This window comes from Halarcobacter sp. (assembly GCF_963675975.1).
Taxonomy (GTDB): domain Bacteria; phylum Campylobacterota; class Campylobacteria; order Campylobacterales; family Arcobacteraceae; genus Halarcobacter.
The window spans coordinates 2,076,174-2,537,546 of record NZ_OY780939.1 but is presented as its reverse complement, the minus strand read 5'-3'; the positions used below and the strand labels follow the sequence as shown (position 1 = coordinate 2,537,546).

Annotated in this window: 466 protein-coding genes, 5 tRNA genes and 1 riboswitch (2 of these 472 running past the window's edge); of the genes, 271 read left to right on the top strand and 200 right to left on the bottom strand. The window is 28.0% G+C overall.

Annotated features, from left to right (window positions below; genetic code table 11):
• Together ACKU3H_RS12485 and ACKU3H_RS12480 are read left to right on the top strand one after the other, a co-directional pair.
• Positions 1-2,435, top strand: partial view of an efflux RND transporter permease subunit gene (locus ACKU3H_RS12485; RefSeq protein WP_320034197.1) — the 3' portion only. The gene continues 658 nt to the left of window position 1, outside the view; the window shows 2,435 of its 3,093 coding nt (coding positions 659-3,093); its start codon lies off the left edge, out of view; it ends in the stop codon at positions 2,433-2,435.
• Entirely contained in the window at positions 2,436-3,179 is a 744-nt protein-coding gene (locus tag ACKU3H_RS12480; protein WP_320034196.1) for a hypothetical protein, read from the top strand.
• Here ACKU3H_RS12480 and ACKU3H_RS12475 read toward each other — a convergent pair.
• The 3 genes from ACKU3H_RS12475 to ACKU3H_RS12465 form a co-directional block, all read right to left on the bottom strand.
• Positions 3,154-4,575, bottom strand: a complete 1,422-nt coding sequence (locus ACKU3H_RS12475) for an SDR family oxidoreductase (protein ID WP_320034195.1) — start codon at positions 4,573-4,575, stop codon at positions 3,154-3,156. The two genes, ACKU3H_RS12480 and ACKU3H_RS12475, sit on opposite strands and share 26 nt — an antisense overlap.
• A gap of 70 nt (positions 4,576-4,645) precedes the next feature.
• A complete protein-coding gene (locus tag ACKU3H_RS12470; RefSeq protein WP_320034194.1) occupies positions 4,646-5,914 on the bottom strand; it encodes an SH3 domain-containing protein in 1,269 nt (422 codons plus the stop codon).
• Positions 5,915-5,937: 23 nt separating this feature from the next.
• Positions 5,938-6,909, bottom strand: coding sequence for a tetratricopeptide repeat protein (locus ACKU3H_RS12465; RefSeq protein ID WP_320034193.1), 972 nt, complete (start codon positions 6,907-6,909; stop codon positions 5,938-5,940).
• Positions 6,910-7,024: 115 nt separating this feature from the next.
• Here ACKU3H_RS12465 and rraA point away from each other — a divergent pair, with 115 nt between their 5' ends.
• The 5 genes from rraA to ACKU3H_RS12440 all read left to right on the top strand — a co-directional run bounded on the left by rraA (position 7,025) and on the right by ACKU3H_RS12440 (position 13,271).
• Positions 7,025-7,504: a ribonuclease E activity regulator RraA gene (gene rraA / locus ACKU3H_RS12460; RefSeq protein WP_320034192.1), complete on the top strand. Its 480-nt coding sequence runs from the start codon at positions 7,025-7,027 to the stop codon at positions 7,502-7,504.
• Positions 7,505-7,624: 120 nt separating this feature from the next.
• The gene (locus tag ACKU3H_RS12455) at positions 7,625-8,692 is read left to right on the top strand and encodes an ADP-ribosylglycohydrolase family protein (RefSeq protein WP_320034191.1); all 1,068 of its coding nucleotides are present in this window, start codon (positions 7,625-7,627) and stop codon (positions 8,690-8,692) included.
• 29 nt (positions 8,693-8,721) lie between these two features.
• Complete coding sequence (gene ovoA, locus ACKU3H_RS12450; RefSeq protein ID WP_320034190.1) at positions 8,722-10,821, top strand: 5-histidylcysteine sulfoxide synthase; 2,100 nt, start codon at positions 8,722-8,724, stop codon at positions 10,819-10,821.
• A gap of 32 nt (positions 10,822-10,853) precedes the next feature.
• On the top strand, positions 10,854-12,092 hold the full coding sequence (locus tag ACKU3H_RS12445; RefSeq protein ID WP_320034189.1) for a ComEC/Rec2 family competence protein: 1,239 nt from the start codon (positions 10,854-10,856) through the stop codon (positions 12,090-12,092).
• 117 nt (positions 12,093-12,209) lie between these two features.
• A complete protein-coding gene (locus ACKU3H_RS12440; RefSeq protein ID WP_320034188.1) occupies positions 12,210-13,271 on the top strand; it encodes a response regulator in 1,062 nt (353 codons plus the stop codon).
• Here ACKU3H_RS12440 and ACKU3H_RS12435 read toward each other — a convergent pair.
• Both ACKU3H_RS12435 and ACKU3H_RS12430 read right to left on the bottom strand, forming a co-directional pair.
• Positions 13,268-14,416: a murein transglycosylase domain-containing protein gene (locus tag ACKU3H_RS12435; protein ID WP_320034187.1), complete on the bottom strand. Its 1,149-nt coding sequence runs from the start codon at positions 14,414-14,416 to the stop codon at positions 13,268-13,270. The genes ACKU3H_RS12440 and ACKU3H_RS12435 overlap by 4 nt on opposite strands.
• 21 nt (positions 14,417-14,437) lie before the next feature.
• Complete coding sequence (locus tag ACKU3H_RS12430; protein WP_320034186.1) at positions 14,438-14,974, bottom strand: hypothetical protein; 537 nt, start codon at positions 14,972-14,974, stop codon at positions 14,438-14,440.
• A gap of 145 nt (positions 14,975-15,119) precedes the next feature.
• Here ACKU3H_RS12430 and ACKU3H_RS12425 point away from each other — a divergent pair, with 145 nt between their 5' ends.
• Together ACKU3H_RS12425 and ACKU3H_RS12420 are read left to right on the top strand one after the other, a co-directional pair.
• Positions 15,120-15,446: a hypothetical protein gene (locus ACKU3H_RS12425; RefSeq protein WP_320034185.1), complete on the top strand. Its 327-nt coding sequence runs from the start codon at positions 15,120-15,122 to the stop codon at positions 15,444-15,446.
• A 10-nt stretch (positions 15,447-15,456) separates the two neighbouring features.
• Positions 15,457-16,731: a DEAD/DEAH box helicase gene (locus ACKU3H_RS12420; protein WP_320036479.1), complete on the top strand. Its 1,275-nt coding sequence runs from the start codon at positions 15,457-15,459 to the stop codon at positions 16,729-16,731.
• A gap of 19 nt (positions 16,732-16,750) precedes the next feature.
• On the opposite strand, the gene ACKU3H_RS12415 is transcribed toward ACKU3H_RS12420, so the two are convergent.
• The 6 genes from ACKU3H_RS12415 to tatB form a co-directional block, all read right to left on the bottom strand.
• Complete coding sequence (locus tag ACKU3H_RS12415; protein WP_320034184.1) at positions 16,751-18,085, bottom strand: sodium-dependent transporter; 1,335 nt, start codon at positions 18,083-18,085, stop codon at positions 16,751-16,753.
• Entirely contained in the window at positions 18,085-19,422 is a 1,338-nt protein-coding gene (locus ACKU3H_RS12410) for a sodium-dependent transporter (RefSeq protein ID WP_320034183.1), read from the bottom strand. Before ACKU3H_RS12410 ends, ACKU3H_RS12415 begins: the two co-directional genes overlap by 1 nt.
• 71 nt (positions 19,423-19,493) lie before the next feature.
• On the bottom strand, positions 19,494-20,231 hold the full coding sequence (locus tag ACKU3H_RS12405) for a 3'-5' exonuclease (RefSeq protein ID WP_320034182.1): 738 nt from the start codon (positions 20,229-20,231) through the stop codon (positions 19,494-19,496).
• A gap of 11 nt (positions 20,232-20,242) precedes the next feature.
• Positions 20,243-21,283 (bottom strand): tRNA preQ1(34) S-adenosylmethionine ribosyltransferase-isomerase QueA, encoded by a 1,041-nt coding sequence (gene queA, locus ACKU3H_RS12400; RefSeq protein ID WP_320034181.1) that lies wholly within the window; start codon positions 21,281-21,283, stop codon positions 20,243-20,245.
• Entirely contained in the window at positions 21,270-22,004 is a 735-nt protein-coding gene (gene tatC, locus ACKU3H_RS12395) for a twin-arginine translocase subunit TatC (RefSeq protein ID WP_320034180.1), read from the bottom strand. Before tatC ends, queA begins: the two co-directional genes overlap by 14 nt.
• Positions 22,004-22,450 carry a Sec-independent protein translocase protein TatB gene (gene tatB, locus ACKU3H_RS12390; RefSeq protein WP_320034179.1) on the bottom strand — a complete coding sequence of 149 codons (447 nt, stop codon included), beginning with the start codon at positions 22,448-22,450 and terminating at the stop codon, positions 22,004-22,006. Before tatB ends, tatC begins: the two co-directional genes overlap by 1 nt.
• Positions 22,451-22,531: 81 nt before the next feature.
• Between tatB and ACKU3H_RS12385 the strand changes: the two genes are divergently transcribed.
• The 6 genes from ACKU3H_RS12385 (at position 22,532) to ACKU3H_RS12360 (ending at position 26,181) form a co-directional block, all read left to right on the top strand.
• Positions 22,532-23,287, top strand: a complete 756-nt coding sequence (locus tag ACKU3H_RS12385; protein ID WP_320034178.1) for a TerB family tellurite resistance protein — start codon at positions 22,532-22,534, stop codon at positions 23,285-23,287.
• Positions 23,288-23,518 (top strand): (2Fe-2S)-binding protein, encoded by a 231-nt coding sequence (locus ACKU3H_RS12380; RefSeq protein ID WP_320034177.1) that lies wholly within the window; start codon positions 23,288-23,290, stop codon positions 23,516-23,518.
• Positions 23,511-23,738, top strand: a complete 228-nt coding sequence (locus ACKU3H_RS12375; RefSeq protein ID WP_320034176.1) for a (2Fe-2S)-binding protein — start codon at positions 23,511-23,513, stop codon at positions 23,736-23,738. Before ACKU3H_RS12380 ends, ACKU3H_RS12375 begins: the two co-directional genes overlap by 8 nt.
• Positions 23,739-23,948, top strand: coding sequence for a hypothetical protein (locus ACKU3H_RS12370; RefSeq protein WP_320034175.1), 210 nt, complete (start codon positions 23,739-23,741; stop codon positions 23,946-23,948).
• A gap of 139 nt (positions 23,949-24,087) precedes the next feature.
• Complete coding sequence (locus ACKU3H_RS12365; protein WP_320034174.1) at positions 24,088-25,224, top strand: DegT/DnrJ/EryC1/StrS aminotransferase family protein; 1,137 nt, start codon at positions 24,088-24,090, stop codon at positions 25,222-25,224.
• Positions 25,225-25,227: 3 nt separating this feature from the next.
• A complete protein-coding gene (locus tag ACKU3H_RS12360) occupies positions 25,228-26,181 on the top strand; it encodes a tetraacyldisaccharide 4'-kinase (RefSeq protein ID WP_320034173.1) in 954 nt (317 codons plus the stop codon).
• On the opposite strand, the gene ACKU3H_RS12355 is transcribed toward ACKU3H_RS12360, so the two are convergent.
• The 11 genes from ACKU3H_RS12355 to ACKU3H_RS12305 all read right to left on the bottom strand — a co-directional run bounded on the left by ACKU3H_RS12355 (position 26,171) and on the right by ACKU3H_RS12305 (position 35,579).
• Positions 26,171-26,824, bottom strand: a complete 654-nt coding sequence (locus ACKU3H_RS12355) for a hypothetical protein (protein WP_320034172.1) — start codon at positions 26,822-26,824, stop codon at positions 26,171-26,173. The two genes, ACKU3H_RS12360 and ACKU3H_RS12355, sit on opposite strands and share 11 nt — an antisense overlap.
• 77 nt (positions 26,825-26,901) lie before the next feature.
• The gene (locus ACKU3H_RS12350) at positions 26,902-28,080 is read right to left on the bottom strand and encodes a glutathionylspermidine synthase family protein (protein ID WP_320034171.1); all 1,179 of its coding nucleotides are present in this window, start codon (positions 28,078-28,080) and stop codon (positions 26,902-26,904) included.
• A gap of 3 nt (positions 28,081-28,083) precedes the next feature.
• The gene (locus ACKU3H_RS12345) at positions 28,084-28,704 is read right to left on the bottom strand and encodes a UPF0323 family lipoprotein (protein ID WP_320034170.1); all 621 of its coding nucleotides are present in this window, start codon (positions 28,702-28,704) and stop codon (positions 28,084-28,086) included.
• 101 nt (positions 28,705-28,805) lie between these two features.
• Positions 28,806-29,342 carry a DUF3833 domain-containing protein gene (locus tag ACKU3H_RS12340; RefSeq protein WP_320034169.1) on the bottom strand — a complete coding sequence of 179 codons (537 nt, stop codon included), beginning with the start codon at positions 29,340-29,342 and terminating at the stop codon, positions 28,806-28,808.
• Positions 29,339-30,607, bottom strand: a complete 1,269-nt coding sequence (locus tag ACKU3H_RS12335) for a cyclopropane-fatty-acyl-phospholipid synthase family protein (protein WP_320034168.1) — start codon at positions 30,605-30,607, stop codon at positions 29,339-29,341. Before ACKU3H_RS12335 ends, ACKU3H_RS12340 begins: the two co-directional genes overlap by 4 nt.
• A complete protein-coding gene (locus ACKU3H_RS12330) occupies positions 30,565-31,314 on the bottom strand; it encodes a DUF1365 domain-containing protein (protein WP_320034167.1) in 750 nt (249 codons plus the stop codon). Before ACKU3H_RS12330 ends, ACKU3H_RS12335 begins: the two co-directional genes overlap by 43 nt.
• Positions 31,311-32,564: an FAD-dependent oxidoreductase gene (locus ACKU3H_RS12325; protein ID WP_320034166.1), complete on the bottom strand. Its 1,254-nt coding sequence runs from the start codon at positions 32,562-32,564 to the stop codon at positions 31,311-31,313. The genes ACKU3H_RS12330 and ACKU3H_RS12325 overlap by 4 nt, the downstream gene beginning before the upstream one ends.
• A complete protein-coding gene (locus ACKU3H_RS12320; protein WP_320034165.1) occupies positions 32,561-33,100 on the bottom strand; it encodes a lipocalin family protein in 540 nt (179 codons plus the stop codon). The genes ACKU3H_RS12325 and ACKU3H_RS12320 overlap by 4 nt, the downstream gene beginning before the upstream one ends.
• 78 nt (positions 33,101-33,178) lie before the next feature.
• On the bottom strand, positions 33,179-34,417 hold the full coding sequence (locus ACKU3H_RS12315) for an MFS transporter (RefSeq protein ID WP_320034164.1): 1,239 nt from the start codon (positions 34,415-34,417) through the stop codon (positions 33,179-33,181).
• Positions 34,414-34,824 (bottom strand): nuclear transport factor 2 family protein, encoded by a 411-nt coding sequence (locus ACKU3H_RS12310; RefSeq protein ID WP_320034163.1) that lies wholly within the window; start codon positions 34,822-34,824, stop codon positions 34,414-34,416. Before ACKU3H_RS12310 ends, ACKU3H_RS12315 begins: the two co-directional genes overlap by 4 nt.
• Positions 34,821-35,579 (bottom strand): SDR family NAD(P)-dependent oxidoreductase, encoded by a 759-nt coding sequence (locus tag ACKU3H_RS12305; protein ID WP_320034162.1) that lies wholly within the window; start codon positions 35,577-35,579, stop codon positions 34,821-34,823. Before ACKU3H_RS12305 ends, ACKU3H_RS12310 begins: the two co-directional genes overlap by 4 nt.
• Positions 35,580-35,821: 242 nt before the next feature.
• Here ACKU3H_RS12305 and ACKU3H_RS12300 point away from each other — a divergent pair, with 242 nt between their 5' ends.
• Genes ACKU3H_RS12300 through ACKU3H_RS12290 form a run of 3 tightly spaced genes read left to right on the top strand, consistent with a single transcriptional unit; the run spans position 35,822 to position 42,829 of the window.
• Entirely contained in the window at positions 35,822-36,970 is a 1,149-nt protein-coding gene (locus ACKU3H_RS12300) for an exonuclease SbcCD subunit D C-terminal domain-containing protein (protein WP_320034161.1), read from the top strand.
• Entirely contained in the window at positions 36,970-40,125 is a 3,156-nt protein-coding gene (locus ACKU3H_RS12295; RefSeq protein WP_320034160.1) for an AAA family ATPase, read from the top strand. The genes ACKU3H_RS12300 and ACKU3H_RS12295 overlap by 1 nt, the downstream gene beginning before the upstream one ends.
• Before the next feature lie 10 nt (positions 40,126-40,135).
• Entirely contained in the window at positions 40,136-42,829 is a 2,694-nt protein-coding gene (locus ACKU3H_RS12290) for an AAA family ATPase (RefSeq protein ID WP_320034159.1), read from the top strand.
• A 100-nt stretch (positions 42,830-42,929) separates the two neighbouring features.
• Here the strand turns inward: ACKU3H_RS12290 and ACKU3H_RS12285 are convergent, their stop codons facing one another.
• Positions 42,930-43,061 (bottom strand): hypothetical protein, encoded by a 132-nt coding sequence (locus tag ACKU3H_RS12285; RefSeq protein WP_320034158.1) that lies wholly within the window; start codon positions 43,059-43,061, stop codon positions 42,930-42,932.
• A gap of 49 nt (positions 43,062-43,110) precedes the next feature.
• Here ACKU3H_RS12285 and ACKU3H_RS12280 point away from each other — a divergent pair, with 49 nt between their 5' ends.
• The 6 genes from ACKU3H_RS12280 (at position 43,111) to ACKU3H_RS12255 (ending at position 47,222) form a co-directional block, all read left to right on the top strand.
• A complete protein-coding gene (locus ACKU3H_RS12280; protein WP_320034157.1) occupies positions 43,111-44,388 on the top strand; it encodes a DUF2779 domain-containing protein in 1,278 nt (425 codons plus the stop codon).
• Between the two features lie 155 nt (positions 44,389-44,543).
• Positions 44,544-45,125 carry a hypothetical protein gene (locus ACKU3H_RS12275; RefSeq protein ID WP_320034156.1) on the top strand — a complete coding sequence of 194 codons (582 nt, stop codon included), beginning with the start codon at positions 44,544-44,546 and terminating at the stop codon, positions 45,123-45,125.
• A gap of 208 nt (positions 45,126-45,333) precedes the next feature.
• Positions 45,334-46,182, top strand: a complete 849-nt coding sequence (gene rhuM / locus ACKU3H_RS12270; RefSeq protein WP_320034155.1) for a RhuM family protein — start codon at positions 45,334-45,336, stop codon at positions 46,180-46,182.
• 25 nt (positions 46,183-46,207) lie between these two features.
• Entirely contained in the window at positions 46,208-46,489 is a 282-nt protein-coding gene (locus tag ACKU3H_RS12265) for a peptidylprolyl isomerase (RefSeq protein WP_320034154.1), read from the top strand.
• A gap of 53 nt (positions 46,490-46,542) precedes the next feature.
• On the top strand, positions 46,543-46,848 hold the full coding sequence (locus ACKU3H_RS12260) for a hypothetical protein (protein WP_320034153.1): 306 nt from the start codon (positions 46,543-46,545) through the stop codon (positions 46,846-46,848).
• 14 nt (positions 46,849-46,862) lie between these two features.
• Entirely contained in the window at positions 46,863-47,222 is a 360-nt protein-coding gene (locus tag ACKU3H_RS12255) for a hypothetical protein (protein WP_320034152.1), read from the top strand.
• 80 nt (positions 47,223-47,302) lie between these two features.
• On the opposite strand, the gene ACKU3H_RS12250 is transcribed toward ACKU3H_RS12255, so the two are convergent.
• Entirely contained in the window at positions 47,303-47,878 is a 576-nt protein-coding gene (locus tag ACKU3H_RS12250; protein ID WP_320034151.1) for a TIGR04211 family SH3 domain-containing protein, read from the bottom strand.
• A gap of 154 nt (positions 47,879-48,032) precedes the next feature.
• On the opposite strand from ACKU3H_RS12250, the gene ACKU3H_RS12245 reads away from it, so the two are divergent.
• The 3 genes from ACKU3H_RS12245 to ACKU3H_RS12235 all read left to right on the top strand — a co-directional run bounded on the left by ACKU3H_RS12245 (position 48,033) and on the right by ACKU3H_RS12235 (position 53,271).
• The gene (locus ACKU3H_RS12245) at positions 48,033-48,566 is read left to right on the top strand and encodes a 3'-5' exonuclease (RefSeq protein ID WP_320034150.1); all 534 of its coding nucleotides are present in this window, start codon (positions 48,033-48,035) and stop codon (positions 48,564-48,566) included.
• Between the two features lie 103 nt (positions 48,567-48,669).
• Entirely contained in the window at positions 48,670-50,931 is a 2,262-nt protein-coding gene (locus tag ACKU3H_RS12240; RefSeq protein WP_320034149.1) for a diguanylate cyclase, read from the top strand.
• Between the two features lie 261 nt (positions 50,932-51,192).
• The gene (locus tag ACKU3H_RS12235; protein ID WP_320034148.1) at positions 51,193-53,271 is read left to right on the top strand and encodes a methyl-accepting chemotaxis protein; all 2,079 of its coding nucleotides are present in this window, start codon (positions 51,193-51,195) and stop codon (positions 53,269-53,271) included.
• 20 nt (positions 53,272-53,291) lie between these two features.
• Here ACKU3H_RS12235 and ACKU3H_RS12230 read toward each other — a convergent pair whose 3' ends face one another.
• On the bottom strand, positions 53,292-54,092 hold the full coding sequence (locus tag ACKU3H_RS12230; RefSeq protein ID WP_320034147.1) for a shikimate dehydrogenase: 801 nt from the start codon (positions 54,090-54,092) through the stop codon (positions 53,292-53,294).
• 99 nt (positions 54,093-54,191) lie between these two features.
• Here ACKU3H_RS12230 and pgeF point away from each other — a divergent pair, with 99 nt between their 5' ends.
• The 4 genes from pgeF (at position 54,192) to ACKU3H_RS12210 (ending at position 57,634) form a co-directional block, all read left to right on the top strand.
• Positions 54,192-54,866 carry a peptidoglycan editing factor PgeF gene (gene pgeF, locus ACKU3H_RS12225; protein ID WP_320034146.1) on the top strand — a complete coding sequence of 225 codons (675 nt, stop codon included), beginning with the start codon at positions 54,192-54,194 and terminating at the stop codon, positions 54,864-54,866.
• Between the two features lie 148 nt (positions 54,867-55,014).
• Complete coding sequence (locus tag ACKU3H_RS12220; protein WP_320034145.1) at positions 55,015-56,274, top strand: malic enzyme-like NAD(P)-binding protein; 1,260 nt, start codon at positions 55,015-55,017, stop codon at positions 56,272-56,274.
• A 60-nt stretch (positions 56,275-56,334) separates the two neighbouring features.
• A complete protein-coding gene (gene purU / locus ACKU3H_RS12215; RefSeq protein ID WP_320034144.1) occupies positions 56,335-57,168 on the top strand; it encodes a formyltetrahydrofolate deformylase in 834 nt (277 codons plus the stop codon).
• 1 nt (position 57,169) lies between these two features.
• Positions 57,170-57,634, top strand: coding sequence for a tRNA (cytidine(34)-2'-O)-methyltransferase (locus ACKU3H_RS12210; RefSeq protein ID WP_320034143.1), 465 nt, complete (start codon positions 57,170-57,172; stop codon positions 57,632-57,634).
• On the opposite strand, the gene ACKU3H_RS12205 is transcribed toward ACKU3H_RS12210, so the two are convergent.
• A complete protein-coding gene (locus tag ACKU3H_RS12205) occupies positions 57,627-57,863 on the bottom strand; it encodes a hypothetical protein (protein ID WP_320034142.1) in 237 nt (78 codons plus the stop codon). The genes ACKU3H_RS12210 and ACKU3H_RS12205 overlap by 8 nt on opposite strands.
• On the bottom strand, positions 57,853-59,619 hold the full coding sequence (locus ACKU3H_RS12200; RefSeq protein WP_320034141.1) for a Na/Pi symporter: 1,767 nt from the start codon (positions 59,617-59,619) through the stop codon (positions 57,853-57,855). The genes ACKU3H_RS12205 and ACKU3H_RS12200 overlap by 11 nt, the downstream gene beginning before the upstream one ends.
• A gap of 124 nt (positions 59,620-59,743) precedes the next feature.
• Here ACKU3H_RS12200 and ACKU3H_RS12195 point away from each other — a divergent pair, with 124 nt between their 5' ends.
• Both ACKU3H_RS12195 and ACKU3H_RS12190 read left to right on the top strand, forming a co-directional pair.
• Complete coding sequence (locus ACKU3H_RS12195; RefSeq protein ID WP_320034140.1) at positions 59,744-60,403, top strand: response regulator transcription factor; 660 nt, start codon at positions 59,744-59,746, stop codon at positions 60,401-60,403.
• Positions 60,393-61,250: a HAMP domain-containing sensor histidine kinase gene (locus ACKU3H_RS12190; protein ID WP_320034139.1), complete on the top strand. Its 858-nt coding sequence runs from the start codon at positions 60,393-60,395 to the stop codon at positions 61,248-61,250. Before ACKU3H_RS12195 ends, ACKU3H_RS12190 begins: the two co-directional genes overlap by 11 nt.
• 3 nt (positions 61,251-61,253) lie before the next feature.
• Here ACKU3H_RS12190 and ACKU3H_RS12185 read toward each other — a convergent pair whose 3' ends face one another.
• Positions 61,254-61,421, bottom strand: a complete 168-nt coding sequence (locus ACKU3H_RS12185) for a hypothetical protein (RefSeq protein ID WP_320034138.1) — start codon at positions 61,419-61,421, stop codon at positions 61,254-61,256.
• A gap of 57 nt (positions 61,422-61,478) precedes the next feature.
• On the opposite strand from ACKU3H_RS12185, the gene dgt reads away from it, so the two are divergent.
• The gene (gene dgt / locus ACKU3H_RS12180; protein WP_320034137.1) at positions 61,479-62,915 is read left to right on the top strand and encodes a dGTPase; all 1,437 of its coding nucleotides are present in this window, start codon (positions 61,479-61,481) and stop codon (positions 62,913-62,915) included.
• Positions 62,916-62,918: 3 nt separating this feature from the next.
• Here dgt and ACKU3H_RS12175 read toward each other — a convergent pair whose 3' ends face one another.
• The gene (locus tag ACKU3H_RS12175) at positions 62,919-63,542 is read right to left on the bottom strand and encodes an HAD family hydrolase (protein WP_320034136.1); all 624 of its coding nucleotides are present in this window, start codon (positions 63,540-63,542) and stop codon (positions 62,919-62,921) included.
• 284 nt (positions 63,543-63,826) lie between these two features.
• On the opposite strand from ACKU3H_RS12175, the gene ACKU3H_RS12170 reads away from it, so the two are divergent.
• The 7 genes from ACKU3H_RS12170 (at position 63,827) to ACKU3H_RS12140 (ending at position 69,624) form a co-directional block, all read left to right on the top strand.
• Positions 63,827-64,333, top strand: a complete 507-nt coding sequence (locus ACKU3H_RS12170) for a hypothetical protein (protein WP_320034135.1) — start codon at positions 63,827-63,829, stop codon at positions 64,331-64,333.
• Positions 64,334-65,044: a sulfite exporter TauE/SafE family protein gene (locus ACKU3H_RS12165; protein WP_320034134.1), complete on the top strand. Its 711-nt coding sequence runs from the start codon at positions 64,334-64,336 to the stop codon at positions 65,042-65,044.
• Between the two features lie 73 nt (positions 65,045-65,117).
• Entirely contained in the window at positions 65,118-65,294 is a 177-nt protein-coding gene (locus ACKU3H_RS12160; protein WP_320034133.1) for a hypothetical protein, read from the top strand.
• 18 nt (positions 65,295-65,312) lie between these two features.
• Positions 65,313-67,157: a TonB-dependent receptor domain-containing protein gene (locus tag ACKU3H_RS12155; protein ID WP_320034132.1), complete on the top strand. Its 1,845-nt coding sequence runs from the start codon at positions 65,313-65,315 to the stop codon at positions 67,155-67,157.
• Between the two features lies 1 nt (position 67,158).
• The gene (locus ACKU3H_RS12150; RefSeq protein ID WP_320034131.1) at positions 67,159-67,983 is read left to right on the top strand and encodes an ABC transporter substrate-binding protein; all 825 of its coding nucleotides are present in this window, start codon (positions 67,159-67,161) and stop codon (positions 67,981-67,983) included.
• Complete coding sequence (locus ACKU3H_RS12145; protein ID WP_320034130.1) at positions 67,967-68,665, top strand: ATP-binding cassette domain-containing protein; 699 nt, start codon at positions 67,967-67,969, stop codon at positions 68,663-68,665. The genes ACKU3H_RS12150 and ACKU3H_RS12145 overlap by 17 nt, the downstream gene beginning before the upstream one ends.
• Positions 68,662-69,624 (top strand): iron ABC transporter permease, encoded by a 963-nt coding sequence (locus ACKU3H_RS12140; RefSeq protein WP_320034129.1) that lies wholly within the window; start codon positions 68,662-68,664, stop codon positions 69,622-69,624. The genes ACKU3H_RS12145 and ACKU3H_RS12140 overlap by 4 nt, the downstream gene beginning before the upstream one ends.
• Here ACKU3H_RS12140 and cbiB read toward each other — a convergent pair.
• Genes cbiB through ACKU3H_RS12085 form a run of 11 tightly spaced genes read right to left on the bottom strand, consistent with a single transcriptional unit; the run spans position 69,595 to position 79,452 of the window.
• The gene (gene cbiB / locus ACKU3H_RS12135; protein ID WP_320034128.1) at positions 69,595-70,482 is read right to left on the bottom strand and encodes an adenosylcobinamide-phosphate synthase CbiB; all 888 of its coding nucleotides are present in this window, start codon (positions 70,480-70,482) and stop codon (positions 69,595-69,597) included. The two genes, ACKU3H_RS12140 and cbiB, sit on opposite strands and share 30 nt — an antisense overlap.
• Position 70,483: 1 nt before the next feature.
• Positions 70,484-71,494: an aminotransferase class I/II-fold pyridoxal phosphate-dependent enzyme gene (locus tag ACKU3H_RS12130; RefSeq protein ID WP_320034127.1), complete on the bottom strand. Its 1,011-nt coding sequence runs from the start codon at positions 71,492-71,494 to the stop codon at positions 70,484-70,486.
• Positions 71,494-72,243, bottom strand: a complete 750-nt coding sequence (locus ACKU3H_RS12125) for a metallophosphoesterase family protein (RefSeq protein ID WP_320034126.1) — start codon at positions 72,241-72,243, stop codon at positions 71,494-71,496. Before ACKU3H_RS12125 ends, ACKU3H_RS12130 begins: the two co-directional genes overlap by 1 nt.
• A gap of 10 nt (positions 72,244-72,253) precedes the next feature.
• Positions 72,254-73,039 carry a precorrin-3B C(17)-methyltransferase gene (locus tag ACKU3H_RS12120; protein WP_320034125.1) on the bottom strand — a complete coding sequence of 262 codons (786 nt, stop codon included), beginning with the start codon at positions 73,037-73,039 and terminating at the stop codon, positions 72,254-72,256.
• Positions 73,040-73,052: 13 nt separating this feature from the next.
• Entirely contained in the window at positions 73,053-74,069 is a 1,017-nt protein-coding gene (locus ACKU3H_RS12115; RefSeq protein WP_320034124.1) for a cobalamin biosynthesis protein, read from the bottom strand.
• Complete coding sequence (cobM, locus tag ACKU3H_RS12110; protein ID WP_320034123.1) at positions 74,062-74,814, bottom strand: precorrin-4 C(11)-methyltransferase; 753 nt, start codon at positions 74,812-74,814, stop codon at positions 74,062-74,064. Before cobM ends, ACKU3H_RS12115 begins: the two co-directional genes overlap by 8 nt.
• Positions 74,815-74,817: 3 nt before the next feature.
• A complete protein-coding gene (gene cbiT / locus ACKU3H_RS12105; protein ID WP_320034122.1) occupies positions 74,818-76,011 on the bottom strand; it encodes a precorrin-6Y C5,15-methyltransferase (decarboxylating) subunit CbiT in 1,194 nt (397 codons plus the stop codon).
• Positions 76,005-77,027: a cobalt-precorrin-5B (C(1))-methyltransferase CbiD gene (gene cbiD, locus ACKU3H_RS12100; protein WP_320034121.1), complete on the bottom strand. Its 1,023-nt coding sequence runs from the start codon at positions 77,025-77,027 to the stop codon at positions 76,005-76,007. Before cbiD ends, cbiT begins: the two co-directional genes overlap by 7 nt.
• The gene (locus ACKU3H_RS12095; protein WP_320034120.1) at positions 77,027-77,494 is read right to left on the bottom strand and encodes a hypothetical protein; all 468 of its coding nucleotides are present in this window, start codon (positions 77,492-77,494) and stop codon (positions 77,027-77,029) included. Before ACKU3H_RS12095 ends, cbiD begins: the two co-directional genes overlap by 1 nt.
• Positions 77,484-78,194 (bottom strand): precorrin-8X methylmutase, encoded by a 711-nt coding sequence (locus ACKU3H_RS12090; protein ID WP_320034119.1) that lies wholly within the window; start codon positions 78,192-78,194, stop codon positions 77,484-77,486. The genes ACKU3H_RS12095 and ACKU3H_RS12090 overlap by 11 nt, the downstream gene beginning before the upstream one ends.
• Complete coding sequence (locus ACKU3H_RS12085; RefSeq protein WP_320034118.1) at positions 78,184-79,452, bottom strand: cobyrinate a,c-diamide synthase; 1,269 nt, start codon at positions 79,450-79,452, stop codon at positions 78,184-78,186. The genes ACKU3H_RS12090 and ACKU3H_RS12085 overlap by 11 nt, the downstream gene beginning before the upstream one ends.
• Before the next feature lie 287 nt (positions 79,453-79,739).
• Between ACKU3H_RS12085 and ACKU3H_RS12080 the strand changes: the two genes are divergently transcribed.
• The 12 genes from ACKU3H_RS12080 (at position 79,740) to ACKU3H_RS12025 (ending at position 88,671) form a co-directional block, all read left to right on the top strand.
• Positions 79,740-80,420, top strand: a complete 681-nt coding sequence (locus ACKU3H_RS12080; protein WP_320034117.1) for an energy-coupling factor ABC transporter permease — start codon at positions 79,740-79,742, stop codon at positions 80,418-80,420.
• Positions 80,420-81,262, top strand: a complete 843-nt coding sequence (locus ACKU3H_RS12075) for a sirohydrochlorin cobaltochelatase (RefSeq protein ID WP_320034116.1) — start codon at positions 80,420-80,422, stop codon at positions 81,260-81,262. Before ACKU3H_RS12080 ends, ACKU3H_RS12075 begins: the two co-directional genes overlap by 1 nt.
• Before the next feature lie 9 nt (positions 81,263-81,271).
• Positions 81,272-81,943 (top strand): precorrin-2 C(20)-methyltransferase, encoded by a 672-nt coding sequence (locus tag ACKU3H_RS12070; RefSeq protein WP_320034115.1) that lies wholly within the window; start codon positions 81,272-81,274, stop codon positions 81,941-81,943.
• 11 nt (positions 81,944-81,954) lie between these two features.
• Positions 81,955-82,800 (top strand): phosphotransferase, encoded by an 846-nt coding sequence (locus tag ACKU3H_RS12065; RefSeq protein WP_320034114.1) that lies wholly within the window; start codon positions 81,955-81,957, stop codon positions 82,798-82,800.
• A complete protein-coding gene (gene bluB / locus ACKU3H_RS12060; protein ID WP_320034113.1) occupies positions 82,787-83,410 on the top strand; it encodes a 5,6-dimethylbenzimidazole synthase in 624 nt (207 codons plus the stop codon). The genes ACKU3H_RS12065 and bluB overlap by 14 nt, the downstream gene beginning before the upstream one ends.
• A gap of 8 nt (positions 83,411-83,418) precedes the next feature.
• On the top strand, positions 83,419-84,477 hold the full coding sequence (cobT, locus tag ACKU3H_RS12055; RefSeq protein ID WP_320034112.1) for a nicotinate mononucleotide-dependent phosphoribosyltransferase CobT: 1,059 nt from the start codon (positions 83,419-83,421) through the stop codon (positions 84,475-84,477).
• Between the two features lie 3 nt (positions 84,478-84,480).
• Positions 84,481-84,972: a bifunctional adenosylcobinamide kinase/adenosylcobinamide-phosphate guanylyltransferase gene (locus tag ACKU3H_RS12050; RefSeq protein ID WP_320034111.1), complete on the top strand. Its 492-nt coding sequence runs from the start codon at positions 84,481-84,483 to the stop codon at positions 84,970-84,972.
• A complete protein-coding gene (locus ACKU3H_RS12045; RefSeq protein WP_320034110.1) occupies positions 84,973-86,367 on the top strand; it encodes a cobyric acid synthase in 1,395 nt (464 codons plus the stop codon).
• Positions 86,360-87,106, top strand: a complete 747-nt coding sequence (locus ACKU3H_RS12040; protein ID WP_320034109.1) for an adenosylcobinamide-GDP ribazoletransferase — start codon at positions 86,360-86,362, stop codon at positions 87,104-87,106. The genes ACKU3H_RS12045 and ACKU3H_RS12040 overlap by 8 nt, the downstream gene beginning before the upstream one ends.
• Positions 87,097-87,636 (top strand): histidine phosphatase family protein, encoded by a 540-nt coding sequence (locus ACKU3H_RS12035; protein ID WP_320034108.1) that lies wholly within the window; start codon positions 87,097-87,099, stop codon positions 87,634-87,636. Before ACKU3H_RS12040 ends, ACKU3H_RS12035 begins: the two co-directional genes overlap by 10 nt.
• Before the next feature lie 68 nt (positions 87,637-87,704).
• Complete coding sequence (locus ACKU3H_RS12030) at positions 87,705-88,091, top strand: DUF4878 domain-containing protein (protein ID WP_320034107.1); 387 nt, start codon at positions 87,705-87,707, stop codon at positions 88,089-88,091.
• 22 nt (positions 88,092-88,113) lie between these two features.
• Positions 88,114-88,671 carry a YiiX/YebB-like N1pC/P60 family cysteine hydrolase gene (locus tag ACKU3H_RS12025; protein WP_320034106.1) on the top strand — a complete coding sequence of 186 codons (558 nt, stop codon included), beginning with the start codon at positions 88,114-88,116 and terminating at the stop codon, positions 88,669-88,671.
• Between the two features lie 83 nt (positions 88,672-88,754).
• On the opposite strand, the gene ACKU3H_RS12020 is transcribed toward ACKU3H_RS12025, so the two are convergent.
• Complete coding sequence (locus tag ACKU3H_RS12020) at positions 88,755-88,958, bottom strand: malate dehydrogenase (protein WP_320034105.1); 204 nt, start codon at positions 88,956-88,958, stop codon at positions 88,755-88,757.
• Between the two features lie 55 nt (positions 88,959-89,013).
• On the opposite strand from ACKU3H_RS12020, the gene ACKU3H_RS12015 reads away from it, so the two are divergent.
• Both ACKU3H_RS12015 and ACKU3H_RS12010 read left to right on the top strand, forming a co-directional pair.
• The gene (locus ACKU3H_RS12015; protein ID WP_320034104.1) at positions 89,014-89,991 is read left to right on the top strand and encodes an SLAC1 anion channel family protein; all 978 of its coding nucleotides are present in this window, start codon (positions 89,014-89,016) and stop codon (positions 89,989-89,991) included.
• 55 nt (positions 89,992-90,046) lie between these two features.
• Positions 90,047-91,066, top strand: coding sequence for an aldo/keto reductase (locus tag ACKU3H_RS12010; protein WP_320034103.1), 1,020 nt, complete (start codon positions 90,047-90,049; stop codon positions 91,064-91,066).
• A 14-nt stretch (positions 91,067-91,080) separates the two neighbouring features.
• Here ACKU3H_RS12010 and ACKU3H_RS12005 read toward each other — a convergent pair whose 3' ends face one another.
• A complete protein-coding gene (locus ACKU3H_RS12005; RefSeq protein WP_320034102.1) occupies positions 91,081-93,009 on the bottom strand; it encodes a cache domain-containing protein in 1,929 nt (642 codons plus the stop codon).
• Positions 93,010-93,189: 180 nt separating this feature from the next.
• Between ACKU3H_RS12005 and ACKU3H_RS12000 the strand changes: the two genes are divergently transcribed.
• The 6 genes from ACKU3H_RS12000 (at position 93,190) to rmuC (ending at position 98,245) form a co-directional block, all read left to right on the top strand.
• Positions 93,190-93,387: a hypothetical protein gene (locus tag ACKU3H_RS12000; protein WP_320034101.1), complete on the top strand. Its 198-nt coding sequence runs from the start codon at positions 93,190-93,192 to the stop codon at positions 93,385-93,387.
• A 133-nt stretch (positions 93,388-93,520) separates the two neighbouring features.
• Positions 93,521-93,958, top strand: coding sequence for a cupin domain-containing protein (locus ACKU3H_RS11995; RefSeq protein ID WP_320034100.1), 438 nt, complete (start codon positions 93,521-93,523; stop codon positions 93,956-93,958).
• Between the two features lie 71 nt (positions 93,959-94,029).
• Complete coding sequence (locus tag ACKU3H_RS11990) at positions 94,030-94,392, top strand: YbgC/FadM family acyl-CoA thioesterase (protein ID WP_320034099.1); 363 nt, start codon at positions 94,030-94,032, stop codon at positions 94,390-94,392.
• 199 nt (positions 94,393-94,591) lie between these two features.
• Positions 94,592-95,602, top strand: a complete 1,011-nt coding sequence (locus ACKU3H_RS11985; RefSeq protein WP_320034098.1) for a GGDEF domain-containing protein — start codon at positions 94,592-94,594, stop codon at positions 95,600-95,602.
• Between the two features lie 74 nt (positions 95,603-95,676).
• Positions 95,677-96,927 carry a M48 family metallopeptidase gene (locus ACKU3H_RS11980; protein WP_320034097.1) on the top strand — a complete coding sequence of 417 codons (1,251 nt, stop codon included), beginning with the start codon at positions 95,677-95,679 and terminating at the stop codon, positions 96,925-96,927.
• A complete protein-coding gene (gene rmuC / locus ACKU3H_RS11975; protein WP_320034096.1) occupies positions 96,917-98,245 on the top strand; it encodes a DNA recombination protein RmuC in 1,329 nt (442 codons plus the stop codon). The genes ACKU3H_RS11980 and rmuC overlap by 11 nt, the downstream gene beginning before the upstream one ends.
• A 16-nt stretch (positions 98,246-98,261) precedes the next feature.
• Here rmuC and ACKU3H_RS11970 read toward each other — a convergent pair whose 3' ends face one another.
• Together ACKU3H_RS11970 and ACKU3H_RS11965 are read right to left on the bottom strand one after the other, a co-directional pair.
• Complete coding sequence (locus tag ACKU3H_RS11970; protein ID WP_320034095.1) at positions 98,262-99,161, bottom strand: DMT family transporter; 900 nt, start codon at positions 99,159-99,161, stop codon at positions 98,262-98,264.
• Positions 99,162-99,163: 2 nt separating this feature from the next.
• Entirely contained in the window at positions 99,164-100,384 is a 1,221-nt protein-coding gene (locus ACKU3H_RS11965; RefSeq protein WP_320034094.1) for a molybdopterin molybdotransferase MoeA, read from the bottom strand.
• 362 nt (positions 100,385-100,746) lie between these two features.
• Here ACKU3H_RS11965 and soxC point away from each other — a divergent pair, with 362 nt between their 5' ends.
• The 13 genes from soxC to ACKU3H_RS11900 all read left to right on the top strand — a co-directional run bounded on the left by soxC (position 100,747) and on the right by ACKU3H_RS11900 (position 111,115).
• On the top strand, positions 100,747-102,081 hold the full coding sequence (gene soxC / locus ACKU3H_RS11960) for a sulfite dehydrogenase (RefSeq protein ID WP_320034093.1): 1,335 nt from the start codon (positions 100,747-100,749) through the stop codon (positions 102,079-102,081).
• Positions 102,053-103,237: a c-type cytochrome gene (locus tag ACKU3H_RS11955; RefSeq protein ID WP_320034092.1), complete on the top strand. Its 1,185-nt coding sequence runs from the start codon at positions 102,053-102,055 to the stop codon at positions 103,235-103,237. The genes soxC and ACKU3H_RS11955 overlap by 29 nt, the downstream gene beginning before the upstream one ends.
• 11 nt (positions 103,238-103,248) lie before the next feature.
• Positions 103,249-103,599: a sulfur oxidation c-type cytochrome SoxX gene (gene soxX / locus ACKU3H_RS11950; protein ID WP_320034091.1), complete on the top strand. Its 351-nt coding sequence runs from the start codon at positions 103,249-103,251 to the stop codon at positions 103,597-103,599.
• Positions 103,600-103,620: 21 nt separating this feature from the next.
• Positions 103,621-104,070, top strand: a complete 450-nt coding sequence (soxY, locus tag ACKU3H_RS11945) for a thiosulfate oxidation carrier protein SoxY (protein WP_320034090.1) — start codon at positions 103,621-103,623, stop codon at positions 104,068-104,070.
• 67 nt (positions 104,071-104,137) lie between these two features.
• Entirely contained in the window at positions 104,138-104,452 is a 315-nt protein-coding gene (gene soxZ / locus ACKU3H_RS11940) for a thiosulfate oxidation carrier complex protein SoxZ (RefSeq protein ID WP_320034089.1), read from the top strand.
• A gap of 44 nt (positions 104,453-104,496) precedes the next feature.
• Positions 104,497-105,435: a sulfur oxidation c-type cytochrome SoxA gene (gene soxA, locus ACKU3H_RS11935; protein WP_320034088.1), complete on the top strand. Its 939-nt coding sequence runs from the start codon at positions 104,497-104,499 to the stop codon at positions 105,433-105,435.
• A gap of 13 nt (positions 105,436-105,448) precedes the next feature.
• The gene (locus tag ACKU3H_RS11930) at positions 105,449-105,886 is read left to right on the top strand and encodes a hypothetical protein (RefSeq protein WP_320034087.1); all 438 of its coding nucleotides are present in this window, start codon (positions 105,449-105,451) and stop codon (positions 105,884-105,886) included.
• A gap of 74 nt (positions 105,887-105,960) precedes the next feature.
• Entirely contained in the window at positions 105,961-106,611 is a 651-nt protein-coding gene (locus ACKU3H_RS11925; protein ID WP_320034086.1) for a rhodanese-like domain-containing protein, read from the top strand.
• Between the two features lie 40 nt (positions 106,612-106,651).
• Positions 106,652-108,427, top strand: a complete 1,776-nt coding sequence (gene soxB / locus ACKU3H_RS11920; protein WP_320034085.1) for a thiosulfohydrolase SoxB — start codon at positions 106,652-106,654, stop codon at positions 108,425-108,427.
• An 83-nt stretch (positions 108,428-108,510) separates the two neighbouring features.
• On the top strand, positions 108,511-109,311 hold the full coding sequence (locus ACKU3H_RS11915; RefSeq protein WP_320034084.1) for a thioredoxin family protein: 801 nt from the start codon (positions 108,511-108,513) through the stop codon (positions 109,309-109,311).
• A 2-nt stretch (positions 109,312-109,313) separates the two neighbouring features.
• Complete coding sequence (locus tag ACKU3H_RS11910) at positions 109,314-109,772, top strand: MOSC domain-containing protein (RefSeq protein WP_320034083.1); 459 nt, start codon at positions 109,314-109,316, stop codon at positions 109,770-109,772.
• A gap of 9 nt (positions 109,773-109,781) precedes the next feature.
• Entirely contained in the window at positions 109,782-110,219 is a 438-nt protein-coding gene (locus tag ACKU3H_RS11905; RefSeq protein ID WP_320034082.1) for a DsrE family protein, read from the top strand.
• A 116-nt stretch (positions 110,220-110,335) separates the two neighbouring features.
• Positions 110,336-111,115, top strand: coding sequence for an alpha/beta fold hydrolase (locus ACKU3H_RS11900; RefSeq protein ID WP_320034081.1), 780 nt, complete (start codon positions 110,336-110,338; stop codon positions 111,113-111,115).
• Between the two features lies 1 nt (position 111,116).
• Here ACKU3H_RS11900 and ACKU3H_RS11895 read toward each other — a convergent pair whose 3' ends face one another.
• Positions 111,117-112,037, bottom strand: coding sequence for an MBL fold metallo-hydrolase (locus tag ACKU3H_RS11895; RefSeq protein ID WP_320034080.1), 921 nt, complete (start codon positions 112,035-112,037; stop codon positions 111,117-111,119).
• A gap of 93 nt (positions 112,038-112,130) precedes the next feature.
• The gene (locus ACKU3H_RS11890; RefSeq protein ID WP_320034079.1) at positions 112,131-114,068 is read right to left on the bottom strand and encodes a DUF3365 domain-containing protein; all 1,938 of its coding nucleotides are present in this window, start codon (positions 114,066-114,068) and stop codon (positions 112,131-112,133) included.
• Positions 114,069-114,185: 117 nt separating this feature from the next.
• Between ACKU3H_RS11890 and ACKU3H_RS11885 the strand changes: the two genes are divergently transcribed.
• Positions 114,186-115,343, top strand: coding sequence for an HD domain-containing phosphohydrolase (locus tag ACKU3H_RS11885; protein WP_320034078.1), 1,158 nt, complete (start codon positions 114,186-114,188; stop codon positions 115,341-115,343).
• A 20-nt stretch (positions 115,344-115,363) separates the two neighbouring features.
• Here ACKU3H_RS11885 and ACKU3H_RS11880 read toward each other — a convergent pair whose 3' ends face one another.
• On the bottom strand, positions 115,364-116,047 hold the full coding sequence (locus ACKU3H_RS11880) for a rhodanese-like domain-containing protein (RefSeq protein WP_320034077.1): 684 nt from the start codon (positions 116,045-116,047) through the stop codon (positions 115,364-115,366).
• Positions 116,048-116,188: 141 nt separating this feature from the next.
• Here ACKU3H_RS11880 and ACKU3H_RS11875 point away from each other — a divergent pair, with 141 nt between their 5' ends.
• The 12 genes from ACKU3H_RS11875 (at position 116,189) to ACKU3H_RS11820 (ending at position 127,980) form a co-directional block, all read left to right on the top strand.
• Positions 116,189-117,115: a hypothetical protein gene (locus ACKU3H_RS11875; protein ID WP_320034076.1), complete on the top strand. Its 927-nt coding sequence runs from the start codon at positions 116,189-116,191 to the stop codon at positions 117,113-117,115.
• 227 nt (positions 117,116-117,342) lie between these two features.
• Complete coding sequence (locus tag ACKU3H_RS11870; protein WP_320034075.1) at positions 117,343-118,311, top strand: dihydrodipicolinate synthase family protein; 969 nt, start codon at positions 117,343-117,345, stop codon at positions 118,309-118,311.
• A gap of 55 nt (positions 118,312-118,366) precedes the next feature.
• Positions 118,367-119,950, top strand: coding sequence for an aldehyde dehydrogenase (NADP(+)) (locus ACKU3H_RS11865; RefSeq protein WP_320034074.1), 1,584 nt, complete (start codon positions 118,367-118,369; stop codon positions 119,948-119,950).
• On the top strand, positions 119,947-120,885 hold the full coding sequence (locus ACKU3H_RS11860) for an ornithine cyclodeaminase family protein (protein WP_320034073.1): 939 nt from the start codon (positions 119,947-119,949) through the stop codon (positions 120,883-120,885). Before ACKU3H_RS11865 ends, ACKU3H_RS11860 begins: the two co-directional genes overlap by 4 nt.
• A gap of 2 nt (positions 120,886-120,887) precedes the next feature.
• Positions 120,888-121,892, top strand: coding sequence for a 4-hydroxyproline epimerase (locus ACKU3H_RS11855; protein WP_320034072.1), 1,005 nt, complete (start codon positions 120,888-120,890; stop codon positions 121,890-121,892).
• Between the two features lies 1 nt (position 121,893).
• A complete protein-coding gene (locus tag ACKU3H_RS11850; RefSeq protein ID WP_320034071.1) occupies positions 121,894-123,144 on the top strand; it encodes an FAD-dependent oxidoreductase in 1,251 nt (416 codons plus the stop codon).
• Between the two features lie 87 nt (positions 123,145-123,231).
• Positions 123,232-124,050, top strand: coding sequence for a transporter substrate-binding domain-containing protein (locus tag ACKU3H_RS11845; protein WP_320034070.1), 819 nt, complete (start codon positions 123,232-123,234; stop codon positions 124,048-124,050).
• A gap of 49 nt (positions 124,051-124,099) precedes the next feature.
• Positions 124,100-124,774 (top strand): amino acid ABC transporter permease, encoded by a 675-nt coding sequence (locus ACKU3H_RS11840; RefSeq protein ID WP_320034069.1) that lies wholly within the window; start codon positions 124,100-124,102, stop codon positions 124,772-124,774.
• Positions 124,774-125,496 (top strand): amino acid ABC transporter permease, encoded by a 723-nt coding sequence (locus ACKU3H_RS11835; RefSeq protein ID WP_320034068.1) that lies wholly within the window; start codon positions 124,774-124,776, stop codon positions 125,494-125,496. The genes ACKU3H_RS11840 and ACKU3H_RS11835 overlap by 1 nt, the downstream gene beginning before the upstream one ends.
• A complete protein-coding gene (locus ACKU3H_RS11830) occupies positions 125,493-126,218 on the top strand; it encodes an amino acid ABC transporter ATP-binding protein (protein ID WP_320034067.1) in 726 nt (241 codons plus the stop codon). The genes ACKU3H_RS11835 and ACKU3H_RS11830 overlap by 4 nt, the downstream gene beginning before the upstream one ends.
• 36 nt (positions 126,219-126,254) lie before the next feature.
• A complete protein-coding gene (locus tag ACKU3H_RS11825; protein WP_320034066.1) occupies positions 126,255-127,139 on the top strand; it encodes a DMT family transporter in 885 nt (294 codons plus the stop codon).
• 202 nt (positions 127,140-127,341) lie between these two features.
• Positions 127,342-127,980 carry a GntR family transcriptional regulator gene (locus tag ACKU3H_RS11820; RefSeq protein WP_320034065.1) on the top strand — a complete coding sequence of 213 codons (639 nt, stop codon included), beginning with the start codon at positions 127,342-127,344 and terminating at the stop codon, positions 127,978-127,980.
• Between the two features lie 2 nt (positions 127,981-127,982).
• Here the strand turns inward: ACKU3H_RS11820 and ACKU3H_RS11815 are convergent, their stop codons facing one another.
• On the bottom strand, positions 127,983-128,171 hold the full coding sequence (locus ACKU3H_RS11815) for a hypothetical protein (protein WP_320034064.1): 189 nt from the start codon (positions 128,169-128,171) through the stop codon (positions 127,983-127,985).
• Positions 128,172-128,359: 188 nt separating this feature from the next.
• Between ACKU3H_RS11815 and ACKU3H_RS11810 the strand changes: the two genes are divergently transcribed.
• From ACKU3H_RS11810 to ACKU3H_RS11800, 3 genes are all read left to right on the top strand, one after another.
• Positions 128,360-129,118: an ATP-binding protein gene (locus ACKU3H_RS11810; RefSeq protein WP_320034063.1), complete on the top strand. Its 759-nt coding sequence runs from the start codon at positions 128,360-128,362 to the stop codon at positions 129,116-129,118.
• 1 nt (position 129,119) lies between these two features.
• On the top strand, positions 129,120-129,623 hold the full coding sequence (locus tag ACKU3H_RS11805) for a DUF523 domain-containing protein (RefSeq protein ID WP_320034062.1): 504 nt from the start codon (positions 129,120-129,122) through the stop codon (positions 129,621-129,623).
• Positions 129,624-129,716: 93 nt separating this feature from the next.
• Positions 129,717-130,193 carry an acyloxyacyl hydrolase gene (locus ACKU3H_RS11800; protein WP_320034061.1) on the top strand — a complete coding sequence of 159 codons (477 nt, stop codon included), beginning with the start codon at positions 129,717-129,719 and terminating at the stop codon, positions 130,191-130,193.
• 10 nt (positions 130,194-130,203) lie between these two features.
• On the opposite strand, the gene trxC is transcribed toward ACKU3H_RS11800, so the two are convergent.
• The 4 genes from trxC to ACKU3H_RS11780 are packed head-to-tail and all read right to left on the bottom strand — an operon-like array spanning position 130,204 to position 132,957.
• A complete protein-coding gene (gene trxC, locus ACKU3H_RS11795; protein WP_320034060.1) occupies positions 130,204-130,635 on the bottom strand; it encodes a thioredoxin TrxC in 432 nt (143 codons plus the stop codon).
• A gap of 1 nt (position 130,636) precedes the next feature.
• On the bottom strand, positions 130,637-130,876 hold the full coding sequence (locus ACKU3H_RS11790; protein ID WP_320034059.1) for a hypothetical protein: 240 nt from the start codon (positions 130,874-130,876) through the stop codon (positions 130,637-130,639).
• Positions 130,866-131,357, bottom strand: coding sequence for a putative metalloprotease CJM1_0395 family protein (locus ACKU3H_RS11785; RefSeq protein ID WP_320034058.1), 492 nt, complete (start codon positions 131,355-131,357; stop codon positions 130,866-130,868). The genes ACKU3H_RS11790 and ACKU3H_RS11785 overlap by 11 nt, the downstream gene beginning before the upstream one ends.
• Positions 131,358-131,412: 55 nt before the next feature.
• Positions 131,413-132,957, bottom strand: a complete 1,545-nt coding sequence (locus tag ACKU3H_RS11780; protein WP_320034057.1) for a SulP family inorganic anion transporter — start codon at positions 132,955-132,957, stop codon at positions 131,413-131,415.
• 106 nt (positions 132,958-133,063) lie between these two features.
• Here ACKU3H_RS11780 and ACKU3H_RS11775 point away from each other — a divergent pair, with 106 nt between their 5' ends.
• Genes ACKU3H_RS11775 through ACKU3H_RS11765 form a run of 3 tightly spaced genes read left to right on the top strand, consistent with a single transcriptional unit; the run spans position 133,064 to position 135,658 of the window.
• Positions 133,064-134,179: a GGDEF domain-containing protein gene (locus tag ACKU3H_RS11775; protein ID WP_320034056.1), complete on the top strand. Its 1,116-nt coding sequence runs from the start codon at positions 133,064-133,066 to the stop codon at positions 134,177-134,179.
• Positions 134,180-134,734 (top strand): CDP-alcohol phosphatidyltransferase family protein, encoded by a 555-nt coding sequence (locus tag ACKU3H_RS11770; RefSeq protein WP_320034055.1) that lies wholly within the window; start codon positions 134,180-134,182, stop codon positions 134,732-134,734.
• A 3-nt stretch (positions 134,735-134,737) separates the two neighbouring features.
• Entirely contained in the window at positions 134,738-135,658 is a 921-nt protein-coding gene (locus ACKU3H_RS11765) for an exopolyphosphatase (RefSeq protein WP_320034054.1), read from the top strand.
• Here ACKU3H_RS11765 and ACKU3H_RS11760 read toward each other — a convergent pair.
• On the bottom strand, positions 135,647-136,438 hold the full coding sequence (locus ACKU3H_RS11760) for a flagellin (protein WP_320034053.1): 792 nt from the start codon (positions 136,436-136,438) through the stop codon (positions 135,647-135,649). The genes ACKU3H_RS11765 and ACKU3H_RS11760 overlap by 12 nt on opposite strands.
• A 142-nt stretch (positions 136,439-136,580) precedes the next feature.
• On the opposite strand from ACKU3H_RS11760, the gene ACKU3H_RS11755 reads away from it, so the two are divergent.
• The 30 genes from ACKU3H_RS11755 (at position 136,581) to ACKU3H_RS11610 (ending at position 175,054) form a co-directional block, all read left to right on the top strand.
• Entirely contained in the window at positions 136,581-138,275 is a 1,695-nt protein-coding gene (locus tag ACKU3H_RS11755) for an acetolactate synthase large subunit (protein WP_320034052.1), read from the top strand.
• Positions 138,268-138,765, top strand: coding sequence for an acetolactate synthase small subunit (gene ilvN / locus ACKU3H_RS11750; RefSeq protein WP_320034051.1), 498 nt, complete (start codon positions 138,268-138,270; stop codon positions 138,763-138,765). The genes ACKU3H_RS11755 and ilvN overlap by 8 nt, the downstream gene beginning before the upstream one ends.
• Before the next feature lie 39 nt (positions 138,766-138,804).
• On the top strand, positions 138,805-139,752 hold the full coding sequence (gene lpxD / locus ACKU3H_RS11745; RefSeq protein WP_320034050.1) for a UDP-3-O-(3-hydroxymyristoyl)glucosamine N-acyltransferase: 948 nt from the start codon (positions 138,805-138,807) through the stop codon (positions 139,750-139,752).
• A 9-nt stretch (positions 139,753-139,761) separates the two neighbouring features.
• Positions 139,762-141,999, top strand: coding sequence for a DNA translocase FtsK (locus tag ACKU3H_RS11740; protein ID WP_407933690.1), 2,238 nt, complete (start codon positions 139,762-139,764; stop codon positions 141,997-141,999).
• Between the two features lie 64 nt (positions 142,000-142,063).
• A complete protein-coding gene (locus tag ACKU3H_RS11735; RefSeq protein WP_320034049.1) occupies positions 142,064-142,747 on the top strand; it encodes a response regulator transcription factor in 684 nt (227 codons plus the stop codon).
• Positions 142,740-144,014, top strand: a complete 1,275-nt coding sequence (locus tag ACKU3H_RS11730; protein ID WP_320034048.1) for an ArsS family sensor histidine kinase — start codon at positions 142,740-142,742, stop codon at positions 144,012-144,014. The genes ACKU3H_RS11735 and ACKU3H_RS11730 overlap by 8 nt, the downstream gene beginning before the upstream one ends.
• A gap of 95 nt (positions 144,015-144,109) precedes the next feature.
• The gene (locus tag ACKU3H_RS11725; RefSeq protein ID WP_320034047.1) at positions 144,110-144,868 is read left to right on the top strand and encodes a flagellar hook capping FlgD N-terminal domain-containing protein; all 759 of its coding nucleotides are present in this window, start codon (positions 144,110-144,112) and stop codon (positions 144,866-144,868) included.
• An 84-nt stretch (positions 144,869-144,952) separates the two neighbouring features.
• The gene (locus tag ACKU3H_RS11720) at positions 144,953-146,968 is read left to right on the top strand and encodes a flagellar hook-basal body complex protein (RefSeq protein WP_320034046.1); all 2,016 of its coding nucleotides are present in this window, start codon (positions 144,953-144,955) and stop codon (positions 146,966-146,968) included.
• Positions 146,969-146,984: 16 nt separating this feature from the next.
• Positions 146,985-148,349, top strand: a complete 1,365-nt coding sequence (locus ACKU3H_RS11715) for a hypothetical protein (protein WP_320034045.1) — start codon at positions 146,985-146,987, stop codon at positions 148,347-148,349.
• An 85-nt stretch (positions 148,350-148,434) separates the two neighbouring features.
• The gene (locus tag ACKU3H_RS11710; RefSeq protein ID WP_320034044.1) at positions 148,435-150,042 is read left to right on the top strand and encodes a FlgK family flagellar hook-associated protein; all 1,608 of its coding nucleotides are present in this window, start codon (positions 148,435-148,437) and stop codon (positions 150,040-150,042) included.
• Positions 150,043-150,055: 13 nt separating this feature from the next.
• Positions 150,056-151,396, top strand: a complete 1,341-nt coding sequence (fliD, locus tag ACKU3H_RS11705) for a flagellar filament capping protein FliD (RefSeq protein ID WP_320034043.1) — start codon at positions 150,056-150,058, stop codon at positions 151,394-151,396.
• A gap of 58 nt (positions 151,397-151,454) precedes the next feature.
• A complete protein-coding gene (locus ACKU3H_RS11700) occupies positions 151,455-152,342 on the top strand; it encodes a hypothetical protein (protein WP_320034042.1) in 888 nt (295 codons plus the stop codon).
• 116 nt (positions 152,343-152,458) lie between these two features.
• Positions 152,459-155,536 carry an efflux RND transporter permease subunit gene (locus ACKU3H_RS11695; RefSeq protein WP_320034041.1) on the top strand — a complete coding sequence of 1,026 codons (3,078 nt, stop codon included), beginning with the start codon at positions 152,459-152,461 and terminating at the stop codon, positions 155,534-155,536.
• Positions 155,537-155,538: 2 nt separating this feature from the next.
• Positions 155,539-156,246 (top strand): hypothetical protein, encoded by a 708-nt coding sequence (locus ACKU3H_RS11690; RefSeq protein WP_320034040.1) that lies wholly within the window; start codon positions 155,539-155,541, stop codon positions 156,244-156,246.
• Positions 156,239-157,393 carry a TolC family protein gene (locus ACKU3H_RS11685; protein ID WP_320034039.1) on the top strand — a complete coding sequence of 385 codons (1,155 nt, stop codon included), beginning with the start codon at positions 156,239-156,241 and terminating at the stop codon, positions 157,391-157,393. The genes ACKU3H_RS11690 and ACKU3H_RS11685 overlap by 8 nt, the downstream gene beginning before the upstream one ends.
• 99 nt (positions 157,394-157,492) lie before the next feature.
• Positions 157,493-158,035, top strand: coding sequence for a ribosome hibernation-promoting factor, HPF/YfiA family (hpf, locus tag ACKU3H_RS11680; RefSeq protein WP_320034038.1), 543 nt, complete (start codon positions 157,493-157,495; stop codon positions 158,033-158,035).
• Positions 158,036-158,113: 78 nt separating this feature from the next.
• On the top strand, positions 158,114-159,541 hold the full coding sequence (der, locus tag ACKU3H_RS11675) for a ribosome biogenesis GTPase Der (protein ID WP_320034037.1): 1,428 nt from the start codon (positions 158,114-158,116) through the stop codon (positions 159,539-159,541).
• A gap of 22 nt (positions 159,542-159,563) precedes the next feature.
• Positions 159,564-161,150, top strand: coding sequence for a SulP family inorganic anion transporter (locus tag ACKU3H_RS11670; RefSeq protein WP_320034036.1), 1,587 nt, complete (start codon positions 159,564-159,566; stop codon positions 161,148-161,150).
• Between the two features lie 2 nt (positions 161,151-161,152).
• The gene (locus ACKU3H_RS11665) at positions 161,153-161,788 is read left to right on the top strand and encodes a uroporphyrinogen-III synthase (protein ID WP_320034035.1); all 636 of its coding nucleotides are present in this window, start codon (positions 161,153-161,155) and stop codon (positions 161,786-161,788) included.
• 243 nt (positions 161,789-162,031) lie between these two features.
• Positions 162,032-163,300, top strand: a complete 1,269-nt coding sequence (gene purD, locus ACKU3H_RS11660; protein WP_320034034.1) for a phosphoribosylamine--glycine ligase — start codon at positions 162,032-162,034, stop codon at positions 163,298-163,300.
• A gap of 16 nt (positions 163,301-163,316) precedes the next feature.
• Complete coding sequence (locus ACKU3H_RS11655; RefSeq protein WP_320034033.1) at positions 163,317-163,745, top strand: RDD family protein; 429 nt, start codon at positions 163,317-163,319, stop codon at positions 163,743-163,745.
• Positions 163,738-165,849: an LPS-assembly protein LptD gene (locus ACKU3H_RS11650; RefSeq protein WP_320034032.1), complete on the top strand. Its 2,112-nt coding sequence runs from the start codon at positions 163,738-163,740 to the stop codon at positions 165,847-165,849. Before ACKU3H_RS11655 ends, ACKU3H_RS11650 begins: the two co-directional genes overlap by 8 nt.
• Position 165,850: 1 nt before the next feature.
• The gene (locus ACKU3H_RS11645) at positions 165,851-166,498 is read left to right on the top strand and encodes a phosphoribosyltransferase family protein (protein WP_320034031.1); all 648 of its coding nucleotides are present in this window, start codon (positions 165,851-165,853) and stop codon (positions 166,496-166,498) included.
• Positions 166,499-166,503: 5 nt separating this feature from the next.
• A complete protein-coding gene (locus ACKU3H_RS11640; RefSeq protein WP_320034030.1) occupies positions 166,504-168,684 on the top strand; it encodes a polyribonucleotide nucleotidyltransferase in 2,181 nt (726 codons plus the stop codon).
• 77 nt (positions 168,685-168,761) lie between these two features.
• A complete protein-coding gene (locus ACKU3H_RS11635) occupies positions 168,762-169,130 on the top strand; it encodes a response regulator (RefSeq protein WP_320034029.1) in 369 nt (122 codons plus the stop codon).
• Between the two features lie 16 nt (positions 169,131-169,146).
• Complete coding sequence (locus ACKU3H_RS11630) at positions 169,147-171,276, top strand: chemotaxis protein CheA (RefSeq protein WP_320034028.1); 2,130 nt, start codon at positions 169,147-169,149, stop codon at positions 171,274-171,276.
• Positions 171,277-171,282: 6 nt separating this feature from the next.
• Positions 171,283-172,125: a protein-glutamate O-methyltransferase CheR gene (locus tag ACKU3H_RS11625; protein WP_320034027.1), complete on the top strand. Its 843-nt coding sequence runs from the start codon at positions 171,283-171,285 to the stop codon at positions 172,123-172,125.
• Complete coding sequence (locus ACKU3H_RS11620) at positions 172,122-172,802, top strand: chemotaxis protein CheD (RefSeq protein ID WP_320034026.1); 681 nt, start codon at positions 172,122-172,124, stop codon at positions 172,800-172,802. The genes ACKU3H_RS11625 and ACKU3H_RS11620 overlap by 4 nt, the downstream gene beginning before the upstream one ends.
• A 12-nt stretch (positions 172,803-172,814) precedes the next feature.
• Positions 172,815-173,894, top strand: a complete 1,080-nt coding sequence (gene cheB, locus ACKU3H_RS11615) for a chemotaxis-specific protein-glutamate methyltransferase CheB (RefSeq protein ID WP_320034025.1) — start codon at positions 172,815-172,817, stop codon at positions 173,892-173,894.
• 107 nt (positions 173,895-174,001) lie between these two features.
• Positions 174,002-175,054, top strand: coding sequence for a tyrosine-type recombinase/integrase (locus ACKU3H_RS11610; RefSeq protein ID WP_320034024.1), 1,053 nt, complete (start codon positions 174,002-174,004; stop codon positions 175,052-175,054).
• A 3-nt stretch (positions 175,055-175,057) separates the two neighbouring features.
• Here ACKU3H_RS11610 and ACKU3H_RS11605 read toward each other — a convergent pair whose 3' ends face one another.
• From ACKU3H_RS11605 to hemW, 5 genes are read right to left on the bottom strand one after another with little or no spacing between them, the layout of a single operon-like run.
• Positions 175,058-175,339: a hypothetical protein gene (locus tag ACKU3H_RS11605; RefSeq protein ID WP_320034023.1), complete on the bottom strand. Its 282-nt coding sequence runs from the start codon at positions 175,337-175,339 to the stop codon at positions 175,058-175,060.
• Positions 175,340-175,342: 3 nt separating this feature from the next.
• The gene (locus ACKU3H_RS11600) at positions 175,343-175,837 is read right to left on the bottom strand and encodes a hypothetical protein (protein ID WP_320034022.1); all 495 of its coding nucleotides are present in this window, start codon (positions 175,835-175,837) and stop codon (positions 175,343-175,345) included.
• A 54-nt stretch (positions 175,838-175,891) separates the two neighbouring features.
• A complete protein-coding gene (locus ACKU3H_RS11595; protein ID WP_320034021.1) occupies positions 175,892-177,859 on the bottom strand; it encodes a M3 family metallopeptidase in 1,968 nt (655 codons plus the stop codon).
• A 9-nt stretch (positions 177,860-177,868) separates the two neighbouring features.
• Positions 177,869-178,693 carry a peptide chain release factor N(5)-glutamine methyltransferase gene (prmC, locus tag ACKU3H_RS11590; RefSeq protein ID WP_320034020.1) on the bottom strand — a complete coding sequence of 275 codons (825 nt, stop codon included), beginning with the start codon at positions 178,691-178,693 and terminating at the stop codon, positions 177,869-177,871.
• Positions 178,694-178,737: 44 nt separating this feature from the next.
• Positions 178,738-179,805: a radical SAM family heme chaperone HemW gene (hemW, locus tag ACKU3H_RS11585; RefSeq protein WP_320034019.1), complete on the bottom strand. Its 1,068-nt coding sequence runs from the start codon at positions 179,803-179,805 to the stop codon at positions 178,738-178,740.
• Between the two features lie 55 nt (positions 179,806-179,860).
• Between hemW and ACKU3H_RS11580 the strand changes: the two genes are divergently transcribed.
• Genes ACKU3H_RS11580 through folP form a run of 5 tightly spaced genes read left to right on the top strand, consistent with a single transcriptional unit; the run spans position 179,861 to position 183,594 of the window.
• Positions 179,861-180,358, top strand: a complete 498-nt coding sequence (locus ACKU3H_RS11580) for an RNA pyrophosphohydrolase (RefSeq protein WP_320034018.1) — start codon at positions 179,861-179,863, stop codon at positions 180,356-180,358.
• Positions 180,359-180,362: 4 nt separating this feature from the next.
• Complete coding sequence (locus tag ACKU3H_RS11575) at positions 180,363-181,574, top strand: aspartate kinase (protein WP_320034017.1); 1,212 nt, start codon at positions 180,363-180,365, stop codon at positions 181,572-181,574.
• Between the two features lie 9 nt (positions 181,575-181,583).
• Positions 181,584-182,135: a HobA family DNA replication regulator gene (locus ACKU3H_RS11570; RefSeq protein WP_320034016.1), complete on the top strand. Its 552-nt coding sequence runs from the start codon at positions 181,584-181,586 to the stop codon at positions 182,133-182,135.
• Positions 182,136-182,154: 19 nt separating this feature from the next.
• Positions 182,155-182,787 carry a DNA polymerase III subunit delta' gene (locus ACKU3H_RS11565; protein WP_320034015.1) on the top strand — a complete coding sequence of 211 codons (633 nt, stop codon included), beginning with the start codon at positions 182,155-182,157 and terminating at the stop codon, positions 182,785-182,787.
• Positions 182,788-183,594 carry a dihydropteroate synthase gene (folP, locus tag ACKU3H_RS11560; protein WP_320034014.1) on the top strand — a complete coding sequence of 269 codons (807 nt, stop codon included), beginning with the start codon at positions 182,788-182,790 and terminating at the stop codon, positions 183,592-183,594.
• Between the two features lie 8 nt (positions 183,595-183,602).
• Here the strand turns inward: folP and ACKU3H_RS11555 are convergent, their stop codons facing one another.
• On the bottom strand, positions 183,603-184,433 hold the full coding sequence (locus ACKU3H_RS11555; protein WP_320034013.1) for a prephenate dehydrogenase: 831 nt from the start codon (positions 184,431-184,433) through the stop codon (positions 183,603-183,605).
• A 107-nt stretch (positions 184,434-184,540) separates the two neighbouring features.
• On the opposite strand from ACKU3H_RS11555, the gene bamA reads away from it, so the two are divergent.
• From bamA to ACKU3H_RS11525, 6 genes are all read left to right on the top strand, one after another.
• Positions 184,541-186,793 (top strand): outer membrane protein assembly factor BamA, encoded by a 2,253-nt coding sequence (bamA, locus tag ACKU3H_RS11550; protein WP_320034012.1) that lies wholly within the window; start codon positions 184,541-184,543, stop codon positions 186,791-186,793.
• Positions 186,793-187,863: a dehypoxanthine futalosine cyclase gene (locus tag ACKU3H_RS11545; RefSeq protein WP_320034011.1), complete on the top strand. Its 1,071-nt coding sequence runs from the start codon at positions 186,793-186,795 to the stop codon at positions 187,861-187,863. The genes bamA and ACKU3H_RS11545 overlap by 1 nt, the downstream gene beginning before the upstream one ends.
• A gap of 64 nt (positions 187,864-187,927) precedes the next feature.
• A complete protein-coding gene (locus tag ACKU3H_RS11540) occupies positions 187,928-189,166 on the top strand; it encodes a pitrilysin family protein (protein ID WP_320034010.1) in 1,239 nt (412 codons plus the stop codon).
• Position 189,167: 1 nt separating this feature from the next.
• Positions 189,168-190,433, top strand: a complete 1,266-nt coding sequence (gene gltX, locus ACKU3H_RS11535) for a glutamate--tRNA ligase (protein WP_320034009.1) — start codon at positions 189,168-189,170, stop codon at positions 190,431-190,433.
• Complete coding sequence (locus tag ACKU3H_RS11530; protein WP_320034008.1) at positions 190,430-190,708, top strand: YggT family protein; 279 nt, start codon at positions 190,430-190,432, stop codon at positions 190,706-190,708. Before gltX ends, ACKU3H_RS11530 begins: the two co-directional genes overlap by 4 nt.
• A gap of 12 nt (positions 190,709-190,720) precedes the next feature.
• On the top strand, positions 190,721-192,175 hold the full coding sequence (locus ACKU3H_RS11525; RefSeq protein WP_320034007.1) for a transglycosylase SLT domain-containing protein: 1,455 nt from the start codon (positions 190,721-190,723) through the stop codon (positions 192,173-192,175).
• Here the strand turns inward: ACKU3H_RS11525 and ACKU3H_RS11520 are convergent.
• Positions 192,156-192,644 carry a hypothetical protein gene (locus ACKU3H_RS11520; protein WP_320034006.1) on the bottom strand — a complete coding sequence of 163 codons (489 nt, stop codon included), beginning with the start codon at positions 192,642-192,644 and terminating at the stop codon, positions 192,156-192,158. The two genes, ACKU3H_RS11525 and ACKU3H_RS11520, sit on opposite strands and share 20 nt — an antisense overlap.
• A gap of 78 nt (positions 192,645-192,722) precedes the next feature.
• Between ACKU3H_RS11520 and mobB the strand changes: the two genes are divergently transcribed.
• From mobB to ACKU3H_RS11495, 5 genes are read left to right on the top strand one after another with little or no spacing between them, the layout of a single operon-like run.
• Complete coding sequence (gene mobB / locus ACKU3H_RS11515) at positions 192,723-193,226, top strand: molybdopterin-guanine dinucleotide biosynthesis protein B (protein ID WP_320034005.1); 504 nt, start codon at positions 192,723-192,725, stop codon at positions 193,224-193,226.
• Complete coding sequence (locus tag ACKU3H_RS11510) at positions 193,226-194,074, top strand: class 1 fructose-bisphosphatase (RefSeq protein ID WP_320034004.1); 849 nt, start codon at positions 193,226-193,228, stop codon at positions 194,072-194,074. The genes mobB and ACKU3H_RS11510 overlap by 1 nt, the downstream gene beginning before the upstream one ends.
• Entirely contained in the window at positions 194,064-194,264 is a 201-nt protein-coding gene (locus ACKU3H_RS11505) for a hypothetical protein (RefSeq protein WP_320034003.1), read from the top strand. The genes ACKU3H_RS11510 and ACKU3H_RS11505 overlap by 11 nt, the downstream gene beginning before the upstream one ends.
• Before the next feature lie 15 nt (positions 194,265-194,279).
• Positions 194,280-196,235 carry a methionine--tRNA ligase gene (gene metG, locus ACKU3H_RS11500; RefSeq protein ID WP_320034002.1) on the top strand — a complete coding sequence of 652 codons (1,956 nt, stop codon included), beginning with the start codon at positions 194,280-194,282 and terminating at the stop codon, positions 196,233-196,235.
• Complete coding sequence (locus ACKU3H_RS11495; RefSeq protein ID WP_320034001.1) at positions 196,235-197,230, top strand: peptidoglycan synthetase; 996 nt, start codon at positions 196,235-196,237, stop codon at positions 197,228-197,230. Before metG ends, ACKU3H_RS11495 begins: the two co-directional genes overlap by 1 nt.
• Before the next feature lie 6 nt (positions 197,231-197,236).
• Here ACKU3H_RS11495 and ACKU3H_RS11490 read toward each other — a convergent pair whose 3' ends face one another.
• Positions 197,237-197,893, bottom strand: a complete 657-nt coding sequence (locus ACKU3H_RS11490) for a S24 family peptidase (RefSeq protein WP_320034000.1) — start codon at positions 197,891-197,893, stop codon at positions 197,237-197,239.
• A gap of 327 nt (positions 197,894-198,220) precedes the next feature.
• Between ACKU3H_RS11490 and ACKU3H_RS11485 the strand changes: the two genes are divergently transcribed.
• The 5 genes from ACKU3H_RS11485 to ACKU3H_RS11465 all read left to right on the top strand — a co-directional run bounded on the left by ACKU3H_RS11485 (position 198,221) and on the right by ACKU3H_RS11465 (position 203,824).
• Positions 198,221-198,466, top strand: a complete 246-nt coding sequence (locus ACKU3H_RS11485) for an OadG family transporter subunit (protein ID WP_320033999.1) — start codon at positions 198,221-198,223, stop codon at positions 198,464-198,466.
• Between the two features lie 5 nt (positions 198,467-198,471).
• Entirely contained in the window at positions 198,472-200,286 is a 1,815-nt protein-coding gene (locus ACKU3H_RS11480; RefSeq protein WP_320033998.1) for a biotin/lipoyl-containing protein, read from the top strand.
• Positions 200,287-200,320: 34 nt separating this feature from the next.
• Positions 200,321-201,652 carry a sodium ion-translocating decarboxylase subunit beta gene (locus ACKU3H_RS11475; protein WP_320033997.1) on the top strand — a complete coding sequence of 444 codons (1,332 nt, stop codon included), beginning with the start codon at positions 200,321-200,323 and terminating at the stop codon, positions 201,650-201,652.
• 21 nt (positions 201,653-201,673) lie between these two features.
• Positions 201,674-203,254 carry a phosphoenolpyruvate carboxykinase (ATP) gene (gene pckA / locus ACKU3H_RS11470; RefSeq protein WP_320033996.1) on the top strand — a complete coding sequence of 527 codons (1,581 nt, stop codon included), beginning with the start codon at positions 201,674-201,676 and terminating at the stop codon, positions 203,252-203,254.
• Between the two features lie 75 nt (positions 203,255-203,329).
• Positions 203,330-203,824 (top strand): hypothetical protein, encoded by a 495-nt coding sequence (locus ACKU3H_RS11465; RefSeq protein WP_320033995.1) that lies wholly within the window; start codon positions 203,330-203,332, stop codon positions 203,822-203,824.
• A gap of 10 nt (positions 203,825-203,834) precedes the next feature.
• On the opposite strand, the gene ACKU3H_RS11460 is transcribed toward ACKU3H_RS11465, so the two are convergent.
• Positions 203,835-204,866 (bottom strand): bifunctional 3,4-dihydroxy-2-butanone 4-phosphate synthase/GTP cyclohydrolase II, encoded by a 1,032-nt coding sequence (locus ACKU3H_RS11460; protein WP_320033994.1) that lies wholly within the window; start codon positions 204,864-204,866, stop codon positions 203,835-203,837.
• Between the two features lie 112 nt (positions 204,867-204,978).
• Here ACKU3H_RS11460 and ACKU3H_RS11455 point away from each other — a divergent pair.
• The 4 genes from ACKU3H_RS11455 to ACKU3H_RS11440 all read left to right on the top strand — a co-directional run bounded on the left by ACKU3H_RS11455 (position 204,979) and on the right by ACKU3H_RS11440 (position 205,417).
• Positions 204,979-205,053, top strand: a tRNA-Gln gene (locus ACKU3H_RS11455).
• 16 nt (positions 205,054-205,069) lie between these two features.
• Positions 205,070-205,146 (top strand) — tRNA-Met (locus ACKU3H_RS11450).
• A gap of 22 nt (positions 205,147-205,168) precedes the next feature.
• Positions 205,169-205,245 (top strand) — tRNA-Met (locus ACKU3H_RS11445).
• A 95-nt stretch (positions 205,246-205,340) separates the two neighbouring features.
• Positions 205,341-205,417: transfer RNA gene (locus tag ACKU3H_RS11440), tRNA-Thr, on the top strand.
• A 113-nt stretch (positions 205,418-205,530) separates the two neighbouring features.
• Here ACKU3H_RS11440 and ACKU3H_RS11435 read toward each other — a convergent pair.
• From ACKU3H_RS11435 to ribA, 9 genes are all read right to left on the bottom strand, one after another.
• On the bottom strand, positions 205,531-205,731 hold the full coding sequence (locus ACKU3H_RS11435; RefSeq protein ID WP_320033993.1) for a hypothetical protein: 201 nt from the start codon (positions 205,729-205,731) through the stop codon (positions 205,531-205,533).
• Positions 205,732-205,740: 9 nt separating this feature from the next.
• Entirely contained in the window at positions 205,741-207,756 is a 2,016-nt protein-coding gene (gene glyS / locus ACKU3H_RS11430) for a glycine--tRNA ligase subunit beta (protein WP_320033992.1), read from the bottom strand.
• Positions 207,749-207,907, bottom strand: a complete 159-nt coding sequence (locus tag ACKU3H_RS11425; RefSeq protein ID WP_320033991.1) for a hypothetical protein — start codon at positions 207,905-207,907, stop codon at positions 207,749-207,751. The genes glyS and ACKU3H_RS11425 overlap by 8 nt, the downstream gene beginning before the upstream one ends.
• A gap of 143 nt (positions 207,908-208,050) precedes the next feature.
• Positions 208,051-209,244: a hypothetical protein gene (locus ACKU3H_RS11420; RefSeq protein WP_320033990.1), complete on the bottom strand. Its 1,194-nt coding sequence runs from the start codon at positions 209,242-209,244 to the stop codon at positions 208,051-208,053.
• A 9-nt stretch (positions 209,245-209,253) separates the two neighbouring features.
• Positions 209,254-210,591, bottom strand: a complete 1,338-nt coding sequence (locus ACKU3H_RS11415; protein WP_320033989.1) for a cytochrome c — start codon at positions 210,589-210,591, stop codon at positions 209,254-209,256.
• 111 nt (positions 210,592-210,702) lie between these two features.
• Complete coding sequence (locus ACKU3H_RS11410) at positions 210,703-211,077, bottom strand: hypothetical protein (protein WP_320033988.1); 375 nt, start codon at positions 211,075-211,077, stop codon at positions 210,703-210,705.
• Positions 211,078-211,088: 11 nt separating this feature from the next.
• Positions 211,089-211,304, bottom strand: coding sequence for a PP0621 family protein (locus tag ACKU3H_RS11405; protein ID WP_320033987.1), 216 nt, complete (start codon positions 211,302-211,304; stop codon positions 211,089-211,091).
• Positions 211,304-211,885, bottom strand: a complete 582-nt coding sequence (rsmG, locus tag ACKU3H_RS11400) for a 16S rRNA (guanine(527)-N(7))-methyltransferase RsmG (RefSeq protein ID WP_320033986.1) — start codon at positions 211,883-211,885, stop codon at positions 211,304-211,306. The genes ACKU3H_RS11405 and rsmG overlap by 1 nt, the downstream gene beginning before the upstream one ends.
• On the bottom strand, positions 211,885-212,460 hold the full coding sequence (gene ribA, locus ACKU3H_RS11395; RefSeq protein WP_320033985.1) for a GTP cyclohydrolase II: 576 nt from the start codon (positions 212,458-212,460) through the stop codon (positions 211,885-211,887). The genes rsmG and ribA overlap by 1 nt, the downstream gene beginning before the upstream one ends.
• Before the next feature lie 59 nt (positions 212,461-212,519).
• On the opposite strand from ribA, the gene hemB reads away from it, so the two are divergent.
• The 3 genes from hemB to ACKU3H_RS11380 are packed head-to-tail and all read left to right on the top strand — an operon-like array spanning position 212,520 to position 215,397.
• On the top strand, positions 212,520-213,494 hold the full coding sequence (hemB, locus tag ACKU3H_RS11390) for a porphobilinogen synthase (RefSeq protein ID WP_320033984.1): 975 nt from the start codon (positions 212,520-212,522) through the stop codon (positions 213,492-213,494).
• Between the two features lie 8 nt (positions 213,495-213,502).
• Entirely contained in the window at positions 213,503-214,711 is a 1,209-nt protein-coding gene (locus ACKU3H_RS11385; RefSeq protein ID WP_320033983.1) for a PAS domain S-box protein, read from the top strand.
• Positions 214,708-215,397, top strand: coding sequence for a response regulator transcription factor (locus ACKU3H_RS11380; protein WP_320033982.1), 690 nt, complete (start codon positions 214,708-214,710; stop codon positions 215,395-215,397). The genes ACKU3H_RS11385 and ACKU3H_RS11380 overlap by 4 nt, the downstream gene beginning before the upstream one ends.
• Here the strand turns inward: ACKU3H_RS11380 and ACKU3H_RS11375 are convergent.
• From ACKU3H_RS11375 to ACKU3H_RS11365, 3 genes are read right to left on the bottom strand one after another with little or no spacing between them, the layout of a single operon-like run.
• Positions 215,374-216,045, bottom strand: coding sequence for an anaerobic ribonucleoside-triphosphate reductase activating protein (locus tag ACKU3H_RS11375; RefSeq protein ID WP_320033981.1), 672 nt, complete (start codon positions 216,043-216,045; stop codon positions 215,374-215,376). The genes ACKU3H_RS11380 and ACKU3H_RS11375 overlap by 24 nt on opposite strands.
• Positions 216,026-216,184, bottom strand: coding sequence for an anaerobic ribonucleoside-triphosphate reductase (gene nrdD, locus ACKU3H_RS11370; protein ID WP_320033980.1), 159 nt, complete (start codon positions 216,182-216,184; stop codon positions 216,026-216,028). The genes ACKU3H_RS11375 and nrdD overlap by 20 nt, the downstream gene beginning before the upstream one ends.
• Positions 216,165-218,276 (bottom strand): ribonucleoside triphosphate reductase, encoded by a 2,112-nt coding sequence (locus tag ACKU3H_RS11365; RefSeq protein WP_320033979.1) that lies wholly within the window; start codon positions 218,274-218,276, stop codon positions 216,165-216,167. The genes nrdD and ACKU3H_RS11365 overlap by 20 nt, the downstream gene beginning before the upstream one ends.
• A 203-nt stretch (positions 218,277-218,479) precedes the next feature.
• Here ACKU3H_RS11365 and argF point away from each other — a divergent pair, with 203 nt between their 5' ends.
• From argF to lgt, 4 genes are read left to right on the top strand one after another with little or no spacing between them, the layout of a single operon-like run.
• Entirely contained in the window at positions 218,480-219,406 is a 927-nt protein-coding gene (argF, locus tag ACKU3H_RS11360; RefSeq protein ID WP_320033978.1) for an ornithine carbamoyltransferase, read from the top strand.
• Between the two features lie 9 nt (positions 219,407-219,415).
• Positions 219,416-220,783, top strand: coding sequence for an oxygen-independent coproporphyrinogen III oxidase (gene hemN / locus ACKU3H_RS11355; protein ID WP_320033977.1), 1,368 nt, complete (start codon positions 219,416-219,418; stop codon positions 220,781-220,783).
• Positions 220,783-222,084 carry a (Fe-S)-binding protein gene (locus ACKU3H_RS11350; RefSeq protein ID WP_320033976.1) on the top strand — a complete coding sequence of 434 codons (1,302 nt, stop codon included), beginning with the start codon at positions 220,783-220,785 and terminating at the stop codon, positions 222,082-222,084. Before hemN ends, ACKU3H_RS11350 begins: the two co-directional genes overlap by 1 nt.
• 7 nt (positions 222,085-222,091) lie before the next feature.
• Positions 222,092-222,910 carry a prolipoprotein diacylglyceryl transferase gene (gene lgt, locus ACKU3H_RS11345; RefSeq protein ID WP_320033975.1) on the top strand — a complete coding sequence of 273 codons (819 nt, stop codon included), beginning with the start codon at positions 222,092-222,094 and terminating at the stop codon, positions 222,908-222,910.
• Here lgt and ACKU3H_RS11340 read toward each other — a convergent pair.
• The 5 genes from ACKU3H_RS11340 to polA all read right to left on the bottom strand — a co-directional run bounded on the left by ACKU3H_RS11340 (position 222,903) and on the right by polA (position 228,156).
• Positions 222,903-224,195 (bottom strand): response regulator, encoded by a 1,293-nt coding sequence (locus tag ACKU3H_RS11340; RefSeq protein WP_320033974.1) that lies wholly within the window; start codon positions 224,193-224,195, stop codon positions 222,903-222,905. The genes lgt and ACKU3H_RS11340 overlap by 8 nt on opposite strands.
• Positions 224,173-224,433, bottom strand: coding sequence for a DUF2116 family Zn-ribbon domain-containing protein (locus tag ACKU3H_RS11335; RefSeq protein WP_320033973.1), 261 nt, complete (start codon positions 224,431-224,433; stop codon positions 224,173-224,175). The genes ACKU3H_RS11340 and ACKU3H_RS11335 overlap by 23 nt, the downstream gene beginning before the upstream one ends.
• A 3-nt stretch (positions 224,434-224,436) precedes the next feature.
• The gene (locus tag ACKU3H_RS11330) at positions 224,437-224,631 is read right to left on the bottom strand and encodes a hypothetical protein (protein ID WP_320033972.1); all 195 of its coding nucleotides are present in this window, start codon (positions 224,629-224,631) and stop codon (positions 224,437-224,439) included.
• A gap of 31 nt (positions 224,632-224,662) precedes the next feature.
• On the bottom strand, positions 224,663-225,364 hold the full coding sequence (locus ACKU3H_RS11325; RefSeq protein ID WP_320033971.1) for a response regulator: 702 nt from the start codon (positions 225,362-225,364) through the stop codon (positions 224,663-224,665).
• A 104-nt stretch (positions 225,365-225,468) separates the two neighbouring features.
• Positions 225,469-228,156 (bottom strand): DNA polymerase I, encoded by a 2,688-nt coding sequence (gene polA, locus ACKU3H_RS11320; RefSeq protein WP_320033970.1) that lies wholly within the window; start codon positions 228,154-228,156, stop codon positions 225,469-225,471.
• 72 nt (positions 228,157-228,228) lie between these two features.
• Here polA and ACKU3H_RS11315 point away from each other — a divergent pair, with 72 nt between their 5' ends.
• Genes ACKU3H_RS11315 through ACKU3H_RS11305 form a run of 3 tightly spaced genes read left to right on the top strand, consistent with a single transcriptional unit; the run spans position 228,229 to position 231,819 of the window.
• Positions 228,229-229,716, top strand: coding sequence for a PAS domain-containing sensor histidine kinase (locus ACKU3H_RS11315; RefSeq protein ID WP_320033969.1), 1,488 nt, complete (start codon positions 228,229-228,231; stop codon positions 229,714-229,716).
• A gap of 8 nt (positions 229,717-229,724) precedes the next feature.
• Positions 229,725-230,450 carry a 3-deoxy-manno-octulosonate cytidylyltransferase gene (kdsB, locus tag ACKU3H_RS11310; RefSeq protein ID WP_320033968.1) on the top strand — a complete coding sequence of 242 codons (726 nt, stop codon included), beginning with the start codon at positions 229,725-229,727 and terminating at the stop codon, positions 230,448-230,450.
• A gap of 52 nt (positions 230,451-230,502) precedes the next feature.
• Complete coding sequence (locus ACKU3H_RS11305; protein WP_320033967.1) at positions 230,503-231,819, top strand: diguanylate cyclase; 1,317 nt, start codon at positions 230,503-230,505, stop codon at positions 231,817-231,819.
• Here the strand turns inward: ACKU3H_RS11305 and lptB are convergent.
• From lptB to ACKU3H_RS11285, 4 genes are read right to left on the bottom strand one after another with little or no spacing between them, the layout of a single operon-like run.
• Positions 231,816-232,538: an LPS export ABC transporter ATP-binding protein gene (lptB, locus tag ACKU3H_RS11300; RefSeq protein ID WP_320033966.1), complete on the bottom strand. Its 723-nt coding sequence runs from the start codon at positions 232,536-232,538 to the stop codon at positions 231,816-231,818. The two genes, ACKU3H_RS11305 and lptB, sit on opposite strands and share 4 nt — an antisense overlap.
• Positions 232,531-232,947, bottom strand: a complete 417-nt coding sequence (gene tsaE, locus ACKU3H_RS11295) for a tRNA (adenosine(37)-N6)-threonylcarbamoyltransferase complex ATPase subunit type 1 TsaE (RefSeq protein ID WP_320033965.1) — start codon at positions 232,945-232,947, stop codon at positions 232,531-232,533. Before tsaE ends, lptB begins: the two co-directional genes overlap by 8 nt.
• A 4-nt stretch (positions 232,948-232,951) precedes the next feature.
• A complete protein-coding gene (trpD, locus tag ACKU3H_RS11290; protein WP_320033964.1) occupies positions 232,952-233,935 on the bottom strand; it encodes an anthranilate phosphoribosyltransferase in 984 nt (327 codons plus the stop codon).
• A 9-nt stretch (positions 233,936-233,944) separates the two neighbouring features.
• The gene (locus ACKU3H_RS11285) at positions 233,945-234,190 is read right to left on the bottom strand and encodes a S4 domain-containing protein (protein WP_320033963.1); all 246 of its coding nucleotides are present in this window, start codon (positions 234,188-234,190) and stop codon (positions 233,945-233,947) included.
• Between the two features lie 144 nt (positions 234,191-234,334).
• Here ACKU3H_RS11285 and ACKU3H_RS11280 point away from each other — a divergent pair, with 144 nt between their 5' ends.
• The 6 genes from ACKU3H_RS11280 (at position 234,335) to ACKU3H_RS11255 (ending at position 242,447) form a co-directional block, all read left to right on the top strand.
• A complete protein-coding gene (locus tag ACKU3H_RS11280; protein WP_320033962.1) occupies positions 234,335-235,570 on the top strand; it encodes an argininosuccinate synthase in 1,236 nt (411 codons plus the stop codon).
• 167 nt (positions 235,571-235,737) lie between these two features.
• Entirely contained in the window at positions 235,738-236,829 is a 1,092-nt protein-coding gene (locus tag ACKU3H_RS11275) for a M20 family metallopeptidase (RefSeq protein WP_320033961.1), read from the top strand.
• Positions 236,830-236,851: 22 nt separating this feature from the next.
• Positions 236,852-237,757: an ATP-grasp domain-containing protein gene (locus ACKU3H_RS11270; RefSeq protein WP_320033960.1), complete on the top strand. Its 906-nt coding sequence runs from the start codon at positions 236,852-236,854 to the stop codon at positions 237,755-237,757.
• A 12-nt stretch (positions 237,758-237,769) separates the two neighbouring features.
• Complete coding sequence (locus tag ACKU3H_RS11265; RefSeq protein WP_320033959.1) at positions 237,770-239,272, top strand: helix-hairpin-helix domain-containing protein; 1,503 nt, start codon at positions 237,770-237,772, stop codon at positions 239,270-239,272.
• Positions 239,273-239,275: 3 nt separating this feature from the next.
• Positions 239,276-241,864, top strand: coding sequence for a M14 family zinc carboxypeptidase (locus ACKU3H_RS11260; protein ID WP_320033958.1), 2,589 nt, complete (start codon positions 239,276-239,278; stop codon positions 241,862-241,864).
• Positions 241,865-241,946: 82 nt separating this feature from the next.
• On the top strand, positions 241,947-242,447 hold the full coding sequence (locus tag ACKU3H_RS11255; protein WP_320033957.1) for a gamma carbonic anhydrase family protein: 501 nt from the start codon (positions 241,947-241,949) through the stop codon (positions 242,445-242,447).
• 21 nt (positions 242,448-242,468) lie between these two features.
• Here the strand turns inward: ACKU3H_RS11255 and ACKU3H_RS11250 are convergent, their stop codons facing one another.
• From ACKU3H_RS11250 to ACKU3H_RS11240, 3 genes are all read right to left on the bottom strand, one after another.
• Positions 242,469-242,639, bottom strand: a complete 171-nt coding sequence (locus tag ACKU3H_RS11250) for a hypothetical protein (protein ID WP_320033956.1) — start codon at positions 242,637-242,639, stop codon at positions 242,469-242,471.
• Positions 242,640-242,650: 11 nt separating this feature from the next.
• Positions 242,651-243,019 carry a response regulator gene (locus ACKU3H_RS11245; RefSeq protein ID WP_320033955.1) on the bottom strand — a complete coding sequence of 123 codons (369 nt, stop codon included), beginning with the start codon at positions 243,017-243,019 and terminating at the stop codon, positions 242,651-242,653.
• Positions 243,020-243,091: 72 nt separating this feature from the next.
• Positions 243,092-243,838, bottom strand: a complete 747-nt coding sequence (locus ACKU3H_RS11240; RefSeq protein ID WP_320033954.1) for a response regulator transcription factor — start codon at positions 243,836-243,838, stop codon at positions 243,092-243,094.
• A 65-nt stretch (positions 243,839-243,903) separates the two neighbouring features.
• Between ACKU3H_RS11240 and ACKU3H_RS11235 the strand changes: the two genes are divergently transcribed.
• The 7 genes from ACKU3H_RS11235 to ACKU3H_RS11205 all read left to right on the top strand — a co-directional run bounded on the left by ACKU3H_RS11235 (position 243,904) and on the right by ACKU3H_RS11205 (position 250,399).
• Entirely contained in the window at positions 243,904-244,941 is a 1,038-nt protein-coding gene (locus ACKU3H_RS11235) for a HAMP domain-containing sensor histidine kinase (RefSeq protein ID WP_320033953.1), read from the top strand.
• Between the two features lie 74 nt (positions 244,942-245,015).
• Complete coding sequence (gene glmS, locus ACKU3H_RS11230) at positions 245,016-245,429, top strand: methylaspartate mutase subunit S (RefSeq protein WP_320033952.1); 414 nt, start codon at positions 245,016-245,018, stop codon at positions 245,427-245,429.
• Positions 245,426-246,790, top strand: coding sequence for a methylaspartate mutase (locus ACKU3H_RS11225; protein WP_320033951.1), 1,365 nt, complete (start codon positions 245,426-245,428; stop codon positions 246,788-246,790). The genes glmS and ACKU3H_RS11225 overlap by 4 nt, the downstream gene beginning before the upstream one ends.
• On the top strand, positions 246,787-247,980 hold the full coding sequence (locus ACKU3H_RS11220) for a glutamate mutase L (RefSeq protein WP_320033950.1): 1,194 nt from the start codon (positions 246,787-246,789) through the stop codon (positions 247,978-247,980). Before ACKU3H_RS11225 ends, ACKU3H_RS11220 begins: the two co-directional genes overlap by 4 nt.
• Positions 247,981-249,558 (top strand): AMP-binding protein, encoded by a 1,578-nt coding sequence (locus ACKU3H_RS11215; protein ID WP_320033949.1) that lies wholly within the window; start codon positions 247,981-247,983, stop codon positions 249,556-249,558.
• Positions 249,559-249,679: 121 nt separating this feature from the next.
• The gene (locus ACKU3H_RS11210; protein ID WP_320033948.1) at positions 249,680-249,955 is read left to right on the top strand and encodes a c-type cytochrome; all 276 of its coding nucleotides are present in this window, start codon (positions 249,680-249,682) and stop codon (positions 249,953-249,955) included.
• A 156-nt stretch (positions 249,956-250,111) separates the two neighbouring features.
• On the top strand, positions 250,112-250,399 hold the full coding sequence (locus ACKU3H_RS11205; RefSeq protein WP_320033947.1) for a c-type cytochrome: 288 nt from the start codon (positions 250,112-250,114) through the stop codon (positions 250,397-250,399).
• Positions 250,400-250,424: 25 nt separating this feature from the next.
• On the opposite strand, the gene ACKU3H_RS11200 is transcribed toward ACKU3H_RS11205, so the two are convergent.
• Positions 250,425-251,264 carry a GGDEF domain-containing protein gene (locus tag ACKU3H_RS11200; RefSeq protein WP_320033946.1) on the bottom strand — a complete coding sequence of 280 codons (840 nt, stop codon included), beginning with the start codon at positions 251,262-251,264 and terminating at the stop codon, positions 250,425-250,427.
• Positions 251,265-251,414: 150 nt separating this feature from the next.
• On the opposite strand from ACKU3H_RS11200, the gene ACKU3H_RS11195 reads away from it, so the two are divergent.
• Positions 251,415-252,578 (top strand): TsoY family (seleno)protein, encoded by a 1,164-nt coding sequence (locus ACKU3H_RS11195; protein ID WP_320033945.1) that lies wholly within the window; start codon positions 251,415-251,417, stop codon positions 252,576-252,578.
• 25 nt (positions 252,579-252,603) lie between these two features.
• Here ACKU3H_RS11195 and ACKU3H_RS11190 read toward each other — a convergent pair whose 3' ends face one another.
• Genes ACKU3H_RS11190 through recR form a run of 4 tightly spaced genes read right to left on the bottom strand, consistent with a single transcriptional unit; the run spans position 252,604 to position 255,823 of the window.
• Positions 252,604-253,521, bottom strand: coding sequence for a dUTP diphosphatase (locus tag ACKU3H_RS11190; RefSeq protein ID WP_320033944.1), 918 nt, complete (start codon positions 253,519-253,521; stop codon positions 252,604-252,606).
• Positions 253,522-253,578: 57 nt separating this feature from the next.
• On the bottom strand, positions 253,579-255,078 hold the full coding sequence (locus ACKU3H_RS11185; protein WP_320033943.1) for a PAS domain-containing sensor histidine kinase: 1,500 nt from the start codon (positions 255,076-255,078) through the stop codon (positions 253,579-253,581).
• On the bottom strand, positions 255,078-255,251 hold the full coding sequence (locus ACKU3H_RS11180) for a uracil-DNA glycosylase (protein WP_320033942.1): 174 nt from the start codon (positions 255,249-255,251) through the stop codon (positions 255,078-255,080). Before ACKU3H_RS11180 ends, ACKU3H_RS11185 begins: the two co-directional genes overlap by 1 nt.
• Positions 255,251-255,823 (bottom strand): recombination mediator RecR, encoded by a 573-nt coding sequence (gene recR, locus ACKU3H_RS11175; RefSeq protein WP_320033941.1) that lies wholly within the window; start codon positions 255,821-255,823, stop codon positions 255,251-255,253. The genes ACKU3H_RS11180 and recR overlap by 1 nt, the downstream gene beginning before the upstream one ends.
• A gap of 71 nt (positions 255,824-255,894) precedes the next feature.
• Here recR and dnaJ point away from each other — a divergent pair, with 71 nt between their 5' ends.
• The 8 genes from dnaJ to trpB all read left to right on the top strand — a co-directional run bounded on the left by dnaJ (position 255,895) and on the right by trpB (position 263,718).
• On the top strand, positions 255,895-257,022 hold the full coding sequence (dnaJ, locus tag ACKU3H_RS11170; RefSeq protein WP_320033940.1) for a molecular chaperone DnaJ: 1,128 nt from the start codon (positions 255,895-255,897) through the stop codon (positions 257,020-257,022).
• Positions 257,023-257,147: 125 nt separating this feature from the next.
• A complete protein-coding gene (locus ACKU3H_RS11165; protein ID WP_320033939.1) occupies positions 257,148-257,540 on the top strand; it encodes a hotdog domain-containing protein in 393 nt (130 codons plus the stop codon).
• Between the two features lie 380 nt (positions 257,541-257,920).
• Positions 257,921-259,741: a thiamine pyrophosphate-dependent enzyme gene (locus ACKU3H_RS11160; RefSeq protein WP_320033938.1), complete on the top strand. Its 1,821-nt coding sequence runs from the start codon at positions 257,921-257,923 to the stop codon at positions 259,739-259,741.
• The gene (locus ACKU3H_RS11155) at positions 259,738-260,274 is read left to right on the top strand and encodes a 2-oxoacid:acceptor oxidoreductase family protein (RefSeq protein ID WP_320033937.1); all 537 of its coding nucleotides are present in this window, start codon (positions 259,738-259,740) and stop codon (positions 260,272-260,274) included. Before ACKU3H_RS11160 ends, ACKU3H_RS11155 begins: the two co-directional genes overlap by 4 nt.
• Positions 260,274-261,569 (top strand): phenylacetate--CoA ligase, encoded by a 1,296-nt coding sequence (locus tag ACKU3H_RS11150; RefSeq protein ID WP_320033936.1) that lies wholly within the window; start codon positions 260,274-260,276, stop codon positions 261,567-261,569. Before ACKU3H_RS11155 ends, ACKU3H_RS11150 begins: the two co-directional genes overlap by 1 nt.
• Before the next feature lies 1 nt (position 261,570).
• Positions 261,571-261,993 carry an amino acid-binding protein gene (locus ACKU3H_RS11145; RefSeq protein ID WP_320033935.1) on the top strand — a complete coding sequence of 141 codons (423 nt, stop codon included), beginning with the start codon at positions 261,571-261,573 and terminating at the stop codon, positions 261,991-261,993.
• A gap of 61 nt (positions 261,994-262,054) precedes the next feature.
• Positions 262,055-262,504 (top strand): hypothetical protein, encoded by a 450-nt coding sequence (locus tag ACKU3H_RS11140; RefSeq protein ID WP_320033934.1) that lies wholly within the window; start codon positions 262,055-262,057, stop codon positions 262,502-262,504.
• The gene (gene trpB, locus ACKU3H_RS11135) at positions 262,504-263,718 is read left to right on the top strand and encodes a tryptophan synthase subunit beta (RefSeq protein ID WP_320033933.1); all 1,215 of its coding nucleotides are present in this window, start codon (positions 262,504-262,506) and stop codon (positions 263,716-263,718) included. Before ACKU3H_RS11140 ends, trpB begins: the two co-directional genes overlap by 1 nt.
• 35 nt (positions 263,719-263,753) lie before the next feature.
• Here trpB and ACKU3H_RS11130 read toward each other — a convergent pair whose 3' ends face one another.
• Positions 263,754-264,881: an extracellular solute-binding protein gene (locus ACKU3H_RS11130; RefSeq protein ID WP_320033932.1), complete on the bottom strand. Its 1,128-nt coding sequence runs from the start codon at positions 264,879-264,881 to the stop codon at positions 263,754-263,756.
• 130 nt (positions 264,882-265,011) lie between these two features.
• Here ACKU3H_RS11130 and ACKU3H_RS11125 point away from each other — a divergent pair, with 130 nt between their 5' ends.
• The 5 genes from ACKU3H_RS11125 to ACKU3H_RS11105 are packed head-to-tail and all read left to right on the top strand — an operon-like array spanning position 265,012 to position 269,957.
• Positions 265,012-266,082 (top strand): ABC transporter ATP-binding protein, encoded by a 1,071-nt coding sequence (locus tag ACKU3H_RS11125; RefSeq protein ID WP_320033931.1) that lies wholly within the window; start codon positions 265,012-265,014, stop codon positions 266,080-266,082.
• Positions 266,082-267,107 (top strand): ABC transporter permease, encoded by a 1,026-nt coding sequence (locus tag ACKU3H_RS11120; RefSeq protein ID WP_320033930.1) that lies wholly within the window; start codon positions 266,082-266,084, stop codon positions 267,105-267,107. The genes ACKU3H_RS11125 and ACKU3H_RS11120 overlap by 1 nt, the downstream gene beginning before the upstream one ends.
• Positions 267,104-267,904, top strand: coding sequence for an ABC transporter permease (locus ACKU3H_RS11115; RefSeq protein ID WP_320033929.1), 801 nt, complete (start codon positions 267,104-267,106; stop codon positions 267,902-267,904). Before ACKU3H_RS11120 ends, ACKU3H_RS11115 begins: the two co-directional genes overlap by 4 nt.
• On the top strand, positions 267,901-269,151 hold the full coding sequence (locus ACKU3H_RS11110; RefSeq protein ID WP_320033928.1) for a PHP domain-containing protein: 1,251 nt from the start codon (positions 267,901-267,903) through the stop codon (positions 269,149-269,151). The genes ACKU3H_RS11115 and ACKU3H_RS11110 overlap by 4 nt, the downstream gene beginning before the upstream one ends.
• A 2-nt stretch (positions 269,152-269,153) precedes the next feature.
• Positions 269,154-269,957, top strand: coding sequence for a histidinol-phosphatase (locus tag ACKU3H_RS11105; RefSeq protein ID WP_320033927.1), 804 nt, complete (start codon positions 269,154-269,156; stop codon positions 269,955-269,957).
• Here ACKU3H_RS11105 and ACKU3H_RS11100 read toward each other — a convergent pair.
• The 17 genes from ACKU3H_RS11100 to ACKU3H_RS11020 form a co-directional block, all read right to left on the bottom strand.
• Positions 269,954-270,727 (bottom strand): HAD-IIA family hydrolase, encoded by a 774-nt coding sequence (locus ACKU3H_RS11100; protein WP_320033926.1) that lies wholly within the window; start codon positions 270,725-270,727, stop codon positions 269,954-269,956. The two genes, ACKU3H_RS11105 and ACKU3H_RS11100, sit on opposite strands and share 4 nt — an antisense overlap.
• Positions 270,728-270,809: 82 nt before the next feature.
• The gene (locus ACKU3H_RS11095) at positions 270,810-271,547 is read right to left on the bottom strand and encodes an MBL fold metallo-hydrolase (RefSeq protein WP_320033925.1); all 738 of its coding nucleotides are present in this window, start codon (positions 271,545-271,547) and stop codon (positions 270,810-270,812) included.
• 9 nt (positions 271,548-271,556) lie between these two features.
• Positions 271,557-272,243 (bottom strand): endonuclease/exonuclease/phosphatase family protein, encoded by a 687-nt coding sequence (locus tag ACKU3H_RS11090; protein WP_320033924.1) that lies wholly within the window; start codon positions 272,241-272,243, stop codon positions 271,557-271,559.
• Positions 272,236-272,766, bottom strand: a complete 531-nt coding sequence (locus ACKU3H_RS11085; protein WP_320033923.1) for an AAA family ATPase — start codon at positions 272,764-272,766, stop codon at positions 272,236-272,238. The genes ACKU3H_RS11090 and ACKU3H_RS11085 overlap by 8 nt, the downstream gene beginning before the upstream one ends.
• Positions 272,767-272,775: 9 nt before the next feature.
• Positions 272,776-273,414: a DapH/DapD/GlmU-related protein gene (locus tag ACKU3H_RS11080; protein WP_320033922.1), complete on the bottom strand. Its 639-nt coding sequence runs from the start codon at positions 273,412-273,414 to the stop codon at positions 272,776-272,778.
• Between the two features lie 55 nt (positions 273,415-273,469).
• Positions 273,470-274,609 carry an alpha-D-ribose 1-methylphosphonate 5-triphosphate diphosphatase gene (locus ACKU3H_RS11075; protein ID WP_320033921.1) on the bottom strand — a complete coding sequence of 380 codons (1,140 nt, stop codon included), beginning with the start codon at positions 274,607-274,609 and terminating at the stop codon, positions 273,470-273,472.
• The gene (gene phnL, locus ACKU3H_RS11070; protein ID WP_320033920.1) at positions 274,609-275,298 is read right to left on the bottom strand and encodes a phosphonate C-P lyase system protein PhnL; all 690 of its coding nucleotides are present in this window, start codon (positions 275,296-275,298) and stop codon (positions 274,609-274,611) included. Before phnL ends, ACKU3H_RS11075 begins: the two co-directional genes overlap by 1 nt.
• Positions 275,299-275,306: 8 nt before the next feature.
• The gene (locus tag ACKU3H_RS11065; RefSeq protein WP_320033919.1) at positions 275,307-276,143 is read right to left on the bottom strand and encodes an ATP-binding cassette domain-containing protein; all 837 of its coding nucleotides are present in this window, start codon (positions 276,141-276,143) and stop codon (positions 275,307-275,309) included.
• Positions 276,144-276,971 (bottom strand): alpha-D-ribose 1-methylphosphonate 5-phosphate C-P-lyase PhnJ, encoded by an 828-nt coding sequence (locus ACKU3H_RS11060; RefSeq protein ID WP_320033918.1) that lies wholly within the window; start codon positions 276,969-276,971, stop codon positions 276,144-276,146.
• Position 276,972: 1 nt separating this feature from the next.
• On the bottom strand, positions 276,973-278,034 hold the full coding sequence (locus ACKU3H_RS11055; protein ID WP_320033917.1) for a carbon-phosphorus lyase complex subunit PhnI: 1,062 nt from the start codon (positions 278,032-278,034) through the stop codon (positions 276,973-276,975).
• Entirely contained in the window at positions 278,034-278,570 is a 537-nt protein-coding gene (locus ACKU3H_RS11050; RefSeq protein WP_320033916.1) for a phosphonate C-P lyase system protein PhnH, read from the bottom strand. The genes ACKU3H_RS11055 and ACKU3H_RS11050 overlap by 1 nt, the downstream gene beginning before the upstream one ends.
• 10 nt (positions 278,571-278,580) lie before the next feature.
• Positions 278,581-278,994: a phosphonate C-P lyase system protein PhnG gene (locus ACKU3H_RS11045; RefSeq protein ID WP_320033915.1), complete on the bottom strand. Its 414-nt coding sequence runs from the start codon at positions 278,992-278,994 to the stop codon at positions 278,581-278,583.
• A gap of 2 nt (positions 278,995-278,996) precedes the next feature.
• A complete protein-coding gene (gene phnE, locus ACKU3H_RS11040; RefSeq protein WP_320033914.1) occupies positions 278,997-279,854 on the bottom strand; it encodes a phosphonate ABC transporter, permease protein PhnE in 858 nt (285 codons plus the stop codon).
• A gap of 41 nt (positions 279,855-279,895) precedes the next feature.
• The gene (gene phnD, locus ACKU3H_RS11035) at positions 279,896-280,762 is read right to left on the bottom strand and encodes a phosphonate ABC transporter substrate-binding protein (protein ID WP_320033913.1); all 867 of its coding nucleotides are present in this window, start codon (positions 280,760-280,762) and stop codon (positions 279,896-279,898) included.
• Between the two features lie 25 nt (positions 280,763-280,787).
• Positions 280,788-281,513: a phosphonate ABC transporter ATP-binding protein gene (phnC, locus tag ACKU3H_RS11030; protein ID WP_320036477.1), complete on the bottom strand. Its 726-nt coding sequence runs from the start codon at positions 281,511-281,513 to the stop codon at positions 280,788-280,790.
• Between the two features lie 21 nt (positions 281,514-281,534).
• Positions 281,535-282,257 (bottom strand): GntR family transcriptional regulator, encoded by a 723-nt coding sequence (locus tag ACKU3H_RS11025; protein ID WP_320033912.1) that lies wholly within the window; start codon positions 282,255-282,257, stop codon positions 281,535-281,537.
• Between the two features lie 123 nt (positions 282,258-282,380).
• Complete coding sequence (locus ACKU3H_RS11020) at positions 282,381-283,199, bottom strand: ferritin-like domain-containing protein (RefSeq protein WP_320033911.1); 819 nt, start codon at positions 283,197-283,199, stop codon at positions 282,381-282,383.
• Positions 283,200-283,267: 68 nt separating this feature from the next.
• Between ACKU3H_RS11020 and ACKU3H_RS11015 the strand changes: the two genes are divergently transcribed.
• Genes ACKU3H_RS11015 through ACKU3H_RS11005 form a run of 3 tightly spaced genes read left to right on the top strand, consistent with a single transcriptional unit; the run spans position 283,268 to position 285,750 of the window.
• Positions 283,268-283,861, top strand: coding sequence for an MBL fold metallo-hydrolase (locus ACKU3H_RS11015; RefSeq protein ID WP_320033910.1), 594 nt, complete (start codon positions 283,268-283,270; stop codon positions 283,859-283,861).
• 9 nt (positions 283,862-283,870) lie between these two features.
• Positions 283,871-284,767, top strand: coding sequence for a GGDEF domain-containing protein (locus ACKU3H_RS11010; protein ID WP_320033909.1), 897 nt, complete (start codon positions 283,871-283,873; stop codon positions 284,765-284,767).
• An 8-nt stretch (positions 284,768-284,775) separates the two neighbouring features.
• Entirely contained in the window at positions 284,776-285,750 is a 975-nt protein-coding gene (locus ACKU3H_RS11005; protein ID WP_320033908.1) for a GGDEF domain-containing protein, read from the top strand.
• Between the two features lies 1 nt (position 285,751).
• Here the strand turns inward: ACKU3H_RS11005 and cmoB are convergent, their stop codons facing one another.
• The gene (gene cmoB, locus ACKU3H_RS11000; RefSeq protein ID WP_320033907.1) at positions 285,752-286,666 is read right to left on the bottom strand and encodes a tRNA 5-methoxyuridine(34)/uridine 5-oxyacetic acid(34) synthase CmoB; all 915 of its coding nucleotides are present in this window, start codon (positions 286,664-286,666) and stop codon (positions 285,752-285,754) included.
• Between the two features lie 160 nt (positions 286,667-286,826).
• Here cmoB and ccsA point away from each other — a divergent pair, with 160 nt between their 5' ends.
• The 4 genes from ccsA to ACKU3H_RS10980 all read left to right on the top strand — a co-directional run bounded on the left by ccsA (position 286,827) and on the right by ACKU3H_RS10980 (position 294,374).
• Positions 286,827-289,628 carry a cytochrome c biogenesis protein CcsA gene (ccsA, locus tag ACKU3H_RS10995; protein ID WP_320033906.1) on the top strand — a complete coding sequence of 934 codons (2,802 nt, stop codon included), beginning with the start codon at positions 286,827-286,829 and terminating at the stop codon, positions 289,626-289,628.
• Between the two features lie 137 nt (positions 289,629-289,765).
• Positions 289,766-290,500 (top strand): response regulator transcription factor, encoded by a 735-nt coding sequence (locus tag ACKU3H_RS10990; RefSeq protein ID WP_320033905.1) that lies wholly within the window; start codon positions 289,766-289,768, stop codon positions 290,498-290,500.
• A 66-nt stretch (positions 290,501-290,566) separates the two neighbouring features.
• Entirely contained in the window at positions 290,567-293,413 is a 2,847-nt protein-coding gene (locus ACKU3H_RS10985) for a transporter substrate-binding domain-containing protein (protein ID WP_320033904.1), read from the top strand.
• A complete protein-coding gene (locus ACKU3H_RS10980; RefSeq protein ID WP_320033903.1) occupies positions 293,403-294,374 on the top strand; it encodes a diguanylate cyclase in 972 nt (323 codons plus the stop codon). Before ACKU3H_RS10985 ends, ACKU3H_RS10980 begins: the two co-directional genes overlap by 11 nt.
• A gap of 11 nt (positions 294,375-294,385) precedes the next feature.
• On the opposite strand, the gene ACKU3H_RS10975 is transcribed toward ACKU3H_RS10980, so the two are convergent.
• On the bottom strand, positions 294,386-296,215 hold the full coding sequence (locus ACKU3H_RS10975) for an ABC-F family ATP-binding cassette domain-containing protein (protein ID WP_320033902.1): 1,830 nt from the start codon (positions 296,213-296,215) through the stop codon (positions 294,386-294,388).
• A gap of 204 nt (positions 296,216-296,419) precedes the next feature.
• Here ACKU3H_RS10975 and ACKU3H_RS10970 point away from each other — a divergent pair, with 204 nt between their 5' ends.
• Together ACKU3H_RS10970 and ACKU3H_RS10965 are read left to right on the top strand one after the other, a co-directional pair.
• A complete protein-coding gene (locus ACKU3H_RS10970; protein WP_320033901.1) occupies positions 296,420-296,947 on the top strand; it encodes a hypothetical protein in 528 nt (175 codons plus the stop codon).
• Between the two features lie 135 nt (positions 296,948-297,082).
• Positions 297,083-297,835, top strand: a complete 753-nt coding sequence (locus ACKU3H_RS10965; RefSeq protein ID WP_320033900.1) for an acyl-ACP thioesterase domain-containing protein — start codon at positions 297,083-297,085, stop codon at positions 297,833-297,835.
• A 151-nt stretch (positions 297,836-297,986) separates the two neighbouring features.
• On the opposite strand, the gene ACKU3H_RS10960 is transcribed toward ACKU3H_RS10965, so the two are convergent.
• Both ACKU3H_RS10960 and ACKU3H_RS10955 read right to left on the bottom strand, forming a co-directional pair.
• Complete coding sequence (locus ACKU3H_RS10960; RefSeq protein WP_320033899.1) at positions 297,987-298,745, bottom strand: nucleotidyl transferase AbiEii/AbiGii toxin family protein; 759 nt, start codon at positions 298,743-298,745, stop codon at positions 297,987-297,989.
• Positions 298,738-299,259 (bottom strand): hypothetical protein, encoded by a 522-nt coding sequence (locus tag ACKU3H_RS10955; protein WP_320033898.1) that lies wholly within the window; start codon positions 299,257-299,259, stop codon positions 298,738-298,740. Before ACKU3H_RS10955 ends, ACKU3H_RS10960 begins: the two co-directional genes overlap by 8 nt.
• A gap of 479 nt (positions 299,260-299,738) precedes the next feature.
• On the opposite strand from ACKU3H_RS10955, the gene ACKU3H_RS10950 reads away from it, so the two are divergent.
• Both ACKU3H_RS10950 and ACKU3H_RS10945 read left to right on the top strand, forming a co-directional pair.
• Entirely contained in the window at positions 299,739-299,891 is a 153-nt protein-coding gene (locus tag ACKU3H_RS10950; RefSeq protein WP_320033897.1) for a hypothetical protein, read from the top strand.
• 476 nt (positions 299,892-300,367) lie between these two features.
• Complete coding sequence (locus tag ACKU3H_RS10945; protein WP_320033896.1) at positions 300,368-301,261, top strand: hypothetical protein; 894 nt, start codon at positions 300,368-300,370, stop codon at positions 301,259-301,261.
• Between the two features lie 134 nt (positions 301,262-301,395).
• Here ACKU3H_RS10945 and lpdA read toward each other — a convergent pair whose 3' ends face one another.
• From lpdA to aceE, 3 genes are read right to left on the bottom strand one after another with little or no spacing between them, the layout of a single operon-like run.
• On the bottom strand, positions 301,396-303,159 hold the full coding sequence (lpdA, locus tag ACKU3H_RS10940) for a dihydrolipoyl dehydrogenase (RefSeq protein ID WP_320033895.1): 1,764 nt from the start codon (positions 303,157-303,159) through the stop codon (positions 301,396-301,398).
• A 9-nt stretch (positions 303,160-303,168) separates the two neighbouring features.
• Complete coding sequence (aceF, locus tag ACKU3H_RS10935; RefSeq protein ID WP_320033894.1) at positions 303,169-304,896, bottom strand: dihydrolipoyllysine-residue acetyltransferase; 1,728 nt, start codon at positions 304,894-304,896, stop codon at positions 303,169-303,171.
• Between the two features lie 10 nt (positions 304,897-304,906).
• Entirely contained in the window at positions 304,907-307,579 is a 2,673-nt protein-coding gene (gene aceE / locus ACKU3H_RS10930; protein WP_320033893.1) for a pyruvate dehydrogenase (acetyl-transferring), homodimeric type, read from the bottom strand.
• A 297-nt stretch (positions 307,580-307,876) separates the two neighbouring features.
• Here aceE and ACKU3H_RS10925 point away from each other — a divergent pair, with 297 nt between their 5' ends.
• Both ACKU3H_RS10925 and lipA read left to right on the top strand, forming a co-directional pair.
• Positions 307,877-308,611 (top strand): biotin/lipoate A/B protein ligase family protein, encoded by a 735-nt coding sequence (locus ACKU3H_RS10925; protein ID WP_320033892.1) that lies wholly within the window; start codon positions 307,877-307,879, stop codon positions 308,609-308,611.
• Positions 308,592-309,488: a lipoyl synthase gene (lipA, locus tag ACKU3H_RS10920; protein ID WP_320033891.1), complete on the top strand. Its 897-nt coding sequence runs from the start codon at positions 308,592-308,594 to the stop codon at positions 309,486-309,488. The genes ACKU3H_RS10925 and lipA overlap by 20 nt, the downstream gene beginning before the upstream one ends.
• Positions 309,489-309,496: 8 nt before the next feature.
• On the opposite strand, the gene ACKU3H_RS10915 is transcribed toward lipA, so the two are convergent.
• Positions 309,497-310,234, bottom strand: a complete 738-nt coding sequence (locus ACKU3H_RS10915; protein ID WP_320033890.1) for an IclR family transcriptional regulator — start codon at positions 310,232-310,234, stop codon at positions 309,497-309,499.
• Between the two features lie 368 nt (positions 310,235-310,602).
• On the opposite strand from ACKU3H_RS10915, the gene ACKU3H_RS10910 reads away from it, so the two are divergent.
• From ACKU3H_RS10910 to ACKU3H_RS10885, 6 genes are all read left to right on the top strand, one after another.
• Positions 310,603-311,736, top strand: a complete 1,134-nt coding sequence (locus ACKU3H_RS10910; protein ID WP_320033889.1) for an aldolase/citrate lyase family protein — start codon at positions 310,603-310,605, stop codon at positions 311,734-311,736.
• 12 nt (positions 311,737-311,748) lie between these two features.
• Positions 311,749-314,268: an aldolase/citrate lyase family protein gene (locus ACKU3H_RS10905; RefSeq protein ID WP_320033888.1), complete on the top strand. Its 2,520-nt coding sequence runs from the start codon at positions 311,749-311,751 to the stop codon at positions 314,266-314,268.
• Between the two features lie 10 nt (positions 314,269-314,278).
• Positions 314,279-315,337 carry a MaoC family dehydratase gene (locus ACKU3H_RS10900; RefSeq protein ID WP_320033887.1) on the top strand — a complete coding sequence of 353 codons (1,059 nt, stop codon included), beginning with the start codon at positions 314,279-314,281 and terminating at the stop codon, positions 315,335-315,337.
• 144 nt (positions 315,338-315,481) lie between these two features.
• Positions 315,482-316,465, top strand: coding sequence for an aldolase/citrate lyase family protein (locus tag ACKU3H_RS10895; RefSeq protein WP_320033886.1), 984 nt, complete (start codon positions 315,482-315,484; stop codon positions 316,463-316,465).
• Between the two features lie 259 nt (positions 316,466-316,724).
• Positions 316,725-317,567 carry a DUF5718 family protein gene (locus ACKU3H_RS10890; protein ID WP_320033885.1) on the top strand — a complete coding sequence of 281 codons (843 nt, stop codon included), beginning with the start codon at positions 316,725-316,727 and terminating at the stop codon, positions 317,565-317,567.
• Between the two features lie 102 nt (positions 317,568-317,669).
• A complete protein-coding gene (locus ACKU3H_RS10885; RefSeq protein ID WP_320033884.1) occupies positions 317,670-319,940 on the top strand; it encodes a methyl-accepting chemotaxis protein in 2,271 nt (756 codons plus the stop codon).
• Positions 319,941-319,972: 32 nt separating this feature from the next.
• Here ACKU3H_RS10885 and ACKU3H_RS10880 read toward each other — a convergent pair whose 3' ends face one another.
• Together ACKU3H_RS10880 and ACKU3H_RS10875 are read right to left on the bottom strand one after the other, a co-directional pair.
• Positions 319,973-320,290 carry a hypothetical protein gene (locus ACKU3H_RS10880; protein ID WP_320033883.1) on the bottom strand — a complete coding sequence of 106 codons (318 nt, stop codon included), beginning with the start codon at positions 320,288-320,290 and terminating at the stop codon, positions 319,973-319,975.
• A 143-nt stretch (positions 320,291-320,433) separates the two neighbouring features.
• Positions 320,434-320,997: a flavin reductase family protein gene (locus ACKU3H_RS10875; RefSeq protein WP_320033882.1), complete on the bottom strand. Its 564-nt coding sequence runs from the start codon at positions 320,995-320,997 to the stop codon at positions 320,434-320,436.
• A gap of 120 nt (positions 320,998-321,117) precedes the next feature.
• Between ACKU3H_RS10875 and ACKU3H_RS10870 the strand changes: the two genes are divergently transcribed.
• The 8 genes from ACKU3H_RS10870 (at position 321,118) to fumC (ending at position 330,891) form a co-directional block, all read left to right on the top strand.
• The gene (locus ACKU3H_RS10870; protein ID WP_320033881.1) at positions 321,118-322,407 is read left to right on the top strand and encodes a M20/M25/M40 family metallo-hydrolase; all 1,290 of its coding nucleotides are present in this window, start codon (positions 321,118-321,120) and stop codon (positions 322,405-322,407) included.
• 7 nt (positions 322,408-322,414) lie between these two features.
• Complete coding sequence (locus ACKU3H_RS10865; protein WP_320033880.1) at positions 322,415-323,497, top strand: ABC transporter permease; 1,083 nt, start codon at positions 322,415-322,417, stop codon at positions 323,495-323,497.
• Complete coding sequence (locus ACKU3H_RS10860) at positions 323,498-324,220, top strand: ATP-binding cassette domain-containing protein (RefSeq protein WP_320033879.1); 723 nt, start codon at positions 323,498-323,500, stop codon at positions 324,218-324,220. It abuts the gene before it with no gap.
• An 11-nt stretch (positions 324,221-324,231) separates the two neighbouring features.
• Positions 324,232-325,182: an MlaD family protein gene (locus ACKU3H_RS10855; protein ID WP_320033878.1), complete on the top strand. Its 951-nt coding sequence runs from the start codon at positions 324,232-324,234 to the stop codon at positions 325,180-325,182.
• Positions 325,175-325,771 (top strand): hypothetical protein, encoded by a 597-nt coding sequence (locus ACKU3H_RS10850; RefSeq protein ID WP_320033877.1) that lies wholly within the window; start codon positions 325,175-325,177, stop codon positions 325,769-325,771. The genes ACKU3H_RS10855 and ACKU3H_RS10850 overlap by 8 nt, the downstream gene beginning before the upstream one ends.
• A gap of 64 nt (positions 325,772-325,835) precedes the next feature.
• Positions 325,836-327,746: a cache domain-containing protein gene (locus tag ACKU3H_RS10845; protein WP_320033876.1), complete on the top strand. Its 1,911-nt coding sequence runs from the start codon at positions 325,836-325,838 to the stop codon at positions 327,744-327,746.
• A gap of 111 nt (positions 327,747-327,857) precedes the next feature.
• Entirely contained in the window at positions 327,858-329,348 is a 1,491-nt protein-coding gene (locus ACKU3H_RS10840; RefSeq protein ID WP_320033875.1) for a fumarate hydratase, read from the top strand.
• 145 nt (positions 329,349-329,493) lie between these two features.
• Complete coding sequence (fumC, locus tag ACKU3H_RS10835; RefSeq protein ID WP_320033874.1) at positions 329,494-330,891, top strand: class II fumarate hydratase; 1,398 nt, start codon at positions 329,494-329,496, stop codon at positions 330,889-330,891.
• 28 nt (positions 330,892-330,919) lie between these two features.
• On the opposite strand, the gene ACKU3H_RS10830 is transcribed toward fumC, so the two are convergent.
• From ACKU3H_RS10830 to ACKU3H_RS10800, 7 genes are all read right to left on the bottom strand, one after another.
• On the bottom strand, positions 330,920-331,390 hold the full coding sequence (locus ACKU3H_RS10830) for a NifB/NifX family molybdenum-iron cluster-binding protein (RefSeq protein ID WP_320033873.1): 471 nt from the start codon (positions 331,388-331,390) through the stop codon (positions 330,920-330,922).
• A gap of 215 nt (positions 331,391-331,605) precedes the next feature.
• Positions 331,606-332,736: a cytochrome d ubiquinol oxidase subunit II gene (cydB, locus tag ACKU3H_RS10825; RefSeq protein WP_320033872.1), complete on the bottom strand. Its 1,131-nt coding sequence runs from the start codon at positions 332,734-332,736 to the stop codon at positions 331,606-331,608.
• Position 332,737: 1 nt separating this feature from the next.
• Positions 332,738-334,264: a cytochrome ubiquinol oxidase subunit I gene (locus tag ACKU3H_RS10820; RefSeq protein ID WP_320033871.1), complete on the bottom strand. Its 1,527-nt coding sequence runs from the start codon at positions 334,262-334,264 to the stop codon at positions 332,738-332,740.
• Positions 334,265-334,266: 2 nt separating this feature from the next.
• Positions 334,267-334,476 (bottom strand): DUF4492 domain-containing protein, encoded by a 210-nt coding sequence (locus ACKU3H_RS10815; protein WP_320033870.1) that lies wholly within the window; start codon positions 334,474-334,476, stop codon positions 334,267-334,269.
• A 155-nt stretch (positions 334,477-334,631) separates the two neighbouring features.
• Complete coding sequence (locus tag ACKU3H_RS10810) at positions 334,632-337,592, bottom strand: methyl-accepting chemotaxis protein (protein ID WP_320033869.1); 2,961 nt, start codon at positions 337,590-337,592, stop codon at positions 334,632-334,634.
• Positions 337,593-337,671: 79 nt separating this feature from the next.
• Positions 337,672-338,421 carry a fructosamine kinase family protein gene (locus ACKU3H_RS10805; protein ID WP_320033868.1) on the bottom strand — a complete coding sequence of 250 codons (750 nt, stop codon included), beginning with the start codon at positions 338,419-338,421 and terminating at the stop codon, positions 337,672-337,674.
• Between the two features lies 1 nt (position 338,422).
• Complete coding sequence (locus ACKU3H_RS10800; protein ID WP_320033867.1) at positions 338,423-338,770, bottom strand: hypothetical protein; 348 nt, start codon at positions 338,768-338,770, stop codon at positions 338,423-338,425.
• A gap of 112 nt (positions 338,771-338,882) precedes the next feature.
• Between ACKU3H_RS10800 and ACKU3H_RS10795 the strand changes: the two genes are divergently transcribed.
• The 3 genes from ACKU3H_RS10795 to ACKU3H_RS10785 all read left to right on the top strand — a co-directional run bounded on the left by ACKU3H_RS10795 (position 338,883) and on the right by ACKU3H_RS10785 (position 342,182).
• Positions 338,883-339,581 (top strand): class I SAM-dependent methyltransferase, encoded by a 699-nt coding sequence (locus ACKU3H_RS10795; protein ID WP_320033866.1) that lies wholly within the window; start codon positions 338,883-338,885, stop codon positions 339,579-339,581.
• Positions 339,582-339,592: 11 nt separating this feature from the next.
• A complete protein-coding gene (ligA, locus tag ACKU3H_RS10790; RefSeq protein WP_320033865.1) occupies positions 339,593-341,539 on the top strand; it encodes an NAD-dependent DNA ligase LigA in 1,947 nt (648 codons plus the stop codon).
• 169 nt (positions 341,540-341,708) lie between these two features.
• Positions 341,709-342,182, top strand: a complete 474-nt coding sequence (locus ACKU3H_RS10785) for an acyl-CoA thioesterase (protein WP_320033864.1) — start codon at positions 341,709-341,711, stop codon at positions 342,180-342,182.
• Positions 342,183-342,198: 16 nt separating this feature from the next.
• On the opposite strand, the gene ACKU3H_RS10780 is transcribed toward ACKU3H_RS10785, so the two are convergent.
• Positions 342,199-343,794, bottom strand: coding sequence for an ATP-binding cassette domain-containing protein (locus ACKU3H_RS10780; protein ID WP_320033863.1), 1,596 nt, complete (start codon positions 343,792-343,794; stop codon positions 342,199-342,201).
• 172 nt (positions 343,795-343,966) lie between these two features.
• Between ACKU3H_RS10780 and thiD the strand changes: the two genes are divergently transcribed.
• The 10 genes from thiD (at position 343,967) to ACKU3H_RS10730 (ending at position 350,703) form a co-directional block, all read left to right on the top strand.
• Positions 343,967-344,737 (top strand): bifunctional hydroxymethylpyrimidine kinase/phosphomethylpyrimidine kinase, encoded by a 771-nt coding sequence (gene thiD / locus ACKU3H_RS10775; RefSeq protein WP_320033862.1) that lies wholly within the window; start codon positions 343,967-343,969, stop codon positions 344,735-344,737.
• The gene (gene thiE / locus ACKU3H_RS10770) at positions 344,738-345,358 is read left to right on the top strand and encodes a thiamine phosphate synthase (RefSeq protein ID WP_320033861.1); all 621 of its coding nucleotides are present in this window, start codon (positions 344,738-344,740) and stop codon (positions 345,356-345,358) included.
• A gap of 4 nt (positions 345,359-345,362) precedes the next feature.
• Complete coding sequence (locus ACKU3H_RS10765; protein ID WP_320033860.1) at positions 345,363-345,725, top strand: CbiX/SirB N-terminal domain-containing protein; 363 nt, start codon at positions 345,363-345,365, stop codon at positions 345,723-345,725.
• A gap of 75 nt (positions 345,726-345,800) precedes the next feature.
• Entirely contained in the window at positions 345,801-346,067 is a 267-nt protein-coding gene (locus ACKU3H_RS10760; RefSeq protein ID WP_320033859.1) for a hypothetical protein, read from the top strand.
• A gap of 11 nt (positions 346,068-346,078) precedes the next feature.
• Entirely contained in the window at positions 346,079-346,717 is a 639-nt protein-coding gene (gene pdxH / locus ACKU3H_RS10755) for a pyridoxamine 5'-phosphate oxidase (protein ID WP_320033858.1), read from the top strand.
• Positions 346,718-346,726: 9 nt separating this feature from the next.
• Positions 346,727-347,791, top strand: coding sequence for an EAL domain-containing protein (locus ACKU3H_RS10750; protein ID WP_320033857.1), 1,065 nt, complete (start codon positions 346,727-346,729; stop codon positions 347,789-347,791).
• A gap of 63 nt (positions 347,792-347,854) precedes the next feature.
• A complete protein-coding gene (locus ACKU3H_RS10745; RefSeq protein WP_320033856.1) occupies positions 347,855-349,333 on the top strand; it encodes an AarF/UbiB family protein in 1,479 nt (492 codons plus the stop codon).
• Complete coding sequence (locus tag ACKU3H_RS10740) at positions 349,330-349,575, top strand: TIGR03643 family protein (RefSeq protein WP_320033855.1); 246 nt, start codon at positions 349,330-349,332, stop codon at positions 349,573-349,575. Before ACKU3H_RS10745 ends, ACKU3H_RS10740 begins: the two co-directional genes overlap by 4 nt.
• A complete protein-coding gene (gene uvsE / locus ACKU3H_RS10735) occupies positions 349,575-350,444 on the top strand; it encodes a UV DNA damage repair endonuclease UvsE (protein ID WP_320033854.1) in 870 nt (289 codons plus the stop codon). Before ACKU3H_RS10740 ends, uvsE begins: the two co-directional genes overlap by 1 nt.
• Entirely contained in the window at positions 350,437-350,703 is a 267-nt protein-coding gene (locus ACKU3H_RS10730; protein WP_320033853.1) for a hypothetical protein, read from the top strand. Before uvsE ends, ACKU3H_RS10730 begins: the two co-directional genes overlap by 8 nt.
• Before the next feature lie 6 nt (positions 350,704-350,709).
• Here the strand turns inward: ACKU3H_RS10730 and ACKU3H_RS10725 are convergent, their stop codons facing one another.
• Positions 350,710-351,123 (bottom strand): hypothetical protein, encoded by a 414-nt coding sequence (locus ACKU3H_RS10725; protein ID WP_320033852.1) that lies wholly within the window; start codon positions 351,121-351,123, stop codon positions 350,710-350,712.
• Positions 351,124-351,226: 103 nt separating this feature from the next.
• Here ACKU3H_RS10725 and ACKU3H_RS10720 point away from each other — a divergent pair, with 103 nt between their 5' ends.
• The 3 genes from ACKU3H_RS10720 (at position 351,227) to ACKU3H_RS10710 (ending at position 353,772) form a co-directional block, all read left to right on the top strand.
• Positions 351,227-352,471, top strand: coding sequence for a putative DNA modification/repair radical SAM protein (locus ACKU3H_RS10720; protein ID WP_320033851.1), 1,245 nt, complete (start codon positions 351,227-351,229; stop codon positions 352,469-352,471).
• The gene (locus ACKU3H_RS10715; RefSeq protein ID WP_320033850.1) at positions 352,468-353,196 is read left to right on the top strand and encodes a TIGR03915 family putative DNA repair protein; all 729 of its coding nucleotides are present in this window, start codon (positions 352,468-352,470) and stop codon (positions 353,194-353,196) included. Before ACKU3H_RS10720 ends, ACKU3H_RS10715 begins: the two co-directional genes overlap by 4 nt.
• A gap of 63 nt (positions 353,197-353,259) precedes the next feature.
• Positions 353,260-353,772, top strand: a complete 513-nt coding sequence (locus ACKU3H_RS10710) for a lipocalin family protein (protein ID WP_320033849.1) — start codon at positions 353,260-353,262, stop codon at positions 353,770-353,772.
• A 362-nt stretch (positions 353,773-354,134) separates the two neighbouring features.
• Here the strand turns inward: ACKU3H_RS10710 and ACKU3H_RS10705 are convergent, their stop codons facing one another.
• The 4 genes from ACKU3H_RS10705 to ACKU3H_RS10690 all read right to left on the bottom strand — a co-directional run bounded on the left by ACKU3H_RS10705 (position 354,135) and on the right by ACKU3H_RS10690 (position 356,658).
• Positions 354,135-354,494 (bottom strand): DUF86 domain-containing protein, encoded by a 360-nt coding sequence (locus ACKU3H_RS10705; RefSeq protein WP_320033848.1) that lies wholly within the window; start codon positions 354,492-354,494, stop codon positions 354,135-354,137.
• Positions 354,487-354,783: a nucleotidyltransferase domain-containing protein gene (locus ACKU3H_RS10700; RefSeq protein ID WP_320033847.1), complete on the bottom strand. Its 297-nt coding sequence runs from the start codon at positions 354,781-354,783 to the stop codon at positions 354,487-354,489. The genes ACKU3H_RS10705 and ACKU3H_RS10700 overlap by 8 nt, the downstream gene beginning before the upstream one ends.
• A gap of 177 nt (positions 354,784-354,960) precedes the next feature.
• Positions 354,961-355,833 carry a hypothetical protein gene (locus ACKU3H_RS10695; RefSeq protein WP_320033846.1) on the bottom strand — a complete coding sequence of 291 codons (873 nt, stop codon included), beginning with the start codon at positions 355,831-355,833 and terminating at the stop codon, positions 354,961-354,963.
• A gap of 150 nt (positions 355,834-355,983) precedes the next feature.
• Positions 355,984-356,658: a hypothetical protein gene (locus ACKU3H_RS10690; protein ID WP_320033845.1), complete on the bottom strand. Its 675-nt coding sequence runs from the start codon at positions 356,656-356,658 to the stop codon at positions 355,984-355,986.
• A 274-nt stretch (positions 356,659-356,932) separates the two neighbouring features.
• Here ACKU3H_RS10690 and ACKU3H_RS10685 point away from each other — a divergent pair, with 274 nt between their 5' ends.
• A complete protein-coding gene (locus tag ACKU3H_RS10685; protein ID WP_320033844.1) occupies positions 356,933-357,895 on the top strand; it encodes an integron integrase in 963 nt (320 codons plus the stop codon).
• Positions 357,896-358,036: 141 nt separating this feature from the next.
• On the opposite strand, the gene ACKU3H_RS10680 is transcribed toward ACKU3H_RS10685, so the two are convergent.
• The 3 genes from ACKU3H_RS10680 to thiI form a co-directional block, all read right to left on the bottom strand.
• The gene (locus ACKU3H_RS10680) at positions 358,037-359,236 is read right to left on the bottom strand and encodes an OmpA family protein (RefSeq protein WP_320033843.1); all 1,200 of its coding nucleotides are present in this window, start codon (positions 359,234-359,236) and stop codon (positions 358,037-358,039) included.
• Positions 359,226-360,278: a MotA/TolQ/ExbB proton channel family protein gene (locus tag ACKU3H_RS10675; RefSeq protein ID WP_320033842.1), complete on the bottom strand. Its 1,053-nt coding sequence runs from the start codon at positions 360,276-360,278 to the stop codon at positions 359,226-359,228. Before ACKU3H_RS10675 ends, ACKU3H_RS10680 begins: the two co-directional genes overlap by 11 nt.
• 62 nt (positions 360,279-360,340) lie before the next feature.
• Entirely contained in the window at positions 360,341-361,801 is a 1,461-nt protein-coding gene (gene thiI / locus ACKU3H_RS10670; RefSeq protein WP_320033841.1) for a tRNA uracil 4-sulfurtransferase ThiI, read from the bottom strand.
• A 157-nt stretch (positions 361,802-361,958) separates the two neighbouring features.
• Here thiI and ACKU3H_RS10665 point away from each other — a divergent pair, with 157 nt between their 5' ends.
• Together ACKU3H_RS10665 and ACKU3H_RS10660 are read left to right on the top strand one after the other, a co-directional pair.
• A complete protein-coding gene (locus ACKU3H_RS10665) occupies positions 361,959-363,059 on the top strand; it encodes an MFS transporter (RefSeq protein WP_320033840.1) in 1,101 nt (366 codons plus the stop codon).
• A gap of 43 nt (positions 363,060-363,102) precedes the next feature.
• The gene (locus ACKU3H_RS10660) at positions 363,103-364,023 is read left to right on the top strand and encodes a transporter (protein ID WP_320033839.1); all 921 of its coding nucleotides are present in this window, start codon (positions 363,103-363,105) and stop codon (positions 364,021-364,023) included.
• Here the strand turns inward: ACKU3H_RS10660 and ACKU3H_RS10655 are convergent.
• The 6 genes from ACKU3H_RS10655 to ACKU3H_RS10630 all read right to left on the bottom strand — a co-directional run bounded on the left by ACKU3H_RS10655 (position 364,017) and on the right by ACKU3H_RS10630 (position 368,749).
• Complete coding sequence (locus ACKU3H_RS10655) at positions 364,017-365,045, bottom strand: NADH:flavin oxidoreductase/NADH oxidase (RefSeq protein ID WP_320033838.1); 1,029 nt, start codon at positions 365,043-365,045, stop codon at positions 364,017-364,019. The genes ACKU3H_RS10660 and ACKU3H_RS10655 overlap by 7 nt on opposite strands.
• A 9-nt stretch (positions 365,046-365,054) precedes the next feature.
• On the bottom strand, positions 365,055-365,684 hold the full coding sequence (locus tag ACKU3H_RS10650; protein ID WP_320033837.1) for an NAD(P)H-dependent oxidoreductase: 630 nt from the start codon (positions 365,682-365,684) through the stop codon (positions 365,055-365,057).
• A 15-nt stretch (positions 365,685-365,699) separates the two neighbouring features.
• Positions 365,700-365,993, bottom strand: a complete 294-nt coding sequence (locus tag ACKU3H_RS10645; RefSeq protein ID WP_320033836.1) for a putative quinol monooxygenase — start codon at positions 365,991-365,993, stop codon at positions 365,700-365,702.
• A 21-nt stretch (positions 365,994-366,014) separates the two neighbouring features.
• Positions 366,015-366,593, bottom strand: coding sequence for an NAD(P)H-dependent oxidoreductase (locus tag ACKU3H_RS10640; protein WP_320033835.1), 579 nt, complete (start codon positions 366,591-366,593; stop codon positions 366,015-366,017).
• A gap of 12 nt (positions 366,594-366,605) precedes the next feature.
• Positions 366,606-367,760 (bottom strand): MFS transporter, encoded by a 1,155-nt coding sequence (locus ACKU3H_RS10635; RefSeq protein ID WP_320033834.1) that lies wholly within the window; start codon positions 367,758-367,760, stop codon positions 366,606-366,608.
• Between the two features lie 83 nt (positions 367,761-367,843).
• Positions 367,844-368,749 carry a DMT family transporter gene (locus ACKU3H_RS10630; protein WP_320033833.1) on the bottom strand — a complete coding sequence of 302 codons (906 nt, stop codon included), beginning with the start codon at positions 368,747-368,749 and terminating at the stop codon, positions 367,844-367,846.
• A gap of 124 nt (positions 368,750-368,873) precedes the next feature.
• Here ACKU3H_RS10630 and ACKU3H_RS10625 point away from each other — a divergent pair, with 124 nt between their 5' ends.
• The 3 genes from ACKU3H_RS10625 to ACKU3H_RS10615 all read left to right on the top strand — a co-directional run bounded on the left by ACKU3H_RS10625 (position 368,874) and on the right by ACKU3H_RS10615 (position 370,992).
• Positions 368,874-369,266 (top strand): helix-turn-helix domain-containing protein, encoded by a 393-nt coding sequence (locus tag ACKU3H_RS10625; protein WP_320033832.1) that lies wholly within the window; start codon positions 368,874-368,876, stop codon positions 369,264-369,266.
• On the top strand, positions 369,266-370,168 hold the full coding sequence (locus ACKU3H_RS10620) for an AEC family transporter (RefSeq protein WP_320033831.1): 903 nt from the start codon (positions 369,266-369,268) through the stop codon (positions 370,166-370,168). Before ACKU3H_RS10625 ends, ACKU3H_RS10620 begins: the two co-directional genes overlap by 1 nt.
• An 86-nt stretch (positions 370,169-370,254) precedes the next feature.
• Positions 370,255-370,992 (top strand): DsbC family protein, encoded by a 738-nt coding sequence (locus ACKU3H_RS10615; protein ID WP_320033830.1) that lies wholly within the window; start codon positions 370,255-370,257, stop codon positions 370,990-370,992.
• A 14-nt stretch (positions 370,993-371,006) separates the two neighbouring features.
• Here the strand turns inward: ACKU3H_RS10615 and ACKU3H_RS10610 are convergent, their stop codons facing one another.
• Positions 371,007-371,846, bottom strand: a complete 840-nt coding sequence (locus ACKU3H_RS10610) for an aldo/keto reductase (RefSeq protein ID WP_320033829.1) — start codon at positions 371,844-371,846, stop codon at positions 371,007-371,009.
• Positions 371,847-372,104: 258 nt separating this feature from the next.
• Here ACKU3H_RS10610 and ACKU3H_RS10605 point away from each other — a divergent pair, with 258 nt between their 5' ends.
• From ACKU3H_RS10605 to ACKU3H_RS10590, 4 genes are all read left to right on the top strand, one after another.
• Positions 372,105-373,355, top strand: a complete 1,251-nt coding sequence (locus ACKU3H_RS10605; protein WP_320033828.1) for a ferritin-like domain-containing protein — start codon at positions 372,105-372,107, stop codon at positions 373,353-373,355.
• Positions 373,356-373,363: 8 nt separating this feature from the next.
• On the top strand, positions 373,364-374,491 hold the full coding sequence (locus ACKU3H_RS10600; RefSeq protein ID WP_320033827.1) for an acyl-CoA dehydrogenase family protein: 1,128 nt from the start codon (positions 373,364-373,366) through the stop codon (positions 374,489-374,491).
• A 9-nt stretch (positions 374,492-374,500) separates the two neighbouring features.
• Positions 374,501-375,331 (top strand): PhnD/SsuA/transferrin family substrate-binding protein, encoded by an 831-nt coding sequence (locus ACKU3H_RS10595; RefSeq protein ID WP_320033826.1) that lies wholly within the window; start codon positions 374,501-374,503, stop codon positions 375,329-375,331.
• A 107-nt stretch (positions 375,332-375,438) separates the two neighbouring features.
• Positions 375,439-375,984 carry a GNAT family protein gene (locus tag ACKU3H_RS10590; protein WP_320033825.1) on the top strand — a complete coding sequence of 182 codons (546 nt, stop codon included), beginning with the start codon at positions 375,439-375,441 and terminating at the stop codon, positions 375,982-375,984.
• Here ACKU3H_RS10590 and ACKU3H_RS10585 read toward each other — a convergent pair.
• From ACKU3H_RS10585 to ACKU3H_RS10565, 5 genes are all read right to left on the bottom strand, one after another.
• A complete protein-coding gene (locus ACKU3H_RS10585) occupies positions 375,973-376,854 on the bottom strand; it encodes an SDR family oxidoreductase (protein WP_320033824.1) in 882 nt (293 codons plus the stop codon). The genes ACKU3H_RS10590 and ACKU3H_RS10585 overlap by 12 nt on opposite strands.
• A 122-nt stretch (positions 376,855-376,976) precedes the next feature.
• Positions 376,977-377,903 carry an AraC family transcriptional regulator gene (locus tag ACKU3H_RS10580; protein ID WP_320033823.1) on the bottom strand — a complete coding sequence of 309 codons (927 nt, stop codon included), beginning with the start codon at positions 377,901-377,903 and terminating at the stop codon, positions 376,977-376,979.
• 185 nt (positions 377,904-378,088) lie between these two features.
• Positions 378,089-378,562, bottom strand: coding sequence for a nuclear transport factor 2 family protein (locus ACKU3H_RS10575; RefSeq protein ID WP_320033822.1), 474 nt, complete (start codon positions 378,560-378,562; stop codon positions 378,089-378,091).
• Positions 378,563-378,623: 61 nt separating this feature from the next.
• Complete coding sequence (locus tag ACKU3H_RS10570; protein WP_320033821.1) at positions 378,624-379,178, bottom strand: TetR/AcrR family transcriptional regulator; 555 nt, start codon at positions 379,176-379,178, stop codon at positions 378,624-378,626.
• A 101-nt stretch (positions 379,179-379,279) separates the two neighbouring features.
• Positions 379,280-379,627, bottom strand: a complete 348-nt coding sequence (locus ACKU3H_RS10565) for a zinc ribbon domain-containing protein YjdM (RefSeq protein ID WP_320033820.1) — start codon at positions 379,625-379,627, stop codon at positions 379,280-379,282.
• Between the two features lie 128 nt (positions 379,628-379,755).
• Positions 379,756-379,901: riboswitch (FMN riboswitch) on the top strand.
• A 93-nt stretch (positions 379,902-379,994) separates the two neighbouring features.
• Between ACKU3H_RS10565 and ribB the strand changes: the two genes are divergently transcribed.
• A complete protein-coding gene (gene ribB / locus ACKU3H_RS10560) occupies positions 379,995-380,627 on the top strand; it encodes a 3,4-dihydroxy-2-butanone-4-phosphate synthase (RefSeq protein ID WP_320033819.1) in 633 nt (210 codons plus the stop codon).
• Positions 380,628-380,720: 93 nt separating this feature from the next.
• Complete coding sequence (locus ACKU3H_RS10555) at positions 380,721-381,137, top strand: DoxX family protein (RefSeq protein WP_320033818.1); 417 nt, start codon at positions 380,721-380,723, stop codon at positions 381,135-381,137.
• Between the two features lie 20 nt (positions 381,138-381,157).
• On the opposite strand, the gene ACKU3H_RS10550 is transcribed toward ACKU3H_RS10555, so the two are convergent.
• Genes ACKU3H_RS10550 through ACKU3H_RS10520 form a run of 7 tightly spaced genes read right to left on the bottom strand, consistent with a single transcriptional unit; the run spans position 381,158 to position 385,473 of the window.
• Complete coding sequence (locus tag ACKU3H_RS10550; protein ID WP_320033817.1) at positions 381,158-381,625, bottom strand: GNAT family N-acetyltransferase; 468 nt, start codon at positions 381,623-381,625, stop codon at positions 381,158-381,160.
• A 1-nt stretch (position 381,626) separates the two neighbouring features.
• A complete protein-coding gene (locus ACKU3H_RS10545; protein WP_320033816.1) occupies positions 381,627-382,253 on the bottom strand; it encodes a hypothetical protein in 627 nt (208 codons plus the stop codon).
• A gap of 8 nt (positions 382,254-382,261) precedes the next feature.
• The gene (locus ACKU3H_RS10540; protein ID WP_320033815.1) at positions 382,262-382,711 is read right to left on the bottom strand and encodes a DUF2867 domain-containing protein; all 450 of its coding nucleotides are present in this window, start codon (positions 382,709-382,711) and stop codon (positions 382,262-382,264) included.
• Positions 382,712-382,733: 22 nt separating this feature from the next.
• On the bottom strand, positions 382,734-383,612 hold the full coding sequence (locus ACKU3H_RS10535) for a DMT family transporter (RefSeq protein WP_320033814.1): 879 nt from the start codon (positions 383,610-383,612) through the stop codon (positions 382,734-382,736).
• Between the two features lie 30 nt (positions 383,613-383,642).
• Positions 383,643-384,263, bottom strand: coding sequence for a Crp/Fnr family transcriptional regulator (locus ACKU3H_RS10530; protein WP_320033813.1), 621 nt, complete (start codon positions 384,261-384,263; stop codon positions 383,643-383,645).
• A gap of 50 nt (positions 384,264-384,313) precedes the next feature.
• The gene (locus tag ACKU3H_RS10525; RefSeq protein WP_320033812.1) at positions 384,314-384,883 is read right to left on the bottom strand and encodes a GNAT family acetyltransferase; all 570 of its coding nucleotides are present in this window, start codon (positions 384,881-384,883) and stop codon (positions 384,314-384,316) included.
• Complete coding sequence (locus tag ACKU3H_RS10520) at positions 384,880-385,473, bottom strand: pyridoxamine 5'-phosphate oxidase family protein (RefSeq protein ID WP_320033811.1); 594 nt, start codon at positions 385,471-385,473, stop codon at positions 384,880-384,882. The genes ACKU3H_RS10525 and ACKU3H_RS10520 overlap by 4 nt, the downstream gene beginning before the upstream one ends.
• Before the next feature lie 100 nt (positions 385,474-385,573).
• Between ACKU3H_RS10520 and ACKU3H_RS10515 the strand changes: the two genes are divergently transcribed.
• The 3 genes from ACKU3H_RS10515 to ACKU3H_RS10505 all read left to right on the top strand — a co-directional run bounded on the left by ACKU3H_RS10515 (position 385,574) and on the right by ACKU3H_RS10505 (position 387,674).
• Positions 385,574-386,947, top strand: coding sequence for a PLP-dependent aminotransferase family protein (locus ACKU3H_RS10515; protein WP_320033810.1), 1,374 nt, complete (start codon positions 385,574-385,576; stop codon positions 386,945-386,947).
• Between the two features lie 188 nt (positions 386,948-387,135).
• Positions 387,136-387,354: a cold-shock protein gene (locus ACKU3H_RS10510; protein WP_320033809.1), complete on the top strand. Its 219-nt coding sequence runs from the start codon at positions 387,136-387,138 to the stop codon at positions 387,352-387,354.
• 179 nt (positions 387,355-387,533) lie between these two features.
• On the top strand, positions 387,534-387,674 hold the full coding sequence (locus tag ACKU3H_RS10505) for a hypothetical protein (protein ID WP_320033808.1): 141 nt from the start codon (positions 387,534-387,536) through the stop codon (positions 387,672-387,674).
• Positions 387,675-387,722: 48 nt separating this feature from the next.
• Here the strand turns inward: ACKU3H_RS10505 and ACKU3H_RS10500 are convergent, their stop codons facing one another.
• Positions 387,723-388,823 (bottom strand): GGDEF domain-containing protein, encoded by a 1,101-nt coding sequence (locus ACKU3H_RS10500; protein ID WP_320033807.1) that lies wholly within the window; start codon positions 388,821-388,823, stop codon positions 387,723-387,725.
• Between the two features lie 154 nt (positions 388,824-388,977).
• Between ACKU3H_RS10500 and aldA the strand changes: the two genes are divergently transcribed.
• Positions 388,978-390,429 carry an aldehyde dehydrogenase gene (aldA, locus tag ACKU3H_RS10495; RefSeq protein WP_320033806.1) on the top strand — a complete coding sequence of 484 codons (1,452 nt, stop codon included), beginning with the start codon at positions 388,978-388,980 and terminating at the stop codon, positions 390,427-390,429.
• Here the strand turns inward: aldA and ACKU3H_RS10490 are convergent.
• From ACKU3H_RS10490 to ACKU3H_RS10460, 7 genes are all read right to left on the bottom strand, one after another.
• On the bottom strand, positions 390,426-390,887 hold the full coding sequence (locus ACKU3H_RS10490; protein ID WP_320033805.1) for a GNAT family N-acetyltransferase: 462 nt from the start codon (positions 390,885-390,887) through the stop codon (positions 390,426-390,428). The two genes, aldA and ACKU3H_RS10490, sit on opposite strands and share 4 nt — an antisense overlap.
• Positions 390,888-390,901: 14 nt before the next feature.
• Positions 390,902-391,531, bottom strand: coding sequence for a hypothetical protein (locus ACKU3H_RS10485; RefSeq protein ID WP_320033804.1), 630 nt, complete (start codon positions 391,529-391,531; stop codon positions 390,902-390,904).
• A 48-nt stretch (positions 391,532-391,579) separates the two neighbouring features.
• Positions 391,580-392,116 carry an ORF6N domain-containing protein gene (locus tag ACKU3H_RS10480; RefSeq protein WP_320033803.1) on the bottom strand — a complete coding sequence of 179 codons (537 nt, stop codon included), beginning with the start codon at positions 392,114-392,116 and terminating at the stop codon, positions 391,580-391,582.
• A gap of 87 nt (positions 392,117-392,203) precedes the next feature.
• A complete protein-coding gene (locus ACKU3H_RS10475) occupies positions 392,204-392,941 on the bottom strand; it encodes an ion transporter (protein ID WP_320033802.1) in 738 nt (245 codons plus the stop codon).
• Positions 392,942-392,951: 10 nt separating this feature from the next.
• Complete coding sequence (gene dapE / locus ACKU3H_RS10470) at positions 392,952-394,052, bottom strand: succinyl-diaminopimelate desuccinylase (RefSeq protein WP_320033801.1); 1,101 nt, start codon at positions 394,050-394,052, stop codon at positions 392,952-392,954.
• A gap of 28 nt (positions 394,053-394,080) precedes the next feature.
• Positions 394,081-394,884 carry a sulfite exporter TauE/SafE family protein gene (locus tag ACKU3H_RS10465; protein ID WP_320033800.1) on the bottom strand — a complete coding sequence of 268 codons (804 nt, stop codon included), beginning with the start codon at positions 394,882-394,884 and terminating at the stop codon, positions 394,081-394,083.
• Between the two features lie 56 nt (positions 394,885-394,940).
• Positions 394,941-395,969 carry a YeiH family protein gene (locus tag ACKU3H_RS10460; RefSeq protein ID WP_320033799.1) on the bottom strand — a complete coding sequence of 343 codons (1,029 nt, stop codon included), beginning with the start codon at positions 395,967-395,969 and terminating at the stop codon, positions 394,941-394,943.
• Positions 395,970-396,076: 107 nt separating this feature from the next.
• Here ACKU3H_RS10460 and ACKU3H_RS10455 point away from each other — a divergent pair, with 107 nt between their 5' ends.
• The 15 genes from ACKU3H_RS10455 (at position 396,077) to ltaE (ending at position 410,559) form a co-directional block, all read left to right on the top strand.
• Positions 396,077-396,961 (top strand): LysR substrate-binding domain-containing protein, encoded by an 885-nt coding sequence (locus ACKU3H_RS10455; protein WP_320033798.1) that lies wholly within the window; start codon positions 396,077-396,079, stop codon positions 396,959-396,961.
• A 78-nt stretch (positions 396,962-397,039) separates the two neighbouring features.
• Positions 397,040-399,910, top strand: coding sequence for a DUF748 domain-containing protein (locus ACKU3H_RS10450; protein WP_320033797.1), 2,871 nt, complete (start codon positions 397,040-397,042; stop codon positions 399,908-399,910).
• A gap of 112 nt (positions 399,911-400,022) precedes the next feature.
• Positions 400,023-400,571, top strand: coding sequence for a hypothetical protein (locus ACKU3H_RS10445; RefSeq protein WP_320033796.1), 549 nt, complete (start codon positions 400,023-400,025; stop codon positions 400,569-400,571).
• Between the two features lie 2 nt (positions 400,572-400,573).
• Positions 400,574-400,960: a DUF6858 family protein gene (locus ACKU3H_RS10440; RefSeq protein ID WP_320033795.1), complete on the top strand. Its 387-nt coding sequence runs from the start codon at positions 400,574-400,576 to the stop codon at positions 400,958-400,960.
• 358 nt (positions 400,961-401,318) lie between these two features.
• Positions 401,319-403,226 (top strand): AAA family ATPase, encoded by a 1,908-nt coding sequence (locus ACKU3H_RS10435; protein WP_320033794.1) that lies wholly within the window; start codon positions 401,319-401,321, stop codon positions 403,224-403,226.
• A 164-nt stretch (positions 403,227-403,390) separates the two neighbouring features.
• Entirely contained in the window at positions 403,391-404,563 is a 1,173-nt protein-coding gene (locus ACKU3H_RS10430; protein ID WP_320033793.1) for a hypothetical protein, read from the top strand.
• Positions 404,564-404,611: 48 nt separating this feature from the next.
• Positions 404,612-405,661 (top strand): CHAT domain-containing protein, encoded by a 1,050-nt coding sequence (locus tag ACKU3H_RS10425; protein ID WP_320033792.1) that lies wholly within the window; start codon positions 404,612-404,614, stop codon positions 405,659-405,661.
• A gap of 119 nt (positions 405,662-405,780) precedes the next feature.
• Positions 405,781-406,029 (top strand): hypothetical protein, encoded by a 249-nt coding sequence (locus tag ACKU3H_RS10420; RefSeq protein ID WP_320033791.1) that lies wholly within the window; start codon positions 405,781-405,783, stop codon positions 406,027-406,029.
• Positions 406,030-406,077: 48 nt separating this feature from the next.
• Positions 406,078-406,470, top strand: coding sequence for a hypothetical protein (locus tag ACKU3H_RS10415; RefSeq protein ID WP_320033790.1), 393 nt, complete (start codon positions 406,078-406,080; stop codon positions 406,468-406,470).
• Positions 406,471-406,556: 86 nt separating this feature from the next.
• Positions 406,557-406,970 (top strand): hypothetical protein, encoded by a 414-nt coding sequence (locus ACKU3H_RS10410; RefSeq protein WP_320033789.1) that lies wholly within the window; start codon positions 406,557-406,559, stop codon positions 406,968-406,970.
• A gap of 156 nt (positions 406,971-407,126) precedes the next feature.
• On the top strand, positions 407,127-407,654 hold the full coding sequence (locus ACKU3H_RS10405; RefSeq protein WP_320033788.1) for a hypothetical protein: 528 nt from the start codon (positions 407,127-407,129) through the stop codon (positions 407,652-407,654).
• Between the two features lie 33 nt (positions 407,655-407,687).
• The gene (locus ACKU3H_RS10400) at positions 407,688-408,701 is read left to right on the top strand and encodes a virulence RhuM family protein (RefSeq protein WP_320033787.1); all 1,014 of its coding nucleotides are present in this window, start codon (positions 407,688-407,690) and stop codon (positions 408,699-408,701) included.
• Positions 408,702-408,864: 163 nt separating this feature from the next.
• Positions 408,865-409,113 carry a hypothetical protein gene (locus ACKU3H_RS10395; protein WP_320033786.1) on the top strand — a complete coding sequence of 83 codons (249 nt, stop codon included), beginning with the start codon at positions 408,865-408,867 and terminating at the stop codon, positions 409,111-409,113.
• Positions 409,110-409,349 (top strand): type II toxin-antitoxin system RelE/ParE family toxin, encoded by a 240-nt coding sequence (locus tag ACKU3H_RS10390; protein ID WP_320033785.1) that lies wholly within the window; start codon positions 409,110-409,112, stop codon positions 409,347-409,349. Before ACKU3H_RS10395 ends, ACKU3H_RS10390 begins: the two co-directional genes overlap by 4 nt.
• 202 nt (positions 409,350-409,551) lie before the next feature.
• The gene (ltaE, locus tag ACKU3H_RS10385; RefSeq protein ID WP_320033784.1) at positions 409,552-410,559 is read left to right on the top strand and encodes a low-specificity L-threonine aldolase; all 1,008 of its coding nucleotides are present in this window, start codon (positions 409,552-409,554) and stop codon (positions 410,557-410,559) included.
• Between the two features lie 6 nt (positions 410,560-410,565).
• Here the strand turns inward: ltaE and ACKU3H_RS10380 are convergent, their stop codons facing one another.
• Positions 410,566-411,384: a mechanosensitive ion channel family protein gene (locus ACKU3H_RS10380; protein ID WP_320033783.1), complete on the bottom strand. Its 819-nt coding sequence runs from the start codon at positions 411,382-411,384 to the stop codon at positions 410,566-410,568.
• A 9-nt stretch (positions 411,385-411,393) separates the two neighbouring features.
• On the bottom strand, positions 411,394-413,589 hold the full coding sequence (locus ACKU3H_RS10375; protein ID WP_320033782.1) for an endonuclease MutS2: 2,196 nt from the start codon (positions 413,587-413,589) through the stop codon (positions 411,394-411,396).
• Positions 413,590-413,799: 210 nt separating this feature from the next.
• Here ACKU3H_RS10375 and ACKU3H_RS10370 point away from each other — a divergent pair, with 210 nt between their 5' ends.
• The 3 genes from ACKU3H_RS10370 (at position 413,800) to ACKU3H_RS10360 (ending at position 416,538) form a co-directional block, all read left to right on the top strand.
• Positions 413,800-414,204 (top strand): PAS domain-containing protein, encoded by a 405-nt coding sequence (locus tag ACKU3H_RS10370; protein ID WP_320033781.1) that lies wholly within the window; start codon positions 413,800-413,802, stop codon positions 414,202-414,204.
• A complete protein-coding gene (locus ACKU3H_RS10365) occupies positions 414,191-415,495 on the top strand; it encodes a methyl-accepting chemotaxis protein (RefSeq protein WP_320033780.1) in 1,305 nt (434 codons plus the stop codon). Before ACKU3H_RS10370 ends, ACKU3H_RS10365 begins: the two co-directional genes overlap by 14 nt.
• A 68-nt stretch (positions 415,496-415,563) precedes the next feature.
• On the top strand, positions 415,564-416,538 hold the full coding sequence (locus ACKU3H_RS10360; RefSeq protein ID WP_320033779.1) for an aldolase catalytic domain-containing protein: 975 nt from the start codon (positions 415,564-415,566) through the stop codon (positions 416,536-416,538).
• A 12-nt stretch (positions 416,539-416,550) separates the two neighbouring features.
• Here the strand turns inward: ACKU3H_RS10360 and yedF are convergent, their stop codons facing one another.
• The 24 genes from yedF to ACKU3H_RS10240 form a co-directional block, all read right to left on the bottom strand.
• Positions 416,551-416,892, bottom strand: coding sequence for a sulfurtransferase-like selenium metabolism protein YedF (gene yedF, locus ACKU3H_RS10355; RefSeq protein ID WP_320033778.1), 342 nt, complete (start codon positions 416,890-416,892; stop codon positions 416,551-416,553).
• 10 nt (positions 416,893-416,902) lie between these two features.
• On the bottom strand, positions 416,903-417,094 hold the full coding sequence (locus ACKU3H_RS10350) for a sodium-dependent tyrosine transporter (RefSeq protein ID WP_320033777.1): 192 nt from the start codon (positions 417,092-417,094) through the stop codon (positions 416,903-416,905).
• Positions 417,095-417,164: 70 nt separating this feature from the next.
• Positions 417,165-418,187 (bottom strand): energy-coupling factor ABC transporter ATP-binding protein, encoded by a 1,023-nt coding sequence (locus ACKU3H_RS10345; RefSeq protein WP_320033776.1) that lies wholly within the window; start codon positions 418,185-418,187, stop codon positions 417,165-417,167.
• The gene (locus ACKU3H_RS10340) at positions 418,187-418,882 is read right to left on the bottom strand and encodes an ABC transporter permease (RefSeq protein ID WP_320033775.1); all 696 of its coding nucleotides are present in this window, start codon (positions 418,880-418,882) and stop codon (positions 418,187-418,189) included. The genes ACKU3H_RS10345 and ACKU3H_RS10340 overlap by 1 nt, the downstream gene beginning before the upstream one ends.
• Before the next feature lie 15 nt (positions 418,883-418,897).
• On the bottom strand, positions 418,898-419,713 hold the full coding sequence (locus tag ACKU3H_RS10335; protein WP_320033774.1) for a substrate-binding domain-containing protein: 816 nt from the start codon (positions 419,711-419,713) through the stop codon (positions 418,898-418,900).
• Between the two features lie 108 nt (positions 419,714-419,821).
• On the bottom strand, positions 419,822-420,592 hold the full coding sequence (locus ACKU3H_RS10330) for an ABC transporter permease (RefSeq protein ID WP_320033773.1): 771 nt from the start codon (positions 420,590-420,592) through the stop codon (positions 419,822-419,824).
• Positions 420,589-421,575, bottom strand: a complete 987-nt coding sequence (locus ACKU3H_RS10325) for an ATP-binding cassette domain-containing protein (protein ID WP_320033772.1) — start codon at positions 421,573-421,575, stop codon at positions 420,589-420,591. Before ACKU3H_RS10325 ends, ACKU3H_RS10330 begins: the two co-directional genes overlap by 4 nt.
• The gene (gene wtpA, locus ACKU3H_RS10320) at positions 421,575-422,534 is read right to left on the bottom strand and encodes a tungstate ABC transporter substrate-binding protein WtpA (protein ID WP_320033771.1); all 960 of its coding nucleotides are present in this window, start codon (positions 422,532-422,534) and stop codon (positions 421,575-421,577) included. The genes ACKU3H_RS10325 and wtpA overlap by 1 nt, the downstream gene beginning before the upstream one ends.
• A gap of 21 nt (positions 422,535-422,555) precedes the next feature.
• Entirely contained in the window at positions 422,556-423,788 is a 1,233-nt protein-coding gene (locus tag ACKU3H_RS10315; protein ID WP_320033770.1) for a molybdopterin molybdotransferase MoeA, read from the bottom strand.
• Positions 423,781-424,755 (bottom strand): cysteine desulfurase, encoded by a 975-nt coding sequence (locus ACKU3H_RS10310; RefSeq protein WP_320033769.1) that lies wholly within the window; start codon positions 424,753-424,755, stop codon positions 423,781-423,783. The genes ACKU3H_RS10315 and ACKU3H_RS10310 overlap by 8 nt, the downstream gene beginning before the upstream one ends.
• Complete coding sequence (locus tag ACKU3H_RS10305; RefSeq protein WP_320033768.1) at positions 424,748-425,125, bottom strand: LysR family transcriptional regulator; 378 nt, start codon at positions 425,123-425,125, stop codon at positions 424,748-424,750. The genes ACKU3H_RS10310 and ACKU3H_RS10305 overlap by 8 nt, the downstream gene beginning before the upstream one ends.
• Positions 425,097-425,528, bottom strand: a complete 432-nt coding sequence (locus ACKU3H_RS10300) for a ModE family transcriptional regulator (protein ID WP_320033767.1) — start codon at positions 425,526-425,528, stop codon at positions 425,097-425,099. Before ACKU3H_RS10300 ends, ACKU3H_RS10305 begins: the two co-directional genes overlap by 29 nt.
• A 3-nt stretch (positions 425,529-425,531) precedes the next feature.
• Entirely contained in the window at positions 425,532-426,353 is an 822-nt protein-coding gene (gene fdhD, locus ACKU3H_RS10295) for a formate dehydrogenase accessory sulfurtransferase FdhD (RefSeq protein ID WP_320033766.1), read from the bottom strand.
• Positions 426,354-426,404: 51 nt separating this feature from the next.
• On the bottom strand, positions 426,405-427,304 hold the full coding sequence (locus ACKU3H_RS10290; RefSeq protein WP_320033765.1) for a formate dehydrogenase subunit gamma: 900 nt from the start codon (positions 427,302-427,304) through the stop codon (positions 426,405-426,407).
• Between the two features lie 8 nt (positions 427,305-427,312).
• Positions 427,313-427,927, bottom strand: a complete 615-nt coding sequence (gene fdh3B / locus ACKU3H_RS10285; protein ID WP_320033764.1) for a formate dehydrogenase FDH3 subunit beta — start codon at positions 427,925-427,927, stop codon at positions 427,313-427,315.
• 10 nt (positions 427,928-427,937) lie between these two features.
• On the bottom strand, positions 427,938-430,763 hold the full coding sequence (locus tag ACKU3H_RS10280) for a formate dehydrogenase subunit alpha (protein WP_320033763.1): 2,826 nt from the start codon (positions 430,761-430,763) through the stop codon (positions 427,938-427,940).
• A gap of 21 nt (positions 430,764-430,784) precedes the next feature.
• Entirely contained in the window at positions 430,785-430,991 is a 207-nt protein-coding gene (locus tag ACKU3H_RS10275; protein ID WP_320033762.1) for a Tat pathway signal protein, read from the bottom strand.
• Positions 430,992-431,084: 93 nt separating this feature from the next.
• Complete coding sequence (locus tag ACKU3H_RS10270) at positions 431,085-431,918, bottom strand: molecular chaperone TorD family protein (protein ID WP_320033761.1); 834 nt, start codon at positions 431,916-431,918, stop codon at positions 431,085-431,087.
• A 401-nt stretch (positions 431,919-432,319) separates the two neighbouring features.
• Positions 432,320-433,213 carry a formate dehydrogenase subunit gamma gene (locus ACKU3H_RS10265; RefSeq protein WP_320033760.1) on the bottom strand — a complete coding sequence of 298 codons (894 nt, stop codon included), beginning with the start codon at positions 433,211-433,213 and terminating at the stop codon, positions 432,320-432,322.
• Positions 433,214-433,222: 9 nt separating this feature from the next.
• Positions 433,223-433,795 carry a formate dehydrogenase FDH3 subunit beta gene (gene fdh3B, locus ACKU3H_RS10260; RefSeq protein ID WP_320036476.1) on the bottom strand — a complete coding sequence of 191 codons (573 nt, stop codon included), beginning with the start codon at positions 433,793-433,795 and terminating at the stop codon, positions 433,223-433,225.
• Positions 433,796-433,813: 18 nt separating this feature from the next.
• Positions 433,814-436,654: a formate dehydrogenase subunit alpha gene (locus ACKU3H_RS10255; RefSeq protein WP_320033759.1), complete on the bottom strand. Its 2,841-nt coding sequence runs from the start codon at positions 436,652-436,654 to the stop codon at positions 433,814-433,816.
• 20 nt (positions 436,655-436,674) lie between these two features.
• On the bottom strand, positions 436,675-436,878 hold the full coding sequence (locus ACKU3H_RS10250) for a Tat pathway signal protein (RefSeq protein ID WP_320033758.1): 204 nt from the start codon (positions 436,876-436,878) through the stop codon (positions 436,675-436,677).
• A 186-nt stretch (positions 436,879-437,064) separates the two neighbouring features.
• Positions 437,065-437,772 (bottom strand): molecular chaperone TorD family protein, encoded by a 708-nt coding sequence (locus ACKU3H_RS10245; RefSeq protein ID WP_320033757.1) that lies wholly within the window; start codon positions 437,770-437,772, stop codon positions 437,065-437,067.
• Entirely contained in the window at positions 437,769-439,472 is a 1,704-nt protein-coding gene (locus ACKU3H_RS10240) for a 4Fe-4S binding protein (RefSeq protein WP_320033756.1), read from the bottom strand. Before ACKU3H_RS10240 ends, ACKU3H_RS10245 begins: the two co-directional genes overlap by 4 nt.
• A 150-nt stretch (positions 439,473-439,622) precedes the next feature.
• Here ACKU3H_RS10240 and ACKU3H_RS10235 point away from each other — a divergent pair, with 150 nt between their 5' ends.
• The 4 genes from ACKU3H_RS10235 to ACKU3H_RS10220 are packed head-to-tail and all read left to right on the top strand — an operon-like array spanning position 439,623 to position 443,557.
• The gene (locus ACKU3H_RS10235; RefSeq protein WP_320033755.1) at positions 439,623-440,780 is read left to right on the top strand and encodes an ABC transporter substrate-binding protein; all 1,158 of its coding nucleotides are present in this window, start codon (positions 439,623-439,625) and stop codon (positions 440,778-440,780) included.
• On the top strand, positions 440,764-442,395 hold the full coding sequence (locus ACKU3H_RS10230) for a HAMP domain-containing sensor histidine kinase (protein ID WP_320033754.1): 1,632 nt from the start codon (positions 440,764-440,766) through the stop codon (positions 442,393-442,395). The genes ACKU3H_RS10235 and ACKU3H_RS10230 overlap by 17 nt, the downstream gene beginning before the upstream one ends.
• Complete coding sequence (locus ACKU3H_RS10225; protein ID WP_320033753.1) at positions 442,388-443,053, top strand: response regulator; 666 nt, start codon at positions 442,388-442,390, stop codon at positions 443,051-443,053. The genes ACKU3H_RS10230 and ACKU3H_RS10225 overlap by 8 nt, the downstream gene beginning before the upstream one ends.
• 9 nt (positions 443,054-443,062) lie before the next feature.
• Entirely contained in the window at positions 443,063-443,557 is a 495-nt protein-coding gene (locus ACKU3H_RS10220; protein WP_320033752.1) for a type II toxin-antitoxin system antitoxin SocA domain-containing protein, read from the top strand.
• A gap of 10 nt (positions 443,558-443,567) precedes the next feature.
• Here ACKU3H_RS10220 and ACKU3H_RS10215 read toward each other — a convergent pair whose 3' ends face one another.
• From ACKU3H_RS10215 to ACKU3H_RS10200, 4 genes are all read right to left on the bottom strand, one after another.
• Positions 443,568-445,616, bottom strand: coding sequence for a methyl-accepting chemotaxis protein (locus ACKU3H_RS10215; protein WP_320033751.1), 2,049 nt, complete (start codon positions 445,614-445,616; stop codon positions 443,568-443,570).
• A 139-nt stretch (positions 445,617-445,755) separates the two neighbouring features.
• Positions 445,756-446,034, bottom strand: a complete 279-nt coding sequence (locus ACKU3H_RS10210; protein ID WP_320033750.1) for a heavy metal-associated domain-containing protein — start codon at positions 446,032-446,034, stop codon at positions 445,756-445,758.
• Between the two features lie 2 nt (positions 446,035-446,036).
• A complete protein-coding gene (locus tag ACKU3H_RS10205; protein ID WP_320033749.1) occupies positions 446,037-446,363 on the bottom strand; it encodes a hypothetical protein in 327 nt (108 codons plus the stop codon).
• On the bottom strand, positions 446,360-447,454 hold the full coding sequence (locus ACKU3H_RS10200; RefSeq protein ID WP_320033748.1) for a transglutaminase family protein: 1,095 nt from the start codon (positions 447,452-447,454) through the stop codon (positions 446,360-446,362). Before ACKU3H_RS10200 ends, ACKU3H_RS10205 begins: the two co-directional genes overlap by 4 nt.
• Before the next feature lie 410 nt (positions 447,455-447,864).
• Here ACKU3H_RS10200 and selD point away from each other — a divergent pair, with 410 nt between their 5' ends.
• Entirely contained in the window at positions 447,865-448,902 is a 1,038-nt protein-coding gene (selD, locus tag ACKU3H_RS10195) for a selenide, water dikinase SelD (RefSeq protein WP_320033747.1), read from the top strand.
• A 1-nt stretch (position 448,903) separates the two neighbouring features.
• On the opposite strand, the gene ACKU3H_RS10190 is transcribed toward selD, so the two are convergent.
• Positions 448,904-449,003 (bottom strand) — tRNA-Sec (locus tag ACKU3H_RS10190).
• A gap of 53 nt (positions 449,004-449,056) precedes the next feature.
• On the opposite strand from ACKU3H_RS10190, the gene selA reads away from it, so the two are divergent.
• Entirely contained in the window at positions 449,057-450,406 is a 1,350-nt protein-coding gene (selA, locus tag ACKU3H_RS10185) for an L-seryl-tRNA(Sec) selenium transferase (protein ID WP_320033746.1), read from the top strand.
• Positions 450,399-452,231 (top strand): selenocysteine-specific translation elongation factor, encoded by a 1,833-nt coding sequence (selB, locus tag ACKU3H_RS10180; protein WP_320033745.1) that lies wholly within the window; start codon positions 450,399-450,401, stop codon positions 452,229-452,231. Before selA ends, selB begins: the two co-directional genes overlap by 8 nt.
• 20 nt (positions 452,232-452,251) lie before the next feature.
• Here selB and ACKU3H_RS10175 read toward each other — a convergent pair whose 3' ends face one another.
• Positions 452,252-453,586, bottom strand: a complete 1,335-nt coding sequence (locus ACKU3H_RS10175; protein ID WP_320033744.1) for an SLC13 family permease — start codon at positions 453,584-453,586, stop codon at positions 452,252-452,254.
• Positions 453,587-453,869: 283 nt separating this feature from the next.
• Here ACKU3H_RS10175 and ACKU3H_RS10170 point away from each other — a divergent pair, with 283 nt between their 5' ends.
• Both ACKU3H_RS10170 and ACKU3H_RS10165 read left to right on the top strand, forming a co-directional pair.
• Entirely contained in the window at positions 453,870-454,253 is a 384-nt protein-coding gene (locus tag ACKU3H_RS10170) for a PAS domain-containing protein (protein WP_320033743.1), read from the top strand.
• Between the two features lie 11 nt (positions 454,254-454,264).
• Positions 454,265-455,515 carry a methyl-accepting chemotaxis protein gene (locus tag ACKU3H_RS10165; protein ID WP_320033742.1) on the top strand — a complete coding sequence of 417 codons (1,251 nt, stop codon included), beginning with the start codon at positions 454,265-454,267 and terminating at the stop codon, positions 455,513-455,515.
• A gap of 23 nt (positions 455,516-455,538) precedes the next feature.
• Here the strand turns inward: ACKU3H_RS10165 and mog are convergent, their stop codons facing one another.
• The 6 genes in view from mog to aroB are tightly spaced (at most 7 nt apart) and all read right to left on the bottom strand, a layout consistent with a single transcriptional unit that may run on beyond the window.
• On the bottom strand, positions 455,539-456,078 hold the full coding sequence (mog, locus tag ACKU3H_RS10160) for a molybdopterin adenylyltransferase (protein WP_320033741.1): 540 nt from the start codon (positions 456,076-456,078) through the stop codon (positions 455,539-455,541).
• On the bottom strand, positions 456,075-456,587 hold the full coding sequence (gene bioV, locus ACKU3H_RS10155; RefSeq protein ID WP_320033740.1) for a pimelyl-ACP methyl ester esterase BioV: 513 nt from the start codon (positions 456,585-456,587) through the stop codon (positions 456,075-456,077). Before bioV ends, mog begins: the two co-directional genes overlap by 4 nt.
• Positions 456,577-458,043 carry an AAA family ATPase gene (locus tag ACKU3H_RS10150; RefSeq protein ID WP_320033739.1) on the bottom strand — a complete coding sequence of 489 codons (1,467 nt, stop codon included), beginning with the start codon at positions 458,041-458,043 and terminating at the stop codon, positions 456,577-456,579. Before ACKU3H_RS10150 ends, bioV begins: the two co-directional genes overlap by 11 nt.
• Positions 458,024-459,292: a tRNA (N(6)-L-threonylcarbamoyladenosine(37)-C(2))-methylthiotransferase MtaB gene (gene mtaB / locus ACKU3H_RS10145; protein WP_320033738.1), complete on the bottom strand. Its 1,269-nt coding sequence runs from the start codon at positions 459,290-459,292 to the stop codon at positions 458,024-458,026. The genes ACKU3H_RS10150 and mtaB overlap by 20 nt, the downstream gene beginning before the upstream one ends.
• A 7-nt stretch (positions 459,293-459,299) precedes the next feature.
• A complete protein-coding gene (locus ACKU3H_RS10140; RefSeq protein WP_320033737.1) occupies positions 459,300-461,012 on the bottom strand; it encodes a mechanosensitive ion channel domain-containing protein in 1,713 nt (570 codons plus the stop codon).
• Positions 461,009-461,373: the end of a 3-dehydroquinate synthase gene (gene aroB, locus ACKU3H_RS10135; protein ID WP_320033736.1), read on the bottom strand. The gene runs 676 nt beyond the window's last position; 365 of the gene's 1,041 nt are visible here — the last part of the coding sequence; the start codon falls outside the window, past its right edge — the gene reads right to left on this strand; its stop codon occupies positions 461,009-461,011. The genes ACKU3H_RS10140 and aroB overlap by 4 nt, the downstream gene beginning before the upstream one ends.

Sequence of the window (461,373 nt, the reverse complement as noted above, 5' to 3'; positions counted from 1 at the left end):
TAAAAGATAGTTCAAGACACTATTATTTAAGTACATATAATGGTGAAAAAAATATTGAAGATATAAAAAATACCAAAATCAGAGTAGGGGATAAAACTTTATATTTAAAAGATATTGCAAATATAGAATATACCTTTGCTGACGTAAGTGATAAATCCCACTTTAATGCAAAAACAAATGTAGCCATAAGTATTAGTAAAAGTGAAGAGGGTGACTCTATTGAGTTAGTTAAAAAGATTAAAGAGATAACAAAAGAGTTTGAAAAAAAATATACAAATATAGATTTTGATACATATATTGATACTTCTATTTGGATTAAAAATAGACTTAATACTGTTGTATCTAATATTCTTTTTGGATTGATGCTTTTATTTGTTGCTTTATTACTTTTTATAAACTTTAGAATTGCATTAGTTATAGCAGTAGGTATTCCAACCTCTTTTATGATAGGTTTAATCTCAGCAGAAGCATTGGGATATAGTTTAAATATGCTATCTCTTTTAGGGGCTTTAATAGCTTTAGGTATGTTAGTAGATGAGGCTATTGTAGTTGCAGAAAATATTTATAGACATTTAGAGATGGGAAAAGATAAATTTACAGCTGCTAGAGATGGTGCACTAGAGATGTATCCTGCTGTATTAACTGCAACTGCCACAACTATATTTGCTTTTTTACCTATACTTTTGATGAGTGGTGAAACTGGTAAATTTATGAAAATTTTGCCAATTATGATTTCTATACTATTAATAAGTTCCTTACTTGAGGCTTTTTTCTTTTTACCTTTGCATGCAAAAGAGTTATTAAAAGTTAGCCATGAAGATAGAAAATCTCACAAAATCTGGGATTTTAATAAAAAACTATATCACGATATTTTAAACTTTTTATTAAAAGGAAAATATATATCTTTAGCACTTCTAGTATTTGCAATTATTGCTGGGACAATGATACTTATGAAGTCTTCAAAATTTAAGTTTATGCCAGATTTTGATTCTACCCAAGTATATATTACAGGTTCTGTTGGAGTTGGAAATAAAATAGAACAGACGGAACAAAGAGTTTTTGAATTAGAAAAATTACTTTTAAAAAATTTAGACTTTAAAACTGAAATTCAATCTATTAGTTCAGTTACAGGGATGAAACTTGATGGTAAAAACCAACCAGAATATGAAGAGTTTTATTTCCAGATTTTTGTAAACTTATATGAAAGAGCCCCTCAAAATATTTTTGATAAATATATTAATCCATATTTGTCTCCAAAATATGATGATACAAATATGTTAAGAGAAAGCAGTGCACAAGATATAGAAAATCTTATAAAAAAACATTTTGACAAAAGTATTGATATAAAAAGTTTTGATGAATTAAAAGTTTTTGTACCAAAAGCTGGGATTGTTAAAAACGATTTAGAACTATCTGTTTCGGGAGACACCCAAAAAGTACAAGATGCTGTAAAAGTATTAAAAGATACTTTAAGCTCTATCTCTGGGGTTTCAAATATTGCTGATGATTCCTTACTTGGAAATTATGAGTTGAAATTTAAAGTAAACTCTTATGGATACGATTTAGGCTTTAATGAAGAGCAAATTTTATCTGAGCTTAGACCAATGTATTTAAAAGGTACTTATTCTAAAATGTTTGATGATAAAGGGATTATTGATATTGTATTTAAAAGTGAAAACAAAGATATCTTAAGTTCATTAGATAGATTAGAAATCTCTATTCCAAACACTGAACAAAAAGTTTTATTGTCAAATGTGGTTGATTTTATTAAAATACCTGCATATTCTCAAATATTTAAAGAAGATAATAAAAGAATTACAAGTGTAACAGCATCTATTACAAATACAACTTCAAATGAAGTGTTTGAAAAATTAAAACCAACTTTAGATAGTTTAAAAACAAGTGTAAGTATTGATATAAAAGGGGAACAACAAGAGAATGAAAAGGTTCAAAGAGAGATGGGACAAGCAGCTTTAATGGCTGTAATTCTAATCTTTATTGCTCTTGTATGGATGTTTGATTCTATTGTTAAATCTTTGATTATTATTACAACTATCCCTTTATCTATTTTAGGTGTATATTTTGGACACTTTATTATGGGAGTAAATATTACAATGCCAAGTTTAATTGGTATGGTAGGACTTGCCGGAGTTATAGTAAATGATGGAATTATTATGATGGATTTTATTAAAAAATCTAAAAACTTAGAAGAGCTAAAAGAGTATGCTATTTTAAGATTAAGACCAATTTTACTAACATCAATTACTACTGTTTTAGGTTTAAGTAGTTTGATATTTTTCCCTTCAGGACAAGCTTTGATTCTTCAACCAATGGCTTTAGCTTTAGGTTTTGGAATCCTTTGGGCAACTATATTAAACCTTTATTATGTACCTATGGTTTATCGAATTATCTATTTAAGAAAAGTGGATAAATAGTTGCAAGATAGATATGCAGCTGATATTGGAGATTTTGGAAAGTTTCAACTTCTTCGATATCTTTTTTTAGATTCCTCTTTTTTGATATCTCAACTTTGGTTTATGTACCCTGATGAAACCCACAATAGTGATGGAAGATATATTAACTATTTTGAAAAAGTAAAAGGTTTTGATAAAGATTTAGAAGATAGTTTTAAATATATTATTGAAAATAGAAGAGAAGTAAAAGCTTTAGAAGATGCAAGATTGATTAATAATACAAGCTACTTTAGGGATATATTAGAAAAGGATTGCAATCTTGAGTATAGAAAAAATTGGTTTTTAAAAGCTTATGAGTTTTCAAAAAATAAGCAAATCATTCTTACTGACTCAGATAATGGAATAGCAACAAGATGCGATAGAGTTAAAAAAGATATAGAGATTCTAAGTTATAACTCTTTAGAAAAAAAATCAAAAAGTGGAAAATATATTTTTTTAGATGAGATTGAGATGCTTTTTGATATAAGTGAAACCTTGATTGTTTATCATCATTTAAATAGATGTTTTTCACACGATGAACAAATAGAAATACTACTTCAAGATTTTAAAAATAGATTCAAAAAGGTATTGGCTATCAAGCATAAACCTTATTCTCCAAGGGTTTATTTCTTTTTAGTAAAAGAAGAAAAACACTACAATATGTTTCTTTCAAGACTAAAAGAGTTTGAAGAAAACTATGCTATCCACTGGAAGCTCTTTTTATAATTCCATCAATCATATCATTAAATACAAAATAGTGTAAAGGTATTAAACTATACCAATATAAACGTCCCAATACCCCTTTTGGATAAAAATAAGCGGATTGTATTAGTTTGTTATCTTCTATTTTAAACTCCAACCAAGCAACACCTGGTAGTTTCATTTGTGCATATAAAAGAAGTCTCTCATTTTCTTGTATATCTACAACTCTCCAAAAGTCTAAACTCTCACCAATTCTTAGTTTATTTTGGTCTCTTCTTCCTCTTCTTAATCCTACACCACCTAAAGCTTTATCAATAAAACCTCTTAGTTTCCATAAATAATCAAAGGCAAACCAACCATTGTTTCCACCAATACTAATAAAACTTTCATATACTTTTTTATTTGGTAAATCATTTATATCTTTTATTCTTCTATCTACAAAAACTGCATCAGCTAATTGCTCTGTATGGTTTTTGTCCCAAATTTGCCCAGAGTGATCACTCCATCTACTTATTACTTGATTTGTTTCTATCTCTTCAATAGCTTTTTTTACACTTGATAAAAAACTTATTGGTTTTATATTTGGAAAATATTTTTTTGCATTTTCATTTTGTATTATTACTTCTGATTTTAAACCTTCAATTAAAGCTTTTGCTACATTAAAAGGTACAGGTGTAAAAAGGTTTAACCAATATGAAGATAGATTTATTGATAAAAAAGGAAGAGGAATAAGTATCCTTTTTAGACCTAAAGCCTTTGCAGTTTGAAGCATCATCTCTTTGTATTGAAGTTGTTCTGAACCTATATCAACAATGATATTTTCTTTTTCTTGTAAATAAAGTGAAGCTGTTAGATACTGTATTACATCTTCAACTGCAATTGGTTGAGCTTTTGTATTAACCCATTTGGGTGTTGTCATTATTGGAAGTTTTTCTATTAGGTTTCTAATTATCTCAAAACTAGTACTTCCTGAACCTATTATTACTCCAGCTCTTAACCAAACTGTCTGTACTTTTTTAGAAGAACTTAATATCTCTCCGGTTTCAATTCTACTTAAAAGATGCTCACTGGTATTTTCATCTTTTACTCCAAGACCACCTAAATATATCACTTTTTTTACATTGCACTCTTGGGCTGTATCAATAAAGTTTTGAGCTGATATTTTATCTAGATTCTTATAGTCTTTACTACTTAAAGAATGTATTAGATAATAGGCTACATCCACATCTTTTAAAGCTTCTTTTAGACTATTTTTATCAAAACTATCACCTTCAACTACTTCTATATTAGAAGATAGTTCCCGTGATAATGTATTTTTATTTCTTACAAATAGCCTTAAGTTGATATTATCATCTGCTAATAGTTTTTGTTTTAGTCTTCTTCCTATATATCCTGAAGAACCGGTAAGTAATACTCTCATGACTCTTCCTTTTTTTCTTATCATATCATGAATAAATGGAAATTAATAGGTGTTTTTTATTGTGTTTGTCCTATTTTTCTAATAAAACGATTCCTCTAATTTTACTTAATATGGTACTGTTTTTATCCACATTTTGTATTTCAATTCCTGGTTCTAAAGAGGTAATTACTGTTTTCCCTACAATATTTCTTCCCCTTGAAAAAAGAGTATCCCAAGTTCTAACTCCCCACATATTATGCATTGCTAGGGGTTCATTGTCCATATTTCCAATATATAGCATAATATGACCTCTTAAATAGATAAGGGTTAAAAACGGTATTGCATTGTTTGCTATAAACTCTTTTTTCTCATCATTTGACATTTTGTATATATCTATATATTTATAACCTTTAGTTTGAGCTTTTGAGTTTCTATTTAGATATATTGCAAAAGGTGTGAAAAAATCTTGGGTAAAACTAGAACAATCTCTATGGTTGTTTAGTCCTCCCCATCCATATGGCTCACCAATAAACTCTTGTAGGAGCTTATTTATATTTTTTGAAGTAAACTCCAAAGGAAAAGGCTCTATAGAGTCTTTAGAAATATTGACTTCTTTTATTCCAGTATTTGTTGCTAAAAGATACTTGTCATCTGTATTTGGGAAAAATGTTCCAACTTTTAGATTTTCTGTAGTATTTATATTAAAAGTTTGATAACCCTCTTTAACTATAACTTCCAAAGGGTATTTTTTAAAGTTTTTAATCTCTTCATCATTTACAAAATATAGAGTATCAACTCTAACCCAACCTAAAACATAGTGAGATTGAACCAAAGCCCAAGCTTTGTCTTTAGAGAAGTGTGACACAAATACAGGCGTATTTATTTTAACCCTTGAATTTTGGTTATAGTCAAAAGGGAAACCTTCACCAGCTTTTTTAGGATTGTAAAGTATGGCACTACTAGTAGGTAATACTCTAAAATCAACATTTTTTGTTGTTATTGCTTTTAGTTTTGCATTATTGTATTCATCATAATTTGCATTTTCTAATAACTTTTTAAACCATTCTTTTTCTATTTGTCTATAGTTTTCTAAATAAACTACCCTTTTAGAGTAGATATTTCCCCACATAGCATCTTTTTTTGAGTAGCTTAGCTTTTCTAAATCCCAAGGAGAAAAATATTTTTTTATATACTTTTGACTTAATTTTTTTGTATCAATATTTGTTTGTTTGAAGTTTTTTATATATAAACTTGGATCTTGGGAGTAGTTCTTTACATCAGCAATTTTTACTTGTTTTGTAGTACATCCTTGAAAAGCAAGAAAAACCACAATTAATAATATATATTTTACTAGTTTCAAAATATAACCTTTTTAGTAATATTTTATATATTATCTAATTGAGCCTTAGTCTCATCTATATTTCTTAGGTTTTTTTCTACTCTATTTATAGCATCATTTATTAGTGATAAATCTTTTGGTTCATTTCCCAATTTTAAAGCTTGTTCATAATAATATATCGCTTTATGTAGTTTGTTTTTACTTTCATTTATTAATCCCAAATTGTACAATACTTCATAGCTGTTAGAATATAGGGTTTTATTTAATTTTTCTAATTTTAGTTCAGCACTATTTATATTTTTTTCTTTTAATAGATTAATAGAATCTTCAAACTCTTTTTGTATTTTTTTATTATCATTATTAATTGATTCTATTACTTCAATATCTAAAAACCTATAATGTGGTGCAATATCTTTTATAATATCTTTTGCAATCTCTTTTGCAAGACTAGGATTTATTCTTTGTATCTCTTCTTTATAGTAGTGATTATTGTATAGAAAAAGTGTGTTAAATCCACTTGAGTATCTATAACATCTATTTTCAAATTTTGTTTTTGTATATATTTTAGAGAACACAATTTCATGGTTTTTATCTAAAACTTTAACTTGAGTTTTAACTCTGAAGTTTTTTCTTTCACAAGGGATTCTTCTAAGTTTATATCTTACACAAGTTCTAATACCATTTATTGTTTCATATCTAGCACATCTTGATGTAAAATCTTCATCATAATATTTATAAAAATCAAGACTTGATTCTAATACTTCCCCCGAGACAACTCCATCTATATTTTCAAAAGAGGGTTTGATAGTAAATACATTTTTACTTTCAAGTTTTGCATTAGCAAGTTCATTTTCAAGATAATTTGTTTGATTTATATCATCATTTGTAAATTGTTCAAGAAATATATTATGGATATTCTCTTTTACTATATTTGATGATTCTAAACTTCTAACTGTAAGTTTAGTGGAGCAACCAATAAATAGTAAAGGAACAATCAAAAACAGATATTTACTCATTTATTATCCTTTATTTACCATATTCTACAATTAATTTGTATAAAAAATGTGATAATAAGTCAATATTAAAAATTTTTTGAGATAATTACTAATTAATGAATTATAAGGATAGTAAATGGATTTTTTTACTGCTGATATCTGTGATGAACATCCAGACAAAGTATATGTGTTAGATTGTGTATTTAAAAACTATGGTGCAAAAGAAAAAGTACAAGGAAATATTGTAACTGTAAGACTTGATAAAAACAATATTGAACTAATAAAAATATTAAGAGATGAAGATGGTACAGGTAAAATAGTTGTAGTAGATGTAGAAGATGAATACTTTGCAGTTGTGGGTGAAAACTTGATGAAGTTTGCATTAAAAAACAATTATGAAGCTATCATTGTAAATGGATATATAAGAGATACCCACCAAATAAAAGATATACCAGTCGCTTTATTTGCTAGAGGAACTTGTCCTAGAAAATATATACCTATGACACAAGGTGAAAGAGGAATTGAGCTTTCTTTTGGTGGAGTGAAGTTTTGTGAAGGTGATTATGTGTATGCAGATACTGATGGGATAATACTTACAAAAGAAAAAATCGTTTAAAAAATACAGCTTGTTTATAATTTTATATAAATTATTTAAACAAGCTTTTATTGACATTAATACTAATTAGTACTATAATTGGTTTTAATTACTACTAATTAGTATTAAAAGGAAAATATTATGGATTTAAAAGATAGAGCTCAAGGGGCAATTTTAGGTGCCTTTATTGGAGATGCCTTAGCTTTAGGCCCACATTGGTATTACGATTTAGATGAACAATATAAAGATTATGGAGAATGGATTACAACTTATACAAATCCTAAAGAGGGAAGGTATCACGAGCATGAAAAGGCTGGAAATCAATCCCAAGCAGGATATATTTTAAAATTAATGATTAAATCTATTATTGACAGCAAGGGTTATAATCAAGAAGATTTTTGTAAAAAATTAGATGAAGATTTATTTAAAAAGATTGATGGAATTCCAACTCATGGACCAGGAGGTTATACTTCACAGTCTATTAGAGAAGTATATAGACAAAGGGTTGAACAAAAACTATCTTGGGATGAGGTAGGAAGTAGGGCAGATACTACTGAAGCTATTGAAAGAACACTTGCTTTAGCTGTAATGTATGCAAGAAACCCTAAAAAACTGGCAAAAAGTGTTTCTCATAATACTTTTTTAACTCAAGTAGATGATGTAGTGGGTTCTATGACAGTTGCATACTCAGCTGTATTAGCTCAACTTATTCAAGGTGAAAAGCTAGATAAAGATATCTCAATAAAACTTATGAAACTTGTAAAAAAAGGGGAACTACCTTTTCATGCTGTAACATCTGATAATTTTCAGCCACCAAAACCAGGAGCAAAAGATCCTTCAAATATTGGATTATTTGCTTCTCCTGATGCACTTTTATCACCTTCTTATATGGCACAAGCTGCTGAAGATAAAGATATTAAGATAGAACCAGCTTGGAAAGTATCTTTAGTATATGGTATGCCATGTGCTATTTATCATATATTGCCAGCTAGTTATTATTTAGCTGCTAGATTTAAAGATGATTTTGAAGGTGCAATTTTAAACTCACTAAATGGTGGTGGACAAAACCAAGCAAGATCTATATTAACAGGAGCTTTAGTTGGGGCTCAAGTTGGATTAAAAAATATTCCTAAAAGGTTTATTGATGGATTAAATGAAAAAGATGAGATTTTAGAATTAACTAAAAAACTTTCAGATATTATTGAATAAGATATATAGTAAATAAACTAGAGGTGACTATGAATTATATTAAAGATACTATAAATTTAAGTGTTGGGACTGTTGAAGAAAAAAGAGAAGAGATTAAAAAGTATTTTTTACAAACTTATGAATTAGATGAAAAGTTGTTTGAATTATTAGAAAAAAAAGATTATTTATATGAACAACCAAACAGATTAAGACATCCTTTGATTTTTTATTATGGACATACTGCTACTTTTTTTATGAATAAATTAAATGTTGCAAATATTATAAACAAAAGAATAAATAAAAGCTATGAATCAATATTTGCAATTGGTGTTGATGAGATGAGTTGGGATGATTTAAATAGTGAAAACTATACTTGGCCTAGCTTTGAGCAAACAAAAGCATATAGAGATGAAGTAAAAGAGATAATTTTAGATTTAATTGAAAATCTAGAATTTACTATGCCAATTAACTGGGAGAGTCCTCTGTGGATTATCCTTATGGGAATTGAACATGAAAATATTCATATTGAAACATCATCTGTATTATTAAGAGAATTAGATATAAGCTATTTGAACCAAGATGAAATATTTGAATATAACAATGAAACAAGCAATGAATACCCACAAAATGAACTAGTTGAAGTAAAAGGTGGTGAAGTAATCCTTGAAAAAGATTATAATGAACCAGTTTTTTACGGCTGGGACAATGAATTCTCTTTTCATAAAGCAAAAATAAAAGATTTTAAAGCAAGTAAATATTTAGTTTCAAATGGAGAGTTTTTAGAATTTGTAAAAGAAGGTGGCTATTCTAAGCTACACTATTTTACTAAAGACGGCTTAAAGTGGTTAGATTTTAGTAAAGCCAAATATCCAACATTTTGGGTGAAAAAAGATGAAGAGTTTTATTTAAGAGAGATAAATAGAATTATTCCATTACCATTAAACTATCCAGTTGATATAAATGTATATGAAGCTGAAGCTTTTTGTAAATATAAAAGTGAGAAGTTAGGTTTTGAAGTTAGACTTCCAAGTGAAGATGAATATTATAGATTAAATGATTATGTAAATGCCCAAGAGTGTGAAGCAAATATTGGATTAAAATATTTTAACCAAACACCAGTTGATAAATATAAAATGGGTGACTTTTATGATGTAGTTGGAAATGTATGGCAATGGAGTATAACTCCAACGTATCCATTTGATGGATTTAAAACCCATCCAGCTTATGATGATTTTACAACTCCAACTTTTGATGATAGACATGCTCTTATGAAGGGTGGTTCTTTTATTAGTTTAGGAAATGAGATTTTAAGAAGTGCAAGATATGCCTTTAGAAAACACTTTTTCCAACATGCTGGATTTAGATATGTAAAAAGTGATAATGAATATAGAACAAAATTAAATGACAATGTATATGAAACAGATGAACAAATATCACAGTATTGTGAGTTTCATTATGGAGAAGAGTTTTACAATGTAAAAAACTTCCCTAAAAACTCTGTAGAGGTTTTAAAACCATATTTAAAAGATATTAATACAAACAAAGCACTTGATTTGGGTTGTTCAGTTGGTAGAAGTACTTTTGAGTTAGGAAAAGTTTTTGATGAGGTTTTAGGTATTGATTTTAGTGCTAATTTTATTAATGTTGGAGTGAAGCTTAAAAAATATGATTCTTTAACATATAAAGTGGCAACTGAGGGTGACCTTTTTGATGAAAAAACTGTTTCTTTAGCTGATTTGGATTTAGAACAAATAAAAGATAAAGTTGAGTTTATGCAAGGAGATGCTTGTAACTTAAAAGATATTTATACAGGATACGACCTAATATTTTGTTCAAACCTAATTGATAGATTATATTATCCACAAAAGTTTTTAGATGATATACCAAACAGAGTAAATGAAAATGGATTATTAGTTTTACTTAGCCCTTATACTTGGTTAGAAGAATATACTCCAAAACAAAACTGGTTAGGTGGCTTTATTAGAGATAATAAAGAGGTAAAAACCTTAGATACTTTAAAACAAAACTTAGAAGACAGATATGAACTTGTAGATACAATCGATGTTCCTTTTGTAATAAAAGAAACAAATAGAAAGTTTCAACACTCAATCTCACAAATGAGTATATGGAAAAGAAAAGCTACTAAATAATATTTATAGTTATAATATTGTAAACTATTCAAATGGATAGTTTACAATTACTCTCAGACAAGAAAGATTTTTTCGCACTTTTTTTATTGATATTATTTGTATTAAGTACAAATCTTATTTTCGAGTATTTTAAATATTCAAAAATAAAACAAGAAGAGATTTATGAAGATAGTTTTAGAATAATTAATATCTATAATAAAAAAGACTATTATGTATTAAAACTAAAAAATGATGACTTAACATTTTTTACCTCAATAAACAAAAAATTAAAAGTTGAAAAACTAGATTACATAAATATAGCTTTTATAACACTACAAGTTGATTTCTTTACTTTTTTAAAAGGTTTTTATGCTAAATCAATATATGTTGAGAAAGAGAAAAAAGAGGATGATTTTAAAAAGATTTTATATGAAAAAATAGTATCCCAACATAAACAAATAGAATTAAAACAACTATTCTCTGCTTTATTTTTAGCAGTTCCCATATCTAAAGAATATAGAGATATTTATACAGGACTTTCAATTAGTCATTTAATAGCAATTTCAGGTTTTCACCTATCAATTCTAACAGCTATAATATATGCATTGATTTTCTATCCTTATAAAATAATCCAGGAAAAATACTTTTTATATAGAAATAGAAAGATGGATATTATGTTTATATCAACAATAGTATTATTCTTTTATCTTTTATTAACAGATATGGTGCCTTCACTTTTAAGAAGCTTTGTAATGTTTGTTTTTGCAATAATATTTCTTCGCTCAAATATAAAACTACTTTCTTATAAAACATTGTTAATCACTTGCTTATTTATAATCTCTCTTTATCCACAATATATATTTTCAATATCTTTATGGTTTTCATTAAGTGGTGTGTTTTATATATTTTTATATTTACAATATTTTAAAAGTTTGCCTGTACTAATAAATATAGTATTTTTTAATTTCTGGATATATTTTGCTTTTAATCCAATAATTCATTTTTTCTTTTTTGATACCTCTTATGAGCAACTTTTTTCACCTATTCTTACTTTGATTTTTTCTATTTTTTATCCCTTTGAACTTTTTCTTCACTTGATAAATTATGGTAATTTATTAGATAATTATTTAATGTATTTATTAAATTTCAGTTTAGATATTAAACAATATGAAACTTCACTTTATTTTTTTGCTGTTTATATACTATTCAGTTTATTAAGTATTTTTGGTAAAAAATATTTTATAATTTTAAATATATTATTAATGATATTTAGTATCAATATGTTTATTTAATGCAAATTTTATTAAAATAAACTAAATAATAATATTTAATTGGTAAAAATAATAAAAACATATGCTATAATAAAAATTATTTTACTGAATTTAATATTATTAATATTAGGAAAAACTATGTCAAATTTACAAGAATGCTCATTTAATAAAGATTATTTATCTAGCTCAACAATGTTATTTGTAGAAAGTAACGAAAATATAAGAAGTCAAAATTATGATATTTTTTCTGCATTTTTTAAAAAAGTGATTGTTGCACAAGATGTACAAGAGGCAATAAAACTTTACCGTGAGAATAGAACAAACATTGATATCGTATTAACAGATATGGATTTTCCAAATTATAAGGGAATAGATATCTTAGCAGAAATTAGACAAATAGATTGGGATATTCCTATTTTAATAACTACAACTTTTTCTGATATGAATCTTTTAGTAAAAGCTATAAAATTTAATTTGACAAATTATATAGTTAAACCAATTCAATTGAATACAACTTTAAAAATTATATCTGAGATAATAAAAAGAAAGCATCAAAAGAAAGAATTAGCAACAAAGAACAATGAGTTAAGACAGTTTATGGCTATTTTAGATTCTTGTAATATTGTGTGTGAGTTAGATTTAAATTTTAAAATCATATCAGTAAATGATTCTTTTTTAATAAATTCAGGTTTTGAAATTGATGAGTTAATTGGACTAAATTTTACTGATAAACTCATTTCTTATAATTGTGAAGTACCTCAATCAAAAATATTAGAACTATTAAAAAGTGGTAAAACTTGGACTGGACTTTGCAAAAAGATAAATAAAAAAGGTGCCCTTTATTATACCCATGCAACAATCCTTCCAATCTTTTTTAATGATGGAAGAATTAAAAAATTTATTGAGTTCTCTACACTTATTTCAAAATATGAAAATGAAATTTTATCTCTTAGAAAACATATATTTTTACTAAAAAGTGAAAATTTAAAAACAAATTCTGAGTTAAAAAAAGAGAAAGAGTATTATTCTAAACTTGCAAAAAGTCTTCAAGAACAAGTTGATGAAAATGTAAACAATGCTCAAAAACTTCTATTTGAGCTTTATGAAGTAAAAAAACAAAACAATATTTTAAAAGAGAAATTAAAAATTCAAGAAGATAGAGTTGAAGAGATTCAAATAAATATGATGAGTGGAAATTAAATATTTACAAACTCTTTTTTGTAAGTGATTACTTTATTTAAATATCTTCTTGTTTCCTCATAAGGAAGATTGTTTTTTAAGGTATTATAAACTTCTAAAGCAGATTTTTTATTTATAATATTTACAGCAGTATTTCTATTTTTTGAAAATGTTTTTAAAACATTTCCACTACCTGTATTATATGCACTAATTACACAATACTCTTTTGAAACTTCATTTGTGATTCCTTTTAGATATTTAGTGTTTAGTATTTCTATATAAGCACTTCCTAGTTCAATGTTATTTTGGGCATTGAAAAGGTAAGAAGATGAGGGTTTTTGATTTTTTCCTTTTACATATTTATAGGCATCTTGTCCTGCACTACTTGGTACTATTTGCATAAGGCCAAAAGCTCCTGCACTACTAACTGCAAATTGATTAAAGTTACTTTCTGTTTTTATTATTGCATAAACTAGATTTTTACTTAAGTTGTACCTTTTTGCATATTTCTCCACCAGTGGTTTAAATTTATTTACTCTTACAGAACCATGATCTTTAACCATAGGAATAGTTACATAAGTTACTTTTAGGTTTTTATTTCCATCTTTTATATTTTTTTCTTTTAATCTATTTTTCATAAGAATATCAGCATATCTATTTGCTCTCCATTGATATCTTATATCTTTATTTTGGTCATCTTTTACCTCTCCTAAAAGATAAGGAGTGTCTCCAAGTTTTATCTTTTTTGCTCCAAAAAGATCTGCTGCTCTTGGATCATCGGGTAAAAGCAAAGTTGTTACAATCGCATTTTTTAAACTTTCTTTTGAATCTAGTGTTTCAACTGTTACTATTCCTGTATCAAAATCTATTAAGGCTCTACTTTTATAGTTTTGAAGATATTTTACATACTCTTTTTGTTTTGGAATTTTAACATTATCTTTTCCCCAGCTTTTTGTTATTTCGTTAACAAATGAGCTTAAAAATGTTAAGTCTTTTGATAATTTATCAGGGTTTTGCGCATATGAAATAGCTTTTGATTTTGCTAAAGATTTAAAAGCCATTGACGGATCTTTACTCATTGCTGCTCTTGAAAGTGAATACACATCATTTACAGTACAGCCAGTAAATAAAAATAGAGTTAAAAAAATTATTACTTTGAAATTCATAGAATTATTTTATCATAAAAACTAAATATCAAGTTTAATATTTTGAAACTTTTTCAACTCCTCTTCTATATCAACTCTTTTATAATTGTTTATTGGATTATATTGATTGTTTTCCTCATTATTCTTATTAAATTCTAAAAGTAAATTTTTAAGTTCTTTTTCCATATCAACATTATTTAACATATTTCCACTGAGATTTTTTGTTTGTTCTTCCATTAAACTTTGTAATTGGGATAAAAGGTTTTCTAATTTATTAAGGGAATTACTATTTGTAGAAGAGTTTTTTAGACTTTCATTTATCTCTTTAATCAATTTATCAATTTTATCTTTTAATTCTGCATTCATTCCAGAGTTTACTATCTCACGTATTTTATTTAATAGTTCTTCAATTAATTTTTCTTTTGATTCTTTATCTTCATTTATAGAGATTTGATTTTTTACTTGTGCTTCTTCTAAACTTTTATCAAAACTGTTACTAGTTTTTGAATCTTTTTTTTCTACATTATTATTTAATATATCAAAATTTTGTGTTTGAGTTTCATCTATTGTTATTGACATATTCATCCTTTAATAAAAATATTATCATCTAAATACTTTAAAAAATATAAAAATATATTATATGTTATTTCTAAAAATCAAAAAACAACATTTAATCAAAATCTTGCTATTATTGCGCATTATAAAGGTTCAAGGTTTTTACAAAATGGAAATGATTTTAAATGAAAATGATATAGTTGTTGGTGCAAAATTTGATAATGGAACAATTCAAGATTATGTTGATGATGCAAAAACTTATGGATTAATCAGAGTGGAAGATACTACTGCTAATTGGTTTTTATATAACGATTTGGATTCACCAGAAGAGATGAAAGCATTTTATAAAAAAGTTAAAAAAGAGGAACATTTTATTAAAAATGATTTTGGAGAAGAGATTGTTCTTTTTAATAAAAACGGTACAATGTCATTTGAAGAATTAACAAAAAAAATCGATTCATACTTAGATGATGAAGTTATGTCAAGTATATATTAAAGGATAAGTTATTAATAATAAATTCGCTGAATTAAATTTAAATCCATCTATTTTAAAAGCAATAGAGTTACAAGATTATGATACTCCAACAAAGGTTCAAAAAAAAGTAATTCCTATAGTTAATAAAGGGATTGATGTTATTGCTGCATCTAAATCAGGTACAGGGAAAACAGCTGCATATGTACTTCCAATGTTAAATAAAATAAACTCTAATTTAAATTTTAATAATAGAGTTTTAAGAGGACTTGTTTTAGTTCCTACAAGGGAACTTGTAGAACAAGTTTCAAAATCTTTAGCTGATTATGGGCAGTTTTTAAAAGTAAAACATACAAAAGTTATGGGTGGAGCTAGTAGAACTAAACAATCTCAAGTAATTGCAACTGGTGTTGATATTGTAGTTGCAACAGCAGGTAGACTTTTAGATTTAGTTAGAGAAGAGATTCTTGATTTAAGTTCTGTAAATTTTATTGTTTTAGATGAAGCTGATACAATGCTTGAGATGGGGTTTTTAGAAGAGATTGAAGAGATATTTTCAATGTGTTCACCAAGAAGACAAATTGTTATGTGTTCTGCAACAATCTCACAAAATATCAATAAACTTGCAAAAGAGTTTTTAAATGAACCAGTTACTGTTCAAGTACACGATAGAAGGGATAAAGTAAACTTAATAAACCATCGTGCATTTAAAATTGATAAAAAGAAAAAGAAAGAGTTAGTTACAAAACTTATAAAAGATTCTACTTATGATCAAATCTTACTTTTTGTAAATAAAAAAGATGCAGCTGATGCTGCAATTGAACATTTTAATACTCAAGGTGTAAAAGCAGCTGCTATACATGGAGATATTGAATATAAACAAAGAGTTCAATCAATAAAAGATTTTAGAAATAAAAAAATACAAGTTTTAATAGCTACAGATATAGCAGGAAGAGGTTTAGATATCGAAAAACTTCCATTAGTTATAAATTACAATTTACCTGAAACAACAGATGATTTTACCCATAGAGTAGGGCGAACAGGTAGAGCTGGAAATACAGGTGAAGTAATCTCTATACTTACAACAGAAGATTATAATCATTTTACAAAAATAGAAAGAAATTTAAAACTAAATGTAAAAAGAGAAGTTCATGAGGCTTTCCCTTTAAAAGATAGACAACCAAGACAAAAAGTTCAAGCTAAAAAGAAATTAAGTGAGAAAAAGGGTAGAAAAGCTCCTGTAAAAAAAGAGCCTGCAAAATCTAAAAAAACTACAAAAAGAGATTCTAACAGAAGTTTTAGAAGATAGGTTTGAACCTATCTTCTAACTAAATAACTCCAAGTTTATTTAAAAATAATAATACAATTGCAACTGGAACTACAAATCTAATTAATACTAACCAAACTTTATATAGTCTAATATTTACATGAGTTGTAAATTTTGCTTTTAATTCCTCTTGATCTACAAAATATCCTAAGAAAATACAAGTTATAAATCCAGAAATAGGCATAGCAATTGATGAAGTTAAATAATCTAACCAGTCAAATAAACTTTTATCAAAAAATGTTAGAAGTTCTCCAAAACTTTTACTCATAGATAATAAAGCTACAATTCCTAAAATATAGAAAAAAGTTCCAGCTATAATAGTAGCTTTTACTCTTGTCATATTAAATTTTTCCATTAAATACATCAATGGTGGCTCTAGTAAAGATACCGCTGAAGTAATCCCTGCAAATAATAGTGCTACAAAAAAGGCACAACCAACTATCTGACCAAAAATTCCCCAAGTTGAGAATATAAGTGGTAAAGAGATAAAAACTAAACCAGGTCCAGCTGTACTTTCAGCCCCAGCTGAAAAAAGAAATGAGAAGATAATAATACCTGCAACAATAGCAACAGAAGTATCAACCAAAGCAACCATAATTGAAGATTTTACAAAGTTTGTTTCTTTTCCCATAGAAGCTGAATAAGTGATAATAATACCCATACCAAGAGAAAGAGTAAAAAATGCTTGTCCTACAGCTGCTAAAATTGCATTTTCATTTATTTTAGACCAATCAGGCATAAACATAAACTCAATTGCTTGTGAAAAAGAATCAAGTGTTAAAGAGTATAATAATAAACCAATTAATATCAATCCTAAAAGTGGCATTAAAATCAGATTTAATTTTTCAATTCCCTCTTTTACACCTTTTAAGATAATAAATATAATAGTTAGTGTAACAATTGTATGAAACAGTATTTGTGTTCCAATCTCCATAGTTATAAGGTTTGTAAATACACTTTCAGCTTCTTTTATATCACTTGGAAAACCACTAAATGAAAGTAAAATATAGTTTAAAATCCAACCAATAATAAATGCATAAAATGATAAAATCACTATACCTGTAAAGATTTGAAATCCAGCCCATCTCCATGCTCTCTTTTTACTTTTTGAAACCAACTGATAAGCATGTGCTGCATTTGTTCTTGCTTCTTTCCCTATGTATGATTCTGCTATAAATATAGTTAAACCAATTAAAGCAATTGCAAGTAAATATATTAAAACAAATGCGCCTCCACCGTTTTCTCCTGTTACATATGGAAATTTCCATATATTTCCTAAACCAACAGCAGAACCTGCTGCTGCTAATATAAAACCAATTCTTGAAAATGTGTTCATTATTGAATAACTCCTAATTTATTTAAAAGTAATATTGTAATTGCTAAAGGTACAATATATTTAACTAATACATACCAAATATTAAACATACCTATTGAAACGTGTTGAGTGAATTTATTTTGAATTGTTTGTTTATCAACAAAAAATCCTAAAAAAAGACAAGTAACTATTGCTGCTATAGGCATCGATACAGATGAAGTTATAAAGTCCATCCAATCAAATGCATTTTTACCAAAGAAAGTAAGGGAATCTTTAAATGCATTAGACATAGAAAGTAAAGCTATTATTCCTAGAAGATAAAATATTGAACCACAAATTATTACTGCTTTTTTTCTAGTCATATTAAATCTTTCTATAAAAAGCATTAAAACTGGTTCAATCATTGAAACAGCAGATGTAATACCTGCAAATAATAGTGCTGAGAAAAATGAGATTGCAATAATATTTCCTAAAGTACCCCATTGTCCAAAGATCACTGGTAATGAGATAAAAACTAAACCAGGACCAGCTGAACTTTGTGCACCAGCTTCAAAAAGAAAAGAGAAGATTATAAGCCCAGCAATTATTGCAATAGATGTATCAACTATAGCAACATAAAATGAAGATTTAATAAAGTTCTCATTTTTTGGTAAAGAAGCAGAATAGGTCATGATAGTACCAATACCTAAAGATAGTGTAAAGAATGCTTGTCCTAATGCTGCTAAAAGAGCATTTTCATCTATTTTACTCCAATTAGCACTAAACATAAATGAAACAGCTTTTGAAAAACTATCTAAACTTAAAGCATAAGCTAATAATCCAAATAATATTATTCCTAATAAAGGCATTAGTATTAGGTTGATTTTTTCAATTCCTTCTTTTATTCCACGAAGTACAATAAAGATTGTAATTAAAGCAACAATACTATGAAATACTATTTGTAATCCAATATCTTCTGATACAAGTTGATTAAAACCACTTCCTGCCAGTTCTGCACTGTTTGGTAAGTTTCCAAAAGATAAAACTATATAATTTAGTATCCATCCTAAAACAACTGAATAAAACGATAGAATTATAAGTCCTGCAAAAACCATAAATCCACCATACTTCCAGTTTGAGTTTTTACTTTTTGAAACTTTTATAAAAGTTGAGGAAACATTTACTTCAGAAGATTGTCCTAAAAATGATTCTGCAATAAATACTACAAGACCAATAAACACAATACAGAGTAGATAAACAAGTACAAAAGCACCACCACCAAACTCTCCAGTTACATATGGAAATTTCCATATATTACCCAATCCAACGGCTGAACCAGCTGCTGCAAAAATAAATCCAATGCGTGAAAATTTATTCACTATAAAACCTTTTTATAAATTTACGGAATTATAGTGAAATTTAAATGAAACTTTTATGTAACTAAGCTAGATTATCCTAAAACTTTGTCAAGAGTATATTTTAAATCTTCATCTAAATCTAGATTTGTTTTCATCCAGTTTAGATATCCTGTATCTTCTTGTGCAACTTCAGCGATATCTCTACCTTTATATTTTCCAAATCTAAAAGTTTTTATAAGTACAGGGGTTCTTGTTAGGTCAACTAATTTTTCCATAGGATTATAATCTGGATAAATTTCTCTACATTTTGTAACAAGTTTTGATAAAAATAGTTTCATAACTAATACATCACCAATAGCATCGTGAGCTTTAATAGTGATATTATATTTAGCAGCTTCTTGCTGCTCATTTTTGTATAGCTCTAAAGCATATCTTAGGTATTGAAGTCTATGGTATGGCATCTCAGGGAATAAGTGTTTTGCACATCTTAAAGTATCTATAGTTTGATAAGAGTTTATAAATCCCTCTTTTTCAATCATTCCCATATCAAAGTTAATATTATGTGCTATTAGATAATTTTCATTTGAGTTTAACTCTTCTAATCTTTTATAAAAAGTTGTTTCAGTTGCTTTTGGTTTTCCTTCTAATAAATCAGGGGTAATATTATGTACTTCCATTGCTTCAAGTTTAATCTCAACATTAGAAGAACATAACTCATCATAAGCTTCAACTTTTCCTTGTTGGTCAACAATCATAGCACCAAATTGAATAACTCTATCTTCTTCTTGGTTTCCTGTTGTTTCTGTATCAAATAATACGTAATATGGCATATGTTCTCCTCTTATATAATTAGCATTCCATCACCATACGAATAAAATCTGTACTCATTTTTAATTGCTTCTTCATAAACTTCTAATGTCTTTTCAAGACCTATAAATGAAGCTATTAACATAATTAAAGTAGATTTTGGTAGGTGAAAATTTGTAAGTAGGTGGTCTACTTTTATTGGTTTGTTTAGTGGATTTAAAAAAAGGTCACACTCACCTTGTATTTTATTTGTTCTAGCATAGTACTCTATTGTTCTTGTAACAGTTGTACCTACTGCTAAAACTTTTTTTGCTTCATCTAAAGCTTTTTTTGCATTTGCATCTATTTCAAAATATTCGCTATGCATAGGATGTGATAATATATCTTCCACATCTACAGGTTTAAAAGTTCCTGCTCCCACGTGAAGAGTCAAATAGTTAACTGGAAATTTTTTATTTATATCTTCCAATAACTTTTCTGTAAAGTGTAATGAAGCAGTAGGTGCTGCTACTGCACCATATTTTTTAGCAAATAAAGTTTGATAGTCTTGATTGTCTTTCTCTTCATCTTCTCTATTCATATAAGGTGGAAGAGGTAAGTGTCCTATTTTATTTAAAATCTCTACTAAAGATAAAAAGTCTAGTTTTTTATCCTCTTTGAAGAAGTTTACAACTCTACTTCCATCTTCATTTACTTCAAGAACTTCTGCACTTAAATTTTCATCAAAGAATAGTTTATTTCCAACCTTTACTTTACCTCTAATCATTACTAAATATCTATCCATAAAAAGAGGTTTGTTAAATAAAAGTTCTACTTTTCCACCAGATTCTTTATTTCCAAAGATTCTTGCTTTTATAACTTTTGTATCATTTAAAAAAATTGATACATCTTCAGGTATAAATTTCATCAAATCTTTAAAAGTAGTATGGGTGATTTTATCTTCACTTCTATTGTAAACCAGAAGTTTGGCACTGTCAGCTGGGTATACAGGATGAGTAGCTATGAGTTCTTTTGGTAAAGTATAATCATAGCTAGAAGTTTTTAGTGGGTCAAGCTCCATTTTATTCTTCATCATCTTCATCAATCGGTGTAGCTGGATTGAATATTTTTGCAATATATATTGAAACAATATATAGTATGATAAGTGGTCCAGCCATCAAAAACTGTGTTAAAACATCAGGTGGAGTTAAAAGTGCTGCAAATATAAAGATTATTACAACTGCATATTTAAAAAAGTCTTTTAACATTCTGTCATCAACAAGTCCAATTTTAGCTAAGAAAAACGTTATAACTGGAAGCTCAAATGCAACCCCAAAACCAAATAAAAGTTTTGTGAAAAATCCAACATATTTACCAATACTTGGCAATACTGTAACAACAGCAGAACCAAAGTTGATTAAAAACTCAAATCCAAAAGGTACAACAACCCAATAAGCAAATGCTGCTCCACTTAAAAACATAAGTGTTGCAAAAAATACAAAAGGGATAACTAGTTTTTTCTCATGGTCATAAAGTCCTGGAGCTAAAAATAGCCACATTTGCCAAAATATAACTGGTAATGAAAGGATAAATCCTCCAAAAAATGCAACTTTTAATGCTGTAAAAAATGTTTCTTGAATCTCAACTGCAACCATTTGAGAGTTTGGAGGAAGTACAGCTTCAACTGGTACCATCATCCAACTTAATATTGGTTCATAAAATGTAAAACAAGCAAAAAATGCAACAAATAAACAAATAGTAGAATTAATAAGTCTTTTTCTAAGATCTGCTATATGTGGTTTTAAATCTTCAAACATTATTTTACTTCCTCTGTACTATCAAAATCTTCAAGTTTAACTTTGAATTTATCAGCTTCATCTTCCACTTCAATAGCTTCTTCTTTATCTTTTTTCTTAGGCTCTTTTAATGAAACTTTTTCTTTTTTGTCTTCTTTTTCTTTTGATTTTTTAGGCTTTTCATCATCTTCATTGATAATGTCATTTAATCCTAAATTTAAATTTTCTTTTACATTTAAAGTAGATTTTGCATCTTCTATTTGTGCTTTATATCTAGCTGCTTCTTCTTTCATCTCTGATATATTTAATTCGTTATCTAGAGTAGATTTTGCATCTTCAACACCCGATTTAAATTTTTTCAAAAACTTCGCAATCTCTACCATTGCTGTAGGTAGTTTTTCAGGTCCTAATGCAATAATTGCTATTATTGCAATTAGAAGTATTTCCATAAACCCCATTCCAAACATATACTTCTCCAAATTGGTTTTAAAAGTAAAGATTTTACCTAATTTTTGTTAAAATCTTGCCATTAATTTAAAAGGACTACGATGAAACTTATTGTTTTACTGATAATTGGTGTTATACTTTATTTTATTGCAAGAGGGTACAAAACTGAAAAGTTTGAAAATATTAAATTAGATATAAAAGAGAGATTTAATGGTGACTTGATGAACCATGAAGCAGGTCTTCTTGTTGCTCTTATGGCAAAAGTTGCAAAAGCAGATGGTCAAGTTAGTGAGCTTGAAGCTGAGATGTTAAAACATACTTTTACAGATATTTCAAGACATTTTGAAAACTCTGAAGAAGTTAGAGACAAACTAAAAAATATCTATAATATAGAAAAAGAAAGCTTTGACAATACTATTAATATATGTGAGAAATTATATAAAATAACAAAACACGACTACCAAAAGCGTATTAAAATATTAGAATATCTTTTAAATCTTGCGTTTATTGATAAAGAGTTTTCACAAACTGAATTTATGATTACTGAAGATATTTCAAATTCTCTACAAATAAAAAAAGTAGATTTTGAAAATTTAGTAAATAAATTTGAAAATTTCTATAGAAATCAAAAAGAGAATGAAACTATATCTTTAGAAAAAGCATATGAAGTTTTAGAGGCTAATAAAGATGATGATGATAATGTTTTAAAGAAAAAATATAGAACTTTAGTTAAAAAACATCACCCTGATATAGTTGCAGGGCAGGGTGCTTCAGAGGATATTATCAATCAAGCTACTAAAAAACTTCAAGAGATAAATGAAGCTTATGAACTTATCAAAAAAAGTAGAGGTATATAATTGATAGAAAAGTTTAAACATGATTACGAGGTTTGCAATTGTAAAAAAGTAACTCTAGGGGAACTTATAACTTCTATCAATACAAATAAAATCAAAACATTAGGTCAAATACAAGATTTTACAACAGCTGGTACAGAGTGTAGACATTGTATTTTCCCTGAAACTGATTTTGGAAAAGTAAAAAAAGAGATATATTTAAAAGATATATTAAAAGAGGTACAAAATGGCTAAAAGTTTTCCTCATTCTTTCGAAGTTTGCAAATGTAGAGGTGTAACATTAGGGGAGATAATTTTCTCAATTAAAGAGAATGGTGCAAATTCAATTGAAAAAATTGGTGAGCTAACAGATGCAGGCACATGTTGCAAGTGTTGCCAAAGTTCAGATAAAGACATTGGTGTAGAAAAAATGGAACTTTATTTGGATCAAATAGTTAAAAAGTTTGTAAAATAGATGGAAAAAAAAGAGATTATAGAAGAGATAAAAAGTTTGATTTCAACTACAGGTGAAGACTCAATTGAGATTAATCCAAATTATTTAGAGTATTTTCAGTTAGAAGAGCTAATTTCAATAAAAGAGCAACTTTTGTTACAAAAAAGCAAAATAAAAGAAACTACTTCGTTATTTTTAGATGAAATTTATGAAAAAACAAAGGTAGATTAAATTATAATAAGATAGTTCGGCCCAAAATAAGAAAAATTTATGATTAATTGGGAAAATTAAAAAAGAAATTATAGCACAATGCTGATTCTTAGAAAAAAGCAAAATTACCTGTAATTGCAAATAAAAAGTGGAGTTAATAATGAAAGATATATCTTTTTATCAGTCCTCAATCGGAGAGGAAGAGTTAAGTCAGATTAAGTCAGTTTTAGAGCTTAATAAAGATGATAACAAAGTAGTTGAATTTGAAGACAATATTGCAAATTTTGTAGGTGCAAAATATGCTGTAGCAACTTGTAATGCTACTGCTGCAATCCATTTGGCTTTAAGTGCAATAAAACTTAAAAGAGGAGATAAGATTTTAATGTCTGTTAACTCTTTTGTAAATGTGCCAGAAGTTGTTAGACATTTTGATGCAGAGCCAATTTTTATTGATATCAATACAGAAGATATGAATATTGATGTTAATAAGTTTGAAAAAGCACTTGCTGAAAATAAAACAAAAAAATTAAGAGGTGCGATTATCACTTTTGTTGCAGGACAAACTCCTGATTTGGACAGAATCTATGATATTGCAGAGAAATATGGAATTATACTTATCGAAGATGCAACTTGTGCTTTAGGTGTAACTTACAATGATGAAACTGTAGGAAGCTTAAGAGCTGATATGACAATCTTCTCTACAAATCCATCAAATGGTAAATATTCAGTAAGTAGATCAGGTGTAATTGTTACAAACAATGAAGAGATTGCAGAAAGAGCAAAACTACTTAGAACACATGCCATTACTACTACATATGATGATTTTGGTAACTTAGATTATATTTATGATGTAGTTGATATTGGACATAAATATGATATTTCTGAGCTTGATGCAGCATTTTCTCTAGCTCAACTTAAAAAAACAAATAAATTTATCAAAAGAAGAAAAGAGATTGCAAAAATCTATAAAGATAGATTATCTGGAATTAAACACGTAACTATTCCACCACATAAAGATGAGCATATCTTTACACACTTTATCATTAAAATCTCTAGAAACAGAGATGCTTTTGCTAGAGCGTTAAGAGAAAGAGGAATAGCAACTGGATTAAACTATATTCCACTTCACCTTTTATCTTATTATAAACACAAATATTCTATTAAGATTACTGAATTTAGTTCAGCATTAACTTCATATCAACAAATATTATCTATACCTATGTATCCAGGTTTAACAGATGAAGAAGTCAATTATATTTGTGATCAAATTATTGAAATAGCTACTGATTGGGTATAACATTTGAATCAGAAGTTTTTTTTATGGGTTGAAGAGTATCTCTTCTTCCCTAATTTCTTCCAAAGAATCATCTCTTTTTTATTACTTCCTTTAACTTTTATTTATATGCTTATTATTGCTTTTAAACGAGCAAGTGCAAAAACTGTTGACTTTGGTATTCCTGTTATTTCTATAGGAAATATTATCGTTGGGGGAAGTGGAAAAACTCCTTTGACAATAGAATTAGCTAGTAAATATGAGGATGTAGCTGTAATCTTAAGAGGTTATGGAAGAGAATCAAAAGGCTTATTTGTTGTATCAGACAAAGGTAAAATACTTGAAGATGTAAAACAAAGTGGTGATGAAGCAATGTTACTTTCAAATTCACTGCCAAATGCTACAGTTATTGTAAGTGAAGATAGAAAAAAAGCTATTTTAAAGGCCAAAGAGATGGGGTGTAAAATAGTATTTTTAGATGATGGTTTTTCTAAATATGATATTAAAAAATTTGATGTATTAATTAGACCAAAAGAGGAACCTACAAATATATTTTGTCTTCCAAGTGGTGGATATAGAGAACCTAAAATGGCTTATTCTTTCGCTGATTTAGAGATAAAAGAGGGTGTAAACTTTAAAAGAGTGGTTACTTTTGTAAGAGATGGTGATATTTTAAATGTTTTACCACTAAAATTACTTTTATTAACTGCAATATCTAAACCAAAAAGAGTATTAGAGTTTTTACCTAAGGGTACAAAAATGGAAGCTTTTGAAGATCACCATGATTTTACTTTAGAAGAATTGAACACTATTAAAGAGAAATATGAGGGATACACTATAGTTACCACTTCAAAAGATTTTGTAAAATTAGAAAAATTTAACATAGGAGATATAATTCTAATGGATCTGAAATTAGAGTTTATAAACAGTGCAAACTTTAATCTAATAGATAAATATATAAATCAATACCTTAAACCTTAAATTTTTCAAATAGTTCTTTCTTATCTTTTTCTATTTGAATTTCATTGAAAATCACTCGTTTTTTAAACTTTTCATAAAGTCTAAATTGAAATAAAATACCAACAATTCCCAAAATAGATAAATAAATCAATAGATATGTTAAATCTTTCGTAAAATAATCAAATAGCATTGCACTCAAACTTCCAGTTACAATTGCTAAAGATATCATAAAAGAACGCAACATCAAGTAATCTTTTAACTCTATTTTCTCATCTTGCATAAAATCAACTGTATGAACCCTAGCAATCTCAAAAGTTATAGCTTGGATTGTAAATATTGTCAGTATCAAATAAGTAAAAAACAAAATAGAATATGAAAAGAAAAAGTAACTTCCTATTTGGATAATATCTAACAAAATAGTAAATAAATAGATATTGTAGATTTTTATATTTTTAAAAAGTGGTTGTATAAATCCATCTAAAGCTCCAACAAGCATAAAAAAACTAATCATAAATACAGGTAAATAAGTACCTTCAAGTTTTGTAACAAAAGGGATTAAAGTCCAATCTATATATGTTGTGATAAAAAGTGCAATTGATTGTAACTTTAAAAAGTTGCTAGCTTTTATCTCTTTAAATATTGCTAAATAATGTCTGTGTGCCATCTCATAATCTTGTAGTAAAATAAAACGGCGAAGTATACTACAAAATTATGATTTTGCATCAAAATTGAAAGAGATTTTTATTTTATAATATGTCCTACAAATTTTGACATATTGTTAAGGATTTTTCCACCTCTTCTAAAGCCTAAACCACAAGCTTCATAGGCATAAAAAACACCTGCTTGATAAGAGTTTCCTTCACTATCAGTTGGAAGTTCAACATATTCTTGGTAAATAGCTTTGTGACCTTCATAATCACCTTGTGTTTCCACATCAATACTTCCGTCACTATTTATGATTTTAGTATTTGCTCCTTCTCGTCCAAAACATCTTTTTTCAACTTGTTTTTTACCCTCTAAAGGCTCAAATGAAGTTTCTAAAAGTAGGGGATGATTTGGGTATAAATCCCATAAGATTTTCATAAAACCTTTTGATTGGAACATTAAAGTATAAGCAGGATTAAAAATGATTGCTTTTTTATCTTTTACTATTTCTGTTAAAAGAAGAGCAAGTTCATTTTCATCTATTGCTATATCTTCCCAAGGGATAAGTTTAAACCAAAACTCAAAGCTTTCTTCATCTTTGAAAATACCTTCATCACTAAATTGTACATTTTCAATATATTCAAAGTCTGTATTAAACCCAGCCTCAGTTGCTATATGTTGAAGAAGTTTAGTTGTGTTTATATCTTCACTAGAACTAGATATAGAAGAGAATAAAATCTTCCAGTTTAGTTTTGAATAATACTCTTCAAATTTATCTATCTCAGTATCTAAAGTGATGATTCTTTTGAAGTTATCTTTAAGTGCTTCATAAAGATTGTTAAACTGACTAGCTTCTTCATAATCATTTGCTTTAAGCATAGCCCATTGGATAATAGCTGTCTCAAAAAGTGATGTAGGAGTATCTGCATTAAACTCTATTAGTTTAATAGGTTTCCCATCAATTCCCCCAGCTAAATCAAATCTAGAATAAAGATGCCAATGTACATCATTTTCCCAAGATTCTTTTATAACTTCTACTAAGTTAAAAGGTATATTTATCTCATGAAATAGATTGTTTTCAATAACATATTCCCCAGCTTCACAAAACATATCATAAAGCTCATTTACAGCTTCATAATAAGTATTTGCTTCCTCTTCAGAGATTTGTACAATCTCATCAACAACATAAGAAGAGTTATCTTCATCTGTATGCCAAACAAAACCTATTGATTCTAAGTATTCATCACTTAATGGTTTTAATTTTTCTAATTTCATTTATCACCCACCAAAGAAAGAACCAGATTTTGAAGTACCAGATTTACTTCCAAAAAATCCACTCTTTTTTGTACTACTACTTGTTGTAGCTGCTTTTTTAAAAGAACTTTGAGATCTACTATATGTTTGAGGTGACTTGTATTGAGCTTTTCTTTGGTTTTGATAGTTTTGGTTACCAAATAGTTTATTTCCAATCCAAGAACCAAGCATAGCCCCAGCAATAGAAGATAAAAGAACTCCACCAAGACCCATACCCTCACTCATTTGAGGATTTGTAAGACCAGAAGTTCCATTGTCGATTCTTGCAGCTTCCTCTTTTACTAAAGCATCAATCTCTTCTTGCGAAAGAATTCTTTCACTCCCATCAGGACTTCTTAAAACAATAGTTGTTTTAGCTGCTGGAAATTCATCTGCAATAGAATATTTACCATCTTGAGATTTTTCAATAATCACAAATGCATTTTGTTTTTGGGTTGCATCTGTTACAGAACCACCTTGTTGTTGATTCTGACCGCTGATGCCTTTATTTTCACATCCTGTAAGTCCTGTGATTAAAAAAGCACCCAATCCACCTACAAGTGCATAATTTGATAGTTTTTTAATATGTTTATTTTTATTAGCCAATTTTAAAACCCTTTTTATATATATTAAAATTTAAAGATTTATATTACTAAATTGTTCAATAAACTTTGATAAAAGATTTCATTTAGATGCTAAAATAGCTATCATGGAAAATCTTTAATAATAGTTATTACCAACTCTCCTACTGTAAAACCAAACTTTTTCATTTTTGAGTGATTTATAATAACTCCATCTTCTTGTAAGTGCAACCAATCTTTTACACTAATATCTATTGTAGTACCTTTATAAGGGACAGTCATTACATAATCTATCATCACAGTATTTCCTAAAGCTTCCATTTTAGCAGTTCCAACTATATCTCCTGCAGTTGCATCAAAGCTTTTTTCTCCTGTTGGTTTTAAAGTCCAAACTCTAGTTAGTTTTTCTCCATCATCATAAACAAACTTTTCATCTAAAGTTCCAACTCCATTTTCATCCCAAGAACCAACAAGTGTTCCTTTGAAAGTTCGTATGATTTTCCCACTTCTATCTTTTACTAATCCATAAGCTGTCATAGAGCCATTGAAATACTCTTGAGGTATAAACTCTGGTGTTTTGTTTTTAAAGTCTTCTAATTGCATTTTTGAACATCCTGTTAATAAAAAAGAAAATAATATCAGTAATAGTAGTTTTGTTTTCATGCTACATATCCTTGATTTAGAGCCATATTTTCATATCTTGTAAATGCAACTTGCACTAAGTTTATATTTCTAGTTAAAAAGGCTGCTTCACAATAACAAAGGTACATTTTCCACATTCTTATAAAATACTCATCAAAACCAAGTTTTTTAATATCTTCAATCTTTTCATTAAAGTTTTCATGCCAAATATTTAAAGTTTTTGCATAATGCTCTGTAAACTCTTCCATATGAAGAAGGTTTAGTTTTGTGTTTTTTGAAGTTACATCTAGTATTTTTCCTACACTAGGAAGATGACCTCCTGGGAAGATATACTTTTGTATAAAATCAGTTCCTTTACAGTATGCATCATATCTTTGGTCTGGCATTGTTATTATTTGCATTACAAGTATTCCATGATGGCTTAATAAACTCTCACATTTTTTAAAGAAGATATCAAAATATTCTCTTCCAACTGCTTCAAACATCTCTACAGCAATAATCGCGTCAAATTGACCTTGCATATCTCTATAATCTTGAAGCATTACATTTACTGATTCTTCTATTTTATGCTCTTTAAATCTATCTTCACAAAGTTTCTTTTGCTCTTTTGATAGGGTTAAAGTTGTAACTTCACAACCATATTCTTTCACTAAATGCATAGACATAGCTCCCCAACCTGAACCTATTTCTAGGACTTTTGAACCTTTTTTTAGATTCAGTTTTTTTGCTAAGATATCTATTTTTCTTTTTTGTGCATCATATAAAGGCTCATCAAAAGTTTCAAATACAGCAGAAGAGTACATCATCGTATCATCAAGCATAAGTTTAAAAAAGTCATTTGATAAATCATAGTGTTGTGAGATGTTTTTTTGAGATTTAGTTTTTGAGTTTTTTCTTAGATAATGTTTTATTTTATTGAAAACTGGAAAAGTGTTATATAAACTAAATTTTTTTTCATCTTCACTTTTTGTTTGTAGTTGTGAAGAGTTTATAAGTGCTATTTTTATCAATGAAGTCAAATCATCACACTTAAAATCTCCATCCATATAACTCTCCGCAAAACCAATATCTCCAAAAAGAGTTAGTCTTTTGAAAAGTTGTGCATTGTTTAGTTTTAGTTTTGCAAATGGTGTACTTGTATTTCCATAAGTGATAGTTTCTCCATTGCTAAAAGTTACTTCTAATCTACCTTTTTCTATCTTAGATAAAAAGTTTTTTCCTATTTTATTCCAGAAACCTTCCATTAGTATCTCCTTATTTGGTCTTGTTTTATTGGGCTTGTCCATTTAAGCCCTTTTAGTTTTAGTTTTATACTTTGATAAATAGTTCTAGTAACTACAAAAAAAGTTAAGAAAGTGTGTTTTAAAAACAGTTTCAAAATATTTCTAGTATTAAACTGCATAGCTTTTGTGTTTAGTGTTGTTGTTAGCATTTTTTCTTTATCTTCATAAAGCAAGATATTTAAAACTAACTCTTCTTTTGAATACTTTAGTGTAAACTTGTATTCTCCATCTCTTTTAAAAAAAGGGGATACATACATATCTTTATTTCCTTCTGCAAAATATTTTTCTCCATCTTTTGTTTCAAGTTTAAGTGGATAGATTATTCTCCCACCGTTGTAGTTATGAACCTCTGCTAAAAGATATTTTGGTCTATCATTTTCAAGTAAAAGCAATAAAGATATAGGATTAAAAACAAAACCACATATTCTAGGAAGAGTTATAAATCTTATTTTGTAGTTTTTGTCTTTTGTATCTACTGGAAATTTTTTTAGTAAGTTTTCTATGTTTTCATTGAAGTTTTTACTGTTTCCAAAATGATCTTTTGAATAAAAAGAAAAAAGATTAAATTTGTTTAGAGAAAATAGTTTATCTTTTAACTTTTCTATAGTAGAAATCTCAATATCAACCATAAAAAATTTATATGTAAAATCATGTTTTGTAGGACTTAATCTTTTGTGATAGATTTGTCCATCATAAAATCTATGGCTCATAATTCACATCCAAACTCTTTTGCAATTCTATTTGCACTATATAAACCATCTTCATGGAAGCCATATCTCCAATATGCACCTGCATAATATGTGTTGTTTTTGCCACTTATTAGGTGGTGTTTCTCTTGTGCTTCTATTGCTCTTAAATCAAATTGTGGGTGAGAGTATTCTATTTTTTCTATAATTTTATCTAATTTCGAAGTCTCATTTAGTGATACAAAATACTCTTTTTTTGCATCTAGATTTTGAAGTAAATTAATCCAATAAGATAAAGTTACATCTCCATTTTTATTTTCACTTTTATAGTTCCAAGCTGCGTAGGCTTTTTTGTCTGGATATAATGCTTTTTTGTCGTTGTGTAATACTGCTTGGTTTTCTTTATAAGTAAAACAAGAAAGTATCTCCATCTCATCTAAAGTTGGTTTTTCAATTAACTCTAAAGCATCAGGTGCATGCATTGCAAATACCACTTTATCATATACTTTTTTTGTGCCATCTTTTTGATGAACAATTACAGTATTTTCTTCTCTCTCTACGAAAGATATTTGGGCATTTAAAAATATATCTCCTGAGATATTTTGAGCCACTTTTTCAACATAATTTATAGAACCTCCACTAACAGTTAGCCATTGGTGGTGTGTATCAACACCTAAAAGTCCATGGTTTTTAAAGAAAGTCAAAAAAGTTCTAGCTGGAAACTCATTCATTTTTTTTGTTGGAGTTGACCAAATAGAAGCACCCATTGGGATAATATATCTTTGTTTGAAGTAATCAGAAAACTCTTCTAAATATTCTTTTAGAGTTTTATCTAAATCTTTTGAGTTGTTTTCTAAGTCTTGATTTGCTTTTTTATTAAACTTTATAATATCTCTAATCATCACATAATGACTTATATTAAAAAGATTTTTCTTTTGTACAAACATCCCTTTTAAAGATTGTCCGTTGTAAGCTATATCTGAACTTTTGTCCCAAAAAGCAAAACTCATATCACTGTTTTCTATTTTTACATCAAGTTCTTTAAAAAGTTTTGTAAGTAAAGGATATGTTTCGTGATTGAAAACTAGAAAACCTGTATCAACACCAAATCTTCTATTATCTTCTTCTACAAAAGTTGTTCTAGCATGACCACCAAGTCTGTTTTCTTTTTCATATAAATCTACGCTATGTTTTTTACTTAGTAAGTAAGCAGTACCCAAGCCACTAATTCCAGCTCCAAGAACTGCTATTTTTAGTTTTTTTTCTGTTTTCATTTGTATTTTCCATCTTTATTTTGAGGTGTAAATATCAGTTTTGAAGTATCAACATACTTATCTAAAAACATCAAAATAGAATCAAGCTTCTTTTTACTAAGAAAAGGCTCTCTATTCATAATCCATAGATTTTCCATATTTTCATCACTCATTACAGCAGTTTTGTAATCATCTAAATAAATCACTCTATAATCTTTGCTAAATATCCAAAAATATGTTTTCTCTAATTGAGACATATTTTGTTCATATAAAGCTTCAGCTGTACCGTTGTAAGATATAAGTTTGCCTTCAAAAGTTTTTTCAAAACATCTATTTGTTACATCGTATTTAAACTCATCTATTAGTTTATACTCAACAGATGCACCAACACAGTTTTTTTCAAAAGAGTTGTAAGTTCTTGCTATCTCATACCAAAGACCACTAAAACTCTTAGGGTTTACATAAGTTACAGGAGGAGGGGCTTTTGTATAATTTGCCCATGAAAAGCTTATTGAAGTAAGTAATAAAATAAAAGCTAAAGTTAGACAAACTCTCACATCACCCTCCTATTTTTATTTCAATTTTATATTTATATAGGTCTTTTTGTATGTAAAATATGTCATTTAATAAATTTTTTAATTTTCTTCATTGTACTTAAAAATAATAAATATTGATATAAATTTTAAAACTACTGGTACTAAACCATATAGTAAAGTAATAGTTAGCAATGAAGTTGCTGTAAGGTTTTGCTTATCAAAGTCTACTAAACCTAGTATCCCAAAGCTAATAGCAATAGATAAAGCAAGTGATATTTTAGTAATCATAGTCCATATTCCAAATACAAGCCCTGAGATATTGTCATTTATGGTTTTTATCTTTTGAGTTAAATCAGCTTGTATAGCAGTTGGAAATGCAATATCAGCTCCAAGTGATAGCCCTGAAACTATAGAAATAACTGCAAAAAGCAAAAGGTCGTTTTCTTCTAAAAAAATTACAAATATAAAAGAGCTTGAAGCTAATAATATAGATGCAATCCAGACATTTTTTTTGCCAATTTTTTTAGACAATAAAGTCCATAAAGGAAGTGCTAAAACTCCTGATAAAAAATATAAAATCAAAACCTCTGATGAGTTTTCCTCCTTTTTTATAACAGTTTCAATAAAAAGCAAAAATAGTGTTGCTGGAATCGCATTTGCAAGGTTATTGAAAAAATACCCTAATTGTAAGGTTTTTAGTTGAGGAATTTTTTTATAAACCTCTTTTATATCTTTTAGGTTAAAGGTGTTATTTAAAGCTTTTTGTTGTGGAGTTATTTTTATCATAGATATTAAAAAGAAGATAACAAATACAAAAAAGAACACCATAAAAAGTATGTTTAGCTTCTCTTCTATTCTATCAGAACTTGCAAAATATGGAGCAACTAAAGCTAACAAAAGTCCTAAGATAGTTGATACTTCTCTAAAACTATTTAGTTTTGTTTTTTCATAATAGTTTGTACTTAATTCAGAACTCCAAGTAAGGTATGGAATACTTATCATACTCCAAGCAAAATATATCAAAACAGAAAAGAAAAACAACCAATAGCTTTTGTATTCTAAACTAGGATTTATAAGAAAATAAAAAGAGATAACAAGTAAAAATGCTCCAACTATCATAAGTGGTTTTCTACTGTTGTATTTTTTGAGACACTTATCACTTAGAACGCCAAGTAATGGGTCTGTAAACACATCGCTTATTCTTGCTATAAATAAGATTATTCCAACCAAAGCAATATCAATACCTACATTTGTTGCATAAAATGTAGGCAAATAGATATATAAAGGAAGCCCAATAGTTGCCAAAGGGAAAGCAAGTAAAGCGTAATAATATATCATGATTTAATCTTGTTTTTTACAAACTTGATTATGCTTGATATAAATGGGATTTTTTCATATATATTTTCTCCTACATCCCAAAAGTCTTCGTGAGATATTGCTTTATTGTCAGAGTTAAAAACAACTCTACTAAGTCCTATAAAACTTTGTTTTACTAGTTGCTTTTTAAAGTAAAAAGAAAATTCCCATTTGATATATGAGATGTTTTTTTCAGACATAGTATCAAGGATTGTAAATCTAGGGTTATCCAAGTTTTCATACATCTTTTGAAACACTTTATATATCTCATCTAAACCTTTTACTTCATGAAAAGGGTCTTTAAACTTTGCATTTAAATCAAACACTTGCGCAAACTCATGTATACTTGTATCTTTGTCTATATTTTCAAAAAAATCTGCATAAATCATAACATTCTCCTTGTAAGTGCAAGTGAGATTTTATAAGGAAGATAGGATAAAACTCTCAAAAATATACCAAGTTTAAAAGGAAATCTTATCTCAAAACTTTCATCTTTTTGTATCCCTTCATAAATCTTTTTTGCTGTAAACTGTGGTGTCATTAACTGTGGCATCTCAAAGTCATTTTTGGCTGTAAGTCTTGTCTTTACAAACCCATGGTTTACTACTTGCAGAGTAATGTTTTTGTTTCTTAGTTCTGGATGTATAGATTGAGCTAAATTTAAAAGTGCAGCTTTAGGTGCAGAATATCCTCCACCTTTTGGCAATCCAAAATATGTAGAAAGACTAAGGTTCCAAAGCCATCTTCCAAAACCTTGATTTTGAAAATATGGTAAAACTCTAGTCATGATTTTTAAAACACCCAAATAGTTTACATCATTCATCTGTTTAAAGTGTTTGAAGTTCCAGTTGTCTATATCCATAACTTCATATGCTCCAGCATTGTAAAACCAAAGGTCAAGCCCTCTAAAACACTTCCAAGCCTCTTTTACTTTTGAGTCTAGCTCTTCATCGTTGTTTACATCAAGACTTACAAGTTTTAAGTTGGCTTTAAATGTGTTTTGTAAGTTTAGTAAATCTTCATTTTCTTGGGCAGTTCTTGAACTAGCAACCACAAAATGCCCCTCAGATAACAATATCTTTACTAACTCTAAACCAATACCACTACTACTTCCTACTATCCAAAATCTTTGTTGCTTTTCCATTTTAGACTCTTTTTTTGTTTAACTATACTACTTTGAGGTTATATTTGTAGGAATTGATTGTTTTTTTATTGATTTTTTAAATTTGTGACAGAAACTGTGACGTATTTTAATAAATTATTATTTTTTATAATTTTTTCTTATATTGTTTAATTATATTTCTATATAATGGTAAATAAAATATTTTTGGTTGGATTATTTTGAGATTATTACACACATCGGACTGGCATTTAGGACAAAACTTTATGAACAAAAGCAGAGTAGAGGAGCACAAAGCTTTTTTATCTTGGCTAATAGATACAATAGAAGAAAAACAAATAGAACTTTTACTAGTATCAGGAGATATTTTTGATACAGGAACACCACCAAACTATGCACTAGAACTCTACTACAACTTTTTAAAACAGTTATCATCAAAAAAGAGTTTAAAAACTACAATCATCACAGCAGGGAACCACGACTCAGTTTCTACACTAAAAGCACCAAAACAACTACTTGAAGCATTAAATGTTCATGTAGTAGTAAATGGCGATGAAGAGGAAAATATAATCATCCCTATAAAAGATGATGATGAGACTAAAGCAATAGTTTGTGCAGTTCCTTTTTTAAGAGATAGTGTTATAAGACAATCACTTGGCGGAGAAACTGTAAGTGACAAAGAAAAGCTTGCAAATGATGGTATCAAAAGCTACTATGAAAACGCATACAAAAAAGCAAAAGAGTTAAACTTAAATGTACCAATCATAGCTATGGGACACCTTACAACTGTAGGAAGTAGAACAAGTGAAAGTGAAAGAAATATCTATATAGGTGGAACACTTGATATTGGTGGAGATTATCTTGGAAGTCTATTTGACTATGTAGCTTTAGGACACTTGCATATCAATCAAACAGTTGGTTCTGACCATGTGAGATACTCAGGCTCTCCAATACCACTAAGTTTTTCAGAGTCAAAAAACACTCAAAAAGTAAACCTTGTAACTATTGATAATAGTGTAGAAGTAGAAGAGTTAGAAATCCCACTAAAGAGAAAACTGCAAGTTATCAAAGGCAACTTGGGAACTATAAAAGATGAATTAAAAAAGGTGGAAGATAAAACAACTTGGATAGAAGTTCATATCAAAGATGATAACCCAATGTTTGCAAATACACAGATAAGAGAAGAAGCCACAAAATTAGACCTAATAATCCTTGCAGTTAAAATAGCAAAAAGTGAAAAACAAATCAGAGCAAAAGAACTAAAAGCTATAAGCCTAGATGAACTAAGTGTAAATGATGTATTTGAAAAAAGATTAGAGCAAGAAAACATAGAAGACAAAGAGTTCAAAGAGCAACTAACTCTTAGTTTCTCTCAAGTAGTAAATAAGCTTCACGAAAGTGAGGAACAAATCTAATGAAAATACTAAAAGTAAAACTACTAAACATAAACTCCCTAAAAAGAGAGTTTGAAATAGACTTTCAAAAGTTTTTAAAAGATGAATCACTTTTTGCAATAACAGGACCAACAGGAGCAGGAAAAAGTACAATCCTAGATGTAATAACTTGCTCACTATATGGAAGAACAGCAAGACTTAAAAATCCGAATGACCTGATGAGTAGACATACTGGAGAAGCATTTTGTGAAGTAGAATTTGAAGTAAAAAGAAAAAACTATAGATGTTCTTGGGGTGTAAAAAGAGCAAGAAAAAATCCAGATGGAAAGTTTCAACCAGCAAAGATGGAAATAGTTGATTTAGATTCTGGAAAAGTTATTGAATCATATTTATCAAAAGTTCCAAAAGTAGTAGAAGAAATTACTGGATTAGATTTTGATAGGTTTACTAGGTCAATGATGTTAGCACAAGGTTCTTTTGATGCTTTTCTAAAAGCAGATGTTAATGAGCGTTCTACTCTTTTAGAAAATATAACTGGTACACAAATTTATAAACAAATCTCAAAAAGCATATATCAAACTTTTTCAGAAAAAAATAAAGAGATAGAAACTACCCAAATAGCACTAGGAAGTATAGAACTACTAGATACTGAGATAGTACAAGAAAAAACAAAACAACTAGAAGAGAGCAAAAAACAAAAGCAAGAACTAGACAAAAAAGAAGCCCAACTAAAGAAAATATCAACTTGGCTAGATACTTTAAAAACTCTTGAAAATGACAATATCAAATATACTCATGAGTTCGAACAAATCTCAAAAGAGAAAGAGGACAAAAAAGAGGAGTTCCTAAAACTAGAACTTGCAAACAAGGCTCTAAGAATACAGCCAATAAACCAAGAAAAAAACCAACTCTCAACAACCATAACAAATGACAAGCAAAGATTAGAATCACTAAAGCAAGAGAAAGAAACCCTAACAAAAGAGATAACAAGCAAATCAAATGAACTAGACACTTCAAAAGAAACTCTAGAAAAAGAAAAACTCTCATACACTCAAAACTACAACAAACTAAAAGAGGTAAGAGTTCTACAAACACAAGTTGAGAATAAATACGCCCTAAACATAGAAAAAAGCAAAAAGATATCAAGCTATCTACAAGAATTAGCAAAACTATTTGAAGTAGATTTTCAAACACTGTTAAATGACGAATCACAACTGCAAAGCTACTATGAAAGCTTTTCAAACACTTTAAACACTTCAAAAGAGCAACTAAACAATCTCTTAGATGAATACAAAGCGTGTGAGGAACAAACAAAAGATATAAACACAAAAGAAAACAACATAAGAGCCAAACTAAAAGAGATAGAATCACTTCTAAAAGCACTAGAAGATTATGAAAAGCTAAACCAAGAACTAACCCAAGAACAAACAAACATAAAAGAATACAACTCACAAATAAAAGCACAAACAAACCTAAACAACGAAAAAACAAAACTAATAAATCAAATACAAGAGACTCTATTAACTTTAAAACAAACAAGAGAAAAAGAGCTTCTTATTAAAAACTACGAACAAGACAGAGTCAAACTAAAAGATGGGGAAGAGTGTTTCTTGTGTGGTTCAAAAGAGCATCCATATATCAATCATAGTATCAATATCGATATAGACAAAACCACAAAAAAAATAAAAGAGCAAGAAGATTATCTACAAGAGCAAAACAAAGAACTAAATCAAGCACAAATAAATCTAGGTAAATTAAGCACAAAACTAGAATCTTCAAACCTAAACTTACAAAAACAACAAACAACAAAAACACAAATAGAAGAGTTCTTCCAAGCAAATAGTTTCAAAATAGAGCAAGACTCAAAAGCAAACCTGCAAGAACAAAACCAAATAAATGAAGCCAAACTAAAAGAGTATGTACTTTTAAGAGAGCAAAAAGAGAAACTACAAGCACAAAAAGAAAACCAACAAACAGTAGTAAACAACCATGTGCAAAAAGAACAACAGATAAAATCAAACATCAAAGCAATAGAAGAGTTAAAACAAGAGCAAAAAGCTTTAAATAAAGAACTTCAAGAGTTACAAACAAAAAGCAAATCTATCTTAGATGTACCAAATCTAGATGAGTTTGAACAAACTATTCAAAAAAGTCTTGATAGTGTTTCAAAATATTATAACGATTTGCAAACATATCTTTCAAGTCTAAAAACAAAAGATGAAGCAACTACAAAACAAATGGAACAACTAGTACAAAAACAAACAGAAGATAATCAAACACTAGAACTGCTAACTATGAAGTTTCACAAAGTCCTAGAAGAGTATGGCTTTAGTTCATATGAAGAGTTTGAAAAAGCAAAGCTAGAAAAAGAGCAGTTTGAAACTCTATCAACTCTATATAAAAACATAGAAGAGAAATACTCACAAATACAAACACTCAAAACAGACACAGCCAAAAAACTAAAAGAGCATAAAGAGCAAGAAAAAGAACTCTCTTTTGATAACAGAACTTTAGAAGATATAAACAAAGAGCTACAAGAGTTACAAAGCACTATAGACAAACTTCAAGAAAGTATTGGAAGCCTTTCAAAAGAGCTAGAGATAAATGCTTCAAATATGAAAAAATCAGAAGACAAAATCAAAGAACTTGAAAAGAAAAAAGAAGCCTCAAAAGTATGGGTAAAACTAAATGAGATGATAGGTTCAGCCACAGGAGACAAATTTGCCAAATTTGCCCAAGGTATAACCCTAGACCAACTAATCTACCTAGCAAACAAACACTTAAGTGTACTTAGCCCAAGATATGAACTCCAAAGAGCCACAGACTCAAGCAAGCTTTTAGATATAGAGATAATAGATGGCTTCCAAGGAGACGCGGTAAGAGGTGTAAATACACTCTCAGGTGGAGAAAGCTTCATAGTAAGTTTATCTTTAGCCTTAGGACTATCAAATCTAGCAAGCCAAAAGATAAGTATAGATTCACTTTTCCTAGATGAAGGGTTTGGAACACTAGATAGTGATAGCCTAGAGCTAGCCCTAAATGCACTAAATCAGTTACAAAGTTCAGGAAAAATGGTAGGTGTGATTTCCCATGTGGAAGCACTAAAAGAGAGAATTCCATTGCAGATAAAGGTTGAGCCTAAAGGTGATGGAACGAGTGTTTTGGAATTGAATTAGAAGGAATACAATGAATGAAATAGATAAGAAAATAAGTTATATTGATAAATTAGTTGAAAAGAATATTAGTATATTTGATGATAGTGATAGAGGTTTATTATCTCAAAATATACTATCAAATCTTAGAAATTTAATTGAACTTATTTTTTTAAAAATATACAATCAAAAACAAAATCAATCTTTAAAGCCACAGTATGAAAATTATAGAACGGCAGAAAAATATGTAAAAAAAATAGGAAAACTTAGATTTTTAGGTAAATTCCATGATTTGCTTCAAATTTCCGTTTCTCATTATACCCCTGATGAAAACGCCTCAGAAAGATTAATGCTCAAGTATTATGAGTATCTTATAAAAATCAAATCATTTTTATTTACTGAATATAAATTAGATATTTTCTCAAATATTAATGAATTTCCTATTCAATTAGATAAAACAACTCAAGAGTACTATAAAAAAATAGCTGAAAGAATTGACATACCTTTAGTAGGCAAAACTCAAAAAGATAGATATTATATTCAAAAAATTAAACCTTTTTTTGTCAATGATAATGTTTACTATGAAGTAACATTTACAAAGTCTCATGATATGGTAGATAAATTTGATAGAATAATTGCTTTTACAAATTTAGATATAGTTCAGAATTATGCAGTAGATTTACATATTGGAAGGGTTTATATTGAAGTTTTAGGTAAACAAATGCCTATTAATCTTATACAAAATTGGGAAGTATCTATTAGACCATGTGAACTTAAGAATTTTGCAAAAATTTTTGGTATAAGTATCAATATACAATCTAATCATAAAGAATATAGGGAATTAATGCACTTTTTAACTCAAACAAGTTTAAGTTTAAGTGAATATGTTGTCCAAGAACAAGAATATTATAATCAAATTAAAAATAATATTACTGAGGGTAGTAAAATACAGTTTTTTAATGTACTTGATAGATGTAGAAGTTTATTATTAAATAATAGATCTGCATCGAATATTGTTAGATATCTTTTATTTATTATGAATAATAAAATTATAAAAACACAAATACATAATGAGACAAATTTTAAACTCTCAGATTTATTTCTTAAATGGGGTTGTATACCTTTTGATCAGATGCCTTTTACAACTTCATTATTAAATCATAATCCAAGAATATATGACTTATTTGAATGTATTGAATATGAAAATAGAGAACATGAATTTTTAGCTAGATTTATTCAAAATAATACTGAAACAAAGGGAGAATTATTTACTCTATTAAGTGAATTAGAAAAGTTTGATGACATAAAATCTTTAATAAGAAAATACAACAGTTTAATTTATAAAAAGACTCAGTCAGGTCGTGTGATTGAATCTTATAAAGATAAATTTTTATATATAAAAGATTATAAAGAAAATACAATAGAGATAATACAAGAGTTAAAAGAATTATCAAATGTTGGTGTAGATAATTATTCTAATTCTGTAAAAGCATGGATTGATAAAACAGATCATAAAATAGACTGTGAAGATAAAGAAAAGTTTTTGATTAAAATGTTCGAACATTCAAAAGTGGCTATGATATATGGAGCTGCAGGTACAGGAAAATCTACAATGATAAATCATATTTCTAATTTTTTTAAAGATTATGAAAAAATATATTTGGCTCAGACAAATCCAGCAAAAGATAATTTAGATAGAAAAGTTGATGCACCAAATTGTGAATTTATGACTGTAACAAAGTTTTTATCTAAATGGAATAGAAATACTGATTCTACCATCTTATTTATGGATGAAAGTAGTACTGTAAGTAATAGTGATATGTTAGCAGTTTTAAATAAAGCCAATTTTTCCCTTTTAGTATTAGTTGGGGATATATTTCAGATAGAAGCTATTAGATTTGGAAACTGGTTTGAAACAGCGAAAGAATTTTTACCTAAAAATACAATTTTTGAACTTACTAAACCATGGAGAAGCAAAAATGATGATCTTCTTGAACTTTGGGATAAAGTAAGAAAATTAAATGATGATATTTCTGAGCATATTCAAAAAAATAGCTATTCTATAAATTTAGATGAGTCAATATTTGAAAATCATAAAGATGATGAAATAATACTTTGTTTAAATTATGATGGACTTTATGGAATTAATAATATCAATAGATTTTTACAAGCTAATAATCCTAATAGATCTGTTGAATGGGGAAATCTAATTTATAAAAAAGATGACCCTATTTTATTTAATAAAACAGATAGATTTGGTGATGCAATCTATAATAATTTAAAAGGGAAAATAGTTGATATAAATATTTTAGATCAACAAATTGAATTTGAAATAGAAATAGATAAAGTAGTTAATGCACTTGATGCTAATTTTTATGATTTTGATTTAGTAAGTAGTGATAGTAATAAATCTGTTATAAGTTTTAGAGTTAATGAATTTCCAACAACAGATGAAGATGATGAATCTTCTGAATCTATTGTTCCATTTCAAGTTGCATATGCAGTATCAATTCATAAAGCTCAAGGTCTAGAATATAGTTCTGTTAAAATTGTTATTACAGATGAAGTAGAAGAACAAATCACACATAACATATTTTATACTGCAATTACAAGAGCAAAAGAAGAATTAAAAATATACTGGTCACCAGAAACAGAAAATAAAATTTTACATAATATGAAGCGAAGAAATAATCAAAGAGATGTTGGCTTAATTAGAGCTATGATTTGATAAGTTACTATTAAAATAGGAAATAAAATGGATATTTTAAAATGTGCATCAGATAATTTTGTGTATTTAGTAGTTTAATATGAACCTATCTAAATCCCCTCTACACAAAAGGCATCCAATGCCCAAAAGCACTTTGGCTTAAAAAATATAAGCCAAATGTTCTAGCACCACCAGATGAACAAGCACAAGCTATATTTGATACAGGAAATATAGTAGGAGATTTAGCTTGCAAGCTTTTACCTGATGGAAAAGAAGTAACATACACTACAAACTATGATGAGATGATATCTACTACAAAAGAATGGCTAAAAGAAGGTGTATCAAATATCTACGAAGCTACTTTTAACTTTGAGGGTATACTTATCATGGTAGATATTTTAAAAGTAGAAGATGATGGTGTATCTATCTATGAGGTTAAAAGTTCTACTGAGGTAAAGGATATATATCTTCATGATGTATCTATTCAGTATTATGTTCTAAAAAACATAGGCTTTAGTATAAAAAGTGCAAGTGTAGTGCATATAAACAATGAGTATGTAAGAGATGAGAGTTTAGAACTAGACAAACTATTTAAAATAGTTGATGTCACAAGTGAAGTACAAAATCTACAGTCAAATATCCCCGTCATATTAAAAGAGTTTGAAACTTATCTTGAAGACAAAGTAAATGAGCCAGATATAGATATAGGAAAACATTGTAACAAACCTTATGAGTGTGATGCGAAAAACTATTGTTGGAAAGTACAAAGACAAATTCCAGATTATTCTATATTTAATATTTTCAATCTAGGAAGTAAAAAGCAAGTTGAGTTATACAATCAAGGTATCATAGATATAGAAGATATCCCAGAAGATTTTGATATGACTGCAAATCAAGCTCAAGCAGTAGAAAACTACAAATCAAAAACAAACCACATAGACAAAGAAAATATCAAAGCTTTTTTAGAAAACCTCACATACCCAATATATCACTTAGACTTTGAAACCTACCAACAAGCAATACCAGAGTACAAAGGCATAAAACCCTTCGAGCAAATCCCTTTTCAATATTCACTTCATATAGAGTATGAAGATGGTACTCTAATTCATAAAGAGTATTTGAGTGTAGATAGTGTAGACAGTAGATATGAGTTAGCACAAAAGCTATGTGAAGATATCCCAAGTGATGTTACAGTATTGGCTTACAATATGAGTTTTGAAAAAGGTGTGATAAAAAGACTAGCAAATCTTTTTCCAGAGCTTAGTACTCACTTACTAGCCATAAACGAAAATATGCAAGACCTAATGACACCTTTCCAAAAGAAATGGTATGTAACACCAAGTATGCAAGGAAGTTACTCTATCAAGTATGTATTACCTGCCTTAGTTCCAGAGTTTGAAAAAGCCTACAAAGAGTTAGATGGAGTACAAAACGGAAGCCAAGCTATGAATGCCTTTGCAAATCTATCAAAGCTTGATGAAGAAGAAAAACAAAAGATGAGAACTTCACTTTTAGCGTATTGTAAACTTGATACTTTGGCTATGGTGAAGATATTGGAAGTTTTGAGAAATATTTCCTAGTATTACAATCTGCAATATATTTAAATAAATATATTTTTTTATGTTATTATTTTTAATGATTTTTTTGGCATAAAAAAACCCAAGCTTAAACTCAAAGGTTTAAGTCTTACTGGGCGTCGTGACAAAATTATATTAAAATAGTAAGGATATGTCAAGTGAAAGATGAAATTAAATCTAGATTTATCAGTAATATTCGACTTGAATCGTATAAAGATTTTGTTGAATACAAACAAAATATAAAAAACTCTGAAGAATACTATATATTACTATCTATATTTGAAATTAGTTTAAGAAACTCTATCAATCATCATTTCAAAAAAAGGATTTCAAAAAATTGGTTCGAATCTAATATTTTACACACAGATACCAAACAAAGGATAAATGAATCAAAAAATAAAATAAAACAAAGAAAAGAGGAAGTAACTCATGACAAACTTATAGCTGAACTTCCTTTTGGTTTTTGGACTTCTTTATTTAGAAGATCATACTCTAATCTATTTAGAATAAAAGATATAAAATATATTTTTCCTAATATGCCAGCTAAAGATGAAAAACTCATAACTAGGCAAATATTAGATAAAGAATTAAATAAAATAAGAAAAATTAGAAATAGAGTATTTCACTATGAAAAAATAATTAATAAAAAAGAATATAAAAATATGAAAGAAGAAATTGAATTGTTATTATTATATTTTGATGAAGAGATATATTTACTTTCAAAAGAATTTATAGATTAAGATGGGTCATCTCGTAAGAATTTAAAATAAAATTTTAACACAAGTTATCAAATATTCTAATCTTCCACTTTTTATTAGGCCTCTAAGATATTGCAATATGCAATAAATATAAATAAAAACATTATTTAATGATATTATCTTTTATGTATTTAACAACACTAGAAAAATTATAGATATGTTTATTTAAAATCATCATAGAAGGATAAAAATGCAATCAACAGATATAGTGATATATAAAACTGGGGAAATAGAGCTAAATGTTACACTTAAAGAAAATGATATTTGGCTTGGTGCTAATGATATTGCAAGTATATTTGATGTAAATCGTCCTGCTATAGTAAAACATATAGGAAATATTTACAAAACAGATGAATTAGACAAAGCTTCAACCTGTTCCATTTTGGAACAAGTTGCAAATGATGGCAAAAAAAGAAGAATGAATTTTTATAATCTAGATATGATTATATCTGTGGGATATAGAGTTAATTCAAAAAAAGCAACAAAATTTAGGAAATGGGCTACCTCAATTTTAAAACAATATATTACTGATGGCTATGTCATAAATAGTGACAAAATAACAAATGATAGATTTGTATCATTAGAAGAAAAAGTACACTATTTAAGTGAAAAGGTTGATATATTAGAGTCAAAAAATATTAAACCAAAACAAGGAATATTTTACGATGGACAGATATTTGATGCTTACACTTTTGTATCTGATTTAATAAGAAGTGCAAAAGATAAAATAATACTTATAGATAACTATGTGGATGATAGTGTCTTAACTCTATTTTCAAAAAATCAAAATATAGAAGTGATAATATATACAAAAAGCATCACAAAACAACTAAATCTTGATCTTAAAAAATACAACTCTCAATATAAAAAAATAGAGATAAAAAAGTTTGATAACTCACACGATAGATTTTTAATACTTGATGAAAAAGAACTTTATCATCTTGGAGCTAGTTTAAAAGACTTGGGTAAAAAATGGTTTGCTTTTTCAAAGATGGATATAAAAAGTTTTGATGTCTTAAAAAGATTAGAATCGATATAATCCCCATTATATAAAAAGGAACCAAATGGCAAAAGCTACAGCTAGACATATCTTAGTAAACAACGAAAAGTTAGCTAGAAAACTAAAAAAAGAGATTATCAAAAACGAAATCACTTTTGAAAAAGCTGCTAAAAAGTTCTCAAAATGTCCTTCTAAAAAAAGTGGAGGGAATTTAGGTACTTTTTCAAAAGGTGAGATGGTAAAAGAGTTTGATAATATTGTGTTCAAAGAGGATTTACATAGAGTTCATGGACCTATTAGAACTGAGTTTGGATTTCATCTTATTGAGATTTTAGCTAGATATTAATCAAAAAACATAGTATATTTTAGATAACATACAAAAAAATTTAGGAGCATTTTATGGCAAAATTTATAAAACTAAAACTTGAAGAAACTTATCAAATACCAGATGAATGTGAACTTGTTACAAATGAAGAAGGAATAACTAAAATAAAAGTAGGAGAAAATGAATATTATGATTTTGGATCTATCCCTTACTGTTCACCTTCTTTAGAATCTGAGGAAGAGATGATGTTATTACCAGAAGAATACCTCGAGTTTCAAACTAAAGGTTTAGATTTGATTATGGCTGATGGAAAAGTATCTATTATCAAAGGTGAAAATGAGATAAAAGATATACTTGAATTTGATGATGAAGAGATTTAATAGTTAGGAAAATTATGAATAAAATAGTTATAAAATCAAAAAATTACAAAAAATTTAGCTTATATTGCCCATTTACAAATGAAAAACTATTCAACGATGATAGTTCATTTGAAGTTTATGAAGGTGCTGGAAACTATCTTTTTTCGGCATGCGAAGATTGTCTTTTCTTTGATGCAGGAAACAATGAAGAGATTGAAGAGTATTGGAAAGATTCTGCTATTGAAGCTATTGAAAAGTTTGTTGAAAATCATAAGGAAGACAATATCTTAGTTATTGAAGTTCAAGATAATGAAGATACTTACTGGTTTGGTTTTATAAACGAAGACAATATTGAATTAGAAGCTTCAGAAATAGAAAATAGATTTATCAAGTAAATAAGGGAAAAAATATAAAATAGGGAAATCCTATTTTATACCTTTTGAGATTGTGCTTCTTTTTCGTAGTTTTCTTGACTTTACCAACGTGCTTTTTGTTTACGATTAGGAATTAGATATGGAAGTATTAATCCAAGAATAAGACCAGCTCCTGCAACGATACCACCATAAGTAAACCAACGCATCAATAGTTCATTTTGTTCTTTATCTAGCCTTTCATTTAACTTTTCATTTTTTTCTTGAACTTGTTTTAATTCTTTACTTAAAGATGAATTTATTTTTTTTAATTCTTTCACTTGATCGATGTTGGTGGCTAACTCTTTTTCTAAAGTTATTTGGTTTTTATCCAGTTTTGAATATGAGTTTTTAAGTTTTTCTAACTGTTTTTTTAATCCTGGTTGATTTGAAACATATTTTGAGTTTATCCATACTTTACGATCTTTTGAATCTACTATTTGCGTATATCCAGCCTTTTCATTTGTACTTATAATTTTGATTTTTTCACCTGCATTTACAATTCCTATAATTTTATATTTTGTTCCTGGCCCTGAATGTGTATATGTAAATAATTCGTCTGAAACATAATAGTTCGCTGCAAATGCTGATGTGCTTAGACAGACAGTTGTAAATAGTATTGAAACTCTTTTTTTAATCATTTTTAACCTTCATATTAAATTAATATTTTTAAATTTGAATTAATTATAACTTATAAAGTTATTAAGATCCCTTAGTGATATCATTTTTACTCTATTTTTAGGCTTCAAATATATTTATATAAAAATTTATTAATATTATTGGTATAATAATTTTATGATTATATTAGATTTTGAAACAAACACAATGAATCCCCAAGATGTAATAGAAGCTGCAGCAGTAAAGTTAGAACTTGTGGATGGGGATTATAAAGTTATTGACAAGTTCCATCGATATTATTTATCTAGATATCCTGTAAATCCTTATTCTTTTGAGGTACATAGACTTACCCCTGAAAAAATTATTGCTCATAGAAACGGTGCAAGCTATAGTTCTTATTTTAATGAAGATGAAGAGTTTATTGAGTTTTGTAGTGGAGTTAAAACTTTGATTGCTCATAACATAAATTTTGAGCTAAGACATCTTGATAGACTTGTTAAGTTTGAAAAACATTTTTGTACTATGAAAGAAAATAAACAAATAGTAAAAGCTCTAAACAAAAATGGAAATATAAAAAATCCAAAACTAGATGAAACTTGTATTTTCTATGGTATTGATTTTGATCCACTTTCTTATCATAGTGCTACATATGATGTGAGTAAGACTTATGAGATTTTAAAATGTATGGAGAAAAAGATAAGCCAAAAATAATATTCTTCTGTATATAGCCCAGAAAATAGCATTTCTTTAAAGTGAATCATTATTTATAAAGTACAAAAATTGTAAAATTAGATAATTAAAAAGAAAGGTTCTTTTGGAAAAAAAAGACTTATTAAATAGAATATTTCTTATTATCGTTTTTGTTATTTTTGAATTGGTTCTTTTATATGAAATACAAATTTTTTATGATGGTGAGACCAATAGAGTATTAGATCAAAATCTAAAAAAAGTAGAAACTCAATACAAAACTATAAATAAATCACTTAATAACTTAGCTGACAGTACTTTTATTGGTTTTATAGATAGACCTGAGATAAAAGAAGCATTTAAACAAAGAGATAGAAAAAAGTTATATAATTTATTAAATGAAACTTATATGTATCTTACCTCTTTAGGATTTAGGCAAGTTCATTTTCATCTACCTGATAATACTTCATTTTTGCGAATGCACAAACCAGAAAAATATGGAGATAATCTTAGCTCTTTTAGATATACAGTTGAATATGTTAATCGATATAAAAAAAGTATTCATGGACTAGAAACAGGAAGAGTTCTCCCTGGTATGAGAAATGTTTATCCAATATTTTTTGGTGAAGAGTATCTTGGAAGTGTTGAGATGTCTTTTGGTATAGATAAAGTTGAAAATGAAATAGAAAAGGTTTATACAAATATCTATACGCATTTCTTAATAAAAAAAGACAAATTTAATAAAACTGTTTTTGATGAATATAAAATTTATTATAAAGATAGTTTTGAAAACAACCAATATGTACAACTTAAAAGAGTAGTAAATAAAGTTTTTTTCAAAGATATTGATTTTGAAAAAGAGTTTGTGGATGATATAAAAAGAAAGATGGATGAAAAAGAAATTTTCAATTTTGACCTTCCTTTGGGGCATTCACCAAAAAGTAAAATAGAACATAAACATTATGTAGTTTCTTTTTTACCAATCTCAAATGTAAAATCTGACAACACTATGTATTTTGTTTTCTATGAATCTAATAATATATTAAAAGTTATAGAAGAGCATAGATTAAACAAAAAAATAATATTTTCTATGTTATTGATTGGTATGTTTTTATTTATTTTTCAGTTAATGAGAAATAGGGAAATTACATTAAGAGCAAAAAAACATATTGAAAAAGAAAAAGCAAAATATAAAGATTTGATGAGTATTGCATCAGATGGGATTCATATTTTGGATATTCATGGAAATATTTATGAAGCAAATAAATCATTTGCTAAGATGTTAGGTTATAGCTGTAGTGAGATTAAAAGTTTAAATGTAAGGGATTTTGATTATAAATTTTCAGGTAAAGAGATACCTGAAAGAATAAATGCATTACTAGATACATCACAAGTTTTTAATACTTTGCATATAAAAAAAGATAAAACTATTCTTGAAGTTCAAATAAGTGCAAAAAAAGTAGAAATTGATGGAGATATATATTTATATGCCTCTTCAAGAGATATTACAAAAGAGAGAAATGAATATAGAAAATTAGAAAAATTTATTGAATTACAAGATAATATTGTCATCATAACCAATTCAAAGCAATTAACTTTTGCAAATAAGAAGTTTTTTGAATTTTCTGGTTTTAAAAGTCTAGAAGATTTTAATAAAAAATTTGAGTGTATTTGTGATTTATTTGTAGAAAATGATAGATTTTTCCATCTTGGAAAAGTAGAGCAAAAAGAGGATTGGATTAAAAATATTGAAAGTTTACCTCACTCAAAGAGAGTAGTGGGAATGTTGATGTATGATTACAATCTTCATGCTTTTGCTGTAACTGTAAATAAGTTTGAAGAAGATTTATATATTTTAAGTTTTACAGATATTACTCAAACTATGTTAAATCATATTGAGTTAGAAGACAAAACTATTCATGATAAACTAACAAATGCATACAATAGAGAGTATTTTGAACAAAATATCCCAGATATTATAAAATCTTTTATTAGTGATGGTTTCTCTTTAGGGGTTGCATTTTTAGATATTGATCATTTTAAAAGAGTTAATGATACTTTTGGACATGATGTTGGCGATGATGTATTAATTCATTTTGTAAAAACAATACAAAAGTATTCAAGAGAAAATGATATCTTAATTAGATGGGGTGGAGAAGAGTTTATTTTATTTCTTAGGGTTAATTCAAATGAAGGACTAAAAAAAGCATTAGAGCATCTAAGAAGAGTTATTGAGTTGGAAAAAATTCCTGTAGTTGGGAAAATTACTTGTTCTATAGGTGCTTCTATTTATAAAGAAGATGAAAATATTTACCAAACTATAAAAAGAGCGGACGAAGCTGTTTATGTAGCAAAAAACAAAGGAAGAAATGCAGTAGAAATAAACTAATTCTACTGTTTTTGAAAAGTTATTAAATAGTTCAACTTTTGGACTCTTCTTTAGAGTTTTTACTTTTTAATTATTAAAAAAATAAAATATATTAACTTAAAATCTAAAATTATATATAAGCACTATATAGTCGAACTTTGTGACTATAGTTACAGTTTGTAAAAAATATTAAATAATATTATATATTAACCTAAAATGTTAAAAAAACATTAAGTATCTAACTTGTAGTATAAATAAAAAAGTTATTAAAAGGATAATGCTATGAGTATTAAAAGAAAAATCATTGGTGCATTCAGTATACTTGTAATTATTACTATGTTATCAAGTATTTATATTGCTTATAATATCAGTAAAATTAAACTGAATATAAATAACCTAACTCATAAAGATTATGCAGGTATAGATTTCTTGTTAGAAGGTGATAGGGACTCATATCAATCAAATGTAGCATTATCACAAATGATTAATTTGGGTTTAATATATTTGCTTGAAGCAGATAGGGATTCATACCAATCAAATATTGATATATCACAAGTTTTAACTATTGAAGATCAAGATAAGTCACAAGCGTTAATAGATGAAGCATTAAAAAACCTTGATCAAGTTAAGCAAAGATTTGGAAAGTTTAGAAATCTTTTGCAAGCAGAATTACCCCAATTGAAGGATGAATTTATTAAGTTTGACAAATTATTTGTAAAAGTCGAAGGGGATACTCAAAATCTAATATCTCAAATAAAAAATAAAGAGTTTAAAGAAGCAAAAAAATATTACTTTGAGTCTTATTTAGGTGATTACAACAGTATGAGAGATAAAATGGATTTTTTTACAGAAGAAACATACAAAGTTATAAATAAAAATCAACTCAGTACAGATGGGGCGGTTCAAACATCTTTTTACGCTTTTGTTATTATGTCTATTATAAATATTATTATTGCAATAATGTTTACTATTTATTTAAGTAGAACAATAAGAAATGGAATTTCTAAATTTGAAAATGGTTTATTAGGTTTCTTCTCTTATTTAAATAAAGAATCAGATGATGTTTCACCATTAGATACTAGCTCTAAAGACGAAATTGCACAATTAGCAATAATTGTAAATGAAAATATAAAAAATACAAAATCTTTATTAGAAGAGGATTTGATTTTATTAGACAATGTAAAAGATGTTGCTGAAAAAGTAAAAGAAGGAAACATAAAAGAGAGAATAGTAAAAAGCACCCACAATAAAAATCTTGAAGAGTTAAAAATTATCTTTAATGATATGTTAACTTCAATATCAAAAACAGTTGCAGATGATTTAAATGAGTTAAAAAAAGCATTAAAAGAGTATCAAAAACTTAATTTCAGATTTAGAATAGAAAAAACCAAAGGTGATACAGCAGAAGGTTTAAATACTCTTGCAGAAATTATAAATGAAATGTTAGTTGACAATAAATCAAATGGTTTAACTCTTCAAAATAGTGCTTATACTCTTTTAGCAAATGTAGATAAGCTAAGCAGTGCTTCAAATGAAGCAGCAGCAAGTTTAGAAGAAACAGCAGCAGCATTAGAAGAGATAACATCAAATATTTCACATAATACAGAAAATGTAGTAAAAATGGCTCAAAATGCAAATGAACTTAAAAAATCATCTTCTGAGGGTGAAAAACTTGCAACTCAAACAACTACTGCAATGGATAGTATAAACGAACAAGTAACAGCTATCAATGATGCTATTTCAGTTATTGACCAAATTGCTTTCCAAACAAATATTCTTTCACTAAATGCAGCTGTTGAAGCTGCAACAGCAGGAGAAGCTGGTAAAGGATTTGCGGTTGTTGCACAAGAGGTTAGAAACCTTGCAAGTAGATCAGCAGAAGCTGCTAAAGAGATTAAAGATTTAGTTGAAAATGCTACAGTTAAAGCTAATGATGGTAAAAATATTGCTGATATTATGATTAAAGGTTATGTTGGTCTTAACAAAAATATCAACACTACTTTAGAGCTTATCTCTGATGTTGAAGTTGCTAGTAAAGAGCAACAATCTGGAATTGTTCAAATCAATGATGCAATTAATTTATTAGATAGACAAACTCAGCAAAATGCTGCTGTTGCAAATGAAACTAAAGATATTGCTGAACAAACTCAATCAATAGCAGATGAAATAGTAAAAGAAGCTGATGAAAAAGAGTTTGAGGGAAAAAATAGTGTAAAAGCAAGAGATGATATAAAAATTAAAAATAAAGAAGAACCATCAATTAAAAAAAATAAACAAGAACCAAAAGCAGAAACAAAAAAAGTTAATAAACAAGATATAAAACCAAATAACAATGATGATAGTGAGTGGGAAAGTTTTTAATCCCACTCATTAGAAAAAAGTCATCCTTTTAAGCCTTTTCTCATAGCTTCAACTAAGTTTTCATCAGCTTTTGTATTTGTAAAGTATTCAAATGCTAAAACACCTTGATAAAGTAACATATCTTCTCCATCTTTTATCTCTAAGTTATTCTCTTTTGCTAAAGCTAAAAATGGTGTAATTTTCCCATATACACAGTCAAATGCATATTTTGCTGTTTTAAATACATTTTCTAGTAATTCTTTATCACAAGGAAGATACTCATCTTTTAGTCCTGCGCTTGTAGAATTTACTATTAAATCATATTCTTTAGGCTTGAAAGTATCCCAAGAGTAGCACTCTATATCATGCTCTTTAAAAAAGTCAAGTTTACTTTCACTTCTGTTTAAAACTGTTACAGCTATATCACTTTCTTGAAGGGCTAAACTGATTGCTTTTGCTGTTCCACCAGCTCCTAAAAGAAGAACTGATTTAACATCTTTAAAACTTTCAATTGCTTTTAAAAATCCTGGAGCATCTGTATTGTATGCTATAACTTTTCCATTTTCATTTATATATGTATTTACTGCTTTGATTTTTTGAGCTAAACCTCTTACTTCATCTGCATTTTTGTATGCATATTCTTTATGTGGAACTGTTATATTTACACCCTTATAGTGCTTATCTAAAAATATATTTTTTACTTCATTCCCATCTTCAATTAGATGTTTTATATATTCACCATTAAAATTTATATTATCAAATCCTGCATTGTGCATTTGTGGTGATTTTGAGTGTTCTACTGGGTTTCCAAATATTGCAAAAAGTTCTTTATTATCTGACATGATTTTCCTTTAAAAGAAATGATTTTATCAAATTATCAATAAGAATATATTAAATATTTAATTGTACAATAGCTTGCTTATTGAAAGGAGATATATACTATGCACGATATTTTTTATACTTTCACAAATAAAGATGAGGGAAATCTAGCTTATCACGTACCAGACAAAAAAGAGAATGTTGATAAAAACAGATTAGAACTTTCAAAAAAATTTAAATTTGATATTAAAAATCTTATCTCTATGAATCAAGTTCATGGTTCTTGCGTTACTGTTGTAGGAAAAGATTCACCAAGAATTATAGATGATTGCGATGCAATAATAACAAATGAGAAAAATTTGACTCTTATGGTTATGGTTGCAGATTGTATTCCTATTTTGATGTTTGATAAGTTTAATGGTGTAATTGCAGCTGTACATGCTGGTAGAAACTCAACTTTTCAGAAAATATCTGAAAAAACTGTGTTAAAAATGATTGAAGAATTTTCTTGTAAACCAGAAAATATTGAAGTTATCATGGGGCCTTCTATTCAAAAGTGTTGTTATGAAGTTGATGAAAAACTTGCAAACATAGTAAAAATTAATTTTGGAATAGAGTTTGAGAATAATAGATATCTAGATTTACAAGGTATAAATAAAAAACAACTTAAAGACTTAGGTGTTAGAAATATAACTATAAATGATAGATGTACAATGTGCTCAGGAGTAGATTATTTTTCCTACAGAGTTGACAAAGCTTGTGGAAGATTTGCCGGGATAATCTCTATTCTATCGTAATTATGTAGCAGTTATGTAATTCTAGTGTAGAAAAAATGTAATTCACATTTAATTAAAATATTTATAAGTTCAAATTATCATTTTTCCATTTTTTGTAAGTAATCCTAAGTTAAAATTTAGTTGCAATTTAAACTAGAGGAAGAGTGAAATGAGTAAACAAGTAACTAAAGAAGAAGCTTTAGAATATCACCAGTTTCCAAATCCAGGTAAACTGGCAATTGAAACAACAACAGAGTTAAAAACACAAAGAGACTTATCTTTGGCATATACTCCAGGGGTTGCATTTCCTTGTCTTGCAATTGAAGAAGACCCAGAAAATGCATTTAAATATACTACAAAAAGAAATCTTGTAGCAGTAATCTCAAATGGTACAGCTGTATTAGGCCTAGGTAATATTGGTGCTTTAGCATCTAAGCCAGTTATGGAAGGTAAATCTGTACTATTTAAAAAGTTTTCAGCTATAGATTCATTTGATATTGAAGTTGACGAAGTAGACGTAGATAAGTTTGTAAATGTATGTAAAGCTATCTCACCTACATTCGGGGGAATCAACTTAGAAGATATTAAATCACCAGAATGTTTTGAAATTGAGAGAAGATTAATTGATGAACTAGATATTCCAGTAATGCACGATGACCAACACGGTACTGCAATCATCACAACAGCAGGTTTAATCAATGCTTGTGATATTATTAAAAAAGAATTATCATCTTTAAAAGTTGTTGTTGTTGGAGCAGGAGCAGCAGCTATTTCTTGTAGTAGAATGTATAAAGCTGTTGGTGTAGAAAATATTATTATGTGTGACTCTAAAGGTGTTATTCATGATGGTAGAGAAGATTTAAATAAATATAAAAAAGAGTTTTCTATCTCTGAACCATTAACAATGTTAGATGCATTTAGAGAAGCTGATGTTGTATTAGGACTTTCTAGACCAGGAACATTTACACAAGAGCATATTGCAGTTATGGCTGATGAGCCTATCGTATTTACACTTGCAAATCCAACTCCTGAGTTATTCCCAGATGAAATCTTAGCAATTAGAGATAAAGCTATTGTTGGGACAGGAAGAAGTGACTTTAATAACCAAGTTAACAATGTAATTGGTTTCCCTTTTATTTTTAGAGGTGCATTAGATGTACAAGCTAAAAAAATCAATATGGCTATGAAAAAAGCAGCTGCACAAGCAATTGCTGATTTAGCTAAAAAACCAGTAACTGATGATATTAAAGAGATTTTTGGAGATCACTTAGCTTACTCAAAAGAGTATATCTTACCTAAACCATTTGACAAAAGACTTATTGTAGAAGTTTCAGCTGCAGTTGCACAAGCTGCTGTTGATTCAGGTGTGGCAAGAGTTAAAACTTTTGATATAGAAGAGTACAAAACTAAACTATCTAAAATGATTTAAATCTATTTAATGGTATTATTTCGACTTTAATTGAAATAATACCGTTTATTTAGGAAAGAAATGAAAGAATATATACTTCTTATTGACACTATCGATGCAAAAGGACTTGTTTACAATGTCTCAAAAGTTCTTTATGCAAACCACTTAAATATTGAACAAAATGCTGAGTTTGTTGATCCTGACACAAAAAAGTTTTTTATGAGAACTGTAATCTCTGGAGATGTAAATAGAGATATTTTATATAAAGAATTGATTGAAGTTCTTCCAAAAGAATCAACAATAAAACTAAATGTAAAATCTAAAAAAGATATTGTTATTTTAGCTACAAAAGAATCACATGTTTTAGGTGATTTACTTATTAGATATATAGATGGTGAGCTTGATGCAAATATTAAAGCAGTAATTGCAAACCATGATTATCTTCAAGATTTAGTTGAAAAATTTAATATCCCTTTTCACTGCATAAGTGCAGAAGATATGGATAGAGAAGCTCATGAAGATTTAGTTATTGAACAAATCAAAGAGTATGAGCCAGAACTAATTGTTTTAGCAAAATATATGAGAATACTAACTCCAAAATTTGTAAATGCTTTCCCTCAACAAGTGCTTAATATCCACCACTCGTTTTTACCAGCATTTATAGGAGCAAATCCATATAAACAAGCACACCATAGAGGTGTTAAGATTATTGGTGCAACAGCTCACTATGTAACTGATGACTTAGATGAAGGTCCAATCATTGCTCAAGATGTTGTTAGAGTTGACCATACTTACTCTTGGCAAGATATGAGAAGAGCAGGGCGAAATGTAGAAAAAGTAGTATTATCTACTGCACTTCAACACCTTTTAGAAGACAAAGTTTTTGTTTTCGGAAATAAAACAGTAATTTTATAATATGTTTAATATAGTATTATTAGAACCAAGAATTCCAGGAAATGTTGGAACAATAGGGCGTTTAGCTTTTGCTATGAACTGTACACTTCACCTAATCAAACCTTATGGTTTTGGTGAAATTACAGAAAAAGAAGTAAGACGGGCTGGACTTGATTATTGGTATGATTTAGATGTTAGAGAGTATGAAAACATTGAAGATTTTTGGTCAAAAAATCCTTTAAATGATAGACATTTTTTTGCTACAACAAAAACAGACAAAGTTTATTTTGATGCCAAATATAAAGTAGGGGATTTTATTTATTTTGGTAGAGAAGATGCTGGTTTACCTGAATCTTTACTAGATATGAATAAAGAAAATTGTGTAACAATTCCTATGACAAATGAAGCTAGAAGTTTAAATATTGCAAACTCAGTTTCTATTGTTGCTTATGAAGCTTTAAGACAAAATTTTAAAGAGTTTAAATAACTAAACTCTTTTTAGCTTTTTTTATTAGATGTTTTACAGCTTTTAGTTTTTTTTCTAAATCGTGTTTTTCATCTTTGTCTTTTTCTTTTCTAAGCTTTTTTTCTAAAGAGTTTCTTTTATCAAAAAGTTTGTCCATAAGCTCTTCAATCTCATCGCTATTATTTTCAATCTCTTTTTTATCCCATGAGAATATATCTTCAAAGTTTTCTATCAATTTTTTAAACTTCATCATGTTCTCCTAATTTTCTTAGTTTCTCATCTTTTACTAATAGTATATTTGCAATTCTAAGTAGATTTTTACAAATATTAAAAGTTGTAGTTGTGTCATTTATTAAGGATGTAGCCATTTTAGAAGTTATTTGTTCACTTCTAATTAATTCATCAATTCTTTGGTTGTTTTCAATATCTAAATTAGATAGTTTATCTTTATTTACTTGGATAATAGTAGAAGTTTCCACTTCATCTAAGTCATTATCTTTTAGCTGATTTACTTCAAAAATAAATGTTGCTAATTCTTGTTTTATATTTAAATACTCTTGTTTTATAACTTCATTTTTACTGTTTAGATAAAAATTTAGATTTTTTTGAATATCTCTAGTATCTTTTAACACTTTTACAATAATACTTGAGGCTATTTTTAGTTGTGCTACATATTCATTTTGTTCTTTATTCATATGTTGCTGAGATATAAGTGCAAACTCTATAATCTCACTATAAAGAAGTTTTAAATTATTTTGATAAATATCATCTAGATTTGTATCTATTTTAGTTGTTGGTTGTGATGTAAGCTTTTCTAAGTCTTCTCTTGTTTTAAGTTCACTTGTATGGATTGAAATTGCATGTAATATAGCTTTTTGGGCATTTTCATATAGATTTATAACCTCTTTTTGTATTGAAACCATAGCATTGTATGGTATTTTAATATTCTCTTTTGATAAATATTTTGGTTTTGATGCTTTTTTATACTTATCATCATTTATAAATCTTTTTGACATCTTCACAATATATGTAATAAATGGTAATAATACAATTATCCCTAAAAGATTAAAAATAGTATGAAAAAGTGCAAGTTTCATAGAATAGTTATCTTCAGCAATTCCAAATAATGGTGCCATAAAATCAACAATGTCTCTTAAAGTATATATTAAAAATAGGGCAATCAATCCCGTTGTAATATTAAAAACAAAATGACCAAAAGCTAATCTTTTTCCATTTTGATTTGAAGTTAGTGAACCCAATATTGCTGTAACAGTTGTACCAACATTAGCCCCAATTGCTAAGGCTAAAGCATCTATATATAAGATATTAGCTCCTGCTAAAGCTGTAATAATAATAGCCATTGTGGCACTACTTGATTGAATAACTACTGTAGCAATTATACCTATTACAACATAGATTAAAATACCTGTTATTCCAGGAACTGAATACTTAGCTAAATCTATAGCATCTTTTAATGTATCAAATCCCTCTTTCATATAAGAGATTCCTAAAAATATAAAACCTAAACCTAAAAGAACATTTCCCAAACCAATATAGTTGCTTTTTTTTGAGAATCTAAAAATCACACCAAATATAATCATAGGCATAGCATATAATGAGATTTTTATTTTAAGTCCTAAAGCAGAAACTATCCACGCTGTTGTAGTACTACCTAAGTTTGCTCCAAATACTATTGCCATACCTTGTGTAAGTGATATGATTTCAACAGATAAAAAAGAGATTACGATAACAGATATTAAAGAAGAACTTTGAATAATTGAAGTGGTTAAAAAACCTGTTAACAAAGACTTATATTTGTTTTGGGTAAATTTTTCTAAAATTTTTTCCAATGTTCCACCAGAAAAAAGTTTAAATCCATCTTCCATAAAATGCATACCAATAAGGAAAATAGCAATACCAGCCAAAATAATTTTTACATTTTCTTGGGAAATTACATAAAAAGCAGTAACTAAAAGTAGAAAAATGATTAATAGTTTTTTTATCATATAAAAACCTAAATATTAAAGTTATAATAATATATTATCATATCTTTTTAAAAAAGTTAAATTTAACTCTAAATTAACTCAAATATTCTATAATATGCCTATATCATAATGTATTGGAGTACAGTTGTATAAAATATTGATTTTAGAAGATGATGAACTATTTAAAGAGAGTTTAGAAGATTTTTTAGAAGATGAAGGCTTTGAAGTAGTTACTGCTACAGATGGAGAACAAGTATTAGAAATATGTTATGAAAAAAGATTTGATTTATATCTTTTTGATATAAATGTACCTAAAATTGATGGAATAGAGACTCTAAAAGAGTTAAGAGGTAAACTTGATGATACTCCAACTATATATTTAACCTCATATAAAGATAAAGAAAAGCTAACAGAAGGTTTTTTATGTGGTTGCGATGATTACCTTAAAAAACCCATAGATTTGGATGAATTACTTCTAAGAATAATGTCACTTCTAAAAAGAAGTGGAAAAGTTATGGAAAATATCCAACTTAATGATGAAATTAGCTTTGATCCAAAAAATAGAAGAGTCTTAAAAGATGGTGAAGATATTTATACTGCTGGAAAAGTTATAGATTTGTTAGAGCTTTTTTTAGAAAAAAAAGATGCAATTATTACAAAAGAGATGATTATTGAAAAGCTTTGGGAGTTCAACGAAGATTATAGTGAAGGCTCAATTAGAGTATATATTAACAACTTAAAAAAACTTCTAGGAAAAGATACAATAAAAAATATAAAAGGTATAGGATACAAAATTGAGTTATAACAAAAGAAAAAACTTTATAATTACAAACTCAATTATTGTTGTTTTTGTTTTATTACTGTCTTTATTTATAAATTTCTATCTTACTACACTTGTTGGGTTTACCCAAGATACTTTTTTTGTAGTTACATTAACTGTATTGATTTTTGGACTTGTTTTATATCTTTTATTGAGTAAAACTATATTTGATCCATTGTTTAAAAGTGATGAAAACCTTCAAAAAACAGTAAAAGAAACCTTGCATGAGTTAAATATTCCAATCTCTACAATTAAATTAAATACACAAATGCTAGAGAAAAAAATAACTGATGAAAAAGCTATAAAAAGATTAAACCGTATAAAACTAGCTTCAAATGAACTTTTAAAGCTTTATGAAGATATGGAATACCATATTAAAAAAGAGATTGATAGAGTTGATCTTTCAGATTTTTCATTAAATGATATTATCAATCATAGTTTAGAAAAGTTTGATGATTTGAAAAAAGATATAAAGATTGAAGTTGATATTGAGAATATAACACTACAAAGTGATCAAAATGGTTTTCAAAAGATGATTGATAATCTAATATCAAATGCTTTGAAGTATAACTTAGAAACTAAGGGGCTTATAAAAATTACATATGAAAATAAAAACCTTACTATTTTTAATACAGGTAAAGAGATAGATACTAAAAATCTGTTTGTTATTTTTGATAAGTTTTTTCAAGAAGATAAGACTAAAACAGGCTTTGGTCTGGGGCTTTTTATGGTAAAAGAGTTTTGTGATAAAAATAAAATTGCTATAAAAATAGAACCTACAAAAGAGGGTAATTCTTTTATTTTGAGTCTTAAAAATATAATAAAAGAGTAGTTCCTACTCTTCTTTTTTTAATATCACTTTCCACTCTTTGTATTTTGGGTCATTATTTATCTCATCTATTTGTTTTTGGCTTAGATGGGGATAACTCATTTTTTTACCATCAAAAACTATACAAGGAAAAGTTTTCTCATTTTTGAAAATAGCTTTGATTTTATCAAGCATTTTTATCCTTTCATTGGTTAGCAAATATTATAATATCAAAAAAATTAAAGATAGATGATGATTGACTACACTAAAAAGATAACAAAAGACAGAGAATTTTATGCTATAGATGATATTAATATCTCAATTGAAAGTGACAGAGGAAGAATTCTCTCTGCTCCTGCTTTAAGAAGACTTCAAAAGAAAACACAAGTTTTCCCTTTAGAATTAAATGCTGCTGTTAGAAGTAGATTAACACATTCTTTAGAGGTTTCTCAAACAGCAAGATTTATTGCAAAAACTATTTTAAAAAAAAGTGAAGGAAAATTTGGTTTAGAAAATTTTGATGATGCTTTTGTTTCTCTTGCTGAAATGACAAGTTTGCTTCATGATATAGGAAATCCACCTTTTGGGCACTTTGCCGAGGTTGCAATAAATAATTGGATGAGTAAAAGAGGTGTTAAGATTTTTGAAAACGTAGTGAATGTTAGTGTAGAAAATAAAGAGTTTAAAGATATGCTTTTAAAAGACTTATGCAGTTTTGATGGAAATGCACAGGCTATAAGAGTTGTAACAAAACTTCAAAGACTAAATTTATCTTTTCCTCAAATTGCTTCAGTTATAAAATATACTAGAGGAGCTTATGAAAGTAAACCTTTAAAATCAGAGCCATTTTCATATTTAAAAAAGAAACCAGGGTTTTATTATTCTGAAAAAGAGATTGTTGATAAGATAAAGACAAGTTTAGATTTAAAAGATGGATGTAGATTTCCAATTACATATATTATGGAAGCAGCAGATGATATAAGTTATCTAAATGCAGATATGGAAGATGCTGTAGATAAAGGTATCTTAAAATTTGAAGATATTTATAGACTTATAAAAGAAGAGTGCGAGAAGATGCAAGAGACTTATCTTCTTGAATTGGTTGAGAAGTTTTATAATAAAGCTAAGCAAAACGAAGAGGAACCTTACCAATTCAATCTATTTTTAACACTTACAAGAGCAAAATTAACCCATGCTTTAGTTGAACATGTTTCAAATATCTATTTAGAAAACCATGAAGCAGTTTTCAATGGAACTTTTAATTCTGCACTTTTAGAATATGATACAGAATCAAAATACACAAAAGCAGTTGAAGTTCTTCAAAATATCTCTGTTAAGTATATTTACAACTACAAAGATATCCAAACATTAGAATTAAAAGGGCAGAAAATTTTATCTTCACTTTTTGAAAATTATACTCCACTTTTAGAGCTTTCAAGTGAAGATTTTGAAGAGTTGGTAAAAGGTGAAAGAATCTCTTGTTTCTTATCTCAAAGACTTATTAGAAGACTTTCTTCTAAACATATTGTTGCATATAAAGATGCAGTTGCTAAGTTAAATAAAGAAGAGAGTGAAAAATATGAGATACAAGAATGGTATTATAGAGCTAGATTATTGATTGATTATATCTCTGGTATGACAGATGATTTTGCTTTAAATGAGTATAAAACTTTAGAAGCTTTGATTTAGAATCTATTTAAACTTTTCATAGATTCTTTTTTCAAGCTCTTCTATACTTTCAATGGCATCTTTGTCATGATTTGAAAATCCCCAGTTTACTAAAACAGAATCTATACCTGCATTTGTAGCAGCCATAATATCTTTGTGTGAGTCACCAATCATTTGGGCATTTTGTTTTTGGATATTGTGGTTATCTAAGATTTTATAAACCATTTCTGGGTGTGGCTTTGGCATTTTTACACTATCATAACCTAATATTGATTTAAAATATTTCTCAATACCTAAGTGTCCTAGCATCTTTCTTGCAAATACTGAACTTGCATTTGTAGCAACTGCAAGGGTAAATTCTCCATTTAAATCATCAATTAGTTTTTCCATACCCTCATAAATCTCTAAATCTTTTAAACAGTTTTTATGGTAATAATCTTCAAAAAGTACTTTTTGTTGTTCTGTAAAGTCATCAGTTCCATAAAAGAATTTTGCCGCATTTATATTTGGGTCATTTAGTTTCTCTAAAACAAAAGTTTTTTCCATCTTTTCAAAACCTAAATTCTCTCTAACATGATTTATAGTATTTGTTATAGATGTTCCACTATCAATTAAAGTTCCATCCATATCAAACATAATTAAACGCATAAAAATCCTTCTTTTGTAAATAAAAATTTATTATATATTTTTACTGGAAAATATTGTATTAAACATTGTATATAAACTGCTAAAATCAGTAATTAACAAATAATTAACACTTGAATTGTAAACTACAACAGAAAGAAAATTAAATTTCTCCTACTACTTATACTTTTAATTTTCAAATAATTATATATTTTTTATGAAGCTTCACTGTTTAAGTGGAGCTTTTTTATTAATATATCAAGATAGTTTATATATTATTATTGTATTTTTTTTAGGAATAACTATTTATGAAAAAATTTTTACCTATAATCACCATAATAGCTATAATATTTATCATTGTATTAACTTTTTTATCAATGTCAAATCAGAAAAAAATGGTTACAATTCAAGAAGGAAATCATGAGCATAAACCTTTAGATATTGGTTTACACCATTTTCAAGATACCCAATGTGGAATGACAATAGAAACTTTAGAACATTCGGTTCAAGCTGTATCTCCTGATGGAAAGACTTGGTTTTTTGATGATGTTGGCTGTTTTGCACTATGGTTTAAAAATATTAAATTTCAAGATGATGCCACCGTTTGGGTATATACAAATGATTCTAAAAAATATATTGATGGAAGAGAAGCTTGGTATACTAAAACAGATAAAACACCTATGGATTATGGATTTGGTGCTTATGAAAAGAAAGGTAAAAACATGATATCTTTTGATGAGATGCTTTTAAAAATGTATAGAGGTGAAAATTTAACTAACCCTCTAATAAGAAAAAAACTTTTAAGTGAAGAATAGATGGAAAGTATAAGTATATTAACAATTATTTCGATAGCCTTTTTAGGTTCATTTGGTCATTGTATTGGTATGTGTGGAGGGATTGTTGTTGCATATTCTAGTACAAAAATAGACAATGGCTGGTCTAAGACTAGACAATCTATCTCTCATATTTTATATTCATTTGGAAGAATCACTACTTATGTTATCTTAGGGTTTATCTTTGGATTTGTAGGTGGTGTTGTTACTTTTGATAATGTTACTAGTGGAATATTACTTGTTACAACAGGTGTATTGATGATATTAGTTGGTTTATCTCTCAGTGGAAAGTTGAAATTTCTTACCTCTTTAGAGTATTCTGTTTCTAAATCTAAACTTTATCAACAAACTTTTAGATCTTTAGTTGGCTCTGATTCTTTAACAAGTTTTTATCTTCTTGGGATGTTAAATGGATTATTGCCTTGTGGTTTTGTTTATGTTTTTGCAATAACAGCTGCTAGTACAGGTAGTCCTATTTGGGGTGCTTTTGTTATGTTAATATTTGGATTAAGTACACTTCCTGCAATGTTTTCTTTAGGATTTTTTGTTGGAATATTTAAACAAATAGCCCTTAGAAACTTGTTTATAAATATAGCATCTATATTAGTTATACTTTTTGGAATTTATATAATTCATAGTGGCTATGAGTATTTAACAGATCCAAACAAATCGATATTAAGTTGTCATATCTAACAATATTATTATTTCTATAAATTTATATCTTTTTTAATATAATACAAAAATTTTTTAAAGGAGGTATAGGTTTATGAGTAAAAACTACTTTTCATTTTTTGGTATTCTCTTAGCTACTATTAGTATAAAAATACATTCTTATTTTACAAAGATTGCTACTTTAATTAATACTAATGTACCAAAAATTACAAAGCTTTTATTATCTAAAGCATTAAAGCCAGTTAAACAATATTCAACAAATAATCTATAAACACAGGATAAATAACACATGGAAAACAAAAAATTAACTACAAGTCTAGTTGCTGGACTATTATTAGCAACAAATCTTTTTTCACAAGAATTATCAACAATCACAATCGTAAGTGCTACAAAGTCTGAGCAATCTATCAAAGATATTACTTCAAATGTAGATGTTTTAACAAAAGAAGAGATAGAAGAGAGACACTTTGTTTCTGTTGTTGATGCTTTAAATTCATTACCAGGAATTACATTTACAAGAAATGGTGGATTGGGAAGTACAACATCTTTGAGTTTAAGAGGTTCTAGCAATAATAGAACACTTATTTTAATAGATGGAGTAAAATTTAAAGATCATTCAAGTTTAGATGGAACTGACCTTTCAAGTCTAATGATAACAGATATCGAAAGAATTGAAGTAATCAAAGGTGCACAAAGTGGAGTTTGGGGAGCTGATGCAGCTGCTGGTGTAGTAAACATTATTACAAAAGAAGCAAAAGATGGTTTTCATGGTTTTGTTTCAACAGAACTAGGAAGTTTTTCAACTCAAAAACTTGCTTCTCAATTATCATATAGAAATGAAAAATTTGATTTGAAACTTGATGCACAAAGAATTGAATCAGATAGCTTTTCATCTCAAGCTTTAAGAAACCAGTATTTAGATGCACTAGAGGATGATGAGTATAAAAATACTACTATTAGTTTAAAGGGTAATTACTATATCAATAATTCGTCAAGATTTAGCTTTTCAGTAGTTGATATTGATTCTTTAAAAGATTATGATAGCAGTGGACCAAACGATAATCTTATGAAAAATGATTCAAGAACTAAAATTTATAATTTAGGTTTTGATAAAAAATATAAAAATCATGATATCTCTCTTAGTTTAGAAAAAACAAAAACAAAAAGGGACCAAATAGGTACAACTTGGGGTGTTAAATTAACAGACAATGAAACTACAAATGTGGAACTATCTGATAATATCACATATTCTGATAGAGATTTTTTATTGTTAGGAATGGGTATTAGTAAAGATGAATTAGATTTTTCAAGAGCAGATGGTACATCTAATTCTGCTTCAAATCAAACTAAATATTTATATGCAACAAATACTAATTATTTTGGAGATTTAATTTTAACAGAGTCTTTAAGATATGACACTTTTGATAACTTTGATAACAAATTAACAGGAAAAGTAGGGGCAAAATATAACTTTACTCCTAAGTTTTCTTTATTTGCAAATGTAGGAACTTCGTATAGTGTTCCTTTATTAATCAAAAATGTAAACCCTTGGGGGAAAGAAAATTTTGATATTGAGCCAGAATCAAGCAAATCTTATGATATTGGATTTGAGTATGAAAACTTAAAAGTTACATATTTTAATCAAAAAGTTGATGATCTTATAGATTGGTTTGACCCAACTCCTTTAAACTATTTTAACAATGATGCAGTATATGCAAACCAAGAGGGTACAACTAAAATCAAAGGTCTTGAAATCTCATATAAAAGAGATTTCTTAGATGATTTCTTATTAACACTTAGTTACACAAGATTAAGTGCAAAAAATCAAGACAATGAATACTTAAGAAGAAGACCAAAAGATGACTTCAAATTTGGATTAGATTATTATGGATTTAAAAATTTACATTTAAATATCAATGGTGAATATATTGGTGATAGATATAGCCAAGATGATAAAAAAGGAACACAAACTGGAAGATACACAGTTTGGAATGCTGTTGCAAACTATACAATTACTAAAGATTTAACAGGTTTCGTTAAACTGGAGAATATGTTTGATAAATATTATCAAGAGATAGATGGATATGCAACTAGTCCAAGAAGTGTTACAGCAGGATTAAAGTATAGTTTCTAGTATGAAAAAGTTTTTATTTGTATTAGGTTTAATTTCTAATTTAATAGCAGGAGAGAGAATAGTTGCTCTCTCCCCTTCATTAAACGAAATAGTATTTGCTTTAGGAAGTGGTAAAGATATTGTCGCAAATACTTTACATAGTGATTATCCAGAAGAATCAAAAAATATATTAAAAGTTGGTGGATACTCAACTATCTCTTTGGAAAAAATACTTTTATCAAAACCAACTTTGGTTTTTACTCAAGATTATGATGAAAAGTTATTAAAAAATTTAGAGAGTTTGAATCTAAATTATTATAGTTTTAAAACAGATAATTTAGAATCAATACAAAATACAATATTAAAGATTGGTAATATATTAAATAAACAAAGTAGGGCAGAGGCTATTATAGAAGAGATTAATACAAATCTTGATAGTTTAAAAAATATCATAAAAGATAAAAAGATAATGGTTGTAATAAGCCCAAGATTAGATTTAAATAGATCTGTTTATATTTCTGGAAACAATCTTTATTTTAATGATATTATAAAATACTCTGGAAATAAAAATGCCTATCAATCTAAATCAAAAAGCCAGCCTGTAGTAAATATTGAAAAAATAATAAATATGAATCCTGATATAGTAGTTTTATTGGCACCTTTTATGCATTCTCAAAGCCTAACAAAAGAGCAATTAAAAAGCTCATGGAAAAAACTTCCTATAAATGCAAGTAAAAGTGACAATATATATGTAATAGATAAAGATTATGCTGGGATTCCTAGCAATAGAGTAAACTATTTTATTCAAGATTTTAAAAAGATATTAGAAAATGTTAAGCATAAGTAACTATTCAAACCATATTTTAGAAAATGTAAGTTTTACACTAAATGAAAAGGAGGACTTAATAATTCTTGGTGAAAATGGTGCAGGGAAGTCTACTTTATCGAAAGTTTTATCATATCTAATAAAAAATAACAGCGTTACAATCTTTGATGAAAATATTTCAAAAATTGAAGACAAAAAAAGAGTTGAATATATTAACTATATACCTTCTACTCTAGAGGTTTTTGATGAATATATTACTGTATATGAATTTTTAGAATTATGTTTCATAGATAAAATTCAGAAAAAAAGAATTGATGAAGTAATATCTTTGATTGGAATAGAAGAGATTAAAAATAGACCTTGCAAAGAGCTAAGTAGTGGAGAACAAAAGCTTTTATTATTAGCTTCAAGTATGATTCATAATGCAAAAATAACTATATTTGATGAGTTAACTGCAAATATGGATATTTCTAGGGTAAAAGAGGTTTACACACTTTTTAAAATGCCATATCTACAACAAAAGATAATTATTACCCATAATCTTGATTTAGCTTTTCATTTAAAGTATAAAATACTTTATTTAAATGAGGGTAAGATAAAATTTTTCGGAACTTCTGAAGAGTTTTTTTCAAAAGAAAATTTGGATAAGTTTTATAATAGCTCTTTAAAAATTGTAAATAATCATTTGGTGGTAAACTTATGAAAAATATTGCATATATAATATCTGTATTTTTGATAGTTTTATCTCCATTTTTTGGTGAAAGTAGTATCTCTTTTAATGAAATCTTTGATTCAAATACAACTTCACATATGATATTTTGGGACTTAAGGGTTCCAAGAATAGTTTTAGCCTTTTTTGTAGGAGCTATTTTAAGTCTTAGCGGACTTATCTTTCAAACAATTTTTAAAAATATTTTGATTACTCCTTATACTTTAGGAATAGCGAGTGGAACTACACTTTTTACAGCTTTATCAATTGTATTTCTACCTACCTTTGCTTTATATATCTCAGGAATAGTTGGTTCTTTTATTACTATTATGGTTTTATATTTGATTTCAAGAATTATAAATAAAAACTCACTGTTAGCCTCTACAAACTCTATTTTGCTTGTAGGGATTGCTTTATCTTTCTTTTATTCTTCAGCTCTTATGTTAGTATTCTTTTTAAGTACCTTACAAGAGAATTATACGATTGTACGGTTTACTTTAGGTAGTCTAGATATTGTGGGGTTTAATACACCTATTATTGTTTTTATTGTTGCAATTTTGTTTTTATATTTTGTATATAGATTTAAATCTGAAATTAAACTTCTTTTAGTATCTAATGATATGGCTTTTTTAAAGGGTATAAATGTAAATAGAGTTAATCTAACGCTGTTAATACTAGTATCTATTGCTGTTGGGGTTAGTATCAGTTTTGTTGGACCTATTGGCTTTATAGGACTTATTATTCCACACACCATAAGACTTATCTATAAAAAGAGTGCACATAAGCTTATATTTCCTGTATTTTTCTACGGGGGAGTATTTTTAGTAATCTCAGATTTAATTGCTAGAAACCTAAATACAGCTTCAAGTATGCCTATTGGCGTTGTAACTTCATTTATTGGAGCGCCATTCTTTGTATATCTTCTAATAAAAAGAAATACTAAGAATAACTAAAACAACTATAATAAACATATCAAGCTTTGGTTTTATACTCAAAGCTTGTTTTACATCCTCTTTTTCTATTTTTTCTTTACCATCTCCAAAGTAGGGTTTTTCTTTTATTTTCCCAAAATATGAAGTAGGACCTCCAAGTTTTATATTTATAGCTAAAGCCATAGCTGAGATTGGAAGTCCTGCATTTAAACTTTCATGTTTTTTACCATATTTTTGAAACTGTAAAAAAGCTTTTTTTGAGAAGAAAAGTAGGGCTATTAAAAGAGCTGTTATTCTAGCTGGAATGTAGTTTGCTACATCATCAAGTTTGGCTGAAAATTTACCAAATTTTTCATACCTTTCATTTCTATATCCAACCATAGAATCTAAAGTATTTATTGCTTTATAAATGTATGCTCCAACAAGTCCAAAACAAAGCATATAAAAAAGTGGAGCAATCACTCCATCACTTAAATTTTCTGCATAAGTTTCTATTGCTGCTTTGTTTATATCACTTTCACTCATCTCATTTGTGTCCCTACTAACAAGCATAGAAATTGCATATTTTGGATTATCAGATACTATTACATTTTGTACACTTTCAAAAAGCATTTTTGATGAGATTGCAAAAGAACAAAGGAAAGCTTGGAAAAATATATTATCTACAAATGTTAAAATGTAAGTTATAGTAAATACTATACAAATCAAACTTAGTGTAAGTATAAAACCTCTATAAATATTATCCAAATAAAATTTCTTTTCAAACCATTTTATGTAATTTCCCATGAAAATTATAGGGTGTTTTAAAAACTTTATTTTTTCAAATTCTGCAAAAAAGAAGTCAATTATATATGCAATCAAAGCTATAGAAAAATACAATTTATATCCTATCAAAAGCAGTTTTTAAAGCTTTGATTGAGGCTTTGTTTTTAACTGCAATTCTAACATACGAAGAGTCTAAAAAGTCAAAATTTGAACAATCTCTGAGCATAATTTTGTAAGGAATTAGTTTTTCTTGAAGTTGTTTTGCATCTATGTTTTTTAGTTCAACTAGTACATAATTTGCTTCAGCTTTATATACCTTTTTTATAAAAGAATACTCTTTAAGTATAGAGGCTAAAAGCTCTTTATTTTCTTTGTTTTTTATCTTTGCTTTTTTATAAAACTCTTTGTGTTTTAAAACCTCTATTAGATAGTTCATATCAAAGGTAGATATCTTCCACATTGGCTCTTTTTGCTTTAGTTTTTTGATATTTTTTTTTGATGAAACAATTGTACCAACTCTAATACCAGCACTAGAATAGAACTTTGTCATTGATTTTAGTATATAAAGCTTGTCATACTCTTTTATATACTTTGTAGCAGACTCTAAATCAGTAAACTCTAAAAAGCTTTCATCAATAAGAATTGTGCACTCTTTTTCTATCCATGATTTTAGTAGTTTTTTTATGTTATAACATTTTGCATCAGGTGTTGAAGGGTTTACAAATATTACAAATGAGCCTTTTTTTACCTCTTTTTTTATATCAGTAAATCTATTTATTAAATCAATTTTATAATCAAAATTTTGTGCTGCTTTCTTGTATTCTAGGTACGCAGGGGAATATATGGTGCAATGCTTTAGCTTCAAATTTTCAAAGAGTTTAAAGATAGCAGAACTACCTCCATTGTATAGTTCAATTTCTCCTTTCAAAATGTTGTAATGATTTGAAATAGCCTTATAAAGCTTGTCATAATTTGGGTATGAAGAGATATCTAAAGTATTAAAATCTATATCAAGTTTTGGTTTTAAAAAGTTTATATTTGAGGATAAATCGATTACATCTTTTACTTTACAGTTTGCTTTTTTAGCAAAATTTTCTATATCTCCACCGTGCTGAAACTCTTTCATTAGTTTTCTAATACCTTACCAGTTCTAAGTGCATACGCCCAATCTTCTCTGCCATTTTCTTCTGCTTTCAAAGCTGCTTTTTCAAAGTCATAGGCAACTCTTACTTGCTCAATATTATATTGGTTATCTTCAATTGTTAATATTGTATAGGCTGCATCAGGAGTGTTATTTTCCATTTTGTGTTTTGTTGGAAGTTCTTCTTTATAGGCTTGAAGTCCTACTGAACCTGGATTTATAACTATTTGACCTGAATTTAGTTTATGTATTCTTGGTAAATGAGAGTGGGCACAAAAAATAAATGGTGTTTCAATATTATCAGTTAGTTTTATAATCTCTTCATCACTTCTTAATTTTACAGTACCTTCTGAAACATCTTCAAGAAGGTACTGAGTATCATCAAAATAAGTTCCATGAACCATATAATAAGTTCCACCAATTATCTTTTCAAATTGCAACTCTTGTATCCAATATAAAACCTCTTCACCTAAATCTTCATAAACATACTTTAAAGTAGGGTTTTCTTGAAGTTGTGCTAGTGAGGCTTCAAGTATCTCTCTATCTTGATTCCCACAAATATTTATAAACTTATTGTCTCTTATTAGTTCATAAGTTGCTCTTGGTTCAATTGGTCCATAAAACATATCTCCAAGGTTTAAAACCACTTCAATATTTCTATTTCTAATATCTTTTATTACTTCTTGTAGAGCATAAACATTTGAATGTATATCAGATAAAATTGCTATTTGCATTTGTTGCCTTTTATTTAAGTTCTCCACTTAGTTCATATTTGTTTAAATATCCTCTAGGTGTTAAAACTTTTCCATTTTTTGTTAATTTTGAGTTTGAATTACAAATTATAATCAATGTTGACATAGAAACTGCTTCGTGTTCTATATCTTGGTCTATCAAATCTTGGGCTGTTGTTATAGTGATTTTCTCTTTTTCATCTCTACCTACATGTGAAGCAATGATTGCTATTCTATCTTGATATCCATTTTCTAAAGCTCTTAAAAAGTTTTGATATGGAAGTATTCTTTTTTTAGATTTTGGATTGTAAATACCTAAAACAAAATCACAATCTAGGGCTGCTTTAACTCTTTTGTCTATTAGGTTTATATCTGTTAGTCTATCTGATAGTGAGATGATAGAAAAGTCTTGTGATACAGGAGCTCCAACTTTACTAGCTGCTGCTAAAAATGAAGTAACACCAGGAAGAGAGATAAGCTCTACCTCATCCCATAAATCTTTTTCATCCATGATTTCAACTATAAGAGTTGCCATTCCATATACATTTGCATCTCCATTTGATACGATACAAGTAGTTTTCCCTGCTTTTGCATACTCTATTGCTTGATTACATCTTTCTATCTCGTGTGTCATTCCTGATGTAAATATCTCTTTACCCTCTATTAGCTCTTTTAGCTCTCTAGCGTACTTACTATATGAAACTACTACTTCGCAACTCTCTAGTGCATTTCTAGCTTCTGGAGTGATATATGAGGTTCCACCAGCACCTGAACTAACTATATATAATTTTTTTGCCATTTGATTTTTCCTTTTATACTGCGGCTGCTATTGTGATTTTTTTCTCATACACATTTTTAGGTATGATAAGTTCGTTATATTTTGAAACTAACATAGATGAAGGTTCACTAACACCTTTGAGGTTAAAAAACTTTGTTGCTTGAGAAGGGCTAAACTCCCCTTGAAGTGAGTTTATCTCTGCTTCATTGTAAAATTTGATATCAAAATTGTATTTTGAGGCAAACTCTAAAAGACCTCTCTCATCAGCTTTTGCTTCAAATGAAGCTATATTTTCTATTTGCTCTTTTTTAAGATTATGTTTTTCTAAAAACCAAAAAAATGAAGCCTCTATATCTTCAAATGTTGTATCTCTATTACAACCGAAACCTAAGTATACTTTTGGTTTTAAAGTTAAGTTATCATCAGAAAATGGAGTGATATTTACGCATAGTTCTGAACTTTGCTCATCTACTCTTTTTAGATTTGTTTTATTTGGTATTGTTTCAAAGATACTCTCATAGGTTTTTACTTCTACTTCTTTTTTATTTAGAAGTGAGTTAGAGATTTTTGCTAAGCATTTTAGGTTTTCTATCTCTAGGTTGTTTTTCTTTGCAAACATATCAAAAGCAAATGTTTTTGTTTGGTCTGTTGCTGTTGATACAAAGTTTATACAGTTTGGAACTCTAGATGCTAATAAATCACTTAACTCATTTGCTCCACCTATATGTCCACTTAGAAGTGGTATAACCTTTGTTAAATCCATACTCATAACTATAATTGCTGGGTCAGTTGCTTTACTCTCAAGTAGTGGAGCAATTTTTCTTACAACTATTCCCATCGCCAAAATACAAATAATAGCATCATATTTTTTCCAACCATCTTGTAAAACTGTATCAATCTTTTCGTATGTATTTAGGTTTTCAAGATTGTGCTCTAAATCTTTTTTACCATAAACATCAACTTCAAAACCTTCTAGATACTCTAAAAGTTTGCAAGCAGAGTTTAGACTTGGTTGGTTTATTGAAACTAGGGCTATTTTTAACTTACTCATTTTTACCCTTTTGTTTCTCCAACTCTTTTACAAGTGGTTTTACATAAAGATGAGATTCTTCTGTTTCTTCTTGTTTTAAAAAGTCTCCAAATAAAATCAAAGCAACACCTCTTATATGAGAAACTTGCTCTTCTATATTTGAAATTGTTCCTTTGAAAATCTCTTCTTCTTTCCAAGTGGCTTTCTCAACCACCCAACAAGGTGTATCAGGAGAATACCCCATATCAATTGCTTTTTTCTTTAGTTTTTTAAGAAGTAAAATTGATAGATAAAATACTAAAGATGAGTTTCTACAAGCAAGTATATTCTCTAGCTTTTCAGGATTTGGAGTTTTTCCTTCTACTCTAGTTAAAATCATAGTTTGAGAAACACCTGGAATAGTATATTCAATACCTAAACTAGCTGCTGCTCCAAAAGCTGCAGTGATTCCTGGGATAACTTCATATTTGATATTTTGTTTTTGTAAAAACTCTATTTGTTTTGCAATAGTTGAGTAAATAGATGGATCTCCTGTATGAACTCTTGCTATTACTTTATCTTTATACTTTTCTATAAAGGCAAATATCTCAGGGTATTTCATCCCTTGTGAATCTTCTATGATAGCTTCATCTTTGCACCAAGATAGCACCTCTTTGGGAACCAATGAACCAGTATATAAAACTACATCAGCTTTTTGAAGTATCTTTTGTGCTTTTACTGTTACTAAATCAGGGTCTCCTGGACCCGCTCCTATAAAATAAACCATAAGTTATTTTTCCTCTTTTTTTATTTTTATTTGAAATAGCTGTCTTTCAGGCTCTACTAAATCTAGTTTGCCTTTGTATGTTGTAAGAGAAAGAGAGTGTATCTCATACTCTATATTTGCTTCGTTTAGCGTGGTTAACATCAAGTTTAGATGTTTTAGTGTTATTGCATTTATAAGTAAGATTCCGTTTGTATCTAAAATCTCATATAGTTTTGGAAGTTGTTTTATAACCTCAACTCCACCACCACCTACAAAGATTCTTTGTGGAGTCTCTTTTAACTCTTCAAAATACTCTTGGGCTTCACCCTCTAAAAGTTTTGTTTCAACTACAAAATGGTTTTTCAAGTTTTGTTTTATAAACTCTATTCTTGTTTCATTTTTCTCAAAAAGTGTAGTTTTTACTTTGTATCTTTTGTATGCTTCTATTGCACAAGAGCCACTTCCTGCTCCAATATCCCATAAAAGGTTATTTGGTTCTAAATCAAGGTTTTGTAGACTTAATTGTCTTTTATACTTTTTAGTAATCATTCCCCGTTCAGTTTCAAACTCTATATCTTCACTTATGATGTTTTTAGATTCAAACTCTTTTTTTATAAGTAATACATAGGGTTGTTCTATATCGATTGAACTCTCATCGAAGTCAAGTAAGTTAATCTCTTTTATAAGTTCATCTTCGAAGCCTAGTTTATAACCAAGTGCAGCTTTTATAGAATCTTTTTCAAAATAAAAAAGTGCCTCTTTTAATCTTTTGATTGTATATTTATCACAAAGTACAAAAGTATATTTGTTTTGTAAAAAGTTTTCTAAATCAATATCAACTCTTCCATGTAAAGATATAGTATCAACATCTGTTTCATTGATAAACAGTTTTTCTAACATATAGGTTTTAGAAGAGGTATTATTTATAATCTTAACTTCATCATTTGGTAAATTTCTAGCTATTATAGTTCCTGCACTAAAAAACAGTGGTGAACCAGTAACCACATATAAAAGTTCCTCTTTTTCGTAGTTATCTATAATATATTGTTTTGCATCTTTGTATTTTAGTTTTAATATATTTTTTGCTTCTTCTTTCTTGTGCTCTGCACTCTCTGTGAGAAAGTTTGGGTCACAAATGATTTTGTCAAATTTTGAAATATCAATATTTAGATTTGAAAAATCATAATCTCCCATTCCGTTTCCAGCAATAGTTACCATCCTAAAACCTCCTTTTGTTCTAATATTATGGCCTTTACTTTTGAAGTTTTAAACCATTGTTTTATTTGTTCGTTTGCTTTTAGTGTAATCATTTCGTAAAACTCATCTAATAATCCAACTTTTTCAAGCTCTTGGGATATCCCTTTTACTGTAAGTGTTGTTTCTATATCAACTTCATAATTTAGTTTCTCTTTTATATCCAGTTGAAGTTGCGTAAAATCAATCACTCCAAATCTATTGTGGGTGTTTTTAAACCCTTGATAAACCTTTGTCATCTTTCCTATCCCACATAAAAAGATTACCTCTTTTGCATTTAATTTAGTTGCAAGTTCTATTGAGTCATATACAAAGTTTCCTATTTCAACTATTGCTTCTTCATCTGCTTTACTACAAGCTACTTTAAAAGCAGAGTTTCCAAGTGTAAAATATATAGTTTCGTAGCCATTTTGTATGGCAAATTCTATTTCTGTGTTTACAGAGTCTATATATGCTGAACTTGACACAGGTTTTACAACACCAGTAGTTCCAAGTATAGAAATACCTTCTAAAACTCCAACTTTAGAGTTAGCTGTTTGTTTAGCTATCTCTTGGCCATTTGTAACACTTACACAACATTTTAGATGTAGGTTTTCTTTATGTTTTGTTTTTATCTCAAAATACTCTTTTATAGCATTTAAAGGTGCAGGGTTTATAGCAGGATAGGGTGGTTGTATTTTTAAACCTTTTTTTGTAACCACTCCAACTCCAATACCAGCAAATATTTCAATACTATTTGTTCCACACTCAAAATAGTGTGGCTTTTGAAATGTTGGGTTTAGTTGAAACTCTTTTTGGCAAAAGTCTAAAGATACAACTATCTCACACCCTTTTGTTACATCTAAATCATCATTGTCTATTTTATTTGTTTTGGTTAAACATGACTCATTTGTAGCTAATAGCGTATCAAGAGCTGACCTAAAAGATGCAACAGTATGTGTTCCTGTTGTGTATCCTTTTCTTAAAACTTTTTTTTCCATTATTTATAAAAACTTGGGTCACTCATTGGTACTTGTTCAAACTCTTCTAAAGAGTCAATACTTATATTATCTTTTAAAGCTATAAATAGTTTTTTCCATTTTTCTTTGTCATATCTATGTACATTTTTAAGCCAAACTCCGTTGTTTTGAGAGTTTCCATTTGCTTTTGTATTTTCATAGATATTTGCAACACTTCTAAATCTACAAGCTCCAAAACATCCAGTTCTTACAACTTTTATTCTATCTTCACCTTTTGATAGACTTACTTCTTTTATAACCTCTCTTAAAGTTGCAGCTATATCTTTATCTTTGTGTGCTTTACCACATCTTTCATCTGTACATACAAAAAGTTGAGTTTTTAAGTGCATTATTGGTTTGTTTGCATCAAAGTTTTTTGGTTTGCAAGTAAAACCCTCTGCAACTTCACTTCCCATTGTGTTGTAAAGAACTTCTTTTTTATTTTCCATTGTATTTCTCATCTTTATCATAATCTTTGATTAGTTTATAAATAGCATGAAGTGTTGCAACAGTCATAGTAGAGCTTCCAAATCTTCCCTCCATGATAATCCCTGCAACATCAAAAGTATCACAAAACTTTCTTCCATAAGCTTTTGATTCAACCACATTTACAAAACCTACAGGGAAAAGTAAAAGTGCTACATTGTTTAAATCAACTTTTTGTTCAAGTAAAGTGTTGATTGCTGCATATATAAAAGTAGGGGCATTTCCACACGCTAAAACCAAAGGCTCATCTTTGTGTCTTTTGATTGCTTCAACTACAGCTGCATAGCTTCTTGTTGTTTTATTTTTTTCTGCCATTTCATAAGTAAAAGGTTCGTTTATATAACAAACCACTTCATTGTCGTATTGTTTTAGATAAAAATCACTAAGTCCAACTTTTATCATATTTACATCAACTATGATTTTTGCTTTGTTTATAAGTAATGATTGCACTTTTTTAATAGCATTGTCTGAAAAGTAAATATTGTTTAATACCTCATCAAAACAAGTAGTTGTATGTATAAGTCTACTTATTACCTCTTTTTGTTCTTCATCAAACTCATTTATCTTTTCATACTCTTTTAACTCATTATTAATCATCTCAAAAGATCTATTTGAGATATCTGCACCTATATTTATTGGTGGTTGTTCTATTTTAAATTCCAAAGTAATCCTTTAATATTTTTATATTATTTCTAAACATTGTATGTAAATAAGTTCCATAAACATTGTTCTTTTTCCAAGCTCCTAACTCTCCTTTTGAGTTTTCTTTTTTGCTTAATATATCTATTGCATCTTTTGTATCAAGTGGTTTTGTATAATGAAAAGCATGACCTTTTAGGCCATTTTGACTATAGTAGTAGCCAAGCCTTACTCTTTTTGGTGTAAGAGTAAATTCAACATCCAAAATTCCACTCATGGGTTTATCATCAACACATTTGGCTAAATATAAAAGTCCTGCACACTCTGCATATATATGTTTGTTTTTGTTTGCATGGTCTATTAAAGAGTTTTTAAAATTGTTTGAATCTTTTATATTGTTGTAACTCTCAGCTGTTTCCACATAGCCTCCAGGTATAAAAACCAAATGTGTATCTTTTGAAATCGTTTCATTTTTTGTAGGGTTTATAAGTTCAACTTTGGAAAATAGCTCTTTTAGAAAGACTAGATTATCTTCATAAAGAAAAGAGAAGTTCTCATCATAAACTATAGAAAGTTTTTTGTCTACCTTTTCAATCTTTTCAAAAGGGTAGTTTGTTATCTTTTCTTTTTGAAAACTTGCTACAGTTTCTAGTTTTTCTAAATCTATATTTTCTAAAACCTCATTTGTAAGCTTTTGTAATTTTTCATGGTTTGTTTTGGTTAAATCTAATCCAAGGTGGGTACTTACTATTGTCTCTAAGTCTTTTTTTATCCAGCCTAAAACTTCAATATCATCAAAATCACTTTGTATTTGTTTTTTGATTAGTTCAAAATGCATCGTTGAAGATACTTTGTTTAATACAACAGCTTTTATGGTATTGTCATCTTTATAAGTTTTAAGACCTTTTAAAACAGCACTTATAGTTATATAAGAACCACTTGCATCAAGAAGTAAAACTGAAGGGATATTTAATAGCTTTCCAATATCATAAGCAGAACACCCTTTATCCATACCATCATAAAATCCCATTACACCTTCTAAGATAGAGATATCTTTATTTGAGTATTTATCAAATATCCATTTAACTTGATTTTCATTCATGATAAATGTATCTAGGTTTATAGATTTTGTATTAGAAATTTTGTAATGAAATTGCGGGTCAATATAATCAGGACCTATTTTAAATGGTCGAACACTATTTTTATAATAATTTAATAATGCTGTAGTTAATAGGGTTTTACCTTGATTTGATGCTATAGAAGATATTAATAGTGCTTTCACTTTTACCTCTTTATTATTTTTTTCTGGCTAAACTTTCGCCATGAAAAATCTTAGAGGCTATAATAAACGATACTTTAAATTGTCAACAATTGCGATGTTCTCGACAATAAATAAGTTATGCACTAGTGAAACTAATAGCAATTTATACCATAAGACAGCTTATGAAAACGAGATACAATCTCTAGATCCCCCACTAAATTCTCAATTTTTACAATTTTTAACAAAATAATCACAATTTAACACACAAATTTTTTAATTTTAATTTATTTAACAATAAAGGACTATTCATGCATATAGAAGCAGGAGTTGTGCACGGCGCAAAAATGGTTTTAAGTTATGGAACTGCCGCAGTTTCATTCTCGGTTGCCGCTAAAATGGCTTATGAAAATATCAAAGACGCAGGTGTTTTACCATTTGCAGTAAAAACAATAATTAGTACTATCTTAGTATTTATGTTTTTTGAGGTTTTACCTCACCATCCAATAGGTGTTTCTGAGGTTCATTTAATCTTAGGTTCAACACTATTTTTAATATTTGGTGCAGGGGCTGCAGCCTTTGGTTTGGCACTTGGTTTATTAATCCAAGGTTTATTTTTTGCACAGTTTGATTTACCACAATATGGTATAAATGTAACTACTCTTTTAATGCCTTTATTTGCTATGAGTTATGTAGCAGCTAAAATCATTCCAAAAGCTACACCATACAAAGATATCAAATATGCAACTGCATTAAAACTATCTTTAATGTATCAAGGTGGAATCGTAACTTGGGTTGCATTCTGGGCATTATACGGACAAGGTTTTGGTGCAGAAAACATAAGTGCAGTATTTAGTTTTGGGGCAGCTTATATGAGTGTTGTTATTTTAGAACCAGTTATTGATATTGCAGTACTTGCAGGGGCTAAAACATTAAATAGTTTAAAATCAAGTTCTTTTGTAGAACCAAGACTTTTTAACAGTGCAAAATAATGAAAAGATTTAGACACTATAACAGAAAAAGAGCTATCGTTCTTGCTTGTTTTGGTTCTGTAATAGAGCAACAAAAGTATCTAGATTTAGAAGAGAAAGTAAAAGAGGCATACCCAGATTGTGAGGTGTTTACCTCTTTTTCTTCAAGAATGGTTATTAAGCTTTTAAAGAAAAAGAAAAAAGAGATTTATAAAAACCTTCCTCAAACTTTAGCTGATGTTGATATGTTAGGATTTAAACATGTGGTTGTAGTATCTGTAAATATCTATCCAACAGATGAACATGAGTTTTTAAAAAAAATAGTAGATGGATTTAAACACTTCTCTATGGCTAACTTAGGTATTACAAATCCAATTCTAACAACTACAAAAGATACAACTGCATATTTAAAAGAGTTAAATGAGCAAGTTAGCAAAGAAGATACTGCAAACTTATATATTATCCATGGAACTCCAAAGTTAAATACAGTTGGTATTGATTCTATTTCATATACAAGTTCACTTTTAGAGATGTTAGATGAAAGAAACTTTTCATGTTCTTTAGAGGGTGCTTTTCCATATTTTTCTGTAAATGAAGCTATTAAAAGAAAAATAAAAGAGAAAGGTTATAAAAAAGTTCAAGTTGTACCTTTACTTTTAGTTAGTGGAAATCACTTTATAAAAGATATGTTTGAGATAAAAGAGAATTTAAAAGATTGTTTTGAGTCTTCAATTGTTGAATCCCTTACCAACAGTGAGAACTTCAATCTTTTAGAGCTTCCTAAAACAAATGAGATTATTATCAAAAATATTAAAGAATCATTTAAAATGCTTGGTATTAGTCATAAGACTATGACTTATTAGGAGAGGGTATTGACAAAATTATATATGGTTTCACTTGGCCCTGGTGATTATGAACTAATTACTTTAAAAGCATTAAAGGCATTAAAAGATTCTGATGCTATTTGTATCCCTACTAAAAGTTCTGATAATAGTTTTAAAAGGTCAATGACTTATAAAATTGTAAAACAGCTTATGGATGAGTATGGTTTTGAAAAAGATATTGTTCCTATGTATACTCCAATGAGATTCAAACAAGAGGATTGGCAAAGACAAGTTGATATAATCTTTGATTCTTTTAATACATACGATAAGCTTTCTTTTGTAACTTTAGGAGATAGTGCTGTATATAGTACAGTTTATTATCTACTTGATATAATAAAAGAACAAAAAAACGAAGTTTATGAAGCTTGTGAAGTTATACCTGGAGTTACATCATTTTCCCATGCATCTGCTAAGGTAAAAAAACCTTTATGTGTTGGGGATAGTAGTTTTCTTATAAGACCTTTACATAAAAGTAAAGTTCCTTTTACAACAGTTTATATGAGACCAAAGATTGGTATGGAAACACAAAAGGTAAAAGAGAAAGGTTCAGTTTATACTTTTGAAAACCTTAACTTTCAAGGGGAGCAGATACTTGACTTTAAAAAAGAGAATGTAGATAAATATATGACTCTTTTTATAGATTTTCATGAACCTAAATAAAAGGCAAAAATTTGGGTGTTTTAACCAAACTTACTTTAAAAGAGGTAAATAGCTTAATAGAAGATACCAATATATGTTTTAACTCAATACAAGAAACTTTTCAAGGTATTAGTGATACAACATATATTGGCACTTCAGATACAAAGAAATATGTATTTAAACTATATGAAGATTCATCTATAAAAGATATAGAAAATCAAATCAAGATTTTAAAAGCTATAAAAACTTTAGATGTCCCAAATGTCCTTTCAAAGAAAATAAACCTTTACAATAATAGACCAATAACACTTCTTTCTTATATAGAAGGGGATGTTATCCAAACAATTACATCAAATCATCTAAAACAGATAACACTTTTTTTAGTAAGTTTACACTCTATAAAAGAGATTGAAATTACTAAAAAGGATGTTTACTCAAAACAAAACTTTGAAAAAATGCTTTACTCTTTAAAAAATATAGAAGAGATAAAACAAAAGTATAAAATAGTTAAAGATATAGACCTAAAGCCTAATGCTTTAATTCATGGGGATTTATTTCCTGATAATGTAAAGTTTATAGATGAAAAGCTTAGTGGGGTATATGATTTTACACAGTCATGTTTTGGTAATATAAACTTTGATATAGCTGTTGTGGTTATAAGTTGGTGTTTTGATAAAGATATATTCAATAAAAGTTTTTACCAATTTATATTAAATACATACGATAGATACTCAAAAATAAAAATAGAAAAAGAAAACTTTAAACAGTATCTTTTATATGCTTGTTTATATTACTCTTTACAAAGAGTATATAAAAATACAAAAAAAGATTGTACAGAGTTTTTAAGAAAGTTCGAGATAATAAATGAAACAATTTAACAAAAGTGATATAAAGACTTTAAAAGAGATTATGCTTCTAAGACGTGATGTTAGAGGTAATAGATTTATAAAAAAGAAAATAGATGATAAAATCTTAGATGAGATTTTAAGCGCAGCAAATAGTGCTCCATCTGTTGGATTTTCTCAACCTTGGAAATTTGTAATTGTAAAAAGCAAAGATAAAAGAGATGCAATATACAAAGAGTTTGAAAAAGAGAATACTAAAGCAAAGAAAATATTCAAAGATAATGAAGTATATCCAAGGTTAAAATTAGAGGGTATAAAAGAGTCATATATCAATGTAGCTGTTTTATATGAAAAACCAAAGAAAAAAGTACTTGGTCAAACAACTCAAAAGAAAATGGGAGAGTATAGTGTAGTATGTGCTATACAAAACCTTTGGCTTATGGCAAGAGCTTATAATATTGGAGTTGGTTGGATAAGTATATTAAAGCCTAAAAATGTAAAGAAGATACTTGGAATTGGAAAAGAGTATAAACTAGTAGCATATTTAGCTATAGGCTATGTGGATGAGTTTTTAGAAGAGCCTGAGCTATTACAAATAGAGTGGGAAAAGAAAAAGAGTTTAAAAGATATTAAAACTTTATAGGAAAGAAGATGATAAAAAGTATAATTGGAAATATAGATTTTGCAGAAAGCCTAAGAGGTAAAAAAGCAACATATATTTTGGCTATGAGTAATACAGGTACGGCAGATATAGAAGGTATAACACAAGCAGGAATACCTGGACAAATATATTTAACTCCAACACTAGATAGTGAGTTTTTATGTAGTGGAGAGGTTAGAAGTTTAGAAGATGTTGCAAAAACACCAAAAGGTGTACCAACTCCAGCTCTTATAACAAGAGCAGTTCATCTTTTAAATCCCTTTACAAATATAGAGCTTCTTGATTTAGGTATAAAAGTAAAACCAAAACTAGACTACTTCAAAATACACAATATGCAAATAGAACCTTCAGCAAGAATAGACGAGGGTGCAAATATAGATGCAATGGATGTTTTTCAAAAAGGGCTTGTATTTGGACAAGCTTATGAGTTAAAAGATGATTATCTAATCTTAGGAGAATCTGTACCAAGTGGAACTTCAACTGCAACTGCTACAGCTTTGGCTTTAGGGTATAAGTGTAAAGAGATGTTTAGTAGTTCTTTTAAAGATGTACCAAATGGTATTAGAGATACAACTATCCAAAAAGCTTTAGAAAATGTATCTAGTAGTGACGATCTATTTTCTGTACTTAGTAAGGTTGGTGATAATATGCTTATCTTTTATGCTGGAGTTATTTTAGGTTTAAACAATAAACTAAAAGTAATTTTAGCAGGTGGGACACAAATGGCTTGTGTTCTATTAATAGTAAATGCTGTTTTAAAAACTATGGAAGGTGAGTTTGAAACTTCTAATTTAGCTTTATGTACAACTAAATGGGTAAATGATGATGAAAATAGTGATATAAAAGCCTTACTTGAAATGCTTGATTTTAAACTAAATGCTTATTATGCAGATTTTGATTTTGCTTTGTCTTCTCATCCAGCACTTAAGCTATATGATAATGGAGAAGCAAAAGAGGGTGTTGGAGCAGGAGCTGCTTTAGTTTATGGTTTTTTAAATGGATTAGATAAAAAAACTATAACAGAAAAAATAGAAAGCTTTTTAGGATAAGTATTGAAAGTATTATACTTTGGTGGACAAAAAAGCGGTAAATCAAACCTTGCTGAGGTAAAAGCTCTAAGCTTAGCAAAAAATAAACCTTTTTATATAGCAACTTATGATAACTCTTATGATGATAAAGAAATGCATAAAAGAGTAGACAAACATAAAAAGAGTAGGGAAGACAACTTTTCTACTTTAGAAGAGCCAAAAGACTTAACAAAAGTAATAAAAGAAAAAGAAACTTATCTTGTGGATTGTATCTCAATGTGGATATTTAACAATATAGAAAAAGAAGAACAAGAGTTACTAAAACAACTAGAAATTTTAGAGCAAATAGATTGCAACATAGTTTTTGTACTAAATGAAGTAACCTCTGGTGTAATTCCATTTGACAAAGATAGTAGAAGATTTGTAGATTTAACTGGAATCATAGGACAAAAGCTTGCAAAAATCTGTGATGAGGTGTATGAAGTTAAATTTGGACTTGAAAGTAGATTAAAATAGATGAATAATATCTCAATATTTGGTACAAGCTCAGATGCTGGAAAATCAACTCTAACTTTTGTAATAGCTAAGATTATCCAAGATCTGGGTTTAAGTGTTGCTCCTTTTAAAGCACAAAATGTTTCAAACAATGCTTTTGTTTGTGATGACAAAAGTGAGATTGCAGTTGCACAATACTTTCAAGCAGAGATTCTAGAAGTTGAAACTTCATATCATTTAAATCCCGTACTACTTAAATCTGGCAGGGGAAGTGCTGCTTCACTTATCGTTGAGGGAAAAGTAGTAACCAATAAAGATGTTAGAGAGTATTATCGAGATTTAGACATACTTAAACCTGCTGTTAAAAGATGTTTTGATTATCTTGATTCAAAATATGATGTAGTTGTTTGTGAAGGAGCTGGAAGTCCAGTTGAGCTAAACCTAATGGATAAAGACCTTTCAAATATCTTTATAGCCGATGAATACAATACAAAAATCATACTAATTGCAGATATAGAAAAAGGTGGAGTTTTTGCTTCTATTTATGGAGTTTATAATCTACTTCCTAAAAAGTTAAGAGAGAATGTAATAGGTGTTATAGTAAACAAGTTTCGTGGGGATTTAACACTTTTTGATGAAGGTGTTAGGATAATAGAAGAGGATTTTAAAATACCAGTTTTAGGAGTGTTGCCATATACACCTTTTAATTTTGGTTTTGAAGACTCACAAAGCTTGAAAAACTATATTCAAAACAAAGAAAAAGCAATCATTAATGTGGGTGTAGTTTCATATCCATATATGAGTAACTTCAATGATTTTGAACCTTTAGTTTCAGATGATTGTATAAATTTAGAGTTTATTGAAGCAAATATACCTTTAGATAAATATGATATGATAATTTTACCTGGTTCAAAACTAGTAATCAAAGATTTACAATGGCTAAAGAAAACTGGACTTTTTAAAAGTATTAAAGAGTTTAAAAAAGAGATTTTTGCTATCTGTGGTGGCTATGAGATGCTTTTTAACACTCTTGATGATAAATATGCCTTAGAGAATGAAACTGCAACTATAGAAGAGGGTTTTGGCTTTATTGATGAGATAATAGTTTTTGAAAAAGAGAAAACTCTAGAGAAAAAAGAGTATGAAATTTTTGATTGTAAAGTTTCAGGGTTTGAGATACACCATGGAGCAAGTTCAAAATACCCAATATACTTTGAAAAAGAGAATATCAAAGGAACATTTGCCCACGCTATATTTGATAATGATAACTTAAGAGATAAACTATTTAAAACAATAAATAGTGAGTATCAAAGCTTTGATTTTGAAAAGTATAAACAAGAAACAATAGAGAGTTTTGTTTCACAATTAAAAAAGAAAATTGATATAGAAACTATTAAAAAGAGTATTTATGAGTAATATAATCCTTGGACTAAAATTTGTATTTAGTTACTTTTCTGTTTTACCAGTTAGTTTTAAAAAAGATGATGATGTATCAAAAAAAGAGGTTTTAAACTATACTGTCTTTTTCTTGCCTTTAGTTGGTTTAGTTTTAGGGATTATCACCATACTTCTTTTCTCACTTCTTGATTCAATTCCTTTATTAGCTTCTATTATTGCAACTTGTGTTTATTTTGTACTTTATGGGTTTATTCACACTGAAGCGATACTTGATGTTGTAGATGCAATCTATGCAAGACATAGTGGCAAAGATGCCTACAAGATTATAAAAGAACCAACAGTTGGAGCAATAGGGGTTTTATATTCACTTATCTTTGTAGTTTTAAAAATAGTAGGATTTGCCTACTTACTTTATCATGGATATTTACTTGAACTTCTTGCAATTCTTATTATTAGTAGGTTGAGTGTTCAGTTTACTATTTATTTTTCAAAGTTTAAATCATCTTTTGTAACACTTATGGCAGATAGTTTTACACCAAAAAGCTTTTTGACTTCTATTATAGTTTTTTCATTTTTAGTATTTTTATTAGCTGATTTTAGTTTTTTACTTTTTATACCAATAGCTTTTTTATTAGCTTTATGTATTACAGTATTTTTGAAAAAAGCTTTAGGGTTTCTAAATGGGGATGTTTTAGGTTTTGTATTAGAGAGTATCGAAATTCTAATTGCATTTGGAGTTTGCTTTTTATGGGTTTAATTACACTTTTAAGACATGCTCCCTTACCAAAAGAGTATCAAAAAAGATATATAGGTCACTCAGATATAGATATTGATATCTCTTTGATTGATCAATCAAAATTAAATATATTAAACAAAGAAGATTATGATTTAATCTATTCCTCGGATTTAAAAAGATGTACACAAACACTTGATTTATTTAATTTAACCTACACTACAAATAAAAATTTAAGAGAAGTAAAATTTAAAGAGGAGATCGAAAAAAAATCTTTTGAACAAATAGAACAATTAAACTCTTATGATAAAAAGTATCTAGATAATATTTATACCTGGTATAACTATATTTGTGAAGAGAGTTTTGATGAATTTAAAAGTAGAATAAATTCTTTTTTAAATACTTTACCAAAGGATAAGAATATACTAATTTGTTCCCATAAAGGTACTATTAGAATGATATATTCAATATTAAAAAAAGAAGAGTTTTCAACAATAAATTTGAAAGTTAATTATCTTGAAGAGATTTTCATAGATAAATATTTTGAAAAATAATCTAAATAATATTATAATATATTTAATTTTTTATTATTAAAAAATTAAAAAAATAAAAAGGGAATTAAATGAAAAATATTATGAAGATTGGATTATTCACTCTATTGAGTGCGATACTCTATACTGGGTGTGGTTCTTCTGGTCCAATAGATGTTACTGAAAACTTTGTTGAATCATTTAAAGATGGGGATATTGAAAGTTTAAAAAAATATTCTACGGAAACTGCATATTCTATTTTTATAATGGGAGTTCAGATGCAATGTGGAAACAAAAAAATTAGTTCTTGTATGGAAGAGATGTCAGAAAATCAAGAAATCATAAAATATGAACTTGTTAAGGAAACTGAATCAAAAGCTATTGTAAATGTAATTACAGAAGAAAATGGTGTAAAAAAAGTAAATAAATATGATCTACGAAAATTTGAAGATGGATGGAAAATAGATTTAAAAAAATGATTTATTTTATAAAAGGATAAAAATGAAAAAAATTTTTATTTTATTTATTTTTATCCCTTACTATATATTCTCAGAAACAATTAACCTTGATAGATTTAAATCTGGAGATATAATATTTAGAAAAGAAAACTCTTTTTTAAGTGATATTTTTTCAAAGATTGATTCTTTTGATTACTCTCATGTAGGCTTAGTTATAAAAAATAACTCAAATATTTTTATATATCATATGGAAAATGAAGAAGACAAATCCCAAGATTTAAAAATTGAACCTATTTCTATATTTTTAGAAAACTACCAAAAATACTCAACTATAAGATTAAAAGCACCTATAGATAAAGAAAAGTTAAATTTTATATTGAACTCTTATAAAAATGACAAAAATCTAAAATTTGATTTATCTTTTAAATTAAATAATGGTGATAGCAATCTATATTGTAGTGAATTTGTAAATGAAATATATAAAAAATTAATTGGCAAAAATATATATAGTTATCTTTATAATATACTTGGAGAAGAAGGAATTACAATAAAATCAATATATCTAAATAAAAATCTATTTGATATTGTAGAAAAGAAATAAACTTTAGTTTATAACTTAAACTTATAATAAAATTATAAGTTTATTTAATCATAATTTCAACTTAAACTATATATAATTCAAAATTATAATGGTTTGATCTTTGATTTAATACTTTTTGGAAGATGCGCGAACACGATATTACTATTTTTTATAAACTTTTCATTTTCATATATGGCGATGTCCAGCGTCATATTTGATTTTTTAAAAGTTAATAGTTTTATTGTTTGATCTCTGTCTTTATATGATAAATTCATAGGTTTTAAATCTATTATTGGTTTTTTAGCCATGATTCTCCTTCTTTCAAACCATTATAAATAAAGATTTCTTTAAAGGATTTTATATATGAGTCAAAGTGAACATATTAAATCAATACCTTCCGATAGATTGCAATTTTTTCCAGTAATGATGTTTGCCATTGTTATGGGCTTTACAGGTTTATCTATTGTTTTTTATAAAATGCATGAAGTTTTATATTTCCCAACTTTAATTGTTGATATATTTGGTTATATATCTTTAGGATTATTTTTAGTAATTTTCTTTTTTTATGTAAAAAAAATCATTTCTTATAAAGAAGAGGTAAAAAAAGAGATGACACATCCAATAAGAGTAAATTTCTTTGCGGCTATTTCAATCTCACTTCTTTTATTATCTATTTTTTTTAGACACTCTATAAGTGAATTATCAAATGTTCTTTTTATTTTAGGTGGAGTACTACATTTCTTTTTTACATTTTATACAATTAAATATTGGATAAATAACAATCTAGAGGTTCACCATTCTAATCCTGCGTGGTTTATTCCTATTGTTGGGAATATTATTGTACCTATAGCTGGAAAAGGTTTTGTTTCAGATTCAGTTTTATACTTTTTCTTTTCAATTGGAATTTTCTTTTGGATTATTCTTTTTGCTATTATTTTAAACAGAATTATTTTTCATAAACAGTTTGCACCAAAGTTTATGCCAACTCTTTTTATACTTATTGCACCACCGGCAATTGGTTTTGTAGCTTACATAAAATTAACTTCTAGTTTAGATTTTTTTGCTCATATATTATATAGCTTGGCTTTATTTTTTACTATTTTAGTATTTGTTATGTATAAAAATTATATTAATATCAAATTTTTTATCTCATGGTGGGCATTTACTTTCCCTATGGCTGCAATTAGTATTGCAACTATTTTGATGTATCAGTTAACTCATGAAAATATATATGCAATATTATCTTATATTTTTATGGTGATTACTATTTTTGTAGTATTTTTAGTAGCTAAAGAAACAATTGTGCATATGTTCAAAAAAGAGATTTGTATAATGGAGTAAATTAGTCCTTTTTAAAATATAAAGCGTTATAATTCGTTTTTTTAAAGGTATTATTATGAAATATAACTATATAGGTAAAAGTGGATTAAGAGTAACTCCTATTTGTTTAGGAACAATGACATTTGGAAGTTCAACAAATAAAGCTGAAGCTTTCAAAATTATGGATAGAGCTTATGAAAAAGGAATCAATTTTTATGATACAGCAGAAATCTATCCTGTACCTCCTAAGGCATCTTATGAGGGAACTACTGAAAAAATAGTAGGGGAGTGGTTAAAAAGTAAACCAAGAGAATCAATCATTCTTGCATCAAAAGTAGCAGGTGCTGCTTCAGGATGGTTTGTTCCCCCTACAAGACATGGTCTTACTGCAATTGATTCTTTTCATATTAAAAGAGCAGTTGAGGGTAGTTTAAAAAGACTTGATACTGATTATATCGATTTGTATCAAATGCATTGGCCAGATACAATTGTTCCAATAGAAGAAAGCCTAAAAGCTTTTGATGAATTGGTTCGTGAAGGTAAAGTAAGATATATTGGAACTTCAAACGATACAGCTTATGGACTTACTAAAGCAAATGAAACTTCAAAAAACAAAGGTCTAGCAAGATTTGAGTCTATTCAAAATAATTTTTCATTATTAAATCCAAGATTTCATGATGAGTTAGCAAATGTATGTTTAAGAGAAGATATATCACTTCTTCCATATTCACCAATTGGTGGTGGAGTTTTATCTGGAAAATACAATAGTGGCTTATATCCAGAAGGATGTAGATTTACAGCTTATGCTAAACATCAAAATCCAAGAGTACAAGCCCAAGCACAAAGATTTGTAAATGAAAAAACTCTAGAAGCAACTAGAAGATATATCATTTTGGCAAAAGAGTATGGGATTTCACCTGTTACTTTAGCAGTTGCTTATTCTAAACATTTTAAATTTGTTGCATCTACAATTATTGGTGCAAGAGAATTATCTCAATTAGATGAATCCTTAGCAGCATTAGATTTTGAAATTGGTCAAGAATTGATGTCAAAAATACAAGAGATTCAAAAAGAGATTTTATATCCTATGGGCTAACTTTAGCCTTAGGATTAAAAAGATGATTGAAAAGGTAATGTAATAATAAATTCCGCACCTTTATAATCTACATCTTCATATGAATAATCTACATTTTTAACAGTTATATCCCCATCAATATTAGTAATAATCTGTTTACACATATATAAACCAATACCAGTTCCCTTATCACCTTTGGTAGTAAAATAAGCTTGAAAAACTTTATCTTTAAGCTCTTTAGGGATTCCTCCTGCATTGTCTTTTATTTTGATATAAACTGTATCATTTTCTAAGAAAGCTGTTATAAATAATATTCTCTCATCTTTTACTTTAAACAACTCATCAATAGCATTTTTTATTATGTTTATTGTAACTTGTAAAAGTTCATTTTCAAAACCATAAATTTCTATATCATCTATTTTTGTAATCACTTTAATACTATTATTTTTAAATTGAGCATTTAATAGTTTAAATGTTTTATCTAACACAGTGTTTATTTTAAATACAGATTTAATTTTATTTGGTTTAAAAAAGTTTCTAAAATCATCTATTGTAGTTGCTAAATGATTTACTGAATTATCAATATTATCTATAGCTTCACTGATTTGTTCAGGTGTGCTAAAATTATCGAACTCTTTATTAAGTTTTATCAAACTGTTTGAAGTGCTGATTAGATTTAAAGGTTGTTTCCACTGATGGGCAATATTTCCAATCATCTCACCCATAATAGCCATTTTTGATTGTTGTATAAGTAGTTTTTCTTTTTCAATTGTTTTATCAACTTCTTTTTCTATCTCTTCTTTATATTCATTAAATCTGTTATAAATAATTCTTGAGATATAAAATGAGAATAAAATTAATATTAGTGTAACAATAAAACTTATAGTGATAATCTTTTGTATAATCTCTTCATATCTTTTTTTAAGTACTATCTCTTTGTCTTTTATTTCATTTTTTAATTCTTCAAGATAAAATCCAGAAAGAATTACCCAATCCCATTGTTTAAAATAACTTATATAAGATATTTTTTCTCTATTTTCATTTTTTCCATTTGGTTTAAAAGAGGCTATGTATGATAAAAATCCATGATCTTTTTCTTTTGCAAAATTTATAATATCTCTTATATAGTAATTTCCATCTTTATCTTGAAGATTAAAACCATTGGTTCCTATGGTATCTTCTTTAAAATATGATAAGTAATCACCTTTACCACTTAGAATAGTGATATATCCATTATCATTAAATCTAATTCTTTTTATTTTATCTAATAAATTTTTTTGAATTGTTTTTTCGAAATCTACTATATATTCACCTGTTCCTATTGCAACATTATAAGGTTCAAAATATTTATAAAAACTCATTTTCTTATAAGCTGTTTTATCTGTTTGAGATTTATACCAATAGTATTGATCAAAACCTTCTGTTTTGTTTTTAATAGTTTCTATGATTTGTTTTACAAAGTTATATCCATGTGGATCTTTAAAGTTTGAAAAATCTTTACCTTCGAAACTTTTATTTAGTGGCTGAAGAAGTTTTATACCATTTATATCATCAATAAAAATATATCCTCTCCCATCATTATAGATGATACTACCTAAGGTTTGTTTTATGGTTTTAAAAATTTCTTCTTTTGATTTTCCAGTTTTTAATTCTTCTTTATAGATATTTGAAGCTATGGTATGAGCTTCATATACTTTATTTTTTAAGAATTTTTTTAAGTTTTGTTCAGAAATACTAATTTCATATTGTATTGAATCAATTACTCTTTTTACTTCATCTTTTACATTTCTTTTATTGTCATTTAGAAATTTTACTTCAAGATTTTTTATTTCATCAATTAATTCTTTGTTTTTATATTGAATAAAAATATAAGTAAATATTATTGAAAGTAATATTATAGGTATTACTGCTCCATATTTGATTATATTTATTAATGTTTTTTCCGTTGTTGTATTTTTTTTCATTTTGCTCAGGTATTAAGATTTATAAAATTAATAATTATTATACAGTATTTTTAATTAAATAACTCACTATAAAATTGAATGAAAGTACTAATTTTAGGTATAATTAAAATCAAAAGAAAATAATTATTATTTATATAATAAATTAATTTAAAAATACAGATTATTTTAAGAAAGAAAATTATGGAAAAAAAGTTAATAACTGAAGCTTATAAGATAAGATTTGAATATTTTAATATATATGAAAATAAAGAAAATAGATGGCATGAAAAATACAAAAACCATGATTTATATTCTATAGTTGTTAAAAGTTTAAAGTATAACTATAAAGAGATAGGTTTAATGATGCCCAAACTTATTTTAGAAGAATTTGCCCATTAATTTCTAATAATTATAAAATTCAGAGAATTAGGCAATTTATTTAAAGAAAAGTTCTACCAAAATCTTTGATATAGTCTTATAATTATAATAAAGTATTAAATACTTAAAAAATTTAATTTTATAGGATAATATCATGAAATATATGAATAAAGAAGAATTTGACAAAGCAAATATGTTTGGTCAAGGTGATGCAAATGATGCTTATGCAAAATATTTTATTGGGGATTCTTTTCTAAACTTTTTAGTAAATCCAAAAGAATCTCCAATTTTTCTAGCAAATGTTACTTTTGAGCCAGCATGTAGAAATAACTGGCATAAACACAATTCTAAAAGTGGTGGAGGACAAATTCTAATTTGTACAGCAGGAGAGGGGTGGTATCAACAAGAGGGACAAGCACCTGTAAGTTTAAAAGAGGGTAGTATAGTTGTTATCCCAGCAAATACAAAACACTGGCACGGAGCAAAAGCTGATAGTTGGTTTAGTCATATCTCAGTAGAAGTTCCAGGTGAAGAAACAAGTAATGAATGGCTTGAACCTGTAGATGATGAATATTTTAATAAATTAGCATAAAACTTAATGTGTATTTGAAGTAATTCAAATACACTACTTGCTATAATCTGTGTTTTAAATAGGATTTGAAAATGAAAATAAGAGTTTTTTATGAAGATACAGATTGTGGTGGAATAGTTTATTTTGCAAACTACTTAAAATTTTGTGAAAGAGCTAGAAGTAATATATTCTTTGAAAAAGGCTTATCTCCTCATCAAGACAATGAATTTTTTGTTGTTAAAGGTATTGAAGCTGAGTATATAAAATCTGCAAAATTTGGTGACCTTTTAGATGTTACTACAAAAGTACTGTCAAAAACTGCTGCAACAGTAGAAATATTACAAGAAGTTTTTAGGGAGAATGAACTACTTTTTTCTTCAAAAGTTAAGTTAGTTTACTTAAAAAACTCAAAACCTACAAGAATCCCAAAACAAATTTTAGAAATTTTTGAATAAATATAATAAATATAAACTTCTTTAAACCTTGATTTTTTCATTAATATAATAAGTAAAATTTATTAATTTTTAATAAATAATTTTTAAAATTAGAAATAATATTTTTATATTCTTTTCTTTTATTTTTTTTTAGATAAAATACGGGCCTTTATAAATAATTATTAATTATAATTTAAAATAATGTTGGGATAAATCGTTTATGGCTAAATATGTAATTGCATGTATTGATAATAATATTGAAGTATTAGACTCTTTATATAATAAAATATCTAGAATAGTGGATTCTGATTATATTGTAGAAAGTTATATTAGTACAGAACAGGCTTTAATAGGCTGTTACAATTATATTATAGCTGGAAATGAGATACTTATTACTATATTAGGAAACGATAATTCTAAGATGAATTGTGACAAATTTATTATTGAATTATATAAAAATTCTCCCAATACAAGAAATATACTTTTTGATGATATTGTTACAATTGATTCATTATCTAAAATAATAAATAATGCTTCAGTTTATCAAATTATTCCAAGAAAGTTTGATACAGTAGATTTTGAATTAATAATATTAGAAGCTATTAAGCAAAATGCACAAGATAGAAGATTAAGAGATTATCAAAGGGTACTTGAAAGTGCAGTAGAGAAAAGAACTAGAGAGTTAAACGATATAAATGTTAAACTTGAACTTTTAGCTACAACGGATGCTTTAACAGGTGTAAACAATAGAAGAAGTTTTTATGAATCATCATCTCCTATGGTTAATTATGCAAGACGCGAGAATAAAAAACTTGCTGTTTTAATGATTGATATTGATAAATTTAAAATGATAAATGACGTATTTGGTCATGCAGCAGGAGATGAAGTAATAAGACAAATGGCTCAAAAAGCAAGAGAAACATTAAGAAAATCAGATATCTTTGGAAGACTTGGTGGGGAAGAGTTTGCAGCTGTATTACCTAATACTTCAGAAAGAGGTGCTTTAAAAGCAGCAGAAAACATAAGAAGTGAAATAGAGAATTTAGAAATAGAAACCCTAAAAGATGAAATCATAAGATTTACTGTAAGTATAGGTGTAACTATGCTTCATTATGATGATCCAAGTCTTGAGATTGTACTTCACAGAGCAGACTTAGCTTTATATGATGCTAAACGTCAAGGAAGAAATAAAGTTTGTCTTTCTAAAGATGACCTTAACGAAGATAACTGATACAAGTTTTCAATAAATAACAAGTTCTAAAAAGCTACAATAACACTTTTAATTACTATATAAAGGACAAATTAGTGTTAGAAGTATTTGTTATTTCTTATTGTTTATATTTTTTAGTTTCTACATACACATCATTTATGCAAATTGGATTTGTTAAAAATGCAAAAAATATGAAACCTATTATTTTAGATAACAATAAATATTCTGAAGCAGCAAATTATACAATTGAGAAAGAAAAAGTTACAATTCTTTCATCGTTTTATAGCTTTATTTTATTTATTATTTGGATTGGTTTTGGTTTAAAAACTTTAGACTCTGTAATTCTTATTGAATCAAGTATTTTAAAAGCAGTAGTTTTTATTGATTTATTTATTATTATAAATTGGTTGTTAGGTCTTCCATTTGATCTATATTCAACTTTTAAATTAGATAAAAAATATGGTTTTTCTAATATGACTCCAGCATTATTTATAAAAGATACAATTAAAACTGGTATTTTATTTTTATTGTTTGGTTCTATTGTAATAGCGGCAATCTCTTGGATTATGGGTAATTTTTCTACTTGGTGGATTTGGGGGTTTGTTTTTATTTTTGCAGTTATTATTTTAATAAATATGTTGTATCCAGTTATCAGAGACAAAATGTTTGATAAGTTTGAAGCTTTAAAAGATAAAGAGTTAGAAGAAAAAATTATAAACTTGTTAAATCAAGTAGGTTTTAAAAGTTCAGGTGTTTTTTCTGTTGATGCAAGTAAAAGAGACAATAGATTAAATGCATATTTTGGTGGTTTAGGAAGTACTAAAAGGGTAGTTCTATTTGATACTTTAATAGAAAAATTATCACACAATGAACTTTTAGCAGTTTTAGGTCATGAGCTAGGGCACTTTAAAAATGGTGATATCTTAAAAAATATTGGTATTATGGGTGTAGTTATGTTTGTTTTCTTTGCTATATTTGGAAATCTAAGCGATGAGATATTTTTAGGATTAGGTTTAAATAATGAGCCTTATGCAATTATTGCTGTATTTTTACTTTTTTCTCCTATCCTTTCATTTTTCCTTATGCCTTTAATCTCACTGATTTCAAGACATAATGAATATGCAGCTGATGAGTTTGGATCAAATATGCAAAGTAAAGAGGATTTGATAAGTGCTTTATTAAAACTTGCAAATGAAAATAAATCATTTCCACTATCTCATCCTTTATATATATTCTTTTACTACTCTCATCCTCCGTTAGTTGAGAGATTTAAAGAGTTAGGTTACAATGTTCATGAAAATAGTGAAGAAGCACTAAAGGACAGTATTTACGCTGATGGAAATTGATAATAATTTATTAACAGTTATATCATTTTTAGCAGGTTTACTTGTTGCAGGATTAGTAGTTTGGCTGATTCTGCGACAAAAAGTAAATATGTTAGAAGACAAACTTGAACTAACAAAAAACTCTTACGAATCTTTAGTATCTAATCTTAAAACTACAATTTCAAAATTTGAAGAGTCTTTATCTTTAAAAGATAAATCATATGAAGAAAAAATAGAGCTTATAGAAACAAATTTTGCAGAAACTTTAGAACATGAAAGAAGTAGAGCAAAAATACAAGAAGAAAATTTAAAAGAGAAAATTGAGTTTTTAGAAAATTCAAAAGTAAGATTAAAAGAAGAGTTTGAAAATCTTGCAAATAAACTTTTTGAAGAAAATAATAAAAAATCATCAAACAATTTAAATCAGATGTTAAATCCTTTTAAAGAACAATTGTCATCTTTTGGAAAGAGGGTAAATGATATTTATAATGAAGAAACAAAACAAAGGGTTTCTTTACTTACAGAAATAAAAAATCTAAAAGATTTAAACAATCAAATCTCTCAAGATGCAATAAATTTAACGAAAGCTTTAAAGGGTGAAAATAGAACTCAAGGTGATTGGGGAGAATTAATACTTTCTAAAATCTTAGAGCAAACAGGATTAAGAGAAGGTATAGAATACAGTACACAAGGCTCATTTACAGATGAAAATGGAAAAAGACTAAGACCAGATGTTATAGTTCACCTTCCTCAAGAAAAAGATATAGTTATTGATTCAAAGGTTTCTTTAAATGCTTATGTAAAGTATAATGAAGCACAAAATGATGTTGAAAAAGAAATAGCATCAAAAGAGCTAATTAAATCAATTTATGCACATATTAAGGGTCTTAGTATTAAAAGTTATGAAAATATAGAAGCAGTTAAAACATTAGATTTTGTTTTGATGTTTATTCCTATTGAAGGTGCTTTTATGTTAGCTGCTTCAATGGATAACAATCTTTTTAAAACAGCATTTGAAAACAATATTATGCTTGTTTCTCCTTCAACTTTATTTGCTACCTTAAGAACTATAGAAAATATTTGGCGATATGAACATCAAAATGAAAATGCTTTATTAATATCTAAAAAGGCAGCTGATTTATATGATAAATTTGCTAGTTTTGTAAATGATATGGAAGCTATTGGAGTTAATATTAATAGAACAAGTAAAGCTTATGATGATGCTATGAATAAACTTTCAACAGGTAAAGGAAATCTTATTAGAAGAAGTGAAGAGTTTATTGAACTTGGTGTTAAAACTAAAAAAAGAATTGATTCTCAAAAACTACTAGAGGATTAGTAGTCTTAATTTAAGACTACTTTTTTACCTTTTTTATAAACAAAGATATATAAATCCCCAAAGCAATAAATAAAGCACCAATTAGATGGTAAAGGTGTGGTAACTCATCTAAAAATATAAAAGCTAGTGTAGCTCCAAAAAGAGGCATTAAGTGAGTAAATTGACCAGTCTTCTCTGCTCCTATCTCTTCTATACCTAAGTGCCATAGATAAAATGAAGTTAAAGATGCAAATAATGAAACATATATAAAAAAATACCAATTGTTTTTTAATATAGTTATCTCCCTATCTAAACTATAACCTTGAATTAGATACCAAGGCAATAATAAAATAAATCCTATATAAACTAAAAGTATAAATAACTCTAAGTGAGATAAGGTTTTTGGCTTTAATTTTATAAGTGTTGAATATGTAGCCCAAGTAATAGAACTAGCAATAATCCATAAATCACCTTTAGTAAATTCCAAATGCAGTATATTTGACAAATCACCTTTTAAAACTAAAAATACAACTCCAAAAGTAGATAATAATATTCCTACTGTTTGAAGTTTAGAAATTTTTGTTTTTAAAATAATAAAAGAAAAAACTAATATTAGTATAGGAATAATTGAATTAATCAATAAAGCATTTGTGGCTGTTGTGGTGTGTAAAGCAATATAAACTAAAGTATTAAATAGTGTAATACCAATAAAACCTAAAAAAGTAAGAAATAGAAAATTTTCTTTATAAACTCTAATAACTTTTTTAATATCTATTTTAAACAATAAGGGTATTGTTAATATAACTACAAATAACCATCTGAAAAATGCAAGTTCAACTGCTTGCATTTCAGAGCTTACAAATCTTCCTAATACAAAATTACCAGACCAGATTAAAACACATATAGCTAATAATAAATATACTTGTCCCTCTTTCATTATTATTTCAATTCATCTAGCAATAATACATCAACTAAATCATTAGCTTTAATATCTTCACTATCTTCTTTTTGAATTAATAAAGCAGATGCTCCTAGCATATTAGTTAAAATTGCACTTGTTCCTTGTTTTTTACCATCAAAATCAATTTTATATTCACCATCTTCATATTTAATATTACAAGCTGTAAATACTGTTTTTGGCATTTTTCTTGGAAAATCTCTATCTATTCTTGCTTTAACAATTTTATGCTCTTTTTTAGTATCCATAAATTTATATATCATAGGTATAAGATATAAAATAGCACAAACAGTTGAAGAGTATGCAAATCCCGGTAAAGAGATTATAAGTTTATTATCTTTTTTTGCAATTAATAGGGGACCACCAGGTTTAACTTTTACTCCATGAAATAAAACTTCTGCACCTAATCTCTCTTTAACTACATCTTGTACAAAATCATAATCACCTTTTGAAACTCCACCAGTGGTTACTAATATATCTGAAGTCTCTAAAGCATTTGTCATCATTTCAGTTATAGTATCTATATCATCTTTTACTATCCCCATTTGTATTGTATTAGCCCCAGCTTTTTTAGCAATTGCTTCAACAGTAAGATGATTTGAACTTCTTATTTGAGAATTATTTGTTTGTTCTTCTCCTATATCTAATATTTCACTTCCTGTACTTGCAATACTTACAATTGGAGATTTTGATACATAAACCTGTGCTATATTTAATGATGCTAAAACACCTATTTCTGCAAAGCCTATAGTTGAACCTGCTTTTATAAGTATTTCATCTTTTTTATAGTTCTCTCCAATATCTCTTACGGCAAAACCTTTAGGTACACTATTTGTTATGTAAATTTTATTATCTTTTACTTCAACATTTTCAACTGGTATTAAAGTATCAGCTCCTTTTGGCATAAGTGAACCAGTAAATGTTTTAATAGTTGTACCTGTTATTACTTCAGAACTTGTAACAGAACCTGCAGGATTTTTATCTATTATTTCTATAAATTCATTTTTTTGGTCTTCAAATTTAATTGCATACCCATCCATACCAGAAGTAGGGTGTTCTGGTGAATTACCATTCGCTATAATATCCTCAGCTATGGTTTTACCGAGTGCATTCGTTAAAAAAAGTTTTTCCTTATTTTTTCCTTTAAATTCTATATTACTTAGTATTGTTAAAGACTCTTCATAATTGATATATTTTTTCATATTTTGCTCCATATATTATTGACGGAATATTAACATATACTAAAAAAAAGTTCACTTTAGAGGTCTAAATTAAGCTATTTTTATGTTTAAAATAGCATCTAAATAGCAAGATGTATTAATTATGTTACGAAAAGAAATTTTTTAAAATATAAGTTAAAAAATAATTGACTTAAGGAAAAAATATCGTAATAATAGATACATCATTATATAACAAAAACTTATATAATTGGGTGTTATGATACGTATAAGTTTAAGTAAATTTACTTTTATGGAACCCAATATTAGGGGTACTTATAACTATTATAAGTAAAGTAAATTTATTTTTGGTTTTGCGTTAGTAACTGATTTTTTAAGGAGGAATAATGACGGAAGTTATCAAAAATTCTGAAAAAGAACTTTCTACTGTTGATGAAAAAAAACTAAGTAGAAGAGACTTTTTTAGAAAAACTGCAGTTTATTCAGCGGGAGCTATTGCTGCAGCAAATGTTTTATCTCCAGTTAAACTAAAAGCAGATGATGCTGCTATAGTTGAAGAAGCTGAATGGGGAGTAAAACTAGGTGATCCGGTTACTAAAAATCTATATGGGATACCTTCACCTTATGAACACAATAATACTAGAAGAACAACAGATCTTTTATCTTCAGGTGATGCATATGCATCAGTATCTATGTGTCCTGTACATGAGTCTGAAGGTATAATTACTCCAAATGGTCTTTTCTTTACAAGAGATCACGGAGGAACTGCACATGTAGATCCAAGTAAATTTAGATTAATGATTCATGGAAAAGTTAAAAGAGAAGTTGTTTTAACTTTAGATGACTTAAAAAAATATCCAAGTGAAAGTAGAATTTACTTTATTGAGTGTCCTGCAAATGGTTCAACTGGATGGAGAGGGCCACAATTTAACAATCTTCAATTCATGAAAGGTATGATGAGTTGTGCACAATGGACAGGTGTTATGCTTAAAACAGTATTAGATGATATTGGTTTAGAAGATGATGCTGTATGGATGTTATCAGAAGGTAGTGATAATGCTGGTAACCCAAGAACAATACCTGTAGAAAAAGCTTTAGATGATGCAATGCTTGTTTGGGGACAAAATGGAGAAGCATTAAGACCTGAACAAGGTTATCCTCTAAGACTTATTGTTCCAGGTTGGGAAGGTAATCTAAATACTAAATGGTTAAAAAGATTAGAATTCTCAGATAAACCTTGGCATTCAAAAGAGGAAACATCAAAATATACGATGTTACAAAAAACTGGAAAAGCAATTCAATATTTCTGGCCAAATGAAGTTAATTCTGTAGTTACTTCACCATGTCCTGAAAAACCTTGGACTAACCTTAAAAAAGGTGATTTAGTTGAAATCGAAGGTTTAGCTTGGTCTGGTCACGGTACAATTAAGCATGTTGATATTTCTTTTGATGGTGGTGATAATTGGGTTGAAGCTAGTTTAAAAGGATTAGTTTTACCAAAAGCATGGACAAGATTCTCTTATATATTTAAATGGGAAGGGAAACCTATGTTTTTATCTAGTAGGGCTGTAGATGATGCAGGCAATGTTCAACCAACTATTGATCAAGAAACTTCTGTAGTAGGTGTAGAATCTGTATATCACAGAAATGCAATTGTTACTTGGGAAGTAAAAGCAAATGGGGAGGTTAATAATGTTCACATTAGAAAACATCACGCTTAAAAAAACATTAGTTGGTTTAAGTATAGTTGCTACATCATTATTAATTACTGCATGTGCTTCTAATAACAGCAGATCTGTTGATGGAGCTGTTAAATATGAGGTAAAAGATGGTAAATATACTTCTTATCATGTAAATACTCAAAAAGTAGAAAAATACAATAATGGTAGAACACCAACAAAAACAGAAATAGCAGCATGGAATATTGATGTAATGCCTGATGGAACAGGACTGCCGGAGTTTGATACTAAAAATGGAAAAGTTGTTCTTGATGAAGATGGTAATCCAAAAAAAGCAGAAGGTTCAGTAGAATGGGGTAATGAACTTTATGATTCACAATGTTCAATGTGTCATGGTGAATTTGGTACTGGTGGTAAAGGTTATCCAACATTATCAGCAGGTAGTTCTTCTACAAGTTCATTAAAAAATCAATTATTAAACCCAGCCGACAAAAATCCGGGTGTTGAGCCACCTGTGAAAACAATTGGTACATACTGGCCATATGCAAGTACTTTATTTTGGTATATTCAAGATGCTATGCCTTTCCCTCATCCAAAATCATTATCAAATAGTGAAACATATGCTTTAGTAGCTTATTTATTAATGGAAAATGGTGTTAAGATTGATGGTGAAGAGTTAGATGATGAATATGTATTAGATAAAGAAAACTTCTTAAAAATAAAAATGCCTAATAGAGATGGATTTTATCCAAATGTAGATACACCTGAAGATCCTAAAAAAGGTGTAGAAAATATGAAAGCATTTTTAAGTGACTCTAAAAATTATGGTACAGGTACAAGATGTATGAATGATTGTATTAAAGGTGAAGTACCAGTTCTTAGAATCAAAAATGAACTTAATGACTTTGAACCACCTGCATCTACTGAAAGATCATGGAAAGTTGCTGGTGCTAAAGAGGTGAGTCAAGCTCAAAAAGATTATGAAACATATTGTGCAGCTTGTCATGCAAATGAAGCTATAGGTGCACCTGTTGTTGGTAATAAAGATGCTTGGGATGCAGTTTTAGCAAAAGGTAAAGATGTAGTTTATGCTAATGGTATCAATGGAATTAATGCAATGCCTCCAAAAGGTGGTGCTGATTTATCAGATGCAGATTTTAAAAAGATTGTTGATTTTATGATCAACTCTAGTAAATAAAGGAGAAAGCAATGAAATTAATCAAAAGTTTAGCTGTTGCAACAGCTATCAGTGCACTTGCTGTTACTTTATCTTCAGCTAATGAAGATTTAGTAAAAAAAGGTGAAAAGATTTTTAATACTAAAAATCTGGGTAACTGTTTAGCTTGTCATGCTGCAAATGGAAAAAATATTGATGGACCAGGAAGCATGGGACCAAAACTTCAAGCCTTAAAATATTGGCCTGATGAAGCATTATATAATAAAATATATGATCCAAATGTTGATAATCCAATTTCACAAATGCCTGCATTTGGTAAAAATGGATGGTTAAGTGACGGTGAAATAAAAGCAGTTATTGCTTATTTAAAAACAATAGATTAATAAATTTAAAAAGGAAAAGATATGATAAACAGAAGAAATTTTTTAGGTTTAGGTTTAGGTGCATTAGCTGTTTCAATGGCACCAAGTACGTTAAGTGCTGTTAACTTTAGAGAAACAAAGCCTAAGGCATTTACAGCAAAAAAAGTTGATGTAGCTATTAAAGAGTTATTTGGAACTTCAGCTACAGTTGAAGGTAATGTTGAGTTAAGTGCTCCTGACATCGCTGAAAATGGTGCAGTTATTCCTGTTACAGTTACTGCAAAATCAGGTTCAAAAGTTGCAATATTCCAAGATGCTAATCCAGAAACAACTGTTGCTGTATTTACAGTTCCAGAAGGTGGAATTATTGATTATGGTATTAGAATCAAAATGGCAAAAACTGGAAAAGTTACAGCAGTTGTTGAAGATGGTGGTAAATTATATTCTGCATCTAAAGATGTAAAAGTAACAATCGGTGGATGTGGTGGTTGATTTAGTTCAATTATCATTAAAGATTAAATAAATTTTACAAAACAATAAATAGAAAAAAGGAATTATAATGGCTAAAACTAGAATTAAAGCAAAATTAAAAAAAGGTGTTGTAACTGTTAAAGCACTTGCTAAACACGATATGTTAAGTTATCAAGAAGCTGAAAGAGCAAAAAAAGAAGCAAATTTCATTACTTATGTTGTAGCAAAAGTAAATGGAAAAATAGTATATGAAGTTTCTACAAGTCAATTTTTATCAAAAAATCCTTATATGAAATTTATGTTCAACGCAGATGCTGTTGGAGCTAAAAAAGGTGATGAAGTTGAGTTTTCTTGGGTTGATTTAAAAGGTAATACTCAAGCAGATAAACAAAAAATTAAATAATTAATCACTCTTTGGAGTGGTTAAAAAGACTTAAGGAGATATGTATGTTATTAAAAATTGCAAAAACAGCTGCACTTGTTGCAATAGCTACTTGTACATTAAATGCTTCAGATTTTAATGCACAAGCTGAAAAAGATAGAATTGCTTTAGTAAAATATTTTGAAGCAAAATTTGATAATCCATTAAAAGATAAAAATGTTTTCTTTCCTTATTCAACAGATGATGAGTTAGAAAATAATTTTATTAGTGGATTAAAATTTCAAGATTTTTCAGAAGGAAACTATTCATTTTCTAAAAATGGAAGAATGTCTTATGAAGAGATTAAAGAATTTCCTCCAACTGAAGAATTCATTGAATATGGTGAAGCACTTTATGAAAAACCGTTTGCAAATGGTAAATCATTTCAAGATTGTTTCCCTAACCCTGCAGAAGCAGGTTCAATGTATCCATATTTTGATGAAACAAAAAAAGATGTACAAACTTTAACAGTTGCTATTAACCAATGTCTTACTTCAAATGGTGAAAAAGCATGGAAAACGACTAAAGGTAAAATTGCACATTTAGAGGCTTTCTTTGCTAAATCAGCACAAGATGACGAAAAAACTATTGATGTAAAAATTGATAGTGCAGAAGCAGCTGCTGCTTATGAAAGAGGTAAAAAGTATTATTATACTCAAAGAGGTTATCTAAAACTTAGTTGTGCTGAATGCCATGTTCAAGGTGCAGGACAAAGAGTTAGAAACGAAAGTTTATCTCCTTTCTTAGGACAAGTTACTCATTTCCCTGTTTATAGATTAAAATGGGCAGCTGGTGATAAAAATAATGATGGTTTAGGAACTTTAGAAAGAAGAATGTCAGGATGTATTAAAGATCAAGGTCAAGTGCCACCTGCAAACGATTCTAAAGAGATGAAAGAACTACTATTTTTCATGGCATATATGTCAAATGGTATGAAAATTGACGGTCCAGATATAAGAAAATAAGTAGGAGATTATTATGAAAAAATTATTAAATTTATCATTAGTAACAGCAGCTATGTTTTCATTGACTGCTTGTGTAAGTTCTTCTTCACCAAGTATAGCATCAGCTGTTAATGAAGATGAAAAAGTTGTATGTAGTGTAGAAAAAAATGGTATTGAAAATGTAATTGCAACAGCTAAAAAATATAATGAAGTTGCTAAGGCAAAAGGTTTAGAGTATAGAAGACTTACTGTAAATAATTCAGATTTAATCATTTCTGTTGAAGAGGCGATTAAAACAGGAGCAAAAGAGGTAAATCCTTTAACATTTAAAGGAAAACCATCTAAAACAAAACTACCTACTGATTATGCAGCTCAAAGAGCTTGTAAATTTGCAATCTCTGCTTTAGCACAATCAGCAGAAGCTGAAAAAACTTGGAGACTTGCTATTCCAGGTGATGGATACAAATATTAAATTTTAAAGTCAAGATTTTATCTTGACTTTTTTACTTTTAAAACAGATATGAAATGAAATTAAGGATAAAACTAATGACAATTCTAAAAAAATTACTTATCGCGTCAGCTGTAGCTGGAATTTGTTCTGTAAGTGCTATAGCAGAAGGTGACGAAAAATTTGTACCAATTTCAAAAGGTGTTAAATCTATTGAAATGAATCTAAATGGAGAAAAATTTACTCTTATGAGAAATCAAACAGCAGGTAATAAAATTTCACCATTATATGATACTACAAATAGAGGGACTCCTCAACCAATGACTTTAGCACCAGGTGTTGAAACTGTAGGTGAAATAGAGTTTATTGAATATATGAAAAAAGCACAAACTGATAATACTATTGCAATTATTGATTCAAGAAAACCAGGTTGGTATGCTAAGCTTAGAATACCAGGTGCTGTAAATGTTCCATTTACAAATTTTGATGAAAGAGATACTGCTATTGAGATGATGGAAGATGAAATGGGTGTTGTTGAAAAAGAGGATGGAACACTTGATTTTTCTAAAGCAAAAACTTTAGCTTTATATTGCAATGGTTATTGGTGTGGACAAACTCCAGGTATGGTTAAAAATGCAAAATTTGCATTATTAAAAATGGGATATCCAGCTGAAAAAATCAAATACTACAGAGGTGGTATGCAAGCTTGGGCATCTTTAGGTTTTACAGTAGTAGGATCTGGTAAGTAATTTAGAAATGTCTCTAAATTTATTTGAAGGGATTAATTAAATGAGTAAATTAAGTAGAAGAGAATTTGTTTATATGATGGCAGTACTTGGTGCTGCACCTGTATTTGCTAATTCACATACTAGAATGACAGATACTAATAAGCTTGAGGATTATTATAAACTTAAGCCATTTGGAAATGCTAGACTTATGCATATGACAGACTCTCATGCACAACTTTTACCAGTGTATTTTAGAGAGCCAAGTGTGAACTTAGGATTTGATAGTAATTTTGGAAAACCACCACATATTGTTGGTGAAAAATTCTTGGATTATTATGGAATAAAAGGTAACAAAAGACTAGAATATGCATATTCTTGTGTAAACTTTGAAAAACATGCAAAAGCAATGGGTAGAACTGGTGGTTTTGCACAGATTAAAACTGTTGTAGATTTTTTAAGAAACAATTTTGGTAAAGAAAAAACTTTATTATTAGATGGTGGTGATACTTGGCAAGGAAGTGCTACTGCTCTTTATACTAGAGGTAAAGATATGGTTGGTGCCATGAATCTTCTAGGTGTAGATGTAGCCGTTGGACACTGGGAATTTACTTATAAAGCTGAAGAAGTTTTAGAAAATGTAAAAATGCTTGATGCTGAGTTTTTAGCACAAAACGTAAAAGTTAAAGAGGATGCTTTATTTGAAGAAACTGATATTGCAATGCAAGCATATGATGTTGATGAAGGTTATGCATTTAAACCATATACAATTAAAAAATTAGGAAATGCAAGAGTAGCTATTATTGGTCAGGCTTTCCCTTATACTACTATTGCTAATCCACAAAGATTTATACCTGATTGGACTTTCTCTATTAATGATGAGAATATGCAAGATATAGTAAATGATATTAGAGAAAATGAAAAACCAGATGCTGTTATAGTATTATCTCATAATGGGTATGATACAGATAAAAAAATGGCAGAGGTTGTAACTGGAATAGATTTTATTATGGGTGGACATACACATGATGGTGTACCTGAAGCATATCCTGTTAAAAATGAAGATGGTGTTACATATGTTTGTAATGCTGGTTCAAATGGTAAATTCTTAAATGTACTTGATTTAGATATTCAAAATGGAAAAGTAAAAGATTTCAAATTTACACTTCTTCCAATTTTTTCTGATTTAATTCCAGAAGAGCCTTCTATGAAAAAATATATTCAAGATGTAAGAGCACCTTTTATGAAAGAATTAACAAGAGAGATTGCAACTACAGAAGAAACTTTATTTAGAAGAGGCAATTTTAATGGTTCTTGGGATCAGATCATCTGTGATGCTTTAACTGATATTAAAGATGCACAAATCTCTTTATCTCCTGGATTTAGATGGGGAACATCTGTTATGCCTGGTCAAGCAATTACTTTTGATGATCTTATGACACAAACAGCAATGACATATCCAGAAACCTATGTTGCTGATAGAACAGGTCAAATGATAAAAGATATTTTAGAAGATGTAGCTGATAATTTATTTAATCCTGATCCTTTTTATCAACAAGGTGGAGATATGGTTAGAACAGGTGGAATCTCTTATAAAATCAATCCAACTGCAAAAATGGGTGAAAGAATTTCGGAAATTACACTTACAAAAACTGGAGAAAAAATTGTTCCTAGCAAAAACTATAAAGTTGCAGGTTGGTCTACCGTTGGTTCTAAGTCACCGGGTGAACCAGTTTGGGAAACTGTTGAAGCATACTTAAAAAATGTTAAACATATAGCTAACTTAAAAGTTGATACTCCTGATATCGTAGGTATCAAAGGGAATCCTGGAATCATTTAATTAAATTAAGAAGAGATACTTTATCTCTTCTTCAATTTAATAGATATTTATTTTAAAATATCTGTTAAGTTGAAGGAGAAAAAATGATTAAAAAGGGATTTTTTTTACTATTTTCTATTTTTTTAGTAGTAAATTTAAATGCAGACTTTAAAGAGGGAGAAACTCTATTTAAAAATAAATGTTCTACATGTCATAAATCATATATTTCATTTAAAAAACTAAAAGAGAATTTCTTTGAAAGAAATAATACACTACTTAATTTAACTATACCAACAGAAAATATGTTAGCTTGGGCAATTATGGAGAGTAGTAAAAAAATTGGTGATCCAAATGATCCTGAGATGAGATCAATTGAGATAGAAGAGTATCTTAAAAACTATTTAGCTAACCCTGATATAAATGATAGTATTTGTGATGCACATGTATTAAAGTATTATAAGAAAAAAGATCCAATGGATATAAGTGATGAAGAGGCAGAGCTTTTAGCACAGTATTTTATGGGGTATAAAGAAGATAGATTAAAAAAGAATCCAAAGCCAGTAAAAGTTTTAACAAAAGATTATGATGAAAAAAAGATTTTAGAAAAAGCTAATAAAGAGGGGAAACAGATAATTGTATTTGCCACTTCTCAAACTTGCTATTTCTGTAAAAAAATGAAAAAAGAAGTTTTGTCTTTAACTGAAGTTGAAGAAGCGATAAATGAGGATTTTATATTTTTAGAAGTTGATGTTGATTTTGTTAAATTACCATTTGATTTAAAAAAATATTTTAAAGGGATGACTCCTACTTTTTTCTTTTTAACTACAAGTGGAGAGCTTTTACATACTTATCCTGGAGCTTGGGTTAAAAAAGACTTTTTACAAATATTAAAGGAAAATTTATAATAATGAAAATTCTAGATACATTTAGTGCCAAAGTTGGACAAAGTGGATTACCAAGACCACAAGTTGATACTTTAGAACTGATATTTAATTATGGAATAAAAGATGATAAATTTGCAGCTGATGATTTAGATAAAACTGTAATGATTGTTGGAAAATATAGTTATGATATAGCAAAAGAGTATTCTATTGACTTAGAGTATGGAAGTTTAGGTGAAAATATTCTTTTTGACTTTAATCCACATGAATTAAATATTGGAACTAAGATCAAAATTGATGATGCAATCATCATAATTACTGAGAAATGTACTATTTGTAACCATTTGTCAGTTTTTGATAAAAAGTTACCAAAGTTATTAAAAAAATCTAGAGGATTATATTGTAAAATAGAAAAAAGCGGTAAAATTTCTAAGAATTCTAAAATAGAAATATTAGAAGAAAATATTGATTACATTGCGTCATAAAGGATTAAGATGAAAAAAATTTTATTATTTGTATTTATAACTATATTTAGTTATGCTGAATCAACATTTAGTAACCCTCAACCAACTTTTGATGAACCAAGAAAAGTTGCTATACAATTATATGATTCAGATTTAAAAAAAGTAAATCACAATTTAAGTACAATTTACAACATTTTAAAAGAGTATCCAGAAGAGAGTTTAAAAGTTGTTGTAATCTCCTATGGAAATGGTGTAAGGGCCTTAAAAAAGGATTATGATAAAGCTACATTAACAAGAATAAATTCATTAATGGAGTATGATGTTGAGTTCATAGTGTGTAAAAATACTATGGAAACAATGAAGTGGACTAAAGATGATTTTATAGATGGTGTATCTTATGTTCAAGCAGGTATTGTTGAACTTATAGAAAGACAAGTTGCAGGATATGTAGGTATAATCGCTTACTAAACTTATATAATAAATAACTACATTAAATTTAGTTTCTATATTTATTTATAATAAAAAATAAATATAGAACTAAGCCTATTTTTATAGAATAAATCAAACACAAAAAAGGAGTTAAAATGTTTAAAAAAGTTTCATTGTTACTATTGTTTTTTGCTTTCTCTTTAAGCTTACAAGCAAGTAAAATTAGTAAAGAAGAGTGTACAAAAAACAATTTTATTTTTGCCGGTGGTGAGTGTATTGAATATAGAGCTTATAAGGGTGAATCAAATGATAGAATTGTAGTAATTGTACATGGTACTTGGGATGAAGGAACAAATACTTTAGGTAGATATGCTCCTTTTGCAGAAACTATGAATATGAATACTGATTTGACGACAATTGCAGTTGCACTTCCTGGGTATTCAGGTTCATCAACAAACAATTTTACATCTTTAGCTCATAAAGGTGTTAAAAACTTAGCAGCAAAAAAAGAGTATGTTTTATTTTTGGGTGAATTAATCTCATCTTTGAAAGAAAAATATAATGCTGAAGAAGTTACTTATATTGGGCATAGTGCAGGAGCTATGATGGGTGCTACACTAATGGGATTAAAACCAGATTTAATCCAAAACATTGCACTTGCAGGTGGTAGATATGATATTCATAAAGAGGAAAAAGGTGATTTAATATCATTAGTTGATGTTATTGATGATGTTAATAAAGAGGCAAAAATTCTTTTTATATATGGAACAAAAGATGAAATATCTAAACCTGAAGTTACTACATCATTTTTTGATATTGCAAAAGAAAAAGGTTTAAATGCAAAACTAATTAAAGTTGAAGGGGCAGGGCATATAGATTTAGATATGACAGATACTTCAATTGAAGCTATAACTGAAATGTTAGAAGAGGAATAATTTATTCCTCTTCATAAAATTCTAATTCCCCATAGGCATCAAATACATTTCTAGAATTTAATTCATCATATAAAGCTTTATTTTTAAACTCTTCCATCTTTATAACTTTTGTTATATTAGCAGCTCCAACATCTTCTTCAATTGCTTCTAGTACTCTTTGTTTTAATAGTGTGAAATATTGTTTTGTTTCATTTATTGCATTTTTGCTTGTATCTAAACCATGTCCAGGAATTAGGTTTTTATAATCCATCTCTTCAATCATTTTTATAGCTTTTAGTTGACCTATCACTGAACCATCTCTATTGGATGTTATTCTTCCGTTCATTACTAAATCGCTTGAAAAAAGAGTTTTTATTTGAGGTACATAAACGAATAAATCATCGCTTGTATGAGCTTTTGTTCCCACAGGAATTATTTGAAATTCAAATCCATTAATATTTAAAATAGTAGGCTCTTTTATCTCTTTATCTAATTTTACTATTTTAGTGTTTTTTATAGCATCTGAAGTTATCATTTTGAACATTCTTGTTTTAGAATTTTCATTATAATTTTTATTTATTAAAGAGGAACCTATAAGCGTAGAATTAAACTTTTCTTTATGAAAAGAAGCTCCTAACCAATGGTCATCATGTTCATGAGTTAATATAACTGTATCAACTGGTAAGTTATCAGTTTTTTTCATTTGCTCATATGCTTGCCTTGCAATTTCATATGTTCCTCCTGAATCAATTAAAACATAACTCTTTCCTGTATTAACATAACAATGGTTTGACATAAAACCACCATTTTGTTTAGAAGGAGCTTCAAGTTTCCCAAGAAAACACCATGTATTTTCATTAACTTTTTCAGGTTTAAGATTGTAATCAAAACCAAATAATGAAACTGTACTTAGAATTAATATTGAACTAATAGTTTTTTTCATATTTCTCCCTGCATTATAATTATAAAATATTATATAAAGTAAAAATTAATATATAATTATATTTTATAATTAAGGGGTTTCATTTGAGTAAAATTAAGATGAAACAATGATGGTGAATTCACAACCTTTTAATTGTTTTTCTTCAAATTGATATTCACTATTTTTGACAGTTATTGTACCTTTTAAATGTTTACTTATAATTTGATTTGTCATATATAATCCAATTCCAGTACCTAAGCTTTGGTGTTTAGTTGTAAAATAAGGTTCAAATATTTTATTTACAATATTTTCTTCTATCCCTCCTGCACTGTCTTTGATATTTATAACTATATTAGATTCAATTTTTTTAGCACTTATGAAAATAAATTTATGTTTCTCTTCAATCGAATTTATATTAAATGCATCGTGAGAATTATTTATTATATTTAATAATGCTTGAGTAAAAAAGTTTTCATTAATATAAAGAAATAACTCCTCATCAACATCAGTAATATATCTAATTGAATCAATTTCTGATCTCATCATATTTACTATTTTATTAACAGTATTTGCTAAATTTAATTCCTCTTTTTTTTGTATATTATTATCAAAATATGAAGCAAAATCATTTATGATTTTTGCCAAATAATTACCATTGTCTAGAATTTTTTCTGAGAATTCAATAATCTCTTTATTTTTCATTGGTTGATTAAATTCATATGAAAGTTTCATTGTACTTGCAACAGTTGTTATTATAGAAAGTGGTTGTTTCCATTGATGAGAAATATTTTTTAACATTTCACCCATAGATGCTACTCTTGCTTGATTTTGAATCAGAAGTTCTTGTTCTTTGACTATATTTTCATTTGATTTTTTTTCATCAATGTTTCTGTGGATTCCACAAGCTTGAATAACTTTACCATTAGAATCTCTTTGTACAACACCACCAACACATTCAACCCATATATAATTATTATTAATGTGTTTAATTCTATATTCTATTGAAAATGATATCTCTTTTTTAAAAGCATTATCTATTGTTGAAGTTACATATTGAAAATCTTCTGGATGAATTTTATCAAACCATTCAGAGATTGTATCATTAAAATCTTCTTTCTTTATGCCTATCATATCAAGCCATATATCATTTACAAAAAGTTTTTTAGTATTTATTTCCCAATCCCAATAGCCTAGTTCACTACTATTTATTACATTTAAAAGTTGAATTTTTGAATTATTTAATTCAGTAGTTCGTTCTTTGACTTTTATATCAAGGTTTTTATTAAGTTTTTCAAGTTCTTTATTTTTTAGATATATTTTTTTATTAAAATTATAATAAAAATAAACAAATATTAATGTTGCAATTAAAATATAAATAGCCGATTTGAAAGTTTGGTTAAAAGCTTTTTTATAGGCTTCATTTAAAGGTTTTTCTATAGACATAAGAGCTTTGATTGTTCCCTCTTTTTCTCCAAAACCAGCAGTATCTCCATACATATCAACAAGTTGTTTAGGTGCAATTTCAGGAGTATCATGACATTTCATACATTTAGCTTCAAGTTTTCTTGTAGGAAGAGCCAAATATAAAATATCTCCATTTTTGGTTTTTTTAATTGTTTCATAAGAGTTGATTTTTCCATCAATAAATTGATCTAAAATCTTTTTTTCCTCTTTGCTTGTCATATTACTTGGGTTTCTTGGATTTGGTGAAGCAAATCTAATATCTATTGGTGGTAGATTTAGACTTTTTTTAAACTCATTGTAGTATTCATTGACTTTATTTGCACTATAAGTTGATGATAATAAAGGAGAAGTAAAATAGTGGTATGAAACTATACCTTTTTTCTGTAATTCATATATTTCATCTTTTTGGTCATTACTTACATATTTTCTAATAGCTTTTGTTTGAATAAGTACATCTTGTAAATTTGTTTTTTCATTATTTATTTCACTATTTTTATTATCCTGATAAATAAAATAAATAACAAATAAATATAAGAAAAATGCTATAAATACTATTTTCTTGAATTTTAGCATATTATTATAATTCAAAGTAACTCCAAATAAATATAAATATTAATTATATAATAAATTGTATAAAATTATCATATTTTAAATAATATTTAGAAAATATATAGTAGCATCTCTTATTAAAACACAGGAATTGTAATGGATAAAAAAAGACAGATTCAATTTAATTTAAATAATTTTTTGTTAGCGCTCTCTTATCCTTTAGATGCGATAGAAAATCACTATTATAATACAGATTTAATCCATTCAAAAAAAATTGCTTTTATAGCATTAAAGCTGGCAAAGGAGTTTAATTATGAAGAAAAATATCTTTCAGATATTTGCTCATACTCTTTGATTCATAATATTGCATTAAAACAAACTAATAAAAAAGGGAAAGAGTATTGTTTATTAGGTGAAGAATATATTAAATCTTTTCCTTTTTTAACAAATGAAGAAGATATTATTAAATATCATTGTGAACATTATGATGGAAGTGGAACTTTTGGATTAAAAGGGGATGAAATACCTTTGTTTTCCCAGTTTATTGCTTTTGTAGATATTATAGATACCCAGTTTAATTTATCTACGAAAGATATTTCAAATAGAGAAAAAATCATTGATTTTGTGAAAAAAAATGAACTAGTTTTATTCTCTTCAGATATAGTTGAATGTTTTATGGAGTTCAGTGAAGTTGAATCCTTTTGGCTAGATTTGCAAAATGAACAAGAGATGTTGACTTTTATATTTTCATCTTTATTCGATTATACACAAGCTCTAGACTTTGAACAAATTTTATCTATGACTACTATTTTTTATAAAATGATGGATGGTGAAAGTAATTTATTGGAGAATTGTGAAAAAGTTGCAGATTTTTATAATTTTGATCATAAAGATAAACAAACATTTTTAATTGCCGCTAGTTTAACAAATATAGGTAAATTTTTTGTTCCTCAAAAATTGGTAGAAAAAAGTACAGTGTTAGAGCCAAATGAGCATAAAAAAATAAAAGCGTATCCTTATTATACAAATAAAACATTATCTAATGTAATTGGATTTGCAGATATTAATACTTGGGCAAGTAGAATACAAGAATTTGTAGATGGCTCAGGTTATCCTTATTGTTTAGAATCAAAGGATTTAAGTTTAAAAGATAGATTATTGTGTGTTATTAATATATACTCATCTTTAACTTCTCAAAAAAAATATAGAGATGCTTTTTCAAAAGATGAGGCAATAAAAGTACTAGAATCTTTTGCCCATAATGGGAAAATAGATAAAGCAATAGCGAAAGATTTTAATAAAATATTCTTATAAAGACTACCTAAAGGTAGTCTTTATTCTGATACAGTTGTTAAATTTAACATTTTCCATGAATACATTCCACCTCTATACCATTTTAATTTCTCTTCAGGGTATCCAAGTTTAATTAGATTCTCTATGGCAAATGTAGATTGAGGACACCATGCTCCATTACAAAAAAGAACTAACTCTTTTGCTTTTGAAAAATTATACTTTCCTTCACTTATCTCTTCTACACCAATGCTATCTAAAACATCATAAAAGTCATCAGGATATTTATCTTTGTTAAAATATGTAAAAGGAATATTTTCAGCTGTTGGAATACTCATTTGTAAAAACCAATCAGGCAATCTTGCATCAATAAGAAGTTTATTTTTATCTGTTTGAGCCTCTTTTATAAACTCAATAACTTCTAATTCACCTATAGTTTCAATTTTATCAGTAATTTTCATAGGTGTAATTTTACCAACAGTTGTTACAAATTTCTTTATACATTCAGAAGGAAGTTTTTCATTTGCATAATCTCCTGACCAAATATTTTTAGGGTCTGCACCATTTATTGAACGACACTCTTCGTTATCCATTCTTTTTATTGTGATTGTTTTATTGTTATAGTTTTTTACATCAACTCCCATTCCCCTTAAATCAAAATCATTTGCATTTAAAGTGCTAATGATAGTAAATGAAACTAATAACACAAGTGTTTGTTTTATTTTCATAATTATCTCCTTTTATAATCTTTTTATATATTAATATATTATAAGAATAACCTATAATAGAGCTTAAAAAAATCTAATAATATTGCTTCATTAATCTTGTAAAATAAAACTGTTTTATAATTTCTATATAAAGGCAAAATTATGAAAGAGATTAATTTAGAAATTAATGGTTTATCAATAATAGAGTCAAATAGGGCATTAGAATTAATAAACCATATAATAAAAAAACTTAGCTTTTTAGATATGCGAAGAGTAACAAATATAATAGTTAGTTCAAATTATAAAAGAGATATCTCTTTTTTGTTAAATAATAACTCAAAAAATAGATTTGAACTTTCAAATGATATTTATGCTGCTGTATTAACATTAGAATCAGAATATGATTATGAATTTTACCTAGTAGTAAAAACATCACTGATAAAAAGATATTTAAAGAATAAAAATGAAATAGAATATCAGAGACTATTTCATATTTTACATCATGAATTTGCACATATACATGATAATAATAAAAAAATTGATGCTTTTAAAAATATTATAAAAGATCAAAAGTATATAGGTGTAAACTCTATTACTTATCCAATTGCTGAAGTTTGCTGGAGTGAATATATTGCTAATTATATATCTTCTAGTAGTGCAATACAAACAGAGTATCCTATTAACTTTGCAAAAAGTTTATTATATAAAGTAGATAAATTAAAAGATATAAAAACACAAATTACAGCTTACAAAATAAATAATTCAAGGGAAGATCTAATTCAATTAAGCATAAAACAGGTCGAATCTGTATTAAAAAGTGCATCATATTTAATAGGGTATTTAAATGGATTAAATATAAATCTAAATCAATTAGATTGTTTTCTTGCCTTAGAATTAGAAAAAACAGATTTTATAGAAACCTTTATAAATTTAACATACGAATTAAATTCAATACATCATCTTTATCCAAATGGATTTATAAATTTAAATATCTACAATAACCTAGCTTGCTTAATCAAAGAGTACTACAAAACATTAGGAATAGATCTATTTGAAGAAGATAATATTCTAAAAATAAATCTATATTAAATCTCTTATCCCTATAAACACAAACACTTAAATACTTAAGTATTAATTCTGTTTAATTTATATACAACTTTTTATTTAAATTAAGTTTTATTTAATAATTCTGTTGATATATATCTGATATACTTCTGATATATCAATAGTATTTTAGTGAAATATTATTGCTGATATAAAAATAAAAAAAGATGAAAAGGATATGTCAAATAATTTATTTGACAAAAGGTAATATGATGAAAACAACTAGTACAGATTGGCTTTATACAGTTATGCCAGCCGTATTTACATGGTTTAAAGAGTCAGAGTCAGGTGCCCTTGAAATTGACTTTGAAGAAACAAAAAGACAGGCTGAATATGTTTTAAAAGCTCAAGGAATAGGTGGAAGCAAAATGGGTGGACTTGTTGCTTCTGGTACTTTAGGTGAAAATAGTTATTTAAGTAATGAGCAAAGACTTTCTTTACTTGAATCACTTTCTGAAGTTGCTAAGGAAAACAATGTTCCTTTAATCAGTGGAGCTTCGGCAGAAACTAAGGAAGAGATTGCCAAAATCATTACAGGATTAGCAAAAGTTGGAGTAGATACTGTTATGGTTATGCCTCCAAAAACTAAAGAAACACCTAACGATGAAGATATGTATGCTTACTATGCTCTTGCTGCAACAGCTGCAAAAGAAGCAGGAGTAACAATAATGCCTTATAATAACCCTGATGCAGCTGGTTATCATGCCATCTCAACAAAAACTCTTATTAAACTAGCAGCTCTACCTGAAGTAGCAGCTCTTAAAATATCTACAATAGATGTGTCTATTATTGAAACACTGTTATTAGTAAACAAAGATTTAAAAATCTTAGCAGGTGTTGACACTGTAACTGTATATGCTGGTCTTGCTGGTGCATGCGGTGGAATTACAGGTGTAGGTACTATATTCCCAAAAGCTAGTATAACTATGCAGGAGTATGTTTTAAAAGGAGAATGGGATGAGGCTCTAAAAGTTTCTCAGGCTATGAACTCTATTTCATATCTTGATGGTCAGCCACTTCTTATGGAATACCTTAAGTTTGCAATGGGACTTCATCATAATGATCTTGAAGGAGGACTTCGTACTCTTGGTAAGAAATTAACTAAAGAGCAAATTGAAGATGTACAAGCAAGATATATTCTAGCAAAAGAAAGAATTGAAAGCTTAGGTTTATTAGATTAATCCTTATTAATAATATAAAAAAAATTTAATAACAGCATTATAAAAAAGGATAAAAATGAGTTTACATGGTAAAAACTTTATAGGAAATATATTATCAGCAAATGGTGATAAAAGTAGCAAAATATATGATATTCACTCTAACGAACCATTAGAGGGAGTATTTTACCATGCTACAAAAGAAGAGGTTGATGAAGCTTTAGAAAAAGCAAATTTAGCTTTTTTTGAATACAAAGAAAAAACTCAAGCTCAAAGAGCTGAGTTTTTAGAAACTATAGCTGATGAAATTATGAATCTAGGAGATGAGCTTATAGTAAGAACTATAGCTGAATCAAATCTACCTAGACCAAGAATTGAAGGTGAGAGAGGTAGAACAGTAGGGCAACTTAAAATGTTTGCAAATCTTTTAAAAGAGGGTTCTTGGGTTGAAGCAACAATTGATGAAGCTCTTCCAGATAGAAAACCACTTCCTAGAAATGATTTAAGAAAGATGTTAAGACCTATTGGAGTTGTTTCAGTATTTGAAGCTAGTAACTTCCCTTTAGCTTTTGCTTGTGCAGGTGGAGATACAGCTTCAGCTTTAGCTGCTGGGTGTCCAGTGATTGTAAAAGCTCACTCTTCACATAGTGGAACATCAGAGCTTATTGCAACTGCTATTATAGAAGCAGTTAAAAAATGTAATATGCCAGATGGTACTTTTTCTATGGTTCATGGTGGTGGAAGAACTGTTGGTCAACAAATTGTACTACATGAAGTAGTAAAAGCAGTTGGATTTACAGGTTCAACACAAGGTGGTATGAAACTATTTGAACTTGCTAATCAAAGAAAAACTCCAATTCCAGTATTTGCTGAAATGGGAAGTATAAATCCTTGTTTATTTTTACCATCTGCTCTAAAAGATGCAGAAAATATGGCAGAACTTTATGCAGGCTCAATTACTGTTGGTGTTGGACAGTTTTGTACAAACCCAGGACTAATACTTTTAGTTAAAGATGAAAACTCTGAAAAGTTTAAATCAAAATTATCAGAAAATATAGCACAAATCACACCTTCAACAATGTTATCAAGCTCAATTCAACAAGCTTTTGAAAAATCAAGAGAGGAAACTTTATCTCAAAATGATATTGAGTTATTAGGTGAATCAAAACTTAAAAACACTAGAGCTGAGGGTAGACCAACAGTTGCTTGTGTAACTGCAAAAACATTTATTTCTAATCCAAAATTTCATGAAGAGATATTTGGACCATACTCTTTAGTAGTTGAGTGTGAAAGTAAAGATGAACTTGACTTAGTAATTGAATCTTTAGAGGGGCAATTAACTGCAACAGTTATGGGTGAAGAGCCTGATATGCTAGAGTTTAAAAAACAGATATTTTCTTTAGAAAATAGATGTGGAAGAATTCTTTTCAATGGAGTTCCAACTGGAGTTGAAGTTTGTCACTCTATGCAACATGGAGGTCCTTTCCCTGCTGCTACTGATTCAAGATTTACATCAGTTGGTACAGGAGCTATTAGAAGATTTGTTAGACCGGTTTGTTTCCAAGATTGTCCAAACTCATTACTTCCAGAAGAACTTAAAGATGAAAATCCTTTAGAGATTCTAAGAATAGTAAATGATAAGTATACAAGAGAATCACTATGAGATTTATTGAAAAAGAAGATGTAATTAAAGCTTTGGATTATCCATCGTTAATTGAAGCTTTAAATGATGCATTTATCAATGAGATAAATGTTCCTTCAAGATTACATTTTGATTTTAAAAACCCTCAAGAGGGTATTGATTCTACACTACTTTTAATGCCAGCATGGCAAGAAGGAGTTAGTGTAGGAACAAAAATCTTAACAGTAAGTCCTAATAATGCAAAATATAAATTACCAGCAATAAATGGTATTTATATACTTTTTGATGGGCATAAAGGTGACCTTCAAGCAATTATTGATGGAAAACCTTTAACTTCAAAAAGAACAGCAGCAGCTTCAGCACTAGCAAGTTCTTATTTATCAAGAGAAGATTCAAAGTCTATGTTGATGATAGGAACAGGAGCATTAAGTAGCGAACTTATAAAAGCTCACAGCTGTGTTAGAGATCTAAAAGAGATTTATATTTGGGGTAGAGATAAAAACAAAGCCCAAAAAGTAGCAGATTCTTTACCTGAATACAATATTCAGGTTATAGAAAATATTGAAGATAAGATTTCAAAAGTTGATATCGTTTCTTGTGCAACTTTAAGTCAAAACCCTTTGATTTTTGGAAAATACATAAAAGAGGGGCAACATTTTGATTTAGTTGGAGCTTATAAACCTGATATGAGAGAAGCTGATGATGAGTTTATAAAAAGCGTTGATATTTTTATAGATACAAACATGGCTAAAAAAGAATCAGGTGAAATAAAAATTCCGTTAGAAAATAAGATAATATTCGAAAAAAATTTTAAAGCTGATTTGTTTGATTTAACAAGAGGGGCAAAAGAGGGAAGAGTAAACGATTCTCAAATAACTCTTTTTAAATCAGTGGGGCATGGATTGGAAGATTTAGCCGCAGCAAGATTAGTATATGAGAAAGTAACTAGGAGTTAGAAATGTCTTGTAAAACATTTTTTTGTGTAGATGCACACACTTGTGGAAATCCAGTAAGAGTAGTTTGTGGGGGAGCACCTTTACTTAAGGGTGCAAATATGAGCGAAAAAAGACAACACTTTTTAAAAGAGTTTGATTGGATTAGAAAAGGTTTGATGTTTGAACCAAGAGGTCACGATATGATGAGTGGTTCAATAGTTTTTCAACCAAGTAGTGATGAGTATGACGTATCTATACTTTTTATAGAAACAAGTGGATGCCTACCAATGTGTGGACATGGAACAATAGGAACAGTTACTGTTCTAATAGAAAAAGAGATTGTAACACCTAAAAAAGAGGGTGAATTAAGAATTGAAACACCAGCTGGGTTAGTTGTAGCAACTTATACAAGAGATGAAAAAGATAGAGTTAAATCAGTAAAAATTGTAAATATTCCATCTTTTTTACACTCTACAAACCTTGAAGTTGAATCATCAGTATTAGGAAAGTTAACTGTTGATGTCGCATATGGTGGTAACTTTTATGCAATCGTTGAGCCTCAAGAAAACTTTGCAGGCATGGAAAACTATACAGCAAGCGAACTTATCTCAATGAGTAAAGAGTTAAGAGATAAGTTAAATGAAAAATATACATTTGTTCATCCTCAAAATGAGACAATTTGTGGATTATCTCATATTGAATGGACAGGAAAAACTATTGATGATGATTCAACAGCTAGAAATGCAGTTTTTTATGGAGATAAAGCAATTGATAGATCTCCTTGTGGAACAGGAACTAGTGCGAGAATGGCTCAATGGTACTCAAGAGGGATGTTAAAAAAAGGTGATGAATTTATTCATGAAAGTATTATTGGGTCAAAATTTATAGGAAGAATAGAAAAAGAAGTTCAGTTAGCTGATTATAAAGCAATTGTTCCATCTATTGAAGGTTGGGCAAAAATCACTGGCTTAAATACTATTACAATTGACGATGATGATCCATATGCACATGGTTTTCAGGTGATATAAAATGAAAGAAATAGCAATAGTTGGAGGGGGAATAAGTGGACTATTTTCTGCTTATTTTCTACATAAAAGCGGACATAAGGTTACAGTTTTAGAATCAAATAAAATTGGAGTTGAATGCTCATATGGAAATGCAGGTTTAATAGTACCAAGCCACTTTGAAGCATTAGCAAATCCTGGGGTATTAAAAAAAGGTTTAAAATGGATGTTAAACCCTAACTCTCCATTTTTTCTAAAACCTAGATTTGATTTAGATTTAGTTAAATGGATTTTTAGATTTAACTCTTTTTGTACAAAAAAGCATGTTGAAAATAATAAATATTTTTTAAGAGATATTAGTCTTTATAGTACAGCTTTATATAAAGAGCTTCTTGGAAATGAAGATTTTGACTTTGATTATAAAAACACAGGTCTTTTAATGATGTGTAAAGAGGAAAAAACTCTTTTAGAAGAGGAACATCTTATAAAAGAAGCAAATGAACTGGGGCTAAAAGGAAAGATATTAAATAAAGAGGATATCAAAAAGTTAGAACCAAATGCATCTTTTGATGTTTTAGGTGCAGCATATTATGAAGATGACGGAAGAGTTCAACCTTATGATTTAATTATTGCTATTAAAAACTATTTAGAAAGTGAAGGGGTTGTATTTAAAGAGGATTGCAAAATCGAAGATATAAACCTTTCAGGTTCAAAAATAGATTCTTTAGTTGATGATGCAGGTACTAAGTATGTTGCTGATGAGTATATCTTTGCAACAGGAGTTTTTACTGCAAATATAGCTAAAAAATTTAAATTGAATATTCCTATGCAAGGTGGAAAAGGCTTCTCTTTTATAGTTAAGAAAAATGATGCTTTAAATTTTTCTACACCTATGATTTTAGCTGAAGAGAAAGTTGCAATTACACCATATGATTCTTATGTAAGATTTGCTGGTACTATGATGATTTGTGGTGAGGACAAAACTATTGTTGATAGAAGAGTTAACAATATTAGAAACGCTTCAAATAATTATATAAACAATTCAAATATACAAAAAAGTGATATGGAAGATTTATGGGCAGGTTTAAGACCTTGTTCTCCTGATGGTATTCCTTATATTGGTAGAAGTAAAGAGTTTTCAAACTTAATTATAGCTACAGGACATGCAATGATTGGAATATCTTTAGGACCATCAACAGGAAAAATTGTAACATCATTGGTAAATGAAGAAAAACCAGAAATAGATATTGAGAAAATGAATCTTTATAGATTTTGATTAAGGAGGGTACTGTAATAAAAAGTATAGTACATGTATGCAAAAAGAAGAAAGCTTTAAAATCAAAATAAAAAAAGGAAGATTATTATGAAATTAGTTAAAAAATTGGCTCTTGTAGCTACTTCAGTTTTAGCACTTGGGGCAAGTGCAAATGCAGATTTATTAGATAAGGTACTTGAAAAAGGTAAATTAAGATGTGGTGTTGTTTTAGATTTCCCACCAATGGGTTATAGAGATGCAAAAAACAAACCAGCTGGATTTGATGTTGATTATTGTAGTGATTTAGCAAATGCTTTAGGTGTTAAATTAGAATTAAAATCTATGTCATTTGCACAAAGAGTTCCAGCTATTACTTCAGGAAAAGTTGATGTTGTTATTGGTTCAACTTCTGATACTTTAGAAAGAGCTCAATCAGTTGGTTTTACAATACCATATTTTGTATTTAAACAACAAGCAATGATAAAAAAAGGTTCTGGAATCAAAACTTTTGAAGATATAAAAGGTAAAAAAGTAAGTGCAGCTTTAAGTACAGTTTCTGAAACAGAATTTTTGAAAAATGCAGAAAAACTTGGATTTGATAAAGCAAACTACTTTTCATCTAAATCAGAAAACGATGCACACTTAGCTTTATTACAAGGTAAAGCTGATGTAATTATCTCTAGTGATACAACAATTACTGAATTATTAAAATTAGAAAAATTTAAAGATTATGAAGCAGGACCATTTATCCCTAACTATAACGATTATGTATCAATTATTACAAAAAGAGACGAGTATGGATTTATTAACTATTTAAATCTTTTTGTACACCAACAAGTAAGAACAGGAAGATATGAAGAGTTAAATAAACAATATTTTGGTACTTCGCCACTTAGAGACTTAACTGTCAATGGAATTTACTATTAATTATTCGGAAGCTTTGCTTCTGAATAATACATCAATGTAAGGATTGATAATGTTTGATTTTGAATATAGTTTTCATTGGATTACAGTTTGGAATGTTTTTCCAGAAATGTTGAGTGCAGCTCTTGTAACACTTCAAGTAGCAATTATTTCTATGATTTTAGGTCTAGTTATAGGGATATTTTTATCTTTAGGGAAAGATTCTGATAATGAGTTTTTAAGAACACCCAGTGTTTTATGGATTGAATTAGCTAGAAATACTCCAGCACTTTTTCAAATATATATGGCCTATTTTGGATTAGGTAGTTTTGGTATTCATTTAAGTCCTTATGTTGCTGTATTAGCTGCTTTAACATTTAATAATGCGGGATATTTAGCTGAAACATTAAGAGGTGGTTTTGCTTCTATTGCAACAACTCAAATGTCAGCTTCAAGGTCTTTAGGTATGACTAAGTTTCAAGCATATAGATACATAATTGTACCTCAGGTTTTAAGAAAGGTTTATCATCCAATTACAAACCAAATGATTTGGGCATTGTTAATGACATCTTTGGGAACACTTGTAGGAATGTTGGAACTTACAGGTAAAACAGACCAATTGCAGTCTTTATCTTTTAGAACTTTTGAGTTTTATTTAGTAACTGCTGGAATGTATTTTGTTATGGCAAAAATTATTCTTCTTGGTTCACGATTAGTTGGATATAAGTTATTTAAAGGGGATATATAATGAGTAATCAACAAATAAAAAAGCTTATTTATTCATTGGTTGGATTATATTTAGCCTATGAATTTATTGATGCAGTTAGATTATCTACTATTACTGTATATGATTTGAGTTTTATTTTAGATGGTTTAATTAGAACAATTATGATTTCAGTAGTTTCAATTACTATAGGGACTTTTTTTGGTCTTGTTTTTGGTTTTATAAAAAGTAATTCAAATATGTATGTAAATTTTATATTAGATGGGTTTTTAGATATTTTAAAATCTGTTCCATTAATTATTCAATTTATTTTATTTTATTCATTAATGGGTGTTTTAGAGATTGACATCTCAGTGTTCTGGGTAGGAGCAATTGTTTTATCTGCTTATACTTCAGGTTTTGTTACTGAAGTTGCTAGAGCAGGAATTGATTCTGTTCCAAGTACAACAAGAAGAGCTGCTAGGTCTTTAGGAATGACTTTTTGGCAAGATTATATTTATATAGTTTTCCCTTTAGGTTTAAGAACAGTATTTCCTGCTTGGATTAATATTGTTTTATCTGTTATTAAAGATTCAGCATTAGTTTCAGTCATAGGATATATGGAGTTGTTAAGATCAACTCAAGAGATGATTTCAAAAACACAAGAAGCATTATTGTTATTGATTGGTGTTGGAATATTTTATTTTATTATCTCATATCCAATTTCATTATATGCAGCAAATTTAGAAAGGAAGTTAAAAGTATGATAGAATTAAAAGGTGTACATAAATCATTTGGTGATTTAGAAGTTTTAAAAGGGATTGATTTAAATGTACAAAAAGGTGAAGTACTTTCTGTAATTGGTGGTTCAGGTTCAGGTAAATCCACTATGCTTTATTGTATAAATGCAATTGAAAATATCCAAGGTGGTGAGATTTTAGTTGATGGAATATCTGTTCATGATAAAAAAACAGATAAAAATAAACTAAGACAAAAAATTGGTATGGTTTTTCAACAATGGAACTCTTTCCCCCATTTAACTGTTCTTGAAAATGTAATGTTAGCTCCTATGAAAGTTTTAGGAATGTCTTATGAAGAAGCACATTATGTTGCAAAAGATCAACTTGAAAGAGTAGGGCTTAGAACAAAACTAGATGAATATCCAACAAGAATGTCTGGTGGGCAACAACAAAGACTTGCAATAGCAAGAGCACTTGCAATGAAAGCTGAATATATGTTGTTTGATGAGATTACATCAGCTCTTGACCCTGAATTAGTTGGAGAGGTTTTAGATACTCTTAGGCTTTTAAGAGATGAAGGTATGACTATGATATGTGTAACTCACGAAATTGCATTTGCAAGAGAAGTATCAGATAGAATAGCATTTTTCCACAAAGGATTAATAGAGGAGATAGGAACACCAGAGCAGGTGATTGGAAATCCTCAAAAAGAGAGAACTCAACAGTTCTTATCAAAAGTATTACACTAAATTTTATAAAAAGAGGTTAGTGTATAAAGGTTTATAATGAATAAAAAACTATATGTTTTATCACTAATTCTTTTTGTAATTTTACTTTGGGCAGGAAATTTTATATTTATAGCTATTTTATTAAAAGAGATTGAGCCTTTTACAGCTTTGACTCTAAGATTCATAGTTATTTCAATTTTACTTTTTCCTTTTATGATGAAATTACCAAATTTTAAAGATTTTATTTACTTAGTTATTGCAACGTTATTTATTGTACCAGGGCATTTTGTTTTATTTTTTTTATCTATTCAAAGTACTAAAAGTTTAGGGGGTATATCCTTGCTTATACAACTTTCTATACCTTTTTCAATACTTTTATCTTGGATTATATTTAAAGATACTCCATCAAAACTTCGTATTTTAGGTTTGCTAATAGCCTTTGTAGGAATTGTCTTTTTATTGTATGACCCAAATTTATTGGAAAGTAGAAAGTCCTTTATACTAGCTATTTTTTCAGCATTGTTTTTAGGTCTTTATTTTATTTTTGTTAAGAAAATAAAAAAGGTAAAAAGTATAGCAATAATCGCATGGACATCATTTTTAGGTATTCCTATGATGTATCTATTTATGTTGTATGATAATCAAAGTTTTAGTATTCTAAGTAATATCCAAAACCACATAACATATTATTCTTTCTTTTATGTTGTTATTGCAGGAAGTATTTTAGGTCATGGAATTTGGGCTTATTTATTAAAAATTGAAGATATAAGTTTTATTTCTCCTTTTTTATTATTAGTTCCACTTTTAACATCTATATTAAGTATATTTGTTTTTAATGAACAATTAACTTTTAGATTTATTATTATTGGAACTATTATTATCATTGGTATTTTTTTAGTATTTATCTCAAAACAGAAAGAAAAAAGAAAAATTAATGAATAGTAATGATTTTATGAGCCTTAGTTTTGATAAGGATAATTATGATAAAATTATTAATTATATAAACATAAAATTTGATGTAAAAATTATAGAAAAAGAAAAAATCGATTTTAAGTGCAGTAATAGTTATATTTACTGGAATAGCCTATATAGAGGAAATATAGATTCTTAATAGATTAAATTTTATTAAGATAAAGGAATAATAATGCCAGAAAATAATTTATCATCAAAAGCTTATAAAATTTTAGAAGAGCTACTTGTGACACTCAAACTTGAACCAGGAAAAACATATTCAGAAAAAGAGCTTATGGCATTATCTGATATTAGTAGAACTCCACTAAGGGAAGCATTATTAAAATTAGCCAATGAATCTTTGATTACAATTATTCCAAGACGTGGAGTACAAATCTCAGATATCAATATGACAAATCAATTGGCAATATTAGAAACAAGAAAAGTATTAGATAGACTTTTAATAACAAGAGCAACAAAATATGCAACAACTTTTGAAAAAAATAAAATATTAGAGTTTAAAAAGCATATGCAAATAGCTGTAGATGAAAAAGATGTAGATGAATATTTAAGAGTAGATAAACTCTTAGATCAAGCTATTTTTGAATCAGCAAAAAACTCTTATGCAGCAAATGCTACAGCACCTTTACATATTAGAAGCAGAAGATTTTGGTACTATTTTAAAGGGGTTGATGACTTAGAAGATTCTGCTAAAATTCATATGAACTTAATAGATGCAATTTTAGAATCAAATGAAGAAAAAGCTTGTGAAACATCAGATTTGATTATTAATAAGTTAGTAGATATTGTAAAAAACCAAATAGGTATTTAAACTTATTTATTATATTTCATAATAAGAATTTGCTCATATAGCATATACCCATAACCTTTTGGAAGTTCTGGGTGTTCTCTCTCTACAAGTGCGATGATCTCTTTGATTTGGTCTTCTGGCATATTTTTAACTATTGGTAAAATAGTTCTTTCAATTGTTTTTTTAAATTCTTTGATCTCTTCTTGTGTCATATATAATTCTTTTTTTAAATTTAGTGAATTGCAATTATATAGAATTTATCTAAAAAGCTAGTTAATTTAATAAAAAAATTATTTTAAAATTTAATTATTTTCTTTTTTAATGAAAAAATTGTTTAATGAAAATATGTAAAAAATATGATATAATCGCGAAAATATATACAAAAATAGGAAAAATAGTTTTGGTAGAATTAAGTAAAAAAATATCTAAATTAGTTGGTAAAACAAATGCTGAATATGAATTAATAAAAGAGGGGGATAGAGTTTTAGTAGGATTTTCTGGTGGTAAAGATTCTACAACTCTAATCCATGCTCTAAATCACTTAAAAAGAGTTGCTCCATTTAATTTTGAATTTAAAGCTGTAACAGTAACTTATGGGATGGGTGAGCAAGTTGAATTTCTTGCAAAACATTGTGAAGAACATGGAATTGAACATGAGATAGTAGATACTGAAATATTTGAATTAGCAGGAGAAAAGATTAGAAAAAATTCATCTTTTTGTTCTTTCTTTTCAAGAATGAGAAGAGGGTACCTTTATTCAACAGCACAAGAGCAAGGTTACAACAAACTAGCATTAGGTCATCATTTAGATGATGCAATGGAGTCTTTTTTCATGAATTTTCTTTACAATGGAGCACTAAGATCAATGCCTCCAATATATAAAGCTGAAAATGGCTTAGAAGTAATTAGACCATTGATTTTCTGCAGAGAGAGACAACTACGAGCTTTTGCCCAAACTAACGAGATTTCAGTTATTGGTGATGAAGCATGTCCTGCAATGAGATTTGATATTAAAATGCCATATGCAAGAGAAAAAACAAAAGAGTTATTAGCTAAAATGGAAGAAGATAATCCTCAAATGTTTATTTCAATGAAAGCGGCATTTAATAATGTTCAAACATCTACTTTTTTTACAAAAGAATTTTTAGATAGAGATTAGTATGAAAATATTAATCTCTTCTTGTCTTCTTGGTGAAGATGTAAGGTATGATGGAGGAAACTCATCAATAGCATACACTAATTCTTTTACTTTTTCAGAAAAAGAAAAGTTTATGGATATACTTTGTGAAAATGAAATATACTCTTTTTGCCCTGAGGTTTCAGGGGGACTTCCAACGCCTAGACCTCCTGCTGAAATAATTTCTACAAAAAAACCATTCATAGTAAAAAATGAAAATAATGATGATGTAACAATTAATTTTCTTATGGGTGCTAAAAATACTTTAGATTTATGTTTAAGTGAGAATATTAAAGTTGCTTTATTGAAATCTAATTCACCATCGTGTGGAAATGAAAAAATATATGATGGTACATTCTCTAGTAATCTGGTAGAAGGTCAAGGTTTAACTGCAAAATTATTATTAGAAAACGATATTTTAGTATTTAATGAATCACAAATAAATGAACTTTATAAATTTTTAACTAAAAGTAACAAAGGCAAATAAAAAATACAATTATTTGTATATATAATATAACTTTTACTAACTATTAATTGATTTTTGGATAATATATTTTATTATACACATATGGAGAATTGGATGAAGAAGATACTTCTTATTTTAGTTATGCTAACTAGTTATGCATGTTCTTTTGATAGAGTGTCACTAGAATATGGATATAAAGATAGTACAGATATTTATGGTTTATCTTTGGTAAAAGATTTTGATTATAAGCTTTTTGATATCGCAGATCTGAGCTTAGAAGTTACAACAGAATATGTTGATGGTAAACTTGACGATTTAGCTATTATTAGTACACAGCCATTAGCAAAAATTGATATTACTGACAATTTTTATTTTGAAGCTGGATTAGGTGTTGCGTATTTTAGTAAAGAACATTTGGATCATAAACAATTTGGTATGAATTTTCAGTTTAAAGAAAGCGTAGGTTTTGGATATAAATTTAATGACAGTTTTGATGCAACATTAAAATATAATCATTACTCAAATGCAAATCTTGATGATGATAATTCAGGTTTAGATTTTATTGGACTAAAAGTAGCTTATAGATTTTAAAAGCTACTTTTTATAAATTTGAATTAACTAATTCAGATAGTTTTAGTGGGTCAAGTGCCCCACTAACTCTTTTTACCTCTTTACTTTCTTTATAAACTATTAATGTAGGTATTGAACGAATACCATATTTAGCCCCTAATTCTTGTTGCTCTTCTGTATTTACTTTTACAAATAATGCTTTTAGAGGGTATTTTTGTGATACTTCATTAAATATTGGTGCCATCATTTTACAAGGACCACACCAAGGTGCCCAAAAATCAACAATAACTGGTATATCTGAATTTACGATAACATGATCAAAAGATGAATTATCAAGTTCAATAGGTGTTGTATCTAACAAAGAATTTTTACAGCTACCACAATTTGCAACTTTATAAGTATCTTTTTTAGGGATAGAGTTTATTTTTAAGCAATGTGGACATACTACATTTATTTTTGACATTTTATGCCTTTATATCTAATACTGTATCCATTACTGCTTGCTGAGTTATAATCCCTTGAGCATTAGCACTATATGCAATTGTTGCAGGAGTTTGTTGTACAAGTGAATCTATTATATCACCTGCAGCTTGTTGAAATTCTGGATCTGCTACTGCATTTGCTACTTGTGCAACATTTTGAGCCATTTGGTTTACTTCCATTTGTATAGAAAGCATACTTGATAAGTTATTATTAACTGTCATTTTCAACTCCTTGTTCTTGACTTTGTAAAAGAAGTCTATTTAGGTTTGCTGTTCTTGCTATTTGAGCATCAGCACTACTTAACTCACTTGGACCACTTGCAGCATCTTGAAGCTGTTGTAATTTTAAATTTGCACTAGCTTCATCATCAGGTATAGAGGTATCAAATCTAACTGAACCTCCTGTAGCATAAAGTTTTCCATCCGGACCCACTTGATAATTATAATTAATTGGGGTAGTAGTTGCAGCCCTTGAGGCATGCAACTGTTCATGAGCTTTTGTTTCAGAATCTAAGTTTTTAAATTTTTCAATAACTCTTTCATAGTCTTTTTCATCATATTTAGATGAAGAAGCTGTTTTATCATAAGAATCTTGAGTTGATTTTTCAAGCTCTTTTTTATCAACACTTGCTAATTCTGCTCTTTTTTGAGCAAGTTGCATATATATTGATGATGCTGATTGAGTTGTATTTAAAGCTTCCATTCTTTTAACCTTTTGATAATTCTATCATCTTTTAAAGCAAAAGTAAAGAAAAGTATTAATAGTCAATAGCTACTTTATATCGAGGGTCATCCTCTTCATATGTACAAAATGGACCTGCATCCTTAAGTATTTTTTTACAATCTTCACTTAAGTATCTAATAACCAATTTCTTACCTGCATCTGCATATTTTTTTGTTATTGTATCAATAGCTTCTACCCCTGAAATATCCATAACTCTTGCATCTCTAAAGTCTAATACTATATTTTCTGGGTCATGTTTTATATCAAACAGTTCAAAAAATGATGTGGTTGAACCAAAAAATAGGGGTCCATCAAATTGATAAACTTTTGTGTTTTCATTTTCTCTTTTTGTTCTAGCTCTAACTTTTGAGTGTTTCCACGCAAATACTAAAGCGGATATAATAATACCTGTAATAACTGCAATAGCTAAGTCTGCAAAAATAGTAATAACTGTAACTGCAACTAATACAAATTTATCAGAGTTTGGCATATATCTTATTCTGTTTCCACTTTCCCATTCAAAAGTACCAATTGAAACCATAAACATAATACCAACTAAAACAGCTACAGGAATAAGTGCAATATATGAAGATAAAGATACAACAAATGAGATTAATAAAACTGCTGCTGTAACACCAGACAATCTTCCCCAACCACCATTTGAGAAGTTAATTATAGATTGACCAATCATAGCACATCCAGCCATACCACCAAAGAAACCACAAACGATATTTCCTGTTCCTTGTGCTATACACTCTTGGTTTCCACTACCTCTTTTACCACCCATTTCATCTAAAACTGATAGGGTTAATAAAGATTCAATAAGTCCAACAAGTGAAACTAATACTGCATATGGTAATACTATTAAAATTGATTCTAAATTTAAGTGTAGTGTTGGAATTGCAAAACTTGGAAGACTTCCTGAAATATCAGCTAAATCACCAACTCTTTTTGTATCTAAATCAAATCCTATTACTACAGATGAAATTACTACAATAGCAACTAATCCAGATGGAATTGCAGTTGATATTTTAGGGAAAAATTTAACTATAATCATAGTTGCTAATACTAAAACATACATAACCCAATTTTCCCCTTTAAAAAGTGGAAATTGAGCCATAGCAATAACTATTGCAAGACCATTTACAAATCCATACATTGCTGGTTGTGGTACAAGTCTGATTAGTTTTCCTAGTCTAAATGCACCAATAGTGATTTGAATAATACCTGCAAGAATTGTGGCTAATAAAATATATTGTAATATATAATTTGCAAGTTCACCATTTTGTGTTAGTTGTGCTAACATTTCAGGACTTAAAGACTCTTTTACATCTACTCCTAGTCCAACTAAAACAACAGCAATTGCTCCTGTTGCACCACTAATCATTCCTGCTTTACCACCAATTAAAGCAGTTATTAAACCTAAAATAAATGCTGTATATAATCCAACAAGTGGTGAAACTCCTGCAATAATAGAAAAAGCAATAGCTTCAGGCACAAGTGCAACTGCTACAACTATTCCTGAAAGTACATCACTTTTTATGGATTTTCCAATAAATGTATTTTTAATATTTAACAAACCTAATCCTTATATTATAAAGTCGCGATTATATCTAAAATAAAATTTATCATAGGTTAAGCTATTCATAATAAAATTTATTAGTTTTTTAGCTATAATGACATCCATGAAAAAAGAGTTCTACAAAAGTTTAAGTTTTAAATTAGGTGTATTAACTGTTATAATCCTTTTATCTTTATTTACATCAGCTTTTATGTTTAATTCCCAAATTGATAAACTAAAAAAAAGAATTGATTATATATATTTTGGTAATTATATTCCAGTTTTAAAGCTACATACCTTAGATGATTTATTTAGTGATTTAATTGTTTGTATGAAAACCCATAAAAAATGTAATAGAACCCCTTATTTCAAAAATATTAAAAAAGAATGGGATTATTATAATAATTCATATAAAGCAGATGAAGAAAGAAAAGTAGTAGATAAAATTAATAAAGATATTTTAAGTTCACTAACTTTTAAAACTAAGCTTTCCACATATAATTTAATGATAGAAAAAATCAATTTTTTAAAAGAGCATGAAAAAAAAGTAGCATACAAAAAAAGAAGAGAGTTTTTAGAAGAATACACATCTATGAAAGACTATCTTTTCTATAATATGATTATTCTTGTATTTATATCTTTTTTATTTATTGCTTTTATTATCTACTCAATTATAAAAAAAGATAATCAACTTAAAATTCTTACAAAAAAATATAAATTAGAATCAATAACAGATGGTATGACAAAACTATACAATAGAAAGTATTTTGATAAAATATTTGATAATATGCCATTTATTTCCAATGCAAACAATTGGAAAAGTGCTTTTGTGATTTTGGATATTGACTTTTTTAAACAATACAATGATACTTATGGCCATGATATGGGAGACTTGACTCTAAAAAGTGTTGCTAGTACACTTAAAAACTATTTTAATAGAGAGTATGAATATGTTTTTAGGTTAGGTGGAGAAGAGTTTGGTGTAATACTATTTGATATTGATGAAGATATTTTAAAAGATTGCTTGGCAGATGTAAATAAAAATATAGAATCATTAAATATTGAGCATAAAAATAGTAAAATCTCAAATGTAGTTACTATCTCTATTGGAGCAGTAATATATGAAGCAAATTCTTACATCTCATGTAATAAGCTGTATAAAATGGCAGATGAGTCTCTTTACAGATCAAAAGAGAATGGAAGAAATCAATATAGAATTTATAATGAAGAGGTAAAATAGATGTTTTTATTTAATAAAAGTAGTCACTTTAATTTAGCTAATTTGGCTACATTTTTTAATATTGCTGCTGGGATGATGGCAATATATTATTTAACACATGATAATTTTTTAGCAAGTGCATTATTTGCATGGCTAGCGGGTGGATTTGATATCGTTGATGGAAAAATAGCTAGAAAATATAATTTATCGACTGAATTTGGTATTCAGTTAGATTCTTTTGCAGACTTTTTATCATTTGTTATTGTTCCAAGTATGTTTATATTTTTTGCGGTAATTGATGGGAAAGAGTTAATGCTTTTTACACCTTTAGTTGCATTCGCATTTATTTATTATGTAATTTCTGGATTAAGAAGATTAATTCAGTTTAATATAAATGCCCAAGAGGGTTCAGTTGAAAAATATTTTACAGGTGTTCCAACTCCGCTTGGAGCTATTCTTCTATGGGTTGTTTATCTTATTTGGCTTACTGGTATTATAAATGAAAACATTGTTTTAATATCTATGATTGTAATAGGGTATTTATTAAATTCAAAATTAAAAATAAAGCATCCATAATTAATGGATAAAATAACTACTATAGATTTAGGCTCTAACTCTTTTAGAGTTTTAATTTATGATTGTAAAAATCATAAAATAATTGATGAATACAATGAAGTTGTAGGTATGGCAGATGGACTTAATACAAGTGGCCTTATCTCTAAAGAAGCTCAAGAAAGAGTTATAAAAGCTTTAAGAAAATCAATAGAAAAATTAAAATACTCACCAAAAGATGCTATTTGTGTTACAACTGCAGCAATGCGAATGGCAAAAAATAATAAAGAAGTTTTATCATATTTTAAAAAAGAGATTGGTGTTGAGTTTAAAATAATAGATGGAGAAGAGGAAGCTAGATTAACACTTTTAGCTGTTAAATATGCTTTAAAAAGAGAAAAAATAAGTTCATCTAATTTTGTATTACTGGATATTGGTGGTGGTTCAACTGAGATTATTGTAAACAAAGATGATAGTTTTTATTCTAAAAGTTTTAATTTTGGAATTGTAACTTTAACTCAAAAATATCTTTCTAAAATTGATTTATTAAAACAATTAGATGAATATAAGATAGAAATAAATAATTTTCTTGCTTCATTAAATTTTGATTTAAATACTTATACTTTTGTAGCAACAGCTGGAACTCCAACAACTATTGCTGCTGTTAAATTAGGACAAGATTTTTTTCATTATGATAAAGATAAGGTAAATGGAACAATTGTAAATTTAGATGATTTAAAAGATTGTTTAAAAATCTTTGAAAATAGTGATGAAGATACTATAACAAAACTTGTTGGTAAAGGTAGAGTTGAATTTATTGAAGTTGGAATATATATTTATAGAGCTATTTTTGAGGTTTTACAAAAAAATGAATCTATTGTGTTAGATGATGGATTAAGAGAAGGTGTAGCTGTAAACTATTGTTTACAAAATAGTTTAAGACAATAAATTAACACTTTGATCTTGTACTATATTTGCTTGAGAAGTTACCAAATATCCAGAGTTGGCTTTAACTTTATCTTTTGAAAAATCATTAACTTCTTCTGTAAAATCTATACTTTTTTTTCTTTTATTTTGATTTGTTAAATCTATTTGATCTTGAATAGATTTTTTAGCACTTTGGACTAAGTTATTGTGTAACTCATCAAATTGAGCTTCTATATTTTTTAACTCTTTTATAGATTTTTCTACAGAAATTATTACTCCATCAAGACTTGTTTGATTATTTAAATCACTTTTATTTATACTTTGAGTTACCAAAGATGCGATAATTGGGGTATTTGGTTTTTCAATTGAAAAGTAAGATTCTTTGGTGAAAATTTCTATTCTTAAGTTTTCATCAAAATCATCAACTGCAATTAGTTTTTCTCTTTTGTATTTTGTTTCAAAAGCAATATCTTTAAAGTTTTGAAGTTCTTCCAAAATAGCTTTTTTTATATTATTTTTGTCATTATATTCATTATTTAGTGATAAAGAAATTTCAATATCTTTTAAAGAGTTTTGTTCTTTTTCTAAACCTCTTTTTGCGATTTTTGTAATTGCTATTCCTTCATTAAAAGCTTGTAAAGAAGAGGATAATTCATCTCTTTTTCTATTATAATCTTTTATATAAAGTGAAAAAGAATCCTCATTTTCATTGTAAACAGCGGATGTATCTGCTTTTTTATTAATCTTTTGAGGTGTATTGTTTAATGAAACCAGACTGTTTTCTATACTATTTACATCCATACTATTCCTTTTGAAATTCTATACATTCTACAAAACAAATCATTAATTTAAAATAAACTTAAAATCCCTTATCTATGTGATTAAAGATAGTATTAATAACATTTTTAGTATAATCTCTGACTAATTTATAATAGGAGAGACAATGAAAATAAGTGGCGCAAAAATGGTTACTGAATCATTAAGAGAGGAAGGGGTTGAAGTAGTATTTGGATACCCTGGTGGCGCTATTATGAATGTCTACGATGAAATTTATAAACAAGGGTTTTTTCAACATATATTAACTAGACATGAACAAGCTGCAATTCATGCTGCAGAAGGTTATGCAAAATCAACTGGAAAAGTTGGTGTTGCTATAGTTACTTCTGGTCCAGGATTTACAAACGCAGTTACAGGTTTAGCAGATGCATACATGGATTCAATTCCATTAGTAGTGATCTCTGGTCAGGTTCCAACAGCAATTATAGGAACAGATGGTTTTCAGGAAATTGATGCAGTAGGTATCTCAAGACCTTGTACTAAACACAATTATTTAGTAAATAATATCAAGGATTTACCAAGAATTATAAAAGAGGCATTTCATATAGCAAGTACTGGGAGACCAGGACCTGTCCATGTTGATATACCAAAAGATATTACAGCTGAACTAGCAGAGTTTAAATATCCTAAAGAGGTTAATTTACCAACATATAAGCCAACGGTTAACTACAACAAAAGACAATTGAAAAAAGCAATGACTGCTATTTCAAAGTCAAAAAAACCAATTTTATATGTAGGTGGTGGAGCAATTTTAGCTAACTGTTCTTATGAAATAAGAGAATTAGCAGAATTAACAAACATCCCTGTAGTTGAAACTTTAATGGCAAGAGGTGTAATGGGTAGTGAACATCCATTGCTAATTGGTATGTTAGGTATGCATGGAGAGTTTGCTGCAAATATGGCAGCTCATGATACTGATTGTATTATCTCTTTAGGTGCTAGATTTGATGATAGGGTTACAGGAAGATTAGATGAATTTGCAAAAAAAGCAAAAGTAGTTCATATTGATATTGACCCAACGTCAATTGCGAAGCTTGTACATACAAACTATCCAATTGTTGGAGACTTAAAAGTTACTGTTGAGGGTATGCTTGAAGCTGCAAAAGATATGGAATTTAACGATTTTACAAATTGGGTTTCTTTACTTAAAGATTATAGAGAAAAAGAGCCTTTAAGGTATAACGATTCAGATTCTACAATCAAACCACAATGGGTTATTGAAAGAGTAGGGCAAACACTAGGAGAAAAAGCTATTATCTCTACAGATGTTGGTCAGCACCAAATGTGGACAGCACAATTTTATCCATTTTCTTACCCAAGACAGTTTAATACTTCAGGTGGTTTAGGAACTATGGGATTTGGACTTCCAGGAGCTATGGGAGTTGCTAGAGGAAATAAAGATAAAGTTTCTATCAACTTCACTGGAGATGGTTCAATTTTAATGAACATCCAAGAGTTAATGACTTGTGTTGAAGCTGACTTACCAGTAATTAATATTATTTTAAATAACAACTATTTAGGTATGGTAAGACAGTGGCAAACACTATTTTATGAAAATAGATTATCAGAAACTGACCTTTCTATGCAACCAGATTTTAAAATGCTTGTTGAAGCTTTTGGTGGTGTTGGATATAGAGTTACAACTAAAAAAGAGTTTGATGAAGCATTAAAAGATGCAATTGAGAAGAAAAAACCAGCAATGATTGATGTTGTTGTTTCAAGAGATGAAATCGTATTACCGATGGTACCAAATGGACACGCATTAAATGAAATGACACTTATAGGAGATAGCAATGAATAATTTTAACCACTATTATGATACTGAAATTACAAGACAGGTTATCTCTGTAATTGTGATAAATGAACATAACGTATTATCAAGAATTGTAGGTTTATTTTCTGCTAGAGGATACAATATTGACTCTTTAACTGTTGCGCCAATTTCTGGAAGTGATTATTCAAGAATGACTATAGTTACAACTGGTGATAAAAGAATTATTGATCAAATTGTTAAACAATTGAATAAGTTAATACCTGTATTAAAAGTAAACGAACATCAAAATGTAATAGAAAAAGAGACAGTATTGATTAAAATACCAATTGATCAACCTCTTAGTGATATTGATGTAATTGCAAGGGCATATAATGGACATATCCAAAATGTTACAGATGATGCAATTGTCATTTCAGCAACAGATGCTCCAAGTAGAATAGCAAATTTTACAAATATTATGAGCAAATTTAAACCACTTGAAGTAGTAAAAAGTGGTGTAGTAGCGATGGAAAGATAAGAGTAATCTTATCTTTTTGTCTTTATAAGGATATATAAATTGAAACTTAATGAAATAGTAAAGGTTTTAAATTTAGACTCTTCAAGTGAAGTTGAAATAACTGGCTTAAACACTCTACTTGACTCAAATGAAAATGAATTAACTTTTTTAGAAAACAAAAAATATATAAATGATTTAGAAAACACAAAAGCAGCAGCTGTTTTAGTTAAAAAAGAGTTTGCTTCAAAAGTACCTAAAACTTCAATTGCTTTAGTATGTGAAGAGCCTTATCTTAATTTAGCATATGCATCAAAACTTTTTGCTCCTAAGATTATTGAAGAGCAAGGAGATGATTGTATTGTAGGTTCTAATACAATTATTATGCCAAATGTATATTTAGGTAAAAATAGTAAAATTGGGTCTAATTGTAAGATTATGCCAGGTGTATTTATAGGGGATAACGTAACAATAGGTGATAATACTATTTTACATCCAAATGTATCTATCTACAGAGATTGTATTGTTGGTAATGATTGTATTATTCATTCTGGAACTGTTATTGGTAGTGATGGTTTTGGTTTTGCAAATACTAAAGATGGAAAATATATAAAGATTTATCAAAATGGAAATGTTGTTATTGGAAATGATGTAGAGATTGGTTCTAATACATCAATAGATAGAGCAGTTTTTAAATCTACAATAATATCTGATGGTGTTAGATTAGATAACTTAATCCATATCGCACATAACTGTAAAATTGGAACAGGTTCAATTCTTACTGGTCAAGTTGGTTTATCAGGTTCAACTACTTTACATGAATATGTAATAATGGGTGGACAAAGTGCAACTGCAGGTCATCTTGAAATTGCTCCATTTACAACAATAGCTGCTAGAGGAGGGGTTACAAAATCAATCACAACTCCTAAAAAGCAGTGGGCTGGTTTCCCTTTGTTTGAACACAGACAATGGTTAAAACTTCAAGGAAGAATAGCAAAACTATTAAAATAAGGGTCTATCATAGTTAAGAAAATTTTATCATCAGTCTTTTTATTTATTATTGTTTATTTTGAATATGCCACTTTTGTAAGTGATAAGATTAGTGTAGGGAAGATTGGTTTCCTTTTTGCTTCATTCTCACACCAATATTTTGGTTTCTTATCATATATCTATTTGATTTTATTTTTATACCCATTGTATATAATAAATTTTAATAAAGACTTTGATTTAAAAGATTTTAGTATTAAAAGTTCTTCTGTAATTTTACTTTTAATCTCTTTATTGATTTTTCAATCTTTAGTTGTAGAAAAAGGTATTTTCTCAGGGGAAATTGGAAACTACATAATCTCTTCAATGTTTCCCTTTGTTGGAAATGTAGGTTTATGGATATTTGTAGTTATAGGGCTTATTATATCTTTAATGATTCTTTTTGAAGATACAAATTTTAATTTTAATGCAAAAAAAATTGTTCCAAACTTTAAAAAGGTTAATACAGCAGTTAAACCTAAAAGAATTGAAAATAAAAGAAAAGATAAAAGAGAAAAAAGAGTATCTTCTTCATCTGAAGATAAGGTAAAAGTGAAAAATGATGGAGATGTTGCTGAGATTATAATTGAAGAGGTTGATGAGAGTCAAATAGCTGATATTGAAGTTGATGATTTAAATATTATCACTCTTTCTCAAGAAGAATCAGAGATTGATTCTATAAAAGAGAAAGAACTAATTGAAGAAGATAATGAGATTGAAGATGTAATTGATGTAGAACAACCACATGCATTAATTGTAGATGAATTAGAAGAAAATAAGAAACTACAAGATGAAATTGAATTAGGAAATACAGAAAAACCTAAAGACTTTGAATTACCATCAACTAAATTTTTCCAAAGTGCACCTAAAGAGAAAAAATCTAAAGTATCAGAAGCTCAAATTGATAAAAAAATTGAAGATTTATTAGAAAAACTACTTATGTTTAAAATTGAAGGTGATGTAGTTAGAACTTATACAGGTCCTGTTGTAACAACTTTTGAGTTTAAACCAGCACCAAATGTAAAGGTATCAAAAATACTTAATCTTCAAGATGATTTAGCAATGGCTTTAAAAGCTCAAACTATAAGAATCCAAGCTCCAATTCCTGGTAAAGATGTAGTTGGTATTGAAGTTCCTAATGATGATACTCAAACAATCTATATAAGAGAGCTTTTAGAGAGTGAAATTTTTCAAAATGCAAAATCACCTTTAACTATGATTTTAGGAAAAGATATTGTTGGAAAACCTTTTATTACTGACTTGAAGAAGCTTCCTCATTTACTTATTGCAGGAACTACAGGTTCAGGTAAATCAGTAGGTATTAACTCAATGATTTTATCTTTATTATATAAAAACTCACCAGATAATTTAAAACTTGTGATGATTGATCCTAAGATGTTAGAGTTTTCTATGTATAATGAGATTCCTCACCTTCTAACACCTGTTATTACAAAACCAACAGATGCAATTAATGCTTTATCAAATATGGTTGCAGAGATGGAAAGAAGATACACATTAATGTCTAAAACAAAGACAAAAAATATAGAAAGCTATAATGAAAAAGCAAAAAGGGACGGATTTGAAGCTATTCCATATATTGTGGTAGTAATCGATGAGTTAGCAGATTTAATGATGACAAGTGGAAAAGATGTTGAGTTATCAATTGCTAGACTTGCACAAATGGCAAGAGCTTCAGGTATTCACTTGATTGTTGCAACACAAAGACCATCAGTAGATGTTGTTACAGGTTTAATTAAAGCAAACCTACCTAGTAGACTATCATACAAAGTTGGTCAAAAAGTAGACTCAAAAATTATCCTTGATTCTTTAGGTGCTGAATCATTATTAGGAAGAGGGGATATGTTATTTACTCCTCCTGGAACTTCAGGACTTGTGAGACTTCATGCTCCATGGTCAATGGAAACAGAGATTGAAAGTGTAGTTGATTTCTTAAAAGACCAAAGAGAAGTTGAATATGATATGAATTTTGTCAAAGATAAAACTGATTCTGCATTAAGTGGTTCTTCTGGTAGTTTAGAAATGGGAGAACTTGATGAACTATATGAAGATGCTAAAGATGTTGTTTTAAATGATAAAAAAACATCTATCTCTTATATTCAAAGAAAGCTAAGAATTGGTTATAATAGAGCTGCAACAATTGTAGAACAGTTAGAACAAACTGGTGTTTTATCTGAAGCAAATGCAAAAGGAAATAGAGAAATACTTATTTAAAGTATAGTTTGTTACTTTATATTTACTCTTATTTACTAAAATTATTTCTATAAAAGGATAAGAATTGATAGAAATATTAATGATAGAAGATGATTTAGAATTAGCTGATATTTTAGTAGATTATTTAAAAGAATATAATATAAATGTAACTAACTATGACTCCCCAGAACTAGCAATCTCTGCACTTAGATTAAAAAAATATGATTTGATTATTTTAGATCTTTCTTTACCTGAAATTGATGGTATAGATGTATGTAGAATGATACGAGAACATTATACTACTCCAATAATTATTTCTAGTGCACGTTCAAATATTAGTGATAAAGCAGCATGTTTTAGTTTAGGTGCTGATGATTATATGCCAAAGCCTTATGATACTCAAGAATTAATATTCAGAATAAAATCTATACTTAGAAGATGTTCTCTTGATGAACAAGATGAAAATAAAAAAGAGAATAGTGCTATATTTATCGTAAATGAAGATAAAATGGAGATTCAAAAAGAAAATGAGGTTTTAGATCTTACCAATGCAGAATATCATATCTTAGCATATTTAATAAAAAAAGCAGGTTTTGTTGTATCTCGTGAAGAGTTATTATCAAATGTAGATTCGATTAAATATGAAAGTAGTTATAAAAGTATAGATGTTCTAATAGGTAGGGTTAGAAATAAAATAGAAGAAAACTCTAAAAAACCAAAACATATACTTTCAATAAGAGGAGTTGGATATAAATTGGTTAATGGATAAAAAAAACTCTATTTTTTTTAAAATAACACTATTTTTCTTTGTAATTTTTCTAATAATAAATTCATTGATTTATCTGCAATTCTCATTGGATTATAAAAACTATCAAGCTTTGATATTTAAAAAATATATATCTGTTATTAAAACTGTGGAAAAAGATATTAGATTAGGTCTATCTTCTGAAATTATAAATGAAAAGATTTCTGCTGTTAATATGCAATTAGCCCAAATTACATATAATGAATTAAAAAAGAAGAATCCAGAAAAACTAGAATTTGATGATGAAGAGGATATGATTCATTTGTATAAATACAACAATGAAACTTTTGTTTATTTTGATCCTAAACCTCCTATTATGAATGAAGAGTTTAAACCCCCTAGATTTGACAAAAAATTCCTACCTAAGCCACCTGAGATTTTGTTAATTGATAAATCTTTTTCATCTAAGGATAGATTTTTTTGGTTAATTGTTTTGCTTTTTATTGATATTTTATTGGTGTGGTTTTATTATTTTTTATTTAAAAAATTAAAACCATTAATCAAATTAAAAAATGAAATAAATAAGTTTTCAGAAGGTAATTTAGAGATTGATACAACATTAGAAGGTGATGATGAGATTGCACAAGTATCAAATGAGTTTAATAATGCAATTGAAAAGATTAGAGATTTAAATAGTTCTAGAAAACTATTTTTGCGTAATATTCTACACGAGCTTAAAACTCCAATAACAAAAGGGAAACTAGTCTCAGATACTCTAGAAGAGGGTAAAAAGAGGGATGTCTTACAAAGAGCTTTTTCAAGACTAGAGTATTTATTAGAAGAGTTTGTTAAGTTAGAAGAGTTAACCTCAGGTCAAATTACTTTAGAAAGAAAAGAGTACAGAATTATTGATTTACTTGATCAATCTTTAGATATTTTGTTAATCGATAAATCACAAGTTGATATATACACAAATTTAACAACTATATATGTAGATTATGAACTTTTTGCAATTTCCTTAAAAAATCTTATTGATAATGCTATGAAATATAATACTGAAGGAAAACCTGAAATAGTCATAAATAGTGATTCATTGATTATAAAAAACCATGGAAAAGCTTTAAAAAAACCCTTTGATGAATATTTAAAACCCTTTAACAGAGATTATGAATCTATTGATAAAGGTTTAGGTTTAGGACTTTATATTACAAATAGCATTATAAAACGTCACGGATATAACTTATACTATTACTTTAATAACAATTATCACATTTTTAAAATACAATTTTAGCCCATTTTGTTACTTTTTATTTACTTTTAGGTAATATAATTAACAGTAGAGTTATATTTTCTACTGTGATTACAGTAAACATTAAGGAGTTAGCCATGGCAACTACAACAACTGATGGTGTTACAACAACGAGTGCAACAGATGCTTATGGGAATTCATATACTACTGGAGTATCAAAAGAGGGTTTAAAAAGTGAAGATTTTATTAATCTTATGTTAACAGAACTTAAGATGCAAGATCCAACTAAACCTGTTGATGCTGCTTCAATGATGGATTCACAATTACAATTATCAACTTTAGAAGCAAATACTTCAATTGTAAATGCTATGGAAAGTATTACAGCTGGATTTAGTCAAAGTGCTTTATCTGATGCAACATCATTAATTGGACACTTAGTTGAAACAGGAACCACAAATAGTTCTGGCGAACCAAAACAGTATAAGGTTTCATCTGTTGAGAGTAACGATGGTACAGTAACTTTAACAGCATATGAGATTACAGGTTATTATGATGAATACACTTTAGGATCTGCGGATAGTAAAACTGATTCTTTAGGTTCTACAAGTGAAGATGATGTTTTTACACTTGTTGATGGTAATGGAAATGAACATACTATCAGTACAAAAGATAAAACCTATGAAGAATTTGCTGAAGAATTAAATGCAATAAGTGGTGTAAGTGCGACTGTTGCAGAAAATAGTGATGGTACATATTCTGTAAAAATGTATGTTGAAAATGGTGGAAGTAATATAGGTTCTACAGGAGTAGACTTAGCATACTCTCAAAATAATATTACAACTTATGCTGATGAAGCAGATATGTTGCAATATTCGAGTGTATCAAAGATATATTAATGAAAAAAGTAGCTATTTATGGATATTTTAGATATAATAGTTACATATTTAAAAAAAATTGAATTTTAAGAAAAAGGATTTACAATGATTGGTGCATTATGGACTGGTATTTCAGGATTAAAAACGGCTCAATCTGCAATTGATAATGAATCAAACAATGTAGCGAATGTTAATACAATAGGTTATAAAGCCTCTAGGGTTTCATTTGCAGATATGATGTATCAAGATAGTATTGGTAAGGGTTCAAGAGTAACCAATGCAGAAAAACAATACACTCAAGGAAGTATGAAAGGAACAGAATCTTCATATGACTTAGCATTATATGGAGATGGTTTCTTTGTTGTAAGGAATGTTGATTCCACAGGTACTTCTGAAACTTTATATACTAGAGCAGGAAATATGAGAATGGGTGATAACGGAACCCTTCAAGATGCAAATGGTTATGAGGTTCAAGGATGGGCTATGAGTCCAGTTGATCCATCAAGTGATATAATATCTACAAATAATAACTGGACATCATTTAATCAATTTTTTACTGAAATTGCAGGTAATCAAATTGTAAAATTTCCTTCAAGAGTTGAAACTTATGCTGCTAAAATGACTGACTATGCAGAGAGTGCTAGAAGTGACTCTACTGTATTATCAGGTTCAGGTATTAAAAACTATGCTTCAAAGGTTTCTGATATTGAAGCTTTAGTAACAAACTATAACGATGCCTTAAGTAGATATGCTGAGAATCCAGAAGCAACTTCTTCTCCTTCTCAAGCACAAAGATCTGTAATAGATTTTCCCGATGGAGCTAGCAGTTCATTAAATGCAGAGGGTGAACAAATCTATGTATTTATCAATGGAGATAAATATACACAAGATTATGTTCAAGAGATTGCGACACCAGAATTTATTACTGCAATTGTTGGACCTATTGCGGATTTAGATGGAGATGGAACTGCAGATGCACAAGGGGATTATGATGTTTTAGCAAGTAGAGCAGCAACATATAAAGCTATGGCTGATAGAATTTCAAATATTACAGGCCTAAATGCTTATACTATTGATGTATCAGCTGCAAATAATCCTTCAACTGCTTTTTCAGATGTAATAAATGGTCGAATAATGATTGAATCAATTATCCCTGGTGAAGAGTTTGTAATAGGTGATATTGCAGAATCATCGGATAATATAGAGATTCAAGGTACAACTACTACAATTACAGAATCAGTTCAAGGTACAGGACAAGGTGCTGTTGATTCTGCAATGAGAGCTTTAAGATCAGCAGTTGCAGGTAATCAATACGATGTATACCAACAGTCAGATGTACTTACAGATGATAATGGAATTTCTGTTCCTTGGGATGGTACAAATAGTGTATTAACTTATACTATGTCAATTGATGGTACTGATTATACTATTACTACTACTCCTGGTCAAAGTTATGATGCTTCTATAGCTGAGTTGATTACTAGTATTGAAACAGCTGCACCTCATCCTGAAATAACAGACAAAGTTTCTGCTAAATTAGTAAATGGTGAACTGGTTATAAAATCAAATACTACAGGTGAAGAGTTTACAGGAATTATGAGATATGATCCTACAGGTACCGGAACACCAGTATATAGAAAAGAGAAAAACTTAGAATTAAGTGGTAATACTGGTGCTGGTGCTGAGTTTATGCAAATAATCTCTACAGTTGACCAAGAAACTTCAAGAACATCTTTACAATTAAAACTTGATTCTTTAGGTTTAACAGATGAATCATTTGGAGAAATATCTGTTGATGAAACAGGTTTAGTAACTATGACACAAGATGGTGTTGATTTTGTAATTGGACAAATTGCAATTGCACAATTCTCAAATAATATTGGATTAGAATCTATTGGTGATAATCTATTAAAAGAGACAACAAAAAGTGGTACAGCAATTTATACAATTAATAATGATAATTCAACAACGGTAAATGAAAAGAACTTAGAGCTTAGTACAGCCGATCTAAGTGAGAGTTTAGTCAATTTAATGGTTTTTCAAAGAGCATTTGAAGCGAACTCAAAATCGATTACAACTTCAGATGAACTTTTAACAACGTTAATTCAACTTAAAAGATAATAAATAGGAGTTAGCCATGATTAAGTCACTTTCATCAATAAGCTATAATCTTTCGCTTTTAGATAAATTGAATCATAAAGTTAATACTGCACTTAGTACTCAAGAAGCCTTAGAGTATGGAAGTGATGATTCTGTTTTATATAGTAAAATTTTAGGTATCAGAGGTGATATTAATAGTTATGATTCAATTAGTCAACATATTGACTTAAGTAAAGCTTTTAATACTACAAGTGATGATACCATGGCTCAAGTAAAAAATATTACTCAATCAACAATTGCAGAATTAATTGAAGCAAATACAGATACAACAGGTCAAAACCAAAGAGAAATTATTGCAACACAATTAGAAGATTTTAGAGAATCACTTTTAGCTTTATCTAATACTGAAGTTGACGGGCAATATCTTTTTTCTGGAGTAAATACAAATGTTATGTCATTTACAAAAGACCCTAATACTGGAGTGATTTCTTATCAAAGTGATAATTCAACAAAAAAAATAAATGTTGAAGATGCTACTTATACTGCACAAGGAATAAATGGAATAGAAGCATTTTATTATGTGGATACAGAAGTGAGTAGTGGTCAAAAATTTGGACAGGGAGATACATTTACTTTTGATTCTACTGAAACAGTTATGGATGATGATGGAAATGTATGGCAATTAGTTGATACAAATGGTGATACTTCTTTTGATGGTTTATATATAAATGGAGATACATCAACAACTCCAATTCCTGTTACTGATAATGGTGATGGTACAGTTACCATGACAAATAATACTTCAAATGTTGTTTTAAATATTTCAAGTGATGGGGATAGTTTTACTTTTACTTCAAATAATATTATATTGGATAAAGAGGGTAATGAGTGGGAACTAACAGATATAAACAATGATGGAACTTTTGATAATTTGTTTATAAATGGAGATACAACTACAACTCCAATAAGTGTTGTTGATAATGGAGATGGTACATTTACTGCATCAAATACTTCAGTAGCTGAATTAGAAGTACATCGTTCTGTTTTTGATGATTTAGATACTGTTATCACGGCTTTAAGATTAAAAGATAAAGATGATAATACAATTACAGTAGGTGATCAAAAAGATGTTATCTCAGATGTATTAGATAGAATGAACAGAGCTTTTGAATCTCAAAATATCTCCCATTCTTTAGTAGGTACAAGAACAAGTACTATTGAATCATATGGAAGTATTGTTTCAACAAAATTAACAAATTTAAAAATTTTAGAAAAAGAGTATGCTACAGCAGATTTAACTGAATTAGGTATTCAAGCAAAAGCTTTAGAAATAACATATACAGCTTTATATTCTACAATTAGTAGAGTAAATGAGTTGTCTTTAGTTAATTATATGAGATAGGCTAAAAAATGAAAAAATTATTTAACTTCAAATTTTTAAATATTGAAGATAAATTATTTAAAAATATAATAAAAAAGGATTCATTATGATGGATTCATTGTATATAGCACAAAGTGGTCTTAAAACTTCTAGATATGCTATTGATGTTACTTCAAATAACCTTGCAAATGAAAATACTGAGGGTTATAAAAAAAGAATTGTTCAGACAAGTGAAGTTGCGAGTATTCATCACAACATAGGAAATGGTGTATCTTTTGATGGTGTAAATAGAACTACAAGTCCTTATTTATACACTCAGATTTTAAGCCAAAATAGTTATTCAAACTATTATACTCAACAAAATAGTACATTAAGTAGTGCTGAACAGATATTTCAAGAAACTGATAAAAGTGGTTTTTCAATAACTTTGACAGATTTTTTTACTGCTGCAGAAACTTTAAGGGGAGATCCAACCTCTTCAACTTATAAAGCAGAGCTTAACAGCCAGTCAACTATGCTTGTAAACAGTATAAAAGGTGTTTATTCAGATTTAGAAGAGCTTCAAGACGATAATTTATCTTTATTAAAAGATCAAGCAGAAGAAGTGAATTCAATATTAGCAAAAATATCTCATATTAATGAAAAAATTATTAATTCTGGTGAAACTAATGAGCTTCTTGATAAAAGAGATCAGTATGAAAAACAATTATCAGGTTATGGAAATATTGAAGTAAGTACTGAACATGACAATTATGTATTAAAAATGGGTGGACAAAATGTAATCTTTAATACAACAAGTTTCCATGAACTTAGTGTAAAAGAAGAGTATATAAGTCAAAAAGATATATATACAACAACAGACTTAAATGATACAAACTTTAGTGATGGAGATGTTGTAACTTTAACTTTAAATAACGATGTATCTATTGATATTGTTGCAAGTGTATCTGGTGGAACAAATTTTGATTTAAAACAACAAATAGTAGATAGAATAAATAACAATTCAGAATTTGGAAAGTTACAAGCTCGTTTAGATACAGCAAATAACTTAATTATTGAATCAATTGAGGGTGGAGAAGATAATATCTTCGATTTAAAAATTGACGTAGCAGGCTCAGTTGTAGGAAAAGATACTAATGTTTCTGTTGATGCTGCTGACCATGTTAGCGTTGCTGTTTATAACAATGAATTAGAATTATCAGGTGGTACATTAAAATCATTATCTGAAAACTTAACATCTGAAACATCTGAATTATTATCTTATAAAAGAGCCTTAAATGATTTTACTAAAGCTCTTGTAGAAGCTTATGCTCAAAATAGTGATACTACAATGTTTAAAGGTGCAAGTGTAAATACATTTGAATATGTAAAAGATAGTGCTTTTTTCCTTTCAGGTACTGATTTAGAGGGTATAGCACAATTACAATGGGCAGAAGATATAAATATCGATTCAAGAAGTAGTGAAGTAACTTCATTTAAAGAATTTTATAAGAATTTACTTGAGAATGTTTCTATTGATACTGAAGATAATGCATCTTTAATGGAATCGCAAGATGCCGTATTAAATTCAATGACAGTAACTTATGAGAATTTAACAAAAGTTGATCCCGATGAAGAGATGATTAACTTAATGCAGTATCAAGCAGCATACGAAGCAAATGCAAAAATTATTACAGCAGTTGATGAGATGTTGCAAACTATTTTAAATATGTAGTAAAGGATAAAAGATGGCTGATGGAATATTAGGACTTGGAAGTTCAGGAAGTGTGGATTTAAGTCAGGATTTACTTGATAAGCTTAAAGAAGCTGAATCTAAAGCTTATATTACTCCTATTGAAAATAATCAAGAAGATTTACAAGCAACAATGGATGCAGTAGATGAAGTAACAACAAAACTTGATGAATTTTTATCTATTATGGAAGAGTTTGATTTATATACAACAGGAACTAATGCTTTTAATCAAGTTTCTGCTACTACAACAGGAACTGCAGCTACATTTAATGCAGCAGATACTAGTAATATAAATCCAGGTTCAATTGCTGTTACAATAACAGAGTTGGCTCAAAAAGATGTTTATCAATCTATTGAAATAGCAGATAAAACTGCAATAATGCCTTCAGGATCACTTGGCATTACTATTGGTGGAGAAACTACTACTTATGAAACCAATGGAAAAACTTATGAAGAATTAGTTACAGAATTGAATTATAACGCAGGACTTGAAGCTTCTTTAGAACAAGTTGGTGATAATTCTTATAGACTAATTTTAAAAAGTTCTAATACAGGATTGGAGAACTCTATATCTATCTCTCAAAGTGGTTTAGATTTAGGTTATGAAGAGCCAGAGAGTCACACTGTAAGTGCACGAAATATGGAAGCAACTATTGATGGAATTAATTATAATCTGTCTTCAAATAAATTAACTCTAGATAATGGATTAATGATAGCAGCTGTTGAAAAAGGTGATGCTTCAATCTCTATTGAAAGAGATGATAGTTATGTTATTGAACAAATAAATAACATGGCAACTTCTTATAATGAGTTAGTTCAATTAGTTGATTCTTACACTATTGGAGATGAAGACAATCCTGCTGTTATTTCTGATTCAAGTACATTAAGATCTGTAATGAATGATATCAAATCTATGTTTTATGGTTCTTATGGATTATCTGATGAAGAAAATGCATTTTCTTATGGTATTACCTTTAATGAAGATGGGCTTATGGAGATTGATAATTCAGAACTATCTGAAGCAGTTACAAATAATTATGATGATTTAAAAGAGCTATTCGTTGGATATGCAGAAAAAGAGGGTCTAGGTACTAGACTTAGTAATTATTTGGATGACTTAGATAGTTTAGATGGAATTATGACAAGTTATGAAGATAGATTATCTCAAAGACTTGAAGATTTAAATGATGATTTAGAGAGTGAAACAGAAAGACTTGATACAAAATATGCTCAAATGGCTCAACAATTTGCACAATATACTGTAATAATTACAGAGATGGAAAACTCTTTTAATTCATTAAAAATGATTATGGATATGGAAACAAGCGATAGCTAATAATTTGTTACCCATTATTTACTAAAAAGTTATAGAATTTCATAATAAGGAGAATATTATGAATACTATAACTTCAACTAACAGTATAGGAATGTTACCTTCCATTACAAGTCAAATCTCTACAGATATAATCAGTCAAAATGATAGTGATTCTAATGAATCTTTAAGTATTGAAGAATTAGATATAAGTGAAGATTTATTTAGTTCTTTAGACAATGATTCTGATGGATTAGTTACACAAAATGAGATTGCAAGTGCAATAGATAGTGAACTTTCAAGTTATGATCAAATGCCAAATCCTGAAGAGTTTGCAACTTTGCTTTCAAATTTAGGTTTAGAAATGCCTGAACTTCCAGAAAAACCACAAAATAATCAATTAGCTACAGAATTAATGTCTACATATGATACCGATGGCGATTCTTTATTAAGTTCAGATGAAGTCTCAATTTTAAATGAAGAGGAGTTTAGTGCCTTGGATTCAGATGGTGATGGTTCAATAACAACAGATGAATTAAGTGCAGCTATTGATGAAGTGACAAATGGAAATGCAAGTAGTACTGAAGTTTCTGCCGCATCAGAAGATTCTAAAACCTCTTCAGGTACTCCCCCGCCTGGTGGTTCAGCATCTAGTTCTGAAGAGGAGGATTATGATGAATTAGATACAAATGAAGATGGAATTGTATCTTTTGAGGAAAAAATGGCAGGATTAGGTATTGATGTAAATGAAACATCTGATTCTTCAGATATAGCATCAAACCCACAAGAGAGTATCAAAATGCTTTTTGAAGCTATTAAATACAATTCAAGTGATAATGAAAATGGATTAGATTTAAGTAGTTTTGGAAATATTATGAAAATGGTTAATAATGAAAATAACAATCAAGAGATAAATACCTATGTTAATAACCTTTCTAATAGCACTTCTTCTTTATTTGGATATGCCTAATTATATAAATAATATAGAGTAGCTACACTTAAAAGTGTAGCTCTTTTGCTAGTTAGTAATATTTCATTAATTTTAATTTGATATAGTTTCACTGCAAATTGAAAAAAAGAATCTGAATGAACAAAATAATTGAATATTTTTTAAAAAACTCTAGGCTAAACCACACACTTTTACTTTTTATTTTAGTTATGGGAATTTTTGCTTATCATAAAATTCCTAAAGAGATGTTTCCCACTGTTACTTTAGATAGTATTTATGTTAGTGGTAGTTATACAGGGGCTAGTGCTGATAGTTTAAATAATTTTGCTGTTGTTGAAATAGAAAATCAAATAGATACAATTTCTGATGTAAAAGAGGTTAATTCAACTATTACAAATGGAAGTTTTTCTATTAGTGTAGAGCTACAAGATGGTGCAGATAAGAAAAAAGTTCAAGATGATATAGAAGATGCTGTAACTTCAGCTAAAAAATATTTACCAAGTGATATGACTGAACCTACTGTTTCAAGTGCCGAGCACCAAATGTCACTATTAAATATCTCTATTTTGTCAAAAAATAGAACTAAAGCTGAGCTTTTAGATATTTCAAAAAAATTAAAAACAAAACTTTTACAAATTTCAAATATAAATGAAGTTCAAATTTTTGGCGATAGTAGTTTAGAAATTGATATTTTACTAGACCATAAAAAAATTGATATGTATGGTTTAGAATCTAGCTCTGTAATAAATGCAATAAAAAACTTCTCTTATATTTATCCTGTTGCACAAGTTGAACAAACAGGGAATCATGTATATATGAGTGCAAATAATAATAAATTTGACCAAGAAGTTTGGGCAAATACTATTATAAAAGTTGATAACAAAAGAGTATACCTAAAAGATATTGCAACTATAACTATTGATTATCCTGTGGATGAAACAATCTCAAGATTAAATGGGAAAAATACTATTTCTTTGAATGTTTATAAAGATGATTCAGGTGATTCCATTGCAGTTGCTAATGAAATAAAAAAGATGTTAACAACATTTTCAAATTCTACTGATGATATAGAAACAATAATTACAAGAGATAGTAGTGAACCTGTAAATGATAGAATTAAAACAATCATTGCAAATATAACCTTAGGTTTAATATTAGTAGGACTTTCTATGCACTTATTAATTAGTCCAAGATTATCTTTAGTTATTGTAATGGGTATACCATTTTCTTTTATTTTAGGTCTTTTGGTTATAGAACAAGCAGGTTATAGTTTAAATATGATCTCTTTAATGGCTATGCTTATATCCTTAGGTATTGTTGTTGATGATGCAATTATTGTAAGTGAAAATATCCAAAGGCATTTGGATGATGGTGAGGATTTAGATAAAGCTGTACTTATTGGTGCAAAAGAGATGATTGCACCTGTTTTAATAGCTGCATTTACAACTATTTTTGCATTTTTACCAATGTTACTAATAAGTGGAGAGTTAGGTAATCTCATGAGAATGATTCCAATTGTAATTGCTGTATTAATATTCTCTTCACTTATAGAATCATTTCTATTTCTTCCTTTGCATGCCAAACATATTTTAAAAAGAAAAGAAAAAATGCTTGATTGGACAAAAGCATATAATTTTTATGAATCAATACTTCATAAGGTTATACACTATAAAAGAACTTTTCTTTTATTGTTTTTTGTATCAGTTCCTGTTTTAACTTTTATATTGATTCAAAATAGTAGATTTCAAATGATGCCTGATATGGATTCAAGAAGTGTAACTGTATCTGTAAAACTTAACGAATCTATATCTTTAAAAGATACAAATGAAATAGTGAAAAAATATGAAGATATATTGTTAGAAAATTCAAAAAAACTATTTATAAAAAATATAGATACCACAGTTGGTAGATTCACAAATATTGTTAGTGAGAGTGAAACAATTGAAAATGGGTTTCAATTATCATTAGAATTAGAAGATTTAAAACAAGATAATTTTTTACAAAAATATATAAATCCTATATTAAGTCTTAGTTTTGATTTTGAACAAAAAGATAAAATCAGAACAGTAGATACCCAAACAGCAATGAAAAACATAAGAGAAATAGTAACACCATTAACTAAACAAGATAATGCAGTTGCTTTTAATATAATAACCAGAAGAATAGGGATTGTAAAATCTGATATTGAATTAAAATTAAGTAATGAAAATAAATCATTGTTGCTAAAAAATATAGATAAAATCAAAGAAGAATTATCAAAAATCAACGGTGTTAAAGATGTTACAGATAATACAGAATTAGGGGAAAGTGAATACAAATACTCTTTAAATGCCTATGCCCAATCTTTAGGTTTAACAGACAGTGAAATTGCCCTGCAAGTTGCAAACTATTTTATGGAAAAAGAACAAGCAAATACTTTTAATGAAGATGGGGTTATAGAGATTGTAACCCAGTCAATTTATAAAGATAATCTAGATGATTTAAAACATTTTTTAATAAATATAGATGATAAAAAGATTGAACTTCAAGAGTTGGTAGATTTTAAAATAGAAAGAAATTTCCAAAAAATAGAAAAAGAGAATGGACAAATACAAAAAAATATTTTTGCAAATATAGAAAAATCACAAACTAGTGCAAATGAAGTATTAGAAAAACTTGAACCTATTTTAAAAGAATCACGAGAAAAAGGAATCATAATAAATTATGGTGGAGAAAGGGAAAAAAGTGCTCAAATGGCTAGTGATATGCTAAAATCATTTTTAGTAGGATTATTTTTGATATTTATAACTTTACTTATCAATTTTCCATCATTTAAAAGCGCCTTTATTATTCTATCTGTTATCCCTTTTACAGCTGTTGGTGCAATTATAGGGCACTTTATCATGGGCGTAAACATAAACTCTCAATCATTAATTGGTATGTTAGGATTAGCAGGTGTTGTAATTAATGATGGAATTATTATGTTAGATTTTTTACATAATACAAAAAATAGAAAAGAGTTTTTTATAAAAGCAAAACAAAGAGTAAGACCAATTCTAATTACTTCAATCACAACAATTCTTGGTCTTTCAACACTTATATTCTTCCCTACAGGTGAATCAATTATGCTTCAACCAATTGCAATATCACTTGGATTTGGAATAGCTTGGGGAACAATACTAAATCTAATTTATGTACCTGCATTATATGCAACATTATTTAAAATTAAGGATTAAATATGAAAAAATATTTACTAATAATAGCTTTGCCAGTTTTTTTATTTTCTCAAACTTATATGACTAAAATTGAACCTTATGAAGAGTATACAATTTACTCTCAAACATCAGGACAAATAGTAAATTTAGATAAAAATGATGAAACAAAAATTGTAAATAAAGTTTTAATAAAACTTGATGATTCACTAGAACAAAAACAATTAAAAATTTATAAAAACCAATTAGACTTAAACAAGCAAAAATTAAAAATTTATGAAACAAGCTATGGAAAATTTATTAAAATTAGAGGGAAAAGTCAATCTGATAAAGATGATAAATATAGTGAACTTTTAGATATAAGATTATCGATTGATTCTTTAAAATTATCAATAGAAGAATTACGGGATATTATAAGTAAAAAAACTATTAAAATAGATAACTTATATGTAAAAAACTTCTTAGTTGATAAAGGAGATTATGTATCTACAGGGGCACAATTAGCAACAGTTCAAGATATATCAAAATCTAAGCTTATTGTATATGTTAGTGCTAGTGATTATAAAGACATAAAAACTAAGAAGATCTATTTGGATGATAAAATCTCTTCTGCTTATATAGAAAAAATTGATAAAACTCTAGATGAAACATATGTTTCTGCACATAAAGTAACTATTGTATTGGATAATAAAAATTTTGGTAAAGTAACAAAAGTGGAGTTTAAATATGAATAAAAAAATATCAATTCTTTTATTGTTTATTTCTATTCCTCTATTTTCAAGTGAAGGAATAAATCTTTTTACTAACACTAAAAAAGAGATATTAGAGTTAGAAAAAAAGATTATAAATGAAGATAAAAAAGTTGATGAAAAAGATTGGTTATCTAATATAAATGTAAATACTGATATTTCAAAAGATAAAGATAATACCACTACTAAAACTTTTTCATTATCTTATAATCAAGATATATTTAGATTTGGTGCAATTTCAAATATTATTGATATGGCACAGATTCAAGAAGAGTATAGTCTTTTAGATTTAGATATCACTTTTGATAATTATATTAATGAAATTTATACAAATGTTTTAAATGCAAAATTAACTGATTTAAATATAGAAAAACAAAAGTTTTCCCTTAAAAATGAAGAGATAAATTTAAATATATTAAAAGAAGAGTATAAAGCGGGTGAAACTGATGTTACAACATTAAATGATGCAATTATGGATAAAAATGCCTTAGAAGAGGAGATTATTTCTCAAGAAAATAGTAAATATCAATATCTAAGAGACTTAAGAAAATATACAAATTTAGATTATGATAAAATAGATATACCAAATCTTAAAATAAAAGATTTAGATACATATTTGAAAGAATCAAAAGATGTAAAACTTGCATCTTTAAATCAAGAACTTAAAAAATACATCCATAAAATAAATAAAAGTGATTATTTGCCAAAAGTTTCATTTAATACAAATTACTCTTATGATTTTTCAGAAGAAACAATTTCTGATGAAAAGAGTTATAATTATGGTTTAAGTGTTAGTATACCTTTTAGTTTTTCATCTTTAAATAGTATAGAATCAAGCCAGGTAAATTATCTTTTAGCAAAAAAAGAATTAGAACAAACAAAAATTGATGAAACAAATGATTATGAAAAATCAATAAAAAATATTGAAAAATATAAAAAACTAAATAATATTGTCAAAAAAGATATAGCTTTATATGATGAGTTACTATCTTCTGTGGAAGATGAATATAAAGCAGGGTTTAAAGCTATCGAAGATGTGGAGATTTTATCCAATACTAAATCTATGAGAGAACTTGATATTAGGATTAATAATTTAAACATTATTCTTGAATTAATTTCTATATATTATTGATGATTTTCAATATTAATCTTATTATTTCTTACACCATGACTATTAATTAATCAATTGTATGTTAGAATTAATTTATTATATAAGCAAAAGGAGTATGTTATGAATACAAGTATTGTAGGAAGACACATAGAATTAACTGAACCTATTAAAGATTATGTTAATAGTTCAATAGAAATTTTTAAAAAATATAATTTAGATATTATATCTGTTGGTGCAATTATATCTCAAGAAGAAAAAAACGGAAGAAAAGCATTTACTTTTGAATTTACTTTAAATATTGCACATTTAGATACGGTTGTTGTTAAACAAAAAGATAAAGACTTATACGCTGCTATTGACATTGCTGTTGATAGAGTTTCAAAAGTTTTAAGAAGACATCATGACAAAATTACAGGACACAAAGCTACTAAGCTTTCTGAAGTTGAAGCTATTGAAGTTCAAGACGAAGTAGCTGCTCAGTTAGAAAAGTATGAAAACGAAATTATTCCTGTAAAATTAGCTTCTTATAAACCAATTGATATTGAAGAAGCTGTAGAAAGCTTAAAAGCTAGTGAGGATTTATTTAAAGTATTCTATGACAAAGATGATAACTTAAGAGTATTATACAAAGCAAAAGAAGAAGGGAAATTTGGATTATATTAATAATATATTCAAATTACCTAAAGGTATTAGTCTTTTTAGGCTAATGCCTTTTTTAATTTTAGAAGGATTTTAATTTAAATGAATAACGAGCTTAAAAAAATTGCATTAATAGGACAGCCAAATGTTGGTAAGTCATCTCTATTTAATAGAATTGCAAAAAAAAGAATTGCTATTGTTTCTGATATGGCTGGTACTACAAGAGATATTAGAAAACATGAAGTAGAAATATTAGAAAGAGATGCAATAATGCTTGATACTGGTGGTATTGATGACACCAATGATGAGATATTTTCAAATGTTAAGAAAAAAGCTGTAGAGTGTGCAAAAGAGGCTGATATAATACTTTTTATGGTTGATGGAAAGAAAATACCAGATGAAAAAGATAAAGAACTATTTTATGAGCTTCAAGCTCTTGACAAAAAACTTGCATTGATTGTAAATAAAATTGATAATGATAAAGAGCTAGAAAGACTTTGGTCTTTTTATGAATTTGGTATTGATGAAGAGAATCTTTTTGGTATTTCAGTATCTCATAATAGAGGTACAAAAAGACTTTTTGAGTGGATCTCATACCAATTACCTCCAAGAAAAGAGGAACCTGAAGTTGTTATTGAAGAGGATGGAGATGATTTCCTAGAAGATTTTTTAGACCCTATTGAAGATATAAATAATCAAAGAGTAGAAGATGATGGTGAAATTAGAGTCGCAATTATTGGAAGAGTTAATGTTGGAAAATCTTCTATTTTAAATGCACTTGTTGGAGAAGAAAGATCAGTTGTTTCATCAATTGCAGGTACAACAATTGATCCAGTTGATGAATCGTTTGAATATAAAGGTAAAAACATTACTTTTGTTGATACAGCAGGTTTAAGAAGAAGAGGGCGAATTGAAGGTATTGAAAAATTTGCTTTAATGAGAACAAAAGAGATGTTAGAAAAAGCTAACTTAGCTCTTGTTGTATTGGATGCTTCTAAAGAATTAGTTGATTTAGATGAAAAAATTGCAGGTTTAGTTGATGAATATGGTTTAGGAACTATTATTGTTTTAAATAAATGGGATGAAAATGCAGATGAGTTTAAAAAACTAGAAGAAAAAGTAAGAAGTAAATTTAAATTTCTTTATTATGCACCTATTATTGCTGTTTCTGCAAAAACAGGAAGAAGTATCGATAGATTAAAAGACAAATTAGTTGAGATATATGATAATTATTCACAAAGAGTTCCAACTTCTGTTCTTAATAAAGTGATTGAAACAGCAACTATAAGGCATGCACTTCCTAGTCCTGCTGGTAATTATCTTAGAATATATTATGCAACTCAATTTGAAACAAAACCCCCTAGAATTGCCCTTATTATGAATAAGCCAAAATTTTTACACTTCTCATATAAAAGATATTTGATTAATTTTTTAAGAGATAATATAAACTTTGAAGGTACACCAATTCATGTTGTTGCTAGAAAAAAAGGTCAAAGAGAAATTGATGAGGAAGATATAGAGGAGTTTTAATTTTTAAGGAGGGATTTAGTCCTTGATAAATATAAATAGTATTAAAAATGATTTTTTTGGTGGAGTAACAGCAGCTGTTGTTGCTTTACCTTTAGCTCTTGCATTTGGAGTAGCAAGTGATGCAGGGGCAACTGCTGGTCTTTATGGTGCAATTATTTTAGGTTTTTTTGCATCACTTTTTGGAGGAACCCCAACTCAAATCTCAGGTCCAACAGGACCAATGACTGTTGTTACAGCAACTGCTATAGCAACATTTCAAAACGATTTTGAGTCTGTAATAACCGTTATATTTTTAGCTGGAATTATACAAATTTCTTTTGGAATTATTAAAATTGGTAAATGGATAAAATATATTCCATATCCTGTTATTTCTGGTTTTATGTGTGGAATTGGTGTGATTATTATAATTTTACAGATAAATCCATTTATTGGTGTTGATTCTTATGGTTCAGTTATTAAAACCATAGTAGAGATTCCCAATAGTTTTAAATTAGCAAGTAGTGATTCCATTATATTAGCTACTATAACTTTAGTTATAATGTTTTTTACCCCTAAATCTATTAGCAAATATGTTCCTTCAGCCTTAATTGCTTTAGTTATTGTTACTTATTTGGCTATATTTATGAATTATAGTGTTCCAACTATTGGTGAAATTCCTATGGGCTTACCAGATTTTAAAATACCAACAAGTTTTGATCTTTTAAATTTAAGTACTATAATTACTTTAGCAATTACTTTAGCTTTATTGGGCTCTATAGATACCTTGTTAACCTCTTTAGTTGCCGATTCTATGATCAAAACTAACCATAAGCCAAATCAAGAATTAATAGCTCAAGGTATAGGTAATAGTTTATGTTCATTGGTTGGAGCGATTCCAGGAGCAGGTGCTACTATGAGAACAGTAATAAATATAAAAAGTGGTGGAAAGTCTAGACTTTCTGGAATGATTCATGCCTTAACTTTATTAGTTATAGTACTTTTTTTAGCTCCACTTGCATCAAAAATACCCTTATCAGTTTTATCAGGTGTTTTAATAAAAGTTGGTTTTGACATTTTAGATTATAAATTTTTAAAAATTATAAATAAAGTTTCAAGGGTTGATTTACTTATAATGCTTACTGTATTTTTACTTACAATTTTCGTAGATTTAATTATGGCTGTTGGAGTAGGTATCACTTTTGCATCAATTGTTGCAGTTTATAAAGTTTCAAAAAGAACAAGAATGCAAACATCCCATGTAAATAAAAAATTTGATTTTGATATTAATTTAGATAATAGAGATATTGAGATATTAGAGATTGATGGTTCTTTATTTTTTGGAACAGCATCAATATTAGATAGAAAAATTGATAAAATAAAACCCCAAACAAAGTTTGTTATATTAAATTGTTTAAAAGTTCATTTTTTAGATATTTCAGCTATATTTATGATTGAAGAGATTATAAAAAAACTAAAAGAAAATGGTATTGAAGTTGTACTTTTATTAAAACATTCCCAAAAAAGAAAAGTTTTAAAAGTAGATAGTAGTAAGGTTTTTAATAATAGTAAAATATTTAGTAATATTGATGATGCTGTAAACTCAATACAAAAAAATGAATACGAAAGATAAAAATGTCAAAAATATATCTACTTAGTAATCAAAAATATGATAGTGTTGAAAATATTGAAGTTTTTAAAATAGAATATATTAAATCTAATGTAGATTTAAAAGAATATGATGCTTTAATTTTTACTTCAAAAAACGCTGTATACTCTTTAGATTCTTTTAATAATGATTGGAAAAGTATCCCTTCTTATGCAATAGCTCAAAAAACTGCAGATGTTATTAGTAAAGAGGGTGGAGATGTTAAGTTTACAGGAAATAGCGGACATGGAAATGACTTTGCTAAAGAACTTATTCCTTTATTAAAAGATAAAAAAGTTTTGTATATTAGAGCTTTAAGAGTTGTATCTAATTTAGTTGAAACTTTAAAAAAATCAGGTATAGATATTGATGAATTGATCACATATAAAACTATTTGTAATGATAATATAAATAAAAAAATAGAAAAGAATTCTACTATTATATTTACTTCACCTTCTAGTATAGAATGTTTTTTTAAAACTTATACTTGGGACAGTAGTTTAAAAGCAATTGTAATAGGAAAAACCACAGCTAAATATTTACCAGATTATGTTGATTTTAAGATTAGTGATAAAACTTCCATTGAAGAGTGTATAAAACTTGCGATGGTGGATAGTTTTTAATGTTTAATTTAAAGATAATTAGTTAAAATAATATATATCTAAGTAGCACGGGATTTCCATTGTTGAGGGTCCGATACTTTTATTTTGTGGGTAATTGTAAGTTACGCGGTGTGTAGCGTTTACTTTTTAGTATTTCAGCTCCTAATGCATAGTTCTTACCTGCTAACGTTGGCTTTTAGGGCCATTTGATGGTTAACGACTACTTGGATATATATTTTTTATTACTTTTTTTAAGGAAAATCTGTGAACATTTTAATACTTGGTAGTGGTGGAAGAGAATACTCAATAGGGTTAGCTATATCAAAAGAAGAAGAGAATCATAATATCTTTTTTATGCCTGGAAATGGTGCAACTGACAATTTAGGTACAAATATAAATATAAAAGATTATAATGAATTAGCAATTTGGGCAAAAGATAATAATATAGATTTAACAATTGTAGGACCTGAAGCTCCTTTAGTAGATGGTGTTGTTGATATTTTTAAAGCGAATGATTTAACTATTTTTGGACCTAGTGCAAAAGCTGCACAATTAGAGGGATCAAAAGTTTATATGAAAAATATTTTAAAGAAATATAATATACCAACAGCAGCGTTTATAGAAACTACAAATGAAAAAGAAGCACATGATTTTATTGATACTATGAGTGAACCAATAGTTGTAAAAGCAGATGGTTTATGTGCAGGAAAAGGTGTAATTATTGCACAAACAAAAGCAGAAGCAAAAGAAGCAGCTTCTGATATGCTAAGTGGTGAATCATTTGGTGATGCTGGAACTTCAATTGTAGTTGAAGAGTATTTAGATGGATATGAGTTATCTATTTTTGCAATTTGTGATGGAGATAATTATAAAGTATTACCAGCTGCACAAGATCATAAAAGAGTAGGTGATGGTGATACTGGACCAAATACAGGTGGAATGGGTGCATATGCGCCAACACCTTTAGTAAATGATGATATTTATAAAAAAGTTGAAGAAAGAGTTATTAAACCTACACTTGAGGGTATGAAAAAAGAGGGAGCACCTTTTGAAGGAGTTCTTTTTATAGGTGTTATGGTTGTAAATGGTGAACCAATTATTTTAGAATATAATGTAAGATTTGGTGATCCTGAGTGTGAAATTTTAATGCCTTTATTAGAAACTCCTGTTTCTGAACTTTTTTATAAAGGTGCTACAAAACAATTAGATAAATTAGATATAAAAATTAAAAATCAATTTGGAGTTGCTGTTGTTATGGCAAGTGCAAATTATCCTTATGGCTCTTCAGAACCAGCAGAAATCATTGTAGATGAAATAGTTGATGAGGAGATTTTAGATAATACTCATATTTCATATGCAGGTGTTGAAAAAGAGGATGATAAACTTTTTGCAACAGGTGGAAGAGTTTTATTATGTGTAGGATTTGGTGAGTCTATAAAAGAAGCTAGAGATAGAGCTTACAAATTATGTGGTCAAGTACATTTTGCTGGTAAGAAATGTAGAACTGATATTGCATATCAAGCTTTAAAATAAAAGAATATTTTAGAATATGAATAACGAAAATCTTGAATTAGCTTCATTAACAAAACGTATTTTTGCCTTTTTAATAGATGAATTAATTATAACAATTCTAGTTTACGTAATTTTCTGGGATTCTTTAGTTACTAACAGTGCAAATGTTGACCAATTAGCAAATGTATTGGCAAGTTTGATTTTCCCTGTATTTTTTGTAAAATTTATTTATCAAAGTTTTTTTGTGTGGTACTATGGAGCAACAGTTGGAAAACTTGTTCTTAAAATTAGAGTAATTGATTATTATAATTTTGGTAGAGTATCTTTAAGTTCATCGATAATTAGATCTATATCAAGAATAGCAAGTGAATATTTTGTTTATATTGGTTTTATTTTTGCATTTTTTACAGAAGGTAGACAAGCATTTCATGATAAAACAGGAAGGACACTAGTAGTTAATGCTTAAAAAAATAATTGCGACCGCAATATTAGTAGTATCTTTACATGCTGATGTGGAAAAGTTTCAAATTTTAGCAAATGATTTAGTAACAAAAAATGACATAATTATTGCTAGTGGTAATGTTGTTGCTTTTTCCCCTTCTTACTATATAACTGCACAAAAAGCAATTTATGATAAAAATAAAGGTACTTTTGAGTTGTTTGATGATGTTATTGTATTGAAAAATAATAATGTTCAAACAAAAAGTAATTATACATTTTTGGATATAAATACAGATGATATGTATCAAAAACCTAGTTTGTATTTTGAAGAATCAAATTCAATATGGATAAGCTCAAAAGATTCTGAAAAAAAAGATGATACAATCTTTTTAGAAGATGCTACTTTATCAAGTTGTGATTGTGTTGATCCAGATTGGAGTATTAGATTTAGTAGTGCTGATTATGATACAGAAGATAAATGGATAAATATCTATAATCCAAGAATATATCTAAAAGAGATGCCTTTAATATATGCACCTTATTTAGGGTTTTCAACAGATACAAGAAGAAGAACTGGGTTATTGTACCCAACTTTTGGTTACTCTAAAGATGAAGGTGGCTTCTACTCTCAACCTATATATATTGCCCCAGCTGATAATTATGATTTTGAATTTATTCCTGATTATAGATTTAAAAGAGGTAGAGGTATCTTTGGATATTTTAGATATGCTGATTCTATTGATTCTATGTTAAAACTTAGTGCAGGGTATTTTAAAGAGTATGAAGATTATCAAGCAGAAAATGGTTTAACAAACCAGAGTCATTATGGTATTGGTTTAAATTATGTAAGAAACAATATATTATCTCCTAATAAATTAGGGTATTCTGATGGTTTATATATGGATATAAATTATTTGAATGATATTGAGTATGATGTATTGGAAAATAATACTGAAGATGATTCTATTGTTCAAAAAGTTGAATCAAAAATAAATTATGTATATAATACACCAAATTATTTTTTAGGTTCATATTTTAGATACTATATTGATACATCTAAAACCTCAAATGGTAATACTCTTCAAGAGTTACCAAAACTTCAAGCTCACACCTATACCAGACCTGTTTTTTTAGATAAATTATTAGTTTCATCAGATTTAAAATATACAAATCATAAAAGAAATGAAGAGATAAATGCTGAACAATACGAATTAAGTGTTCCTTTATCTTATTCGTACTCTTTATTTGATGATTATTTGAAAATTATTTTTAAACAAGAATTTAACTTTAATAAGTTTATTTACTCTAATGCTGACAGTAATTATGAAGATGGTACTTATGCTGAATCAAAAACAACAATTTCACTTAATTCTGATTTAGTAAAACCTTATGAAGATTATGTTCATACAGTTAATTTATTTGCAGACTATAATAATGTACATACAATTACTGAAAAGGGTGATTTGTACGATATTACAAATAGTGATGTTGTATTAAGTCCTTTTCCTGTTAATAGAAATGAAGATACTATAGAGTTTGGTATTAATCAATCTTTATATGATAAAGATACTAATGAACAAATTATCAACCATAAATTAACACAATCTTTAATTTATGATGATTATGATGAGTTTAAATTAGATAATACTGAAAATGAAATTACTTATAATTATTTTTTAGGTGCAATTAGTAATAAATTGTTATATAATCATCAAGATAAAAAAATTATTGAAAGCTCTTCAAATTTTTCATTAAATTATGATAATGTGTATTTAAAACTTGGACATTATATGTCTAAAGAAACACAAAATTCTGGAAAAGAGAATTTAGAATCTTATTCATTAACAGCTAGATATACTTTTTCAGATCAATATAAACTATCATATTATACTAATTATAATATAGAAGAGGATATTAGAACTAAACAAGGATTAAAATTCACTATTGTGGATAGTTGCTGGGATTTAGATTTAAAATATGAAAGAGCAATTGTTGCGACTTCTAGTAATTATACAGACTCAAGAACACAAGATATTTTATATATAGAATTATTCTTAAAACCATTAGGTGGAGTAAAACAGCAATATAAAATAAAAGAAGATACAAATAATACAGAAGAGGGTAGTTAAAATGACACCTGATAAAATTTATTTTAAAAATAGAGAAGTTGCAGCTTATAGACTTATAGATATTTTGCCTATAAATAAGATGAAGCTTGAAGAGTGGATTGTTATCTCTACATCTTATAATGGTTTACCTGTAGCAAAAATTGTTGCAAGTGAATTAAATGCAAAACTTGATATTATGTTCTCTAGAAAAATATATTCACCAAATAATGATGAGTGTGAAATTGCAATTGTTACAGAAAGTGAAGAGGTTGTAATACATGAAGAATTAGTAAAGGCATTTGATATTAGTTTAGATTTTGTATTTTCAAAATCTAGGTATATATATGATAATGAACTTTCAAATTGTGTAAATAAATTTAGAAGGGGTAAAAAACTAGAAGACTTAGAAAATAAAAATGTTCTTTTAGTTGATGAGGGGTTAAATACAAGTTTAACAATGATGGCTTGTATTAAAACAGCAATACATTTAGGTGCAAAATCTGTATCAGTAGCAATACCGATACTTCCAACAGCGAGTATTCAAACTATTGAATCTATTGCAGATGATTTATATTATGTTAAAAATTTAGATCATTTCATTTCAATAGATTTTTATTATGATGAATTAGATGAAGTAACTTATGAAGAAATTAAAGATTATAAAGGATAAATTATATGTCAACAGTATGTGAATTTGAATTAAATGGAAAACAAGAAATATTTGAGTTTGGTAAAGTAGCCAAACAAGCTAATGGTTCTGTATTAGCGAAATTAGGAAATGCTGTTGTATTAGCAACTGTAGTTAGTGAATTTGACAACCCTGTTGAAGAAGATTTTACACCTTTAACAGTTCAATATGTGGAAAAAACTTATGCAGCAGCAAAACTACCTGGTGGTTTTATTAAAAGAGAAGCAAAACCAAGTGAGTTTGAAACTTTAACTGCTAGAGTTATTGATAGAAGTTTAAGACCATTATTCCCAAAAGGTTACGTTTATCCTACAACAATCACAGTAATTGTATTAAGTGCAGATCAAAATGTAGATTTACAAGTATTAGCTTTAAATGCTGCAAGTGCTGCATTATATAGCTCAGATTTACCAATTAAAAAATCTGTATCGGGTGTTAGAGTTGGAAGAATTGAGGGAGAATATGTAGTAAATCCTACTACTGAACAACTTGAAGAATCAACTCTTGATTTATATGTAGCTGGAACAAAAGAAGAGTTATTAATGATTGAGATGAAATCAATCTCTAGTGAAGAGATGATTGAAGTTGATATTGAGGCATTTAGTAAACTACATAAAACAAATGAGATGACTGAAGATGAACTTGTAAATGCAATCTCTGTTGCTCAAAATGCATTAAAAGAATCAAATGAAACTTATGAAATTGGATTTGAATCAATCTCAAAAGAGATTAAAGATGTAGAATTAGTAGAGTTTACAATTGATACAAAAGTTATTGATTATGTAAAAGAGAAATATTTTGAAGATATTAAATTCGCTTTACAAAAATTAGCAAAAAGTGAAAGAGCTACAGAATTAAAAGATTTAGCTAAGAAAATCTCTAAAGATGAGTTTTGTACTGAAAATGAGATTGAATTCTCAACTATTTATGAAGCTGTATCTATAGTAAAAAGAGATGTAGTAAGATCTATGATTGTAAATGATAAAGTAAGAGCAGATGGAAGAGGTTTAAAAGATGTTAGACCTATTACAATAGATACAAATATTTTACCTTCTACTCACTCTTCTTGTTTATTTACTAGAGGTGAAACACAAGCCTTAGTTGTTGGTACATTAGCTGGTTCAAAAGATGGACAAATGTATGAAGTTTTAACGGAAAAGTCTACAAGAACTGAAAACTTTATGGTTCATTATAATTTCCCTGGTTTCTCTGTTGGTGAAGCAAAACCTATGTTTGGTGTGGGAAGAAGAGAACTTGGACACGGTAACTTAGCTAAAAAAGCTTTAGAGGCTACAATTGATAAAGATTTTGATGAAACAGTTAGATTAGTTTCTGAAATTTTAGAATCAAATGGATCATCGTCTATGGCAACTGTTTGTGGTGGTTCTCTAGCGTTAAAAGCAGCAGGTGTTCCTGTTTCAAATCTAGTAGCTGGTGTAGCTATGGGGATGGTTGTTGAAGGTGACAATTATTCTGTATTAACAGATATTATGGGATTAGAAGATCATGATGGTGATATGGATTTTAAAGTTGCAGGTACAAAAGAGGGTATTACTGCTTTACAAATGGATATAAAACTTGGTGGAATTGAATTATCAGTTTTAAAAGAAGCTTTATATCAAGCAAAAGAGGGTAGAGAACATATCTTAGGAATAATGGAAGAAGCAGCAAGCGAAATCATCCCTAGTGAAGCTTTACCATTAGTTGAACAATTTGCAATTGACCCAAGTAAAATTATGGTTGTTATTGGAAAAGCTGGGTCAACTATTAAAGAGATAATTGAAAAATTCTCAGTATCAATTGATTTAGATAGAGATAGTGGTAATGTAAAAGTAAGTGGTGAAAATAAACAAAATGTATTAGATGCTTGTGAACATATCAAATCTATTTCAAATAATGCAAACTCAAGAAGAGATAATAAAAAGAATATAGATTTTGAAAAGCTTTATGAAATTGATGAAGTATTAACAGGAAAAGTTGTAAGAATTGCTGACTTTGGTGCGTTTATAGAATTACCAAAGGGTGGAGAAGGTTTATTACATATTTCAAAAATTTCAAAAGAGAGAGTGAAAAAAGTTGAAGATGTATTAAAAGTAGATGATAATATAGAAGTTAAAGTACTAAAAGTTAAAAAAGACCGTATAGAGTTGGCTTCAAGTGGGATTTAAATATTAAAGTTAATTTAATATTTGTTTGGTTAATATAGTTAAAATAATATTTTTTTATTAAAAACAAGGGGTTTTTTATGGCTAAGCTTTTAATCGTGGATGATTCAACAATGTTAAGAGATATGTTGAATTATGCATTAAACGAAGGTGGTTATAACGATGTAACTGAGGCTATTGATGGAGTTGATGGTTTAGAAAAGGCTAAGTCTACTACATTTGATTTAATTATTACAGATGTAAATATGCCAAATATGGATGGTTTAACTCTTATTGGTGAATTAAGAAAATTACCAACATATGCAAGTAGACCTATTCTAGTATTAACTACTGAGAGAAGTGATGAGATGAAAGCAAAAGGTAAAGCTGCAGGTGCAACTGGTTGGATTGTAAAACCATTTGTTCCAGAACAATTATTAAAAGCAGTTAACATAGTATTAAGTAGATAAAGAAAAGGTTGTTATCATGTCTGGTTTTGATATATCTAAATATAGAGAAATGTTCCTAGAGGAAGCTGAAGAATTATTTGAATCTGCGGATAATGTTCTTCTTGAAGCTGAAACAAATGGAACATTAACTGATGAAGAAATGGGTCAATTATTTAGAGATGTACATACTTTAAAAGGTAGTGGTGCATCTGTTGAATTGGCACTTTTTGCTGAGTTTACACATAGTGTTGAAAATATGATGGACAAACTTAGAAATCATGAAATTGAATTCATACCAGAGATGGCGGGTACTTTAATTGATGGTTTGGATGTTATGAAAGAACTTCTTGAAATGGAAGTTGCAGAAGAACTTACTAGAGAAACTTTTGAAGAGATGACAGCTGAATTATTAACTATCATTAAAGCATACATTAATGGTGAAACTCCTGATACTGCTGCCGAAACACCAGCTTTAGAAGAAGAAAATAGTATAGAAGTAGATGAAAATAGTAACACTCCAACAGTATCTACTTCTGATGATAGTATTGGCTTGTATGATTCAGATATAAATGATAGTAAATTTAATGTTTCTTATGGGTTCTTCAAAGATGATGAGATAGGAAATGAATCTGAAAATAATAATTATGGTTTCTTTGATGAGGAACTAGATAAATTAATAGCAACAGAAGATACTCCTGTACTTACTCATGATGAAAATGATGATTTTGGTTTCTTTGATGATATGCCAAGCATTACACCAGATGCAGAATTAAAAGCTAATAACTCCGATCAAAAACAAGAAATAAAAAAAGAAGAAGTTAAGAAAGAGGAGCCTAAAAAAGCTGAAGCTCCTAAAGCAGCTGCACCTAGTAAACCTACACCAGCATCTGCAGCTGCAAAAAAACCTGTGGCATCAAAAAGACCTCCTAGAGAAGAGAAGAAAACTTCAGCATCTAATAATATTAGAGTAAATCTAGATAAAATTGATTTACTAATGAATAATGTTGGGGATTTAGTTATTACTAATGCAATGCTTACTCAGTTTTCATCTACGATTGAAGAGACTAAAACAAGAAATGCTGTTCTAGAAAGATTAGAATTACTAGAAAGACATATTAGAGATATGCAAGATTCTATTATGAGTATTAGAATGGTACCAATGGAATCAATTTATTCAAAATTCCCTAAAGTAGTTAGAGATATTTCTAAAAAACTTAGCAAAAAAGTTGAATTTAAACACTATGGTGATGGTGTTGAAATTGATAAAGCTATGATTGAAGGTTTAACAGATCCTTTAATGCATATTATTAGAAACTCATTAGATCATGGTTTAGAAACACCTGATGTAAGAAAAGCTAGCGGAAAAGAAGAGGTTGGTTCAATAACAATATCAGCTGAACAAGCTAATGGTCAAATGATTATTACAATTGCAGATGATGGTAAAGGTATTGATGCAGAAAGAGTTGCGCAAAAAGCTTTAGACCAAGGTCAAATTGATGAAAATCAATATAATACAATGAGTACAAATGAAAAAGCAATGCTTGTATTTGGAGCAGGGGTTTCAACAGCAGATCAAATTACTGATATCTCTGGTAGAGGTGTTGGAATGGATGTTGTTAAAACAAATATTCAAAAACTTGGTGGTGCAATTAAACTTGATACAGAATTAGGAAAAGGTACAATTATTACAATTATGCTTCCTCTTACTCTTGCAATACTTGATGGATTAGATATTGCTGTTGGTGATCAAAAATATATTTTACCTTTAAGTTCAATTGTAGAATCTTTACAACCAACTCCTGATATGATTAAAAAAATTGGTGATGGTTCACAAGACTTATTAATGTTAAGAGAAGAATTTATTCCTGTTGTAAGATTACATCAACTGTTTGGAGTAGAACCAACATTTGATAACTTAGAAGAGGGTATGCTAATTGTTGTTAAATCAGGTACTCAAAAAGTTGCAATTTCAATTGATGAATTCTTAAATCAACACCAAGTAGTTGTAAAACCACTTGACAAAAACTTTAGAAGTGTAGAGGGTATTGGTGCTGCTACAGTTAGAGGTGATGGTAGTATTGGTCTTATTCTTGATGTTTTAGGTATTATTAATGCACAAACAAAAATAGAAAAAGATATAAATATGATGCAACAAAGAGCATCTTGAGGCTGAATGAGCGATAATAAACATTTACACGATAGAGTAAAGTCGATACTTTACTCTTTAACTGGAATCACGCTATCAGAAAATAAAGATATAATGATAGCAAATAGGCTGCATAAATTAAAAAGAGACACAAAATACGCTGGTGACATTGAAGAGTTACTAGATGCAGTAGAAGAGGGTGAACATACTATTGAGTTTATCAACTCTTTTACTACTAACAAAACACATTTTTTCAGAGAAGATTTTCATTTTACAGATTTAAAAAATAGAGTTCTTCCTGAATTTGCTAAAAGTGGTAATCAAATTAAATTGTATTGTTCTGCTTCTTCAACAGGAGAAGAACCTTATTCTATGGCAATGACTATACTTGAAGCAGCAGAAGAGTGTGGAAGAAATATAAATGCTACAATATTAGCTACAGATATTGATACAAATGTTCTACAATATGCAGCAAATGGAGTTTATAGATACTCTAAGTCTTCTAAAGAGTTTCCTTCTTGGATTAAACCTCAAAAATATTTTAAAAAAAGGGTACAAAAAACTTTAGCTAGTGAAGAGATACTTATAAAAGTAAAACCAGAATTACAAAAAATGGTGACTTTTAAAGTAATGAATTTAAATGATAAATCTTATCCTTATAACAAAAACTATTTTGATGTAATATTTTGCAGAAATGTGCTTATTTATTTTTCAAATGAAGATCAAAATAAGATACTTAAAAAACTATTTTCACATCTTAAAATAGGTGGGACATTATATCTTGGACATTCAGAAAATCCACAAGACTTAATAAGTTATGTGGATAGAATAGGGCAAAATATTTTCATAAAAACAAAGGATTTTTATTGATTATTATTGGACATAAAGATGGAAGTATCGAAAAAGCATCTATATCAAGATTTACACAAAAAACTAAGGGTTATAATACCCATACCATAATTGGTGGAGAGTTTGCTGTTGGAAAAGATATAGAGCAAGTTGCATTTAAAACTCTACTTGGTTCTTATGTTGCTATTATGTTTTATGATTCAGTTACAAAAATCAAAGCAATGAATCATTTTTTATTACCAACAACTAATAGTACTAATGATGACATGAAGTATGGTTTATATTCAGTTGAAGCAATGCTAAATGAGATGTATAAATTAGGTTGTGACAAAAGAAATATGAGTGCAAAGATTTCAGGTGGTGCTGATATCATGCAGTTAAATATAAGCAAAATAAATTCAATAGGGCACAGAAATGTTGAATTTGCAAAAGATTTTTGTAAATCTGAAGGTTTTAAATTAGTAAGTGAACATACAAGGGGAGAACATGGTAGATTGATTCTTCTTGCAGATGATTTTCAAACTTTTATTAAAGTAACTCAAAAATCTGAAACTGATAATAAAATTCTTAAAGAAGAAAAAGCCTTACAAACAGAGATTACAAAAGCTCCAGTTATCAAAGAATATGTTGGTGGTGTTGATTTATTTGGTGCTGAAAAAGTTGATACTGGTCAAGAGATGGAAATTGAATTATTTTAATAGGGTATTTGTATGTATACAGTTTTAGTTATAGATGATTCAGCATCAATGAGAAGAATTATTAAAGATATGATTAATGGAATTGATGAGTTTGAAGTTATTGCAGAAGCAAAAGATGCCTATGATGCAAGAGAAAAAATCAAAGAATACGAACCAGATTTAGTAACAATTGATATTAATATGCCAAAAATGAACGGTGTAACATTTTTAAGAAACCTTATGCGTTTACATCCTATGCCAGCTGTTGTAATTTCAGGTGAGGGCGTTAGGGGAAATGACATTTTTGATGATGGCGCAGTTGGATTTATAAATAAGCCAGAAAATGGTGAGTCGATGATTAAATTTGCGTCAAGAATAAAAGACAATTTATTAAATCTAACATTTCTTTTAAAAAGATACACATTAAAAAAACCAAAACCTATCAAAAAAGTTGCAAGTACAAAAGCAAAAGAGGTTGATAGAAAAGTTCATCCTGATGAAGTAATAAAATCGATGCCAGCAAGGCTAGGTGGGCCAAAAGTAATTGCAATTGGTTCCTCAACTGGTGGTGTTGAATCATTGTTAAAGGTCTTTAAGACTTTAACAAGTGACCTTCCTCCTATTGTTATAACACAACATATTCCATATGGGTTTTCAAAATCTTTTGCGGAAAGATTAAATTCAAACTCAAAACTTACAGTTCATGAGGCAACAGATGGTATGACATTAGAAAAAGGTCATGCTTACTTAGCACCAGGAAACATGCATTTAACTATAGAAAAAGGTGCAGCTGGATCTTATAAAACCAAACTATTGGATACAATTAAAGTAAGTCACCACAGACCAAGTGTTGATGTATTGTTTAGATCTGTAAATAATGTTGTTGGTAGTAGTGCTATGGCTGTAATGATGACAGGTATGGGTGATGATGGTAGTATTGCTATGAAAGAGTTACATGATAATGGTGCATATACAGTAGCTCAAAATGAAGAAAGCTGTGTGGTTTTTGGAATGCCTGCAAAAGCGATTCAAAAAGGAGCAATTAAAGATATTGTTCATTTAGATGATATTGCTGAATATATCATTGATTATTCAAAAGGTAGAAAGAGATAATAGAGTTCTATTATCTTTATATATGAATTAGTTTGAAAATTATAGTTTTCAATACTAATATAATAAAATTATGCTATAATCATCACTATATATACTAAAGGGATTTTATGAGATATGATTTAGACTTTTGTGATACATTTGATAAAACGTTACTTTTTTGGATAGAAAGATTTATTAGAAATAAATTAACTACCTTATCAAACTCAAATGTATTGGACAAAGAAAAATTAGCTTCTATAATACAAAATCTTGTAAAAGGAACAGATTCTATAGATGAATTAAAACTACTTGTAAAAAGTGCAAGAAATATAGGTTTGTCTGGTGTTAACACATATTTTAATCCTTTAGTAAAATTATATGAGTTTTTAAACAATTTAGGTTTAGCATCTATGAAAGAGATTGATGAAGAGCTTTTAAGTGATTTTCTTGCAAGTTGTACAAGTGGATTATCTGATGCTTCAAAAAAGAACCATAGAATTGCCCTGCTTTCATTTTTTTCTTATATTGATAAACAAAATGAAACAAATGAAGGAAACTCTTATTTATTTAAAATAGAACTAAAAAACTGGGGTGGATTGAGAGGACAATCTGGAAGTAAATTACCTGCATTTATGAATAAAGAAGAAATCAATAGATTTCTAGATGCTATAGATAGTTATGAGTTTTCAATTGAAACTGCATATAGAAACCGATTAATACTAAAAATCATAATATATACAGGCATCAGGGTTTCCGAAATGCTAAACTTAAGAACAAAAGATATCTTTAGAGAAGATGATGTATATATTTTACAAGTAAGAGGTAAAGGAAATAAACCTAGAGTTGTAATGATAAAAGCAAAAATTATAGAAAACGATTTACAAAATTGGCTTAGTATTAGAACTTGTGAAGATCTTTTAGTTTGTAATAAAAAAGGAAATAGGTTAACTCAAGCATATGTAAGTAGAATTGTTGAAAACATACTAATTAGTGCAGGGATTAGAAAAGAAAAAAATGGAGCACATATGTTAAGACATAGTTTTGCTACCCTACTTTATCAAAAACATCATGATTTAATTCTAGTTCAAGAAGCATTAGGACATGCTGATATCAATACTTCAAGAATTTATACCCATTTTGATAAAGAAAGATTAAAGGCTACAACAAATCTTTTAGATTAAATTCTACCAGAGTGAACCTGTCTCATAGTCATCTTCACTTTTTGTATCTTCAATTTCTAAATATACTTCATCATCATAATCTAAATATATAGAGTATTCTCCAATATTTATACTATTTTGTATATTTCTTTTATTTAAATAAGCATCATCATTGCCATCTGACAAGTCAGATAAGTAATATTCTACCATAGATGGTGCCATGTTGTTTATGGCATCATCTAAAGTATGAAATGAATCTACTCCAAAAGTTGAATATAAGGAGCTAGAATTTAAATGTAAAACCATCTACTAATTATTGAAACCGTTTAATAAAGATGCCATCCTATTTAAATCAATTTTATTTTCAGAGGAGGAAGAATTTGAGTTTTCCTCCTTGCTTTCAACGACTATCTCTTCTAAGCTTTGCCTCACATCTTTTATTTCCTCATCATCTGCTTGTTGTGAGTTAGTTTTTTTCTCATTATCTGCATTATCCTTTCCTTTTGGATAAGTTGGTGCAGCTGGATGTGTTTTTTTACTTAATAAACCTTCAATTTTACTAAGCATTGAGTTTATGTTACTTGAATCTTTTTCTGTACTATCTTGTAATACATTTACATTATCTTCAAGTTCTCTTTTGTCTGTTTCTAAAACTGATATCTTTTCTTTTAAATTTGAAATTTCATTATTTAGTTTGTCATTTTCATTTTCTAGTGCATCATAAGAGTTTTGTAGCTCTTCATAACCTTTTATTAATTTTTCTAGTGCTTCATTTAGTTTTGCGATAGTTTCAGCATTTGTCATGAATCTAATCCTTATATTTTATCATATTTATTAAAGACAATATTATTACAAAAATTAGCTAATAATTCCATCAATTTTTAATAAAGAATCAACACTTGGCTCTCTATTTGCAAATTCGAAGAACAATTCATCCATATTTTTTGATCCACCATTTTTTAAAACTATATCTTTATATCTAACAGCTATCTCTTTATTTAATACTTTTCCCGAATCAATAAACATATAAAATGCATCTGCACTTAATACTTCAGCCCATTTGTATGAGTAATAACCTGCTGCATATCCACCTGCAAATATGTGAGAGAATCCATTTTGAAACTTGTTATATTTTGGTGGCTTAACAACGGCATATTTCTCTCTTATAGAATCCAATAAAGCTTGAACTTCATCTTCTGATTTATAAAGTTTTTGATGCAATTCAAAATCAAATAGCGCAAATTCCACTTGTCTTAACATTGCTAAAGAAGATTGGAAGTTTTTAGCTTTGATAATTCTATCAATAGCCTCATCACTTAATATTTCCCCTGTTTCATAGTGTTTTGCAAATAGTTTTAATACTTCTTTGTCGTAAGAAAAATACTCCAAAAATTGTGATGGAAACTCAACAACATCCCATGCAACACCAGAAATACCACTTACCATTGCTTCTGGAACTTTACTTAATAGGTGGTGTAGGGCATGACCCATTTCATGGAAAAGTGTAACAACATCAGAGTGTCTTAAAAGTGATACTGTGTTTTCACTTGAAGGTGGGAAATTGCATACAATATAAGCTGTGGGTAACTGTTCTTCCCCCTTATCATTTATATAATAAGAGTGCCAGTTGTTCATCCAAGCTCCACCTCTTTTGTCTTTTCTAGCTTCTAAGTCGATAAATATTCTTGCAATAGTTTTGTCATTTTCACTTATATTATATACTTGAACCTTGTCATCCCAAGCTTTTGCATCTGTTTTTGTGAATTTAATATTAAATACTTCATATAAAAAGTTAAAAAATCCATTTAATACAGAATTTTGCTCAAAAAATGGTCTATAATACTCTTCATCTAAATCGTATTTCTCTTTTTTAAGTTTCTCACTATAATAAGATAGGTCATAACTTTTTAGGTCTTCTAAACCATCTTTTTTAGCAAACTCTTTTATCTCATCAAGTTCTTCAAGTGCCCTATTTTTACCTTTTTTAGCAAGTTCTTCTAAAAATGTAACAACCTCTGATTCATCTTTTGCCATTTTTGTAGCTAATGAATATGAAGCATAGTTATCAAAACCTAAGATTTTTACTTTTTCATCTTTTAAAGTAAGAATCTCTTCTATAATTTTTCCATTTTCAGGTGCTCTTGTACAATATGCTTTGTATATCTCTTCTCTTTTTTCTCTGTTTGAACCATAAGTAATATATGCAATATATGAAGGCATTTGTAAAGTAAACTTATATTTTGTTTTTCCATCCTCTTCAAATTTTGCTAATTCTAAATCAGATTTTGGTATCTCTTTTACATCTTCATAATCATTAACTATCATTTCAAAAGAGTTTGTAGCGTTTAAAAGATTTTGAGAAAACTTATGAGAAAGCTCACTTAGTTTTAAATTTAACTCTTTTAGTCTTTTCTTATTTTTTTCATCAAGATGACAACCACTTAATTTAAAGTCTCTAATTTCATTTTCTAATACTTTTTTTTGTATATCATTTAAAGTTGTATAACTCTTATCTTGTATATCTTTTAAAGATCTATAAATATTATCATTTTGACTTATCTCAGTTTCATAGTCTGAGATCAAAGGAAGACACTCTTCGTAAACTTTTTGCGTTATTTCTGAATTTTTTACAGAATCAATATGAAAGATTGGAGTTAAGAAATCATTTATCCCCTCCCCTATCATTTCATATGGTTTTACAAAATTTTCGTATGTTTTATTTTCTATATTTAATAGTTCGTCAATTTTCTTTTTACTATCATTTAAAAGTTGTTCTAATTCAACTTTACTATTTTCTAAATTTTCTAAATTAAATTCATTAAACATTTTTACTCCTTAATTAAATTGTATTGTAAATCCTCTATCAAACTTTTCATAATCCTTATAAAACTCGTAGTTTTTAATATCAAAAGATTTAAAGTAGTTTTCTAAAGGTTGTTTTTGATCATAACCCATTTCACATAAAAGGTATTTAATATCTCTTTTATATGTAGTGTCTATTATATCTTTTAAAAGTTCATCACCAACATTTCCACCAAACAATGCATTTGAAGGTTCAAACTTAACATTATCTGGAAGTTTGTAATCATTTGCAACATATGGAGGATTTGAAATAGTCATAAATATATCATCTTCATTTACATTTTCATATAAGTTACTATATCTAAACTCTATTTTTTCGCTTACATTATGTTTTATCGCATTTTGTTTTGCTAATTCTAGAGCTTTTTCATTGATATCAACTGCAATTATCTCAATATCTTCAATCAATAAAGCCAACATCACTGATATAATCCCTGAACCTGTACCAATCTCTAGCACTTTTGTTTTGCAATTTCTATTCTTTAAAATTTCAATTGCATTATCAACTAAAAGTTCAGTTTCTGGTCTAGGTATCAAAACCCCCTCTTTTGTAATAAAAGACTCTCCATAAAATGAAGCCTTATTAATAATGTATTCAAGGGGATAATTTGTTGCTCTTTTATTAACTAATTTTTCTAACTCTTTTTCTTTTTCAAAAGCTGAGTTATAGTTAATATGTAGCCAGATGTTGTTTTTTTCTAGTAAATGGCAGATTAAAATCTCTACCTCTTTTGCAGGAATATGTGTAACATATTTTAATTTTTGTGAATATTTTCTAACTGTTTCTTTTATTGTCATATATGATTTTACCTTTTAATAGTACATTATATTTAAATTTATCTTTACTCTAATATATAAAGAGCAAGTTCATCTGCTAATAAATAGTTGTTGTTGTAGATTTTGTTGCCATTTTTTGTTAGTTTTTTTAGTTCAACTAACTCATCAACTTTTTTATTTTGTAGTTCATTTAATATAGTAGAATCAAAACCATTTTTACATCTCAATCCTAGTAAAACTTTCTCTACTATAATATCTTCTTGGTTTAACTCTTCAATATCTTCATACTCAATAGGGTTTTGTATATACTCTTCTAAACCTTTTTTTGTATAAAATCTTTTATTTGTTACAAAACCAACCGCACCAGCTCCAACACCTAAATAGTTTTTATGTTGCCAATATCCATAGTTATGTTTTGACTCAAACTTGTCATCTAAAGCAAAATTTGATATCTCATATTGCTTAAATCCAATCTTGTTTAAGTATTCAAAAAACTTATAAGACAACTCTTCATCATCAATTTTAACTTCACTTTTATTAAAGAATTTTGTACCCTCTTCAAGTGTTAAAGAGTAAGCACTTATATGTTGTATATCTAAGCTTTTTAGTGTATTAAAATCATCTTTTATTGACTCAAAGCTATCACCCTCTACACCGTAAATTATATCACAGTTAATACTATTAAAACCTATACATTTTGCATTTTGTATAGCTTTTATAGCCCCTTTACTATTATGTGCCCGATTTAAGAATCTTAACTTTTTGTCATCAAAACTTTGTACTCCAAAACTAACTCTATTTACACCTAAATCTTTCATACCTTGTAGCCATTTAGTTGTTCCAGAATTGGGATTACACTCAGTTGTGATTTCTGTATTTTTATCTATAAATTTTTCTAATATTTGAAAAACATCTACATACTCTTCTACTTTTACTGTGCTTGGAGTTCCACCTCCAATAAATATGGTTTCTAGTTTTTCATTATTGTTTAATTTTTGATTTAATTCAAATTTTAATTGTTTTTTTAATGCATTCATATACTCTTTTTTTAAATGAAATCTATCTGTATATGAGTTAAATGCGCAATAATGGCATTTACTATCACAAAATGGAATATGTATATATAAAAGCAATTTTTAATCCTAATTTTATTATAATTTTTGGCTAATTATAAGGGAATTATTATTTATGACTGATAAAAAAAATGAAGAACTAGAAAAAGATAAGAAGAATTATCGACCAAATGTTGCAGCAATTGTATTATCAGCTAAATATCCTGAAAAATGTGAAGTTTTTATTGCATCAAGAACTGATGTGGAAAATGCTTGGCAATTTCCACAAGGTGGAATAGATGAAGGAGAAAACTCTAGACAAGCTCTTTTTAGAGAATTAGAAGAAGAGATTGGAACTAGAGAGATAGAGATTATTGCTGAATATCCTAAATGGGTTAGTTATGACTTTCCTCCATCTATTGCAAAAAAAATGTATCCATTTGATGGACAGATACAAAAGTATTATTTGGTTAAGTTAAAAAAAGGTGCAAAGATAAATATTAACACTGAAATACCTGAATTTAGTGAATATAAATTTGTTCCAACTAACAAGATATATGATTATATTACTTTTTTTAAAAGAACAGTATATAAACAGGTATTAAAATATTTTAAAAAAGAAGGTTATATTTAAGAAAATGTTAAAAGTTTTAAAATTTGGAGGAACAAGTGTTGGTACACTTGAAAGAATACAAAATGTTGCGGAAATCATTAAAAAAATAAAAAATGAAGGACATGATGTAATTGCAGTTGTTTCTGCTATGAGTGGTGAAACAAACAAACTTATAGAATATGCAGAGAGTTTTTCAAAAAATCCAAAACCATGTGAAATAGATATGTTATTAAGTTCAGGTGAGAGAGTTACATCTGCTTTACTTTCTATTGCTTTAAATGAACAAGGTTATAAAGCTACTTCAATGAGTGGAAGAGAAGCTGGAATAGTAACTGATAGTGCACACACAAAAGCAAGAATTGAATTAATAGATACTACAAACATGAAAAATGCAATAGCTGAAGGTAAAATTATTATTGTTGCAGGTTTTCAAGGTGTGACAGAAAATACAAATAGAGTTTCAACATTAGGTAGAGGTGGTTCTGATCTAACAGCAGTTGCAATTGCAGGAGCAATAGAAGCTGATGTTTGTGAAATATATACAGATGTTGACGGTATTTATACTACAGATCCAAGAATTGAACCAAAAGCAAAAAAACTTGATAAAATTTCATATGATGAGATGTTAGAACTTGCTAGTTTAGGTGCAAAAGTTTTACAAAACAGATCTGTTGAAATGGCGAAAAAATTAAATGTAAATTTAGTATCAAGAAGCAGCTTTACGCCAGAAGTTGAAGGTACGCTAATAACTAAGGAAGAGAATATTATGGAAAAACCAGTTGTAAGTGGTATTGCATTAGATAGAAACCAAATTAGAGTTGGAATGTATGGAGTTATTGATAGACCAGGAATTGCTTCAACAATTTTTACTGCCCTTGCAGATGCAAATATAAATGTTGACATGATTGTGCAAACAAGAGGTGCAGATGGAAAAACAGATTTAGACTTCACAATCCCTAGAACAGATTGGGAAATTTGTAAAGATGTAATGGCTACTTTTAAAGAAGAAGCTGAAAAAATAGATTACAATGATACTATTTGTAAAGTTTCAATTGTTGGTGTTGGAATGAAGTCTCATACTGGTGTTGCTTCAAAAGCTTTTAGTGCTTTAGCTAAAGAAAACATCAATATAAGAATAATCTCAACTAGTGAAATAAAAATCTCTATGATTATAGAAGAAAAGTATGCAGAGTTAGCAGTTAGATCTCTTCACGATGCATATAATCTAGATAAGTAGGTATCCCTAGTGCAAGAGTTTTTAAACTGGACTGTTGATACTATAAGGGAAGATAGACTTATCTCCCCTTGGCTTGAAGAAAAAAAATATGAATGGGTACCTTTAGTTTCTAAATCAATAATTAATATTTTTGAAAAAGGTTGTTCAGTATTAATTATAACTGATAGTGAGAGAGATTGGTTTTTAAAATATATTTTGACTAATTTAAATTCTAATAAGCAAAATAGACCTTTTTTGCCATTTTATAATTTTAAATCTTTTTATAAAGATTTAGATGATTTAAAAACTGAAGATGATATTAGTTTTATAAAAGATATGTTAAATATCTCTTTTCCTAATGGGTATTGTTTTTGGTATATAGGAAAAAGTAATGATGTAAGAGCAACATTGCCTAAATTCACAAAAAACTCTTTTCTTTGGATGTTTGATGAAGAGATTCAAGATGCCTTTAATTTAAGAACAAAAGATGAAGCTCTTGATATGAAACTTTTGCAAATGTATAGACTTTATGATAAAACTTTAAGTGCAGCACTATTTGCAGAAATCAATGTTGAAAATTAAAAAGTAAAAGAACTATTTTATGATTGATAAAAAGATCGAAGCCTCTCAAATTTTAGTAGTTAGTGATTTAGATGAAACTTTAAATACTCTTTTACCTCACTATTCCAAGCATAATGTTAGAATAATTAGAAATGAACAAAAAGATGAATTTCTTTTAGCTCAGGCTCATACAGCAGTAAAAGAGGCTTATATCTCATCTAATGAAAAAAAATATATTTTTTTAGTTGGAAAAACATTTAGAAGTGAAGCACAAAATTCATTATTAAAAGTTTTAGAAGAACCACCAAGAAATATTGTATTTATTATAATTACTAATTCTAAATCTTCAATCTTGCCAACAATCTTTTCAAGAATTCCTCATAAGTTTTATAAATCAAAATCTACTAGAAGTGAGATAGATTTAGATATTGTTAATCTTGATTTAAAAGATGTATATAGTTTCTTAAAAGAGAATCAAAGAATTACTAAAAATGATGCTAAAATCTTAATTGAATCAATAATGTTTAAAATAAACTCAAAAAAGATTGAATTAAATCATAAAGAGCTTGAACTTTTTTCAAAATCAATAAAACTATTAGAATTAAACTCTAGACCAATTAACATCTTAACTTCAATACTATTAATGTTGTTAAACAGGAAAAAAAGGTTATAGATGCAGACTTTTAAAACAAAAATTATGGGTGTTGTAAATGCAAATGAAGACTCATTTTTTTATAAAAGTAGATTTCAAGACAAAAGTGCAATTGAACATATAGAAAAACTTATTAATGATGGTGCTGACATTATTGATTTAGGCGGTGTTTCAAGCAGGCCTGGAAGTGAAGCTGTAAGTGTAGAAGAGGAATTAAGACGATTAAAACCGATTTTAGATTTAATCTATCAACAAAAACTTTTTGAAAAAGCAACTTTTTCTTTAGATTCTTATGAACCAGAAGTTTTAAGATACGCATTAGATTGTGGTTTTAAAATTGTAAATGATATTACAGGTTTAGCAAATGACGAAGTTTGTAAAGTAAGTGCCGAATATAATGCCCAAGTTGTGATAATGCATATGCAAAGTAACCCACAAGATATGCAGCTAAATCCTACTTATGAAGATGTTGTTAAAGAAGTAGATTCTTTTTTTAAACAAAGAGTAGAAAAAGCAAAAAGCTTTGGTATTGATGATATTGTTTTAGACGTTGGAATTGGTTTTGGTAAAAACCTTGAACACAACCTACTTTTATTAAAAAACTTAGAATATTTTAAACATTTTGGCTATGAGTTACTAATTGGAGCTAGTAGAAAATCTATGATTGATATGGTTGTTTCTTCAACTATAGAAGAAAGATTACCTGGGACTTTAGCTATTCATTCAGAATCTATTACTAATGGTGCTTCAATTATCAGGTGTCATGATGTAAAAGAGCATTATCAAGCAATAAAAGTTCAAGAAGCTATAAAAAATATAAATAGCTAAGAGATACTTTAAAGTATCTCATGTAAGCTATTTGCTTTTTTCATCCACTCTTTCATATCTGAGTAATTATCTTCTTCTATCATATCTCTAACTTTTTTCATTTGTGCTGCAAACTCATCCATTGAATCTAAAAGATTCTTTTTATTTTGTTTAAAAATATCTGTCCACATATCAGGACTTGATTTAGCCACCCTACTCATATCTTTAAATCCCCCAGCTGCAAGAGCAATAATAGATTTTGGATCTTCAGAGTTCATTACTGTATTTGCCAAAGAAAAAGATATTGCATGGGGTAAGTGAGACATATAACAAGCATGAATATCATGTTCATTTGCATCCATTACTACAATTCTCATACCAATTTCTTGGAATATTCTAAATGCTCTATTTACATGAAGATTTTCATTATCTTCTAAGTTACAAAGAACAACAGTTTTACCCTCATATAAATCATCAATGGCTGCTTTTGGTCCAGATTTTTCAGTTCCTGTCATAGGGTGTGCTGCAATAAAATTTTTTCTAATAGATGCAGGGATATTTTCAATAATAAACTCTTTAGTTGAGCCTAAATCCATAATAGTTGTATTTTTGTTTATATCCTCTAATTCAGGAAGAACAGAGATTATATTATCTACTGGAATTGCTAAAATAATCAAATCACACTTTTCTTTTAATGTTTTTATATCTACTAATTCATCTACTAAATTTAATTCTTCAATCTCTTTTTTTGATTTTTCACTTCTTGCATAACCATAGATTTTTTTTGCAATAAAATATTTTTTTAATGCTTTTGCTAATGAACCTCCCATTAGACCTAATCCAATAATACCTATATTCAATTTTATAACCTTTACAATTTTGTTTTGAAAGGTGATTATATCTTAACCATCCTATAAAGTTTATTTAGATATATTCTACGTTTGAAATAATAAGTTTAAGGATTACTGTGAAAAAGAAGAGTATCTTATTATCAATAGCCTTCGCAACAATTTTGAATGCTGAAGGAATTAAGTCTGTAGAGTATATTAATTTAACAAAGATATCTCCTACTGTTGCAAAAGAAACTTTTAATCTTAACGAAGATGAAGAGATTAGTTTAGCAAAAATAAATCAAGCTGTAAAAGATTTTTATAAATATGGATATTTTGAAGATATTTCAGTAAGTAATGATAATGGTGTATTAAAGTTTTTTTTTAAAGAAAAACCTTCTGTAGCAAATGTTGATATTTTTGGATACAAGTCAAGAGAAACTGATCTTGAAATTTTAAAAAAACAAATTGGCCTTAGTAAAGGTACGATGTATTCGACTGAAAAAATTAAAAAAGCTAAAGAAGAGTTGTTAAGAGAGTTAGAAAAAGAAGGTTATATCAACTCTGTAGTAGAAGTTGAAATTGAAAATTTAAATGAAAATGCTGTTTCTATAACTTTTAATGTAAATAAAGGTGATGAAATAGTTATAAAAAAAGTTAACTATTTTGGTGCAAAAAGTTTAAGTACAGGAAAGTTTGAAAAAGTAACTGCAAATAAAGAAGAAGAGTTCGCTTCATGGTTTTTTACTCAAAATGATGGTGAGTTAAAAGCAGATCAATTACAATATGATGGAAAAAGAATTCAAGAATTATATTTAGAAAATGGGTATATTGATGCAAAAGTTGAAGATCCTTTTTTAGAAGTAGATTTTGCTTCAAATCAAGCAGATTTAGATTTTTATATTGATGAAGGTATACAATATACTGTTAATAAGATTAAGATATATATTAAATCTGACATAGTAAAAGCAAAATTTTTATATTCAGATTTAAAATTAAAAGAAGATAGAGTTTTTAATATAAAAAAACTTAGAAGAGACTCAGATTTTATACGAACTAAAATTGCAGACTTAGGTTATGCTTTTGCAAAAATTAATTATGATGTAAAAAAAGATGAAAAAAATGGTACTGTTGATATTGTTTTTAATGTTGTTCCTGGTGAAAAAGTATATGTTAGGGATGTTAAAATTACAGGAAATAGTAGAACTTTAGATAGAGTTATTAGAAGAAATGTATATTTAGCTCCAGGGGATCTTTTTTCTCAAACAGATTTTACTGATACTCAAAATAAACTAAAAAGAGTTGGTTATTTTGAAGATGTTAGGATTGAACAAAAAAGAGTTTCAAAAGATCAAATGGATTTAGTTGTAAAAGTAAAAGAAGCTCCTACAGGAAATATTATTTTAGGTGGGGGATATGGTTCTTACGATGGAATAATGATTAATGCATCTTTAAATGAAAGAAATATTTTTGGTTCAGGATTAGGATTATCTATTTCAGCTGAATTATCAGATAAAGAATCAGATTTAGCTGTTAAGTTAATAAATCCAGCAATTAGAGATAGTGAGTATAATGGTGATATCGATATTCATAATAAAACAGATGAGATTAATAATGATGCTTATGACTTGGATAAAGATGTAAAAGGTTTCTCTATTGGTTTAGGTAAAGAGGTAATTAGAAACTTAAAAGTTGGTGCAAGATATAGATTAGATTTTATTAAAGAGAATTATGAATATTCTTATTTATATAACCATATACCTGTAAGTCAAAGATATAAAGATACAGATTATGTTACAAGTTCTATTACACCTTACTTGAGTTTTGATAATACAAATGACTACTATTTCCCTACTTCTGGTTTTAGAGCAAATACATCACTTGAGATTGCTGGACTTGGTGGGGATTCAGAATATATTAAGAGTTCATCATCTTTTAAATATTTCTATTCTCTTGAAGATAGATTTAATTGGGATGTTGTATTAAGATATAAAGCACAAGTAAACTTATTAGTAGATAATGGTCAAATAAATCAAGGTGACTCTTTATATTTAGGTGGTACAAAATCATTAAGAGGATTTAAATCATATGCATTTGGTCCAGATAATGATAATGGTATAGCAGAGGAACCTTATAAAAGAATGGCAGCAACTTCAGTTGAATTTAGTATGCCTTTAATCCCTGACGCAAACATGAGATGGGGATTGTTTTATGATTATGGTATGATTGGTGAAGACAGTTTTACTGATATAAAAAGATCAAGTACAGGAGCACTATTTGAATGGGTTTCTCCTTTTGGTCCTTTACAGTTAATTTTTGCTCAACCAATTGATGATGAACCAGGTGATGATACTTCATCATTTGAATTTGCATTGGGGTCAACTTTCTAATGGTAAAAAAAATAGATATAGTTAATAGAAGAATAACAAATGAAGAAGCCCTTGATTTAATCAAAAATGCTTCTTTAGTTGAGTTAGGTAAATATGCAACTGCGAAGAAAAAACAGTTGCATCCAAAAGGTGTAACAACGTTCGTTGTAGATAGAAATATCAATTATACAAATGTATGTTGGGTTGATTGTAAGTTTTGTGCATTTTATCGTCATGGAAAAGATGGTGATGCTTATGTATTAACTTATGAAGAGATTGATAAAAAAATAGAAGAACTTCTTGCAATAGGTGGAACTCAAATTCTTATGCAAGGTGGAGTTCATCCAAAACTTAAAATAGACTATTATGAAGATTTAGTTGAACATATTCACACTAAATTTCCACAAATCACCCTACACTCTTTTTCTGCAATTGAGATTTGTTATATTGCAAAAGTTTCAAAAATCTCTAAACTTGAAGTTTTACAAAGATTACAAGCAAAAGGTTTAAGTTCAATTCCAGGAGCTGGAGCTGAAATTTTATCTGATAGAGTAAGAGATGTAATTGCACCAAGAAAAATTGATAGTGATGAATGGATTGAGGTTCATAAATTAGCTCATTCAATTGGAATGAAAACAACTGCAACAATGATGTTTGGTACAGTTGAAACTGATGAAGAGATAGTTGAACATTGGGAAAGAATAAGAAAACTACAAGATGAAACAGGTGGATTTAGAGCCTTTATTATGTGGTCATTTCAAAGTGCAAACACAAAACTAAAAGAAGAGATTCCAGATTTAAAACCACAATCTTCAAATAGATATTTAAGATTGCTTGCAGTATCAAGATTATATTTAGATAATTTTCCTAATATACAAAGTTCTTGGGTGACTCAAGGAAGTTATATTGGTCAAATGGCACTTAAATTTGGTGCAAACGATTTAGGAAGTACAATGATGGAAGAGAATGTTGTAGCAGCAGCTGGCGCAACTAATTGTATGAATCAAGATGAGATGATACAATTGATTAAAGATGTAGATGAAAATCCTGCAAAAAGAAATACTGCTTATGAAATCTTAGAGAGGTTCTAATTTTCTCATGAAAAATAGAATCTCTAAACTAATACTAATACTTTTATTTTTACAAGGAATTATGATGGGTGCTATAATAAAGCATATAAATATAAAAGGTATTGATGTTCCTGTTGTTTTTGAACAAGAAAAATCATTACCAATATTAAATTTACAATTAGTTTTTACAAACTCAGGGTATATGCAAGATAAAAAACATAGTGGACTTACTTCAATTAGTGCAAAACTACTTAATGAAGGTACAAAAAAATTAGGAAGTATTAAATTTGCAGAAAAATTGGAAAATTCTGCAATCTCTTTACATACGAGTAATGGTTTTGAGACATTTGTTATTGAGTTATCTTCTTTAAAAGATGTACACGAAAAAGGTTTAAATCTATTAAGTGATTTATTAAAAGATCCAAATTATAGTAATGATGTTTTAGAAAAGATTAAAACTATTCAAACAGGTTCATTAAAAAGAAAAGAAAATGATTTTGATTATGTTGCATCTAACAATTTAAATAAAATTATATTTAAAAACACACCTTTAGAAAACCCTTCTTCTGGTACTATTGAGACTATTTCAAAAATAAAACTTGAAGATGTTAAAAAGCAACTAAAAAGCAATTTAGATTTAAATAATCTAATAATTGTAGTTGGTGGTGATTTTGAATATGAAGAGATTATTGCAAAAATCAAAAAAAGTATTAAAGTTTTAAATGCTGAAAATAAAAATAAAGATATTGAGATTAAAACTTCAGCAAAACCTCTTACAAAAGAGATTCTAAAAGACACTCAACAAGCATATATCTATTTTGGTAGCCCTTTTGAGGTTAATGTAAAAGATAAAGATACTTATATGGCAAAAGTTGCATCTTTTATATTAGGTGGAAGTGGTTTTGGGTCTAGACTAATGGAAGAGATTAGAGTAAAAAGAGGATTAGCTTATTCTGCTTATGGTTATGTTTCTATTAATAAATCTTATTCTTATTTTACTGGATACTTACAAACAAAACTTGAAAGTGCAGATGAAGCAAAAAATTTAGTTCAATCTTTAGTTGAAGAGTTTGTTAAAAATGGTGTAACGCAAGAAGAGTTAGATTCTGCTAAAAAGTTTTTATTAGGTAGTGAACCTTTAAGAACAGAAACTCTTTCTCAAAGACTAAATAGAGCTTTTACACTTTTTTATAAAGGCTTAGATCAAAACCATAATAAAAAAGAGTTGGAAAAGATTGAAAAACTTAAATTAGAAGATTTAAATACATATATTAAATCGCATAAAGAGATAAATAAATTATCATTCTCGATAGTAAGGAAATAGATTGTTAAGATTTGCTGTAAGTACAACAAAAGATTTAAGTGTTTCTAACCTAAGAATTGCTTTATACAACTATATGTTATCAAAAAAAACTGGTGAAGAGCTGATTCTTAGAATTGAAGATATTGATAAAGAAAATAGTATTGAAGGGAAAGATAAAGAGCTTATTGATTTAATCAATCTTTTTTCAATTGAATATGCAAGTATAATTTATCAAAGTGAAAATTTGAAATATTATCAGAAACTTGCAATGCAATTAATGTCTCAAAAAAAAGCTTTTGCATGTTTTTGTTCAGATGAAAAAATAGAAGAATTAAAACAAAAAGCAAAAGAGAAAGGTAAAATATACAGTTATGATGGGTTTTGTGAAACTTTATCTGACGAAACAGTATTAAATTGTAATGCTGCTTTTACCGTTAGAATTAAAAAACCAGAAGAGAGTATAAGTTTTAATGATGAATTAAAGGGTGAAATCAAATTTAAACCTTTTGAAGTAGATTATTTTAGAATTTTAACACATGACAAAATGCCTACATATAATTATGCTTGTGCCATTGATGATATGCTTTATGATATCTCTACAATTATAAGAGATGAAAAATTTGTCCCTGATACACCAAGACAAATATATTTAAGAGAATCTTTAAATTATGATAAAGAGATTAAATATATACATCTACCAAAAATTGAAAATGATGTTTTAGTAAAAGATTTGATTGCAGATGGTTTTTTACCAAGTGCAATAGCAAATTATCTTTTATCTCTTGGAACTAAGCCTTCAAAAGAGGTATTTGAGTTAGAAGAGGCTTTAGAGTGGTTTGGTATAAATACTTTTCCAACACAAAGTGTTACTTTTGATTTAGAAGAATTAAAGCTTTTAAATAAAAAACATCTTGAACTTATAGATGAGATGAGACTTTCAAAAATATTAGGTTTTGCAGATACAGATATTGGTAAACTTGCTAAACTTTTTTTATCAGAAGTAAGTACAATAAATGAGATTAAAACAAATATCGAAAAAATATTTTCATCTAAAACTACATATGACAAAAATCAAGAGAAGTTTGATAAATTAAAAGCTTGTATTAAAAAAGCCCCTTATTTTGATACTTTAGATTCTTTTGAAGCTTATATATCTCAAGAAACTAATTTATCAAAAGATGAATATATTAATCCATTAATATATATTTTAACAGGAAGAGAAAATGGACCAGATATTTCTGATATTTATCCATTAATAAAAAATTATTTAGGAGAAATCGTAAAATGATAGATGCATTTTTAGGTTCGGTTTTTACAGTTATTTTAGCTGTAATCTCACTTTACAAGTGGGTGATTATTATTTCAGCTTTATTATCTTGGGTTAGACCAGATCCTTATAATCCAATTGTTCAAATGTTATATAGATTAACAGAACCAGCATATGCTTTTGTGAGAAGATTTATTCCTACAGTTGTTGGAGGAATGGATTTAGCACCTTTAATAGTTATTTTTGCATTAATTTTCCTAGAAACATTTTTAGGAAGACTTTTTATGGGAATGTAATTAGTTTAAAAAATGAAAAAAACTCTATTATCATTATTTTTAGCACATTTTTTATGTGCTAATGATGTTACTCAACCTTCATCTTTACAAGAAACAGCTATTAATGAGCTTCCAACTAACGAATTAAGTTTTAATTATATATCTAATATGAAAAAAGGTTTAAAAAGAGATTTTTATATTAATGAGTATTTAAAAACTGATATTTCTAGTAATGAAGCTTTTGGGGTATTGAGTTTAATTGATAATATGAATAATAAATTATTTTTTAATTTTTCTGATAAATTTAATCATGATGAGACAAGGGCTGTTGCCCAATGTATGAAAATGGATTACAAGTTACTTGTAGATAGTTATTCTGATTGTATAGTAAATGGTTTAACACTAGAAAAAGCATCAAAACTTAACTCTTTAGAGCTTAATACAGTTATTAAAAAAGTAGAAGATAAATATCCACTATTTACAAAAAAAATTAAAGTGTTAGCTTCTCCAATCCCTTTTACTAAGTTGATTGTACAAAATGAAAACCTTTTTTATGATATATTTTTAGGTGTTGATACTAAATTTAGAGAAAATTATTTTAATTATAAAATACCAAAAAGAACATTGAAAAAAATAGATAAGAATACTAAATTTAAAGAGTTAATAAAAATTTCATTAACAAATCCAAATTTAAATTTTTTACAAACAACATTTAATGATTTAGAAGATATTGATAGGTTAGATAATGAGTCATTGTTTTATTTTGCATTTAACTCAATTGTTTTAAAAGATTATAATAAGGCTTATGAATATCTTTTAAAGGCTAGAGCTAAAACAGAAATTAAATTTTTTATTGATAAAATAGATTTTTGGATATATCTAATTACAAAAGATAAAAATATATTAAAAAATTTATCAATAAGTAAGGATTTTAATTTTTATTCATATTATTCAAATGAATTACTTAAAAATGAAATAGATTTTTCAACTTTAGATATTATAAAAATTGATCAATTTGATAAGCTTAAAAGTAAATATTCACTTGAAAGAATAGCCCTACTTTATACCTTTGCAAAAGTTGAATCAAACTTTGATGAAGATAAAATTTCAAAGCAATATGATGTTGGAATATTTCAATTAAATCCAGATTTAATTAAAAAGATTACTATACAAAACAGTTTATCTTATGATATTAATAGTTTTTTTACACTAGAAAAAAATATTGATTATATGAATATATATCTAGATAGTTTAAATTTTGATAAGGATAAAATATTCAAAAGTTTCCTTACTTATAATAATATGAATGATCAAGTAGCTAAAATTAAATCTTACAATTTAAATCATCCTTTGAGTTCTTATCTAAATTTTGAACTATTGGATATAAAAAATAAAGAGAGTTTTATTCTTTGGTATGTGCTATATTATAATAAACTATCAGAAGAAAAAAAGAAAGTAACTATAAATACTATTTTAGAAACTTTATAGTTGTACTTCCCCACACTGGATGGGTTAATTTTAAATTTAATTTTTTTGTTTTATCTTCAATATTTTTAAAATGTACTAGATAATAAGATGCCCATCTATTTTTTAAAGATATATATTCTAAAAATTCAGAATCTTTTTTTAGTTTAACTAAACTTAATGGTCTCTTTTCGTTTAATGTAAGTAAAAAACGATTTTCTATTAAATCATTATTATCAACATCTGCATAATGAATTCCAATAATAAAACTATTTAGTTTTTCACTTTTATATTTTGCAGATATTTTATTTAAGTATGTAGCAAATATCATTGCTTTTACTTCGTTTTTGTGGAGAATATCTCTTTTTTTTGTATATTGTACAGATAATGCATTTTCTGGATTTTCTGTAAAATATTCAAGGGATGTTTTTTCACTACAACCTGATAATATTATTAATAAAAAAACAGGTAAAAGTAAATAATATTTATTCATTATAATGACTCCAAATAATTGATAAATGAAATTCTACACTAAAGTTACTTTAACCATGGTTTGGATAAAATCACCCTTATGAAGAAGGAATATAAAAAGTTAGCAATTGCATTTAGTGGACCATCTAATAGTGGAAAAACAACTTTAGTAGTAAAAGTATCGGAAATTTTACAAAAAAGTGGATTTAAGGTATCTATTGTTAAACATGACCCAAAAGATAAAGCAACTTTTGATGTACCAGGAAAAGATAGTGATAAGTTTTCTAAAACTGGTGCAGATGTTGCAATAGTAAGTCCTACAAGAACAACACTATTTAAGCAAGATAGTTCTTCTATTGATGAAATAATTGAGCTTTTAGGAGAATTTGATTATTTACTTGTTGAAGGGTTAAAAAATCTACCACTTCCTCGAATTTCTGTATTTAGAAATCAATTAGATGAAAACTATTTTTCTGTTACAAATGCTATTGCATTTGATGAAACAATTGATGAGAACCAAATACCATCAAATATTGATAAATTAAACTTAAATAATCCAGAAGAGATCATTACTTGGATTGAAAATAATGCAAAGAGAGTATAATGAAAGAGATTTTAGAAGCAATTAAAACAGCTAGTATTGAGATAAAAAAAGTTATTGATAAAGGTGACACAAGTAAAAGTGAAAATGAAAATTCAACTGGTGACACTCAGTTAAAGCTTGATATTGCTAGTGATGTTATTATAGAAAAGATATTTTCAGAAATCCCTACAATAAAAGAGATTGTAAGTGAAGAACAAGAATCTATTGTTTCTTTACATAAAAATGGTGAATATTTAATAGCTTATGATCCTTTAGATGGTTCTTCTTTAGTAGATGTTAACCTTTCAGTTGGCTCAATTTATGGTATTTATAAAAATGAATTTAATGCACAAAATATCATTGCAGCAGTTTATGTTGTATTTGGACCTAGAATTGAGATGGTTGTTGCAGCAGATAATTGCGTTAAAATGTACAGACTACATGATGGTGAGTTTAAATATATTCAAGATATAACATTAAATGAAAAAGGAACATTAAATGCTACAGGTTCTACACAAATGTGTTGGCCTAGTCATCATAGAAAACTATTAAATGATATGTTTGATGAAGGATATTATTTAAGATACTCAGGTGGTATGGTTCCAGACTTACATCAAATTTTATTAAAAGGTGGTGGACTTTTCTCTTATCCTGGAACTACAGATAAACCAAATGGAAAATTAAGACAACTTTTTGAAGTTTTCCCTTTTGCTTTAACATACGAATTCGCAGGTGGAGCTGCTACTGATGGTTTTAAAAGAGTTTTAGAAGTTAAAACTTCACATATTCATGATACAACACCTTGTTTCTTTGGTTCAAAAGAAGAGATTACAAAAGTAGAAGAAGTATATAAAGAATATGCAAACTAATCAAGAATTAGATGAATGGGAACAAAAATTAGAAGTTGTTCTTGAAGAGTTAAAAGGGTGTCAACAATCAAATAGTTTAAGTTCATGCACTCCATGCGAAAAGTTTTTTGAATGTGAACTTAGAAAAAAATATATTTTAGCCGTTTATGAATCTATGAACAAAGGTTCTGGCGGTGGATTTGAATTTTAATTAAAAGGTAATTATATGGAAAATAGTTCTAAAAATGTTTATATCACAACTCCAATTTATTATGTAAATGATGTTGCACATATTGGGCACGCTTATACAACGATTATTGCTGATATGTTAGCTAGATATTCAAGACTAACAGGAGAGAAAACATTTTTTTTAACAGGTACTGATGAACATGGTCAAAAGATTGCACAAAGTGCTGAAGCTAGAGGAAAAACTGCTAAAGAGTATGCAGATGAAGTTTCAGGTAAGTTTAGACAGCTTTGGGATGATTTTGATATTACTTATGATAAATTTATTAGAACTACAGATGAAGAACATAAATTAGGTGTTCAAAAAGCATTTGAAACTATGTACAACAAAGGTGATATTTATAAAGGTGAATATGAAGGGTATTATTGTGTATCTTGTGAGACTTTTTTTACTGAAAAACAATTAGTTGATGAAGAGTTTTGCCCAGACTGTGGTAAACCAACTAATATTGTAAAAGAAGAGAGTTTCTTTTTTAAATTATCAGCTTATGAAGATAAACTTTTAAAATGGTATGAAGAGAACGAAGACTGTATATTACCAAGATCAAAGAAAAATGAGATAGTTAATTTTGTAAAAGGTGGACTAAGAGATTTATCTATATCTAGAACATCTTTTGACTGGGGTGTAAAATTACCAGATTCTATTAATGAACCAAACCATGTAATGTATGTTTGGCTTGATGCTTTATTAAACTATATCACAGCTCTTGGTTATGGAAAAGATGAAGAGAATATGGAGTTTTGGCCTGCAAAAATTCAGTTAGTTGGAAAAGATATTTTAAGATTCCACTCTATTTATTGGCCAGCGTTTTTAATGTCTTTAGATTTACCTTTACCACAACATATTGCAGCTCACGGTTGGTGGACAAGAGATGGTGAAAAGATGTCTAAATCAAAAGGAAATGTTGTTAATCCTAAAGAGGTTGCAGATGCTTATGGTTTAGATGCATTTAGATACTTTATGTTAAGAGAGGTTCCATTTGGACAAGATGGTGACTTTTCTCAAAAAGCTCTTATAGATAGAATAAACTCAGACCTTGGAAATGATTTAGGTAACTTACTTAATAGAATTTCAGGAATGAGTGGAAAATATTTTGATTATAAAATAGATTCTAAAGATGTAGAAAAATTCCATAAAAAAGAACTTGATGAAGTTAATGAAATATTAGCTGATGTAGAAAAATATATTTACAATATGCAATTAAATAGATATTTAGAAGATATTTGGAAAGTTTTAACAATTGCAAATAAAGCTATTGGTGATTATGAGCCTTGGGCAAAAATGAAAGAAGGTAAAGAAGATGAAGCTATGGCATTAGTTGCTTTAATCACTAATATTATGGCTAAAGTTGCCCTACTTTTAGATTCAGTTATGCCAGAAAAAATAGGAAAAATTGCAAATTCTCTTGGAATAAATATTGATACTCAAACATATAATAAACTTATTTTAAATAAAGAGTTAATCTCTGAAACAGTTATTACAAAAGTTGAGCAATTGTTCCCAAGAATTGAAGATATATTATTAGAGCAAGCTAAACCTACTGATGTTTCAAAAACCGAAGCAGAAACTAAATCTTCTAAAAAAGTTGAAAAAGAGGAAGAGCCTGATAATCTAATTACTATTGATCAATTTTTCGAAACAACACTAAAAGTTGGAACTATAGTTGAAGCAGAAGAAGTACCAAAATCAAAAAAACTTCTAAAACTACAAGTTGATTTAGGTGAAGAAAGAAATAGACAAATATTAGCAGGTATAAAAGAGTTTTATTCTCCTGAAGATTTAATAGGAACACAAGCTTGTGTTGTAGCAAACTTAAAACCTGCAAAACTAATGGGAATGCTTAGTGAAGGTATGTTAATGGCTGCAAAAGATGAAGATGGTTTATGTTTAATTAGACCAGAAAAATCGAAAAAATCTGGAACAAAAATAAGCTAGTGCAAATTTCATCTATTATTGATATTATTGATGGGAGATTATTAAATCGACCATCAATCTCATTTATTTATTCTATCAAGACTAATGCAAAAAAAGTAAAAGAGGGAGACCTTTTTATTGTACAAAATGATGAGGACATCACATTTGCTGTAAAAAATGGTGCATTTGCAATAATCGTTGATGAAGAATATGAGATTATAGATAATGAAATAGCTTGGATTCAAGTTAAATCTATAGAAGATACTATAAAAAAACTAATAAGATATCAACTTTCAACAAAAAGGCTTACTGCCTTTTATTGTAATGATGTATCTTTTGAGTTATTTAAAATACTTAAAAAACCAACAGTACATACTAATATAAAATTAGTACCAAAAAATTTATCAAAGTTTTTTAAAATATTAGATGACTTAGAAGAAAATGATACATTAATATGTTCAAGTCAAAAAACCTTAGAGGATATATATCCTGTAAATTTTAAATTTAATACAAAAGATTATGAGATTAACAACTTAATAGAACATTCAATTTTTGAAACAACTTTTAGTTACAAAGAAAGATATTTTTCAAAAGTAAAACTCTCAAGCTTATATATAAAAGAGTTTTTAGACGTATATAGTTTTTTAGGATTTGACGGGGATTTAAACAAATTAAAAAAATTTAATTGCTTAAAACCAATTTTTGTTGATAAATTGATTAATCATACAGATTATGGTAGAACAGATAAGTTTTTAATTGCTCAAGACAATGAAGAGCTAATTGAAAAAGAGGTTAAGTATTTAAAAAACAAATATAAATATGCAAAAATTTTATACCTTACAACAAATGAGATTGATGATAATAAAGATATTGATTACACTTTTATTAATTCATTAGATGAGATTAAAGAGTATTTAAAGAAGGTTTCATTTAATGCTGTATATTTTATTGGTGTAAGTTATGATGAACTAAATGACCAAGTATCTAAACAAAATATTGAACCCTCTTTAATATAAAGACTTTTAATAAATCATACCAAAAGAGCTAACAACTTTACCCACTACATAAATTTCATTTTTATCTAATATTTGTATTGGGTAATCTCTATTATCAGATATTACATCATATTTTCCATCTATTCTTCTTTGAATTCTTTTTACAAATAATCCGTGTGTTGTTGTAAAGGCATAGATTCCATCTCTTGCTAAGTCATTTTTAGTTTTATCAATAAATATTATATTATCACTATTTAATGTGGGCTCCATAGAATCTCCAACAACATTAATAGCATCTATGTTTTTAAGATTTTCTTTTCCACCTAACATATTTATAAAATATGGTGGTACTTCTAAACTTTCATATGAATCTTCAGCTTCATAAGCACCCCCACCTGCACTAACATTAACTTCTGGATAATATCTAATCCAATATTTATCAGTTGAATCAACAAGTGAACCAGGATTTTGATTATACAGCAGCCAATTAATTGATATTTTCTTTTTTGCACAGAAATCTAAAATATTTGAATAAGGAATCTTGCCTCTGTTTTTCATAGTTGCGAAATTCACTTGACTTAAATCTAATGCAGTGGCAACATCTTTATCAAAAACTTTTCCTAATTTGCCATCTTTACTTAAAATATCTTTTAGCTTCTCAATTATTTCATTTACAACAAGCATTTTATCTCCTTTTTGTAATTATATTACAATTTGCAATATTTTTCAATAGTTTTTAAAAAAAAGTATAAAATTTTCAAAAATTAGTTATAAGGAACTAAAAATGTCACAAAAAATTGAAAAAGCAGCAAATGGTTTAATGAAAATTTTGTATAAAATGGATAACTTTTTGTTATTATGTGGTAACAAAATATTATAATTATTATTTTGACATTATTTTTACATTAAATTATTAAATTTACTGAAAATTAATTAACATATAAATTTTACTAAAGCTTATTTAATATACAATACGATTACAAATTCACGGTGGTAACCACGGGGAGTAATATGGAAACAAACTTAATTGCTGAAGCATTCAAGTTTATGGTCTTAGGTATGGGAATTGTATTCACTTTTCTTATAGTCATGGTCTACGCTCTTAAATTACAAGCTAAGATAATCGGAAAGTATTTTCCTGAAAAGAAAGTAGAACCAAAAAAACCACAAACTACAACAACTTCAACTAACAACAACACTGCAAAAATGGCCGCTATTGTAGCTGCTGTACAACATCACAAAAATCTAAAAGGTTAATTTATATGGCTAAAAAATATATTGACGTCATGGATACTACATTTAGAGATGGATTTCAATCTGTCTTTGGAGGTAGAGTTTTAATGAATGATTTCTTTCCAGCAGTAGAAGCTGCGAAAGATGCTGGTATTACACATTTCGAATTTGGTGGGGGAGCTAGATTTCAATCTTTATTCTTTTATTTACAAGAGAATGCTTTCGAAATGATGGATAAGTTCAGAGAGATTGTTGGTCCAGAAGCTAACTTACAAACTCTTGCAAGAGGTATCAATACTGTTATGTTAGATACTGGTTCAAGAGAATTGGTTGAGATGCATGCAAAAATGTTTGCAAAACATGGTGTATCAACTATTAGAAATTTTGATGCATTAAATGATGTACAAAATTTAGAATATTCTGCTGAGTGTATTAAAAAATATGGTTTAAATCACGAAGTTGTAATAACTTTAATGGATTTACCTCCAGGTTGTGAAGGTGCGCATGATGTACCTTTTTATGAAAAAACATTAAGAAACATTCTTGATGCTGGTGTACCTTATGATTCAATCTGTTTTAAAGATGCATCAGGTACTTCATCTCCACAAAAAGTTTTTGATACAATTAAAATGGCTAGAAAATTAGTTGGTGAAGATACTCACATTAGACTTCATACTCATGAAACTGCTGGTGTATCTGTTGCTTGTTATTTAGCAGCATTAGAAGCTGGTGCAGATGGTATTGATTTAGCTGCATCTCCTGTATCTGGTGGAACTTCACAACCAGATATTCTAACAATGATGCATGCTGTTAAAGGTAAAGATTATGATTTAGGTGGTTTAGAGCTTGATAAAGTATTAAAATATCAAGAGGTTTTAAATGATTGTTTAAAAGATTATTTTATGCCTCCTGAAGCTACTCAAGTTTCACCATTAATTCCATTTTCACCAATGCCAGGTGGTGCTTTAACAGCAAATACTCAAATGATGAGAGATAATGGCACATTGGATAAATTTCCAGAAGTAATTAAAGCTATGAGAGAAGTTGTTGAAAAAGGTGGTTATGGAACTTCTGTAACTCCTGTTTCTCAATTTTATTGGCAACAAGCTTATGCAAATGTAATGTTTGGACCTTGGAAACAAATAGCTCCTGGTTATGGAAAAATGGTATTAGGTTATTTTGGTAAAACTCCAGTAAAACCTGATGCAGAGATTGTTAAACTTGCATCTGAAAAATTAAAACTTGAACCAACATCTGAAAATCCTTTAGATATTGCAGATAGAGATGAAAAGAAAACTTTTGCTTATTGGGAAAATAGGCTAAAAGAAGAAAGTATTGAAGCAACAGAAGAAAATATTTTTATTGCTGCTGCTTGTGACGAAAAAGGGATTGCTTTCTTAAAAGGAAATGGTCCATTAAGTGTAAGAAAAAATGATGATTCAACATGTGAAAACGATAAAGAATGTGTAGTAGGAGAAAATAAAGGTATGAGTAACGCAACTGGAAATTATACTGTAGTAGTAGATGGACAAAAATTTAATGTAACTGTAGCAGAAGGAAATGCTGATATTCAAGTAACACCTGCAGCTGAAGCGCCAGCAGCAGCATCAAGTACACCTGCACCAGCAGGAGGAACTGAAATTCCTGCAACTGTAGCTGGAAATGTTTGGAAAATGAACATTAAAGTTGGTGATACGGTTAAAAAAGGTGATGTTGTAGCAATTCTTGAAGCAATGAAAATGGAGATTGATGTAGAAGCTCCTTGTGATGGAACTATATCTGCTATTTTAGCAAATCCAAGTGATCCAGTAGAAGAAGGTCAAGCAATAGCTACTATTAGCTAATTGTTTGAACAACTATTGAAATTGGAGTATTTTAATGAATAAAAAAATTATGGCGTCAATGTTTTTGATTCTTTTTACTATTTTCTCAACTAGTCTTTTTGCTAGTGATACACATGTTGTTACTGAAGATAGTGCTACAGAAGTAAAACATGAATACAAGCCAAAATCAATTACAGATTTAATGGCATCATTTTATGAAACTACAGGTATAAATGCTATTTTAAACCCTAGTGATGATGTTATGACATCTGAGCCAAATCCAGCTGATGCTAGAATTATGACTACATTTGAGCAAACATGGGGAAGAATCATCATGTTTGGTATTGTAATTATATTATTTTATTTAGCAATTGCAAAAGGATTTGAACCATTACTATTATTACCTATTGCCTTTGGTGGATTACTTGCAAATATCCCATTAGCAAATATGGGTGGACCTCATGGAATGTTAGGAATTATCTATAACATGGGTATTGCAAATGAGTTCTTCCCTCTTCTTATTTTTATGGGAGTTGGGGCTATGACAGACTTTAGTCCATTATTAGCAAATCCAAAAGCAGCAATCTTAGGTGGTGCAGCACAATTTGGTATTTTTGGTTCACTTGTTGGTGCAGTTGCATTAGGATTTGATTTACAAACAGCTTCTGCTATTTCAATTATTGGTGGAGCTGATGGACCAACATCTATTTTTATTGCAAATAGACTAGCACCAGAAATGCTTGGAGCAATTGCAGTGGCGGCATATTCTTATATGGCCTTAGTTCCTGTAATTCAACCTCCAATTATGAAAGCGTTAACAACTGAAGCAGAAAGAAAAATTAAAATGCCTAAGTTAAGAAAAGTTCATAAACTAGAAAATCTTTTCTTACCAATTTTAATTTTATTCCTTGCAATAATGTTTTTACCGGAGTCTACTCCACTTATTGGAGCATTTGCATTTGGAAATTTCTTAAAACAATCAGGAGTTGTTGAGAGACTTTCTGATACAATGCAAAATTCATTGATAAATATTGTTACAATATTCTTAGGACTTGGAGTTGGTTCTAAACTTGCAGCAGATAAGTTTTTAGTTTTAGAAACTTTAGGAATTATGGTAATTGGTCTTATCGCATTTGCAGCAGGTACTGCAGCTGGTGTATTAATGGCAAAAATTATGAATAAATTCTCATCTGAAGAATCAAAAGTTAATCCACTTATTGGAGCTGCTGGAGTATCAGCTGTACCAATGGCCGCAAGAGTTGTAAGTAAAGTTGGACAAGAGTATGATAGATCAAATGTATTATTAATGCATGCTATGGGTCCTAATGTAGCTGGTGTTATCGGTTCTGCCGTTGCTGCTGGTGTACTTTTATCAATTTTTAAATAAAAAAGAAAAATAGGGAAAAAAATGTCAGAAATCAAAGATACACTTGGACTAGAAAACGTAGGAACAGTGTATAGAAATCTTGATGTTGATACATTAATTCAACATGCTGTTGAGAATGAAGGGGCTAAGGTCTCTTCAACTGGTGCTTTAATGATAGATACTGGTATATTTACTGGTAGAAGTCCAAGAGATAAATTTTTTGTTAATCAAGATCCATCAAACAAATATATTGCTTGGGGTGATATAAATTTTAAAGTATCAAAAGATGTTTATGAAGCTTTGGAAGTAATTTCTAAAAAACAATTAAGTAACAAAGATTTATATGTTACTGATGTATATTGTGGTTCTTCTTTAGATAGTAGAAAGTCTGTTAGATTTATTACTGAAGTAGCTTGGCAAGCACACTTTATTCAAAATATGTTTATTGTTCCTCCAAAAGAGGAATTAGAAAATTTTGAGCCTGAATTTACAATTTATAATTCATGCAAAACTATGGATATGGCATATGCTAGTCATGGTTTAAATTCTGAAGTTTTTGTAGTATTTAATGTAGAAGAAAATACTGCACTTATTGGTGGGACTTGGTATGCTGGAGAGATGAAAAAAGGTGTTTTCTCTATGATGAATTACTGGTTACCATTAGAGGGTAAACTATCAATGCACTGCTCAGCTAATATTGGTAAAGATGGTGATACTGCCCTATTCTTTGGATTAAGTGGTACAGGGAAAACTACTTTATCTACTGATCCAAATAGAGCTTTAATTGGTGATGATGAGCATGGATGGGATGATGAAGGTGTATTTAACTTCGAAGGTGGTTGTTACGCAAAAGTTATCAATCTTGATGCAGAGTCTGAGCCAGATATTTATAATGCTATTAAAAAAGGTGCAATATTAGAAAATGTTGTTGCTGATGAAAATGGTGTTGTAGATTATACTGATGGTTCAAAAACAGAAAATACAAGAGTTTCATATCCAATTAATCATATTCCAAATCATAAAAAAGATATGAGAGGTGGACATCCTCAAAATATTATTTTCTTATGTGCAGATGCATTTGGTGTATTACCTCCTGTAGCAAAACTTGACAAAAGACAAGCTATGTATTATTTCTTAAGTGGATATACTGCAAAAGTTGCAGGAACTGAAAGGGGAATTACAGAGCCTGTAGCTACGTTTAGTTCTTGTTTTGGTGAAGCTTTCTTACCTCTTAACCCAACTGTTTATGCTGAACTTCTTGGAGAAAAAATAGATAAACACAATGTAAATGTTTATTTAGTAAATACTGGATGGACTGGTGGTCCTTATGGTATTGGTTCAAGAATGAGTATTAAAAATACAAGAGCTTGTATTAATGGAATTTTAGATGGTTCTATTAATAATTCAGAATTTGAGACATTACCTATTTTTAATTTAGAAATTCCAAAAACATTGAATGGAGTTGAAACAAAAGTTTTAAATCCAAGAAATACTTGGGAAGATAAAGAGTCTTATGATGAAACTGCAATAAAACTTGCTGGTATGTATATTGAAAACTATTCTAAAAAATATTTAACTTTAGAAAGTGATTATGACTTTACAGCCGCAGGTCCTAAAATCTAATACTTAGTTAAAAAATTATCTAAAAAGGGAGTGAATCAATTTCACTCCCTTTTTTATTTTATAAAGGTTTTATTTATGTTTATTTTAAATTTCCTAGATGATTTAAAAAACAATACTAGTGAAATTGTTTATTTATGTGCTTCTCATATGTTAAAAAAACAATTTAATATAGAAAAAGATGAAATTGAGCGTTTTAAAATTGTTAATTTCTTTATTGATTATAACAATTATGATAAATATTTAAATGATTATGCAAATGTTATTTATAATAAATATGAATCATCTAATAATGAAGTTTTTGTATCTTTATGTAAGTATCTAAATGAAAATCCTGATAATAAATATCTTTATAAGTATAGATTGAAAAGAGTTATAAATCAAGATCCTAAAAAATATTTAGCCATTGAAGATTCTGAAATGAGAAATGGTGCAATCTCTAGAGTTGAAGATAAAATTAAAGTGATTGAAGAATCTGAGTATTATAAAAATAATTTAGAGGTTTTAGATTTAAGAGAGATTAATAGTTTAAAAAAAGATATAGATTTAGTTAAACGAGCAGTAGGCTTATAACCTACTACTTTTAACACTCTATTTGAATCTCTTCTACAATCTCTAAACCAAAACCATTTAGACCAACAAAAGAGTGTTTTCCTCCACTAGTCATTAGTTTGATTTTCTTTACATCAAGGCAATTTAGTATTTGTGCCCCTATTCCATAATCTTTTTGTGATTCTTTGTGTGCTGTATCATCATTTAAAAAAACTAATAATCCATTTTTTGCTTGTAAAAAATTAATTGTTTTAAGCATAGAATGTAGTTTCTCATCATTTAGGAAAAGTTCAATATCAGGTATAATTGTGTGAAACTTAACATGAGTTAAATCTTTTAAGTCTCCAAATTGAATAGCTGTATGAATTTGTCCTATATGATCTTTAAACTCTTTTTTTATCACATCTGTATTAAAAAACTTTGTTTCAACAGAAGATACCTCTTCTACAAGTTTTTCATGAGATAATCTATATTCAACTAAATCAGAGATATAAATTTGTTTTAAACCATGTTTATCAGCAAATATATCTAAATCATCACGTCTTGCCATTGTTCCATCTTCTTTCATGATCTCACAGATAACGGCTTCACCATTAAGACCTGCAAGCTTACATAAATCTACAGAACCTTCTGTATGACCTGTTCTAACTAAAACTCCACCATCTTTTGCTATAAGTGGAAATATATGACCAGGTCTTACAAGTTTTTCTGCTTGTGAGATAGGATTAGCTAATATCTTAATTGTATCATCTCTCTCCCCTGCACTAATCCCTGTTGCAGCATCTGCTGCATCTACTGATACAGTAAATGCTGTTTCATAAGATGATGTATTAGATGCTACCATAGGGTTTAATTCTAATCTGTTTGCAGTTTCTTTTGTAACAGATACACAAATTAATCCTTTTGCATGTGTAGCCATAAAGTTAACTTTTTCAGGAGAACTTAAAGGTGCAGCATAAACTAAATCACCTTCATTTTCCCTATCTTCATCGTCAAGCATAATAACCATATTACCTTTTTGAATCTCTTCAATTGCTTCTTTTACTCTTTGTATTGCATTCATAAATTCTTCTTTAATATTTTATTTTAAAAATTATATCAAAAATTTCAAAATTTAATCTAAAAACTCTTGACAAAAGAATAGATTTTTACTATAATTTCGGCACTTAAAAAGTTGGGGTATCGCCAAGTGGTAAGGCAACGGTTTTTGGTATCGTCATTCGCAGGTTCGAGTCCTGCTACCCCATCCACTTTTTTAAGTTAAGTCGCGGAATAGAGCAGTCCGGTAGCTCGTCGGGCTCATAACCCGAAGGTCGTTGGTTCAAATCCAGCTTCCGCAACCAAATCATTAATATGATGTCTTATGTCAAGGTAGCTCAGCTGGCTAGAGCGCTGGTCTCATAAGCCGGAGGTCGAGAGTTCAAGTCTCTCTCTTGACACCATAAAAAATCTGAAATCGTCAGATGGATAGACATCATTTTCCTTATCTTCTTTTGATTGTTAGATGAAATAAAATCTACTTAAATGAAGAGAATATGCTGGTGTAGCTCAGTTGGCTAGAGCAGCTGATTTGTAATCAGCAGGTCGGGGGTTCGACTCCCTTCACCAGCTCCATTTTAAGCTCATTTGCGAGAACCAAAGTTGAAGCAGAAACCTGAATAAAAACGAACTTTTATTTAATTGAATAAATCTAAATTGCTTTATATTCTGTTTCTACTTTGTAATAATTAATCACTTGTTGCTTCGTGTATTGCTTCTTTAGTGTCTTCATACACTTCTTTAGAAGTCTCTTTTGTTTTTTTCCAAACTTTTTTACTAGTTTTTTTAGTTGCTTTCCATGCATCAGAAGAGTCCTTTTTAGCACCCTTCCATGTTGCACAACCACTTAATATAAATATTATAATAGTAAAAGAAAATAAATATTTCATTTTATATCCTTATATTGTAATCTCTTTTATATCAGCAATTTTTTTAAATGCTTGGTATACTTTACCTATAATATTCTTTCTATTAGTTTTAATTAAAACATTATCATGATTTACAAAGACATTATCAAAAAATGCATCAAGACTTGGTTTTAAAGCAAATAATGCTTCCAACTCTTCATCATAAGTTGAATAATTTTTTGAGATAACATCATTGAAATTATCTACAAGCTCTTTTTCCTCTTTATCTTCTAATAGATTATTATCAATAATTAATTCCTGTTCTACATCAATATCTTTTATAATATTCGCAACTCTTTTAAACGTTGCAGTATATTCTTTAAAGTTATCACTAAGAACAATAGGGTTTAAAGCACAAAGTTTTTGAGATATTTTATATATATCACCCTCTTTACTTCCTAATACTGCTTTTAATACAGATGGGTTTACATCAAAGATTTTAAATAATCTTTCATTAAAGAATTCAAGAATTTGTTCTTTTTTTAGACCCTCATAATTATTAGATAATGAATCAATAATGTTTTCAAGATTTATAGGTAATTTATGTTCAATCGCTATTTTAACAATACCTGCTGCAGCACGTCTTAGTCCAAATGGGTCTTTTGAACCACTAGGAATTTTACCTACACTAAATAATCCTAATAGATTATCAAGTTTATATGATAAAGCTATAATTGCTGAGAAAACATTAGATGGTAAATCAGAATCTTCACCATCAGGAAGATATTGTTCTTTAAGTGCAGTACAAACTAAAGTATCCTCTTTTGCAATACTTGCATAGTAATATCCCATAAGTCCTTGAAGTTCTGTAAATTCATAAACCATTTCAGACATCAAGTCTGCTTTACTTAACATTACAGCTCTTTTAATAAGATCTTTTTCTTTTATATTAAAGATATCTGCTAAATAGTTAGCAATAACAGCTTCCCTTTCACATTTATCATACATTGAACCTAAACCTTCAACAAATACAAGTTTTTTTAGTCCTTCATTTGATAAACCATTTTTTATATCATTTTTCCAGAAAAACATTGCATCTGCAAGTCTAGGTCTTAATACTTTTTCATTACCAGCAATAATTTGTGAGAAATCATCAGTTTTTGAATTAGATACAACAATAAAGTTATTAGATAATTTTCCATCTTTATATACTGCAAAATATCTTTGATGTTCTTTCATTGATGTTACAATTACCTCTTCTGGTAATTCTAAGAACTCTTCATCAAAAGTTCCAATTAGTGCAGTAGGAAACTCTGTAATAGCAACTACTTCTTCTAATAAGTCTTCATCAATCTCAATTTTAATATTATTTGTATCTTCTATCTCTTTCATTTGAGAAAGAATAGCTTTTCTTCTTTCATCTGGATAAAGGATTACACCGTTTTTATCTAATTTGCAAAAATAGTCTCCTGCAAAATCAAAAGTAAATGGTTCGTAAGAAACCATTCTATGAGGATAAGAATTATTTGATGACTTTACTCCAAAAAGTTCTGCGTCAACTTTATCTTCTCCTAATAAAATTGCAAGATTTCTAATAGGTCTAATAAAACTATCACTTCTGTTTGCCCATCTCATTGATTTACCAAAGTTTAGTGAGTTAATAAACTCATTAATCATTTCATTTAATAAAAGATTAGATTGTGTTCCAATAACTTCTTTTTTAAAATATAAAACTTCCCCTCTTCCTTGGTCAATTTTTTCAAGTTCATCAACACTAACACCACATTTTTTAGCAAAACCAATTGCAGCTCCAGTTGGTTCACCATCTTTAAAAGCTATTTTAACAGGCGCACCAAACATCTCTTGTACAGAATCTTCTTGTTTAATTTGGAACTCTCTATGCCATAATACTAATCTTCTTGGTGTATAAAAAAATTCAAATTCACACAATAATCTATTTTTTTCTAATATTTCAGCCCATTTTTTTTCAATATTTGGAAGTTCTTTTAAAAATGGTATAGCTGGTAGTTCTTCAACACCAATCTCTATTAATAGTGGTTTATTCATTAATCTTATCCTTATCAGAGTTCTTCTTTTCTTCTATTTCTTCCATTTTTTTTGTATGTTTATCTATTTGTTGTTTATTAAAGCCTTTAATAAACATAAATATCATAAAAACAAATAAAATGAGTACAATTACATCTAAAATTTCTTTCACATTTATCCTAAATATTTATTATAAAAGGTAATTATATTATCGAATTTTTGCTTATTTTTAGATTAGTGGTTTTTAGATAAAAGGATTAGAAAAGCCCCAAAGCAAATACTTTGAGGCTTTTTAAAGATTTGAAAAAATAGTATTTAAAGAATATTTTTGAATAAAGTAACCATACCCCATCCAAAATATATTGCCATCCAAATAATCATAATATAAAGTGTATAGTTACCAAGTTTTGTAACTGCTTTGTCTTTTGTTCCATCAAATACACCTTGAATTTTTCCAACTTTCCAAGCCATAGTTAATAAATAAGCTACTCCTATAAATCCCATAATTACAAATGTTAATAAAAACATAACAATTGATGGTAATTCTAAGTTAACAGGGTAATCATAAATATTGTATCCTAAGTCTGTCATCAAATCAAACCTAATTAATTCTCTAATAGCAGATACTAAAAGAGCTACAACTACTAATACTCCAGTTGTAATATAACTATTACTATTTTTATATGAAAGATATAATAGTACTAAAACACCTAAAATTGTAATTAAAGTCAAAGGATGTAATAAATATTCAACTTTTAGCATCCAAATTACAAAGGTAATAGCACTAATAATTAGACCAACTACAGCTAGTTTCGTACCTAAAATAGAGGTGTAAGAGATAAACTCTTTAGAAAAATCCTCTCTAGTACTTAAAAACCTACTATAATTTTGAAGAAAGATACCAACAACAGGAATAGCTAAACTAACTAAGAATACTAACCTTGCCATATCCATATTAAATGTCCATCCACTGTTATCAACTATGCCATTTGGAGCATACATATTCATCCAATCATTTGGCATAATAGAAGTAACTGCAAAATTATGCATTAAAATACTAGCAAAAACTAAAATTAAAAAGGAAAGTGTACCAATAAGTTTTCCTCCACCCTCTTTTGCTTTGTTTGCATAATAGTACCAGTAGTATAATGTATAACCTACAAGTAAGGTATAAATAAAAATAAATACCCACATACCAGAAAGTGTATTCGCCACATACCAATTTGGATCATAAATTACTTGTGTAAATAGTAAAGGTGCAACCCCTAATACTATAAGTATAGAAACACTTATTTTTCCTGTTTGAATTAAATGTGGTGTTAAAATTTTCCAAGAAGAATCATTTTTTTGATAAAAAGTACCATATAGTGATAATCCCATTGAACCTAATGCTAATAAAACAAAAGCGGCATGTAATGCCCAAGTTAAAACATAAAGCGCTTGAAATACAACAGGATAAAAAGGTATACCTGCAGGATCTCTAAGAGCTAATAATACAGATGCGTCCATGAAACCTCCTTAATAGTTCAAAGATGCAATATATTCAGCAATTGCATCATATTCTTCATCTGGAAGCTTAAGTTTTGGCATATAAGGAAAGCCTCCGTCACCTATTGCATAAAGTATAGCTTTTACACCCTCTTTATCCATACCTGTTAATCTATCTTTTAAGGGTCTAAATACACCTGTTTTTTCCAAAGAGTGACAATTTGAGCATGACATCTTTGTAAGTAATTCTCCAACCTGAAGTTTATTTTCATCTGTAATCTCTCTTAGATTTTCAGGTATAAAAGGGTTTACTTTTAATAAACCATTTTGGGCAATAATTGGAAGTTCACTTTTTATATTTTTGCCAGGTACATCTCTACTAATAATTTGATTTGAATATATATATTGCCCTGCAACATAAGGTTTTCTCATAGATTCTCTAAGTTTTTCCCCTGGCCATAATCCAGCTATTAAAACAACTGCAATCATAATTGATGCAAGTGGTGTATTTATAATTTTTGGTTTAAAAATTGCAACTAAGAAATAAACTGAAAAAAGAATTGAAAGTATAATTCTATTTTGAATAACAGAATCTTTACTTACTTGGAAAACTGCATGGGCATTATCAGGAAGTGTACCCATATACCACATAAAGAAAAACATGGTAATAAAACCACCACCAAGACTCACAAGTCCCATTTTTTTAGTAAGTTCAGCTGAAACTTCAGGATTCTCTTTTTTCATGGCACTAGATATAACTAAACCAATTACCCCTGACATCATTATCATAAAACCGATTCTTAAGAACATATGTGGAAAGGTATTAATCCCGAAAAAGGCATCACTAGCACTTCCAGTTTCATAATAAGCATTAGTCCCAGGCCACATCATAAAACTTATAATACCAATAATTAATGCTAAAGTACCAACTGAAGCTAATGCAAAAGTATATGTTAGTTTTAAATGGGATTTTCTATCAATTCTATCTATAAAATAGACTAAAACAAATACACCTATTACTTCATATACAAAAAATACCCATTCTGTAGCCCAAACCCAAACAAAGTTATGTATAAGTGCACTAATCCCTCTTGGGCTTGCAGCAGTTGCTGTATACCAGATTCCAGGTCCAGTTATTGAACCAATTACATAAGAGAAAATTAGAAGAAACATTCCGTATTTTTTCATATACGGATACAAATCTGATCTATTTTCTTTATATGCTTTAAAAGCTAAAAATGCAAAAAGCATCGCAGCTCCAACAGAAGTGTGTGAAGCAAGTATATGTATTGTACCTGTAACACCCATCATCCAAGCACTTCCGTACTCAGGAAAATAAAACAATGGAAATTGCCCTATTATGTCCATAAAGCCTCCTTAATAAAAATTAGGAGAAATTATAAAAGTTATATGTTAATATTATGTTAGTTTTATTTTTTAAATATATTTTAAGTAAATAGCAAACAGTTATTTTGTTTACTATTTATTAAGTAAGTGAGAATAGATTGCACCATCAATTTCACTAAGTGCAATTTTTTCAATTTCATCATCTGATTCAATTATTGCTAAAATTTTTGAATCAAACATATAGTTTTCAGCTATCTTTTGTATACTCTTTGCAATTTTTTTATCGCAAATAATATATTTAGAATTTAATGCATTACAGTATATTGCTTCTTTGATACTTGTTACAACTACAGCACAACTTATATGATTTTTTCTACAATATAAAAGTAAATTTTCATCATAATTAAATATAAGTGTAGAGTTTGGTTCTGTATGTTCAATATCCATTATTGAATCTATAAAAAAGCAAGCTTTGTGTGGTATTAAATTATCTCCGATTAAAATCATTTTAGACTCCACTATTTATTTTGAAGACACTCTTTTGAACAAAAATAGTGTCCATTGCTTAAAATGCCTTCTTTTTTAGAAACAAAAGTTCCACAAGTAGGACACTCTACCATTTCATCTTCAATTTTTTCTTCTTTTCCTTTTACATTTACTTCTCTGTTCTTTTTAAAAAAAACTAAATATACAAGAAATAAAACTACTGCAACTGCAAGTATTTTAAAAATCATTAATTTCCTTTTTTAATATAAAGATAATTTCTATCTTTTCTATTCACAACATCATAATTGTTTATTTTAACTTGTTGAATCTCATCTTCTAATAAAGTTCCTTTATAAAAAAGATAAGCACTTTCATCTTTTTTAATATTTGTGGTTAAATCTAAAAGAAGTTTTGTGTTAGTTACTGCCCTTGAAGTTATTAAATCAACTTTTATATTATCGATTTTTTCTACTCTATTTGCAATCACTTCAACATTATTAAGACCTAAAGTATTTTTTACAAAATTTAAAAAAGAAACTCTTTTTAAACGAGGTTCAATTAAATATGCCTTTGCATTTGCATTAGCCATAGCTAATATAAGTCCAGGATAACCTGCTCCTGTTCCAATATCAGCAAAGCTTTCATAGTTTTCAATAAATTTTAGTGGATAAATAGAATCTTCAATGTTTTCAATTATATCTTCTGTTTCCAGTCTTCCACTAAGATTGTGAACTTTACCCCATTGTTGCAACAATGAAATAAAAGTTTCACATCTTTGTTCAAACTCATTATCTATATTTATATCTTTTAAAAGTTCTTTTAATGCCATTAAAACATATGTCCCATCTGTTCTTTTTTTGTATTAATATAATGTTCATTAAATTTATTTGATTTTGTAATAGCTGGTATTCTTTCTACAATATCAACACCAAGTGATTTTATATACTCTATTTTTTTAGGATTATTTGTTATTAATTTTAATTTTTTAATATTTAAATCTTTTAATATCTCTTCAACTACACTATAATCTCTATCATCTTCTCCAAAACCAAGTTCTAAATTTGCTTCAATTGTATTTCTACCTTGGTCTTGCAACGCATACGCATTTACTTTATTAAGAAGTCCAATATTTCTTCCTTCTTGTCTGTGATAAATTACTAATCCACCATGTTGTGCTATAAATTTTAATGCCAAATCTAATTGATTTTGGCAATCACATTTTAAACTTCCTAGTGTATCTCCTGTAAGACATTCTGAATGTACTCTTACAAATGGAGCCTCTAATTCTTCGAAATTTTGACTCATGATTGCTAAATGTTCTTGATTATTTTGTTTATAAGCTCTTATTTTAAATTTTCCATATTTTGTAGGTAAGTTAGCAATATTTGATTTTTCTATATTCATATCCTTTTAAACCTTAAATTGTTAAAATGTCGAGATTATAGCAAACAAAGGTAAATTTTATGTTTAAAAGATTTAGAAGATTAAGAATTAATGAGACTCTAAGAAATTTGGTACAAGAAACAACATTAACAAAAAATGATTTTATATATCCTCTATTTGTAAAAGAGGGAGAAAATATTAAGATTGAAGTAGAATCTATGCCAGGTGTATTTCAAATGAGTATTGATGAGATATTAAAAGAGTGTGAATATATTAGAACTATTGGATTAAAATCTATTATTTTATTTGGTATTCCTGATGTAAAAGATTCAGTTGGTAGTGAATGTTTATGTGAAGAGAGTATTATAGCTAGAACAATAAAAGCCATAAAAGCAAAATTTCCAGATATGTTTATTGTTACTGATTTATGTTTTTGTGAATATACTGATCATGGTCATTGTGGAATATTAGATCCAAAAACTCAAACTGTTGATAATGACAAAACTTTAGAAATATCAGCTCAACAAGCAATAGTTCACGCACGTGCTGGTGCAGATATGATTGCTCCTAGTGGAATGATGGACGGTATTATAGAAACACTAAGAACTGCATTAGATACAAATGGTTTTAAAGATCTGCCAATAATGGCATATTCAACTAAATTTGCAAGTGCTTATTATGGACCTTTTAGAGATGTAGCTGAATCTACACCATCATTTGGTGATAGAAGAACTTATCAAATGGATCCTTCAAATAGATTAGAAGCATTAGAAGAGTCATTAGAAGATGAAAGACAAGGTGCAGATATACTTATGGTTAAACCTGCATTAGCATTTATGGATGTAATTAGAGATTTAAGAAATAATACAAACCTTCCAGTTTGTGCATATAATGTAAGTGGTGAATATGCAATGATTAAACATGCAGGTGCAGCTGGACTTATAGATTATGAAAGAGTTATGATGGAAACATTAATTGGATTTAAAAGAGCTGGGGCTGATTTAATAATTACATATCATGCAAAAGAGGCTTGTGAATTATTAGATAAAAAGTAGATTTTATTATGGGACAAACCTACCAAGAAGCAATTGAAAATTCTAATATTGTTTCAAAAACAGATACAAATGGAGTTATAACTTTTGTAAATGATGAGTTTTGTAAAATTTCGGGTTATAGTAAAGATGAACTTCTTGGTAGTGACCATAATATAGTTAGACACCCTGATGTTCCCAAAGAAAACTTCACTTTACTTTGGGACACAATTCTTGAAAAGAAACCCTTTAAAACTACTGTAAAAAATATGTGTAAAGATGGTTCTACTGTATATTTAAATACAACAATAACTCCTATTTTGGATAAAAACAATGAAATTAAAGAGTTTATAGCTATTAGATATGATGTGACAAAAGAAGTAGAACTAAAGAAAACTCTTCAAAAAAAAGAGGAAGAGTTGGAAGTTTTAAATAAAACCCTTGAACAAAGAGTTTTAGAACAAACTGCACAGTTAATTGAACTAAATCAAACTTTGGAACAAAGAGTTGAAGAAGAGATTGCAAAAAATGAAGAGAAACAAAAAATGTTGTTTTGGCAATCTAGAATGGCAAGTTTAGGACAAATGTTAGCAAATATTGCTCATCAGTGGAGACAACCATTAACTGAGTTAAGTTTAACAATGTTTAATATAAAAAAAAGTGCAAAAACTTCAAATCTAGAAAAATTAAATGAATACTACAAAGATTCAATGGAGATAATTGATAATATGTCTCAAACTATTGAAGATTTTTCAAACTTTTTTAATCCTAATAAACCAAAAGAGAAGTTTTTATTGTGTGATTCTATTGAAGAAGCACTAATGATTACTAAAAAGCTTTTACAAAAAGAGAATATTGTTATAGATAAAGAGTTTGAGAAAATAGAACTTTTTGGTGTTTTAAATGAATTATCACAAGTTTTAATTAACTTAATTCAGAATTCAAGTGAAGCTTTTAAAATAAATAATATAAAAAATAGAAAAATTTTAATAAAAAGTTTAAAAGATAACACTGGTGTAACTCTTATATTTAAAGATAATGCAGGTGGTGTCAGTAATAAAAATCTAGAAAAAGTTTTTGAACCTTATTTTACAACTAAACATCAAAGTAATGGTACAGGTTTAGGGTTGTTTATGTCAAAAATGATTATCGAAAAAAGTTTAGATGGAACAATAGAAGCCAAAAATGAAGATAATGGCTTAGTATTTGTAATAAGAATTCCTATAGGAAGTGTAGTTTGAAAAATAATGAAAATATATTAAAAGAATTAAAAGTTTTATTTGTTGAGGATGAGGTAAATATCTCTAAGCTGCTAAAAGATGCCATTTCGGACTATTTTTTCTCTTTTACTATAGCAAATAATGGTGAAGAGGGTTTAGAAAAGTATAAAAAAATCAATCCTGATTTTATTATAACAGATATAATGATGCCTAAATTAGATGGTTTAGATATGACAAAAGAGATAAGAAAAGAAAATGAGACTATCCCAATTATAGTTCTTAGTGCTTTTTCTGATAAAGAAAAACTATTAAAAGCTATTGATATTGGTATAACAAAATATTTTATAAAACCTTTTGACCCTGATGAATTATTGGAATATCTAGTTACAATTGCATCTAAACTAAATAAAAGTAGAATTATTTGTTTAAATAAGCACTTTACTTTTGATAATAATACAAACAATCTTTTTGAAGATGAACAATTAATTAATATAACAAAAAGAGAAAAAAGTTTTATCAATTTATTAATAAAAAATAAAAACAATATTACAAGTTCTGATGAGTTAAAGGAAACCCTTTGGGAAAATGAAGAGGTAACAGATGAAAGAGTTAGAACTTTTATAAAAAGATTAAGAAAAAAAACTTCAAAAGAATTGATTAAAAATATTTCAGGACAAGGTTATTTAATTTCGGTAGATAATATTTAAATTATTATTTACTTTAGCCTTATCAAAAATATTTATAGATTTTTTCATATTAGTTAAGTTTTCAACTTCTAAAAAATTTTGAATAAAATAGTCATTTTTATATCCAATTTCTTGTAAGGTTTCTTGCATCTCATTTATATCGTTTTCATTTAATAAATCTTGATGAAGTGTTGTTCTAACTTCATATTTTATATTTGAATTAAGTAAAACATCCAAACTTTGTATAAATTTATCGTAAAAGTAAGATTTGGTAATCTTATTAAAATTTTTTTCATTTGATTTAAAATCTAAAGCAACAAAATCTAATAATTTATTTTTTATAAGGGTGTTTAGCAATTTAGGATTTGAACCATTTGTATCTAATTTTATTTTAAAGCCTAAGTCTTTAATTTTAGTACAAATATTTTCTAAATCATGAAGTGTTGCTTCCCCTCCACTTAATACAACTGAATCTAATAGCCCTACTCTTCTTTTTAAAAAATCTATTAAATCCTCAACAGTATATTCACCACTTTTTGAATTTACAATATCAGGATTATAGCAATATTTACATCTCATATTGCACGATATAAACCATGCAATACAAGATAAATGATCTTTAAAATCAACAGTTGTAAAAGGTGTTATATTATAGATTATTTTTTTCAATAAATTTTACCCTTTGACTATGTTCACCTTTTTTACCAATATTAAAACTTTCAACTGGACGATGATAACCCATAACTCTTGTATAAACTATACATCTTGTTCTTTTTTCTTTTAACTTGCTAGGCTCTAAGCTTTTCATTATTTAACTCCTCTTCTAAAATTTCTTCATCACATTTAGGACAATATTCATATTCCCCATCTATATATCCATGTTTTGGACAAATAGAAAATACAGGACTGATTGTTATATAAGGTAAAGTATAATTTGATATAACATTTTTAATCAATTTTCTACAAGCTTCTACTGAACTTATTCTTTCTCTCATATAAAGATGCAATACAGTTCCTCCTGTATATTTACCTTGAAGTTCATCTTGTAGGTTTAATGCTTCAAAGATATCATCTGTATAATCAACTGGTAGCTGAGATGAGTTTGTATAAAAAATATTATTTCCAAAACCTGCTTGGAAAATATCTGAATATCTTTTTTTATCTTCTTTTGCAAATCTATATGTAGTACCTTCAGCTGGTGTTGCTTCAAGATTGTATAGATTCCCTGTTTCTTCTTGATATTTAATCATTTTATTTCTCATAAAATCTAAAACTTCTATTGCTAAAGATATACCTTCATCTTTTGAAATGTCGTATCTTTTCTCTGTAAAATTAATAATCATTTCATTTATACCATTTACACCTATTGTTGAAAAATGATTATTAAAGCTTGGAAGATACCTTTTAGTATATGGAAACAATCCTCTTTCATATAAATCATTTATAAAAACTCTTTTTTTCTCTAAAGTTGATTGTGCTAAATCCATAAGCTCTTCAAGTCTATTTAAAAGAGCCTCTTTATCATCTTTATATAAATATCCTAGTCTTGCCATATTTATAGTAACAACACCAATACTTCCAGTCATCTCAGCACTACCAAATAAGCCACCACCTCTTTTTAATAGCTCTCTTAAATCTAATTGCAATCTACAACACATTGATCTTACATGACCTGGTTTATATGCTTCACTATTTGGTATTAGTTTTCCATTTTTATCTTTTATATATTGGCTACCAATAAAGTTTTGGAAATATGATGAACCTATTTTTGCAGTGTTTTCAAAAAGTAAGTCTGTATTCTCTCCATACCAATCAAAATCTTCAGTTATATTAACTGTAGGAATTGGAAAAGTAAAAGGTTGTCCGGTTTTATCACCTTCAGTCATAACCTCATAATAAGCTTTATTAATCATATTCATCTCTTTTTGAAAAGCTTTATAAGTCATATTAACTAAAGTATCAAAACCTCTCTCTTTTGCTTCTTGCAGTAGTTTTTCATTATCTATATTAGTAAATAGATGTTTTTGATTTTTTGTTGGCATTTGATTTTTTAAATCACTAGGTACGGTCCAATCTATAGTAATATTTGTAAAAGGACTTTGACCCCATCTTGCTGGGACATTTAAATTATAAATAAAACTTCTTATATTCTTTTTTATCTCATTAAAAGATAAACCATCTTTAAAAACATAAGGTGCTAAATATGTATCAAATGAAGAAAAAGCTTGAGCTCCTGCCCATTCACTTTGTAATATTCCTAAAAAGTTTGCCATCTGACCTAAAGCTTCTCTAAAATGGTTTGGTGCAGTACTCTCAACTCTACCTCTTACACCATTAAAACCCTCATCAAGTAATACTCTTAAGCTCCAACCAGCACAATATCCACTTAAACAATCTAAATCATGAATATGATAATCAGCATTTCTATGGGCATAGCCCTCCTCTTTTGAATAAATCTTATCTAGCCAATAATTAGCAATAATTTTCCCTGCACTATTATTGATTAATCCTGCATGGGAATAACCTGTATTAGAATTTGCATTTATTCTCCAATCTGTACCATTTATATACTCTTCTATAGTTTGTGTAGAGTTTATATATGTTGTATCTTCATTTAATCCTAATATTTGTTCTCTTTGCATCTTATGCATATGTCTATAAAGCATAAAAGATTTCATTACTTCAAAATATCTTGCTTTATATAATTCATTTTCAATTAAATCTTGTACATCTTCAACTGCAAACACTCTTTTTTTATTTAATTCTTCAATTACATTTAAATAAACAGCTGCATCATAAGTGGTGTGTACGCTTTTAAATGCCTTTTTTATTACATCTTTTATTTTATAAGCTTGAAATTTTTCATAAGTGCCATCTCTTTTGAGTATATTTTCTATCATATTCATCCTTTTAAAAGTGTATGATAGGAGTATTCATCTTAAAAAATAATAATATAAAAAGTCACTAAAGTGTCACTAAATGGGCTCTATATCGATAATAATAATTTTTTATGCTCCTTTTGAAAGATAATTCATAATTTTTAAGTTAATAGTAAAAGGTTTTTGGTTAAAATTGATTCTTTTTTAAAATGAAAGGTTAAATCATGAGACACTTTTTAACACTAAAAGACTATACAAAAGAAGAAATTTTAGAAATTTTAGACTTAGCAGCAAAAATCAAGAGAGAAACTAAAAATAGAGTTTACAAAGATTATTTACCAAGATATACTTTAGGTATGATATTTGAGAAAAGTAGTACTAGAACTAGAGTTAGTTTTGAAACAGGTATTTATCAATTGGGTGGAATAGGACTTTTCTTATCATCAAATGATATTCAGCTTGGACGTGGTGAACCTATGAGTGATACAGCTAGAGTTATTTCTAGAATGGTTGATATGGTTATGATTAGAACATTTGAACAAAGCAAATTAGAAGAGTTTGCTAAATATTCAAAAGTTCCTGTGATAAATGGTTTAACAAATGAGTATCATCCTGTACAACTTATGGCTGATTTTTTAACTATTCAAGAAAAAGGTTTAGATAAAAATCTTGTAGCTGCTTATGTTGGTGATGGTAATAATATGGCACACTCTTGGCTTATGCTTGCATCAAAACTTGGATTTGAGTTAAGAATTGCTACTCCAAAAGGTTATGAAGTAGATAAAAATATTTTAGATGATGCATACTCTTTTGCAAAAGAATCAGGTGCAAAAATTATTATCACTAATGATCCTAAAGAAGCTGTTAAAGGTGCAAGTGTTATTACAACTGATACTTGGGTTTCAATGGGACAAGAGGATGAAAAAGAGAAAAGAGTAAAAGACTTTGATGGTTATATTGTTGATGATGAGATGATGAAATTAGGAACATCTGATGCAATATTCTTACACTGTTTACCAGCTTACAGAGGATATGAAGTTAGTGAAAGTGTTATTGAGGGAGATCAAAGTTTAATTTTTGAAGAGGCTGAAAACAGACTACATGCACAAAAAGGTGTAATGGTTTGGTTAGATAGACAAAATACAAAATAAGAAGATATAATGATTGACTTTAAAAAATTTGAAAAGTATTCAAAACCTGGACCTAGATATACTTCGTATCCTACGGCACCAGAGTTTTCTGAAGAATTTACTGAACAAGATTTAAAAGAATACTATAAAAATCAAAGTGATGATAGAAATTTATCACTTTATATACATTTACCTTTCTGTAGAAGTGCCTGTTACTTCTGCGGATGTAATGTAATTTTTACTTCTAAAGAGGATAAAAAAGTTAAATACATTGAGTATTTAAAAAAAGAATTAAATTTATTAAAAAACTCTTTAAATACAAATAGAACTGTAACTCAAATGCACTTTGGTGGTGGAACACCTACTTATTTTTCACCTGAGCAATTAGATGAAGTTATAACTATGTTAAAAGAGACTTTCCCAAACTTTAGTGAAGATGCTGAGATATCATGTGAAGTTGATCCTAGATATTTTACTAAAGAACATATGGCAGTATTAAAAAAAGGTGGATGTAATAGATTAAGTTTTGGAGTTCAAGATTTAAATGAAGAGGTTCAAAAAACAATTCATAGAATTCAACCTTATGAAACTACACAAAATGTAATGAATATAGCAAGAGATGCTGGAATTCATTCTATAAATATAGATTTAATATATGGTCTTCCACATCAAAATAAAAAAACATTCCATGAAACAATTGAACAAATTATTAAATTAAATCCTGATAGATTAGCAGTATTTAATTATGCCCACGTACCATGGCTTATGAAAACAATGAGAAAATTTGATGAATCAACATTTGCTCCACCTACAGAAAAATTAGAGATTTTAAAAGATACTATTGACTTTTTTACAACAAACGGTTATAAAATGGTTGGAATGGATCACTTTGCAAAACCTGAAGATGAACTTTTTAAAGCAATAGAAAAAGGTGAGTTACATAGAAACTTCCAAGGTTATACAACTAAAGGTGGTGCTGATTTAATAGGTATTGGTGTTACATCTATTGGAAATGGTGTTGATTATTATGCACAAAATTTCAAAGATTTAAAACAATACGAAGCCTCTTTAGATGAAGGTAAATTACCAACATTTAAAGGTTATAAGCTAAGTGAAGATGATATTCTAAGACAATATGTAATTATGGAACTTATGAGTAATTTTAGTTTAAATATTAAAAGAGTAGAAGAGAAATTTAATATTAACTTTTATGATTACTTTAATGAAGATTTAGAAATGTTAACAGAGTTTATAGAAGCTGATTTAGTTTCTATTGCTGATGATAAGATACAAGTTTCTCCAACAGGAACAATGTTAATTAGAAATATTTGTATGCCATTTGATGCATACTTAAAAAGAGTACCAGAAAATAAAAGAAGGTTTAGTAAAACGATATAATGAGTGAAATTCAAAAATTTGATTATACAAATATAAGTGATGATTGTGTTAAATGTGGTAAATGTAAGCCTGTTTGTACAATTTTTAATATAAATCAAGATGAAACTACAAGTCCAAGGGGTTTTATTGACCTACTTGGTGCTTATAAAAGAGATGAATTAGAATTAGATAAAAATGCAAAAGATATTTTTGAATCATGTTTTCTTTGTACAAACTGTGTAGATGTTTGTCCAAATGATTTACCAACAGATATGATTATTGAACAAGTAAGATCAGATATTGCAAAAAAATATGGAATTGCTTGGTATAAAAGAGCATTCTTTTATCTTTTAAGACATAGAAAAACTATGGATTTTCTTGCTAAACTTGGTTGGGTATTTCAAACATGTGCTTTAAAAATAGATAAAGCTAAAGAGAGTGCCTTACCTAGATTCTCTTTACCAATAGTAAAAAAAGATAGAGCCCTACCTTTTGCAGATAAAACAACATTTTTAAAAAAGTATCCTGAAAATATTCCTGCAAAAAATCAAGTTGAATTAAATGATGGTAGAAAAAATAAAGTTGCAATATTTATAGGTTGTATGGGAAATTATTCATATACAAATATTGGTGATGCATTAGTTGAAGTATTACAAAAACTAGATGTTAATATTTTTATACCTAAAAAACAACTTTGTTGTGGAGCTCCTGCATATTTTACAGGAGATTTTGATACAGTTGATTATCTGGTTAAGAAAAATATCGAGTATTTTGAAACATGGATAGATGATGTTGATGCAATAATTATCCCTGAAGCTACCTGTAGTGCAATGATTAATCAAGATTGGGAACATTATTTACATAATCAACCAGAATGGAAAGAAAGAGCAGCAAAAATCTCTAAAAAAGTTTTATTAGCTACAAAATGGCTTGAAAACTCAACAGTATTAAAAGAAAAATTAGCAAAATCTAATAAACAAGTTACTGATGTAATTACATACCATGACCCATGTCATGCAAGAAAAATGCAAAATGTTTGGCAAGAACCAAGAGAACTTCTTAAACAAAACTATGTAATCAATGAGATGAGTGATCCAAATAGATGTTGTGGATTTGGTGGGGTTACAATGCAAACAGAAAAATATCATTTTGCAAAAGCTGCTGGAACACCAAAAGCTGCAATGATTAAAGAAACAAAAGCACAAGTTGTAAGTGCTGAATGTTCTGCATGTAGAATGCAAATAACTAACTCATTACACCAAGCTGATGTAGATGTAAAATTTAAAAACCCTATTGAACTTATAGCAGAAGCTTTAGATTAGGAAAACTATGGAGTTTTGGCAAAACATTTATTCTAATTTTGATCCAGTAGCTTTTAATATTGGCTCTATTGCCGTACACTGGTATGGAATAATGTATGCCTTAGCCCTAATCTCTGCAATATTTATTGCTAAATGGTTTATTAAACACGATAAATTACCAATTACTAATGACCTTTTTGACTCTTATATTTGGTGGGCTGAAATTGGTGTTATATTAGGTGCTAGGTTAGGATATGTACTTTTTTATGACCCTAACACAATATACTATTTAACACATCCTTGGCAAATCTTTAATCCTTTTATAAATGGCGAATATACTGGTATATCAGGAATGAGTTATCATGGGGCTTTTATAGGCTTTTTAATTGCATCATTGCTTTTTTGTAAAAAACATAAAGTCTCTTTTTGGTTTATTACAGATATTTCTGTTTTAGGTATCTCGGGCGCTTATGTATTTGGAAGAATTGGTAATTTTTTCAATCAAGAATTAGTAGGCCGTGCTACTGATGTACCTTGGGGAATATATGTAGATGGAGTTTTAAGACATCCATCTCAATTATATGAAGGGTTTTTAGAAGGTATTTTAATTTTTGCAATACTTTTTATATATAGAAAAAGAAAAAGTTTTGATGGTCAATTAGCAATTATGTATGGGATTCTTTACTCTATAGCTAGGATAATTGCAGAGTTTTATAGACAACCAGATGTACAACTTGGATTTTTATATGGGGGATGGTTAACTATGGGAATGTTAATCTCTGGAATATTTGCTATTTTATGTTTTGCAGTCCTGTTATTTATAAAAAAGAAAAAAATATCTAAATAGTAATTTTTCCATGTTCTTTTTCATAAGCAGCAATTACATCTTCTAAATCACTTATTTTCTTTCTATATTCATCAATATAACCTTGTAATGTTTTTATAGCTTCTTGTGATTTTTGAAGTTTTTCCGTAATTATATCATCTCTCTTTTTGATTTTTTGATACTCTTCTGCCGCAGTAATTGCTGTTGAATGAAGTTTTTCTATTCTTGTTTGATAAGCTTTTTGTAATTCATCATTTTTATCAAGTGCATTTTTTAAATTTTTTTCTAAACCTAATACTCTGCCCTTTTCATCTGCATTTTTTCCTCTTAACATTTTAATTTGTTCATTTAACTCATGAATAAATTTTGCTACTTGTTGATCTTTTTGCATTTTTGCATAATGTAGAGCATCATCAAATTCATCTTGGAGTTGTTTTTCATGTTTTACTTGTTGAGATTTTTGATGCATAATATATTTTTTTAATTTATGTTTTTCTTCTTCATCTTCAGTTATTAGAAATCTACTTGCAACATATTTTTCAATATTTCCATCTTCATCAAGTATAGGAAAAACTGTAGCTTTTACATAATAAGCAGTGCCATCTTTTGCTTTATTTTTAATTTTTCCTTTCCAAACTTTTTTATTTTGGATTATATTCCACATATTTTCATATATTTTAGGAGAAACATCAGGGTGTCTAACTATATTATGGTTAACACCAATTAACTCTTCTTTTGTATATCCTGAAACTTCACAGAAAATATCATTTGCATAAGTTATTATGCCATTTAGGTCTGTTTCACTAACTAAATTCTCTTTATCTAGAATATCTTTATAGATTTGAAGTTCATTTTTTTGTTTCATAACCATTTTTTGATTATGTTTATTAGTTAGTATTCTATTTAATACTTTTAAAGTAGAATTCATTTGCATCGGTTTAACAATATAGTCAGATACATTAAGTTTAATAACTTTGATTAGTAATGAGACATCATTAAATGCAGTTACAACAAGAATAGGCGTTTCATTGTCTTCTTTTCTAACTTCAGAAATAAATTCTATACCATCCATTACAGGCATATTTATATCTGTAAGGATTAAATCAATATCTGATTTGTTTTCATGATAAATATCAAGTGCTTCTTTACCATTTTCGGCTATGAATACTTTTTTGAAGAATTTTTTTAATATTGAAAATGTTTCATTTCTGATAAGCTCATCATCTTCAACATATAAAATTTGTGATTGATTTAATATACTATTATCAAATTCACTATTTGTGCTATTTTGTTTCAATGAATCCATACTCTACTGCTAATTCATCTATCTTTTTTTGCAGTAAATCAATTCTCCAACCATGTCTATTTGCAAAGTTTTCTATCTCTTTTTCTCTTTCTTCAGGAGTACTAAATATAAATATTCTTTTTAGAAATGGTTTTGGAACTTGTATTGCAATTAATTGAAAATAATTTTCTTTGCAACTACGTGAGCAAAACGCTTTACTCATAGCTATTTTTTTTCCACAGTATGGACAGTGTGACATTATTTATTTCCCCTCTTTTGGTGTTAACTTGTAGAACTTTGCATTTGTTATATCTTGTAAAAATTTTGGATCAACCTCATGCAGTGCAATAATTTGAACTTCACGGTCACCCATCATCCAACCCTTCCCAGTATCAAGTAATTTTTGATCCTCGAAAAGTTGAATAAGTTCCTCTTTTGACACAATTTTTTCTTCCATTAGTTTTCGTTAATATTAAATTTGCAATTGATTATTTTTTTGGGCTATCAATTGTATAGCCTTTGTTTGAATGATTTTTTATTATTTCATAATAAGTTTTTTGTCTAATTTTATTTACAATATTTCTCATTGTATAAATTGACATATTCTTACCTTTCCAAACTACATTCTTAATTGTATCATAATCTACAATATCACCTTTTTTACTGATAAGAAGTTTCATAAAACCTTTTTCAAGTCTTGTGAAATCAATAAGTACTCCACCAGGCTTAAAGAATTGATCTCTATATTCATCAAAATAGATTCCATCTTGGAACTCTATTTTATCTCCTCTTTTAGTTTGATTTAAACACATTATAACTGCTAGTTTAATATCTTTTGATTTTAAAGGTTTAGTTAAAAAAGTATATGCACTGCTATTGATTGCTGTAACAATATCTTCATTATTATCATTATTTGAAATTATAATTTTTGGTAATGATGGAGCTGCATTTGATATTGCAGAGCATGCTTCTTCAAAATCTTTAGCAGAAACATCAGTATCAATTATAATCATATCAAAATTTGTTTCTTCTAGCTTTTCAATTGCTTCATCTGAGCTTTCTACTAAAGATAGTTCTTTGAAGTATTCATCAAATTCATTTTCTATCGTTGTACTTAATGAGCTGTCATTACTTACAAATAGTAATTTTGCATTGTACAATTTTCTAATGTTTTTCAATGTTTTTATCATGTTTGACTCTTTTGTAAATATTTTAAAAACTTATTTTAACAAAATTGAATTCAAATGTCAAAAGAAAATTATTAAAAAATAAAAAAAAAGTAAATATTTTCATTTTATTTAAGTTCTTGCCAAGACATTCCTATACTCTTTGAGACCCTTAGAGGTACATTCAATTCATATATATTTTCCATAATATCTACTATATCTTTCGTTATTTTATCTACTTCTGATTCTTCTATTTCAAATATTAATTCATCATGAATTTGCAATAACATATTGATTTTATGGTCGTTTTTATATTTTTTATATATTTTTATCATTGCAAGTTTTATTAAATCAGCTGCACTTCCTTGGAAAAGTGTATTAACTGATTCTCTTAAAAAAGCTGCCTTCATCATAGCATTTGCAGAATCAAAATCAAAAACTCTTCTTCTTCCAATCAATGTTTCTACAAAACCATTTTCTAATGCTTTATCTTCTATAGATTTTAAATACTCTTTAACACTAACAAAGTTTTCAAAATAGGCATCAATATATTGTTTTGCTTCTTTTGCTGGAATTCCTAATGTATCTCCAAGTTTTCTACTTCCCATTCCATAAAGTAACCCAAAATTTATAGACTTTGCAATTGATCTTTTAGAATCTGCTAACTCTTCTCCAAAGATTTTAACTGCTGTTTGCCTATGAATATCTTTATTCTCTTTAAAGGCTTCAACTAAAGCTTTATCTTTAGAAAAATGAGCTAAAAGTCTTAATTCTATTTGTGAATAATCTATACCTACTAATTTATAACCATCTTTAGGTATAAAAGCACTTCTAATTAATCCACCAGCTTCACTTCTAACAGGAATATTTTGTAAGTTTGGATTTTTTGAACTTAATCTACCCGTTGCAGTTCCTGTTTGTAAAAAAGATGTATAGATTCGATTTTTATCATCTTTTATTGCTAAATTTAATAAAGGCTCAATATATGTAGATTGTAATTTATAAGATTCTCTATAATCTAATAATAAAGGGATAATTTCATGTTCATCTTTTAATTTTTGAAGAACAACCTCATTTGTACTGTAGCCACTTTTTGTTTTCTTTGATGGAGGAAGTTTTAACTCATCAAAAAGTAATGTACCTAATTGTTTAGGTGAATTAATATTAAACTCTCTTCCTGCTTTTTCATAAATATTTGATGTTAATTCTTGAATATATATATTACTTTTTTGTTTTAATTCTTTTAATTTTTCAATATCAAGTTTTATTCCATTTTCTTCCATGTTTTCTAAAACATAAATAAAGTCAAACTCATAGTTGTGTGCTATTTTTACTAGGTTTTCTGCTTGAATCTCTTTAAACTCTTCTAATAGTTTAAAATATATTTTAAAAGTAAAAAGTGCATCTTCAGCTGCATAATTACAAGCTTCATTTATATCTACATTAGAAAAGTTTTCACCTTTTTTTACAACATCTTTAAAAGCTATCATAGTATGATCAAAATATCTTGAAGCTAAAGCATCAAGCCCTACTCTTTCACTACTATTTAATAACCAAGCTAAAATCATTGTATCTGCATATAGTTTTAGTTCTATATTTAGTTCATTTTTAATAATTGAAAAATCATATTTGAAGTTCTGTAAAACTAATTTTTTTGTATTTAGTTTATTTATCGCTTTAGAAACAATATCTAAGGATATTTGTTCAGGAGCACCTAAATATTGGTGATTTATTGGAACATAATATGCTTTGTTTTCTTCAAAACAAAAAGAGAAACCAACCAGTGAAGCATTTTTTGTATCTATATCTGTTGTTTCTGTATCAAAAGCCACAATAGTATCTTCAGAAATAGAATCTATAACTTCAAATAGTTTTTTCTCATCATCTAAAAGTATATATTCATAATTTTCTACTTTTTTCTCAATTTTTATAGGAATATCTGTTTTATAATTTAAGCCCTCTTTATTAACTCTATCAATAATTCTATTTAAATCATACTCCATTAAAATATCAGCAATTTTTAGTATAGGGTTTTCTTTTGGTAATTGATATGTTTCTATCTCATCAATACAGTGACAATCTGTATTTAAAGTAACTAATTGTTTAGAGATATAAGCCATCTCTTTACCTTCAGTTAAAAGGTTTTTCCATCTAGTTTTTTCTATATTTTCAAGATTTTCATAAATTTTATCTAATGATCCATATTCTTTAATCAAAGCTTCGGCTGTTTTGGCACCAACTCCCTTTACTCCAGGAACATTATCGGCACTATCTCCTAAAAGTGATTGATAATCAATAAACTGTGAAGGTCTTACCCCATATTTTTCAAAACATTTATCTTCATTGACTATACTTTTTTTAATTGGATCAAATAGATAGATTTTATTATCATCAATCAATTGATATAAATCTTTATCATGGGATACAATTCTTACTTCTAAATCTTTTTCTCTTGCATCATGGGCTATTGAAGCGATAATATCATCGGCTTCAAAACCTGTTTTCATAGCTGTTTGAAATCCCATTTTTTCAATCCATTCAATTGCTACTGGTAATTGTTTTAATAAATCTTCTGGAACATCTGGTCTGTGAGCTTTGTACTGATCATAAATCTCATTTCTAAAGGTATTTCCTTTAGCATCAAGTGCAAAAACTAAGTAATCTGTTTGAAAATCTTTTCCTATATTTGAGACAAAATTCATAAATCCTGTTAAAAGTCCTGTAGGGAATCCACTCTTAGATTTTAATGGTGGTAAAGCAAAATAACTTCTAAATAAAAAGCCAAAAGTATCAATAATTGTAATAGTTTTTTTCATTAATATCTTCTTTCATATCGTTGTTTAAAGATTTTATAATATAATAATATCACTTAAAAACAAGGTTTTGTATTGTCTTTAGAAGATATAGAAAAATTAAAAAGAAATAACAAAGAGTTACAAGAAATCATCAATAATTCGTGGGATGGTATAGGAATAATTGATAAATCAACAAAATTGATTTATGTTAATAATGCCTTTATGCCAATACTTGGATTTAATAAAGATGAGTTGATAAATACAAAACTAATAAATTATATGAAAAGTGAATATATAAATCATTTTTTAGAACTATTAAATATTGAAACAAGTGAAAATAAAAAATACAAAGCAGAAATTGATTTAGTATGTATTAGAAAAGACAAAGAAAAGGTTTATCTTAAAATTACTATATCAACAATGTTAAATAAATCTTTATTTGTAATAAATACAAAAGATATCACTTCTCAAGTATCGGATGATGAAATTTTAGATGATTATGTCGCTTCAATGCATATTGACCTTCATGGATATATTACAAAAGTTAGTAATGCCTTTTTAAAACTGTTTGAATATAAAAAAGATGATATTATAAATACACCCTATAAGAAACTTTTTGATGAAAATACAAATAAAATCATATTTGAAAATATTGATAAAACCTTAGAGGCTCAACAAGAATTTAGTGGAAAAATAAAAGCAGTAAAAAACAATAATTATTTATTTTTTATTAATATAAAAATTAAACCAATGTACAACAAATATGGGGATGTTATTGGTTATACCTCTTTAATATTTGATATTTCAAATCAACTTGATTTAAAAGAGGAATCTACAATATTAGAAGAAGAGATTGATAATGCAAAAAAAGAGATTGTTGAAAAAAACAATCTTTTAAAAAATCAATCTAAAATGCTTATTATTACAGAAACTTTGCAAAAATTATCCCATGAGTGGAGACAACCTTTAAATCTAATTTCTGTTCAAGCACAAAAATTAGAACTTGATTATTCTATGGGTATTACACCTAGTGAAGAGGATGCTGTTAAATCTCTAGATAAAATAAAAAATGAAGCAGATAAATTATCAAAAACTATAGAAAGCTTTCAACATTTTATAAAAAACAATTCAAAAGAATCTAATACAAGTATCAAAAAAATAATTGATGCTGTAATAAGAAGAGTTGACTTAAATAACAATATAAATGTTAATATAAATATAGATGAAGAGTTTGTATTCACTACACTAGAAGAGGAATTAATCGAAGTTTTAACAAATATACTGATTAATTCAAATGAACAATATCAAAGAACTAATAAAAAAGATGCACAAATTGATATTTATCAATATCATAATGAAGATAAAATCGTATTTGAAATAAAAGATAATCTAGGTGGTATCTCAGAAGATATTTTACATAAAGTTTTTGAGCCATACTTTTCTACAAAAAAGAAAAAGCATGGAGTAGGATTAGGTTTATATATTAGTAAATTAATTATTAATTTACAACTACAAGGTGTTATTACAATGACTAACAAAGATGAAGGAATTTTAGTTAAAATTTCAATACCCACAAATTAAGGATTTATATGATTATTATACCAGCAAGGCTTAACTCTAGTAGATTTGAAAATAAAATATTAGTAGATATATTAGGTTTACCAATGGTGATTAGAACAGCTAAACAAGTTAGTAGTTTAGATGATGTAGTTATTGCAACAGATTCAAAAGATGTTATCGAGTTAGCAAAAGAACACGGATTTAAGGCTGTATTAACCTCTAGTGAGCACCAAAGTGGTACAGATAGAATAAATGAAGCTGCAAATATTTTAAATTTAGCAGAAGATGAAGTTATTATTAATGTTCAAGCAGATGAACCTTTTATAGAAACAAGTGTAATTGAAAAAGTAATAAATAGAGTTAAAAGTGTAAAAGATAATAATGAAGATATTATGATTGTAAGCTGTTACAAGACAATTAGTTCTGAATTAGCAGATGATTCAAATCATGTAAAAGTAATTTTAGATGAACACTCAAATGCAATATATTTTTCAAGGGCAAAAATACCATATCATAGAGATCATTATGAAACTTCAAATTATAGTGGACATTTGGGTATTTATGGATTTACTAAGAAGTCATTAAACGATTTTTGTAAATTATCTACATCTAAACTAGAACAAATTGAAAAGTTAGAACAATTAAGAGCCTTGGACAATGGGAAAAAAATAGCAATGGTAAAGGTTGAATCTAAATCATTTGGTATAGATACTGAGCAAGATTTAAGAAATGCTTTAAAAATATTTGTAAATTAATTTTTTTATGATACAATAAAAACTTGTATTTTTTTAAAGGTATATTATTGGTATGAATAAAGAAATTTTAAAAGAGATTAATGTTTTATATGTAGAAGATGAAGATGAAGTTCGTGAATTTACAAGTAAAACTATAAGTAGTATTGTAAATCAAGTTGTTGTTGCCAAAGATGGTAAAGAGGGACTTGAAAAGTATTATGAAAATAATCAATTAAATCTTATCTTAACAGATATTAATATGCCTAGAATGGGTGGACTTGAGATGTGTAATATTATTAGGGAGAAAGATAAAGAGATCCCTATAGTAATCACAAGTGCACATAGTGACCCAAATTTTTTAAAAGAAGCTATTGATGTAAATGTAAGTTCATATGCAATGAAACCAATAGATTTATACCATTTAATTGATAGTATGATAAAAGCTGTTGAACCAATTTTCTTAAAGAAAAGATTAGAAAATATAACAAAAAACTTAGAACATAAAGTAGAAGAAGTAACAAAACAAACAAAGCTTTTACTTGATGCACAGGCTAATATAGTTTTTTTAACAAATTTATCAAAAATTGTTGAAGTAAACAAAAAATTCTTAGATTTTTTTGCTGTATCATCATATGAAGAGTTTTTAGCAACAAAAAAATCAATAGTTAGTCAATTTAAAGAGGATAAAAGATTTTTTAATAAAGCTATTGTTGACACAGATAGTCACTGGATTCTAGAGATTCAAAAACTAACTGAAGCTGATAGAGTTGTTAAAATGGAAAATAAATATGGTGAAGATAGAATTTTTACTGTTACAATTGATGATTACGAAAATAAAAAAGAACACTTTGTTATCTCTTTAACAGATATAACAACACTTAAAGAAAAATCAAATCTTTTAGAGTATCAAGCAACACATGACCAATTAACAGGATTATTTAACAGACAAAAATTTAATGATATTTTTCTAAAAGAGATAAAAAGAGATAAAAGATATGACAATGCATTATCAATTATAGTTTTTAATATAGATAATTTTACAAATATAATTGATAAATCAGGTAGAGATGTTTGCAATAATCTACTTAAAGATGTGGCTCAAATAGTAATTAATAGTGTTAGAGAGCATGATATAGTTGTAAGATGGGCAGAAGAAGAGTTTTTAATATTATTACCACAAACAGAAGTAACTGGAGCAAGTAGAGTTGCACAGAAAATATTAGAAAATATCCAAGAACATAATTTTCCTTATATTCTAGAAGAGATAACAGCTAGTTTTGGGATATCAAAACTTCTAGAAGAAGATAATGATATCTCTATTTTAAAACGAGTTGAAGATGCTTTGGCAAAAGCAAAAGAGGAAGGTAAAAATAAAATTATTTGTAATTAAAAATTAAAACTTTCCCCTAAATAGTGTTCCCTTACACTTCCATCACTTTTGATTTCATCAGCATTTCCAGATGCAAGTAAAGCTCCATTTTTCATAACATATGCCCTATCACAAATTTCAAGAGTTTCTCTAACATTATGGTCTGTAATTAAAACACCTATTCCTATTTTTGTTAATTCATGTATAATCTCTTGAATATCTTTAACAGCAATTGGATCAACTCCTGCAAAAGGTTCATCTAGAAGTAAAAATTTTGGTTTAGAAACTAAAGCTCTTGCTATTTCTGTTCTTCTTCTTTCCCCGCCAGATAAAGATACACCTTTTCTTTGTCTAATCGGTTCAATATTAAAAACTTCAAGTAACTCTTCAACTCTTTTGTGTTGCTCTTTTTTATCTTTAGTAACTATTTGAGCTGCTAGCATTAAATTATCTTCAACTGATAAGTCTTTAAAAATAGATGATTCTTGGGGCAAATATCCTATTCCTTTTAAAGCCCTTTTATGTAAAGGTAAAGAAGTGATGTTCTCTTCATCAAAATAGATTTTTCCTGCACTTGGAATAATTAGTCCGCAAACTGTATAAAATGTAGTTGTTTTACCTGCACCATTTGGTCCTAATAATCCAACAATTTCCCCTGAATTAACCTCTAAAGATATTCCATGTAATATTTGTGTTTTTTTAATACTTTTTTTAATATCTTCTACTCTTAATTTACTCATTTATTGTATATAACCTCTTATTATCTTTTTTTTCAATATTTAAAACAAGGATATTAAAACCATATGAGTTTAATATCTCTTCAAGTTTTTCATCACCCCACTCTACAAAGTGAATACCCTCTTTTTCAAACTCTTCAAGTAAGCCTAATGATATAAAATCTTCTAGTGTTTTATTGTAAACATCATAATGAAATATATTCTCACCATATATAGATTGTAAAGAAAAAGTTGGGGATGTTACAAGTTCATCTATATTAAGTGATTTAACAAAATTTTTAACAAATGTAGTTTTACCACTAGCTAAATCTCCACGTAAAATTACTACACAATTAAAATCTAAAGCATTTAGCTTTTCTTTTAATTTATTTACAATTTTTTCAATTTCATTTAATTCTAATAAATAAGTCAAAATTTTAAACCAATTGTGATGATATTTTAACTAATTCTTCAAGTTTATCTTTTGCTTTTTTACTATCAATTGTAGCTTTAGCAATCTCGATTCCTTCTTTCATATCTCTAGCTTTATTATCAACAACTAAAGCAGCAGCCGTATTTAAAAGTACAATATCAAGTTTTGCACCTTTTGTTACACCTGTTAAAATATCATAAGTAATTTTTGCATTTTCTTTACCATCACCACCAACTATTTCATCTTTAGAAGCCAGTTTTAATCCATACTCTTGTGGATCAATAACAAAATCTTCAATTTTCCCATTATCAAGTAATGTTGCAAATGATACATCTGATATAGATATTTCATCCATTCCGTCATTTGATGAAACAACCATAGACTTTTTAGCTTCTAGCATATCTAAAGCTGTAGCTATCCTATTTATGTATGCTTTATCAAATACACCAATTAATTGTTTAGAAACTGATGCTGGATTTGATAAAGGACCTAAAATATTAAAAATTGTTCTATGTGGAATTGATTTTCTAATAGGCATAATATATTTCATAGCTGGATGATGGTTTTGAGCAAACATAAAACAAAAACCAGTTTCCTCAAGCATTGTAACTGAATTTTCAATAGAAAGATTTAAGTTAATCCCTAAAGCTTCAAGCATATCAGCACTTCCTGATTTACTTGTAATACTTCTATTTCCGTGTTTTGCTACATAACAACCAGCAGCAGCTAATAAAATTGATACTGTACTTGAAATATTAAAACTATAACTTTTATCTCCACCTGTTCCTACTACATCAATAGCTTTTGTTTTTAAATCATAATGAACAGGTAAAGGAATCATATGATCTCTCATGGCACTAGCAGCTGCAGCAATCTCAGCAGCTGTTTCACCTCTTTCATATAATTCTATTAAATATTCCCTAACCTCTTCTTTTGGTAATTTGTTTTCAAATATATCATCAAATTTTAATTTAGCCATATTAAACATTTTTTATCCTTATATTATTTCAACATATTCTGACATTTTAGATTTAGGTGTAGATTTAGTAACAGGTATTTGAAGAACTTTAAATTTGTCTGTTTTTTCAAGATATTTAATTTCAATAATATCCCCTACTTTAACCTCTTTTGCTTTTTTAACTGGAAGATTATTTATAAAAACAACTTTGTGTTCTAACATATCTTCAGCAACAGCCCTTCTTTTTGTAATATTTACTGCATTTAAAAATTTATCTATTCTCATAGTCAAGATTATATCTAATTTTTATTAAAAACTTTTTTGTTATTAAAATATTACTTACAATAAAAAATATTTATATTTAATTCATTTAATAGTTTATTTTTGATAAAATATCCGCTTAAAATCGATTATAATAGGAATTATATTATGAGTAAAAAAGAAGTAAAAAAAGTTGTATTAGCTTATAGTGGTGGGCTTGACACTTCAACTATTTTAAAATGGCTTCAAGATGAATATAACGCAGAAGTTATTACATTCACTGCTGATTTAGGACAAGGTGAAGAGGTTGAACCTGCACGTGAAAAAGCTTTAGCTTGTGGTATTAAACCAGAAAATATTTTTATACTAGATATTAGAGAAGAATTTGTTAAAGATTATGTATTCCCAATGTTCAGAGCAAATGCAATTTATGAAGGTGAATACCTATTAGGAACTTCAATTGCTAGACCATTAATTGCAAAAAAACAAATTGAAATTGCAAATAAAATGGGTGCAGATGCTGTTTCTCACGGTGCAACAGGAAAAGGGAATGACCAAGTTAGATTTGAACTTGGATATTTAGGATTAAAACCTGATATTACTGTTATTGCTCCATGGAGAGAGTGGGATTTAAATTCAAGAGAAAAATTACTTGCGTATGCTAAGAAAAATGGTATTGAAATTGATAAAAAACACTTTGATGCAGATGGAAATCCAGCTATTAGCCCATATTCTATGGATGCGAATCTTTTACATATTTCATATGAAGGGTTACACTTAGAAAATCCAAATAATGAACCAGAAGAGTCTATGTGGCTATGGACAAATTCTCCAGAAGAAGCACCAGATGAAGCTGAATATATCACTATTGGATATAAAAATGGTGACCCTATTTCAATTAATGGTGAAGAATTATCACCTGCAACACTTCTTAAAAAACTTAATGACTATGGGAACAAACATGGTATAGGTAGAGTTGATATTGTTGAAAACAGATATGTTGGTATGAAAGCTAGAGGTTGTTATGAAACTCCAGGTGGAACAATTATGTTAAAAGCTCACAGAGCTATTGAATCTATTTGTTTAGACAGAGAAGAAGCACACTTAAAAGATGAATTAATGCCAAGATATGCAAAACTGATTTATCAAGGATATTGGTTCTCTCCTGAAAGAGAAATGCTTCAAGCTGCAATCGATCAAACTCAAGAAAATGTAGAAGGTACAGTAAGATTAAAACTTTATAAAGGAAATGTTACTGTAGTAGGAAGAGAATCTTCTAAATCTCTTTACTCTGAAGCTCACTCAACATTTGAAGAAGATGAAGTATACAATCAAAAAGATGCAGAAGGATTTATTAGATTAAATGCTTTAAGATTTATTATTGCAGGTCAAAAACAAAAATAGATTACATTCTGTATAATTTTTATAGAAAATGGTTATTTAATGACCATTTTCTGTCTCCATTTTGTATCAAAAGCTTAGTATAATAACTTTAATCGATATATTAATGCTTTTGCTATCAAATTCTATTAAATATAAGATTTCTATATTCTATTGTTATGGAAAATTTTATGAACTACTTAAAAGACTTAGAAAAAATAATCAATATAAACTCATATACTCAAAATAAAAATGGTGTTGATGAAGTTGGAAATATTATGACTTCATGGTTAAAACCTTTAGGTTTTGAAAAAACTGTTTTTAAAAGAGAACTAATTGGTGATCATTTATTGTTTAAAACAGCCAAAAAAGAGGGAACAAAAATACTTCTTTTAGGACACAATGATACAGTATTTCCCCAAGGCTATTTTGAAAGCTTTAAAGAGGATGAAGAATGGGTTTATGGTCCTGGTGTTTGCGATATGAAAGGTGGCAATATAGTTGCCTTACAATCTTTAAGAAATATATTTGAAAAAAACAAAAAGATTTTTAATATAGATTTTCTATTAGTTTCAGATGAAGAAACAGGAAGTGATGATTCAAAAGAAGTTACCTCTTCAATAGCAAAAGATTATGATTATTGTTTTGTATTTGAAGCAGCTGGAGCTAATTTAGAGCTAGTAACAGCTAGAAAAGGTGTAGGAAAATATATTATAAAAGTTGAAGGAAAAGCCAGCCATGCAGGAACTTCTTATAAAAAAGGTATCAATGCTAATTTAGAGGGTGCAATTAAACTGCAAAAATATCATGAGTTAATAGATTTTGAAGAAGGCACTATTGTGAATGTTGGCAAAATGGAGGGTGGTATAGGAATAAATACTGTATCTCCACACTGTGAACTTATGATGGAGTTTAGGTTTGATAAAAAAGAGGAAGAGTTAAGAGTTGTTAAAGAAGTTGAAAGAATTACAGCTACTTCTTATGTTGAAGGTACAAAATCTCATGCAGATGGTATTATTCAAAGAGGAGTTATGGAAGAAAATGATAAGCAATTAAAATTAATAAGCTTTTTTGAGGAACTAACACAACAGAGTATATCAAGAGAGAAAAGAGGTGGAGTAAGTGATGCAAATATTGTTGCAAGTTGTGGAACAACAACTTTAGACGGATTTGGTCCATATGGGGATGGGGATCATACTGTAAATGAAAGAGCATTAAAAAGTTCTTTTGAGCAACGTATTTCTATGATGACAAAGATATTAGACTACTATCAAAAAAATTAAACTAATTTATATAGGGGATAAAATGGGAAGAAAAAAGATTGGTATGTGGTTATACCAAAATGGTGGAGGAGATATAATACAAGAGAAAATGATCTCTTTATTGGATAAAAAAGGTATTGATGTTATTCCAAATATCAACTTAAGAGATGCAATAGCAAAAAATGGTCATATAATTTGGAATGATATTAAATTAGATAAGTTAGATCTTTTCTTTTCTTACAATGCAGGGGAACAAACACAATATCAAATGTATTTGTATAAAGCACTAAATAAAGTGATTCCTATGATAAATACTTATGAATCATTTGAACTTACAGAAGATAAATTTCATACATCATTTTTACTAAGAAGAAATAAAATACAAACAGCAGACTATAAATTATGTCATAGAGATGATACTCATCAATTAAAAGCAATTATGAAAAAATGGGATAAAATGGTATATAAACCAACTGATGGTTGGGGTGGTGTTGGATTAACAAAAATTGAAAATGAAGAAACACTAGATGTATTATTGCCTTTTTTAAATCAAATGGATTTACGATATTTTTATGTAGAAAAATTTATTGATTATGATAATACTGATTTTAGAATTGATATTGTAGATGGAAAGTTTGTTGGTGGCTATGGAAGAAAAGCTGGAGGAAACGATTGGAGAACCAATATTACAAGTGGTGGTAGTGTTTTTCAAAGAGAGATTCCTGAAAGTGTAATCAAATTGGCACTTAATGCTGTTAAAGTTACAGGGCTTGATATTGGTGGAGTTGATATAATTTATGATAGAAAAAAAGAGGAATATATTGTACTTGAGGTAAATGGTATTCCAGCATTTATAACACCAGAACAAGAAAAAATTGGTATAGATTATAATGATAAGAAAATTGAATTAATTGTTGATTTAATAGATAGAAAAATAAATAAAAAATAAAGGACTATTTGTATGAAGAATTTACCAAAATTAGGTTTTTTGTATCTTGATTATGTTTTAAGATTTTTTGACCATTCTAATTTTAAAGGTTGGCCTGACAAAATTGAATCTGTAACCTATCATTGGAAAAATGATAAAGATAGATTTATAAAAGAGGTAAAAAAGAAAAAGATTGATATCTTAATTGGTAATATTCCTGCAACAGCATACGATACATTTGTTGAGATATCAAAAGAATTACCTAATGTTAGATTTGTTCCATCTTTAGAAACACAATTTTCAAATAAATCAAAAGAAAATGTTACCCTATTTTGTAAAAAATATGGTTTATCTATTCCAAAAACAAAAATCTTTTATGATAAGGAAAAAGGTTTTAATTATCTAAAAAATAAAGCTAAATATCCTCAGATAATTAAAAGATCATATGGTCCTTCAAATTATGGTGGATATTTTGTACATAAAGCTGATAATTATAAAGAAGCAAAAAAACTACTAGAAAAAGAGAAATATAATCCAATCTATACACAAGATGCGATTGATTTAAAATACTCAGGTGATATTAGAGTTATGCTAGTTGGGCATAAACCAGTTTGTGCATTTTGGAGATTTTCAGGAGAAGGTGAATGGATTACAAACACTTCACAAGGTGGTTCAATGTCATATGATAATATCCCAATGAATGCTTTAGAATTAGCTGTAGAAGCAAGTAAAGCTGCTAAGGCTGAGTATTGGGCTTGTGATATAGCAATAGATGCTAAAACTGATAAAGCATATATTTTAGAATGTGCAACTGCTTTTGCAGCATTTCCTTATATTAGAGATTGGATTTGTCAATATTTGATGTGGGATTTCTCAAATGGAAGATTTCCTCTGCCTCATATACCTCTTTTTTCTTGGGAAGAATTAGGTAAAATCGATTCATCACTATTAAGAACTATGAGACATATTGGATTTAGCAAATATAAACCATCTTGTGATGGAACTTGGTATTTAAATGATCCAAAAGATAGTTTTGATATGGAAAAAGCTGAGTTAAGTGATCCAAGTGATGTTCCTGACTCAATTGCACCTGAAAAGTTACCTATTAAAAAAGATTTAAATAAAACACCAAAAAAGAATGAGCTTATTATTGAAAAAATAAACTTTAATAGTGCATCATTAACAGATATTATGACACTTCATGGTATGGAAGAGAATCTTGCTTTAGAGATACATGAATATACAAAAGAAAATGTTATTACTGACTCAAGTGACTTATTAGAGTTAGAATCAATAGATGAACAAATGATAAAAATTTGGAATGAAAATCTTGATGATATGAGAGTTGATGTAAATGATGCTGATGAATCTGTTTTAAAGAAGATAAAAGGTATTGGTGCTAAACTTGCAAAAATTATTTTAGACTATAGAGAAAAAGTAAAAGGTTTTAAATCTATTGATCAATTAAAAGAGATAGAAGGCATTGGTAAAAATAAACTTGCCCAACTAAAATCGAGACTAAAAGTAGGAGAATAGCATTTGAAGCAATTATATCGCTCATATGAAGAATCAACTAATATTTTTAAAGAGTATCAAGAAAAATATCCTAACAATATAAAAATAGAATCTATTGGACATACTTGGGAAAAAAGAGAAATAAATCTTATCACTATCTCAGGAGATATAAAAAATGCAGATTCAAAACCTGCTTTATTTTATACAGGAACAATTCATGCTAGAGAGTGGATTGGCCATGAGTTGGCAATAGAGTTTACAAAATATATTTTAGATAACATTGAACATGATCCAACTTTACAAAAATATCTTAAAAAATCAACTATTTATATGGTTCCTTGTGCCAACCCTGATGGGTATGAGTATTCAAGAACTCATTTTTCTTTTTGGAGAAAAAATAGAAGAGTAAATGCTGATGGCTCATATGGAGTAGATTTAAACAGAAACTTTCCAATAGGATATGTAAAATCAACCTCTACCACATCAAATGTTTACGGAGGACCTGAGCCATTTAGTGAACCAGAAACAAGAGCTTTAAGAGATTTTGTCGAAGCCCATGAAAATATAACTATTGCTTTGGATTATCACTCTCAAGGTAATGTATTTTTCCCAGCTCACGATTTTAGGCATGAAGATACTATTGATACAACAGATATGAATGTTTTATGTGCAAATATGGCAGAAGAGATAAGAAAAATTTCTGGAAGAGAATATGGTATTCATCAAGGGAAACCACCTACAAAACTTATTTCAGGAAGTGGTAGAGAGTTTTACCATTCAAAAGATATTATCTCTACTGTTGTTGAAGTGGGAACTAGAAATATATCTGATTATATGAATGATATGGATGAAAATATAAGAGAACATATTCCAGCCTTATTGGTTGCATTAAGGGAAGCTCCAAATTATTCTAAAAACAATTCAGTAAAAAGGGTTAACTCTTTTGAAATTACAGAGATTGGATCAAACCATGTAAAGTTAAAATGGGATTATGAAAAGCATGAAGATATATTTTTTGAAATATATAGAGCAAAAAGAAATAAATATTTTTGTAAAACCTCAAATTTGATTGCTAGAACACAAGCCTTAGAGTTTACAGATATTAATCTAGAAACAAATAAAGACTATTTTTATAATATTAGAGTTGTAAATAAAAAAACCTTTGAAAAATCTCCATTTTATCCACAAATTAGTTTAAGAACAGATCCAGAGTATGATGAGTTTAGTAGAACTTATTATGCAATGGCAAAAGAAACAGGATATGTGGCTGAAAATTTAAATGACAATGCTAAACATTTTGGGGTAAATTCATTGTTTGTTGGAGTTGATGAAAACAAAGGTGTATCTTATGCTGTAGTTAGTGTTAGTTTACAATCCTTAGCTGAAAATACAATAATAAAAAATGCATCATTTAATCTATATCCCATAAATAGAGTTTCTACAACAATTGAAAAATATGGGGAATGGAATGTTGGTATTGTAAATCAAGATACAATGGGAGATATTACAAACTTTGATGATGTAGATAATATGGAGATTATTAAATATGTAGGAAGACCTACTCAATCTCACCAACTAACACAAGGTATATGGAGAAGCTGGGAATTTTCAGGTATTGAGTGCGAAGCTTTACAAAATGTATTTGAAAAATATGGAAAAGTTGTTTTTAGAGTAGAAGGTCCAAAAGAGTTAATAATTGGTCGAACAAGACAAATGATGCAATGGGATATTGGTTATGGTAAATTTGGTTATGGTTTACCTTTTAGACCAAGATTAGAAATCACATACACAGTTAAACCAAATATTATTGAACTTTTCCCAAAAGCTGTTTATACAGTATCAAAAGATAGTGTAGTGGAAAATGAAGTTAGTGCTGGCTTTGACAGTGAAGGTAAAAAGATCTATTCTACTTTTGAATTTAACCTTTCATCTCTTCCAACTTTTGATTATACGATGATTACAAAAGCCTATTTTGAATTAAACTCAACAAATATCTATATTAAAGATGATATTAGATTTCATTTAGAGTTTGTTGATGAGAATATTGATAAAGATTATAATGGTATTACAAATAGAGAGATTATCCAAACAATTGGATTTGATGTTAGTGCTGCTGAATTAAAAAACAATCAAACTCAATATTTTCCTTTCGATAGTTATTCAGAAATAAATTTAAATGAAAAACTAAAAGATAAATCGGATATTGCATTTGTTTTAAAACCAACCTCTTCTCAAAAATCTATAAAAAATAAAAAAGTATCATGGGAGATAAAAAATCAAAATTTATCTCCAAAATTAATTATTGAATATATTCCAAAAAGAAGATACCCAATTGAAAAAGTTACAAATGCAAAACTTACAAAAGAGAATGGAAAAATAAAACTTACTTGGGATAATCCAAAAAATTCAGACCTAAAAGGTGTAAAAGTTATAAAAAATGCCTTTAGAAAGCCCTACTCTACCCACGATGGACAAAAACTTTATGCGGGAATGGATAATTACACTTTTGATGATTTTGGAGCAAAAGATATAGATAAGTATTACGCATTATTTACCTATGATGAAGTACCAAATTACTCAGAACCTGTAATTATTGAATATAAAGCAAATTAAGAGTTTACTCTTTTTTTGCTCCTTGCAATTTTCAATTTCAAAAGCTATAATAATTTTTTTTAAATCAACAATAGGACTTAAAATGTTAATGAAATTTAAAGAATTTTACCCAAAAGTTGATCCAACTGCTTGGGTTGCACATAGTGCTGATGTTATAGGTGATGTAGAGATAGGAGAAAATTCATCAGTATGGTTTCAATGTGTTATAAGATCGGATGTTAATAGTGTTAGAATTGGAAAAAATTCAAACATTCAAGACCTATCAATGATTCACACAGATGTTGATACTCAGACAATTATAGGGGATAATGTTACTATTGGTCATAAGGTTATGCTTCATGGCTGTAAAATTGAAAATAATTGTTTAATTGGAATGAGTGCAACTATTTTAGATAATGCTGTTATTGGTGAAGGTTCAATTGTGGGAGCTAATTCTCTTGTTACTTCAGGAAAAGTATTTCCACCTAAAAGTTTAATTATGGGAAGTCCTGCAAAAGTTGTTAAGCAATTAACAGATGAGGATGTAGAAAAACTTATAAAACATGCCCAACACTATGTTGAATATAAAAATGAGTATACCTAAGCATAAAGATTTTCTTTGTGCTTATTTAGTACATACAAACTTATTTTCATATTCACCTGTTCTATAGTTAAGTACAGTCTTATATTTATAAGTCATACCTTTATTTAGACATTCTTCTTTAGATATTTCATTATTGCTACAAGCACAAAAAAATATAACACTAATAAATGAAAATAAGATTGACTTTTTCATCTTTTTTACCTCTACATTACCTCTAATGACTTAAGACAATTATTTAATAACTCTTTTATATCAAAAGGTTTACTAATATAATCACACGACTCAAATGCACAAGATTGATCAAATAGTTTAGGATCATAAGCTGATGTAACTATACAAGGAACACTTGGGTTGATCTCTTTAATATCTGATAACATAGTTATACCATCTTTTTCTGGCATATATACATCAGTAATAATCAAATCAACTTTATTGTTGTTAAAAAGTTCTAATCCCTCTTGTCCATCTTTTGCAACTAAAACATTAAACACATAGTTTAAACATTTTTCTACATTTGATCTAATAACACCTTCATCTTCTACATAAAGGACTGTAAAATCTTTAAAATCCATAATAGACTCCTTATATATTAGAAGTATATTAAGCAATAGTATCAAAATAGTATTATTTTTAAAGAAATAGTATTATTTTAGGTTAATTCTGTATCCAAAACCATAAACATTTTCAATATCGAGCTCAGGAATTTTTTTTCTTAATCTAGAAATTATGTTTTTTAAGTTTGAAATATCAGGTGCAGTATTTGAATCATCTGCCCAAATAAAATTTAATATTTCATCTACCGTATGGGTTTTTTCGCAATATTTAAATAGTATTTCTAAAAGTAGTAATTCTTTTCTTGTCAATTTAACAGGCTCATTCTCTTTTAATAGTTCATTTGATTCTTTATTCCAAGAAAGGTTTTCATTTATTCTCAAGATAGGTGAAAACTCTTTTTGTATTGTATTATGTGACTCATAATATTCTTTTAACTTTGTATATAAAACATGAACAAAACTATCATATATTAAAGGTTTTGTTATAAAATGAGAGATTCCAATATTTACTAATTCTAAAAGATATTTAGTTTCACTGTGCGCTGATAATACTATTAAAAGTTGTTCTTTATTCTCTTTGTATATTAATTTAGACATTTCAATACCATCCATATTTGGCATTTTAATATCAGTTATAACTAAATCATAATAAGAATCATTTTCTTGTCTAAATAGTAAATATTTTTCAATTCCTTCTTTTCCATCTCTTGCTATATCAACATGATTGAAAATTAAACCTAAAAGTTCAGAAGTCTCTTTTATAATATTTTCATCATCTTCAACAAAAAGAACTTTTATATCTTTAGCATATTTTTCAAACAATACATAATCAACCATTTTAGCTCCAAAAAAGAATTAATAAATTATACTATAATATAATTTATTTTATTAATAGGCAAAAAATGGAAAAGAGATTTTTTAAAGAGCTTTTAAACAATACCATTGAGGGTATATTAATTATAAAAGATGGTTTTATTGAAGATATAAACAATTCCATGTTAAATATTCTTGATTATAAAGATAAAAATGAAGTTGTAGGTAAACTTGCTACGGGGATACTAATACCAAATGTACAAAAAAAATATTTAGAATACAATAATGAGGTTTTTGAAGAGGTATCACTTGTCTCTAAAAATGCGAAAATTGTTCCTGCCATTATTAAAATAAAAGATATAGATTTTAAAGATGAAGTTTATAAATTAGTATTTATACAAAATTTAACTGAATTAAAAAAGAAAGAGATGTTGTTATTAGAACAATCAAGAATGGCAGCTATGGGTGAAATGATATCAATGATTGCCCATCAATGGAGGCAACCTTTATCATCAATTGCAGCAGCTACTTCAAATCTTAAATTTAGAGTAAATTTAGAAAAGTATGAAAAAGATGTTTTTAATAAGAAACTAACAGATATTGATAAATATCTAAATTATATGTCAACAACAATAGATGATTTTAGAAATTTTTTTAAAACAAAAAAAGAGAAAGAAGCAGTTAGTTTAGATGAAGTTATTGACAACAGCTTGGAGATGATAGAAAAAGCATTTGAAAACAATAATATTAAAATTATCAATAATAAAAAGAATTTGCCTAAAATATATATTTTTAAAAATGAGTTATTACAAGTTATTTTAAATGTATTTAATAATTCAAAAGATGCTTTTAAAGAACAAAAAATAAAATCTAATGCTTTTGTAACAGTAGATTATAAAGATGAAGATTATTATCAAATAATAGAGGTGTCTGATAATGCAGGTGGAATAAGAGAAGAGATTCTTGATAAGATTTTTGATCCATATTTTTCTACAAAAGACAAAAAAAATGGTACTGGTATTGGTCTTTATATGTGTAAAATAATTCTTGAAAAACATTGTGATGGACAAATAACTGCAAGTAATATTCCAAATGGTGCATGTTTTAGAATTAAAATTGCTAAATAGTTATATAAACAAATTCTAACCAAAAATTAGATATCCTACTTGCCTTTTAAAAAGAATAAAAATTAGGTAAATCGATGAAAGTAGTAACAGGAGTAGTAGGTAACGATATCCATGTCGTTGCTAATAGACTAATTGAACTATCACTACAAGCTAGAGGCTTTGAGGTATTTAACTTAGGAGTTAATACATATCTTGAAGAGTTTGTTGATGCAGTGATTGAAACAAATGCAGATATATTATTAATATCATCTTTAAATGGTGAGGCAGAGGGTTGGTGTAGAGAAGTAAAAGTTCTTAAAGCTAAATATGGTTCTCTTTTAGACAATGTAGTATTTATGATTGGTGGGAATCTAGTTGTTGGTACAGGGAATGCTGACGATATTGTTCCAAGATTTAAAAATTATGGTTTTGATTTAGTATTCCATCAAGTTGATTTAAATACTGGACTAGATGAATTAGAAAAATTTCTGAAAGAGAATAAAAAATGAGTTTATTACAAGAAGAAAGAAAAATCATATTAGGTAATGAATATGTAGATAATTTTGATTTTGCAGAAGTTGAAGAGTTTGTTAAAAACGCTTCAAAAGATCTTTTTATCTCTCATAATTTTAAAACAAAAAACAAAATGCTTGTACAACCTAGGGGTGGGTTTCCAACATATAATAAAATGTTTGCACTTTATGAATTTTTTGATAAAGCAAACGTAGACGTATTACCATGTACAATTGACTCAAATACAAGACTTAATGATTATGCAACTTCAGAAAAGATGTTAAGACTTAGTGAAGAGAGTGAAGTTGATATGCTAAATGGTTATCCATTGATTAATCATGGGTATAGAACAACAAGAAAAATGATGACTCATTTTAATAAACCTATATCTTTAAGACATGGAACTCCTGATGCTAGACTTTTAATTGAAACAGCAATTGCTTCGGGAATTTTTGAAATAGAAGGTGGTCCAATCACTTACCTTTTACCCTACTCTAAAAACTTTCCATTAGATAAAGCATTTTTATACTGGAAATATGTAGAAAGAGTATGTGCAAACTATTCAAAACTAAATGAACCAATAAACAGAGAATCTTTTGGTCCTTTAACAGCAACATTAGTTCCACCATGCATTACTATTGTAATACAACTTTTAGAGATGTTATTATCACTTGAAGAGGGAGTTAAATCTTTCTCTGTATCATTTTCTCAAAGTGGTTCAGTGAATCAAGATATTGTAATGGGTAATGTTATTAGAAAACTTGCAAAATATTATGCAAACGAGATTGATTGTGGTGATGCGCAAATCCATTTAGTATATCACCAATGGATGGGAGCATTTCCTGAAGATCAAAACTATGCTACTCAACTAATTAGTATGAGTACAGCTATTGCTTCAATGGTTGGAGCTGATAAGATTATTACAAAAACTAAACAAGAAGCATCAGGTATTCCAACAAAAGAAGCAAATGCTGAAACAGTTGCAAATACTCAATATCTACTTAGAATTTTAAGTGGTTTACCTAAAATTGTTGATGAAGAGGAAGAAGAGATATTAACAGCAGAAGTTATGGCAATAATGGAAGCTGTATTCAATGATAATGCAGATACATTATGGAGAAAAGTATTTAACTCTATTAAAAATGGAATTATAGATGTTCCTTTCTCTCCACATATTATTAACCACAACAATATGATTACAATTAGAGATAAAAATAAAAATATTAGAATCATAGATAGAGGAAAAGTTCCTATTCCTGACAAATGTTTTGAATATGAAAGATCTAAATGTGACTTAACAAAAGATACAACATCAATTGTTAATGATATTATCCATGATATAGGGATTATGCAATGAGTGAAATAAATGAAAAACTATTAATAGATGTGGGAAGTACATATTTTAAAGTGTGTACTCCTCAAAAAGTGGAACAACATTTTAGAGATTTCAATAAAGATATTTTTGATGATTTAACTTACAAATGTGGTGATACAATCCATAATTATAAAAAAGATGATGTTTTTATCTGTTCATCTGCTAATGGTGGATTAAGTACTTTAATTATAGGAATTACAAACTCTTTTTCATTAAAGTTTGCTACAAATATTGCTTTTAACTCTGGTATTAATATTATAGATACAGTTTTATACAAAGATATTGAAAACACATCTGTTCCTAGTGATATGATTGATGTTGTAATCCTTGTTGGTGGAATTGATTCAGTCTCAAATATATTTGATGAAAAACTTTTTTCTTATTTAGAAAAAATAAATTACTCAAATATAGTTTATGTTGGAAGTAAACAAGATAGTTCTTATTTACAGGAAAATATTGAGAATCTAGTTGTTTTACCAAATATTATAACTGATAGACTTCATGTTGAAGAGGAGCATTTAAAAGAGTATTTAACAAACCTTTATCAAGCTGATATTATGGGTAAAGAGGATATTAAACACCTTTATGAAATCACTTCAAACCAAATCTACTCTACTCCATATATTGTAAATAAAACTCTTCCAATTGTTGGTACTAAATTTGCTGTTGCAAATCCATTTATTTTAATAGATATTGGTGGAGCTACAACAGATATTCATTATTCAAAAGATTTAGTTGATGAAAATATGGTAACTGAGAATGAATATGATAGATTAGTATTTAAAAAACTTGGTGTTTATAAATCAAAAGAATCTTTAATTTTTGCAGCAAAAAACAATGAATTTGTATATGAGCTTTTGGCACATTTAAAAGTAACTGAAAATATTTTTGATGAAAATAGTGAAAAAGCAACAAGAATTTTAATGCAACTTGCGATATTCTTAGTACTATGTAAAGTTTCTAGTTTCAGAAAAGCTTATATAAATTTAAAACTTTTATCTTTAAATTCTATTGTTTTAACAGGTGGAATTACAAAAGTATTAAAAAAAGAAGAGATAGAAGATATTGTTTCATTCTTCTATAAAAAAATATTAAACTCAGGCCATAACCCAGCTGTTGTAATGGATTTAAATTACGATATCTGGACTTTGGGTATGAATAAAGGAGAGTAGATGTCAATTAATTGTATTAGAGCACTTATAGAAGATGCAAACTTATCACATCCTGATAAGATTGCAATTAAACATGATGATAAGAGTATTACATATAAAGAGCTTTTTACAAAGGTAAATCAAGTAGCCTTTTATCTAAATGAATTAGATCTTCCAAAAGGGAGTAGAATTGGAATTTATTCTAAAAAAAGTATTGACCAAGTTATAGCAATACTTGCCATTTTATCTACCAATTATGTACTTGTACCACTTACAAGACTCCTTAAAAGTGAACAAGTTGAGTATATTATTAATGATTGTGATATTAGATGTATTATAACTGATAGAATCAAACTTGAATCTATTGAAGAGATTGCTTTTGATGGACATATAATCTCTTATGAAACTACACATAAAGATATTGCATCTTTTGAAGAGATATTTAAATACTATAATAAACCTTATACATGTGAGGTAAATGGTCACGATAATGCTGTTATCACTTATTCATTTGGACTTACAGGAACCCCAAAAGGTATTGTTATATCACACAGAAATCTAATTGATAGTGCAAGAGTAGTTTCTCAATATCTAAAATTAGAAGAAGATGATGTATTATCAGGGATATTGATTTTTAATTTAGATTATGGATTAAATCAAATTTTTTGTTCTTTATACAAAAGAGCAACTTTAGCTTTACATAGGTTTATTTTACCAGGAGATTTTTTCAATCATTTAATTAATGATGAAGTTACAGTAGTTGCACTAATGCCTGTAACTATTACATCTATGTTTGATGAAGATGAACACAGGCTTCCAAGTCCTGAGTTATTATCAAATATTAAAACAATCACTTCTTCAGGTGGTAATGTAACATTAAAAATGGTACAAAAAGTGAAGAAATACTTTCAAAATGTTGAATTTTATTCTATGCATGGTTTAACAGAAGCCTTTAGATCAACATATTTAGAACCTTCTCAAATAAATATTAGACCAGAGTCTATTGGAAAAGCAATTCCAGGAGTAGAACTTTATGTGGTTAATGAAGAGGGGAAAGAGTGTAAACCAAGGGAAGTTGGAGAGCTTATCCATAGAGGTGGATATATCTACAAAGGTTTCTGGAATGCTCCTGAAGAGACTTCTCAAAGATTTAAATCTATACAAATTCTAAAAGATGTAATTAACCTAGAGGGACAATTAAGAGATGAGATAGTTGTTGCAACTGGTGATTATGTATATAAAGATGAAGAGGGATATTTTTATTTTGTTTCAAGACGTGATGATATGATTAAAACTAGAGGTTTTAGAGTTAGTCCACTTGAGATAGAATCTGTTGTAAGAAAAAATCTTCCAACTATAGAACAATGCGCAATATTCTCTATTCCAAATGCTGAAATAGAAGAAGAGATTGTGATGGTATATAGTTCAAGAAGTGAATTAGCTCCTAAAGAGATCACTTTTGAATTAAAAAAACACCTTGCTTCGTATATGATTCCAACAAAGATTATTTATAAAAAATCTCTACCTTTAGTTCCTAGTGATAGGAATAAAATCAACAAAGAAGATTTAAAAGCTGAACTTTTAGATACTTTAAATTAGTTTTTATGTACAGTATTTTTACTGTACATAAATTTTAAATTTTCTCTTTTTCTTGACCTAGGTCTATTTTTTTTCACTTTTTTTAATCTATAATTTTTTAAATAAAAAATAAAGGGATAAAATGAAAAGAGTAATTTTTCTAACAACAATCTTAGCTTCTGTTGCTTTTGCTAATCCTTATGCTAAATGTGTAGCATGTCATGGGGCAAATGGAGAGAAAGTTGCATTAGGCAAATCAAAAGTTATTAAAGATATGACAAAAGCAGAAATAATCGAATCATTACATGGATATAAAAATGGTACTTATGGAGGAGCTTTAAAAGGTATGATGAAAGGTCAGGTTAATAATTTAAGTGATGAAGATATAAAAGCTATAGCGAATCAAATAGGTAAGTAATAATTTATTATTTATGTATTAAATGTTACTAATTGAAAAGATTTCTTTAATTATTTAAATTTTTCATTTTTTTTAACTATTAATTGTAAATTAAATAAAAATATTAGTTAAGTTATATTAAAATAATTTCAATAAAAAAAGAAAAAAAGGAAATCTATGAAAAAATTAGTAATGGCAGCGGCGATTGTATCATGTTCTATCTCATTTGCAGGTGCAACTGAACTATATACAAAATGTGTACAATGTCATGGTGCAAATGGTGAAAAAGTAGCTTTAGGTAAATCTAAAATTATAAAAGATATGACAAAAGCTGATTTTGTTGCAGCAATGAAAGGTTACAAAGATGGTTCATACGGTGGACCAATGAAAGCAATTATGAAACCTCAAGCAGCAGGATTATCTGACGCTGATATTCAAGCTATTGCTGATTTTATTGTTAAATAATAAGAGTGGGTTCTCCTACTCTTAATTAGTCAAACTCTATTCTATCTCTACCATTAGCTTTTGCTTTATAAACATTATTATCTGCTTTTTTAATCATTTCATCTTTTGATTTACAATCTTTATAAAATGAAATACCCATACTAACAGTTATTGATATATCTTTTTTGAGATGATAAATTCTTTGTGATTTAATATCTTCTCTTAAATCGTTTAATTTATGAATTAAATTATCTTTATTTGTAAAACATAAAATAATAAACTCTTCTCCACCATACCTATATACTTGTCCATTTAGATTTATCGCATGTTTTTTTAGTTTTTCACCAAGTAAAGATAAAACCTTATCTCCAGTGTCATGACCAAAGTTATCATTTATCCCTTTAAATCTATCTGCATCAACAAATACAGCACAAAGATCCCTACTATTATTTTGATTAATATATATATTTAAATCTGCTTCCATTTTCCTTCTATTATAAACATCAGTTAAATGGTCTCTATGCATTTTATCTTCTAATAAAGCTTTTTCTCTCATCAATTGCTCTATTAAATTATCTTTATAATCTTCTTGAATATCAGTGTTTTTTTGTTCTAAAATTTTTCCAAAATGAAATTCAAATATATCATTTTTAAAAGAGTAATCTATTTTTTTACACTCAATAATAAGTTGTGGCTTATCTTCACCTAAACCATTTGTAATAGTTACCTTATCTAGCTGTTTTATAGTATATTTAATTCTATCTTCTTGAATAATAGGTTGTAATAACTCTTTTTTCCAGTATAGTGATGTTTCTTTTTCTAATATAGTTGCTTTTTTATATAAAATATCTTTGAAAAGTTCTTTGTTTACTGAAATCTTGTACATATGAAATAATATCAATAAATTACTATAATCAATATAAATATCAAAAATTTTTATTTTTAATTATAAGAATTATTTATAATATTACTTATCTATTTTTAATATTTATTTATGTATTATTCAACGAAATTTCTTCAAAATTAAAGGACAATTATGCAATTAAGAGAAAAATTTAACCCTATGTGTTTTTTAGCATCATTGGGTGCTGGTGGACTTTCTGTCTCATTTTTTATGTATCTTATGTTTTTAGTTCCACATAAAGATGCACCTATGGCAACATACAACCATATATTTCCTGAGCTTATAAAAGGAACATGGTTATCTTTTGTTATAGTCTTTGCTTTAGTTTTTATTATAGTTTTTGCTTTTTTTCATTTTAAAATACTTATTTGGAATGTAAAGCAGTTTAATATGTATAAAAAAACAGATTCTTATCAAAATTTATTAAATTCAAATGCAGAAATTACACTTATGACTATTCCTCTAACATTTGCGATGACTATTAATGTTTGTTTTGTTTTAGGCGCTGTATTTGTACCTAATCTTTGGTCTATTGTTGAATATATGTTTCCTTTTGCACTTTTAGGATTTATAATTACAGGTTTCTATGCCCTTAAAATATCTTTTAATTACTTTTCAAGATTATTAACTACAGGAGAGTTTGATTTTACAAAAAACAATAATTTATCACAAATGATATCAATATTTTCTTTATCTATGATAGCTGTTGGTTTTGCTGCTCCTGGAGCAATGAGTCATAATTTAACAGTTAATGCAATTGGTATATTTGGTGCCCTATTCTTTGCTTCTTATGCAATTTTACTTGTAATTATTAAGATTACAATGGGATTTAAAAATATGTTTGAACAAGGAATCTCTTTAGAAGCTTCACCTTCACTTTGGATCCTTTTACCAATTTTAACACTTTTAGGAATTATGATGATTAGAGTATCTTTTGGTTTAGATCATAATTTCAATTCTCCAATTGATAGATCATCTTTATTTACTTTAACAACATCTATTCTTTCTTTAGAGATTATATTTGGAGTGTTAGGTTATAAGGTAATGAAATCGAATGGTTATTTTGATAAATATATATATTCTGATGAAGTTAAATCATCAATATCTTTTGCTTTAATTTGTCCAGGTGTTGCTTTTTTTGTTTTTGGAATGTTTTTTCTAAACTTTGGATTGGCATTTAATGGAGTTGTAGATAAGTATTCAATTGCCTTTTTAATACTTATGTTACCATTTATGTTTATTCAATTTAAAACAGCAAAAGTGTTTTTTGTATTAAAATCTAAATTCAAATTTTAAATAAATAGAACCTTTATGGTTCTATTTATCCTGGGTAATTACTCTCTAATTTTTCGTATAAATCTTTAAAACTTACATCTTCCATTTTTTCTAAAATTGAAACCATAACAACGTTGTCTTCGTCACCATTCCAGATTTTAGTATAAGTTCCCTCTTTATATCCATGGTCTTGTCTAAATTTATTTAAACAGTTTTTACCAATATATAGTTTTTGAAGCCAGTTAAATGATAATCCAGAGATTTTACAACATCTAAAGAATTGATCAATAAATCTCTCAACTCCACTAAATGTAGGCATATTACCTGTTTCTATAGCTAAAGAGATATAAGATAACTTCTCTGCTTCTTTAACCATTGATTTAACATCAATCTCTTCTAAAGCTTCATAAATACAATGAGTATTTACTAAAGATACAGCTTTAGGTACATTTGTTTCTTGTAAAATATATGACATTAAGAAATGCCAGATATCTACTAATTCCACATGAATATTGTTCATATCTGGTTCTGCATTGATATTTTTCCAGTGCTTCCATGGTGTAGAGTCAATTAATTCTGCAACTTCCATATGGATACATCTTAGCCAATTAATCTCTTTACCAAATTTATTAACACCTAATTCCCAGTTTTTACCGTTTGTCGAATCGTTTAACTCTTTTTGTAGTAGAAACATCTCTTCTAATTTATGAGGAAATGATGAAGCCTCTTCTAAAAGTTCAGCTAAAGGTAAACACTCCTCTACTAAATTATCTAAAGTTTTATTATTTGGTAGATTTTTATCCCCTTTTAACAAATGAATAATTAATGAAACTGTATAAGGGACATCATCTTTTTCTTCCCATTCTAATATATCTGATGGTGTAACTCCAATATAATGTACAAAATCCTCTATTGATGGGAATCCTAAAGCTTTTATACTATCTTTTAATTCTTTATATAACAAATTTCTACTCCTAAATTAAGTAAATAAGGTTAATATTTTACTGTAAAATCACTTTATTTATGATATTGGCAGTTTTATTATAAATTTTGCTCCTAAATCACTGTTCTCAACACTTAAAGAACCTAAACTTTGTTTTTCAATTATAGTTTTACACATGTATAAGCCCAATCCTGTACCATTTTTATTATCTTTTGTAGAAAAATATGGTTCAAAAATTTTGTTAATAATCTCTTTTTGTATTCCACCTGCATTGTCTTCTATAGATATATTTAAATATGAATTATCTTTATGAGCCTCAATTATAATTTGACTATTTTTTATCGATTTTTCAACCAAAATATCTCGAGCATTTTTTATAATACTAATAAACACTTGTATAATTTCATTTACATATATTTCTAAATATATATTATCTTTTATTTTAGTTTCTATTTTTATTCCATCATTTTTTAACATAAAACCTAAAAAGTCCATAGTTTTTTCAATTAAATCTCTAATAGATATTTTCTCTTTAGGTTTATCAGGTAGAAAGTAATCTCTAAAATCATCAATAGTTTTGCTCATATATTCTAACTGTGAACCAACATCTTCAACTACTTGTGAAAGAAGTTCATCAGATATAACTCCATCTTGCATTTTTGTTAAAGGTAATTTTTGAATTAAGATTGAAACAGCTTGTAAAGGTTGTCTCCATTGGTGAGCTATCATAGAGATCATCTCTCCAATCGCTGCAGATTTGGATTGTTCAATTAATATTGATTGCTGCTCCTCTAACTCTTTTTTTATAGTTATATCTTGTCTAATTGAATCTATATATAAAACATTTCCATTATTATCAAATACTGGTGTAATAGTAGCTTCTACCCAATATGTTTTTCCATATTTGTCTATATTTTTTATTTCACCATGCCAAGTTTTTCCATCTATCATTGATTTTTCAATATCTTGAAGTATTTTTTCATCTAAATCAGGATGTTTGACCTCTCTGAAAGATTTACCAAGTATTTCATCTTTTGTATAACCTGAAATATCGCAAAATGCTTGAGATACATCTATTATATTTCCATCTAGATCATATTTAGTCATTATTATAAATTTATCTATAATATCATCATTTTTATTTAGCTTTTTAACAATTTTTTCACTTGTATGGGTGTATTTAGTTAATATTTTAGAAAAACTATATTCAGATATATCATTTAACTCTTTTATTATCTCTAGTTTCATCATATTATTATCATTAAAATATTCAATGAAGCTATCTCTTAAACCATTACAAACACAATATAAATCAACAAGTGATATATCATGCTCTTTTAAATAATTAACAAAATCATCTACTTCATTTAAGTTATCTAAATTTGAATCTTTTACAGCAATTAAAAAATGATTAATTATATTAAGAGCATAATTTTTTATAAAAGGCTCAAAATCTACATTATGAGCTTTTAAAATTTTAAAAACTTTTTCTTTTGTTAACCAAGTTTTTAATAGTTTAATTTTTACATTTTTATTATTTAAAGAATCATAGTAAGTTGTTAAATGAACGATTCTCATTAACTATTATTCTTTAATTCAAAAAATGAACAATCAATTCCACTACTTCTTTTTACAACTACTGAGGGAATGGTTTGAGATTTAAAGCCATATGCATTACAACCATGGGGTTTACTTGGTTGCCAAGTTACAAAATAGTGTTTACATTTTTGACAAACTATTCTTTTTTCCATTAGATATCCACTTTACTTTGTATAGCTTTAGCTAAAGATAAAATATCAACATTTTCTAAACTAACACCAGTTGGAACCCCTTGTGCTATTTTTGTAAAAGTTATATTTTTATCTTTTAATTTATCTTCAATATATAATATAAAAGCATCGTTTGATAGAGATGGAGTTATTGCAAAAAGTATATCCTTTGTCTCATTTTCATCTATAAACTTAAGTAATCTATCCAAAGAATCATGGTCTAACTCTTCTATTACAAAATATAATCCATCAAATTGTTTTGATTCTTCTATTATAAAAATATCTTTTGCACTTTGTACAATACAAACTTTGTCTCTTTGTCTTGTTTCATCCAAACAAACTTCACAAATCTCATGTTCACTCATAGAACCACATTTAACACATCTTTTTATGCTATTTAATGCATTTTCAATACTGTGAGCTATTTTTATTCCGCAATAATTGTCATTCATAATTATATGATATGCAAGTCTTAATGCTGATTTTTTACCTATAGTTGGTAAGCTTTCAAAAGCATCAACCAAATCATAAAACTTTTCTAAACCTTTTTTCATAAAGATATTATATCAAATCTTAATGGGATTTTAGATAAAATCGCCCAAAATATTGATTTAGGAGTTAGTAATTGACTGAATTAGACTATTATGAATTATTAGAAGTTACTAAAGATAGTGATAAGGGTACTATCAAAAAAGCTTATAGAAAAATGGCTATGAAATATCACCCTGATAAAAACCCTGGTGATACAGAAGCAGAAGAGAAGTTTAAAGCTGTAAATGAAGCTTACCAAGTGTTAAGTGATGATGAAAAAAGAGCTATTTATGACAGATATGGTAAAGCTGGATTAGAAGGTCATGGACAAGGTGGTGGTTTCTCTGGTGGTTTTGATGACATAAGTTCTATTTTTGAAGAGATGTTTGGAGGCGGAGGCTTTGGAGGCTTCGGTGGTTCAAGCAGAAGAGAAAGAAAAACTTATAATTACAATTTAGATATTGCTGTAGAAGTTAGTGTAGAGTTTAATGAAGCTGTTTTTGGAACAAAAAAAGAGATTAAATATACATATAAAGATGCTTGTCCAGATTGTAAAGGTACTGGGGCAAAAGATGGTAAATTAAGCACTTGTCCACATTGTCAAGGTCAAGGTCAAATTCATATGAGACAAGGTTTTATGACTTTTGCTCAAACATGTCCTCATTGTCAAGGTTCTGGGCAAACTGCAACAGATAAATGTAATACATGTAATGGTCTTGGATATAAAGAAAAAGAGGATAAATTTGAAGTTTCAATTCCTGAAGGTGTAAACGATGGAAATAGAATCAGAGTTTCAAATAGAGGAAATATTGCTCCAAATGGTCAAAGAGGAGACCTTTATTTACAAATAAAAGTAAAAGAGGATTCTCACTTTATTAGACATGGAGACGATATCTATTTAGAAGTTCCTATTTTCTTTACACAAGTTGCCCTTGGTGCAAAAATCAAGATTCCTGGTTTAAGAGGAGAATTACAACTAAAAATTCCAGCAGGAACAAAAGATAAAGAGCAATTTAAATTTGAAGGTGAAGGTGTAAAATCTGTTCAAGGTTATGGAAAAGGTGATTTAATTGTACAAATCAAAATAACTTATCCTAAAACACTAAACAACGAACAAAAAGAGCTTTTAGAAAAACTACAAGAGAGTTTTGGACTTGAAAGTAAACCTCATGAATCTAACTTTGAAAATATGTTTGATAAAGTAAAAGGTTGGTTTAAATAATATTTGTAAAGATTTTCACATAAGTGAAATCTTTACTCTTTCCAGATTAAATTTTATCTTTTATTACCATTTTTAATTATTTTATTAAATTCATTATTGTATAAATAAAATAAAAAAGGTTAGTTTTGTTATACAATTCTCAAAGAATGGTTATGTATCCCCATTTAAACGCTGCTGGAATACTTTTTGGTGGACAAGCAATCTCTTGGATTGATGAAGAAGTTATTATTTTTGCAGCACAGCTTTTAGACACACAAAGATTAGCAACAGTAAAAATGAGTGAAGTATACTTTAAAAGTCCTGCCAACATAGGTGATATAGTAGTAATTGGAACAGAGCTTATAAGTACTGGCCAAACATCAATTACAGTTAAATGTGAAATAAAAAATAAAACTACAAATAAAATAATTGTTTCTGTTGATGAAATTGTAGTTGTTGCTTTGGATTTCAATAAAAGACCAACTAAACATATTTTGGCTGATAGAGATAAAATATTTCCAAAAACTAAAGAGAAGTAGCATTCTCTTTCTAGTTAATTACAACCTTTTCCTTTCTTAAGTAAAATCTCAAAATTTAAATTATTAGATTTTTTAGAATTAAATTTAAAATAGTTAAAGATTTAACTTCTACACTAAAATTAAAAATTAGTATATATTTTAACAAATTTATAAATTTATATACAAATAAAAATTAAATAATCTTTAAAACTTAATATTTTTATACAACTATTGTATTTTATAATCTAAATAAGTTAAATATTTATTGATTATATTTAATTATTTAGTATTTTCTTCCAATAATTATATTTTTTATTAATATTTGTAAAAAATAATTAATTAAAGCTTAATAAATATAATTATATGTATAATATTTAAAATTTTTAATAAATAGGAAAATTATGAAACAAACATTAATGGGAAATGACGCAATTGCATTAGGTATGATTCATTCAAATATTGATATGGTTTCAGGATATCCAGGTACACCTTCAAGCGAAATTCTGACTAATATTCAAAAGCTTAAAGCTAAATATAATTTAGATTTGTACGCTCAATGGGCAACAAATGAAAAAGTAGGTTTTGAAGTTGCATATGCAGGAGCTATGACAGGAAAAAGAACAGCAGCTACAATGAAACAAGTTGGCTTAAATGTGGCTAGTGATGCACTTATGAGTGCTGCATATATAGGAAATTTAGGTGCATTTGTATTGATTGTTGCAGATGATCCAGGATTTCACTCATCTCAAACAGAACAAGATAGTAGAGTTTTTGCTAAATTTGCAAAAATTCCAGTACTAGACCCTGCAACACCACAAGATGCATATGATTTTGTTAGTTTAGCAGCAGAAATATCTGAAAAGTTTCAGACACCTACAATGCTTAGACCAGTAATGAGAGTATGTCATGCAAGACAGATTGTTGAAGTTGAAGATAATATTAATTTTATTCCACAAAAAGGTAATTTTAATAGAGAAATCACTAGATGGGCAGCAGTTCCCCGTACAGGAAGATTAAGACAAGGTTATGAAATGATTGATAGAATTAATTCTATCAAAGAATACAATTGGGAAAAACTAATAAAACCTGAATTTGAGGCTTGTAAAGGTGGTAAATTATTAATACTTAGTTCAGGTACAGGTTATGGATTTGCAAAAGAAGCCTTAGAAGATTTGTCAATTGACGCAGATATAATAAAATTTAAAATGCCTTATCCTCTTCCAGAAAATAAAATTAGAGAGCAATTTAAAAACTATGAACACATATTAGTTGTTGAAGAACCTATGGCATGTATTGAAGAACAAATTATGGCACCAAATGTTCATGGAAGATTAGATTCAACAATGAATATTATAGATGAATTACAAAAAGTATATATACAAGATGCATTAAAAAAGCTTGAAATCTATAAAGGTGAAAATTTATATCCAACAATTCCATATAAAGAAGAGATACCATCTCGTCCACCAAATTTATGCCCAGGATGTCCACATAGAGATATTTATTATTCGATAATGAAGGTTTTTAAAAAGAAAAAATCTATTTTCCCATCTGATATAGGATGTTATACTCTAGGTATAAATCAAGGTGCAATAGATACTGTCTTATGTATGGGTGCTTCTGTGTCAATGGCTAGTGGGTTTTCAATTTCTGATCCTGATAAATACACAGTAGCAACAATTGGTGACAGTACATTTTTTCACGGGGGTATACCACCTTTGATTAATGCTGTTTACCAAAAACACAAATTTTTACTTGTTGTATTAGATAATTCGGTTGTTGCAATGACAGGAAGACAAAAACCACCACAAAGACAAAGTGGGGAAGTTGATATTGTAAAAGTTGCTCAAGGTTGTGGAGCTGAAACCTATGAGTATGAATATACAAATGATTTAAATGAAACAATTAAATTCTTTAAAAATATGAAAGAGAAATATGATAATGCCTCTGGACCAATTGTAGCTGTAATTAGAGAATTTTGTGTATTAGATAAAGAGATTGTAAATCTACACCTGCCCCAAGAGTTTTCAAAAGTTAATCCTGAAGATTGTGTTGCCTGTAATCAGTGTACAACAGTTTATAAGTGTCCACCTATGTCTTATAACGATGAAGGAAAAGTAGAAATAGATCCATTTTTATGTATTGGCTGTGGTTCATGTCTAAATATTGTATGTCCAACAGAGGCTTTTGTTTTAGATGAAAAAAGGAGTTTAAAAAAATGAAATATCAAATAGTAATAGCAGGATTTGGTGGTCAAGGCTCAGTTTTTTTAGTAAAAATATTAGCACTTTGTGCGGGTAATAAAAATGTAGCATGTTTAGGTACAGAAAACCACGGAATGTCTCAAAGGGGAGGTGCCGTTTCTTGCACAATAAAATTAGGAGATTATACTAATCCTTTAATAGATTCTGCACAAGCAGATTTATTAATTGGCTTAGAAAAGAATGAAGCTTTAAGAAATATAAGTTTTTTAAAAAAAGGAGCATCTTTAGTTGTAAATGCTGAAGATGATTTTTATAAAGATGATTTAAATGGAAAAGTATTTCAAATAGATGCTTTTGCTAAAGCAAAAAATAATGAATTCCCTATTCAGGGACTAAATGTGTATATGTTAGGTGTAGTATTAGCAAAATGTGAAAATTTTCCATTTTCTTTAGATGATGTAAAAGAGGCTTTAATTCAGTTTAACCCAAAAGTAGCTGAACAAAATATTGAAGTGCTAGAAAAAGCAATAATTGATACAAAGGGAAAATAATGATTTGGAATGAAATTGAATGTGCCCCAAAAGAAGAATTAAAAAAACTGCAATCTAGCAGATTAATTGAAACAGTTGAAAGAGTATATAATTTAACTCCTTTTTATAAGGAGAAATTCGATGAATTAAATATAACCCCTTCTGATATTAAAACAATAAATGATATAAATAAATTACCTTTTACAAAGAAACAAGATCTACGTAATCACTATCCTTTTGGATTATTTACTGTACCTATGAGTCAAATAGTTAGAGTTCATTCTTCATCAGGAACAACAGGAAAACCTACAGTAGTTGGCTATACAAAAAAAGATATGGATGTTTGGGATGAAGTGATGGCTAGAGTTTTTACTTTGGTAGGTGCAAATCAAGATGATATTGTCCATAATGCTTATGGTTATGGACTTTTTACAGGAGGTTTAGGACTACACAATGGTGCTGAAAAGATTGGTGCTACAATAATCCCTAGTTCTGGCGGTTTTACAGATAGACAAGTGATGCTTATGAAAGATTTTGGTGCTACAATTCTAGCTTCTACTCCTTCATTTGCCCTACATATCGCTGAAATAGCTTCAAAATCTGGTGCATGTTTTAAAAAAGATTTTAAATTAAAAGCTGGAATTTTTGGAGCAGAACCTACATCAAAGGGATTAAAAGAAGAGGTTTCTAAAGTTTGGGGTATAGATTATCATGAAGTTTATGGTTTATCTGAAATTATTGGACCAGGAGTTAGCTGCTCATGTAAAGATTCAGAACATTTACATGTTTTTGAAGACCATTTTTACCCAGAAATTATTAATCCAAAAACAGGAGAACAACTTCCTGATGGAGAAAGGGGAGAATTAGTAATTACTTCTTTAACAAAACAAGCTTTACCAATAATAAGATATAGAACAGGAGATATAACATCTTTAATAAGAACACCTTGTAAATGTGGACGGACAATTGTTAGAATGGAAAGTGTGGTTGGTAGAGTTGATGATATGATAATAATAAATGGGGTAAATGTTTATCCTTCACAAGTAGAACACGTGATTTCACAAACTGAGGGACTAACATTAAACTATCAAATAATTATAGAAAAAAAGGGTCATTTAGATAAATTAGATATACTAATTGAAATAAGTGATGAGATAATGATTGATTCAATTGGTGAAATGGAAAAAATCAAAAAAGATATTCAACACAATTTATTAACCAATCTTTATATAAAAACTGATGTAAAACTTGTTGAGCCAAGAAGTATTGAAAGAAGTGTTGGTAAAGCAATAAGAATAGTAGATAAAAGGAAATAGTATGAAAAATGCAATAAAACAATTATCAATTTTTTTAGAAAATAAAAGAGGTGAATTAACTGACATAACAAATATCTTATCTGCAAATAAAATATCTATCAAAGCATTAAATTTAGTAGATGGTAGTGAATTTGGAATATTAAGATTATTAGTAGATGATTTGGAAAGTGCAAAAAGGATAATGGATGATAATGGCTTTTCATCAACTACAACAGAAGTTTTTGCTGTTTTGATTGATGATCATATTGGTTCTTTTAATGAGGTTCTAACAGTATTAACAGAAAATGATATTAATATAGAATATACATATACTATTAATTCTTCAAATAGTGGAGCCTTTATTTTTAAAGTATCTATTGAAGATTTTGAAAAAGCTACAAAAGTATTATCAAAATCTAAAGTAAAGCTTTTAAAAAATATATAGTGTAAAGACTTATTAAAAACTATTAGAATATAATCTATGACTATTTTTAAGAGGATATTTAATGTTAACTCCAAAAGAGATAAGTGAACTTTTTGAAGTACAAATAAATACACTATATAATTGGAGAAAAAGTAAGCCAAAGCTTTACTCTTATCTTCAAAATGCAGATTATAACTCAAAAATAAATAATGAGATTAATGCATTACTAAAGTATTTTTCAAATACTATACAAAAAGATTTTACATTAAAAGAGATTGACTTTCTTATTATTAATGATTTTGAATTAAACTCTATTGAAGAAGTTAATGAGTTTCAAGATTATTTTATAAAAGCCAATTATAAAATACTTACAACTAGACACAAGTTTGTATTAAATATTTATAATAAAATAAAAGAGCTAAACATTGTAGAAAAATACCTTCTATATAAAAAAATATTTAAAATAAGAAAATTTGGAGATAGAGACAGAGCAGTCTATTTCAAAGAATTTTTAGGTAAGGAGAAAACCTAATGTCTAATTATTTAGATAATTATCCAGATGAAAATGGATATTTTGGTAAATTTGGAGGTTCTTTTATTCCTCCTGTTTTAGAAGAACCTTTTGCAAAAATAAATAAAGAATACAAAAAATTAAAAAATGACCCACAATTTATTGAAGAGTTAAAATATGTAAGAAAGCATTATCAAGGTAGACCAACTCCTATCTCTTTTGCAAAAAATTTAACTAAATTTTGTGGGGGAGCAAAAATCTACTTGAAAAGAGAAGATTTAAACCATTCTGGGGCACATAAATTAAACCATTGTATGGCTGAAGTTATTTTAGCAAAACATATGGGATTTAAAAAAGTGATTGCAGAAACAGGAGCAGGACAACATGGTGTTGCACTAGCAACTGCAGCAGCTTATTTTGGTTTAGAGTGTGAAATACATATGGGTGAAGTTGATATAAAAAAAGAGCATCCAAATGTAGTTAGAATGAAGATTCTTGGTGCAAAAGTTATCCCTGCAACACATGGTCTTAAAACTTTAAAAGAAGCTGTTGATTCAGCTTTTGAAAGTTATGTATCGCAAGCTGATACTGCTATTTATTGTATAGGTTCTGTTGTAGGTCCCCACCCTTTTCCTATGATGGTTAGAGATTTTCAAAGTGTTATTGGTTTTGAATCAAAAGAGCAGTTTTTAGAACATGAAGATAAGTTACCTGATAATATAGTTGCTTGTGTTGGTGGCGGTTCAAATGCAATGGGAATATTTTCTGCTTTTATTGATGAAAAAGAGGTAAATCTTTATGGTGTAGAACCTATGGGAATTGGAGAAAAAATAGGAGAGCATGCTGCAACTCTAACTTATGGACAAGAGGGTGTAATGCATGGGTTTAATTCTATTATGCTAAAAGATGAAAATGGTGAACCTGCACCTGTTTATTCTATTGGTTCAGGAATTGATTATCCTTCAGTTGGCCCAGAACATGCTTATTTAAAAGAGATAGGCCGAACAAAAGTTGGATTATCTAATGATAAAGAAGCTGTTGATGCTTTTTATAAACTGTCTCAACTTGAAGGGATTATTCCGGCTTTAGAATCAGCTCATGCTGTAGCATTTGCAATGAAACTAGCAAAAACTCTTCCAAAAGATAAAACTATTTTAGTTAGTTTAAGTGGTAGAGGGGATAAAGATATTGATTTCGTGGTTGAGAACCACCCTATTCCAAACGCTAAATTTTAAATATATTACAAAGGGTTTTCCCTTTGTAAATCTTTTTATACACCAGCTGCTAAAAGTTTATCTCTAAACTCATTTCTAACTGTTACAAACCAAGTTGGCTCTTCTGGATACCACCATAGATTTTTAATTGCATCGCCAGGATAAGCCTCTTCAAAATTTGCTTTAGCTTGAGCTGATAAGTATTTTGCTGCTCCTGCTGCACAAGAGTTATATCCTGAAGCATTTGCATGCATTGCTCCTGATTTTCCGCCATTATAATACCAATTTATCCAAGCATAAGCAGCAGATACATTTTTTGCACCCTTTGGAATAGCCATTCCATCCATCCAAGTAATAGCACCCTCTTTTGGAGCCATAAACTTGATTTTCCCATTAGTTTCACTCATCATTCTCATAGCAGGACCATCCCAAGTTTGTCCTATAACACAACCATTTTGCATAAAAGCATTAGTTGTTTCTTGTGCATTTGACCAAAATTGTCTAATATTGTTTTTGTGCTCAATTACATAATCAGTTATCTTAGAGTAAACATCTCTCATAGTTTGTTCATCTTTATAGGTATCTAACATTCTATTTGATTTCACTTTTCCGATTCTATCAAGATATAATCCAACACCAATTAAAGATGAATGAGCTCTAACTGTTACTTTTGAATCTAAATTATCTTTCCATAAATCTCCATATGAAATCTTATTTGCTTTTGCATCAAGCTTTTCAGTATTTACAGCAATAGCTTCAGTTCCCCAGTTAAATGGAACAATATATCTTTTTCCTCTAAACTCTCCACCAAATGAAGCAGATGAATCCCACATTGATTTTTCACAACCTGCAACATTTAATTTTGTTAAATCTAATGGTTGTAAAAGTCTGTGTTTATACCATTGTTGACCATATGTTACAGATGGCATAACAATATCAAATCCATTTCCTTTTGAGGCTCTTAATTTATTTAACACTTCATCATTTGAACCATAAGTTGTTAGATTAACTTTAATACCTGTCTCTTTTTCAAAAGCTTTAATCATATCTTCTGAAATATAATCAGACCATGCATAAAGGTTTAATTCCATTGATGATGCCATAGTATTTGAAACAATTGCAGGAGCAATAAGTGCAGCACTTCCTAAACCTAAACCCTTTTTTAGAAAATTTCTTCTATTCATAAACACACCTTTAAATAATTTATAATGAAATTTTAAATCTGTGTGATTACCAAATGGTTACAAGTATTGTAACTGTTCTGTAATATACTCAACGTAAGGTTTCATAAGAAAAAATAGTAAAAGGTATAGAATGGGTGTAAAAATTGAAGATATTACAATGGAATTTGAAAAACTTCACGCACTTAAAAACGTAAACTTAAATATAGAAAAAGGAGAATTTTTCTCTATTCTTGGTCCATCTGGTTGTGGAAAAACAACATTATTAAAGATTATATCTGGATTTTTAGAACCAACAAAAGGGAAAGTTTTTATAGCAGATCAAAATATGAAAAATGTTAGTGCAAATAAAAGACCAACATCCCTTGTTTTTCAAAATCTTGCTTTATTTCTAAATATTAGTGTAAAAGAGAATATTGCTTTTGGACTAAGAGTTAAAAAAGTAGATAATAAACAAATAGACAAAAAAGTAAATGAATTATTAAAAATGGTATCCCTAGAAGAGTATGAGAATAGTTCAATAGAAGATTTGTCAGGTGGACAAAAACAAAGAGTAGCAATAGCTAGAGCTCTTGCTGTTGAACCAAAAGTATTGCTTTTAGATGAGCCTTTATCAGCTTTAGATTTAAAACTTAGACAACATATGAGAAAAGAGCTTAGAGCTTTACAAAAACTTACAGGTATTACGTTTATATATATTACCCATGACCAAGGTGAAGCTTTATCTATGTCTGATAAAGTTGCTGTTATGTCAAAAGGAAGAGTTGAACAAGTTTCTACCCCTCAAGAGTTGTATAATAACCCAAAAACTACATTTGTAGCAAATTTTGTGGGTGAGAATAATGAGTTTAATGGAAAGATTATTCGAAATTTAGATGAAAATGTTATTGTTAAAACTATATATGGAAATTTTAATGTGATAAAAAAAGCTAAATTAAAAGTTGGAGATAGTGTAAAACTATTTATTAGACCAGAAAGATTTTCATTAAAACAAAAAATAAATTCTATCTCATTAAATATCAACACAAGCTCTTTTGAAGGCTCTTTACTAAATATTTATCTAAAAAGATATGAAGAGGATTTAATAAAAAACGATATTGTATTACATAAAAAGAATAACAATGAATTACAATTAAAAGTTAGTAAAGAGAAGATGACAATATATTTTGATGAAAATGATGTTGTACTTTTAAAGGCTTTTTAATGTCAAAATTAATTAATAGATATGGAAAAGCTTTAAGTGCTTATATCTTATTTTCTGTGATTTTATGGTTAAGTATATTTATTATCTTTCCCCAAGCTTTAATGGTAGAGTATTCATTTTGGAAATATGATGAAACAGCACAACAAAAACTGTGGGAAGAGACAGATAAATTAGATGCTAAAAGATATGAGTTAGAAAAACAGTTAGATAAGAATCCACAAAATAAAAAACTTGAAGAGAAAATAAACAAACTAAGTGAGCAAATTGAAAAAAATGATTTATTATCCCAAGAACCTCCTAAAATATACACTAATGAAAATTATGAGTATTTATTAACAAATAACTTACATAGATCTATATTTTTTAAAACAATTTGGTCCTCTATACTTGTTACAATACTTGCATTTTTAGTATGTTATCCTATCGCATACTATTTAGCCCATATGGCAAGCAGTAAGGGTAAGATATTTATCTTTTTGGGATTGATTATTCCATATTGGATAGATGAACTTCTAAGAACATTTGCTTGGTTTATGATTTTATCTTTTAATGGGATTATAAATAATATATTAATCTCTTTAGGTTTTATTGATACACCTATTGATTTTTTTCAAAATAATTCAGCAGCACTAATAGGAATGGTTTATGCTTATATTCTTTTTATGCTTTTCCCTATTTACAATACCCTAGAAACTTTAGATAAAAATCAAATCCTAGCAGCAAGGGATTTAGGGGCTTCTTGGATAACAATACATAAAAAAATCATCATTCCTTATGCGAAACCAGGAATTGCTGTTGGTTCAATCTTTGTTTTTATGTTAACAGCCGGAACCTATGCAGTACCTTCAATATTAGGTGGAACTAAAGGTTTATGGTTTACTCAGATTATATATAGTTGGTTTTTTGATGGTGGAAATTGGAATCAAGGTTCTGCATATGGAATTGCATTATTAGTTTTATGTATATTATTTATAGTGTTGATGTTAAAACTCTTTAAAGTAAAACTAGAGGATATGTCAAAATGAAAAATATTGATTCAAAAAAAATTGCAGATATTGCAATAAAGTTTTATTTTTTTAGCTTTTTTATATATCTGTTTTTACCCTTAGTAGTTGTTTCATTAGCAGCGTTCAATGAAAGTTCAATCCCTACAATTTACCCATGGAAAGGGTTTTCTTTACATTGGATAAGTGAGTTTTTCCAAGATTATAAACTTTTTGAAGCAATATTAAACTCACTAATAATTGGTCTTGGAGTTGTAATATTGTCTATTCCTCTTGGTTTAGCAGGTGCTTTGTTTTTACTAAATATAAATAAAAAAGCAAGAGATGTTTTTTATGCAATTTTAGTCTCTCCCATATTAACCCCCGGAGTTATTATAGGTATAGCAACACTAGTGATGTGGAATAATCTTTTTGAGGTTTCAGGAGGTATTATTTTGACAATTGTTGGGCAAACTACATTTATCTCATCTATGGCAATGTTGCTGTTTATGTCTAGACTTCAAAAGTTTGATAAAAACTTAGAACTTGCAGCTTTAGATTTGGGAGCTTCACCTACACAATTGTTTTTTAAAATAACAGTTCCTTTTTTAAAGCCTGCTATTTTTTCAGCAACAGCATTAGCTTTTTTACAATCAATACAAAACTATAACACAACACTGTTTTTAATAGGTACACAAAGTACAATCACTATTCATATTGGAAGTATGGTAAAACTTGGACTTACTCCTGTACTAAATGTACTTGCCTTAATTATTATCCTAGTAACCATAGGATTATCTACACTTTATGTTTTAAAAAAAAGAAAGGAAAATAAATGAAACTATTCCCACGGGTAACCCCTTTAGATAAAAAAATATCGTTTAAATTAAATCTTATAAATCCAAACAATATAAAAAATATTGAATCAATAAATATATTCTCAAAAAATGACTATTTTCATAATGAAAAAATTAAATTTGAAATACAAAAACAAGATATAGTTTTTGAATATAAAATGCAAACTTATGGTGAATATATTTTAAAAGTAAATTTTAATTATAAAGAATCAAAATCTATAAATCTATTTGCAGTTGAAAAAAAGATTTTAGAGCTAACAGCTTTAAAAGGTGACTTACACATGCATACTACATATTCAGATGGTAAAAGAACACCAATGGCTATGATTCTAGAATCTTTAGAGTTTGGTATGGATTTTATTTCAATTACAGACCATGATAATTATAAAGGAAGCAAAGAAGCTATAAAAAAGAAAGATGAAAATAAAATTGATATTACTATACTTCCAGGAGAAGAGGTAAGTGTAGGAAAAGGGGATACTTCTTTTTCAAAAGGAAATGGACATATGCTGAGTATAAACACAGATTGTTCTATTGACGAATTAAGAGATGATGAAGAGATATACAAATGTGAGTTAGAAGAGATAGAAAATAAGATAAAGGGTAAAATAGCTAAAGATATTAATCCTAAACATTATGCTAGAAATTTATGGACAATAAAAAAAATACAAGAGAACAATGGTCTTGCAATATTGTGTCATCCCCATTGGATATATTATGACCAAAAATATCATCTACACCAAGCAATATATAAAGAGTTATTGGAAAAATCAACAGTTGATGCAGTTGAAGTATTTGGAGATATTGACCAAATTGAAGAGTGTAATAATTTAACTTATCTTAATTATTATCAATATAAGCAAAAACATATTGCAGCTTTGGGAAATAGTGATGCCCATGATATAAAAGTAGGTATTGGAGATAGATTTTCTATAATATATTCAAAAACAAAAAAAGAGACAGATATAGTAGGTGCAATAAAAGGTTTATTATCTGTAGCTATATTTAAAAGGTCAAATAACGAGTATCAAGCAGTTGGAGATGAAAAACTTGTTTCATATACACTGTTTTTATTAAAAGAGTATTACCCTACCCATGATAAGTTTAAATCAAAAGAGGCTAGACTTATAGTTGATGGCTTAATAAATAAAGAAGACTTTAGCCATAAAATTGATATTGTGAAATCAAAACTATTAAGATACAGAAAAAATTTCTTTTATAAAGGCTAAAAATGAAAGTTGATTTACATAACCATACTTATCTTTGTAAGCACGCTGTTGGAATTATGGATGATTATATAAAAAAAGCCATAAAAGAGAAAATAGATGTATTGGGTTTTTCAGACCATAACCCAATGAAATATGATAAAAAGCATAGAATGGAAAACAAATATAAAAAAGACTATATTCAAATGTTTGAAGATGCAAAAATGGAATATAACAATAAAATTAAACTTCTTTTTGCCTATGAATTTGATTATTTAGATTATGGGATGAATAAAAAACTTTTAAAAGATGAAGTTGATTATCTAATAGGTTCAGTTCATTTTTTAGATCAATATTTAGTTGATGATCCCAAAATGATAAAAGAGTATAAAAAAGGGAAAAATCTATTTAAAAATGTAGATGCAACTACTTTATGGAATAATTATTTTGAACAAATAAAAAAAATGGCTAAAACTGAATATTTTAATATTGTAGGACATATTGATTTGGTTAAAATTTTAACTAATGACGAACCTAAAAAAGATATTCGACTTATTGCAAAAGATGCTCTAAAACAGATAAAAAAATCAGGTATGGCAGTTGAGATAAATGCTTCAGGCTTAAGAAAAAGTGTTAAAGATACATATCCTTCTAAAAAACTTCTTGAAGAGATTTACGCATATGATATACCAATTACCTTTGGAAGTGACTCCCATGCAGTTGAACATGTGGGGTACAAAAAAGATTATTGTGAAAAATTAGCCAAAAATATTGGTTTTACTAACTGCGTATATTTTGAAAAGAAAGAGATGATAAAAGTTAAGTTTTAAACTACACTTTTAAAATGAGTACATAAATCTTCAAGATTTTTATACTCATAGGCATCTAGTTTTAAAGTATTATAACTATCATCATTTGTAGTTTGTAAGTGTATTGGTATTAAACCCCAATCATGGGCACCTTTTATATCTGTTTCATAAGTATCTCCAACCATTGCAATATATTCTCTAGGAATATTTAGTTTTTTTATTGCAAAATCAAAGGCATATTTTGATGGTTTACCTATTATTTCTGGTTGCTCTTGAAGGTGTGGTTTAAATAACTCAACCATAACACCACATTCAAAATCATAGCCACTTGATGTGGGAGAATAGTAATCAGGATTTGTAAAAATCACTTTTTTATTATCTTGAATATGTTTTCTTATTTTTGATAAATCATCAATAGAGATTTTAGGGTCCATTCCTATTACTATTACATCTACATCAGTAACACCAATTTTATATTCTTGATAAATTACACTTTTTAAGGCTTTACTTCCATAAACCTTTACATTTGCATCTGGATAGTTTTCTTTTAAATAGTTTCTAGCAAGTAATGATGAGGTAATTATTTGATTTTTATCTATATATATTCCCACACGAAATAAAAGTTCATGTAACTCTTCAGGTGTTTTAGTTGTAAGATTGCTTAAAAAGACAAAGGGTATCTCTTTGTTCTTTAATGTTTCAATAAAGTCTTTTCCTCCAGGTAAGATATGAAAGTCTTTAAAAAAAGCACCATCAAAATCTATAATAAAACCACCTATATTATCAAACATTTATCCCCACCCTAAAATTATTTTTGTGATTATATCTAATGATAAATGAGAGAAAGTAGATTTTTATGTAATCAAATTGTAACTATAAATTAAACTCTTCATCATCTAAAACATATCTATATTTTAGTTTGATTTTATTATTTCTAATATATTCCATTGTAGTATGTGAAATATGCATTAAAAAGCCTTTTTTGGCATTTATCTCATCAAGGATAGAACTTGCTTGTAAGTAGTTTAGATGATTGCCTTTTGATTTTGTTTCATCATAACAAGCATCTATAAAAGCATAATCTATTTTTTTTGATTTTAAAAAATCTAAACTATCTTTTGCTACAGAATAACAATCGGTTAGATAAGCAATATTTACCTCTTTTGTTTCAATAAAGTATCCAAAAGTATTTTTTGAATGCTTTAAAGGTATTGCAGTTATTTTTATATCATCAATATAAATTGATTTAAAAGGCTCTAATATTTCATAAGTAATTGAATGTTTATGTTTAAAAAGGTCAGAAAATCCCAACTCATCTTTTGGATGAAAACATTTAATATTTTTAGCTGAATGTCTAAGCCTTAAAAGTCCTAAACAATGGTCGGCATGGAAGTGTGTTAGAAAAATTGCTTTAATATCTTTCATATCAAATATATTTGATATCATTTCATTTCCAGCATCTAAAAGTATATACTTATCATCAAATTCAAGATATGCACAGGTTGATAGATTGATTTTTTTATTTGTTCTGTATTCATTACAAATATTACAATTACAATTAGCTACAGGTATACCTGCACTATCAGAAGAACCTAAAAATTTAAATCTCAAAATAAACCCTTATAGAAAATTGATTATGTTTAACAAACAGTGATGATCACTAAACCCTTTTAATAATACTTTAGATTCTATAGAGATATCTCTTTTAGATTTATTTAAAATATAGTCTAAAATCACCTTGTCTTCATGGGTAAATTCACTGTTTTTATCCCTAAAACCGTACTCTTTTAATAGTTTTACCTCCGTATAACTAGGAAGGGCATTTAAATCTCCACAAAATATGATTGTATTAAAATTTTTATATTCATTGATTTTTTTTAGTATAACTCTAATTTGTTCTATTCTATTTTTACTACTTAAATGACAAAGATGAGTATTGATTAATAAAATCTCTTTACCTTTAAAGCTTAATTGGGAAAAAACAGCTGCTCTTTCAATATCCTCTTTACCTTTGTTAAAAAAAATTTTATCCAAAAGTTTTATAGGATATTTAGAAAGAATAGTTAAATTAGAACTACTGTTAATTCCATTTCTTATTTTTTCTCTTGTTTTTATTGAAACATAATTATAGTTTAATTCTACATTTAAAAATTTTCCACTTGAAAATCTTTTTGAGTTATAATCCTCTTGTAAACATAAAATATCAAATCTATTTTTATAAATTATATTAGAAAGATTGTATATTCTATCAGGGAAAATTCCATTGTCTTTATCTAGATTAAATGTAGCAATTTTTAAGTTACTCATTTTCTATACTTTTTAAAAGTTCTAAAAATTTTTCCTTTGATTCTTCAAGAGAGCTTGAATTATCAAATTCAATCAATTTATTGCATTCAATCTTTTCATAACTTCTATTTAGTCTTTGTTCAATCTCTTCACTAGATTCTCTACCTCTAGCTAGAAGCCTTTGCCTTAGTTTATCTTTAGGTAATGTTATATTTAAGGTATAAACATCTTCATAAAGATTTTCAAAATCTTTTATTCTAGACCTTGAAATAGAGATGATATTAACACCATTTTTTATAAATCTTTTGGGTATTCCGTAAAAATTCCCATGGGCATTCCAATTTGATGCGAAATATCCATTATGTCTTAATATCTCAAAAGCATACTCATCAATAAAATAATTACTTTCATTAACATCAGCTTCTCTAGTGATATATCTTTTTACAAAATTAAACCTATCATTTAGTTTCTCTTTTGCATATCTAAGAAGAGTATCTTTCCCCGCACCACTTGGTCCCACAACAAGTATTATTTTACTGTTCATTATATACTCCTACTTTGAATATTTATAGATAAATGCCCTAATATCTTTTAAATCATCGATTCTATCTCTTATCTCTTCATGGCTCCAATTCCACCAAGAAATCTCTTCAAGTTTTTTTATTATATCTTTTGAAAACCTATATTTCAATACTTTAGCACTCACTCCTGCAACTATAGCATAAGATGGTACATCTTTAGTTACAACAGCATTTGAACCAATAATTGCACCATTTCCTACTTTAACACCTGGCATAATAACTGCTCCATGACCTATCCAAGTATCATGTCCTATCTCAACCTTTTGTACTTTTCTATAGTTAAAAAATGCTTTATCATCTTCACCAAAACTATACATCTCTTTTCTATATAAAAAATGGTGCTGACAAGGCATCTCATAGGGATGAAAACCAGGATTTATCCTAACTTGTGCTGCTATATTTGAAAATTTTCCAATAATAGTATTATATATTTGTGTATACTCACTAATATATGAATAATCATCCAAAGTAGAATCCAAAATATTTGAAAACTCTCCAACTTCAGTGTATTTACCAAAATAAGAGTTTTCTATTATGGCATTATTAGGAATATATGGTTTTATTCCTAATTTTACTTTTTGTTTTTTATTTATAGACTCTATTTTTGTCATTATATTTAACTTTCAAGTCTAAAATACTTCTATATATTGTAACCATAACTACTCCTTAAAGTCTAAATCCTCTAATACCATTGTAGATTGATTCTCCATCTTTTATAGTTAAAATAACTTTTGGAATATTTGAATCATCAATTACTATAATATCAGCTTTTTTACCCTCTTTTATTTCTCCTCTATCTTCTAAGTTTGCATACTTTGCAGGTGTAGAAGTTATCATAGAAAAACCTTTTGCCAAATCTAAGTTTGCATCTTTTTCCATTCTATAAATTGCTTGTAACATAGAAGTTGGATGGTAATCAGAGCATAAGTATTTACAAACGCCCTCTTTTACCAAATCAATTGCAGCTATATTTCCACTTTGACTTCCACCTCTTACTATATTTGGAGCCCCCATTCCTGTAGCTATACCTTTATCAACTGCATATTTCGCAACCTCTAAACTAAGTGGAAATTCTGATATTTTTACCCCTAACTTTAAAAGACTATCAAGTTTTTCAACACAATCATCATCATGACTTAGAAGTGTGATATTTTTTTCCCTTACAAAAGAGATTAATTCATTTATTTTCTCTTCATTTTTATTCATTTTCTTATCAATTACAGCTTTTATATCTTCATCATCTAAGCCATAATGTTTTCCATAATAGGTTTTAAAAGTCTCTAAAGTTTTAAATTGCCCTTGCCCTGGTGAATGGTCCATTAAAGATACTAACTTAACCATCCCTTTGTTTATCACCTCTTTTATAGGCTCAACTGCTTCACTAGAACTAAGCTCAAATCTTGCATGCACAAAATTATCTACACCTAAGTGTTTTTCATTTGCATGGTAAATCTCTTCTATTTGTTCAATTGCTAAATCAACAGACCTTCTTTTTTTAGGATTTTCTTCAAAACCAATAGCATGAAACATAGTAGTAACCCCTGCCATTGAAAGTTTTTTATCTAATTCTGTTATTGCTAACTCTACAGGAAAAGTTGCATGGGGTCTTGGTTCAATCTCTTTTTCTATAGCATCAGAGTGTAAATCAACTATTCCTGGAGCAATTTTTTTATCTCCTAAATCAATTGCAATTTCATTTTTTCCATATTCATCTACTCTTTTGATTTTATCTTCAAAGATAACTAAATCAGCAGGAATAAACTCTTCATTTATTAATACATTTTTACTTCTTAATATAGTTTCCATTAATTAACTCTCTTTAACTTATATATTTCATCACTAATCATATCCATAGCTTCCAAATCATGAAAAATACCTACCATAGCTACACCTTGTTGTTTAAGTTCTTTTAGTTTTTCTACAACTTTCATAGTATTTGTTTTATCTAAAGATGCTGTTGGCTCATCAAGTAATAACAAAGATTTGGGTGCAATAATCCCTTTTGCTATATTTACTCTTTGTTGCTCCCCTCCACTAAAGGTTAAAGGAGATAAATCAAACAACTCTTCTCTAATAGATAAATAATCCAACATCTCTCTAGCTTTCTGTCTAGAGACTTTTTCCTCTTCACCTTTAAAAATTAGTTGTTGGGCAACTACGTCGACTGCACTAACTCTTGGTAATACTTGTAAAAACTGTGACACATAACCAATTTCAGAGTGTCTAAGCTCTAAAATCTGGCTCTCACTTGCTTTTGCTATATCAATTACTTCTCCACTATCTCTATAAAATAAAATCTCACCACTTGTTGTGGTATAAGTTCTAAATAAAGTTTTTAAAATAGATGATTTCCCTGCACCACTTGGTCCAAAAAGGGAAATAAACTCCCCATTCTTTACATTAAAACCTATATTTTCAAAACCTTTTACTTCTATTCCACCTTGTGTATATAGTTTAAAACTCTTATTCAAATTATTAACTTTTAATCTAACCATTTTTTTTCCTATAAAACTGAAGATACTAAAAGTTGTGTATAGGGATGTTGTGGGTCTTCTAGTATCTGATCAGTAAGTCCCCTTTCAACTATTTGTCCATTTTTCATAACAACTGTAATATCAGTTAAGTGTTTTATTACACCTAAATCATGAGAAACAACCACCATTGCAAAACCAATTTCATGTTGTAACTCTTTTATCAAATCTAAAATTTTTGCCTGAACCGATAAATCAAGCCCTGTTGTTGGTTCATCAAGTAATAAAATCTTAGGATTAGAAGACAAAGCTTTTGAGATTTGCACTCTTTGTTGTTGTCCACCTGAGAAATATTCTGGATAATCATCTATTCTACTTGTTGGAATCTCTGTTTTATCTAGAAAATATAAAGCTTTTTCTCTTATCTCTTTATAGTTTTTATTTCCACTCATTATCACCTTTTGTGCAATATTTCCCCCTGCACTAAAGTTATAATTTAATCCCAATCTAGGGTTTTGATAAATCATTGACATTAAAGAGTTTCTTAAATATGACAGCTCATTTAAATTTGCATCTAAAATATTCTTTTTATTTCCATTTTTATCAATAAAATCTTTAATAAAAATCTCACCCTTTGATGCTTTCTGGTCTTGATATATTAATTGTAATAAAGTAGATTTACCAGAACCACTCTCTCCTACAATTCCAAGAACTTCACCTTTTTTTAAACTAAGGTTGACACTATTTACACCAACTACACTATTACAAGTTGGACAAATAGAACTATTATATTTCGAGCCTGTTTTATCTAAACAATCTTCACAAAAACTTCCAAATACTTTTGAGACATTTTGTATATCTAATATCATCTATATCTCCTTCTTATCAAGATTGCTATCACAAAAGTCTGTATCATTACAATAATAATGAACACTTCCCTTGTCATCATAAACTTCATCTAAAAAGCTGTTATTACTTCCACATCTCTCACATACTTTACTCTCAAAGTTTTCCACTTTAAACTCTTTATCTTCAAATTTAAGTGGTACAACCTTTGTATAAGGTGGTATTGCATAAATCTTTTTTTCTCTACCTGCACCAAAAAGCTGTAAAGCTTTTGAATTGTTCAATCTAGGAGTATCATATTTGGGTATTGGACTTGGATCCATTGCAAACCTATCATGAACCATCACTGGGTATCTATTTGAGATTCTTGAATCTCCAAATTGTGAAGTATCTTCATATAATAAAACCCATAACTTCGAATAATCAGCATTTGCATGCATGATTTTTGCTTTTGCAGTATTTGGTTCTACTGTTTCTAAAATATCTGGCATAGGAACTTGAAACACTAAAGTTTGTTTTTCATCTAATTCTATTTCAGGTATTCTATGTCTTGTTTGAATAATAGTTGCTTCTTTTGTACTTGTTGTTGTTTCTACATTTGTAACAGATTTTATAAAATTTCTAATATTTACTGCATTTACACTTCCATCACAACCTTGGTCAATAACTTTTAGAGTATCTTCTTCATTTATGATTGATAAAGTTACTTGAAGACCACCTGTACCCCATCCTCTAGCAACTGGCATCTCTCTACTTGCAAAAGAAACAATATATCCAGGTATTGCTATAGCTTTTAAAGTTGCTCTTCTTATCTCTTTTTTTGCTTCTTCATCTAAAAATGCATATCTCATACTATTTTTTACCCTCTTTTTCTTCCACATACTTTTGTGCAGATTTAAATATTTGATAATCTGTTTGGAAAGTAACATAATGTGGTAGTTTATAATGATTACAAAATCCAAATGACTCTATACCATCCACATGATGCATCATCATTTCAAAATCTGCAGCAACTATTTGTTCAGTTCCAACGCTATATGAGCTGTTATATAAAGTTAAATCTATAATAGACATAGAGATTGCTTTTGTCTCATTTTTTCCAAAACAAAAACCAAATCCAGTTGTAAGTTTTGTGTCCCCGTTTTCATCTTTATTAAAAGTTCCCACACACTCAACAGCTGTTGCTTCAATAGAACCTATTTTTACCTCTTTTTTTGAAAAAGGATGGGTAAATTTTATATCTAAAGTTCCAACTCTTAAGTCTCCAATTGTAGGATGAACATCCCCATAACCTCTCATTGAAGTGTATGAAAAACCTAACAAACTCCCACTTTCACCCCTACTCATTACTTGAAGTATTGAACTTCTAGGATATGGTGAAGTTGGAAAGGTTCTTGTAATATCCCAAGGTTTTTCCTCTTTAGGAAGTTTTTTTATTAAATTGTCATTTCGAAGTGGTGTTAATGCTGATTTTATGATATTTTCTTTTTTTGAAAACTCTTCAAAGTCTAACTCTTTCTCTTTTGTTTCAATTAATAGTTTAATCTCATAATCATTTGATGCTCCAAGTAATTGACCACCTTCAATATCTTTAAAAGCTGAAGAAACTCTTCTAGTAAGTTTCATCTCATTGGTATCCAAAGTTTTACTCTCCCCAACTCTTTGACAAGAACTTCTATGAGCTCTTATGAAAAATGAGGCATTTAACAAATCCCCTGCACTTCTTTTTATGGCTTTACTAGCTAATTTTTTAGAATACAAAGAACCTTCACTAATAACCTTATCTATTGAAAAAGTTAAACCTTCTATTAATTGTTCGTCATCTAATTGTTTTGCTTTTTGTGTAATTTGTGCATAAAAATCCAAAGAGTTTTCAATAGCTTTTTCTCCACCTTTTACTGCATAATAAGCCATTATAAAACCTCCACTTTAGTAGTTCTAGAAAGGGCTAAAACCTGTGCTTTTTCATTTATAAAAAACACTTCATTTCCCATAGGAAAAGTAGAATTCTTATTATTAAATTTTTCTATAAAATCTTTTGAAATGGGAAGAGTATGATTACTGCTTCCATTTATACCTGGACCACTTAACTTTACTTCTATTCCATCAAAATCTTTACATTTGAATATATATGTTGATGAAAACTCTGGGTCTTTCATAGTTCCTACTTTGCCTACTTCAAACAATTTTTCATCTAAAGTGTCACAAAATACATAATCAGCTTCATCCTCTTTTAATTCTTTTGAATTAGTTATTGCATTTATTAGTTCAAAATCTTCATTTCCCTTATAAAAGTATGAAACCTCTGCATATAAAAGAGTATTTGCCACAGCCAATAAGTTTGATTTAAAAAGTGGTTTAATCTCTTCAACATTTCCCGGTCTTGATAAAGCATTCATCATTGATCTAAAATTTTCTCTATTTAATTTTTCAATATCAATTTTATCCATAAACTAATCCTTACATTAAATCAAATGAAACTCTTGTTGAGTTGATTTTTTGATTGTTAATTGCATTTTTATTATTAATCTCATTTTTTGTTTTTTTAAGTAAATTTAAAATCTCTTCTTTAAATATATTTGCTTCAAAAGAAGCATCTAAAACGGCTGTTTTTAAAGATAAATCTTCATTTGTATCTAAAACCATAGACCAGCCTTTAATTCCGTCTATTTCAACTATTGTTGAAGTTACTAAAACTTCACCTGCATAAAATTCCCCATCAGATATGGGATCTTTTACAGGAACCAAAAGTGTTTGTTCTGTTGGATTTGTTAAAACTTTTATTTCATAATTCTTTTCTATTTTTTTATATAATTCTTCAAACTTATCTTTTTGTATAAATTGTGATAAAAAATTAATATCTTCTCTATTCATTTTTATATAAACCTTTTTCTAATAAGTGCACTAATTTTATCAAGTGACCAAACTGTTAGAATAATAACTATAATAATTGTACAAACATCCCCGTTTTCAAACCCTCTCATCTTGTCAAAAAGATAAAAACCAATACCACCTGCACCAACAAAACCAAGTATTGAGGCACTTCTTACATCTGATTCAAATCTATATAAAGCCATAGATACAAAATGTGGCATTGTTTGAGGAATAACAGCATATATTAAAACTTTAATAAACCCTGCGCCTGTTGTAGTAAGGGCTTCAACTGGTCCTGGATCAATTGCTTCATTTCCTTCACTTAAAAGTTTTGATAAAACACCTGCTGTATGTACTCCTAGTGCTAAAATCCCTGCCATAGGTCCAAGACCAACGGCACTTACAAAAATAAGTGCCCAGATAATCTCATTTATTGACCTAAATATATTTGCTACTAATGTAGCACTTCCATATATCACTCTTTTAAAAAAATTATGAATTGGTGTTTTTCCGGGGATCAAAATATCTAAAATATTTCTTGAACTTAAGTATGATAATGGAACTGCTACAACTACTGATAAAACCAAAGCAATTATTGCCATCTCTATAGTTTCAAGCATTGATAAGGCATAAGTTATTAAATCATCTTTATTTAAATTTGGTGGGAAAAATCCACTATTTTTTATCTCTGGATTACCCGATATATATTCAACCATATAATCCCATCCACTAATAAGCGAAGAGAAACTCATTTCCGTATCTTGCCAACTCTTTAAAAAAATCACTAGAAAAACAATTACTACAATTGATTTTGATAGAGAAAAGGGATTAGTTTTTTGCTTTAATTCTTCAATATTCATAAATATATCCTTAGATTAAAGTAGGCAAAAGCCTACTTTGATTATTGTTTTTTCTTTAATTCATTTTTTAATTTAATTAACTCTCTAACAGGGTCATATACAGAATCATCACCTTTAATAAAACCTTTGTTTTTAAGTCTTTTTAAACCTTCTGGGTCATTGTAAGAGATAAATGCACCTTTAATAGCCATTTTTAATGAAGTTGGTAAATCTTTTCTTGCAGCCATCGGAGCACCTGGAATTAAATCTGAAGTCCAAAGAACATTGAAATCATCTTTTTCCCAATGTTTTCCTAAACCTCTGTTAAAATCTAAGTTATTTGTAGAAGCAGCATCAACTTTTCCAGCTTTAACTGAAAGAATAGAAGCTTCATGTCCACCTGAGTAAAGTACTTTTGAGAAATATTTAGCTGGAACAATACCTTTTTTAGAAAACATTACAGTTGGAACTAATGTACCAGAAGTAGATTGAGAAGAAGTAAATGCCCAAGTTTTACCTTTGATATCTTCTAAAGTTTTTAAACCACTACCTTTTTTAGTAATGATAATACCGTTATATCCAGGTAATCCAGATTCTCCATCAACTTCCACAACTAAAGCTTCAGCATTTGCTCTTTTTGCTGCTTCCACATAAGATTTTGGTCCAAAATACGCCACATCAATATGATTATGTTGCATACCTGTGATAATACCTGTATAATCACCAGCTAATTTTAGTTCAACTTTAATCCCTAAAGATTTTGCTAAATAATCAGCCAATGGTCCAAAGTTTTCTTTCATAGAAGTTGAACCAGCAACTGGAATTACACCAAAAGTGATTTTATCTGGCCATTTATCTTGTCCTAACATAGAAGTTACACCTAAAGTTAATGCTAAAGCACCTACTGCAAGTTTCTTTACGATTTTCATTTTTATATTCCTTTTTAGTTTGCTACTAATTTGTAGCGTAAATTTTTTCAACTGATTTATCAGTTAAATTCTCACTTTTATCATCAAAGACTACTGTACCATTGTTTACACCAATGATTCTGATACAGTACTCTTTGGCGTACTCCAAGTGATGAAGATTTGTAACAACAGTTACCCCATAAACCTCATTTACTTTTTTTAATATTCCCATTACCTTTTTTGCACTCTTTGGATCCAATGCTGACACAGGTTCATCTGCTAATATTATCTTCGGTTCAGCGGCCAAGGCTCGAGCTATTGCAACCCTTTGTCTTTGACCTCCCGAAAGTTCATCACACCTTTTTAATGAATGTTTTGTAATATCTACAATATCCATATACTCTTTTGCTTTTTCCAACTCCTTTTCTTTATATAATTTAAGTATAGCCCTTGATAAAGGTATATCTTTTAACATTCCACTAACTACATTATCTAATACACTTAATCTATCAACTAAGTTATAACCTTGAAAAATAACCCCAATTTGTTCTCTTAGTTTAACTAGGTTTTTTTTCTTTATATTTTCTAAATCAAAGTCCAATACCTCAAATTTTCCATCAAATACTTTTATTCCACCAGTTATAGCCATAAGCATTGTAGATTTACCTGCACCACTAGGGCCAATGATTCCTACAAACTCACCTTTTTTTACTCTTATATTTACATCTGTTAATATTTTTTCTTTTTTATAACCCAAAGTTAGGTTTTTCATCTTTATCAATATATTCTCCTATTAAACTAAATCAACTTTTATTTTTACTGCGTCTGCTCTTGAATAAGCACTTCCATATTCAACAAAATCGCCAAATTGATTTTTTGATATTGTACTTGCTATTAATACAGGGGTATTTGCTGGCATTTTTAAATAATCACTTATTTCAGTATTTGGAATTTGAGCTTCAAAAACAGTTGAAATTTTTGTAATTTCCATTTGGGGATAACACTTATTTAAAATATTATAAATTGAAAAAGGCTCAATATCTAAGTTATCAATAATATCCCTATAAACAAAAGCATCAAAATATGAGTAAGAAACTGAAATAGGAAGATCATTTGCATATCTTAAAAGCTTTAATTCAATCACTTTAAGCTTTTTATTAAGTCCTAATTGTTGTGCAATATCCGCATTTGGTTCTATAATATCTGCGCTAAGAAGTTTTGTTTTTGGTTCATAACCTAAGTCTATAATCTTTTGTGAAAAGGAACTTTTATCAGAGATAGAATAAGGTACTTGTATATTTGAAATATAATTACCTTTTCCTCTTATAGTATAAATATATCCTTCATCTTTTAGTAAAGATAAAGCCTGTCTTACAGTATGTCTATTTACATCAAACTCTTTGGCAAATAGATTCTCTGATGGTAGTTTGTCACAACAATTATATTTTTTATTATTAATATTTTCTAAAATTTTTTCATAAATCACCACATAAAGTGGTTTTGAAATATTTTTCACAATAATACCTTTGCTTGTCTATACAAGTTTTATTGCGAAAGTATAAAAAAGGATAATTACAGCTAAGTTACAAGTTGTCTATACAAGTAAATATAGCTGTATAGTTAAGTATTAAATTTTTATCTAATTACAATCTTTAGATTTGGAAAGAAATTTTAATTCATCACAAGAAAATCCTGCTTTCTTTCTTGCTTCAAAATTCAAATGATATTTTTTACTAGTACTCCCTGGAAACACTTTTTCTAACATATCTATATATGTTTTTTCAGGTTCCAAATTTTCAAGCTTACATACATATTTAAACCACTTGTCACCCTTATAAACATGGGTTATCTCTTCATCAAGTATTATGTTTAGAGCATCAAGAATCTTTTTATTAAAACTATCTGGATTTGATTTTAATTTTTCCATAATTTTTGGATTTTGTTCAAGTCCATTTGCTTCTAAATATCTAGGCACTACAGCCATTCTAGAAACTATATCCGGAGTATTTTTCATAGCTTCAAATAAATTTGTATGAACTTCTAAATCCCCATAAAAAGATCCTAACTCTTTTAATAGTTTTTCTATCATCAAAAAATGTCTAATCTCATCATCTGCAACTTCTAACCAATCTTTGTAATAATCTTCTGGCATATTTTGAAATCTTAGTGCTGCATCTAAAGCTAAATCAATTGCGGAATACTCAATATGTGCAATTGTATGAAGAAGATTGATTTTGCCCTCTTTTGTATTTACATATTTTCTTTGTTTTGATTTTTGGGGTAATACAATTTTTAATATATTTGCATATGATGGTTTTTCCATTTTATATGGTAAATAATTTTTTTCCATATATAATTTATTGCCTTTAAAATGTTCATAAAACTCTTTGAATTTAGCAATCTTATCCTCTGGTTTTGAGGTTAAAACAATATTTTCTAATAATTTATAATAATTCATAATCTACCTTACAGCTTCAATTATATATACTATAATAACTAATTACAAATTAAATATAGTAGGGAAATATGAGCATTAAAATTCAACCAATGGGTGATTATCAAACAAATTGTTACATTATTACAGTTGATGGGAAAGATTTTATTATAGACCCAGGTGTCGGAGCTACAAATTGGGTGAAAAAAAATGTTTCAAATCCTGTTGCAATTTTAAATACGCATGGGCATTTTGATCATGTATGGTCAAATGATGAATTAAGTAAACTGTTAAACATAAAAATCTATACACCAAAACAAGATGAATTTATGTTAAAGCAAGATCCTTATGGTCTTGGTATGCCACCTTCAACACCTGATTATCTAGTTGAAGAGGATGAAGAATTAGATTTTGATGGAACAAAAATAAAATACCATTTTTTCCCAGGTCATACCCCTGGTTGCTCTGCAATAGAAATAGACAACAACCTATTTTCAGGAGATTTTATATTTTATAATTCTATAGGAAGAACAGATTTTCCTTTTTCAAATCCAAATGATATGAAAAATAGTATTGATAAAGTTTTAAGTTGGAATAAAAATATCAGAATATACCCAGGTCATGGACAAGCTACTTCTTTAAATCAAGAAAGAGCTTCTTTAGAAAACTGGAAGAATTATTTATAGGAATTAGTTATGAATATGGATAAATATAATTTTCAAACTGCAATTGCTTTAAATGACCATTTAATTACTATAAAAAAATTAGAAGATGTGCTTGAATATATATCTTCTTATTTAAAAAATGATTTATCAATTGATTTTTTAGAAGTTAAATTAAAAGAAACTCTAATCTATAAAAATTTTGAAGAAGAAAAAAATTTAGAAAAAAAGAGTTTTGATATTAACTTAAATGGAAAAGATAATTTAACTATTTCAATTTACTATGACGACTTATCAAAAAATAACATAATTGAGTCTATAGAATTTGTAGAAATCATATTTAAAATAATTTCTCAAACCTTATATAATAGGTATCTTGAATTTAAACTAGTTGAATCAAATTTAAAGGATAATTTAACAGGTTTATATAATAGACAATATGTTAATGAATACCTTAAAACTGTACTTCCTCTGTCAAAAAGAGAACATAAAAAAATTGCATTTTTAAAAGTTGGGATTGACCATTTTAAAGCAGTAATTGATGAATTTAATTATGAAGTTGGAGATAAGGTTTTAAAAGAGTTAGCAAAAAGTTTAGAGAATTCAGTAAGAAAATCAGATATAATTGCTAGAATAGAGTCAGATGAGTTTTTAATTGTACTACACAACATTACAAATGAAAACAATGCTATAATGATTGCAAATAAAATTATAGAAAATTTTAGAGATGTTAAAGTTGTTGTAGATGATGATACAAATCAGACATTGATGAAAACTATTTGTACAGGTATTTCTATCTATCCAGATGATGCAGAAAAAGTTGAAGAGATTTTCAGGTCATCAGATATAGCTTTATATGAAGCTAGGAATAGAGGAAGAAGTCAATTTTTCAAGTTTGAAAAAGACAATGGAAAAATAGAATTATTTTAAGGTAAATTATGAAAAACAGTATTTTAGAACTGATTAAAAAGTCTGCGAATGATGAAAAAGCTTTCAAAGCATTAGAAAAAATATATCATTTATATGATCAGCTTCAATACTCATCAAATATTAAACAAATGGCTGAAGATATCTATTTGTGGTTGCATACAAATTTTGATATAGATAATGTAACTTTTGCCCTATTTGATATAGAAAGAAATAATAGGGAAAATATATTTATAGAGGGTGAAGAGTTTTATTTAGATGATTCTTTATCATTCTTTTTTATAGTAAATACTCATACAAATTTAAATGCTATTGTTTCATTTTCTGCAACATCAAAAGAACACTTCAATGAGATAGATAGTCAATACAATATTATAGAAGCTGCATTATTTCAAATATCTCCAATATTACAAAATGGAATTATTAAGAAAAACTTTATTGAAACTTTATCTTTAGATTCTGTAACAAAAGTTTATAATAGACACTATTTAATAGAAAATTTAAATAAACAAATGGCTTTATCAAAAAAAGATTATAAAACAATCTATTTCTTAATGGTTGGTGTTGATCATTTTAAAGCTGTAATTGATGAATTTGACCATGATATAGCTGACCAAGTTTTAGTTGAACTTGCAAAAATCATACATACTAATATCTCTGAATTTGATATGGTAGCTAGACTTAGTGGAGATGAGTTTTTAATCTCTATGCTAAGCTCAAATAGTGAAGATGAGATATTAAAAATCTCTCAAAATATTATTGAGAGTTTTGCAAAAGTTGAAGTACCTGTAACTGAAGATGGACAAGTACTTAAAAAAACTGTTTGTGTAGGTATTGATATTTTTGAAACACATAATCCAGATGATTCAATAGATAAAACAATAAAAAATGCAGATATAGCTTTATATGAAGCTAAAAACAGAGGGAGAAGTCAACTTTTTAACTACAAAGAGTTAAAAGTTGAAGATACAATAGAACTTTTCTAGTTTATTGTATCTTTCTTGCTTTCATATAAACTCTTTTTGGTGCAGGATACCCTTCAACAGTCTTAGTTCTATCATTTGGGTCTAAAAAGTCTTCTAAACTTTGATCAAAAGACCAATCAGTTTTTCTTTGTTCTTCACTTGTAGTTGTTGTTACAGCAAGAACCTCAATATTTTCAAATCCTGCCCTACTTAACCAGTTTTTCAATGCGGGAATTGTTGGTATAAAATATATATTTGGTATCTTTGAATATCTTTTATTTGGTGTTAAACAAATTTCATCTTCACCGTCTATCATAAAAGTATCAATTAAAATCTCACCCTTACTATTTAATCCTCTAGCCAATGATTTTAAAGTTCCAACTGGATCTGGTCTATGGTACAAAACACCCAACATAAATATAAAATCAAAAGTATGGTTGTAAAACTCTAAGTGTTCAACTCCAAGCATCTCATAGATTATATCTGATTTAACAAAATGGTTTATAAACTCAAATTGATGTAATGTTAAAGGTGAAGGATCAAAACCAATCAATCTTTTTGGTTTGTCTTCCAACATTCTAAACATATAATAACCGTTGTTACACCCTATATCAGCAACTACTTTATCTTTTAAATTAAAATAAGGTCTAATAAGATTATATTTTATATTGCTTTGCCATTCACTATCAATTTCAAGTCCAAAGATATTAAAAGGACCCTTTCTCCATGGAATTAATTTTTTAGCTGTTTCTTCTATAAGAGCAAACTCTTGATCTGTTAGATTCTCTTTTCGTCCAACACTAAACCAATCTCCATAATCAACTTTTAAATTACCTTTTTTTAGCTCAAAAACTTTTTGTAATTGTTCAAACCAAGGGTTAACATTTTTCCAATATCGACATTCGTCTTTTTTCTTTTTTAATTCTTCTAAATCCATGTGTAATTATATTGTTAATTTATTAAATAGATGATTACAATCAAGGTTTTAGGAACCTCTTTTTAGTTATAATTACAAAATTTTTCAAATATGACTAACTCTCCACGTTAAGTTCATATTGTAAATGTATAATTTAGCATTATTTAGAAAAGGATTTATATTGAAGAAACTTTGGCAACTATTGTTTTCATTTAAGTTAACCATATCCCTATTTGCGATTTTAGCATTAGGTGCAGGTATCGCAACTTTTATTGAAAATGATTTTGGAACATCAACAGCAAGAGTACTTGTATATAATAATATCTGGTATGAAGCAGCATTAGTTCTTACCACAATAAACCTAATTGGTATTATTATTAAATTTAAAATGTGGAAAAATCCAGGTAGATTTATATTTCACCTTTCATTCGTTGTAATACTTTTAGGTGCAGGAGCAACTAGATATATTGGATATGAAGGTATTATTCATATACGTGAAGGTGCAGTGGAAAACAGAATGATATCTCTAGAACCTTACTTACAAATTAAAATTAAACAAGAAAATGGAAGTTTTTATAAAGAATACCAAAAAGAGTTTGCAGCTGCAGCTTTAAGAAAAGGTATGGAGGGTGAAACTTCAACTGGAATTGTTGAACTTTTAAGTGAATACCAAAACAGATTTGAACATGATATTAAATTTAATGATAAAACATTAAATGTAAAATATGTAAATTACCTAGTAAGTAAAAAAGGTAAAGCTGAAATGGGTATCTTAACAGTAGACTTAACTCTTAATGGTCAAACAAAAACTGTAAGACTACCAGGTAAAAGAGGTCAAACAGGAATTCCAAAAATTGAAGACTTTGGAGATACAGTTGTAACGTTAGAATATGGTTCAAAAATACTTGAATTACCTTTTTCTATTGCACTTAATGATTTTCAACTAGATAGATATCCTGGAAGTATGGCTCCATCATCTTATGCTTCTGAAGTAACTGTAATAAAAAAAGATGGCAAAAAATATGATTATAGAATTTTTATGAATAGAACTTTACATGAAGGAAACTTCTTATTTTTCCAAAGTTCTTATGACCAAGATGAAAAAGGAACAATATTGTCTGTAAACAATGACCCAGGTAAATGGCCGACATATTTAGGATACTTTTTATTAACATTAGGATTAATTTGGAATCTATTTGATAAAAAATCAAGATTCTGGAAAATGACAAAATATGTAAGTACTAGAAATTCCGCTGCTGCAATTATTACAGTATTAGCATTATCTTTTTCACCAAACTCTTTATATGCCGAAGAGCAAAACAACCATGGCTTAGATTTTGAAAAAACTAAAAATGATATGACAGCTTATTTAGAAAATTTCCAAACTACTTCAAAAGAGACTGCTGAGAAATTTTCTAAAATTGTAGTACAAAGTAATGGTGGAAGAATGAAACCATTAAACACACTAAACCATGAGATTGTAAGTAAATTAACTGGAAAAAGCTCAATGTTTGGTATGAATGCGGATCAGATTGTATTAGGTATGCTAACACGTCCTGAAGTTTGGAGAAATGTTAAAATGCTTAAAATCAAAACTCCAAAACTAAAAAAAGTTTTAGGGATTGAGCAATCTAGAAAATACTTAGCATTTGGTGAAGTTTTTGACAAAGATGGAAAATATATCCTTACGCAAGAAGCACAAACTGCCTCAATGGCAAAACCAAATGAAAGAGGAACTTTTGAAAGAGAGATTATTAAACTTGATGAGAAATTAAATATCTCATATTTGGTTTATAATGGTAATCTATTTAGAATGTTCCCTCAACAAAATGGTAATGATAATAACAGATGGTATAATCCTTTAGAAGCTATGAATACATTTACAGGTGATAATCAAATAGCTATTGAATCATTAATTAGAGGATTTATAAACTCAGTTATCAGTGAAAACTGGGAGTTATCAAATAAATTTATTGATATGATTATTCAATATCAAACAAAAGTTGGTTCTGATATTATGCCTCCTCAATCTCAAATAGACAATGAGATTATGTTTAACAAACTATCAATATTTCCTAAACTAACAGTTGCATATATGATTCTTGGTTTAATTATGTTGATTGTTGCATTTATTGTTGTATTTAATCCTAAAATCAAACCTAAAAAAACAACATTTGTATTTTTTATTATATTAGCACTTCTTTTTGCACTTCATACTTTTGGTATGGGATTCAGATGGATTATTTCTGGACATGCACCTTGGTCTGATACTTATGAGTCATTGTTATATATCTCATGGTCAGCAGTGTTTGCAGCTGTTATTTTCTTTAGAAAATCATTACTTGCATTAAGTGCAGGAGTTATTGTTGCAGGTATTTTTATGTTTACAGCACACTTAACAAGTATTGACCCTCAAATTACAAACTTAGTACCTGTACTTAAATCTTATTGGCTTACAATCCACGTTTCAGTATTAACAGCTTCTTATGGTTTCTTTGGACTTGGAGCAATTCTTGGATTTATGTCACTTATAATGTTTATATTTAGAAAAGGAAGACCACACTTAGATGAAAATATAAAATATATTACAGCTATAAATGAAATTGCTTTAATTATTGGTTTAAGTGCAATTACTATTGGTAACTTCTTAGGTGGTGTTTGGGCAAATGAATCTTGGGGTAGATATTGGGGATGGGATCCTAAAGAGACTTGGGCTTATGTTTCAATTGTAGTATATGCTTTAGTTGTACACTTAAGATTTGTAAAAGTGTTTAATAATCAATTTACATTTTCAGTTGCATCACTTTTAGCTTTTGCAACAATATTAATGACATATTTTGGAGTTAACTTCTACCTATCAGGAATGCACTCATATGCAACAGGTGACCCTGTTCCAATTCCAATGTGGGTTTATTATGTGACAGCAACTGTATTTGTTACAATTGCATTAGCATATAAAAACAGAGATCTAACTGCCAAATAGTTGTTACTTTCTACCACAAAATAATAATTTAGGCGATTATTCGCCTAAGTTAACTTACTTTAAATCTTTTTTTTAATATTATATGAAGTTAGTTTCCTAACATAATTAATTAAGCTTAATATAACTCGAAGGTTAAAATGAATCAAGAAAAATTAAAGAAGATTATCAATATTACAAAAAAATTAAATGTATTATATCTAGAAGATAATATTGATGTTAGAGAACAAACTCTAAAAATGCTAAATCTTTTTTTTGATAATATTCTTGTTGGAGTCAATGGAAACGAAGGTTTGTCTATATTTAAAGAAAAAAACAAATATGAATCTTCTTCATTGGATTTAATTATTACAGATATAGAGATGCCTGAGATTGATGGTATTTCAATGATTAACAAAATTAGAGAAATAGATAAAAAAATTCCAATACTTATATTTTCAGCTCACAGTAGAACAGATTATTTTTTAAAAACTATTGATGCTGGTATTGTAGGGTATGTTTTAAAACCTTACAATGCAGAGCAGATTTCAAATTCTTTGATGAATTTGATTGAAAAAGAGGATTTATCAAGTTTAAATGAACATGTCTTACCCTTAGAAAATGGTTTTGTTTGGAATGATGAAGAGAATGCTCTTTTTAAAAATGAAGAGATAATAAAATTAACAAAATCAGAAATAAAACTTTTTAAACTTTTTTCCAATTCAAAAGGTTCACTTAAAACTTATGAAGAAATTGAATCTTATGTTTTTGATGATTTGACTTCAAATAGTAAAAGAGTTCGAAACCTAATGTCAAGATTAAAAACAAAACTAGGTTATGAACTATTTGAATCAATCTATGGTCATGGATATAAACTAAACTTTAAAAACGATTAATATATTTTGAGACAATTGTGAGACACTCTTTAGATAAAATTCTAAAAAACTAATAATGAGAGTATTATGAAACTAATCAATCTAAGCTTTTTACTAATCATAATATTAACTACAAATTTATTTTCCCATACAAATTTAAATCTTACTCAAGAAGAAAAAGATTTTTTAGATAATAAAACTCCTTTGAAACTACACAATGAATTAAACTGGCCCCCTTTTAATTATAATGAAAATGGTGTAGCAAAAGGTTTTTCTATAGATTATATGAATCTTTTAGCAAAAAAACTTAATATAGATGTTGAGTATATTTCAGGTCCTTCATGGGATCAATTTATGAATATGCTACAAACTGGTGATATTGATGCTATGATTAATATCTCAAAAAACAGTGAAAGATCAAAAACAATTGAATTTACCTCAATATTCCATACCGCTGTAAATGCAATATATGTAAAAGAAGGCCATGAAAATATTGATTCCCTTGAAAAACTAAAAAATAAAACTATTATTATGCCAAAAGGATTTTTTGCTCAAAAAGCCATTGAAAAATATTATCCAGAGATAAAACAAATTTTAGTAAAAGACTCATTAGAAGCTTTAAAAGAGTTATCTCTTGGAAAAGCTGATGCTACAATTGGAAAGAAAAATGTAATTGATTACATAATTGCCCAAAACAATATTTCTGGAATAATTCCTACAAATTATGTTGATGATAATAGAATGGTTAGTTTAATACGTATAGGTGTTGCTAAAAAAAACAAAATATTAAAAGAGATACTAGAGAAAGCACAAAAAAGTGTTACAGATACTGAATTATTGAATCTAAAAAGAAAATGGTTCGGAACAAAAGATATAACACCAATAGCAAAAAACTTTTTCAACAAAGATGAACTTAATTATATAGCTAATAGAAAAGTTTTTAGAGTGTGTACAAGGGATGATATAAAACCTATAGAGTTTAAAGAAAATGATGATTATAAAGGTATTGTTATAGATATTCTTGAGAAAATAAAAGATTTAACTAATATGAGACTAGATCATATAGATACTCTATCTTGGTATGATGCTAAACAATATTTAAAATCAGGAAAATGTGACTTTATCTCTACAGTTACAAATAGCAGTGATCTTATAGATTTTGCAAATACAACAAAAACTTTTCTTAACTATAAATTAGCAATTATTACCCAAAACAATAAACCTGTAGTTTCAAGTTTAAACAATATTTTAGATAAAACAATTGCTTTAAAACAAAACTCAGAACTAATACCTTTTATTAAATCCCTTAACCCAGATATAAAAGTGATATATGCAAGTTCCCATAGAAAAGCATTAGAAGCAGTAAGTTCTGGGCAAGCTTATTTTGCTTTAGAGCCACTTCCTATTGCTTCATACTATATATCTAAGTATGCTATGAAAAATCTTTATATCTCAAGATATACAAATATGTCATATAGTGTAAATATGGCTGTAAATAAAGATAATACAAGATTATTAAATATATTAAATAAATCATTAAATCTAATTACAGAGAATCAATACAAAGAGATTTCAGATAAATGGACAACTATCTCTTTTGGAACTATTTTTGATTTTAAATATTTTTGGGAAACTGTAACTATTTTATTTTTATTAATATCTATAGTTGCTTATAGACACTATATTTTAGATAAATTAAATAAAGAATTAACCCAAGCAAATGAAGAGATTGAAAATAAAACAATAGAATTGGCAAAACAAAAACTGCTTTTTGAAAATATATATAATAAATCTGCAGATGGAGTTATTTTACTTAATAATGGGATTTTATCAAGTTGCAATGAGTCTGCCATAAGAATATTACAATACAAAGAAAATGAACTTCTAAATAAAACTATAGATGAATTATCTCCACCAAAACAACCCTGTGGAGTAAGCTCAAAACAAAGAGCAGAAGAATATATCAATAAATCCCTAAAAGATGGGGTTGTAAATTTTGAATGGGTTTTTACAAATGGTTCAAATGAAAACCTTTGGGCTGAAATAGTTTTTACAGCTATAGAGATTGAAGAAAGAAAAGTTATTCATGGCGTAATTAGAGATATTACCAATAGAAAATTTCTAGAACAAAAACTTGAAGATTTAAATACAAATCTAGAAAAAAAAGTTAAAGAAGAGATAGAAAAAAACGAGATAAATACACAACAACTAATACAACAAAGCAGACTAGCACAAATGGGTGAAATGATCTCTATGATTGCACACCAATGGAGACAACCCCTTTCTGCCATATCAGCAACAACAAATAATCTTGTATTAAAAATGATTATAGAAGATGAGATAGATAAAAAATATTTTGACACAGAGCTAAAACTTATAACAGATTATTCACAATATCTTTCTTCTACTATTGATGATTTCAGAAACTTTTTTAAATCAGATAAAGAAAAAGTTGTATTTGAACTAAATGATATAATTGAGAAATCATTATCTATAATTAAAACCTCTTTAGATGCAAGATCAATATCATTAATAAAAAATTTAGACAATAACTATAATCTTTATACCTACCCTAGTGAATTACAACAAGTGATATTAAACCTTCTAAAAAATGCTGAAGATGCCTTAATAGATAAAAAAGACTTTGATAGAAAAATTTATATAAATACTTATAAAAAAGATGAAAAAACTGTTGTAATTAATATAGCAGATAATGGTGGTGGAATAAAAGAATCTATAATCGAAAAAATATTTGACCCCTATTTTTCAACTAAAAATAAAAAAGATGGTACAGGGCTAGGACTATATATGAGTAAAATAATTATTAATGAACACTGTAATGGAAATCTAAAAGTTACAAATAAAGACAATGGTGCTGTTTTTTCAATAGAATTACCAGTTTTACAAAGAAAAGAGAAAAGAAATGTTGAATAATATAAAAGATCTATTAATTTTTAGTAAAAATCTTAATGTCTTATTTGTTGAAGATAATAAAGATGTACAAGTTCAATTATTTAAATTGTTTAATAACTTTTTCCCTAATATTGATGAAGCCAGTGATGGGGAAATTGCTTTAGAAAAATATAATAACTTCAAAAAAGAGAACAATAAGTACTATGATTTAGTTATTACAGATATAAGTATGCCAAAACTTAATGGTATTGACTTATCGAAATGTTTAATAGAAAAAAATCCAAATCAACTTATCTTGGTTATCTCTGCACATACAGAATCAGATAAACTTTTGGAATTATTAAATATAGGTATTTATAAGTTTATTCAAAAGCCAATAGAGTATGAAATTCTAGTAAATACCCTATCTTCTGTTATAAGTAAAATTAAAAGAGAAACATCATATATAGAATTAGAAAACAAATATAAAGAGATAAAAAACGATAATATTATCTTAAATAAACTAGCCACTACAGATAAACTTACATCAATATACAATAGAAGATATATAGACAATAAACTTTTTGAATCTTTTCAAAAGATAGATAGTTATAATTTACAACATTTATCAATTATATTTTTAGATATAGATAATTTTAAAAGTATCAATGACACTTATGGACATATAATTGGAGATAAGGTTCTTACAACTATAGCAACCTTGCTTAAATCGAATGTAGAAAAAGAAAATATCGTTGGAAGATGGGGAGGAGAAGAGTTTATCATAATATGTGAAAATTATGACACACAAAAAAGTTGTATTTTAGCAAATAAAATAAAAGATAAAATTGCCAATAATTTTTTTGAAGAGGTAGAAAAAGTTACAGCAAGCTTTGGTGTTGCTTCATATGAAAAAGGTGAAAATATCACAAGCTTAATACAAAAAGCTGATTACAATCTTTACCAAGCAAAAGAACAAGGTAAAAATAGAGTTTGTTGTTAAAAAAGAAGAGTTTATAACTCTTCTAACTTTTTATCATACTCTTCCATTATCTCATCTAGTTCTAGTTGGTTTTCTTCTAACTTTTCAAACAACTCTTCAACTTTTTTCTCACTTGTAGTTACATTTTTTGAAAGCTCAATTACTTTACTGTTATCTCCAGCATTAGAAGCTTGTATAAGTTCTGCTTGCTCTTTTTCTATATAATCTTCAAGTTCGATAATCTCTGCTTCGTATTTCTCAACAGCTTTTTTAAGAGGATTTGTTATTTTGTTTCTTTCTTGAATTATTGATGCTCTTAGTTTTTTGTTCTCTTTTTTGTTTACTTTAGGGTTTTTTTTAGTCTTCTCTTCAATCTCTTCTTCATCCCAACCAATTTTTTCTAAAAACTCATCATAAGTTCCATCAAAACAATCAGCACCCTCTTTTGAGAACACAATCAATCTATCACAAACCTCTCTTAATAGTTTTTCACTGTGTGTAACAACTATAGTTGAGCCAGAAAAGTTTTTTATAGCTTCAGTAAGGGAATCAATCGATTGCATGTCTAAATGGTTTGTAGGCTCATCTAGAAACAACAGATTTACATCTTTTGCAATAATCTGTCCTAACATCACCCTACTTTTCTCGCCACCTGATAAAAGTGAGATTTTTTTCTTTACATCATCTCCACTAAACATCATCGAACCACAAATACCCCGTACAGTTGCTTCAGGAAGTTTTGGTTGAGCAACATAAATCTCATCCATAATAGTATTGTTTGGGTTTAGATGAGAAATATTCGTTTGACCAAAATGCCCATAAGAAGTACTTACATGGTAATCAATACTCCCAGATAAAGGTGTAAGTTCTCTAGCAATATTATTTAATAAAGTAGATTTACCCTTACCATTTTTACCAATAATCCCTAAAGTCTCACCTTTTTTAAGGTTAAAAGAGATATTTTTGAAAAGAATATTATCTTCAATATAACCAAAAGACAAATTTCTAACATCAAGTAAAACTTTCGCCGGCGTATCTTTGTAGTTAAAATCAAACTTTAAATTTGCTTCTTCAACAATATCATCCATCTCATCCATTTTTTCAAGTAGTTTTACTTTTGATTGGGCTTGTGCAGCAGTTGAGGCTCTGGCTTTATTTTTAGCAATAAAATCCTCTAACTCTTTTCTTTTTTTATCTTGTGCTTCTTTTTGTTTTTCGTAGTGTTCGTCATTAGCTTCTAATTGAGAATAAAACTTATAAGTATCGCCTTCAAGTATAGATAAAGACTTTCTAACGATTCCCATAGTATGAGTTGAAACTGCATCCATAAAATCTCTATCGTGAGTAATAATTATAACTTCTCCATCAAAACTCTTTAAAAAGTTTTTTAACCATCTTAAAGACAAGATATCCAAGTAGTTTGTAGGCTCATCTAGAAGTAATAGATTTGGCTCTGTAATCAAAAGCTTAGCAAGGTTTATACGAATCTGATACCCACCAGAAAAAGATAAAGGATCTTTTTCTAAATCCTCGTGTGTAAAACCAAGACCAAAAAGTATCTTCTCAACTTTGTAAATAGAATACTTATCATCTTCACTTAAAGCTAATGCTGTTTCTTCTCTAAGAGTTTTTTCTGTAAAAACAAGATGCTGTTTAAGTGCACCTATTTTATAACCTTTAGGAATAGAAATTTCGCCATCATCAGCTGATTCTTCCCCAAGTATTAGTTTAAATAGTGTAGATTTACCAGTACCATTTCTACCTACTAGCCCTACTCTTTGGCCTTGTCCTAATATAAGATTTAAATCTGTAAAAAGTGTTTTTTCACCATAATGTTTTGAAAGGTTTTTTAGTTGTATCATAATGCTCTTTGTTTTTTAAAAATTTAATTGTTTTTTTGAATATGGGATTATATGATAATGTGGGTTATAAAATAGTTTAATATCATTTTCCAAAAATCCTAATAAGAGAATAAATAGAGCTAAATTTATATAAGAATATAATATTTATTACATTTAATGACAGTTAAAGTAATTTTTTATATTATATATTAAAAGGATTAAAAAATGGTTGTGAATTTAAGTAAATTGATTTATTTATTTATTTTTATTACAATTTCTCTAAACGCATCAGATATTAACTCACAAAAAACATTAGAAAAATTTGAGATAAATTATAAAAAATCATTAGAGATAGCATTAAATAGAACTGAATACTGTACTAAAAAAGCAAATAAAAACTCAATAAATGAATTAATGTTAAAAAATATTAACTTACAAAAAAAAGTGCTTCAAAATGCTTTATTTTATTTAAGTGTGAAAAATAATCTAATTTGTGAAGAAAAAACTCTTGATAACTTAGTTATTGATACATCAAATTATTTATTTGCGTTAAAAAGGTATGATGAAAAAAATATTGATTTACAAAATAAAATTGAAGGAGAATTGAAAAGTTATCAACTTTCTGTATATTCAAGCAAGCGATTAATGTATGAATCAAAAGAAAATTATGAAAAAATTAGTGATTTAGAAAAAAATAAATTGAATCAAATAAAAGAATTAAAATCTGTATTCAATTTTGATGATATAATGTAATATTTAATTTTCCCTTTTATTTTTATCAGTATAAGTAGATATTTTAGACTGAATTCATCTTTTTACAATATCCTTTTATTTTTTATTTGACAATTATTCTTAAAAGGTATATATTTGTTTATTAAAGGAGTTATTATGGATAACTATTTTGATAAAGAGTTTGAATTAAGATTTTTTGAGATGAATAGATTGGGTGAAGCCTCAGCTATTTCTATATTAACTTTACTTCAAGAAACTGCTGCGGAGCATTGTTATTATGCAGGTCATGATTTACTATCTTTAATGTCTGAAAACCTTGGATGGGTACTTCTTGCAGGTGTAATGGAAATGAAAAGATATCCTCTTTATAAAGAAAAGATAATTATAAGAACATGGATATCAAAATACCATTCTATTAGAGGTTTTAGAGAAAATATTATATATGATAAAAACTACAATATTATAGGAAGAGCCAGAGGTTTGTGGGTATTTTACGATATAAAAAAGAGAAGACCTAAAAAGATACACCCTAATTTTATAGAAAAATGGTCATCTTATGAAAAAATATCCCTTGAACATAATATAAGCAATAAGATTGAACCCCTTAATTCTTTTGAGTACAAAAAAGAGTTTAAAGTAAATATGTATGATACTGATACAAATAAACATGTAAATAATCTAAGATACCTACAATGGCTTATGGAATCAATTCCTGATGAGATATTGGACAATTACTATTTATACTTTATTGATGGACGTTTTATTTCAGAGGCTCATTATGGGGATTTGATTTTGTCTTTAACAAAAAGGGATGAGGAAGAGAACTCTTTTGTACATACTATTAAGATAAAAGAGAGTGGTGTAGTTTGTGCTACTGGTAAATCTGTTTGGAAAAAGATAGAAAAATAGGGTTTTTAGAGTTTGCACTCCTAATATCTCTTGAACTCACGGGGTGAGTCCACTTTCTTACTTTTTAGTTGTAAAAAGTACATAAAGCACAGAAAAAGGTTTTTGAGAATGATTTGTTAATTAAAATGCATTACACATAAGGATTAGAACATTATTTTTCTAAAGAAGTATAAGTGTACTCTTCTATTTCTTTATACTCTTCACTAGATAACTCATATCCCATGTCAAATGCTCCACAAATATTTTCTAGTAATAAAAAAAGATATTCAATAGTATTTGTAGCTAAAAAACTATATTCACTATTTGGATTCATCTGTTTTATCTCTTCTAAATATAAGCTTTTTAATTCTTCTTTATCATTTATATTAGATACTGTTTCAAACAATGCAATAATTTTGTCTTTTTTTAATCTTGTTCTAGTAAAAATATCAGGTTCTTTATGTAATGCTACTGCAATATCAAATAAATCCCTTGTATTACCTTTATCTGCTCGATAATATATCTTTTTAGCAATAATCTCTTCTATAGTTTCAATTAAGATATTATTTTCCCATAAAGTAACTTTTTTATATGGTATTTTAGATTTCTTAATTACATCAAAAAATTGTATTTTTGAATCTTTATCAATACTAATTTCTGAATATATAGGATGATTTATGAAGTTTCCTGAATATCCAATATTTTCCATAGAAGCTTTAACTCTTTCACTCCAATTAGTATCTTTCAATAAATGTTTTTTATCATCTCTATCATAAATAAAAATATCAATATCTGTTGAATATCTATGATTCCAATAATAAGAAGATAATGCTGTTCCACCACCAAGAGCAGAAATATCTACTAAATTATTCTCTCTTAGAAGTAAAAGTGTCGCTTCAAGCATAGCTTTTTGTTTTGAGAAATCATACATGTGTTAGTTTTTTTCTATTTAAAATATTTTGTAATACAATTGGTACAGCTTTTTTATTCTCACTATTTAAATCAATGTGTTTTAATCTAAATCTTTTATCCCAAGCCTTTGCTACACCTTTTAGATTTCTAAAAGGAGAAGAAATATATATACTTTTTATATCTCTTTTTGACACATTAAAAGCTTTTGTGAACTCTTCTAACTCACCTACTTCAAGCTCTTTGAAAAATTTAGAATAAATAGTTTGTTCTTTGATAGTTGCATCATGATAATCTTTTTTAGAAAAAGCTTTTTTGATATCGCTTTGGGTAAATTTTGAATCTTCATTAATGTTTCTATTTAGGATATGAAAAAATCTATGATTAGTTTTTTTATGACATAGTTTTTCTACTTCTTTTTCATCAAGATTAATTAGAAGTTGATATAATTTGTTTCTATTACTATTCTCTTTTTTCCAATCATTTAGTGTAGCTATTGGTATGTCTAAATATTTACTAATCTGTTTTTGTGTCATTTTATATCCTTTAAATAGTACATTATATATGAATATCGTTAGAATGTCAATTTTTTATTCATTAAGGAACTTGCATTCCTTTTGCTCTTGTACTCACAAAGTGAGTACGCTTTCTTCCTTTTTGGTGGCAAAAAGTAAGGTAAAAAGCCACCAGACGCGTTGTTAAAGCTAAAGTTCCCTACAGTTTTCTAATTATTTCCTGCCTTGCGGAACTTATATAATACATTTAAGGGAATATAGTTAATATATTTCCAAAGAGTTTGAAAGATAATATATCGTTGCGGAACTAAAGCAATTATAAAAAATAATTTATAATTAGCTTGATGGCGAGTTTGATAGTTATACTTTAAATTTGAGTGGCAACAAGAACAGTTTTATAACTAGTTCGTATTTTATAAGTCTAAAGTTTGTATAATAATTATCAGGTAGGAGAAATCCTACCCTAACGAACTCTTTATACTAAAATAAAGGTTCAAGAAATGTATTCTATCGGATTAGACGTAAGTAAGTCAACAATTAATGTTTATATTCCAATAAATGATTTAGATTTAATTTCTGGACTAAAATACACTAGCCATGAACTTTTAAAATACTTATTGAGTATTACACCAATTCAAATAAAATGGTATTAAAAAATGCAAAGGTGAATATCCCACTTTCCCACATTTGAGAAGCCGAGTGTTTATTTATTGTTTTACAAAACAGAAACAATAAATAATAAACGAGGGAACCTTCGGCTTCGAAACTTTGAGGGATGGCTTCTTTGCAACTTTCTTTTCCACAAAAGAAAGTTGAGAAAGCCAAGAGGTACAGTAAAAGTTTATTTATACTCAAATATTTTGATAATAGTTCAACCCAAGCACAACATATATATTTATCACTTTATTAAACTATCAAATTTTCATCCAATAGTCATACAAAATGACAAGATATTAAAATATACCTTAACAACTAACATAGATAATTGCATATCTTTTGATATTATTTAATACTTAATTGAGTTAATATCTTTACGTTTTAATGTTAAGATATTAGATGTTTTTATATATTATTTATATATAATGTATTATTAATAATAATTAGTTATATATAAAATTGAAGGGAACATATGAGATTAAAAGAAATTGAAAAGATTTTAGAAGATATTGAATTAAATAATGTAAGACTTGATATACAAAACCTACACTTATCTAGTCCTGAATTAATAAATATTGATTCATTTAAATTTTTTTTGGAAACTATAGAAATTATAGATATTTATAAAGATGAAATCGACTATATAAAACAATCAAAACTCTATCAAACAACTCACCGTCAATTAACGTTACCTAAAAAAGAAGCACTTGATATCTATAATAAAGCAAAGTATCTTATCGATAGTGCTCAGTCACTACAATTAGTTTTTAAAAAATTACTACCAAAATCTAATGAACAATCAATTAGTATAAAGCTTCCAGAGCCACTTGATTTTGATTCATTAATTAAAACAATGGCAACTTTTCAAAAATCAATTTCACAAGTTATTATAAATGAAGATATTAATGGAACTTTAAAAATAAATCATTGGGAATTTGGTTCTTTTTGGCTTGAACTTTTTTTAGGTACTCAAGCAGCTGTAGCATTAATTTCAAGTATAGCATGGTCTGCAGCTGTTATTTCAAAAAAATTTAATGAAAATAAATTATTAGAGCAAACTGTTAAAAGTATGGAAATTAAGAATGAGAGTTTAGAAGATATACTTGATAGTCAAAAGAAAATGACAAATATGCTGATAGAAAATGAAGCTCAAGCTATATTAGACAAACATTTTGATAGTATAGAACATGAACAACTTGAAAGACTGAAATCAACAATAAAAACCTTTGCGAAATTAATACAAGATGGTGCTGAAGTGCATCCATCTCTAATGGCTCCAGAAAAAATTAAAAATCTATTTCCTGATTACAAGAATTTAGATGTTATTACTTCTCAAATTAAACAAATTGAAAACAAATCAGAGTAAAATGAAGATAAATTGTCTAATAAATCAGTGGAGCCAATAAATTACCCTGCAGGCAATTCATTGGCCATTTTAAACGTTACCCACCTTCTAAAAAAGAAGATGGGTTTCATTTATTTCCAAAACAGTTTAAAAAACTATTTCTTCTTAACAGCCTTCGCATTAGGCAAGTCAGTAATACTCCCGTGGAATATCTCTGCACACATACCTACAGACTCATGTAATGTTGGGTGAGCGTGAATTGTTAATCCAATATCTTCTGCATCACAATCCATCTCTAGCGCTAGTGAGATTTCTCCTAGTAGTTCTCCAGCGTTATCTCCTACGATTGCTCCACCAATTAGTTGGTGTGTATCTTTATCGAAGATAAGTTTAGTCATACCTGCACCTGATACATCAGAAGCGATTGCTCTACCTGAAGCAGACCAAGGGAATGAAGAAACTTCATAGTTGATTCCAGCTTCTTTTGCATCAATTTCACTCATACCAGCAGTTGCAATTTCTGGGAATGTATATGCAATTCCTGGAATTTGTTTTGGTTCAAAGAATACTTTGTGACCTGCAATAACTTCTGCTGCCACATGTCCTTCATGTACTGCTTTGTGTGCTAACATTGGTCCACCAATGATATCACCAATAGCGAAGATATGAGGAACTTTTGTTCTCATTTGATTATCAACTGAGATAAATCCTTTTTCATCAACTTCAATACCAGTATTTTCAAGACCTATTTTAAGACCATTTGGAGATCTTCCCATAGCAACTAAAACTGCATCATAAGTTTTTGGTGCTGGTGCGTTATCACCTTTGAACTCAACATAGATACCATCTTCTTTAGGGATAATAGCTTGAGTTTGAGTTTTAAACATAAAGTTAAATCTCTCTTCATTTGCTTTTGTATATACCTTAACGATATCTTTATCAGTTCCAGTCATAACTTGAGGTCCTCTGATTACAACATCAACTTCAGAACCTAATTTTTGGTAAACAGTACCCATCTCAAGTCCGATGATACCACCACCCATGATAAGCATTTTCTTAGGTACTTCTTTTACCTCTAATGCATTTGTAGAATCCCAAATTCTTGGGTCTTCATGAGGGATAAATGACATTTTAGAACTTTGAGACCCAGCAGCAATAATACAACTATCAAATTTAACAACTGTTTTTCCATCATCTTTTGTATGATTTACAACAACAGAGTTTTCATCAATAAAACTTGCAGTACCTTGGATAACTTTTACATTTCTCATTTTCGCCATACCAGCAAGTCCATCAGTAAGTCTTTTTACAACTCCACTTTTGTATGCTGCAACACCTGGTAAATCAATCTCAGGTTTAGCAAATTTGATACCAGCATGGTTAATATGCTCAGCTTCTTCTATAACTTTAGCTACGTGTAAAAGTGCTTTTGATGGAATACATCCAACATTTAAACAAACCCCACCTAAAGTATCGTGTCTCTCAACTAAAACAGTATCAAGACCTAAGTCAGCACATCTAAATGCAGCAGAATATCCACCAGGACCTGCACCTATAACTAGTACTTGACCTTTAACTTCCCCTGCTCCACTAGTATCAGTAGAAGTAGGAGCTGGTTTAGCTGGTGCTGCTTTTGGAGCTTCTGTTTTAGGAGCAGGAGCTTCCGCTGCTGCTTCCTCTTCAACTTCAACTCTAGCAATTAAATCACCAGAGTTTACTTTATCTCCAACTTTCACAAGAATCTCTTTAATAACTCCACCATGTGTAGTTGGTACGTCCATAGATGCTTTTTCTGTTTCAAGAGTGATAAGTCCATCTTCCTCTTCAACTGTATCTCCAACAGCAACCATAACATCGATTAAATCTACATCTTTATCTGCGCCTAAATCAGGAATAACAATATCTACAATTTTTCCCATTCTAACTCCTTATAGACTTAACAATCTAATATCACTTAATAATTGTGATAATGTAGTTGTAAATCTTGCTCCATCTGCACCATCAATAACTTTGTGGTCATAAGATAATGATAATGGTAACATAAGTCTTGGTGCAAACTCTTCACCGTTCCATACTGGTTTCATTTGTGATTTAGATAATCCTAAAATTGCAACTTCAGGTGCATTGATAATTGGAGTAAAGTATGTACCACCAATTCCACCTAAAGATGAGATAGTGAAACTTGCACCTTGCATATCAGTTGCTTTTAGTTTTCCATCTCTTGCTTTTTGAGATAAATCAGCTAACTCAAGAGCAATCTCTTTAAATCCTTTTTTATCTGCATCTTTGATAACAGGAACTACAAGACCATTTGGAGTATCAACAGCAACACCAATATGGAAATATTTTTTCATAACTAATGATTGACCATCAGGAGTTAATGATGCGTTAAATTTAGGATGAATTGCAAGTGCTTTTGCAACAGCTTTAACAACAAATACAAGTGGAGATAATTTAAATCCATCTGCAATTGCATTTTGAGCTTTTCTAAACTCTTCCATTTCTGTAATATCTGTTTCATCAAATTGAGTAACGTGAGGCATAGAAACCCAGTTTCTGTGTAATGATGGTCCAGAGATTTTTTGAATTCTGCTAAGTTCAACAGTTTCAATCTCACCAAATTGTGAGAAATCAACCTCTTTAAGCTCAGGGAAGGCAAATCCAAGACCAGTTCCACCAGCTGCAACTGCAGGTTTATTTAATTGCTCTTTTACATAAGCTTTAACATCATCTTTAAGGATTCTTCCTTTTCTACCACTACCTTTTACAAAACCTAAATCAACACCAAACTCACGTGCAAGTCTTCTAACTGATGGAGAAGCATATACTTTTTTAGATTTTTCTTGAAGTACAGTTGAACTCTCAGCTGTTACACTAGCAGCTGCTGCTTGAACAGTTGCAGGTGCTTTTTCCTCTTTTTTCTCAGGTGCTGGAGCTGGTGCTGCTTTTGCTGGAGTTGGAACTTTACTTTCCATAACAACAGTTTTAACCATCTTAGCGATTAAATCACCTGAATTTACTTTATCTCCTGCTTTTACAAACAGTTCTAAAATTTCACCAGCAAATGGTGCAGGAACATCCATAGATGCTTTTTCTGTTTCAAGTGTGATTAATCCATCATCTAGTTCTACTGTATCACCAACAGAAACCATAACATCGATTAAATCAACATCTTTGTCAGCACCTAAATCAGGAATATAAACCTCTTCAACTACTGAACAAATAGTTTGCTCATTTACAAACTGACAAGAGATTTCAGCACCAGATGCTGAAATAGCTTTTAATTCATCTTCTGCTGATTTTAAATCCATTGGTGCTGAAGAATCAGTAGATTCAGTTGCAGGTGCAGAAGTTGTAGGAGCTGGAGTTTCCGCTTTTGCAGGTTCTGCAGCTGGTGCTTCAGATACACCCTCTTCTTCAACTTCAACTTTAGCGATTAAATCACCAGAATTTACTTTATCACCAACTTTTACAAGAATCTCTTTAATAACTCCACCATGTGTTGTTGGTACATCCATAGATGCTTTTTCAGTCTCAAGAGTTATAAGTCCATCTTCCTCTTCAACTGTATCTCCAACATTAACCATAATGTCAATTAAATCAACGTCTTTATCAGCCCCTAAATCAGGAATAAAAATATCTACAATTTTACTCATCAATTACCCCTTACGCTTTTAATGGATTGATTTTTTCTGGATCAATGTTGTATTTTTTCATTGCATCAACTAATACAGATTTTTCAATCTTACCTTTTTTAGCCAGTTGAGCTAAAGTAGTAAATACAATAAAGTCTGTATCAACTTCAAAGAACGATCTTAAGTTTGCTCTAGAATCAGATCTTCCGAAACCATCAGTACCAAGAGCTTTAAAAGTTCCTTTTACAAATGGAGCCAATTGCTCAGAGTATGCTTTAATATAATCTGTTGCAGAGATAATAACTGTATCATCATCACTATCAAGAGCAGTTTGTACGAAAGGAACTTTATCCTCTTCATCAATATGTAATAAGTTATATCTTTCTACATCTTGTGCTTCTCTTGCTAATTCATTGTATGAAGTTACAGAATAAAGCTCTGAAGCAATACCATACTCACTAGCTAAAACTTCAGAAGCAACTCTAACTTGCTCTAAAATAGAACCTGAACCAAGTAGTTTAACTTTATAGTTGTTTTTAGCTTCTACATCTTTTAATTTATAAATACCTTTTAAGATACCTTCAACAGCACCCTCTGGCATAGCTGGTTGTTTATAGTTTTCGTTTAATGTAGTTAAGTAATAGAATACATTCTCTTGCTTTTCACCATACATTCTTTCAATACCATTTTGTACAATAACAGCAACTTCATAACCATAAGTTGGGTCATAAGTAACACAATTTGGAATTGTATTTGCAATAACATGAGAGTGCCCATCTTCGTGTTGTAAACCTTCTCCGTTAAGAGTAGTTCTACCTGAAGTACCACCAACTAGGAAACCTCTAGCCATTTGGTCACCTGCTGCCCAGCAGATATCACCAGTTCTTTGGAATCCAAACATAGAATAGAATACATAAAATGGAATCATTGGACAATCATTGATTGAGTAAGAAGTAGCCGCTGCTACCCAAGAACCCATTGCACCTAACTCATTAATACCCTCTTGAAGCACTTGTCCTTTTTTATCCTCTTTATAGTATGCAACTTGATCTTTATCTTGAGGGATATATTTTTGTCCTTCTGAAGAGTAGATACCAAGTTGTCTAAACATACCTTCCATACCAAATGTTCTAGCTTCATCAGGTACGATTGGAACGATACTTTTTCCAATTTTTTTATCTTTTACAAGAATATTTAATACTCTTACAAATGCCATAGTTGTAGAGATTTCTCTATCACCACTTCCTTGTAATACAGCATCAAATTTGTCTAAAGCAGGAATCTCTAAAGCAGTTGAGAATTGTTCTCTTCTTTGAGGAACAACACCACCAAGCTCAGCTCTTCTTTCTTTCATATATTTCATTTCAGCAGAATCATCAGCTGGTCTGTAGTATTTTAAGTTTTCAACATCTTCATCAGAAATAGGAATGTCAAATCTATCTCTAAATTGTCTTAATACTGTAGTATCAACTTTTTTAACACCATGAGCAATATTTTTACCCTCAGCAGCTTCACCCATACCATAACCTTTTACAGTTTTAGCTAGGATTACAGATGGTTTACCTTTAGTTTCATTTGCTTTTTTATATGCAGCATAAACTTTAATAGGATCGTGTCCACCTCTATTTAATCTCCAAATCTCATCATCACTCATATTTTCTACAAGTTTTGCAGTTTCAGGATGTTTGTTAAAGAAGTGCTCTCTCGTGTAAGCTCCACCTTTTTGTTTAAAGTTTTGATATTCACCATCAACAGTTTCATCCATAAGTTCTTTTAACTTACCAGATTTATCTTTATCAAGTAAGGCATCCCAGTGTCTACCCCAGATAACTTTGATAACTTCCCATCCAGCACCTCTGAATTGTCCTTCAAGTTCTTGAATAATTTTACCATTACCTCTTACCGGACCATCAAGTCTCTGTAAGTTACAGTTAATAACAAATACTAAGTTATCTAAACCTTCTCTACCTGCAAGCCCAATTGCTCCAAGAGATTCTGGCTCATCACACTCACCATCTCCCATATAACAATATACTTTTTGCTCACTACAATCTTTAATTCCTCTATCAGTTAAGTATTTTAAAAATCTTGCTTGATAAATAGCTTGTATTGGTCCAAGACCCATAGATACAGTTGGGAATTGCCAATAATTAGGCATAAGTTTTGGGTGTGGATATGAAGATAAACCATCAGCAAATGCTTCTTGTCTAAAATTATCCATTTGTTCTTCTGTAAATCTTCCCTCTACAAAAGATCTTGCATATATACCTGGAGATATATGTCCTTGATAAAACACTAAGTCTCCACCATCTTTTTCATTTGGTGCTTTAAAAAAGTGGTTAAATGCAACATCATATAAAGTAGCAGAAGATTGGAAAGATGCAATATGTCCTCCAAGTTCTAAATTCTTTTTAGAAGCTCTTAAAACCATTGCTTGTGCATTCCATCTGATAATAGATCTGATTTTTCGCTCAAGATCTCTATCACCTGGCATTTTTGGTTCTTGGTCAACAGGGATAGTATTAAGATATGAAGTATTTGCACTATGTGGTATATCTGCTCCATTTCTTCTAGCATTATCAATTAGTTGATCTAATAAGAAATGAGCTCTCTCGCTCCCTTCCTCTTTAATAACTGCCTCTAAAGCATCAAGCCACTCCTGCGTTTCCTGTGGGTCGATGTCGTTTAAGTTTAATTCTGACATTCACAATTCCTTATAAAAGATTTTAATAAAATTCGCATCTTATTTTTAACATAATGAGTGAACATATGTTCATTATGTAAAAATTATGTATCTTTAGATACCATTTTATCGAATTATGAACATATGATACTTTCTTTAACTTAATTTTTTTTTAGTTTTAAAATTACGCCTTTTTTATAAGTTTTATTCTATAAAAATGAAATTATAATGAAAAAATAGTGACAAAATTCAGTTATTTTATTTATATGATACACTTCATACGAATAAGATTTTTTTATAATTATAAGGTACAAAGCATTGATTAATGAACACACTAAATTTAGAGTAATTATATCAGAAAAAAGTTCATCTGCAAAAAATATGGCAACAGATGAAGCTTTATTATTATCTTTAAAAGATAATGATTTACCAATACTCCGACTTTACACTTGGGATAAAAATAGCGTAACTATAGGTATTTCACAGAAAGTTGAGAATTATGATTTTAATAATATTGCAAAAAGAATAACAGGTGGTGGTATACTATTTCATGGTCATGATGTATCATATTCTTTGGTTCTTCCTGTAAACCTTTTAAAGGGCTTTAATATAAAAGAATCTTATGAAAAAATATGTTTATTTATTCTTGATTTTTATAAAAAACTAGGTTTAGAAGTGTGTTATGCCAAAGATAACTTGAATATACAACTATCTAAAAGTGAGTATTGTCAAGTTGGATTTGAAGCATATGATATCTTAGTAAATGGCCAAAAAATTGGTGGAAATGCACAAAGAAGAACAAAAAAAGCTATATTCCAACATGGTTCAATTCCTGTTACTAGTGTGAAAAAAGGTAACACAATAGATAGTAGGATTGGAATATCACTTGAAGATATTGGAATAAATATTGATTTTGAAACAGTACAAAACAAATTAACTCAATCTTTTGAAGATACATTTGATGTAGAATTAGAGTTTACACAATTAACAAAAGAGGAAGAGGAATTAAAAAACAACTTATTAAAGGAAAAATATGACAATGGCAGTAAATGAAACAAAAAAAACAGTTAATTTCAAAAAACCAGAATGGCTAAGAAAAAAACTTGTTCCAACTGCACAAAAAGAGATGGAAAACTTATTAGGTGAGCATGGATTGCATACTATTTGCCAAGAAGCAAAATGTCCAAACATTAGTGAGTGTTACTCAAAAAGAAATGCAACATTTTTAATACTTGGAAATATCTGTACAAGAAGATGTACATATTGTAATGTTCATACAGGGAAACCAACAGAAGTAGATTTAGCAGAGATTGATGGTGTTACTACTTCAGTATTAAAACTAGGACTTAGATTTGTAGTTATTACAAGTCCAGCTAGGGATGATTTAGCTGATGGCGGAGCTGAACAATTTTATAGAGTTACACAAAATATTTTAGAAAAATCTCCAGGAACTCAAGTTGAGATTTTAATTCCTGATTTTAAAGGAAAAGAGGAATCTTTACAAAGAGTTGTAGACAGTGGTGCAGTTATTATTGGACACAATGTGGAAACAGTTCCATCTTTATATCATATTAGAAGAAACTCAACCTATAAAAGAAGTTTAGAAGTTCTTAGAAAACTAAAAGAGTTAGGTGGAGATAAAGTAAAAACAAAATCTGCACTAATGGTTGGACTTGGCGAAACAGAAGAAGAGATGGTTCAAGTATTTAAAGATTTACTTGAAGTTGGATGTAAATTTTTAAGTATTGGTCAATATCTTGCACCTTCAGGTGATTATGAAAAAGTAAAAGAGTTTGTAAAACCTGAACAATTTGAAAGATATAAAAAAATAGCTTTAGATATGGGATTTGATTTTGTTCACTCTACTCCATATGCAAGAAGTTCATACATGGCTCATGAATATTTAGCTAATCAAAAAGGAAGTCTTTAAGACTTTCTTTATACTTTATGATACCCTTTTGATATTTTAAGCATTTCATTTCCGTATTTGTGAAGTTTTTCTTCATCTAATCTAACTGATAAACCCGATATACCAACAGCTCCAATAAATTTATTTTGCTTGTTGAAATAAGGAACTGCAACAGATTTTAAACCAAATTCATGCTCTTCATCGCCAATTGCATAACCTTTTTCTTTTACCTCTTCTAATTGTTTTTCTAACTTTTCTATATTTGTTATAGTGTTTGAAGTAAATTTTGTCAAACTAAGAGAAGAGATATTAATATCATTGGAAAAAGCCATAAGTACTTTTCCAAAAGCATTTGAGTGTAAAGGTGCATGTAAACCTATAGAATCTCTTGTTTTTATAACTCTGTTTGATTTATCAATTTGATTTAAATATAAAGTTGCATTGTTATCTAAAATTCCTAAATATGAAGCTTCATCAGTTAAGTAAAAAATTTCATCTAAAAGTGCACTTGTTTTTTCAACAATCTTTTCTCTATCATCTTTATATACTATTTTTCTAAGAATATCACTTAATACAATCTCTTTTGAATCGCCCTTATATTCTATAAAATCTTCTTTCATTAAAGTAGTTACCAATCTAGACATTGTACTTTTATCTATTTCTAATTTTTGACATAATACATTAGCAGTTAGAGGTTTGTTGCTACTCATTATCTCTTTTAATACTTGTAAACCTTTTGAGAAGGATTTATTTTTATTTGCTTGCACGTAAAATATACTCTTTTTCTAAATTTTACACAATTTTAACATTATTTAAATAAATCTAATTCATACAAAATTGTAAACTTTTATTTACCAAATGGAAAAAAATTGAAAAAAACGACACAAATTTCAAAATATTTTTTTTATATTCTAAGATTATTTAAATAATTTTTCTCACATTGTGAAACTATCATATTCTCACTTTAAAAAAGTACTATTTTATGGTATCTAGAGATAGTTATTAATTTTAACTTAATTTTTTTATTAATATTAGAATTTTTGTTTCAATATATTTTGAGTATGGATTAATTTCGTCATCAGAAGCTAAAAACTGAATTATAAAAATAAAATTTGAGCGAAAAGAGGGAAAGATTATGACTACATCTTTTGTTGACTTATCAAAATTAACAGCTAAGGATGACTTAAGTCCAGTACTTGGAGGAAAGTGGCCAGGGATTCAAATCTATTATCCACCAATCAAGTTTAATCCACTTGATGGAACATATGAGACTATGGAGCAAGCAAAATATAGATTACAAAAACATGCATATAAAACTAAAGCTCACACAGTCCTATTTGACTTAGAAGACGGATGTAGAATGAAAGAGATGTCTAGAAAACTTTTAATTGAGGAATTACCAAAATTCCCAGAAAGAGATTTCCAGATTGCTGTTAGAATAAATCCATTTAGAACAGCAGAGTATGAAGAAGATTTAAAAATGTTAAAAAAGATTCATAAACATATTGATGCAATCGTTTTAGCAAAAGCTGGAGAGGTTTATGGAGCAGCTGAGATTAGAGATTTATCTTCTTGGTTAGTTTCAATAGGTAGTAATTTACAAATTCAACCAATTATTGAACATCCAAAATCTTTACAAATAGCAGATAAATTAATGCAATATAATACAGTTCAACATGTGGTATTTGGTATCCATGACTTCTCAAAAGCTATGGCATACAAAATTACACCAGAGGGTTGGATAGATGAATTAGAAACTTTCTTTAACATGCTTACTATGGAAGCAAGAGTTAAAGGTAAAGGGGTAATTGGTGGAGTTGAAGTTCTTTTAACACCAAACTCATTACCAGATTCATGTGTAGAGAAAAAAGATATTAGAAGATGGTTAGATTTACATGGTGATGATGCTTCAAGACATGTTTATGCCCATGCACAAAGAGAAACTGCAATGGGACTTACAGGTAAACAAGTAATTACACCAAACCATATAAATGTTTGTAAAGTTGCTTTCACACCAAGTCCTAATGCAATTGCTAAAGATGTTGCAATCTTAAAAGCTGCAATTGAAGCGGATGCATTATTAAGTGGTGCAATTAGATACGAAGGTGAGATGTTAGATCCACCAATGTTTGGTAAATCTCTACAAAACATATTAAGAGCAAATGCACTTAATAGTTTAAATAAAGAGGATTATGAGTTTGCAATCTCTGTTTTAAATAGAATGCCTCTTCAAACATTTAAAGAAAACTGGCCTTATGGTCAAATATAATAGGAGTTAAATATGACTACAAATTTAAAAATCGAAGTACCTGAATTTTTAAACATTGGTGTTGCTTGTACATCTGCTCATGTAGGAACAGATAAAGAAAACAACACAGCAATGATTATAGAAGATGATAAACTTGGTACAGATGAGATTACATATAAAGAGTTAGCAAAAAAGTCAGACCAATTATGTAACTTTTTAACTTCTATTGGTATTGTTCCTAGAGATAGAGTTTTAGTTTGTTTAAAAAACTCACTTGCTTACCCTATTTCATTTTTTGGAAGTATTAAAGCTGGAGTTACAGCTGTTCCAACTTCTACACTATTAAGTGGTTCAGAAGTTAAATACTTAGCTGAAGATTCACAAGCAAGTGCAATTGTATTATCAGCTTCTATGTATGAGAACTTAGTTCCATATTTAGAAAATGTTGATAATTTAAAAACAATTATTGTTGCAGCAATTGATAGTGTAGATGAGTTAAAAAAACCTAAGGGTATGAATGTATATTCTTTAAATGAAATTCTTGAAGAAACAGATGCTACACCAAACCATTATAATTCAAAAGCTGGTGAGCCTGCTTATTTAGTATATACTTCAGGAACAACTGGTTATCCAAAAGGTGTTTTACACTCACATAGATCATTAGTTGGAAGAACACCTGCTACTGAGTATTGGTTTAATTTTAAAGAGAATGATAGAATCATGCACTCAGGTAAATTCAACTGGACTTATGTATTAGGTTCAGCACTTATGGATCCATTATTTAATGGACATACTGTAATTGCTTATGAAGGTGCAAATGATGCATCAACTTGGGTTGATTTAATCAAAAAACACAAATGTACAATCTTTATTGGAGTTCCTACTATTTATAGACAGATTATCCAAAAAACTGATTTTACAATTGAAGATTGTCCAAGTTTAAGATACTGCATGAGTGCTGGTGAACACTTATCTGATGAGATGATTGGTTTATGGAGAGATAGATTCAAACAAGATATTTTTGAAGCTATTGGTATGAGTGAGTGTTCTTACTATATTTCACACTCTGTAAACAATCCAATTAGACCTGGAAGTGCTGGATTTGTTCAACCTGGACATATTGTAAAACTTCTTAACCCTGAAACTCTAGAAGAAGTTGGAGTTGAAGAGGAAGGTATGATTTGTATTGGTATGGATGACCCAGGATTATTTATTGAGTACTGGCAACTTGAAGAGGAAACTTCAAAAGCTAAGCATGATGGATACTTTTTTACAGGAGATTATGCTAAAAAAGACAAAGATGGTTATATCTGGTTTATAGGTAGAAAAGATGACATCATCAATACTTTTGGATTTAGAGTTTCTCCTCATGAAATAGAAAGAGTGGTAAAAACCCATGAAGCAGTTGCTGATTGTGTTGCATTTGGACTTGAGATTGGAAAAGACAAAACTTTAGTAGCTATTGCAGTTATTGGACACAAAGAGTTAACAAAAGAACAAGAAGAGGAAGTATTAGCTTACTCTCAAAACAATTTAGCAAAATACAAAGCTCCAAAACTAATCTTTGGAATGAAAGATTACCCAAGAACAAAAAATGGGAAGGTTCTTAGAAAACAACTTGTTAAACAATTACATGAACAATATCATGCAAAAGAAACAGGTGAAGAGATTGTAGAGTATAAAGCTAGAAGATCTATGATGTATGTACCTTCTTATAATAAGAAATATGTATTAAAATCTAAATCTATTTTGGCAGATTGTGTTGTTTTTGATTTGGAAGCAATTTTACAAGAGCAAAGAGAGATTGGAAGAAATATATTAAGAGAAGTTTATAAAGAAGATGGTGCTAAATTTGGAGAGTCTGAAAGAATTTTAAGAGTTAATGTTCTTGGAAGTGAAGATTTCAAAAAAGATATGGAACTAGCAAGTGAACTTGAAATTGATGCAATTTTATTTTCACAAATAGAGACTCCAGAGCAAGTATTAGAAGCAGAAAAAGCTTTAATGGCATTAAATCCAAACCTAACTATGATGGTTATGATTGAAACTCCATTGGCTATTTTAAACTCTCCAGAGATTTGTAGAGTTAGTTCTAAAGTTGAAGTTATTGTTGTTGGTTCAAATAAATTAGCAAATAGACTTCAAATAGATATAAAAAGAGGTTCAAAAGCTATGTTTAACTATCTAGCTAGAATTGCACTATCTGCAAAAGCTTATGGTAAAACAGTTATTGATGGACCACATTATGATGTACACGATGAGTTTGCTTGTGAAGATTCAACAAAAGATGCCTTTAATATTGGATTTGATGGTAAAGCTTTAGTTCACCCAGTACAAGTTGAATATATAAATGATATTTTTACTCCAAAACACTCAGAGGTTTTAGAGTATGAAGAGATGATTGAACAATATGAAAAAGCTGAAAAAGAAGGTAAAGAGGTAATTCTTTACAAAGATAAGCTTGTAGATGAATGTAAAATCAAATGGGCAAAAAAGATGATTACACTTTATGAAACATATAAAGCTTTAGGTCAAAATCTATTTGGTAAATAAGGAGAATAAAGTGTCAAAAATAAATATAGGTAATTTTTTTGAAGACTTTTCAATTGGTCAAGAGATTATTCACCCACTTCCTAGAACAATAAGTGAAGGAGATGTGTCTTTATACATCGCTTTCACTGGTTCTAGATTTGCCCTACACTCTTCAGATGTAGTAGCAACACAAATGGGTTATGATAAAAGACCAATTGATGATGTATTAATGTTTCATTTGACATTTGGTAAATCTGTACAAGATATATCTTTAAATGCTATTGCAAACTTAGGATATGCAGAGATTAGTTTTCCAAATCCAGTATATGTTGGTGACACAGTTTCTATGACATCAACAGTTATTGGATTAAAAGAGAACTCAAATGGTAAAAGTGGAGTTGTATATGTACACTCTATTGGTTTGAACCAAAATGGAGCTGAAGTTTTAAACTTCAAAAGATGGGTTATGGTTCATAAAAAAGATAAAACAACATTAACAGGTATTAAAGAGATTCCAACATTCAAAGAATCTACACCTATTAGTGATAATATCAATATACCAATAATAAACATGGTTGATACAGATGCAACAGGTGGTAAATACTTTTTTGAAGATTATGAAAAAGGTGAGAGACTAAATCACCCTGAAGGTATTACTATAGATAACAGTGATCATACTTTAGCAACAAAATTGTATCAAAACAATGCAAAAGTACACTTCAATGACCATATGATGAAATCTACACCTATGGGTGAAAGATTGATGTATGGTGGGATTATTATCTCAATTGCAAGAGCAATCTCATTTAATGGCTTACAAAATGCCCAATGGATGTATGCAATAAACAGTGGAGCTCACTGTAATCCTACATATGCAGGAGATACAATTTATGCTTATACTGAAGTGATTGATACAATTGATCATAAAAGAGATGATATTGGATTATTAAGATTAAGAACAGTAGCTGTTAAAAATCAAAAATCTGAAGAGATAAGTAATCCAAAAGATGAAGATGGTAAGTACTTAAAAAATGTAGTACTTGATTTAGATTACACTGTAATCATTCCAAAAAATAAAACTAAAAAGTAAGTTATAAGGTAAGAGTAACTCGTTACTCTCTTTAGGTTTTGCTACTTTTAGCAATTTTTTACAAATTGCGTTAAAAAGTAGACAAAGAACAAAAAAAGGTTCCCTTTTAAAATTTGGGAACCAAAATTTTAAGAAGGATATATTATGACACACCCAAATGAAGCACTATTTGAATCTGGTAAAAGTTTACCAATTATACCAACTTGTGAGCACTTTGCAGGAAGTGAAAAACTTATCAAAAAAGGTTTTGATATGCAAAGAAAGCTTGGTCCTGTTTTTGATATTACTTGTGACTGCGAAGATGGAGCAGAAACTGGTAAAGAGGTTGAACATGCTGAAATGATTGTAAGAGTTGTAAATTCTGAAGATAATCCATATGGTATGGCTGGAACTAGAATTCACGATTTCTCACATCCTGATTGGAAACAAGATGTTGATATTTTAGTTCCAGGTGCTGGTGAAAAATTAGCATATATAACTTTACCTAAATCAACTTCTTATGAAGATGTAAAAACTCAAATTGAATATATTCAAGAGGTTGCTAAAAAAGCAGGTATTAGTAGAGAGATTCCAATTCATATCTTAATTGAAACGCATGGAGCATTACAAGATGTAGAAAAAATTGCTACTTTACCTTGGTTACAAGTTTTAGATTTTGGTCTTATGGACTTTGTATCAGGTTACCAAGGTGCAATTCCAGCGATTAATATGAGAAGTCCAGGACAGTTTGAACACAGATTAATTGGAGCAGCTAAAGCAAAAGTTTGTCAAGCAGCAATCCAAAATCATGTTATTCCTTGTCATAATGTTACATTGGATTTAAAAAATCCTTACCAAACATATAAAGATGCGGAAAGAGCTAGAAATGAGTTTGGATTTATGAGAATGTGGTCAATTTACCCAACACAAGTACAAGCAATCGTTGATGCAATGAAACCAGACTTTACAGAATTAGAAGCTGCACAAAATATCCTACTTGCAGCTCAAGATGCAGAATGGGGACCAATCCAATATGATGGTGAGTTACATGACAGAGCTACATATAGATATTTTTGGGAGTTAGTTCAAAGAGGAAAATTCTCAGGGGCTAAACTATTAGATGAAACAGAAAAAAGATTTTTTTCTTAGTTTAAAATCTTAAGTTTTATTTTTGCAAGAGAGGAGTATGCTTCTCTCTTGAAAAAAAGTAAAAGGAAAAATGATGAAAAACACACTATTTATGCTCGTCGCCAACTACAGTGAGAAGAGTTTATACCGCGGTAGATTTTTATAGACAATAGAGCTTAACTACACAATAAACTTCAAACAAATTCTCACTCAAATAAATAATCACACTAAAATTAAAAAAACTTATTGTCAAAATTATTTATAATTAAAGGCAAATAAAATGGAAAAATATAATATAAAAACAGATGAATTAAAAGATTATTTAGGATTTGGTGTTGCAGGAAATTTTGCAGGACACCTTGGTGAAGCGGGAGAAGCAGACGAATTTTCAGTTATTCAAACAAAAGAACAAAATGCGCCAAAAGGTTTATTCCCTTTTTATATTCCAGAAGATGAATCTCATTTAGGAAACTTACCCTACTCTACAGATAAAATAAACTATAACAATTTAGAAAAATTACAAGTTGAAGCAGAAGTTGCACTACTTTGTGATTTTGTATATGATGATGGAAAACTAATAGATTTAATACCAAAGTATTTTGGAGCATTTAATGATTGTTCTAGTAGAGTTCAAGATGGAAGAAAACTAAGTACTAAAAAGAACTGGGGCAAAAACTCAAAAGGTATTTCACCAGATTTTATTAAAATTGATGATTTTACAGAAAAAGGTATCTTGAATAAGTACCATATAGCTTCATTTATTAGAAGAGATGGTGTACTTAAAAACTATGGAACAATTAGTGCAGTAAAATCGTATTCTTACTTTTTTGAGCAATTAAAAAATTGGATGATTGATCAATTTAATAATCAACCAGAGATGGGACCACTTGAAGGGTTACCTCAATATTTAGAAAAATTAAATAACTATAAGGGATTATTAATTGCAGCAGGGGCAACAGCTTATGCTGATTTTGGAAAACACAATTTTCTAAAACAAGGAGATGAAATCTTTGTTTATGTGTATGATGCACACTTTCACTCTTTTGAAGATATTAAAAAAGATATGTCAGGAATTGATATTCATCTTTCAAGATGTAGTAAATTACATCAAACTGTTGAATAATTAAACATAAAAAAGATATAAAAGTATTAAAAAAACTAATAATTGAAACTTTTCTGATACCATTTTAAGATATGATGATACTATCTAAATTGGGAGATGGTGATGAAAAGTTCAAGTTTTGGAAATAAACTACTTGTAAGAATATTAGGGGCTACTACTATAGTATTTATTGTTACTATATTTTTTATCTCAAAATATTCTTATGAAACTGCACAATCTGGGGCGCAGGCTTATGTAAAAGAGATGGCTAATAGTTATGCTACAAGAATACAAGGAAACTTGGATTTATCTGTAACTGTTGTAAAAACATTGTGGTCTAAATATCAAGAAGCTATAAATCATGAAAAGAAACTTGATGAAAAAGAGACAATCGCTTTATTAACATCTATCTTAAAAGATAATGATCAAATACTTGGTCTTTGGTGGTCTATGAGAGATGGAACACTTCTTTTTAATAAGAAAACTGAAAATAACACTAATCCTGATAGTTGGTATGATAAAGCAGGTGTCTTTAGCCCATATGTAACACGGTCTAAAGATGGTATTATTATTCAAACTGGAGCAGAATACAATGAAGAAAACGGTTGGATAAAAGGACCAAAAGAAGCAAATAAGGAGTTTATTACGGCACCTTACGTGTACCCTATAGCAGGAGTTGATACACTAATGAATACTGTTGCTATACCATTATATAAAGATGGAAAGTATGCTGGTGTAATTGGTGCTGAAATTGCATTAGATACATTTGGAGAACTTGCAAAATCTATTAAAGTTTATGATAATGGATATGCTTTTATTGTAGATAATTATGGAACTATTGTTGGACACCCTGACAAAAAGTTAATTTCTAAGAAAGTATCAGAAGTAACTAAAAATGATAAAGAGTATAAGAATGCTTTAGAGAGTGTTAAAAAGTCAAAAGATTATACTTTTGTAAAAAAATCATATACTACAGGATTAGAAACATATAACTATGTTAAACCATTTAAAATTAGTAAAGCAGATGTTAACTGGTCTATATTTATCAATGCACCTGTTGATGAATATTTATCACTTGCAAATTTCATTAGAAACTTTTCAATTATAGCTGCAATTCTTGGTATTTTAATTGTAGGAATTACGATTTTTATAAGTGTTAAGCAACTTAAATCAAACCTTACAGTTATAACAGATGGTCTTAAATCATTCTTTTTATATTTAAATAAAGAAGCCTCTACAACAAAACAAATTGATTTAATCTCAAATGATGAATTTGGACAAATGGCAAAAAACATCAATGATAATATTATAAAAATATCAAAAAGTATTGATGAAGATAACCATCTTATTGAAAATGTAAAAAATGTTGTAAATAATGTGAGTAAAGGTTATTTAGATAAAAGAATTATGGAAAATACATCTACTGATTCATTAAATGAATTAAAAAAACTTTTAAATGATATGCTTGAAAACTTAGAATCTTTAGTAGGAAAAGATATCAATAAAATTAGTGATGTATTAAGTAAATATACACAAAGAGACTTTACTGCTAAACTAAACAAAGAAACATCAGGAAAAATTGGTCAAGAATTAATTGAGATGAATAACATGATGACTCAAATGTTACAAGATAGTCAAAGAGATGGTATAAATCTTCAAAAAAGTTCTGATGAGTTAACACAAAATGTTCAAACATTAAGTAAAAATGCAACGTCACAAGCTGCTTCTTTAGAAGAAACTGCCGCTTCAATTGATGAGATCACAGGTAATATTCAACATACAAGTGTAAAAGCTCAAGAGATGCAAAATATCTCTAATGAAACTAAAGATTCTGCAATCACAGGTAAAAATCTTGCAAACGATACAGTTAAAGCTATGGATGAGATAAATGAAACAGTAATTAATATCAATGAAGCTATCTCTGTTATTGATCAAATTGCATTCCAAACAAATATTCTATCACTAAATGCAGCTGTTGAAGCAGCAACTGCTGGTGAAGCTGGAAAAGGATTTGCTGTTGTTGCACAAGAAGTAAGAAATCTTGCAGCTAGATCAGCTGAAGCTGCTAAAGAGATTAAAGACTTAGTTGAAAATGCTACAACTAGAGCAAACAACGGTAAAATAATTAGTACTAAAATGATTGAAGGTTTTAGTAGTTTAGAAGAAAAAATCTCTACAACAAATAATCTAATTGAAGATGTATCAAATGCTGCTAAAGAGCAAAATTTAGGTATGACACAAATTGCTGATGCAATGAATCAATTAGATAAATTTACTCAAGAAAATGCTGCAATTGCAGATCAAACAAATGATATTGCAAAAGGAACTAACAATATTGCATTAGATGTTGTAAAAAATGTTAATATCAATGAATTTGATGGGAAAAATAGTTAATATGAGTAGAAGCTTTAAAGCTTCTGCTTATTTTAAGAAGCTTTTTGTGCTAATATAAATTCTTTATATTTTTTTGCTGTGTTATAACTTATTTCTGCTGTTTTAGCCACACTATAAACTGTAATATCTTTATTCTCTAATCTTAATACATTTACTGCATTAACAACCGCATTTTTACTTTTTTTTCTTTTTACATTGTTTGCTTTAACTGTTGCTTTTACTTTCTTTTTTGTACAAGATAATACTGATTTTTTAAACTCTTCATTTATTCGATTATATAAAGTTATATCATTTTGAAGTAATATTTTTTGTATTGCATTAAATTCATTATCTGTAATTGTTATTCTCATAAATCCCCTATTTTTCGTTTTCAAGACCGTAATTATATAGTAAAAACCTTAAAATAACTTTCAATTTGTTATAACATTTTGAAATCGTTTAAAGATAAAAAAAGTCTTGCAAAAATGCAAGACTTTTTTTATAAATATTTAGATTATAAATCAACCATTGCTTTAAAAAAGGCTCCACTTCTACCAACATTATCCACATGAACATGAGATCTTTCATCTAATCTACCATCTTCAATAAACTGCTTTTTAATCTCTAAAATTATTGGTGTAGTTTTACCTGGCAATTCTACCTCTTTATAAAACTCACAAAATAAAGCAGTTTGTGTTGAAGCAATCATTGCAGGAAAATCATCTAAAGGCTTTTGAACATCAATCTCATAAGTTTTAATCTCACTTTCATCTTTTCCTAAAGGCATAGCACAGTTTTTAACATCATCACAGTTATCTTTGTTTACAAAACAGATAGTTGCTTTTTTATGTTTTCTAATATTAAAAAGAGTATCTTTTGCACTTCCATCCTCCTTTTTACCAATTGATACAATAACAACAGGGGGATTTGAAGATAAAGGTACAAAATAAGAAAATGGCGCAGCATTAATAACTCCATCATCTTCTGTTACAATCCAAGCAATAGGTCTAGGAACAACTGTATCAGACATAATTTTATATCTATTTAAATCATTTACATCAGCATAATCAAGTATCATAAATTTCCCTTTTTTTAGTGAATATATTATAAAAAACTATTAAATAAAAGCTTAAAATGTAACCCTTAGGAAATATAAATTTAAATAAAATTAGTTATAATTTTTATAAAAAGGTTATTTGTGAATAAAATAATAGAGATTTTTAAAGAGATTACTACTATTCCTAGATGTAGTGGAACTCATCAACCATTTATAGAATATATCCAAAATTATGCTAAAAAATATGATTACAACTGCTTTGTAGATAACTACAACAATATATTATGTAAAAAAGATAATTCAAAAGCAAAACTATGTATTCAAAACCACTACGATATAGTATGCTTAAAAGATAATTGTGTTCCAACTATAGTTGAAGAAGATGGCTTTTTTAAAGCAGCTGAATCAACTTTAGGAGCAGACAATGGAATTGGTTGTTCTTATATGCTTTGGTTAATGTCTGAAGGTTATGATTGTGAGTATCTATTTACCTCAGATGAAGAGATAGGTCTTATAGGTGCAAACAATTTAGAGTTAGAACTAAAAGCTTCATATATGCTAAATATTGATAGTGAAGAGGAAGGTGAAATCTGTATAGGTTGTGCAGGGGGAGTTGATATTTTTGCAAAAAATAGCTCTAAAAAAATCATTGAAAATACAGAAAACTATGAACTTTATGAAGTAGAAATTTCAAAATTACCAGGTGGTCACAGTGGTGTTGATATTCATAAAAATGTTCCAAATGGTATAAAATTAATTGGAGAATTTGTAACTGAAAACAAGGGTTTATTGTTAGACATAAATGGAGGTGAAAGAATCAATTCTATTCCTGTAAATGTAAAAGCCATAATAGCCTTTAAAGATTATCCATCAATAAAAGTACATGATAATATTTGTATAAGTAAAATTGAGACAAAAAGCGAACATTTAAATATTTGGAATAGTGATATTACTAATTTTATTTATACATTTGCAAATGGAGTTAGAGGTTTTGACAAAGAATTAAATGTTGTTCTAAACTCAATAAATTTAGCAAAAATCTCTACAAATATTGATGAAATTGAGATAGAATTAAGTGCAAGATCTATGTCAAATATTGAACTAGAAAAAATCAAAAAAGAAACAAAACTTTTATTAGAATCTTTTGGTTTTGAAGTTAAAACAGCAGGTAAATATCCAGCATGGAAACCAGATGTAAATGAGTTTACAAATCAAGTTTTAGAGATATATAAAAAGTATGATGAAAATGCAAGTTTAGAAGCAATACATGCTGGACTTGAATGTGCAATTTTTAAAGATAAATTTCCAAATATGAAAATAGCTTCAATAGGACCAAATATTTTTAATCCCCACTCTACTAGAGAAAAAGTTGAAATAGAATCAATAAACAAACTTTCTAAAATAGTAATAGAGATTGTAGATTCTATATAGGTAAAAAATGAATATATTTAAAATCACTGATAACTGGGAATATTTTAATTTAGATAATAAAATAAAAGAGATAAATCTTTTTTATGAAGAAAATAAAAGTAAAAAAAGTGTTATCTTTGATTTTAAAGAATTAAAAAATATAGACTCTTCTGGAATTATTCTATTAATAAAATATCTAGTACTTTTTGAAAAAAACAATATAGAAACAATAATAGAAAATATTAGTGATAAGCATAAAAAAATGTTAGAGTTGTACAAAGGCAACTATGTACATAAAGATTCTATTATAAAAAAAGAGCCCTCTTTTATCCAAAGTATTGGAAAAGAGATTTTTGACGCTTCTAATACTTTTAAAAAATTTCTTTATTTTATTGGCAAGCTTTGTGTTTATTTTTTCTATCTTTTACTTCATCCTTCAAAAATTAGATTTAAATCTATTATAAATCAAATTGAAATAGCTGCAATACCAATATTACCAATTATAGGATTAGCACTATTTTTAGTTGGTTTTGTAACTGCATATCAAGGTGCTGATCAGTTAAATAGATTTGGAGCTGCTATTATAGTTATTGAGATGTCAACAATGTCCATGTTTAGAGAAATAGCACCTTTTTTAGCAGCTGTAGTTATAGCAGGTAGAAGTGCTTCTTCATACACAGCACAAATTGGTACTATGAAAATTACTGAAGAGATAAGTGCTATGAGAACTATGGGCTTTGATATTGATATATTTCTAATCATTCCTAGAATTATTGCTTTAATTATAGTACTACCTCTAATAGTATTTTTTGCTGATATGGCATCATTACTGGGTGAAATGATAATTGTAAAATACCATCTTGGTATTTCATATACACAATTTATTAATAGAATTTATGAATATGTTGAGATTAGACACATTATGTTGGGTATTTTAAAAGCTCCACTTTTTGGAATATTAATTGCAGTTATTGGTTGCTATAGAGGATTACAAGTTAAAAGTGGTACAGATATAGGTAAATATACAACTAAAGCTGTTGTTGATTCAATTTTTTGGTTAATTATTATTAATGCTCTTATATCTTTATTATCTATAGAGTTAGGATTTTAAGTGGTAAAAGTAAGAAATATCTCAACAGCATTTGATGAAAAAATTGTTCATGATAATATCTCTTTTGATATTAAAAAAGGTGAAATCTTTGGTATCTTAGGTGGTAGTGGTAGTGGAAAGAGCGTACTACTTCGTCAAATTATCATGCTAGATGAAATCCAAAAAGGAACAATTGAAGTATTTGATAAAAATATAAATAACTTAAATATGAAACAAAGAAATGAAATAAAAAGAAACTGGGGAGTCTTGTTTCAATTTGGTGCCCTATTCTCATCTTTAAGTGTTATAGAAAATATAGGAATAATGTTAAAAGAAAATACAAACTTTTCACAAGATTTAATTGAAGACATTGCCTACACCAAGTTGAATATGGTTGGTCTTGATCCTAGTGTAGGAAAACTTTATCCAGAAGAGTTAAGTGGAGGGATGAAAAAAAGAGTTGCACTAGCAAGAGCTTTAGCACTTGACCCTAAAATACTTTTTTTAGATGAACCAACTTCTGGCTTAGATCCAGCTAGTGCAAAAGCATTTGATACTTTAATTGCACAACTAAGAGATATGTTAGGACTAACAGTTGTAATAATTACCCATGAATTAAATACAATAAAAAATGTTTTAGATAGATTTTTAATAATTTCAAATACCAAACTAGCAATAACTGGTACCTATGAAGATGCAAAGAATGCAAATAATCCAGTTATCAATAAGTTTTTAAAACTCTAAAAAGGAAAACCTTGGAAAATAAAGCTAAATACACTACCGTCGGACTTTTTGTTTTAATATTTACTATAGGAATGGTTGCATTTATACTTTGGCTTGCCAGATATAATGTGGATGATATTACAGCAAGAGAATATAGAGTTTATAGTACAAACTCTGTAGCAGGATTGAACAAAAACTCTATAGTTCAATACAAGGGTTTAAATATTGGTACAGTAAAAGATATTAGAGTAAATCCAAAAAATCTTGAAGAGATAGAGATTATATTAAAAGTAACTCAACCACAATTAATAAAAACTGACAGTTTTGCAATTATTGAATCACAAGGTGTTACAGGAAATAAACTTGTAGAGATAAGTGGTGGAAGTCAAGATGCCAAAATTTTAGAACAAAATAAAGATGCCACTTATACAAAAATACCTTTAAAAAAATCCTTCATAGATAAGATAACATCAAGTGCAGGAAATATAACTACAAATATTGAAACTCTTTTAAAAAGAATAGAACTATTACTAAATGATAAAAATATAAAAAATATTGAAAATATTTTAAGTAATAGCAGTGATTCAACAAAAAATCTAAATATTTTGCTAAAAAAAGCTAATACTTTAGTTGAAACATCATTACCAAATACTTTAAATAATATTGATAAAATGACTAATAGTATTGATGAAGTTGTAAGAGATGATATATCAAATGTTGCAAAAGAGGTTAATACTTTAGCTAAAAACTTTAATTCAGTTAGTTCAGATATCAAAATAATTATAAATGAAGATGTTAAACATCTACTTGAAGATTTAAGAAAAACAGCTAAATCGTCTCAAAATATTGATGGTGTTTTAGATAAATTAGAGAATACTATTGAAAAAATTGATTCAACAATTGAAGACTTTAATGAAAACGGAGGGAATATGATATTTAATACAAGAGAGATTCCATATGGTCCAGGAGAAAAAAATGATTAAATCAAGTACATTAGCACTACTTTCTATTATCTTATTTAGTGGTTGTATCTCAGTAACAAATGAACTACCTTCATATAATACATACAATCTGAATATTTATGAGCAAAATATTAAATCTACAAAGTATTTAGAAAAAAGTATAAATGTTCTAGAACCAAAAACTATCACAAGTTATAACAGCAAAAATATTTTATATTCAAAAGACAATTTAGAATATGATAAATATGCTTTAAATAAATGGATGGATAGACCAACAAAAATGTTACAAAAACAAATGGCAAAATATCTAACTTTTACTAAAGACTATAAATATATTAGTACCTCAAATTTAAAAATTGAAAGTGATTATAATTTAGTTAGTCAATTAGTAGATTTTAATCATTTATTTGAGGAAGATAAATCATATGCAAAATTTACAATCAGAGTTTATTTAGTAAATAATAAAAATGAAAAAGTGTATTTTAAAAACTTTACATATAAGAAAATATGTATGACAAATGATGCTTTAGGTTTTGTAAAAACTATTGAAATGCTTACTAATAAATTTTATGTTGACTTAAATAATTTTATTATTTCATCTATACAGTAATATTTATAGATTTTTTTAATAAAATAACTAAAATCAAAAACACAATAGTTTATTTAGGAAGTTAATGAAAAACTCAAATGAAAGAATTATTCTTTTAATAATTAAATATACCCCACCATTTTTTATAATACTTTTATCTATTGTAATAACTTTTATTTTATTTCAAAATACTAAAAATGTTTTCTTTAAAGAAAAAGAAATAACACAAAATCAATTCATAAACAATAACAAAGATAAAATAAAAACAGATGTTAATCACCTATATGAATTTATTAGAAAAGAACAAGCACTAACAGAAAAGACTTTAAAAGAAAACCTTAAAGAAAGGGTAAATGAAGCTTATTCTATCGCAATGAATATTTATAATGAAAATAAACACTTGGGAAAAGAGAAAGTAAAAAAACTTATAAAAGATGCTCTTAGAAAAATAAGATTCAACAATGGTAGAGGATATTATTTTATTTACTCGTTTGATTATGAATGTATTTTATTACCAATAAACAAAAGTTTAGAAGGAAAAAACTTTTATAACTACCAAGATTCAAAGGGGCTTTTTCTAACAAGAGAGATTGTAAATAGAATACAAAATCAAAATGAAGTATTTTTAACTTGGTGGTACCATAAACCTAATGATATGCAAAAACAATATAAAAAATTAGGATTTAATAAACATTTTGAACCATATAATTGGTTTATCGGAACAGGTGAATATTTCAATGATTTTGAAGATGATGTGAAAAAAAATGTAATTAAGTATATTAAAAATTATAATTTTACAAATAGTGAATACTTTTTTGTTTTAAATTATGATGGGAAATACTTAAACCATGCAGATGAAGAACTAATTGGTACAAATGCCTTTGAAGTGGGAAATACAAAACCTGAAGATATTGAAAAAATAATAGATGCAGGAAAAAACAACTCTTCAAATTTTGTCTCTTATGTACAATTGAGAAAACCAAATACTGATATGTCTGCAAAAAAGACAAGTTATGTAAAAGGTATTGATAATTGGCAATGGATAATAGGAAAAGGTTTTTACGAAAATGAAGTAAATGAAATAATAAAAAAAGAAGAAAAATTAATCAATCAACGATTAAGAGACAATCTAAAACAACTTATTTTATTTACTATTGTTTTAACAATAATACTATTACTAATCTCTTTTTATATGTCAAAATTCTTAAAGAAAAAATTTAGAAACTATCAACGACAAATTGAAAAGAAACAAAATGAATTAGTAAGACAGCAAGAGATGTTAGCCCAACAATCAAAACTTGCTGCTATAGGTACAATGATAGGAAATATCGCCCATCAGTGGAGACAACCTTTATCTTTAATATCAACTATTGCAACTGGTACAAAATTAAAAAAAGAGATGGGTTCTCTTGAGGATAAAGAGTTGATTGATGGCTTAGATAATATAAATCAAACAACTCAATATCTATCAAAAACAATTGATGATTTTAGAAACTTTTTTAATACAAATAAAGTAAAAAAAGAGTTTTCAGTAGAAGAAGCATTTAATAATTGTTTTAATCTTATAAATGTTCAATTTAAAAACCATAACATTGATATTATCAAAAATATAAATGATTCAATCATATATGGAATTCAAACAGAATTAGTTCAAGTTTTAATTAATCTATTAAATAATTCAAGGGATGAATTATTAAAATTGGAAAATCAAAAAAAGCTTATTTTTATTGATACAAAAGAGAAAAATGATGAATTAATAATCCAAATAAAAGATAATGCCGGTGGAATAGATGAAAAAATAATCAAACACCTTTTTGAACCATATTTTACTACAAAACATCAATCTCAAGGTACTGGTATTGGATTGTATATGAGTGAAGAGATAATTGTAAAACATATGAGAGGAACAATTACTATAGAAAATACTGAATTTACTTATGAAAATATCCATTACAAAGGTGCGTTAGCTACTATTAAATTAAAACTTCACAATTAATTGTGAATTAGAGTAACTTGATTGGATTTATAGTTACTCTTCTATCTTTTTTATTTCTTTTAATAATCTCAAATTAGTTATAATATTCTAAATTTTATAAAAGGCGTTTTAATGGGAAAAATCACAGAAAATGATATAAAACAAAGTATAGCAGATGCAGTACAATATATTTCGTACTACCATCCAGAAGATTTCGTAAAAGGGATGGTAGAAGCATATGAAAAAGAGAAAAGTGAATCAGCAAAAAATGCAATCGGACAAATATTAATAAACTCAAAAATGTGTGCAATGGGACATAGACCTTTATGTCAAGATACAGGAAGTGTAAATGTATTTATAAAAGTTGGTACAAAAGCACAGCTTGATATTCAAAATGAATTAGAAGATATTATCAACGCAGGTGTGGCACAAGGATATACACACCCTGATAACACTTTAAGATATTCAATTGTAAGTGACCCAGCAGGTGAAAGAAAAAATACTAAAAATAATACTCCAGCAGTAATTCATTATAGTATTGATAACTCAGATAAAATAGAAATCACAGTTGCAGCTAAAGGTGGAGGAAGTGAAAATAAATCTAAATTCACTGTTTTAAATCCATCAGATGATATCTATACTTGGGTTATGGATAATGTAGCTCAAATGGGAGCTGGATGGTGTCCTCCAGGAATCTTAGGTATTGGTATTGGTGGAAACCCAGAAAAAGCAATGCTTATGGCTAAAGAATCTTTAATGGGTCATGTTGATATTCATGAACTAAAAGAAAGAGGACCTAAGAATGCAGTTGAAGAGTTAAGACTAAGATTATATGAAGATATTAATAAAATTGGTATTGGTGCACAAGGACTTGGTGGTATCACAACTGTATTAGATGTAAAAATCTTAGATTACCCATGTCACGCCGCTTCATTACCAGTAGCTATGATTCCAAACTGTGCAGCTACTAGACATATTCATTTTGAATTAGATGGTAATGGAGCAGCTAAATTTGAGAAACCAGATTTAGACCTATGGCCAGATATTGAATTACCAATGGATACTATTAAAAAAGTAAATATTGAAGATTTAACAAAAGAGAAACTACAAGAGTTTAAATCAGGTGATACGTTACTATTATCTGGAAAAATCTTAACTGCAAGAGATGCAGCACATAAGAAAATTGTTGAATACAAAAATGCTGGTAAACCACTTCCAAATGGAGTAGATTTAAAAGATAGATTTATCTACTATGTTGGACCAGTTGATCCAGTAAGAGATGAGAAAGTTGGACCTGCTGGACCTACTACATCTACAAGAATGGATAAATTTACAAAAGACATGATGGAAATTGGAATCATGGGAATGATTGGTAAAGCTGAAAGAAAGCAACCTACAATTGATTTAATTAAAGAGTACAAATCAATGTATTTAATTGCAACAGGTGGAGCAGCTTATTTAATTTCACAATCTATTAAAGATGCAAAAGTATTAGCATTTGAAGAGATGGGAATGGAAGCTATCTATGAATTTGAGGTAAAAGACATGCCTGTTACTGTTGCTGTTGACACAGAGGGTAACTCTATTCATACTACTGGGCCTGCTAAGTGGAGAGCTATTTAGTATTCTTTTTTAGACAATAAGAGGAAAACCTCTTATTGTTTCTATCTAACACAATCTTTATTTTTTGAACTTTCCTTTATGATAACAATTATTATAATTAAATGATAATGTGTTATACTGACCATTATATACAAAAGGATTTATAATGGATTTTAGAATTGAAAAAGATACTATGGGAGAGATGAAAGTCCCAAATGATAAATACTGGGCTGCCCAAACACAAAGAAGTGTTGAAAACTTTCCAATTGGTAATGAAAAAATGCCATCAGAAGTTGTAGAGGGTTTTGCCTACCTTAAAAAAGCTTGCGCAATAGTAAACAATAAATTAGAAAGATTAGATGATATAAAATGTAATGCTATTGTAAGTGCTTGTAAAGAGGTTATTGAAGGTAAACTTGAAGGAAACTTTCCTTTAGTTGTTTGGCAAACAGGTTCAGGAACACAATCAAATATGAATATGAATGAAGTTGTAGCAAATAGAGCAACTGAGATTTTAGGAAAAGATTTTAGAGAAGAGAAACTTGTACATCCAAATGATGATGTAAACAAAGGTCAAAGTTCAAATGATACTTACCCTACTGCTATGAGAATCTCATTTGTTTTAGAGTTACAAAAACAACTAATTCCTGCAATTAAAAAACTAAAAGATACACTTCAAGCAAAAAGTGAAGAGTTTAAATCAATAGTAAAAATAGGAAGAACACATTTACAAGATGCTACACCTTTAACTCTTGGTCAAGAGTTATCAGGATATGTTGATATGCTTGAAAAAGCTTTAATGCAAGTTGATGATAGTTTAAAATATCTTGTAGAACTTGCAATTGGTGGAACTGCTGTTGGAACTGGTCTTAACTCACACCCAGAGTTTTCTCAAATGGTTTGCGAAGTTTTAAATGAACAAACAAATACTCAATACAAATTTAAATCTCATCCAAATAAATTCCATGCATTAACCTCTCATGATGGAGAAGTATTTTTAAGTGGTGCATTAAATGCTCTTGCAGCAAACCTAATGAAAATAGCAAATGATGTTAGATGGTTAGCATCAGGTCCTAGATGTGGAATTGGTGAACTTAATATTCCTGAAAATGAACCAGGAAGTTCTATTATGCCAGGAAAAGTTAACCCAACACAAAGTGAAGCTATGACGATGGTTGCTGTACAAGTTATGGGAAATCATACAACTGTATCAGTTGCAGCTAGTCAGGGTAACTTTGAACTAAATGTATTTAAACCAGTTATTGCATATAACATTTTACAATCAATCAAATTGCTAAGTGATACTATGCACGCATTTAATGACAAATGTGCAGTTGGTATTGAACCAAACAATGAAAATATAGAAAAATACTTAAACGATTCACTTATGCTTGTAACTGCTTTAAACCCATATATTGGTTACGAAAATGCAGCAAAAATTGCAAAAACTGCCCATAAAAATGGTACAACATTAAAAGATGAAGCTATTGCTTTGGGATTATTAAGTTCTGAAGAGTTTGATAAATATGTCAAACCAGAAGAGATGACTTATCCAAAAAAATAAAAGTACAAAGCAAAAGCTTTGTACTTAATTATTTAAAAATATAGGGATTTTGTGCTCTAATTTTTTTATGACAAACTTTTTTATCATCATGCTCGTGGTCATGATTATGTTCATGGGTATGACTTCCACAAGAAGAACTTTTTTTATTTGCTTCATGCTCTTTAATTATATTTTTTAATTCATCTACTGAAAGTTCATTTAATAGATTTTCATCAAAACCTTTTATAACATCACTTGTTGTTACTCTACCTTCTCCTGCAAATAAAACTTTAATATTAGTTTGAATAACTTTATTAAAAGGTTTTGAACCCATCTCTTTAATAACTATTTTATCTACACCTTTTTCTAAAAACCAATTTACAAGTTGTGAACCTTTTTCATAAGGGTTTTTTTCAACTCTTAATTCTTTCCCATCATAAAAAGCAAAATATTTTGCTTTACCAAACAGTGGTGAAACTGCCGCATTTTCTTTATCCGTTTTTACTGGAAATGTAATCATCTGTTTTCTCCTTATTGTGATAATGATTGTATATATTTACTGACATATTTATTATTAACATTAAAAAAAAGAAATATATAAATGTTCTTTTCATTAACTTAATCATAATATTAAACCTTCTTAATACTTTTTACTATAATCTTATAGGAAAGATATATAATAACAGGCCAAGAAAGTAACCATATAAATGAACTTAAATACTCCATGTTATTCTCCTAATAGTTGTGAGAAGAGTTTTCCATCTCTTCTTTTGTAATTTTTACTCTATCCATTTGATACCAAACATAAATAATATAGGCTAAAACAAAAGGTACCATCAACGAAACATAAGACATTGTTGTTAAAGTATAATGGCTTCCTGAACTATTTACTATAGTTAAAGAACTTTGTAAACTAGAAAGGGATGGATAATATGAGGTATTGTTTAATCCTACATTTAAAAATAGTGCCATCACTGTTAAAACTACACCTACACCACCTGTTTTTATGCAACATGTTTTATTAAAATGTATTGTTAAAAATACTGCAATCACAACAAATAAAACACCCAATATAAACATACAAAAAACAATTGGCATCTCAATAAAATTTATAAGATATTTATACTCTTGAATATAAACTATTCCATTTGAATCATAAGCAAAGCCCTCTTTTGTAAAAAGAAAAAACAAGAATATTAGAAAGAAACCTAAAAATATTGGCATATCAATTTTTATACTTTTTATTGCTCTTTGTCTAATAGTTTCATTATCTATATTATTTATAAAATATAAAGCTCCTGTAATTCTAACCAAAAAGAAAAGAGCAAAACCTAAAGATAGATTAAAAAGACTAAATGCAGCTTCTAAACCTCGTAAAGAGCTTTGCCAGTGGGAAAAATTATTTTCATCAATAATAAAATTTGAACCTGAAAAAAATGTTGCTATTGCAGTACCTAAAAGAATAACACCTAAACTTCCATTTATATATAAAAATACTTCATAAGTTTTTTGTCCTAAAAAATTATCTGCTTTCTTTCTATACTCATAACTAACTGCTTGGATAATAAAACAAAATAAAATTGCCATCCAAACCCAATATGCTCCACCAAAACTTGTAGAGTAAAATAGAGGAAAAGCTGCAAATAATGCTCCACCAAAAAGAACCAGTGTTGTAAACCCTAATTCCCATTTTCTACCAAGTGAATTTATAAGCATTGTTTTTAAAACTTCATCACCTTTTGAGATTCGTCCCAATAATGTTTGTCCACCTTGAACAAACATTATAAAAGCAAAAAGACCACCAAGTAAAGAGATTATTATCCACCAATATTGTTGTAATTGTAATAGTGTAAGTTCTTCAAACATCTTAGTGCCCTCCTTCTATTCCAAGTTTAATCTGTTTTAACATGATTTTTATCTCAGCAATTAAAAGTGCTGTGAAAAGAAAAGCAAACATAAAAAAGGTAATTTGTACATTAGAAGATGCAATATCAGTTACGGCAATTCCAACTGGCATTAAATCTTGTATTGCCCAAGGTTGTCTTCCAACTTCTGCAACTATCCATCCTGCTTCACTTGCAATATAACCTAAAGGTATAGAAGCAACTGCACTAATAAGTAGTTTTTTTCTTAATAAAATATCTCTTTTCAAAGTAAAATATAAAATCAAACTAAAAAGAACTAAAAACCAAGACCCTAAAGCAACCATTATATGAAATGAATAAAAAGTTATAGCTACAGGTGGTACAACATCTTCAGGTTTTTTCAAATGTCCATATCCAAAATATTTAATATTTTCTTCTAAAGTTTTTTCATATTTTTGCATAGTTAAAATATCATTCTCTTTTTTAGCATCTTTATAATTCTTTAATGCCTCAATTGCTATTTTCCCTTTTTGTATTTTTGATTCTACAGATTCAATTTCATATTCTTTATTTCCATAAACTAAATCTTTTAGTCCAGGAACAAAAGCATTTATATCATGATAGGCTAAAAAGGATAAGGCATAAGGTGCCTCTAGTTCAAAAAGATATGTTTCTTCATCATTATTTACACTCTTTTTAGGATTTAATACCCCTATTCCTACTAATCCAGCTTTTTCTTTCCCTTCATATAAACCTTCCATTGCTGCTAATTTTACTGGTTGTTTAAGTGCAACTTGGTGAGCCGATTCATCACCTGTTAGAATTACAAATATTGAAGTTATTACTCCAAATACAGCTCCTACAACAATTGACCTTTTTGCAAACGTAATTTCTCTTCTTTTTAGTAAAAACCAAGCAGAGATACCAACAACAAATAAAGAAGCAACTATATAACCACTTGATATGGTATGTAAAAACTTAATAATTGCAACAGGAGAAAGAATAACATCCCAAAAATTAGACATCTCATTTCTTACCGTGTCAGGATTAAACTTCATTCCCACAGGATACTGCATCCAACCATTAGCAACTAAAATCCAAAGTGCACTCAAGTTTGAACCAATTGCAACTAACCAAGTAGATAAAAGGTGAAACCCTTTACTAACTTTGTCCCAACCAAAAAACATTACAGCAAAAAATGTTGATTCCATAAAAAAGGCTAATATACCTTCAACAGCTAAAGGTGCTCCAAAAATATCACCAACAAACCAAGAGTAATTTGCCCAGTTTGTACCAAACTCAAACTCCATTATAATACCTGTTGCAACACCTATTGCAAAATTAATAGCAAATAATCCCATCCAAAATTTTGTAATCTTCTTCCAAAACTCGTCGCCTGTTTTAACATATATTGTTTCCATAAAAGCAACAATAAAACCTAATCCAAGAGTTAATGGAACAAAAAGCCAATGGTATATTGCAGTTAAAGCAAATTGAGCCCTAGACCAATCTATTAAATGCTCTTCCATATCTATTCCTTTGTCAAATTCTTATAAACAAATTCAATTTTTTGATCATTAGATTTATATTCTGTATTTATAGATTTATCATATATAAAGAGATTAAGAATAGTAAATATTATAAGTAATTTAATAATTACTATTTTCCATAAAGTTTTTCCTAAAGTGAGGTTTTTAAAACCATCAATATATAAATTTAATATTTTATTGTATTTGTTCATCTTATAATTCTTTTATAATTATTACTTATTGGAATTATACAACTTTAATATTAAGCAAAAGTTAATTTTATTATAATAAAAAATTATAATAAAAGATATATAAGTAAGAATATTATGTATAAATATTCTTACTTAATTTTAAAAAGTTACGAAAATTAGGCTTTTCTTATTAGTTTAGTATTAACAACTGCAATATCATTTAAGCAATTAAAAATTTCTGAAGTTAATTCTTCAATATATTTAGCTTTTTCTTTTAATTCATTATTATTTGCTTTTTTAGCATTTAAATCCATAAATATTTGTACAGCATTGTGTACTGCTTCATGCTTTTCTTTTAAAATATTCCATTCAGAAGAGTTAGTAAACTCTTTTTGGTTTTCTTGTGTATCAACTATCCATTTTCCTAAATTACAATTTGTAGATTTTGTAACATCTATATCTCTAAACTCATTTAAAAAAGAAAAATGCTTTTTCTTAAAGTTTATATGATCATTTTTATATTTTGAAATATTTTGGATTAAATCTACATCATCAACCATAAAATAGTATTTTTCATTTATTTGTGCTTTTTGAGTAATACCTAATAATCTTGAAGACAACTCTTCTACTTCCCTTGATAAATTATCAATATTTGAAGATGTTGTAGCATTTTTTTGTGTCATCATATCTAAAGTAGTTATTGCATCATTTATTTGAACCATTCCATCTTCTTGCTCTTTTATAGCTGTAGATACATTGTCAATTATACTTTTAGTATCTTCAATTTTTGATGAAAGCTTTCCATAACCTTTAATCATATTATTAGTAATCTCTTTACCTTCAAAGGATTTATTTGAAGCTTCTTCAACTAAAGTTTTAATAATTTTTGCAGCTTCAGCACTTCGTCCTGCAAGATTTCTAACCTCTTGGGCAACAACAGCAAAGCCTTTTCCTGCTTCACCTGCTGTTGCAGCTTCAACTGCTGCATTAAGAGAAAGAATATTTGTTTGAAATGATATTTGATCAATTACAGATATAGCTTCACTAATTGCACTAACTTTTTCATTTATCTCATCCATTGAAGAAACAGTTTTTAAAGCTTGTTCATTACCTATTTTTGCTGTTTGATTTAATTCATCAGAGATAGTAAGCATTTTTGATACATCATTACTACTAGATTTCATATTACTTGTGATTTGTTCTATTGATGCTGCTGTTTCTTCCAAAGAACTAGCTTGTTCATTTGCACTATTTGATAAACTATTTGATGAAGCGGTTAAAACTTTTGTATTACTTTGTAACTCTTTTCCAGCATTTGTAATCATAGCAATAAGTTGAGAGATAGATTGTCCTAAAAGAACAGAACCAGCAGACAAACTACCAAAATCTCCGTACATACCAATTTTTTGTTTTTCTGATAATCTAAAATCGTATTTACCAACAGCATAATTATCTAATACTAGATTTATATTATCAACTTTTTGTTTTGTATAAGTTATCATTTGATTTATTATAACTCTTAAAGATTCAACCTCATTTGTTGCACCTTTTTGATTGATATTATATTCTAAAAATCCATTTGAAACTTTTTCAACAACATCTGAAATCTCAGCTACTACATTTCTATCTTGCTCAATTATTGATTTAACTTTTTGCATTTGCTCATTCATATGTTGATTCATTTTTGAAAACTCATCTTTACCATTAACTTCAATAGGTTTTAAATAATCTTTTTCTCTAATTACATACTGAAAAGAATATTCTAATCCTTTTTCAAACTCTTTAAGTGCGCTAACAATTTTTCTTGTAATATAACTAGTTACAATAAATACTAGTAAAATTAAAACTAAAACTATTATAGAAGTTGAAGTAAAGCTACTTGATAATTGATTTGTTTTATTTTCAATATACTCCTCTATTTCATTTGAAATATCTTCCCCTTTTTTAGAAAAAAACTCTATTCGTTTTGTTGAAGTTTCAAACCATTTATTATAATCAACTCCATAAATATTGTTATTTAGTTGTTTTAAAGCATTAATAGCTTCCAAATCGTTAATTTGTATAGAATCATTAATTTCACTTGTTGTTTTTCCGTTTGTTATAGCTTCTTGTATATCAAGTGTATATCCCATATATTCATCAAATATATTTTTTAAAGTTTTAACTAATCTTTTTTCCTCTTTTGTTATACCTTTTATTCTTCTATATTTGTTTAATTCTCTTGAGATACTAGAGTGGTATCTTTGTAATTTATTTAAACTTTTTGAATCTTTATTTAATAAATAATCTTTAAAAGTTTGAATAAAACCTCCAAAACCTGCCAAACTTGTAACTCTTGAGATTATTTCATCTTTAATAGCTTTATTTTCTATTATCTCTCTAAAGTTATCTGTTTGCTTACAACTTTCGCAATTTTCTAAATCTTTTAATAACTCTTTTTGCTCTTTTTGACTTAATACTTCTAAATACAAAGAAAAATACAAATTTTGAGATGAAACAGTTGTTACATATTCTTCATAATCCTTATATTGAAGTACACCTTTTTCAAATATATCTCTTAATACCCTTCTTTCAACAGATGCAAACTCTGTAATATTTACAATAGCTAAATATGCTTGTAATTTTTTTGATAAAATACCATCATTATTGTATGTTTGAGAATCATCAATAAAAAACAAAACTTTATTATTTAAAAGTCTATAAAAATCTAGTAATTCACTATCACTTAAAGAGATTTTATCAATTTTTTCCCTTATAATTTTGAGTTTATTAAAATCTTTTTTTATATCAATAATCTTTTTTTCAATCTCATTTGAATAGTTTCTAAAATCAAAAGTAGTTAAGAAATTTTCAATTTTTTTAATCTTTTCATCAGAGCTTTTTCTAATAGTATCTAATTCGTTAGAAAACTCTTTTCCATAACTATTAATAAATATTAAACTATATTCTCTTTCCTCTTGTAATGATTTTAATAAATGACTTGAAAGTAGTGATAATTCTATATATTCTTTTGATTTTTCGAGAGCTTTTTTTTCTTTAATTTTTTCATATACATTTTGACCAGATAAAAAAATTATTGCTAAAATTGGTAAAGCCAAAATAAGTATTATTTTATTTTTTAAAGATAGATTATTCATATAAACTCCCAGTAAATTTTAATTGGAGTTTATCTTTTTCTTATTACATTTCAGTTACAAATAATTTTTTAAAATCAACCTAAGTAAATAATTTATCAATAAAAGAAAAACCATTTTTACAATCATTTAAATAGGACAAGCCAAATAAATTATAATGATTTAAATAGTGATATGTATTATAAATAATTTTTTTATTATTATACTCTTTAGATAAAGGCAAAGTGTCAGAATATATTTTATAAAACTCACTAGAAAAACCACCAAACAACTGGGTCATTGCAATATCCACTTCCCTATCTGCAAAATATACTGCTGGATCTATTAGATATATTTTATTTGAAAATAAAACATTACCTGACCATAAATCCCCATGAACAATAGAAGCATAATCGGTATTTGTATTTAGAAAATTGATAATCTTTTCTTTTTGTTTGTAAAGTATTGTTAAAAAGTCCTCTCTTATTATCTTGTTTTCAATTTTTTCAACTTGAAACAAGAGCCTATATTCAAAGAAAAAATCACCCCAATTATTTGAAATAATATTTTTTTGTTCCGATAAACCTATAAAGTTATCATAATCTAAACCATAAGAATTAAATTTTAATTGATGTAGTTTTGCTAAAGAATATCCAAAAACTTCCATTTGAGTTTTATTAGAATAGTTATGAATAATTTTTTCTAGTGTTAGTTCTTGTTTTGTAACACTATAAATATGAGGTATATTTAAATGACAATTTTTGGCAGTTGTAATATACTTATCTAATAATTCCAATCCTCTTGATTCTTTAATTAAAGAATCATTATCATAAGGATTAGTTTTAATAAACATTTTAATCTAGTTTATTTTTGGCAATATTAATGTCATTTTCATATTTAAAAATCATATAATCAAAAAGTGTAGCTTCCATATTTTTACTAAAAAACATTTTCATCTCTAGTAATCTATAACTAACTCTAAAAAAAGCAGTAAAAGGCATCAAGTAGCTAATAATTGTTTCATATTTTCTGTAGGGATAGTATTTGTCAAATTCAAACTTTAAACGACTTAAAACTTGGTTTTCTTCTAAAAGTTGTTCTTTTGTTTTTGAATTCATTGATTTAATCCCAATAATTAAATTTACAAAAAACATTAATAAGTTTAAACTCCATCCATAAATAAAAATATCTGCGTAACTCATTAAGTTTCCTTATTAATAAAAAGTGATAATAAAATTCTATCAAATTATTATTTAATTTTCTGAAGAAATTTTATATGATATTTTTGTATAATACGAACTTTAAAGGAAACAAATGAAACTTCTTGAAGAGAATATTACTTTAACAGTGGATGAAAATTATATTATTGAAACACTAAGTTTAAATGATAAAAAAATCCTTGAACTTGGCTGTGGCGCAGCTACAATGACTCAAAAAATTGCATCATCTGGTTTTAGTAGAGATATTATAGCTTGTGAAGTTGATGAAATTCAACATAAAAAAAATCTAAAACTTAATATTCCAAATATAAAATTTCTACTTAATGGTGCTGAAAATATAAAATTAAAAGATGCTAGTATAGATATTATTTTTATGTTTAAATCTTTTCATCATATACCAAAAGAGTTAATGAAAAAATCATTACAAGAGATTAAAAGAGTATTAAAACCTAATGGCTTAGTATATATTTCTGAACCACTTTTTTTAGGGAAACAAAATGAACTAGTATCTATTTTTCATAATGAAGAAGAGGTAAGAATTGATGCTTTTAATGCCATAAAAGAGTTTGTAGATAACGATGAGATAAAACTATTTAAAGAGTTTTTCTTCCAAACAGAAGTTGTGTATAAAAATTTTGAAGATTTTAAAAAAAGACAAATGCACGTAACATACAATGATAATAATATTACAAAAGAGATAGAAGAAGAAGTTAAAAAAAGATATGAAGAGCTTAGCAAAGATGAGCTATCTTTATTAAAACCTTTTAGAGTAGATATCTTACAAAAAGTATAGAAGAGAGAATAATGACACAAAACGAATATAATGAAAAAATTGAAACTTTAATAAACTGGGCAAAGGCATACTATGTTTACGATAACCCTATAGCAACAGATGAAGAGTATGATAAACTAGCTAGAGTTTGTTTAGCCTATGAACAAGAAAACCCAGATAAGAGTCATCCAAACTCACCAAATAAAAGAGTTGGTGGTTTTGTTTTAGAAGGTTTTGAGAAAGCTTCACATCTTTCAAGAATGTGGTCACAAGAAGATGTTTTTAATACAAAAGAGTTAGAAGATTGGATTAATAGAGCAAAAAAAGTAAATACTAATCTGGAATTTTATTGTGAACCAAAATTTGATGGGGCTAGTTTAAATCTAATTTATGAAAATGGTGTATTAAAACAAGCTATTACAAGAGGTGATGGGAGTATTGGCGAAGATGTTACAAACAATGTTAAAACAATTCACTCTATCCCTCTTCAAATAAAAGAGAAATCTTTAATCGAAATTCGTGGTGAGATTGTAATTAGAAAAAAAGATTTTGAACAAATAAACCAAGAAAGACTTCAAAACAATGAAGCACTTTTTGCAAACCCAAGAAATGCTGCTTCAGGAAGCTTAAGACAATTGGACCCAAGTATTACAGCAAAAAGAAAACTATTTTTTAACGTATGGGGTGTAGGGCAAAACTCTTTAGAAAGTAAAAATTATAGTCAAATGATGGAATATATCTACTCTTTAGGATTTGTAAAACCACCAATGCAAACAATAGCAAAAGATGTTGAAGAGATAGAAAAAATATACCATGAAATAATCAAAGCTAGAGATAGTATAGAGATGATGCTAGATGGTATGGTAATTAAAATAGATGATATAGAAACACAAGAAGAGTTAGGATATACAGTAAAATTTCCAAAATGGTCTTGTGCATATAAATTCCCAGCAGTAGAAAAAACAACAAAAATAAAAGATATCGCACTACAAGTTGGAAGAACTGGTGTTATAACTCCTGTTGCTATTGTTGAGCCAACATTGATTGATGGTTCAACTGTAAGTCGTGCAACTTTACATAATTTTGATGAGATTGAAAGATTAGATTTAAAAATAAATGATGAAGTGATCATTATAAAAAGTGGTGATATCATCCCAAAAATCACTAAAGTATTTTATGATAGAAGAGATGATACACAAATTGATATTTCTAGACCTACATCATGCCCTACTTGTGAAAGTGAAGTTTTAGATGAAGGGACAATGATAAAATGTCAAAACTTAGATTGTCCAAGTAAAGTTGTAAACTCTATAATCTATTTTGCTTCTAAAAACTGTATGAATATTGATGGTTTAGGAAATAAAATAGTTGAATTATTAGTAAAAAAGAAAAAGATATTTGATATTTTAGATCTTTACTCTTTAAAATATGAAGATTTGGAAAACTTGGAAGGCTTCAAAGAGAAAAAAATCAATAATCTTTTAAATGCTATAGAAAATACAAAAGGAAGTGAACTTCATAGAGTAATAAATGCCTTAGGTATTGAACATATAGGTGAAGTTGCTTCTAAACAAATCTGCTTAGAATTTGGACTTAATGTTATAAATATAGATTATGATTCTTTAGTAGAATTAGATGGAATTGGTGAGCAAATGGCAAACTCTTTTTGTGAATTTATAAGAGTAAATAAAGACCTTGTTGAAAAACTAATCTCTATAATTAACCCAAAAGTTGAAGAAAAAGTTGAAGTTCAAGAAAATGCTTTTAAAGGCAAAACTGTAGTATTAACAGGTACTATGAGTAGAAGTAGAGGTATCATAAAAAAAGAACTTGAAGCCTTAGGGGCAAAAGTTAGCTCTTCTGTATCTAAAAAAACTGATTATTTAATTTTTGGTGAAGATGCAGGTAGTAAATATGATAAAGCAGTTGAACTTGGTGTTACAACTTTAACTGAAGATCAAATGCAAGAGATGATTTAAATCATCCTTGCAAATAATTTTTAAAATAATTTTATCTTTTAATTCTATACACCTTCACTTGTTACTTTTTTCTATAGTTTTCCCAATATATAAGGAAAATTTATAAATTTTTCTTAAATTCTTCAATTAATGTTCTATAATAAATTATAACAATTTGAAGGCTGTGAAAATGAGTGAAAATTATAGAAGGGAAAAATCGTTAACAATGACAATGTTAATGACACCAGAAAAAGCTAATTTTACTGGTAACAATGTCCATGGTGGGGAAATCCTTAAAATGCTAGACCACGTTGCATATGCCTGTGCTGCAAGATATACAGGTATGTATGCAGTAACCTTATCAGTTGATATGGTTTTATTTAAAAATCCTATTAAAATAGGTTCTTTAGTGACATTTCATGCATCTGTAAATTATACAGGAAGAACATCTATGGAGATAGGTATTAAAGTTATTTCTGAAGATATAAAAGACCACACAATAAAAAATACAAATGTTTGTTACTTTACAATGATTGCAATGGATGAAAATGGAAATCCAACATCAGTACCAAAACTAGAACCTGAAACAGAAGATGAAAAAAGAAGATACAATGATGCTATAAAAAGAAGGGAAATTAGAATGGCATCAAGACACTCTAAATAATTATAAAAGAAGAGAATTAATTCTCTTCTTTACTTTCAATAAATTCTTCGTAAGAACCTTTAAAGTCTACAATAGAACCATCAGGTTGAATCTCAATAATTCTATTTGCATAAGCATCTAATAATTCCCTATCGTGTGATACACAAATTACAGAACCAGGATACTCTAATAATCCCTCTCCAAGAGCAATAATTGCTTCAAGATCAAGGTGGTTTGTAGGTTCATCAAGAACCATAAAGTTTGGTTGTTCAAGCATAATTTTTGATAACATCATTCTATGCTTTTCTCCCCCTGAACAAGATTTTACTTTTTTCTCTTGCTCTTGACCGTTGAATAGCATTCTTCCTAAACAGTTTCTAATCTCTGCAATATCAGCATCTCTATCAAAATCTCTTAACCAATCATATAAAGTCATATCTCCATCAATAATATCAGTTGCATTTTGAGGGAAATAACCATTTTGAATAGTTGCACCCCAGTGAACTTCACCAGCATCTTGCTTTACATTTCCTACTAAAATCTCACAAAGAGTTGTTTTACCAATACCATTTGGACCAATTAATGCTATTTTATCACCCTTTTCAAGTGTAAATGAGATATCATTTAATACAACTTCTCCATCATAAGATTTAGAGATATTATTAACCATTAAAATCTCTTTACCAACTTCTCTTTTTTGTCTAAAGATAATTGAAGGATCCCTTCTACTTGAGATTTGAATTGCTCCAATATCTAATTTATCAAGTTGTTTTTGTCTTGATGTTGCTTGTTTTGCTTTAGAAGCATTTGCAGAGAATCTAGCGATGAATTTTTCTAACTCTTCTTTCTCTTTTTGTTTTTTATTCATATCTGCTTGTTGTTGTTTTGCCAATACAGTTGATGCAATATACCAATCATCATAGTTACCAGTAAACTCTCTGATTTGTTTATAATCAACATCTAAAATATGTGTACATACAGCATTTAAGAAGTGTCTATCGTGAGAGATTACAACCATTGTTCCATCATGGTGTTGTAATTGATTCTCTAACCAACCAATTGTTTTAATATCAAGGTTATTCGTAGGCTCATCCAGGAATAAAATATCTGGTTTTGGGAAAAGCACTTGAGCTAATAAAACTTTGAATTTATCTCCACCTGTAATAGAACTCATTAAATCTTGATGCATTTCAGCAGGAAAACCTAAATCTTCTAAGATTTTAGTAATCTTAATATCATATTCATAAGTTGGGTCTTCTTCAACACTAACTATCTCTAACTCAGCTAGTCTATTGTTGATTTCATCAGTGAACTCTTCACTCATGTAAAGTTTTTCTTTCTCTTTTATTGCATCATATAATCTTTTATTTCCTAAAAGAACAGTATCAAAAAGTGTGTAATTTTCATATGCAAATTGGTTTTGTCCCAATGTCCCAATTTTTTTACCACTTTGAACTTGAATTTCACCTTCTGTTGCATCTTCAATCCCAGAAAGAATTTTTAGAAAAGTTGTTTTACCAGCACCATTTGCACCAATTAAACCATATCTTTTCCCTGTATCAAATTTTAAGTTTATATCTTGAAACAGCACTCTAGGACCAAATGCTTTTTTTAAGTTAACTACTTGTAACATCTATTAATACTCCATTTCTTTGTTATTCGCGGATTATATCGTAAAGTAACTATAAGTAATGTTATCTATATTTAAAAAAGTTAAAGAATTCTTTCTACTGACATTTTTTTACTACTAATTATAGCTTATGGTGTTACAATACAAATCTGACAACAAAACACAAGGATTGATTATGAACGTTGTTTTAACTATTGCAGGAAGTGATAGTAGTGGTGGTGCTGGTATACAAGCAGATTTAAAAACTTTTGAAGCTTTTGGAGTATTTGGATGTAGTGCACTTACAGTTTTGACTGCACAGAATACTACTGGTGTAACAAGTATTTCAGAAATCTCATTCTCTTTTGTAAAAGAACAAATTGAAGCTGTTTTAAAGGATTTTGATGTAAAAGCTATAAAAATTGGAATGCTTTTTTCAAATGAAATAATCGACACAGTTAGAGAAATCATTAAAGATTTAGATATTCCTATTATTTTTGACCCTGTTTTCATATCAAAAGCAGGCTCTAAACTTTTAAATGATGATGCAGTGGAAAATCTAAAAACACTTTTTGAATACTCTACAATAATAACACCAAATCTTTTTGAAGCAAAAGCTTTATTTGATTATGACACTTTAAATGAAGAATCTATAAAAAAAATACAAGAATTACCTTGTAGAGTTGTAATCAAAAACGATAAAGTTACTAAAGATGAAGAGGTATTGAGTTTAGATACTCTTTTTGAAAACAAAGAAAAAAGAGTTTTTTATACAAAACTTATTGATACAACAAATACACATGGAACTGGATGTAGTTTCTCAAGTGCTATTACTGCAAATATTGCACTTGGTAAAAGTATTGAAGAATCAATAAAAATATCAAAAGATTTTATATACAATGCTGTAAAAAATGCACCTAATATTGGTCATGGAATGGGACCTATTGCACATAAAAAAGGATTATAAATGTTAAATAAATTAAATGGATTATATGTAATTACAGACAACACATTAACACCAGAAAATACAATTTTAGAACAAGTAGAAAAAGCACTAATTGGTGGTGCAAAAATAGTACAATATAGAGATAAAGTAAACAAAGATGAAGATATAGAAAAGCTTGTATTAACTTTACAAAGTCTTTGTAGAAGATATAGAGCACTTTTTGTTTTAAACGACAGAATAGATTTAGCAATCAAACTACAATGTGATGGTTTACATGTAGGAAAAAGTGATTACCATAGAATAAAAGATATAAGAATACCGTTTTTAGGATACTTAGGAGTTTCTTGTTATGGGGATATTGAAACTGCTAAAAAAATGCAAGATTTAAGAGTTGATTATGTTGCATTTGGAGCATTTTTTTCCTCTTCTACTAAACCAAATGCAGATGTAGTAGATACAGATATTATAAAAAAAGCAAAAGAGCAACTTGATATTCCTGTATGTGCAATTGGTGGGATAACTACAGAAAATGTAGCAGATTTAACAAAAAACAATATTGATATGGTTGCAGTTATAAGTGATATCTGGAATAGTGAAGATATAACAAAAAAATGTGAAGAGTTTAAAAAACTATTAGGATAAAAGAATGAAAGCTTTGATTATGATTGCCCATGGAAGTAAAAAAGAGTTATCAAACAATGAATTTACTTCAATGGTAGATAATATTAAAAAAAGGGACAAAAACTACGATTTTGTTGAAGCATCTTTTTTAGAATTAGCTAATCCAAGTATTGAAGAGGTAACAAATAGTTTAATAAAAGAAGGTGTAAAAGAACTAAACTATTACCCTTTTTTCTTAAACTCTGGAAGACATGTGATTAGCGATATACCAGATATAATTGAAAAGTTAAAAAATGAAAATCCAAATTTAAAATTTAATCTGTTAAATCATTTTGGTAAATCTGATTTTATAGAAGATATTATATTAAAAGATATTGATCTTAAGTGATAAAGTTACATATTTTTAGTACAAAAAAGTGTTTTAAAGATATAAAATAAGAAATAAAATTAAAAAGGAGAAATCATGTTAAGAGAATTAATTCTTACAACAGTTGGTGCAGGTTCTTTATTGAGGGAAAAAATTGAGGATGAAGTAAAGATTCTTGAGAAAAAAGGCAAAATAAAAAAATCAGATGCCAAAGATTTCTTAAAAAGATTAGAAAAAAAAGGGAAACTTGAAGATAAAAAAATCAAAAAAGAGCTTCGAGGACATCTAAAAGAACTAATTAATGAATTAGGTTTAGTTACAAAGAAAGATTTGAAAAAGTTTAAAGAAGAGTTAGAAAAATAGTGGAGAATAATATGGCAGATTTGTCAAAAATGAGGCAAGAATACACTTCAAAGGGTTTGGAAATAGAGGATTTAGATAAAAATCCTTTCAAACAATTTGAAACTTGGTTTAATAATGCTTTAGAAGCAAAACTAATAGAACCAAATGCCTTTACACTAAGTACAGTTGGACTTGATTTGAAACCATCTCAAAGAACTGTTCTTCTTAAAATGTATGATAATACAGGATTTAGATTTTTTTCAAACTATAATAGTAAGAAATCAGAGCAAATAGAACAAAACCCTTATGTTTCAGCCCACTTTGCTTGGCTTGGTTTAGAAAGGCAAGTAAGAATAGAAGGGACTATAAAAAAAATCTCAAAGGGTGAGTCTTTGAAATATTTTTTATCTAGACCTAGGGGTAGTCAAATTGGAGCTTGGGTTTCCCACCAAAGTCAAGTGGTAAACTCAAGAACAGTTCTTGAAACAAAATTTGATGAGATGAGAAAAAAATTTGCAAAAGGGGAAGTTCCTTTTCCTTCTTTTTGGGGTGGATATGAGATTGTCCCAACATATTTTGAATTTTGGCAAGGTGGTTTAAACAGACTACATGATAGATTTGTTTATGAACTTATTGACAATAATTGGGAAATATATCGTTTAGAACCATAGGAGTAAATTATGGCTTGCAATAAATGTAATCAAAAATTTGGATTTTCAAATCTACCATCAAAAATCTATTTTATTAGTGAATATGATGAACTAATGTCTAAAAGTAGAATCTTTTTAATGAAACTAGGATTAGATGTTTATAAAGTGCACGATTTACACTATATAAAAACTGATAATACAAAAGATTTTTTTTATTCAAATATAGATGCCATAAAATCAAACTTTAATCAACTAGAAACAGAAGATATCAAACTTTTTATAGAATATGAAGATGTTGGTTTTTCTTATAAAACAGTTTTAAATGCAAAACCAATGCAAAGATTTTTAAATCTAATAGATGATAAAGATTTCTTTGATGTAATAAACAATGAATCCTTAACTTCACACTTTCAACCAATCATTGAATCTAAAAGTGATTCAATCTATGGTTATGAATGTTTAATTAGAGGTGTAAATCCTGATGGTTCGTTGATGTATCCAGATAAACTTTTTAAAAAATCAACAAGAAATGATATGAACTTTAATCTAGACAGACTTTGCAGAGAGAGTGCCTTAAAAACTGCTGCCACAAAGAAAATAGACAAAAAGATATTTATCAACTTTATACCAACAACAATATATGACCCAGAATTTTGTTTAAAATCAACAGTAAAGTGGGCAAAACAACTAGAGTTTGATCCATCAAATATAATCTTTGAAGTTGTTGAAACAGAAAATGTTAGAGATCAAAAGCATTTAAAAACCATATTAGAATATTATAGAAATGAGGGATTTAAAATCGCTTTAGATGATGTGGGAGAAGGTTATTCTGGCTTAAATAGAATTATTGATTTAAAACCTGATATTATCAAAATAGATAGAAATATTATACAAAATATAGATAGTGACGAACTAAAACTTTCGGTTTATAAAGCTTTATATAACTTATCAAAAGAGAATGGTATTGAGATATTAGCTGAAGGTATTGAAACAGCTTATGAGTTAGAAACAATAAAAGATATTGGTGTTGATTATATGCAAGGTTACTACTTCTCTAAACCAATGCCAGAGCCAATACGAAAGATAAAAGGATAAATTATCAAAAATTATTCACCATTTAGGGTATACAAAGTCTTTTTATTTTTATTAACAATCTATATGGTTATAAAAAAGAAAAATAGATTTTTAATTTTTAAACCTTTATCACCTAAAAGATTGAGAAAATATATCCTTGATTTGGGTGCAAGTTTTATCAAACTAGCCCAAGTATTAGCAACTAGAGCTGACTTTTTTTCAAAAGAGTATTTAGAAGAGTTAAAATCTTTGCATGACCAAATTCCTCCTATGAAAGAGAAAAGATTTAATGAAGTTTTTAATACAGCTTTTAAAGACAAAGATATATTTAAAGAGTTTGATAAAGAACCAATAGCTTCTGCTTCTATAGGACAAGTACATATTGCCTACTTACAAAATGATAAAAAAGTTGCAGTTAAATTAAGACGATATGGGATAAAAAAACAAGTATTAGCAGATATCAAAATAATCAATTTTTTTAATAAATTATTTAATCCCCTATTCTCTTCATATACCAAAAACTCCATTGATGCAGTTATCTCTGAGTTTTCTAAAATGATTGTTCAAGAGGTTAGTTTAAATCAAGAGTTACAAAACTTGAAAAATTTTAAAAAAGTGTATAAAAAAGAGAAAATTAGATTTCCAAAAGCTTACAGAAAATACTCTTGTGATGATGCTTTAGTTATGAGTTTTGAAGAGGGATTTAGATTTGATGATAAAGAAAATATCCTAAAACACAATATTGATTTTAAAAAAATCATCTCAAATTTAGTAAACTTTTACACAACACAAATGCTTATAAATGGATACTTTCATGCAGACCCACACCCTGGTAATCTTTTGGTTAATACTAAAGGGGAATTGATACTTTTAGATTTTGGTATGGTAAAAACAGTTCCAAATGAAAAAAGAGTTGCAATTATTGAACTTATAAAAGCAGCAAATGAACAAGACTATGAAACATATATTAGTGCAAGTAAAAGATTAGGAACAATAGCTTATGAAGCTCCAACTGCACAATTAGCAGAGTTCACTTCAAAAATGTTTGATATTTTTTCAAATGATAGTCTTGACAGTCAATCTATGCAAACCTTAGCTTTTGATGTTTTAGAAGGTACTAGAGATTTACCATTTAAACTTCCAAGTGATGCTATATATATTTTAAGAGTTAGTGCTATTATTGAAGGCTTGGGAACTACATATATTGAAAACTTTAATGGTGTAAAAGATATTTTGCCTTTACTTATTAAAAATATTCCAAAAGCAATTGGAGCAAAAGAATCTATAACTGAAACTATAATTGAAGAGTTTAAAGAGTTACCTTTTATTACAAAAGATTTTAAAACTATGATAAAAAAAGCTAGTGAAGGTACACTTGAAGTTGAAGTTTCAAAAAACCAAATGGAGTATATATTTAAAATCTCTAAAGAGTATATGAAAAGTAGTTTTATCTCTTTTGGTTTTATATTTGCTTCAATTTTTTATCTTCTTTATGGATTTGAGCCTAAAGAGGTTTCAATAGTTTTATTCCTTTTTGGATTTATAAGGTTGTTTTACAAATGAAAAATTTACATTTAACAAATGAAGAAAAATACAGAATAGTTGAGATGGCTTGGCAAGACAGAACAACTTTTGATGTAATAAAAACTCAATTTGATTTATCTGAAAATCAGATAAAAAATTTGATGAGAGAGTTTATATCTCCTAAAGCATATAAAAGATGGAGAAAAAGAGTACAAGGACGAATTACAAAACATAAAAAAAGGGTTGATTTTAAACCAATTAGATTTCAAGGACCATGGTAATGTATAGATTTGGATTATTTTGCTCATTAAGTGATAACTCTTTATCAACAAATAGAACAATAAATTTAAAAAATCTAAAATATGAAAATATTGAAAAAAAACTTCTTCAAAATGCTGAAGAGTTGGTTAAATTATTAGATTATTGTGAAGCTAAAGATTATAAGGTTTTTAGATTAGGAAATAGTTTTATCCCTTTTTTATCTCACAATCTTTTTGAAGATTCTTGGCTGGAAAGTATTAAATATATTTTAGAAGAAACAAAAGAAAAAATATTTAAATATAGTACAAGAATAACTATACATCCAGGACAATATACAGTTTTAAACTCACCAAATGAGATGGTTGTACAAAACTCTTTAAGGGAGTTAGAAAGAGTGTTTTGGCTTTTTGATCAATTAGGTATAAATAATGAAGGAACAGTTTTAATCCATGGTGGTGGAGTATATGGAGATAAAGCTTCAGCAATAGAAAGATTAATAAAAACAATAGAAGAAAACTCATGGCTAAAAAAACGATTGGCCTTAGAAAATGACGAGAAAATATATACTGCAAATGAGATATTAAATATTTGTAATTTTTGCTCTATTCCTATGGTTTTTGATATCTATCATCATAGTCTAAACCCAAGCAGTTTTGAAGCAAAAGATATATTAAAAACATGGGGAGAGAAAAGACCTAAAATTCATTTATCTTCTAAAGGTGAAGGAAGATTTGGGAAACATGGAGATGAGATATTCTTAAAAGATTTTATTGAACTAAAAAATATGTTTAAAGAAGATACTAAAGATATAGATATTATGGTTGAAGCAAAAAATAAAGAGTTTGCAATTGAAAAATTAAGAAATGAGATTTTAGAAAACAATGAATAATCAAAATAAAACTCTTTATGATATAAAAGAGGTAACAAAAGCTTGTGCTAGAGGTGAAACAGTAAGTTTTGCAATAACAAGTAAAAACAAATATTCCTTGTTTTTATTTACCTATTATCAGTATAAATACAACACCAACAAAGAGTTTAAACATATCTCTTACCAAAAACCAAAAGATTTACTTTTTTATTTTCTAAAACTAGTTTCTAAAATCTCTTTTGGATACTACAAACTAACGTATGATTATAAAATACATTAATTTAATCTATTTTTCTAAATGCTTTTCATGAATTAAATTATTCAACAATGACAAATCGTACCATACTTCTTCTTTTTGAGTAGGCTCTAATCTAGCGATTTTATCTGCAACTAAATTTATTTCTCTTGGTATCCAAGAGATTTGAATACTTAAATAAGTAGCAAGTTTTTTTAACTTTTTATCATTAACACTAGATAAACTATCATTCAAGATATGTGCATTTTCTAATTGATTTCTGTTAATATAATATAATGCATATAAAATTCCATATTTTTCTGCTTCATTAACATTATTAACATTCTCTTTTAATAATAGAGTGTATGTTAAATTAATTTCGGGATCATATAACCCAACTTTAAACTGATTTTCTTTACTTTTTGTAGCATCAGTATAAATTATTCTTCTTTTAGTATTTGCCATTAAAACTATTCCTTATATTTAATAATATTATACAAAATTTATTATAATATTGCAAACTGCAATAAAAACTAAAATACTAAAAATAAAAAGTTAAAATATCTGTATGAAAAAAGATATTTTTGAGAAGATGGAAATACTAGCAGACAGTGCTAAATATGATGTATCATGTAGTTCAAGTGGTAGCGATAACAACTATAAAACAGGACAAATTGGTGCAACACATAAAAGCGGTATCTGTCATACCTTTACAGCGGATGGAAGATGTGTATCGCTACTAAAAGTACTTTTGACAAATTTTTGCATTTATGATTGCGCTTATTGTATAAATAAAAAATCAAACGATATACCAAGAGCTGCATTTGCACCAAGGGAACTTGCTGATATTACTATTAATTTTTATAAAAGAAATTATATAGAAGGTTTATTTTTAAGTAGTGGTATTATAGATAGTGAAGACCACACTTCAAACTTGATTTTAAGAGCTTTGAAAATATTAAGACATGAATACCATTTTAATGGCTACATTCATGTAAAACTAATACCTGGAACTGATGAAAAGATTATAGAGCAAATAGTTGCTTTAGCAAATAGAGTTAGCTCAAATATTGAACTTCCTAGTGATAAATCTTTGAAACTTTTAGCTCCAAATAAATCAAGAGAAAGTGTCCTACAACCTTTAAAATATGCCAGAGATATTAGTTTAGAAAAAGATACAAAACCTATAGGAATGAGTACGCAACTAATAGTTGGAGCAACACCTGAGAGTGATAAAGATATCTTAAAACTAAGTTCTGTCTTATATGATAAAGCTCTTTTAAAAAGAGTTTATTATAGTGCTTATATTCCTATAAATGATGACAAAAATCTACCAGCTATAGTTACAAAACCTCCACTACTTAGAGAGCATAGACTTTATCAAGCTGATTGGCTTTTAAGATTTTATGATTTTTCTTGGGATGAGATAGTTGATGATAGAAATCCAAATCTTGATGAAGATGTAGACCCAAAAACATTTTGGGCTTTAAACAACTTACAATACTTTCCTATGGAGATAAACAAAGCTTCAAAAGATGAACTTCTTAGAATCCCTGGCATTGGAGTTAGAGGAGTGTTTAAAATACTTAAAGCTAGAAGATTTAAATCTTTAGATTTTGATGACTTAATAAAATTAAAAATCTCCCTAAAAAGAGCTAGGTATTTTATAACTTGTAAAGGCAAATACCAAAGAGAAGTTCCCTTAGAACAAGATAGAATAAAAACCGCCCTTTTAACATCTAAAATCAATACAAAAGTAAAGCAACCCTCACTTTTTGATTTACAATACTCTTCAATAACAGGTGAATTATGATACTAGTTTATGATGGAACTTTTGAAGGATTTTTAACTCTTGTTTATGAAGTATATTACCAAAAACTAAAACCACAAAATATACTAAAAGAGTTTCCAAATACTCTACTTCTTGATGAAATACTTGAGATAAAAACAGATATTGAAAAATCAAATAAAGTATTAACTGCTATAAAACAAAAGTTTGACAAAAAGAACTTTGATTTAATCTTTAATATCTTTATGTGTGATACAAAAGAGTTTGAGTTAACTCTTTTGCACTATATTATTATAGGTTTCAAGGACAAAAATGAACTTTTTAATATAAACAATAAAGAAGTTTTTTATTTACAAAACCTTGAAAAAGAACTATTTAGAAGTGTTCATAAAATGTATGGATTTACAAGGTTTGAAGAGTTAGAAGATAATACTTTATATGCAAAAATAGATACAAAACATAACCTTGTTTATTTTCTTGGTAAACACTTTTTTAAAAGACTAAACAATCAAAACTTTATAATACACGATTTAAAAAGAGAACTTGCATTTGTAAAATATGAGCAAAAAACTTCAATAGAAAAAGTAGTTGATTTTGAGCAACCTACACTTTCACTAAATGAAGAAAAATTTACAAAACTATGGAATAGATTTTTTAATGCAGTTACAATAGAATCAAGAGAAAATAAAAGATGCCAACAAAATTTTGTTCCTTTTATATATAGAACATATATGACAGAATTTTTATAAATAGACATTAAAATGATACTAAAAATCTTAAAAAAACTATAAAATAAAATAAAAAGGCAAAATATGAAATATATACTCCCTTTACTATTTGTTTTACTATTTTTAACAGGCTGTGCGAATAAAGACCCAAGAATACAAAGTGTTGATAACTTAGACCTACAAGAATATCTTGGTAAATGGTACGAAATAGCTAGATATGAACACTTTTTTGAAAAAAACTGTAAAAACGTAAGTGCCACATACTCTATCAATGAAAATAAAAATATCAAAGTTATAAATAGATGTGAAGATATAACAACAAATGAGAAAAAAGAAGCAATTGGTGAAGCTATAAAAGTTGATAATAAAAACTCAAAACTAAAGGTGACTTTCTTTTGGCCTTTTTATGGAGATTATTGGGTTATTATGTTAGCTAATGATTACTCTTATGCAGTTGTTAGTGAACCAACAAAAGAGTATTTATGGATACTTTCACGAACAAAATCTCTTCCAAAAAGTACCAAAGATATGATTTTAAAAAAATTAAAAGATTTAGACTTTGATACGTCTAAACTTATTTGGACAATTCAAGAGTAGTAATATTAGAGTGTTAAAATGTTGTGTCAATCTGATAAAATTTATTCTGAAAGATTAAGCAATTAATTAAACACTTGATTTAGTAGATACAATTGAACAAATAATAGCTGGTCCAAAAATAGATATTAAAGATGGAGTTTTAGCTCCTTTTAAAACTTATGACTTAAAGATTGATTTTTGTTGTTCAAAAAGTACTAAGGATTTGAGAGAATCTCTAAATTCTACTTCTTGAACACTTTTTGAACAAATTATATCTCTAAATAAAGGTTATAAAGCCAATAAGTTAGATTTTCTAATTGTTCCAAAAATTAGAAGTATTTGAACTAACGTTTGAATACACAGATAAGGTATCTTATTCGGTGCTAAGATTTGTTATCCAATTTACTCAGCATATCATTGATAGCTTTCTCAAATTCTTCAAAATCTTCATCTAATGTGTCCCATAAAACCTTATCATCTACTCCAAAATAGTGATGTGTTAAAACATCTCTCATTTTGGATATTTCACTCCATGGGATTTCAGGATATTCTTGCGTAAGTTCTTTTGGTATATTTTTTACAGCTTCTCCGATATTTTCAAAAGCTTTTGCTACGGCATATACTTTTTCAAGATTTTCCGTAAATTCATTGTATGTTATATTTTCAACAAATTTTTTAATATTTTTACATTCATTAGCTATATCTTCAACATATAGTTTATAGTCTCTATTGCTTTTAAACATAGCTTATATCCTTTTGGATATAACTTTTTACTTGTGGTTTTAATGTCTCATCTCTTACTAAATCAATTTTTTTATGAAAGAAATCTTCAAGTTGTTTAGTTAATTTGAGATATTTAAACATTGAGAGTTTTTTATCTTTTTCGATTTTATATAAAATATCTATATCGCTATTATCATTCGCCTCATCTCTCGCAAATGATCCAAATAGACCGATAAATTGTATTCCAAATTGATTATGATAGTATTCTTGATTTAATTTTAAATAATTTAAAATATCTTGTTTGTGCATTATTCTATCTCCTCAAGAGTTTCCAAAGCTACTTTTTTATTTTCATGCTATTTTAATTTTTATATTGTATCGAATTTAATTTCAGTAAATACTTTAGTGATTTTTTGGATAACGTTTGAGTTGAGAAATATTTGAGCCGCAGGGTCAAATATTTCTCTCCAAGGTTTTGTTATATGATCATACTGCAATATTAACCTTTATATCTGTTAGAAAACTAAATATATCTATTTTGATTAATGACTTAGCAATATTTGAGTTAATATTCTTTGGTATCATTTCTTCTTGCATCATATAGTATTGTTCTTGTAAATTTTGTATCTCATTGATTGTATTGTCAACTGTTTCGCTTAGAGTTAGTAAATATTCTCTATTATCATTATTCTGATTACTAGTTTTTTTTCTAAACATTTGAATCTGTTCTTGTATATTTATACCATCTATTTTTTCAGGTTTAGAATGTGCAATACCATATGTACCACCATTTTGAAAAGTATATTTTAAATGATTATGTAAAAATTTTGGTTGACAGAAGTTTGAGTTTTGTATAAAACTTTTATTTTTTACTGCATTCCAAAATTCTTGTTTTGTATGAAAAGTAGGACAAGCATATGTAACAATACCATTATTATTGACTTTATTTTCAAGTGTCATTAGTGTTTGTTGCTGATGTTCCATTATTGAATATCTATAATATGGGCTATTCCAAGATGACCATTCTGCTGAATTTTCTTTACTCATATATTCTGGTCTTTTATGTTGTATAAATATGTTAAATTTAAATGGTGGTAAATCTTGAACTTCATATTCTAAATCTTTCCACAATTCAATAGGCAGTTTAATTCCATTTGGTGCTTGTCTAAAATATTTATGATACCACTTATACATATGAGGATAATGTTTCCAGAATTTTGGATGTTTAGAAAATAATGCAGCATCAAAACCAAAAGTATTTTCAAGAACTTGTCCAGGTGGTAAAATTAGATTTTCACCCTGTAATAATTCTAGGTTAAGGTGTTGCTCATATTGCTTTTCTTCAAATTCTGCTTTCACTATTTTTCCTTATCATATAACGTTGGACTTGAGAAACAAGTGAATGAAACGACTTGAAACTCTTGTCTTTATATTTTATTTAATCGACACTTAAAAGCTCAAAAAACCGCAGTATTCACTTGTTTCTCTCCAAAGTTTTGTTAGGATAATTTAATCAAATTGTTGGTTTTGTGAAAACATTATATTAAAATCTTTACCTCTTGTAGTCGTTACCTTCATAACAAATATTTGCTGTTTTCCTTGTTCTATATTTGTTGGATATTCAATTATTTCTCCACCGCCTGTAAATACTGTTCGTTTAACTTTATTTCCATAGTAATCAATACCTTTACTAAATAAGTATGATTCTATTTTATGTGATAATACTTCTGTACCTATAGGATATTTATCTTTAATGTGGTTATAAATATCTGGAGTCAAAAAAATTGTAGTAAAGTATTTCATAGCTTTTGCTTCACCTGGTTGTAATGTCAAAGGAGTTGGAATACTTTTATCTTGATTATCTATAAAACTTGAAGAAACTTTTGAGTGCTCAAGTGGAAAATCTGGTGAAATTTGCATTGTTTTAATTTTTGATATAGTTACAGGTATTTTACCATTATTAACAATAAGACAATTCCATTTAAATGGAATTAATGCTGGATAAACATTTCCATAACCCTTTAGTATAGGAACTTTGTATCCAGAGTGATGACTAGAAAATTTGATTAATAAGTCTTCTTTGCTGTCATTCATATAAATGAGAGCTGATAATATCAAGGACAAACACGCTACTACAAATGCTCCAAGAGAAATCCAAATGCTTATTTTATCTTTTAATTCCATATTATTGCTATCCTAACTATTTATTAAACATACATTATGTACATTTATCATCTAAAATCCTTAATAAACCAACATCTATTATAATATGTTAAAAAGTACCAATTTTTGGTATATTCTATAAAATATTACAAAATATAATATTTTTAAATACTAAGTTTATTTTTTATTATAATTAATATGTATATTTTATATCTGAATATAGTTGATAATCATATAAAATGTATGGTTATTACATACAAACTTTAATAAATATACATTTTTTAAGGAGTGTATTATGGCTAAAAAACTACTAGAAATAATGAGAGATAGAATTAGATTTAAACATTACAGTATAAGTACAGAGAAAGTATATATTTATTGGTCTAAAAAATATATTCTTTACCACAATAAAAGGCATCCTAAAGATATGGGCAAAAATGAAATAGAGCACTTTTTGACTTATCTTGCCACTGAACTCAATGTCTCTCCTACAACCCAGAATCAAGCCTTTAATGCACTATTATTTTTATATGAACAAGTCTTAAATATATCATTAAAAGAACAAAATATTCAAGCGTTAAGAGCTAAAGAGAGAAAACATATTCCAGTAGTTTTAACTATAAATGAAGTCAAAAGTATCATATTAAATATGACGGGTATTTATCAACTAATGGTAAAACTTATGTACGGTTGTGGGTTGAGGATGAAAGAAGCACAAAATATCCGCATAAAAGATATTGACTTTGGATTTGATAAAATTTATATTTGGGATAGTAAATCACTTAAAGATAGAACTTTACCATTACCTTTAAAAATCAAAGAAGAGCTTAAAATTCAAGTACAAAAAGTAAAAGAAATACACCAAAAAGATTTAGAAAATGGATATGGAAGTGTATGTATACCTTACGCACTTGAGAGAAAATTTCCTAAAGCAAAATATGAAATCAAATGGCAATATATTTTTTCTATGAATAAAATATCAAAAGACCCAAGAACGGGTGAACAAAGACGTCATCATATTTTAGATGTGACTTTAAGTAGAAATATAAAAAATGCAGTAGAAAAATCAAATATAGATAAAAGAGTAACCTCTCATATTTTTAGACACTCTTACGCAACTCATTTACTTCAGAATGGTACAGATATAAGAAGTATTCAAGAACTTTTAGGACATAAATCTATAGAAACAACAATGATATATACTCATGTGGTAAAAGAATTAAATAAAGGTGATATTAAATCACCATTGGATTTTTAAATTTTATGAATAAATATTGATTGTTAAATTCTGATTCAAAACCTGTAGATTTTGGGTCAAATTAAAATTAGTAAGATTACTATGCTAAAATCCTAGAAACTACCAATTTTGACACAAAAAACTAAACAATCTCAGCAATATCTATTTTAAGATATTTGCTATCTCTTTAATAGCCTCTTCATTTTTAATATTTAATTTAATCTCTATTCTTCTTGAGGCTTCTTTATCCTCTTTTCCATCTTTGTCATAGATTAAATCTAAATATGACCTTCCACTTGCAACTACTAATTGTCTTAGTTTCTCTTTATTTTTAAAATCTAGTGAAAGTAGATAATCCATTACAGAAAAGGCTCTTTTTTGTGAAAGATCTAGATTATACAAAAAACCTCCAACAGAGTTTGTATGACCTTCTATTGCTATTGTATCAATATATTTATTTATCTCATCATTTTCTAAAATAGTTTGAAAGTAGTCATATATAGCATTTTTTAGAAACTTTTGAGAAGTTGGTTTTAGCTCTGATTTTCCTTCATCAAATAATACATTTGAAGATAAACTCAAGTTTCCACTCTTTGGGTCTATATTTATGTTTTTGCCTAATTTATCTTTTAATAGTGTTATTACTTTGATTTTTATACCAGTTAGGTTTTTGATTTTAGTTTTCGTTGTTTCTAACTCTTTTGCCAATATATCATGCTCTTCTTTTGTATTATCAAGTTTTGTTTGTATCACTATCATCTCATCTTCTAACTCTTGATTTTTCTTTTTAAACAACTCAACTAATTTACTAATCTCCAAGTTTTTAGAAACCATCTGTTCTAACTCTTCTTTTGATTTTGTTGAAAGTTTTTCAAACTCTTCATCTTTTAAAACTAAGGTTTGTTTTAAATCATTAAGTTTTAGTAACAACTCTTTTTTCTCTTTATCTAAACTATTTAATTTTTCTTCAATCTCTTTTTTTGATAATATTGATAACTCTAGTTTGTCTTTATTTTCTTCTAATAACTTTTGCTTCTCTTGTACTGTTAATTTTAATTGCTCGTTTTCTAATATTCTATCTTGTAATCTCTTCTCTAAATCATCTTTAGACTCTTTTGTATCTTTTAACTCCGAGATTATGTTTTTTAGTTTCATCTCTTTTTGTTCTAACTCTTTTTTGTTCTTTTCTAATGCAATTTTCTCTTTTTGTAAAGTTTTTTCTAGAAGATTACTTTCACTTTGAAGTAATGTATATTTAACAATAATAGCTCCAATCAAAAGAATAAATACAAATAGTAATCCTGCCATCAAATCAGCATAAGATATCCAAAAGTTTGTATTATTGTTGTTTTTATTTAGCATTTATTAAATCTTTACCTAATTCTTTTAAATCCTTTGATACAAGCTCAAAAGATGATAATACAGAATAAATCTCCGCTTTTGCAGCTTTATCATTTAGATTTTGTTTTTCTAAACTCTTTTCATATTCATCACTTATTTTTTTAATACTCTCTTCTATTTGTTCAAAACTTTCTAAAATATTTTCTTGCTTTTGTGAAGTTTTTTCAAACATTGATGAAAGATTTATATAGTTTGTTGATATTTTGTTTTCAATAGATAAAAAAGCTCTGTTTATTTCATCTAGATATTCTAATTTCTTTTTAACCAATTCATCCATTTTATATAAATAATCTGGTGTTAAAATCTCTTGAACTTTTTCTAACATTGTATTTTGATTACCTTGAGATAGTTTTAATAACTCAATCTCATCTTTACTCCAAATTTTATCTTTATATGAACTTTTTATACTATTAATCTCTGATTCTATTTTTGTTAAACCTCTTTTTTCAAAAAAGATCCACCAAATAGATAAAAATATCCCATAAATTGAAGCATAAAAAGCTGTACCAACACCACTTAAAAGTAGCGTAATCTCATTTTCTAAAGCTTGTTTTGAATCTACTGTAAAATCTGGCATTGAAATAGCAATTGCTGTAAAAGTTCCCAATATACCTAAAGTTGGGAAAATAGATGAAGCAACATTAGCAAAATTATCATTTCGTAAACCTACTAAAAACTTTTCAAAATAATCATCTAAAGATGCATATGATTTAGTTTGTCCATTAAATGTTATCTCTCTTTGGTTTAAATAAGAATCCAAATCATCATTAGTTTCTAATATTTTATTTCTAAAAAGAGCAAAAGAATACCAAGCATTGTGTGAGATAAAAAACATGAAAATAAAAAAGATTAAAAAAATTATTACAAGTGAGTGAATCTCAACTTTTAAAGGTATTATTTGTAAAAAACCTAAAAGAACAAATATAAATAAAAAAATAGGTAAAGACAAAATCACCATAAATCTAGGTGAATTATTCATTTTCTGATTGTTTAAAGTGGGCATATTTTCCTCCATAAATTATTAATAAAAATACTCTAAAAAGGAAAATAAAGCAGTTTAATAGATTATGGTCTATAAACCCTTATATTTTTGTACCCTTTAGAGTCTATAAGATATTGTGCATGTAATTGACTTAAAATCCCTTTATCACAGTAAAAAAGATACTCTTTATCTTGTGGAAGTTTTTCAAACTCTGATTTTAGTTTATAAAATGGAATCTTTAAGGTTTCACAAGATGTTTCAATACAATCATCATTTTGCCGAATATCTATTACTGTATAGTTACCATTTGAGATATCATTTATAACTTCTACTTCACCAATATCATTTACATCAGCAACTATCTCATCTACATTGATTTGTACAGCATTTTCTACTGCTTTATCTAAAACTTCATAATTAAACTTTTTAGCTTCTTTTTCCATTCTGTCAAAAGAACCATGAGTTACAGGATTTTGTGAAATAACACCACAATATTCAGGCATAGCTTCAGCAAATTTTCTTGTACCAATCTCATTTGCTATGTCTATAATCTGTGGTTTATTCATAGTAGAAAGTGGTCTTAATACAAGTTTATTTGTAACTTGGTCAATTAAAGCAAGATTTCTTAATGTTTGACTTGAAACTTGAGCAACACTCTCCCCTGTTAATAATGCATCGATACCTAAATTGTTTGCAACTTTTTCAGAAGCCATAAGCATTAATCTTTTTAAGGTAACTCCCATATATGATTGTGAAGTTGAATTAAATATCTCTGTAACAACATCCTCAAAAGGAACAGAAGTAAAAGTAACTCTATGTGAAGAACCAAATTTATTCCAAAGATAAAAAGCTACTTGTTTTACACCTATCTCATGGGCAACACCACCAAGATTAAAAAATATAAAGTGTGTTTTAACTCCCCTTTTCATAGTAAGGTAACTAGCAACTGTAGAATCAAAACCACCAGACATCAAAGATAAAATATCTCCTTGTGTTCCTAAAGGAAAACCTGAAGTACCTTGATATTTATTTGTGATAATGTTTAATTGTTTATGTACCAACTCAACATTTATTTTAACTTCTGGATTTCTTAACTCAACTTTACTTGAAGGATTGTTTGCAAGCATATAACCACCAACTGTTCTTTCTATATCAGTTGATTTAAACTCTTGTTGTCCTGTTCTTTTTGCTCTTACAACAAATGTTTTATTTTGAATAACATGAGACATCTTTTCATTTATAATTACTTTCATCTCATCTAATGTTGTTACATTATCAATTTGTATTGCTTCAAGAACAACCTCTATACCTGATGTTTCTAATAACTTTTGTCTAACTTCAACAACAACCTCTATAGGACAAACAACTTCTATTTTGTCAAAAAGTTTTTTATACTCAATCTCTTCTGATATTCTTCCTAAAATCTTTTTTAAATTTCCAAAAAGCTGGTCAATCATTTGTCTTTTTGCTTTTGTTCCTTTAATCATAATTTCTGGAAAATATTTAACAATAAATTTTTGAGTTTTAACTTCTGATTCAATCATATAACGCACATACCTTTTCATAAATAAGGCGAATTATAGCATAAGAAATAAAATAACTTATAAAAGATATTCAGGTAAAATAAAATTTACAAAGCTCTAAGGAATTAATATCAAAAAAAGTGCCATAATCACATTACTATTTTTATCTATGACAACTATGATGTCAAATGTTGCTATTATTACAGCTTTACCTAGACTACAAAACTATTTTTCAAATGTTGAAAATATCGAGTTTTATTCAAGACTAATTTTAACTTTACCTTCACTTGTAATTGCCTTTTTAGCACCCTTTATAGGACATCTAATTTTTAAATTTGGTAAAAAGAGATCTGCAATTATTGCATTACTTATTTTTGCTATTGCTGGAAGTGCTGGTTTATATTTAGAAACAATAAAAGAGTTTCTTATATCAAGGGCAGTTTTTGGTATAGCCGTATCTACACTAATGATAGTTTCAACTTCACTAGTTGGAGACTATTTCAAAGATGAACAAAGACATAAATTTATGGGTTATCAAAGTGCATTTATTGCAATTGGTGGTGTGTTTTTTGTTTTTGGAGGTGGATTTTTATCAGATATAAATTGGAGATTACCTTTTGGTATTTATTTAATAGGTTTAATTCTTTTACCAATGGCTTTGTTTTTTCTTTATGAAGTTCCTAAAAAAATTGAGACCCAAACAGATATACAAATCACTTTTCCTAAAAAACTCTTAGGTATATATATTCTAGGATTTTTTTATATGTTAATATTTTTTATTTTGCCAACACAAATGCCTTTTTTAATAATTGATCATTTTGGTGGCAATGGTAAAATGGCTGGTTCTATAATATCTCTTGCATTTTTATCAAATGCTTTAGGTGCAATTACCTTTTCAAAATTAAAGAAAAAATATAATTTTTCAACCATCTATCTTATAGGTTTAAGTATTGTTGCTTGTGGATTTACAGGAGTTGGATTTGTAAATAATATTTATCTTTTTTATATAACTGCACCAATTTTAGGATTTGGTGGTGGTGTTATGATGACAAATATCACTGCATGGATGTTAAGTTGTACTACTTTTGAAAAAAGGGTAAAAGCCTCAGGATATCTTACTGGTTCTTTATTTTTAGGTCAGTTCTTTTCACCAATTGCTTTTCATCCTTTTGTTGTATATTTAGGAGTTCAACATTTTTTTATGTTTATTGGATGTTGTTTGGTAACGATTATACTTTTTAGTTTACTATTTTTAAAATATAAAGCTAACAATACATAATTTATACATATTTGTTTATTATAATCGATACTTAGGAGTATATATGACAGTTTTTTTAACACTTTTAGGAAAAATAATCCCTTTATATCTTAGTATTATTTTAGGTACTTTTAGTACTGCAATTTTAAAGTGTGATAAAGAAACAGTTGCAAAAATTTTACTTTTTTTACTTGCTCCACTAATTATATTTAATGCAACGGTAAATGTTAAACTAGATTTATCTGTTATATTTTTGCCCACATATTTTTTCTTGCTTAGTACTGTTTTAGCCTTTACTATTTTATATTTTGCAAAAAAAATATATAAAGATAATACAGCAAATCTATTAGCCTTTAGTACAGCTACAGGAAACACAGGAAACCTTGGAATTCCATTAGCAATCATCTTTTTAGAGCCACACCTTGTGGATGTTTTTATTTTTACAGTTTTAGCTTCACTTTTATATCAAAACTCTGTTGGATATTATATAACAGCAAAAGGAAACTTTTCTACAATGCAAAGTATAAAGAAAGTTCTTAAATTGCCTGTTTTACACGCTTTTATTTTAGGACTTATTGTAAACCTAAATGATATACAAATACCTCAAATGTTTGCAGATTATTCTGCATATCTAAAGGGGGCCTATGCAATTTTAGGGATGATGCTTTTAGGAATGGGTTTAGAGAAAGTTAAAAGTGATAATAGTATTGATGTAAAATTTATCTCTTTATCTTTGTTTATTAAATTTATTATTTGGCCACTTACAACTATTATATTTATGATTATAGATAAAACATTTTTTAACTTTTTAAATGATGGATTTTATTTAGTTATGTTTATCTTTTCAATAGTTCCATTAGCAGGAAATACAGTAACAGTGGCAACTATTTTGGATGTCAAACCACAAAAGATGTCTATTACTGTATTTATTTCAACATTGGTATCTTTATTTTACATACCTTTTATGTTGTATCTATTTCAATAAGCTCTTTGGTAAGATTTATCTATTAGATAACTTTCATTGAACTCTTTTGCACCTTCAAAGATAAGATTAGGATTTCTAAGTAAAGCCCTACCATATGCAATAAAATCGCATGAATTCTCTTCTAATAACAATTCGCCCTGCTTTGGTGTTGTGATTAATCCCACAGCAATTACAGGTATGTTTATATTAGATTTAATCTTTTTTGCGTACTCACATTGATATAAAGGAACAAGTTTTGGCATTAAATCTGGTTCTTTTTGATTTCCACCTGCTGAAACATGGATTGAATCAACTCCTACTTTTTCTAATTCTTTAGATAAATAGATTGAATCTTCAATATCCCAACCGCCTGTTTGCCATTCGCTAGCAGAGATTCTAACTATTAAAGGCAAAGATAGTTTTTCTTTTAACAACTTGGCAATTTCAAGAGTAAGTCTACATCTATTTTTTAAACTTCCACCATAGATATCATCTCTTTTATTTGTTAAAGGTGATAGAAATTCACAAAGCAAATATCCATGAGCAGCATGAAGTTCTAAAACATCATAACCTACTTCTTTTGCTCTTTTTCCTGCTTTTAAAAAACTATTTTTTATTTGATTTATCTCTTCTATAGTAAGTGTTTGAGGTATTTTAAAAGGTTCACTTATATCAAAAGCGATAGATGAAGGAGCAACGGGAATTGAAGATTTTACTATACTTTTTCTTCCTGCATGGGCTAGTTGAATTCCTATTTTTGAATCAAAACTATGTACACTATCAACTAAATTTTTATGACTTTGTTTTTGAGAATCATCCCAAATCCCCAAGTCATTACTAGAGATTCTTCCTTTAGGTTCAACGGCAGTTGCTTCAACAATAATTAGTCCAACACCACCAATTGCCCTAGCTGTATAATGAAAAGAGTGAAAAGGCTTAAGCTCTCCACTCTCATCACTTTTATACATACACATAGGAGCCATTATAACTTTATTTTTTAGTTGGCAAGTTCCAATATTGCCACTACTTAAAAGTTTACTCATATAAACTCCTTATTTGATATATTCTACAACACCCTCTAGTTTTTCTCTTTGTTGTTCAGATTGAGGATTAATTCTATATCCAAAAGGAAGTACTAATGATAATTGATATTTTGTTGTATCTAATCCTAAAATCTCTTCAACTTTTTCTTTTTCAAAACCTTCAATAGGACAAGAATCTATACCTTTTACAGCAGCAGCTGTCATCATATTTCCTGCTGCAATATATGTTTGTCTTGCAGTCCATGAATAAACATTTTCATCACTACTTAAAGTATCAGCTAAATGATTTGCATATAAATTTAAATAAAAATCATATTTTTCTTCTGGCATTTCACGTCTTCCAAATTTTTTTCTAGGAACACCAGATTCAGGTTTAACAGCATCAATTGCAGCTAAAATAATCACTAAGTGAGAGCATGAAGTCATTTGTACTTGATCCCAACAAGCTGGTCTTAGTTTTGCTTTTAATTCTTCATTTGTAATAACTAAAAACTTCCAAGGTTCCATACCAAAAGATGAAGGAGACTTTCTACCTGCTTCTAAAATATATGTAATATCTTCTTCTGAAATCTTTTTTGTTTCATCAAATACTTTACAAGCATGTCTAAAATCCATTGCTTCCATAAATGTTTTTTCCATGTTTATCCTTTTTATTTATTTAACTTGTTCTAACTTTTGAACATTCATACTTTCAATTTTACCCTCAATAAAGTCAGTAAATTTTTTAAAGTGCTCTTTTTGTGAATGAAGTTTTAAAAACTCAATATTTTCCCAAACTTCAATAAAAGTAAAAGAGTTATCTTTTTCTAAATCTTTATGAAATTTGTAAGATATACACCCCTCATCTAATTCATTTGTTTTTTTATGAAGCTCAACTAATACCTCATAAACTTCTGAAACAAACTCTTTTTTGATTTGAATATTCGCAACTACTGTTATATTATCCAATAATTATCCTTTAATATATTATTATGAAAAGTTTTTAGTTAAAATTGACTCAAGTCTATCTAACTCTTTATTTAAATCTAAATCACCTTTAAAAATATCATGAACAGAAAATGTTTCTGTTGGTTTTAATCCACAAAACTGGAAGATTTTATGATCAGCAATATTTGCTTCATCTAAAGATAAACCATCAAAATATCCATCTTTATTGTCAAATTCTGTTGTTGGGCAGTTATATGTTAAAGAGATCATATATTTACCATCTAGTAATCCACCGCTACCATATTTTTTTGAGGCATCATCTCTACTTCGTCCATCACTAGCATAATGTGCACCTTGTGTTAATACTTCATCTAAATATTTTTTAGCTTTCCAAGGCATACCCATCCAATAAACAGGATGTTGAAAAAATACCACATCAGCTTCTTGAAGTTTTTTACTCTCTTCTTCTATATTATACTCTTTATCAACAGTAGCTTCTAAAACTTCATATCCATTTTTTATAAAAAACTCTTTTGCTCTATTAATAATACTTTGAGTTAAATTACCCACTGCAACATTATCATAGTATTGATGTCCATTTAAAATTAAAGCTTTTTTCATAATTTTTCCTTTTTATTTTTGTAATTTATATCCAATTGTAATCAAAATCAATGATAAAGATACAATTATTGCAGATATCCATGTTGTTTGAAGCAAACCTATGTTTGCAACTACAGCACCACCAACAGATGACCATAAAGCAATACCAACATTAAAAGCACTGATATTAAACCCAGAAGCCACATCCACTGCATGGGGTTCATTTGTTGTTGCTATTTTCACAACATTTGCCTGTAAAGCTGGACTTGTTGCAAATGCAAAAATCCTCCACAAAAAAAGTATAAATATAGTTATCCTTTGATTATGAGCAAAAAAACTAAGTGAAAGAAGTGTTAAACTTAAAGCTGCAAAAAAAGCAAATAATACTTTATCTACTCCAAACTTGTCAGCAAATTTACCACCAAAATAGTTACCAACTATTGTTGCTGCTCCAAAAGCTAATAAAATTAATGAAATAATAGTTGATTTAAAATTTGTAATATTTTCTAAAATAGGTACTAAAAAAGTAAATGCAATAAAGGGACCACCGAAACCAAATATTGTAATTAAATAAGCAATAAGAAGTTTAGGGTTTGCCAAGATTTTCATTTGATTAAAGAATTTGTCAGGGGTTGTTACTTTTATATTATTAGGCAATAAAAAAATTATACTAATAAATGCAATTGTACCTAAAAGGGAAATAATAAAAAAAGTATTTCTCCAACCAAATTCTTGGCCAATATATGTTCCTAGTGGAACCCCTAATACCATTGCTACAGTTAAACCTCCAAACATAACAGCAATTGCACTTGCTGCTTTCTCTTTAGAAACTAAACCTGTAGCAATAGTTGCTCCAATAGAAAAGAATAATCCATGTGTTAGACCTGTTATAGTTCTTGCTAATAATAATGTTGTAAAATTAGGAGAAAGTGCAGAAACTATGTGACCTAAAGAAAAAACAACCATTGCCATTATTAAAACTGCTTTCTTATTATATTTACTAGACAAGGCTGTTAAAATTGGGGCTCCAATAGCTACTCCAACTGCATACATTGTAACTAACAATCCTGTTGAGGGAACAGAGATTAAGAGGTCGTTAGAAATTGTTGGTACTAATCCAACTGTTACAAATTCAGTTGTTCCTATTGCAAATGCACTAAGAGTAAGAGCAATTAAAGCTATTGGCATAATTATCCTTTTCATATCTTGAGAGAAATTATAACACTATAAACTTAAAATACTCTTACTTTACTTTAGGTAAGTAAGGGTATTTAATTTTTTTTAATATTTGCTCTAAATCTTTTTTTAGTATTAAATAAAATAACTGCTACAAATGACAATAAACACCCAATTATTGTCGATAACATAATCCTCTCATCATATACAATCCAACTAGATACAATTGCCCCAATTGGAACAATAAACATAAATACACCAGCTTGATGTGCCCCTAAATGACTTGCAGAAATAAAAAATAAAGTCATACTAAAAGTACCTGAGAAAAGTCCAATAAAAAGTATATTCCACCAAAATATAGAGTCTAAACTTGCAAAATCAAAAGGATGATATGGCATTGCAAAAATCATATTTACAAAACTAGTTATTCCAAATACTATTAAAGTATATAACATAGGGTTTGCTCTTGAAGATGCTTTTTGAGCTAAAATTGTAACAACAGCCCATACAAGTGCACATAATAAAAAATATGAACTATTTATATTTAGAAAACCTAATCCATCCATTGGAATTCGTAATAGTATAATAGCTCCAAAAAATCCAACCGATAAAGCAACAACTTGTCTGCTATTTACTTTTGTTCCTAAAATTAATATTGACATTACATAAGTTAGTAGTGGAACCAATGAAGTTACTATTGTTCCTCCATATCCTGCTTCACCATGTGATAAACCAACAAAAAACAGATAATTAAATGCTGCACTTAAAAGTCCAGCTAATATCATATATATAATTCCTACTTTATCTGTTTTAAGAGAGGTTTTTAAATAAAATACAACAGGAATAATACTAATAAATGAGATGAAATATCTCCAAAAAGCTGCAACTTGAGGGCTTGAGTGTTCCATTGTGACTTTTCCTGAAGTCCATGCTATTCCCCAAAAAATCATAGCTATAATCATTCCTATAAAATATTTTGTTTTATTTTCTGTTTTGTTCAAACTCTTCCTTTTAAAATTTTGTGAATTATATATCTTACAAACTTAAAATACTCTTGCTTTACTTTTGGTAAGTTATGGAATTTTATAGTATTTATGTTATAATCAAATTTGAAAAGGATTTATTATGTATTATGTAAATGATAAAGAGTATAAATGTTCAGTTGCAATTACTCTTGATATCTTTAATGACAGATGGAAACTATCAATTATTTGGCAACTACTTGCAGGAGAAAAAAGATTTAAAGAACTGCATGAAAACATTTCAGAAATTACTCAAAAAACTTTAACAGTTAAATTAAAAGAATTAGAAGAAAAAAATATTATAAACAGGGAAGTTTTTCCTGAAGTTCCACCAAAAGTTGTATATTCTTTAACAAAAAGTGGTGAAAAATTAAAACCAGTTTTAAAAGAGATGTACGAATGGGGAATCTCTTATGCAAACGAACATGGTAAAATGACTGACGAAAAAGAGTGTTGTGAATTAAAAATCTCAGAAAAAGCAGGATTTCACTCTTAATGGAAAACTTTATACTTATTCTATTGTGTATAGCAATAGGATATGGGATTAGAAGATTACATATTTTTTCAAAAGATGCTGCTACAACCCTAAATCAATTTGCTATTTATATCTCGCTTCCAGCAATGATTTTGCTTCAAATTCCAAAACTTAGTTTTTCTATGGATGCTTTAATACCTATAATTATAGCTTGGTTAGTTATGACTATTACAGCTATACTGATATTATACTTATGTAAGTTTTTTAGTTTTTCTAAAGAGATTACTGGATCATTATTATTAGTAGCAATTTTAACAAACTCTTCATTTATGGGTATTCCAATTATAAATGCTTATATAGGTGAAAGTGCTTTACCTTATGTCCTTATATATGATCAATTGGGAACTTTTATTGCTTTAGCAATATATGGAACCTTTATTGCTTCATATTATTCTAGTAAAACTGAAATTAGTTTTAAAATTATTGTTTATAAAGTATTAACATTCCCACCATTTTTATCATTAGTTGTCGCCCTATTTTTAATGGGTGTAGAATTTAATGAAACTATTACAAAAGTTTTAAGCTCTCTTGCTTCAACTATAGTACCAATTGCTTTAGTTGCAGTTGGACTACAACTTCAATTTAAACTTCCAAGAAGTGAAATCAAGCCTTTTAGTGTTGCTTTAATTGTAAAACTTGTAATTGCTCCATTAATTGCATTTGGAATATGTATACTTTTTTCTTGGGATAATCAAGCTTCAATTGTTTCTATACTTGAAGCAGGAATGGCTCCAATGATTACAGCTGGTGCTATTGCTTCTATGGCAGGATTAGCTCCAAGACTTAGTTCTGCAATTGTTGGTTATGGAATTTTAATCTCTTTTCCAACAACTTATATAATATTTAAAATGTTAAGTTTTTAATTGTTTTTTGAATAATAATTAAAAACTTCACGTTTTCTAAACATTAACATTGTATTATGTTGCAAAATCTATATATAGGAATAAAAATGTTTAAACTTTTAAAGACGGCCTTAATTGCATTAGCAATGATAAGTGCTGCAAATGCAGCAAACCTTTTACCAAAAGAAAAAATCAATGAATTTCAAGATTTAACACTTTTTAAAAATGCTGGAATTACAATTGATAGAGGATTTGATGAAGGAAATGTTTATTTATTAAATATTACAGTTAGAGGAAAAGCACATAAAATTTATTTAACTAAAGACAAAAAATATTTAATTCAAGGTGAAATGGTAGATACAAATACAGGAATGCCTTTAATGATTCCAGATATGCCAGTTGATTTAAAACCAACAATTGGTAAAGAAGCTTTAACATTTGGTACAGGAAAAGATGAATATGTATTATTTACAGACCCAGAGTGTCCATATTGTAAAAAATTTGAGTCTTATTTCCATCAAATAGAAGATAAAGTTAAAATGAGAGTTTTCTTTTATCCATTACCTTTCCATAAAAATGCTAAAGATATCTCTTTATATATTATGAGTAAAAATGATTATAAAAGTCAAACAAAAGCTATGACGGAAACTACAAAAGATACAGCAGATTTTAAAAACAGAAAATACAAAGATGGTGAACTTGAAAAATTACAAAAAAATCTTGATGAACAAATGGCAATAGCTGCTAAACTTGGGATTTCAGGAACTCCATCAATATTTAATAAAGATGGTGAAAAAGTTTCATGGGTTAAATTACTTCAAAAATATGGAGTTGAGATAAAATAGATTGTTTTTACAATCTATTTTAGCAACTCTAAAATCTTTTTAATATCCTCTTTTTCTAAAGAAAACTCAAATATCTTTAAATCCTCAATCATATGCTCTTTTGTTGTTGTACCATTTAAAGGTATTATTCCAATTTGATTTAAAAATCTATAAAAAACTGATACATTCGTTCTTTTATATTTTCTTGATAAAGTAAAAATTAACTCACTATTTAAAATCTCAGGATTTGCAGTTAGAGACCAAAAACTTTCATATATAATCCCTTTTTCATCACACCATTGTCTAATTGTTTTATCATAAGATGTTTGGGCATAAAATCTGTTTTGAACTATAGCAGGTTTAATCTCTACTTTTTCATATAAATATTTTAATACATCTAAATCGTAACAATTACTAATCCCTAACTGCCCTACTTCTTTGTTTTTTTGAAAACTACTCATTGTATTCCATACATTTAGTAATTTGCTTCCAGGAAAAACTGGTGAATGTAAGATATAAGTATCTATGTAGTCTGTTTTTAGATTTTTCTTTGAAGTTTCAAATGACTTTTCAACTTGTAAAGAAATAGAATCGCTTTCTAAATAAGGCATATTATTCTTATCTTGCCCATCAATAGGAGTAAATTTTGTTTGAATATATAAGTCTTCTCTTTTTATCCCTTCTTTGTAAGCCTCTTGAATACCGTCACCAACTAAATCTTCTTGATAATGTCTTGGTTGACACGCAGTATCAATTCCTCTAAAACCACTTAATATTGCCTCTTTAACCAATGAAGCAGTTTTTTCTTTTTTCCAAGCTGTACCATAAATCATTTTAGGTACTTTTATATTATTAGTAGATAATGTATATTCCATTTTAAAACCTGTTTTATTTAATTATACAAAAAAATTCTCATAAGAAAATAGTATGAAGAATAAAAAATAATCTTTTTAGATTATATTTATATTAAATTAATACTTTAATTATAAAAAGTAAAATATTTTTTACTTTTTTAACTTTTTTCTTAAGATTATTTGATAAAATACAAAAATTAAGATCTCAGGCTGAGATTCCACCATAATTTTATATATTTTATCGGATGGCCAAAATTAAATCGATTTTGGAGATTCTTTTTGAATAATCTAAACCATTGTATATCAATTTTTACAGGTAACACTCCCCCATCAAAAGAACTTTTTCTAAAACTTGAAAATGCTTTTTTAGTTGCTGAACAACATTCAATTATAGAGATTGTCTCTATGAAAGCAAATATTGAAATTGAATTAAGAGGTTGGGCAAAACTACGAGGACATTTATATTTAGGTAGAGAAAGCCTTAAAGAACAATTCTCATATAAAATCCAGAAAATTGGGAAAAATAATTTTACTGGTAAGCCTTCATGGGGAAATAAAATGAAAGGCATAGAGAGTTCTAATCCTAAATTAAAAGATTTAAATCTAAGTGAAGAGATACTAAAAAAAGCTCCTGAAGACAATGGTCTTTTAACAAGAGGTATAGTTACACAAGAAGGAACTCCCTTTTATGATTTTGAATTATCTCACAAAGAACTTGTTTGGTCTGAACCTGTGTCAGTTTTATATGAAGAGGGTAAAAATCTTCAGTGGAATGCTACAACTGATATAGCTTGGAATGAGATTCCAAATCTTGATCCAGTTTTAGAAAAAGCTATATGCCAAATAATGACATATCTAGTAGAAAATGAATTTTCAGCTCTTTATATCCCTGGAAAATTTATTAGTAAAATAAACCCTTATTACATGGAAGTTCCCTTATTTCTGTCATCTTTAATGAATGATGAAGCAAGACATATAGAAGTTTTTACAAAAAGAGCAAATGCAAATGGAGGAGGATTTCAATACTCAAGTGAAGTTACTCAACGTTCATTGTATTCACTTTTTAAAGAAGAAGACTATATAAAAAGTTCTTTTTTACTCCATGTAATGGGCGAAGGAACGTTTGTTGACTTATTAAACTTCTTAGAAAAACATATGCCAGATGAGGCTACAAGAAAAATAATAAAACTAGCAAAAAGAGATGAGATGAGACATGTAGCTTATGGGATGGAACATGTAAAATCTGCAATTGAACAAAATCCAAAAAGGATAAATGCTCTAAAAAATACAGCATTTAAAAGAAAAGAGTTTATGGATGAGATTAATAGTGAATCCTCTATATTACTTGAATCTTTAGCAGTATTAGCAGGAGGAAGTGATCAGCCTGCTGATTATAAAAAAGGATTTGATTTAGTTGAAGAGTTAAAAGAAAAAATGAACTCTAACAGAATTAAAAGATTAATTGATATTGGTATGGATGAAGACTTAGCGAATGAAATCTCTAAAGTTCATACACCAAATTTTATGTAGGAAAACAAATGAACAATTTATATAATCAAATGATTGAGTTTGCAAAAGAAAATATTGCACCGTATACGGACTCTGTAGATAAATCTGCAAGTTTCCCAGTTGATGCTTTTGAAGCAATTAAAAAGAAAAAAATTACAGGACTAATGGTTCCTAAAGAGTATGGGGGAATGGGTCTAGGTTTTGAAGAGCATACACAAACAGTACTTGCATTTGCAAGTTATTGTGCAACAACTGCTTTATGTTATATGATGCATAATGTTGCAACAAATTGTGTAGTAACTCATGGTAGTGAAGAGATGAAACAAAAATACCTTCCAAAAATTGCAAATGGTGAGATAATGTTAGCATTAGCTTATAGTGAAAGTGGTACAGGAACTCACTTTTATAATCCAGAGATTAAAGTTACAAAAGAAAATGACCTATTTGTTATGAATGGAAGAAAAAGTTTTGTAACATCTGCTGAATATGCTGATTTATACCTTGTTGATGCTGCTAATCCAAATAGTGAAGACTTAGATAACTGGCTTGTTCCAAAAGATGCAGCTGGTGTTGTTTTCCAAGAATCAGCTTGGGATGGATTAGGTATGAGAGGAAATGCTTCTTGTCCAATGTTACTTGAAAATGTAAAACTTGACGAAAGTTATAGAATTGGGGAAGAAAAATCTGGACTTGATCAAATATTTAATACTGTTGGTCCATTTTTTATTATGGGTCTAGCAGCTGTTTATAGTGGAGTTGCAGTAAATGCGGCTAATACTATCACTGAATATTCAATGAGTAGAAAATATAGTGATGACACTTCTTTATGTAATATACCAACTGTACAAAATCATATTTCAGATATATATACAGATGCAGCTAGTGCAAAACACTTTACACTTTCAGCAGCAAGAAGTGTTACAAATGGGGATGCAGATGCACAAGCAAATGTATTAGCAGCAAGATTACACGCTTCTAAAGTAGCAGTTGATGTTTGTACAAAAGCTATGAAAATAGGTGGTGGAACTGCTTATGCAAAAAGAATTACTATTGAAAGATTATTAAGAGACTCTTTAGCTGCACAAGTTATGGCTCCTAGTACAGATGTAATTACAACATGGCTTGGAAAAGCTTTAACAAATCAACCACTAATGTAAGGAATAAAAATGAATAAACCTATAGTAGTAGGATCTGTTGCATATGATCCAAAAATCGTTACAATCTGGGATATTATTAGAGACTATTTTAATGATAATGGTGTAAGACTAGATTATATATTGTTTTCAAATTATGAAGCACAAATTGAGTATTTGTTATCAGGGAAAATTGATATTGCTTGGAATACTAATGTTGCTTGGGTTAGAACAAAAGAGTTAAGCCAAGGGAAAGCCCAAGCTTTACTTATGAGAGATACTGATATAGATTTTAAATCTGTATTTATCACAAAAGCATCTAGTGGAATTAAAACTATTCAAGACCTAAAGGGTAAAAAATTTGGTCTTGGAAGTGCAGATTCTGCTCAAGCTGCTATTTTACCACTTAAATATCTTGAAACTGAATTAAAAGATGAAATAAATGATGTAGATATCGTAAGATACAATTCTGACTTAGGGAAACATGGAGACACAGGAAGAAGTGAATTTGATATTTTAGATTCTATTCTAAATGATGATATTGATGCAGGAGCTATTGGGATTAGCTCTTGGATTAGAATGTTAGAAGATGGCATGTTTCCAAGTGGAGAAGTTGAATCTTTTTATGTAAGTGAAGGTTATTGTCATTGTAACTTTACTACATTAGATACACTAGATGAAAATGTAAAAAATACATTTATTGATATGATGTTAAAACAAGATCCAAATGATCCTATTATTAAAAAAATGATGGAGATGGAAGGATTAAACAAATGGGTTTTAACAAAAGAAGAAGAGTTAAAAGGTTATAAAATTTTAACCCAAGCAATGAGAGAACAAGATCTTATGAAAAATAACTGGTAGGAAAATCCTACTAGTTATTTATTATATTCTACTTTTTTAATATTTATTATCAATATTATAAAACTTTAAATAAAAAATAACTACACTTTTATAAAAAAGATTTATAAATGCACTATAGAATAATTGATAAAAATATAAAAGTATATTTAACAACTACCCTATTTACAGATGAATTATTTCATCTAACAAATAAAAATCGTAATTTTCTAAGTAAATGGCTTCCTTGGATAGACTCAATAAAAGAGCCAAACGATACTAATAGTTTTATCTTATCCCAATTAGAAAATCTTAAAAATATGAAATCACTACATCAAACAATATTTTACAAAGAAAGGATTGTTGGGGTATTAGCATATAACTCAATGGAAAATAAAACAGGTATTATTGGTTACTGGTTAGCAGAAGAGTTTAATGGAAAAGGTATAATGACAAAATGTGTAGAGGATTTGATTGAACAAGGATTTTCTTACTATAAACTTGAAAAAGTTGAAATAAGATGTGCAAAAGAAAATACAAAAAGCCAAGCAATACCTAAAAAACTTAATATGAAAATGGAAAGAACTATAAAAGATGCAGAAAAACTAAATGGAAAACTTTATGACCATTTAGTTTATTCTATAGATAAAAATAGCTTTTATCTATTAAAGAGCTAAAATATTTTCTTTATTTAAAATAGTCCATTCTTTTAATGTTAAAGGTTTTTTACCTGTTAATTTTTCAAAATCTTCACTTGTAAAATCTGAAAGATTTGTTCTATTATGCTCTTCAAAACCTGCTAACATATCTACAATCTCAGAAGGTACACCAAATGAAAGTAGTTGCTCTTTATAAGTTTTATTATCTACATGTATAACTTCAATATTTTTTCCTAATACTTCATTGAAAATTGCTGCACTTTCATCAACTGTTAAAGACTCTTGTCCACTTAGAGTATAAACAGATTTTTCATCTTTAGCTTTAACTAAAGCACTTGCTGCTGCATATGCTAAGTCAACTCTACTTAGTTGTGCAACTTTCCCATTTGCAACTGCACTTAACCATTTTTGTGTTTTAAAAGTATCCCCATAAAACTCAATATAGTTTTCAAAATACCAGTTATTTCTTAAGATTGTCCAATTAGCAATTGTACTATTTTTTAAAGCCTCTTCTGTAGCTTCATGCTCGTAAGCAAAACCAATAGGAGAAGTCTCAGGGTGTGGCATAGATGTATAAACAAGATGTTTAACCCCTACTTCTTGAGCTGCATTAATTGCATTTGTATGATACTCTTTTCTTTTTCCAATTTGGTCAATACTAATTAATAATAAATTTTCTACATCTTTAAATGCCTCTTTTAATGAGTTTACATCTTGAAAATCTGCTTGTCTAACTTCAACACCTTTATTTGCTAAATCTGATAATTTACTTACATCTCTTGTTGTAGTTACTAAATCACTTGGATTAACTTTTAAATCGTTTAATAATGCCTCAATTACTTTACTTGATAATTTACCTGCTCCACCAGTTACTAAATATTTTTTCATAATAATTCCTTTAAAAAGTCCCTTTTTAAAGGGACCAAAATTTAATGATTTCTTTTATCGATAGAAATAAATTCTATCTAAAGAAACAAATTCTAAAGAGAACAACGAGTTGTTCTTTTTTTCTATAATACATTACTAGGTAAAACTCTGAATTCTCCAGGAGGTTTACCCCAAAATTTTTTAAATGCCCTATTAAATGATACAACTGAATCATATCCAACAGTATTTGCAATCTCTGTTATTGTTTTTATTCCATTTTTCAAATCATCTGCTGCTAGATTCATTCTTAAAAAATTTAAATAGCTAATAGGACTAGAACCAACTTTTTTTGAAAAATGCTCACTAAAAGATGTTCTTGACATATCTGCTTGTCTTGCTAACTCTTCAACAGTCCAAGAGATTTCTGGGTTAGTGTGCATTTTTACAAGTGCATTCCCAATATTTTTATCCTGTAAAGCTAAAGCCCAACCAAGGTTTTCATCTTTTTTATCTATCCATTTTCTAATAGTTTCGATAACTAAAACCTCACAAAGCCTTGTAATAATAGCTTCACTTCCAGATAAACCTAATTCAACTTCAATATTCATCAGTTCAATCAATTTGTCTAACCAAGCTGTACAAACTTGCTCTTCTCTTTTTAAGTAAATAAAAGTTGGTAAAGCTTTAAACAATGGATGCCAAGATGGATTTAAACTCATCCCTCCACATATTAATACTGTTTTTTTACCAGAACTTCCTGCTTTTACTTGTAAGATATTTGTTTCATCTTTTGTTAAACTCAATTCTTCTAATTGTTTGATTTGAACACCATCATGACTTTGAAGGAAATGCCCTTTACCATTTACTGTCAAAACCAAATCGCCTTGTTTAAACTTATAAATTTCACCCTCTAAGGTTTTAAGTTCAAACTCCCCTTCAACCACATAATGAAATATCGCACCATTTGATGCTGGATTTTCAAACCCCCATGAACCATAGAGCTCTGAACGTGCATAAAAACTATTATTTATTCTTATTTCATTTAATATTGTTGAAAGGGTTGCTTTCATTTTTTGCCTTTGATTAATCATAAATTTTCTATAGAAACATACACTAAACTTTTCATTTGTTAAATGTATAGGGAAATTATATAAGATTATTTTTGTACTGTCAATGTCATATAGTACAACTTTATTAACATATCGTACGAATAGTGTAGAGTTTATACTTTTTAGATATTAACTCTATTTGAAGATTAAAGATTTAAATCAGATAAAGAAGGGAACTTTTCAGGTCTACTATTACCTTCCCAGTTAAGTTTCCTATCTTTGGCATCGATTTTCAAGTCATTGATACAAGCAAATCTTTTTTGCATTAAGCCATTTTTGGCAAACTCCCAATTTTCGTTCCCATAACTTCTATACCATTGATTGTTTTCATCTTTCCACTCATATGCAAATCTAACTGCAATTTTATTTTCTGTGTATGCCCATAACTCTTTACATAATCTATACTCTTTTTCTTTTGCAAATTTATTTTCTAAAAACTCAACTATCTCATCTCTACCATTTATAAATAAATCTCTATTTCTCCATTGTGAATCTTTTGTATATGCAAATGATATTTTATTTGCATCTTTTGAATTCCATGCATTTTCTGCCATTCTTACTTTTTGTACAGCTTCTTCATAACTAAATGGTGGAACTGGCGCTTTTATCTCTTCTTTCATCTCTTTTCCTTTTATATTTTATTTAACCAAACGATTGTTTGAATAGATAGGCAAAAAAATTTTAGACTAAATTTTTTAATTTTTTTCCAACATCTAAATAGATATCTTTATTGTCATATAGGTTCATCATCATAATAGCCCCTTGAGTCAATGATACATATTCTTTTGCTAGGTTTTTAGCATCTTCACTATAATGTCTATCTTTCAATATCTCATAAAGAGCATTTTCCCAAGCTGTAAAATATGTACGAATAACCTCTTTAAAGTTCTCATTTTCATGGGCAACCTCTAAAGCTAAATTTCCTAATAAACATCCACCTTCACTATTTAAAAAATAGTTATCAGTTTTTTTTACAAAATTATCCATTCTATCTTTAGGAGATGTGTTAGTTTCATATGCTACAGAAAAAATATTTTTTACAAAATACTCATGGATATACTTCAAAGACTCAATACCTATTTCATCTTTGCTTTTAAAGTGATGATAAATACTCCCTTTTATAAGACCACAAGCTTCTGCTATGTTTGCCATTGAAGTATTATAATACCCTCTTCTCTTAAAAAGACTTATTGATTCTGTAAGTATCTGCTCTGCTGATGTTTTCTTGATTGCCATTTATTTATCCAAACGATTGTTTGGTAAAATTGTAGTAGAAAAAATTATAAATGTCAAATTGATAAAATAATTTGACATAAAAAGGGCGAGAGCCCTAATTATTATTGTTTTTTTACAAACTCTTGTTTAAGTTTGATAGCCCCTACTCCAGGAACTTTACAGTCAATGTTATGACCATCATTACCCTCAACAAGTCTAATACCTTTGATTTTTGTACCAACTTTGATTCCAGATGAACTACCTTTTACTTTTAAATCTTTGATAACTGTTACATCATCACCATCATTTAAAATTGTTCCATTTGCATCTTTTACAACTAAAGTATCTTCATCTTCAGTATTATCTGCATCTTTTGACCACTCATGTGCACACTCTGGACAAATTAATAAACTTCCATCTTCATAAGTATATTCACTATTACATTTTGGACAATTTGGTAGTTGCTCCATTAATTTCCTTTAAATTTATTTTAGCTTGCAATTATAACATAAGTTAAATTACTAAAGCATAGTTAAAAAATCTATCAAAAAATAGATTTTTTCATTTTATAAGGTTTTATTAGTTAAGATTTCACAAATTTATTTCTCAGGGCAAGGTGAAATTCCTTACTGGTGGTAACTATACTTAATAGAAGTCCACGAGCGCTTTACATTGTGTGAAGGTCAAGCAGATTTGGTGAGAATCCAAAACCAACAGTTAAAGTCTGGATGAAAGAGAATATAAAAAGTTTTACTACTGTCAAACAAGTTAGGTTTGTATTACTTAAATATATCAGCCCTGATTCAATAAGTTAAATTCAATAAAAAGGATTAGCTAATGAATCAAAAAATCTTAAATTGGGATTTTAAAACAAATATTCAAAACGCTATAGAAGCACTTCAAAATGGAAAAGGTGTTGTAGTAACTGACGACAAAAATAGAGAAAATGAAGCAGATTTAATTTTTTATGCACATACTATAACAGAAGAACAAATGGCAATATTAATAAGAGAATGCAGTGGTATAGTTTGTTTATGCCTAACATCTCAAAAAGTTGAAGAGTTAGAGTTACCTATGATGGTAAAAGCAAATAATTCAAAATTTCAAACTCCTTTTACAATAACAATTGAAGCAAAAGAAAATGTAACAACAGGTGTTAGTGCTAAAGATAGAGTCACTACAATCAAAGCAGCTATAAAAGAAGATGGAATCAACCATATTGTTTCACCAGGTCATATATTTCCACTAAAAGCTAGAGATGGTGGAGTTCTTGAAAGACAAGGACATACAGAAGCTAGTATTGATTTGATGAAGTTAGCAAAGCTTGAACCTGTTGCTGTTTTATGTGAACTTACAAATCCAGATGGAACAATGGCAAAAAATGAAGATATAACAAATTTTGCAAAAAAATTTGATATGCCACTTTTAAGTGTAGAAGATATTATTAACTATAGAAGATATGTTGAATGATTATTAATAAACTATAGAATTATAAGATAAATAATAATCATTTTCAAAGAGAAAATAAAGTATTATTTTGACTATTACTTTATAGGAGGATTTATGAGGACGTTTGAAAACTTCTTAGGTAGAGTTTTAAGTGATAGCTTTGGAAAACTTGTATTAAGATTGACACTTGGTATTTTAATGCTTTTTCATGGTTATAATAAATATGTATCAGGAATAAATGGGATTCAAGGACTAGTTTCGAAAAATGGATTCCCAGAGTTTTTAGCTTATGGTGTTTATATTGGTGAGATTATTGCACCTATACTTATAATTATCGGTTTATACACAAGACTTAGTAGCTTTATTTTTGCATCTACTATGGGTGTTGCAATCTATTTAGCTCACTCATCTGAAATATTTGATTTAGGAAGATCTGGTGGTCTAGCAATAGAAACTCCATTGTTATTTATGTTTGGAGCAATTGCTTTAATGTGCTTAGGTGCAGGAAGATACAGCGTAGACCAAAAATAAAGAGAAGAGAAATCTTTTCTTTATTTTTCATATTTTTTCATTGGTTGAAATTTTAATTCTAGATAAAACTTTTCTTTATCACAAATTTTAAATCCTAAAGATTCATAAGCTTTTATCGCATATAAAGAAGCATTTACTTCCATATTGTTTGTATCAATATTTTCACAAACACAATTCCACAATCTCCTTGCAATACCTTGTTTATGGAAGTTTTTATCAACAAATAGATGAAATAGATGATTTTTATTTTTTATTGATATAAATCCTACGAGTTTTTTATCTTTTATATATACATAGTGAACAAAATTTTCACTATTGATTCTTTCTTCAAAACTTTTTACAGACAACTCATTTTTAAACCATTTTGGCATCTTTTCATCAAATAAATAGGCTTCCAAACTACTAGAAAGTTTACTTAAATCTAAAGCATCTTCTATTTTTGCCTCTTTTATATATTCATTTTCATTTATTGAAAAAAGTATTGACATTTTAGTTTTCTAAACTCATTTTAAAAAAGCCTGTAAAACCTGCATTGTCTTTAGTTAGTGTTTTATTTGCCTCTTTTTTTAAACTATCCAAAAACTTTTTATATCCTTTATAAAACTCAAATGTAGGTGTTGGTTTATATATAAGATTTTCTGTTTCAAAATAGTTTAATATATTTTTTGTGGTTGTTGGTTTTATAAAATACTCTTTTTTTCTATTAAAATAGTATGGAATAAGCGTTATTATAGTCCATTTTGCTAATCTATACTTTGATAAAATCTCAACCATTGTTTCTATTGCATTTTTTTTACTTCCATATAAAAAATCATAAATAGAGATAGAAAGCATATCTTTTTCATACATACCCATTTGATTTATTGCATCTCTTAATTTAGGTTTTTCAAATAATGATATTAAAGGAGATTTTGAAACAATTTTTAAAAAATTTGTACATACTAAATCTGGATTTGTAAAGTTACTTTTATCAAATAAAACTCTTACTTCTTCTTCAAATTTTTCTGATTTAAATCTTTTTATTATTTTTAAAATCTCTTCATCCTCAAAACCTTTTGGATAACTTTCTAAAAACTCGGCTTCTAAATCTTTTAACTTTTCAATATTTTTATTCAAAATCTTTCCTAAACTAATTCTTTTAATGATTTTTTTACAAGTATTTTATGCAAAGATTTAATTATATTCATATAAACTTTACCAAAAAAATTGTTGTATTTTACATAAGTAGATAAATAAATTTTTTTATTCTCTTTTTTCAAAACAATACAAAAATCAAGATGCTTATCTTTTTCTCCTGATACTATATAGTTGTCACTAATCTCATAGATTGTAAAAAGCCCTACTTTTTTCCCAACACTTATAGTATTTTCTTGATTAGTTGACTCAACACTTTTTATCTTAAAAAATGAAACTATTTTATTTCTTATTGACATTAAAACTACTACTAATTTTGATTTTTTAGATACAAGTTTTAAATATAACTCTTCAATATTTTTCTCCTCTTTTATTTGAGTAGAAAAAGTATCACTATAATCTATCTTTGATAAATAGTTTTTAATTATATATTCATTCATGAAATATTATAACGAAATTAGATTATTTTCTAAGTAAAAAATATGTAGCCAAAGAGGAGATTAAACAACCTAAAACAACATAAATATTACTAATTTCTTTATCATAGAAAAGATTCATTACTAAAACTATTACAGGATTTATATATACATATGCCATTACCTTATTTGGACCAATTACAACAGTAGCTTTTTGATATAAAAAAACAGTAAAAAGTGTAGCTGCAATACTAAGATATAACATATAATAAAAATATTCACCTTTTAGTTTTCCCCATTCTAAAGGAATATCTAAAACTAATAGTGTTAATCCCATCCAAAAGATTCCACCAAGTAGTGTTGTAAAAGTTAAAACTAAAGGTATATCATCACTTGTAGAAAAATATTTAACACTTATTGAATATAAAGCCATAGAAATAATTGCAATAAAAAACAGAGTATCACCTTTATTTAGACTAAACTCTAAAAATAACTGTAAATTGCCATTAAAAATAACTATTGAAGTACCAAAAATACCTATAATATATACAAATACTTTTTTTAATGGTAGCTTTTGTTTAAAAGCAAATATAGAGATAATAGCTGTTAATAAAGGCACCAAAGTAAAAAGTGTTGCCGTATTTAAAGCAGTTGTATCTTCCAAAGCTTTAAACAATAAAATAAAATATAATGAATAAAAAAGGCTTATTTTTAAACCTTTTGAAAAACTTCTTTTTATACTAGTTCTATATTTTGTTCTTAAAATAATTAGAGGTGATAATACCACAACAGCAATTACAAATCTACAAAGTGTTAAAGATATTGGATCAATAACTCCGGATAGCTTTCCTGAAATAATAAAAGATAAAGCTATTAAAAATGTTGCAATAAAAACCAATAAATGTGCTTTTATATTTTCGCTCATAATATTCCTTTTTCTGGAATAGTATTATATTTAATTTAATTTGTCATTTACATATGTTGATTTGAGCTTTTTTCGTATACGACTAAGCTGAGTAGGTGTAATTCCTAAATGGTTTGCAATATGGTGTTGAGGAATACGTTTTTCTATATTTGGATTATTTGTTATAAAATTTAAATATCTTGTACTAGCATCATCAAGGATTAGAGAAATCTCATTTTTTTCTTTTACTATCACCCAATTTTTTTCCAAATAGTTGATATAAAAATCTTTAAACTCTACATTACAATCAATTAGATTTCTATATTTTTCAAAATCAATATAAATCAAACAAGAGTCTTCTAAAGCCTCTATATTTAAATAAGAATCCTCTTTTGTGAGTAAAGAAACTTTTGAAGCAGAAAAGTAATTTTCACAAAAAAGATTTTTTGTATAGATTTGTCCATTTTCACCCAAATAAAAAGTTCGAAGTATCCCTTTACATATAAAGTAAATATATTTGGCCTTGGAGTAAGTATCTTGCAATATTTCACCCTTTTTTACTTCTTTAATAAAACTGATATTTATTAAAGCTTCAAAAGCCTCATCGCTAAACTTATGGTACTGATTACATACTTCTCTTAGTTGTTTGAAATACTCTTCATTTTTTTTCATAAAGAAATTATAATAAAATATTCTAAATTTATTGATAATTTAAATATCTATTAACAATAAGAAAGTACTTTTGATGTGTCATAACACAATTCATAATATTGATTATTGTTAAATTCAAACTCATTTACAACTTCAAGTCCTAGTTTTCTAGTATGAGCTTCATATGATCTTGGATTTATTTTATTTATAAAAGTTACTAAAATAGGATATCTTTTATTCATCTCTTTTCTTGCAAAATCAAAAATAAGCTTTAAAACATCAGTTCCTCTTACACTTTTATCAACACAAACTGGACCATATTGATATGAGTTATCTACACTTAAAGTCTCACCTTGAAACTTTATATTTGGTAAGTCTTTTATCATATGAACAAACATAGGCCAAGCAGACCAATATGCCCAAGATGCTGCCATAACATATGCTACTATTTCATCATCTTTTAAAGCTACAAATAAACCTTGCTCATCCTCAATTAGAGCTGTTAACTGCTCTTTTGAAAATGATGTAGTAATAAATCCATCTTTTTTGTCATCTTCATTTATTGTATCAACTTGATATCTTGCATGAAGTTTTAAAATTTGTTCAATATCTTCTAATTTTGCTAATCTACACTCAATCATCTATACTCCTTCATTTGTGTAATAGTTTCTTTATCTAAATCATAACCTCTATTTTCAAGATATTCTAATATCATATTAAATCTATCTTTTGGTAGGTTTTGACCTAATTTTAACTTTCCTTCAATATTATTTATTTTTAATTTAAATACCTCTGTGGCATTTATCATCTTTAAATATATTTTATCATCTAATGGAATATATTTCCCTTCAGGTTGCAATTTTTCCATTAATAAAGATAATGCTTTTACTTTTTCTTCATATTCATCAACAAATATAATCTCTCCATCACAAATAACTGATTTAAAAAAGTGTGTTGCTGGGCAAGCTAAATTATCTTTGCTACTAAAATAAGACTGAATAAGAGAAAATGGTTCAACTACTGAAAATGAAGCTAAACTATTTTCACTCATAAAATCTATTTTCTTACCTTTTTTAGCTCCATGAAAATATATATTATCTTCTGAATATACAAAATTTATAGGCAAACTATAAGGAACATTGTTTTTAGATAAAGCAAGTGTTCCGTATTCTACATCGGCTAATAATTTCTCAATTATATTTTTATCTTTTATTCTTACTTGAGCTTTCATTTCAACTCCTATTTGTTATTTTTAAAAAAGATGTGGTAGTATAACACTAAATTGTACTTGTTACAAGATACAAATTATAAAATTTTTATAGGGACAGTTTATGTATAAAATTGATCAAAATATTGAAAAACCCATTTATATTCAACTTTATGAAGCTATTAAAGAGGATATAAAAAATAATCTAAAAGCTGGAGAGAAACTACCATCTATTAGAAAAATGACTTTAGAATATAAGATTAGTAAAAATACAGTGCAAACTGCCTATAATCAATTGTATGCAGAAGGGTATATTGATAGTATTCCACAAAGTGGCTATTTTGTAAGTGAAGATTTATATGAAAACTTTGAAAAAGAGGAAAATGAAGAGTTAAATAATAACTTATGTGAAGAGTTAATTAAATATGACTTTTATCCAGCTTGCTTAAGTGATGATATTTTTCCTAAAAAAACTTGGTTAAGACTTTATAACAAAGTATTAAAAAGTGATTTAAATATGGGAATATACCATGACAGACAAGGTGATTTTGAGTTAAGAGAAGAGATATCTAAATATTTAGCAAACTCAAGAGATGTTAACTGTAATATTGAAAATATTGTATTAACTAGTGGTTTTGCTGATTCTATGTTTTTAATCTCAACTATCTTAAAAAACAAAATAAAAAGCATAGCTTTTGAAACACCAAGTTATAGGGTTGCAAGAAAAGTTTTTGAACAACACAGTTTTAAAATAGAAGAAATACCTGTAAACAAAAGTGGTATTAGTTTAAACAGTTTAAAAAAATCAAAAGCAGATTTACTTTACCTAACCCCTTCACACCAGTATTTTTTTGGAATAACTACGCCTATTGCAAAAAGAATTGAGATAATAAACTGGGCAAAAGAAAACAATGCTTATATAGTTGAAGATGATTATGATAGTGAGTTAAGTTACAATAATAGACCAATTCCTGCTATGCAAGGAATAAATAATAACCAACAAGTAATCTACACAGGTACTTTTTCAAAATCACTTTCCCCCTCAATTAGAGTTGCATATTTAGTTTTACCAAATAAACTACTAGAAATTTATAAAAAAGAGTTTGATTATCCTTTTTCAAATATTTCAATAGATATACAAAAAACTTTAGCTCTATTTATGAGAGAGGGATTTTGGGATAGGCATTTAAGAAAAGTAAGAACACAAAATAAAAAGAAACACGATATTTTAAAAGATAAGATAACTAGTTTATTAAAAAATGATGTAGAAATATTAAGAGATGGAAGTGGATTAAATATATTGATAAAACCTTTAGTAAATATTGATTTAAATAAATTAGAAAATGAATGCAAAAAAGAGTATCTAAAAATATACACAAGACAACTAACACAAAATGAACAAGTTTTATCAATGGGTTTTGGAGGTTTAAAAGAGGAGGAAATCAATGAAGCTATGAATATATTTAAGAAAATTTGGGATATTTGTAAATTTAATTAAAATATCTAATAAAAATTTGCTTTTTTTATTTTATTCAGATACACTGCGATTACTTAAAGAAAATTAGTACTTATACATTGTTTGCTTTTTTATTAACATTATACATTAATACATAACTCTCAAAATATTAAATCTGGTCAACTTTACTAAAACTTCACAATATGAAGTGATTACTTAAAAGGATTTCTATGTCAAATAGATACAACGGAACTGTAAAATGGTTCAATAGCGAAAAAGGTTTTGGATTTATCCAATTAGAAGATGGAACAAAAGATATTTTTGTTCATTATAGAGAAATTAATAACACAGGATATGGAAGAGTATCTTTAGATGAAAATCAAAAAGTTAGTTTTGTAATAGGTAACAATGCAAAAGGTGATTTTGCACAAAATGTAGAAGTTATATAACTTTTATTCACTTATCTTAAAATAAATATAAAGTTCAATAGATTATAAACATAATCTTATGAACTTTATCTACTCTATATTATCTAGATTCAATTTTTACAAAAATCTTTTCAATATTTAAATACGACACACTTTGACTATTATAATAAATAGTCTAACATACCAAAAAAAGGACAAGAATGTATATTCTAACAAACAAATATAAATATGAAGTATTTCAAAGACTTCTTACAGCAAGAGAAACTTTTGAAGTGGCATGCTCAAAATCAGGGCTTAGTAAACAAGAAGCAAAAAAACTATTAACTAAAGATTCATTTTAATAGATTCTATATCCATATGATTTGTAAGCTTATCTAATATAATTAAATTTATATTAGATCAACAATCTTATTTCTACCAGTATTTTTTGCTTCATATAAAGCACTATCTGCATTTTTATATAATTCTTCTTGTGTTTTTATATTATCTGTTAAATAACTTATTCCAAAACTTGCTGTAATTTTTATTTCATTTTTTTCATATTTTAATATACTATTTTCAATAATTTTTCTAAATCTTTCTATTGCATCTTTTACTGAATTTATATTTCCATATGTAAAAATTATACAAAACTCTTCTCCACCCATTCTTCCTACAAAATCTGTTTCTCTAAAATTTTCCATTGCAAGTTTTGAAACCATTTGAAGAACTTTATCTCCCGCATCATGTCCATATGTATCATTAACTTTTTTAAAAAAATCTATATCAAAAATACACATAGCTAAAAAACCATTATTGTTTTTTGATAAATTAAAAAAATAATTTATTCTTTCATCCATAAAACGTCTATTAAAAAGTTTTGTCAAAGGATCAATATTGGCTAGTTTTTTAAGTTTTTTATTCATATTAGATATATTATTTAAATGTTTATCGCTCTCATGTGTAAAGGTAGCAAACATTAAAATTGCTGTTAAAAATATCAAAAAAGTACTAAAATAAGTTATTACTTCAATATATTTTTCCATAGAAATAATAGGAGAATATAATACAAACCAGATTTCAAGAAAAATCCACAAAGGTATTCCCAAAAAAGTAAATATCCATTTTTTATTACCTATTTCGTCTCTGAAAAATATCAATGACATCCCAACACCAGGGATTAAATAGTATTGAAAGTTAAACTCTTTTCCAAATAGAATAGCTAAAGAACAAATAGATATATATGCAAATAGTAAAAAAACAACCCTAGAAGCAATATACTTTTTTTTGTAATTTAAATAATATGGAATAAGCATAACAAAACTGATAATTAAAAGAATAATAGATAAATTGTATGTTTTATTAAAAAATAAATCTAGAGAAATCATACTTAATATAAAAATAAAATTTACTAAAGAGATAATATTTACAAGTTTAATTTTGCCTGATAACCAAAGATCAGTATCTTTATTTATACCAATTTCAGTAATTGTTTTAATAATTTGTTTCATTAATTAGAGCCTAAAATATATTTGATCGGTATTCTATGCTATTTATTCTCATAATTAAATTAAGATTTTTTATATAAATAATTTATTTCATTAATAATTTATTTACTTTATAATTATAATATGATTATAAATCTAATTTTACAAGGAGGTTATTATGGCTGATTACAGAGTTTACAAAAATTATATAAATGGGGAATTTATCTCAAAAGATGAAACAATCCCAGTAATAAACCCTGCTGATAAGCAAGTTATCTCTTATATTCCAAAAGGAACAAAAGATGACGTAGAACAAGCGGTTAACGCAGCACATGAAGCACAAAAATCATGGGAAAAACTCCCAGCAATCGAGAGAGCTTCTTATCTTCGCAAAATCGCACAAAAGATTAGAGACAATGCAGATGTATTGGCTAAAACAATTACAGAAGAACAAGGAAAGCTTTTAGGTCTTGCTATGGTTGAAGTGAACTTTACAGCTGATTATATGGATTATATGGCTGAATGGGCTAGAAGATATGAAGGAGAAATCCTTCAAAGTGACAGACCGAATGAAAATATATTTTTATTTAAATTACCTATTGGAGTTGCTGCTGGTATTTTACCTTGGAACTTTCCATTTTTCCTAATAGCTAGAAAGCTAGCTCCTGCTCTTGTAACAGGAAATACAATAGTTATAAAACCAAGTAGTGATACTCCAAACAATGCATTTGAGTTTGCAAAACTAGTAGATGAAGTTGAACTTCCAAAAGGTGTATTCAATCTAGTATCTGGTTCTGGTTCAGAAGTTGGAGATTCTCTTGCAAGTAATGAAAAGGTTGGAATAGTAAGCTTCACAGGAAGTGTACCAACTGGTGTAAAAATCATGGAAGCTGCTGCTAAAAATGTAACAAAAGTTTCCCTAGAACTTGGAGGAAAAGCTCCTGCTATAGTTATGGGTGATGCAAATATTGATTTAGCAGTTGAAGCAATTAAGAACTCGAGGGTTATAAATAATGGTCAAGTTTGTAATTGTGCGGAAAGAGTTTATGTACATAAAAGTATAGAAAAAGAGTTTACAGAAAAGATGATAAAAGCTATGTCAGCAACTACTTATGGTGATCCACTAAAAGAAGAAGTTGATATGGGACCACTTATCAATGAAGCTGCTATAACTCATGTACAATCTTTAGTAGATGGAGCAAAAGCCCAAGGAGCTACAGTAGTAACAGGTGGAAATATTGCTTCTAGAACTGATGGTTTTTATTATGAGCCAACTGTTATTACAAATGTAAAACAAGATATGAAAATAATACATGAAGAGATATTTGGACCAGTTCTTCCTATAGTTACTTTTGAAACCTTTGATGAAGCTATAGAGATGGCAAATGACAGTGAATTTGGTCTTACCTCATCAATCTATACTCAAAATATTGATTTAGCTATGAGAGCTTGCAAAGAGATTAAATTTGGTGAAACATATATAAACAGAGAAAACTTTGAAGCTATGCAAGGATTCCACGCAGGTTGGAGAAAATCTGGTATTGGTGGAGCTGATGGTAAACATGGCCTTGAAGAATTCTTACAAACAAAAGTTGTGTATCTACAATACGATATGAATAAACAAGGTTAAGATAAATTAAGAGTTAGTGAATAGTTTACTAACTCTTGGTTTCCTTTACTAACTAAATTTTTTCTAAGCTCTTTAAAACCAAACTTTTCAAAAAATGGTTTGGCAGTTATACTTGCATCAACTCTTAAGGTTTTTATACCACTTTGTTTAGCAGTTTTAAAAATATGATTTAAAAGCTCTTTTCCTACACCTTTACCTTGATAGTTTGCATCAACATAAAAGCAATCAATATAATCCTCATAAAACTCTGTAAATCCTACATTATCTATAATGGCTAAATAAGGTTTTGTTTTACTTAGTCTATCATCCCAAGCCTTATAATCAATACTAGGATTTGCCCAAGCTTCTAGTTGCTCTTTATTGTAGTCTTTATTACAAGTCTTATGAATAGTATTTGTAAAAAGCTCTGGTATTTGTTTACTATAGTTTTTATTGTAGTTTATGATTAGTATATTCACTTTAAATCTCTTTACTAGTCCTTACAAATTTCTATTGCAATTTTTAAAAAACCTGTAAATGCTGCATTATCAAAATTTAAACTATCATCAACATTTACTTTCATCTCATCTAAATATTTTGAATACTTTTCATAAAACTCAAAACTAGGTTTTGGTTTATAAACTATATCTTTTATCTCTAAATAGTTTAAAATATTTTTTGTGGTTGTGGGTTTTATAAAATACTCTTTTTGTCTTTGCATACTATATGGAACAACACTTATAATAGTCCACTTTGCTAACTTATATTCTCCTAAGAACTCAACTAATCCTTCAAATCCCTCTTTTTTGTTTCCATGTAATAGTTCATATATCTCTATACTTAACATATCTTTCTCATAAGAGTTTAATGAAGCTATCATATCTCTTAGTTTCAATTTATCAAAGAGTGAAACCATAACAGACTTTTGAACAGTTTTAAAAAAAGATTCTACAACTAGATTTGGATTTGAGAAGTTTTCTTTTTTTAGGTTTTCTCTAGCAAACTCTTCAAGTTTTAGGGGATTAAACTTTTTCATAGTTGGAAAAAACTTTTCATCCTCAAAGCCTTTTGGGTATTGATATAAAAACTCCTCTTCTAGTTCTTTTAATCTTTTTAAATTCATTTACTATCCTATTTTAACTTTTCTTATAAAATCTGATTTTATCATATATTACTTATTTATTCTAAACCCCATAACTTTTTCTTCTGTCTCTTTTGTATCTTCAAGAATTTCACTTAAAATATTAAAAGCAGTTTTAATATGCTCAGTATTTTGATAAGTCTGTTCTCTTGTTAATCTTAAATCCTCTTTTAGATTTTTTAATTCTATTATTATATCCTTATAGGTAATAGCAAACTCTCTTAGCTTTGTAAATGTACGCATTATATTTATTGTAACTTCTGTAGCTACTTTACTTTTTAAAATAGTTGCTAACATATAAACACCTTGTTCTGTGAATACTTTGGGATTAGTTCTAGTTTTAGAAAATTTTGTGGTCGAAAATTTCGACCGCAAAAATTCAAACTCTTTTTCATTTAGTTCAAAATAAAAATCTTCTGGAAATTTCTCAGGATTGTTTTTAACAGCTTCATTTATTCTTTTTGTTTCTACTTCATATAGTAATGCTAAATCACTATCAAGCATAACTTTAAAACCTCTGATTTCATATATTTGGTTTTCTATTAATTGATTTGGTAAATTTTGCATAGAATCATTCCTTAGATTATTTGGAATAATTCTATCAATCTTTTTAAATAATAATCAAAAAGATTACATTTTGTAATCTATATTAAATTATTGTTCATTCTCTTTATTTTTTCTTTTTTCATTTATCTTATCTAATAAACTACTTGTAAAGATACTTCCAGGAATAGCATAAAAGGCAATCCCCAAGGCACTAACAAAGGTTGTTAGAATTCTGCCCACAGTTGTAATAGGATACATATCCCCATACCCTACAGTTGTAAAAGTAGTAACAGCCCACCATAATGTTGTAGACATACTAGTAAATACTTCAGGTTGTGCTTTTGATTCTACAAAATAAACTAAAGGTGTTAAGGTAAACAGTAATACAAATATAGCTATTACTATATATAGAAACTCCTCTTTCTTTTCTTTGAAGATATCTATTATAAGTTTATCAAACTCATTAAACTTTGCTAGTCTAAACAGTTTGAATATTCTTATTACTCTAAGACCTCTTAGGAAACCTAGGTCTATATTGAAGATTGTTAAATAAAAAGGCAATAATACAACCAAGTCTATAATCATAAAAGGAGTAAACATATATTTTATCTTGTTTCTCTTTCTTGAATATAGTCTTAGTATATACTCTATGGTAAATAAAAATATATTTACCATATTGATTTTTTCAAATAGTGTAAAATACTCACTTAGTGACTTCTCTGTCTCAAGAAACATCACTGTTATACTAACAAGTATATTCAAGTATATAAGAACTTGAAAGAATACACCATATTTATGTTTTGTTGGTTTTTCAAAAATCAGATATAAGTTACTTTGAAAATCCATCTTACTCTTTCTAGAAGTTCTTGATTAAATCTTCATATACAGCAGTTAAACCCTCTACTTCTTTTACAGTAGTTCTTTCCCCGACACTATGAATAGTATCGTTTATTACTCCAAACTCTATAGCTTCTATACCAAAGGCTCCAAAATATCTAGCATCACTTGTTCCACCAGCTGTTGAGTGTTTTGTTTTTACATTTAGTATTTTCTCTATTGAAGTTTCCATAGCCTTTACAACTTTTGATTCTTTGTTAGTTACAAAAGGAAATGAACCTTGTGTTGTTCTAAAGTCGTATTCTAAACCTTTTAGATTCTCATGTATAAACTCTTCTACACTCTCTCTTGTTGTATTTGTAGAGTTTCTTACATTGAACATAAGTTTTAATTCATTTGGTGTTACGTTTGTTACTTCCATACCACCTCTTATATCTGTTATAACCATTTTACTAGGAGCAAAGTATTCATCTCCATCATCTAAGTTATGTCCAGCTATTTTTGGTAAGATACTTGCAAAGTTGTGTACAGGGTTAATACACTTTTCTGGATACGCTGCGTGTCCTTGTTTACCTTTTATAGTTATATATCCGTTTATACTTCCTCTTCGCCCTACTTTTATAGCATCTCCAAATACCTCTTCACAAGTTGGTTCTGCTACTACTGCGTATTGAGGTATAAAGTCTATCTCTTTTAGGTGTTCAAGCATTTTGATAGTTCCGTATGTTCCTTCACCCTCTTCATCAGAAGTCATTAATATACTTAAAGTCCCATCAAAATTTTGGGCATGTTTACATGCATAAAGAAAAGCAGCATCTCCACTTTTCATATCTTGCGTTCCCCTTGCAGTTATAACTCCATCTATAATATCAGCAGCAAAAGGATCTACATCCCAACCTTGTCCAACTGGTACTACATCTATATGTCCTGCGAAACAAAGGTGTTGAGGGTTATCATTAAACTTTTTATAATAGAATCTGTTTTTTACACCCTCCATGTCTACTTTTATACATTGCCAAGTATCACCTAAGTATTCTTCTATAAAATCAAAAGCTCCATCATCATCAGGAGTAATAGATTTAAATCTTAATAATTTTTGAAATAGTTCTATAATTGTCATTTATATCCTTTTAATTACGCGATTGTATCTAAATAAAAGAAAAAAGCATTTTAAGACATAAAGATATTAATAATAATGCAAATATTTTTTTAACAATACCAGAAGGTAAAGTATGTGCTAGTTTTACTCCAATAGGTGCAGTAAAATAACTGCATATAGAAACAAAGAAAAAAGCTGGTAAAGATACATATCCTAAAGTATAGTGTGTTAAGTCTGTATTATCCCAACCATTTATGATAAATCCTATAGTTCCTGTAACTGCTATGGGAAAACCTACTGCTGCACTTGTACCTATTGCTTTTTTTACATCTACATTTTGCCATATTAGATAAGGAACTGTTAAAGAACCTCCACCTATTGAAACCATTGCAGAGATTGCTCCAATAATAGTCCCTGAAAAAAACTGCCCTTTAGAATTTAGCAATTTTCTACTTGGCTTTGGTTTTTTATTTATAATCATTTGACTAGAAACATATGCCATAAAAATAGAAAAGAATATAGCAAGATATAAAGAACTTAATATTGAAGCTATAAACGTGGCAAGAAAAGTTCCAATTATAATTCCTGGACTCATCATCTTTACAACATTCCACAAAACCCCATTTTTTTTATGATGTGCTTTTAAACTTGAAATAGAGGTTATAACAATTGTTGCCATTGATGTACCTAATGCCATATGCATTATATTTTCACTTTCCATCCCTTGCATTGTAAATATAACAACTAGTGTTGGAACAATAATTCCACCGCCACCAATACCAAGTAATCCTGCAGCTACACCAACAAACAACCCTAACAATATATAAAGAATAATTGATTCTAGTCCAAGCATTTTGTAATCCTAATAAAAAAGAAGTGTATAGTAACACTTCTCTTCTTAAAACTCTTCTAGAAAGTAACTACAAAACTTATTAAATAAAAACCTCCAAAGATTAACCATAAAAATAAAATAAATGCCAAATATACTGGTTTTGCTCCCACATTTTTAAACTTATCAATACTTGTTTCCATACCTAATGCACTCATTGCCATTGTTAATAAAAAAGTATCAATTGTATTTATAGTATCTATTGTGCTTAAAGACAAAAATTCAAATGAGTTAAAACCAACTACACCTATAAAAATAATTGCAAACCAAGGTATAGTTATACTGCCCTTTTTATTACTTGTTTTATTTTTTGCACTTTTAGCTAGCCAAATAGATAATACAATCAAAAATGGAGCAAGCATCATAACTCTAATCATCTTTACAACAATAGCATCAGTACTTGCAACACTTCCAACTGCATTTCCTGCTGCAACTACATGAGCAACTTCATGTATAGTTGCACCAATATAAACACCCATTGTTGATTCATCAAAATTGATTAATCCAGCTTTATATAAAAATGGATACAAAAACATAGCTATTGTTCCAAATAATACAACAGTAGATACAGCAATAGCACTTTTATATGGTTTTGCATTTATAACTGGTTCAGTTGCCAAAACTGCTGCTGCTCCACATATAGAACTTCCTGCACTTGTTAGTATTGTAATCTCTTTATCAAGCTTTAGAAACTTTACTCCAACTATATATCCAATAATAAAAGTTAAAGATACAATTAGAAAACTTATTAAAATGCCATTTATACCAACCTCTTGGATACTTTGAAAAGTTAATCTAAACCCATATAAAACAATCCCTGTTCTTAAGATAGTTTTTGTAGAAAAGACTATCCCTTTATGCCATTTTTCTGGAAGTTTATTTCTTAGAGTATTAGCATATATCATACCTAGAACAATACCTATAATAAGTGGACTAATACCTAAAGACTTAAATATATGAAATTGTGCTAAAAATGTAGCTGCACATGCAAATAATGCAACAAATAAAACCCCACTAATTGTATCTTTTCTATTCTCTTTACTAAACATAATAAATCCTTCAATTTTTTATAAACCAAAGTATATCACTAAGGATTTTATTTGTAAAATATATTATTTTTATTATAATAATAAATATTTTTAATAAGGAACTCCATATGACATTAAAAGAACTTAACTTTTTTTATAGATTGAGTGACAATCCAAATGTAAGTCAAATAGCAAATGAGATAAACATAAGTCAATCTGCAATCTCCCTTGCAATAAAATCATTAGAAAAGAAATTAGGAGAGAGTTTATTTGATAGAGTTGGGAAAAAACTTATTCTAAACGAGAGAGGAAAATATTTTAAAGAGCTTACATATGAACATTTTATTGCAATAACAGACTCAGAAAATATATTCAAAAAAAATAAATTAGCAGGAAAACTAAATATTGCTGCTAGTAAAACTATAGCAAACTATATGATGCCAAATATTTATTACACTTTTTTATCTAAATATAAAGATGTAAAACTAGATATAAACTCTCTTAATTCTTCTGCAATAGTAGAACAAATATTAAAAGGTAGTTTAGATATAGGTCTTATAGAAACCTCTTTTGATAATCCAAATATTATAAAAGAAAAGATAATAGATGATGAACTTATTATTGTAACTAGTGATAAAGATGCACCCAAAAAGAGTTTCATAGATACAATAGATAAAAAATGGATATTAAGAGAAAGTGGCTCGGGGACAAGAGATATTTTTATGAATAAGTTAGGTATTTTAGCAAAAGATATAAATATATTTATGGAATTATATGAATTTGATGAGATAAAGAAGATTTTGATAAAAAATAAAGATACTATTACTGCCATATCAAAAGTTGCCGTTGAAGAGGAATTAAAAAATAAACAACTATTTCAAATAAAACTAATAAATATAGATTTTAAAAGAGAATTTCATCTTATATATCATAAAGAAAAAAACAAAAATAAACTATTTGTTACTTTTAAAGATTTTATTGAATCTCAACTAATAAAAAATAAAAATATTTAAAAATATATAATATAGAAACTTTGTTATTTTTTATTAACCTTGATGTGTTATAATCGGTATGAATGAAAAGGATTACTTATGAAAAACAGTAAACTATTTATAACAATATTATCTATTTTTTTAATTTATACTATTATTGGTTTTATTGCTATTCCAAAGATTGCTAAACCACAAATAGAAAAAATAATAAATGAAAACATAACTCAAAAAGCCTCAATTGAGAAACTAAAATTCAACCCTTTTTTACTGAAACTTTCAGCTTTTAATTTAAAAATTTCAGATAAAAATACAACTACTTTTAGTCTCGATAAACTTGAAATAGATTTTTCACTTATTACTTCTTTAGATGAAAAACATATAAATTTTAAAAATTTAGAACTAGTAAACCCTTATATTAATGTTATAGAAAATGAAGATGGTAGTTTTAATTTTGAAAAAATTATTAAACCTACGGAAGAAGAAAAAAAAGAGAATGAAAAAGAAAACTCAAGTATAAAATTTCAAATTTTTAAAACTATAATAAAAGATGCAAAAATAGATTTTACTAAATTAGAAAAAAATAAAAAACCATATAAATTAAGTATAAATAATTTTAATTATACTTTTTATGATATGGGTACGTTTAAAAATACTCTTGCTTCGCACAGTTTACGATTAGATATAAATAATACTAGTAAAATTATTATAAATGGTGGACTTAGATTATCACCATTTGAAATGTACGGTAATGCACAAATTATAGATTTAAAACCAACTCAATTTTTAGCATATAAACCAAATTTGTTAAACTTCAAAATTAGTGATAATGCTAACATAAATCTAAAGTTTGGATATAAAATCAATGCTAAAGAAGATTTAAATCTTGAGATAGATAATGCAATATTTAATTTGGATAATCTAAATATTACAAAAGACAACAATAATCTAATAAGTTTAAAAAACCTAAATCTTGATAATCTAAATTTTAATTATCCACAAAATATTCTTGATATCAATACAATTAATCTAAATAATTTAAACTCAAATATCAAAATAAATAAAGATGGAAATATAAACTTTGATAAGCTTGTAAATACTTTTGAATCAGAAGATGAAGTTAACAAAAAAACAAATGAAAACAGTAAGCCTTTTTCAATAAGTTTAAAAAAGTTTTCTATAAAAGATTCAGATATTACTTATAGCGATTTAAAAAATAGTTTAAATCTTACTACAAATAATATTGATTTTGAACTTGACAATTTAAATTTTAAAGAAAATAAATTACTTCTAAAAAATGCAACATTAAGTAAAGCAAAAATTTTATTTAATCAAGAAGACAATGATATAAAAATAGAGAATATATCTTTAAATACAAATGATTTAGAACTAATTACCAATGATATTAAACTTGCCCTTGCAAAACTAACAATTTCTAAATTATCTATGAAAAATGAAAAAAATAAACTAAAACTAAATTCTTCAAAAACAGATATCTCTATACTTGATACTACATTTGTTCAAAATCAAATTGATATTAGGGAACTTCTAATAAAAGAGCCATTAATTGAAATGATAGATGAAAAAAACAATCAAACAATAAAAGCAAAAGATATAAATATCAATATCAATGAGATATCACAAAAAGACAAGCAATTAAAAATTGTAAAATCATCAATTGATGAACCTAAAATAAATATAACATTAGGTAAAAACACCAATAAAAAAGAGCAAATAAAAGAAACTATTTCAATAAAAAAAACAAACCCTACAAAAAAAAGTGATTTTAATTTTGATATTGGTCCAGTAAAAATCAATAACATGAAAATGAGTTTTGAAGATAAAAACCTTCCTATTGATTTTAAAACTGATGTAACTGAACTAAATGGTGAGTTTTCAAGATTAAACTCAAGTAATTCAAAACCAACAAAATTAAATTTAGAAGGTAAAGTTGATAAATATGGATATACAAAAATAACAGGTACTGTAGATATAAATGATATAAAACTTCTAACAAATACAAATATACTTTTTAAAAATATTGCAATTAAAAATTTTACTCCATATTCTGGTAAATTTATAGGAAGAGAGATAGATGAAGGTAAATTAAATCTAGATTTAAAATATAACATAAAAAATTCAGATTTAGATGCAACAAATTCTATTATCATTAGTGATATAAAACTTGGTAAAAATATTGAAAGTCCTGATGCTGTTAAATTACCTTTAGAATTAGCAATTGCTTTATTAGAAAACTCTAATGGAGTTATTGATATAGATTTACCAATAAAAGGAAATATTGATGATCCTGAATTTTCAATTGTACCAATAGTTTGGAAAGCCTTTAGAAATTTAATATTTAAAGCTGTTTCATCACCTTTTAGTCTATTAGGGTCGTTATTTAATATAGATGAAGAGAAACTAAAAACTGTACAATTTGAAGTAGGAAAAAGTGATATTATTGCCTCTGAAAGGGAATCTTTAGATGCTATTGCGAAAATATTAAAACAGAAAAATAAACTTGCAATAAATATTGAACCTATATATAATAAAGAAGAAGATACAAAAGCACTACAATATGCTAAAGTAACTCAATTAATAAGTAATGAGATGGATAAATATTCAAATGATGATGAATATAAACTTGCATTAGAAAATCTTTATAAAAATGATAAGTTTGAAAAAACTTTAGAAGAGTTAAAAGAATCGTTTATAATAAAAAATAAAGAGGGAAAAGAGTTATTCGACAATGAAAGTTATGTTGCAAAAATCAAAAGTTTATTAGCAAGTAAACAAGTTGTCACTAAAGAAGAACTAATTAAACTATCTCAAAATAGAATTGAGTCTTTAAAAGATTATTTAATAAATATTAAAAATGTAGAAGAAAGTTCACTAAAAATCCTTGAGACTACAGAAGGGAAAAGTTCAAAAAACAAATGGATCAATTTTAAACTTACAGTTACTACAAAATAGAACTATTATAACCTAAAATTATAATAGTTCTATTTAAATTTCTTATAATAAAACTTCTGCTAACATTTCATAAATTTATAATTTTAATAACTAAAACTAATAAGGAAATGGGATGAACAAAATTTATTATATTTTAATAGCTGCTGTATTAGTTTTTTTTGGATATGGTATTATCACAAAAAAAGATAATGATCCTTTAAAAAAAGAGAAAAGAGTTCCTTGCCAAAAAACTACTACAACTTTTGAAAAAATAGCAAATAAAAATCTTGCTAATAAAGCAATCAAACTTCTTGAGAGTGGAAATTTTATTATCAAATCTAGAATTGAACAAGCTCAATATATGGAATCAAAAATATTAAATTATATTGATATAAAAAAAGCTGATGAGATATTACTTTCTACACTTGAAAAATACCAAAAAAAGAAAATATCATATGATGAAAAACTTATTATTGACTATTATATTCTAGAAAATGATAAAGAAGATATAGGCAAAAAAGGTACTAAATGTAAACTATACGCAGGATATTTAGTATTTGAGTTTAAACTAGAAAATAAATTAATATACAAAATTCAAACCGATTATATGCAAATGGATACTTCAGATATACCTGAACGTATGGATTGCGTAATCAAATCATTTATAACATTGAAAGGATAATAATGAAACAAAAAATTTTTAAAGAAAAGTACCACATATTTGAAATTGAGTTTACAAAAAGTGAATTAACATACTCCTCTGTTGATGAGATAATTGAGGCTTTGAAAAAGAAAATAGATGTTAATGAAATTATTGCTTATATAGCAACTTTTAATCAGTATGACCATACAGTAAATATCAAAGGTGATATTAATCCAGCAATCAAAGAAGCAAAAAACATAGTATTTTGTTTTGGTAAAGAGATACCAACACCTGAAGTATTAGCTGTAAGACCAAGATCAATTGGTGTAGTAGAACTTGAAGATAGTTTTGTAGTAAATTTTCTTGAAGCACCAAATGAACAAGCAAATGTTGCAATGGAAAACATTGTTAAATCACTTAAAGACTAAAAGAGTTTTCTCTTTTAGTTCAATTTTATATACACTTAAAATATTGCAGGTTTATTACGATATTACCTTAATATACATACATTATGTACTGTTATCGTCTAAATATCCACATTAAACATACATAAAAAGCATATCATAAACTTAAAATTTATTTAAAACCCATCTCTATTTCTAATATTTTTTATACTAATATCTACAGAAATAGCTTATTTAAGGTATTTGTAGGCATTTTAATATACGACATTTTTTGTGCATGTTATTTGTTGATTTTTAGGGTGTTTTATATATAATGTATTGTTATTAAATAGTTATAATCACAAGGCATACAATATGGATAAAGAACTAATAAGTGGATATGATGGCTAAAATATTTCCAACATTAGAAAATATTGAAAGACTGAAAGTCAAGCCAACAGAAGGAGAATTATTTTTAATTAGATATTTAATTGATAATTTATCTGATGATATTGAAATATACTTTCAACCATTTTTAAATGGAGATATGCCTGATATAATTTTAATGCAAAAAAATGTTGGTGTATCTATTATTGAGGTTAAAGATTGGAATTTAGATTTATATAAAATTGATGAAAATAATAAATGGTATTTAAAACAAAATAATGCACTCCTTAAATCGCCATTTCAACAAGTTTTTAGCTATAAAGATAATCTTTTCAATTTGCATATTAATGGATTATTGAAAGAAAAAATTAAAAATAAACAATTTTATGGGAGAATACAGCCATATGTATATTTTCATAAAGCTACAAAAAAAGATATAGATATTTTTTATAGTACTATCTTAAATTATTATAGAAATTTAGAGCAAGGGTGTCATAATGATTTTAGATCAAAAAAGATTTCATTTGACAATTATGAAAAAAAACTTGAGTACTTAAAACAAAAAAAATCTAAAATTGATAGAGACATAAGATATTATGCAGTAGGTAATAATAATTTACAAAAAATAATATTACCAAAAGAAACTTCTAGCTTATTTACTGAAGCTATTTATAAAGAGTTTCATAGATATTTACAACCACCGTATCATACTCTTCAGCAAGGTATAGATATTCAGTATAGTAAAAAACAAGAAAAATTAATTGTAAGTGAGTCAATACATCAAAAAATAAAAGGTGTTGCAGGTTCAGGTAAAACTGTAGTTTTAGCTAAAAGAGCAGTAAATGCACACAAAAGACATAATGGAACTGTACTTGTATTAACATTTAATATAACTTTAAAAAGTTATATTCATGATAAAATAAGTAATGTTAGAGATAACTTTAGTTGGAAGTATTTTTACATAACTAACTATCATCAATTAATTACTCAATTATTAAATAATCTTAATATTGATTTTGAATTACCTGAAAATATAAATAACGATGAGATTTCAAATTACTTAGATAAAAATTATTTTTCAAATACAAAACTATTTGAAAAATATCATGAAAATATTCCTAAATTTAAATCTATATTTATTGATGAAATACAAGATTATAAACCTGAATGGATTAAAATAATAAGAGAGTATTTTTTAGAAAAAGATTCAGAAATGATTCTTTTTGGAGATGAAAAACAAAATATTTATAATAGAGAATTAGATAATGAACAAAAACCAAAAATTGTGCAAGGATTTGGAAGATGGGAATATTTAAATAAATCTATCAGACATCAAGGTGATGGTGGTAGAATATTAAACTTAGCAAAAAGATTTCAAAAATCTTTTTTTGATAAAAAATATGAAATTGATACTTATGATGACTCATCAAATACCCCATCATTAAATTTAGGTATATATAAAATTAAACATTATCAAAATGATAGATTAAATATACTGGTAAAATCAATTTATGAAGAAATTAGACAAAATAATATCCAACCAAATGATATTTCGATATTATCTTCAAATGTAAACTTACTAAGGGAAATTGATTATATTATAAGAACAAAGTATAATGAAAATACATTAACAACATTTGAAACAAAAGAAATGTTTGAAAGAATCAATAAAAAAGAAATTGAAAAAATTAGAAAAAATAAAAAGATTGGTTTTAACTTAAACAGTGGTGTAATGAAAATATCAACTATTCACAGTTTTAAAGGATACGAAACACCAACTTTATTTTTAATTATTGATGAAAATGATAATGAAGAGATGGTTTATGCTGGGATAACACGAAGTAAATTTGATATTATGGTTTTTACTAAAGAAGATAGTAAATATAATAACTTTTTTAATATAGACTTAGATAAGGGATTATAACAAAACAGAGGAGAGGAACGAGTAACCCATCGGCTTTTAAGTAGGTTCAACAAGCTATCGTTTTAAAGTGAGTGAGAAAGTAATTTAAAGTGTCATTAGGGGTTACATCGTCCCTCACTTCATGCGTTGTGTGTAAAACTAATATGAGACAAATTGGGGTCTAAATGGATAAGATTATAGATATACCTAAAATGAAAAAGCAACTTAATGAAATAAATAAAGTAAACAATAAACAATTATCATTAGAACATAAAAAACTGAAAGAAAAATATTTGGAGGTATTAATGTTACCAGATAAATTTAATACATATTTTTCTAATGATTGCTGGATAGCATTTGATTCTTTTGATGATAAAGTTATGAAAGATGCGATAGAAAGATATGAAAAACATAAATCTATTGAAATGATTGATGAGTTTTTTTCTGATATTTATAATGAAAATTTTATCAATACTTTTATAGATCAAATAACATGTTTTAAAAACTGTCATCTTGATAATTTACCTAATGTCGGAACCCTATTTATAAAATACTTTTTAGACAGAATTGAAATTATTGAGATTGCAAAAGAAGATTATTTAAATGAACGGTATTATTCTTGTATTCCGTTATTATTATCTGCAATAGATGGTATTACAAATGATATAGACCATGAGTTTGGTTTCTTTACAAAGCATGCTGATATGATTATTGAAGATTCAATAGTTGGTCATCAAACAGGATTACAGGTAATTCAGAAAATAGTAAACCAAGCTAGAAAAACAACTAGCCTAGAACCAATTACAATACCCTATAGAAATGGTATTTTACATGGAAGAGATGTAAATTATGGGAATAAAATTGTAGCAGCAAAGTGTTGGAATATTTTATGTGCATTAAGAGATTGGGCAAAAGACAACAATAAAAAGAACTTTACAGTTGAAAATAGGAATCCTATAACAAAAGAAGATATAGATAGTATTGTATCAAATGACTTTGATATATTCATTGACAATTTATTTGAAAAATTGAAAGACAGTAGAAATCATGAATTAATATTTTTTTGTAAATACCCAACAAATATTTATAGCAAATATCATAGAATGAAAGAGCTTAGCAGATTATTTAAAGATATTAAATTTTTAGATTTTAAAATCATACACAAAGAAGAGTATCAAAACAATTTAAAATCACTAAATATAGAGATAACATACAAGTATTTAGAAGAAGAGCTAAATAAACAAATTAATATCTCTGTGGAATATTCTGATATAGATAATAAGCTAGTTTCAACTAAAAATAAAAATGGTCATTGGAAACTTAACTTCTTAGAATCATTCAATACTTTGAGAATGTAAAGTTGGCAAAGCGATGAACACACAACAAAACTTTGGAGAGAAATATAAATGGCGATGATAGATACTTACAAAAATAATGTTCATAGAAAAAAACAAGAGATATTAAAGCTAAATGAAAATTATGCAAAAGAGCAAAAAAAGATTGCTGAGAATATGAATAAAATTATATCTGCAAAACAATCTATTTCTCGAACAAAATCTGAATCAACAATCAAATCTAAATTAAGAGAAATAGAAAGATATGAAAAATCCATTAGTGATATAGAAAAAAAGATAGCAACAAATCATCAAAAAATTTCTCAGAAACAAAAAGAACTTCATAATGAAGAAAACAAAGTTATAAAAGAAGAAGAAAAAATTTATAAAAAACAACAACAAGAAGAAAAAAAACGAATGTTGGAATCAAAAAAAAGAGAAAGTGAATTAAACTCTAGGCTACAAAAGCATGATTTTTTACATCAACAGACAAAAGCTGAGATATCAAAAATAAAAGAGTTACCAAAAAAAATCAACGTATTATTTTTGGCATCGAATCCAACTGATCAAACCCAATTACGTTTAGATGAAGAAGCTAGAGCTATTATGGAAAATATTCGTAAATCTGACTACAAAGAATCTATAGAGTTCAAATCAGTTTGGGCAGTAAGGCCTTTAGATATATTACAAGCTTTAAATGAATTTAGCCCAACTATAGTACATTTTAGTGGTCATGGTTCTAATCAAGATGAAATTGTTTTTCAGGATGAGGAAGGGAATACAAAACTTGTAACGAAAGAGGCTTTAGTCCAAACAATGACAGCTACATCGGATAATATTAGAGTCGTTTTTTTTAACACCTGCTATTCTAGAAATCAGGCTCAAGAAATTGTTAACCATATTGAGGCTGCAATAGGTATGAATGATTCAATTGGTGATAATGCAGCTAGAATTTTTGCGGCTCAATTTTATTCAGCTATTGGCTTTGGCAAATCAATAAAAACTGCTTTTGAACAAGCAAAAGCAGCATTAATGCTTGAAAATATACCTGAGGAGCATACACCAGAACTATTTATTCAAAATGGAGTATCTCAAGAAGAACTAGTATTAGTAAGTAAATAGTGCATTTATAGAGCTGTAATATATACGTTAAAAATATCAATATATTACAAATTGACATATTTTTACATTTGATAAATAAAATTTACTATACTTTGGAAAACAAATTATAAGGACTAGTTATGATAGGAATTTCATTTGAAATAAACGGTAAAAAAGTAAACCCAAATAATATTGGAGATGCTTTAGAAAATGCAATGTTACAACAAATTGGTGAATCAATTAAAAAATCAATAGGTTCACTTCGTTGTAATGAACATAATCAAACACCAAAAGTTTTAGTAAAAGGAAAAAGTTTAGATAAATTATCTATTGAGGTTTCAGGTTGCTGTGATGATATTATAAAAAAAGCAACTGATAAACTTAACTAAAGATATAACAAATTATTGGAGAGAAATATTAAGGAGGAAGCAGTATAAATGAAGGATTTTAATAATAATGGCAATATTGATAAAGTAGTAATAAATGATCACTCAAATACAAATATCCATAAACCATTATCACAGTGTAATGTAGATGAATTACAACATGAATATAAACATAGACAAAACCTACTAGATAGTGAGATAAAACAAAAGAAACGAAAGTCTAGGAATGCTTCCTTATTTATTGCCTTTATTGCAACAGCATTTGCAATTTGGAATTACTTTAATGGTCATGCAGAATTCTCAAAATTTATAATTGCTATTGGTGGGTTTATTGCTCCTATATTATTATATTTTCAGAGCCTTGAAAGACAGTCTGACTTTGAAGTAAGGCAAATAAAAGCACTAAATGAAATAACACATTTACTCAGAGAACGCGGTTTGTAAATATATAACAAATCAGAGGAGCCAATAAATTACCCTGCGGCTAATTCATCGGCTCATTTTAAACGTTATATGACAAAAGGAAAATGATGACAAATAGTTATTTATTACGGCTATTAGTGCTTTCAATATTTTTTTTAAGTAATGGATTTGCAGAAGAGTTGAGCAAAATTGAAAAAGACAAAAGACATATTGTTTCACGCATGTATCAAGCCACATACGGTATGTTGCAAATATGCCCAGATAAAGAAGTTGATTCTTTTAAGAGAATCATTGAAAACTTTGAAAAAACATATCCTGAATTTTCAAAACTGTTGAATGAATCACCATATCATCAATATGCAGTTGATAATATGGTAATAGACATAGCCCGAGAACGAAAAAAATCAGATGAATCTCGTATGCTTCAATGTTCATTTGGAAAATCTATAACACAATCTCTCATAAGTACTGCTGGTGGACAAAAGTCTGTGAGTGATATGTTAGAAAAGTTACAAAAATAATTTATATATAGATATCATATAACAAGTTCTAGGAGAGAAATAGTTAACCCTAACGGGCAAAACTATTTCTCAATTCAAACGTTGTATAAATAAAATTAGTACTAAATCAATCTTTAGGTAAAATTATATTATTAAGTTTTCAAGGAAAGTTACTCAATGAGAGAAATAAAAGATATAAAAACTGAAATCTATGATATTTTAACAGATCATGGTGCCATATCGGATTTTGAACTATCTGAAAAAAATGGACGAGAGATTTATAATTATTGTGAAAATAAAAATATTAATATATCAATACTTCATAATTATAATACTAGATATTCATACGAGCATTTTTTTGATGAAAATAAAAAACTTATAGACAATCTAACAACACATGAAAAATTTATAACTAAAGTTTGTGCACTGGATTCTTCTTACTCTTGTTGTGATTGTATAGAAAAGCAAGAGTGGGCTATATCATATGGTTTAACTCCTATATATAGGATTGATCTTCTTAATATTATAGCACTGAGTTCAGTTGATTTTGTAATTCCAAATAAACTAGAAATATTTGATTTTGAATATAAACTAATAGAAATTATTAATGAAAAGTTATCTGCATTATTTAGATATCAAGCACTTAACATAATGGAAAATGAACTAACAATAAATAAATCTACATTTAAAGATTTTTGTAGATAATTTAAAATAATATTTTCAAAAAATGGGAACAAAATGAATAACAATTTAACAATAAAAGATGAACTAACAGACTTCCTACTATATACAACACCAAACAATGATATAAAAGTAGAAACATATCTACACAATGAAACTCTATGGCTTCCTCAAAAAAGAATAGCTGAACTATTTGGTGTAGATAGAACAGTAGTTACAAAACATTTAAAAAATATATTTGAAAGTGGAGAATTAGAAGAGAATTCAGTTAGTGCAAAAATTGCACATACTGCCGAAGATGGGAAAAAGTATAATACAAAATTTTATAACCTAGATGCGATTCTTTCAGTTGGTTACCGTGTAAACTCTATTCAAGCTACACAGTTTAGGATATGGGCTACTAAGATACTAAAAGAGTTTATCATCAAAGGCTTTGCTATGGATGATGATAGGATGAAAAACGGTCGTTATTTTGGTAAAGACTATTTTAGAGAACTACTTGAACGAGTTCGCTCAATCCGTACAAGTGAGCGAAGAATATATCAACAAATCACAGATATATTTGCAGAGTGTAGCATAGATTACGATAAAAACTCTCAAACTACAAAAGACTTTTATGCCACAGTTCAAAATAAATTTCATTTTGCAATTACAGGGCAAACTTCCGCAGAAATAATCTATAAAAAAGCAGATAAAACAAAACCATTTATGGGCTTGCAAACTTGGAAAAATTCGCCTGAGGGAAGAGTGTTAAAATCTGATTCAGTTATTGCAAAAAATTATTTAACAGAGGAAGAGATAAAAGACTTAGAGAGTGCCATAAGTGGCTACTTTGATTATATAGAAAGAATCATAAAAAACCATACAACTTTTACTATGCAGAGTTTATCTAATTCAGTCAATAAATTTCTTGAATTTAATGAGTATAAAATACTTGAAGATAAAGGAAGTATCTCAAGAAGTCAAGCAGAACAAAAAGCATTTAGTGAATATGAAGAGTTTAATAAAATTCAAAAAATTGAATCAGATTTTGATAAAGAGATGAAAAAAGTTTTAAAGGGAACTAAGTAGTAATGGATATATATCCTGCTGTTCATACAACAAAACCTAGCACCGAACAGGTAACCTGTCGGTGAATTCAAACGTTAGAGATTAAAAAAATAAATATATTTAAAGCTTTTTATAAAGTTTTATGCTATAATACACTTATACATCACTATGTAAAGGAGTATTTATGCATAGATTAAATTTGACAATAGATGAAAAACTATATGAACAAGCTAGAGCAGTAAGTTTTATAGAAAAAAAATCAATTTCACAAATGATTAGAGAAAGCCTTAGTGAATACATTGCAAAAAATGCTAAAACAAAACAACAAGCTGACTTGATACTTGAAGCTGATGATGAAAAAGAGATTTTATCAATACTAGCAAATGATGAATTTACTTCAAATGAAGATTTTAAAAATAAATTCAACTTATGATTATTTCATATTCTAAAACATTTGAAAAGAAGTTTTCAAAATATGATAGAAAACTTCAAGAAAAAATCTTTCAAGCTATTCAAAACTTACCGGATGGGAATGTGAAAAAACTAACAGGTAATGATATACCTCCAATTTATAGAATCAGAGTATCAAAATACAGAATACTGTTTCACATGAATGAAGAAGAAATAAAAATATTAAAAGTTGATAGTAGAGGTGATATTTACAAATAGTAAATTGTCTAAAAATTCCATAAATCTTAAAGAAATATGAAACAAAAGATGTAGACTTTAAAATCATATGTTTAAAGCCTTATACAGTTTTTCCTCAAAAAATATTGACAACATTTCTATTTATTAAAAAAATAACCATTTTTTTCTTTACAATTTCTAATAAAAAAGTTAACATCTTTATCTATTTATAAAAAGGTACAAAATGAATAATATAATTGATTTAAGAAGTGATACAGTAACAAAACCATCAAAAAAGATGAGAGATATTATTAAAAATGCAAATGTTGGGGATGATGTTTATGGTGAAGATCCAAGTGTGATTGAACTAGAAAATAAAATAGCAAAAATGGCTAAAAAAGAAGCAGCTGTTTTTGTACCAAGTGGAACACAATCGAACCTTTTGGCTTTACTTAGTCATTGTCAACGGGGTGATGAATATATTTGTGGGCAAGAAGCTCATATATTTAAATATGAAGCAGGTGGTGGAGCGGTAGTTGGTTCTATTCAGCCACAACCAATAGAGTTTGAAAAAGATGCTTCTTTAGATTTACAAAAAGTAAAAAGTAAAATTAAACCAATTGATAACCATCATACTAGAACAAAACTTTTATGTCTTGAAAATACTCACAATGGAAAAGTTCTTGATTTAAAATATTTAGAAAAAGCATCTAAATTTGCAAAAGAAAACAATCTTTTACTTCATCTTGATGGGGCAAGAGTATTCAATGCAGTTGTTGATTTAGATATAAATCTAAGTGATATTACTAAATACTTTGATTCGGTATCTATTTGTTTATCAAAAGGCTTAGGTGCACCAGTTGGTTCAGTTTTAACAGGTTCAAAAGAGTTTATAAAAGAAGCTAGACATTATAGAAAAATGTTAGGTGGTGGTTTAAGACAATCTGGACTTTTAGCTTCAGCTGGACTTTATGCTTTAGAAAACAATATCAAAGATTTAAAAAAAGACCATAAATTAGCTAAAAAGCTAACAAAAAGTCTAAAAAAAATAGATGAAATAAAAATAGTATCAAATGATACAAATATGCTTTTTATAGAAGTTAAAGATTCAGAAAAATTAGTTAATTATCTAAAAGAAAAAAATATTCTAATCTCAGGATATGGAAAACTTAGAATTGTTTTACATAGAGACATCTCAAAAAAAGATATTGAAAAAGTTATAGAAGTATTTAAAAGTTATTACGCTAAGTAATAACTTTTAATCTTTTTTAATTAGGTTATATGTAGGGAATGGTATATTTATATTATTCTGTTTAAAAGCATCATAAATTGCCATATTCACTTTATATTGTGTTTCAAAAAAAAGTTTTGTAGGAGCCCAATACCTAACTTCTATATTTATAGAAAAATCTGCAAACTCTTTTATACCCATTTGTGCTTTTGGTTCTTGTGAGATTTCATCAAACTCTTTTAAAACATTTGAAATAACATCTATAGCAAGCTTAGGATCACTATGGTAATCTATACCAAATACAGTTTCTACAACCCTATTTTCAAAAGAATTAACTAAAACTTCACCAATAATATGTTTATTTGGTATTGTGATAATTTCCCCATCTTCTGTAGATAAAATAGTATATGCAAGTCTTATCTCTTCAACTACTCCACTTACACCTTCTACACTAATTGTATTTCCAACTATAAAAGGTCTTCCAATAATAATAGAAAGACCTGCTCCATAATTTGATAAAGTACCTTGTAGAGCTAAACCAGCTCCAAGTGATGCTGCACCAATACCTGCTATAAATGGAGTAAGAGTGATTCCTAGTTTTCCAACTGCTATAATTGTAACACCAATAATCAAACCAAATTTAACAGTATTTACTATAAATTTTGTTAGGGTTACATCTAATTCATTTCTTTTACAAAGTGCATCCACTGCACTAGCAATTTTATTAGCTAAAAACCAACCAATTATAAATACTATTATTGCACCAATAATTTGAAAACTATAATTAACAAAAAACTCAATAATAATGTCATAAAACTTTTGTAAATTTTGTAACTCTTGTTCCATTTTAGGCCTTTACAGTTGAATTACCTTTGCACCAAAACCACCTTGACTTGGATGAGCATCAGTGTATCTTTTGATTTTTGGATGTTTATCTAAAAACTGTTTTACAGCAAATGATAGTTTTCCAGTACCAATTCCATGATAAACTAAAACTTCATCAAAACCTGCTATTAATGCATCTGAAATAAATTTATCTAAATTTTCAATTGCTTCATCAGCTCTTTGGCCATGAAGATCTAATTTTACATGTCCAGTACTAGGTTTTTGAACAGTTACTGATGATTTTTGTTTTGGTTTAGGTATATTTCCACTTCTTTTTAAATCAGATAATAATACTTGCATTTTCATACCAGCATCATTTTCTATAAATGCTTTTTTACCCTTTATAGAAACAATCTCACCTTTTGAACTTCTGTATTTTACTCTATCCCCTACTTTTAAATCTTGCTCTATCTCTTGTACTTTTTGTGTTTTTATTGATTTTGCTTTTTCATGGGCGATATTTAGGTGTTGATGACCTTCGGCAATTTTTGCTTTAATAGCTTTTTTTGCTTCATTTCTTGCATCTTTGTACTCTTTATGAAGTTTAGATTTTTCTTCAAAAATCAATTCATCTAAAGACTCTTTTTGCTCTTTTATATTTCTATTTAGTCTTTCATATTCTGAAATTTCATGTTCAAGTTTTTCAATCTTTTTCTTATATTCAATCTCTAAAGCACTACTTCTTTCAATAAGTTCATTTAGTTTATCTTTATCTTCACCATAAACAACTTTAGCTTTTTTAATTACATTATGTGGAATACCATATCTACTTGCAGTTTCAAAAGCATAAGATTTACCAATAGTTCCTTGTAAAAAATCATATGTTGGTTTTTGGTTTTCTTCATCATAAAGTGCTGCTATTAACTCTACATCATCATTTGCTGCCATTAAAGAAGCCAATCTTTTGTGGTGAGTTGTTATGATGATTTTAATATCTTTTTGTATCAACTCTTCAATAATAACCTTAAATAATGAAGCTGCTTCATCAGAATCTGTTCCTAACTCAATCTCATCAACACCAACAATAGCACTTTTTGAAGAGAAAAGTTTAGAAAACTCAACCATACGTCCAGCAAAGGTTGAAATATCATTTTTAACACTTTGAGGGTCATCTAATACAGCTGTAATCTCTTTAAATGTACCAACTTCAGTATTTTTATTTGCATAATATGGAAGTAAGTATTTTGATAAAAGGGTTGCTGATAAAATAGATTTTAGCATCATAGTTTTACCACCTGCATTTACCCCTGTAATCATAACAACTGATTTAGAAAAATCAATTGTTATTGCTTTTGGATCATGTAATGCCGGATGCCTAAACTCTACAAGTTTATTTTTACCTTTTTTGTTTGGTAAAATAAAGTTCTTATCACCAATTTTAGCGAAAAACAATCTTGCTTGATAATGGTCAAACCTGTCAAACTCTTTATTTATAAATTTTAAAAACATTAAATTCTTTTCAAATAAAGAACTAACCTCTTTACAAACTTTTAATAAAATCTCTTCTTGCTTATTTATCAAATCACTTTGTTTTTGTTTTAAAGCACTAACACTATGAGGCACAACATAAAAGAATCCAGAGTTTGATCTGTTTATTACTGTTGCTTTTAGAATATGATTAAAACCACCTCTAACTAATATACACTCTTCTTGATTTATATAATGAACTTGTGAATCAACTAAATAACTTCTTAGTTTTGTTGAGTTTATGATTTTATATAAACTTTGTTTTATCTCTTGCTTATTTCTGTAGATTGCTTCACCAATAGCATCATAATCTTCGTTTATACCAGACTTCAAGTTTGATTTTTCATCAAAATAGTTACATATATTTAAAACTTCTGCTGGAATAATAATTCTATCAATCCATTCAGCAAGTTTTCCTTCAAAGTTAAATTTTTTTAAATAATTGAAATAATCAATAATCTTTATAAACTCATATATCTCATATATTTTAAGAACACCTTGTTTTTGTATATGTAATAAAGCATTATCTAAATTTGCTACTTTAGGTGGTTCTTTTAAATCAAAGTTTGATAACTCATTAATAAGTCTAAAATGAAGGTTTATATCACCTTCCATAATTATAGATTTTTCTCTAGCTAATAGTTTAGAAAAAGAATCTATATAATCTAATAAATCTAATTTTTTAAATATCTCTTGCATATAGATATTATATCTTAGAAATGATTAATATGTAACTAAATAAAAAATAACTATGTATTATAATAAATATTAATATTTTATATAATTATAGAGTTAAACTTAAATTATAATAAAAATAATCATATTAAAATTATTTTGTAACCATAATAATATTTTTTTAAGATATATTTCCAGCCTTAAAAATTATTTTCACAATAAAAAAGGTTTAAATTGAGCAAAGAAATATTATTAGATAAGAAAACAATGATTGTTTCAGAAACTAATAAAAAAGGAATAATCATCTACGCAAATGAAGATTTTTGTAAAATCTCTGGATATACAAAAGATGAACTAATAGGAAATCCACATAACATGGTAAGACATAATGATATGCCTAAAGAGGCATTTAAAGATTTATGGAGCACAGTAGAAAAAAACATGACTTGGAACGGTATAGTAAAAAATAAAACAAAAGATGGAGACTACTATTGGGTAAATGCTACAGTGTTTTCTTCAGAAGATGGATTGGGCAATAAAAGATATATCTCTGTTAGGGTAAGACCTACAGATGAAGAAAAGCTATTAGCACAAAACTTATATAATAAACTTCTTAAGGCAGAAAATGTTTTCAATTAAAAATAATGATCAAGATTCACTTTTAGAAGCCTTAGACAAAATAGAGATGTATATAAACGATGATTTAAATAAAATTAACGAACAAAATAATACTTGTAGAAAAAAAAATTATTTGTTAATGAACAAGATATTAAAAATTTCTGAACTTATTCAAGCTAAACAAAATGAAGACTTATTAATTTATGGTGAAATAATGCTTTGTACAGAAAAACTTTCAGATGGTTTTACAGAAGATAGAATAACAAAAACAACATCAAATAACAAATTAAACTATATAGCAAAATCAATTAACACAATGTCTGAAAAACTGCAAAAATCTTTACAAGTAGTAGATGAAAGATTAGAAGAGTATGCAAATCAAAACTTTTTAAACTCAATAGATGAAAATATGTTTAGAGGTGGTGATTTAAAAAAACTGACTTTAGGTATTAACTCACTAAAAGAAGAGATTACAGAGCAACTTAAAACAACTTATAGAACTAGTCTTGTTTTACAAAAAGAATCTGCAAGATTACTAGAAAACTCTACACAACTTTCAACATCAACTACTCAACAAGTTGCGTCATTGGAAGAGGTATCTGCTACTTCTGAAGAGATTAGTAATTCAACTTCAAGTAATACAGAATTAGTAATAAAAATGTCAAATTATGCCCATACTGTAAAAGAATCTATTGCAAAAGGGATGGATTTAGCTTCACAAACAGTAAAATCAATAGATGATATAAATGAATCCACTAAAGCAGTACAAGATGCCATAAGTATAATAGATCAAATTGCATTTCAAACAAACATTTTGTCATTAAATGCAGCAGTTGAAGCTGCAACAGCAGGTGAAGCAGGTAAAGGATTTTCTATTGTTGCACAAGAAGTAAGAAATTTAGCCAACAAAAGTGCACAAGCAGCAAAAGATATAAAAGTTTTAGTTGAAAACTCATCTCAAAAAGCTCATATGGGTAAAAATGCAGCAGCTGGAATGATAAATGAATACAATAATTTAAACACAAATATAAATGAAACAGATAAATTAATAACTCAAGTTGTAGAAGTTTCAAAAGAACAAAAAGATGAAATTATGTTAATTAGCAGCACTCTTTCTCAAATAGATTCGTTGACTCAAAAAAATGCCTCAATAGCAGATGATGTAAAAAATATATCAATGCAAATGAATAATATAGCAAATAAAAATGTTGACTTAATATCTAAATCTCAATTTGAAGGAAAAGAAACTCTTAAAATAAGAGATAATCCCAATAACACTAACTATCATGGAAAAGAAAAAAGAAGAGGTTAAATTATATTAATCTCAAATTTTATCCTTTTTTGATATTATTAAAAAACAAAATTAAACTAGGGAAGAAGATGTTAGAAAAAAAGGGTTCAATATTTACAGTAAGAGAAGACTTAAAAGTTTTCGACTGTACTATTAGAGACGGGGGTCTTGTTAATAATTACCACTTTAGCGATGAGTTTGTAAAAGCACAATATGAGATGTGTGTTGCTGCTGGAATTGATTATATGGAGATTGGGAAAAATGTTTCTCCAACTGTTATGAGTGAAGATGAATATGGTTGTTGGAATTTTTGTAAAGAAACAGATTTAAGAAGAATAGTTGGAGACAATGATACTGATTTAAAAATTGCTGTTATGGCTGATGTTGGAAGAACAATAAAAGAAGAGATTCCTCCTAGAAGTGAAAGTGTAGTTGATATGATTAGAGTTGCTACATATATTCATCAGTTACCTGAAGCACTTGAACTAATTGAAGATTTTCATGCAAAAGGTTATGAAACTACATGTAATATAATGGCTATTTCAAAATCTTTTGATGATGAATTAGACCAAGTATTAGCACAAGTTGAACAATCAAATGTTGATGTAATTTATATAGCAGATAGTTTTGGTTCATTTTATCCAGAGCAAATCAATAAATTAACAGAAAAATATCTTTCTTTTGCTGATAAATCAGGGAAAAAAGTTGGAATCCATGCACACAATAATCTACAACTGGCATATGCAAATACACTTGAAGCTATGATTTATGGTACAAGTTATTTAGATGTAACAGTATCAGGTTTAGGTAGAGGTGCAGGAAACTGTCCTATGGAACTTTTAGTTGGATTTCTTAAAAATCCAAAATATAAATTAACACCTGTATTAAAATTTATAGAAGAATATATTACTCCTCTTGAAAAAGAGCTTGATTGGGGATATTCAGTTCCTTATATGATTACAGGAAAATTAAATGAACACCCAAGACCAGCTATGAAAGCTAGAGATACAGGTGACACAAAATATGTTAATTTTTATAATAAATTAACAGAAGAGTATAGTTAAAAACTATACTCTCTAAAAACTTACAACCTCTTCATTTAAAAGAGTGTTTACAGTATCAATTGCATTTCCAGGAATACCAACTTTTAATTCATCTCTTAAATTATAGTAATCTAAACAAGTACCACAAGATAAAATCTGTACACCTTTTTGTTCAAGTATTTTTAAACTGTTTAATACTTCATTTTCATCATCTGCAGTTGTTAATAAAACTGCACTATTTACACAAATAATTTTTTCTGGTAGATTTTCTTGTTCTGTCATAGCTTTTAAAAAACCATTAATCAAAATTGAACCTAATTCACCCTCACCTATCTTATCTGATTTTAAAAAAACTGTTTTTTTATTTTTTGACATAACAATACTTTTATTTTATTTTTGAAATTAAATCTTCTAGCCAACTCTCAGCTTCTTCGATAGTTTTAAATCTTTTAGATTTAGCAACTTGGTCTTGACCTTCATAAAATCTTACTCTAATTCCATCTTCAACATGGTCAATTTTTGTTCTAGTAATTTTTGCCATATTAAGATAAACTCTTTCATTTAACTTTACAAACATATGTTCCCCTTTTAGGTTAAATTATTTTTACAATTGTACAGTTTTTTAAATAAATAACTAGTATAAAAAACTAAATCCATTTTATATTTTCTGTATCAATATTAACAAATATATCATCTCCAGGAAGAAATCTTTGTTCTTGCATCAATTCTCTTGTTACTCTACAATTAAAACTTATATCAGAAATATTAAGTTGTACTAGAAGATGTTCTTTTGAATTTTGTTGTTGTATTGAAGTTACAATCGCTTTTAAACTAGTGTTGTTTACCATATCTTCACAATTAACTCTACAAATATCAATATTATCTGAATCAATCATTGCAACAGAATCTCTTTTTTTAGATTTGCTATTTAAGATTTCTAATTTTTGTCCATCAGTAAAATATTTTACAAGATTACCTTCATCATTTTTATCCCAAGGTGCAAATAATAAATTTACACTTCCACTATCAATCAAATGTCCTTGAAATAGCGCAATCTTTTTATCACAAATATGATTTAACCAGTTATGATCATGGCTAGATATTAAAATAGTTGTATTCCATTTTTGTTTTGCACCAAGAATTGCTTCTTTTATAAGTTGGGCAGAGTTTGTATCAACTCCTGTTGTAGGCTCATCTAAAATCAATACTTTTGGTTTTAGTATTAATCTTGCAGCTAAAGCAACTCTTTGAGCTTCTCCACCTGAAAGCTGGCTCCATTTTCTTTTTAAAAAAGATTTATCTAATCCAACTAATGCCAAAGCCTCATTTACTTTGTCTTCTAAATTATTTTGCTCATTTCTAATTTTTAGACCATAAACAATATTATCAAAAACTGTTCTTTTTAATAAATATGGATTTTGAGGAACCATAACGATACTTTGCCTAATATCATGGCTAATATTTTTTTCATCTAAACCATTAAATAATATCTGCCCATTTGATTGTTTTTGCATAAAAGACAATAAAGAAAATAGTGTAGATTTACCACTTCCATTTGGACCAAAGAAACCTATGATTTGATTATCTTCCAATATAAGTTTATCAATACTTAGTACTTTTCTTCCATCATAATACTGTTGTACATTATTTAATTCATATAAAATACTCATTATTGATTCCATTTTCTTCTAAGTATTGATAAAGATATATTTATCATAAGTGCAATTGTAATTAAAACTAATCCTAAAGCAATTCCAGTAACAAATTCCCCTTTCCCTGTTTCAAGGGCAATTGCTGTTGTAATTGTTCTAGTATGATATTTGATATTTCCTCCAACCATCATTGAAATACCAATCTCTGTCATAATTCTTCCATAAGCAGTCATTGCTGCTGTCATAAGACCAAATCTTGCTTCAATTAAAGTTGCTGTTAATATTTGTTTTGAGCTTGCTCCTAAACCTTTTAAAGATATATAAAGTCTTTTATCTACTGATTCAACTTGTGTTGCTGTTAATGCAATAATAATAGGCAAACCTAAAACAATCTGACCTATTATTATTGCTTTTTGGGTAAAAAGTAAACCAAAACTACCAAAAGGTCCAACTTGCGATAACATTGTATAAGCTATTAGCCCAATTACAACAGTGGGCAATGCTAACAATGTATCTACTATAGTTCTTATTATAGATTTTCCAGGGAAATTATAATATCCCAGAAAAAATCCTAAAGGAAGCCCTATTAATAAACTAATTAACAATGACCAAGATGAAACTACAAGAGTTGTAGAAATAGCTGAATAAACACTATCATCACCTGATGCAAGTAATTTTATCGCTTCATTGAAACCATCGGTAAATAGATTCATACTTTTTTATATCCCTTATTTATCTGCGTTTGGAATAAATAATGCTTTATCTAATAATCTAAAATCAGCAATAAATTTTTGAGTCTCAGGACTTACAATCCAGTTTGTAAATTTTGTTGCTAATTCAGGTTTAACATTTGAACATTTTTCTTTATTGATTGTAATAACTGAGTATTGATTAAATAAAGATTTATCACCTTCAACTACAATTTTCATAGTATTCTCATCACCTTTTTGTGATTGGTATTTAATCCAAGTTCCTCTATCTGTCATAGTATAACCATCTTTTTCTGCTGCCATATTAATTGTTCTTAACATACCTTGACCAGTTTGAACATACCAAGCATCTTTTTCTGGAGCTTTTTCAATTGCACTTTTCCATAAAGAGATCTCTTTTTTGTTAGTTCCTGAGTTATCACCTCTTGAGAAGAAGTTAGCTTCTTTTTCTCCAATTTGTTTTAATGCTGCACTTGGAGTCATACCAGCTACACTTGCAGGATCTTTTTTAGGTCCAACAATAACAAAATCATTATACATAACTTGTTTTCTGTTTACACCATAACCAGTTCCTACAAACTTTTTCTCACTTGCTGGAGCGTGTACAAAAAGGATATCAACATCACAATTTCCACCCATTTTTAGTGCTTTTCCTGTTCCTGTTGCAACCCATTTTAAAGTTGTTCCAGTATCTTTTTGAAATTTTGGTGCTAAATAATCTAAAAGACCAGTGTTGTCTGTACTTGTTGTAGTTGCCATCATTAAATCATCTGCAAAAATACTTGATGCTAATACAGCACTTAATCCTAATGTTACTAATGTTTTTTTAATCATTTTTTTCTCCTAAATAAAATTATTTTTATACTTTAATAATTGCCAAAAGGCAACACCTTAACTATACTACTATACTTTCTAAATTATTTTCTCCTTTACAAAATATATTTATTTTAATTTTCCTGTAATAAATCTAACTATTAAAAATACAACTACAGAAAATGCTATTATTACAGCTGCAACTGGTGCTGAAAAGCTTAATCCATAAGAGTTAAATCTATCAAAAATAAGAACAGGTGTAGTCATTGGATGATAAACTAAAATAACAACCGCTCCAAACTCACCAAGTCCCCTACTCCACATCATTAAAGCACCATTTATAATGTCCTTTTTAGCATTTGGAATAGTTATTCTAAAAAATACAGATATTGGATTAGCTCCCAATGTTCTAGCTACTTTTTCTAACTTAACATCAACCTTTCTAAAGCCATCTTTTGCTGAATTAATTAAAAAAGGTGCAGATAAAAACATCATCGCTATCATAATTCCATATTCTGTTCCTACAAACTCAATACCAAAAAATTTAAAAAAATCTCCTAGCAAAGTATCATTAAATGTAGTTAACAAAGCAATACCAGCAGCAGTATGTGGAATCATAATAGGAATATCAACTAAAGCTTCTATAAAGCTTCTTCCATAAAAATCATATCTAGCTATTAAATATGCCAAAGGTAAACCAGTAAATAATACAAAAATCATTGCCCAAGCTGATACTTTCATAGTAAGCCAAATTGAATCTAAAACTTCCGCATCTTTTATAGTTTCCAAAAGCTTTTCACTTCCAACTCCCAAAAACATTTTTAAAATAGGAACACTTAGGAAAAAAACAATAATAAAACCTAATACAATCAAAGTTACATTAAACGATTTACTTCTCATATAAAACTTATATCCTTTTTATTGAATCCTATTTTAATTATTTTGCCACTATTTGAGTAGCAACCTTCATAATCTCTTTTTAAAATCTTTATAAAAAATTGATGACCAAGAACATTTACAAAAAGTTTATAATGATCAACAACTCCCATACACTCTTCAATTTCAGCATCAAATACATATTCAGTATTTAAATCTTTATCTTTTGAAACCAAAATTGTATTTGGATCTATACTGAAAAATCTTTTTTTCATTTCAGAATCAAGTATTGTTGTAGGAAAAATATTTTTAAACCCTAAAAATTTTGCAACATCTATATTATCAGGATGATTTAAAACATCTTCAGCATTACCTATTTGCTGAACTTTACCATCCATAATAATTGCAATTTTGTCTGCAAGATATGAAGCTTCTCTAAAATTATGAGTAACATGAATAGTTGTCAAATCATATCTTTTATGCATATCTTTCAAACTTTTCATAATAGAGTTTCTAAAAGTTGGATCAATAGCACTTAAAGGCTCATCTAGAAGTAAAATTTTTGGTCTAGAATATAAGGCCCTAGCTATTGCAACTCTTTGCTTTTCTCCACCACTTAAATCTCTTGTTTCTCTACTTAAAAGGTGTCCAAGTTTTAGAAAATCTACAATATCTTCAAAAAGCTCTTTTTCATTCTCTATTGTTTTATATTTTGATGAAAACTTTATATTTTTTTCTACATTCAAATTAGGAAATAATGCAAAATCTTGATATACAAAACCAATATCTCTTTTCTCTGATGCTAGATTTGATATCTCTTCATTTTTATATTTTATACTCCCTTCACAATCATTAAGTCCAGCAATAGTTTCTAAAAGTCTTGTTTTCCCACTACCACTTTGACCTAAAAGTACAAAATATTCATTTTTCTCTATGTTTAAATTTATATTATCAAGCAAAAAGTCATCGACTCTGCTTGATAAGTTTTCAATATTTAAATAACCCATTATTTACCAATAATTGATGCGTCACCAGTAATAATAGCAGGTGAAATTACACCTTGACCATTTTTCTTCATAATCTCTTGCCCTTCAGGAGATAACACAAAGTTTACGAATTTAACTGCACCATCTTTTGTTGTTGGAGATTTTTTATTTTCTGCAACAGTAATACCATAAACCATTGCTCCACCAGTTTTAGTTATAAATTGACCTGGTTTTTTACCATCAATTTTAAAACTAGCCGTTTTATAAAAAGCTGCATTTTCATTGTCTTTTAAAGATACTGCTTTTGGTAAAGTAATATATTTTAAACCATGTTGCTCAGCAACTGATTTGTAGATATATAGATAATCATAAGCTTTAGCTTCAATAAGTCCTAAAAGGTCAGTCTCTTTTGGTCTTACTATTACTTTATCTTTGTTTTCTTCACCAACTTTATATGATTCACCATATCCAAATAGCTTTTCATAGAAACCTGGCATTTTGTAGTAATCTTCTGCTAACTTAGTAACTAAAACAGATCTATATCCACAAGGATCCATATTTGGGTTTGAGTGACCAACTTTTACACCATCTCTTAGGAAAATTTCTGGCCAATTTTTTTCATTTATTTCATCTGCAAATTTTGAGTGTGGAGTGTAAGCAATAGCCATCTCATTTGTTGCAAATTGCGCATTAAATTTTGCATCTTTTGGGATTAATAAGTTATCAATTACTTTATAATCAGCACTAGCCATAACATCTGCAGCTCTTCCAATTTCTGAGATTTTTCTTGCTGCTGCTCTTGAACCTGAAGCTTCTCTTTGTACATCATATTCTGGATATTTTGTTTCAAATGCTTTTTCAATAGCTGCAAAAGGAACTGATAAAGAACCTGCATGAAATACTACAACTTTTTCTTTTGCTAATAAACTTGATGCAACAACTGCACTTAAACCTAATGTTACTAATGTCTTTTTAAACATAAATCTTCTCCTAAAATAAAATTAATTAAATATATTTGTTTGCTCTTCCAAATAAGAACAATTAAATTTAATCACAACAACCATTTCATCTTCATTTGTTTCAAATCTTTCTGGATTAGTGACAACAATACAATTACTCTCGTCTAAAACAGTAATCATTCCTGAACCATATTTATTGTTTCTTGTAACTTTAAATTCTCCTTTATCACAAGATCCAAGAACTACATTCACTCGTCCTTGTTTAGTATTAAACTTTTGCTTATTAACAGCAAGTGTAATATCATGATAGATATTTCTAGCTCCTTGAATTTTATTTAAAACAGGAAGTGCAAATAGATGCATATTTACCATTGCTGTTAAAGGATTACCCGGTAAACACATTACAAAGGTATTATTCATTTTTCCCATCATAATAGGTCGCCCTGGTTTTATGTTTACTCCATGGAAAATAGTTTCTAAACCATTTTCTAAAAAAGCTCGTCCTACAAAATCTGCATCTCCCATAGATATACCACCAGTTGTAATCACAACATCATATGATGATAAATTTTTAACAAAAGTAATTGATTCTTCCAAATTATCAGGAACTACACCTGTATAAGTAGCATCAAAACCTTTTTCATTTAACAAAGAGATTAAAGCATATGAGTTACAATTATAAATCTCATCTTCACTTGCAAATTCCCAAGGTTCTTTTAATTCATTTCCTGTAGACACAACTGCAATTGAAAGTTTTTTGTATACTTTGATTTTAGTTATACCTTGACTTGCCAATACTGCAATCTTACTTGAAGTTACTTGTTCACCCTTTTTAAATAAGATTTCATCAAGTGCTTTCTCTTCACCTTTTACTCTTAGGCATGAACCTTTTTTAACTTCTTTTTTGATTGTTACTTCATCATTTTCAAAAGATACAACATCTTCAATAGGAATAATAGTATCTGCGTCACTTGGAACTTTTGCCCCAGTCATAATCTTATAACACTCATTTTCTTCTAAACAAGACTCTACACTATCTCCTGCAAAAATCACTTTTTTTACTTTTAAAGTTTTACCTGCATCACTTGCTTTTATGGCAAAACCATCCATTGCTGAATTATTAAAAGATGGCAAGTTTTTTACACATACAATATCATTTGAAATTATTCTCTCTAAAGAATCTTCAATGTTGACTATTTCAGTAAAATATGTAGAATTAGCATATTTTAATGCCTTTGAAAGAGCAATATCAAAATCTAAATATTGTTTAATCATTTAACATCCTTATTTGTCTATATTTTTTTGAAATCATTTTTACTATTTTTTCTATTTCATCTTCATCTAAATCTTGGAAAAAGCTAAGAGATAAAGCCCATCTTGATTCAGATTCTTCATAACCCATCTCTTGGATTATTCTTGAAGGTTTTGATAAACCTAAAGAGCACCCTTCCCCATTTGTAACAAATATATTACTTAAAGCCAAAGTTCTTATAATCTCCCTTGCTTTAATATTTTTTAATCCAAAATGCAAAGTATAAGGTAAAGTTTTATCTGAATCTACAAAGAAGTGTATATCTTCTTTAAACTCATTTACTAATAAGGTTTTAAATTTCTCTTTTAACTTTATATTTGGAGAAAATCTTTTTATTGCTTTATTTATTTCAAATATTGAAACTGTATCAATTTGAGCTAAATATTGTTCCTCAAATAAATCATTGTGAAGTAATATTGAAGAAAAACTATATCCTGTAAGTTTATAAGAATCTAAAATTGCCACATCACAATCTCTAAAAGATGGCATCGCACTAATATTTGATATAACTACGGCATCAGTTCTCTCTTTTACTATATTAAAATCAATATTTACATAAGTATCAATAATATAAGGAGAGATAAATATATAATCGGCTTTTTTAATCTCTTCATAATCAAGTGTTCCATCTTTTTTAATAGATATAAACTCTAAATCAAAACCAAGATTTTTGTATCTTATTGCTGCATCAATAATAGCTTGACTCTCACCTTTTGATACTAAGATTTTTCCTTTTAACTTTAACATTAAAGCTAAAATACCATCATCACTAAATCTAAATGAATATAAAGAGCTAAAGTCAAACTCTTTTTTTAATAAGCTTATCTCTTCTTCTACTAAATCATTGTTTTTTAGTGTTTCTAAAGCATTATTAGCCAAAAAAGATATATCTTCAACTTTTGGATATTGAATATAGTTTAATTTATACATTTTCATTATCTTTCACACATTGAATAATATCTTCATCTTTTTCTTTAAAAAGTTCTTCAAATTTTTGTTCAGAAAACTCTCTTACTTCTTTTCTAAACTTCTTAAAGTTTTCTACAAGCTCTTTAGCTTTTGGTGTTAATACAGTTCCACCGCTACTTCTACCTTTGTTTACTATTACTAATTCATCATCAATGTATTCTTGTAATATTTTAATATGTGTCCAAGCTTTTTTGTAGTTCATCCCAACTTTTTTTGATGCTTCTGAAATAGATCCTGTTTCATCTATAAACTCTAAAATCTGTGCTTTTCCTCCACCAAAGATAAGATTACCTTCTGAGTCTTCAATCCAAATTTTTATTTTCGATTTCACGTTTCCCCTTTCTTTCTCTAAAACATCCAAGTTGACAATGTGTTACTTCAATATCACTGTTTTTAACAGTGTTACCTACTCTTCTTAAACTACTCTCTTGGGCTATATACCAAAGAGTTCTGCAAGAAACATCTTTGTCTTGAGTAAAGTTTTGTTTAATTTTACTATAAATTGCTGTTTCAGGATCTTGAAATTTTATCTTTCCAAAAACACCCAATTCACAATTTGTAATTTTTACTCCAATACTTTTACAAGCATCTGACATATCAATTGGTTTTAAACCAATAAGTCTAGATACTTTAAAAGCTTTTAAACAAGAAAGTTTTCCGTCATTGTCAAGATTAGTTAAAATCAACTCTTTTTGAGTTTCATCTAATTCAATCTTCTTTTGCATTTTTCCCATTTTTTATCCTATAACTCTTCCTGAATGAGTATAGATATTCATCTTTTTTCCCCTTGCAAAACCTATTAATGTAAGGCCATGCTTATGAGCTGTTGTTACACCTAAATGAGTTGGTGCTGTTCTTGAAACTACAATAGGTACTTTATGCATCACAGCTTTAACTACCATTTCAGAACTAAGTCTTCCACTTACAAAAAGAACTGATTTTGTAGTATCAAGATTATTTAATTTACATTTTCCAACAACTTTATCAATTGCATTGTGTCTACCTATATCTTCTGCTGTAACTGTTGTTCCATCTTCTAAATATATCATTGCTTTGTGAACACAACCAGTTAAAGTATAAAGTTCACTCTCTTGATAAAATTTTTTAACTTCCGTACTAATAGTATCCGGACTAACCACAAATCTAGTTTGGTTAAATGGTACTTCTACTTGACCTGCAATATTACCAGTCACTCCACCACCACAACCACTTACTAATGTTTTTTCTTTATATAGGTTTGTTAAAGAGTCTTCATCAACTGCTGCTTTAATATCAACTCTTAAACCATCATCACTAATATTAACTTCTTCTACATCATCCATAGAAGAGATTACATTTTCGCTCATCAAAAATCCAATTGCATGAGCCTTTTGGTCAATAGGTATACACATCATAGAGATTGCTTTCTCTCCATTTAGAAAAACATTCAATCTTGCTTCTTCAATTGTAATATCTTCCACTTCATTGATGTCTTCACCATTTACTTTATCTATTATAATCTTCTTTAAATAGGTCCTATTATCCATTTTCTCTCTTCTTCTAATATGTAAATATTGCATATTTTAGCAACTTAAAAAAACAGTCTCCTTAAAAGGGGAGACTATTTTAAATTATATTTTCTTTTCTTCTTTTAATTTTTTATAATATGTACTATGAAGAATTTCAACTTCTTCTTCCTCTTTATACCCGTTAATCATAGAATGAATTGCACCTTTAATTGCAAACATTGACATATAAACGTGTGTAAAGAATAATGCTGCTACAGCCATCCCCATAACATTATGAACAATTGCACTTCCTCTTAATAAGTCAATTTGTGAGATTCCCCATTGAACAATAATATCAATTTTGAAATCTTGGAAATACATAACTGCACCAGTTAAAATCATTAAAATCCCACCGAATGTACATAACCAAAACCACATTTTTTGTCCTGCATTAAATTTTCCGGCAGGAATTGGTTTTTTTACTTTGCTTAAATATCCACCCATTATCATCATCCATTTGATGTCATCAGTTGTTGGTAACATCTCTTTGAACCACATTAATAGCATTGGAATAACTGCAATAGCAAAAAATGGAGTTGAAATAGCGTGTAATTCTTTACAAACTCTTACAAATTCTCCACCACCAAATGTTGTACCAAATATCATAACAAAACCAGTTGGTATCAACACTAAAAATGAGAATCCAGCTATCCAGTGGATTAATCTGTGAAATAGATTAAACACCTTAATTTTCTTTCTATCATGAGAGAAAACTTTTGGCCCGATAACTAAATAGTGTAATAAGAAAACTCCTGGAACACCAAATAAAATAGCTAGGAATGCAATAGAAAAATATTTACCTTGTAAAACAGTAAACCATTTACCAAGTTGTAAAGTTCCTTCTTGATCATATCCTAAAATATTTGGTACCAAATCTTTACCCCAGATTGCACTATCTGCATTAGCCCCAAAGGCTAACGCTGATAATGTTACTAGTGCAAGAATTATATATTTTGTTTTCATATCAACCCCTACATTTTTGAACCGTATGCTGTCGACCATCCATAAGGATTCGTTTTTGGTCCGTGACCAGCAGATAATACTCTTTGTCTATAAATATTAGCTACTTCTGTTGCGTCACCTACCAATAATGCTTTTGTTGAACACATAGCTGAACATACAGGAACTTTTCCTTCAGAGATTCTATTTTGACCATATAATTCTCTTTCATGTTCACTATTTGTTTCAAGTGGTCCACCAGCACACATTGTACATTTGTCCATAGCTCCTTTTGTACCAAAAGCTCCATCTTGTGGAAATTGAGGTGCTCCAAAAGGACAAGCATATAAACAATAAGCACAACCGATGCATTTTTCTTTGTCATGAAGTACGATTCCATCTTGTCTCACATAGAAACAATCAACTGGACATACTTGTTCACAAGGTGCATCAGTACAGTGCATACAAGCAATTGACAATGAATACTCTAATCCTTCGATTCCCTCATTCAAAGTAATTACTTTTCTTCTATTAATCCCTGCTGGAAGTTCATGTGCTTCAGCACAAGCTACTGAACATCCATCGCAAGAGATACATCTATTTTCATCACAATAAAATTTTAATCTAGCATTTTCTACATTACTCATCTCTTACTCCTTACGCTGGCTCTACTCGGCATAATCCACCTTTAGTCTCAGGAATCTGAGTAATGATGTCATAACCGTAGTTAGTTACTGTATTTGCACTTTCACCTACTGCATAAGGTTTTAATCCTTCTGGATATTTCTGAGATAAATCTTCACCTTGGAAATGTCCAGCAAAATGGAATGGTAACCAAACTCTATCTTCACTAACTGCGTGAGAGTATTTAGCTTTAACTTTAATTTTAGTTCCTTCTGGTGAATGAATCCACATCATAGAACCATCTCTAATTCCCATTCTTCCTGCTAAATCAGGGTTAATATTACAGAACATTTCTGGAGTTAAAGCAGCTAAATATTTACTTGCTCTATTTTCCATACCTGCACCATTCATATTAACTAGTCTTGCAGTAACAAGGTTAATTGGGAACTCTTTTGACCAATCTTTCTCTGCTTGTTTAGAAACATACTTAGTATCAACTCTAAAGTGGTTTCCTTTATCAGCATAAGAAGGATATTTTTTAACTAAATCTGCTCTAGGAGAGTGTAATGGCTCTCTGTGCATTGGAATTTGATCTGGGAATGTCCATACTTTTGCTCTTGCTCTTGCATTTCCATAAGGTGCAACACCTGCTTCCATACATTTTTCAGCAATAATATTTGAAGTATCAACTTTCCAGTTTTTACCAATTCTTTGTTTTTCATCTTCAGTTAATTTGATTCCAAGAACCTCTTCAATGTTATCTCTTGTAATTTCTGGATAACCATTAGGATTAGCTGAACCTTTTGGTGCACTACCTTTTCCTGCTAATTGAGAAACTCCATCATGCTCCAATCCAAATCTATTTCTGAATCCCATACCACCGTCAGCAACACTTCTGTCGATGTTATAAAGAATTGGACTTCCAGAGTGTTTTTCTGTCCAACAAGGCCATGGTAATCCATAATATTCACCTTTCATTTCACCATAACCTCTACCAGAGATTTGGTCAAACATATGCCAATTTTCAGTATGTTTTTTAACTCTTTCTGCTGTCCATCCAGTTAAACCAATAGTTTTAATGATTCTTGCAATCTCATTAGTTGCATCTTCTGGCCATGTAAAGTCTTTTTTATCACCTCTCATAGCTGCAGTATATTGTTCATAAAAACCAAGTCTTTTTGATAATTCAAATAAAACTTCATGGTCTGTTTTAGACTCATACATTGGTTCAATAACTTTATTTCTCCATTGTGCAGTTCTATTTGTAGCTACAACTGTACCACTTGTTTCAAACTGTGTTGCAGCAGGTAAAATAAATACATCATCTTGTTTATCAGTTAAAATAGCAGCTTCATTTACAAATGGATCACTGATAACTAACATTTCTAAATTGTCAAGACCCTCTTTAACTTTAGCTTGTTGTGCAATTGAAGTAATACCATTACCCATTACAAATAAAGCTTTTAAGTTTGTTCCAGCATTGTCAATTTTGTCATTACCATTTTTACCATCAAGTACACCAGCCCACCATCTAGCTAATGTGAAACCTTTTTTACCCATCCATTCAGGTGATTTAAATCTACCTTGTAGCCATTCAAAATCAATTCCCCAAGATTTAGCAAAATATTTCCATGAACCTTCAGATAATCCGTAATATCCTGGAAGTGTATCAGATAAACAACCCATATCTGTAGCACCTTGAACATTATCGTGTCCTCTTAAGATGTTAGTTCCACCACCTTCTTGTCCCATATTTCCAAGAGCAAGTTGTAAAATTGGAGCTAATCTTGTATTAGATGAACCAATAGTATGTTGTGTTAAACCCATTGCCCAGATTAATGTACCTGGAGTGTTTTTAGCATATAATCTTGTTATTTGAATTAATTTATCAGCAGGAACTCCTGTAACATCTTCAACTAACTCTGGAGTCCACTTTTTAGCTTCTTCCATAACATCGTCCATTCCATAAACTCTATCGTTAATGAAACTTTCATTATGCCATCCATTTTTGAAGATAAGATGTAACATTCCATACATAAATGGAATATCTGTACCAGGTCTTACTCTACAGTAATGATCCGCTTTTGCAGCAGTTTTTGTATAAACTGGATCAACAACAATAATTTTCGCATTATTTCTTTCTTTAGCTTTTAAAAAATGTCCGAAACCAACTGGGTGATTAACCGCAGGATTTGCTCCAAATATAATAATAGCTTTTGCGTTTTGGATATCTCCAAGTGAGTTAGTCATAGCGCCATAACCCCATGTATTTGCCACACCGGCAACTGTTGCACTATGTCAGATTCTAGCTTGATGATCTATATTGTTTGTTCCATACATTGCAGCAAACTTTCTAAAATAATAAGCTTGCTCTGAATTCATTTTCGCTGATCCTAAAAATTGAACCGCATCTGAACCTACAGTATTATGTAGTTCGTTCATTTTATCAGAGATTCTAGTATAGGCTTCATCCCAAGAGATTCTTTTCCATTTACCTTTCTCTTTTACCATTGGATGTTTAAGTCTAACTTCAGACCTAACCATATCAATCATATCAGCACCTTTACAACAATGCCCACCTAATGAAATAGGATGGTCTTGTGCAACCTCTTGTCTTACCCAAACACCGTTATGTACTTCAGCAATAATACCACACCCAACAGAGCATGCATTACAGATAGTTTTAACTTTTGTAGACCCTGGGAAAGGATTTTTTACTTCCTCAGCCGTAGCCTCTCTAGTTACACCATCATTTGCCAAAGCGCTAGTAGCACCTGCAGCAGTAGCAATAGCAGCCATTTTAATAAAAGCTCTTCTCCCTACTCTTGCATTCAGTGCTTCATATGTACTTTGTGACATATAAAACCCCTTTGACTTTTATTATAAAGCTTGTTTATAAAACTCTTCCCAAGCTTTAGATTTTTTATATAGAACCTCTTTTTTAGGTGAGTGTCCTATAACAACACCATTCGAATCTGCTTCTCTTACAGAAGAACTGTTAGCAGCAGCTAACGCAGTGGCACCCACAGCAGTAGCACCAACAACTATCGCAGTTTTTTTGGCAAAATTTCTTCTACTCTCTTGCATAGCTGTCTCCTTTAATTGTGATTAGTCCCCTTTTGATGAGACTCAAATAAGACAAATTAATTTGTCTTATTTGAAGCCCATGAAAAAGGATGGCTAAATGTCATCCTCAACATTTGATGCTACAAATACCGGACAAGATTCATCTTGATTATTTTTTGGTCCAAGTGCTTTCATAGCTTTATTTCTAGCTCTTCTCTCTTTTTCTTCTTCAGAAATAGACTCTTCTTTTTTACTTATAGATGGTTTTTGTTTTATAATTGGTTTTGAAACTTCTAAATAAAGTCTTTCAAACTCAATAAATGCTTTTAATACAACAATAACATCTTTATAAATATCAGAACTGTTATGCTCATATAACTCTTTTGAAAATTCATCTACAAACTCATTTAAAATCTGTTCAAAAATACAATGAACAGTACTTTTATATTCATCATATCCTTTTGCTTGTAGTTCACAAAGTTCATTTAGCACTGTAAAAATAAATCCAATATTATCTTCATAGTCAGAATAAACTTTTTCATCTCTTCTTATTTTTGTTTTTGCTAAAAAGTTTTGCATTTCAACTCTTTTTCTACCACTTTCTATACCTTCATGGTAGTATGATGCAGTTGTTCTAACTTGAGCAGTATGTGGATTATCAAAGATATCATCATATTCTTGTAATAAAACTACATTTGAATCTTTTTGTAGTTTTTTTAGAATATTTTCTAATGCTTCTTTTGAAGAATCGTTTAATGGATTTTCTCTAACAATATTTAATAGATTTAGTAGATTAAAATATCTATCACTGTCTTTTGTGTAAACAAAAAAACTACTAAAAATTTTATAGTATATTGCTCTTGCTTTATTAATCTCTTCTTCTTTCATAATTTCCTCATAAATAAAAAATAATTTTTGTTTATCTGAAAATAGGACAATTTTTGTCATCTATTTCAACTATTTAAAAATCTCCCAAAATCAATTTGGTAAATTTTTATTTACCCTAATTGTAATACAGAAAGTTTAAAATCTACTTAGTTAATATCGCTAGAACACTTGATATAATCGCTTATAGAATAGTTTATGTAAACTTTTGAAACACTTTTTTTTGACAATATTTATTTACTAATTTTTATAGTGACATTTTAATGACATATCTATTTTTTTTAATATTCCCAAATAATCATAATTTTAAAAATATGCCAATTTTGCACATTAAAAAACAGTGAAATTTTATTGATTATTTTTTTTCATTAATAGTTAATTTTTTTATAAAAATAAAAGAATTTTAAAATTTTTTTTAATTTTTAAATTTTTAAGAAAAAATCCTCTCAAAAATGAGAGGATTTTTATATTTTTTGTTCTTTTTTAAGTTTTTTATAGTATGTACTATGAAGAATTTCTACTTCTTCTTCCTCTTTTAAACCAGAAATCATACTATGAATTGCACCTTTTATTGCAAAAACAGACATATAAATGTGTGTCATAAACAATGCAACAACTGCCATTCCTAATATATTATGAACAATTGCACTTCCTCTTAGAAAATCAATTTGTGATATTTCTAATGCTTTGATTATAGATAAATTAAAATCTTGAAAGTACATAGCTGCACCTGTCAAAATCATAACTATACCACCTAAAGTACAAAGCCAAAACCACATTTTTTGTCCTGCATTAAATTTTCCTGCAGGAATTGGATCTTTTCTTTTATTTAGGTATCCACCCATAATCATCATCCATTTTATATCATCACTTGTTGGAAGCATCTCTTTTAACCACATTAAAAGCATAGGTATAACTGCTATACAAAAAAGTGGTGTTGCAATAGCATGTAATTCTTTACAAACCCTTACAAAACTTCCACCTCCAAATGATGAACCAAAAATCATAATTAATCCAGTTGGAACTAATACAATAAAAGAGATTCCAGCTAACCAATGTATAACCCTATGAAATATGGTAAATACTGGTATTTTCTTTCTATCATGGGAAAATATCATAGGTCCTATTACTAAATAATGTAATAAAAATACAGCTGGCACTCCAAGTGCAATAGCTAAGAAAACCATAGAAAAATATTTACCTTGTAAAAGTGTAAAAATTTTTCCTAAATGAAGGCTGCCTTCCTTATCGTAAGCTAAGATATTAGGTATTAAATCTTTACCCCAGATTGCACTATCACTTGCAATTGCAAGTGACCCTAGTGCAAGAAGTAAAATTACTATGTATTTTAACTTCATGTTAACTCTTTATATCTCTTGAGTTTTAGAATGCTTGTGCCCTCTTGATAAAACTCTTTGTCTATATATTTCAGATACTTTTTGAGAATCCCCAACAAGTAAAGCATTTGTAGCACAAACAGCAGCACATAAAGGAACTTTCCCTTCTGCAATTCTATTTTGACCATAAAGATGTCTTTCCTCATGTGAATTAGTCTCTTCTGGACCACCTGCACACATAGTACATTTATCCATAGCACCTTTAATACCAAATGCCCCATCTCTTGGAAATTGAGGAGCACCAAACGGACAAGCATATAAACAATAACCACAACCTATACATTTATGTTTATCATGTAATACAATTCCATCTTCTCTTATATAAAAACAATCCACCGGACAAACTTGCTCACAAGGAGCATCTGTACAATGCATACAAGCAATAGATAATGAGTACTCTAAACCTTCTTTTCCGGCATTAAGAGTTATAACTTTTCTTCTGTTTATTCCTGTTGGAAGTTCATGTGCCTCAGCACACCCAACAGAACAAGCATAACACTCAATACATCTATCTTCATCACAATAAAATTTCATTCTTGACATTTCACTCATCATTCTCTCCTATGCTTTTTCAATTCTACATAAACCAGCGTTGAACTCTGGTATCTGAGTGATAATATCAAACCCGTAGTTTGTAATAGTATTTGAACTCTCACCTATTGCATAAGGCTTAGTTCCCTCTGGATAGTTTGCACTCATATCAACACCTTGCATAACACCAGCAAAGTTATATGGTAAAGAGATTCTATCTGGAGTTACTCTATCACTATATTGTGCTTGAACCTTGATTTTTGTACCTTGTGGTGAATGTAACCACATCATATCTCCATCTCTTAAGCCATGTTGAGCTGCAAGTTCAGGATTTATATGTGCAAACATCTCAGGTGTAATATGAGAAAGATATTTACTTGTTCTTTCTAACATACCAGCACCACTTAAGTTTACAACCCTCATTGTTACAAGCATTGTTGGGAACTCTTTTGACCAATCTTGTGCTGTTTGTTCAGATTTAAATCTAACATCAACTCTAAAGTTATTTGTTTGGTCTTCATAAGTTGGATATTTTCTTACTAAATCCATTCTTGGTGAGTGGATAGGTTCTCTATGTTTTGGAACAGGGTCAGGGAATGTCCATACTTTAGCTCTAGCTTTAGCATTTCCATAAACACAAACACCTTTTTCATTACATTTTTCTTGGATAATTCCACTTAAGTCAACTTTCCAGTTTGCACCCATTTTTCTTTTTTCTTCATCTGTAAGTTTTATTCCTAAAACCTCTTCAATGTTAGCTTTAGTTATTTCTGGGTATCCACCTTTAATATCTGAACCTTTTACAGATACACTTTCATCTGGTAATTGAGAAACACCATCATGTTCCAATCCAAATCTATTTCTAAATCCCATACCACCTTGACTCATAGGTGTATCAACATCATATAGAATTGGACTTCCAGGATGTTTAGTATCCCAACTTGGCCAAGGTAATCCATAATATTGACCTTTGTACTTTCCTCTACCTTCTAAAGATATAGGGTCAAACATATGCCAATTTTCTTGATGTTCTCTAAGTCTTTTTGCAGTCCAACCACCAAGACCAATAGTTTTTACTGTTCTTGCAAGTTCATTTGATGCATCATCAGGCCAATTAAAATCATCTTTAACTTGTTTATATTCACCATCTACAACGTCCATTTTCATAGCTTTAACATATTCATCATAAAAACCAAACTGTTTCGCAAATTCAAACATAACTTCGTGGTCTGTTTTTGATTCATATAATGGGTCAACAACTTTACTTCTCCATTGAGAAGATCTATTTGTTGCTGTTACACTTCCTTCTGTTTCAAACTGTGTACCAACTGGCAAAATATAGATATTGTCTTTTTTACTAGTAATAACAGCAGCCTCATTAACAAATGGTTCAGCAACAACTAATAAATCTAATTTATCTAATGCCTCTTGCACTTTTGCAGTTTGTGCCATTGATGTAATACCCGTACCTTGAACCCATAAAGCTCTAATTGGACTTGAAGAGTATGTTTTTTCTTCTTGAAGTACACCTTGCCACCATTTTGCAAGTGAGAAACCTTTTTCATTCATCCATTTAGGAGCTGCAAATCTGCTTTGAAGCCAATTAAAATCAAGCCCCCAAGCTTTTGCATAATATTTCCAAGATGCTTCACCTAATCCATAATATCCTGGCAAACTATCAGCAAGACAACACATATCAGTAGAACCTTGAACATTATCATGTCCTCTAATGATATTACATCCTCCACCTTTTTTACCCATATTTCCAAGAACTAATTGTAAAATAGGAAGTATTCTTGTATTTGATGTACCTGTACTGTGTTGAGTAATTCCCAGTGCCCATACAACTGTAGCAGGTTTAGTTTTTGCTAATAATGTAGCAATTTGAACAATTTGAGATGCAGGAATACCAGTTACATCGGAAGTCTCTTCCGGTGTCCATTTTTTTGCTTCTTCTCTAACTTCTTCCATTCCATATACACGACTCTCAATAAAGTTTTTATCTTCCCAGCCATTTTTGAAAATCACATGTAATAATCCATAAATAAAAGCAACATCTGTACCAGTTCTAATTCTCAAGTAGTGATCCGCTTTTGCAGCAGATTTTGTGAATACTGGATCCACAACTATTAATTTTGCATTATTTCTATCTTTTGCTTGCAGCATATGTTTAAATCCAATTGGATTTGCAACTGCTGAATTCGCACCTATCATAAAAATCGCTTTAGAATGTCCAACAACATCACCAAAATGATTTGTCATAGCACCATAACCCCATGTATTTGCCACCCCGGCAACTGTTGCACTATGTCAAATTCTTGCTACGTGATCTATGTTATTCGTACCCCATAAAGCAGCAAATTTTCTAAAATAAAAAGCTTGTTGTAAATTGAATTTTGCAGAACCTAAGAACATAGCCACATCTGGACCATTCTCTTCTCTAAGTTTAAGCATTTTTTCTGAGATCTCTTTAATGGCTGTTTCCCAAGAAAGTCTTTCCCATTTTCCATTTACTTTTTTTAAAGGATATTTAACCCTTTGTTTACTTTTAACTAAATCTATTTGGTCAATACCTTTACAACAATGACTACCCTCACTAATAGGGTGATCTTGTGCAACATCTTGTCTTACCCAAACACCATTTTGTACTTCTGCAACTATTCCACAACCAGCAGAACATATACTACATATTGTTTTAACTTTCTTTGATCCAGGAAATGGATTTTTAATCTCTTCTTCACTAGCTTCTCTAACACTATTACTTGATGCGAACATTGATGTAACACCAACTCCAGCACCTATTGAAGCAAGTTTAAGGAAATTTCTTCTTCCCATTTTCAAAGATAAGTCATTGAGTAAATTATTACCCATTCTTCTTCTCCTTAAAAAATTTAATAACTAGCTTTATAAAAAGCTTCCCACTCAGCCGTTTCTTTGTATAAAATCTCTTTTTTGTTAGATTTTCCAACAACAACACCATTTGAACTATTAGTACTGCTTTTACTACTTGCAATTGCAGCAGTAGCTCCTCCAGCAGCAACTAAAGCACTAGCACCAAGAGTTTTTTTAATAAAACTCCTTCTTTTTTCTTTCATTGCTCTCCTCCAAGCTTAAATTTCTCCTACATTTAAAAGAGATACTACAAAAAAGTTTTTTTTCTCTAGTATCTTTTCCAAATATGCAGATTTTGCATATTTAGCAAAGCAATTAAATTATGTAATAACAAATTGAAATAGTTTTAAATATGCCAAAAGTGCATATTTAAAACTAAAAAAAATGAACTATAAACTTGTAACCTCGTCAAAGTTTCTTTTTGCTCTTTTTGTAAAACCTTTTTTCTTTTGATGAAATAAATCTTGTTGAACTCTAGTTTTTGTAGATTCAAGTTTTTTAACATCTAAGTAAACTCTTTCTAGTTCTATAAAAACTTTTAAAACAACTGCAATATTTTTATAAAAAGAACTACTTTCATGAAAATAGATGTTTTCTATAAATCTATCAATAATTCCATTTAAAATATTTGCAAAAACATCAATAACCAATTGGTTTTTATCTTTTTGAATATCCTGTTCAATAACTTTTTGTAAAAATTCAAAAATAAATGATATATGGTCTTCAGCTTCTTTAAAATTTTCACTATCTTTTCTGAAGTTTGATTTCAAAACATAATTTGTCATCTCAACTCTTTTTTGTCCATCATCCCTATCCTCTTCATAATAAGAAGCAGTTACAGGTATAAATGTTGTACTTGGACTAAAAAAAAGATTATTGTTTTCCTCTTTTAAACCGTTATAACCTTTTTCATCAAAATATTTTTTAATATTTTCAAAGGCAACTTTGCTATTTTCATCAATTGGATTTTCACTTAAAAATTCAATTGTATGTACAACCTTCTCATAATCACTTTTACTATCAATAAAAGAAAAAAGAGAAGAGAAAAGTCCATAGTATAGGACTCTTGCTCTATTTAATCTCTCGTTATCTATCATAAACTTACACCTTGAGGATTATTATATGAACCTTTATTTTCCATATAACTTTTCATCATAATTTTTGGTTTACAATCTTCACAGCAATAAAGAGTTCTCTCTTTGATTGGGTCAGATGCAAAGATTGGTGCCATAATTCCTGCAATTTTTTCAACTGCTTTTTTAGTAGCAAATTCTTTCCCACACTCTACACAGGCAAAAAGTTCATCTTGTGCTAAGATCTCTTCTTTAAACCAAGTTGGGTTTAGTTTTATTACATCTTGTTCTATTGTTAAACAGTCTTTTTCAGGACATGTAACTTCACAATATCCACATGATGTACAAACTGAAGCGTTAAGTCTTAGAGTATTATCACTTGCATCAGCAAATAATGCATTTACATTACAGGCCCCAACACATGAAAGACAAAGAGTACATTTAGATTCATCAACTTTTACATGACCATAATGAACATTTTCACCAGTTTTTACAACTCCTAAATCTTCATTGCCAACAATGTGAGATAACCTAATTGCAAATTGCTCTCTTTTGTTCATCTCCATATCACTAAGTTTATATCTTGAACCCTCTATGAAATCAACTTTTTTTAGAGCTTTTTCTAACTCTTTTTCATCCATAGCTACAAGAATTGCATCTTTTTTATATTTTGCTTGATAAACTTGATTTAAAATCGAAATTGAATCTTTAGTTCCTTTTGATAAAAAGTCTGTATAAAATACAACTTGTGAACCAGATTCTTGTAAAAGTGTTAATAAAGTAGCTTCATGTAAAAACTTCTCACCTTCAATTTTAAAAGGTAATACATCCTCTTTTAATTTTATACTTAAAGAAGAGATATCCATTTTATCAGGGATAATTAAAGGGATTTGATTTTCATAATATCTACTCATTTGAGATATTGTTTCTCTATTTGATGGCGTATAATCTATTGCTCCACTAGGACAAATAGAAACACATCCCCCACAACCATGACAATCTATTTGAGAAAATTCTAAGTGTTTTTTGCTGTCATCTTTTACAATAGCAACAGTAGGACATACATCAGCACATCTTCCACAAATCTCTTCTCTTCTTTCATGGTATTGACAAATTGTTTTGTCGTATGTAGTGAATTTTTTATATTCATAATTTGAGATATTTTCTCTAATTTTTGCAATTACATCATCAACTGAACTTTTTAAAGGATCAAAACAGCCACTTTGTTTCATTCCTAATTCTTTTTCATCAAACCATACTATTTGATCAACTTTTAAATCAATTAACTTTTCATCATCTTTAACGGTAACCGTAAGGTTTCCAATATGTCCATTAATATCTTTTATTATATCTTCTTGAATATGAAACAAATCAAATTCACTAGATACTATATGTTTTAAAACTTCTGATTTTTGTTCATTGTCACAAACTAATAAAACTTTATTTGATACCTCTTGAGTATAAACCATATCTTGAGCTAAATCAAATCTGTCTGCATTTACTTCGTAAAGTTTTTCAACATTTTTAATTTTCTTTGATAAAGGATCTTTACTATTGTTTATATAAAAATCTATCTCATTTGCTACTAATTCAGTATTTGTCATACTAACATTTGATACAATAAAGTTATCGTTTTTGTAATCAATCAATTTATTGGTTACAACAATTGATTCAGGAAGTGGAAATTCAATTCCATTTGGATTGTAGTATATAAATTCCTGCATAACCTATGCCTTTGGTAAAATATTATTTACCAATTTTAGTTTTAAAATACTTAGTGTTTTATTAAGTCAAATGATTATTATGCTATTTTATTTAATAAAATATCTCTAAAGTGTCTATATAACTAGTCTAAAAAAAATAAAGGAAAATTGTTGTTCAAATATATTTCAGCTTTTATATTAATAATAATTACGATTTTTTTTGTATCAAAACTAGATATATATACAAATAATACAATAGTTTTGGGTAGTTCATTACCAAAAACTGGGATAATGAAAGAATGGGGAAAAAGTGTAGAGATTGGTTCTAATGCTTACTTTAAATTTGTAAATGAAAGAAAACTTTTACCTAATGGGCGACAAATTAAACTTGTAACACTTGATGATAAATATGAACCTGATTTAACGTTAGAAAATACAAAAAAACTTTTAGAAAGAGATGATCTTTTTGCTTTATATGGATATGTAGGTACACCTACAGTAAAAAATATTTTACATATAATTACAGAAACAGATATTCCATTTATTGCTCCTTTTACAGGAGCATCATTTTTAAGAGACTCAAAATATAAAAATATTGTCAACTTTAGGTCATCATATAAAGAAGAGATTCAAAAGATAATCAATTATCTATATGATATTAAGCATATAGAAAAATTTGCTGTATTTTATCAAAATGATATTTATGGTGAAGAGGGATATATCTCTTTAATTTCAGCATTAAAAAAGAAAAATTTGAATCTTGTTGGGGAAGGTACATATAAAAGAAATACCTTATCAATAAAACATGCATTTAAAGAGATAAAAAATAGTAAACCTGAAGCTGTTTTAATGGTGGGTTCATATAAAGCTAATTCTTTGTTTATAAAAAGAGCTTTAAAAGATAAGGATTTAAAAAATGTAGTTTTTTGTAGTATCTCTTTTAGTAATGCAAATGAGATGATAAATAATTTAAATGGGAAAAAAGTTAAAAATATAATCTTTTCAGAAGTGGTTCCAAGTAGTGATAATTATGAAATTGATGTAATCAATGAATATAAATATCTGATGAAAAGATATTATCCAAAAGAGCAATTAGGATTTATATCTTTTGAATCATTTCTTGCAGCAAAGGTTACAGTAGAAGCATTAAAAAAAGCAAATAATTCTTTAACATATAAAAACTTTTTAAAACAAATAAAATATAATACAAAAGATGCAATTAATGGTATTCCTTTAAAGTTTAATAATACTGAATTATTAAATAAAACATACCTTTTTAAATATGAAGATAATAAATTTATTGAGATTGAATATGAAGAAAAAAACTAATTTTAAATTAAATATTTTCAGTAAATTGTTATCAACTTTTTTTAAATATTTTGATGCTTTAACCTTCGCATATAAAACTTATTTTCTTAGCTTTATTATTGCTGGAGGAATGATAATAATTATAATTCTCTCACAAGTTTCTGTATATACTTTAAAAAATGATTTTGATATTCTTTTTACTAAAAGAACAAAACCCATTATTCAACTAGAGAATATAAAAGATACTTATAAAATCAATATTTATGATACTTTTTATGATATTCAACATAAAAATATAGCAATAAATGAATCAAAAGATATTATTAGTTTAGGTCAACAACTAATAAATAAAAGTTGGTTGAACTACAAAGAAAACTCTTTAAGTAATCTTGAGAGATCAGATATTTCAATTCTTACAAGTAAGTTATTTTGTATAGAAACTGATTTAAATAGTACCGTTTTGCATAATAATATTGTTTTAAATATAAATAAAAAAATAGAAGAACTACATAGAACAATAAATCTTATTGTAAAACTTTTAGAAAATGAAAAGTTTATTGATGCAAATACAGAAATTGATACTATATATTCTAAAATAAACTCTGTAAATATTTATATTTCAAATTTAATTAATTATGATTTAAATCAAGCCATAGTTGAAAGAAATAGAACTCAAAAAATATATAGTACCCTAACAACATTTCTAAATATCTCAATAATATTTGTTTTTGTTTTTTCTATTGCTTTATCTTTAATTGTTATTAGCAATTTTAGAAAACTACATTTTAATCTTGAAGTTGCTGTAAATGAGAAAACAAAAGAATTACAAGAGTTAAATGAATCATTAGAAAAAAGAATAAAAATGGAAGTTGCTAACTCTAGAAAAAAAGATTTAATAATGTTCCAACAATCAAAACTTGTAAGTTTAGGGGAAATGCTTGGAAATATTGCACATCAATGGAGACAACCTTTAGGCTCTTTAATGATGATTATTCAATCTTTTCAAACTAAAATGGAGCTAGGAAAACTATCTTACGATTTTGTTGAAAAGAAAACGCAAGATGCTGTTTTACTTGCAGAAAATATGTCAAACACTTTAGAAGATTTTCAAAACTTTTTTAGCCCAAATAAAGATAAAATTTTATTTAGTGTAAAAGATTGTGTAAAACATTCAATTGAATTATCAAAATATATGTTAGAAAAAGAGAATATAAAACTAAATCTAATTGTTGATAAAGATATACAAATTCATGGTTTTTATAATGAACTATCTCACGTTATTTTAAATATGATTTCAAATTCAAAAGATGCCTTAAAAAATATAGATACAAAAAGAGTAATAAAAATTGTTGTAAAAGAATACAAAGATAATGTTAGAATAAATGTGTATGACAATGGTGGAGGTATAGATGAAACCATTCTTCCTCAAATATTTGAACCTTATTATACAACCAAATATAAAAGTGCAGGAACTGGTATTGGTTTATATATGTCAAAGCAAATTATTGAAAAACATATGAACGGTAATATAAAATGTAAGAATGTTTATAATAAAATAGATGGTAATCAATTAGAATATGGTGCTTTATTTATTATTGATATTCCATTAGAAAAGAAAGGTGAAAATAATGATTGAAAGAAATCTGAATATATTAAACAACTTTAATATACTTTATATTGAAGATGATAAATCTTTATTAACACATACAAAAGATATATTAGATGATTTTGTAGGGAAAGTTTATGCGGTTAATACTTCAAATGAAGCTATGGAAATTATTGAAAAAGAAAAAGTACATGTTATAATTTCTGACATACTTTTGGAAAATGAAAATGGTATTGATTTTCTTAGATACTTAAAAGAGGAAAAAGAGATTGATATCCCTACTATACTCATAACGGCGCATACAGATACAAAATATCTATTAGATGCAATAAAACTAAAAGTTGAAAACTATATAGTTAAACCTATAAATATAAAAGAGTTGTTGAATACAATTCATGATATTGTTTTTCCAATTATACAAGCCCAAGAGATTCAAAAAAACTCTAATGTAATTAAGATGATTTCAGCAGTAACAGATGGAAAACAAGTAGAAGTAATAAAATATATTGTTAGTAATTTAGATAAAAATTCAATTTTTACAGCATCATATAGTGATATTATGAATGAGATATCAATATCTAAACCTACATTAATCAAACTTTTTAAAGAGTTATCAGAGAAAAAGATACTTGTAAAAACAGCACATAAAACATACAAATTTAATGAAATTGAATTAAATAAATTATAAAGGATAAACTTGAAAATTGATATTACAAAAATTGCAAATGTAATACTCTATATGCTTGAAAATGATATGAAGCATCTAAATGACAAAAAACTTTCTATTTTACTATTTTTAATAGAATTTGAACATCAAAAAAATTTTAATAAAAAGATTTTTAATGAACAATTTATAAAACAAAAAAGAAACCCTGAACCTATGATATTAAGTGAAATTTTTGATATCATTGCAAATAATGAAGATGTTGATGAAGATGATGAGAGATTATATTTAATTACAGAACTACTCGATTATCTTGATATTGAAATCTTAACAAAAGAAAAATTTATTGAATTAAATTTTATAAAAATGGAAGAGGATTTTGATAAATCATTATTTTCAAAAGATGAGATGGAAACAATCTCAAATATTACTAACAAATACCAAGAAGATACAGCTAGAAAAGTTGCAAATGCTTGTTTTCAAATAGAAGAAGTAAGACAAGCACCTTTAGATGAAATAATCATCTAAAGGCTATCTTTTAAAAACTTTCCCACTCATCACTATCATTTGATTTAGATTCAATTACTTTTTCTTTTTTAACAGGTTTTTCTAAATCTTGATGTTTAAAAGTTTTTGCTTTTACACTATCTTTACCTTTAAACTCTTTTTCATCAGCATTTTTTACAATTACTTTTGCAATAGAATCAGTTGATATAGCTATATCATTTGTTTGAGAAGCAATTTCTGCATTTTGTTGTGTTTGTTGGTCAAGTTGTGCAACTGCATCATTGATTTGCTCAATTCCAGTTAATTGCTCTTTACTTGACATTTCAACATCTGATATAAGCTCGATAGTTTGTGTAATATCTTGATTTAGCATCTTATAACCATTTATCATATTAGTTGCTATCTCTTTACCTTCATCAGCTTTTTTAGTTGCATTTTCAACCATACCTTTAATCTCTTTTGCAGCTTCTGCACTTCTAGTAGCAAGGTTTCTTACTTCTTGAGCAACAACAGAGAATCCTTTTCCAGCTTCCCCTGCTGTTGCAGCTTCAACTGCTGCATTAAGTGATAAAATATTTGTTTGAAAAGCAATTTGATCAATAACTCCAATAGCTTCATTAATAGCTGTAACTTGTGTATCAATATCTTCCATTGATGCAACTGTATCATTTGCTAATTTTTCACCACTGTTAGCTGATTTTGTTACATTATTTGAAATTTCGGCCATTTTAGCAATATTATGAGTATTATTTCTAATATTTCCAGTCATTTGCTCTAATGCTGCTGCTGTTTCTTCTAATGATGATGCCGCTTCATTTGCACTATTGTTAAGTTTTCCAACATTATCTAAAAGTACAGTTGAACTATCATGTAAAGTTACACCATTAGATTTATTTTCTACAAGCATTGTTGTAATTGAATCACCTAAACTATTTACACCATTTGCTAGTTTTAATAAATCCTCTTTAATACCTGTAGTATTTACTTTATCTAGATAATTAAAGTTAGTATATTTTTCTAATACATTTAAAACATTATCAATATTATGTTCTAAATTTTCAGCCATTTTATTTAAAACATTTTTTAATTGCATCATTGCAGGATTTGAAACATTCATATGTAATCTTTGGCATAAATCGCCTTGTTCAAATTCACCTAACACATTGATTGTTTCATTAATTAATTCTCTATCTTCTTGAATACCTTTTTTAGCTTTTTCAATATTTGAATTGATTAAATCAGACATAAAACCAAACTCATCTCTACAAGTGATTTGTTTAATCTCTACCTCAGTAGTTTCTCTATTTAAATATGCAAAGAAATTTTCTAAACCTTCATTTATAAATGTAACTTTTAATACAATCTCTTTTGTAATCATACGGAAAATAAAAGATAAAATTCCAAGAATAATTAAAACTATTAATCCTGCTTTTTGTGCAGAATTCATAAACTCTTCTTCTATATCATCAATATAAATTCCTGAACCAAAAACCCAACCCCAAGGAGCGAATTCTTTTACATAAGAAAGCTTTTTTTGTAGTTTTTTAGTTTTTTCATCAACTCTTGAGTAATGAACAAATCCTGAACCACTTCCTTGTGTAGCTTCAACAAAGGCTTTAAACATATTTGTATTATCTAATTTTTTACTTGATTTTGAATCTTCACCAAAATCAATTGCAGTAGCTACATTATAAACATCTGAGTCCATAATTTTACCATCTCTATTTGGTGTCATTGGATGCATAACCATTTTTACAGAATCTATATTATTATCATTTATCCAAATATAGTTATTACCTTGATATCTAAAGTTTTTATATGCTTCTAAAACATTTTTTTTAGCTTCTTCTTCTGTAATTTCACCAGATTTGAATTTGTTGTATTCTTTTTGAGTAAAACTGTAGGATAGATCTATTATATTAACCAATTGAGTCTTTTTCTCTTTTATCATCATTTTTTCTTGACCCAATAAAAGTATAAAAGTTAATACAATCATTGAAATTAATGAAACAACTGATACTAATAACATTTTCTTAAAAACTTTTAGATTACCAAAAAGTTTTCGCCATATTTCATACATATTCTCTCCTTACAGATTATTATTCAATTAAATTATAATTTTAATAAATAAATTTTATATCTTATTTGAATTATTGTAAATTTTAGTTTAAAGAGTAAAAAAAAATTGTCTTATTTATAAAATTGATAATAATTATCTATTATTGATTAAGTTTTTTTGTAGAAATCTCTATACCCTCATAAGAGGTTGTTTTTATAGCAGTTAAGATATCTTCTAATTTTACATTATCGTTATATGTAACTTTTACTTCTTTTGTATTAAGTTTAACTGAAACTTTTTCAATACCATCTAATGATTTAACAGCCTTTTTTACTGCTGTAGTACATAAAGGGCAATGCATACCTTCAACTTTTATCACTGATAATTTTGAAGCATAAACTGAAACTGCAATAAATAGTATTAAAAAAATTTTTTTCATAATTAGTCCATTACATAAGATATTAATTCTGGATAAAAAAGTAGTGCAAAAAGTAAAATTAATATAGCTGAAAAAATCAATACATTTGTTGTTATATTTTTTCTAGTACATTTACAAGTAACTTTTTTATTAAGATTTTTGATTCCCCAAAGAAAAAATACTACTGATAAAATAGCTAAAGGGATTCTTGTATATTCTAAAGTAGTAAAATAAGTTAGTATTCCACCTGAAACACCAAAGAATAAAAATAAAAATGCCGGTAAACAGCATAAAGTTGATAATAGTGCAGTAATAACTGCACCTATTATCGGAACTATAAAATTTTTCATTTATTCTCTTGAGAAGTATAAGAATATGCAAAACCTTTTGGGTCATAGTAGTTTTGTGCATCTTCTCCAACTTCTGCATAAGGGTATCCTAACATATTTAGAGGATATTGTGCTGGTTTAGGATTTAATACAAAATCTCTTGCGTAGTTAAATGCAACCCAGTTCATTTCCCAAGATCCAAACATGAAGTTTTTAGTTTGGATAGTTTTTTCAGATTCGTTAGTTAATTTTTCTCCTAATCTTACTTTTGTAACATCAGCAGGATCAGCTGGAACCCAACCTAAACCACTAATAAAGAACTCTGCTCTACAATGTTGACCACCAGTGATTTTTGCAAAACCATTCTCATCTGCTTTTCCACAAACTTTAGAAATTTTTGATTTACCTGCTCTAATACCAAATACTTCTCTAGCTGGAATATTTGCATTTCTTAGAAGTGCAACAAATACAGAACTAATATCTGTACATTTTCCACCATAGATTTTCTCTTCAATTGCTTTACCTGCATCACCAAGTCCACAACCTACAACACTATTGTCTCTATACATAGTAGTAACTGTCCAATCATAAATTGCTTGTGCTTTTTCTAATGGTGTTTTAGCATTTTTAGTAATATCATTTGCTAAAGCTGTAATTTTTTCTGTAACAGGAATATGTTTAGTTGGCTCTAAGAATACTTTTACTTCATCACTATATATTTCTTTACCATCAGCTTTTGATAAATCAAGGCTTTTTTGGTTTGTAATAACATCAAAAGTAACATTTAATACTCTTTCTTTATCACTTTTTGCCCATTTTACATAAAGAACTTTTGTATCATAAGGATTTTTTACAATTTCTGCTTTTTCATAATTTCCATCAAATTTTATATCAACTAATTCTTGATATTTAGATGTTAATGGAACTGGAACCCAAAGTTGAGTTACTTCATTACTTGCTTCAAGTTTGTAATCATTTTTGATTGTAAATTTTCTAAATCCATCTTTAATTCCAAAAGGATTTGATTCTGTTTTTGCAAATGCAAAACTAGGGTTAATTAGCACTGTAGTTGAAAGTAGTGCTGAACTTTTAAGAAAGTTTCTTCTTTCCATAAATTACTCCAATTTGTTTTGAAGCATATGTAGTCATAAAATTCATGCATATGAAAATGTCCAACCTAATCCTTAGGTTATGCTTTAATATTTTAAGTACTATAATAAATTACAAATAATATTTAACTTAAATAGTAAAATATTATTTACTATTATTATACTTCTTAATTTTTCCCACAAATTCAATTTTTATTAGCTTTATTTCAAAAGTTAATATTTAGTTTAATTATTTCAAAATCTTATTTTTTTTTAAAAATTATCAAATAGTAAACAAAAACTTACTATTAAAGTTAATCTCTATTTAACTAATTTAAATGTAAAATTTATATAGATGAACCTATGGTATAGGTGTACATAAAAGTCTTACTTACTAAACTTATACTTGTACTCCTCCATAAATTAGGATAATTATGAATAATGATGAATATAAACTAACAAAATTTGTCCAAGCTGCTGGTTGAGCTGCAAAATTAGGTCCGGGAGATCTAAAACAAACTATTAGCAACTTAGTACCATGCGATGACAGAGTTCTTGTTGGATTTGATACAAGTGATGACGCTTGTGTTTATAAATTAAATGATGATGAAGCGTTAGTTCAAACACTTGATTTTATAACGCCAGTTGTGGATGACCCATATATTTATGGGAAAATAGCTGCTGCAAACTCTCTTTCTGATATATTTGCAATGGGTGCAGAAGTAAAAACTGCACTAAATATTGTAGGCTTTGACAGAAAAAATCATGAGAGAGAAGCTTTAGGAGAAATCCTAAGAGGTGGAAATGAAAAGATAAAAGAGTGTGGTGGATTATTAATGGGCGGTCACACAATTGAAGCACCTGAAATGTTTTATGGACTTTCAGTTACGGGTATGATTCATCCAGATAAAATATATAAAAATAATACAGCAAAAATAGGTCATGTATTAGTATTGACAAAACCATTAGGAATGGGAATATTAACAACTGCTATTAAAAGAGATTTAATTAGTGAGTCAACCAAAAATGAAGCAATAAAAGTGATGGAAACATTAAACTATCTTCCATCAAAAATATTAAGAGAATATGATGTTAGTTCTTGTACTGATATTACAGGTTTTGGTCTTTTAGGACATGCACTTGAATCTACATCAGATATAACATCTTTTGCAATACATTGTGGAATAGTTCCTGTTATGAAAGATGCCCAAGAATTTGCAGACCAAGGTGTAGTTCCAGGAGGAACAAAAAGAAATATGAAATATTTAGAAGATAAAACAACTATTATGTGCCCTACTTCTAAATGTTATCAAATGTATTGTGATGCACAAACTTCAGGTGGTCTATTGATTGCTATGGATAAAAATGATGCTAAAGAGTATATTAAAAAAGTTGAAGATTTAACTTTTGGTTATGCTACTATTATTGGAGAAGTTATACCTAGAGGAGTTACACCTCTTATAGTTTATTAATTGGCGAGAAGGCGTAGGAATTGAACCTACCGAGGCGTTTGTCATCAAAGCCTCCGATCAGGGTTGAAGCCTGCGGTGCCCACCAGGGTCACATGCCCTCCAATTAGAATGAAATTTTACAATAAAAATATTAAAAAACTCTGAAAGGGTAAAAATGGTTTTACTTAAGTCTATTCCTAAAATAGATAAATTTGTCTCAAATACAGCATTTGATAATTATTCAAAAGCACTTATAACTTCCATTTCAAAAGATGTAATTAATAAATTAAGAGAAGATATTTTAAATAAAAAAGTTGACTCAATTGATGAAGAAAAACTAATTGAGAAAGTAAAAAATAAATATAAAAACATCACCTCTTCCTCTTTACAAAAAGTTATAAATGCAACGGGAGTAATTATTCATACAAATTTAGGAAGAAGCTTAATTGATAAAGATGCCTTTGAGAGAGTAAAAGATATAGCAACTTCATACAACAATTTAGAATATGATTTAAAAGAAGGTAAAAGGGGTGAACGTTATTCACATATTTCTAAAATAGCCCAAGAACTTTTAGCTTGTGAAGATGTACTTATTGTAAATAACAATGCAAGTGCTGTTTTTTTGATATTAAACACTTTTGCTAAAAACAAAGAAGTAGTTGTAAGCAGAGGTGAACTTGTAGAGATTGGTGGAAGTTTTAGAATTCCAGATGTTATGAATAGTAGTGGTGCAATATTAAAAGAGATTGGAACTACAAATAAAACCCATGAAAAAGATTATCAAAATGCTATCAATGAAAACACTTCAATATTAATGAAGGTTCATAAATCAAACTATACAATTGAAGGTTTTAGCAAAGAAGTGGAGTTTGACAAGATTGTAGAAATAGCAAATGAAAACAAATTGATAGACTATTATGATATGGGAAGTGGACATATTGTTGACTTGCCTTATGGACTGCAAGATAAAGAACCATCAGTGTTAGACTATATGAAATACAAACCTTCATTGTTGAGTTTTTCAGGGGATAAACTTTTAGGTTCTGTTCAAGCTGGAATTATAGTAGGAAAAAAGAAATATATTGATGAATTAAAAAAGAATCAATTATTAAGAATGTTAAGGGTAGATAAACTTACTTTAGCATTATTAGAAGATAGTATGAAATCTCTTTTACTAAATCAAAAAGAGAATATTCCAACTATGAAAATGCTTTTTAAAACACAAGATGAACTAAAACAAAAAGCTCAAGAATTAAAACAGATGATAGATAAATATTGTGATTGTAATATCTTAGAAACACAAACAGTAATTGGTGGAGGAACAACACCAAATAAAAAAATTCCATCAATAGCTTTAAATATAAATTTTAAAGACTATAAACCAAATAAAATCGAAAAATTATTTAGAAGTAAAAATATTATTGGAAGAATTGAAGATGAAAAATTCTTATTGGACTTGAGAACAATTCAAGATGATGAACTAAACATTATTAAACTAAAAATTGAAGAGATTATAAATGAGTAATTATATTATAGGAACTTGTGGACATATTGACCATGGAAAAACTGCTTTAATAAAAGCATTAAATGGTTATGAAGGGGATAGTACAAAAGAGGAAAAACAAAGAGGTATTACTATTGATTTGAGTTTTTCTAATATGAGTAAAGGTGAAAAAAATGTTGCTTTTATAGATGTTCCAGGACATGAAAAACTAGTAAAAAATATGATTGCCGGAGCTTTTAGTTTTGATTGTGTAATGATAGTTGTTAGTGCAACTGAAAAGATTATGCCACAAACAATAGAACACTTAGAGATATTAAATCTTTTGGGTGTAAAAAATGCCATCTTAACAGTTACCAAAAAAGATTTAGTAGAAGAGAATCAACTAGAAAATATTATACAAGAGATTGAAGAGTATGTTAAGAGTTTTGATTTTAATCTTCTTTTTTCTACTGCTGTTTCTATATATGATAAAAAATCTATTGAAGAGTTAAAAGATAAACTTTTTGCCTTGGATGCAAATACAAAAATCGAAGAAAACTTTTTTAGATATTATGTAGATAGAATATTTTCTTTACAAGGAGCAGGTACAATTGTAACTGGTACCACACTTGGGAAACCAATATCTTTAAATGACAAAGTATTTATTTGTGATATAAAAAGGGAAGCTAGAGTAAAAAAACTTCAAGTTCATGGACAAGAGGTAGAAACTTCTAATATCTCAAATAGAACAGCAATTAATCTATCAGGTATAAAAAAAGAAGATATACAAAGAGGTTTTTTAATTTCAAAAAAAGGATATTTAAGAGGTTTTAACACAATTAATATCTCTTTTAATAGTTTAAAAACAAAAAAATTAAAACATAATACAAATTATTCAATTTTTATAGGCTCTAAAAAAGTTGAAGCTAAGGTATTACTATTTAATAGTCAAGATGAATTAGAATCTGGATTTGCAACACTAAAACTAAAAGATGATATATTTTCAATATACAATGAAAAACTAATAATAAGACAAGGAAATATTACAATAGCAGGAGCAGTTGTTTTAAATCCAATTGTTGACCCTATGAAAAAAACACAAAAATTAGAACTTCTTGAAGCACTTAAGAAGCAAAATATTGAAGAAGCCTATGAAATATTAATAAAAGCTCATAAAAAAGGGTTAGGACTTATCTCTTCAGCACAGAGATTTGCTTTAAGTCATGAAAAAGCTTTAGAGTATGCAAAAAATATTGAAGATGTTTTTATTGATGAAAAAGCACTTGTAATTTATCCTTCTTCAACAAAAGAGATTATAAAAGAGTTTATTCTAAATATCTATAATAAAAATCAGTTTGCCCTACTTTCTAATCAATCAATTTCTTTAAGATTAAAATGGGCAAGTGAAAGTTTTATACAAATAGTTTTAGATGAACTTGAATGTGAAGGTTTTTTAATAAAAGAAAAAAACCTATATAAAAACCCAAATATTACAACAAATATAAAAGAATCACTTGAAACTCTAATTTTAAAAAGATTTGAAAATGAGAATATCACTCCTACAGCTCCATACAATATATATGATGAGATGGATTTAGATAGAAAAACTGGAGATGATATTTTAAAATCTTTATGTTCAAAGAAAGTACTAATAAGACTTCAACATAATATATTTATCCATGCTCAAAGCCTTACAAATATTGTAAATGAGATGAAAAATATTATAAAAAATGATGGATATATAAATCTTAAAAATTTAAAAGAAAAATATCCTATTAGTAGAAAATATCTTATTAGCTACTTGGATTATTTAGATACTTTATCAGAGATAAAAAAAGAAGAAGATAAAAGAGTATTTGCTAGATAAAACTAACAAATACCTCTTTTTTATAAAGCATATTGCCAATAAACTAAAGCAATAGTTGTAATACAAATAATTCCTAATATATTAAACATAATTCCAAATTTAGCCATATCTTTTACTTTTACAGCTCCACTACTCATTGCAATTGCATTTGGAGGAGTTGCAATAGGCAACATAAATGCATAAGAAGCACAAATTGTAGCTACAAGTAATATAAGTGTAGTATCTATATTTGTTACTTGACTTAAAGAATAGATAATAGGTAAAGCAATAGAGATTAATGCTGTATTAGATGTAATTTCTGTAGTAAAAGTGATTAATGATGCAACTAACAAAATTAATATTAATACAGGTAAGTTAGTTAATTCTAAAAGATAATTTGCGATCTCTTGTGCAAGACCTGTTGAAGAGAAAGCTGCTGCAATGGAAAAACCTGCACCAAATAAAAAGATTATCTCATAAGGAATTTTTTTCATATCATCCCATTCTAGAAAACCAATTTTAGGAACTAACATTAAAAGTCCATAACTTAATAATATCCCTTTTTCATTTAAACCTAAACCTGAATAAAATGGTTCAATTTTTGAATTAACAAAAAGTAAAACTACTAAAGAACCTAAGATATACAGTAATCTTCTTTGATCACTTGTTAAATCCTCTTTATGAGACAACTCAGTATCAAACTTAATATCATTTACTCCAAAAGATAAAAATAAAGGGATAATTAACAACATCACCAATGCTAATGGTCCTGTTAAAAATATCCATTTCACAAAAGGTATTGCTTCAAGAGAGTGTTGATCCATAAAACCTAATAAAATTAAATTAGGAGGTGTACCAATTGGGGTAACGATTCCACCAATACTTGCACCATAAGCAATAGCTAAAACCAATCTCATTTTTAATTTTACATTATCTGTTAAAAACATTGCAATGGGAATCAACAATAAAGCTGTTGTAGTGTTTGAAATAAGTGAACTTAAAAAAGCTGAAGTTATCGCAAGTGAAAAAAGTATTCCCCTTGGTGTATTTGGAAACAAGGTTAATAGTTTATTTGAAATATACTTATGCAACTCAGTTTTTTGTGTAGCAATTGCAATTATAAAACCACCTAAGAATAGGAAAATGATAGATTTTGAATAATTTATTGTCGTAGCATTAGTACTTAAAATATCAAAACTAGGAAAAAGTATAATAGGTAGTAAAGATACAACACCTATAGGTAAAGCCTCATTTGTCCATAAGGTAACTAGAAATACAATTATTGCTAAAAGAATTGAATGTTGGGTATTAAATGCAAAACTTGCTAAAAAATAAGCTCCCAAAGTCAAAACAATAGTAATTAAATATTTTTTCATAATATCGCCTTTTTTATTATTAGGATATTATAATAAGTAAAAAACCTTAAATAAAAGTAGCTTTTATTTAATTTGTAGAACTAATGATAAAAAATAATTACTTTTTTACTCTCATAGATAATTCTTTCTAAAACTTACATCAAATTTACACTATTTAAATTTTTTATATTAAAAAGAATTAATTACATTAAATAAAGGTAAAATAATTTTAACATTTATTTTTAAATTTAATAAAAGCTTAAAAATTATATTCTAAATTATTAAATTCTCAAAAGGAATTATTATGAATGCTGAAATTAAATTAGACAAAAAAACAATGATTGTATCTGAAACTGATGCAAAAGGTATTATTGTATATGCAAATGAAGATTTTTGCAAAATTTCTGGCTACACAAAAGATGAACTCATAGGAAATCCACACAATATGGTTAGGCATGAAGATATGCCAAAGGCAGCCTTTAAAGATTTATGGGAAACTGTACAAAGTGGCAATGTTTGGAAAGGTATAGTTAAAAATAAAACAAAAAAAGGCGATTATTATTGGGTAAATGCAACTGCTTATCCATCAGTAGATGCCAAAGGAAACAAAAGATACATCTCTGTAAGAGTAAAGCCTACTGATAAAGAGATTGAAAAAGCTATTTCACTTTATAAAACACTAAAATAAAAGGATCTCTTATGTTTTTCTCAAATAAGAAAAAAAATAAACATATACTAGAAGCTTTGGAAACAATTGATGTATATATAAAAAATGAAGTTAATTCAATAGATGAGATTATTGAACAAGATTTAGATAAAGATACAAAAACAGTTATTAATACAATAAAAAGTCTCTCTAAATTAATTGAGAGTAAACAAACAGAAGATTTAACCTTATATGGTGAAATTATGTTATCTACGGAAAAACTATCTGATGGATATACAGATGACAGAATTAGCATAACTACTTCAAATGAAAAACTAAATTATATATCAAAATCCATTAATGTTATGTCAGATAAGATTGATAAAAATGTAACAGAGATTTGTAATATACTTCAAGAATATAGTAAACAAAACTATCTAAAAAGTATTGATGAAAATCTATTTAAAGGTGGGAAATTAAAAGATTTATCAAGGGGGATAAATTTTTTGCAAAATGAGATTACTAACAATCTAAAAACTTCTTATAAAACATCTATGTTATTGAAAGAGGAATCAAACTTATTATTAGAAAACTCTTCATCTCTTTTTGAATCTACTTCAAATCAAGCTGTAGCAATTGAAGAGACTTCAGCAGCTATTGAAGAGATAACAAAAACCGTATCAATAAATACAAAAACTGCTAAAACCATGTCAGAACAAGGTCATATGGTAAAAGATTCTATTAATAAAGGTTTAAATTTAGCATCAAAAACAGTTCATGCAATGAATGATATAAATGAGTCAACAAATGCAGTAAAAGAAGCAACAAATATTATTGACCAAATTGCTTTTCAAACAAATATATTATCTCTTAATGCAGCAGTTGAAGCAGCAACTGCTGGAGAAGCAGGAAAAGGATTTTCTGTAGTTGCCCAAGAGGTTAGAAATCTTGCATCAAGAAGTGCTGAAGCTGCTAAAAAGATCAAAGAGATAGTTGAATCCTCAACATTAAAAGCAAATGAAGGTAAAACAATTGCGGATGGAATGATAAAAGGATATGAAGAATTAAATGAAAATATAAGTAAAACAACTGAACTTATTGAAAAGGTTGTAGATGCCTCACAAGAGCAGGAACATAGTATAAATCTAATAAATAGTTCAGTAACACAAATAGATATGCTAACACAAAAAAATGCTTCAGTAGCACAAAATGTTAAAGATATCTCACTTCAAATGAATAAAGTAGCAAATATAAATGTAGAAATGGTTTGTAAAGCAGAATTTGTAGGAAAACATGAAAAGTAATACTCAAGATTAAATCTTAAGTATTATTTCTTTTTAGGTCTAAATGCTTTAATAACCTCTTCATCAGTTTCTAAAAATGGTCCTTCCATTAAATCTATACAATATGGAATTGCTGGAAAAACTGCATCTAAACACTCTCTAATTGATTTTGGTTTTCCTGGAAGATTTACTATTAAAGAACTTCCTCTAAGACCTGCTGTTTGTCTTGAAAGAATTGCAGTTGGAACAAACTTTAATGATTCAGCTCTCATAAGTTCTCCAAAACCTGGCATCATTCTATCGCATACATTTTCTGTTGCCTCTGGTGTTACATCTCTTTTAGCTGGACCAGTTCCACCAGTTGTAACAACTAGACAACACTTTTCATTATCAACTAAATCAATCATTGTATCTTCGATAGTTTTTTGATCATCTTCAATACATCTATAAACTGGTTGCCAAGGAGATTTTAGATAATCATTCATAGTATCTTCAATAGCTTTTCCTGAAATATCCTCATAAATTCCTTTACTAGCTCTATCACTAGCAGTTATAATACCTATTTTAGCTATATTATCACTCATAATATGTGTCCTTTGTCTTTTATATAATATACAGTTGCAAACTCTTTAAAAAAATCTTTTGCACTTTCATGGTCAATTATTTTATCTTTTCCTCCAAGATAAACCTCAAGTTTAATCCCTCTATCAACTAATTCTTGTAATCTATCTTTATCCCAAGTATAGTTTAATAATTCATCTAATTGTGATTCTAAACCTTCATCTAAATACTTGTACATATTTGTATTTTCAGGAAAACTTACGTTTTCTAGAAAATTTTTTATATAAGTATCTTTATCTTTTTTAAAAGAGATTAATTGTAGTTTTTTAATTTTTGTATTCATTGTCTGAAAAAAAGCCGGAGAAAAAAGTTGTAAAGTATCAACTCTTTTGTTATTTGAATAAACTTCTTCAAAAGCTTTTATAGCTCCATAAGAAAAACCAGCTACACAAAAATCTCCATCAAGTAGATATTCTTTAAATAACTCTTCCTCATTTTTTAAACAAAAACCTGAAAAATATTTAAATGTCATCTTCTGCAATTACCTCATTTTTTAACATAATCTCTTTTAACTTTGTTATTTGTGTAGAGTTTTCTGAAAGCTCTGAACGCAATGAATTACTAACATCTTCTATTAGAGAATCAATATCTTTAGCCATTTTATATTCATCTACAATCTGTTTTGCAAGGTTATAAGCTTTTTCTAAATCTTGCTTATTTACTGCATATTTTTGTTTTTTTATAACCTCTACACCAATAGTTCCAGAAAGATATCTTTTGATATTTTCTAGAAGTTCAGTATATGATGGGTAAATAGAATCAATAATTGTAACTTTTTCATCAAAAAGTGTAACTTTTGATTTTGTTATAAAAGCTTTACTTGCTTGGTAAATACTTAATATCTCTTTTTGCTCTTCATTTAGGATTTGAGTCTCTTTTTTCCCAAATTCTAATTTATTTTTTGCTAATTCAATATCAATATCTTGAAGAGTTTTTGATTCTCTTTTTATCATATTTAATAAAGCTTCATTTATCAAAGTAGCTAAAGCAGCAGAACTAAAACCTGAAGTTTGTTGAGCTAAAGTATCTAAATCAAACTCATAATGTTTTGCTTTTAAATAAAGTTCCAATATCTTTTTTCTATCTTCAATATTTGGAAGATTTAAAAATACTCTTCTATCAAATCTACCTGCTCTAAGTAATGCTTCATCTAAAACTTCTATTTTATTTGTAGCTGCAATAACAATAACACCAGAATCACCTTCAAAACCATCCATTTGAGTTAGAAGTTCATTTAAAGTTGATTCTCTCTCGTCATTTGTTTTACCGCCTCTTTTTTTACCAATTGCGTCAATTTCATCTATAAATACAATTGCAGGAGCTGAAGCTTTTGCTTTCATAAAAAGTTCACGTACCTTTTTTGCACCCATTCCCACATAAATTTGAACAAAACTTGCACCACTTTGATAAAAAAATGGAACATCAGCTTCCCCCGCAACTGCCCTTGCAATAAGAGTTTTACCAACACCTGGAGGTCCAACTAAAAGTACACCTTTTGGAAGTTTAACTCCATGGTTTAAATATTTACTTGGGTCATTTAAAAATTCAACTACCTCTTCTAATTCCCCTTTAACTTCACTAATACCTGCAATATCTTTAAATGTAATATTAGAATTAACTGCAACAATATTAGAATTAAGCTCTTCTGTTTTATCTTGAGCAGTTGATAATTCAGAAGAAAATGATTGTGTATTATTTTTTGAATTTATTTTTAAAAACTTTTGAATATTTTTTTGTTTAAATCTTGCAAAAATAGCAAATGCAAGTAAAAAAAGTAGAAATATTATTCCAAAATAATATGAGTTTGTTTGTATATGGTCACTACTTTTATAAAGTGTATATAAAAATAATACTAATAAAACAATTGCTGATAAGCCCATAAGCTTCATATTTTTATCAAGTGCGTTTTTATTTGAATTCTGCGACATTTTTATCTCTCTTTGCTTCATACTCCTCTAAAAATATCCAATCTCCAACTAAATCAGCACTACTTTTAACCTCAATTTGATTAAAATATTGATCTAGTCCAGTGTAAATACCATCTTTATAAGATTCAATTAAAATTTCTAAAGGTTGAGTATTGTTTTTTCTGAAGTTATAGTTTTTTTCATCTATTATGCTTACTAATTCATTGTATCTTAATTTAGCAATATCTCCCCTAACTTCACCTTTCATTGTTGCACTAGGAGTTCCATCTCTTTTTGAATAAGTAAAAGCATGAACATGAGTTAGAGGAAATCTATGTAGATTCTCAACTGCTTCTTTCCAAAGTTCATCTGTTTCACCTGGATGTCCAACAATAAAGTCTGTACCTAAAGCATATCCATTTTCCCTTAAAAATTCAAAAAGTTCAAGGTCAGATAAAACTTTATTTCTTCTGTTCATTATTTTTAACATCTCTTTTGAAGTGTGTTGAAGTGCAATATGAAGATGTTTTGCCATAAATGGCTCATTTATAATCTCTTTAAACTCATCATCAATTTGTATAGGCTCAACAGAACCAAGTCTTATTCTTCTAACACCTTTTATCATTGAGATTTTTTTAAGTAATTTAGCTAAAGAGGTGTGCTGCTTTTTTCCATAACTTCCAACATTTGTTCCTGTTAGAATAAACTCTCCAAAACCATTTGAAGCTAAAGTTGTGATTTGTTCTAGGATTTTATCCTCTTTATAACTTCTTGCATCACCTCTTACATAAGGAATAATACAATATGAACATCTAAAATCACAACCCTCTTGGATTTTAATAAAAGCTCTACTTTTACCAATAAACTCCTCAACGATTGTATCATCAATATGTTCTAAATCTCCTGCATCAAAAAATCTCTCCTCTTTTTGAAGAAGTTCATTAATATGCTCTTTCTCACTGTGTCCAAATAAAGAATCAATTTTATCTTCTTTGAAAAGGTTTTCCCCTTTTGTCCAAACTCCACATCCTGTAAAAACTACCCTTGGTGGTTTATCAAATCTATTTAAAGAGTTAATATAACCCCTAGCTGTACTATCTGCACTGTTTGTTACTGTACAAGAGTTTATAACTACTATATCTGCTTCTTTTTCATCTTGAGTTACTTCAAAATCTTTTAGATTACTCATCATAACTTGAGTATCGAACAAGTTTGTTCTACACCCAAATGTTTTAAAAAATACTTTTTGTTTATTTGTTGAAAACTGCATAAATCCCTTAAACCTCTGGTAAATCTTCTGGAGGAGTTCTTAAATTCTGTGCCCCCTGCCCCAAATTAACTGTTTGAGTTGGGTAAGCAATTGTAATATCATCCTCTTTCATAAATGCTTCTAAAATCTCAGGTGACATTGTACTTCTTAAAACTAAAGCTGCGTATGAATTTGTCAAGTACCATGAAGATATAACTATTCCATAAGGTTCAACAAAAGTATAAACTCTTGGCTCAACTCCTGTAGCTCTTAATTGATACTTATTTCTCATCTTTGAAAGTTGTTTTCTAGTTATATCTGTATAACCTTTAGAGTAATGTTTTAATATCTCTTTTGCAATATGTTGAGCTTTTTTATAATTTGAATCAAAGGTAATAGTAATATCAATACCATCCCAAACTGTTCTTAATCCAGAGTGTGTATAGTTTGCTATCATTTCTGAGAAAATATAGTTATTTGGAATAAAGAAAATTCTTCCTGTTCTTCTGTTTACTGTATATGAAGTTAAAGTGATATCTTCTCTAATAGTTATTTTAAATAAAGATATATCAAGAACATCCCCTACAACTTGTTGTCCATCTCGTGTTACTTTTATTCTATCTCCCACATGAATAGAACCTGAAGTTACAATTACAAGCCATCCAAATATTGACATAAACCAATCTTTTAATGCGATAGCAATCCCGGCAGATGCGAATCCTAGGATTGTTACTATGTATGAAACATTGTCAATATAAGAAAAAAGTACTACTATTAAAACAAAAAATACTAAAGTAAAATTTATCACTTTATTTGTCATATAAAAATTTTCATTTTGTGAATAGTATTTTTTAAGTGCCATTTTTATTAAAAGTGTAACTATAAAGAAAACTACAATAATTACAGCAATATTAAATATCTTTTCTATTTGAACTGAGATTTGAGATTTTGTTTCAAGAATAACTTGTTCTATTTTTCTTGTATAAACCTCTTCTGTAGTAGAAACAATCTCTAAAACCATAGTGAAGTCTCTTTTTTCTTTGTCTAAAAAGTTTATCTCTTCTTTGTATTCAGTTTTAGGGTCTGTGTTGTAAAGTTCTAAATAAGCATATAACTTTTCTTCAATTAAATTTGTTGCTTCCCTTACCCCTTTTTCAACTGATAAAAACTCTCTTTTATTGTTTTCAAGTTTTTTAATATATGAAAGAGCATTGATGATTCCAAAAGGATTTGATATTTGTTCATAATTGTCAATCTCAGGTGGATTGATTAATGAACCAATAGGTGAACCTTTATATTCAGAGATAAGCTCTAGCTCATTTTCTTTAATTCTTATTTTATTTGTTAGGTGATGAATTTGTTCTTCTGTTTTATTACTTATTTTATTTGCACTTTTTTTAAGATCAGCTAACTCATCAGTAATTTTAATATATGCATTATAGTTACTATATCTTTTTAATAAAATGTTATCTTTTAATTTCTCATCAATTGTTGCAATAGTAGCTTTAAGCTCTTCAATTTTTTTCTCTTTTGCTAGTCTTTTTTCCTCTTCGATTCTTTGCTTCTCTTCAGCTTCAAGTCTAGCTTTTTCCTCTTCTTGTTTTAACTCTTCGATTTTTTCAATATCTTTTAAGTTATTTGAAACAATATGCTTTTCATCAACTATCTGCTTCTCTTGTGCCGCAAAAAGATTTATGCTTATAATTGAGGCAAACAAAAATATTTTTAGAATATTTTTCACTTTTGGAAACCTTTAAGTACTTCTATAACATCACTTTTTGAAATTCTATCTGTAATTTCACACTCACCAATACCTTGCGGAACAATAAATTTTATTTTATTATCTAATGATTTTTTATCTAAGAAAAAATGCTCATAAAAATCTTCTACATCTTTTATCTCATAGTCTGTAGGAATATTGTATTTTTCAAGAAGTAGTTTTACTCTAGAGGCTTCATCTTCAGTCATATTCCCAATTTTTACAGCTAAGTTATTTGCCATAACCATACCAATACCTACAGCTTCACCATGTAAATATGTATTATAATTTGTTTCATTTTCAATAACATGACCAAAGGTATGTCCATAATTTAAAGCAGCTC

Coding starts and splice junctions, on each gene's coding strand:
- ACKU3H_RS12475 (WP_320034195.1), bottom strand. CDS start 4,575: ATGAGAGTATTACTTACCGGTTCTTCAGGATATATAGGAAGAAGACTA.
- ACKU3H_RS12465 (WP_320034193.1), bottom strand. CDS start 6,909: ATGAGTAAATATCTGTTTTTGATTGTTCCTTTACTATTTATTGGTTGC.
- rraA (WP_320034192.1), top strand. CDS start 7,025: ATGGATTTTTTTACTGCTGATATCTGTGATGAACATCCAGACAAAGTA.
- ACKU3H_RS12455 (WP_320034191.1), top strand. CDS start 7,625: ATGGATTTAAAAGATAGAGCTCAAGGGGCAATTTTAGGTGCCTTTATT.
- ovoA (WP_320034190.1), top strand. CDS start 8,722: ATGAATTATATTAAAGATACTATAAATTTAAGTGTTGGGACTGTTGAA.
- ACKU3H_RS12445 (WP_320034189.1), top strand. CDS start 10,854: ATGGATAGTTTACAATTACTCTCAGACAAGAAAGATTTTTTCGCACTT.
- ACKU3H_RS12440 (WP_320034188.1), top strand. CDS start 12,210: ATGTCAAATTTACAAGAATGCTCATTTAATAAAGATTATTTATCTAGC.
- ACKU3H_RS12435 (WP_320034187.1), bottom strand. CDS start 14,416: ATGAATTTCAAAGTAATAATTTTTTTAACTCTATTTTTATTTACTGGC.
- ACKU3H_RS12430 (WP_320034186.1), bottom strand. CDS start 14,974: ATGTCAATAACAATAGATGAAACTCAAACACAAAATTTTGATATATTA.
- ACKU3H_RS12425 (WP_320034185.1), top strand. CDS start 15,120: ATGGAAATGATTTTAAATGAAAATGATATAGTTGTTGGTGCAAAATTT.
- ACKU3H_RS12415 (WP_320034184.1), bottom strand. CDS start 18,085: ATGAACACATTTTCAAGAATTGGTTTTATATTAGCAGCAGCAGGTTCT.
- ACKU3H_RS12405 (WP_320034182.1), bottom strand. CDS start 20,231: ATGCCATATTACGTATTATTTGATACAGAAACAACAGGAAACCAAGAA.
- queA (WP_320034181.1), bottom strand. CDS start 21,283: ATGATGAAGAATAAAATGGAGCTTGACCCACTAAAAACTTCTAGCTAT.
- tatC (WP_320034180.1), bottom strand. CDS start 22,004: ATGTTTGAAGATTTAAAACCACATATAGCAGATCTTAGAAAAAGACTT.
- tatB (WP_320034179.1), bottom strand. CDS start 22,450: ATGTTTGGAATGGGGTTTATGGAAATACTTCTAATTGCAATAATAGCA.
- ACKU3H_RS12385 (WP_320034178.1), top strand. CDS start 22,532: ATGAAACTTATTGTTTTACTGATAATTGGTGTTATACTTTATTTTATT.
- ACKU3H_RS12375 (WP_320034176.1), top strand. CDS start 23,511: ATGGCTAAAAGTTTTCCTCATTCTTTCGAAGTTTGCAAATGTAGAGGT.
- ACKU3H_RS12370 (WP_320034175.1), top strand. CDS start 23,739: ATGGAAAAAAAAGAGATTATAGAAGAGATAAAAAGTTTGATTTCAACT.
- ACKU3H_RS12365 (WP_320034174.1), top strand. CDS start 24,088: ATGAAAGATATATCTTTTTATCAGTCCTCAATCGGAGAGGAAGAGTTA.
- ACKU3H_RS12355 (WP_320034172.1), bottom strand. CDS start 26,824: ATGGCACACAGACATTATTTAGCAATATTTAAAGAGATAAAAGCTAGC.
- ACKU3H_RS12350 (WP_320034171.1), bottom strand. CDS start 28,080: ATGAAATTAGAAAAATTAAAACCATTAAGTGATGAATACTTAGAATCA.
- ACKU3H_RS12340 (WP_320034169.1), bottom strand. CDS start 29,342: ATGAAAACAAAACTACTATTACTGATATTATTTTCTTTTTTATTAACA.
- ACKU3H_RS12335 (WP_320034168.1), bottom strand. CDS start 30,607: ATGGACAAGCCCAATAAAACAAGACCAAATAAGGAGATACTAATGGAA.
- ACKU3H_RS12330 (WP_320034167.1), bottom strand. CDS start 31,314: ATGAGCCATAGATTTTATGATGGACAAATCTATCACAAAAGATTAAGT.
- ACKU3H_RS12325 (WP_320034166.1), bottom strand. CDS start 32,564: ATGAAAACAGAAAAAAAACTAAAAATAGCAGTTCTTGGAGCTGGAATT.
- ACKU3H_RS12315 (WP_320034164.1), bottom strand. CDS start 34,417: ATGATATATTATTACGCTTTACTTGCTTTCCCTTTGGCAACTATTGGG.
- ACKU3H_RS12310 (WP_320034163.1), bottom strand. CDS start 34,824: ATGATTTATGCAGATTTTTTTGAAAATATAGACAAAGATACAAGTATA.
- ACKU3H_RS12305 (WP_320034162.1), bottom strand. CDS start 35,579: ATGGAAAAGCAACAAAGATTTTGGATAGTAGGAAGTAGTAGTGGTATT.
- ACKU3H_RS12300 (WP_320034161.1), top strand. CDS start 35,822: ATGAACAAAAGCAGAGTAGAGGAGCACAAAGCTTTTTTATCTTGGCTA.
- ACKU3H_RS12295 (WP_320034160.1), top strand. CDS start 36,970: ATGAAAATACTAAAAGTAAAACTACTAAACATAAACTCCCTAAAAAGA.
- ACKU3H_RS12290 (WP_320034159.1), top strand. CDS start 40,136: ATGAATGAAATAGATAAGAAAATAAGTTATATTGATAAATTAGTTGAA.
- ACKU3H_RS12280 (WP_320034157.1), top strand. CDS start 43,111: ATGATATCTACTACAAAAGAATGGCTAAAAGAAGGTGTATCAAATATC.
- rhuM (WP_320034155.1), top strand. CDS start 45,334: ATGCAATCAACAGATATAGTGATATATAAAACTGGGGAAATAGAGCTA.
- ACKU3H_RS12265 (WP_320034154.1), top strand. CDS start 46,208: ATGGCAAAAGCTACAGCTAGACATATCTTAGTAAACAACGAAAAGTTA.
- ACKU3H_RS12260 (WP_320034153.1), top strand. CDS start 46,543: ATGGCAAAATTTATAAAACTAAAACTTGAAGAAACTTATCAAATACCA.
- ACKU3H_RS12255 (WP_320034152.1), top strand. CDS start 46,863: ATGAATAAAATAGTTATAAAATCAAAAAATTACAAAAAATTTAGCTTA.
- ACKU3H_RS12250 (WP_320034151.1), bottom strand. CDS start 47,878: ATGATTAAAAAAAGAGTTTCAATACTATTTACAACTGTCTGTCTAAGC.
- ACKU3H_RS12245 (WP_320034150.1), top strand. CDS start 48,033: ATGATTATATTAGATTTTGAAACAAACACAATGAATCCCCAAGATGTA.
- ACKU3H_RS12235 (WP_320034148.1), top strand. CDS start 51,193: ATGAGTATTAAAAGAAAAATCATTGGTGCATTCAGTATACTTGTAATT.
- ACKU3H_RS12230 (WP_320034147.1), bottom strand. CDS start 54,092: ATGTCAGATAATAAAGAACTTTTTGCAATATTTGGAAACCCAGTAGAA.
- pgeF (WP_320034146.1), top strand. CDS start 54,192: ATGCACGATATTTTTTATACTTTCACAAATAAAGATGAGGGAAATCTA.
- ACKU3H_RS12220 (WP_320034145.1), top strand. CDS start 55,015: ATGAGTAAACAAGTAACTAAAGAAGAAGCTTTAGAATATCACCAGTTT.
- purU (WP_320034144.1), top strand. CDS start 56,335: ATGAAAGAATATATACTTCTTATTGACACTATCGATGCAAAAGGACTT.
- ACKU3H_RS12210 (WP_320034143.1), top strand. CDS start 57,170: ATGTTTAATATAGTATTATTAGAACCAAGAATTCCAGGAAATGTTGGA.
- ACKU3H_RS12205 (WP_320034142.1), bottom strand. CDS start 57,863: ATGAAGTTTAAAAAATTGATAGAAAACTTTGAAGATATATTCTCATGG.
- ACKU3H_RS12200 (WP_320034141.1), bottom strand. CDS start 59,619: ATGATAAAAAAACTATTAATCATTTTTCTACTTTTAGTTACTGCTTTT.
- ACKU3H_RS12185 (WP_320034138.1), bottom strand. CDS start 61,421: ATGCTTGATAAAATCAAAGCTATTTTCAAAAATGAGAAAACTTTTCCT.
- dgt (WP_320034137.1), top strand. CDS start 61,479: ATGATTGACTACACTAAAAAGATAACAAAAGACAGAGAATTTTATGCT.
- ACKU3H_RS12175 (WP_320034136.1), bottom strand. CDS start 63,542: ATGCGTTTAATTATGTTTGATATGGATGGAACTTTAATTGATAGTGGA.
- ACKU3H_RS12170 (WP_320034135.1), top strand. CDS start 63,827: ATGAAAAAATTTTTACCTATAATCACCATAATAGCTATAATATTTATC.
- ACKU3H_RS12165 (WP_320034134.1), top strand. CDS start 64,334: ATGGAAAGTATAAGTATATTAACAATTATTTCGATAGCCTTTTTAGGT.
- ACKU3H_RS12160 (WP_320034133.1), top strand. CDS start 65,118: ATGAGTAAAAACTACTTTTCATTTTTTGGTATTCTCTTAGCTACTATT.
- ACKU3H_RS12155 (WP_320034132.1), top strand. CDS start 65,313: ATGGAAAACAAAAAATTAACTACAAGTCTAGTTGCTGGACTATTATTA.
- ACKU3H_RS12150 (WP_320034131.1), top strand. CDS start 67,159: ATGAAAAAGTTTTTATTTGTATTAGGTTTAATTTCTAATTTAATAGCA.
- ACKU3H_RS12145 (WP_320034130.1), top strand. CDS start 67,967: ATGTTAAGCATAAGTAACTATTCAAACCATATTTTAGAAAATGTAAGT.
- ACKU3H_RS12140 (WP_320034129.1), top strand. CDS start 68,662: ATGAAAAATATTGCATATATAATATCTGTATTTTTGATAGTTTTATCT.
- ACKU3H_RS12130 (WP_320034127.1), bottom strand. CDS start 71,494: ATGAAAGAGTTTCAGCACGGTGGAGATATAGAAAATTTTGCTAAAAAA.
- ACKU3H_RS12125 (WP_320034126.1), bottom strand. CDS start 72,243: ATGCAAATAGCAATTTTATCTGATATACATTCAAATGTTTATGCTCTA.
- ACKU3H_RS12120 (WP_320034125.1), bottom strand. CDS start 73,039: ATGGCAAAAAAATTATATATAGTTAGTTCAGGTGCTGGTGGAACCTCA.
- ACKU3H_RS12115 (WP_320034124.1), bottom strand. CDS start 74,069: ATGAGTAAGTTAAAAATAGCCCTAGTTTCAATAAACCAACCAAGTCTA.
- cobM (WP_320034123.1), bottom strand. CDS start 74,814: ATGGTTTATTTTATAGGAGCGGGTCCAGGAGACCCTGATTTAGTAACA.
- cbiT (WP_320034122.1), bottom strand. CDS start 76,011: ATGGTAACTATTGCTGGAAACGGAATGGGAGATTATGATTTTTCAAAT.
- cbiD (WP_320034121.1), bottom strand. CDS start 77,027: ATGGAAAAAAAAGTTTTAAGAAAAGGATACACAACAGGAACACATACT.
- ACKU3H_RS12095 (WP_320034120.1), bottom strand. CDS start 77,494: ATGGAAAATAAAAAAGAAGTTCTTTACAACACAATGGGAAGTGAAGTT.
- ACKU3H_RS12080 (WP_320034117.1), top strand. CDS start 79,740: ATGCATATAGAAGCAGGAGTTGTGCACGGCGCAAAAATGGTTTTAAGT.
- ACKU3H_RS12075 (WP_320034116.1), top strand. CDS start 80,420: ATGAAAAGATTTAGACACTATAACAGAAAAAGAGCTATCGTTCTTGCT.
- bluB (WP_320034113.1), top strand. CDS start 82,787: ATGAAACAATTTAACAAAAGTGATATAAAGACTTTAAAAGAGATTATG.
- cobT (WP_320034112.1), top strand. CDS start 83,419: ATGATAAAAAGTATAATTGGAAATATAGATTTTGCAGAAAGCCTAAGA.
- ACKU3H_RS12045 (WP_320034110.1), top strand. CDS start 84,973: ATGAATAATATCTCAATATTTGGTACAAGCTCAGATGCTGGAAAATCA.
- ACKU3H_RS12040 (WP_320034109.1), top strand. CDS start 86,360: ATGAGTAATATAATCCTTGGACTAAAATTTGTATTTAGTTACTTTTCT.
- ACKU3H_RS12035 (WP_320034108.1), top strand. CDS start 87,097: ATGGGTTTAATTACACTTTTAAGACATGCTCCCTTACCAAAAGAGTAT.
- ACKU3H_RS12030 (WP_320034107.1), top strand. CDS start 87,705: ATGAAAAATATTATGAAGATTGGATTATTCACTCTATTGAGTGCGATA.
- ACKU3H_RS12025 (WP_320034106.1), top strand. CDS start 88,114: ATGAAAAAAATTTTTATTTTATTTATTTTTATCCCTTACTATATATTC.
- ACKU3H_RS12020 (WP_320034105.1), bottom strand. CDS start 88,958: ATGGCTAAAAAACCAATAATAGATTTAAAACCTATGAATTTATCATAT.
- ACKU3H_RS12015 (WP_320034104.1), top strand. CDS start 89,014: ATGAGTCAAAGTGAACATATTAAATCAATACCTTCCGATAGATTGCAA.
- ACKU3H_RS12010 (WP_320034103.1), top strand. CDS start 90,047: ATGAAATATAACTATATAGGTAAAAGTGGATTAAGAGTAACTCCTATT.
- ACKU3H_RS12005 (WP_320034102.1), bottom strand. CDS start 93,009: ATGAAAAAAAATACAACAACGGAAAAAACATTAATAAATATAATCAAA.
- ACKU3H_RS12000 (WP_320034101.1), top strand. CDS start 93,190: ATGGAAAAAAAGTTAATAACTGAAGCTTATAAGATAAGATTTGAATAT.
- ACKU3H_RS11995 (WP_320034100.1), top strand. CDS start 93,521: ATGAAATATATGAATAAAGAAGAATTTGACAAAGCAAATATGTTTGGT.
- ACKU3H_RS11990 (WP_320034099.1), top strand. CDS start 94,030: ATGAAAATAAGAGTTTTTTATGAAGATACAGATTGTGGTGGAATAGTT.
- ACKU3H_RS11985 (WP_320034098.1), top strand. CDS start 94,592: ATGGCTAAATATGTAATTGCATGTATTGATAATAATATTGAAGTATTA.
- rmuC (WP_320034096.1), top strand. CDS start 96,917: ATGGAAATTGATAATAATTTATTAACAGTTATATCATTTTTAGCAGGT.
- ACKU3H_RS11970 (WP_320034095.1), bottom strand. CDS start 99,161: ATGAAAGAGGGACAAGTATATTTATTATTAGCTATATGTGTTTTAATC.
- ACKU3H_RS11965 (WP_320034094.1), bottom strand. CDS start 100,384: ATGAAAAAATATATCAATTATGAAGAGTCTTTAACAATACTAAGTAAT.
- soxC (WP_320034093.1), top strand. CDS start 100,747: ATGACGGAAGTTATCAAAAATTCTGAAAAAGAACTTTCTACTGTTGAT.
- ACKU3H_RS11955 (WP_320034092.1), top strand. CDS start 102,053: ATGTTCACATTAGAAAACATCACGCTTAAAAAAACATTAGTTGGTTTA.
- soxX (WP_320034091.1), top strand. CDS start 103,249: ATGAAATTAATCAAAAGTTTAGCTGTTGCAACAGCTATCAGTGCACTT.
- soxY (WP_320034090.1), top strand. CDS start 103,621: ATGATAAACAGAAGAAATTTTTTAGGTTTAGGTTTAGGTGCATTAGCT.
- soxZ (WP_320034089.1), top strand. CDS start 104,138: ATGGCTAAAACTAGAATTAAAGCAAAATTAAAAAAAGGTGTTGTAACT.
- soxA (WP_320034088.1), top strand. CDS start 104,497: ATGTTATTAAAAATTGCAAAAACAGCTGCACTTGTTGCAATAGCTACT.
- ACKU3H_RS11930 (WP_320034087.1), top strand. CDS start 105,449: ATGAAAAAATTATTAAATTTATCATTAGTAACAGCAGCTATGTTTTCA.
- ACKU3H_RS11925 (WP_320034086.1), top strand. CDS start 105,961: ATGACAATTCTAAAAAAATTACTTATCGCGTCAGCTGTAGCTGGAATT.
- soxB (WP_320034085.1), top strand. CDS start 106,652: ATGAGTAAATTAAGTAGAAGAGAATTTGTTTATATGATGGCAGTACTT.
- ACKU3H_RS11915 (WP_320034084.1), top strand. CDS start 108,511: ATGATTAAAAAGGGATTTTTTTTACTATTTTCTATTTTTTTAGTAGTA.
- ACKU3H_RS11910 (WP_320034083.1), top strand. CDS start 109,314: ATGAAAATTCTAGATACATTTAGTGCCAAAGTTGGACAAAGTGGATTA.
- ACKU3H_RS11905 (WP_320034082.1), top strand. CDS start 109,782: ATGAAAAAAATTTTATTATTTGTATTTATAACTATATTTAGTTATGCT.
- ACKU3H_RS11900 (WP_320034081.1), top strand. CDS start 110,336: ATGTTTAAAAAAGTTTCATTGTTACTATTGTTTTTTGCTTTCTCTTTA.
- ACKU3H_RS11895 (WP_320034080.1), bottom strand. CDS start 112,037: ATGAAAAAAACTATTAGTTCAATATTAATTCTAAGTACAGTTTCATTA.
- ACKU3H_RS11885 (WP_320034078.1), top strand. CDS start 114,186: ATGGATAAAAAAAGACAGATTCAATTTAATTTAAATAATTTTTTGTTA.
- ACKU3H_RS11880 (WP_320034077.1), bottom strand. CDS start 116,047: ATGAAAATAAAACAAACACTTGTGTTATTAGTTTCATTTACTATCATT.
- ACKU3H_RS11875 (WP_320034076.1), top strand. CDS start 116,189: ATGAAAGAGATTAATTTAGAAATTAATGGTTTATCAATAATAGAGTCA.
- ACKU3H_RS11870 (WP_320034075.1), top strand. CDS start 117,343: ATGAAAACAACTAGTACAGATTGGCTTTATACAGTTATGCCAGCCGTA.
- ACKU3H_RS11865 (WP_320034074.1), top strand. CDS start 118,367: ATGAGTTTACATGGTAAAAACTTTATAGGAAATATATTATCAGCAAAT.
- ACKU3H_RS11860 (WP_320034073.1), top strand. CDS start 119,947: ATGAGATTTATTGAAAAAGAAGATGTAATTAAAGCTTTGGATTATCCA.
- ACKU3H_RS11855 (WP_320034072.1), top strand. CDS start 120,888: ATGTCTTGTAAAACATTTTTTTGTGTAGATGCACACACTTGTGGAAAT.
- ACKU3H_RS11850 (WP_320034071.1), top strand. CDS start 121,894: ATGAAAGAAATAGCAATAGTTGGAGGGGGAATAAGTGGACTATTTTCT.
- ACKU3H_RS11845 (WP_320034070.1), top strand. CDS start 123,232: ATGAAATTAGTTAAAAAATTGGCTCTTGTAGCTACTTCAGTTTTAGCA.
- ACKU3H_RS11840 (WP_320034069.1), top strand. CDS start 124,100: ATGTTTGATTTTGAATATAGTTTTCATTGGATTACAGTTTGGAATGTT.
- ACKU3H_RS11835 (WP_320034068.1), top strand. CDS start 124,774: ATGAGTAATCAACAAATAAAAAAGCTTATTTATTCATTGGTTGGATTA.
- ACKU3H_RS11830 (WP_320034067.1), top strand. CDS start 125,493: ATGATAGAATTAAAAGGTGTACATAAATCATTTGGTGATTTAGAAGTT.
- ACKU3H_RS11825 (WP_320034066.1), top strand. CDS start 126,255: ATGAATAAAAAACTATATGTTTTATCACTAATTCTTTTTGTAATTTTA.
- ACKU3H_RS11820 (WP_320034065.1), top strand. CDS start 127,342: ATGCCAGAAAATAATTTATCATCAAAAGCTTATAAAATTTTAGAAGAG.
- ACKU3H_RS11815 (WP_320034064.1), bottom strand. CDS start 128,171: ATGACACAAGAAGAGATCAAAGAATTTAAAAAAACAATTGAAAGAACT.
- ACKU3H_RS11805 (WP_320034062.1), top strand. CDS start 129,120: ATGAAAATATTAATCTCTTCTTGTCTTCTTGGTGAAGATGTAAGGTAT.
- ACKU3H_RS11800 (WP_320034061.1), top strand. CDS start 129,717: ATGAAGAAGATACTTCTTATTTTAGTTATGCTAACTAGTTATGCATGT.
- trxC (WP_320034060.1), bottom strand. CDS start 130,635: ATGTCAAAAATAAATGTAGTATGTCCACATTGCTTAAAAATAAACTCT.
- ACKU3H_RS11790 (WP_320034059.1), bottom strand. CDS start 130,876: ATGACAGTTAATAATAACTTATCAAGTATGCTTTCTATACAAATGGAA.
- ACKU3H_RS11785 (WP_320034058.1), bottom strand. CDS start 131,357: ATGGAAGCTTTAAATACAACTCAATCAGCATCATCAATATATATGCAA.
- ACKU3H_RS11775 (WP_320034056.1), top strand. CDS start 133,064: ATGAAAAAAGAGTTCTACAAAAGTTTAAGTTTTAAATTAGGTGTATTA.
- ACKU3H_RS11770 (WP_320034055.1), top strand. CDS start 134,180: ATGTTTTTATTTAATAAAAGTAGTCACTTTAATTTAGCTAATTTGGCT.
- ACKU3H_RS11765 (WP_320034054.1), top strand. CDS start 134,738: ATGGATAAAATAACTACTATAGATTTAGGCTCTAACTCTTTTAGAGTT.
- ACKU3H_RS11760 (WP_320034053.1), bottom strand. CDS start 136,438: ATGGATGTAAATAGTATAGAAAACAGTCTGGTTTCATTAAACAATACA.
- ACKU3H_RS11755 (WP_320034052.1), top strand. CDS start 136,581: ATGAAAATAAGTGGCGCAAAAATGGTTACTGAATCATTAAGAGAGGAA.
- ilvN (WP_320034051.1), top strand. CDS start 138,268: ATGAATAATTTTAACCACTATTATGATACTGAAATTACAAGACAGGTT.
- ACKU3H_RS11730 (WP_320034048.1), top strand. CDS start 142,740: ATGGATAAAAAAAACTCTATTTTTTTTAAAATAACACTATTTTTCTTT.
- ACKU3H_RS11725 (WP_320034047.1), top strand. CDS start 144,110: ATGGCAACTACAACAACTGATGGTGTTACAACAACGAGTGCAACAGAT.
- ACKU3H_RS11720 (WP_320034046.1), top strand. CDS start 144,953: ATGATTGGTGCATTATGGACTGGTATTTCAGGATTAAAAACGGCTCAA.
- ACKU3H_RS11715 (WP_320034045.1), top strand. CDS start 146,985: ATGATTAAGTCACTTTCATCAATAAGCTATAATCTTTCGCTTTTAGAT.
- ACKU3H_RS11710 (WP_320034044.1), top strand. CDS start 148,435: ATGATGGATTCATTGTATATAGCACAAAGTGGTCTTAAAACTTCTAGA.
- fliD (WP_320034043.1), top strand. CDS start 150,056: ATGGCTGATGGAATATTAGGACTTGGAAGTTCAGGAAGTGTGGATTTA.
- ACKU3H_RS11700 (WP_320034042.1), top strand. CDS start 151,455: ATGAATACTATAACTTCAACTAACAGTATAGGAATGTTACCTTCCATT.
- ACKU3H_RS11695 (WP_320034041.1), top strand. CDS start 152,459: ATGAACAAAATAATTGAATATTTTTTAAAAAACTCTAGGCTAAACCAC.
- ACKU3H_RS11690 (WP_320034040.1), top strand. CDS start 155,539: ATGAAAAAATATTTACTAATAATAGCTTTGCCAGTTTTTTTATTTTCT.
- ACKU3H_RS11685 (WP_320034039.1), top strand. CDS start 156,239: ATGAATAAAAAAATATCAATTCTTTTATTGTTTATTTCTATTCCTCTA.
- hpf (WP_320034038.1), top strand. CDS start 157,493: ATGAATACAAGTATTGTAGGAAGACACATAGAATTAACTGAACCTATT.
- der (WP_320034037.1), top strand. CDS start 158,114: ATGAATAACGAGCTTAAAAAAATTGCATTAATAGGACAGCCAAATGTT.
- ACKU3H_RS11665 (WP_320034035.1), top strand. CDS start 161,153: ATGTCAAAAATATATCTACTTAGTAATCAAAAATATGATAGTGTTGAA.
- ACKU3H_RS11655 (WP_320034033.1), top strand. CDS start 163,317: ATGAATAACGAAAATCTTGAATTAGCTTCATTAACAAAACGTATTTTT.
- ACKU3H_RS11650 (WP_320034032.1), top strand. CDS start 163,738: ATGCTTAAAAAAATAATTGCGACCGCAATATTAGTAGTATCTTTACAT.
- ACKU3H_RS11645 (WP_320034031.1), top strand. CDS start 165,851: ATGACACCTGATAAAATTTATTTTAAAAATAGAGAAGTTGCAGCTTAT.
- ACKU3H_RS11640 (WP_320034030.1), top strand. CDS start 166,504: ATGTCAACAGTATGTGAATTTGAATTAAATGGAAAACAAGAAATATTT.
- ACKU3H_RS11635 (WP_320034029.1), top strand. CDS start 168,762: ATGGCTAAGCTTTTAATCGTGGATGATTCAACAATGTTAAGAGATATG.
- ACKU3H_RS11630 (WP_320034028.1), top strand. CDS start 169,147: ATGTCTGGTTTTGATATATCTAAATATAGAGAAATGTTCCTAGAGGAA.
- ACKU3H_RS11625 (WP_320034027.1), top strand. CDS start 171,283: ATGAGCGATAATAAACATTTACACGATAGAGTAAAGTCGATACTTTAC.
- cheB (WP_320034025.1), top strand. CDS start 172,815: ATGTATACAGTTTTAGTTATAGATGATTCAGCATCAATGAGAAGAATT.
- ACKU3H_RS11610 (WP_320034024.1), top strand. CDS start 174,002: ATGAGATATGATTTAGACTTTTGTGATACATTTGATAAAACGTTACTT.
- ACKU3H_RS11605 (WP_320034023.1), bottom strand. CDS start 175,339: ATGGTTTTACATTTAAATTCTAGCTCCTTATATTCAACTTTTGGAGTA.
- ACKU3H_RS11600 (WP_320034022.1), bottom strand. CDS start 175,837: ATGACAAATGCTGAAACTATCGCAAAACTAAATGAAGCACTAGAAAAA.
- ACKU3H_RS11595 (WP_320034021.1), bottom strand. CDS start 177,859: ATGTTTAATGAATTTAATTTAGAAAATTTAGAAAATAGTAAAGTTGAA.
- prmC (WP_320034020.1), bottom strand. CDS start 178,693: ATGACAATAAAAGAAACAGTTAGAAAATATTCACAAAAATTAAAATAT.
- ACKU3H_RS11580 (WP_320034018.1), top strand. CDS start 179,861: ATGACTGATAAAAAAAATGAAGAACTAGAAAAAGATAAGAAGAATTAT.
- ACKU3H_RS11575 (WP_320034017.1), top strand. CDS start 180,363: ATGTTAAAAGTTTTAAAATTTGGAGGAACAAGTGTTGGTACACTTGAA.
- ACKU3H_RS11565 (WP_320034015.1), top strand. CDS start 182,155: ATGATTGATAAAAAGATCGAAGCCTCTCAAATTTTAGTAGTTAGTGAT.
- folP (WP_320034014.1), top strand. CDS start 182,788: ATGCAGACTTTTAAAACAAAAATTATGGGTGTTGTAAATGCAAATGAA.
- ACKU3H_RS11545 (WP_320034011.1), top strand. CDS start 186,793: ATGGTAAAAAAAATAGATATAGTTAATAGAAGAATAACAAATGAAGAA.
- ACKU3H_RS11540 (WP_320034010.1), top strand. CDS start 187,928: ATGGGTGCTATAATAAAGCATATAAATATAAAAGGTATTGATGTTCCT.
- ACKU3H_RS11530 (WP_320034008.1), top strand. CDS start 190,430: ATGATAGATGCATTTTTAGGTTCGGTTTTTACAGTTATTTTAGCTGTA.
- ACKU3H_RS11525 (WP_320034007.1), top strand. CDS start 190,721: ATGAAAAAAACTCTATTATCATTATTTTTAGCACATTTTTTATGTGCT.
- ACKU3H_RS11520 (WP_320034006.1), bottom strand. CDS start 192,644: ATGAATAAATATTATTTACTTTTACCTGTTTTTTTATTAATAATATTA.
- mobB (WP_320034005.1), top strand. CDS start 192,723: ATGAAGAAGGAATATAAAAAGTTAGCAATTGCATTTAGTGGACCATCT.
- ACKU3H_RS11510 (WP_320034004.1), top strand. CDS start 193,226: ATGAAAGAGATTTTAGAAGCAATTAAAACAGCTAGTATTGAGATAAAA.
- ACKU3H_RS11505 (WP_320034003.1), top strand. CDS start 194,064: ATGCAAACTAATCAAGAATTAGATGAATGGGAACAAAAATTAGAAGTT.
- metG (WP_320034002.1), top strand. CDS start 194,280: ATGGAAAATAGTTCTAAAAATGTTTATATCACAACTCCAATTTATTAT.
- ACKU3H_RS11490 (WP_320034000.1), bottom strand. CDS start 197,893: ATGCTTGTTGTAAATGAAATAATTGAGAAGCTAAAAGATATTTTAAGT.
- ACKU3H_RS11485 (WP_320033999.1), top strand. CDS start 198,221: ATGGAAACAAACTTAATTGCTGAAGCATTCAAGTTTATGGTCTTAGGT.
- ACKU3H_RS11480 (WP_320033998.1), top strand. CDS start 198,472: ATGGCTAAAAAATATATTGACGTCATGGATACTACATTTAGAGATGGA.
- ACKU3H_RS11475 (WP_320033997.1), top strand. CDS start 200,321: ATGAATAAAAAAATTATGGCGTCAATGTTTTTGATTCTTTTTACTATT.
- pckA (WP_320033996.1), top strand. CDS start 201,674: ATGTCAGAAATCAAAGATACACTTGGACTAGAAAACGTAGGAACAGTG.
- ACKU3H_RS11465 (WP_320033995.1), top strand. CDS start 203,330: ATGTTTATTTTAAATTTCCTAGATGATTTAAAAAACAATACTAGTGAA.
- ACKU3H_RS11460 (WP_320033994.1), bottom strand. CDS start 204,866: ATGAATGCAATACAAAGAGTAAAAGAAGCAATTGAAGAGATTCAAAAA.
- ACKU3H_RS11435 (WP_320033993.1), bottom strand. CDS start 205,731: ATGAAATATTTATTTTCTTTTACTATTATAATATTTATATTAAGTGGT.
- glyS (WP_320033992.1), bottom strand. CDS start 207,756: ATGAATAAACCACTATTAATAGAGATTGGTGTTGAAGAACTACCAGCT.
- ACKU3H_RS11420 (WP_320033990.1), bottom strand. CDS start 209,244: ATGGACGCATCTGTATTATTAGCTCTTAGAGATCCTGCAGGTATACCT.
- ACKU3H_RS11415 (WP_320033989.1), bottom strand. CDS start 210,591: ATGGACATAATAGGGCAATTTCCATTGTTTTATTTTCCTGAGTACGGA.
- ACKU3H_RS11410 (WP_320033988.1), bottom strand. CDS start 211,077: ATGATTTTAATCGGAGATAATTTAATACCACACAAAGCTTGCTTTTTT.
- ACKU3H_RS11405 (WP_320033987.1), bottom strand. CDS start 211,304: ATGATTTTTAAAATACTTGCAGTTGCAGTAGTTTTATTTCTTGTATAT.
- rsmG (WP_320033986.1), bottom strand. CDS start 211,885: ATGGCATTAAAAGAACTTTTAAAAGATATAAATATAGATAATGAGTTT.
- ribA (WP_320033985.1), bottom strand. CDS start 212,460: ATGAATATAGAAAAATCAAATATTGCTAACTTACCTACAAAATATGGA.
- hemB (WP_320033984.1), top strand. CDS start 212,520: ATGTTTAAAAGATTTAGAAGATTAAGAATTAATGAGACTCTAAGAAAT.
- ACKU3H_RS11385 (WP_320033983.1), top strand. CDS start 213,503: ATGGGACAAACCTACCAAGAAGCAATTGAAAATTCTAATATTGTTTCA.
- nrdD (WP_320033980.1), bottom strand. CDS start 216,184: ATGAAAAGCTTAGAGCCTAGCAAGTTAAAAGAAAAAAGAACAAGATGT.
- ACKU3H_RS11365 (WP_320033979.1), bottom strand. CDS start 218,276: ATGATAGAAAATATACTCAAAAGAGATGGCACTTATGAAAAATTTCAA.
- argF (WP_320033978.1), top strand. CDS start 218,480: ATGAGACACTTTTTAACACTAAAAGACTATACAAAAGAAGAAATTTTA.
- hemN (WP_320033977.1), top strand. CDS start 219,416: ATGATTGACTTTAAAAAATTTGAAAAGTATTCAAAACCTGGACCTAGA.
- ACKU3H_RS11350 (WP_320033976.1), top strand. CDS start 220,783: ATGAGTGAAATTCAAAAATTTGATTATACAAATATAAGTGATGATTGT.
- lgt (WP_320033975.1), top strand. CDS start 222,092: ATGGAGTTTTGGCAAAACATTTATTCTAATTTTGATCCAGTAGCTTTT.
- ACKU3H_RS11340 (WP_320033974.1), bottom strand. CDS start 224,195: ATGGATTCATTGAAACAAAATAGCACAAATAGTGAATTTGATAATAGT.
- ACKU3H_RS11335 (WP_320033973.1), bottom strand. CDS start 224,433: ATGTCACACTGTCCATACTGTGGAAAAAAAATAGCTATGAGTAAAGCG.
- ACKU3H_RS11330 (WP_320033972.1), bottom strand. CDS start 224,631: ATGGAAGAAAAAATTGTGTCAAAAGAGGAACTTATTCAACTTTTCGAG.
- ACKU3H_RS11325 (WP_320033971.1), bottom strand. CDS start 225,364: ATGATAAAAACATTGAAAAACATTAGAAAATTGTACAATGCAAAATTA.
- polA (WP_320033970.1), bottom strand. CDS start 228,156: ATGAAAAAAACTATTACAATTATTGATACTTTTGGCTTTTTATTTAGA.
- kdsB (WP_320033968.1), top strand. CDS start 229,725: ATGATTATTATACCAGCAAGGCTTAACTCTAGTAGATTTGAAAATAAA.
- ACKU3H_RS11305 (WP_320033967.1), top strand. CDS start 230,503: ATGAATAAAGAAATTTTAAAAGAGATTAATGTTTTATATGTAGAAGAT.
- lptB (WP_320033966.1), bottom strand. CDS start 232,538: ATGAGTAAATTAAGAGTAGAAGATATTAAAAAAAGTATTAAAAAAACA.
- trpD (WP_320033964.1), bottom strand. CDS start 233,935: ATGTTTAATATGGCTAAATTAAAATTTGATGATATATTTGAAAACAAA.
- ACKU3H_RS11285 (WP_320033963.1), bottom strand. CDS start 234,190: ATGAGAATAGATAAATTTTTAAATGCAGTAAATATTACAAAAAGAAGG.
- ACKU3H_RS11280 (WP_320033962.1), top strand. CDS start 234,335: ATGAGTAAAAAAGAAGTAAAAAAAGTTGTATTAGCTTATAGTGGTGGG.
- ACKU3H_RS11275 (WP_320033961.1), top strand. CDS start 235,738: ATGAACTACTTAAAAGACTTAGAAAAAATAATCAATATAAACTCATAT.
- ACKU3H_RS11270 (WP_320033960.1), top strand. CDS start 236,852: ATGGGAAGAAAAAAGATTGGTATGTGGTTATACCAAAATGGTGGAGGA.
- ACKU3H_RS11265 (WP_320033959.1), top strand. CDS start 237,770: ATGAAGAATTTACCAAAATTAGGTTTTTTGTATCTTGATTATGTTTTA.
- ACKU3H_RS11255 (WP_320033957.1), top strand. CDS start 241,947: ATGTTAATGAAATTTAAAGAATTTTACCCAAAAGTTGATCCAACTGCT.
- ACKU3H_RS11250 (WP_320033956.1), bottom strand. CDS start 242,639: ATGAAAAAGTCAATCTTATTTTCATTTATTAGTGTTATATTTTTTTGT.
- ACKU3H_RS11245 (WP_320033955.1), bottom strand. CDS start 243,019: ATGGATTTTAAAGATTTTACAGTCCTTTATGTAGAAGATGAAGGTGTT.
- ACKU3H_RS11240 (WP_320033954.1), bottom strand. CDS start 243,838: ATGGTTGATTATGTATTGTTTGAAAAATATGCTAAAGATATAAAAGTT.
- ACKU3H_RS11235 (WP_320033953.1), top strand. CDS start 243,904: ATGGAAAAGAGATTTTTTAAAGAGCTTTTAAACAATACCATTGAGGGT.
- glmS (WP_320033952.1), top strand. CDS start 245,016: ATGAAAGTAGTAACAGGAGTAGTAGGTAACGATATCCATGTCGTTGCT.
- ACKU3H_RS11225 (WP_320033951.1), top strand. CDS start 245,426: ATGAGTTTATTACAAGAAGAAAGAAAAATCATATTAGGTAATGAATAT.
- ACKU3H_RS11220 (WP_320033950.1), top strand. CDS start 246,787: ATGAGTGAAATAAATGAAAAACTATTAATAGATGTGGGAAGTACATAT.
- ACKU3H_RS11215 (WP_320033949.1), top strand. CDS start 247,981: ATGTCAATTAATTGTATTAGAGCACTTATAGAAGATGCAAACTTATCA.
- ACKU3H_RS11210 (WP_320033948.1), top strand. CDS start 249,680: ATGAAAAGAGTAATTTTTCTAACAACAATCTTAGCTTCTGTTGCTTTT.
- ACKU3H_RS11205 (WP_320033947.1), top strand. CDS start 250,112: ATGAAAAAATTAGTAATGGCAGCGGCGATTGTATCATGTTCTATCTCA.
- ACKU3H_RS11200 (WP_320033946.1), bottom strand. CDS start 251,264: ATGTACAAGATTTCAGTAAACAAAGAACTTTTCAAAGATATTTTATAT.
- ACKU3H_RS11195 (WP_320033945.1), top strand. CDS start 251,415: ATGCAATTAAGAGAAAAATTTAACCCTATGTGTTTTTTAGCATCATTG.
- ACKU3H_RS11185 (WP_320033943.1), bottom strand. CDS start 255,078: ATGAGAATCGTTCATTTAACAACTTACTATGATTCTTTAAATAATAAA.
- ACKU3H_RS11180 (WP_320033942.1), bottom strand. CDS start 255,251: ATGGAAAAAAGAATAGTTTGTCAAAAATGTAAACACTATTTTGTAACT.
- recR (WP_320033941.1), bottom strand. CDS start 255,823: ATGAAAAAAGGTTTAGAAAAGTTTTATGATTTGGTTGATGCTTTTGAA.
- ACKU3H_RS11160 (WP_320033938.1), top strand. CDS start 257,921: ATGAAACAAACATTAATGGGAAATGACGCAATTGCATTAGGTATGATT.
- ACKU3H_RS11155 (WP_320033937.1), top strand. CDS start 259,738: ATGAAATATCAAATAGTAATAGCAGGATTTGGTGGTCAAGGCTCAGTT.
- ACKU3H_RS11150 (WP_320033936.1), top strand. CDS start 260,274: ATGATTTGGAATGAAATTGAATGTGCCCCAAAAGAAGAATTAAAAAAA.
- ACKU3H_RS11145 (WP_320033935.1), top strand. CDS start 261,571: ATGAAAAATGCAATAAAACAATTATCAATTTTTTTAGAAAATAAAAGA.
- ACKU3H_RS11140 (WP_320033934.1), top strand. CDS start 262,055: ATGTTAACTCCAAAAGAGATAAGTGAACTTTTTGAAGTACAAATAAAT.
- trpB (WP_320033933.1), top strand. CDS start 262,504: ATGTCTAATTATTTAGATAATTATCCAGATGAAAATGGATATTTTGGT.
- ACKU3H_RS11130 (WP_320033932.1), bottom strand. CDS start 264,881: ATGAATAGAAGAAATTTTCTAAAAAAGGGTTTAGGTTTAGGAAGTGCT.
- ACKU3H_RS11125 (WP_320033931.1), top strand. CDS start 265,012: ATGGGTGTAAAAATTGAAGATATTACAATGGAATTTGAAAAACTTCAC.
- ACKU3H_RS11120 (WP_320033930.1), top strand. CDS start 266,082: ATGTCAAAATTAATTAATAGATATGGAAAAGCTTTAAGTGCTTATATC.
- ACKU3H_RS11115 (WP_320033929.1), top strand. CDS start 267,104: ATGAAAAATATTGATTCAAAAAAAATTGCAGATATTGCAATAAAGTTT.
- ACKU3H_RS11110 (WP_320033928.1), top strand. CDS start 267,901: ATGAAACTATTCCCACGGGTAACCCCTTTAGATAAAAAAATATCGTTT.
- ACKU3H_RS11105 (WP_320033927.1), top strand. CDS start 269,154: ATGAAAGTTGATTTACATAACCATACTTATCTTTGTAAGCACGCTGTT.
- ACKU3H_RS11100 (WP_320033926.1), bottom strand. CDS start 270,727: ATGTTTGATAATATAGGTGGTTTTATTATAGATTTTGATGGTGCTTTT.
- ACKU3H_RS11090 (WP_320033924.1), bottom strand. CDS start 272,243: ATGAGTAACTTAAAAATTGCTACATTTAATCTAGATAAAGACAATGGA.
- ACKU3H_RS11085 (WP_320033923.1), bottom strand. CDS start 272,766: ATGAACAGTAAAATAATACTTGTTGTGGGACCAAGTGGTGCGGGGAAA.
- ACKU3H_RS11080 (WP_320033922.1), bottom strand. CDS start 273,414: ATGACAAAAATAGAGTCTATAAATAAAAAACAAAAAGTAAAATTAGGA.
- ACKU3H_RS11075 (WP_320033921.1), bottom strand. CDS start 274,609: ATGGAAACTATATTAAGAAGTAAAAATGTATTAATAAATGAAGAGTTT.
- phnL (WP_320033920.1), bottom strand. CDS start 275,298: ATGGTTAGATTAAAAGTTAATAATTTGAATAAGAGTTTTAAACTATAT.
- ACKU3H_RS11065 (WP_320033919.1), bottom strand. CDS start 276,143: ATGATATTAGATATACAAAATGTCTCAAAAGTATTTGGAAGTTTTTGT.
- ACKU3H_RS11060 (WP_320033918.1), bottom strand. CDS start 276,971: ATGAGATATGCATTTTTAGATGAAGAAGCAAAAAAAGAGATAAGAAGA.
- ACKU3H_RS11055 (WP_320033917.1), bottom strand. CDS start 278,034: ATGGCTTATTATGCAGTAAAAGGTGGAGAAAAAGCTATTGAAAACTCT.
- ACKU3H_RS11050 (WP_320033916.1), bottom strand. CDS start 278,570: ATGGATAAAATTGATATTGAAAAATTAAATAGAGAAAATTTTAGATCA.
- ACKU3H_RS11045 (WP_320033915.1), bottom strand. CDS start 278,994: ATGAATAGAGAAGATATTAATTTTTTATCACAATTTATACAAAAAGAT.
- phnE (WP_320033914.1), bottom strand. CDS start 279,854: ATGAATATTGAAGAATTAAAGCAAAAAACTAATCCCTTTTCTCTATCA.
- phnD (WP_320033913.1), bottom strand. CDS start 280,762: ATGAAAATCGTAAAGAAACTTGCAGTAGGTGCTTTAGCATTAACTTTA.
- phnC (WP_320036477.1), bottom strand. CDS start 281,513: ATGAAAAACCTAACTTTGGGTTATAAAAAAGAAAAAATATTAACAGAT.
- ACKU3H_RS11020 (WP_320033911.1), bottom strand. CDS start 283,199: ATGAATTATTATAAATTATTAGAAAATATTGTTTTAACCTCAAAACCA.
- ACKU3H_RS11015 (WP_320033910.1), top strand. CDS start 283,268: ATGAGCATTAAAATTCAACCAATGGGTGATTATCAAACAAATTGTTAC.
- ACKU3H_RS11010 (WP_320033909.1), top strand. CDS start 283,871: ATGAATATGGATAAATATAATTTTCAAACTGCAATTGCTTTAAATGAC.
- ACKU3H_RS11005 (WP_320033908.1), top strand. CDS start 284,776: ATGAAAAACAGTATTTTAGAACTGATTAAAAAGTCTGCGAATGATGAA.
- cmoB (WP_320033907.1), bottom strand. CDS start 286,666: ATGGATTTAGAAGAATTAAAAAAGAAAAAAGACGAATGTCGATATTGG.
- ACKU3H_RS10990 (WP_320033905.1), top strand. CDS start 289,766: ATGAATCAAGAAAAATTAAAGAAGATTATCAATATTACAAAAAAATTA.
- ACKU3H_RS10985 (WP_320033904.1), top strand. CDS start 290,567: ATGAAACTAATCAATCTAAGCTTTTTACTAATCATAATATTAACTACA.
- ACKU3H_RS10980 (WP_320033903.1), top strand. CDS start 293,403: ATGTTGAATAATATAAAAGATCTATTAATTTTTAGTAAAAATCTTAAT.
- ACKU3H_RS10975 (WP_320033902.1), bottom strand. CDS start 296,215: ATGATACAACTAAAAAACCTTTCAAAACATTATGGTGAAAAAACACTT.
- ACKU3H_RS10970 (WP_320033901.1), top strand. CDS start 296,420: ATGGTTGTGAATTTAAGTAAATTGATTTATTTATTTATTTTTATTACA.
- ACKU3H_RS10965 (WP_320033900.1), top strand. CDS start 297,083: ATGGATAACTATTTTGATAAAGAGTTTGAATTAAGATTTTTTGAGATG.
- ACKU3H_RS10960 (WP_320033899.1), bottom strand. CDS start 298,745: ATGTATGATTTCTCAAAACAAAAAGCTATGCTTGAAGCGACACTTTTA.
- ACKU3H_RS10955 (WP_320033898.1), bottom strand. CDS start 299,259: ATGACACAAAAACAGATTAGTAAATATTTAGACATACCAATAGCTACA.
- ACKU3H_RS10950 (WP_320033897.1), top strand. CDS start 299,739: ATGTATTCTATCGGATTAGACGTAAGTAAGTCAACAATTAATGTTTAT.
- ACKU3H_RS10945 (WP_320033896.1), top strand. CDS start 300,368: ATGAGATTAAAAGAAATTGAAAAGATTTTAGAAGATATTGAATTAAAT.
- lpdA (WP_320033895.1), bottom strand. CDS start 303,159: ATGGGAAAAATTGTAGATATTGTTATTCCTGATTTAGGCGCAGATAAA.
- aceF (WP_320033894.1), bottom strand. CDS start 304,896: ATGAGTAAAATTGTAGATATTTTTATTCCTGATTTAGGGGCTGATAAA.
- aceE (WP_320033893.1), bottom strand. CDS start 307,579: ATGTCAGAATTAAACTTAAACGACATCGACCCACAGGAAACGCAGGAG.
- lipA (WP_320033891.1), top strand. CDS start 308,592: ATGACAATGGCAGTAAATGAAACAAAAAAAACAGTTAATTTCAAAAAA.
- ACKU3H_RS10910 (WP_320033889.1), top strand. CDS start 310,603: ATGACTACATCTTTTGTTGACTTATCAAAATTAACAGCTAAGGATGAC.
- ACKU3H_RS10905 (WP_320033888.1), top strand. CDS start 311,749: ATGACTACAAATTTAAAAATCGAAGTACCTGAATTTTTAAACATTGGT.
- ACKU3H_RS10895 (WP_320033886.1), top strand. CDS start 315,482: ATGACACACCCAAATGAAGCACTATTTGAATCTGGTAAAAGTTTACCA.
- ACKU3H_RS10890 (WP_320033885.1), top strand. CDS start 316,725: ATGGAAAAATATAATATAAAAACAGATGAATTAAAAGATTATTTAGGA.
- ACKU3H_RS10885 (WP_320033884.1), top strand. CDS start 317,670: ATGAAAAGTTCAAGTTTTGGAAATAAACTACTTGTAAGAATATTAGGG.
- ACKU3H_RS10880 (WP_320033883.1), bottom strand. CDS start 320,290: ATGAGAATAACAATTACAGATAATGAATTTAATGCAATACAAAAAATA.
- ACKU3H_RS10875 (WP_320033882.1), bottom strand. CDS start 320,997: ATGATACTTGATTATGCTGATGTAAATGATTTAAATAGATATAAAATT.
- ACKU3H_RS10865 (WP_320033880.1), top strand. CDS start 322,415: ATGAATATATTTAAAATCACTGATAACTGGGAATATTTTAATTTAGAT.
- ACKU3H_RS10850 (WP_320033877.1), top strand. CDS start 325,175: ATGATTAAATCAAGTACATTAGCACTACTTTCTATTATCTTATTTAGT.
- ACKU3H_RS10845 (WP_320033876.1), top strand. CDS start 325,836: ATGAAAAACTCAAATGAAAGAATTATTCTTTTAATAATTAAATATACC.
- ACKU3H_RS10840 (WP_320033875.1), top strand. CDS start 327,858: ATGGGAAAAATCACAGAAAATGATATAAAACAAAGTATAGCAGATGCA.
- fumC (WP_320033874.1), top strand. CDS start 329,494: ATGGATTTTAGAATTGAAAAAGATACTATGGGAGAGATGAAAGTCCCA.
- ACKU3H_RS10830 (WP_320033873.1), bottom strand. CDS start 331,390: ATGATTACATTTCCAGTAAAAACGGATAAAGAAAATGCGGCAGTTTCA.
- cydB (WP_320033872.1), bottom strand. CDS start 332,736: ATGTTTGAAGAACTTACACTATTACAATTACAACAATATTGGTGGATA.
- ACKU3H_RS10820 (WP_320033871.1), bottom strand. CDS start 334,264: ATGGAAGAGCATTTAATAGATTGGTCTAGGGCTCAATTTGCTTTAACT.
- ACKU3H_RS10815 (WP_320033870.1), bottom strand. CDS start 334,476: ATGAACAAATACAATAAAATATTAAATTTATATATTGATGGTTTTAAA.
- ACKU3H_RS10810 (WP_320033869.1), bottom strand. CDS start 337,592: ATGAATAATCTATCTTTAAAAAATAAAATAATACTTATTTTGGCTTTA.
- ACKU3H_RS10805 (WP_320033868.1), bottom strand. CDS start 338,421: ATGTTTATTAAAACTAATCCTTATGATAATGATTCTTTAATTAAAGAA.
- ACKU3H_RS10800 (WP_320033867.1), bottom strand. CDS start 338,770: ATGAGTTACGCAGATATTTTTATTTATGGATGGAGTTTAAACTTATTA.
- ACKU3H_RS10795 (WP_320033866.1), top strand. CDS start 338,883: ATGAAACTTCTTGAAGAGAATATTACTTTAACAGTGGATGAAAATTAT.
- ligA (WP_320033865.1), top strand. CDS start 339,593: ATGACACAAAACGAATATAATGAAAAAATTGAAACTTTAATAAACTGG.
- ACKU3H_RS10785 (WP_320033864.1), top strand. CDS start 341,709: ATGAGTGAAAATTATAGAAGGGAAAAATCGTTAACAATGACAATGTTA.
- ACKU3H_RS10780 (WP_320033863.1), bottom strand. CDS start 343,794: ATGTTACAAGTAGTTAACTTAAAAAAAGCATTTGGTCCTAGAGTGCTG.
- thiD (WP_320033862.1), top strand. CDS start 343,967: ATGAACGTTGTTTTAACTATTGCAGGAAGTGATAGTAGTGGTGGTGCT.
- thiE (WP_320033861.1), top strand. CDS start 344,738: ATGTTAAATAAATTAAATGGATTATATGTAATTACAGACAACACATTA.
- ACKU3H_RS10765 (WP_320033860.1), top strand. CDS start 345,363: ATGAAAGCTTTGATTATGATTGCCCATGGAAGTAAAAAAGAGTTATCA.
- ACKU3H_RS10760 (WP_320033859.1), top strand. CDS start 345,801: ATGTTAAGAGAATTAATTCTTACAACAGTTGGTGCAGGTTCTTTATTG.
- pdxH (WP_320033858.1), top strand. CDS start 346,079: ATGGCAGATTTGTCAAAAATGAGGCAAGAATACACTTCAAAGGGTTTG.
- ACKU3H_RS10750 (WP_320033857.1), top strand. CDS start 346,727: ATGGCTTGCAATAAATGTAATCAAAAATTTGGATTTTCAAATCTACCA.
- ACKU3H_RS10745 (WP_320033856.1), top strand. CDS start 347,855: ATGGTTATAAAAAAGAAAAATAGATTTTTAATTTTTAAACCTTTATCA.
- ACKU3H_RS10740 (WP_320033855.1), top strand. CDS start 349,330: ATGAAAAATTTACATTTAACAAATGAAGAAAAATACAGAATAGTTGAG.
- uvsE (WP_320033854.1), top strand. CDS start 349,575: ATGTATAGATTTGGATTATTTTGCTCATTAAGTGATAACTCTTTATCA.
- ACKU3H_RS10730 (WP_320033853.1), top strand. CDS start 350,437: ATGAATAATCAAAATAAAACTCTTTATGATATAAAAGAGGTAACAAAA.
- ACKU3H_RS10725 (WP_320033852.1), bottom strand. CDS start 351,123: ATGGCAAATACTAAAAGAAGAATAATTTATACTGATGCTACAAAAAGT.
- ACKU3H_RS10720 (WP_320033851.1), top strand. CDS start 351,227: ATGAAAAAAGATATTTTTGAGAAGATGGAAATACTAGCAGACAGTGCT.
- ACKU3H_RS10715 (WP_320033850.1), top strand. CDS start 352,468: ATGATACTAGTTTATGATGGAACTTTTGAAGGATTTTTAACTCTTGTT.
- ACKU3H_RS10710 (WP_320033849.1), top strand. CDS start 353,260: ATGAAATATATACTCCCTTTACTATTTGTTTTACTATTTTTAACAGGC.
- ACKU3H_RS10705 (WP_320033848.1), bottom strand. CDS start 354,494: ATGTTTAAAAGCAATAGAGACTATAAACTATATGTTGAAGATATAGCT.
- ACKU3H_RS10700 (WP_320033847.1), bottom strand. CDS start 354,783: ATGCACAAACAAGATATTTTAAATTATTTAAAATTAAATCAAGAATAC.
- ACKU3H_RS10690 (WP_320033845.1), bottom strand. CDS start 356,658: ATGGAATTAAAAGATAAAATAAGCATTTGGATTTCTCTTGGAGCATTT.
- ACKU3H_RS10685 (WP_320033844.1), top strand. CDS start 356,933: ATGGCTAAAAAACTACTAGAAATAATGAGAGATAGAATTAGATTTAAA.
- ACKU3H_RS10680 (WP_320033843.1), bottom strand. CDS start 359,236: ATGCTAAATAAAAACAACAATAATACAAACTTTTGGATATCTTATGCT.
- ACKU3H_RS10675 (WP_320033842.1), bottom strand. CDS start 360,278: ATGCCCACTTTAAACAATCAGAAAATGAATAATTCACCTAGATTTATG.
- thiI (WP_320033841.1), bottom strand. CDS start 361,801: ATGATTGAATCAGAAGTTAAAACTCAAAAATTTATTGTTAAATATTTT.
- ACKU3H_RS10665 (WP_320033840.1), top strand. CDS start 361,959: ATGATGTCAAATGTTGCTATTATTACAGCTTTACCTAGACTACAAAAC.
- ACKU3H_RS10660 (WP_320033839.1), top strand. CDS start 363,103: ATGACAGTTTTTTTAACACTTTTAGGAAAAATAATCCCTTTATATCTT.
- ACKU3H_RS10655 (WP_320033838.1), bottom strand. CDS start 365,045: ATGAGTAAACTTTTAAGTAGTGGCAATATTGGAACTTGCCAACTAAAA.
- ACKU3H_RS10650 (WP_320033837.1), bottom strand. CDS start 365,684: ATGGAAAAAACATTTATGGAAGCAATGGATTTTAGACATGCTTGTAAA.
- ACKU3H_RS10640 (WP_320033835.1), bottom strand. CDS start 366,593: ATGAAAAAAGCTTTAATTTTAAATGGACATCAATACTATGATAATGTT.
- ACKU3H_RS10635 (WP_320033834.1), bottom strand. CDS start 367,760: ATGCCAATAGCTTTAATTGCTCTTACTCTTAGTGCATTTGCAATAGGA.
- ACKU3H_RS10625 (WP_320033832.1), top strand. CDS start 368,874: ATGTATTATGTAAATGATAAAGAGTATAAATGTTCAGTTGCAATTACT.
- ACKU3H_RS10620 (WP_320033831.1), top strand. CDS start 369,266: ATGGAAAACTTTATACTTATTCTATTGTGTATAGCAATAGGATATGGG.
- ACKU3H_RS10615 (WP_320033830.1), top strand. CDS start 370,255: ATGTTTAAACTTTTAAAGACGGCCTTAATTGCATTAGCAATGATAAGT.
- ACKU3H_RS10610 (WP_320033829.1), bottom strand. CDS start 371,846: ATGGAATATACATTATCTACTAATAATATAAAAGTACCTAAAATGATT.
- ACKU3H_RS10600 (WP_320033827.1), top strand. CDS start 373,364: ATGAACAATTTATATAATCAAATGATTGAGTTTGCAAAAGAAAATATT.
- ACKU3H_RS10595 (WP_320033826.1), top strand. CDS start 374,501: ATGAATAAACCTATAGTAGTAGGATCTGTTGCATATGATCCAAAAATC.
- ACKU3H_RS10590 (WP_320033825.1), top strand. CDS start 375,439: ATGCACTATAGAATAATTGATAAAAATATAAAAGTATATTTAACAACT.
- ACKU3H_RS10585 (WP_320033824.1), bottom strand. CDS start 376,854: ATGAAAAAATATTTAGTAACTGGTGGAGCAGGTAAATTATCAAGTAAA.
- ACKU3H_RS10580 (WP_320033823.1), bottom strand. CDS start 377,903: ATGAAAGCAACCCTTTCAACAATATTAAATGAAATAAGAATAAATAAT.
- ACKU3H_RS10575 (WP_320033822.1), bottom strand. CDS start 378,562: ATGAAAGAAGAGATAAAAGCGCCAGTTCCACCATTTAGTTATGAAGAA.
- ACKU3H_RS10570 (WP_320033821.1), bottom strand. CDS start 379,178: ATGGCAATCAAGAAAACATCAGCAGAGCAGATACTTACAGAATCAATA.
- ACKU3H_RS10565 (WP_320033820.1), bottom strand. CDS start 379,627: ATGGAGCAACTACCAAATTGTCCAAAATGTAATAGTGAATATACTTAT.
- ribB (WP_320033819.1), top strand. CDS start 379,995: ATGAATCAAAAAATCTTAAATTGGGATTTTAAAACAAATATTCAAAAC.
- ACKU3H_RS10555 (WP_320033818.1), top strand. CDS start 380,721: ATGAGGACGTTTGAAAACTTCTTAGGTAGAGTTTTAAGTGATAGCTTT.
- ACKU3H_RS10550 (WP_320033817.1), bottom strand. CDS start 381,625: ATGTCAATACTTTTTTCAATAAATGAAAATGAATATATAAAAGAGGCA.
- ACKU3H_RS10540 (WP_320033815.1), bottom strand. CDS start 382,711: ATGAATGAATATATAATTAAAAACTATTTATCAAAGATAGATTATAGT.
- ACKU3H_RS10535 (WP_320033814.1), bottom strand. CDS start 383,612: ATGAGCGAAAATATAAAAGCACATTTATTGGTTTTTATTGCAACATTT.
- ACKU3H_RS10530 (WP_320033813.1), bottom strand. CDS start 384,263: ATGAAAAAAAATGAAGAGTATTTCAAACAACTAAGAGAAGTATGTAAT.
- ACKU3H_RS10525 (WP_320033812.1), bottom strand. CDS start 384,883: ATGATTGAGTGTAGATTAGCAAAATTAGAAGATATTGAACAAATTTTA.
- ACKU3H_RS10520 (WP_320033811.1), bottom strand. CDS start 385,473: ATGAAAGCTCAAGTAAGAATAAAAGATAAAAATATAATTGAGAAATTA.
- ACKU3H_RS10515 (WP_320033810.1), top strand. CDS start 385,574: ATGTATAAAATTGATCAAAATATTGAAAAACCCATTTATATTCAACTT.
- ACKU3H_RS10510 (WP_320033809.1), top strand. CDS start 387,136: ATGTCAAATAGATACAACGGAACTGTAAAATGGTTCAATAGCGAAAAA.
- ACKU3H_RS10505 (WP_320033808.1), top strand. CDS start 387,534: ATGTATATTCTAACAAACAAATATAAATATGAAGTATTTCAAAGACTT.
- ACKU3H_RS10500 (WP_320033807.1), bottom strand. CDS start 388,823: ATGAAACAAATTATTAAAACAATTACTGAAATTGGTATAAATAAAGAT.
- aldA (WP_320033806.1), top strand. CDS start 388,978: ATGGCTGATTACAGAGTTTACAAAAATTATATAAATGGGGAATTTATC.
- ACKU3H_RS10485 (WP_320033804.1), bottom strand. CDS start 391,531: ATGAATTTAAAAAGATTAAAAGAACTAGAAGAGGAGTTTTTATATCAA.
- ACKU3H_RS10480 (WP_320033803.1), bottom strand. CDS start 392,116: ATGCAAAATTTACCAAATCAATTAATAGAAAACCAAATATATGAAATC.
- ACKU3H_RS10475 (WP_320033802.1), bottom strand. CDS start 392,941: ATGGATTTTCAAAGTAACTTATATCTGATTTTTGAAAAACCAACAAAA.
- dapE (WP_320033801.1), bottom strand. CDS start 394,052: ATGACAATTATAGAACTATTTCAAAAATTATTAAGATTTAAATCTATT.
- ACKU3H_RS10465 (WP_320033800.1), bottom strand. CDS start 394,884: ATGCTTGGACTAGAATCAATTATTCTTTATATATTGTTAGGGTTGTTT.
- ACKU3H_RS10460 (WP_320033799.1), bottom strand. CDS start 395,969: ATGTTTAGTAAAGAGAATAGAAAAGATACAATTAGTGGGGTTTTATTT.
- ACKU3H_RS10455 (WP_320033798.1), top strand. CDS start 396,077: ATGACATTAAAAGAACTTAACTTTTTTTATAGATTGAGTGACAATCCA.
- ACKU3H_RS10450 (WP_320033797.1), top strand. CDS start 397,040: ATGAAAAACAGTAAACTATTTATAACAATATTATCTATTTTTTTAATT.
- ACKU3H_RS10445 (WP_320033796.1), top strand. CDS start 400,023: ATGAACAAAATTTATTATATTTTAATAGCTGCTGTATTAGTTTTTTTT.
- ACKU3H_RS10440 (WP_320033795.1), top strand. CDS start 400,574: ATGAAACAAAAAATTTTTAAAGAAAAGTACCACATATTTGAAATTGAG.
- ACKU3H_RS10435 (WP_320033794.1), top strand. CDS start 401,319: ATGGCTAAAATATTTCCAACATTAGAAAATATTGAAAGACTGAAAGTC.
- ACKU3H_RS10430 (WP_320033793.1), top strand. CDS start 403,391: ATGGATAAGATTATAGATATACCTAAAATGAAAAAGCAACTTAATGAA.
- ACKU3H_RS10425 (WP_320033792.1), top strand. CDS start 404,612: ATGGCGATGATAGATACTTACAAAAATAATGTTCATAGAAAAAAACAA.
- ACKU3H_RS10420 (WP_320033791.1), top strand. CDS start 405,781: ATGATAGGAATTTCATTTGAAATAAACGGTAAAAAAGTAAACCCAAAT.
- ACKU3H_RS10415 (WP_320033790.1), top strand. CDS start 406,078: ATGAAGGATTTTAATAATAATGGCAATATTGATAAAGTAGTAATAAAT.
- ACKU3H_RS10410 (WP_320033789.1), top strand. CDS start 406,557: ATGACAAATAGTTATTTATTACGGCTATTAGTGCTTTCAATATTTTTT.
- ACKU3H_RS10405 (WP_320033788.1), top strand. CDS start 407,127: ATGAGAGAAATAAAAGATATAAAAACTGAAATCTATGATATTTTAACA.
- ACKU3H_RS10400 (WP_320033787.1), top strand. CDS start 407,688: ATGAATAACAATTTAACAATAAAAGATGAACTAACAGACTTCCTACTA.
- ACKU3H_RS10395 (WP_320033786.1), top strand. CDS start 408,865: ATGCATAGATTAAATTTGACAATAGATGAAAAACTATATGAACAAGCT.
- ACKU3H_RS10390 (WP_320033785.1), top strand. CDS start 409,110: ATGATTATTTCATATTCTAAAACATTTGAAAAGAAGTTTTCAAAATAT.
- ltaE (WP_320033784.1), top strand. CDS start 409,552: ATGAATAATATAATTGATTTAAGAAGTGATACAGTAACAAAACCATCA.
- ACKU3H_RS10380 (WP_320033783.1), bottom strand. CDS start 411,384: ATGGAACAAGAGTTACAAAATTTACAAAAGTTTTATGACATTATTATT.
- ACKU3H_RS10375 (WP_320033782.1), bottom strand. CDS start 413,589: ATGCAAGAGATATTTAAAAAATTAGATTTATTAGATTATATAGATTCT.
- ACKU3H_RS10365 (WP_320033780.1), top strand. CDS start 414,191: ATGTTTTCAATTAAAAATAATGATCAAGATTCACTTTTAGAAGCCTTA.
- ACKU3H_RS10360 (WP_320033779.1), top strand. CDS start 415,564: ATGTTAGAAAAAAAGGGTTCAATATTTACAGTAAGAGAAGACTTAAAA.
- yedF (WP_320033778.1), bottom strand. CDS start 416,892: ATGTCAAAAAATAAAAAAACAGTTTTTTTAAAATCAGATAAGATAGGT.
- ACKU3H_RS10350 (WP_320033777.1), bottom strand. CDS start 417,094: ATGTTTGTAAAGTTAAATGAAAGAGTTTATCTTAATATGGCAAAAATT.
- ACKU3H_RS10345 (WP_320033776.1), bottom strand. CDS start 418,187: ATGAGTATTTTATATGAATTAAATAATGTACAACAGTATTATGATGGA.
- ACKU3H_RS10340 (WP_320033775.1), bottom strand. CDS start 418,882: ATGAATCTATTTACCGATGGTTTCAATGAAGCGATAAAATTACTTGCA.
- ACKU3H_RS10335 (WP_320033774.1), bottom strand. CDS start 419,713: ATGATTAAAAAAACATTAGTAACATTAGGATTAAGTGCTGTATTAGCA.
- ACKU3H_RS10330 (WP_320033773.1), bottom strand. CDS start 420,592: ATGAGAAGTAAATCGTTTAATGTAACTTTGATTGTATTAGGTTTTATT.
- ACKU3H_RS10325 (WP_320033772.1), bottom strand. CDS start 421,575: ATGGGTTATTTAAATATTGAAAACTTATCAAGCAGAGTCGATGACTTT.
- wtpA (WP_320033771.1), bottom strand. CDS start 422,534: ATGTTTAAAAAGACATTAGTAACATTAGGTTTAAGTGCAGTTGTTGCA.
- ACKU3H_RS10315 (WP_320033770.1), bottom strand. CDS start 423,788: ATGATTAAACAATATTTAGATTTTGATATTGCTCTTTCAAAGGCATTA.
- ACKU3H_RS10310 (WP_320033769.1), bottom strand. CDS start 424,755: ATGTATAAATTAAACTATATTCAATATCCAAAAGTTGAAGATATATCT.
- ACKU3H_RS10300 (WP_320033767.1), bottom strand. CDS start 425,528: ATGGGAAAAATGCAAAAGAAGATTGAATTAGATGAAACTCAAAAAGAG.
- fdhD (WP_320033766.1), bottom strand. CDS start 426,353: ATGCAATATTTACATATTAGAAGAAGAGAGAAAATGGATAATAGGACC.
- ACKU3H_RS10290 (WP_320033765.1), bottom strand. CDS start 427,304: ATGAAAACAAAATATATAATTCTTGCACTAGTAACATTATCAGCGTTA.
- fdh3B (WP_320033764.1), bottom strand. CDS start 427,927: ATGAGTAATGTAGAAAATGCTAGATTAAAATTTTATTGTGATGAAAAT.
- ACKU3H_RS10275 (WP_320033762.1), bottom strand. CDS start 430,991: ATGCAAGAGAGTAGAAGAAATTTTGCCAAAAAAACTGCGATAGTTGTT.
- ACKU3H_RS10270 (WP_320033761.1), bottom strand. CDS start 431,918: ATGACAAAAATTGTCCTATTTTCAGATAAACAAAAATTATTTTTTATT.
- ACKU3H_RS10265 (WP_320033760.1), bottom strand. CDS start 433,213: ATGAAGTTAAAATACATAGTAATTTTACTTCTTGCACTAGGGTCACTT.
- fdh3B (WP_320036476.1), bottom strand. CDS start 433,795: ATGTCAAGAATGAAATTTTATTGTGATGAAGATAGATGTATTGAGTGT.
- ACKU3H_RS10250 (WP_320033758.1), bottom strand. CDS start 436,878: ATGAAAGAAAAAAGAAGGAGTTTTATTAAAAAAACTCTTGGTGCTAGT.
- ACKU3H_RS10245 (WP_320033757.1), bottom strand. CDS start 437,772: ATGATAGATAACGAGAGATTAAATAGAGCAAGAGTCCTATACTATGGA.
- ACKU3H_RS10240 (WP_320033756.1), bottom strand. CDS start 439,472: ATGCAGGAATTTATATACTACAATCCAAATGGAATTGAATTTCCACTT.
- ACKU3H_RS10230 (WP_320033754.1), top strand. CDS start 440,764: ATGAAGAAAAAAACTAATTTTAAATTAAATATTTTCAGTAAATTGTTA.
- ACKU3H_RS10225 (WP_320033753.1), top strand. CDS start 442,388: ATGATTGAAAGAAATCTGAATATATTAAACAACTTTAATATACTTTAT.
- ACKU3H_RS10215 (WP_320033751.1), bottom strand. CDS start 445,616: ATGTATGAAATATGGCGAAAACTTTTTGGTAATCTAAAAGTTTTTAAG.
- ACKU3H_RS10210 (WP_320033750.1), bottom strand. CDS start 446,034: ATGAAAAAAATTTTTTTAATACTATTTATTGCAGTTTCAGTTTATGCT.
- ACKU3H_RS10205 (WP_320033749.1), bottom strand. CDS start 446,363: ATGAAAAATTTTATAGTTCCGATAATAGGTGCAGTTATTACTGCACTA.
- ACKU3H_RS10200 (WP_320033748.1), bottom strand. CDS start 447,454: ATGGAAAGAAGAAACTTTCTTAAAAGTTCAGCACTACTTTCAACTACA.
- selA (WP_320033746.1), top strand. CDS start 449,057: ATGGTTTTACTTAAGTCTATTCCTAAAATAGATAAATTTGTCTCAAAT.
- selB (WP_320033745.1), top strand. CDS start 450,399: ATGAGTAATTATATTATAGGAACTTGTGGACATATTGACCATGGAAAA.
- ACKU3H_RS10175 (WP_320033744.1), bottom strand. CDS start 453,586: ATGAAAAAATATTTAATTACTATTGTTTTGACTTTGGGAGCTTATTTT.
- ACKU3H_RS10170 (WP_320033743.1), top strand. CDS start 453,870: ATGAATGCTGAAATTAAATTAGACAAAAAAACAATGATTGTATCTGAA.
- ACKU3H_RS10165 (WP_320033742.1), top strand. CDS start 454,265: ATGTTTTTCTCAAATAAGAAAAAAAATAAACATATACTAGAAGCTTTG.
- mog (WP_320033741.1), bottom strand. CDS start 456,078: ATGAGTGATAATATAGCTAAAATAGGTATTATAACTGCTAGTGATAGA.
- bioV (WP_320033740.1), bottom strand. CDS start 456,587: ATGACATTTAAATATTTTTCAGGTTTTTGTTTAAAAAATGAGGAAGAG.
- ACKU3H_RS10150 (WP_320033739.1), bottom strand. CDS start 458,043: ATGTCGCAGAATTCAAATAAAAACGCACTTGATAAAAATATGAAGCTT.
- mtaB (WP_320033738.1), bottom strand. CDS start 459,292: ATGCAGTTTTCAACAAATAAACAAAAAGTATTTTTTAAAACATTTGGG.